At 29.0% G+C, this 461,373-nt stretch carries 458 protein-coding genes, 7 tRNA genes, 3 rRNA genes, 1 other RNA gene and 8 pseudogenes (2 of these 477 cut by a window edge); 176 read left to right on the top strand and 301 right to left on the bottom strand.

Annotated features, from left to right (window positions below):
- Positions 1-1,586, top strand: partial view of a dynamin family protein gene (locus CBLAS_RS05355; protein ID WP_106872738.1) — the 3' portion only. 478 nt of this gene lie to the left of the window's left edge; only the last 1,586 of its 2,064 coding nucleotides appear in the window; its start codon lies beyond the left edge, outside the window; the stop codon is at positions 1,584-1,586.
- Entirely contained in the window at positions 1,579-3,381 is a 1,803-nt protein-coding gene (locus CBLAS_RS05350; protein WP_106872740.1) for a dynamin family protein, read from the top strand. Before CBLAS_RS05355 ends, CBLAS_RS05350 begins: the two co-directional genes overlap by 8 nt.
- Here CBLAS_RS05350 and CBLAS_RS05345 read toward each other — a convergent pair.
- The 3 genes from CBLAS_RS05345 to CBLAS_RS05335 are packed head-to-tail and all read right to left on the bottom strand — an operon-like array spanning position 3,378 to position 6,112.
- Entirely contained in the window at positions 3,378-4,421 is a 1,044-nt protein-coding gene (locus tag CBLAS_RS05345; protein WP_106872742.1) for an AI-2E family transporter, read from the bottom strand. The genes CBLAS_RS05350 and CBLAS_RS05345 overlap by 4 nt on opposite strands.
- Complete coding sequence (gene ruvB / locus CBLAS_RS05340; RefSeq protein WP_106872744.1) at positions 4,411-5,421, bottom strand: Holliday junction branch migration DNA helicase RuvB; 1,011 nt, start codon at positions 5,419-5,421, stop codon at positions 4,411-4,413. Before ruvB ends, CBLAS_RS05345 begins: the two co-directional genes overlap by 11 nt.
- A gap of 4 nt (positions 5,422-5,425) precedes the next feature.
- The gene (locus CBLAS_RS05335; protein WP_106872746.1) at positions 5,426-6,112 is read right to left on the bottom strand and encodes a tetratricopeptide repeat protein; all 687 of its coding nucleotides are present in this window, start codon (positions 6,110-6,112) and stop codon (positions 5,426-5,428) included.
- 96 nt (positions 6,113-6,208) lie between these two features.
- On the opposite strand from CBLAS_RS05335, the gene ssrA reads away from it, so the two are divergent.
- The 8 genes from ssrA (at position 6,209) to CBLAS_RS05305 (ending at position 10,348) form a co-directional block, all read left to right on the top strand.
- Positions 6,209-6,569: a transfer-messenger RNA gene (ssrA, locus tag CBLAS_RS05330) on the top strand.
- 171 nt (positions 6,570-6,740) lie between these two features.
- Positions 6,741-7,133 carry an integrase arm-type DNA-binding domain-containing protein gene (locus CBLAS_RS09570; RefSeq protein ID WP_241517642.1) on the top strand — a complete coding sequence of 131 codons (393 nt, stop codon included), beginning with the start codon at positions 6,741-6,743 and terminating at the stop codon, positions 7,131-7,133.
- On the top strand, positions 7,123-8,016 hold the full coding sequence (locus tag CBLAS_RS05325; RefSeq protein WP_241517643.1) for a tyrosine-type recombinase/integrase: 894 nt from the start codon (positions 7,123-7,125) through the stop codon (positions 8,014-8,016). Before CBLAS_RS09570 ends, CBLAS_RS05325 begins: the two co-directional genes overlap by 11 nt.
- Before the next feature lie 403 nt (positions 8,017-8,419).
- Positions 8,420-8,722: a hypothetical protein gene (locus tag CBLAS_RS05320; RefSeq protein ID WP_133169630.1), complete on the top strand. Its 303-nt coding sequence runs from the start codon at positions 8,420-8,422 to the stop codon at positions 8,720-8,722.
- Between the two features lie 614 nt (positions 8,723-9,336).
- A complete protein-coding gene (locus CBLAS_RS09680; RefSeq protein ID WP_277620713.1) occupies positions 9,337-9,465 on the top strand; it encodes a hypothetical protein in 129 nt (42 codons plus the stop codon).
- Positions 9,466-9,520: 55 nt separating this feature from the next.
- Positions 9,521-9,736, top strand: a complete 216-nt coding sequence (locus tag CBLAS_RS05315) for a hypothetical protein (protein ID WP_106872750.1) — start codon at positions 9,521-9,523, stop codon at positions 9,734-9,736.
- Complete coding sequence (locus CBLAS_RS05310) at positions 9,702-10,001, top strand: AAA family ATPase (protein WP_342354099.1); 300 nt, start codon at positions 9,702-9,704, stop codon at positions 9,999-10,001. Before CBLAS_RS05315 ends, CBLAS_RS05310 begins: the two co-directional genes overlap by 35 nt.
- The gene (locus CBLAS_RS05305) at positions 9,983-10,348 is read left to right on the top strand and encodes a hypothetical protein (RefSeq protein WP_133169631.1); all 366 of its coding nucleotides are present in this window, start codon (positions 9,983-9,985) and stop codon (positions 10,346-10,348) included. Before CBLAS_RS05310 ends, CBLAS_RS05305 begins: the two co-directional genes overlap by 19 nt.
- Positions 10,349-10,513: 165 nt before the next feature.
- Here the strand turns inward: CBLAS_RS05305 and CBLAS_RS05300 are convergent, their stop codons facing one another.
- Both CBLAS_RS05300 and CBLAS_RS05295 read right to left on the bottom strand, forming a co-directional pair.
- Entirely contained in the window at positions 10,514-10,810 is a 297-nt protein-coding gene (locus CBLAS_RS05300) for a hypothetical protein (protein ID WP_106872756.1), read from the bottom strand.
- Positions 10,810-11,049, bottom strand: a complete 240-nt coding sequence (locus CBLAS_RS05295; RefSeq protein WP_106872758.1) for a hypothetical protein — start codon at positions 11,047-11,049, stop codon at positions 10,810-10,812. Before CBLAS_RS05295 ends, CBLAS_RS05300 begins: the two co-directional genes overlap by 1 nt.
- 362 nt (positions 11,050-11,411) lie before the next feature.
- Here CBLAS_RS05295 and CBLAS_RS05290 point away from each other — a divergent pair, with 362 nt between their 5' ends.
- From CBLAS_RS05290 to CBLAS_RS09415, 3 genes are read left to right on the top strand one after another with little or no spacing between them, the layout of a single operon-like run.
- Positions 11,412-11,960, top strand: a complete 549-nt coding sequence (locus tag CBLAS_RS05290) for a hypothetical protein (protein WP_106872760.1) — start codon at positions 11,412-11,414, stop codon at positions 11,958-11,960.
- Positions 11,961-11,965: 5 nt separating this feature from the next.
- Positions 11,966-12,628 carry a relaxase/mobilization nuclease domain-containing protein gene (locus tag CBLAS_RS05285; RefSeq protein WP_106872762.1) on the top strand — a complete coding sequence of 221 codons (663 nt, stop codon included), beginning with the start codon at positions 11,966-11,968 and terminating at the stop codon, positions 12,626-12,628.
- Positions 12,629-12,641: 13 nt separating this feature from the next.
- The gene (locus tag CBLAS_RS09415; protein ID WP_216837721.1) at positions 12,642-12,806 is read left to right on the top strand and encodes a hypothetical protein; all 165 of its coding nucleotides are present in this window, start codon (positions 12,642-12,644) and stop codon (positions 12,804-12,806) included.
- Positions 12,807-13,563: 757 nt separating this feature from the next.
- Here CBLAS_RS09415 and CBLAS_RS05280 read toward each other — a convergent pair.
- From CBLAS_RS05280 to CBLAS_RS05245, 8 genes are all read right to left on the bottom strand, one after another.
- The gene (locus CBLAS_RS05280; protein WP_106872764.1) at positions 13,564-14,475 is read right to left on the bottom strand and encodes an Abi family protein; all 912 of its coding nucleotides are present in this window, start codon (positions 14,473-14,475) and stop codon (positions 13,564-13,566) included.
- A 794-nt stretch (positions 14,476-15,269) separates the two neighbouring features.
- Positions 15,270-16,208, bottom strand: coding sequence for a HipA domain-containing protein (locus CBLAS_RS05275; protein ID WP_106872768.1), 939 nt, complete (start codon positions 16,206-16,208; stop codon positions 15,270-15,272).
- Between the two features lie 278 nt (positions 16,209-16,486).
- The gene (locus CBLAS_RS05270; protein WP_106872770.1) at positions 16,487-16,990 is read right to left on the bottom strand and encodes a hypothetical protein; all 504 of its coding nucleotides are present in this window, start codon (positions 16,988-16,990) and stop codon (positions 16,487-16,489) included.
- 35 nt (positions 16,991-17,025) lie between these two features.
- A complete protein-coding gene (locus CBLAS_RS05265; RefSeq protein ID WP_106872772.1) occupies positions 17,026-17,310 on the bottom strand; it encodes a hypothetical protein in 285 nt (94 codons plus the stop codon).
- Between the two features lie 28 nt (positions 17,311-17,338).
- Positions 17,339-17,623 carry a hypothetical protein gene (locus CBLAS_RS05260; RefSeq protein ID WP_106872774.1) on the bottom strand — a complete coding sequence of 95 codons (285 nt, stop codon included), beginning with the start codon at positions 17,621-17,623 and terminating at the stop codon, positions 17,339-17,341.
- Between the two features lie 1,793 nt (positions 17,624-19,416).
- Positions 19,417-19,881, bottom strand: a complete 465-nt coding sequence (locus CBLAS_RS05255) for a DUF411 domain-containing protein (RefSeq protein WP_420913001.1) — start codon at positions 19,879-19,881, stop codon at positions 19,417-19,419.
- Between the two features lie 116 nt (positions 19,882-19,997).
- Positions 19,998-22,235 (bottom strand): glutamine--tRNA ligase/YqeY domain fusion protein, encoded by a 2,238-nt coding sequence (locus tag CBLAS_RS05250; RefSeq protein ID WP_106872777.1) that lies wholly within the window; start codon positions 22,233-22,235, stop codon positions 19,998-20,000.
- Between the two features lie 321 nt (positions 22,236-22,556).
- Positions 22,557-23,000: a DUF411 domain-containing protein gene (locus CBLAS_RS05245; RefSeq protein ID WP_106872779.1), complete on the bottom strand. Its 444-nt coding sequence runs from the start codon at positions 22,998-23,000 to the stop codon at positions 22,557-22,559.
- 134 nt (positions 23,001-23,134) lie between these two features.
- On the opposite strand from CBLAS_RS05245, the gene CBLAS_RS05240 reads away from it, so the two are divergent.
- On the top strand, positions 23,135-24,550 hold the full coding sequence (locus CBLAS_RS05240; protein ID WP_106872781.1) for a phospholipase D-like domain-containing protein: 1,416 nt from the start codon (positions 23,135-23,137) through the stop codon (positions 24,548-24,550).
- A gap of 37 nt (positions 24,551-24,587) precedes the next feature.
- Here CBLAS_RS05240 and CBLAS_RS05235 read toward each other — a convergent pair whose 3' ends face one another.
- From CBLAS_RS05235 to CBLAS_RS05200, 8 genes are all read right to left on the bottom strand, one after another.
- Positions 24,588-25,262: a M48 family metallopeptidase gene (locus CBLAS_RS05235; protein WP_241518051.1), complete on the bottom strand. Its 675-nt coding sequence runs from the start codon at positions 25,260-25,262 to the stop codon at positions 24,588-24,590.
- On the bottom strand, positions 25,240-28,305 hold the full coding sequence (locus CBLAS_RS05230; RefSeq protein WP_106872783.1) for a type I restriction endonuclease subunit R: 3,066 nt from the start codon (positions 28,303-28,305) through the stop codon (positions 25,240-25,242). The genes CBLAS_RS05235 and CBLAS_RS05230 overlap by 23 nt, the downstream gene beginning before the upstream one ends.
- 18 nt (positions 28,306-28,323) lie before the next feature.
- The gene (locus tag CBLAS_RS05225) at positions 28,324-29,208 is read right to left on the bottom strand and encodes a hypothetical protein (protein ID WP_106872785.1); all 885 of its coding nucleotides are present in this window, start codon (positions 29,206-29,208) and stop codon (positions 28,324-28,326) included.
- On the bottom strand, positions 29,208-29,738 hold the full coding sequence (locus CBLAS_RS05220) for a hypothetical protein (protein ID WP_106872787.1): 531 nt from the start codon (positions 29,736-29,738) through the stop codon (positions 29,208-29,210). Before CBLAS_RS05220 ends, CBLAS_RS05225 begins: the two co-directional genes overlap by 1 nt.
- The gene (locus CBLAS_RS05215) at positions 29,735-30,925 is read right to left on the bottom strand and encodes a restriction endonuclease subunit S (RefSeq protein WP_106872789.1); all 1,191 of its coding nucleotides are present in this window, start codon (positions 30,923-30,925) and stop codon (positions 29,735-29,737) included. The genes CBLAS_RS05220 and CBLAS_RS05215 overlap by 4 nt, the downstream gene beginning before the upstream one ends.
- A gap of 100 nt (positions 30,926-31,025) precedes the next feature.
- On the bottom strand, positions 31,026-32,012 hold the full coding sequence (locus tag CBLAS_RS05210) for a virulence RhuM family protein/type II toxin-antitoxin system death-on-curing family toxin (RefSeq protein ID WP_106872791.1): 987 nt from the start codon (positions 32,010-32,012) through the stop codon (positions 31,026-31,028).
- Positions 32,009-33,496, bottom strand: a complete 1,488-nt coding sequence (locus tag CBLAS_RS05205) for a type I restriction-modification system subunit M (RefSeq protein ID WP_106872793.1) — start codon at positions 33,494-33,496, stop codon at positions 32,009-32,011. The genes CBLAS_RS05210 and CBLAS_RS05205 overlap by 4 nt, the downstream gene beginning before the upstream one ends.
- On the bottom strand, positions 33,435-34,091 hold the full coding sequence (locus CBLAS_RS05200) for a restriction endonuclease subunit S (protein WP_106872795.1): 657 nt from the start codon (positions 34,089-34,091) through the stop codon (positions 33,435-33,437). The genes CBLAS_RS05205 and CBLAS_RS05200 overlap by 62 nt, the downstream gene beginning before the upstream one ends.
- A 336-nt stretch (positions 34,092-34,427) precedes the next feature.
- On the opposite strand from CBLAS_RS05200, the gene CBLAS_RS05195 reads away from it, so the two are divergent.
- Complete coding sequence (locus CBLAS_RS05195) at positions 34,428-35,117, top strand: pirin family protein (RefSeq protein ID WP_106872797.1); 690 nt, start codon at positions 34,428-34,430, stop codon at positions 35,115-35,117.
- A gap of 44 nt (positions 35,118-35,161) precedes the next feature.
- Here the strand turns inward: CBLAS_RS05195 and CBLAS_RS05190 are convergent, their stop codons facing one another.
- Entirely contained in the window at positions 35,162-35,383 is a 222-nt protein-coding gene (locus tag CBLAS_RS05190; protein ID WP_106872799.1) for an ATP-binding protein, read from the bottom strand.
- 388 nt (positions 35,384-35,771) lie between these two features.
- On the opposite strand from CBLAS_RS05190, the gene CBLAS_RS05185 reads away from it, so the two are divergent.
- The 6 genes from CBLAS_RS05185 to CBLAS_RS09565 all read left to right on the top strand — a co-directional run bounded on the left by CBLAS_RS05185 (position 35,772) and on the right by CBLAS_RS09565 (position 42,234).
- A complete protein-coding gene (locus tag CBLAS_RS05185; RefSeq protein ID WP_106872801.1) occupies positions 35,772-36,407 on the top strand; it encodes an NAD(P)H-dependent oxidoreductase in 636 nt (211 codons plus the stop codon).
- A gap of 170 nt (positions 36,408-36,577) precedes the next feature.
- A complete protein-coding gene (gene phsA, locus CBLAS_RS05180) occupies positions 36,578-38,860 on the top strand; it encodes a thiosulfate reductase PhsA (protein ID WP_106872803.1) in 2,283 nt (760 codons plus the stop codon).
- Positions 38,861-38,872: 12 nt separating this feature from the next.
- Positions 38,873-39,439, top strand: a complete 567-nt coding sequence (locus tag CBLAS_RS05175) for a 4Fe-4S dicluster domain-containing protein (RefSeq protein WP_106872805.1) — start codon at positions 38,873-38,875, stop codon at positions 39,437-39,439.
- Positions 39,432-40,403 (top strand): NrfD/PsrC family molybdoenzyme membrane anchor subunit, encoded by a 972-nt coding sequence (gene nrfD, locus CBLAS_RS05170; RefSeq protein WP_106872807.1) that lies wholly within the window; start codon positions 39,432-39,434, stop codon positions 40,401-40,403. Before CBLAS_RS05175 ends, nrfD begins: the two co-directional genes overlap by 8 nt.
- A 51-nt stretch (positions 40,404-40,454) precedes the next feature.
- The gene (locus CBLAS_RS05165) at positions 40,455-41,111 is read left to right on the top strand and encodes a response regulator transcription factor (RefSeq protein WP_106872809.1); all 657 of its coding nucleotides are present in this window, start codon (positions 40,455-40,457) and stop codon (positions 41,109-41,111) included.
- Positions 41,104-42,234 (top strand): sensor histidine kinase, encoded by a 1,131-nt coding sequence (locus CBLAS_RS09565; protein WP_241517645.1) that lies wholly within the window; start codon positions 41,104-41,106, stop codon positions 42,232-42,234. The genes CBLAS_RS05165 and CBLAS_RS09565 overlap by 8 nt, the downstream gene beginning before the upstream one ends.
- Here the strand turns inward: CBLAS_RS09565 and CBLAS_RS05155 are convergent.
- From CBLAS_RS05155 to CBLAS_RS05140, 4 genes and pseudogenes are all read right to left on the bottom strand, one after another.
- Positions 42,227-42,991, bottom strand: coding sequence for a cache domain-containing protein (locus CBLAS_RS05155; RefSeq protein ID WP_157940041.1), 765 nt, complete (start codon positions 42,989-42,991; stop codon positions 42,227-42,229). The two genes, CBLAS_RS09565 and CBLAS_RS05155, sit on opposite strands and share 8 nt — an antisense overlap.
- A 331-nt stretch (positions 42,992-43,322) precedes the next feature.
- Entirely contained in the window at positions 43,323-43,571 is a 249-nt protein-coding gene (locus CBLAS_RS09560; protein ID WP_280527650.1) for an alpha-hydroxy-acid oxidizing protein, read from the bottom strand.
- Positions 43,557-44,168 (bottom strand): annotated as a pseudogene (locus tag CBLAS_RS09555) (alpha-hydroxy-acid oxidizing protein); the annotation flags it as partial. The gene CBLAS_RS09560 and the pseudogene CBLAS_RS09555, both read right to left, overlap by 15 nt.
- A 15-nt stretch (positions 44,169-44,183) precedes the next feature.
- Positions 44,184-44,459, bottom strand: a complete 276-nt coding sequence (locus tag CBLAS_RS05140) for a hypothetical protein (protein WP_106872816.1) — start codon at positions 44,457-44,459, stop codon at positions 44,184-44,186.
- A gap of 490 nt (positions 44,460-44,949) precedes the next feature.
- Here CBLAS_RS05140 and CBLAS_RS05135 point away from each other — a divergent pair, with 490 nt between their 5' ends.
- From CBLAS_RS05135 to CBLAS_RS05125, 3 genes are read left to right on the top strand one after another with little or no spacing between them, the layout of a single operon-like run.
- Entirely contained in the window at positions 44,950-45,957 is a 1,008-nt protein-coding gene (locus CBLAS_RS05135) for a Fe(3+) ABC transporter substrate-binding protein (RefSeq protein ID WP_106872818.1), read from the top strand.
- 4 nt (positions 45,958-45,961) lie between these two features.
- On the top strand, positions 45,962-47,587 hold the full coding sequence (locus CBLAS_RS05130) for an ABC transporter permease (RefSeq protein WP_241518052.1): 1,626 nt from the start codon (positions 45,962-45,964) through the stop codon (positions 47,585-47,587).
- Complete coding sequence (locus CBLAS_RS05125; RefSeq protein WP_106872820.1) at positions 47,584-48,192, top strand: ABC transporter ATP-binding protein; 609 nt, start codon at positions 47,584-47,586, stop codon at positions 48,190-48,192. The genes CBLAS_RS05130 and CBLAS_RS05125 overlap by 4 nt, the downstream gene beginning before the upstream one ends.
- Here the strand turns inward: CBLAS_RS05125 and CBLAS_RS05120 are convergent.
- Positions 48,189-48,551 (bottom strand): HIT family protein, encoded by a 363-nt coding sequence (locus CBLAS_RS05120; protein WP_106872822.1) that lies wholly within the window; start codon positions 48,549-48,551, stop codon positions 48,189-48,191. The genes CBLAS_RS05125 and CBLAS_RS05120 overlap by 4 nt on opposite strands.
- Positions 48,552-48,629: 78 nt before the next feature.
- On the opposite strand from CBLAS_RS05120, the gene CBLAS_RS05115 reads away from it, so the two are divergent.
- The gene (locus tag CBLAS_RS05115) at positions 48,630-49,010 is read left to right on the top strand and encodes a hypothetical protein (protein ID WP_106872824.1); all 381 of its coding nucleotides are present in this window, start codon (positions 48,630-48,632) and stop codon (positions 49,008-49,010) included.
- A 1-nt stretch (position 49,011) separates the two neighbouring features.
- On the opposite strand, the gene glmS is transcribed toward CBLAS_RS05115, so the two are convergent.
- On the bottom strand, positions 49,012-50,829 hold the full coding sequence (gene glmS / locus CBLAS_RS05110) for a glutamine--fructose-6-phosphate transaminase (isomerizing) (protein WP_106872826.1): 1,818 nt from the start codon (positions 50,827-50,829) through the stop codon (positions 49,012-49,014).
- A gap of 156 nt (positions 50,830-50,985) precedes the next feature.
- On the opposite strand from glmS, the gene CBLAS_RS05105 reads away from it, so the two are divergent.
- The 10 genes from CBLAS_RS05105 (at position 50,986) to CBLAS_RS05060 (ending at position 63,142) form a co-directional block, all read left to right on the top strand.
- Complete coding sequence (locus CBLAS_RS05105; protein ID WP_106872828.1) at positions 50,986-52,290, top strand: NCS2 family permease; 1,305 nt, start codon at positions 50,986-50,988, stop codon at positions 52,288-52,290.
- Positions 52,291-52,297: 7 nt separating this feature from the next.
- Positions 52,298-52,738, top strand: a complete 441-nt coding sequence (locus CBLAS_RS05100; protein ID WP_106872830.1) for a phosphoribosyltransferase — start codon at positions 52,298-52,300, stop codon at positions 52,736-52,738.
- Positions 52,705-53,955: an ArnT family glycosyltransferase gene (locus CBLAS_RS05095; RefSeq protein WP_241517647.1), complete on the top strand. Its 1,251-nt coding sequence runs from the start codon at positions 52,705-52,707 to the stop codon at positions 53,953-53,955. The genes CBLAS_RS05100 and CBLAS_RS05095 overlap by 34 nt, the downstream gene beginning before the upstream one ends.
- A 12-nt stretch (positions 53,956-53,967) precedes the next feature.
- Entirely contained in the window at positions 53,968-54,630 is a 663-nt protein-coding gene (locus tag CBLAS_RS05090) for a prepilin-type N-terminal cleavage/methylation domain-containing protein (protein ID WP_106872832.1), read from the top strand.
- Positions 54,631-55,955: 1,325 nt separating this feature from the next.
- A 16S ribosomal RNA gene (locus CBLAS_RS05085) occupies positions 55,956-57,470 on the top strand.
- A 162-nt stretch (positions 57,471-57,632) separates the two neighbouring features.
- Positions 57,633-57,709, top strand: a tRNA-Ile gene (locus CBLAS_RS05080).
- 85 nt (positions 57,710-57,794) lie between these two features.
- Positions 57,795-57,870, top strand: a tRNA-Ala gene (locus tag CBLAS_RS05075).
- A 773-nt stretch (positions 57,871-58,643) separates the two neighbouring features.
- Positions 58,644-61,656 (top strand): 23S ribosomal RNA (locus CBLAS_RS05070).
- Positions 61,657-61,793: 137 nt separating this feature from the next.
- A 5S ribosomal RNA gene (gene rrf, locus CBLAS_RS05065) occupies positions 61,794-61,912 on the top strand.
- The 16S, 23S and 5S rRNA genes sit together here with 2 tRNA genes alongside, the layout of an rRNA operon.
- Positions 61,913-62,848: 936 nt before the next feature.
- A complete protein-coding gene (locus CBLAS_RS05060; RefSeq protein ID WP_172658185.1) occupies positions 62,849-63,142 on the top strand; it encodes a ComEA family DNA-binding protein in 294 nt (97 codons plus the stop codon).
- Between the two features lie 245 nt (positions 63,143-63,387).
- On the opposite strand, the pseudogene CBLAS_RS05055 reads toward CBLAS_RS05060, so the two are convergent.
- The 15 genes and pseudogenes from CBLAS_RS05055 to murA all read right to left on the bottom strand — a co-directional run.
- Positions 63,388-63,765, bottom strand: a pseudogene (locus CBLAS_RS05055) (FtsW/RodA/SpoVE family cell cycle protein); the annotation flags it as partial.
- A gap of 65 nt (positions 63,766-63,830) precedes the next feature.
- Positions 63,831-65,411 carry an MFS transporter gene (locus CBLAS_RS05050; RefSeq protein ID WP_106872695.1) on the bottom strand — a complete coding sequence of 527 codons (1,581 nt, stop codon included), beginning with the start codon at positions 65,409-65,411 and terminating at the stop codon, positions 63,831-63,833.
- 30 nt (positions 65,412-65,441) lie between these two features.
- Complete coding sequence (locus CBLAS_RS05045) at positions 65,442-67,337, bottom strand: amidohydrolase (protein WP_106872693.1); 1,896 nt, start codon at positions 67,335-67,337, stop codon at positions 65,442-65,444.
- Positions 67,318-67,593, bottom strand: a complete 276-nt coding sequence (locus CBLAS_RS05040) for a XapX domain-containing protein (protein WP_106872691.1) — start codon at positions 67,591-67,593, stop codon at positions 67,318-67,320. Before CBLAS_RS05040 ends, CBLAS_RS05045 begins: the two co-directional genes overlap by 20 nt.
- Positions 67,594-67,674: 81 nt before the next feature.
- Positions 67,675-68,364 carry a hydrolase gene (locus tag CBLAS_RS05035; RefSeq protein ID WP_106872689.1) on the bottom strand — a complete coding sequence of 230 codons (690 nt, stop codon included), beginning with the start codon at positions 68,362-68,364 and terminating at the stop codon, positions 67,675-67,677.
- 232 nt (positions 68,365-68,596) lie between these two features.
- Positions 68,597-69,583: an adenosine deaminase gene (locus tag CBLAS_RS05030; RefSeq protein WP_106872687.1), complete on the bottom strand. Its 987-nt coding sequence runs from the start codon at positions 69,581-69,583 to the stop codon at positions 68,597-68,599.
- A gap of 62 nt (positions 69,584-69,645) precedes the next feature.
- Positions 69,646-70,809, bottom strand: a complete 1,164-nt coding sequence (locus tag CBLAS_RS05025) for a pyridoxal phosphate-dependent aminotransferase (RefSeq protein WP_106872685.1) — start codon at positions 70,807-70,809, stop codon at positions 69,646-69,648.
- A gap of 12 nt (positions 70,810-70,821) precedes the next feature.
- On the bottom strand, positions 70,822-71,520 hold the full coding sequence (gene cysE / locus CBLAS_RS05020; protein ID WP_106872683.1) for a serine O-acetyltransferase: 699 nt from the start codon (positions 71,518-71,520) through the stop codon (positions 70,822-70,824).
- Between the two features lie 5 nt (positions 71,521-71,525).
- Positions 71,526-73,367 (bottom strand): biosynthetic arginine decarboxylase, encoded by a 1,842-nt coding sequence (gene speA / locus CBLAS_RS05015; RefSeq protein ID WP_106872681.1) that lies wholly within the window; start codon positions 73,365-73,367, stop codon positions 71,526-71,528.
- Positions 73,360-74,589, bottom strand: coding sequence for a histidine--tRNA ligase (gene hisS / locus CBLAS_RS05010; protein WP_106872679.1), 1,230 nt, complete (start codon positions 74,587-74,589; stop codon positions 73,360-73,362). Before hisS ends, speA begins: the two co-directional genes overlap by 8 nt.
- Positions 74,586-75,161, bottom strand: coding sequence for a dTMP kinase (gene tmk / locus CBLAS_RS05005; protein ID WP_106872676.1), 576 nt, complete (start codon positions 75,159-75,161; stop codon positions 74,586-74,588). Before tmk ends, hisS begins: the two co-directional genes overlap by 4 nt.
- Positions 75,145-75,642, bottom strand: a complete 498-nt coding sequence (coaD, locus tag CBLAS_RS05000) for a pantetheine-phosphate adenylyltransferase (RefSeq protein WP_106872674.1) — start codon at positions 75,640-75,642, stop codon at positions 75,145-75,147. Before coaD ends, tmk begins: the two co-directional genes overlap by 17 nt.
- 57 nt (positions 75,643-75,699) lie before the next feature.
- Positions 75,700-75,774 (bottom strand) — tRNA-Gly (locus CBLAS_RS04995).
- Positions 75,775-75,814: 40 nt separating this feature from the next.
- Positions 75,815-76,990, bottom strand: coding sequence for a molybdopterin molybdotransferase MoeA (locus CBLAS_RS04990; protein ID WP_106905679.1), 1,176 nt, complete (start codon positions 76,988-76,990; stop codon positions 75,815-75,817).
- Entirely contained in the window at positions 76,987-78,252 is a 1,266-nt protein-coding gene (gene murA, locus CBLAS_RS04985; RefSeq protein WP_106872672.1) for a UDP-N-acetylglucosamine 1-carboxyvinyltransferase, read from the bottom strand. Before murA ends, CBLAS_RS04990 begins: the two co-directional genes overlap by 4 nt.
- A gap of 144 nt (positions 78,253-78,396) precedes the next feature.
- Between murA and CBLAS_RS04980 the strand changes: the two genes are divergently transcribed.
- Genes CBLAS_RS04980 through CBLAS_RS04965 form a run of 4 tightly spaced genes read left to right on the top strand, consistent with a single transcriptional unit; the run spans position 78,397 to position 80,930 of the window.
- Entirely contained in the window at positions 78,397-79,050 is a 654-nt protein-coding gene (locus CBLAS_RS04980; RefSeq protein ID WP_157940039.1) for an NlpC/P60 family protein, read from the top strand.
- Between the two features lie 50 nt (positions 79,051-79,100).
- Positions 79,101-79,640: a rhomboid family intramembrane serine protease gene (locus tag CBLAS_RS04975; RefSeq protein WP_106872667.1), complete on the top strand. Its 540-nt coding sequence runs from the start codon at positions 79,101-79,103 to the stop codon at positions 79,638-79,640.
- A complete protein-coding gene (locus CBLAS_RS04970) occupies positions 79,640-80,431 on the top strand; it encodes a ferritin-like domain-containing protein (protein WP_106872665.1) in 792 nt (263 codons plus the stop codon). The genes CBLAS_RS04975 and CBLAS_RS04970 overlap by 1 nt, the downstream gene beginning before the upstream one ends.
- Before the next feature lie 7 nt (positions 80,432-80,438).
- Entirely contained in the window at positions 80,439-80,930 is a 492-nt protein-coding gene (locus CBLAS_RS04965) for a SixA phosphatase family protein (RefSeq protein ID WP_106872663.1), read from the top strand.
- Positions 80,931-82,120: 1,190 nt separating this feature from the next.
- Here the strand turns inward: CBLAS_RS04965 and CBLAS_RS04960 are convergent.
- Complete coding sequence (locus tag CBLAS_RS04960; protein ID WP_106872660.1) at positions 82,121-83,512, bottom strand: NAD(P)/FAD-dependent oxidoreductase; 1,392 nt, start codon at positions 83,510-83,512, stop codon at positions 82,121-82,123.
- A 484-nt stretch (positions 83,513-83,996) separates the two neighbouring features.
- Here CBLAS_RS04960 and CBLAS_RS04955 point away from each other — a divergent pair, with 484 nt between their 5' ends.
- The 3 genes from CBLAS_RS04955 (at position 83,997) to CBLAS_RS09550 (ending at position 87,338) form a co-directional block, all read left to right on the top strand.
- Complete coding sequence (locus CBLAS_RS04955) at positions 83,997-85,349, top strand: c-type cytochrome (RefSeq protein WP_241517636.1); 1,353 nt, start codon at positions 83,997-83,999, stop codon at positions 85,347-85,349.
- A 14-nt stretch (positions 85,350-85,363) separates the two neighbouring features.
- Positions 85,364-86,557, top strand: a complete 1,194-nt coding sequence (locus CBLAS_RS04950; RefSeq protein ID WP_106872658.1) for a hypothetical protein — start codon at positions 85,364-85,366, stop codon at positions 86,555-86,557.
- A gap of 163 nt (positions 86,558-86,720) precedes the next feature.
- Positions 86,721-87,338, top strand: coding sequence for a hypothetical protein (locus CBLAS_RS09550; protein ID WP_241517635.1), 618 nt, complete (start codon positions 86,721-86,723; stop codon positions 87,336-87,338).
- Positions 87,339-87,390: 52 nt separating this feature from the next.
- Here the strand turns inward: CBLAS_RS09550 and hypA are convergent, their stop codons facing one another.
- From hypA to CBLAS_RS04885, 12 genes are all read right to left on the bottom strand, one after another.
- Positions 87,391-87,732 (bottom strand): hydrogenase maturation nickel metallochaperone HypA, encoded by a 342-nt coding sequence (gene hypA / locus CBLAS_RS04940; protein WP_106872654.1) that lies wholly within the window; start codon positions 87,730-87,732, stop codon positions 87,391-87,393.
- On the bottom strand, positions 87,732-88,721 hold the full coding sequence (gene hypE, locus CBLAS_RS04935) for a hydrogenase expression/formation protein HypE (RefSeq protein WP_106872652.1): 990 nt from the start codon (positions 88,719-88,721) through the stop codon (positions 87,732-87,734). Before hypE ends, hypA begins: the two co-directional genes overlap by 1 nt.
- Complete coding sequence (gene hypD, locus CBLAS_RS04930; protein WP_106872650.1) at positions 88,718-89,809, bottom strand: hydrogenase formation protein HypD; 1,092 nt, start codon at positions 89,807-89,809, stop codon at positions 88,718-88,720. The genes hypE and hypD overlap by 4 nt, the downstream gene beginning before the upstream one ends.
- Positions 89,796-90,092, bottom strand: coding sequence for a HypC/HybG/HupF family hydrogenase formation chaperone (locus CBLAS_RS04925; RefSeq protein ID WP_106872648.1), 297 nt, complete (start codon positions 90,090-90,092; stop codon positions 89,796-89,798). Before CBLAS_RS04925 ends, hypD begins: the two co-directional genes overlap by 14 nt.
- The gene (gene hypB / locus CBLAS_RS04920; protein WP_106872646.1) at positions 90,092-90,820 is read right to left on the bottom strand and encodes a hydrogenase nickel incorporation protein HypB; all 729 of its coding nucleotides are present in this window, start codon (positions 90,818-90,820) and stop codon (positions 90,092-90,094) included. The genes CBLAS_RS04925 and hypB overlap by 1 nt, the downstream gene beginning before the upstream one ends.
- Positions 90,821-90,831: 11 nt before the next feature.
- A complete protein-coding gene (gene hypF, locus CBLAS_RS04915; protein WP_106872644.1) occupies positions 90,832-93,048 on the bottom strand; it encodes a carbamoyltransferase HypF in 2,217 nt (738 codons plus the stop codon).
- Positions 93,048-94,586, bottom strand: a complete 1,539-nt coding sequence (locus tag CBLAS_RS04910; protein ID WP_106872642.1) for a hypothetical protein — start codon at positions 94,584-94,586, stop codon at positions 93,048-93,050. The genes hypF and CBLAS_RS04910 overlap by 1 nt, the downstream gene beginning before the upstream one ends.
- Positions 94,576-95,121: a HyaD/HybD family hydrogenase maturation endopeptidase gene (locus CBLAS_RS04905; RefSeq protein ID WP_106872640.1), complete on the bottom strand. Its 546-nt coding sequence runs from the start codon at positions 95,119-95,121 to the stop codon at positions 94,576-94,578. The genes CBLAS_RS04910 and CBLAS_RS04905 overlap by 11 nt, the downstream gene beginning before the upstream one ends.
- A 4-nt stretch (positions 95,122-95,125) precedes the next feature.
- Entirely contained in the window at positions 95,126-95,803 is a 678-nt protein-coding gene (gene cybH, locus CBLAS_RS04900; RefSeq protein ID WP_106872638.1) for a Ni/Fe-hydrogenase, b-type cytochrome subunit, read from the bottom strand.
- Between the two features lie 11 nt (positions 95,804-95,814).
- Positions 95,815-97,533 (bottom strand): nickel-dependent hydrogenase large subunit, encoded by a 1,719-nt coding sequence (locus CBLAS_RS04895; RefSeq protein ID WP_106872636.1) that lies wholly within the window; start codon positions 97,531-97,533, stop codon positions 95,815-95,817.
- Positions 97,530-98,630 carry a hydrogenase small subunit gene (locus CBLAS_RS04890; protein ID WP_420913000.1) on the bottom strand — a complete coding sequence of 367 codons (1,101 nt, stop codon included), beginning with the start codon at positions 98,628-98,630 and terminating at the stop codon, positions 97,530-97,532. The genes CBLAS_RS04895 and CBLAS_RS04890 overlap by 4 nt, the downstream gene beginning before the upstream one ends.
- A 216-nt stretch (positions 98,631-98,846) precedes the next feature.
- Positions 98,847-101,423 (bottom strand): ATP-dependent Clp protease ATP-binding subunit, encoded by a 2,577-nt coding sequence (locus CBLAS_RS04885; RefSeq protein WP_106872632.1) that lies wholly within the window; start codon positions 101,421-101,423, stop codon positions 98,847-98,849.
- A gap of 175 nt (positions 101,424-101,598) precedes the next feature.
- Between CBLAS_RS04885 and CBLAS_RS04880 the strand changes: the two genes are divergently transcribed.
- From CBLAS_RS04880 to htpG, 6 genes are all read left to right on the top strand, one after another.
- On the top strand, positions 101,599-102,945 hold the full coding sequence (locus tag CBLAS_RS04880; protein ID WP_106872630.1) for a S41 family peptidase: 1,347 nt from the start codon (positions 101,599-101,601) through the stop codon (positions 102,943-102,945).
- Positions 102,942-103,661: a phosphoribosylaminoimidazolesuccinocarboxamide synthase gene (gene purC, locus CBLAS_RS04875; RefSeq protein ID WP_106872628.1), complete on the top strand. Its 720-nt coding sequence runs from the start codon at positions 102,942-102,944 to the stop codon at positions 103,659-103,661. The genes CBLAS_RS04880 and purC overlap by 4 nt, the downstream gene beginning before the upstream one ends.
- A gap of 11 nt (positions 103,662-103,672) precedes the next feature.
- Positions 103,673-103,909 carry a phosphoribosylformylglycinamidine synthase subunit PurS gene (gene purS, locus CBLAS_RS04870; protein ID WP_106872626.1) on the top strand — a complete coding sequence of 79 codons (237 nt, stop codon included), beginning with the start codon at positions 103,673-103,675 and terminating at the stop codon, positions 103,907-103,909.
- Positions 103,906-104,568, top strand: coding sequence for a phosphoribosylformylglycinamidine synthase I (gene purQ / locus CBLAS_RS04865; RefSeq protein WP_106872624.1), 663 nt, complete (start codon positions 103,906-103,908; stop codon positions 104,566-104,568). Before purS ends, purQ begins: the two co-directional genes overlap by 4 nt.
- Positions 104,565-105,821 carry an SH3 domain-containing protein gene (locus CBLAS_RS04860; protein WP_172658184.1) on the top strand — a complete coding sequence of 419 codons (1,257 nt, stop codon included), beginning with the start codon at positions 104,565-104,567 and terminating at the stop codon, positions 105,819-105,821. The genes purQ and CBLAS_RS04860 overlap by 4 nt, the downstream gene beginning before the upstream one ends.
- A 141-nt stretch (positions 105,822-105,962) precedes the next feature.
- Positions 105,963-107,801 (top strand): molecular chaperone HtpG, encoded by a 1,839-nt coding sequence (gene htpG / locus CBLAS_RS04855; RefSeq protein WP_106872622.1) that lies wholly within the window; start codon positions 105,963-105,965, stop codon positions 107,799-107,801.
- A 52-nt stretch (positions 107,802-107,853) separates the two neighbouring features.
- Here the strand turns inward: htpG and CBLAS_RS04850 are convergent, their stop codons facing one another.
- The 6 genes from CBLAS_RS04850 to fumC all read right to left on the bottom strand — a co-directional run bounded on the left by CBLAS_RS04850 (position 107,854) and on the right by fumC (position 111,472).
- Entirely contained in the window at positions 107,854-108,615 is a 762-nt protein-coding gene (locus CBLAS_RS04850) for a hypothetical protein (RefSeq protein WP_106872620.1), read from the bottom strand.
- Positions 108,616-108,683: 68 nt separating this feature from the next.
- A complete protein-coding gene (locus CBLAS_RS04845; RefSeq protein ID WP_106872618.1) occupies positions 108,684-109,025 on the bottom strand; it encodes a rhodanese-like domain-containing protein in 342 nt (113 codons plus the stop codon).
- The gene (locus CBLAS_RS04840; RefSeq protein WP_106872616.1) at positions 109,015-109,437 is read right to left on the bottom strand and encodes a rhodanese-like domain-containing protein; all 423 of its coding nucleotides are present in this window, start codon (positions 109,435-109,437) and stop codon (positions 109,015-109,017) included. The genes CBLAS_RS04845 and CBLAS_RS04840 overlap by 11 nt, the downstream gene beginning before the upstream one ends.
- 49 nt (positions 109,438-109,486) lie before the next feature.
- The gene (locus CBLAS_RS04835) at positions 109,487-109,645 is read right to left on the bottom strand and encodes a hypothetical protein (protein WP_157940038.1); all 159 of its coding nucleotides are present in this window, start codon (positions 109,643-109,645) and stop codon (positions 109,487-109,489) included.
- A gap of 200 nt (positions 109,646-109,845) precedes the next feature.
- Entirely contained in the window at positions 109,846-110,025 is a 180-nt protein-coding gene (locus tag CBLAS_RS04830; protein WP_106872614.1) for a hypothetical protein, read from the bottom strand.
- A gap of 55 nt (positions 110,026-110,080) precedes the next feature.
- On the bottom strand, positions 110,081-111,472 hold the full coding sequence (gene fumC / locus CBLAS_RS04825) for a class II fumarate hydratase (protein WP_106872612.1): 1,392 nt from the start codon (positions 111,470-111,472) through the stop codon (positions 110,081-110,083).
- A gap of 458 nt (positions 111,473-111,930) precedes the next feature.
- Here fumC and CBLAS_RS04820 point away from each other — a divergent pair, with 458 nt between their 5' ends.
- From CBLAS_RS04820 to CBLAS_RS09785, 4 genes and pseudogenes are all read left to right on the top strand, one after another.
- Positions 111,931-112,746 carry a transporter substrate-binding domain-containing protein gene (locus CBLAS_RS04820; RefSeq protein WP_106872610.1) on the top strand — a complete coding sequence of 272 codons (816 nt, stop codon included), beginning with the start codon at positions 111,931-111,933 and terminating at the stop codon, positions 112,744-112,746.
- Positions 112,747-113,449: 703 nt separating this feature from the next.
- Positions 113,450-114,454, top strand: a pseudogene (locus tag CBLAS_RS09795) (WG repeat-containing protein); the annotation flags it as partial.
- A gap of 3 nt (positions 114,455-114,457) precedes the next feature.
- Positions 114,458-114,664: pseudogene (locus tag CBLAS_RS09790) on the top strand (WG repeat-containing protein); the annotation flags it as partial.
- The gene (locus tag CBLAS_RS09785) at positions 114,662-114,775 is read left to right on the top strand and encodes a WG repeat-containing protein (RefSeq protein WP_479389493.1); all 114 of its coding nucleotides are present in this window, start codon (positions 114,662-114,664) and stop codon (positions 114,773-114,775) included. The pseudogene CBLAS_RS09790 and the gene CBLAS_RS09785, both read left to right, overlap by 3 nt.
- Before the next feature lie 388 nt (positions 114,776-115,163).
- Here the strand turns inward: CBLAS_RS09785 and CBLAS_RS04810 are convergent, their stop codons facing one another.
- Entirely contained in the window at positions 115,164-117,188 is a 2,025-nt protein-coding gene (locus CBLAS_RS04810) for an ATP-dependent helicase (RefSeq protein ID WP_106872608.1), read from the bottom strand.
- 67 nt (positions 117,189-117,255) lie between these two features.
- Between CBLAS_RS04810 and pbpC the strand changes: the two genes are divergently transcribed.
- From pbpC to CBLAS_RS04780, 6 genes are all read left to right on the top strand, one after another.
- Positions 117,256-119,436, top strand: a complete 2,181-nt coding sequence (gene pbpC / locus CBLAS_RS04805) for a penicillin-binding protein 1C (protein WP_106872606.1) — start codon at positions 117,256-117,258, stop codon at positions 119,434-119,436.
- A 61-nt stretch (positions 119,437-119,497) separates the two neighbouring features.
- On the top strand, positions 119,498-124,633 hold the full coding sequence (locus CBLAS_RS04800) for an alpha-2-macroglobulin family protein (RefSeq protein ID WP_106872604.1): 5,136 nt from the start codon (positions 119,498-119,500) through the stop codon (positions 124,631-124,633).
- Positions 124,634-124,778: 145 nt separating this feature from the next.
- A complete protein-coding gene (locus tag CBLAS_RS04795; protein ID WP_106872602.1) occupies positions 124,779-127,418 on the top strand; it encodes a valine--tRNA ligase in 2,640 nt (879 codons plus the stop codon).
- On the top strand, positions 127,415-128,374 hold the full coding sequence (locus CBLAS_RS04790) for a methionine ABC transporter ATP-binding protein (RefSeq protein ID WP_106872600.1): 960 nt from the start codon (positions 127,415-127,417) through the stop codon (positions 128,372-128,374). The genes CBLAS_RS04795 and CBLAS_RS04790 overlap by 4 nt, the downstream gene beginning before the upstream one ends.
- A 116-nt stretch (positions 128,375-128,490) precedes the next feature.
- Positions 128,491-129,189: a methionine ABC transporter permease gene (locus CBLAS_RS04785; RefSeq protein WP_241517639.1), complete on the top strand. Its 699-nt coding sequence runs from the start codon at positions 128,491-128,493 to the stop codon at positions 129,187-129,189.
- A 291-nt stretch (positions 129,190-129,480) separates the two neighbouring features.
- Positions 129,481-130,254 carry a MetQ/NlpA family ABC transporter substrate-binding protein gene (locus CBLAS_RS04780; RefSeq protein WP_106872596.1) on the top strand — a complete coding sequence of 258 codons (774 nt, stop codon included), beginning with the start codon at positions 129,481-129,483 and terminating at the stop codon, positions 130,252-130,254.
- A 657-nt stretch (positions 130,255-130,911) separates the two neighbouring features.
- On the opposite strand, the gene CBLAS_RS04775 is transcribed toward CBLAS_RS04780, so the two are convergent.
- The 24 genes and pseudogenes from CBLAS_RS04775 to CBLAS_RS04660 form a co-directional block, all read right to left on the bottom strand.
- The gene (locus CBLAS_RS04775) at positions 130,912-131,436 is read right to left on the bottom strand and encodes a S24 family peptidase (protein WP_241517633.1); all 525 of its coding nucleotides are present in this window, start codon (positions 131,434-131,436) and stop codon (positions 130,912-130,914) included.
- Positions 131,437-131,547: 111 nt separating this feature from the next.
- Positions 131,548-132,303 (bottom strand): annotated as a pseudogene (locus tag CBLAS_RS04770) (DNA adenine methylase); the annotation flags it as partial.
- A 103-nt stretch (positions 132,304-132,406) separates the two neighbouring features.
- Entirely contained in the window at positions 132,407-133,378 is a 972-nt protein-coding gene (locus CBLAS_RS04765) for a phage late control D family protein (protein WP_106872591.1), read from the bottom strand.
- Positions 133,372-133,563: a tail protein X gene (locus tag CBLAS_RS04760; protein WP_106872589.1), complete on the bottom strand. Its 192-nt coding sequence runs from the start codon at positions 133,561-133,563 to the stop codon at positions 133,372-133,374. The genes CBLAS_RS04765 and CBLAS_RS04760 overlap by 7 nt, the downstream gene beginning before the upstream one ends.
- Positions 133,553-133,927, bottom strand: coding sequence for a phage tail protein (locus CBLAS_RS04755; protein ID WP_106872587.1), 375 nt, complete (start codon positions 133,925-133,927; stop codon positions 133,553-133,555). The genes CBLAS_RS04760 and CBLAS_RS04755 overlap by 11 nt, the downstream gene beginning before the upstream one ends.
- Before the next feature lies 1 nt (position 133,928).
- Positions 133,929-136,118, bottom strand: coding sequence for a phage tail tape measure protein (locus CBLAS_RS04750; protein WP_106872585.1), 2,190 nt, complete (start codon positions 136,116-136,118; stop codon positions 133,929-133,931).
- A gap of 113 nt (positions 136,119-136,231) precedes the next feature.
- The gene (locus CBLAS_RS04745; protein WP_106872583.1) at positions 136,232-136,435 is read right to left on the bottom strand and encodes a hypothetical protein; all 204 of its coding nucleotides are present in this window, start codon (positions 136,433-136,435) and stop codon (positions 136,232-136,234) included.
- 121 nt (positions 136,436-136,556) lie between these two features.
- The gene (locus tag CBLAS_RS04740; RefSeq protein ID WP_106872581.1) at positions 136,557-136,790 is read right to left on the bottom strand and encodes a phage tail assembly protein; all 234 of its coding nucleotides are present in this window, start codon (positions 136,788-136,790) and stop codon (positions 136,557-136,559) included.
- Positions 136,791-136,938: 148 nt separating this feature from the next.
- Positions 136,939-137,445, bottom strand: a complete 507-nt coding sequence (locus tag CBLAS_RS04735; RefSeq protein ID WP_106872580.1) for a phage major tail tube protein — start codon at positions 137,443-137,445, stop codon at positions 136,939-136,941.
- A gap of 207 nt (positions 137,446-137,652) precedes the next feature.
- Positions 137,653-138,786, bottom strand: coding sequence for a phage tail sheath family protein (locus CBLAS_RS04730; RefSeq protein ID WP_106872578.1), 1,134 nt, complete (start codon positions 138,784-138,786; stop codon positions 137,653-137,655).
- Positions 138,787-138,891: 105 nt separating this feature from the next.
- Positions 138,892-140,067, bottom strand: a complete 1,176-nt coding sequence (locus CBLAS_RS04725; protein ID WP_106872575.1) for a hypothetical protein — start codon at positions 140,065-140,067, stop codon at positions 138,892-138,894.
- Between the two features lie 2 nt (positions 140,068-140,069).
- On the bottom strand, positions 140,070-141,833 hold the full coding sequence (locus CBLAS_RS04720) for a radical SAM protein (RefSeq protein ID WP_157940037.1): 1,764 nt from the start codon (positions 141,831-141,833) through the stop codon (positions 140,070-140,072).
- Positions 141,826-142,200 carry a hypothetical protein gene (locus tag CBLAS_RS04715; protein ID WP_106872571.1) on the bottom strand — a complete coding sequence of 125 codons (375 nt, stop codon included), beginning with the start codon at positions 142,198-142,200 and terminating at the stop codon, positions 141,826-141,828. Before CBLAS_RS04715 ends, CBLAS_RS04720 begins: the two co-directional genes overlap by 8 nt.
- A 10-nt stretch (positions 142,201-142,210) precedes the next feature.
- Positions 142,211-143,071 (bottom strand): phage tail protein, encoded by an 861-nt coding sequence (locus CBLAS_RS04710; protein ID WP_106872568.1) that lies wholly within the window; start codon positions 143,069-143,071, stop codon positions 142,211-142,213.
- Positions 143,072-143,081: 10 nt separating this feature from the next.
- Positions 143,082-143,930 carry a phage tail protein I gene (locus tag CBLAS_RS04705; protein WP_106872566.1) on the bottom strand — a complete coding sequence of 283 codons (849 nt, stop codon included), beginning with the start codon at positions 143,928-143,930 and terminating at the stop codon, positions 143,082-143,084.
- Positions 143,927-145,018: a baseplate J/gp47 family protein gene (locus tag CBLAS_RS04700; protein WP_106872564.1), complete on the bottom strand. Its 1,092-nt coding sequence runs from the start codon at positions 145,016-145,018 to the stop codon at positions 143,927-143,929. The genes CBLAS_RS04705 and CBLAS_RS04700 overlap by 4 nt, the downstream gene beginning before the upstream one ends.
- Complete coding sequence (locus tag CBLAS_RS04695) at positions 145,011-145,298, bottom strand: GPW/gp25 family protein (protein WP_106872562.1); 288 nt, start codon at positions 145,296-145,298, stop codon at positions 145,011-145,013. Before CBLAS_RS04695 ends, CBLAS_RS04700 begins: the two co-directional genes overlap by 8 nt.
- Positions 145,299-145,533: 235 nt before the next feature.
- On the bottom strand, positions 145,534-145,989 hold the full coding sequence (locus CBLAS_RS04690; RefSeq protein ID WP_106872560.1) for a phage baseplate assembly protein V: 456 nt from the start codon (positions 145,987-145,989) through the stop codon (positions 145,534-145,536).
- Positions 145,990-146,482: 493 nt separating this feature from the next.
- Positions 146,483-146,770, bottom strand: coding sequence for a hypothetical protein (locus CBLAS_RS04685; RefSeq protein WP_106872558.1), 288 nt, complete (start codon positions 146,768-146,770; stop codon positions 146,483-146,485).
- Positions 146,760-146,957 (bottom strand): hypothetical protein, encoded by a 198-nt coding sequence (locus CBLAS_RS04680; protein ID WP_106872556.1) that lies wholly within the window; start codon positions 146,955-146,957, stop codon positions 146,760-146,762. Before CBLAS_RS04680 ends, CBLAS_RS04685 begins: the two co-directional genes overlap by 11 nt.
- Entirely contained in the window at positions 146,954-147,175 is a 222-nt protein-coding gene (locus CBLAS_RS04675) for a hypothetical protein (protein WP_106872554.1), read from the bottom strand. Before CBLAS_RS04675 ends, CBLAS_RS04680 begins: the two co-directional genes overlap by 4 nt.
- 3 nt (positions 147,176-147,178) lie before the next feature.
- Positions 147,179-148,054 (bottom strand): DNA methyltransferase, encoded by an 876-nt coding sequence (locus tag CBLAS_RS04670; protein ID WP_106872552.1) that lies wholly within the window; start codon positions 148,052-148,054, stop codon positions 147,179-147,181.
- Positions 148,051-148,401, bottom strand: coding sequence for a hypothetical protein (locus CBLAS_RS04665; RefSeq protein WP_106872549.1), 351 nt, complete (start codon positions 148,399-148,401; stop codon positions 148,051-148,053). Before CBLAS_RS04665 ends, CBLAS_RS04670 begins: the two co-directional genes overlap by 4 nt.
- Complete coding sequence (locus tag CBLAS_RS04660) at positions 148,367-148,780, bottom strand: DUF5675 family protein (RefSeq protein ID WP_172658183.1); 414 nt, start codon at positions 148,778-148,780, stop codon at positions 148,367-148,369. The genes CBLAS_RS04665 and CBLAS_RS04660 overlap by 35 nt, the downstream gene beginning before the upstream one ends.
- A gap of 637 nt (positions 148,781-149,417) precedes the next feature.
- Here CBLAS_RS04660 and CBLAS_RS09405 point away from each other — a divergent pair.
- From CBLAS_RS09405 to CBLAS_RS04615, 10 genes are all read left to right on the top strand, one after another.
- The gene (locus CBLAS_RS09405; RefSeq protein ID WP_162296623.1) at positions 149,418-149,924 is read left to right on the top strand and encodes a hypothetical protein; all 507 of its coding nucleotides are present in this window, start codon (positions 149,418-149,420) and stop codon (positions 149,922-149,924) included.
- Positions 149,925-150,004: 80 nt separating this feature from the next.
- Complete coding sequence (locus tag CBLAS_RS04655; RefSeq protein ID WP_106872545.1) at positions 150,005-150,817, top strand: phage protease; 813 nt, start codon at positions 150,005-150,007, stop codon at positions 150,815-150,817.
- A gap of 11 nt (positions 150,818-150,828) precedes the next feature.
- Positions 150,829-151,161, top strand: a complete 333-nt coding sequence (locus CBLAS_RS04650; RefSeq protein WP_106872543.1) for a hypothetical protein — start codon at positions 150,829-150,831, stop codon at positions 151,159-151,161.
- Between the two features lie 3 nt (positions 151,162-151,164).
- Entirely contained in the window at positions 151,165-152,160 is a 996-nt protein-coding gene (locus CBLAS_RS04645; RefSeq protein WP_106872541.1) for a major capsid protein, read from the top strand.
- Positions 152,161-152,283: 123 nt separating this feature from the next.
- Complete coding sequence (locus CBLAS_RS04640) at positions 152,284-152,682, top strand: phage protein Gp36 family protein (protein ID WP_106872539.1); 399 nt, start codon at positions 152,284-152,286, stop codon at positions 152,680-152,682.
- Positions 152,675-153,154, top strand: a complete 480-nt coding sequence (locus CBLAS_RS04635; RefSeq protein ID WP_106872537.1) for a DUF1804 family protein — start codon at positions 152,675-152,677, stop codon at positions 153,152-153,154. The genes CBLAS_RS04640 and CBLAS_RS04635 overlap by 8 nt, the downstream gene beginning before the upstream one ends.
- Before the next feature lie 430 nt (positions 153,155-153,584).
- On the top strand, positions 153,585-155,249 hold the full coding sequence (terL, locus tag CBLAS_RS04630) for a phage terminase large subunit (protein WP_106872535.1): 1,665 nt from the start codon (positions 153,585-153,587) through the stop codon (positions 155,247-155,249).
- The gene (locus tag CBLAS_RS04625; RefSeq protein ID WP_106872533.1) at positions 155,218-156,603 is read left to right on the top strand and encodes a phage portal protein family protein; all 1,386 of its coding nucleotides are present in this window, start codon (positions 155,218-155,220) and stop codon (positions 156,601-156,603) included. The genes terL and CBLAS_RS04625 overlap by 32 nt, the downstream gene beginning before the upstream one ends.
- A complete protein-coding gene (locus CBLAS_RS04620) occupies positions 156,593-157,852 on the top strand; it encodes a phage head morphogenesis protein (protein WP_172658182.1) in 1,260 nt (419 codons plus the stop codon). Before CBLAS_RS04625 ends, CBLAS_RS04620 begins: the two co-directional genes overlap by 11 nt.
- Positions 157,853-157,984: 132 nt before the next feature.
- Complete coding sequence (locus CBLAS_RS04615; RefSeq protein ID WP_106872954.1) at positions 157,985-158,473, top strand: phage virion morphogenesis protein; 489 nt, start codon at positions 157,985-157,987, stop codon at positions 158,471-158,473.
- 143 nt (positions 158,474-158,616) lie between these two features.
- Here the strand turns inward: CBLAS_RS04615 and CBLAS_RS04610 are convergent, their stop codons facing one another.
- From CBLAS_RS04610 to CBLAS_RS04510, 21 genes are all read right to left on the bottom strand, one after another.
- Entirely contained in the window at positions 158,617-158,811 is a 195-nt protein-coding gene (locus tag CBLAS_RS04610; RefSeq protein WP_106872952.1) for a hypothetical protein, read from the bottom strand.
- Positions 158,808-159,500 carry a Rha family transcriptional regulator gene (locus CBLAS_RS04605; protein ID WP_106870616.1) on the bottom strand — a complete coding sequence of 231 codons (693 nt, stop codon included), beginning with the start codon at positions 159,498-159,500 and terminating at the stop codon, positions 158,808-158,810. Before CBLAS_RS04605 ends, CBLAS_RS04610 begins: the two co-directional genes overlap by 4 nt.
- 383 nt (positions 159,501-159,883) lie before the next feature.
- Entirely contained in the window at positions 159,884-160,117 is a 234-nt protein-coding gene (locus CBLAS_RS04600; RefSeq protein WP_106870614.1) for a transcriptional regulator, read from the bottom strand.
- A gap of 8 nt (positions 160,118-160,125) precedes the next feature.
- Positions 160,126-160,674, bottom strand: coding sequence for a hypothetical protein (locus tag CBLAS_RS04595; RefSeq protein ID WP_106870612.1), 549 nt, complete (start codon positions 160,672-160,674; stop codon positions 160,126-160,128).
- Positions 160,664-160,849 (bottom strand): hypothetical protein, encoded by a 186-nt coding sequence (locus CBLAS_RS04590; RefSeq protein WP_106870610.1) that lies wholly within the window; start codon positions 160,847-160,849, stop codon positions 160,664-160,666. Before CBLAS_RS04590 ends, CBLAS_RS04595 begins: the two co-directional genes overlap by 11 nt.
- Before the next feature lies 1 nt (position 160,850).
- Positions 160,851-161,291: a hypothetical protein gene (locus CBLAS_RS04585; protein WP_106870608.1), complete on the bottom strand. Its 441-nt coding sequence runs from the start codon at positions 161,289-161,291 to the stop codon at positions 160,851-160,853.
- Between the two features lie 63 nt (positions 161,292-161,354).
- A complete protein-coding gene (locus tag CBLAS_RS04580; protein ID WP_106870606.1) occupies positions 161,355-161,618 on the bottom strand; it encodes a Mor transcription activator family protein in 264 nt (87 codons plus the stop codon).
- Positions 161,619-161,627: 9 nt separating this feature from the next.
- Positions 161,628-162,083 carry a phage protein GemA/Gp16 family protein gene (locus CBLAS_RS04575; protein ID WP_106870604.1) on the bottom strand — a complete coding sequence of 152 codons (456 nt, stop codon included), beginning with the start codon at positions 162,081-162,083 and terminating at the stop codon, positions 161,628-161,630.
- Positions 162,080-162,229 (bottom strand): hypothetical protein, encoded by a 150-nt coding sequence (locus tag CBLAS_RS04570; RefSeq protein ID WP_157940014.1) that lies wholly within the window; start codon positions 162,227-162,229, stop codon positions 162,080-162,082. Before CBLAS_RS04570 ends, CBLAS_RS04575 begins: the two co-directional genes overlap by 4 nt.
- A complete protein-coding gene (locus CBLAS_RS04565) occupies positions 162,217-162,543 on the bottom strand; it encodes a DUF4406 domain-containing protein (protein ID WP_106870602.1) in 327 nt (108 codons plus the stop codon). Before CBLAS_RS04565 ends, CBLAS_RS04570 begins: the two co-directional genes overlap by 13 nt.
- Positions 162,533-162,949 carry a hypothetical protein gene (locus tag CBLAS_RS04560; protein WP_133169610.1) on the bottom strand — a complete coding sequence of 139 codons (417 nt, stop codon included), beginning with the start codon at positions 162,947-162,949 and terminating at the stop codon, positions 162,533-162,535. Before CBLAS_RS04560 ends, CBLAS_RS04565 begins: the two co-directional genes overlap by 11 nt.
- 218 nt (positions 162,950-163,167) lie before the next feature.
- Positions 163,168-163,326, bottom strand: a complete 159-nt coding sequence (gene nrdD / locus CBLAS_RS04555; RefSeq protein ID WP_106870598.1) for an anaerobic ribonucleoside-triphosphate reductase — start codon at positions 163,324-163,326, stop codon at positions 163,168-163,170.
- Positions 163,323-163,814, bottom strand: coding sequence for a host-nuclease inhibitor Gam family protein (locus CBLAS_RS04550; protein ID WP_106870596.1), 492 nt, complete (start codon positions 163,812-163,814; stop codon positions 163,323-163,325). Before CBLAS_RS04550 ends, nrdD begins: the two co-directional genes overlap by 4 nt.
- A 171-nt stretch (positions 163,815-163,985) precedes the next feature.
- Entirely contained in the window at positions 163,986-164,330 is a 345-nt protein-coding gene (locus CBLAS_RS04545; protein WP_106870594.1) for a DUF7768 domain-containing protein, read from the bottom strand.
- Positions 164,327-164,497, bottom strand: a complete 171-nt coding sequence (locus CBLAS_RS04540) for a hypothetical protein (RefSeq protein WP_157940013.1) — start codon at positions 164,495-164,497, stop codon at positions 164,327-164,329. Before CBLAS_RS04540 ends, CBLAS_RS04545 begins: the two co-directional genes overlap by 4 nt.
- 75 nt (positions 164,498-164,572) lie before the next feature.
- On the bottom strand, positions 164,573-164,959 hold the full coding sequence (locus CBLAS_RS04535) for a YopX family protein (RefSeq protein ID WP_106870592.1): 387 nt from the start codon (positions 164,957-164,959) through the stop codon (positions 164,573-164,575).
- Positions 164,960-164,961: 2 nt separating this feature from the next.
- Complete coding sequence (locus CBLAS_RS04530) at positions 164,962-165,174, bottom strand: hypothetical protein (RefSeq protein WP_106870590.1); 213 nt, start codon at positions 165,172-165,174, stop codon at positions 164,962-164,964.
- Positions 165,171-165,350 (bottom strand): hypothetical protein, encoded by a 180-nt coding sequence (locus CBLAS_RS04525; RefSeq protein WP_106870588.1) that lies wholly within the window; start codon positions 165,348-165,350, stop codon positions 165,171-165,173. The genes CBLAS_RS04530 and CBLAS_RS04525 overlap by 4 nt, the downstream gene beginning before the upstream one ends.
- Before the next feature lie 10 nt (positions 165,351-165,360).
- Entirely contained in the window at positions 165,361-166,269 is a 909-nt protein-coding gene (locus CBLAS_RS04520; protein WP_106870586.1) for an AAA family ATPase, read from the bottom strand.
- Between the two features lie 61 nt (positions 166,270-166,330).
- Positions 166,331-168,403, bottom strand: coding sequence for a DDE-type integrase/transposase/recombinase (locus tag CBLAS_RS04515; RefSeq protein ID WP_106870584.1), 2,073 nt, complete (start codon positions 168,401-168,403; stop codon positions 166,331-166,333).
- Complete coding sequence (locus tag CBLAS_RS04510; protein ID WP_106870582.1) at positions 168,403-168,594, bottom strand: hypothetical protein; 192 nt, start codon at positions 168,592-168,594, stop codon at positions 168,403-168,405. The genes CBLAS_RS04515 and CBLAS_RS04510 overlap by 1 nt, the downstream gene beginning before the upstream one ends.
- Positions 168,595-168,744: 150 nt before the next feature.
- Here CBLAS_RS04510 and CBLAS_RS04505 point away from each other — a divergent pair, with 150 nt between their 5' ends.
- Both CBLAS_RS04505 and CBLAS_RS04500 read left to right on the top strand, forming a co-directional pair.
- Positions 168,745-169,392 (top strand): XRE family transcriptional regulator, encoded by a 648-nt coding sequence (locus CBLAS_RS04505; RefSeq protein WP_106870580.1) that lies wholly within the window; start codon positions 168,745-168,747, stop codon positions 169,390-169,392.
- Positions 169,393-169,927: 535 nt separating this feature from the next.
- Positions 169,928-170,536: a DedA family protein gene (locus CBLAS_RS04500; protein WP_172658181.1), complete on the top strand. Its 609-nt coding sequence runs from the start codon at positions 169,928-169,930 to the stop codon at positions 170,534-170,536.
- A gap of 104 nt (positions 170,537-170,640) precedes the next feature.
- On the opposite strand, the gene CBLAS_RS04495 is transcribed toward CBLAS_RS04500, so the two are convergent.
- The 5 genes from CBLAS_RS04495 to CBLAS_RS04475 form a co-directional block, all read right to left on the bottom strand.
- A complete protein-coding gene (locus CBLAS_RS04495) occupies positions 170,641-171,117 on the bottom strand; it encodes a GDYXXLXY domain-containing protein (protein ID WP_157940012.1) in 477 nt (158 codons plus the stop codon).
- Positions 171,118-171,119: 2 nt separating this feature from the next.
- Positions 171,120-172,358, bottom strand: a complete 1,239-nt coding sequence (locus CBLAS_RS04490) for a DUF2157 domain-containing protein (RefSeq protein ID WP_106870576.1) — start codon at positions 172,356-172,358, stop codon at positions 171,120-171,122.
- Positions 172,359-172,481: 123 nt separating this feature from the next.
- Positions 172,482-173,435 carry a UDP-3-O-(3-hydroxymyristoyl)glucosamine N-acyltransferase gene (gene lpxD, locus CBLAS_RS04485; protein WP_106870574.1) on the bottom strand — a complete coding sequence of 318 codons (954 nt, stop codon included), beginning with the start codon at positions 173,433-173,435 and terminating at the stop codon, positions 172,482-172,484.
- Between the two features lie 17 nt (positions 173,436-173,452).
- Positions 173,453-173,926, bottom strand: a complete 474-nt coding sequence (ilvN, locus tag CBLAS_RS04480) for an acetolactate synthase small subunit (protein WP_106870572.1) — start codon at positions 173,924-173,926, stop codon at positions 173,453-173,455.
- A 10-nt stretch (positions 173,927-173,936) separates the two neighbouring features.
- Positions 173,937-175,625: an acetolactate synthase large subunit gene (locus CBLAS_RS04475; RefSeq protein WP_106870570.1), complete on the bottom strand. Its 1,689-nt coding sequence runs from the start codon at positions 175,623-175,625 to the stop codon at positions 173,937-173,939.
- 226 nt (positions 175,626-175,851) lie between these two features.
- On the opposite strand from CBLAS_RS04475, the gene CBLAS_RS04470 reads away from it, so the two are divergent.
- The 5 genes from CBLAS_RS04470 to CBLAS_RS04450 are packed head-to-tail and all read left to right on the top strand — an operon-like array spanning position 175,852 to position 181,953.
- Positions 175,852-177,450, top strand: a complete 1,599-nt coding sequence (locus tag CBLAS_RS04470; protein WP_106870568.1) for an acyl CoA:acetate/3-ketoacid CoA transferase — start codon at positions 175,852-175,854, stop codon at positions 177,448-177,450.
- Positions 177,443-178,966 carry a phosphate acetyltransferase gene (gene pta / locus CBLAS_RS04465; protein ID WP_241517577.1) on the top strand — a complete coding sequence of 508 codons (1,524 nt, stop codon included), beginning with the start codon at positions 177,443-177,445 and terminating at the stop codon, positions 178,964-178,966. Before CBLAS_RS04470 ends, pta begins: the two co-directional genes overlap by 8 nt.
- Before the next feature lie 2 nt (positions 178,967-178,968).
- Positions 178,969-180,168, top strand: coding sequence for an acetate kinase (locus CBLAS_RS04460; RefSeq protein WP_106870566.1), 1,200 nt, complete (start codon positions 178,969-178,971; stop codon positions 180,166-180,168).
- Positions 180,168-180,443, top strand: a complete 276-nt coding sequence (locus tag CBLAS_RS04455; protein WP_106870564.1) for a phasin family protein — start codon at positions 180,168-180,170, stop codon at positions 180,441-180,443. Before CBLAS_RS04460 ends, CBLAS_RS04455 begins: the two co-directional genes overlap by 1 nt.
- The gene (locus tag CBLAS_RS04450) at positions 180,424-181,953 is read left to right on the top strand and encodes an ABC1 kinase family protein (RefSeq protein WP_106870562.1); all 1,530 of its coding nucleotides are present in this window, start codon (positions 180,424-180,426) and stop codon (positions 181,951-181,953) included. Before CBLAS_RS04455 ends, CBLAS_RS04450 begins: the two co-directional genes overlap by 20 nt.
- A gap of 26 nt (positions 181,954-181,979) precedes the next feature.
- Here the strand turns inward: CBLAS_RS04450 and dsbI are convergent, their stop codons facing one another.
- The 7 genes from dsbI to ruvA all read right to left on the bottom strand — a co-directional run bounded on the left by dsbI (position 181,980) and on the right by ruvA (position 188,531).
- Entirely contained in the window at positions 181,980-183,494 is a 1,515-nt protein-coding gene (dsbI, locus tag CBLAS_RS04445; RefSeq protein ID WP_106870560.1) for a disulfide bond formation protein DsbI, read from the bottom strand.
- Between the two features lie 10 nt (positions 183,495-183,504).
- The gene (gene dba, locus CBLAS_RS09760; protein WP_106870558.1) at positions 183,505-183,672 is read right to left on the bottom strand and encodes a disulfide bond formation protein Dba; all 168 of its coding nucleotides are present in this window, start codon (positions 183,670-183,672) and stop codon (positions 183,505-183,507) included.
- A gap of 159 nt (positions 183,673-183,831) precedes the next feature.
- Positions 183,832-185,268, bottom strand: a complete 1,437-nt coding sequence (locus CBLAS_RS04440) for a Mur ligase family protein (RefSeq protein ID WP_106870556.1) — start codon at positions 185,266-185,268, stop codon at positions 183,832-183,834.
- Between the two features lie 3 nt (positions 185,269-185,271).
- Entirely contained in the window at positions 185,272-186,669 is a 1,398-nt protein-coding gene (locus tag CBLAS_RS04435; RefSeq protein ID WP_106870554.1) for an alpha/beta fold hydrolase, read from the bottom strand.
- Complete coding sequence (locus tag CBLAS_RS04430; RefSeq protein ID WP_106870552.1) at positions 186,659-186,886, bottom strand: type II toxin-antitoxin system prevent-host-death family antitoxin; 228 nt, start codon at positions 186,884-186,886, stop codon at positions 186,659-186,661. Before CBLAS_RS04430 ends, CBLAS_RS04435 begins: the two co-directional genes overlap by 11 nt.
- Positions 186,887-186,941: 55 nt before the next feature.
- On the bottom strand, positions 186,942-187,967 hold the full coding sequence (locus CBLAS_RS04425; RefSeq protein WP_106870551.1) for a D-alanine--D-alanine ligase: 1,026 nt from the start codon (positions 187,965-187,967) through the stop codon (positions 186,942-186,944).
- A gap of 9 nt (positions 187,968-187,976) precedes the next feature.
- Positions 187,977-188,531, bottom strand: a complete 555-nt coding sequence (gene ruvA / locus CBLAS_RS04420) for a Holliday junction branch migration protein RuvA (RefSeq protein ID WP_106870549.1) — start codon at positions 188,529-188,531, stop codon at positions 187,977-187,979.
- Positions 188,532-188,627: 96 nt separating this feature from the next.
- On the opposite strand from ruvA, the gene murJ reads away from it, so the two are divergent.
- The 9 genes from murJ (at position 188,628) to CBLAS_RS04375 (ending at position 198,419) form a co-directional block, all read left to right on the top strand.
- Positions 188,628-190,046, top strand: a complete 1,419-nt coding sequence (murJ, locus tag CBLAS_RS04415) for a murein biosynthesis integral membrane protein MurJ (RefSeq protein WP_241517576.1) — start codon at positions 188,628-188,630, stop codon at positions 190,044-190,046.
- Entirely contained in the window at positions 190,033-191,415 is a 1,383-nt protein-coding gene (gene cysS, locus CBLAS_RS04410) for a cysteine--tRNA ligase (protein ID WP_106870547.1), read from the top strand. The genes murJ and cysS overlap by 14 nt, the downstream gene beginning before the upstream one ends.
- The gene (locus CBLAS_RS04405; protein WP_106870640.1) at positions 191,412-193,124 is read left to right on the top strand and encodes an ABC transporter ATP-binding protein; all 1,713 of its coding nucleotides are present in this window, start codon (positions 191,412-191,414) and stop codon (positions 193,122-193,124) included. Before cysS ends, CBLAS_RS04405 begins: the two co-directional genes overlap by 4 nt.
- A gap of 63 nt (positions 193,125-193,187) precedes the next feature.
- Entirely contained in the window at positions 193,188-194,432 is a 1,245-nt protein-coding gene (locus tag CBLAS_RS04400) for a M16 family metallopeptidase (protein ID WP_106870545.1), read from the top strand.
- 2 nt (positions 194,433-194,434) lie between these two features.
- On the top strand, positions 194,435-195,331 hold the full coding sequence (dapA, locus tag CBLAS_RS04395; RefSeq protein ID WP_106870543.1) for a 4-hydroxy-tetrahydrodipicolinate synthase: 897 nt from the start codon (positions 194,435-194,437) through the stop codon (positions 195,329-195,331).
- Positions 195,331-196,110 (top strand): enoyl-ACP reductase, encoded by a 780-nt coding sequence (locus CBLAS_RS04390; protein ID WP_106870541.1) that lies wholly within the window; start codon positions 195,331-195,333, stop codon positions 196,108-196,110. The genes dapA and CBLAS_RS04390 overlap by 1 nt, the downstream gene beginning before the upstream one ends.
- Positions 196,107-196,661 carry a CDP-diacylglycerol--glycerol-3-phosphate 3-phosphatidyltransferase gene (gene pgsA / locus CBLAS_RS04385; RefSeq protein WP_106870539.1) on the top strand — a complete coding sequence of 185 codons (555 nt, stop codon included), beginning with the start codon at positions 196,107-196,109 and terminating at the stop codon, positions 196,659-196,661. Before CBLAS_RS04390 ends, pgsA begins: the two co-directional genes overlap by 4 nt.
- Positions 196,662-196,726: 65 nt before the next feature.
- A complete protein-coding gene (gene rseP / locus CBLAS_RS04380; protein ID WP_106870637.1) occupies positions 196,727-197,788 on the top strand; it encodes an RIP metalloprotease RseP in 1,062 nt (353 codons plus the stop codon).
- On the top strand, positions 197,781-198,419 hold the full coding sequence (locus CBLAS_RS04375) for a YggS family pyridoxal phosphate-dependent enzyme (RefSeq protein WP_106870635.1): 639 nt from the start codon (positions 197,781-197,783) through the stop codon (positions 198,417-198,419). Before rseP ends, CBLAS_RS04375 begins: the two co-directional genes overlap by 8 nt.
- Before the next feature lie 253 nt (positions 198,420-198,672).
- Here CBLAS_RS04375 and CBLAS_RS04370 read toward each other — a convergent pair whose 3' ends face one another.
- The 17 genes from CBLAS_RS04370 to mltG all read right to left on the bottom strand — a co-directional run bounded on the left by CBLAS_RS04370 (position 198,673) and on the right by mltG (position 211,264).
- On the bottom strand, positions 198,673-199,092 hold the full coding sequence (locus CBLAS_RS04370) for a HipA domain-containing protein (RefSeq protein ID WP_106870536.1): 420 nt from the start codon (positions 199,090-199,092) through the stop codon (positions 198,673-198,675).
- Positions 199,092-199,742 (bottom strand): hypothetical protein, encoded by a 651-nt coding sequence (locus CBLAS_RS04365; protein ID WP_106870534.1) that lies wholly within the window; start codon positions 199,740-199,742, stop codon positions 199,092-199,094. The genes CBLAS_RS04370 and CBLAS_RS04365 overlap by 1 nt, the downstream gene beginning before the upstream one ends.
- Entirely contained in the window at positions 199,712-200,071 is a 360-nt protein-coding gene (locus CBLAS_RS04360) for a hypothetical protein (protein ID WP_106870532.1), read from the bottom strand. Before CBLAS_RS04360 ends, CBLAS_RS04365 begins: the two co-directional genes overlap by 31 nt.
- A complete protein-coding gene (locus CBLAS_RS04355) occupies positions 200,068-200,412 on the bottom strand; it encodes a hypothetical protein (RefSeq protein WP_106870529.1) in 345 nt (114 codons plus the stop codon). The genes CBLAS_RS04360 and CBLAS_RS04355 overlap by 4 nt, the downstream gene beginning before the upstream one ends.
- Before the next feature lie 121 nt (positions 200,413-200,533).
- The gene (locus CBLAS_RS04350; protein ID WP_241517575.1) at positions 200,534-201,241 is read right to left on the bottom strand and encodes a Fic family protein; all 708 of its coding nucleotides are present in this window, start codon (positions 201,239-201,241) and stop codon (positions 200,534-200,536) included.
- Between the two features lie 65 nt (positions 201,242-201,306).
- A complete protein-coding gene (locus tag CBLAS_RS04345) occupies positions 201,307-201,666 on the bottom strand; it encodes a hypothetical protein (RefSeq protein ID WP_106870527.1) in 360 nt (119 codons plus the stop codon).
- Positions 201,667-201,669: 3 nt separating this feature from the next.
- Positions 201,670-201,819, bottom strand: coding sequence for a hypothetical protein (locus CBLAS_RS04340; protein WP_172658180.1), 150 nt, complete (start codon positions 201,817-201,819; stop codon positions 201,670-201,672).
- Positions 201,820-201,952: 133 nt separating this feature from the next.
- The gene (locus CBLAS_RS04335; protein ID WP_106870525.1) at positions 201,953-202,447 is read right to left on the bottom strand and encodes a hypothetical protein; all 495 of its coding nucleotides are present in this window, start codon (positions 202,445-202,447) and stop codon (positions 201,953-201,955) included.
- A 177-nt stretch (positions 202,448-202,624) separates the two neighbouring features.
- On the bottom strand, positions 202,625-203,110 hold the full coding sequence (locus CBLAS_RS04330; RefSeq protein WP_106870523.1) for a flavodoxin domain-containing protein: 486 nt from the start codon (positions 203,108-203,110) through the stop codon (positions 202,625-202,627).
- Between the two features lie 11 nt (positions 203,111-203,121).
- Positions 203,122-203,673 carry a 2-oxoglutarate:acceptor oxidoreductase subunit OorC gene (locus CBLAS_RS04325; protein ID WP_106870521.1) on the bottom strand — a complete coding sequence of 184 codons (552 nt, stop codon included), beginning with the start codon at positions 203,671-203,673 and terminating at the stop codon, positions 203,122-203,124.
- Complete coding sequence (locus CBLAS_RS04320; RefSeq protein ID WP_106870519.1) at positions 203,670-204,515, bottom strand: 2-oxoglutarate ferredoxin oxidoreductase subunit beta; 846 nt, start codon at positions 204,513-204,515, stop codon at positions 203,670-203,672. The genes CBLAS_RS04325 and CBLAS_RS04320 overlap by 4 nt, the downstream gene beginning before the upstream one ends.
- 1 nt (position 204,516) lies before the next feature.
- Positions 204,517-205,638 (bottom strand): 2-oxoglutarate synthase subunit alpha, encoded by a 1,122-nt coding sequence (locus tag CBLAS_RS04315; protein ID WP_106870517.1) that lies wholly within the window; start codon positions 205,636-205,638, stop codon positions 204,517-204,519.
- On the bottom strand, positions 205,635-205,949 hold the full coding sequence (locus tag CBLAS_RS04310; protein ID WP_106870515.1) for a 4Fe-4S binding protein: 315 nt from the start codon (positions 205,947-205,949) through the stop codon (positions 205,635-205,637). Before CBLAS_RS04310 ends, CBLAS_RS04315 begins: the two co-directional genes overlap by 4 nt.
- A gap of 9 nt (positions 205,950-205,958) precedes the next feature.
- On the bottom strand, positions 205,959-206,834 hold the full coding sequence (gene sucD, locus CBLAS_RS04305; protein WP_106870513.1) for a succinate--CoA ligase subunit alpha: 876 nt from the start codon (positions 206,832-206,834) through the stop codon (positions 205,959-205,961).
- Positions 206,831-208,009: an ADP-forming succinate--CoA ligase subunit beta gene (gene sucC, locus CBLAS_RS04300; protein WP_106870511.1), complete on the bottom strand. Its 1,179-nt coding sequence runs from the start codon at positions 208,007-208,009 to the stop codon at positions 206,831-206,833. Before sucC ends, sucD begins: the two co-directional genes overlap by 4 nt.
- 14 nt (positions 208,010-208,023) lie before the next feature.
- A complete protein-coding gene (locus CBLAS_RS04295) occupies positions 208,024-210,225 on the bottom strand; it encodes an NADP-dependent isocitrate dehydrogenase (RefSeq protein ID WP_106870509.1) in 2,202 nt (733 codons plus the stop codon).
- A gap of 88 nt (positions 210,226-210,313) precedes the next feature.
- A complete protein-coding gene (gene mltG, locus CBLAS_RS04290) occupies positions 210,314-211,264 on the bottom strand; it encodes an endolytic transglycosylase MltG (protein WP_106870507.1) in 951 nt (316 codons plus the stop codon).
- 19 nt (positions 211,265-211,283) lie between these two features.
- On the opposite strand from mltG, the gene CBLAS_RS04285 reads away from it, so the two are divergent.
- The 5 genes from CBLAS_RS04285 to CBLAS_RS04265 all read left to right on the top strand — a co-directional run bounded on the left by CBLAS_RS04285 (position 211,284) and on the right by CBLAS_RS04265 (position 216,569).
- Complete coding sequence (locus tag CBLAS_RS04285; protein ID WP_162296615.1) at positions 211,284-213,791, top strand: YhdP family protein; 2,508 nt, start codon at positions 211,284-211,286, stop codon at positions 213,789-213,791.
- Between the two features lie 59 nt (positions 213,792-213,850).
- Positions 213,851-214,912, top strand: a complete 1,062-nt coding sequence (locus tag CBLAS_RS04280; protein WP_106870503.1) for a tyrosine-type recombinase/integrase — start codon at positions 213,851-213,853, stop codon at positions 214,910-214,912.
- Positions 214,913-214,989: 77 nt separating this feature from the next.
- Positions 214,990-216,321, top strand: coding sequence for a hydroxylamine reductase (gene hcp / locus CBLAS_RS04275; protein ID WP_106870501.1), 1,332 nt, complete (start codon positions 214,990-214,992; stop codon positions 216,319-216,321).
- Between the two features lie 89 nt (positions 216,322-216,410).
- Positions 216,411-216,485: transfer RNA gene (locus CBLAS_RS04270), tRNA-Gln, on the top strand.
- A 9-nt stretch (positions 216,486-216,494) separates the two neighbouring features.
- A tRNA-Met gene (locus CBLAS_RS04265) sits at positions 216,495-216,569 on the top strand.
- Between the two features lie 54 nt (positions 216,570-216,623).
- On the opposite strand, the gene CBLAS_RS04260 is transcribed toward CBLAS_RS04265, so the two are convergent.
- The 10 genes from CBLAS_RS04260 to CBLAS_RS04215 form a co-directional block, all read right to left on the bottom strand.
- Positions 216,624-216,908 carry a hypothetical protein gene (locus CBLAS_RS04260; RefSeq protein ID WP_106870499.1) on the bottom strand — a complete coding sequence of 95 codons (285 nt, stop codon included), beginning with the start codon at positions 216,906-216,908 and terminating at the stop codon, positions 216,624-216,626.
- 3 nt (positions 216,909-216,911) lie between these two features.
- Complete coding sequence (locus tag CBLAS_RS04255) at positions 216,912-217,784, bottom strand: tyrosine-type recombinase/integrase (protein ID WP_106870497.1); 873 nt, start codon at positions 217,782-217,784, stop codon at positions 216,912-216,914.
- Between the two features lies 1 nt (position 217,785).
- On the bottom strand, positions 217,786-219,057 hold the full coding sequence (locus CBLAS_RS04250; RefSeq protein WP_106870495.1) for a replication endonuclease: 1,272 nt from the start codon (positions 219,055-219,057) through the stop codon (positions 217,786-217,788).
- A 46-nt stretch (positions 219,058-219,103) separates the two neighbouring features.
- On the bottom strand, positions 219,104-220,345 hold the full coding sequence (locus tag CBLAS_RS04245) for a type II secretion system protein GspD (protein WP_106870493.1): 1,242 nt from the start codon (positions 220,343-220,345) through the stop codon (positions 219,104-219,106).
- Complete coding sequence (locus CBLAS_RS04240) at positions 220,308-221,453, bottom strand: zonular occludens toxin domain-containing protein (RefSeq protein ID WP_106870491.1); 1,146 nt, start codon at positions 221,451-221,453, stop codon at positions 220,308-220,310. The genes CBLAS_RS04245 and CBLAS_RS04240 overlap by 38 nt, the downstream gene beginning before the upstream one ends.
- Positions 221,454-221,457: 4 nt before the next feature.
- Complete coding sequence (locus CBLAS_RS04235; protein WP_106870489.1) at positions 221,458-221,898, bottom strand: hypothetical protein; 441 nt, start codon at positions 221,896-221,898, stop codon at positions 221,458-221,460.
- Positions 221,898-224,156: a hypothetical protein gene (locus tag CBLAS_RS04230; RefSeq protein WP_106870487.1), complete on the bottom strand. Its 2,259-nt coding sequence runs from the start codon at positions 224,154-224,156 to the stop codon at positions 221,898-221,900. The genes CBLAS_RS04235 and CBLAS_RS04230 overlap by 1 nt, the downstream gene beginning before the upstream one ends.
- A gap of 316 nt (positions 224,157-224,472) precedes the next feature.
- A complete protein-coding gene (locus CBLAS_RS04225; protein WP_133169608.1) occupies positions 224,473-224,799 on the bottom strand; it encodes a hypothetical protein in 327 nt (108 codons plus the stop codon).
- Between the two features lie 44 nt (positions 224,800-224,843).
- A complete protein-coding gene (locus tag CBLAS_RS04220; protein WP_106870483.1) occupies positions 224,844-225,038 on the bottom strand; it encodes a phosphonate transporter in 195 nt (64 codons plus the stop codon).
- Positions 225,039-225,161: 123 nt separating this feature from the next.
- Positions 225,162-225,476: a hypothetical protein gene (locus CBLAS_RS04215; protein WP_106870481.1), complete on the bottom strand. Its 315-nt coding sequence runs from the start codon at positions 225,474-225,476 to the stop codon at positions 225,162-225,164.
- Positions 225,477-225,777: 301 nt separating this feature from the next.
- Here CBLAS_RS04215 and CBLAS_RS04210 point away from each other — a divergent pair, with 301 nt between their 5' ends.
- The 3 genes from CBLAS_RS04210 to CBLAS_RS04200 are packed head-to-tail and all read left to right on the top strand — an operon-like array spanning position 225,778 to position 227,084.
- The gene (locus CBLAS_RS04210; protein WP_106870631.1) at positions 225,778-226,026 is read left to right on the top strand and encodes a cobalt chelatase; all 249 of its coding nucleotides are present in this window, start codon (positions 225,778-225,780) and stop codon (positions 226,024-226,026) included.
- Positions 226,027-226,029: 3 nt separating this feature from the next.
- Complete coding sequence (locus tag CBLAS_RS09535; protein ID WP_241517574.1) at positions 226,030-226,794, top strand: restriction endonuclease; 765 nt, start codon at positions 226,030-226,032, stop codon at positions 226,792-226,794.
- Between the two features lie 17 nt (positions 226,795-226,811).
- Complete coding sequence (locus tag CBLAS_RS04200; RefSeq protein ID WP_106870479.1) at positions 226,812-227,084, top strand: hypothetical protein; 273 nt, start codon at positions 226,812-226,814, stop codon at positions 227,082-227,084.
- Here CBLAS_RS04200 and CBLAS_RS04195 read toward each other — a convergent pair.
- A complete protein-coding gene (locus tag CBLAS_RS04195) occupies positions 227,081-227,353 on the bottom strand; it encodes a type II toxin-antitoxin system YafQ family toxin (protein ID WP_106870477.1) in 273 nt (90 codons plus the stop codon). The genes CBLAS_RS04200 and CBLAS_RS04195 overlap by 4 nt on opposite strands.
- A 1-nt stretch (position 227,354) precedes the next feature.
- The gene (locus CBLAS_RS04190; RefSeq protein ID WP_106870475.1) at positions 227,355-227,582 is read right to left on the bottom strand and encodes a hypothetical protein; all 228 of its coding nucleotides are present in this window, start codon (positions 227,580-227,582) and stop codon (positions 227,355-227,357) included.
- A 264-nt stretch (positions 227,583-227,846) separates the two neighbouring features.
- On the opposite strand from CBLAS_RS04190, the gene CBLAS_RS04185 reads away from it, so the two are divergent.
- Positions 227,847-228,116, top strand: a complete 270-nt coding sequence (locus CBLAS_RS04185) for a hypothetical protein (RefSeq protein WP_106870473.1) — start codon at positions 227,847-227,849, stop codon at positions 228,114-228,116.
- A gap of 336 nt (positions 228,117-228,452) precedes the next feature.
- Here the strand turns inward: CBLAS_RS04185 and murG are convergent, their stop codons facing one another.
- The 17 genes from murG to CBLAS_RS04100 all read right to left on the bottom strand — a co-directional run bounded on the left by murG (position 228,453) and on the right by CBLAS_RS04100 (position 246,831).
- Positions 228,453-229,475: an undecaprenyldiphospho-muramoylpentapeptide beta-N-acetylglucosaminyltransferase gene (gene murG, locus CBLAS_RS04180; RefSeq protein WP_106870471.1), complete on the bottom strand. Its 1,023-nt coding sequence runs from the start codon at positions 229,473-229,475 to the stop codon at positions 228,453-228,455.
- Positions 229,472-230,650, bottom strand: coding sequence for an FtsW/RodA/SpoVE family cell cycle protein (locus tag CBLAS_RS04175; RefSeq protein ID WP_106870469.1), 1,179 nt, complete (start codon positions 230,648-230,650; stop codon positions 229,472-229,474). The genes murG and CBLAS_RS04175 overlap by 4 nt, the downstream gene beginning before the upstream one ends.
- An 11-nt stretch (positions 230,651-230,661) precedes the next feature.
- Positions 230,662-232,800 (bottom strand): DNA translocase FtsK, encoded by a 2,139-nt coding sequence (locus tag CBLAS_RS04170; RefSeq protein ID WP_241517573.1) that lies wholly within the window; start codon positions 232,798-232,800, stop codon positions 230,662-230,664.
- A 124-nt stretch (positions 232,801-232,924) separates the two neighbouring features.
- On the bottom strand, positions 232,925-234,172 hold the full coding sequence (locus CBLAS_RS04165) for a type II secretion system F family protein (RefSeq protein WP_106870465.1): 1,248 nt from the start codon (positions 234,170-234,172) through the stop codon (positions 232,925-232,927).
- Positions 234,169-235,920 carry a GspE/PulE family protein gene (locus CBLAS_RS04160; protein WP_106870463.1) on the bottom strand — a complete coding sequence of 584 codons (1,752 nt, stop codon included), beginning with the start codon at positions 235,918-235,920 and terminating at the stop codon, positions 234,169-234,171. Before CBLAS_RS04160 ends, CBLAS_RS04165 begins: the two co-directional genes overlap by 4 nt.
- A gap of 4 nt (positions 235,921-235,924) precedes the next feature.
- Positions 235,925-236,470: a hypothetical protein gene (locus CBLAS_RS04155; protein WP_106870461.1), complete on the bottom strand. Its 546-nt coding sequence runs from the start codon at positions 236,468-236,470 to the stop codon at positions 235,925-235,927.
- On the bottom strand, positions 236,470-237,339 hold the full coding sequence (locus CBLAS_RS04150; protein WP_106870459.1) for a CDC27 family protein: 870 nt from the start codon (positions 237,337-237,339) through the stop codon (positions 236,470-236,472). Before CBLAS_RS04150 ends, CBLAS_RS04155 begins: the two co-directional genes overlap by 1 nt.
- On the bottom strand, positions 237,332-238,156 hold the full coding sequence (locus CBLAS_RS04145; RefSeq protein ID WP_106870457.1) for an ATP-binding protein: 825 nt from the start codon (positions 238,154-238,156) through the stop codon (positions 237,332-237,334). Before CBLAS_RS04145 ends, CBLAS_RS04150 begins: the two co-directional genes overlap by 8 nt.
- Positions 238,149-239,783 (bottom strand): pilus (MSHA type) biogenesis protein MshL, encoded by a 1,635-nt coding sequence (locus CBLAS_RS04140; protein ID WP_106870455.1) that lies wholly within the window; start codon positions 239,781-239,783, stop codon positions 238,149-238,151. The genes CBLAS_RS04145 and CBLAS_RS04140 overlap by 8 nt, the downstream gene beginning before the upstream one ends.
- The gene (locus CBLAS_RS04135) at positions 239,761-240,153 is read right to left on the bottom strand and encodes a hypothetical protein (protein WP_106870453.1); all 393 of its coding nucleotides are present in this window, start codon (positions 240,151-240,153) and stop codon (positions 239,761-239,763) included. Before CBLAS_RS04135 ends, CBLAS_RS04140 begins: the two co-directional genes overlap by 23 nt.
- On the bottom strand, positions 240,150-240,806 hold the full coding sequence (locus CBLAS_RS04130) for a hypothetical protein (RefSeq protein ID WP_106870451.1): 657 nt from the start codon (positions 240,804-240,806) through the stop codon (positions 240,150-240,152). Before CBLAS_RS04130 ends, CBLAS_RS04135 begins: the two co-directional genes overlap by 4 nt.
- A complete protein-coding gene (locus CBLAS_RS04125) occupies positions 240,803-242,332 on the bottom strand; it encodes a hypothetical protein (protein WP_106870449.1) in 1,530 nt (509 codons plus the stop codon). The genes CBLAS_RS04130 and CBLAS_RS04125 overlap by 4 nt, the downstream gene beginning before the upstream one ends.
- A 60-nt stretch (positions 242,333-242,392) precedes the next feature.
- Positions 242,393-243,283, bottom strand: coding sequence for a GTPase Era (era, locus tag CBLAS_RS04120; protein ID WP_106870447.1), 891 nt, complete (start codon positions 243,281-243,283; stop codon positions 242,393-242,395).
- The gene (hslU, locus tag CBLAS_RS04115; RefSeq protein WP_106870445.1) at positions 243,280-244,599 is read right to left on the bottom strand and encodes an ATP-dependent protease ATPase subunit HslU; all 1,320 of its coding nucleotides are present in this window, start codon (positions 244,597-244,599) and stop codon (positions 243,280-243,282) included. The genes era and hslU overlap by 4 nt, the downstream gene beginning before the upstream one ends.
- Positions 244,600-245,145 carry an ATP-dependent protease subunit HslV gene (gene hslV / locus CBLAS_RS04110; protein WP_106870443.1) on the bottom strand — a complete coding sequence of 182 codons (546 nt, stop codon included), beginning with the start codon at positions 245,143-245,145 and terminating at the stop codon, positions 244,600-244,602.
- Complete coding sequence (rplI, locus tag CBLAS_RS04105; RefSeq protein WP_106870441.1) at positions 245,145-245,588, bottom strand: 50S ribosomal protein L9; 444 nt, start codon at positions 245,586-245,588, stop codon at positions 245,145-245,147. Before rplI ends, hslV begins: the two co-directional genes overlap by 1 nt.
- Positions 245,589-245,607: 19 nt before the next feature.
- Complete coding sequence (locus CBLAS_RS04100) at positions 245,608-246,831, bottom strand: argininosuccinate synthase (RefSeq protein WP_106870439.1); 1,224 nt, start codon at positions 246,829-246,831, stop codon at positions 245,608-245,610.
- A gap of 100 nt (positions 246,832-246,931) precedes the next feature.
- On the opposite strand from CBLAS_RS04100, the gene CBLAS_RS04095 reads away from it, so the two are divergent.
- From CBLAS_RS04095 to CBLAS_RS04055, 9 genes are all read left to right on the top strand, one after another.
- Positions 246,932-247,177: an RNA-binding S4 domain-containing protein gene (locus CBLAS_RS04095; protein ID WP_106870437.1), complete on the top strand. Its 246-nt coding sequence runs from the start codon at positions 246,932-246,934 to the stop codon at positions 247,175-247,177.
- 5 nt (positions 247,178-247,182) lie between these two features.
- On the top strand, positions 247,183-247,587 hold the full coding sequence (gene tsaE, locus CBLAS_RS04090) for a tRNA (adenosine(37)-N6)-threonylcarbamoyltransferase complex ATPase subunit type 1 TsaE (protein WP_106870435.1): 405 nt from the start codon (positions 247,183-247,185) through the stop codon (positions 247,585-247,587).
- Positions 247,580-248,302, top strand: coding sequence for an LPS export ABC transporter ATP-binding protein (gene lptB, locus CBLAS_RS04085; RefSeq protein WP_106870433.1), 723 nt, complete (start codon positions 247,580-247,582; stop codon positions 248,300-248,302). Before tsaE ends, lptB begins: the two co-directional genes overlap by 8 nt.
- Positions 248,303-248,462: 160 nt before the next feature.
- A complete protein-coding gene (locus CBLAS_RS09755) occupies positions 248,463-248,720 on the top strand; it encodes a calcium-binding protein (protein WP_106870628.1) in 258 nt (85 codons plus the stop codon).
- Between the two features lie 307 nt (positions 248,721-249,027).
- Complete coding sequence (locus CBLAS_RS04075; protein ID WP_106870431.1) at positions 249,028-250,329, top strand: hypothetical protein; 1,302 nt, start codon at positions 249,028-249,030, stop codon at positions 250,327-250,329.
- A 10-nt stretch (positions 250,330-250,339) separates the two neighbouring features.
- Positions 250,340-252,295, top strand: a complete 1,956-nt coding sequence (locus CBLAS_RS04070) for a calcium-binding protein (protein WP_106870429.1) — start codon at positions 250,340-250,342, stop codon at positions 252,293-252,295.
- Between the two features lie 62 nt (positions 252,296-252,357).
- Positions 252,358-252,573, top strand: coding sequence for a hypothetical protein (locus CBLAS_RS04065; RefSeq protein ID WP_106870427.1), 216 nt, complete (start codon positions 252,358-252,360; stop codon positions 252,571-252,573).
- A gap of 185 nt (positions 252,574-252,758) precedes the next feature.
- On the top strand, positions 252,759-252,977 hold the full coding sequence (locus CBLAS_RS04060) for a hypothetical protein (RefSeq protein ID WP_133169607.1): 219 nt from the start codon (positions 252,759-252,761) through the stop codon (positions 252,975-252,977).
- Positions 252,978-252,999: 22 nt separating this feature from the next.
- Complete coding sequence (locus tag CBLAS_RS04055; protein ID WP_106870422.1) at positions 253,000-253,332, top strand: hypothetical protein; 333 nt, start codon at positions 253,000-253,002, stop codon at positions 253,330-253,332.
- A gap of 380 nt (positions 253,333-253,712) precedes the next feature.
- Here CBLAS_RS04055 and CBLAS_RS04050 read toward each other — a convergent pair whose 3' ends face one another.
- Genes CBLAS_RS04050 through CBLAS_RS04035 form a run of 4 tightly spaced genes read right to left on the bottom strand, consistent with a single transcriptional unit; the run spans position 253,713 to position 256,637 of the window.
- Positions 253,713-254,246 carry a PhnA domain-containing protein gene (locus CBLAS_RS04050; RefSeq protein ID WP_241517581.1) on the bottom strand — a complete coding sequence of 178 codons (534 nt, stop codon included), beginning with the start codon at positions 254,244-254,246 and terminating at the stop codon, positions 253,713-253,715.
- Positions 254,247-254,269: 23 nt separating this feature from the next.
- Entirely contained in the window at positions 254,270-255,637 is a 1,368-nt protein-coding gene (locus tag CBLAS_RS04045) for a phosphomannomutase/phosphoglucomutase (protein ID WP_106870420.1), read from the bottom strand.
- A 56-nt stretch (positions 255,638-255,693) separates the two neighbouring features.
- Positions 255,694-256,413, bottom strand: a complete 720-nt coding sequence (locus CBLAS_RS04040) for an arginyltransferase (RefSeq protein WP_106870418.1) — start codon at positions 256,411-256,413, stop codon at positions 255,694-255,696.
- Positions 256,410-256,637: a hypothetical protein gene (locus CBLAS_RS04035; protein WP_106870416.1), complete on the bottom strand. Its 228-nt coding sequence runs from the start codon at positions 256,635-256,637 to the stop codon at positions 256,410-256,412. Before CBLAS_RS04035 ends, CBLAS_RS04040 begins: the two co-directional genes overlap by 4 nt.
- A 117-nt stretch (positions 256,638-256,754) precedes the next feature.
- Between CBLAS_RS04035 and CBLAS_RS04030 the strand changes: the two genes are divergently transcribed.
- The 6 genes from CBLAS_RS04030 to CBLAS_RS04005 all read left to right on the top strand — a co-directional run bounded on the left by CBLAS_RS04030 (position 256,755) and on the right by CBLAS_RS04005 (position 260,633).
- Positions 256,755-256,831, top strand: a tRNA-Arg gene (locus CBLAS_RS04030).
- Between the two features lie 20 nt (positions 256,832-256,851).
- The gene (locus CBLAS_RS04025; RefSeq protein WP_106870414.1) at positions 256,852-257,589 is read left to right on the top strand and encodes a YaaA family protein; all 738 of its coding nucleotides are present in this window, start codon (positions 256,852-256,854) and stop codon (positions 257,587-257,589) included.
- Positions 257,590-257,656: 67 nt separating this feature from the next.
- On the top strand, positions 257,657-259,144 hold the full coding sequence (locus CBLAS_RS04020; protein WP_106870412.1) for a class I SAM-dependent methyltransferase: 1,488 nt from the start codon (positions 257,657-257,659) through the stop codon (positions 259,142-259,144).
- A 115-nt stretch (positions 259,145-259,259) separates the two neighbouring features.
- The gene (locus CBLAS_RS04015) at positions 259,260-259,541 is read left to right on the top strand and encodes an HU family DNA-binding protein (RefSeq protein WP_106870410.1); all 282 of its coding nucleotides are present in this window, start codon (positions 259,260-259,262) and stop codon (positions 259,539-259,541) included.
- Positions 259,542-259,607: 66 nt separating this feature from the next.
- Positions 259,608-260,486 carry a DMT family transporter gene (locus CBLAS_RS04010; protein ID WP_106870408.1) on the top strand — a complete coding sequence of 293 codons (879 nt, stop codon included), beginning with the start codon at positions 259,608-259,610 and terminating at the stop codon, positions 260,484-260,486.
- Positions 260,487-260,546: 60 nt separating this feature from the next.
- Positions 260,547-260,633: transfer RNA gene (locus CBLAS_RS04005), tRNA-Leu, on the top strand.
- Between the two features lie 66 nt (positions 260,634-260,699).
- Here the strand turns inward: CBLAS_RS04005 and CBLAS_RS04000 are convergent.
- Together CBLAS_RS04000 and CBLAS_RS03995 are read right to left on the bottom strand one after the other, a co-directional pair.
- A complete protein-coding gene (locus CBLAS_RS04000; protein WP_157940011.1) occupies positions 260,700-260,837 on the bottom strand; it encodes a hypothetical protein in 138 nt (45 codons plus the stop codon).
- Positions 260,838-261,262: 425 nt separating this feature from the next.
- On the bottom strand, positions 261,263-262,711 hold the full coding sequence (locus CBLAS_RS03995) for a tryptophanase (RefSeq protein WP_106870406.1): 1,449 nt from the start codon (positions 262,709-262,711) through the stop codon (positions 261,263-261,265).
- A 140-nt stretch (positions 262,712-262,851) separates the two neighbouring features.
- On the opposite strand from CBLAS_RS03995, the gene CBLAS_RS03990 reads away from it, so the two are divergent.
- Complete coding sequence (locus tag CBLAS_RS03990) at positions 262,852-264,297, top strand: sodium:solute symporter family protein (protein WP_106870404.1); 1,446 nt, start codon at positions 262,852-262,854, stop codon at positions 264,295-264,297.
- A 160-nt stretch (positions 264,298-264,457) separates the two neighbouring features.
- Here the strand turns inward: CBLAS_RS03990 and CBLAS_RS03985 are convergent, their stop codons facing one another.
- The 9 genes from CBLAS_RS03985 to CBLAS_RS03950 all read right to left on the bottom strand — a co-directional run bounded on the left by CBLAS_RS03985 (position 264,458) and on the right by CBLAS_RS03950 (position 270,407).
- On the bottom strand, positions 264,458-264,784 hold the full coding sequence (locus tag CBLAS_RS03985; protein ID WP_106870402.1) for a hypothetical protein: 327 nt from the start codon (positions 264,782-264,784) through the stop codon (positions 264,458-264,460).
- Positions 264,785-264,795: 11 nt separating this feature from the next.
- Positions 264,796-265,095, bottom strand: a complete 300-nt coding sequence (locus CBLAS_RS03980; RefSeq protein WP_106870400.1) for a hypothetical protein — start codon at positions 265,093-265,095, stop codon at positions 264,796-264,798.
- Positions 265,096-265,119: 24 nt separating this feature from the next.
- Entirely contained in the window at positions 265,120-265,434 is a 315-nt protein-coding gene (locus CBLAS_RS03975; RefSeq protein WP_106870398.1) for a hypothetical protein, read from the bottom strand.
- A gap of 26 nt (positions 265,435-265,460) precedes the next feature.
- Complete coding sequence (locus CBLAS_RS03970) at positions 265,461-266,987, bottom strand: hypothetical protein (protein ID WP_106870396.1); 1,527 nt, start codon at positions 266,985-266,987, stop codon at positions 265,461-265,463.
- A gap of 1 nt (position 266,988) precedes the next feature.
- Positions 266,989-267,396 carry a nuclear hormone receptor DNA binding domain-containing protein gene (locus CBLAS_RS03965; RefSeq protein ID WP_106870394.1) on the bottom strand — a complete coding sequence of 136 codons (408 nt, stop codon included), beginning with the start codon at positions 267,394-267,396 and terminating at the stop codon, positions 266,989-266,991.
- Positions 267,397-267,399: 3 nt separating this feature from the next.
- Positions 267,400-267,525 carry a hypothetical protein gene (locus CBLAS_RS09675; protein WP_277620688.1) on the bottom strand — a complete coding sequence of 42 codons (126 nt, stop codon included), beginning with the start codon at positions 267,523-267,525 and terminating at the stop codon, positions 267,400-267,402.
- 10 nt (positions 267,526-267,535) lie between these two features.
- A complete protein-coding gene (locus CBLAS_RS03960) occupies positions 267,536-267,877 on the bottom strand; it encodes a hypothetical protein (protein ID WP_106870392.1) in 342 nt (113 codons plus the stop codon).
- Between the two features lie 393 nt (positions 267,878-268,270).
- A complete protein-coding gene (locus CBLAS_RS03955; protein WP_106870388.1) occupies positions 268,271-269,005 on the bottom strand; it encodes an endonuclease/exonuclease/phosphatase family protein in 735 nt (244 codons plus the stop codon).
- 1 nt (position 269,006) lies between these two features.
- Positions 269,007-270,407 (bottom strand): phospholipase D-like domain-containing protein, encoded by a 1,401-nt coding sequence (locus CBLAS_RS03950; RefSeq protein ID WP_106870386.1) that lies wholly within the window; start codon positions 270,405-270,407, stop codon positions 269,007-269,009.
- A 369-nt stretch (positions 270,408-270,776) separates the two neighbouring features.
- Between CBLAS_RS03950 and CBLAS_RS03945 the strand changes: the two genes are divergently transcribed.
- On the top strand, positions 270,777-271,346 hold the full coding sequence (locus CBLAS_RS03945) for a YceI family protein (RefSeq protein WP_106870384.1): 570 nt from the start codon (positions 270,777-270,779) through the stop codon (positions 271,344-271,346).
- Between the two features lie 50 nt (positions 271,347-271,396).
- Here the strand turns inward: CBLAS_RS03945 and trpA are convergent, their stop codons facing one another.
- The 5 genes and pseudogenes from trpA to CBLAS_RS03915 form a co-directional block, all read right to left on the bottom strand.
- Positions 271,397-272,143 (bottom strand): tryptophan synthase subunit alpha, encoded by a 747-nt coding sequence (gene trpA / locus CBLAS_RS03940; protein WP_106870382.1) that lies wholly within the window; start codon positions 272,141-272,143, stop codon positions 271,397-271,399.
- Positions 272,136-273,320, bottom strand: a complete 1,185-nt coding sequence (gene trpB, locus CBLAS_RS03935; RefSeq protein WP_106870380.1) for a tryptophan synthase subunit beta — start codon at positions 273,318-273,320, stop codon at positions 272,136-272,138. The genes trpA and trpB overlap by 8 nt, the downstream gene beginning before the upstream one ends.
- 30 nt (positions 273,321-273,350) lie before the next feature.
- Complete coding sequence (locus CBLAS_RS03930) at positions 273,351-273,956, bottom strand: phosphoribosylanthranilate isomerase (protein ID WP_106870378.1); 606 nt, start codon at positions 273,954-273,956, stop codon at positions 273,351-273,353.
- Positions 273,953-275,562 (bottom strand): annotated as a pseudogene (gene trpD, locus CBLAS_RS09530) (anthranilate phosphoribosyltransferase). Before trpD ends, CBLAS_RS03930 begins: the two are co-directional and overlap by 4 nt.
- Positions 275,559-276,845, bottom strand: a complete 1,287-nt coding sequence (locus CBLAS_RS03915) for an anthranilate synthase component I family protein (protein ID WP_106870376.1) — start codon at positions 276,843-276,845, stop codon at positions 275,559-275,561. Before CBLAS_RS03915 ends, trpD begins: the two are co-directional and overlap by 4 nt.
- A gap of 165 nt (positions 276,846-277,010) precedes the next feature.
- On the opposite strand from CBLAS_RS03915, the gene CBLAS_RS03910 reads away from it, so the two are divergent.
- A complete protein-coding gene (locus tag CBLAS_RS03910; protein WP_106870374.1) occupies positions 277,011-278,336 on the top strand; it encodes a sugar transferase in 1,326 nt (441 codons plus the stop codon).
- 174 nt (positions 278,337-278,510) lie between these two features.
- On the opposite strand, the gene CBLAS_RS03905 is transcribed toward CBLAS_RS03910, so the two are convergent.
- Genes CBLAS_RS03905 through CBLAS_RS03875 form a run of 7 tightly spaced genes read right to left on the bottom strand, consistent with a single transcriptional unit; the run spans position 278,511 to position 286,465 of the window.
- On the bottom strand, positions 278,511-278,855 hold the full coding sequence (locus tag CBLAS_RS03905) for a hypothetical protein (RefSeq protein ID WP_106870372.1): 345 nt from the start codon (positions 278,853-278,855) through the stop codon (positions 278,511-278,513).
- 38 nt (positions 278,856-278,893) lie between these two features.
- Complete coding sequence (mog, locus tag CBLAS_RS03900; protein ID WP_106870370.1) at positions 278,894-279,433, bottom strand: molybdopterin adenylyltransferase; 540 nt, start codon at positions 279,431-279,433, stop codon at positions 278,894-278,896.
- Positions 279,402-281,132, bottom strand: a complete 1,731-nt coding sequence (locus CBLAS_RS03895; RefSeq protein ID WP_106870368.1) for an AAA family ATPase — start codon at positions 281,130-281,132, stop codon at positions 279,402-279,404. The genes mog and CBLAS_RS03895 overlap by 32 nt, the downstream gene beginning before the upstream one ends.
- Positions 281,095-282,333: a tRNA (N(6)-L-threonylcarbamoyladenosine(37)-C(2))-methylthiotransferase MtaB gene (gene mtaB, locus CBLAS_RS03890; RefSeq protein WP_106870366.1), complete on the bottom strand. Its 1,239-nt coding sequence runs from the start codon at positions 282,331-282,333 to the stop codon at positions 281,095-281,097. The genes CBLAS_RS03895 and mtaB overlap by 38 nt, the downstream gene beginning before the upstream one ends.
- A complete protein-coding gene (locus CBLAS_RS03885; protein WP_106870364.1) occupies positions 282,330-283,994 on the bottom strand; it encodes a mechanosensitive ion channel family protein in 1,665 nt (554 codons plus the stop codon). The genes mtaB and CBLAS_RS03885 overlap by 4 nt, the downstream gene beginning before the upstream one ends.
- Positions 283,991-285,031, bottom strand: coding sequence for a 3-dehydroquinate synthase (aroB, locus tag CBLAS_RS03880; RefSeq protein ID WP_106870362.1), 1,041 nt, complete (start codon positions 285,029-285,031; stop codon positions 283,991-283,993). The genes CBLAS_RS03885 and aroB overlap by 4 nt, the downstream gene beginning before the upstream one ends.
- A gap of 12 nt (positions 285,032-285,043) precedes the next feature.
- A complete protein-coding gene (locus CBLAS_RS03875) occupies positions 285,044-286,465 on the bottom strand; it encodes a hypothetical protein (RefSeq protein WP_106870360.1) in 1,422 nt (473 codons plus the stop codon).
- A gap of 35 nt (positions 286,466-286,500) precedes the next feature.
- Between CBLAS_RS03875 and tgt the strand changes: the two genes are divergently transcribed.
- A complete protein-coding gene (gene tgt, locus CBLAS_RS03870) occupies positions 286,501-287,619 on the top strand; it encodes a tRNA guanosine(34) transglycosylase Tgt (protein WP_106870358.1) in 1,119 nt (372 codons plus the stop codon).
- Between the two features lie 186 nt (positions 287,620-287,805).
- Here the strand turns inward: tgt and CBLAS_RS03865 are convergent, their stop codons facing one another.
- The 4 genes from CBLAS_RS03865 to CBLAS_RS03850 all read right to left on the bottom strand — a co-directional run bounded on the left by CBLAS_RS03865 (position 287,806) and on the right by CBLAS_RS03850 (position 293,276).
- On the bottom strand, positions 287,806-289,167 hold the full coding sequence (locus CBLAS_RS03865; protein WP_106870356.1) for a TolC family protein: 1,362 nt from the start codon (positions 289,165-289,167) through the stop codon (positions 287,806-287,808).
- A 5-nt stretch (positions 289,168-289,172) separates the two neighbouring features.
- Entirely contained in the window at positions 289,173-291,101 is a 1,929-nt protein-coding gene (locus CBLAS_RS03860; RefSeq protein WP_106870354.1) for a MacB family efflux pump subunit, read from the bottom strand.
- Positions 291,102-291,103: 2 nt separating this feature from the next.
- Positions 291,104-292,288 carry an efflux RND transporter periplasmic adaptor subunit gene (locus CBLAS_RS03855; protein ID WP_106870352.1) on the bottom strand — a complete coding sequence of 395 codons (1,185 nt, stop codon included), beginning with the start codon at positions 292,286-292,288 and terminating at the stop codon, positions 291,104-291,106.
- A 112-nt stretch (positions 292,289-292,400) separates the two neighbouring features.
- The gene (locus tag CBLAS_RS03850) at positions 292,401-293,276 is read right to left on the bottom strand and encodes a DMT family transporter (RefSeq protein ID WP_106870350.1); all 876 of its coding nucleotides are present in this window, start codon (positions 293,274-293,276) and stop codon (positions 292,401-292,403) included.
- Between the two features lie 180 nt (positions 293,277-293,456).
- Here CBLAS_RS03850 and glmU point away from each other — a divergent pair, with 180 nt between their 5' ends.
- The 6 genes from glmU to truA are packed head-to-tail and all read left to right on the top strand — an operon-like array spanning position 293,457 to position 299,078.
- On the top strand, positions 293,457-294,767 hold the full coding sequence (gene glmU / locus CBLAS_RS03845; protein WP_172658227.1) for a bifunctional UDP-N-acetylglucosamine diphosphorylase/glucosamine-1-phosphate N-acetyltransferase GlmU: 1,311 nt from the start codon (positions 293,457-293,459) through the stop codon (positions 294,765-294,767).
- Positions 294,754-295,929, top strand: coding sequence for a bifunctional phosphopantothenoylcysteine decarboxylase/phosphopantothenate--cysteine ligase CoaBC (gene coaBC, locus CBLAS_RS03840; RefSeq protein ID WP_106870344.1), 1,176 nt, complete (start codon positions 294,754-294,756; stop codon positions 295,927-295,929). Before glmU ends, coaBC begins: the two co-directional genes overlap by 14 nt.
- Positions 295,930-295,932: 3 nt before the next feature.
- Positions 295,933-296,610 (top strand): polyprenyl diphosphate synthase, encoded by a 678-nt coding sequence (gene uppS / locus CBLAS_RS03835; protein ID WP_106870342.1) that lies wholly within the window; start codon positions 295,933-295,935, stop codon positions 296,608-296,610.
- Entirely contained in the window at positions 296,607-297,359 is a 753-nt protein-coding gene (locus CBLAS_RS03830; RefSeq protein WP_106870340.1) for a prepilin peptidase, read from the top strand. The genes uppS and CBLAS_RS03830 overlap by 4 nt, the downstream gene beginning before the upstream one ends.
- Entirely contained in the window at positions 297,352-298,380 is a 1,029-nt protein-coding gene (locus CBLAS_RS03825; RefSeq protein ID WP_106870338.1) for an LptF/LptG family permease, read from the top strand. Before CBLAS_RS03830 ends, CBLAS_RS03825 begins: the two co-directional genes overlap by 8 nt.
- Positions 298,380-299,078 (top strand): tRNA pseudouridine(38-40) synthase TruA, encoded by a 699-nt coding sequence (truA, locus tag CBLAS_RS03820; RefSeq protein WP_106870336.1) that lies wholly within the window; start codon positions 298,380-298,382, stop codon positions 299,076-299,078. Before CBLAS_RS03825 ends, truA begins: the two co-directional genes overlap by 1 nt.
- Here truA and CBLAS_RS03815 read toward each other — a convergent pair.
- From CBLAS_RS03815 to CBLAS_RS03785, 7 genes are read right to left on the bottom strand one after another with little or no spacing between them, the layout of a single operon-like run.
- Complete coding sequence (locus CBLAS_RS03815; RefSeq protein ID WP_106870334.1) at positions 299,075-299,794, bottom strand: DUF4230 domain-containing protein; 720 nt, start codon at positions 299,792-299,794, stop codon at positions 299,075-299,077. The two genes, truA and CBLAS_RS03815, sit on opposite strands and share 4 nt — an antisense overlap.
- Positions 299,795-299,802: 8 nt before the next feature.
- Entirely contained in the window at positions 299,803-301,014 is a 1,212-nt protein-coding gene (ilvA, locus tag CBLAS_RS03810; RefSeq protein WP_106870331.1) for a threonine ammonia-lyase, read from the bottom strand.
- Positions 301,007-301,411, bottom strand: a complete 405-nt coding sequence (locus CBLAS_RS03805; RefSeq protein ID WP_106870329.1) for a CoA-binding protein — start codon at positions 301,409-301,411, stop codon at positions 301,007-301,009. The genes ilvA and CBLAS_RS03805 overlap by 8 nt, the downstream gene beginning before the upstream one ends.
- Before the next feature lie 17 nt (positions 301,412-301,428).
- Entirely contained in the window at positions 301,429-302,529 is a 1,101-nt protein-coding gene (gene trmA / locus CBLAS_RS03800) for a tRNA (uridine(54)-C5)-methyltransferase TrmA (protein WP_106870327.1), read from the bottom strand.
- Positions 302,519-303,262: an SDR family oxidoreductase gene (locus CBLAS_RS03795; RefSeq protein WP_106870325.1), complete on the bottom strand. Its 744-nt coding sequence runs from the start codon at positions 303,260-303,262 to the stop codon at positions 302,519-302,521. The genes trmA and CBLAS_RS03795 overlap by 11 nt, the downstream gene beginning before the upstream one ends.
- Positions 303,259-304,467 carry an ankyrin repeat domain-containing protein gene (locus CBLAS_RS03790; RefSeq protein ID WP_106870323.1) on the bottom strand — a complete coding sequence of 403 codons (1,209 nt, stop codon included), beginning with the start codon at positions 304,465-304,467 and terminating at the stop codon, positions 303,259-303,261. Before CBLAS_RS03790 ends, CBLAS_RS03795 begins: the two co-directional genes overlap by 4 nt.
- A 57-nt stretch (positions 304,468-304,524) precedes the next feature.
- Entirely contained in the window at positions 304,525-307,077 is a 2,553-nt protein-coding gene (locus tag CBLAS_RS03785; RefSeq protein WP_106870321.1) for a bifunctional aconitate hydratase 2/2-methylisocitrate dehydratase, read from the bottom strand.
- Positions 307,078-307,396: 319 nt separating this feature from the next.
- Here CBLAS_RS03785 and CBLAS_RS03780 point away from each other — a divergent pair, with 319 nt between their 5' ends.
- On the top strand, positions 307,397-308,215 hold the full coding sequence (locus CBLAS_RS03780; protein WP_106870319.1) for a transporter substrate-binding domain-containing protein: 819 nt from the start codon (positions 307,397-307,399) through the stop codon (positions 308,213-308,215).
- 55 nt (positions 308,216-308,270) lie between these two features.
- Here CBLAS_RS03780 and CBLAS_RS03775 read toward each other — a convergent pair whose 3' ends face one another.
- The 3 genes from CBLAS_RS03775 to CBLAS_RS03765 all read right to left on the bottom strand — a co-directional run bounded on the left by CBLAS_RS03775 (position 308,271) and on the right by CBLAS_RS03765 (position 311,540).
- Positions 308,271-308,630 carry a hydrogenase 4 subunit B gene (locus CBLAS_RS03775; protein WP_106870317.1) on the bottom strand — a complete coding sequence of 120 codons (360 nt, stop codon included), beginning with the start codon at positions 308,628-308,630 and terminating at the stop codon, positions 308,271-308,273.
- 542 nt (positions 308,631-309,172) lie between these two features.
- Positions 309,173-311,329: a heavy metal translocating P-type ATPase gene (locus CBLAS_RS03770; protein WP_106870315.1), complete on the bottom strand. Its 2,157-nt coding sequence runs from the start codon at positions 311,327-311,329 to the stop codon at positions 309,173-309,175.
- A gap of 10 nt (positions 311,330-311,339) precedes the next feature.
- A complete protein-coding gene (locus tag CBLAS_RS03765; RefSeq protein WP_106870312.1) occupies positions 311,340-311,540 on the bottom strand; it encodes a heavy-metal-associated domain-containing protein in 201 nt (66 codons plus the stop codon).
- A gap of 149 nt (positions 311,541-311,689) precedes the next feature.
- Here CBLAS_RS03765 and CBLAS_RS03760 point away from each other — a divergent pair, with 149 nt between their 5' ends.
- Positions 311,690-312,418 carry a YebC/PmpR family DNA-binding transcriptional regulator gene (locus CBLAS_RS03760; protein ID WP_106870310.1) on the top strand — a complete coding sequence of 243 codons (729 nt, stop codon included), beginning with the start codon at positions 311,690-311,692 and terminating at the stop codon, positions 312,416-312,418.
- Positions 312,419-312,437: 19 nt separating this feature from the next.
- A complete protein-coding gene (locus CBLAS_RS03755; RefSeq protein ID WP_106870308.1) occupies positions 312,438-312,911 on the top strand; it encodes a peptidylprolyl isomerase in 474 nt (157 codons plus the stop codon).
- Positions 312,912-313,050: 139 nt separating this feature from the next.
- On the opposite strand, the gene CBLAS_RS03750 is transcribed toward CBLAS_RS03755, so the two are convergent.
- Together CBLAS_RS03750 and CBLAS_RS03745 are read right to left on the bottom strand one after the other, a co-directional pair.
- Positions 313,051-314,349 carry a dicarboxylate/amino acid:cation symporter gene (locus CBLAS_RS03750; RefSeq protein ID WP_106870306.1) on the bottom strand — a complete coding sequence of 433 codons (1,299 nt, stop codon included), beginning with the start codon at positions 314,347-314,349 and terminating at the stop codon, positions 313,051-313,053.
- A 296-nt stretch (positions 314,350-314,645) separates the two neighbouring features.
- A complete protein-coding gene (locus CBLAS_RS03745; protein WP_106870303.1) occupies positions 314,646-315,989 on the bottom strand; it encodes a class II 3-deoxy-7-phosphoheptulonate synthase in 1,344 nt (447 codons plus the stop codon).
- Between the two features lie 122 nt (positions 315,990-316,111).
- On the opposite strand from CBLAS_RS03745, the gene rarD reads away from it, so the two are divergent.
- Together rarD and CBLAS_RS03735 are read left to right on the top strand one after the other, a co-directional pair.
- Entirely contained in the window at positions 316,112-316,993 is an 882-nt protein-coding gene (rarD, locus tag CBLAS_RS03740; protein WP_106870301.1) for an EamA family transporter RarD, read from the top strand.
- The gene (locus CBLAS_RS03735) at positions 316,986-317,417 is read left to right on the top strand and encodes a hypothetical protein (RefSeq protein ID WP_106870299.1); all 432 of its coding nucleotides are present in this window, start codon (positions 316,986-316,988) and stop codon (positions 317,415-317,417) included. The genes rarD and CBLAS_RS03735 overlap by 8 nt, the downstream gene beginning before the upstream one ends.
- Here CBLAS_RS03735 and CBLAS_RS03730 read toward each other — a convergent pair.
- The 9 genes from CBLAS_RS03730 to pgp3 all read right to left on the bottom strand — a co-directional run bounded on the left by CBLAS_RS03730 (position 317,414) and on the right by pgp3 (position 324,944).
- Positions 317,414-318,313, bottom strand: a complete 900-nt coding sequence (locus tag CBLAS_RS03730; RefSeq protein ID WP_106870297.1) for an NAD(P)H-dependent glycerol-3-phosphate dehydrogenase — start codon at positions 318,311-318,313, stop codon at positions 317,414-317,416. The genes CBLAS_RS03735 and CBLAS_RS03730 overlap by 4 nt on opposite strands.
- A 14-nt stretch (positions 318,314-318,327) precedes the next feature.
- On the bottom strand, positions 318,328-319,746 hold the full coding sequence (gene gatB / locus CBLAS_RS03725) for an Asp-tRNA(Asn)/Glu-tRNA(Gln) amidotransferase subunit GatB (protein ID WP_106870294.1): 1,419 nt from the start codon (positions 319,744-319,746) through the stop codon (positions 318,328-318,330).
- A gap of 134 nt (positions 319,747-319,880) precedes the next feature.
- Entirely contained in the window at positions 319,881-320,564 is a 684-nt protein-coding gene (locus CBLAS_RS03720; protein WP_106870292.1) for a F0F1 ATP synthase subunit A, read from the bottom strand.
- Between the two features lie 156 nt (positions 320,565-320,720).
- On the bottom strand, positions 320,721-321,476 hold the full coding sequence (locus CBLAS_RS03715; RefSeq protein WP_106870290.1) for a TSUP family transporter: 756 nt from the start codon (positions 321,474-321,476) through the stop codon (positions 320,721-320,723).
- The gene (locus CBLAS_RS03710) at positions 321,466-322,239 is read right to left on the bottom strand and encodes a TIGR02757 family protein (protein WP_106870287.1); all 774 of its coding nucleotides are present in this window, start codon (positions 322,237-322,239) and stop codon (positions 321,466-321,468) included. The genes CBLAS_RS03715 and CBLAS_RS03710 overlap by 11 nt, the downstream gene beginning before the upstream one ends.
- Positions 322,226-322,798 (bottom strand): 16S rRNA (guanine(966)-N(2))-methyltransferase RsmD, encoded by a 573-nt coding sequence (gene rsmD / locus CBLAS_RS03705; protein ID WP_106870285.1) that lies wholly within the window; start codon positions 322,796-322,798, stop codon positions 322,226-322,228. The genes CBLAS_RS03710 and rsmD overlap by 14 nt, the downstream gene beginning before the upstream one ends.
- A complete protein-coding gene (locus tag CBLAS_RS03700) occupies positions 322,791-323,126 on the bottom strand; it encodes a hypothetical protein (protein WP_106870283.1) in 336 nt (111 codons plus the stop codon). The genes rsmD and CBLAS_RS03700 overlap by 8 nt, the downstream gene beginning before the upstream one ends.
- Positions 323,123-324,130, bottom strand: coding sequence for an SAM-dependent methyltransferase (locus tag CBLAS_RS03695; protein WP_106870281.1), 1,008 nt, complete (start codon positions 324,128-324,130; stop codon positions 323,123-323,125). Before CBLAS_RS03695 ends, CBLAS_RS03700 begins: the two co-directional genes overlap by 4 nt.
- 1 nt (position 324,131) lies before the next feature.
- Positions 324,132-324,944, bottom strand: coding sequence for a peptidoglycan metallopeptidase Pgp3 (gene pgp3, locus CBLAS_RS03690; RefSeq protein ID WP_106870279.1), 813 nt, complete (start codon positions 324,942-324,944; stop codon positions 324,132-324,134).
- Positions 324,945-325,053: 109 nt separating this feature from the next.
- On the opposite strand from pgp3, the gene CBLAS_RS03685 reads away from it, so the two are divergent.
- Together CBLAS_RS03685 and CBLAS_RS03680 are read left to right on the top strand one after the other, a co-directional pair.
- Positions 325,054-325,743: a lipid-binding SYLF domain-containing protein gene (locus CBLAS_RS03685; protein WP_106870277.1), complete on the top strand. Its 690-nt coding sequence runs from the start codon at positions 325,054-325,056 to the stop codon at positions 325,741-325,743.
- 66 nt (positions 325,744-325,809) lie between these two features.
- Entirely contained in the window at positions 325,810-326,736 is a 927-nt protein-coding gene (locus CBLAS_RS03680) for a sugar transferase (protein ID WP_106870275.1), read from the top strand.
- Positions 326,737-326,771: 35 nt separating this feature from the next.
- On the opposite strand, the gene CBLAS_RS03675 is transcribed toward CBLAS_RS03680, so the two are convergent.
- From CBLAS_RS03675 to CBLAS_RS03540, 28 genes and pseudogenes are all read right to left on the bottom strand, one after another.
- A complete protein-coding gene (locus tag CBLAS_RS03675; RefSeq protein WP_106870272.1) occupies positions 326,772-327,518 on the bottom strand; it encodes a glycosyltransferase family 2 protein in 747 nt (248 codons plus the stop codon).
- A gap of 17 nt (positions 327,519-327,535) precedes the next feature.
- Positions 327,536-328,717: a nucleotide sugar dehydrogenase gene (locus tag CBLAS_RS03670; protein ID WP_106870270.1), complete on the bottom strand. Its 1,182-nt coding sequence runs from the start codon at positions 328,715-328,717 to the stop codon at positions 327,536-327,538.
- Positions 328,718-328,926: 209 nt separating this feature from the next.
- Positions 328,927-329,355: a glycosyltransferase family protein gene (locus CBLAS_RS03665; RefSeq protein ID WP_106870268.1), complete on the bottom strand. Its 429-nt coding sequence runs from the start codon at positions 329,353-329,355 to the stop codon at positions 328,927-328,929.
- Positions 329,352-330,434 (bottom strand): non-hydrolyzing UDP-N-acetylglucosamine 2-epimerase, encoded by a 1,083-nt coding sequence (wecB, locus tag CBLAS_RS03660; protein WP_106870266.1) that lies wholly within the window; start codon positions 330,432-330,434, stop codon positions 329,352-329,354. Before wecB ends, CBLAS_RS03665 begins: the two co-directional genes overlap by 4 nt.
- Positions 330,431-331,543 carry a glycosyltransferase family 4 protein gene (locus tag CBLAS_RS03655; protein ID WP_106870264.1) on the bottom strand — a complete coding sequence of 371 codons (1,113 nt, stop codon included), beginning with the start codon at positions 331,541-331,543 and terminating at the stop codon, positions 330,431-330,433. The genes wecB and CBLAS_RS03655 overlap by 4 nt, the downstream gene beginning before the upstream one ends.
- A 300-nt stretch (positions 331,544-331,843) precedes the next feature.
- Positions 331,844-332,803 (bottom strand): hypothetical protein, encoded by a 960-nt coding sequence (locus CBLAS_RS03650; protein ID WP_162296612.1) that lies wholly within the window; start codon positions 332,801-332,803, stop codon positions 331,844-331,846.
- 311 nt (positions 332,804-333,114) lie between these two features.
- The gene (locus CBLAS_RS03645) at positions 333,115-334,464 is read right to left on the bottom strand and encodes a polysaccharide deacetylase family protein (protein ID WP_106870260.1); all 1,350 of its coding nucleotides are present in this window, start codon (positions 334,462-334,464) and stop codon (positions 333,115-333,117) included.
- Complete coding sequence (locus tag CBLAS_RS03640) at positions 334,461-335,441, bottom strand: methicillin resistance protein (RefSeq protein WP_241517571.1); 981 nt, start codon at positions 335,439-335,441, stop codon at positions 334,461-334,463. The genes CBLAS_RS03645 and CBLAS_RS03640 overlap by 4 nt, the downstream gene beginning before the upstream one ends.
- Positions 335,425-335,973, bottom strand: a complete 549-nt coding sequence (locus CBLAS_RS03635) for a hypothetical protein (RefSeq protein WP_106870258.1) — start codon at positions 335,971-335,973, stop codon at positions 335,425-335,427. The genes CBLAS_RS03640 and CBLAS_RS03635 overlap by 17 nt, the downstream gene beginning before the upstream one ends.
- A gap of 44 nt (positions 335,974-336,017) precedes the next feature.
- Positions 336,018-337,817: an asparagine synthase (glutamine-hydrolyzing) gene (asnB, locus tag CBLAS_RS03630; RefSeq protein ID WP_106870256.1), complete on the bottom strand. Its 1,800-nt coding sequence runs from the start codon at positions 337,815-337,817 to the stop codon at positions 336,018-336,020.
- Entirely contained in the window at positions 337,805-339,106 is a 1,302-nt protein-coding gene (locus tag CBLAS_RS03625; protein WP_106870253.1) for a lipopolysaccharide biosynthesis protein, read from the bottom strand. Before CBLAS_RS03625 ends, asnB begins: the two co-directional genes overlap by 13 nt.
- A 1-nt stretch (position 339,107) precedes the next feature.
- Positions 339,108-340,193, bottom strand: coding sequence for a DegT/DnrJ/EryC1/StrS family aminotransferase (locus CBLAS_RS03620; protein ID WP_106870251.1), 1,086 nt, complete (start codon positions 340,191-340,193; stop codon positions 339,108-339,110).
- Positions 340,194-340,196: 3 nt separating this feature from the next.
- A complete protein-coding gene (locus tag CBLAS_RS03615; protein ID WP_106870249.1) occupies positions 340,197-340,775 on the bottom strand; it encodes an acyltransferase in 579 nt (192 codons plus the stop codon).
- Entirely contained in the window at positions 340,775-341,740 is a 966-nt protein-coding gene (locus tag CBLAS_RS03610; protein WP_106870247.1) for a Gfo/Idh/MocA family oxidoreductase, read from the bottom strand. Before CBLAS_RS03610 ends, CBLAS_RS03615 begins: the two co-directional genes overlap by 1 nt.
- The gene (locus CBLAS_RS03605; protein ID WP_106870245.1) at positions 341,740-343,014 is read right to left on the bottom strand and encodes a nucleotide sugar dehydrogenase; all 1,275 of its coding nucleotides are present in this window, start codon (positions 343,012-343,014) and stop codon (positions 341,740-341,742) included. The genes CBLAS_RS03610 and CBLAS_RS03605 overlap by 1 nt, the downstream gene beginning before the upstream one ends.
- Positions 343,015-343,048: 34 nt before the next feature.
- Positions 343,049-344,080 carry a UDP-glucose 4-epimerase GalE gene (gene galE / locus CBLAS_RS03600; RefSeq protein ID WP_106870243.1) on the bottom strand — a complete coding sequence of 344 codons (1,032 nt, stop codon included), beginning with the start codon at positions 344,078-344,080 and terminating at the stop codon, positions 343,049-343,051.
- Between the two features lie 72 nt (positions 344,081-344,152).
- Positions 344,153-346,162 (bottom strand): glycine--tRNA ligase subunit beta, encoded by a 2,010-nt coding sequence (gene glyS, locus CBLAS_RS03595; protein ID WP_106870241.1) that lies wholly within the window; start codon positions 346,160-346,162, stop codon positions 344,153-344,155.
- Complete coding sequence (locus CBLAS_RS03590) at positions 346,146-346,286, bottom strand: hypothetical protein (protein WP_172658176.1); 141 nt, start codon at positions 346,284-346,286, stop codon at positions 346,146-346,148. The genes glyS and CBLAS_RS03590 overlap by 17 nt, the downstream gene beginning before the upstream one ends.
- On the bottom strand, positions 346,283-347,713 hold the full coding sequence (locus CBLAS_RS03585; protein WP_106870239.1) for an endonuclease/exonuclease/phosphatase family protein: 1,431 nt from the start codon (positions 347,711-347,713) through the stop codon (positions 346,283-346,285). Before CBLAS_RS03585 ends, CBLAS_RS03590 begins: the two co-directional genes overlap by 4 nt.
- Positions 347,710-348,183: a tRNA (cytidine(34)-2'-O)-methyltransferase gene (locus tag CBLAS_RS03580; protein ID WP_106870237.1), complete on the bottom strand. Its 474-nt coding sequence runs from the start codon at positions 348,181-348,183 to the stop codon at positions 347,710-347,712. The genes CBLAS_RS03585 and CBLAS_RS03580 overlap by 4 nt, the downstream gene beginning before the upstream one ends.
- On the bottom strand, positions 348,183-349,022 hold the full coding sequence (gene purU / locus CBLAS_RS03575) for a formyltetrahydrofolate deformylase (RefSeq protein WP_106870235.1): 840 nt from the start codon (positions 349,020-349,022) through the stop codon (positions 348,183-348,185). Before purU ends, CBLAS_RS03580 begins: the two co-directional genes overlap by 1 nt.
- 124 nt (positions 349,023-349,146) lie before the next feature.
- Positions 349,147-349,717, bottom strand: a pseudogene (locus CBLAS_RS03570) (CatA-like O-acetyltransferase).
- A 49-nt stretch (positions 349,718-349,766) separates the two neighbouring features.
- Entirely contained in the window at positions 349,767-350,162 is a 396-nt protein-coding gene (locus CBLAS_RS03565) for a hypothetical protein (RefSeq protein WP_106870233.1), read from the bottom strand.
- A 43-nt stretch (positions 350,163-350,205) separates the two neighbouring features.
- Positions 350,206-351,330 (bottom strand): tRNA nucleotidyltransferase/poly(A) polymerase-related protein, encoded by a 1,125-nt coding sequence (locus CBLAS_RS03560; RefSeq protein ID WP_106870230.1) that lies wholly within the window; start codon positions 351,328-351,330, stop codon positions 350,206-350,208.
- Complete coding sequence (locus tag CBLAS_RS09750; protein WP_106870228.1) at positions 351,293-351,607, bottom strand: CiaD-like domain-containing protein; 315 nt, start codon at positions 351,605-351,607, stop codon at positions 351,293-351,295. Before CBLAS_RS09750 ends, CBLAS_RS03560 begins: the two co-directional genes overlap by 38 nt.
- Positions 351,604-351,843 (bottom strand): hypothetical protein, encoded by a 240-nt coding sequence (locus tag CBLAS_RS03550; RefSeq protein ID WP_106870226.1) that lies wholly within the window; start codon positions 351,841-351,843, stop codon positions 351,604-351,606. Before CBLAS_RS03550 ends, CBLAS_RS09750 begins: the two co-directional genes overlap by 4 nt.
- Entirely contained in the window at positions 351,836-352,909 is a 1,074-nt protein-coding gene (leuB, locus tag CBLAS_RS03545) for a 3-isopropylmalate dehydrogenase (RefSeq protein ID WP_106870224.1), read from the bottom strand. The genes CBLAS_RS03550 and leuB overlap by 8 nt, the downstream gene beginning before the upstream one ends.
- 9 nt (positions 352,910-352,918) lie before the next feature.
- Complete coding sequence (locus CBLAS_RS03540) at positions 352,919-353,392, bottom strand: 3-isopropylmalate dehydratase small subunit (RefSeq protein ID WP_106870222.1); 474 nt, start codon at positions 353,390-353,392, stop codon at positions 352,919-352,921.
- 757 nt (positions 353,393-354,149) lie between these two features.
- Here CBLAS_RS03540 and rpoD point away from each other — a divergent pair.
- Positions 354,150-356,006 (top strand): RNA polymerase sigma factor RpoD, encoded by a 1,857-nt coding sequence (rpoD, locus tag CBLAS_RS03530; RefSeq protein WP_106870216.1) that lies wholly within the window; start codon positions 354,150-354,152, stop codon positions 356,004-356,006.
- A gap of 35 nt (positions 356,007-356,041) precedes the next feature.
- Here rpoD and CBLAS_RS03525 read toward each other — a convergent pair whose 3' ends face one another.
- Genes CBLAS_RS03525 through CBLAS_RS03495 form a run of 7 tightly spaced genes read right to left on the bottom strand, consistent with a single transcriptional unit; the run spans position 356,042 to position 364,343 of the window.
- Entirely contained in the window at positions 356,042-357,865 is a 1,824-nt protein-coding gene (locus CBLAS_RS03525) for a Na/Pi cotransporter family protein (protein ID WP_106870214.1), read from the bottom strand.
- A gap of 42 nt (positions 357,866-357,907) precedes the next feature.
- Complete coding sequence (hisD, locus tag CBLAS_RS03520) at positions 357,908-359,194, bottom strand: histidinol dehydrogenase (protein ID WP_106870211.1); 1,287 nt, start codon at positions 359,192-359,194, stop codon at positions 357,908-357,910.
- The gene (locus CBLAS_RS03515; protein WP_106870209.1) at positions 359,188-360,048 is read right to left on the bottom strand and encodes a 1-aminocyclopropane-1-carboxylate deaminase; all 861 of its coding nucleotides are present in this window, start codon (positions 360,046-360,048) and stop codon (positions 359,188-359,190) included. Before CBLAS_RS03515 ends, hisD begins: the two co-directional genes overlap by 7 nt.
- The gene (locus tag CBLAS_RS03510; protein ID WP_106870206.1) at positions 360,023-361,225 is read right to left on the bottom strand and encodes an OmpA family protein; all 1,203 of its coding nucleotides are present in this window, start codon (positions 361,223-361,225) and stop codon (positions 360,023-360,025) included. Before CBLAS_RS03510 ends, CBLAS_RS03515 begins: the two co-directional genes overlap by 26 nt.
- The gene (locus CBLAS_RS03505) at positions 361,212-362,435 is read right to left on the bottom strand and encodes a MotA/TolQ/ExbB proton channel family protein (protein ID WP_106870203.1); all 1,224 of its coding nucleotides are present in this window, start codon (positions 362,433-362,435) and stop codon (positions 361,212-361,214) included. The genes CBLAS_RS03510 and CBLAS_RS03505 overlap by 14 nt, the downstream gene beginning before the upstream one ends.
- Before the next feature lie 7 nt (positions 362,436-362,442).
- Entirely contained in the window at positions 362,443-363,507 is a 1,065-nt protein-coding gene (fbaA, locus tag CBLAS_RS03500) for a class II fructose-bisphosphate aldolase (protein ID WP_106870201.1), read from the bottom strand.
- 20 nt (positions 363,508-363,527) lie between these two features.
- The gene (locus CBLAS_RS03495; protein WP_106870199.1) at positions 363,528-364,343 is read right to left on the bottom strand and encodes a peptidylprolyl isomerase; all 816 of its coding nucleotides are present in this window, start codon (positions 364,341-364,343) and stop codon (positions 363,528-363,530) included.
- A 93-nt stretch (positions 364,344-364,436) separates the two neighbouring features.
- Here CBLAS_RS03495 and nth point away from each other — a divergent pair, with 93 nt between their 5' ends.
- Complete coding sequence (gene nth, locus CBLAS_RS03490; protein WP_106870197.1) at positions 364,437-365,075, top strand: endonuclease III; 639 nt, start codon at positions 364,437-364,439, stop codon at positions 365,073-365,075.
- Positions 365,076-365,146: 71 nt separating this feature from the next.
- On the opposite strand, the gene CBLAS_RS03485 is transcribed toward nth, so the two are convergent.
- A complete protein-coding gene (locus CBLAS_RS03485) occupies positions 365,147-366,424 on the bottom strand; it encodes a M28 family peptidase (protein ID WP_106870195.1) in 1,278 nt (425 codons plus the stop codon).
- Positions 366,425-366,480: 56 nt separating this feature from the next.
- Here CBLAS_RS03485 and cmoB point away from each other — a divergent pair, with 56 nt between their 5' ends.
- The gene (cmoB, locus tag CBLAS_RS03480) at positions 366,481-367,374 is read left to right on the top strand and encodes a tRNA 5-methoxyuridine(34)/uridine 5-oxyacetic acid(34) synthase CmoB (protein ID WP_106870193.1); all 894 of its coding nucleotides are present in this window, start codon (positions 366,481-366,483) and stop codon (positions 367,372-367,374) included.
- A 14-nt stretch (positions 367,375-367,388) separates the two neighbouring features.
- On the opposite strand, the gene CBLAS_RS03475 is transcribed toward cmoB, so the two are convergent.
- Positions 367,389-367,985 (bottom strand): MBL fold metallo-hydrolase, encoded by a 597-nt coding sequence (locus tag CBLAS_RS03475; RefSeq protein ID WP_106870191.1) that lies wholly within the window; start codon positions 367,983-367,985, stop codon positions 367,389-367,391.
- Positions 367,986-368,070: 85 nt separating this feature from the next.
- Between CBLAS_RS03475 and CBLAS_RS03470 the strand changes: the two genes are divergently transcribed.
- The 11 genes from CBLAS_RS03470 (at position 368,071) to CBLAS_RS03420 (ending at position 376,881) form a co-directional block, all read left to right on the top strand.
- The gene (locus CBLAS_RS03470; protein ID WP_106870189.1) at positions 368,071-368,838 is read left to right on the top strand and encodes an NAD+ synthase; all 768 of its coding nucleotides are present in this window, start codon (positions 368,071-368,073) and stop codon (positions 368,836-368,838) included.
- A gap of 2 nt (positions 368,839-368,840) precedes the next feature.
- Positions 368,841-369,977: a DegT/DnrJ/EryC1/StrS family aminotransferase gene (locus tag CBLAS_RS03465; protein WP_106870187.1), complete on the top strand. Its 1,137-nt coding sequence runs from the start codon at positions 368,841-368,843 to the stop codon at positions 369,975-369,977.
- Positions 369,970-370,923, top strand: a complete 954-nt coding sequence (locus CBLAS_RS03460) for a tetraacyldisaccharide 4'-kinase (protein ID WP_172658173.1) — start codon at positions 369,970-369,972, stop codon at positions 370,921-370,923. Before CBLAS_RS03465 ends, CBLAS_RS03460 begins: the two co-directional genes overlap by 8 nt.
- Positions 370,924-370,927: 4 nt before the next feature.
- Complete coding sequence (locus CBLAS_RS03455; RefSeq protein WP_106870183.1) at positions 370,928-371,233, top strand: monooxygenase; 306 nt, start codon at positions 370,928-370,930, stop codon at positions 371,231-371,233.
- A 44-nt stretch (positions 371,234-371,277) separates the two neighbouring features.
- Positions 371,278-372,708 carry a threonine synthase gene (gene thrC / locus CBLAS_RS03450; RefSeq protein WP_106870181.1) on the top strand — a complete coding sequence of 477 codons (1,431 nt, stop codon included), beginning with the start codon at positions 371,278-371,280 and terminating at the stop codon, positions 372,706-372,708.
- Positions 372,705-373,433: a 3-deoxy-manno-octulosonate cytidylyltransferase gene (gene kdsB / locus CBLAS_RS03445; protein ID WP_106870179.1), complete on the top strand. Its 729-nt coding sequence runs from the start codon at positions 372,705-372,707 to the stop codon at positions 373,431-373,433. Before thrC ends, kdsB begins: the two co-directional genes overlap by 4 nt.
- Positions 373,426-373,908 carry a GNAT family N-acetyltransferase gene (locus CBLAS_RS03440; RefSeq protein ID WP_106870177.1) on the top strand — a complete coding sequence of 161 codons (483 nt, stop codon included), beginning with the start codon at positions 373,426-373,428 and terminating at the stop codon, positions 373,906-373,908. Before kdsB ends, CBLAS_RS03440 begins: the two co-directional genes overlap by 8 nt.
- A gap of 2 nt (positions 373,909-373,910) precedes the next feature.
- Positions 373,911-374,255: a nitrous oxide-stimulated promoter family protein gene (locus tag CBLAS_RS03435; protein ID WP_106870175.1), complete on the top strand. Its 345-nt coding sequence runs from the start codon at positions 373,911-373,913 to the stop codon at positions 374,253-374,255.
- A gap of 101 nt (positions 374,256-374,356) precedes the next feature.
- Complete coding sequence (locus tag CBLAS_RS03430; protein ID WP_106870173.1) at positions 374,357-375,784, top strand: catalase; 1,428 nt, start codon at positions 374,357-374,359, stop codon at positions 375,782-375,784.
- A gap of 100 nt (positions 375,785-375,884) precedes the next feature.
- Complete coding sequence (locus tag CBLAS_RS03425; protein ID WP_241517578.1) at positions 375,885-376,319, top strand: ankyrin repeat domain-containing protein; 435 nt, start codon at positions 375,885-375,887, stop codon at positions 376,317-376,319.
- A gap of 151 nt (positions 376,320-376,470) precedes the next feature.
- A complete protein-coding gene (locus CBLAS_RS03420) occupies positions 376,471-376,881 on the top strand; it encodes a WG repeat-containing protein (RefSeq protein WP_106905674.1) in 411 nt (136 codons plus the stop codon).
- Between the two features lie 61 nt (positions 376,882-376,942).
- Here the strand turns inward: CBLAS_RS03420 and dsbD are convergent, their stop codons facing one another.
- A complete protein-coding gene (gene dsbD / locus CBLAS_RS03415) occupies positions 376,943-378,709 on the bottom strand; it encodes a protein-disulfide reductase DsbD (RefSeq protein WP_106870167.1) in 1,767 nt (588 codons plus the stop codon).
- 126 nt (positions 378,710-378,835) lie between these two features.
- Here dsbD and ppk2 point away from each other — a divergent pair, with 126 nt between their 5' ends.
- Together ppk2 and CBLAS_RS03405 are read left to right on the top strand one after the other, a co-directional pair.
- Positions 378,836-379,639: a polyphosphate kinase 2 gene (gene ppk2 / locus CBLAS_RS03410; protein WP_106870165.1), complete on the top strand. Its 804-nt coding sequence runs from the start codon at positions 378,836-378,838 to the stop codon at positions 379,637-379,639.
- A 93-nt stretch (positions 379,640-379,732) separates the two neighbouring features.
- The gene (locus tag CBLAS_RS03405; protein ID WP_106870163.1) at positions 379,733-380,545 is read left to right on the top strand and encodes a transporter substrate-binding domain-containing protein; all 813 of its coding nucleotides are present in this window, start codon (positions 379,733-379,735) and stop codon (positions 380,543-380,545) included.
- A 37-nt stretch (positions 380,546-380,582) separates the two neighbouring features.
- Here CBLAS_RS03405 and CBLAS_RS03400 read toward each other — a convergent pair whose 3' ends face one another.
- From CBLAS_RS03400 to CBLAS_RS03375, 6 genes are all read right to left on the bottom strand, one after another.
- On the bottom strand, positions 380,583-382,070 hold the full coding sequence (locus CBLAS_RS03400) for a tripartite tricarboxylate transporter permease (protein WP_106870161.1): 1,488 nt from the start codon (positions 382,068-382,070) through the stop codon (positions 380,583-380,585).
- A complete protein-coding gene (locus CBLAS_RS03395; protein ID WP_106870159.1) occupies positions 382,061-382,522 on the bottom strand; it encodes a tripartite tricarboxylate transporter TctB family protein in 462 nt (153 codons plus the stop codon). Before CBLAS_RS03395 ends, CBLAS_RS03400 begins: the two co-directional genes overlap by 10 nt.
- A 5-nt stretch (positions 382,523-382,527) precedes the next feature.
- Entirely contained in the window at positions 382,528-383,469 is a 942-nt protein-coding gene (locus CBLAS_RS03390) for a tripartite tricarboxylate transporter substrate binding protein (RefSeq protein ID WP_106870158.1), read from the bottom strand.
- 158 nt (positions 383,470-383,627) lie between these two features.
- Positions 383,628-385,508 (bottom strand): molecular chaperone DnaK, encoded by a 1,881-nt coding sequence (gene dnaK / locus CBLAS_RS03385; RefSeq protein WP_106870155.1) that lies wholly within the window; start codon positions 385,506-385,508, stop codon positions 383,628-383,630.
- A gap of 22 nt (positions 385,509-385,530) precedes the next feature.
- Entirely contained in the window at positions 385,531-386,073 is a 543-nt protein-coding gene (locus CBLAS_RS03380) for a nucleotide exchange factor GrpE (RefSeq protein ID WP_106870153.1), read from the bottom strand.
- A complete protein-coding gene (locus CBLAS_RS03375) occupies positions 386,070-386,858 on the bottom strand; it encodes an HrcA family transcriptional regulator (RefSeq protein ID WP_106870151.1) in 789 nt (262 codons plus the stop codon). Before CBLAS_RS03375 ends, CBLAS_RS03380 begins: the two co-directional genes overlap by 4 nt.
- Positions 386,859-387,247: 389 nt before the next feature.
- On the opposite strand from CBLAS_RS03375, the gene CBLAS_RS03370 reads away from it, so the two are divergent.
- Positions 387,248-387,493, top strand: coding sequence for a helix-turn-helix domain-containing protein (locus CBLAS_RS03370; RefSeq protein WP_106870149.1), 246 nt, complete (start codon positions 387,248-387,250; stop codon positions 387,491-387,493).
- A gap of 2 nt (positions 387,494-387,495) precedes the next feature.
- Positions 387,496-387,648: a hypothetical protein gene (locus CBLAS_RS03365; protein WP_157940009.1), complete on the top strand. Its 153-nt coding sequence runs from the start codon at positions 387,496-387,498 to the stop codon at positions 387,646-387,648.
- Positions 387,649-387,836: 188 nt separating this feature from the next.
- On the opposite strand, the gene CBLAS_RS03360 is transcribed toward CBLAS_RS03365, so the two are convergent.
- Both CBLAS_RS03360 and CBLAS_RS03355 read right to left on the bottom strand, forming a co-directional pair.
- Positions 387,837-388,880 (bottom strand): DHH family phosphoesterase, encoded by a 1,044-nt coding sequence (locus CBLAS_RS03360; protein WP_106870146.1) that lies wholly within the window; start codon positions 388,878-388,880, stop codon positions 387,837-387,839.
- On the bottom strand, positions 388,880-389,293 hold the full coding sequence (locus CBLAS_RS03355) for an RrF2 family transcriptional regulator (RefSeq protein ID WP_106870144.1): 414 nt from the start codon (positions 389,291-389,293) through the stop codon (positions 388,880-388,882). Before CBLAS_RS03355 ends, CBLAS_RS03360 begins: the two co-directional genes overlap by 1 nt.
- 170 nt (positions 389,294-389,463) lie before the next feature.
- On the opposite strand from CBLAS_RS03355, the gene rpsO reads away from it, so the two are divergent.
- On the top strand, positions 389,464-389,736 hold the full coding sequence (gene rpsO / locus CBLAS_RS03350; RefSeq protein ID WP_106870142.1) for a 30S ribosomal protein S15: 273 nt from the start codon (positions 389,464-389,466) through the stop codon (positions 389,734-389,736).
- 22 nt (positions 389,737-389,758) lie between these two features.
- Here rpsO and cmoA read toward each other — a convergent pair whose 3' ends face one another.
- Genes cmoA through CBLAS_RS03300 form a run of 10 tightly spaced genes read right to left on the bottom strand, consistent with a single transcriptional unit; the run spans position 389,759 to position 398,357 of the window.
- Positions 389,759-390,463 carry a carboxy-S-adenosyl-L-methionine synthase CmoA gene (gene cmoA / locus CBLAS_RS03345; RefSeq protein WP_106870140.1) on the bottom strand — a complete coding sequence of 235 codons (705 nt, stop codon included), beginning with the start codon at positions 390,461-390,463 and terminating at the stop codon, positions 389,759-389,761.
- Positions 390,453-391,268: a bifunctional riboflavin kinase/FAD synthetase gene (locus CBLAS_RS03340; protein ID WP_106870138.1), complete on the bottom strand. Its 816-nt coding sequence runs from the start codon at positions 391,266-391,268 to the stop codon at positions 390,453-390,455. The genes cmoA and CBLAS_RS03340 overlap by 11 nt, the downstream gene beginning before the upstream one ends.
- 1 nt (position 391,269) lies before the next feature.
- Entirely contained in the window at positions 391,270-391,791 is a 522-nt protein-coding gene (locus CBLAS_RS03335; protein WP_157943549.1) for a lipocalin family protein, read from the bottom strand.
- Positions 391,763-392,461: a 23S rRNA (cytidine-2'-O)-methyltransferase TlyA gene (tlyA, locus tag CBLAS_RS03330; RefSeq protein WP_106870134.1), complete on the bottom strand. Its 699-nt coding sequence runs from the start codon at positions 392,459-392,461 to the stop codon at positions 391,763-391,765. Before tlyA ends, CBLAS_RS03335 begins: the two co-directional genes overlap by 29 nt.
- A complete protein-coding gene (gene ligA, locus CBLAS_RS03325; protein WP_106870131.1) occupies positions 392,451-394,394 on the bottom strand; it encodes an NAD-dependent DNA ligase LigA in 1,944 nt (647 codons plus the stop codon). The genes tlyA and ligA overlap by 11 nt, the downstream gene beginning before the upstream one ends.
- 4 nt (positions 394,395-394,398) lie before the next feature.
- Positions 394,399-395,535, bottom strand: coding sequence for a dihydropteroate synthase (gene folP, locus CBLAS_RS03320; RefSeq protein ID WP_106870129.1), 1,137 nt, complete (start codon positions 395,533-395,535; stop codon positions 394,399-394,401).
- Positions 395,532-396,146 (bottom strand): DNA polymerase III subunit delta', encoded by a 615-nt coding sequence (locus CBLAS_RS03315; protein WP_106870127.1) that lies wholly within the window; start codon positions 396,144-396,146, stop codon positions 395,532-395,534. The genes folP and CBLAS_RS03315 overlap by 4 nt, the downstream gene beginning before the upstream one ends.
- Positions 396,143-396,685, bottom strand: a complete 543-nt coding sequence (locus CBLAS_RS03310; protein ID WP_106870125.1) for a HobA family DNA replication regulator — start codon at positions 396,683-396,685, stop codon at positions 396,143-396,145. The genes CBLAS_RS03315 and CBLAS_RS03310 overlap by 4 nt, the downstream gene beginning before the upstream one ends.
- Positions 396,685-397,884, bottom strand: a complete 1,200-nt coding sequence (locus tag CBLAS_RS03305) for an aspartate kinase (protein ID WP_106870123.1) — start codon at positions 397,882-397,884, stop codon at positions 396,685-396,687. Before CBLAS_RS03305 ends, CBLAS_RS03310 begins: the two co-directional genes overlap by 1 nt.
- A complete protein-coding gene (locus CBLAS_RS03300; protein ID WP_106870121.1) occupies positions 397,884-398,357 on the bottom strand; it encodes an RNA pyrophosphohydrolase in 474 nt (157 codons plus the stop codon). Before CBLAS_RS03300 ends, CBLAS_RS03305 begins: the two co-directional genes overlap by 1 nt.
- A gap of 120 nt (positions 398,358-398,477) precedes the next feature.
- Between CBLAS_RS03300 and hemW the strand changes: the two genes are divergently transcribed.
- The 5 genes from hemW to CBLAS_RS03275 all read left to right on the top strand — a co-directional run bounded on the left by hemW (position 398,478) and on the right by CBLAS_RS03275 (position 402,934).
- On the top strand, positions 398,478-399,527 hold the full coding sequence (gene hemW / locus CBLAS_RS03295) for a radical SAM family heme chaperone HemW (protein WP_106870118.1): 1,050 nt from the start codon (positions 398,478-398,480) through the stop codon (positions 399,525-399,527).
- 46 nt (positions 399,528-399,573) lie between these two features.
- Positions 399,574-399,993: a Sec-independent protein translocase protein TatB gene (gene tatB, locus CBLAS_RS03290; protein WP_106870116.1), complete on the top strand. Its 420-nt coding sequence runs from the start codon at positions 399,574-399,576 to the stop codon at positions 399,991-399,993.
- Positions 399,993-400,739: a twin-arginine translocase subunit TatC gene (gene tatC, locus CBLAS_RS03285; RefSeq protein WP_106870114.1), complete on the top strand. Its 747-nt coding sequence runs from the start codon at positions 399,993-399,995 to the stop codon at positions 400,737-400,739. Before tatB ends, tatC begins: the two co-directional genes overlap by 1 nt.
- On the top strand, positions 400,732-401,751 hold the full coding sequence (queA, locus tag CBLAS_RS03280) for a tRNA preQ1(34) S-adenosylmethionine ribosyltransferase-isomerase QueA (RefSeq protein ID WP_106870111.1): 1,020 nt from the start codon (positions 400,732-400,734) through the stop codon (positions 401,749-401,751). Before tatC ends, queA begins: the two co-directional genes overlap by 8 nt.
- Positions 401,752-401,989: 238 nt before the next feature.
- On the top strand, positions 401,990-402,934 hold the full coding sequence (locus CBLAS_RS03275; RefSeq protein ID WP_106870109.1) for a hypothetical protein: 945 nt from the start codon (positions 401,990-401,992) through the stop codon (positions 402,932-402,934).
- Between the two features lie 193 nt (positions 402,935-403,127).
- Here CBLAS_RS03275 and ruvX read toward each other — a convergent pair whose 3' ends face one another.
- From ruvX to ilvC, 4 genes are read right to left on the bottom strand one after another with little or no spacing between them, the layout of a single operon-like run.
- A complete protein-coding gene (gene ruvX / locus CBLAS_RS03270; protein ID WP_106870106.1) occupies positions 403,128-403,523 on the bottom strand; it encodes a Holliday junction resolvase RuvX in 396 nt (131 codons plus the stop codon).
- Complete coding sequence (dprA, locus tag CBLAS_RS03265; RefSeq protein ID WP_106870622.1) at positions 403,520-404,287, bottom strand: DNA-processing protein DprA; 768 nt, start codon at positions 404,285-404,287, stop codon at positions 403,520-403,522. The genes ruvX and dprA overlap by 4 nt, the downstream gene beginning before the upstream one ends.
- Positions 404,271-405,359, bottom strand: coding sequence for a divergent polysaccharide deacetylase family protein (locus CBLAS_RS03260; protein ID WP_106870101.1), 1,089 nt, complete (start codon positions 405,357-405,359; stop codon positions 404,271-404,273). Before CBLAS_RS03260 ends, dprA begins: the two co-directional genes overlap by 17 nt.
- 2 nt (positions 405,360-405,361) lie before the next feature.
- Positions 405,362-406,384 carry a ketol-acid reductoisomerase gene (gene ilvC / locus CBLAS_RS03255; RefSeq protein WP_106870099.1) on the bottom strand — a complete coding sequence of 341 codons (1,023 nt, stop codon included), beginning with the start codon at positions 406,382-406,384 and terminating at the stop codon, positions 405,362-405,364.
- Positions 406,385-406,513: 129 nt separating this feature from the next.
- Between ilvC and CBLAS_RS03250 the strand changes: the two genes are divergently transcribed.
- The 5 genes from CBLAS_RS03250 (at position 406,514) to rpsR (ending at position 410,847) form a co-directional block, all read left to right on the top strand.
- Positions 406,514-408,442 (top strand): RNB domain-containing ribonuclease, encoded by a 1,929-nt coding sequence (locus tag CBLAS_RS03250; RefSeq protein WP_106870097.1) that lies wholly within the window; start codon positions 406,514-406,516, stop codon positions 408,440-408,442.
- A complete protein-coding gene (locus tag CBLAS_RS03245; protein WP_106870094.1) occupies positions 408,435-409,433 on the top strand; it encodes a DNA polymerase III subunit delta in 999 nt (332 codons plus the stop codon). Before CBLAS_RS03250 ends, CBLAS_RS03245 begins: the two co-directional genes overlap by 8 nt.
- 100 nt (positions 409,434-409,533) lie before the next feature.
- Complete coding sequence (gene rpsF / locus CBLAS_RS03240) at positions 409,534-409,980, top strand: 30S ribosomal protein S6 (RefSeq protein WP_106870092.1); 447 nt, start codon at positions 409,534-409,536, stop codon at positions 409,978-409,980.
- 18 nt (positions 409,981-409,998) lie between these two features.
- Complete coding sequence (locus CBLAS_RS03235) at positions 409,999-410,559, top strand: single-stranded DNA-binding protein (protein WP_106870090.1); 561 nt, start codon at positions 409,999-410,001, stop codon at positions 410,557-410,559.
- A gap of 27 nt (positions 410,560-410,586) precedes the next feature.
- Positions 410,587-410,847 carry a 30S ribosomal protein S18 gene (rpsR, locus tag CBLAS_RS03230; protein ID WP_106870088.1) on the top strand — a complete coding sequence of 87 codons (261 nt, stop codon included), beginning with the start codon at positions 410,587-410,589 and terminating at the stop codon, positions 410,845-410,847.
- A 732-nt stretch (positions 410,848-411,579) separates the two neighbouring features.
- Here rpsR and CBLAS_RS03225 read toward each other — a convergent pair.
- The 6 genes from CBLAS_RS03225 to CBLAS_RS03200 all read right to left on the bottom strand — a co-directional run bounded on the left by CBLAS_RS03225 (position 411,580) and on the right by CBLAS_RS03200 (position 421,491).
- The gene (locus CBLAS_RS03225) at positions 411,580-417,954 is read right to left on the bottom strand and encodes a hypothetical protein (protein WP_106870086.1); all 6,375 of its coding nucleotides are present in this window, start codon (positions 417,952-417,954) and stop codon (positions 411,580-411,582) included.
- Positions 417,955-417,976: 22 nt separating this feature from the next.
- Positions 417,977-418,519 (bottom strand): ribosome hibernation-promoting factor, HPF/YfiA family, encoded by a 543-nt coding sequence (hpf, locus tag CBLAS_RS03220; protein ID WP_106870084.1) that lies wholly within the window; start codon positions 418,517-418,519, stop codon positions 417,977-417,979.
- Positions 418,520-418,531: 12 nt separating this feature from the next.
- Positions 418,532-418,984 carry a hypothetical protein gene (locus tag CBLAS_RS03215; RefSeq protein ID WP_106870082.1) on the bottom strand — a complete coding sequence of 151 codons (453 nt, stop codon included), beginning with the start codon at positions 418,982-418,984 and terminating at the stop codon, positions 418,532-418,534.
- Positions 418,984-419,913, bottom strand: coding sequence for a prepilin-type N-terminal cleavage/methylation domain-containing protein (locus tag CBLAS_RS03210; protein WP_106870079.1), 930 nt, complete (start codon positions 419,911-419,913; stop codon positions 418,984-418,986). Before CBLAS_RS03210 ends, CBLAS_RS03215 begins: the two co-directional genes overlap by 1 nt.
- Position 419,914: 1 nt before the next feature.
- Entirely contained in the window at positions 419,915-420,670 is a 756-nt protein-coding gene (locus tag CBLAS_RS03205; RefSeq protein ID WP_106870077.1) for a type II secretion system protein, read from the bottom strand.
- Positions 420,671-420,756: 86 nt separating this feature from the next.
- On the bottom strand, positions 420,757-421,491 hold the full coding sequence (locus tag CBLAS_RS03200) for a pyrroline-5-carboxylate reductase (protein WP_241517570.1): 735 nt from the start codon (positions 421,489-421,491) through the stop codon (positions 420,757-420,759).
- 102 nt (positions 421,492-421,593) lie between these two features.
- Between CBLAS_RS03200 and CBLAS_RS03195 the strand changes: the two genes are divergently transcribed.
- Positions 421,594-422,238 carry an outer membrane protein assembly factor BamD gene (locus CBLAS_RS03195; RefSeq protein ID WP_106870072.1) on the top strand — a complete coding sequence of 215 codons (645 nt, stop codon included), beginning with the start codon at positions 421,594-421,596 and terminating at the stop codon, positions 422,236-422,238.
- 14 nt (positions 422,239-422,252) lie between these two features.
- Positions 422,253-424,655, top strand: coding sequence for an endopeptidase La (gene lon / locus CBLAS_RS03190; protein WP_106870070.1), 2,403 nt, complete (start codon positions 422,253-422,255; stop codon positions 424,653-424,655).
- A 26-nt stretch (positions 424,656-424,681) separates the two neighbouring features.
- Here lon and CBLAS_RS03185 read toward each other — a convergent pair whose 3' ends face one another.
- Positions 424,682-425,251 carry a PAS domain-containing protein gene (locus tag CBLAS_RS03185; protein ID WP_106870068.1) on the bottom strand — a complete coding sequence of 190 codons (570 nt, stop codon included), beginning with the start codon at positions 425,249-425,251 and terminating at the stop codon, positions 424,682-424,684.
- Positions 425,252-425,374: 123 nt separating this feature from the next.
- On the opposite strand from CBLAS_RS03185, the gene CBLAS_RS03180 reads away from it, so the two are divergent.
- Complete coding sequence (locus CBLAS_RS03180; RefSeq protein WP_106870066.1) at positions 425,375-425,809, top strand: hypothetical protein; 435 nt, start codon at positions 425,375-425,377, stop codon at positions 425,807-425,809.
- 18 nt (positions 425,810-425,827) lie between these two features.
- Here CBLAS_RS03180 and CBLAS_RS03175 read toward each other — a convergent pair whose 3' ends face one another.
- The 3 genes from CBLAS_RS03175 to rpmB all read right to left on the bottom strand — a co-directional run bounded on the left by CBLAS_RS03175 (position 425,828) and on the right by rpmB (position 427,529).
- Positions 425,828-426,055 (bottom strand): HP1242/YdcH family protein, encoded by a 228-nt coding sequence (locus CBLAS_RS03175; RefSeq protein WP_106870063.1) that lies wholly within the window; start codon positions 426,053-426,055, stop codon positions 425,828-425,830.
- A gap of 134 nt (positions 426,056-426,189) precedes the next feature.
- The gene (locus tag CBLAS_RS03170; protein WP_106870061.1) at positions 426,190-427,311 is read right to left on the bottom strand and encodes a potassium channel family protein; all 1,122 of its coding nucleotides are present in this window, start codon (positions 427,309-427,311) and stop codon (positions 426,190-426,192) included.
- A 26-nt stretch (positions 427,312-427,337) separates the two neighbouring features.
- On the bottom strand, positions 427,338-427,529 hold the full coding sequence (gene rpmB, locus CBLAS_RS03165; RefSeq protein ID WP_106870059.1) for a 50S ribosomal protein L28: 192 nt from the start codon (positions 427,527-427,529) through the stop codon (positions 427,338-427,340).
- Positions 427,530-427,674: 145 nt separating this feature from the next.
- Between rpmB and rpe the strand changes: the two genes are divergently transcribed.
- From rpe to alr, 3 genes are read left to right on the top strand one after another with little or no spacing between them, the layout of a single operon-like run.
- Entirely contained in the window at positions 427,675-428,316 is a 642-nt protein-coding gene (gene rpe / locus CBLAS_RS03160; RefSeq protein ID WP_106870057.1) for a ribulose-phosphate 3-epimerase, read from the top strand.
- Between the two features lie 3 nt (positions 428,317-428,319).
- Positions 428,320-429,105 (top strand): 3'-5' exonuclease, encoded by a 786-nt coding sequence (locus tag CBLAS_RS03155; RefSeq protein WP_106870055.1) that lies wholly within the window; start codon positions 428,320-428,322, stop codon positions 429,103-429,105.
- A gap of 11 nt (positions 429,106-429,116) precedes the next feature.
- Complete coding sequence (gene alr, locus CBLAS_RS03150) at positions 429,117-430,286, top strand: alanine racemase (protein WP_172658172.1); 1,170 nt, start codon at positions 429,117-429,119, stop codon at positions 430,284-430,286.
- Between the two features lie 643 nt (positions 430,287-430,929).
- On the opposite strand, the gene CBLAS_RS03145 is transcribed toward alr, so the two are convergent.
- The 11 genes from CBLAS_RS03145 to yajC are packed head-to-tail and all read right to left on the bottom strand — an operon-like array spanning position 430,930 to position 443,497.
- The gene (locus CBLAS_RS03145; RefSeq protein WP_106870052.1) at positions 430,930-431,589 is read right to left on the bottom strand and encodes a 3-methyladenine DNA glycosylase; all 660 of its coding nucleotides are present in this window, start codon (positions 431,587-431,589) and stop codon (positions 430,930-430,932) included.
- Complete coding sequence (locus CBLAS_RS03140) at positions 431,582-432,349, bottom strand: ATP-binding protein (RefSeq protein ID WP_106870050.1); 768 nt, start codon at positions 432,347-432,349, stop codon at positions 431,582-431,584. The genes CBLAS_RS03145 and CBLAS_RS03140 overlap by 8 nt, the downstream gene beginning before the upstream one ends.
- Positions 432,336-435,290 (bottom strand): transcription-repair coupling factor, encoded by a 2,955-nt coding sequence (gene mfd, locus CBLAS_RS03135; protein WP_106870048.1) that lies wholly within the window; start codon positions 435,288-435,290, stop codon positions 432,336-432,338. The genes CBLAS_RS03140 and mfd overlap by 14 nt, the downstream gene beginning before the upstream one ends.
- An 8-nt stretch (positions 435,291-435,298) precedes the next feature.
- Positions 435,299-436,165, bottom strand: coding sequence for a M23 family metallopeptidase (locus CBLAS_RS03130; protein ID WP_241517569.1), 867 nt, complete (start codon positions 436,163-436,165; stop codon positions 435,299-435,301).
- Positions 436,149-437,303 carry a Mur ligase family protein gene (locus CBLAS_RS03125; RefSeq protein WP_106870046.1) on the bottom strand — a complete coding sequence of 385 codons (1,155 nt, stop codon included), beginning with the start codon at positions 437,301-437,303 and terminating at the stop codon, positions 436,149-436,151. The genes CBLAS_RS03130 and CBLAS_RS03125 overlap by 17 nt, the downstream gene beginning before the upstream one ends.
- Positions 437,290-437,838: an LPS assembly lipoprotein LptE gene (gene lptE / locus CBLAS_RS03120; RefSeq protein WP_106870042.1), complete on the bottom strand. Its 549-nt coding sequence runs from the start codon at positions 437,836-437,838 to the stop codon at positions 437,290-437,292. Before lptE ends, CBLAS_RS03125 begins: the two co-directional genes overlap by 14 nt.
- A gap of 5 nt (positions 437,839-437,843) precedes the next feature.
- Complete coding sequence (gene leuS, locus CBLAS_RS03115) at positions 437,844-440,291, bottom strand: leucine--tRNA ligase (protein ID WP_106870040.1); 2,448 nt, start codon at positions 440,289-440,291, stop codon at positions 437,844-437,846.
- A gap of 8 nt (positions 440,292-440,299) precedes the next feature.
- A complete protein-coding gene (locus tag CBLAS_RS03110) occupies positions 440,300-440,638 on the bottom strand; it encodes a DUF6394 family protein (RefSeq protein WP_106870038.1) in 339 nt (112 codons plus the stop codon).
- Positions 440,639-440,648: 10 nt separating this feature from the next.
- Positions 440,649-441,620 carry a protein translocase subunit SecF gene (secF, locus tag CBLAS_RS03105; protein WP_106870036.1) on the bottom strand — a complete coding sequence of 324 codons (972 nt, stop codon included), beginning with the start codon at positions 441,618-441,620 and terminating at the stop codon, positions 440,649-440,651.
- Positions 441,607-443,208, bottom strand: a complete 1,602-nt coding sequence (gene secD, locus CBLAS_RS03100) for a protein translocase subunit SecD (RefSeq protein ID WP_106870034.1) — start codon at positions 443,206-443,208, stop codon at positions 441,607-441,609. Before secD ends, secF begins: the two co-directional genes overlap by 14 nt.
- Positions 443,195-443,497 (bottom strand): preprotein translocase subunit YajC, encoded by a 303-nt coding sequence (gene yajC / locus CBLAS_RS03095; RefSeq protein WP_106870032.1) that lies wholly within the window; start codon positions 443,495-443,497, stop codon positions 443,195-443,197. Before yajC ends, secD begins: the two co-directional genes overlap by 14 nt.
- Between yajC and CBLAS_RS03090 the strand changes: the two genes are divergently transcribed.
- Positions 443,467-444,777: an apolipoprotein N-acyltransferase gene (locus tag CBLAS_RS03090; protein ID WP_106870030.1), complete on the top strand. Its 1,311-nt coding sequence runs from the start codon at positions 443,467-443,469 to the stop codon at positions 444,775-444,777. The two genes, yajC and CBLAS_RS03090, sit on opposite strands and share 31 nt — an antisense overlap.
- Positions 444,778-444,780: 3 nt before the next feature.
- Here CBLAS_RS03090 and metK read toward each other — a convergent pair whose 3' ends face one another.
- On the bottom strand, positions 444,781-445,983 hold the full coding sequence (gene metK / locus CBLAS_RS03085; RefSeq protein WP_106870028.1) for a methionine adenosyltransferase: 1,203 nt from the start codon (positions 445,981-445,983) through the stop codon (positions 444,781-444,783).
- Between the two features lie 145 nt (positions 445,984-446,128).
- Between metK and sstT the strand changes: the two genes are divergently transcribed.
- The 15 genes and pseudogenes from sstT to CBLAS_RS03010 all read left to right on the top strand — a co-directional run bounded on the left by sstT (position 446,129) and on the right by CBLAS_RS03010 (position 460,996).
- Positions 446,129-447,367: a serine/threonine transporter SstT gene (sstT, locus tag CBLAS_RS03080; RefSeq protein WP_106870026.1), complete on the top strand. Its 1,239-nt coding sequence runs from the start codon at positions 446,129-446,131 to the stop codon at positions 447,365-447,367.
- An 87-nt stretch (positions 447,368-447,454) separates the two neighbouring features.
- Positions 447,455-449,167, top strand: a complete 1,713-nt coding sequence (locus CBLAS_RS03075) for a M3 family oligoendopeptidase (RefSeq protein ID WP_106870024.1) — start codon at positions 447,455-447,457, stop codon at positions 449,165-449,167.
- Positions 449,164-449,580: a hypothetical protein gene (locus CBLAS_RS03070; RefSeq protein ID WP_106870022.1), complete on the top strand. Its 417-nt coding sequence runs from the start codon at positions 449,164-449,166 to the stop codon at positions 449,578-449,580. The genes CBLAS_RS03075 and CBLAS_RS03070 overlap by 4 nt, the downstream gene beginning before the upstream one ends.
- 196 nt (positions 449,581-449,776) lie before the next feature.
- Positions 449,777-451,849 (top strand): ATP-dependent helicase, encoded by a 2,073-nt coding sequence (locus tag CBLAS_RS03065; RefSeq protein ID WP_106870020.1) that lies wholly within the window; start codon positions 449,777-449,779, stop codon positions 451,847-451,849.
- Complete coding sequence (truB, locus tag CBLAS_RS03060; RefSeq protein ID WP_106870017.1) at positions 451,846-452,664, top strand: tRNA pseudouridine(55) synthase TruB; 819 nt, start codon at positions 451,846-451,848, stop codon at positions 452,662-452,664. The genes CBLAS_RS03065 and truB overlap by 4 nt, the downstream gene beginning before the upstream one ends.
- A pseudogene (locus CBLAS_RS03055) lies at positions 452,661-452,774 on the top strand (4-(cytidine 5'-diphospho)-2-C-methyl-D-erythritol kinase); the annotation flags it as partial. The gene truB and the pseudogene CBLAS_RS03055, both read left to right, overlap by 4 nt.
- A 56-nt stretch (positions 452,775-452,830) precedes the next feature.
- Entirely contained in the window at positions 452,831-453,595 is a 765-nt protein-coding gene (locus tag CBLAS_RS03050; RefSeq protein ID WP_106870015.1) for a 4-(cytidine 5'-diphospho)-2-C-methyl-D-erythritol kinase, read from the top strand.
- On the top strand, positions 453,592-454,056 hold the full coding sequence (gene smpB, locus CBLAS_RS03045; protein ID WP_106870013.1) for an SsrA-binding protein SmpB: 465 nt from the start codon (positions 453,592-453,594) through the stop codon (positions 454,054-454,056). The genes CBLAS_RS03050 and smpB overlap by 4 nt, the downstream gene beginning before the upstream one ends.
- A gap of 13 nt (positions 454,057-454,069) precedes the next feature.
- On the top strand, positions 454,070-454,699 hold the full coding sequence (locus CBLAS_RS03040; protein ID WP_106870011.1) for a thioredoxin domain-containing protein: 630 nt from the start codon (positions 454,070-454,072) through the stop codon (positions 454,697-454,699).
- Positions 454,683-454,976 (top strand): ATP-dependent Clp protease adaptor ClpS, encoded by a 294-nt coding sequence (locus CBLAS_RS03035; protein WP_106870009.1) that lies wholly within the window; start codon positions 454,683-454,685, stop codon positions 454,974-454,976. Before CBLAS_RS03040 ends, CBLAS_RS03035 begins: the two co-directional genes overlap by 17 nt.
- 1 nt (position 454,977) lies before the next feature.
- Positions 454,978-457,119 carry an AAA family ATPase gene (locus tag CBLAS_RS03030; protein ID WP_106870007.1) on the top strand — a complete coding sequence of 714 codons (2,142 nt, stop codon included), beginning with the start codon at positions 454,978-454,980 and terminating at the stop codon, positions 457,117-457,119.
- Positions 457,120-457,583: 464 nt separating this feature from the next.
- Positions 457,584-458,510 (top strand): hypothetical protein, encoded by a 927-nt coding sequence (locus tag CBLAS_RS03025; protein WP_106870005.1) that lies wholly within the window; start codon positions 457,584-457,586, stop codon positions 458,508-458,510.
- A gap of 112 nt (positions 458,511-458,622) precedes the next feature.
- Positions 458,623-459,600, top strand: a complete 978-nt coding sequence (locus CBLAS_RS03020) for a hypothetical protein (RefSeq protein WP_172658171.1) — start codon at positions 458,623-458,625, stop codon at positions 459,598-459,600.
- A gap of 28 nt (positions 459,601-459,628) precedes the next feature.
- Entirely contained in the window at positions 459,629-459,850 is a 222-nt protein-coding gene (locus CBLAS_RS03015) for a hypothetical protein (RefSeq protein WP_172658170.1), read from the top strand.
- Between the two features lie 105 nt (positions 459,851-459,955).
- Positions 459,956-460,996 (top strand): lysozyme inhibitor LprI family protein, encoded by a 1,041-nt coding sequence (locus tag CBLAS_RS03010; RefSeq protein ID WP_106871228.1) that lies wholly within the window; start codon positions 459,956-459,958, stop codon positions 460,994-460,996.
- Between the two features lie 21 nt (positions 460,997-461,017).
- On the opposite strand, the gene CBLAS_RS03005 is transcribed toward CBLAS_RS03010, so the two are convergent.
- Positions 461,018-461,373: the 3' end of a cytochrome c3 family protein gene (locus CBLAS_RS03005; protein ID WP_106871230.1), read on the bottom strand. It continues 1,759 nt past the right edge of the window; the window shows 356 of its 2,115 coding nt (coding positions 1,760-2,115); its start codon lies off the right edge, out of view; the stop codon is at positions 461,018-461,020.

Raw genomic sequence — 461,373 nt, 5'->3', positions numbered from 1 at the left:
CTAATAATAGCGAGTTTGTTATATCTGTTACTGGCGTCATAAATGCTGGTAAATCAAGCATGTTAAACTCTTTTTTAGGAAGTGATATACTAGGTACATCAAATATACCAGAAACTGCCAATCTCTCTTTGCTTAAATATGGTAAAAGTAGTATTGCTAAGATTGTTTTTTATAATGATGAAGAGTTAAAAAGATTTGGAATTGATAAGAGGTATGAAGATAAAACAGTACCTTTAAGTGAACTTATAAATTATACATCCGCACAATTTGAAATTTCTAAATATATTAAGATGATTGAACTAAGCTTGGACTTGCCAATGCTAAAAGATAATATTAGCATTGTAGACACTCCAGGGCTTGATGATACGGTTGTTTTAAGAGAAGAATTAACAAAATATTTTATGGATAAAAGTGATACTATAATTCATCTTATGAATGCCTCTCAAAGCTCTACTAAAAAAGATATTAGTTTTATAGTGGATACGCTTCAAAACTCTAAAAATAGCTCTTTAATAGTTGTATTAACTCATTCTGATTTGCTTAGCGAAGAAGAGCTTGTTGATGTTGTAAGCTATACTGAAAAAAGCATAAAAGAGGAGCTTTTGAAATTTGGTTTTGCTACTAATTTAATAGACAACGTTAAATACTTTAAGATTGATAATATAAGTAAAAATGGTATATATGAGTTAAAAAACTATATATACAATATGTTTTTTGGTAAAAATTCGCAAAAAGCAAATTTGATCATCCAAAGTTATCTAAAAGAGTTAAAGCTTATAAGCTCTAGGCTTATTAAAGATATGGAATTTAAAGTATCAAAATTAAGTAAAAATAACTTAGAGTTAGAAAGTGATAAAGATAGACTAAAAAAAGAGATATCTAACCTAGAATCCAAGATATCCGATACTGAAAATGAGATAAATGGATATTTAAATAGGCTTGATTATAGTGATATAAATTTTGAACTTAAATTTAAAGATGCTTTTTTAGGTATAAAAGATGGAATTATACTTGATTTAAAATACAATGAAAGTAAAAAGACAAAGCCTGATTTTGATAGGATAAAGACAATAAGTCAAAGCAGACTAAAAGATATAATAACAGATGTGTTAAGAGATATAGCATATCAAATTTCAAAAGATATAGAGTTAATTAAATCAAATTTAAAAGATAGATTAAAGTTAAACAGTAACTTTAGTTTGAATATTAAAAAATTTATAGATGATAACCTTAATGAAGAAAAACAGATTAAATTTTCCTATGAAATTTTAGAAATAATTAAAAAAAATCTTAGCTTAGAAAAAAAGTCTCAACTTTTAGAGAGTTATTTTGATATGTTTTTAAATGATTTGGATTTAAAAAATATGGTTAACAAGCTAAGTAAGGAAAATACTAGTAGCTTTAAAGAGTCTTTAAAAATGGAACTTCTAGGATTTAAAAAAGAGCTCGAAAATAAGCAAAGCAGTCTTGAAGAGATTTTTTATAACAAACAAAATAGCTCAAAAGACGAAATGGAAGAGGCCAGCAAGCTTAAAAAAGATTTAAACATTTTAAAAGATATAGAAAAGAGATTAAACAATGCTTAATAATTTTATAAAAGATTATCAAGATAACTATATTTTAGAGTTTGAAGATGGTTTTTGGGGTGATTTTAAAAAGGTTTGTAAAAAACTTTTAGAGCCAAAAAATCATCCAAGCAATGAGTTAAAAGATAAGTTGAGTTTAATATCGATTCTTGAACATGAACCCATTAGTGTAGCTGTTGTAGGTCAATTTAGTAGTGGGAAATCAACTTTTTTGAACACTTTACTAGGTAAAGATATATTGGCAACAGGTATAACACCTGTAACTGCTAAAACTACAACGATAAAATACTCTCCATTTGATCTTATTAAAATCAAACATTTTGATGGCAGGGAGGAAATTCTAGCAGTAAATGAGCTTGAAGCTTACACAGATCAAAGAGGAGATATGAAAGATGTTAAAGATATAACAATATATCTTAGCAACGAAGCTTTAAAAAACTTTACTATTATAGATACTCCAGGACTAAACTCAAGAAGTGATGATGATACAAATGAAACTATAAATATATTTGATAAAATTGGCGCAGTGTTATGGGTAAGCCTTATAGATAATGCAGCAAGAGCAAGTGAGATAAAAGATGCTACAAAACTTCCAAAATACTTAAAAAACAACTCACTATCTTTGCTTAGTCAAAAAGATAGAATTAGTGATGAAGAGTGCAAAAAGGTTTTAAAGTATTCAAAAGAGATATTTAAAGAGTATTTTTTAGATGTTATAGCCATTTCATCAAAGCTAGAAAGTAAAGGACTAGAAGATAGTGGATTTAATGAAGTAAGAGAGTTTTTAAACGCTCTTGAAGGCAAAAAAGAAAATCTTGTAAGAGATAAATTTAACATTATTTTATCTGATCTTATTAAGGAGAGAGAATTTTATGTAAAATTATACATAAAATTAGAAGATATATTAAGAGAGATGGTAACAAAAATATCTTTAAAATTTGAGCACAATTTAGAGCTCTATGCAAATGAGTTTCAAAAAATTTACAACTGGATAAATGAAACTTCAAGTTCTATTAGTAAAATATTTGAAACTTGTGTTGAAGGGGTTGATGCTCACTACTTCAAAGAAGGCAAAAAGAGAATTTTATCTTCAAATTTAAATTATATAAAGGTTGATTATAAAAGTCCTAGATTTAACAAGGATTTTGCACTATCTAAACTTTTATATAATGATGATAAGCTTGCAACCGCTTTTAGGGTATTTAGATCTAAGTTAAATGATTTTGAAAAAGAGATTTTAGATGATATGCAAAGTAGCTATAAAGAGCTAGAAAGAGAAATTTTACTCTTTAAGGGTAGGCATGAGTCTATGATAAAGAAAAAAGATATATATTCTAGTATTGAAAATGAAATTGCCTCCAAAGTTGCTAGCGAGGTGTATGAACTTTTTTTAAAAAATTATGAAAATGCTTTTTTTAAAACATCACAAGAAATTAAACTTTTTTTTGAGAAGATAGATATTAAAATTTCTACAAATTATCAAAATTCCGTTAAACTAAGCGCCAATCTTATAGAAGATAAAGTTTTAAAATCAATTGAAGATTATGAGAGTGATCCTTTAACATTCCCACTTTTTTATCCTAAATTTGATGATTTTAAAAATGAAATGTTAAAAAATTTAAACTATTATGAGTTTGAGGGTGATTTTATAGGCGATAGGACTTTTATCAAAAAAACATTAAACTCTTTAAATGAAAAAATTTTAGAAATATTGGAATCTAATTTAAATTATATAGATATTTTAAAAACAAAACATCAAGATATAAAATATGATTTAAAAGCAATCAATTTTTAAATTTGATTGCTTTGTTTTAGGTTGTGATATGTTTTTAGTGTCGCTACAAATAGAGTAGTTATAGCAGGGCCTAAGATAATTCCCCAAAAACCAAATGTTGAAATCCCAGCTAGCATTGCAAAAAATATAATTATCTCATTTATGTTTGCAGGTTCTTTTACAAGTTTTGAATTTATAAATTTAGTTATAAATGGTTTTACTATATTATCTGCTAAAAATGCCACAACTATTATAGAATATGAAAGTATAAAAATACCACCTATCAAATCTCCTTTTGCTAGCTCATAAATGGCTACAGGCACAAAAACTAAACCACCGCCTACAATTGGTATTAAACAAGCAAAAGCATATAATATACCAAGTAAAAACCCATCGTATCCAAAAAATATCACCATGGCTCCAAACAAGAATCCTTGGAATACAGAGTTTAAAATTGTTGTGTATAAAACTACGCTCATTGTATTCGATGTCTGATCAAATATATAGTCAAACTGTTCGCCCTCCATTGGTATATAGGTTTTTACATATTCAATAATTTGATTTATGTATAGGTTTGTAATAAAATAAAAAATTAAAATAAGACCCATATCAACTATAAAATTTACACTTGATTTCCCTATATTTGATGCATATTCTAAACTTTTTGATGCAATCTTATTTATATTTACAGAGCTAAAAATATTATCAAATTCTGGCAATATAAAGCTCAAGCTATCAGGAATAGGGTAGTCATAGTTTTTAATGGTTAGTAGTATGTCTTTAATATCTTGAAATTGAATATTTGCTCCATAGATTGCAAGCTTGGATATAGCATAAGAAAATGGCACTAAAAACAGCAAACAAGCTGTTAAAGTGGTTAAGCATGCTGATAAAAGACTTTTTTGTTTTGTTAAATTTAGTATTTTTTGGTGTATATTGGAAGTAGAGAGTGCTAGTAAAATACCTATTGAAAAAGTCATTAAAAATGGTTTAAATAGGTAGATTACCCAGCAAAATACAAATAGTATAAAAGAGATAAAAAACCACTTACTAGTTTTCATCAAAAAGTCCTTTGTCATAACTTTGCCCTAAGGCTTCATAACTTTTATAGCTTGCAATTCTACCTTTTGCAGTTCTTTGGATATATCCATTTGCAATTAGATATGGCTCTATTACATCCTCAATTGTTCCCTCATCTTCACTTAGAGCTGCTGCTATTGTGCTAAGCCCCATTGGGCGTTTGTTGGCTTCAAAAAGCGTGCTTAGGTATTTTATATCCATCTCATCAAAACCAAGCTCGTTTACGCCTAAGCTATCAAGAGAGTTTTTGGCTCTTTGTTGCGATATAACCTCTTCATTATTCACATCAGCAAAATCTCTAATTCTTTTTAAAAGTCTAAGGGCTATCCTAGGGGTTCCACGACTTCTTTTTGCTATCTCTAAAGCAGCATTTTTATCCGCTTTTTTATTTAACTTAATTGATGCTTTTTGAACGATTTTAGCTAACTCTTCTGAGCTATAAAATTGAAGTCTAAAAGATATCCCAAATCTATCTCTTAAAGGTGCGCTTATCATTCCAGCTCTTGTAGTTGCACCAATTAAGGTAAATTTAGGAATATCTAGTTTTATGGTTTGGGCAGCAGGACCACTTCCTATAATAATATCAAGTCTAAAATCTTCCATAGCAGGGTATAAAATCTCTTCAATTGCTGAGCTTAGACGGTGAATTTCATCTATAAATAAAACATCACCTTCTTCTAGGTTTGTTAAAATTGCAGCTAAATCCCCACTTTTTTCAATCATAGGTGCAGCTGTAATTTTTATATTAGAGTTCATTTGATTTGAGATTATATGAGCAAGTGTTGTTTTACCAAGACCTGGAGGACCATAGAAAAGTACATGATCCAAACTCTCTTCTCTTTTTTTGGCAGCTTCAATGAATATTTTAAGATTTTGTTTTATTTTTTCTTGACCTATGTATTCATAAAAACTACTAGGTCTTAGACTTACCTCATACTCTTTTTCAAAGCTTACTTTTTCTATCTCAACAATTCTATCCATCTAGTTATTTATTCTCTTGTTGCATTTCTTTTTTTATTCTTGTTTCATATTTACAAGCAGTTTCATCAGCTAAATTGCACGCTTTTGCAAAAAGTTCATGTGCTTTGATGTAATTCACGTCTACACCTAAACCATTTACATATAAAACACCTAAGTTTTTACAGCCCTCAGCATAATTCAAATCACATGATTTTTCGTAGTAATCAAAAGCTTTTTTAGGGCTTTGTCTTACACCATCTCCATATTCGTACTGATATCCAACTTGCGCACAAGAAAAACCATGTCCTAAATCACATCCTTTTTGAAAGTATTCTACAGCTTTAGTAAAATCCACATCAACTCCATCGCCCTTAAAGTAAGACATGCCTAAATTTGAGCAACCTGTTGCGTCTTTGTATTCACAACCTTTAATGTAGAGCTCTATAGCTTTTTTCTTATCTGCTGCAAAACCAAGCCCATTATCATATAGATATGCTAAATTTGTACAAGCTGTTCCATCTTGTTTGTTTTGGCATAAATCTTCCCAAATTCTTCTAGATTTTTCATATTTTTGATCAGCAAATGCTGCTTTTCCTTCGTTAAAAAAATCTCTAGTAGAATTGGAATCATTGGCTGTTTTTGGGTTTGTCATTCCTGGATGAGCTACTAAGCTTATACTAGTAAAAAATAAAAAGAATAAAGTTTTTCTCATGTTTTTCCTTTGTTAAAAATAAACTATATTTTACCCAAAAAAACGGTAATTGACAAATGTATTTAATTCTAGTAAAATATATATCTTACATTACATGGGGGTGACTTGGCTTCGACAGGAGTAGAGTGGTCACGGTGGCATGCCGCTTTGGACATAGCGTATAAAGTCTAAAATAATTTAAACGCAAACAACGTTAAATTCGCTCCTGCTTACGCAAAAGTAGCGTAAGTTCAGTTGAGCCACGCTAAAAGCTGATACTATTTAGGCTTTCAAGCGTGTAATTTTAAATAGTGTAGTTTAGATGTGTGACGAGCATTTAAATGAAACTTTAGTCTTAGTCTAAAAACCAGGTTTTGGAAAATGAGCCCTTTTAGATGAAATTTTCATTTTCACTAAGCATGTAGAGGCTTTGGTCTTTTGCTTTTGGACTGCGGTTCGATCCCGCACACCTCCACCAATCATACATTTTTTCATTTTTCTTAATTTATTTTTACCTCTTTTTATTTACCTATAATATCGCTATATACGTAGTTTTGTTTATTTTTATATAGTATAATTTCTTTTAGCCTAATAAATATTTCAAATTTATTAGGGGACTAGTTGAATTTATTAGTGGACTATTTGAAAAATGGCAAACAAATCAAGTGTATATTTAACCGATAAAGATATTAGAAATTTGGAGATTAAACCAAAAAGATATAAAAAAGCTGTTGGTGAGCCAAAAGAACTTTATATATGGGTAAATCTCAAAGGAAGCAAAATATTTTTTATAAAGTATAAAGATAAATTTAATAAAGAAAAATCTATAAGAGTAGATGAGTTTAGAGAAGGTATATATAGTGTCAATGAGGCAAGAAGAGATATAAGAACTATTTTAAACAAAATATCCAATGGTAAAACACTTCAAGAGATTAAAAATAAAAATAGTGATAAATATATATTTAAAAATCTTTTCTATAGATACATTGATATAAAAAAAGATAAAGTTAGCGAAAACTATCTAAAAAAAAATGATAAATAGAATAAATCTACATATAATGCCGTCTTTAGAAAACATGGATGTTAAAAACATTAAATCAACTATGCTCAGAGATCTTTTAAATCCATTGTTTAATAGAGATAATCCGAGCAAATCAAGATTAGAAACAATCCATAGGACAATTAGAGATTTAAAAACTATCTTTAGCTTTGCATTAAGGGATGGCTATATAACGATTGATCCAACTATTGGACTAGCTAACGATTTTCCAACTTCATATAGTTTTGCCAAAAATCGTGGTGTTGATACTAGATTACCTGCAATTATAGATGAGAGTGTATTGAAAGAATTTTTAATTGATTTAAAAAATGACAATTCTATGGATTTGCAAACTAAAAGAGCGGTTTATCTACAAATTTTAACCACAAATAGACCAATAAATACAGCTGAAGCAAAATGGAAAGATATAGATTTGGAAAATAAAATATGGACTATATCAGCTGAAGAGATGAAAACAAATATTAAACATACTATCGGACTTAGTAGCTATGTTGTAGACATTTTAAAAGAGCAATATCAATATAGTAAAAATAGTAAATTTGTTTTTCCAAGTGTTATAGCTAAAGATGGGCATATTCATAGAGATGCTATTAGTAAAGCTATGAGAAATTTGGGCTATAAGGATAAATATAAAAATAGAGTAACTGCTCATGGTTTTAGGGCAACATTTAAAACAATATGCACTTTAAATTTAGCAGAACTTTTAAAAATTGGTATAACAAGGGAGGTGATAGAGGGCTGTTTAGCACATAAAGAACATAATAAAATTATTGAGGCTTATCAACGAGAGAAAACAACTATTAATAATAAGATTAAGCTTATGCAATGGTATGGAGATTATTTAAATAAATTAGAAGGAATATAAAATAAATTTTGAGAATATAATTGAAAATATAAAAAAAGAAGATATTGAAAATGGTTATACTGAAGGATATCTTTCCGGATTTGTAATTAATACATTTTTTTGGGAATTATTAAAAGAAGAATGTCCTGATTTAATAGAAAAAAATAAAAAAATAATTTTGCTGATTTGGAATTAAAATTTAACGAAGTATATAAAAATATACCAAGAGAGGTTTTATATAATAGTAATATTGGTAAAAATTTAGCTTATAAAATAGCCACGATATATAAAAATTATTTTCTAGAATTAGTAAAATATTGGTCTTCGACTAAACAAAAAATAAGTATAAAACAAAAAAATAAAAAGGTTAAAAGATAAGTCAATAAGTGAATTTGCTATGACTATATGCAAAGATGAATTGATATTGCATAAATATAAATATATCTGGTCGAAACATTGTAGAAGTGGCTATATTAAAAGTCATAATAAATATAAAGCACTTAAAGACAATAAAACCTCAGTTATAAAAGATAATTGGACTTTACTATTTAAGAAAGAAGAAAATAATTTAAAGCATATAGAATATAAAAGTTTAGTAGACATTAAAAGTTCTTATCGAGAAAAATTATTGCAATTAAACAATGAATTTAAGGAATATAAATTTCCAGACACACCAATAAAAAGGAATGAAATTTTAGCATATATACAAAAAAACTTAAAAATATAATTAAATAATATCTATTTTTCTTTACTGGTCTTTCATAATTTTATAATATTTTAAATATATTAAAAAATACAAATAACCCTAAAATACGACATTAAAAATATATTATTTTAATATTTTAATATATCTTGTAAATGTTCATAGCCAATATTTTTTGATTTTTATTAGAACAATATTTATATCTTATTAAAGTTTTATATTTTTGTAAAACAAGCTATTCTTTTAAAAATCAAAAATAAGATACTCTTTTGCTACCACTAAAAATCAAAAATCAATTAAAATTCAGTCATAAACCAATAAAAAGGAGAATAAATGAAAAAGATTGATTTTGAATCTTTGCCAAACAAAATAAGTTTAGCTAATGAATGGCTTACACCAAAACAATTAGAAGAATAGCTTGGTATATCAAAAACTTTGCAAGAAAAGATGAGAATGAAAAAAGTTCAAATGCAAGAGATTAATCCTATACCATTTTCTAAATTTGGAAAATCTATATTTTATAATAGAAAGAAGATACATGAGTGGCTACTAAGCAGGGAAGTTTAAATAAAAAATAATTTAGAAATTCTCGGTCTAGAAAAACCGAGAATAATCGTAATAAAAACAATGATATTGTAGTGAATAAAAGCAAATTAAACAATCAAAATAGATTAAATATACAAAATTTAAGAGAGAAATTTAAACTTCATCCAAAAGATATAGAAAACTATAAACCAGTTTGGTTCATAGAAAATTTCTCTTGTTAGTATTTACTCAAAAGCAGGTGAGGGAAAGAGCTTTTTTGTCTTATATTTATCTATTATGTTATTAGATTCAAAGTTAATAGATGGAGTTATATATTTTGACGGAGATAACGGTATGAGTCAATTTGCTAGAAGAAATTTAAACTATATTTTAGAAAAGTATGAAAATTTTGAATATTTTGTAACATTTAATTTAAAAAACCCATTAGAATTTTTATATAAAAGGCGTTTGATTTCCGATTTACTTTTGGGAAAAATCAGAACTAGAAAATAAGCTTATTATTATTGATAGTATTAGAGATTTTATGAGAGGAGATATGACAAAAGATAAAGATGTTATACCAGTTTTAGAAAATTTAAAATCTTTAAGAAGTAAAGGAGCTACAGTAATATTTCTTCATCATCAAACAAAACAAAAAATGGAGAAAATGATAAAACATATAAAGGTGCAACTTCATTTGAAGATAGTGTTGATGAAGCTTATTTTTTGGAAAATAAAACAGCAAGTTATAATAATTTTTTGTATAATATCATTTTAACTCTAGAACCACAAAAAAGAAGAGATAAAACAAATTCATATGCTTTTTCTATCGATGTAAAAAATTTTAAAATAGAAATACTTGATTATGAATTGTATTCAATGAGTCAAAAAGAGTTGATGACTTTATCTTATGTTTGTGAAATTATTAATGAAAATCCAAGCGGTATAGCTCAGTCAAAACTTACGAGAAGATTGCAAAAAATTGCAAGAGAAGACTATGTTGAAATTGTAGGATTAAATGCTTTATGGAATTTGTTAAAAAAGAATAATAATAATAAATTTATTATTGAAAAAATTAGAGGGCAGGGTAGAAGTGGATATACAAATTTTTATAAACCTTTATAGGATTAAAGATATATATTAATTTTGTTAAAAATAAAGACAAGGATATATATGTTTTTCACTATTGGAATTTATTATTCATAAATACTTTTGTATGTAATATAAAAATAATAGTATAATCCAATTTTATTTAATTTTAATAAATTTTCTTTTAAAAGTTTATCTAATTTAGATAAACTTGATTGTTTTTGTAAAATTACCTGTTAAGCACATTTCTAAACTATATTTTTCAGCCCAATCATAAATATCTTGAAATATATATTTATGTATATTTTTTAAATGCTGATAATCAAAATTTCCTTTAATAAAATTTTTACTTAGTTTTTCAATTTGAATACTTGATAAAATTCTTTCTCTTTTATTTAAATCCATTAAATTTTTTGCACCAATTAAATTTGAATTTAATAATTGTCTGTCAAAATTATTTTCTGGTATTTCATTATCAAAATTTAATGTTTTATCCATTAAATTAAACCCCATTCTTTTTTAAGTTTTTTTATTTTTTCATCAGCTGTTGTTTCACCTTTTAAAATTCTAATACTTGTAAGAATATCTTTTTCATTTAAATACATATCTTCTATAGCAAAATTTCCTATATTTGATTTTATAGAATTATATTGTTCTTGTGTAATTTTATTTTTATATTTATCTAAAATTTTTATACTTTCTTCAAAACTATAAACTTCTGGATATTCTTCTATCATTTTTTATTCCTTATTTTCAATAATTTTTTTAACTTTTCAGAAAAATCTTTCTCTTCAAATTCATTAAGTAATTCAATAAATTTTACAGTAAAGTTTTAAACATCTTTTTTCTTTTTTAATGTTTATTTCTTTAAATTTTTTTAATTCTTTCACTTTTCTTTGTAAAAAATAATTTGTTATTTATCTTTTTTAATTTATCTATATTAATGATTTTTGAAAAATTTACTTATTAAAATTATAGTATCTTTTTAGATATAATTAGTTTAATGCAGGATAGCCTTTTACGCCGAAAATTGACAGCAATTTTTTGCATAAAAGGCTGTGTTTCTCTGCGAGGCTCATAGTATTTTTAAAAGGGTATATTGAAAAAAATGATCAAAAATAAAAATAGATTAACAATAAGAATTAAAGAAAATATTGATGAAAAAATAAGTGAACTATCAAAAAATAATAATGTTACAAAAAATGAAATTATTAATATTATTTTGTTAAATTTTTTTGAAAATAAAAATGAAGATTTGTTAGATTTTAATTTTTTTACTCTAAAAAATGAACATGAATATAGAATATATTTATTCGATAAAGAAAAAGAATTTTTAGATAAAAAAAGAGCTGAACATGGATTTAGTTTTATTACATCTGAAATAAAATTTAGACTTCTAAATACAATTTATAATGATAAATTTTTTACAAATATAGAAATGAAAAGTCTAAATGATGCAGTTAATGATATAAATGTATTGGGTAGAAATATTAACACTATATTAAAAAATGCAATTGAAACAAATAAATATAATTTTGATATAAATTATGAAAAATTTAGTTCGGATTTAAAAACCATAAAAGAAATTTTATATAAATTAAATAGAGAAATGGAAAATGTGAACTACAGAGTTCAAAAAAGGAAATAAATTAAATTGAAAAAAAATATAATTTTGAAGATGAATGGAAAGCAAGAAAAGTTTTTGAAATATTTCACCAAAAACAAAATAGCACATTTGCATTTAAAAATAATTCAAATTATTCAAAATTTTTAAGAGCGAGTAGAAATAAAACCAACAATGAAGTTGTCATAAAAATTACAAGTTCTAGTAAAAATTTTAATCTTTTAAAATCTCATATAAATTATATTAGCAGGCAAGGAAATATAGAATTAGTAGATAGTGATTATAATTTATATTCAAATAAAGATGAAATAAAAGATGCTTGTAAAAATTTTAATAGTGTATATAAAATTCCTACACAAAATGAAATTATAAATTTTAGACAAAAAGAAAAAAGAGAAACATATAATATAGTATTTTCTATGAAGGAGCACAGTCTTGCTCCAGTTAATAAAATTAGAATTGCAGCAATAAATACAATTAAAAAGAAATACCCTGATAATTATTTTGTTATAGCAATGCATAATGATACAGATAACCCACATTGTCATTTATGTTTAAAATCAGTAAATAAAAATGGTAAAAGAGTAAATATTAAAAAAGCTGACTTGAATGAATTAAGAAAAAATTTTGCTATTGAATTAAGAAAATTAAATATAGAGGCAACTGCAACTATTAGAAAAAATAAATATTGAAACCGGGAATGAATTGGAACAAAATATTTATATAAAAAATGAAACATATTATAAGAAAAAAACACACAAAGCACATCATTATAGAGTAATTGATTTTGGTGAAGCAAATTATAATTTTGATAAAAAAAGTCTATTGGTTATTTTGTTAAATATAGAACTAGTAAAGGAAAAGATGTAATAATTTGGAGTAATAATTTAAAAGAAGTTATTGAAAAAAATAATGTACAAAAAGATGAGTATTGTAGATTTGCAATAATTGATGAAGAACCAGTTGTTGTAAAAGAGAAGAAAAAATATAAAAAAGATGGAAGAGAATATATTCAAGTTATAGACAAGAAAGTTTATAAAAAAATATGGGATGTGTCAATTGAGAACAGAGCTGAAAAAAATTAAGTCCTTTAAAGGAATTTATGCAACCAAAATACGAAATAATAAAAGATGAAAATTATTATAAATACAGAGAAAAAGATAAAATTAAAAATAGTGGACAAAAAATATATTTAAAGAAAAAATATTATTTATAATAATAATATAAAATCAAGAAAAGAATAGCGAATAAAGACATTAATTTTGAAAATAAAACAATATATAGAGAAAATTAGATAGTCAAATCTTTAATTTTTAATTAATATATGTTGTTGCAAAACAATCGTTATTTAAGACATTATAGTTTCTATATTTTACTCCTATTGCTTTAATGCTATTATGGAAAGTATTATTTTTAATACTAATTTTTAAATTTTAAAGTATGTTATCATGAATTCAAGAAAGAATCAATAGTATAGAGAATTCGGAATATTTTAAAAAAGAAGTAGCCAAATACTGTATACAACAGCATTGGCTACTATTTGAAAACTTGTCAAGGCATACGCCGACTATAAAAATCTTTTATGATTTTTTATCCATATGAAAATTATACATAATTTTTTTTACAATTAGCTTAAGATAATTGAGGTTGATTTTTTAACAAACTCATATCTGCTTTTTATAATTGTATTTTTACAAAAATATTCAGGGTATTTTTCACATTCGTTAAAAAAAGAATCAATTTTATTTTTTATCATAGTTTTTGTTTCTATTGATTTACAAATATTTTTATAAATATATAATAAACATAAGAAATCATGAATAATAGGTATTTTAATTTGATTAGATGTTCTTGAAATAAGATTTTTATTATCCAATAAACTTTTAAGCCTAAATGAAAATCTAAAATTATCTATATAAGGCATTGTAAAAGTATGTAATATACAAATATTATGTGCTGATATATTTCTAATACTTTTTATTGTGTATAAGTCAAATATATTAATTCTATCTCTACTTTGTATATGGTATTTTTTTGTATAATAATCATAAAATTTAATTAATTCTCCAAAAGTTAATATTTCTATAAATACCCAAATAGGCATATTATTTCTATATTTATCCAACATAGCTTTAGAATAATAATGAATTTTGCCTTCATTATATAAAAGTATCGTTTTTGGTATATTATTATTTAAATAATCTTTTACTATCTCATACCCATCATCATCACTATTAATGCTTGATTGATAACACAGCTTGGTTTTTAGTAAATGTTCACATAATAGAGAAATTTCAAGAATAATATTTTTTAAAATAGTATCTAAAATACTAAATTTTCTCAAATATTCAAATTCTAAATTTTTATATTGTCCATTAACTTTTTCATAATTTTTTGCAAAAGATTTTACTTTAAAAAAATAATTACTATTTTCTAAGAATTTTTCGGCTTCTAGCTCCGAACATAAGTCATCAGTAAATTTTATACCTTGTGCTTTCATATGTTCTATCTGCTCTTTAATAGACAATTTTGTTTTCATTTCTTTTCCTAAATAAATATATAAAATATTATATAAAAAACTACCTTTGGATAAGATGGTTAAAATTTTAATATTATTGTATAATTAATTATACAAATACTAACGACTTTATGGTTCTAAAGGATAGTAGCAATGAATTTTAAAAAGCTTAATAAAATACTTTACCTAAATACAACATTGTTAAATATTTATATTGTATTATGTATTTTTTTTAAAGAATTTTATAATAACAACATATTAAGATTCTTATTTTTATCATTGTTATTTTTTTCTTTATTCCTTTATTTAATTGATAAAAATAATAAACAAATTAAATTTTAAAGAAAGGATTGGTTATGTTTATAAAATTAGAAAAATTGTTTGTTCCTGGTATATGTTTTCTTACATCATATATTTTATTTTTTATTCTTGTAGGGTTTCAATTTTATAACCCATTTGCAACAATAAATGGTATTTCCTGGGTAGGTGGCACAGCTATAGTTTTATATTTCATTTTTTTTAGCAACGAATATAAATAATTAAACAATAAATGTTTATTGCCTTTTAAAAAGGTAATAAACATTTTTATAATTTTTTAAAAGTTATTTATTGGTTGTTTTTTAGCTATATCTTTTAATTTAATTGCTTCATCTAAGTTGTTTATTTTATAAATGTGTCTTTAAATTCCTTTTAATCTGTATACTTTTCAAAATCAATTACAATAATAAAATTTTTCTTTCACGATATTATTTCTCCTTTTATTGCTTATAATTATCTTTCTATATCTTTGTTTTTACTGGTCATTTTTTCTTACTTTATATTTTTGATTTTTTCATAATTTCTTTTGATATAAATAATGATTTTTCATCGTCATAAATATTTTTTGCATTAGATAGATATTTTTCATATGCAACATCTAGAATTATTTCTTTTCTCTCTTTTATGACTTTCTTATAAAATTCTTTTCTATCAGAGCTTATAATTTCAATTTCATCTATTATTCTATTTATTTTTTCTAAATTTATATTTAAATTTATCTTTTTTAATGACATTAAAATATCATTATTTAAATTGCTAAAAAGAAAATTTTGTGGATTTGTCTTTTTTCCAAATCTTGTTACTGCAGAAGTTGTTTGATTTAGAATTAAATCATTAAAACTTCCTTTATGAGATAAATACTTTTGTATATCTTGATTATTTAGTTTTGGATATAAGCTTGAGCCACAATCATAAATAGGAGCAATTTTACAAGTATCATTTTGCTCATTTACTAAAATCCCCCAGTTTTCATTATGTCTATTAAAATTTGCTATAAATGTATCTGCTATAAACATATCCCAATAAAACTCTTTTAATCTATCTTTGTCAATTAATTTTTGCTCATCGATTATTTTTAAAGTTTCATCAAGATCTGTATCACTAAAGCTACTGCCACTAACACTTAAAACAGAGTTTTTTATTTTACCAAAGTTAAAAAGCCTATTTCTGCCTATTTCAAAATCTTTACAAGCTACAACAACTTTATCATCATAATATCCAAGTATGGTATCTTGCGTTTCAAAGCCCAGGGATTTAAAAATTTTAGAGGAGATATGTTCGTTGATAGTACTACTTGCATAACCACCTGTTATGTGATTATCTTTTGGAAATTTAAGCATATATAGTTCATCTTTGTAAAAAATAGCAAGTTTTTTCCCATTTAATCCATCATAAATTTTGGTATATTTTATAGTGCAATCTGAAAAATCTATCATTCTTAACTCCTTTATTTTTCACAAGCTGTTTTTGTGATTTCTCTTTTGTAATAAAAGCAATGCATAAAACCATAAATTTCATACCATAGTATCCAATTTATTTTATATTCTTACTTTTATATTTAATTAATACTCTATTTTGTAGTTGATGGAGGTGTATCTAATTCAAAATCATTTTTATCATTTTATTTGTGATCCTTAATTATATAAGTTTATGTTATATTAAAATTCCTATTTTACTATTTGGTGTCACTAAAATTAATTTAGGTTGTTTATAATTAAGCTATCAATACTTTTTCTCTTAAATATTCTAAATTATATGGCGATTTTGCTGGTCTATCTTCATCTGGTATATTCCATTCTCTTCTTACCTTAAAATACATTTCATATAAATCTATATTTAATGCTTTTAAAATTTCTAAATCTGTATTTCCCATATCTCTCATCTGTTTTGCTGTTAAAGTCCAAAAGGCTTTACTTATCTCTAACTCTTCTTGCCACTGCATTGCTGTAAGTAACTCCATTGAAGTTAATGATTTTATATCATCTTCAAAGCCTGCTAATTGTAATGCTCTGCACCATCTCATTAATATTGCTAATCTATAATTTGTTACTTCTCCTTGCTCTCCATTAAGCTCTTCCATAAGTAATGGATTGCTTGTTGCATGTCTTATCTCTTTATATGTTTGTGGTGCTAAACAATCTCTAAATATTTGCCAGTTTATTTCAACCCACTCTGGCTCTATCATTGTAAATGGATCAAAATTATCCCAATCTAACATCTCTATTCTCCTTTTATTTTTGTTATTTTACTTATTTATCTTTTTGGTTCTTCTTCTAGGTATTTCTCATATTTAGCATCTATTTTTTTAAGAATTTCATTCATTGCATTTTCCCAATATTCCTTAGTTTTAGTCTTATCTTCAAAAATCTTTTTGCGAAGTTGTTTTAGTTCTTTAAAATCTTTGTCACTATGAATATCTTCAAGACCTCTTTTATATAATTCCCAACTATACATATCATATGTTCCTTTTACTCGCTCAAGCATTGATTCAAACTCATCACCAGTCATAGTATAATCCCATTCTATAACTTTTTCCATTTTTCATCCTTTCTCTTTGTTTTAATTTTTATCTTTTTGGTTCTTCTTCTAAGTATTTCTCATATTTAGCATCTATTTTTTTAAGAATTTCATTCATTTCATTTTCCCAATATTCCTTAGTTTTGGTTTTATCTTCAAAAATCTTTTCACGAAGTTGTTTTAGTTCTTTAAAATCTTTGTCGCTATGAATATCTTCAAGACCTCTTCTGAATAACTCCCAAGTATAACTGTTATAAGTTCCTTTTATTTGCTCAAACATAAATTCAAGCTCATCACCAGTCATAACATAATCCCATTCTCTAACTTTTTCCATTTTTTACTCCTTTTTAAATTTATTTATTTTTATAGCAAGTTAATTTTATGTTAGTTGTCGTTTAGTTGAATTATAGGTTTGTCATTGCATAATGAGACCTATACTATTTCATAGTATCACTCAAAAAAAGTTTGTAAATTATTTTTTTAGCTTGAAAGTATCCACTTTTATTTAGTAGTGTAATTACTAAAATATCAAACAATTGTAAAATTAAAGTTTTATTATTTATGGAAGATAGTTAAAGTTTTGAAATAAACAAAACCAAACATATAACCATATATGGAAAGCAATAATATGTGAACATTATAACATAAAAAGTTTAAAAAATATAAAACAATCATAAATTTAAGAAAAATTTTTAAAATGTATGATTTTGTATATATTAAACTATATACAAAATCAATTACACTGCTTATTTTATTTCTTCCATAGTTGGAATACTATTTATTAAATCTGCACTTTGAATACTATTTTTAAATATAGCAGCATGAAGTATTAAAATTATCCTTATAAACAAGCCATGTAGTGGAGTTATTATAATTTTTATACATATTAAAATATTATAAAATTATATAAATATAAAAAAGGTATTAAGGGTTAAATTAAGGGTATAGTAAAATTTTTATAAGCTTAAAGTACCATTTTTAGGGCTTATATAAGTATAATTCGACCCCACACCTCCACCAATTAAGAATTTGGCCGAATTTAATATAACCTTTTTGAATCTATTTAAAAAATTTTAGTATAGAATTTTATCGATTCTATTTCTTTATTTTATCCAATATCATTTAATAAAATATAGAATATGCAGCAGGGTATATTTAGGGTTATTTTATTAAAATTAAAAATATTGTTTAAAATATACTCTTAAAAAGAGAACTATTATGTCTAGATTAACTAGCTTCTAGCAAATATTGAAACAAAATTTGTAAAGCTATATTTTTTATGTTGGAGATCTTTTTAATTAGATATTTCAGCCAGTAGAAGAGTTTACGATTAAAAGATATCTTTAATCGTAAAAAATAGTTTATGTTTTTATTTTTAATATATTTTAAAAGATTCAAGAGGTTTAAGAGAAAATATAAATTTTTAACTGTAAAAAATATTGACCTAAATAAAAAAAGAACATGTTTTTTGCAAAGTTTATAAGAATAGCTAGATAATTATAAAACAAAAATTTATAAAAGCTAGTATATTAAATTGTAAAGAGTATTATGGGGCTACATTTATCCTTTTATAAACATAGATTAATAGGGAATATTGTAATATTAAATATTATTGAAATATTACAATATTTTAAAATAAAGAGATAATTGAAACTACACAAACAGGTATGTATGTTTATAAGTAAAATTATAAATATACAATAGCATTAAAATACGTTTTTCATAATATAGTCATAGATATTAAAAAAGCATTTTGGGAAAACTAAGAAAGAACTATCCTGTTTTGCAAAAGATACAAAAAGTAAAAGGGTTATTTCTAGCTACTGATGAATGCCAGGAGATTATACTGCAAAATTGGTAATATTATTTTATATCTTTACAAAAATTTACAATATAAGACATATGAAATGAAGTGTAACATATTTAAAATAAAATAATGGATAATTCCTGCAAATAGCATCAAATTTATGTAGTAAGGTTTATATTTTTCTGATGTATGAAAAAACATGAATTTAAAAAGACTGAAGACACGATAAGGCTTATATCAGAAATACTAAAACCAAGCAAGGATGATTTAAAATAGTTTTGGTTAAAAGAGATGTTAAACATAAAACCATAATTCATAAATTATTTTAGCTTACGTACAAAATAATTTATCTTTTTACTACCAATGTATGTAGCTATAATTTCGCTAGAGCCATCAGTTTTAAAAGCTACAATATTATAAGTCTCTGGAAAGCTTCCTTGCTCCATACCAGGGCTTTCAAGAGGCATTCCTGGTGCACTTATGCCTATAACATCTTTTGGTCTGTTTTTAAGTAAAATTTTAATCTCTTGTGCTGGAACATGTCCTTCTACAACATAGCCATCAATTATAGCAGTATGGCAAGAAGATAGTTCTAGTGGAACTTTAAATTTTTCTTTTACTGATATTATATTATCTTCCAAAATTTCTTTAGTTTCAAAGCCGTTTTTGTTCATAACCTTTTCCCATTGTGAGCAACATCCACAATCAGGGGATTTATATACTTCCATAACTTGGGCTTGTAAAATACCTGCCAACATTAAACTTGATAAAATAATTTTTTTCACTTTAATCCTTTTTGAATAAATTATTTTTAATTTTATTTAATGTTTTTAAATTGATTAAAAATGATACTACAAATTGATATATTAAATGTGTTTATAATCTTAAAAAGCTGGAGTAATTAATCCAGCTTTTTCTTCACAAGTTCATTTACTACTTTTGGATTTGCCTTGCCACCAGTTGCTTTTAAAACTGCACCTACAAAAAAGCCAAAAAGATTTGTGTTTCCAGCTTTGTATTTTTCTAAATTCTCACTATTTTTTGCAAAAACTTCATCAATTATAGGCATTATCACATTTACATCACTAATTTGGATTAAACCCTTTTCTTTTACAATTTTTTCAGGCTCATCCCCAGTTTGTGCCATTATCTCAAAAACATCTTTTGCTATCTTGCTTGAAATCAGCTCATCATCTAGCATTTTAACTAAGCTTGAAATTTGCACAGGGGTAAATTTAAGCTCATCTACATCATAGCTTTTTAGCTCTTTTGCAACTTGTGAAGTTATGATATTTGCTAAATTTGAAGGACTATTTAGCTCTAAAAGTGCTTTTTCAAAAAAGTTTGAAAGAGTCTCATCTCTAGCTAGAGTGTTTGCTATTTCGCTATTTAAATTTAGCTCATTTGTGTATCTGCTAAAGCGTTTTTCTTCCTCTTTACTTAAAGGCTTAACTTCGCCTTGCGTATGCTCTTTTTTAACCTTTTTTTCTTGTTTTAATTCCTCTATTTTTGTCCACGAGTCTTTAAGCCCTACAATTTTGTTAAAAACAGGATGTTCGTCGCTGTAATCAACTGGGTCAGCATAGAAGTATCCAAGTCTTTCAAATTGGAATCTTTGGCTTATTTTTTCAGTAACAACAGCAGGCTCAATTAAGGCATTTTTGACAACTATAAGTGAGTTTGGATTTAAATCATCCATACTCTTTGGAGAATCACTCAAAAATAGCCTATCATAAAGCCTAACTTCAACTTTTTTGGCTGTTTTTGCACTTACCCATTGAATGGCACTCTTTACTTTTATACCGCTTGTGTCATTGCCACTTTTTGAGTTTGGATGATAGATTGCCCTTATTTCAGTTATATTTCCAGCACTATCTTTTATAGCCTCTTTAAAGCTTATTATGTAACCATGCTTTAACCTAACACTTTGAGTAGGAGTTAACCTATAATACCCCTTTGGAGGATTTTCGTTAAAATCATCTTTTTGGATGTAAATTTCTTTTGAAAAAGTAAGTTTTCTACTTCCACTTTTGCCAACATCAGGTGGAAAATAGTCCGCTTCTAGCTCCTCGCTTCCTTCGTAGTTTTCAATAACAACCTTTAGTGGCTCAAGTACACACATAACCCTTGGTGCTTTTGTATTTAAGTCATCTCTTATACAAAACTCAAGTTGGCTTACATCAACGGTTGAGTTTGCCTTTGCGACTCCTATTTGTTCGCAAAAGTTTACAATGGCTTCTTTTGTATATCCTTTTCTTTTATATCCTGCAATGGTAGGCATTCTTGGGTCATCCCAGCCACTAACCACACCACTTTTAACAAGTTCAATTAACTTTCTTTTGCTCATCATAGTGTAGTTCATATTTAGCCTTGCAAACTCATATTGATACGGGCGTGGGCTAAGCCCTAGAGTATCAAGTAGCCAGTTGTAAATATCACGATTATTTTCAAACTCAAGAGTGCAGATTGAATGTGTAACGCCTTCAAGATAGTCAGACAAAGGATGAGCAAAATCATACATCGGATAAATGCACCACTTATCGCCTGTTCTAAAGTGGCTTGCGTGGCGGATTCTGTAAAGCAAAGGATCGCGGAGCTGCATATTTGGTGAGCTCATATCTATTTTAGCCCTTAAAACATGTGCACCATTTTCAAACTCACCATTTTTCATGCGTTCAAAAAGGTCTAAATTTTCCTCTATTGTTCGCTCTGCAAATTTACTTCTTTTTCCCGCACTTGTAACGGTGCCACGAAACTCACTCATCTCATCTTCACTTATACTATCAACATAGGCTTTGCCCATTTTTATAAGTTTAATTGCATATTCATAAAGTTCAGGAAAATAATCAGATGTGTATCTTATTTCGCCATCATATTCAAAACCTAGCCATTTAACAGCATCTTCTAGTGCTTTTACATACTTTGTCTCTTCTGTGGTTGGGTTTGTATCATCCATTCTTAGGTTACAAAGCCCATTAAATTCTTTTGCAAGACCAAAATTTAAGCATATTGATTTTGCATGTCCGATATGTGGAAAGCCATTTGGCTCAGGAGGAAATCTCGTTACAATTTTTTCATACTTTTTTGTTTTTAAATCATCTTTTATTATGTTTTCTAAAAAGTTTGTCTTTTTTTCCATAAATTTTTTACCTTATTTAAATTTTAGAGTATTTTATCATATTTGAGCTAAAAATTTGATTGATAGGAGGTAAGTAAGCAGATAGCCAAGTTTATATTATTTGTAACTTGGCTAAGATTATTATTTTAATTTAAAAGAGTGAATTTTAAATATTTTTTGCATTTTTTTATTTTTTTTTGACACTCTTTGGTTTCTTCACCTGGGCTTATATATATGTAAAAGTATTATTTTATAGTGTTTTAAATTTTATTTTTAGGTGCTTTTAGAGTGATATAAAAGTGTTAAATCACATAAGCCACTTGGCTTATGTGAAGTAGTTAATTATCTTATCTTTTTACTGCCGATATATGTAGCTATGATCTCTTGTGTTCCATCTTTTTTAAATGCAACTATATTATAAGTTTCTGGGGTGCTTCCTTGCTCCATTCCTGGGCTTTCAAGTGGCATTCCTGGTGCGCTTATTCCTATAACATCTTTTGGTTTCTTTTCAAGTAGTATTTTTACTTCTCTTGCTGGGACATGCCCTTCTACAACATAACCATCAATTATAGCTGTATGGCAAGAAGATAGTTCTAATGGAACATTGAACTCTTTTTTAACCTCTATTATGTTTTCTTTTAAAATTTCTTTAGTTTTAAAGCCATTTTTATTCATAACAGCTTCCCATTGTGAGCAACATCCGCAAGATGGAGATTTATACACTTCCATCATCTGTGCTTGTAAAAAACCTGCTAATACTAAACTAAATAAAACAATTTTTTTCATCCCAATCCTTTAATGTAAATTAATTATTTTAAATTGTATTTAAGAAAATTAAATCGTTTTAAAACAGTTCAATAAGAGAAAATTTATACTATTCAAATAGTGTAGTTTAGTGTTAAATATGTTATCATTATTTAATGATTAAGAAATTAAAAATTAAACTCATTATATTTATTCTTATTCCGCTTTTTGTACTTTTCTTTAATACTCTAAAACCAATGCCTAGTGGCACATCTTTTGAAGGCTATGCAAGAATTGGAAATTTTACTTTTTTAAGTGATTTAACTTATGAAAAAGATGGAAAAAGGGCATATGATCAAGAGATTTTTACAGAAATTTTTAAACTCATAAAAGAGTCAAATAAGTTTATTTTGATTGACTATTTTTTGTTTAACGATGACTACGATAGAAATCTTAACAATGTTTTTCCTGAAATTTCAAAAAATTTAACAGATGCACTTCTTGAAAAAAAGAGATTAAACCTAAATTTGCCTATAATTTTGATAACAGATCCTATAAATTTTGCTTATGGCTCGTATGTTCCTAAACATATTGAAGAGCTAAAAAAAGTTGGAGTTCAAGTTGTGGTAACAAATCTTTTCAAACTTAGAGATTCAAATGCATTGTATTCAAGCTATTACCGCCCATATTTTTCTTGGTTTCCAAACTCAAAAAATGGAATTTTTAAAAATGCATTTGATCCAGATAAACCAAATATCTCTCTTGCTTCATATTTAGAGCTTTTTAATCTTAAAGCAAATCATAGAAAAATTATTATGAATGAAAAAAATGCCATAATATCCTCAGCAAATCCACATGATGGTTCATTTTTTCACTCAAATATAGCTTTCAAGGTTGATGGAGCTATTTTAGAAGACATTTTAACCTCAGAAAAAGGGATAATGCGTCTGTCAAATGCTAATATGGATATGGTGAGCAAATTTCATCCAAACACCCAAACATCTGGTAAAACTCAGATGAAATTCATCACAGAAGGCAAGATAAAAGAGGAAATTTTAAATCGCATAAATTCTACAAATTTAGATAATAAGATTAAAATTGGAATGTTTTATCTCTCTGATAGAGACATAATAAAATCTCTTAAAAAAGCCTCTGATAGGGGAGTCTTGATACAAATTATCTTAGATATCAACAAAGATGCCTTTGGTAGAAAAAAGATAGGAATTCCAAACAAACCTGTAGCAAACGAACTTATGGCAAAAAAGAACATAGAAATAAGGTGGTATGAGACAAAAGGTGAGCAATATCACAGTAAATTCATAATAATAGAGCAGGGCGAAAAAGTTAGAATTATAGGCGGTTCTGCAAATTATACTAGACGAAATATAGGGGATTTAAACTTAGAGGCAAACATAGCAATATATTTAGATAAAAATAGTGAAGAGGTAGAGAAAATTTTAAATTACTATGATAAAATTTGGAACAATAAAGGCGGAATTTATACAGCTAAGTATGAAAAATATAGAGAAAAAAGCACTTTTAAAAAGCTACTTTATCTCATCCAAGAGGAAACAGGACTATCTAGTTTCTAAGTAATTTTTAATTTATAAATTAGATAAAACAGAAGATTTATTTATATTCTAACTTATCCTTTCTTTTTTTCCAATCAGGCATATAAGTGTATAAAAAGTTGTAAAATTTATTGCTATGATTTGGGTGTACAAGATGAACTAGTTCATGAAAAATTACATATTCAACGCACTCTTTTGGTTTTTTTATTAAATCAAAATTTAAATTTATATAACCTTTTTTTGGATTACAAGAACCCCATCTTGTTTTCATTTTGCGTATCTTGATACTTTTTATATCTTTTTTTACTATTGGCAGATATTGATTTAGAATTTGGTTAAAATACTCTTTTGATTTTTTCATATACCAAACATTAAGCATTTTTTCTTTTTTAGCTTTATCTGTTTTATCTTTTATGAAAATTTGAATATAACCCCTTAAAAGCTTAACTTTTTCATTATCTGATTGTATTATTTTTAGCCTATAAGCTTTACCTTTGTAGTAAAAACTCTCGCCACTTACATACTCTTTGTTTTCTATCTTATTATATGATTTGAAAAAATCAACCTTTTTATCTATCCAATCTTTTCTTTTTTCTAAAATATATAAAATATGCCTATTGTCTGTATTAAGTGGCACAGTTAGTATCACTTCACAACTAGGTTTTACTTTTAATGTGATATTTTTAATATCTTTTTTTATGATTTGAACATTACTCATAGTTATTAATTCCAATGTTTCTTAGCTTTCCTACTATCTCTTCGCTGTTTTTAAGCTTCACATTATAAGTATCCTCTAAATCCCATAATATATCATAAATTTGCTTTTCTATCTGATCTTTTACATCGTTATTGTTTTTCCAATCAGGCTTTTTTGCTACCTCTTTAAAAATTTCATCAAGCTTTAGTGTAAATTCTTCTAAAATTTTTTCATCTTTTTTTACTATCTCACTCAAAAAATCGGACATATTATCATAAAAAGCTATAGCTCCTTTTTTGTTTTTGATTGTATCTGGGTAGTTGTCTTTGTTTAGTTTTTGGTTTGTAAGCATTGCTCTTATATCTTTTGCATTTTTTAGCTTTTCTTCTTCTGTGAGTCTGTTTTCTTTGTATTGCTCTAGTATCTCTTTTATTTTTTGTGCTATTTTTTCATAAAAAGCTGGATTGGACTCCTTTTTTTCTGTTACAACAGCTGTTACAGCACTTAAAATCGCATCAGCTTTTGCATTATCTCCTACCACTCTTTCTATCTCGCTATCAAATTCTTCATCAAAAATATTTACTAGTTTTGTTAGCTGCATTACATCATCAGCACTTATGTAAGTGTCAAGAAGTTTTTGCATTTGCTTTTCATACTTACCAAAATCAACAACTTCATGATATCGTATCTTTACACTTGCTCTTAAATTTGCGTAAAATTTCATTTTAGATTTATAATTATCTATTTCATCTAAACTAAAAATTTCATCTATTTTATAACTTGATAAAGCCAACTTTAATGCTCTAGCATAGTTTGATAAATACTTATAAAAGTCATCTCTTTTTTCCTTGTTGGCTAAAAATACTTCATAGCTTTCTTGATCGTTTTTGTTTTCTATGCTTTTAAAAAGCTCTTCTAAATGAGAATAAAATGTTTTTAGTCTTGCTATTTCATCTTTTATGTCTATAACTGCTCCTATTAAATCTTGCTCATCAAAAACATCTAATGATGAATAAGAAGTTAATGCCTTATCAAGATTTCCAAGCAAGCCTCTATAATCAATTATAAATCCAAAATCCTTGCCATCATAAAGCCTATTTACTCTTGCTATTGCTTGTAAAAGATTGTGTTCTTTTAACTCTTTATCTATATATAAAACCGTTGCATTTGGGGCATCAAAGCCAGTTAAAAGCTTATCTACCACTATTAAAATATCAATTTCATCACCATTTATAAATTCATTTTTTACTTTTTTCAAATACTCATATTCGCTTCCATAAATTTGCATTACTTTGTTCCACTCTTCATTTATAAAGGCTTTGTTACTATCATCGTCGTTGCCCTCTCTAGTGTCAGGAGCTGAGATTACAAATCTTGTTTTTACATCGCCTAATTCTTCAAAAATTTTGTGGTATTTTATGGCTTCAAATTTGCTACTTGTTGCTAACATTGCTTTTAGCCCTGTGCCTTTTAAATTGTTTTTAAAATGAGTATTTATATCAAATGCAATAAGCTCTAACCTTTGCTCACTTGAAGCTAGTTTTTGAAATCTCGCCCATTTGTTTGACAAATCTCTTTTTTGCTCATCACTTAAATCTTTTGAGATTATTTCAAATTTTCTTTGCAATCCAAGTTCATCGCTAACCCATTGACTAGCTAGTCGCCCCTCATAAAGCAAAGGTAAAACAGCCTTATCTTTTATGGCTTGATCAATGGTGTATTTATGTATAAGTCCACCAAATTTAGCTATGGTGCTTTTTTCTTTTTTCATAAGTGGAGTTCCTGTAAAGCCTATGTAGCAAGAAAGTGGAAAAGTTTTTTTCATAGCTTTATGCAAATCTCCACTTTGAGTTCTATGTGATTCATCAACTAACAAAAATACATTTGGCTCATTTATAACCACCTTGTTTTTTAAAGCAGTTTCAAATTTATGCACCAAAGTTGTGATAACAGGGTTTCCACTTTTTATCAAACTTATCAAATCTTGCCCACTTTTTGCCCTTTGTGTTTCTATGTCTGTAGATATAAAATTACTATGAATTTGTTCGTCTAAATCGGTTCTATCAGTTACTAGGATAATTTTTGAATTTGCTATTTCTCTTTTTATCACTCTTGTTAACATTACCATTGTTAAAGATTTTCCACTACCTTGTGTATGCCAAATAAGCCCACCTTCTCTTTTACCTACATTATCCAAAACATTAATCTTTTTCATAATTTCTTCTATGGCAAAAAATTGCTGGTATCTTGCTATTTTTTTAATCTTTCCATCAAAAACTATAAAAGAGTGCAAAAGCTTTATTACTCTATTTTTATCAAACAAAGAGTATATAGTGCTATCAAGTTTGCTAGGAGTTCTGTTTACTACTAATTTGTTTATTTCTAAGCCAACATCTTCTTCCCAAGTTGCATAAAATTTTGCTAAAGTGCCAGTTGTGGCATATTGTGGTGAGTAGCTATTTCCAGCAAGTGTTATCTGAATGTATTTGAAAAGTTCTTGTATCTCTCCTTGTTTTTGGTTTCTTAGCATTTGAGATATACCCTCATCGCTTGATATGCTTGATTTTTTAAGTTCAATCACCCCAAAAGGAATTCCGTTTATAAATAGCACAATATCAGGTCTTCTTGTTTTTTCATACTCCGTTTTTATACCTCTTGATACTGCAAATTCTTCCGTAAAATGAAAAATATTGTTTTCCACATTTTCAAAATCTATATATTTAAAAGAAAAGCTTTTTTTGATACCATTTCCAAGATCTTCTTGATAAGAGTTTCCATATATAAGTTGCTCGCTTATCTTTTGGTTAGCACTCATTAGCCCTTGATTTAATGGTTCATTTAAATCATCTATAGCTTTTTTTATGTTTTTAGCTGAAAATGGGTATTTTGTGCCATTATATTCAAATGAATTTAGTTTTTGAAGTTGTTTTGAAAGTATATCTTTAAAAACTACTTCACCAAGCTTTCCATCTCTTAGCTTGATGTTTTCTTCTTTGCTTATAAATGTATACCCCATAGACTTTAATAATTTTATAACATTGTCTTGTAAAGCTCTTTCTGATGATATGTTTGGATTCATTTTGAGTTTCCTTTGAAATTAAAGTTTTTTATATGAATTTGAAACTCTAGCTTCTTTGGTTATAGGTGTAGTAGAATAACATTCTTCTAAAATTCCTAAAATATGTTTTAATTGTTTGTCATTTGTTGCTATTAAATTTGTAAAGTCTTCATTTGCATTAAAATCTTTTAATATCATTGGATAAGTTTTTATATACTCTTTTAACTCTTCTGTTTTATTTGTAAATTTATTTAAAATTTTATTATCTATTATATACTTAATTTTCTTGCTATTTCTTATTCCTATTGTAAAATCATTTTTCATATTAAATAGTGAAATGTTGCTAGATAAATTGTTTTGAAAATATTCTAATTCTTCTTTAGAAGCTTCTTTGTAATATTCTGTAAAATTATCATCTAACCGTTTTAATATTTCAAATTTTTTGAAATAAATAGTTTTATTATTTATATCTATAATCAAATCTTTACTGTCTTTAATTTCTACAACATCTTCAAAATATTCATATTTGATTGAATCATTAAAAAAGTTCATAAATGAGCGAGTTTTTAGAATTTTACTTGCATATACTCTTTGAGTGTTTATTATTGCTTTATTGTTTTCTTTTGCTAAATAGATAAAAAAATCAACTTCTTTCATATATTCTTTATTTAACATTGTCAAATCTAAATAATTATTAAAATTATCATATATTGTATTTATTATATCTGAGTTATTGTATTGAATAAAATACCATTCATCATCTTCTAGTTTATATACAATATTATCCTTAAATGATATTAAACAATCTTTATCTGGCAATGTTGCATTAAAAAAATATTCATTTTTTTCTTTTAATAGGTTTAAATTTTCTTCTTGAAATTTAATTTTATATGATTTTTTTCCAAAAGCGATTAAACTTCCCATCATTTTTCCTTTTTAGTAGTGTTTGGTATTAAATAAGTGTGTTCATCTAATTGAATAAAACTATTGTGTTCTAATTTCTTTTTTTTATAATCTGTTTTGTAATTCATTATTATAATCAAATTATTATTTTTTGTTTCTGCTCTATAAATTCTATATCCAAATAAATACAAAGTTGGATTTAAATAACCTACATTATTTATACAAAAAATAATAAATAATATAAAAACAATACTAAAGAAAAATATTAAATTGTATTCATTTATATTTTTTAAGCTAAAAGCAACTACACATATAGCAAAAAATGCTGGCATATGTTCATTATATGCTGGATAAATTTTAGATATTTCTTGTGTTCCATCTAAGAAATTTGTATGTTTTTTTATTAAACCAATAGAAATAATGTTAATAGATATAAAAATTATTAAAAATATTAAAAATTCAGAAGAATACAAATTAAAAATATTTTTATCTAATACATACAACAATATTACCCATAAAAAAGAAGATAAATTTAAGAAAAATTTAATCATACTCTCACCTTTCCGCTTAGTAGTTTTTGCATTAAGCCTTGTTTTTGTTCTTTTAAATTTTCTAATTCCTGTTTAAGTAAATTTATCTCATCATCGCAAAGGGTTAAAATTTTTGCTATTTTTTCTTGTTCTTTTAATGATGGAAGTTTTATATTTTGTTTTATAAATTCTTTTCCATCAAATTCAAATTCTCTTCTAGTTGATTTTTTACTAATAAGGTGTTTGATGAAATTTAAAGCTCTCGGTAAATAATAATATGAAAATATTGGTTTTATTAAATTAATATTTATTGAATATGTTCTATAAATAGGACTACAACAACCATTTTCAATAAAAATATTTGTGTTCACTTCATTCACACCTAGACCTATAATTAAATCATTTTTTTTAAAAATTTTATGTTTTTTTGTATTATATTTATAATCCTTTATTTCATTTATGCCATTTTTTCCAATAGTATATTGTTTTAAATTTAAATTGTTAAATTCAGCATATTCTTTAAAAATTTCACCTAATCTTACTTCTTTCCAATTATCTTTAAATTCAGGAAAGTGGGTTTTACCACTTAACAGCCTTTGCATAAGTGCTTTTTTGAAATTTTCTTTTTCATCTATCAAATTTGATTGTTTTAAGATAGCACTATCCCAAAGAGTTAAAATTTTAGCTATTTTTTCTTGCTCTTTTAATGGTGGTAGTGGTATAATTATTTTTTTCTTAAATGATGTAGGGTTTATATTTGACTGACTTACACCTTTTGTTGAAATATTTTTTATTTTTGTTTGAAATAAAGTTGTGTTTAATATATTATTTATAAAAATTGAATTTAATATATTTTTATTTGGTCTATAAGTAACTATATAAGAAGCCGTAAGATAATCGCCATCTAAATTAAATAAAGAAATTTTTCCAACCAATTCGGAGCTATTTGTTCTGTTTAATAAAATATCACCTTTTTGTAATTTATATTTTTTAAAATCCGTATCTTCTAAATCTATATAAGATAAATTATCTATAGAAAGTGATCCATTTTGCATATTATTCATTTTTAAAACAGGGTATTTTCCAATATTTTTTGTGGCAGATGAAATTCCATAAAATGATTTTTCAAATACTTCCCTCAACTTAACAACTTCCCAATTATCAGGAATAATGCCAATCTTTGTTTTTTTATAACCTTTTTGTATCAAAAATTATCCTTTTATAAACTTTGCGGTATAATTACTCAATTTGGAGGCTTTATCGCCATGAATTAGGCGAGTATCCGCAAGGAAAAGCACTCCAAATTCTTTATATCTTATCATCACTCTCTCCATCATATAATATATTTAATATTAATTTTATAATTATATCTTTAGATTCTGGTTTTGAGGTGGCTATTAAAATGGTTAATGAAGCTAGTGCGTTATCATTAATCTTTAATTCGTTATCGTTTTTATAAAGTATTTTGTTTTTATCTAAAAATAATATAAAAAGATAAGCACCTATTCTTTTGTTCCCGTCTATAAATGGGTGTCCTTTTACTATATAGTAGAGTAAATTCGCTGCTTTTTGTTCTACAGATGGTAAGAGTTCAAGTCCTTGAAATGTCTGATATATATTTAAAATATTTCCTTTTAGTTCATCTGCTTTTTCTTGTCCAAATAAATTTGAAGCTTCCCCTTTTTTTATAAGTTCTTTTTTAAACTCATCAATTGCTTTTTTGGCTTCATTGTAATCAAGTATAAAGTTGTTGATATTTGTTTGAGCCATTTCTTTTAAGCTTTGAGTATCATATCCTTGCAACAATGCCCAGCTTTTTGCATATTTTGATATAATTTCAATGAAACCTTTTGATTGTATGAGATTTGCTTGGTTTATTGAATTTTTGATTAAATTTAGTGTTTTATTTAATTCAGTAATCTTTTGTCTATTTAGTATTTTTTGATTTAAAGCATATCCTTTTAAAAGATAATCTTTTAAAACTTTTGTAGCCCAGATACGAAATTTAGTTCCTTCTTTGGACTTTACCCTATATCCAACAGAGATAACAACATCTAGATTATATAAATTTGTAAGATACCTTTTACCGTCATCAGCAGTTATCCGGAAATTCCGGATAACTGCTTTTTTTTCCAGCTCACCCTCTTTGAATATATTTATTATATGCTCATTTATTGTTCTTACATTTTTATGAAACAAATCAGCCATCTGTTTTTGAGATAACCAAACGCTTTCATCTTCTAATGATACATTTAAAGAAATTTGACCATCTTCATAAATTACTATTTCACTCATAACCCAAGCTCTTTTAAATACTCATTCATTTGATTTTTTATATCTTTTAACTCATTTTCTAAATTTGCTATATTTTGCTTAGTTTGTTCTATATCTATCTCTTCTTCCTCCTCATAAGTGTCTACATATCGAGGAATGTTTAAGTTATAGTCATTTTCTTGTATCTCATCTAAGCTTGCTAAATAAGCGTATTTATCTACATTTTTTCTATTTTGATAAGTTTGTGAAATTTTTTCTATAATCTCATCACTAAGCTTGTTTTGATTTTTTTCTTTTTCAAATTCTTTACTTGCATCTATAAAAAATACATCTTTGTTTTTTCTATTTTTCTTAAAAACCATTATACAAGTAGGTATAGAAGTGCCATAAAAGAGATTTGCAGGTAAGCCAATGACTCCATCAAGTAAGTTTTCATCTAGTAGTTTTTGTCTTATTTTACCTTCGCTTGAACCACGAAATAGCACTCCGTGAGGCAAAACAACTGCCATTTTACCATTTTCATTTAAGCTTGCTAACATATGTAAAACAAAAGCATAATCTCCTTTGCTTTTAGGTGGAATTCCTCTTTCAAATCTTTTATATTTGTCATTTTGAGCATTTTCAGCTCCCCATTTATCAAGTGAAAAAGGTGGATTTGCAACTACAACATCAAATTTCATTAAGTGGTCATTTTCTAAATGCAAAGGGTTGCCTATAGTATCGCCCCATTGTATTACAGCGTCATTTATATTATGTAAGAACATATTCATTTTACAAAGTGCTACGGTTGCACTTTTGCTTTCTTGCCCATAAAGTCTAAAATTTGTATTTCCAACCTCTTTACTTGCTTTTATCAGTAAAGAACCAGAACCACAAGTTGGATCATAAATTCTATCTCCCTCTTTGGCTTTAGCAAGTTTTGAAAGTAGTTTTGAAACATTGCTTGGTGTAAAAAACTCACCACCTTTTTTACCTGCATCACTTGCAAATTTAGCTATAAGATACTCATAACTATCACCTATAACATCATTTCCTTCTAACATTGAAGGTCTTAAATCAAGCTTAGGGTCGCTAAAATCTTCAAGTAAATTTTTTAGAATTCTGTTTTTTTCTTTAACTCTTCCAAAGATAGTTTCGCTGTTAAAGCTAATTTCTCTAAAAACCCCTTCTAATTTTTCTTTGTTATCTTCTTCTATTTTTTCTAAGGCTTTATCTATAATCTCGCCTAAATTTTCTGATTCTTTGTTTGCTAAAATATATTCAAAAGTGCATTCTTTACTTATTTTAAATTTCTCTCGCTCTAGGCTTTTTTTGATTCTATCTTCATTGTCGCCATATTTGTTTTTAAGTTCATCAAGTTTTTCTTTGTAAAAATCAGACAGATATTTTACAAAAAGCATAGTTAGTATATAATCTTTGTATTGACTGCTATCCATTGTAGTTCTAAATGTATCGCACGCTTTCCAAGCTACTGAATTTATGGTGTCTTGTGTGGTTTTGGTCATTTTTTATCTCCTGATTTATTATATTGTTAAAAATTTGATTTGCATAAATTTGTTTTTGTTGTATTAAGTTTTTTAATGTATCAATTTCTTTATATGTTAAGGTTTGAATTTGAACAATTCTATCTTGTGCCTCTTTTTTAGGGAGTATCACTTTTAAATTTTCTAATGTTTTGATATTTAGCATTGGAATTGCCGAACTTTGCTTAAAAAATTGTCGCTTTGCAAAACTTGAATTTAAGTAATTGGTTAAATAAATAGGATTAATATCATTTTTGGTTGTTCTGATTATAGCTACAAGAGATGAAGCTATGGTGTCACCATAATCTTTTCCAACACAAACTGCTATATTTGGCTCCTTTAGCCTTATGAGTATATCATCTTTTTTTAGTAGATACTCATCTTTAATTTTTTCATCTGCTATAAAAGTATCCAAGCAAGAGTGATCATAAAACCCATTTTCATTAAATGACTTTAAAGATATTGTATTATATTTTTTAGTAAAATTTGACATTGGTGAAGCTCTTTTTCTTGATAAAACTAAACCAGTTTTTATATTTGCTATTTCATGTAGTTTAACTTTATATATTTTAGGCATTAAATATCTCCTTTTATATTGTCAAACTTTTATATGACTTTATATTTTTTTAAATAGTAACATTTGCTAACTTAGGCATTACTGAAAATTTAGTCAAACCATAGTTTGATAAGTAAAATAAGCAATATAGCCCAAATATTATATACATTTTTAAAAGCCATTTATTAAAATATATAAATAATTTTAACGGTAGTGATATTTTACCACTCCGTAGAAAAAACTAATTATATTTATTTTATTTATATAATATCGGTTTTTTATAATTTATTATATATTCATTAAGAATTTTGTTACTATTTGGCATTAAAATTTGAGAAAAATATAAGGAGAGATAAAATGTATGAAGTAAGATACGCAAGAGATAGAGGTATAGGTGGAGGAGGTTGGTTAGATAGTCGCCATACATTCTCATTCGCTAACTATTTTGATCCGAATTTTATGGGCTTTTCTCATTTAAGGGTTATAAATGAAGACTATGTTCAACCAGGAACAGGCTTTGGGACTCACCCACATAGAGATATGGAGATATTATCGTATGTGCTTGAAGGAACGATAGAGCACCAAGATAGTATGGGAAATAAACGACAACTTAAAGCAGGGGAATTTCAGATAATGAGTGCTGGAACAGGTATAACTCACTCAGAAATGAATCCAAGCAGTACGGAAAAATTACACTTTTATCAAATTTGGGTTATTCCTAATGAATTAGGCATCAAGCCAAGATATGAGCAAAAGGCTTTTGTTCCAAAAGAGGGTGCAACTCTACTTTTATCTCCAAATGCTGAATATGGCTCTTTTAAAGTTCATCAAAATATGAAGCTTTATAGACATCAGTATAGTGAAAATACAGATATTAATATAGAGTTAAACAAAAGCAGACGATACTGGGTTCAAGTTGTTAAGGGGGTATTAAAATTAAATGATATCGAGCTAAAAGCAAGTGACGCTATGGCCTTAGTTGATGAGAGCGAGCTAAAAGTTTTTGCTTATAGTGATGTTGAGTTTTTGCTCTTTGATTTAGAGTAGACATTTGGCAGGAAATCTGCCAAATATTTTTATAATAAATAGTTTCAGTTTCGAGAAGATTTAATAGTTTTAAAAAGTATAACCCATATAGCTAGTACTGCGTATATAGCGATCCCCATAACAGCTGCCATCGTTACTATGTTTATAAAATCTATAAAAGCACTATCATGTTTAGCTTTATCTAAAAAAGGAACAGCTAACCAACCACAAAAACCAACTATTAAAAGAGAGATATAACATTTCCAAGAAAATAAAAAATTTAACATATTTTAACCTTTTTAAAATTTACTGATATATTATCAAAATTATATTAATAACATATTGATTTAGCTCAAAATTAGGTAAAAATTTTAGACTAAGTCCTTCGGGTAAACCATCAGGATGACATTTGTTTTTAAACAAGCTCTTGGATAACTAGGCTGATTGTCGCTACTCAGAGCCATTTTCCACCCGTCATTCAGAGCGAAGTGAAGAATCTCATAAACTTAAATCACTACAAATTCATCAATTTAAATACACTTTAAGCTTTGGTATAAGTAGGAAAATTAACCCTATTTATTATAAAAACGAAACTTTTATAGTAGCAAAACTACGCTTTTATAATTTTTTATTAAATTTAATATAGTAAATTTAGCAAAATTAAAAGGAGAGAAAATGACATTTAAAGAGAGTTTAAGCTATAGATATGCTTGTAAAGTTTTTGATGAGAATAAAAAGGTTCAAGATGGAGATTTTAGTGAAATTTTAGAAGCTTGCAGGCTTTCACCATCATCTTTTGGACTTGAGCATTGGGACTTGCTTTTAGTAGAAAATGAAAAGATTAAAAAAGAAATGGGCAAGGCTTGCTGGAATCAACCACAAATCACAACTTGCTCTCATCTTGTGGTTATTCTTGCAAAACTAGAAGACTTAAAACCAAATAGCCCATATATAAAGAGCATGGTGGAGAAAAAAGTTGGTAAAAACTCAGAAAAATACCCAATTTTACTTGATATTATCAATAATTTCTTAGATAAAAATTTTAGCAATGATGATAAAAAGAAATATGGTTGGAGTAAAGCTCAATGCTTTTTAGCAGCTCAAAATATGATGAGTATGGCTGCGGTTTTAGGGATTGATTCTTGTCCGATAGAAGGATTTATTGAAGAAAAATTAAATGAAATTTTAGATATTGATCCTAATAAAAATAGAGTTGCATTGCTACTAACTTTTGGTTATAGAGATAACATTCAAAAACCTAAGCCAAAAATTAGAAAAAATTTAGATGAATTTTTTAAAATTATAAAATAAACCATCACCATAGCAAGCTTAGTTATTTTAAGCTTGCTAGCCACAATAGCAAAAACAATTAATCTTTATTTCCAATAAATTTATAATCCATTATCAAATTTCCATAAAGTTGACATTAATTTTACATTGATTTTGTATCATATGAAAAATATCTTATATGGAGGGAAGATATGGATAGTTCAAGAAGAAATTTTTTAAAAGGGACAGCGGGAATTGGAACACTTGCTGCTTTAGAGATAAATTTAGGAGCTAATGCTGCTGATATAATTAATAACGGAGGAGATAAAAGTGTCTTTAGTTTTTGCGAGATGTGTTCATCTAGATGTCCAATTGAGGCAAAAATTGTAGATGGAAAATGTAAATTTATACAAGGAAACAAACACTACTCTACAACAGGAACCTCTGTTTGTGCAAGAGGAGGAGCTGGAGTTAATCAGCTTTATGATAAACAAAGAATCGTAAAACCACTTATTAGAGTAGGGGAGCGTGGTAGTGGAAAGTGGCGTAAAGCTAGTTGGGAAGAAGCACTAAAATATTGTGCTGATAAGCTTGGAGAAATAGCAAAAACACATGGTCCAGAATCAGTGGTTTTTACAGCAAAGTCAAGCGAAAGCCATAAACAGATGACAAATTTTGCCTGTAGTTTGGGTAGTCCTAATATCTTTTCACACTGGTCTTGCTGTCCTATAACTTATCAAGTTGCTTTTCCGCATACATTTGGAGGAAGCCTTTCAAGAGATTATTCAAAAGCAAAGTATATAGTAAATTTCGGACACAATTTATTTGAGGGAATTGATATCAAATATACTAAAAAGTTAGCAAAAACAGCTGCAAAAGAAGATACGAAACTGCTAGTTTTAGAGCCAAGATTTAGTGTAGTTGCTGCTAAAGCCGATGAGTGGCTACCAGTTAAACCCGGAACAGATTTGGCTTTTGTTATGGCTTTAATTCATGTTTGGATAAGAGATAGCAAATATGATAAAAAATTTGTCGAAGAGTACACTATAGGAATAGATGAGGTTAAAAAAGCTGTAAAAGATACAACTCCAAAATGGCAAGAGAAAATAACTGGTATTAAATCTACTGATGTTGAGAGAATTGCAGATGAAATTTATAAAGCTGCTCCAAAGGTTATAATTGACTGGGGTCATAAAACAACTACGACAAGAGCAGAATACCAAAGAACAAGAGCTATTTTTATAGCAAATGCTCTAATGGGTAATATAGAAAAAGAGGGAGGACTTTATTTTGGTAAAAAGGCTAAGACATTTAATGACTTAGTTGGAGAGGAGCTTTTTCCAACCTTAAATGATCCAAATAAAGCTTTCAAGGTTCCAAAAACACCTAGGATTGATGGTGCTGGAGAAAAGGGTTCAAAAAACTATTTTATCGCTAGAAAACATGGTGTTTTAATGGACATAGCCCCTGCAATCTTAAATGAAAAGCCTTATCCTGTTAAAGCTTGGGTTAATACTAGATTTAACCATCTTATAAATGTTGTTGGGGAAGAGACCACTATAAAAGCTATTAAAAAACTTGATTTTATTTTATCAGTTGATATCTATATGAATGACTTTACTCAGTTTGCAGATGTAGTTCTTCCAGAGAGCACATATCTTGAAAGAGACGAGAGCATTCAAGATAAATCAGGAAGCTTGCCAGCTTACTATATGAGACAAAAAGCTATTGAGCCAATAGGTGATACCAAAAATGGATATGATATTTTTAGAGAACTTGCGAGGATTATGAAGATAGATCAAAACTATACTTGGAATACAATAGATGAGTTTAGAATGCAACAAGCAAAAGGTAATGATAAGCTACTAGCAGCACTTATAAAAGATGGCTATGTAGAGTGGAAAGTGCCAAAACTATACTATAGAGAGAAAAAATATGTTTCAAAATTTGTAGAAAAATTTCCACATGCTAGTACTTTTGTTGATGAGAATGGCGAAATGAGTTCAAAGGTTAAGTTTAAAACACCAAGTGGAAAAATAGAGTTGTTTTCACAACAAGTAGAAGAGGCATTGCCTGGTGAAGGGTGTATACATCCTGCAAACATGGATGTTTATGATGGCCATGAGCTTTGTTTGATGAGCGGTAAAACTCCTATCCACACAAATGGACATACTCAAAATGTAAAAGTTTTAAACGATATGATGAGTGAGTCCCCAATTTGGATAAATCCTAGAACAGCTCAAAAAAGAGGACTTAAAACTGGAGATAGGGTTTTGGTAGAGAATAAATTTGCAAAATCTTATGCCAAGGTTATGGTAACAGAGGGCATTAGAGAAGATAGTTTGTTTGTGTATCATGGTTTTGGACATATTAGTTCAGGATTAAAAAGAACTTATGGGGTAGGGTTAAATCAAAGTAAATTACTAAATCCAGCTTATGGTGCGGTTTGCTCAACAATGGTTACAAATGTTGGCGTAGATATTAAAAAGGCATAAAGGTAGAATGAAATGAAAAAATATGTAATGATTCACGATGAAAATTTATGCATAGGCTGTCAAGCGTGTTCAGTTGCTTGTAGAAATGAAAACGATACAAGCGACGGTGTTTATAGGCTTCAAGTACATGCAGAAATGAAAGGTGTTTTTCCAAATTTAAAAACTAATTTTTTAAGACATAGTTGTGTTATGTGTGAAAATGCCCCTTGTGTTGAGGTTTGTCCTACAAAAGCAAGTTTTCAAACAGATGAAGGGATTGTACTTTTGGATGAAAGTATCTGTGTTAGTTGTAAATATTGCGTTTTAGCCTGTCCTTATGATGCTAGGTATGTTGACCCTATAACTAAAAATATAGGAAAATGCACTTTTTGTTTTACAAACAGAGTTGCAGGTGGCGAACAGCCTGCTTGTGTTACAGTTTGTCCAACTGATGCACTAACTTTTGGTGATGCAAATGATTATAATAGCGAAGTGAGCAAGGTTATAGCTACTAATAGTATAAAGTATCCAAAAAGTGAACTAGGCACAAAACCAAAGCTTGGATTTGTTGAAAACAAAAAAGGAGGCCGTTATGAATAATATGTGGGGAAGTATGGAACAATTTAGCCATATTTATTGGCCATGGCCAATTGCTATTTATCTGTTTTTAGCAGGGCTTAGTGCTGGTGCTATAATGATTGCATTATTAGTTAAATGGAATAAACACGAAGATAATACAAATTCAATTTGGGATGCTATGGTTAAAGCTGGTGCCATTACAGGGCCTATTGCTATATCTGTTGGGCTTTTGCTTTTAATTGTTGATTTAGGAAAGCCATTAAGTTTTTATTGGTTGATGCTGAAATATAATTTTGTTTCAGTAATGACGCTAGGTGTTTTAATACTATGTGTATATACACCAATATCTTTTTTATTTGCAATGATAATTTTTGAAAAAGAGATAGAAAATAGTAAATTGCTATCATTTCTTAGCCCTATAACTAAATTTATAAGATCTTTTGCACATTTGGCAAAATATGTAGAGTATATCCTTATGATACTTGCTATTTGTGTGGCTATGTATACAGGATTTTTACTAAGTGCAATACAAAAACTTCCTTTATGGAATACACCAATTCTTCCGCTTCTGTTCTTAGTTTCAGGGTTTTCAAGTGGGATTGCAGCAAACATATTGGTAGGAATGGCATTTTTTAAAGGATCATTAAATAAAGATAGTATAAAATATCTATTAGTTCTTGATCTTAGAGCAATTATGTTTGAGATACCAGTTCTAATAATGCTATTTTTAGGGCTTCATTTTGCAGGTGGGCAAGCTGCTGAAGCTGGGGTACAAGCTATAACTCATCCTACATACGGAATGATGTTTTGGATAGGTGTGGTTGCTATAGGTATTGTATCTCCAATTGTAATAGCTGCAACAGCTTTGAAAAATCATGCATATAGACCAGTTTATATAGTGCTTAATTGCTTTTTAATCTTGATAGGCGTTGTGCTTTTAAGATTTTTTATAGTTTATGCAGGTCAAATTTGCACTGGGTTATGATTTAAAGTCCGGTTGATCCGGACTTTTCACCCCATATAAAAAGGAAATATCTTGAAAATTCTTCTTTTGGAAGATGATTATAATTATAGACAAAGTATAAAAGAATATCTTGAAGATATAGGATACGAAGTTGATGAAGCAAGCGATGGGTTAGAAGCTTGCAATAAAATAAAAGATAACACATACCACCTCTTAATACTTGATATAAAAGTTCCTGAAATTTCAGGACATGAAGTGATGAAGTATGCAAAAAGGCTAAATTTACAAACACCCATTATGATAATGACATCTTTAATAGATATAGATGATATGGCTATTGGGTATGATCTTGGCTGTAATGAATATCTTAAAAAGCCTTTTAATTTAGCCGAGCTTAAATTTAGGGTCAACGAGCTTATGAGAAAATACTATGCAAGAGATGATAAGAATCTAATAACCATAGCTTCTGTTTTTAACTATAACACTGTAAACAAAACAATTACTAATGGAGACAAAACTATAAATTTAAGCAGTAGAGAGCTTGATCTTTTAAACTATCTTCTATATAAAAAAGGAAGTTTTGTAACTATAAATGAGCTCATAAGTGAACTTTGGGATGAGGAAATAAATAGTGCTGATATAAGAATGCATGTTATGAAAATTAGACAAAAAACAGCTGATAATTTTATACTCTCTAAAAGAGGGCTTGGCTATAAGCTAAATGTTTAAAAAGATAAAAATTCCACTTTTAGCTACATTAGCTATAATACTTATATTCTTCTTTCAAAGTATGTATCTTGTCAAATTAGTCTCAAAAGATTTGGTAAATAAAGATATTGCTGAATTAATCTCCTTTTCAAAAGATTTAGAAAAAGATTTTGAAAAAATAAATTTTAAATCTACACTCATATATCAATATGCAATACTAGATAACAATAGTAGAGTTATAATATCAAATTTGAAACAAATTCCACCAAATTTTAACTTTCAAATTTTGACATATAAAAGCTATGTTTTTTATAAGCATTTTTTTATTTATAAAGGTGAATTAATTTATGTTGTTACTTCTAAAAAGATTGAATATGGGCAGCTGGTATTTTTAACAGTATTGATACTTTTTTCTATTATTATGGCAATTTCTTTGATCATCTATTTTATGTATTTAAGTATAGTTAAGCCGCATTTAGAGCAAAAAAAAATGATGAATATATTTTTTAATGATGCTATGCATGAACTTAAAACCCCTCTTGGGGTTGCTAGTATAAATCTTGAAATGCTAGATGTTAAGACAAAACATACTCACCGTATAAAATCAGCTCTTAAACAGATGAAAATAACATACGAAGATGTAGAATACTATATAAAAAATAGACAAGTTGATTTCCCAAAAATAAATTTAAACTTATCAAATTTCCTAAAAGATAGGATAAAATTTTTAAGCACCATAGCACATAGTAAAAACATGGAGATAATTAGCAATATTGAAGATAGCTTATGCATATATATGTCTGAGATAGAGGCTACAAGGCTTATAGATAACAATATATCAAATGCTATAAAATATTCCGATGTGTCATCTAAAATCATAGTTACACTAAAAAAAGATAGAGGTTATGCTGTTTTTACCATTAAGGATTTTGGTAAAGGTATAAAAGATCCTAAAAATATTTGGAATAGATACACAAGAGAAGATGTCTCTTTAGGTGGTTTTGGACTTGGTCTAAATATAGTTTTAAATATATGCTTGAAATATAATATCTCATATAAAGTGGATTCTGATTATGGAAAAGGTAGCACTTTTGTATATAAAATTCCACTTTACACAGATAAATTTTTAGATAAAGTTATTTAAAAATAGAGTGCAGGGTTGAAAAAGATCTTTCTTTATCATCTTCATTTATGTGCATAACTATATGGCCTATGAGGTTATTATTTACATCTTTAAAAGGTTTTGAATAAAGATAATTTTTTCCAATTTTTTGTAAATTTTTATCATTTAAATTTATCTCATTTAACATAGGTGCTATATTTAAATTTGCGTATTCTGGATTTAATAAAATATGGTTTTTTAGTATATTATGTTTAGAATAAAAGCAATCAGTCGAATACCTTTTATCTATAATCATAAAAAGATTATACCCTTGGGATTTTGCTAGTTTATAAAGATGTGAAAAATCTAGCATAACCTCAATACTACCAATAAATTCTTTTTTATCTAAAACAGGAGAAATTCCTCTAGAAAAAACCCCACATCTTCCTACTTCAATCCCTGCTAATGGTTTCATATTTAATTTTGTATTTAAAAGAGTGTATCTAAAAGTGCTAAGGTCATCTCCATGAAGCTTGGAGTTCCAGCTTCTAGCTATACTTTTAAAATCTTTTGAATGAACATGTATTAATATATTACTATAAAGTGGTATATTTTTTAAGGTTTCGACATAGTTATTTAGAGTTGTGGAACATTGATTGTCTTCTTTTTCTAATATGCATTTTTTAATATCTTTATTGCTAGAAAGTATCAACGATACAGTGAGAACATTAAGTCTTTCTTCTTCAATGGTATTTAATAAAAGCTCACTATTAAAATCAAAATATTTTTTTATAGCCAATTCTTTTTCTTGATTTTGATATTGTATGTAAAAATATATTAATAAGATAAGGGATAATATTAAAAATGGAAAAAAGATTGCTTTAATAAATTTTATATTATTGTCTTGCAAAAATAAGCCTTTTAATAAACTTTATTATAATGCAATATAATAGCATAAAAATAGGTTAATTTTTTATGAATATTTAATTGGCGCTAATTTTTACCTAAATATATACATAACCTGTTTTATAAAAAACTAAATTTGAGCTATCTAAATCATGCCATACAATATAATTAAGCCTATAAATTTGTAAATCAGGCAGATTTTTCTCTGCCCTTTATGTTAATACTTATTTATAGGTACTGAATTTTGAATTTTCACCAACTATATCAATATAACTTGAATCTAAATCTGATAATTTACCTGCATCACTTAGTATTAGTACTGCTACTAAATCTTTATTTAAAAAATCAATTACTGATTTAACACCTTGGGATCTATCCAGTCCTAGACCATAGAGAATAGGGCGACCAACAGCAACTGCGTCTGCACCCATAGCAACAGCTTTAACAAATCTTTTAGCATCATCAGCACGCAAAACACCCTTGACAATAACAGGCAGTCTTGTAAAACTTTTAATAAACTCAATGTCTTTAGTTGTTAATGATGTTTTTTGATTCAAGAAGTTTCCTGAGCCCCCAATTTTTGGATCGTGGTTTCCAAATGTTTTATCTGGGTGGAATGAACTTTCCACGGCTATAAAGTTTTCAGATTGTCCTGGTCCAAGTGCGTCAACTGTTGAGATAATTGCTGTATAGCTTGCATTTTTTACACAAGTTAGGATTGATTTAGTTACCTCTTCATCGTTGTCATAGTATAATTGGAATCATTTAGGGCCTATAATTGCTTTTGCAATTTGTTCAAGAGTTGCATTTGATGCACCAGATGAATAATACAATGTATTTGCTAGTCCAGCACCTCTAGCGGTTGCCTCTTCTGCGCCTTCATGTATCATTGCATGGGCACCCATTAGGGTAACCATAACAGGAGAAGGTAAATTCAAATCTAGTATCCTAGTTGATATATTGATATCGCTCCATGAAAGACCAACCAGACGTTTTGCAGCAATGCGGTAGTCACCAAATGCGCGGCAATTTTCATGTAGGGTCCATTCAGCACCGGCTGTACCAGATGCAAACGAAAAAACTGCTTATGGGGCAAGTACTGCAGAAAAAGATATTAAAATTGTCAACCTTGAGCGCTTAGAAGAGCCAGCAATTAAAGTTATCTTAAAAGCAGGTTTTGCCATTTTTGCTGTTTTTGTAGCAGGTTCAGCTGCAAATGCTCGTGTGCTTACAAATGGCAATGTGCCTAGCCTAGCAGCATCTATGAATTTACGCATAGATAGAGTTTCTTTTTCCCTACTCTCCGTCGTTGTAGTTTCTACTTCCTCTGCGGAAGTATCTAATTTGTTAGATGAACCCATTTTCACTCCTTTGTATTTTAATAAAAATTACAAGACAACGCGATCAGTAGCGTAGTTATAAATATATAACATCGTGCTGTTTTGCATTGCTAACATTTTAATTAAAATTATATCTACAAAGATTAATTTATTATAAAAAATTTAATATATTATTTTTTTAAGAATAGTAGAGTAAATGCTATCATTGATGGCATCAGTAGATGAAATTAGTTATAGCTTAGGAGATAAATATCTATAATATAATGTAGTCAAAATCAAAAATATTTAATTAAAACTACATAAAATAAAATAGCCCAAGTATTAAATAGTAAAACACACCATAAATAGATCTTTTATTAATATATAATTTATATTAAAATTCAATTGTAAATTTTAAATTATATTTTGCACTTTTATTATAAAAACATTTTTATAATTATACCATAGAGTAAGAATAATTTAAGTAAAAATATAATATAATGATAATTGAAATCATTATAAAAGGATAAGGATGAAAAAAAAGATTGTTTTAGCAACTCTGTTTGGTGCTACACTTCTAATGGCAAGCGATGTTGTAAATATATATACTTCAAGACATTATGATTCAGATAAGATTGTGTATGAAATGTTTACCAAAGAAACAGGCATTAAAGTAAATGTCGTTCAGGATAAGGTTGATCCCTTAATTAAAAAGTTAGAGCTTGAGGGTAAAGATACCACAGCTGATGTATTTATGACAGTTGGTTTTGGAGATCTTTATAAAGCTAAACAAGAAGGATTATTACAACCAATTAGTTCTAAAATAGTTGATGAGAATATACCCTCAAATTTAATGGATAAAGATAAAAACTGGGTTGGTATAACATATAGAGCTAGAATAGTTGTTTATGATCCTGCAAAAACTAAAGTAGAAGAGCTTTCAACTTATGAGGATTTAGCTACTCCAAAATGGAAAGGTAAAATTCTAACTCGCTCTTCAACTTCATCATACAATAAACATTTAATTGCATTTATGATAGCAAAAGATGGAGAGGAAAAAGCTAGTTCTTGGGCAAAAGGGTTAACTGAGAATTTCGCAAGATCTCCAAAAGGAAATGATAGAGATCAAGCAAAAGCTATACTAGCTGGTGATGGCGAAATTGCTATTATGAACAGTTATTATATGGGTAGAATGTCTGCTTCAAAAGATCCAATAGAACAAGAAGTTGCTAAAAAATTAAAGATATTTTTTCCAAATCAAAATGACGGCGGAACACATATTAATCTAAGCGGTGCAGGGATTACAAAATATGCTAAAAATATTGAAAATGCTAAAAAGTTTATAGAGTTTTTAACTAATGTAGAGGCACAAGAGATTTTCTCAAAATATAACTATGAATACCCAGCGAATCCAAATGCTAAAACAGCTGATGTGGTTAAGTCTTGGGGAGAGTTTAAAGCTAGCACTTTGGACTTTGATCTGATTAGTCAAAGTGTTCAAAAAGCTCAAAGCGTAGCTGATAAAGCTGGATGGCAATAATTTTTTGAACATAGTTATAAAATTTACAAAGAGACCTAATTGGTCTCTTTTATTGTCTTTTTTTATACTTTTTTTAATCACTATACCTATTTTTTATATAGTTATACATATTTTTAATGATATAAAACCTACAACTAAAACTCTTTTTGATACATATCTTATGATATATATAAAAAATAGTTTTATAATAGTATTTTTTACGGCTATATTTACTACAATTATAGGTGTGTTTTTAGCATACTTTGAAACTTTTTATGAGTATAAATTTAGGAATTTTTTTAGATTTACTCTGATACTGCCTTTTGCATTTCCTAGTTATCTGTTTGGGTATATTTATACAGATTTTTTTAGCTATTCTGGTTGGTTTATAACTTGGCTTAGAGTAAATTATGATATAAGATTGCATTTTGATATTATGAATATTTATGGGTGTATTTTTATACTGACTATAGCTTTTTTTCCATATGTTTACATACTTTTAAGAGGGTTTTTATCAAAATTTTCATTAAATTTAATAGAAAGTGCTCAAAGTCTTGGAAAAAGTGATCTTTATATATTTTTCAAAGTAGTTTTACCGCTTTCAAGGGCAGCAATAGTTGCAGGAACATCTCTTTGTATAATGGAGTGTTTAAATGCTTATGGTGTTCCAAATTACTTTGGATTGCATGTGTTTAGCACAGGTATATATAAAGCATGGGTTGGTTATCAGGATTTAAATGCAGCTATAAAATTAGCTGGTATTTTGCTTTCTATAGTTTTCTCATTAATGATTTTAGAAAAAATTTTTAGAAAACCATACAGTATGACAACTACTAAAAACAGAGTATTTAGTAGGAAAAAACTTAGTAAAAAAAATGAAATTATTGTTTTAACTCTATTTTTTACAATACTTTTTGTATCGTTAATACTACCTACAATTCATCTTTTTGTATGGATTTCAAGGACATTTAATTATATAGATTGGGGTAATTTAATCTTAATAAGTAAAAACACTATTTTATTAACTATAATATCTACGGTAATGATAATTTTAATATCGCTGTTTTTAAATGAAACAATTAGATTTAAAAAAGGAAAAACAAAAGAGATGTTTTCTACACTTGCAAATATGGGGTATAGCATACCAGGTTCTGTTATAGCCATAGGCATGTTGATACTTTTTATATCTATTGATCATTTTCTTGGCAATTTTTATAAGAATTTGGGTATTGATAAGAATTTAGTATTAACACTAAGTCCTATAATACTTATGTTTTCATATTGTATAAGATTTCTTTGCTTAGGGTATAATGGTATAGAAGCAGGTCTTAAAAGAGTAAATCCAAGTTATCATGAATCATCTTTAAGTTTAGGTAAAGGTAAATTTCAAACATTTTTAAAGGTTGATTTACCGATGATACAAACAAGCATATATAGTGCTTTTATATTAATTTTTATTGAGATAATTAAAGAACTACCTCTTGCTAGTTTGCTATCTCCACCAAATTTTAAAACTCTTGCTTTTGAGATGGATAGATATGCTTCTGATGAGCAACTTGCTATGACATCGGTTCCTGCATTTGTTGTTGTGGTTATATGTTTAGTTTTGTTGATAGTTTTTAATGTAATCCAAAAAAAGGCAAAAAAATGAGTTTTCTAGAGTTAAAAAATATTAATTTTTCTTATGTGAAAAATAAACCTTTGATAGAAAATTTAAGCTTAAGACTTAGCAGGGGAGACTCTCTTGCTATACTAGGAAAAAGTGGCAGTGGAAAGAGTACGATACTAAGGTTGATATCTGGCTTTGAGAGCCCAGATAGTGGGAAGATATTGTTAGAGGAAAAAGATATCACATATATGCCACCACAACGTAGAAATATAGGGTATCTTTTTCAAGATTACGCTCTTTTTCCGCATTTAAGTGTCTATAAAAACATAGCTTTTGGTGTTGGTAAGAAAGATAAAGATAGAGTTCATGAACTTTTAGAGATTATCCATATGAGTGATTTTAAAGATGTTTATCCACATACTCTAAGTGGTGGACAACAGCAAAGAGTAGCACTTGCTAGAGCTTTAGCACCAAACCCAAAGCTTATTTTGCTAGATGAACCATTTTCAGCCCTAGATACCGGACTTAGATCAGAAATTAGATCTCAAATCAAAGAGATACTAAATAGCTTAAAGATATCTTCAATTTTAGTAACGCATGATATGGAAGATGTAAAAGAATTTGCTACTAAAACATTTGAAATTTAGCTTTTTAAATTTGATAATAACAGCTCTATAAATCCATCAAAATTTGGCAAGTTTAAATTTCCATCTCTTTGCTTTTTGCCCCACATTGGCTCAGGGAAAAAACTATCACTTTTAAATCTTGCCATTATGTGGATATGAACTCTTGGAACATAGTTTGCAAAACTAGCTATATTTATTTTATCAGGCTTATAGTATTTAAGCATTGTTTTTTCAACTATTAACATTACCTCAAAAAGCCTATCTCTTGTTTTTTTATCACAATCACTTAGCTCTTTATACCCTTTTTTGCTAAAAATTTTAACCCAAGGAATTTCACTATCTTCTTTTTCTATAAAAATTAAATTATCTTCAAAAATCACTATTTATCCTTTTTTGAAATAATAACATAAATTTGAAATTTAAAGCTAATTCTAATACAATTTCACAAAAGGATATGTATGAAAGTAGCTATAATTTTATATGATAAATTTGATTTGAAATATTTTGCTAAATTAAATGATTTTTTTACAAATACTATGAAGTTTAAAACCAAAATTTATGCTTTAAAAGAGAGTGTTTTAGATAGTAATGGAGTTTACATTGGTCTAGAAGAGCATTCTCAAAGTCTTTATGGTAATGATATAGTTGTAGTTTGTGAAGGAAAAAACGAATATATAAAGTATGATCAAATTTTTTTAAGTTGGATAAGCTCTAGCTCAAAAGCAAAACATAAAATTTGCTCCAAATTTGGAAGTGAGATATTTAAAGCCGCTAAAATTTCAAATTATAAAGAAATAGATAAAGATACAGTAGAAGAAGAGCTATTAAAGCTCTTCTAGATTACTCAACAGTTACGCTTTTTGCTAAATTTCTTGGCATATCAACATCATTTCCAAGTCTAATTGATATCTCAAGAGCAAATAATTGTAAAATTACTAACATTTCAAAAAATTCACACATATAGTGTTTTTGATCTGATGTTTTTATAAAATCATCACTTAAATCAAATTCTTTTGGGCTAATTGCAAAGACAAAACCATCTCTTGCAACAATCTCTTCCACATTGCTTCTTGTTTTATCATAAAGTATATTTTGCGGAAGTAGGGCGATTGTAAATAGCCTTTCATCCACTAAGGCAATTGGGCCATGTTTCATTTCTCCACTTGCGTAACCTTCTGCATGCAAATAACTTATCTCTTTTAGTTTTAAAGCACCTTCTAATGCAAGTGGAAAAAAGACATCTCTTCCTATAAAGAAAAAGCCGTGTCCATGAAGATAATGCTTGCTTAAGCGATGAATTTTATCTTGAAGACCATCTGGAACTTTTAGAATTTTTGGAACTTTTAAAATTGATTTTACCTCATTTTTAAGCTCATTTTCTGAAAGTGTTTTTTTGATATGTGCAAGATATAACACAACCATCCAAAGTGTTAAAACCTGAGTTGTAAAGGCTTTAGTGCTTGCCACTCCTTTTTCAATACCCGCACGAGTTAGTAAAACATTGTTAGCAAGACGAACTATAGAGCTGTTGTCAACATTGCAAATCGCAAGTGTTTTAAGGCCATTATTTTTAGCTATTTTTAAAGCCTCAAGAGTATCTGCAGTTTCGCCACTTTGGGAAATAGCTATAAATAAAGAATCCTTATCTAAAACAGGATCTTTATATCTAAACTCACTTGCTATCTCAACCTTAGTTCTTGTTTTTGCTACTCTTTCAAAAAGATAACTTGCGGTAAGTGCTGCATGATAGCTTGTTCCACATGCGCAAAGTATTATATTGTTTATACCATCAAACATATTTAAATCGATCTCATCAAGATGAATTTGATCATTTTTAATTCTTCCCATGAGTGTTTCAGTAGCAACATCACTTTGTTCATAAATTTCTTTTTCCATAAAAAATCTAAAACCCTCTTTTTGGGCAAAATTTCTATCTTTTGGAAGTGCTTTTCTAGGAGGATGAATTTCCTTTCCGTTTTTAAAAAATCTTACTTTTCCAAATTCTGCCTCACCATAAGTGCCATCATCAAGATACATTGCATCATTTGCCATGCCTATTATAGGAGCATCTGATGAGCTAAATAAAATTTCATTATTTTCATTTGTGGCAACTATTAGTGGAACTGCATTTTTTGCAAAAAATATCTTATCTTCATTGGCTTTTGTTATTAAAAGTATGGCAAATGAGCCAATTAGTTTTTCTACAGTTTTTTCAAAAGCCTTAAAGGGATTAGTTTCTGTTTTTAAAATATTTTCAAATAGATAAACAATCACCTCTGTATCTGTTTGGCTAAGAAATTTAACACCTTTTTTCTCTAAATCCTCTTTAATCTCTTTATAATTTTCTATAATGCCATTATGAATAACAAAGCTATATTCTCCATAGTGAGGATGAGCATTTATCTCAGTTGGTTTGCCATGTGTTGCCCATCTTGTATGCCCTATAGCAATTCCTTGACCATTTGAGGTAAAGTCTTTTGTTTTCTCTTTTAAATTTTTAATTTTTCCAACAGCTTTAAAATATTCTATGTTGTCATTTTCTTTTTCCATAACAGCCATTCCAGAACTATCATAGCCTCTATATTCAAGTTCTTTTAAGCCATTTAAGATAATCTCTTTTTTCTCTTTTTTTCCTATATATCCAACTATTCCACACATTAATATATTCCTTCTTTAGCTTAAATTAAATATGTGATTATACCTTTTTATGATAAATAATGAAACTTTAAAATAGTTTTTAAGTAAAAAGTAAATATAATTGTCTATTCTATTATGCTTATTTTAGATAAATTTAATTCTAAAAGGATTTTTTCTATGGAAAAATTGTTTAAATTAAAGGAAAATGGTACAAGCATTTTTCAAGAGTTTAATGCAGGCTTTACAACATTTTTAACTATGCTTTATATAGTCCCTGTAAATGCGATAATTATGAGCAGTGCAGGAATGCCACTAGATGCACTTTTAAGCGCAACAGCTTTAATTACTATATTTGCTACTATTTTAAATGGAGTTTGGTCAAATACTCCTGTTGCTATGAGTGTTGGAATGGGACTTAATGCCTATTTTACATTTGGTCTTGTAGTAGGTATGCAAATTCCATGGCAAACCGCTCTTGGGGTTGTGTTTTTAAGTGGTATTATTTTTGTTGCTTTATCGTTTACAAACTTTAGAATTTGGGTATTAAAAAGCATACCAATGGATCTAAGAAGAGCAATTAGCGCTGGTATTGGAACTTTTATAAGCTTTATAGGGCTTCAACAAATGGGGATTATAGCTAAAAATGATGCAACATTAGTCGCACTTGGAGATTTAAGCAATGCAGGCGCTATCGTTGGAGTTATTGGGCTTTTTTTAGTTATTTTATTTTGGGCAATCAATATAAAAGGTTCATTTATATTGGCAATTATCTCAACTTCAATAATCGCTTGGATATTTAAATTAGCACCAACACCAACTGAGTTTTTCTCTCTTCCATCTTCAATTTCTCCTATCTTTTTTGAACTAGATATTATCTCAGCCCTTTCCTTGTCACTACTTCCTGTTATAATTACATTTTTTATAACTGATTTATTTGATTCACTTGGAACACTTTCAGGAGTTGGAAATAGGGCAAATATATTCAAAGAAGACTCAAAAGATGGCGATATTAAGTTGCAAAAAACATTAGAGATTGACGCTGTTGCTACAGTTGCTGGTTCTTTAGCTGGTGTTTCTACAACTACTGCTTTTGCAGAGAGCGCAAGCGGGGTTGAAGCGGGTGGAAGAACGGGGCTGACAGCTGTATTTACAGGACTTTTATTCTTACTAACTCTATTTATGTTGCCATTTTTTAAATCAATTCCATCAAATGCTATTTATCCTGTTTTGGTGATGGTTGGTGTTTTAATGTTTAGCGAGCTTACTAAGATAAATTTTGAAGATAAAGCTATCTCAATAGCTGTGTTTTTTATAGTTATTTTAATGCCGCTTACATATTCAATCACAACAGGACTTGCATTTGGCTTTATAGCTTACTTTTTTGTTAAGTTAATAAAAAGAGAGTTTAAAGATATAAATTTAGGTATTATAGTTTTAGCTATCATAAGCGTATTATCATTTGTTATTAAATTCGTAGAGTAGGGAAGCTATGAAGAATTATAGTTATGAAGAATTTAAGAAAGATATCAAAAAATTAGGCAAAATGGCTAATGATGATTTTAAACCTCAAGCATTTTTAGCAATAGCAAGAGGCGGAATGACAATGGGGCATTTTTTAGCAAATGGGTTAAAAAATAGAAATTTATTTTCACTCAATTCAATTCACTATGATGATACAAAAAAACTAAACACGGTTGAAGTATTTAACATACCAAATTTAGATAAATTTAATAGGGTCTTGTTGGTAGATGATATAATTGATAGTGGCGAAAGCATGGTTGAAATTTTAAGAATTTTGAAAGAAAGATTTCCAAAAGTAGAATTTAAAATTGCTACTTTATTTTATAAAGATAGGGCGCTAGTTACACCTGAATATTTTATAAAAAAAGCAGATGATTGGATAGTATTTTTTTGGGACATAGAAATTTAAAACTTATGAAAAAAGCTAAATTTACAATAAATAAAGATTTATATTTTATTTTAATCTTTGCAGTAAATTTAGCTGTATTGTTATTTGGAATTTCAAATTTAAGCATATCATATTATGAGGCTGAAATTTTTTTTAATGAAAAAAATTTTGTAAGTCTTATAGCCAATGTATCTTGTAAAATTTTTGGACAAAACGATTATTCTTTAAGGTTGCCATTTTTATTAATCCATTTTATTAACTCGATATTGATGTATAAACTCTCAAAGAAGATATTAAAAAGAAGAGTTGATAGAATAGCATGTCTTACTTTATATATGTTTCTTCCTGGTATTATTGCTAGTGCAATACTAGTAAATTTTGCTGGTATTTTGATATTTTTTACACTGCTTTTTATATATTTATATGAGATTAAAAAAGATATTTTTGCTTTATTTGTACTTATAACTACTGTTTTTATAGATAAATCTTTTTTGGTTTTATATTTAGGAGTATTTTTTTATTCTATATATTATAAAAATAGACCTTTTTGTATATTATCATTTTTATTATTTATAATCTCTATTATTTTTTATGATTTTGATATAGGTGGCAAGCCAAAGGGATTTTTTGCCGATACTATTGGTATATATGCGGCAGTTTTTTCACCATTTTTATTTCTATTTTTTGTTTATGCTATTTATAGAATTTGGGTTAAGGAAGAAAAAACATTACTATGGTTTATAGTTGTAACGGCTTTTTGCTCAAGTCTGTTGCTCTCTTTAAGACAAAGAGTTGAACTAGATGAGTTTTTGCCATATGTTGTTATTTCCATACCGCTACTAGTTAAAACATTTTATAACTCTTATAGGATAAGACTACCTAATTTTAGAAGAAAACATAAATATGTAGCTATTTTTACAATTATAGTTTTGATATTTAGTTCATCTATTTTAGTTTTTAATCAAATTTTATATCTAAATATTTTTAAAAATGAACCAAAAAAACATTTTATATATAAATATGATATTGTAAAAGAGCTAGCCTTAAATTTAAAAAATATTGGTATTCAAGAGCTTAATATTTTAGATGAGGAGTTGGCTTTGAGATTGGAGTTTTATGGAGTTAAGCCAAACTTAAACAATGACATGGTATTAACAGAATTTTATATTGAAAAACCAAAATATAACATTTTAATTTATAAATTTAGCAATAATATAGATAAATTTTATATTTTTTGATAAAATACTAACATGAGAAGAAATATACTTAAAGCTTTTACGCTAATTGAACTAATTGTAGTTATTATTGTAGTTGGGATACTGGCTGCCATAGCTATTCCTAAAATCGATAAAAATGTCATGATAGAAGCATCTGATCAGGTTGCTGGACACTTAAGATATGCACAGCATCTTGCTATGATGGATGATAAATTTGATCCAACAGATCCAACTTGGTTTAGAGAGAGATGGACTTTGGAATTTACTACTTTTGGCGGTGGTGATATTAGATATAGCATATACAGCGATCTTACAAAAAGTGGAAATTTAAATTCCCCTACAGAGGTTGCAAGAGATCCTCAAAATCCTGAAAAATATTTAAGTGCTGGATGGTCTGGGATATCAGATGCCGATAAGGATAAAACAAATAACAACTTCAATCTTACAAAGAAATTTAGTATTACAAATGTTTCTTTTGGTGATACTTGTAACAATAATCGCAATCTATCTATATCTTTTGATAAAAAAGGTCGCCCTTATCTAAAAGCCTCTGTTGGCACTTCCCGCAATCCTATGGATAGAATTTTAACCCAAGATTGCAATATAACTTTAACAAATAGTGCTGGTCAAAATGCGATTATAACTGTTTATAAAGAGTCAGGTTTTGTGGAGGTTATATCTGTTCCTACAAATTAATATCCTATAGGTTTTATTTTTAATTTAGATTAAACATAAGTGATATAGATTCTATGGATTGACCTACTTACCTGTTAATAAAATATTTTATATTAATTGTATAAATAGCACTAGTTAGTCGGTGAATAAAATCAATATAATTTTATGGTATAATATGTCTAAGTTATCCACCATACTCAAATATACCTTATCTAAATTAATACGATTTTTGTATAAATTCTAATAATAGCTATAACATTAAACTGCTTTACCGAATAACTCAATGAAATAGTCTAATCAAGCTACTAATTAAACATTATTTTCATATCTAAATAAAAGCAAAGAATATTTATTATATTACTTTAATAAATAAAATCTATTAACTATAAGCCCTATCATATTTATATCTAACATAAAGCAAAAACATAAATTCAAATTTTATTGATCTCCTATATATAAAAAACTAAAACCAACTTATAAAAATACCTAACTAATTTGATGTCTTTTTGTGTATCTTTATTTGCCAAAAACCTTTAATCCAGAGTTGTCTATATTTATCATATCTATAAGATTAATATTTACTTAAAAAGAAATTTTCAACTAAATTTATTTTAATATAGCAGTGATTGGTAAAAAATAAGCTTGTTTTTTTGATAAACTTATTCTGCTATTATATTAATATAATTCATGCTAAGATATTTGATAAAATCTCACCTATTTAACTATATTAGTCAACCTTGTTATTTTTATATGTGATTAAAATAAACATCCAAGTTTTACCGCTTAGAATTTTTTAAGCATTTAACCAACTATTTTTCATAGGCTTTAATTAATATTTCATATAATTAAAATACTTATAGCTAAACCCCAGCAAACCATACAATATCTTTAACTATGCCTCTAATTTTCCAACTAAATCCCACATTAAATAAAAACATCTAACTTTTATTCTACCTTTTGCCATATTTTTATCTATCTTTAAGCTTAGCTTGTATATAATTCTATTTCCGCTTTGAGAGATAGCTTTTTAAAGAGTTAATGTATAACTCTTATAATAAGGGCTTTTAAAGCATGTTTTTTAAATTATAAATGTTAAACTATTTTAAATTTACAAAGTCAATCTTTGAAATCTAAACTAGTGATCGATTGAGTCAGATAATTTTAAATTATATTATATAATAATAGTTTAAAACTATAACACTAAAACTATCTTTTTTTGTTTAAAGAGAAATTAGTAAGTTTTAAATATACTATTAAAAATCAATTTAAAGTTTTAGATTAAAACTTCATAACTAAACAAACTAATCTTAAATAAGAGTTTTTCTTATTTAAATTAAAAACAATTTTTTATGGAGAGTTTGATCCTGGCTCAGAGTGAACGCTGGCGGCGTGCCTAATACATGCAAGTCGAACGATGAAGCTTCTAGCTTGCTAGAAGTGGATTAGTGGCGCACGGGTGAGTAATGTATAGCTAACCTGCCCCTCAGAAGAGAACAACAGTTAGAAATGACTGCTAATACTCTATACTCCTTCTTAACATAAGTTAAGTCGGGAAATGTCTTTTCGCTGAGGGATGGGGCTATATTGTATCAGTTTGTTGGTGGGGTAATGGCCTACCAAGACTATGACGCATAACTGGTCTGAGAGGATGATCAGTCACACTGGAACTGAGACACGGTCCAGACTCCTACGGGAGGCAGCAGTAAGGAATATTGCGCAATGGGCGAAAGCCTGACGCAGCAACGCCGCGTGGAGGATGACACTTTTCGGAGCGTAAACTCCTTTTGTTAGGGAAGAATAATGACGGTACCTAACGAATAAGCACCGGCTAACTCCGTGCCAGCAGCCGCGGTAATACGGAGGGTGCAAGCGTTACTCGGAATCACTGGGCGTAAAGGGCGCGTAGGCGGATTATCAAGTCTCTTGTGAAATCTGGTGGCTTAACCATCAAACTGCTTGGGAAACTGATAGTCTAGAGTGAGGGAGAGGTAGATGGAATTCTTGGTGTAGGGGTAAAATCCGTAGAGATCAAGAGGAATACCTATTGCGAAAGCGATCTACTAGAACTCAACTGACGCTGAGGCGCGAAAGCGTGGGTAGCAAACAGGATTAGATACCCTGGTAGTCCACGCCCTAAACGATGTATACTAGTTGTTGCTGTGCTAGACACGGCAGTAATGCACCTAACGGATTAAGTATACCGCCTGGGGAGTACGGTCGCAAGATTAAAACTCAAAGGAATAGACGGGGACCCGCACAAGCGGTGGAGCATGTGGTTTAATTCGAAGATACGCGAAGAACCTTACCTGGGCTTGACTTCCAACAAATCTTTTAGAGATAGAAGAGTGCTTGTTTACAAGAATGTTGTGACAGGTGCTGCACGGCTGTCGTCAGCTCGTGTCGTGAGATGTTGGGTTAAGTCCCGCAACGAGCGCAACCCACGTGTTTAGTTGCTAACAGTTAGGCTGAGCACTCTAAACAGACTGCCTTCGTAAGGAGGAGGAAGGTGTGGACGACGTCAAGTCATCATGGCCCTTATGCCCAGGGCGACACACGTGCTACAATGACATATACAATGAGAAGCAATATCGCGAGGTGGAGCAAATCTATAAAATATGTCCCAGTTCGGATTGGAGTCTGCAACTCGACTCCATGAAGCCGGAATCGCTAGTAATCGTAGATCAGCCATGCTACGGTGAATACGTTCCCGGGTCTTGTACTCACCGCCCGTCACACCATGGGAGTTGATTTCACTCGAAGCCGGAATGCAAAACTTGCTACCGTCCACAGTGGAATTAGCGACTGGGGTGAAGTCGTAACAAGGTAACCGTAGGTGAACCTGCGGTTGGATCACCTCCTTTCTAGAGTACAATAGATATTTCTCACAAAATATCTATCATTAGAAAATACGATTAAAATTAAAAATCTCAATCATCACGGTTTAGATTTCATAGATTGACTTAGATAAATAAAAATAAGACTAATAGAGTAATTAATCAGTTATTAGTTTTAGTTTCCCGAATGGGCCTATAGCTCAGCTGGTTAGAGTGCACCCCTGATAAGGGTGAGGTCATAAGTTCAAGTCTTATTAGGCCCACCATTATGACTTTAAACAATTAAGTTTATAAGTTGTATCTTATCATTAGAAGGAAAATTCTTAATTATTATATAAATAATAAAAAGATGGGGAATTAGCTCAGCTGGGAGAGCGCCTGCCTTGCACGCAGGAGGTCAGCGGTTCGATCCCGCTATTCTCCACCATTTATATTTAAGTTGATTTAAAAACAAAAATAGAAGTAAATAATAAATAGTTTAACAAAGTACATATAAGTATATTAAGTTTATAATAAAATACTATATCTTTTAAATAAGATTTAAAAGTATCTTATTATAATTACTATCTTAAAATAATATATATTATAATTTAGTCTAAAATATAGATAATAATAGTCTAAATAAAGAGTTATTAATATATCTAACTAATGAGTTTATCTCTTTTTAGTTTATAGATATAAGAAATAAATAACTTTTTATTTAGATTACTAAGAGTTAATTTTAGAATCTAATGTTATTTAAGTTATCATTGTTAAAAGTCACAAAAAAGTTTTAATAAATTAAAACAATTTTACAGGACTTGTTAAGGCTTTAAATAAAAGACTACAAAAGCAAATCTTTAATACCAAACTGTTATCTGGTTTTAAATGATCAAAGATTAATATCACGACTTATATAGGTTTTTAAAACTTATCTATATATAGTTTTTAATCTCTTTCCGTCTTAAGTCTAATATTTAAATACTATAAGGTTATATACATATAATTTTATCTTTAACAAGGAAGTGATGCGTAATTAGAATATAAACATAATCTAAAAATATAAAAACTTCTTTTACCGATTAAGACTTAACTATTAGCTAATAATTTGTTTAATTGCAAATTTACGACACTTCTTTAGAAGTGTTGTGCTTTAGGTGGGTCAAGGGAGCATAGCTCCTTGTCGGAAGACTAGCTTTGCTAGTCTGAGAAGTAAAAAAAAGGTAAGCTACTAAGAGCGAATGGTGGATGCCTAGGTTAGTAGAGGCGATGAAGGACGTGCTAGACTGCGATAAGTCTCGGGGAGTTGTCAAGAAACTTTGATCCGGGAATTTCCGAATGGGGCAACCCAGTATATAGTAATATATACTACCTATATGGGGCGAACGTTGGGAATTGAAACATCTTAGTACCAACAGGAAGAGAAATCAAAAGAGATTTCGAAAGTAGCGGTGAGCGAAATCGAAAGAGGGCAAACCACTAGTTTACTAGTGGGGTTGTAGGACTGTAACATAGAATTAACAAGCTTAGCAGAATAATCTGGAAAGATTAATCATAGAGGGTGATAGTCCCGTATGCGAAAAGTAAGTTATACTTAGCAGTATCCTGAGTAGGGCGAGACACGTGTAATCTTGCTTGAAGCTGGGTAGACCACTATCCAACCCTAAATACTACTACTAAACCGATAGTGCACAAGTACCGTGAGGGAAAGGTGAAAAGAACTGAGGTGATCAGAGTGAAATAGAACCTGAAACCATTTGCTTACAATCATTCAGAGCCCTATGATTTATCAGGGTGATGGACTGCCTTTTGCATAATGAGCCTGCGAGTTGTGATGTCTGGCAAGGTTAAGGAAACCCGGAGCCGTAGCGAAAGCGAGTCTTAATAGGGCGTTTAGTCAGATGTTGCAGACCCGAAACGAAGTGATCTATCCATGAGCAGGTTGAAACCGGTGTAAGAGCCGGCGGAGGACCGAACCCATTGACGTTGAAAAGTCCTGGGATGACTTGTGGATAGGGGTGAAAGGCCAATCAAACTTCGTGATAGCTGGTTCTCTCCGAAATATATTTAGGTATAGCGTTATGTAGTAACTAAAGGGGGTAGAGCACTGAATGGGCTAGGGCATATACCAATGTACCAAACCCTATCAAACTCCGAATACCTTTAGTGTAATCATAGCAGTCAGGCGGCGAGTGATAAAATCCGTCGTCGAGAGGGAAACAACCCAGACTACCGACTAAGGTCCCAAAATCTTATTTAAGTGGAAAACGATGTGAAGTTACTGAAACAACCAGGAGGTTGGCTTAGAAGCAGCCATCCTTTAAAGATAGCGTAATAGCTCACTGGTCTAGTGATTTTGCGCGGAAAATATAACGGGGCTAAAATAAGTACCGAAGTCGTAGACTTGCACACTACTTAGCTCTTTTAATTATAGTTATATTTAAAACTAGCGATAGCGATTTTTGCTTTAGCAAAAAAGTTTTAAAATATCTTATGATAAAAAAAGAGAGTTAAGTTGTGTGCAAGTGGTAGGAGAGCGTTCTATTCAGCGTTGAAGGTGTACCGATAAGGAGCGCTGGAGCGGATAGAAGTGAGCATGCAGGCATGAGTAGCGATAATTAATGTGAGAATCATTAACGCCGAAAACCCAAGGTTTCCTACGCGATGCTCGTCATCGTAGGGTTAGTCGGGTCCTAAGCAAAGTCCGAAAGGGGTATGCGATGGAAAATTGGTTAATATTCCAATACCAATTATTATGCGCGATGGAAGGACGCTTAAAGTTAATGGAGCTAGCTGATGGAATAGCTAGTCGAAGGATGTAGATTGAGTTATAGGCAAATCCGTAACTCTTTATTCGAGATCTAACAGGCTTATGAAGCTCTTCGGAGCGGATTAAGAATCCATGATACTATCGAGCCAAGAAAAGTTTCTAAGTATAATAATAATTGCCCGTACCGTAAACCAACACAGGTGGGTGGGATGAGTATTCTAAGGCGCGTGGAAGAACCCTCTTTAAGGAACTCTGCAAAATAGCACCGTATCTTCGGTATAAGGTGTGCCTACTAAGGTATTAGGATTTACTCCGAAAGCTTTAGAGGTTACAATAAAGAGTCCCTTCCGACTGTTTACCAAAAACACAGCACTCTGCTAACACGTAAGTGGATGTATAGGGTGTGACGCCTGCCCGGTGCTCGAAGGTTAATTGATGGAGTTAGCATTAGCGAAGCTCTTGATCGAAGCCCGAGTAAACGGCGGCCGTAACTATAACGGTCCTAAGGTAGCGAAATTCCTTGTCGGTTAAATACCGACCTGCATGAATGGCGTAACGAGTTGGGAGCTGTCTCAAAGAGGGATCCAGTGAAATTGTAGTGGAGGTGAAAATTCCTCCTACCCGCGGCAAGACGGAAAGACCCCGTGGACCTTTACTATAGCTTGACACTGCTACTTGGATAAAGATGTGCAGGATAGGTGGGAGGCTTTGAGTATATGACGCCAGTTGTATATGAGCCATTGTTGAGATACCACTCTTCTTTATTCGGGTAGCTAACTAGCATGAGTTATCCTCATGTAGGACAATGTCTGGTGGGTAGTTTGACTGGGGCGGTCGCCTCCCAAATAATAACGGAGGCTTACAAAGGTTGGCTCAAAACGGTTGGAAATCGTTTGTAGAGTATAAAGGCATAAGCCAGCTTAACTGCAAGACCTACAAGTCGAGCAGAGACGAAAGTCGGTCTTAGTGATCCGGTGGTTCTGTGTGGAAGGGCCATCGCTCAAAGGATAAAAGGTACCCCGGGGATAACAGGCTGATCTCCCCCAAGAGCTCACATCGACGGGGAGGTTTGGCACCTCGATGTCGGCTCATCGCATCCTGGGGCTGGAGCAGGTCCCAAGGGTATGGCTGTTCGCCATTTAAAGCGGTACGCGAGCTGGGTTCAGAACGTCGTGAGACAGTTCGGTCCCTATCTGCCGTGGGCGTAAGAAGATTGAGGAGAGTTGACCCTAGTACGAGAGGACCGGGTTGAACCAACCACTGGTGTATAGGTTGTTCTGCCAAGAGCATCGCCTAGTAGCTAAGTTGGGATGTGATAAGAGCTGAAAGCATCTAAGCTCGAAGCCAACTCCAAGATGAATCTTCTTTTAAGAGCTCTAGTAGACTACTAGTTTGATAGGCTGGATGTGTAAGTGATGAAAGTCATTTAGCTGACCAGTACTAATAGCTCGTTTGCTTATCTTTTTTAAGCATCACTTCCTTGTTAAGGATAAAACTTACAAGTGAGAAATGTTTTATAATAAAACTTTTGACTTTTAACGATTAACACTTAACAGTGTTTAATAAGAGAACTATAAATAGTAGTTTTTTTATTTAACACTGTTCGTGGCTATACAGACGAGGAAACGCCTTGTTCCATCTCGAACCAAGAAGCTAAGCTCGTCGTGGCTGATGATACTCTCTCTTACTGGGATGTTGGGAAAGTAGGTCGCTGCGGACTTTGTTAATTTATAACTAATATACTAATCAACAATTATTCAACAATATATATTCTAGCTAACTTAATAATTAAAATTATAACTATCATAACAAAATATAGAAAGTTAATTATGTTAATAATTAAAATTATAAACATAGAGTATAAAATCTATTAGTTTATTAAAATCAAATTATGTAATATATTCTAATTATCCTAATTAGTTGTATTATTTTTCATCTTTATAACTACACAAAAGATAAAAAGTTAATTAATATAAATATTTTTTTGCAATACTCTAAATTCTATTATCTTTTAGGTTTATAAATAGTATAGATTATTGTAGCTTTAATTAAAAAATCATCAAGTATTCTTAAAAACTACTATCTTCTTTATACTTATTATAAACCTTTATAAAACATAGATTTACTTTTATTCTACCTTTTTGCAAAAAAGATATAGCCACTACTACTGTTATTTCTAGCTAAGACTTTTTTCTTAGCCTTTATTATGTATGGCTTAGTTTTTTCATGAACAAACATAGTGTAATAATTTAAATAAAAAGGATTTGGATATTATCTAAATTTACATATAGGTGGATAAAATAACTTAAATAAAGTTATTTAAACATTAAAGTATTTTAATAATTTCAAAAGTATCTGGTTTTTATTGATAATATAAATAGTTTAACTTAACAACAACACTCGATTATGATACATTAATTTAATGGCAATTACTATTTGTATTAATTTAGTTATGTTAATTTAGTATTTTATTGACATTACACAAATTGTTTTAGTAATAATTCAATTTTTCTTTATCTATGTATATATTAACATCTATTGTATCTATCTTTTAAAAATACTTACTTATTAAATTATATATTTAGTTTAATTATTTCAGTAAGATAAGATAAAATTTCAGCTATATTTAGTCCATAATCAAACAAAGGAAACAATCATGAAAAAACTACTTTTAACACTACTACTTAGCTTTACATTCTTATTTAGTACAATAAACATTAATACTGCTTCAAAAGAGGAACTTATGAGCATTAAAGGTGTTGGTGAAAAGACAGCAGAGTATATAATAGATTATAGAAAAGATAAGAAATTTGAAAAGATAGAGGATATTAAAAATATAAAGGGAATAGGTGATAAGAAATTTGAAGTTATTAAAGATGATATAACTATATCAGGTAAAACAATAACAAAAAACAAAGATAACAATAAAGATAGTAGTAATAAAAGATAGATTATTATAGATACTAGGTTTTTAAATTAAGATTTTAAATAAAATAAAGCTAATAATATAAAATCTTAAATACTGTTTTTAAAAATAGTATTGCGTATTATATTTATTAGCCTAACTAAAATGATATGTTGGTTATCTTATAAAATAAATTAGTTATTAAACTTTATTTTAATGCTTATATGTTTTTAGTATTTAAGAATTTAGCACTTAAACCTATGCTAATTTATGATTTTTAATATGTTTGACTATATATTAATTTTTAAGAGTCTATACTCTTTATCAAACCTAAATGCTAATAAATTCTGGAGTATTCCAAAAAAACACATAAAGGTGATAAAGCTACTACCACCATAACTAAAAAAGGGTAGAGGTATACCAACCACAGGCGCAAAACCTATGGTCATGGAGATGTTGACGGATATATATATAAACATCATAATGGCAATTCCATTTGTGATAACTCTTGCTAAAAAGTCATCTTTTAATTTGTGGTTTAAAGATAGTAGGTGAGATATTAAGAGAAAATACATGCTTATTAAAAAAAGATTACCAATAAATCCAAATCTCTCTCCATTGTATGCAAATATAAAATCACTAGTAGCGATTGGGAGGAATTTGAAATTATGGAGATAAAAATTCTCTGTTTTGCCAATTGTTAAAAACTAAAGACAAAACAAGAGAATTTAAATTATCTACTTAAAAAACCTACAAAGTGTCTTATTTGAGGTTTTTCAGATATGTGGAAAGCGTTTACTTCGGCTTGAAGTTGTGCATCTATTTTAGAAACTCTATGATGTTGTCTTAGATGTTCAGCCCAGCTTTCAACTAAAAACCATTCAAGCATTATTTCAGGATCTGATGTATCTTCAACAATACCCCATGCATAAGCTCCGTCTTTACGTCTTTGCTCAGATAGCTGTTTAATTTTTTTAAGGAAATTCTCTTTATCTGAAGATTTAACTCTGTACTCAACTTGTATTAATACAGGTGATCTATTTAAGTCTATATCTGAGACTATTTCTGGTTCTTCCCAGTGCTTAGAAGGCGATAAATCGTCATTTCCTTGTGGTAGTTTAGCTTTATATGCTAGTAGAGTTACTAGAGTTAAGCCAATACCAGATACAATTAAAGTTAAAGAAATACCTATATATTGGGCAACACCACCCCATATTAAACTGCCAAGAGTCATTGCTCCATTAAATGCTGTTAAGTATATAGCCAAAGAACGACCTCTTACCCAGTTTGGTAGAATGGATTGAGCTGTGCTGTTAAGCGTAGTTAAAGATGTAATCCAGCCTATGCCTAATAAAAACAGACCTATAACAGCTAAAAATTTTGGTGGTGACATTGATAAAAAACACATAACTACAGTGCTTATAATTGCTGATAATAATAGCAATTGATCAGTATTTAAACGCTCTCTTAGTTTTGGTAAAATTATAGCACCAGCTATTGCACCAACACCAACGGAAGCTAGTAGTAGTCCATAAAAACCAGCTGTCCCATTTAGAAGTTTTCTTGCAACTAAAGGCAAAAGAGCCCATAAAGCACTAGCAAAAACAAAGAATAGAACTGTTCTAAAAAGAACTCTATGTAGATCTCTACTTGATTTAGCATATCTTAAACCAGCTCTAAAGGCACTTCCAAAGCTTTCAAGTAAAGCATCTTCATCTTTTGCTTCTCTTTTCCACCAAAGCAGGGCAGAGATTACAAACAGATAGCTTATAACATCCATTCCGTATGAAAAAGCTGCTCCAAGTTGTGCTAATATAACACCACCTATTGCAGGCCCAACCGCTCTAGCTATATTTACACCCAATGAGTTTAAAGCAACGGCATCTTTTAAACTTTTACGCTCAACTAATTCTGGTACAATTGCTTGCCATGTTGGACCCATTAAAGCAACACCAATACCGCCTATAAAAGTAAACAGTACAAGTGTAACAACCGATTGCAGCCCAGTAGCAGACAAGGTCATTAGGCTAAAGCTAGCAAAAGCTAAGATAAATTGTATGGATATTAAAAATTTACGACGATCTAAGATATCAGCCATAACACCAGCAGGTATTGCTAGTAAAAAAATTGGTAGTGTTGCAGCTGCTTGGATCAAAGAAACAGCAGCAGGTGAGGCTGAAAGGTCTGTAACCAACCAGCCACTTGCCACATCTCTTATAAAACTTCCAACATTACCAATAACAGTAGCTATCCATAAGACTAAAAAAAGCTTTTGTTTCAATGGGGCAAAACTGCTTTGTTTCGAATCACTCATTTATACTCCTATTGTAATTATTAAAACTTGCTATACCATCCAGCAAGAACAACCTAAAGTTCCAAAAAATCCTTTTAAGTCAGATGTTGGAATGTTTGAATTCCAAGCTTTAGTGTGATCATGTCCATGAATTCCACAAGACATTCCACAACCACAACCTGAAATAGCATGTTGGCGAATTAAAGATAAAGAATTTTTTCCAGCTCCATCAGGATCACCCCATGCTGCAAAACCTTTAAATTTACGTGTTGGTGACCAATCAGGCATAGCAGGTGGCAATGGGTTTTCATCTAAATCAGAAAATTCATCATCACCAAAAACTATTTTTCCACCTACAACTGTTAGGTGTGAAGTTAAAAATGAAATTTCATCCTCATCAACGCTAAAATAGTCTTTACTAGGCACTATAAAATCAGCAAATTGACCAATTTCAATTCTTCCGCGTTTTCCTTCTTCATTGGTAAACCAAGATACATTTTCAGTCCACATTCTAAGAGCTGTTTCTCTATCTAATAAATTTGATTCAGGATATAGTCTTGTGCCACCAACTGTTTTTCCAGTAACAAGCCAAGAAAGAGAAACCCATGGATTATAAGATGCAACTCTTGTAGCATCAGTTCCAGCTGAAGTTTTAACGCCACTTTCTAAAATTTTTTTTACAGGTGGAGTTGCAGCAGCCGCATCAGGACCATATCTATCTACAAAATATTCACCTTGATATGCCATTCTATGTTGCAACGCAATTCCACCACCTAATTTTGCTATTCTATCAATTGATTTTTGAGAGATTGTTTCAGCATGATCAAAAAACCAATTAATACCTTCAAGCGGAGTTTCTTCATTTATTTTTTCAAATACATCTAAAGCACGTGAGATTGTCTCATCATAAGTGGCATGCATTCGCCACGGCCATTTGTTTTGAACCAAAATTCTTACAACTTCTTCTAAATCATCTTCCATTTCAGGTGGCATATTTGGTCTAGGTTGTCTAAAGTCTTCAAAATCGGCTGCAGAAAATACAAGCATTTCACCTGCGCCATTATGGCGAAAATAATCAGTTCCTTGTTTGTATTTTACAGATGATGTCCATCTTAAAAAGTCCTCTTTTTCCTCTTTTGGTTTTTGTGTAAATAGATTGTAAGCTATTCTAACTGTTAGTTGATCTTCGTCTGAAAGTTTTTGGATAACCTCATAGTCTTCTGGATAGTTTTGAAATCCACCACCCGCATCTACAACACCTGTAATACCAAGTCTATTTAACTCACGCATAAAGTGTCTTGTTGAGTTGATTTGATAATCAATTGGGAGTTTTGGACCTTTGGCTAATGATGCATATAGTATCATAGCATTTGGTTTTGCAAGCAATAATCCTGTTGGGTTTCCTTTGCTATCTCGCACAATCTCGCCACCAGGAGGATTTGGAGTGTCTTTTGTGTAGCCAACAGCTCTTAAAGCAGCACCATTTAATAATGCTCTGTCATAAAGATGCAATATAAATACAGGGGTATGAGGAGCTATTTTATTAAGCTCTTCTATAGTTGGAAGTCTTTTTTCTACAAATTGATGTTCTGTAAAACCACCAATTACACGAACCCATTGAGGTGCAGGTGTGATATCAACTTGAGCTTTAAGCATACCCATTGCATCAGCAAGGCTTTTAACTCCATCCCATCTAAGTTCTAAATTATAATTTAGACCACCGCGTATAATGTGTGTATGGTTGTCAAATAATCCAGGTAAAACACTACGACCTTTCAGATCTACTTTTCTAGTGGAGTTATCTGCTAATCTTAAAACATCTTCGTTTTTACCTACACTTATAAATCTGCCATCTTTAATGGCTACGGCTTGTGCAGTAGGATTTGATTTATTTAGTGTTGTAATATTGCCATTATAAAAAATAATATCAGGAATTTTGGTTGTCATTTTTACTCCTTTGTATATCAATAGTATACTTATTGTTATTGTCTGTTTTTTCTTGGATATTAGTTTGTTCGCTATTTTTTATAATTTCGTCTTTGGAGAAAAAGTTTTTTGCAACTGGAATAATCTGTTCGCCCATAAGCATTCCAAGGAGTCCTATAAGGGCTACTAATGGAGGAGCTGGGGAACGGACATTTAAGATATAATAAATAATGCCTACTAACAATCCAACGCCTAAACTAAGAATATAAAATTTCATTGTTCTTACTCGTTAATATAAATTTGTTTTAAATCAAAAAAAGCGATCTAATAAAAATATTAGATCGCTAAACTAATTATTTTATTTATTAGCTGGGTTTGGTCCTATGCGTTCACCATGTTTTACACGCTCAGGAACTTTGTGAACCATTGTATAGGCATAATCAGCACCCATACCATATGCTCCAGAGTGTTCTTTTACGATATCAAGAACAGCATCATAAGTATCTCTTCTAGCCCAGTCACGTTGCCATTCAAGTAAAACTTGTTGCCAAGTAACAGGTACAATTCCTGCTTGTATCATACGATCCATTGCATATTTGTGTGCATCTACAGATGTTCCGCCTGATGCGTCTGCTACCATATAAATTTCATAACCACCTTCTAGGGCAGCTGATAGTGCGAAAGTAACATTACAAACTTCTGTCCATAGACCTGAAACAACAACTTTTTTACGGTTATTTTTTGCTAATGCGTCTCTAACATTTTGGTCATCCCATGAGTTCATTGAAGTTCTTTCTAGAATTTTATTTTCTGGGAACACTGCTAGTAATTCAGGGTATGTGTGACCTGAAAAGCTCTCAGTTTCTACCGTTGTGATAGTTGTTGGAATGTTAAAAACTTTTGCAGCTTTAGCTAAGCCAACAACATTGTTTTTTAAAGTTTGACGGTCAATTGATTGTACGCCAAACGCCATTTGAGGTTGTTGATCGATGAAGATTATTTGACTATTTTGTGGAGTCAAAACTTCAAGATATCTTTTGTTGTCCATTTGAAATCCTTTTATTTTTTATTTAATTCTCTTAGGATTGAGAATTAATATAGGTTTAGCTAAAAATAGCAACTTAAATTCCATTGAATTTGGCTGTAAAATACAATCAAATTCAACTACATAATAAATTAATATTCCAATTCTATAACTAATCAGCTTTGATCAAGCTTAATAAAAATATATAATATTAAAATAAAATATATATATAATCTAGTTTAAGAGTTCTTTAATTTTATTTGATTAAATTTAAATAGTGATTTTTTAAAGAGTCATCTATAAAAGAAGCTTTAAAAGAATTTGTAATAAGTTTTTTTATATCTTCTTTGCTTAAATTTAGATGTTTATATGCATTAAAAAAATTTTCATTTAGATAGCCTTTGAAGTAGGCTGGATCATCTGAGTTTATAGTTACATTTAAACCATAGTCTAAAAGTTTTTTAATATTGTGATTTTCATAGCAATCAAATACCTTTAATTCAATGTTTGAATTTGGACAAACAGTTAATGGAATTTGCTCTATTTTCAATCTTTTCATCAGCTCTTTTGAGTTAAAACATTGAACACCATGATCAATTCTATCAACTTTTAAAATATCTAAAGCTTCATATATATAAGATTCTCCTGCCTCTTCACCGGCATGTGCTACTAGTTTAAATCCTAAATCTTTTGCTTTTTTAAATACATTTTTAAATTTTGAAGGTGGGTTTCCAATCTCCGATGAATCAAGTCCTATTCCTACTATAAGATCTCTGTATTTCAAAGCTTCTTCTAGTACAACAAATGCATCTTCTTCAGATAAATGTCTTAAAAAACAAAGTATAATTTTAGATGTTATATTGTGCTTTTTATAGGCATCATTTAGTGCTTCATTAATTCCTAAAATAATAGTTTTAAAATCAATGCCTCTTTTTGTGTGGCTTTGTGGATCAAAAAATATCTCAGTGTGAACTATATTATTTTCTACGCATTTTTCAACATATGCCCAAGCTAAATCATAAAAATCTTGTTTTGTAATTAAAACCCTTGTCCCTGCATAATAAATATCTAAAAAGTCTTGTAAATTACTAAAATTATATGCTTTTTTTAGCTCATTGATATTTTTATATGGAATTTCAATGCCATTTTTCTTTGCTAACTTAAACATTAGTTCAGGTTCCAATGTGCCTTCTATGTGCAAATGTAGCTCAGCTTTTGGTAGATTTTTAATATATTCAAGCATATTTTTACCTTAATTATTTATGGATAAAAATTAATTTTGCTCTTAAATTTAAGAGCAAAATATTAATAGTTATTTATAAATTTTTGAAGTCTTTGTGTTGCTATTTTGATACTTTCTAAATCAGTTGCAAACGAAACTCTAAAATATCCCTCTAATCCAAAAGCAACCCCTGGAACGGTTGCTACTTTTATCTCTTCTAGCATTCTTTTACAAAATTTCATAGAATCCTCTTCTATCTCTTTGCAGTTTATAAAAAGATAAAATGCACCATCAGGATTTAATGTTTTTAGTCCTTTTATGTTATTAAGCTCTTTAAAAAGATAGTCTCTTCTTTCTCGATATGATTTTAACATGTTTTCTATCTCATCATCAACTTCGCCTAAAAGTGCTGGAATGGCTCCTGCTTGAGTGATTGAGCTGATGTTTGATGTGCTTTGACTTTGAAGTTTTCTAACAGCTTTATTTAGCTCATCGTTAGCACTAGCCATATAGCCAAACCTCCATCCTGGCATTGCACCACACTTACTTAGTCCATTTATAGTAATGGTTCTTTTAAACATATCTTTACTAACGCTAGCAGTTGCACAGAAATTTCCACTATAATTTACTTTTTCATAAATTTCATCACTTGCTATAAAAATATTTGTGCCTTTTAAAACCTCTGCTAGTTCAAGTAGATCCTCTTTTGTATACACGGTTCCACAAGGGTTGCTTGGAGAGTTTAACATTAAAAGCTTTGTTTTTGTGGTTATTGCCTTTTTGAGCTGTTTTGCCGTAATTTTAAATCCATTTGATTCATCTGTATTTAAAATTACAGGAATACCACTAGCATATTTTGTCATTTCAGGGTAGCTTACCCAGTAAGGAGCTGGTATTAAAACCTCATCTCCTTCATCTATTAGACACTGAATTATATTAAATAAAGAGTGCTTTGCTCCCACGTTTGTAATTATTTGACTAGGTTTATATTCTAAATTATTATCTCTTTTAAGTTTTATTGCTATTGCTTTTAAAACCTCATTAGTTCCTGGGATAGGAGTATATTTTCCACATCCTTTTCTCATGGCTTCAATAGCGGCATCTTTTATTGCTTTTGGAGTGTCAAAGTCAGGCTCTCCAGCACTTAAACTAATTACATCTTCACCATTTGCCTTCATCTCTTTTGCTAGTGAGCTAATGGCTATTGTTATGGACTCTGATAATGTCTGAACTCTTTTTGATAACATCTCTACTCCCTTTTAATTTTTTAAAGATTTTAGATATGAACTATATTTTTCATTTAGTTTTATATCCTCTTCTGTTATGTTTATTTTACCATCTTTTATTAAGTTTTCTAAATTTTCAATTCTTTGAAGCAGATATGAGAAAATTTCTTTATCTATATCTGGAATTTTATTATGAGAAAGTGGCTGTGCAGAGCATTTACCTAATACTTTTGCAGGAATTCCAACGGCTGTGCAGTTAGATGGAACATCTTTTATAACTACAGAGTTTGCTCCAATTTTTGAGTTTTCTCCAATTGTAATATTGCCTAATATTTTAGCACCACCACCTACAACTACGCCATTTTCCAAAGTAGGGTGGCGCTTACCTTTATCTAAGCTTACTCCCCCAAGAGTTACCCCTTGATATATAAGCACTCTATTACCAATAATAGCTGTTTCTCCTATGACAATACCTGTTGCATGATCAAAAAATACCTGTCTTCCTATTGTAGCACCTGGATGAAGATCAACTCCTGTTAAAAGCCTAGATAAACCAGAAATAGTCCTTCCTGTAGTTTTAAAACCTTTTTTGTAAAAAAAATTCGCAAATCTATGATTTACAATTGCCCAAACACCAGGATAGTTAAAGATAACCTCAATCCAATTATTATATGCAGGGTCTTGTCTTTTTGGTTCTGCTAAATCTTCTAATACTATTTTCCAAAAGCTCATTAATTTTATCCTATTGATTTTAAGTATCCATTATCATTTAAAAATAGATACAATTCACCCAAAATTTGTTTTTTTTCATTATCGTCTAAGAGGATAGAGTTTTTAACTCTATCGCTTAGTATATCTTGAATTTCATAAACATCATAATCCATATCTTCAAGTATATCAAGCACAGATTGTGATTCTAAAATATTTTTTATTTCAAATCCGCCATTTTCTTTAAGGTATACGGTTGCTTCAGTTGGATGAGTGAAAAGATTATGATTCATTCCAAGGACCTCTTGATAGGCACCAACTAAGAAAAATGCTAAAAAATAGTTCTCCTCTTGTGGATCAATATCGTGCAAAAATAGAGGATTAATATTTGGATCAAAATTTATCTCCCCATCGCTATCACAAGTTATATCCCAAATTGATGCCGATCTTGTCGCTCTTTCATCAAGTTTTTCTAAGGGCATTATGGGAAAATGCTGTTTTAATCCCCAGAAATCTGGAAGTGACTGAAACATAGAGAAGTTAACAAGATATTTTTCTTGAACTTGTTTTTGTATCTTTAATAAATCTGTATAGCTTTGTTTGTTTCCAAGCATTGAGATTGCTTTTTTCATTATTAAGTGTGTTAAAATTTCAGCATTTGATCTATCAGTTAAATCAGCATACCCAAGATCAAAAAGGGTTAAAATGCTTTCCATATGGGCAATTGAGTCGTGAAGATATTCAAGTGCGTTTGATGGTTTTATGTTTTTATAAAGATCATATAACTCTAAAACAAGTGGTGGATTTTCATCTTTTGATATTAATTTTTCTTCTGCATACTCTTTTGAAAATAGCTCTAAAACAGGTGCTGTTAGGACAGCATGGCTTGCTGCTACAAAACGACCAGATTCTATAAATATATCAGGCTCTGTAACATTTTTTGAATTAGCTATAGTTTTTAATAAAAATATAACATCATTTGCATACTCTTTTAATGTGTAGTTTCTAGTAGCTAGTTCTCTTGTTTGCGAGTATTCAACTGCCAACCCGCCACCTAAATTTATAGCAGTTAAATTTTTTGCATCCATTTTTCTAAGCTCTGCATATATATTTCCAGCTTCTGTTAGTGCCTTTTTTAAAGGGTGAATTTCATTTATTTGAGATCCTATATGGAAATGAATCATAGTGAATTTATGAAGTAAATTTGCACTTTTTAGTAAATTTACAGCTTCAATCAACTCAGTTGCAGTAAGACCAAATTTTGAATCCATTCCGCCACTCTTTGCCCAAATACCACTTCCGCTTGTATGAAGTCTTATTCTTAGACCAATTTTTGGACAAGTGCTAAATCTTTCTTTTGATGTTTTAATAATACTTTCAAGCTCACTTAAGCCCTCAATTGTTAAAGTTATATCATGTCCCATTTCAGCAGCTATAAAACCTATATTTATAAGCTCTTTATCTTTAAAACCATTTACTGTAATTGGTGCTTCAAAATTATTATATGCCATTGCTAGTAAAAGTTCAGGCTTGCTTCCGGCTTCCAAACCATAGTTAAATGGCTTTCCTATCTCAACTAAATTTTTAACAAAACCAGGATATTGATTTACTTTTAGCGGGTAAACAGCACTGAAATTTCCGCTATAATCAAATTCTTTTTTAGCTCTATTGAAATTTGAGTAAATTTCAACAATCTGTTTTTTTATTAGATGTGGAAAACGCAGTAAAATAGGACCTTTTATCCCGTCTTTACGAATTTCTTTTACTACATCAATTATGGGAAGTTTAAAATCAGTATTTAGACAAATTTTACCATCTTCTATTATAAAGTTTGAATTACCCCAAATATCAAGTCCGTAAATATTATTCACCCAAAACCTCCATTAATTCATTTAATTTTATTCTTTTTTCATCTTTATTTAACAGATTTTTATACCAAATTTCACTATTTTTCATCTCTTCTTCACCAATACAAAGAAATATCTTAATATTTTTATTATCAGCTATTTTAAGGTGCTTTGCTGGGCTTTTAGCTTCATAGCTAATCTCCACATAAAATTTCTTCCTAAGATCAATACTAAGATTATAAATTTTATCTATATATTCACTATTTAGTGCACAAAGATAAATTCCATCTCTTTTTTGCTCACTCTCATGTTGTGATAAAATTTCCATTAATCTTTCAACACCTAGAGCAAACCCAACTCCAAAAGTAGGGCGACCATTTAGGTATTCAACTAGCTTATCATATCTACCACCGCCTAAAACAGCACTTTGAGATCCAATTTCATCGCTTATAAACTCAAATGCAGTTTTAGAGTAGTAATCTAGTCCTCTTACAAGCTTTGGATCAACTTCAAATGAGATACCGTTTTTAGTTAAAATATCTTGTAATTTATCAAAATCATCTTTACTTTCTTTGCTTAAGTTATCGATTATAAGTGGTGCATCTTTTAAAATTTCTTGACATTTTTCATTTTTACAATCAAGAACTCTAATAGGGTTTGTTTTTATTCTCCTTTTGCAATCTTCACAAAGTTCATTTTCTTTTTTTAAAAAATCTACAAGCTTTTCTCTATATTTTGGCATAGATTGACTATCTCCTAAAGAGTTTATTTTAAGAGTAGTTTTTATACCAAGTCTATTTAAAATTTCATTTCCAATCAAAATTACACTAGCATCTTCATACACACTTCCTTCACCAAAGCACTCAATTCCAAATTGATGAAATTCCCTAAATCTTCCTTTTTGCGGTCTTTCATATCTAAACATAGAACCGTGATAGAAATATTTTCTAACTCCACCAGCTCTATCAAATTTATGCTCTATAAAAGCTCTTACAACACCAGCAGTTCCCTCAGGTCTAAGGCATACATCATTACCGCTTTTATCCGTAAATCTATACATCTCTTTACCTACTATATCGCTACTTTCTCCAACTCCTCTTATGAAAAGTGCAGTTTCTTCTAATTTTGGAGTTTCTATAAATTTATAGCCAAATTTACTTGCAACATCTTCACAAGTTTGAATTATATGCTTATATAAATATCCATCATCAATTATATCTTTCATGCCTCTTAGTGCAGTTATCATCCTATAAACTCCTTGATCTGTTTATGTATTTTTTCTTTTTTCTCTGTGGCATTAATGGTTAAAACATTAAAATTATTCTCTTTAAAGATTTGCTCCATATATTTTTGAACTTCCATTAGATAATTTAATCCACGTTGTTCTATAATATCATTTTCACTTCTCAAAGATAGTCTATTTTTTAAACTATTTCTATCTATTTTAAAAAAAACAAATTTATCACCTAGATTATTTTGCATTGCAATTTTGTTTAGGTTTAAAAGCGATTCTAGACTCAAATCTATTTTATTGGCTAAGGCATAACTTATACCTGAAACAAATCCTCTGTCGTTAAATATAAGTCTATTTTTATTAGTTTTTATAAGTGTTTCATAGTGATGTGCTCTATCTGCTAAAAAAAGATACATTTCAGCCACCCGGGATATTTTATCATTAAGCAAAATCTCTCTTAGCTTTTCTCCTAAATTTGTTCCACCAGGCTCTTTTGTAAAAATAGCATCTTTATATTCATCTTTTAAAAGATCTAATTGGGTACTTTTTCCAGCGCCATCAATACCCTCAAAGGTGATCAACATTTTTATCCTTTTTAAATTTAGGCAAAGGTAAAATCTCTTTTGGAACTAAATGGCTAATATCTCCACCATGATAAAATATAGATCTTACAACTGAACTGCTTATAAAAGCACTTTTTAAGCTTGGCATTAGATATACTGTTTCAAGTTCATCCCATAAAGAGGCGTTTGCATAACCCATTTGGAGTTCATACTCAAAGTCACTAACTGCTCTTAAGCCTCTTATAATTGTAGGGATATTGCGTTTTTTAGCAAAGTCAATTAGTAGATTATCAAAGCTTACAACTTCAATATTGCTAAGGTGTATTGTTGCTTTTTTTACCATTTTTATCCTATCATCGATATCAAAAAATGGATTTTTTGTAGAATTTACAGCTATGGCTATGACAACTTTATCAAAAAAAGTTCTTGCTCTTTTTATTACATCAAGATGTCCATTTGTAATAGGGTCAAAAGTCCCAGGATAAATACATGCTTTTCTCACTAGATTACCTTTTGTGATTTAAAATATAAAATATTGTTTTAAAATTTGGAATAATAGTGGAGCGGGAAACGAGGTTCGAACTCGCGACCCCAACCTTGGCAAGGTTGTGCTCTACCACTGAGCTATTCCCGCAAATAAAAGATGATAATTTTAACATAATGTTTCTTTTTTGTCAATAAAGCATTATTATTTCTAATAATCTACCATCTTCTAATTTTGATTCACCAACTTTTGATACATACAATGCATTTGCCACTACAAGGGGTTTTATCATACCTGAACCAAATTTATTATTATTTATAGTTTTAAATTTACCATCTTTGTAGACTCCTAAAACCAAATTTGATCTTTGCTCTTTTAAGTTTATATTTCCATCAAATCTGGCAACTATTTTTTTGTGATTAGAGATGTTTTGTCCAGAAATCTGTTTTAATGCAGGAACAACTATCAAAAACGCTATCAAAAAAGCTGCCATTGGATTTCCAGGAAGTATGAAAACTAATTTGCTATCTTTTTTATAAACCCCAGTTGGTTTGCCTGGTCTAACATTTATATGAGAAAAAATTTCTTCATATCCAAGCTCTAATAAGCATTCTTTCATAAAGTCGTGATCGCCTTTACTCGCACCACCGCTTGTTATAATAACATCATAATCACCTGAGTTTCTTAAAGCATTAAGGGTGCTTTCATAGGTATCTTTTATAATTCCTTTATAACTTGATTTAAAGTTACTATTTTTAAGTATAGCTTGAATACCGCTTGAATTAGCATTATATATCTCATATTCACTAGCTTTTTCCCAAGGCTCAATTATCTCATCACCACTAGAAAAAGATGCTATTTTTGGTTTTTCATAAATAGTAACTTCATTTATACCCTGACTAGCTAAAAACATAATTTTAGCAGCTGTTAAAAGCTCACCCTTTACAAGTAGTGTTTCGCCTCTTTTAACTTCTTCACCAGTATATCTATAAGCATTATTTTTTTTAATAGAGCTATCTATTTTTAAAATATCATCTTTAACTATAGCTTTTTCAAATTCTACTATGGTGTCGCTGTTTTTAGGCATCATAGCCCCTGTCATTATACGGTATGCTTCATTTTTGCCTAGAGTATATATGTTTTTATCGCCTGTATAAATAGTTCCAACTATCTTAATATCGCTATTTTTATCACTATAATTAAACGCATACCCATCAAGCGCAGCATTGTCAAATGAAGGTAGATTTTTTTCTACCATTACATTTTCTGCTAAAATCTCATTTAAAGCAGAGTCAATACCAATTTTTTTAACTCTATTTATAGGTTTAATACTTTTAAAAAGTAAATCTAAATTTTTATCTATCATTCACTAAGCCTTTCTACATTTGCACCTAAATTTTTAAGTTTTTCTTCAAGTTTTTCATAACCTCTATCTAGGTGGTAAATTCTTCTAACATTGGTTTGGCCTTCGCTAACAAGTCCTGCCATAACAAGGGCAGAACTAGCTCTTAAATCTGTTGCCATAACATCTGCTGAGCTTAGCTTACCTCCTGTTATAGTTGCTATGTGCCCATTTAGCTTTATATCTGCACCCATTCTTGAAAGCTCACTAACATGCATAAATCTATTTTCAAAAAGCCTTTCTTCTACTATGCTAACACCATCTGCTATACAGCAAATTGCCATAAATTGTGCTTGCATATCTGTTGGAAAACCTGGGTATTCAGTTGTTACAATTTTTGTGGGTTTTATAGTTTTTGCAGGTAGTATGGTTATTTTATCATCTTCTATCTTAAAACTAAATCCCATATCTTCTAGTTTTGCAATAACTGCATCAAGATGATTTGGATCGCAATTTGTTATTGTAATCTTTGAGTTTGTAATAGCTCCCACACATAGATATGTTCCAGCTTCTATCCTATCTGGTATCACATCTATTTTATCAATCTCTAAAAGTTTTCCACTGCTTCCATGAATGGTTAGCTCATCAGTTCCAATACCTTCTATTTTAACACCACTTTGGTTAATAACCTCACATAAAGCAGTAATTTCTGGCTCTTTTGCTGCATTTATAATCTTAGTAATTCCATTTGCAAGAGCAGCAGCCATTACAATATTTTCAGTGCCTGTTACAGTTATTTTATCAAAATTTATAGTTGTTCCATTAAGTCCATTTTTAGGAGCTTTTGCGACTAAATATCCATCTTTAACCTCTATAGTCGCACCCATTTTTTTAAGAGCTTGTATATGAAGGTCAATTGGTCTTGCTCCTATTGCACATCCTCCAGGTAATGAGACTTCACAATGTCCAAATCTTGCAAGAAGAGGACCTAAAACCAAAATAGAAGCTCTCATCTTTCTTACTATATTATATATGGCTTTTGTTGAGTTTATATCATTTGTATCTATATCTATGGAGTGTGAGTCTTTAAAGTTTACTTTTGCTCCTAAATTTCTTAAAAGTTCTATTAATGTTTTAATATCTGCTACATCTGGTAAATTTGAAATTTCAGTGTTGTTTTTAGAGATAATGCTTAAAGCTATAATAGGAAGTGCTGCATTTTTAGCCCCACTAATGGCAACTTTACCACTTAGTTTACTTCCCCCAATAATTTTTAAATATTCCATTTAATTTCCTGTTTATCAAAAATAAGAAAAATTATACTAAAATTATACTTACAAAATTGTAATAGATTTTATTGTAATTACCTGTTTATCATTTAATAAAATTTTGGTAGAATAAGATTTTTATATTAAACTAGGAAAAATATGATGAAAAATAGTATATTATTATCTTGCTTGCTATGCTTGGTTTTTATGTCAGGGTGTGCATTTATAGATAAAAATAGAAATTTAAATCCTAAAAATGAAATTTATGATTTAAATGATTCAAATAGTACAAATTTAATTTCCTATAATAAAGATGTTTTAAATCTTTTAAATACGATTGATAAGTATAAAAATAAAAAAACAAGAGTTGATTGTTCGGGACTTGTTGATCTTTTTAATAGATTAAATAATAATATTTTTTATGAAAATCAAGAGATGTATAGGCATGTTCAAAAAAATAGGGGCAAGTCCCAAGCTATTTATAATCTATATAGCTCAAACAATAAAATAACTAACAAAAAACCAATGGCTGGAGATTTAATATTTTTTAACAACACTACAAAAGCTACAAAAAACAAAAAAACAAAAATCATAACCCACATAGGTATTGTGCAAGATGTGGAAGATGATGGAAGAGTAAGTTTCATACATAATATAAGAGGTATTAATAAAATAGGATATGTAAATTTAAATAAGAAAAACACATTTAAAGATAATTTAGTTGTTCAAAATAGCTATATAATAAGATGTAAGTCTAATAAAACTTCATGCTTAACATCAAATAGATTTGCAGGCTTTGGGGTTGTTGTTAGATAAGCTTGTTTTGAGAAAAGTTATATTAGTATAGTTAAAAAGAGAGTAGGGATATGAATTTACAAGCCACAACCTCATTAATTGTTATAAATTTTATAGTTTTTTTAGTTGGCGATTTTATTATGAATCACCATATGTTTTTTACATATTTTGGTTTAAACTATCTGTTTTTTAGTGGATTTTATTGGCAGGTGTTTACAACTATGTTTTTACATGGTTCGCTTATGCATTTAGTTATGAATATGGCTGTTTTATATCAATTTGGCTCAATTTTAGAAAGATACCTAGGTGGCATCAAATTTACTCTTATCTATTTAATAGGTGGAATTTTAACTTCTGCTTTGAGTCTTGTATATACATATTTAATGATTAACAATGGAATAGTTATAAATTTAGTGGGTGCAAGTGGTGCTATATCTGTTCTTTTAGGACTTTTGGCATATTTAAATATTTATATGCGTAAAGGGCTGTTTTTAGCCATTATCTTAATTAGTTTTGCACCAATGTTAGTTGGTATAAAAGTAGGCTGGTATGCGCACTTAATAGGCTTTGGTCTAGGTTATTTATATGCTAAGATAGGACTTAGGAGCTAATGTTTCATAAAAAAGTAGAGAGTATTTTAAATGAGTCAAATTTAGATGATAAATTTATAAAATTTAAAATATTTTATGATGATTTTAAGTTAGGAAGGGTTGAATTTGAAGATAATTTTATCCCTAAAATTCTAAAAAAACCTAGTTTTTCTAGAATTTGTAAAGTTTTACCTGCTAAAGATATACCAAAATTTAAAGATGATAAAAAAGAGGCCTTTTTTCTACACTCGATAGCTCATATAGAATATAGTGCGATTGATTTAGCTCTTGATGATTGCTATAGATTTGTAAAATTACCTTTGGCTTATTATGAAGATTGGCTAGAGGTTGCTAGTGATGAGATAAGACACTTTACAATGATATCTGATGAGCTTTTAAAGCTAGGATATAAATATGGTGATTTTCCTGTTCATGATGGGCTATTTTTTGGTATGAAAAATACACAAAACTCACTCCTTGAAAGAATGGCGATAATGCATAAATATATGGAGGCCAACGGACTGGATGCTAATTATTTTATGCTTAAAAAAATAAAAAATGATAGCTCTAAAAAAGAGTTAAAAAATCTATTAAATCAAATTTTAGAAGAAGAAATTTCACATGTTAAAAAGGGAAATTACTGGTTTGAGTTTGCTTGCAAAAAAGAGGGTATTAGTAAAGGTATTTTTATAGATATAGTTATGAAACACTATCCGAAATTTAAAAATATAAAAAAAGAACTTAATATTAATGATAGAATTCGAGCTGGATTCACAGAAGAAGAGATTAAGATATTAAATAATAAACCATAGGAAAAAAATGAAAATTATTTATTTTATAAGACACGCAAAGGCTAAGAAAAAAGCTCCAACAGATTTTTTAAGAAAACTTAGTGAGCGCGGATTAAGCGATGCTAAAAACACAGGTATTAGACTAAAAGAAGCAAATATCATACCAGATATAATTTTTACAAGTAGTGGGGTTAGGGCACTTAGCACTGCTAATATTATAGCAAAAGAGCTATCTTTTAATGGTAAAATAAAAAGCACAGATGAGTTGTATGAGTTTTCAAAACCAAATCTTTTAAAATTTGTTAAAAATCTTAGCAATAAACATAATACTGTTTTTATAGTGGGACACAACTCTGCATTAAATGAAATTTGCGAGTTTTTAAGCGATTCGGTTATAGAGCATTTTCCAACTTGTGCTATTTGTGGTATTAAATTTGATATAGATAGTTTTGAAAATATATGCAATGGCAGTATTATATATTTTGATTATCCAAAAAAGCATATTAAAGATAAAATATAATCTTAGAAATATCATTAAATAATATAGGCAAAATGCAATCTAATACCCAAATTTACTATAAACTTGATTTTGGGTATTAAAATAATATTAAAAGCAGGTTATCTTGACTCTCATTTAGACCTATAAAAAAATATCATCAGTTTTTAGATTTTTTATATCTAAGATGTTGATTTGTAAAATTTTTTCTAAATTTTAAAGTTCAACTTTTATATTGTTATGATTTTTCCTAAATAGACAATATTAACCATTCTTGCTTTTAGTTCCATATTTTTGCTAATAAGACAATATTGGGCATAATTACACAATCTTTACTTTTTTTCATTAAATTTATTTAAAACTCTCATAAATCTAGCAATAAAAATATTTTTGATATTTCACAAAGTTTTTATTTGTTCTATTTACCATTTTATATAATCGATAAAATTGCACTTATGTGAAATAAATCTTATGGTAAAATTTTTAACAAAATTCTTAATTTTTCTCTTAAGTTCTTATCTAAATTTAGAAAAACTCATCAAAAAGTATGAGTTTTGGCTTAAATATTAAAGCTTTAGGCAGTTTTAACTATTTGTTGTCCATATAAAAGCTCGTAAACATAATGTGATAACAGACTATATATCTCTGAAATTTCATAAATATGTTTTAGTTTTTTCTATTTTGTTTGGCATTTAAATTTTGAGATTTTATCCATTTTTAGAGTAGCAAAAAGTATATAAAGCGTTAAGTGCTTAATCTTAAAAAATGATTGGATTTTATAGGCTAAATTTTAAGTTTAAATTTTTAACAAATAGTTATTGATTTTATACATATAATAATACTTGATAAACTATGATAATAAGTTAAATACAAGCTATTTTATATAATTAGTATTGAAAACTATAATTTTCAAACTTTTTTGAAAATCACTCTTTTGTATTTTTCATTAGCAATATAATTGCCTATATATGGTAACTTTGGCATTTAACCTTTTGAGAATTTACAATTTATCCACGAAACTTTATATATTAAAATACATACAAATAAAAACTATGTATTTTTTACATTAATAATATTTTTTAAGATATTTTAAATTTATTGTTTTGAAATTTTGTATGTATATGGAATTCGAATTTAGATGATGATTTGTATATATGTTTTTAGATTGATATCTCCCCTATTTTTAAAAAGGGGAGATATCAGTTTATTAAATTTTAAATTCTTGCTTTTAACATGCCATAAAAATACATTGGTTTTAGCATATAAACTTTTACAAACCACCATAACCATCTCTCTTTTGCTGGATTTAGCATAGGAAGGGTTGCAGAAGGTTCTTTTTTATAGTTAAACTCAGCCATCATTACTTTACCTATATCTGTTATAAGTGGGCAAGCTGTATAGCCATCATAAGTTGCTTTTAAATCTTTTCCTTCTATAGCTGATATTAAATTATTGCCACAAACTTTATACTGTTCTCTAATTGCTGCACCTGTTTTTGAGGTTGGAATACCAGCAATATCACCTATTGCAAATACATTGTTATATTTGTTGTGAATTAAGGTATCTTTATTAACATCAGCCCAGCCTCCACTTGTAAGGTTACCTTGTTTAATGCTTAATGGAGATTCTTTAATTTCATTTGGAGCTTTCATTGGAGGTGTTATATGGATAAAATCATAATTTAAATCAAAAATACTACCATCTTTTCTTTTAAAAGTAGCTTTTCTATAGCCTTGATCTATTGCTATTAAATTATTATTAAAATGCGCATTTAAATTTCTATCTTTAAAAAATCCTATTGTTGCTTCGTTATACTCTTTTACTCCAAAAAAACCTCCACCGGCAGGATAAAAATCCAACTTAACACCATCTCTAAGCTTTGCATCCCTAAGAAGAGCATGCGTTAAAAACATAATTTTTTTAGGAGCTCCTCCACATTTTATAGGTGTATTTGGTTGTGTAAATAGTGCTTTGATATCTTTTTTGCTTTTTGCATCTTCAATTAGCTTTTGAATTAAAGACCAAGTTTTAACAGCACCATCAGCAAAATATATGGAACTTATCCCATTTTTACCAATATCATTTTTGCTTAAACCCTCTATAGCTTCATAGTTCAAAGATAGACCAGTTGCTAGTATTAAAAAATCATAGTCAATTACTCCATTTTTTGAAGTTCTTACATTATTAGAATCTGGATTAAACTCCACTACCCTATCTTGAATCCATTTTGCATTACTTGGAAAAAAATCTTTTGATTCTCCTATTATTTCATCTTTATTCCAAATTCCTGCACCTATTAAGGTTTGCCCAGGTTGATAAGATACGCTTTGTGAGTCAGGTTCAATTATAGCAACTTGTGCATCATCTATGTTTTTAGTTATAAAATTAGCAATAGTACAACCAGCTGCACCTCCTCCTGCAATTACTATTTTTACACCTTTACCATTCGCTTTTGCACTAGTTGCTGCATTTGCGGAGGTAGGATTAGTCAAAAGAGTAGTAGAACTTAAAGCCATTATCTTCAAAGCTGTTCTTCTATCAACACCTTTTATTTTTAATTCTGATTTTATCTCTTTTAAAACTAAATCCAAATCATTTTTTTTCATAATGATACTCCTTTTAATTAAGTAATTATTCAATATGGTAACATTACAAGTTTAAAAGATAGTTCTTAAATAAAATGAGAATTTTAATTTAATGTATAATTAATGTATATAATAAAAGTTTTTGCTCAATTTTTAATACTAACAAATATATATAATATCTAAAATTTTAATAATTGTTTTACTAGAAATTAGCCCATAAAATAGGACAATATAACTCTTTATTTGCTATTTTTGTTAAAATTTAACTATTTTTTTAAAAAAATTCAAAATTTTTAGAATTTATGCAATATTTTTTATTTATTTAATTATAATTTAGTTTTATTTTAATTTTTATTATGTTATTATTTCAACCATAAAGTGTAACTAAAAAGAAACTTACATTAAGATTTTAAAAATTATACACTTTAAATAATATATAGTTTTAATCTTGATATAAAAAGATATGTTTTTGAATATTAATACATTTCAAAGTAAGGAGTAAAATGTGAATTTACCAGAAGTTTTGGGTCTATACCCTCTTTTTTATTTTCCAGACATTGGAACAGCTTGGCTTATGGGGATTACAGGAACCATACATATACTAGCTTCACATACTTCAGTAGGTGCTGCTATACTTTTTGCCATTCTAGCTAGAAAGGCATATAAAGAAGATAGAACTGACTTATATGAGTATATGCGTAAATATGGTATGTTCTTGTTAATCTTTTCATATGTTATCGGCTCTATAACTGGTCCTGGCATTTGGTATACTGCAACAGCAGCAAGCCCTAGAGGAATTAGTGCTTTAATACACAACTTTGTTTGGGTATGGGCAACTGAATGGGTTTTCTTTGTTGTTGAGGTTGTTGGTGTTTTTGTGCTTGTCTATTCAATAGGTAAAATTGATAGAAAAGTTCATTTAAAAATAACATATCTTTTTGCTCTAGCTTCAGTAAGCACACTGTTTTTAATTATAGGAATTATTAGCTTTATGATGTGGCCTGGAAATGATATGTGGTTTACTACAGGATCTGCAAGCGATGCATTCTTTGGCTCTAATACCTTCCCACATCTAATTGTAAGATTTGGCTTTATGGTTGCTATGTCTGCGGTGATCGGATTTATAATTGCTGGAGTTTTAAAAGATGAAGATCTTAAAAAAGAATTAGCAAGAAAGCTATCTGTAATTGGATTTGTTGGTGGTGCTATTGTTATGTTTGGTTTTGTATGGTATATACAAACTCTACCTCAAAATGCATGGGATCAATTCCACGCAGTATTGTGGGATGGCGAAAAAACTACTAGAATAATATTAGTACTTCTAATAGCTGCATATTTTTTATTTGCTTTCTTTTTCCCAAAAGGTTTAAAACTACCTGTAACTGTTGGTATGCTTTTCCTTATAGGCATAATCGGCGTTTGGCCAGGTGAAAAAATGAGAGAAAGCATGAGAAAACCATATGTTGCTGGAACATATATATATAGTAACCAAATTATAGCTAGAGATATACCTGGTAAAGGAATTAAAGCTGAAGTTCCAGCAGTAGAAGAGCATGGAATTTTAAAAGTTCATCCGTTTGTTCCTAAACAACTAAAAACAATAACAGATGAAAACAAAGTTCAAACAGGTGAATTAATAGCAAAATTAGCTTGTTCTAACTGTCACTCTATAGAAAAAGGTGCAAAATATAGATCATTGCCTGATCTTTTCATAGCAAGAGGTATGACAGATAAGGAAAACATTAAAAACTATTTAGAAGTAGTTTATTCTGGTGCATTTTCTTATATGCCTACAATGAGATTGCCTGATAGCGAGACAGACGCACTTGCAACTTGGCTTGAAACTCAAACTAAATAGAAGGAGTAAAATTTATGGATAATTTACCTATAGTATTAAACGCTTTAAGAGATCCAGCTGGTGTTCCATTTTATCCAGTTGTTTTTCAAGGATTATATATATTAACATGGGCACTTCATATTGCGTTTGTTCTGTTAGCACTTGGTGGTATGGGACTTTCGCTGTTTGGACAAACTAAAAAGAATGCAAGTGAAAATTGGAATCTTTTAACATCTCATATGGTGCAAATTTCAAAAGTTAGTGTTTCTGTTTTAATTGTTTTAGGTGTCGCACCACTTCTTTTTACACAAGTAATTTATGATCCAAACTGGTATGTAACAAATACTTTATCAGGACTTTGGGTGGCTGCATTTATCTATATTATGGTTTTTGGATATTCTATTTGGTATTGGTTTGCATCAGCAAATAAAAAAGATTCTAAAAATGCCCTATTTATTGGTGCGGTGGCATTTGCACTTATGGTATTTGGTGGAATTTTAATGCATGCATTTGCTTATGAGTCAATCCAGCCAGAGCAATGGATGAATTGGTATGCTCCAAATGGTATAATTGATGATTCAGGTACAATTTTAAAAATAGATATAGTAAGACTTGCATTTATGGTTAGCCTTGCAGTTCCTGTTTTAGGAATTTTCTTGCTAAACTATAGAGACTATATGAGTAAAAAAGAGGGAATGAAAAGCGACTACTTGGAATTTGTAGGAAATATGGGTAAAAAACTTGGTGTTGTTGGATTTTTAATCAGTGCTGTTCTTTTTGTAGTTTGGATGTTAAAAGAAGGACTTTTATTTAATCCGCTTAGCCTTGCTATAGTTGTCTGTGTTTTAGTTCTTTTATATATGATTATAGGTGTTAAAAATAGCTACTATACAACAATTGTTTTGGTTGTTGCTGCACTTTTAATATCAGGTCTTAGAGAGTATATAAGATACTCTATAATGATAGATCTTGATTATAATATATATAATTATACAGTCAATACTGATTGGCCTTCTGTAATTATGTTCTTATTAACATTTGTATTTGTTGGCTTTAGCGGAGTTATTTTCCTATTAACTCTTGCATGGAAGGCTGGTAGAAAACAAGGATTATATGAATCAGATGCAGTTGATCATAAGCTAGGAAATATTACAATTGGAATTACCATTACTTGGATGGTAGTATTTTTGGCTTGGGGACTTTACATAGTTTTCAAAAACTCTTTATAATAAATAATGTTTGGAGTGTTTTTTCACTCCAAACATCTTACTATATGACAATCATTTTATTTAAAATCATCTTTTAAAATTTAAAATTTTAATAAACTACTTTTTACCTATATTTAATCACAAAATGGTATTATATAATATTCTAAATTTAAAGGTTTGTTCTATGAAATATCTAACTCCAAAAGATATAGGTAAAAAATTTGAGAAAAGTGCAAGAGAGGTTAACTCAGTTTTAAATGAAATTTCTTTTATAGAAAAAGCAAAAAACATTGGTTGGATTGTAACCAAAAAAGGTATGGAAAATGGTGGAATTCAAAAGAAATATCTTGGAAATAACTATGTTTGCTGGGAGAGTGGCATATTAGAAAATCAACTATTTTTAAAAAATATTCAACCTGAAACAGATATTAGTGATAGCGAAGAGATTGATTTTAGAAAAAAGTTTGAAGCAAAGTATAGAACTAAAAGTGGACATTATGTAAGAAGTAGAGCTGAGGCTATGATAGCTGATTGGCTTTATGGAGAGTATTTGGCTTTTGCATATGAGAAACTAGTTCCCATAGAAGAGGATATTTATTGTGATTTTTTTATACCAATTAAAAAAATTTATATTGAGTTTTGGGGTATGGAAGAAGATGATAAATACCTAAAAAGAAAAAATAAAAAACTAGAAATTTACAAAAAATATAATTTAAATTTAATTGAAATAGACAATAATACTATAAATAATTTAGATGATTTTTTACCAAAAGAGCTTTTAAAATTTGGAGTAAAATTTTAAAAGCCAATTTATAATTATTTATAAAATTAATATCTGTTCAAAAAAGTCTATGTTATTTCATAGTTAAGCGCATTAGATACATATCTTCACCATCAATGACATCTAGTTTATTAGAGCCACATTTTGGGCATAAAAACTCATTTTTATCTAGCTCGTTTTTTTCTCCACAATTATTGCATTGCACTACAATGTTTTGCACATGTATAATTAGTTTTGCATTTTCGCAAATTGTCCCTTTTTTATAAAACTCGTAAGCACTTTCTAGATAGTGTGGCTCAACTCCACTTAATCGCCCTATTTTTATCTCTAAACTCTCAATCTCTTTTGCGTTTTGTTCTTTTGCATTCTTTTCGCATAATGCAACTAAATCTATTATTATTGACAACTCATGCATTAACAAATCCTAGGAAGTAGTTCGCCTTTTGGGTATTCTAAAAATCTTTTAACTCCATAAGGATTTTTTAGTATCACTCGGCTATTTTTATCTGAGATAACCTCACCTATGATAGATGCATTTTCATTGAAATTTTTTAAAATTTCAAGTGCTTTTTTTGAATCTTTTTCATCAATTGCTAAAACAAAAGTGCCTTCATTTGCTAAATCATAAGGCTCAAACCCAAGTAATTCACAAATTCCCATAACTTCATCTTGAACTTTGATAGACTCTTCATTTAATAAAATTTCAATTTTATTAAAATTTGCCCATTCATTTAAAACAGCACTTAGCCCACCCCTTGTGGCATCTCTCATTGCTTGAGGATAGATGTTATTTTCAAAAAGAGCCATAACGATATCTTTTAAGCTTCTACAATCACTCTTTAAATCACTTTCAAGATTTATTTCATCTCTTGCAGCAACTATCACACTTCCATGCCTTGCTATATCACCACTTATTAGTATTTTAGCTCTATTTTTAATATTTTTTGTTTCTATTTTATGTATAATTTTACCAATTCCACTTGTATTTATAAAAATTTTATCACACTTGCCTTTTGGTACTACCTTCGTATCACCACAAACAATCTTTACATCATTTTCTTTTGCTATTTTGGACATTGAGCTTAGTATCTTTTCAAACTCATCAAAGCTAAGCCCCTCTTCTATAATAAAACCAACACTTAAGTATAAAGGCTTTGCACCAACCATGCAAAGATCGTTTATAGTTCCACATACTGAAATTTTGCCTATATCTCCCCCACTAAAAAAGATAGGAGTTACCACATAAGAATCCGTACTAAATGCAATCTCACCATCAATTTTTAAAATAGCAGAATCATTTGTTTCTTTTAAAATTTCATTGTCAAAGTATTTAAAAATAAGCTCGTTGATAAGCTCATTCATCTCCTCGCCACCGCCACCATGGCTTAAGAGTATATTTTTCATACATTTTCCTTTGCATATTTATAATAAGCCGCACAAGCACCCTCGCTTGAAACCATACAAGATCCAATAGGATTTTGCGGATTGCAAACTTTTGAAAAAATTTTACAATCATATGGCTTTGCCCTGCCCTTTAAAATTTCGCCACATATACAGGCCTTACTCTCTTTTTTACTCTCAACATTACAATCAAAAACAAATTTTGCATTTAAATATGAGTATTTGTCTTTTAAATCAACTCCACCATTTGGTATATTTCCCAAACCCCTAAACTCAAAATCACAAATTTTAAAATACTTATCAATCAGCTCTTTTGCTTTTAAATTTCCCTCTAATTTTACCGCTCTTTTGTATTGATTATATACTTTATAGGTTTCATTTTCGCCCTGCTCTACTAAGTTTAAGATACCATCTAAGATATCCACCGGCTCAAAACCACTAATTGCTATTGGTTTTTTATAATCATTAGCAATGCTTTCATATATTTTTGAACCTGTTATCACACTTACATGGCTTGGTCCTAAAAATGCATCAATTTTCACATTTTCATCGTTCATTAGTGCCCTAACTGGGGCTGGAACGGTTACATGATTTATATGAAAAAATAAATTTTTCAAGCCAAGCTCTATGGCTTTTTCCACTACAACCGCTGTCATTGGGGTGGTTGTTTCAAAACCTATTGCAAAAAATATAACTTTTTTATCTGGATTATCTTTTGCTATTTGGATAACATCAAGAGGAGAGTATAAAGCTCTTATATCATGCCCTTGTGATCTAGCTTTTTGTAGTGTTGAAGTGCTCCCTGGAACTCTTAGCATATCAGCTAGTGTGGTAAAGATAACATTATCCATAGACGCAAGTTTGATTGCCGCGTCTATTTTACTTCTTGGCATAACACACACAGGGCAACCTGGGCCGTGGATAAAGTTTATATTTTTACCAACTAGTTTATGAATTCCAAATTTCATTATAGAGTGAGTATGTCCACCACAAATTTCCATAATATTTAGTGGTTTTTTACTCTTTTTTTGTATCAAATTTGATAGGCTAAAAATTAAATCTTTATCTCTAAAGTCATTAATTAGATCCATTTTTGCCTCTTAAATCCTCTAAACCCATATCTCCTTCAAGTTCGCTTATATCGCCCTCTTCCATCTGCTTTGCAATTTGCTTATATACTTCTATACTTTCAAGCGCTGCTTTTGTATCTATCTTTTCCATAGCAAAGCCAACATGGATTAAGACATATTCGCCAACTTCTACTTTTTCAGGTATCAAATCAAGAGTAACACCTCTTTTAACGCCCAAAGTTTCAACAGTTGCATAGTTATTCTCATCAATTGCTATAACCTTTGAAGGTATACTCAAGCACATTATCTTAGCTCCATTTTAAACTCTAAATATTTTATCCATTTATCCATGCCTTCGCCTGTCTTGCTATCAAGTTCTATGATATCAGCTCTTGGATTTAGTTTTCTAACATCTTCAATTACATCTTTTGTATCAAAATCAAAATGCTCTTTTATTGAAGATTTTGTAACGATTACCAAATCAGCAGCTCTAAACATTACAGGATATTTTGAAACCTTATCACTTCCTTCTGGTGTGCTAAGCAAAACAACATTTAAGTGTGCTCCAACATCATAGCTAGCTGGACAAACTAGGTTTCCAACATTTTCTATAAATACCAAATTTAACTCATTTAATGGTAAGTGATGTAGTCCTTTATGCACCATAAAAGCATCTAAATGACAAGCTTGACCAGTTGTGATTTGATGTGCTTTTGCACCTGCTTTTATAATTCTATCGGCGTCTTTGTTTGTTTCTAAATCACCCTCAACTACTCCAATTTTGAACTTACCTGTTTTAATAGTTGATTCCAAAAGTGTTGTTTTACCAGCACCTGGACTACTCATCAAATTTATACATAATATAGAATGCTCATCTAAATGGGCTCTGTTATGGTCTGCTTCTTTATCATTTTCACTTAAAATTTTACTAACAACCTCTATTGTTTTAGTTTCGTTCAAAGCAGGATGGTCGTGGTGATGATGTTCTTTTGCATTACCTGTATCCATTGAACAACCGCAATCTTTACACATATTTTCTCCTTTTATCTATTTTTTAAATACCAAATCATTTGCCCTAAGGCTATACCGCTATCATTCGTTGGTGAGTTTGTATTAAAATAAAACTCAATATTTTTGTCTTTAAACTCGTTTATAAGTTTATCTACTATGGTTTTATTCTGAAAGACACCACCACTTAAAACTACGGGCATATTTTCTTTTTGTGAAATTTCAACTACTATGTTGCAAATTCCATTTATAAATTTACTACATGCTGTAATTTTATCCACTTTTGATAAATTTAAAAAAGCATCTTTAAATATGATTTTACTCTCTTTTAGTTTAAAATGATAACTATTTTTTATATTTTTATCATAAAAATACTCTATCTCCATCCCAGCTTGTCCATCATAGCTCACTTTATCTTTATTAAATAAGATAGAGTAAAAGGCATCAAAAATTCGCCCCACCGATGAAGTTTTAAACGAATTTATCTTTTTATCATATATTTTTTCTAAATTTCCAACAGTGTTTTGTGGAAATTTGGATAAAAATTCTTTATTATTTATATTATATTTTTTAAGTATTGAAAAGGCTAGTTTATTAATATTTTTTATACTAGAATCACCCCCAAGGAGTAAAAACTCATCAAAATTATAAACTCTCTCATAGGAGTACTCATCAAATTTAAACACTTCACCACCCCAAATAGTTCCATCATCACCATATCCAGTTCCATCAAAACAAAAGCCTAAAAATTTTTTGTTGGAATTTAGTAAATTATTATCATAAAGTGCTGAAATCAGATGTGCATAATGATGTTGGATTTTATTTATTTTATAATTTTGTTTTTCAAAGTGTTTTATGTGTATAAAATTTGGATGTAGATCAGCTATAATCTCATCAAATTTAAGCTTATAACTATCTTCAAACATTTTTATTAAAGACTTAAATCTATCAAAAGTTGCTATATTTTTCAGATCACCAATATAAGGTGATATGAAAATTTGACCATCTTTATATATTACAAATTGATTTTTAAGTTCAGCTCCTATTGATAAAAAGCAACCCTTTTTATCAAAATTTGAGATAAAAATTTTAGGATTAATCCCTCTTGAAGTTCTTAAAAAAAATGTTTTATCTTGAATAATTTGAGTTATAGAGTCATCACTAGGTGTCAAAATATCTCTATCATTATCTAGGTAATAATCAATAATTGAACTATGCTTGCTAAGTAAATCTTCTTCGTTAAAAATTATAGGCTCACCACTTAAATTTGCACTTGTTGCAATGATTGGCTTTTTTAGATATTTGAAAATCAAAAGATGAAGCCCTGTATTTGCTAAAAAAATTCCAAGTTTATTTAAATTTGGTGCTAAATTATCTGGAATTTTAGAATTGTTTTTTGATTTTAAAATAACTATAGGTTTTAAATTTGAGTTTAAAATTTCACTCTCTTTTTTGGATATATAAGCAAACTCATTTGCCATTTTTTCATCTTCACACATTATGGCGAAAGGTTTATCGGGTCTATCTTTGCGCTTTCTTAAAAGTTCTATGCTATTTTTATTTGAAGCGTCACAAACTAAGTGAAAACCACCCATTCCTTTTATGGCTAGAATTTTTCCCTCATTTAGTAGTTTAACAACTTGTTTAATGCACTCTTTTTGATCTGTGGTTATAGTGTTTTTATATCTGTCTTTTAAAATAAGTTTTGGGCCACAATTTGGACAAGATATAGGCTGTGCATGATATCTTCTATTTAGTGGGTTTTCATACTCGCTTTGGCAATAAGAACACATCTTAAAACTATCCATAGTTGTATTTTTTCTATCATATGGAAGTTGTTTTATGATAGAGAGTCTTGGACCGCAATTTGTGCAATTTATAAAAGGGTAGTTATATCTTGGATTATCCTTATCATAAAATTCTTTTTTACAATCATCACAAATTGCAAAGTCAGGAAGTATAGGGCTAAACTCTAATGCGGATTTTGATTTTGTTATTTTAAAATCAAAATACTCTTTTTGTATATCTATCTCTTTTTGAATTATTTTATCAATTCTTGCAAGTGGTGGAAGATTATCTAAAATAGCTTTTTTAAAACTATCTATATTTCCATTTGACACTATAATCTTTACACCTTCGTTATCGTTGTAAACCTCTCCAAATAGTCCCAATTTAGTTGCTATTTGGTATATAAATGGGCGAAAACCAACACCTTGCACCGCACCAAATATACTAAGTTTGTAGCATTTCACTAAAAGCCTTCAAGTCCAAAATAGTTGCTAAATTTAGGGTTTTTGTCTTTTGTTATTATTTTCAAAGCTAGATTTGATATAGGTATTTCTTCAAATAAACTTCCCGTTAGTATGGTATTTTTAAAATCTATCTCATCTTTTATATCTCCAAGCAAGTCATCTAAAAAATGGATTAATGACTCTATATAGCCATAACTTAGAAGTTTATCATCTATTCCTGCTAATTTATAACTCATACCACTTCTTATAAATCTTGAGATATCAAACTGTTTTTTCTCCTTTAAAAGATAATCAACTCTAACACCCTTTTTTCCAAAAAAAGCTTTTGCACTTAGTAAAAGATAGTCAGCATTTTTTTGAAAAAGTATATTTGAAATTATATCAAAAAGAGAGTAAAAATTATTTGATTTTTCTATTTTTCCTTTTGGAAAAATAAATTCTTTAGAAAAGTTTTCATATAATCTAGAACCAGTTTCATCAGCTACTATCTCTTCTAAAATATCTTCATATGAACTATATTTTTTAAAATTTAATAGATCAATGCTTTTACTATTATCATGAATTTTTATACTATCATCTTTAGTTTTACTTAAAAAAATATTTACATTTCTATCATCTAAGATATCTAATTCATTACAAATTAGACCATATAAAGAAAATTCAGAATCACTATTTTTCTCTAAAAAGCTTCTCTCTTTTTGGGATATAAACTCACCTTGGTTTATAACTAAAAAACTATTATCTAGTGTAGAAACCTTGAATGGTTTGAAGCTTTTATTTTTAACAATAACGCTAACGAAAAATATATTTTCCCTATATAGGTTGTCTAGCATTGAAAATAAAAAAAAATCACTTGCTGCCTTAATATTGAAAAAAAGAGGTGAATTGGGATGTTTATCTCTAAATATTGAGTTTAATCTCTGGTTCAATATGGGTTTTTCAAGGCTTGCTAATGCAATTAGATTTTTTTCATCCATTGAAAAAACTTTTGGAATCGCCTTAAAGGTTGTTGGCATTAAAAAATCAGCATTTGCGAAGTCATAATCACTTTTAATTTCAAAAGTAAAATTTCTATCTTTTAAAGTAAGTGTTTGATTGTGAGTCATGGCTAAGTAGGTAAAATTTAATAAGTCATTATAGGTATCTTTTCTAACTTCAATAAACTCACCATTTTTTAGAACAGATATCTCACTAAATACACCATATTCATTTTCTATATTATTATCATTTAGGTACTCTTTAACAACTTTTGGAGTTATGTTTGCAAAGGAAGATTTATTATATTCATAGTCTGATTTTGGTAATTCATCTACATTTTCAACACTACTTTTAGCTAAAAATATTGAATTTGGTATCAAAGCCATATATTCATCACTAAATTTAACCTGTTCTTCTTCATCTCCTTCAACAAAAAGCTTTATGGTGCTATTGTTGGAGATTATTGAGTAGTTTAAATTACTTTTTTTTGCATAGTATTCTAAGAAAAAAATTAAAAAATTATTTTTATTAAGATATTTAAACTCGTAGCTAATTATCATATTGCTCTTTCTTAAATTGGTCTGCTATATCTTGAACAGAGTAATTTGCTATTTTTTTAATTTCAAATTCAAATTGTTTAAGATGGTTTATTATTGTTTTTTCCATTAAAGGAACTGCTTTTTGAATTTCTTCGCTTAAATCAAAGCTTAGAGGCTCTATTCTTTTTGGAACCACTCCAAGAATTTTGGTTTCTGGTCTATCTCCAAGTATTTCCATCATTTGTAGAGTTTGAAGCATTTCAACCTCATGTGCTGAACCACTCCAATTTATCATTTTTGGCATATCATTATAATCAAAAAAATAGACATCGCCTATTTTGCCATCATCAGCATCTATGCAATCAATAATTAAAACATTATCATATTCTACAATTGTTGGTATTAGGATATTTGCTAATGTTCCACCATCTACAAAATCAATTGTGTGTTTTTTTGAATAAAAAGTATAATTCTTTTCTATCATTTTGGTAATGTGAACTCCGATACCTTCATCGGAGAACATTACATTACCAATTCCTAAAACTAAGATTTTCAATTTCTCAATCTTTGGCTGGGAATTTATACCCACTTATAATAGCATCTATTGCACCATTTTTACCCTTAATAGCATTAAATACTGCCATATAAACATGGACACAAACAAAAAATATTATAATATTCATACATATATGGTGAATAGCTCTAACATTAGCTAAGCCACCCATTGCTACTTCAATCTCTCTTAAAGGTTCATATAAAAGTCCGCCAAGTCCGTTATGATATACATGAACATATAGAATAAGCCCAGTTATTGATATCAAAAACGCAACCGCATAAAATATTATATATGCAATAAATTGAAGTGGATTATAAACCCCTTTTAGTTGAGGATGATCCCCTATAAATAGATAAAATTTAATCTGATCTATCCAAATTTTTGGATTTATGAAATCCAATATACTAACTAGTTCCCTTCTGCTTAATTTATCAAAAACAAACAGATATGATTTAAATATAATAGCACCTATCATTATAAATCCTGCTACTAAGTGGACAAAGCGCCACTTAGCTTGCAAAAATAGTACAGGTTCATCATTTATATTAGCACTTTGAAAAACATATGCTATATATAATCCACTAACTATTAAAACAGCTATAGTTATAGCTCTTATCCAGTGTGTGGCCCTATATCCTATAGAAAACTCGTATTCAGCTTTTCTTTCTGCATTTATTTTCATAGAATACTCCTTTATAAGCTCGGATTAACTTTATAATTACTAAGTTCATTACCTTTTGTATCCATAACATGTACAGCACATGCAATACACGGATCATATGAGTGAATTTTTCTTATAATTTCAAGCGGTTGTGTTAAATTAGCAATCTTTAACCCTATTAGACAAGCTTCGTATGATCCCATTTGTCCTTTTGCATCTTTTGGACTTGCATTCCAGGTTGATGGTACAACTGCTTGCCAATTTTTAATAACACCTTTTTCTAGTCTACACCAGTGGCTTAAAGTTCCCCTTGGAACATTGCCTATATATCTACCTTTGTATTCTTTATTTGTATCAATTTTATAAGGAACACAAGTTTCAGTATCTCCACTTTTAATGTTTTCTACTAAGTTGTTAAACGCTATTAGTCCATGATCAGCTATAACTTTTGCTTCTAGCATACGGCAAGCTGTTCTACCAAGTGTAGATAATACTGCATTTAATGGAAGCCCTGTATCTCTTAAGAACTTATCAACAATAGGAACAACATATTTGTTTCCTCTTGCATAGTTTACTACTATATTTGCCAATGGTCCAACTTGCATAGGTTTACTATCATATCTAGGAGCTTTTATCCAGCTGTATTTTCCTTTAGTGTCAAATACTTTTGTGTCAACTAGCTCACCTTTAGCATTTAGTGTTTTTTCATCTTTAAAGCCTGTATAGTTAGGCTCTTGCTCACCATCATAAGGATGAAGTGGTTCATTTCTTTTGTACCAAGAGTGAGTTGCTTCTTCTGTGATTTTATCTTCATCTAAATCATGAACTTTGCTTAGATCACCATTTAGGATTATACCACTATCAAAAAGCCATTCATTTCTTGAAATTTGAAACTCTTTATGTGTCCATAGGTTTGCAACACCGACATCATTTAAAACACTTGCTTCTTTTGAATATGCAATGCCCGCCATAACTAAATCAGGATAGTAAGCACGGTTAACAAAATCAGCCACTTCTTGGAATCTAGTTAAATATTCGCCAAGTCTTGTAGGACTTAAAATATCCATAACACAAGTTACCCCACCAACTGTTAAGCTTTGAGGGTGAGGTTGTTTTGCACCAAAGATTGCCATAAGTTGTGCTGCTGTTCTTTGAACTTTTAAACACTCTAGATAGTGAGAAAGTGCTATTAGGTTTTGTTCTGGAGTTAATTTATATGTAGGATGTCCATAATATGCATTTGCAAATGGTCCTAAATTTCCTTTATCAACAAATTTTTGAACTCTGTCTTGAACTAGTTTTAGCTGATCTGCACCACAAGCATATGGAGTTTCACACCATCTAAATGCTTCTTCGCTGGCTGCTTTTGGATCAGCACTAAGTGCACTTACAATATCAACATAATCAAGTGCATGTAGTTGATAAAAATGAACTATATGGTCATGGTAAAACAAGGCATTACTCATAAGAGTTCTTGTAAGCAATGCATTTAATGGTGGTGTTATACCAAGTGCATTTTCAACTGCCATAATACCTGCCTTATAGTGGGAATATGTACAAACTCCACAAATTCTTTGCAATAAAAAACCAGCATCTCTTGGATCTCTTCCTTTAACTATGGTTTCTAATCCACGCCACAAAGTTGAGCCGCTATAAGCTTCTTTTACAACATTATCATCATCAACAATCACCTCCACTCTAAGGTGACCTTCTATTCTAGTTACTGGGTCAACTACTATTCTTTGACTCATTTTGAATCTCCTTTATTTTTTCTTGAAGCACCTATAGCAGCATGTGCAGCTATAGCAACACCTGTTATGGCAAGAACACCAATTCCTATTTTATCTGCAGTTGCATCAGATCCCATACCTTTAAATACTGATTGATAAAGTCTATCTGTAAGGGGCTCTTCAAGTGGTCCCATAGTATCCCAAAAATCAGGTTCACTACAGCCTATACAGCCATGTCCTGCTTGAATTGGCCAAGAAGTATGCCCATTAAATCTTTCTCTTGAACAGTTATTAAATGTGTAAGGACCTTTACAACCCATCTTATATAAACAGTAGCCATCTTTTGCGCCCTCATCTCCAAATTGCTGAACAAATTCACCAGCATCAAAATGACCTCTTCTTTCACATAAATCGTGAATTCTTAACCCATATGACCATTTTGGACGACTATAGTTATCAAGTGCAGGAAGTGTTCCAAATAAAATATAATGCAAAACATTTCCAACTATATTTTTTTCACTAGGAGGACATCCAGGAACATTTATAACAGGTTTATCTGTAATTTTACTAAGAGGTTGTGCATTTGTTGGATTTGGATTTGCAGCTTGAATGCCACCAAAACTGCTACAAGTTCCTATTGCAAATATAGCTGCAGCATTTTTACTAGCAATTCTACAGTGCTCAGCTCCTGTTATACCATGAGGTCCAACTGTTAGATAAAACTCACTGCTTCCAGCAGGAATTCCTCCTTCTACCATAAGTATATATTGACCTTTATATTTCTCAATAGCATGTTCTAAATTCTCTTCAGCTTGCCATCCTGATGATATCATTATTGTTTCATGATATTCTAAAGATATGTAATCAAATATCAAACTATCAATAGTTGGAGTATCTGTTCTAAGTAAGCTTTCACTACAGCCTGTGCATTCAGCCATATGTAGCCAAATAACAGGAAGCCTATCTGCTAGTTCTGCTGCCTTTGCAACAGTTGGAGCAAAAGTAACTGGAAGACCCATAGTTACAGCCATAGCACTAGACCATTTCATAAAATCTCTTCTTGAAAAGCCTTTTTCTTCTAATAGCTTAGGTATTGAATTATCATGCATTTTTGGCATATTTTTAATTGTCTCTAGCCTATCTTTTATGATAGACAACTTATTGTCATATTTCATACTATCTCCTTGTTGCAAATACATCAAAATTAATTGAGCTAATTAGATTATATAGTAATAAAATATAAATATCAACTAAAAAAAATGGTTAGATTGATAAATTAAGATTTTAAAAAGAAAAGCATAAGAGACATTTTCTTATGCTTTTAATAGTATATGTTATTTTATAGAAATTTCAATATTATCATCTTCGGCGTATATTTTTATATTATCGCCATTTTTAATCTCGTCTTTTAAAATCATATCAGCAATTTTATCCTCAACAAGCTCATATAAAGCTCTCCTTAGTGGTCTTGCACCATATTCTAAGTCATATCCAGCTTTTGCAATTAGATTTTTTGCACTACTATCAAGAGTTGCTTTGATATCTTTATTTAAAAGTATTTTTTGAATATTTTTAAACATTATATCAACTATATCTATTAAGTTATTTTCACTTAATGGATTAAATATAATGATATCATCAAGTCTATTTAAAAACTCAGGTTTAAAATAGTTTTTAAGCTCATCTTTTACAACTTTTTCTCTATCATCACCTTTTAATTTCATTATAATGTTTGAAGCAATATTTGATGTTAAAATTATGATTGTATTTTTAAAATCAACTGTAACGCCTTTATTATCAGTTGCTCTACCATCATCTAGTATTCCAAGTAAGATATTAAAAATATCACTATGTGCTTTTTCAATTTCGTCAAACAGCAACACTGAATAAGGTTTTCTTCTAACTGCTTCTGTTAATTGTCCGCCCTCATCATATCCAATATATCCAGGAGGTGCACCAAGCAGTCTTGAAACGCTATGCTTTTCCATATATTCACTCATATCAAATCTAATCATAGCTTTTTCATCATCAAACAAAAACTTAGCTAAAGCTTTGGCAGATTCTGTTTTGCCGACGCCTGTTGGTCCTAAAAACAAAAAGCTTCCGATTGGTCTATTTTCGCTTGAAAGTCCAGCTTTATTTCTTTTTATAGCACGAGATAGTGCATGCAGTGCTTCATCTTGCCCAACGACACTCTCTTTTAAATGCTCTTCAACTTTAATGTATTTTTCCTTTTCACTAGCAAGCATTTTAGAAACACTAATTCCTGTCCATTTACTTAAAATTCCAGCAACTAAATCCTCATCAACTTCATTTTTAAGTAGCACTCCATGCTCTTGCATTGCTTTCCATTTGTTTTCAAGGCTTTTTATCTCATTTTTAATCTCTAAAATTTTACCATGCTCAATTGCAGCAACTTTGTTAAAGTCACCTTCTTCTTTTGCTTTTTCAGCCTCTATTTTTAAAGAATCTATCTCTTTTTTTGCATTTGAAATTGAGTTAAATACATTTTTTTCTTGTTCAAATTGCGAATTTAGACTATTTTTCTTCTCATTTAAATCAGCAATTTCTTTATCAATCTCTTTAAGTCTTGGCTCATTTTTTTCATTATTTTCCATTTTTAAAGCCTCTTTTTCAACCTCTAAAGTGATGATTTCTCTTTTTGCTTTAGCAAGTTCAAAAGGCTCACTTTCTATCTGCATTTTAAGTTCAGCCGCAGCTTCATCAATTAAATCAATTGCTTTATCTGGCAAAAATCTTCCACTTATATATCTATCACTTAGCTTTGCAGCAGCCACTAAAGCACTATCTGTTATGGTAACATTGTGATGAACTTCAAGCTTTTCTTTTATCCCTCTTAAAATTTGCAAAGCCTCATTAACTGTTGGCTCATTGATATTTACAGGTTGAAATCTTCTTTGTAAAGCCGCATCTTTTTCAAAGTATTTTCTATACTCTTTTAGAGTTGTTGCACCTATTGTATGAAGCTCACCTCTAGCAAGTGCTGGTTTTAAAATATTTGCAGCATCCATACTTCCCTCACTCGCTCCAGCTCCAACTATTGTGTGAATTTCATCTATAAATAGTATTATGTTTTTACTCTTTGTAACTTCGTTAATTACAGCTTTTAGTCTATCCTCAAACTCGCCCCTATACTTTGCACCTGCAATTAACGCACTCATATCAAGTGCAACTAGTTTTTTGTTTTGCAAACTTGTTGGCACATCTTTTTTTACAATTTTTTGAGCAAGTCCTTCAACTATAGCAGTCTTTCCAGTTCCTGGCTCTCCTAGCAAGATAGGGTTATTTTTTGTCTTTCTAATTAGAATCTGCATCATTCTATTTATCTCTTCATCTCTTCCAATAACTGGATCAAGCGAGCCTTCAATGGCTCTTTGTGTTAAATCAATACCATATTTTTTAAGACTGTCAAGGGTTTCGTCGCCTGATTCTGTTTCTATATTTCTATCACCTCTAAAAGCTTCTAATTCTTTTTTAATTTCACCAATATCAGCAAATTTTGATAAAATAGATTTTAGTGGTTCTGTGTTTAAATTTGCAATTATCCAAGTATCAACCGCTATAAATTTATCTCCCATACTAGTCATTAAAGCTTTTGCATTTTCTAGCGAACTAATAAGCTCTGTGCTAACTTTTAAATTTTGACTATTAACATTTGAACTAGTTGGTAATCTGGAAATTTGAGATTTAATCTCAAGTTCAACTGCCACTTTACTTATATTTTGTTTATTAAATACTTGATTCAATATAGATGAATTATCAACTACTAATGCCCATAATACGTGGATAGTCTTAACTTCAACATTCTTTGAATGCAACGCAAGTGATAGTGAACCTTCAACTAATCCTCTCATTTGATTTGTTAAAATTTCAAATATATTATTGTTCATAATCTTTCCTTTTATTTATATTATCTATATTATATAACTTTAGTCTTTCTTTGTCAAGTTTAATGAATATAATTTTTAAATTTATAATATTTTTTTATATTATAGTATTTACCTTATTTTTATAGAAATATGATAAAATACTATTTTATAAAAACATAATATATTGGAGAAATAATTGAAGAATAATAAAATTTTAAAATTTGGACTATTTTCAAACATAGCAATAGCACTACTTTTTTCTGTGAATTTAAATGCAAAAGTACCTGAAACAAAAGAAAAAGAAAAAGAAGAAACAAAATTAGAAACCCTAGCTAAGTTTACAAGAGTTATATCAACTGTTGAAAATAGTTATGCCGATGAGCTTACATTTTCAGAAATTATAAATAAAGCAATAGCTGGACTTATGACAAACTTAGACGCACATTCTGTATTTATGGATGCAAAAGCCTATGAGCAAACAAAAATTCAAACAGAAGGTGAGTTTGGTGGTCTTGGTATCACTGTTGGTATGAAAGATGGTGCTTTAACTATTATAGCCCCTATTGAAGGAACTCCAGCTGATAAAGCCGGTCTTAAATCAAACGATGTAATTCTTAGAATCGATGGAAACTCGACCATTGGAATTACTTTAGATGAAGCTGTTAGCAAAATGAGAGGAAAACCAAAAACTCCTATCACTGTTACCATAGTTAGAAAAGGTGAGGTAAAACCTTTTGATGTTAATATCATAAGAGATATTATAAAAGTTGATTCAGTATATGCTAAAAACATTGAAGATGAAAATATTCTATATCTTAGAATTACAAATTTTGACCAAAAAGTAACAAAAGAGGCGGCTAAATTTATAAATGAAAACAAAGACAAAAAAGGGATAATTTTAGATCTTAGAAATAATCCTGGAGGACTATTAGATCAAGCAATTGGACTTACAAATTTGTTTGTAGATAAAGGGGTTATAGTTTCTCAAAAAGGAAGAAATGAAAAAGAAAATTTAGAATACAAAGCCGAGCAAGATAAAAAGATAACAAATTTACCTATGGCTGTTTTGATTAATGGTGGAAGTGCAAGTGCAAGTGAAATTGTAAGTGGAGCTTTGCAAGATTTAAAAAGAGCTATCTTGATTGGAGAAAAAACATTTGGAAAAGGAAGTGTCCAAGTAGTTCTGCCATTAGATAACAAAGAAGCTCTTAAAATGACTATAGCAAGATATTATTTACCAAGTGGAAGAAGCATACAAAATTCTGGCGTAGAGCCTGATTTACTTGTTTATCCAGGTAAAGTTCCAGCTGAAAATAATGATTTTTATATAAAAGAGACTGATTTAAAACAACATTTAGAAACTGAATTAGAAAAATTAGATGATAACAAAAGTAAAAAATCTAAAAAAATGGAATTAAATGAAGATAAAAATAAAACATCTAAAGAGGATATCATTACAAAAACAATTTTATACAATGATATACAGTTAAAGACGGCGGTTGATAGTATCAAAATTTTAAATATTAAAAAGGATGGAAAATGAAAGTAACAAAAAAAGAGATGCTTTACGAAGGTAAGGCAAAAAAAGTTTGGAGTATGGTTGAGGATGATGATTGTTACATAGTTGAATTTAAAGATTCACTAACTGCTTTTAATGGACTAAAAAAAGCAGAAGAGCTTGGAAAAGGTGCTTTAAATAACAAAATCAGTACTCAAATTTTTAAAATGCTTGAAACAAAAGGTATAAAAACTCATCTAGTTGACACAATTAGCGATAATGAACAAGTTGTAAAAAAATGTAAAATTATCCCATTAGAAGTAGTTGTAAGAAATATAGCCACAGGTTCTTTAACAAAAAGACTAGGAATTAAAGATGGAACAGTTTTACCTTTTACCTTGGTTGAGTTTTGTTATAAAGTTGATGAGTTAAATGATCCTATATTAAATGATGATCACTGCTTAATTTTAAATGCTGTAGAAAATATAGAAGAACTTAATTATATAAGAGAAACAGCTAAAAAAATTAATAACATAATGCATAACTTTTTTAAAGAAAAAGGCTTGAAATTAGTTGATTTCAAGATAGAATTTGGAAAAGACAAAGATGGAAATATAATTTTAGCAGATGAAATAAGCCCTGATAGTTGCCGTTTTTGGGACGCAAAAACTAATGAAAAACTTGATAAAGATAGATTTAGACAAGGACTTGGTGGGCTTAAAGTTGCATATGAAGAAGTTTTAAATAGAATATTAAGCTAATAAGGATTTAAATGAAGGTCGTTGTGAATGTAAAATTAAAAGATGGTGTTTTGGATCCTGCTGGAAAAGCTACAGAGCATGCACTTACTTCTCTTGGTTTTAGTGATGTGGATAATGTAAGAATTGGAAAACAGATTATTTTAGATATCAATAAAACATCAAAAGAAGATGTTTTAAAAGATGTTAAAAAAATGTGTGAAGAGCTTCTTGCAAATACTGTTATTGAAGAGTATGAGATAGTGTTATGAAGGTAGCTATTGTAACATTTCCTGGAACAAATTGCGAAAGAGATACTAAATATGCCTTTGATAAATTGGGTTGCGATACTGAAATAATTTGGCATAAAAATACAAACATTAATGCTGATTTAGTTATTTTGCCTGGTGGTTTTAGTTATGGCGATTATCTAAGAACGGCCGCCATAGCTAAATTTAGCCCTATTATGAAAAGTGTTGTGGATCACGCTAAAAAAGGTGGGTATATACTAGGAATTTGCAATGGCTTTCAAATGCTTGTAGAGCTCAACCTTCTAAAGGGGGCTTTGCATAAAAATTTAGATCTAAATTTTATATCAAAATATCATCATGTAAAAGTTATATCTAATGACAATAAATTTTTAAGAAATTGTCAAAAAGATGAAATTTTAAATATACCTATAGCACATGGAGAGGGAAATTACTACGCAAGTGATGATGATATAAAGCAGTTACAAGATAATGAACAAATTTTACTTACATATTGTGACAAAGATGGCAATTCTTCAAATCCTAATGGTTCTGTTTTAGATATTGCTGGAATTTGTGATAAAGAAAAGAGAATTTTTGGACTTATGCCACACCCTGAAAGAGCCATTGAAAAAGAGCTTGGCGGAGTTGATGGCTTGAAGATGCTAAAAGGATTTATTTGATAAAAATAGCTAGATTACTTCTTGTTTTTATTGCTATAAGTGCTTTTGGTGTAGATGAGATAACCATGGATGATTTAAAAAATCTTAAACCAAATTCAAGTCAAAATATTAAGCCAAAAGCATACTCAGAAGAAGAGATTTTAAATAAAGAACATATAACTATTGATGATTTAAAGTTAATCGCACCTACAGATGAAGGAAATTTAAATTTAGATGATTCGGTAGTTTATCAAGATGTAAGAGTTACAAACCTTCTTCTTTCAACTTCAAAAATTCCTAAAAATGCATATGTGAATCAAATTTTTAAAATTGATTTAAAAGCTGATATCCAACAAGACATAAACTTAAATCTAGAAATTTTAATAGAAAAAACAGCAGATTTAAAGTGGATTAATAATAGTAAAATAACATGGATAAATGAAGGAAAAGGAGTATTTAAAACAACTCTTTGGCTTGAAGCAAATTCTACTAAATCTAAGCTCAATAAGATAGAAATTATAGCAACTAGAAATGGCGAGTTCTTTCAAAATGCAAGTATAAGACCTAAAATTCCAACTTTCATTGATATAGAAAAAAGGGATAATTATGCAAACATAGTTGCCGATGAACTTATAGTTAAAAGCTATAAAACATCTAAATTTGATGATCATTCAAACATTATGACAATTGAACTTAATGCTAAAAATTGCAATCTTAGCTCATTTTTTATAGATAGTGATGAGATAATAAAGCAAGGCATTAACTCAGTAAGAGGACTTTATGCTAATCAAAGTGGGTTTTATTTTGTAGTTTTTGATCAAAATAAAACAAATTTTGAATTTAATTACTTTAATGCAAAAACTAAACAATTTGAAAATTTTTCACTTGATGTTAATTTAATTACTGATGATTTAAGCACACAAACAGGACTTAGTCCGCAAGATGATCCATTTTTAGTTTATAAAAAATTCACCCTATTTTCTTTGGTTATAATACTACTTATTTTATATATATTAAGTAAAAATACAACTCCACTTATTTTTGCGGTATTTTTAATAGGATTTAATATATATATGAAAGACCCACATAGTGTTGGCGTAGTGTATAAAAGCTCTCATGTCAAAATACTACCTATGGAAAAATCTACCATTTTTTACATACCGAGCGAAGATGAAAATGTTCAAATTTTCGGTAGTAATAAAAACTACTACAAAGTAATGTTTAAAAATGGAAAAATTGGCTGGGTTGATAAGTCAAATTTAGAGATAAAATAATATTTTAAAACATATAAAGGTTAGAAAATTCTAACCTTTATATATGCACTATCAACTTTAATTAATGCATTTACTCAAACTACTTGAAATTCTAAGCAATTTATAGTATAATCTGCTAAAAATAAATATGAAAGGTTTATAATGTCAAAATATGAATTTCAAACAGAAGTTAGTGATCTTTTAAATTTAATGATTCACTCACTTTACTCAAATAAGGAAATTTTCTTACGAGAGCTCGTGTCTAACTCTAGCGATGCTTTAGATAAGTTAAACTATCTAACTCTTACTGAAGATAGTTATAAAAAATTAGAGTATACACCTAGGATTGATATTAAGTTTAACAAAGATGATAAAACTTTAACTATATCAGATACCGGAATAGGTATGGATAAAGATGATTTGGTTAATAACCTTGGAACTATAGCAAAAAGCGGAACTAAAAATTTCTTATCACAGCTAAGTGGAGATGTTAAAAAAGATTCAAATTTGATAGGTCAATTTGGTGTGGGCTTTTACTCCGCTTTTATGGTTGCTGATAAAGTTGAGGTCTTAACAAAAAAAGCTTTAAGTGAAAATGCCTATTTATGGAGTAGTGACGCTAAAAGCTATACTATAGTGGATAGCAAAAAAGACTCACATGGAACAAGCATAACTTTATATCTTAAAGATGATGAGTTTTTAAATGAATATAGATTAGAAAATATCATTAAAAAATATTCAAACCATATCCCCTACCCTATCTTTATGGATAAAAGCGAATACATACCAGCCCAAAAAGAAGGCGAAGAAGGAAAAACTGAGGTTAAAAACACTCAGGTAAATAGAGCAAGTGCTTTATGGAGAATGCAAAAAAATGCTTTAAAAGATGAGGATTATAATGATTTTTATAAACAAATAAGCTATGATGACAACGATCCTTTATTGTACATACATACAAAAGCAGAAGGAAAGATAGAATACACAAGTCTATTCTACATACCAAGTAAAGAGCCTTTTGATCTATATAGGGTTGATTATCAAAGTGGAGTTAAGCTATATGTTAAAAGAGTATTTATAACAGATGACGAAAAAGAGCTACTTCCAACATATCTAAGATTTGTAAAAGGTGTTTTAGATGTTGAGGATTTACCGCTTAATGTTAGTCGTGAAATTTTGCAAGATAACATTATAATGCGAAGTGTAAAAGAGGCAAGTGTTAAAAAGATACTATCAGAACTTGAAAAACTTAAAAACAATGATAGAGAAAAATACATAAAATTTTACATATTATTTGGCAATGTTTTAAAAGAAGGATTATATGGTTTTGGTGAAAATAAAGAAGACATTCTAAACTTAGTTATGTTTAAATCAAGCAAAAGAGATGGGCTAATAACACTAAAAGAGTATAAAGAGGCTATGAAAGATGATCAAAAAGAAATTTACTATATAACCGGTAAAAACTATAATTCTTTAAAAGATTCCCCTATTTTAGAAAATTTTAAAAAGAAAGATATAGAGGTTTTGATTTGTGATTCAGAAATTGATAGTATAGTTATGCCTATGGTTTATGAGTTTGATAAAACACCTATAAAACCAGCCTCTCAAGCTAAATTTGATGATAAAGAAAAAATTGATGAGTCAAAATACACTGAACTTGTAGCTAAGATAAAAGAGGCTATAAAAGATGAAGTTAAAGATGTAAAAGTTACAAATAGGCTAAATGATTCCCCTGCTTGTATAGTTTATGATGAAAATGACCCAGATTTTTCAACACAACAAATTTTAAAACAGATGGGACAAACTGATTTACCAGAAATCAAGCCTATTTTAGAAATAAACCCAGATCATGAAATCATTAAAAAACTTGAAAATGATAAGTTGATGCTAAATGATGTATCAAAAATACTACTTGATATAGCAAAAGTTCAAGCAGGTATGAATATAGAAAATCCAAATGAATTTGCAAAAATACTAAATAGTATTATAGCAAAAGCGTTATAAGTAAAACTGCAAGGAAGTGTCTAGCTTCCTTGCTTTATAGTATAATATAAAATTACTCTTCTACAACAAATGTAAAAGGAACACCTTTTACAACGCCTTTTGAAAAGATTTTTTTAGCATCTTGAAGAACAAGGTTTCTCTCCTCTTCCGTTGTCGCATCTTTTTCCACAACCGCATTTTCATCATAGTATTTTTCTAGTAGCTTAATCAACGACTCCTGGTCATTAGATTTTAGTTTTCTACCCTCTTTTAGCATTAAAGCTGACTTTGCTCTAGCACTTTCACCATGAACAGGCGCAAAAAGAATTTTAAGATGCGCATTTCTTACCCATTTTGAAAGTCTATCAATCTCATTTCTACAATGTGGGCATTCTGGATCTGTTATCATATACATTGTAAATTTATTATTTTTATCAAAAGATTGTATGGTTAAAAAACGCTCTTCTGGAATTTTTTTTATAATCTCATAAGCAACTTTTTCTTGATATTTTCTTTTTTCCTGCTCTAAATTGCTTATCTTTTTGAGAACTAAATCCTCATCGCCTTTATCGCCAAAAACTATATTATTTGGTAATGGAAATATAGTTTTCCCATCATCACTACTAAATATGGCTAAAGAATCATTGGCATTTTTAATATTAAAAACAACTAAATTAAGACCATTGATGGATTTTAGCTTATCGCTTGAAACTATCTCAACCTCACCAATGTTTTTATAATTATTTTCAATAGTATTTTTAAGATTTTTCTCAAAATCAATTCCTGAAGCTTGACACATAGCTGCAATTAAAAATGGTAAATAAAACTTTTTCATAAAGAACTCCTTAAAATTTTATACTATTATATCTTTTTAATGGCAATATTGCTAATTTTACATAATATTTATTTTTTATAGGATAAAATCTTATAAAGATGAATTCCACCCTTTAAGTTTATTATATTGCTATACCCTAGATTGCTTAGCATAGTTGCACAGCTAAAAGTTCTTGAGCCTGTTCTGCAAAGTAGTGCTATATATTTATCTTTTGGAGCTTGCCTGTTTAATTCTGATATAAATTTTACATTATGAGTCCCATCTTCATTCATAAACATAATTTTTAAAGAGTTATCCAGGCTCCACTCTTCCCACTCTTTTGGTGTTCTTATATCAACAATTTGTATATTTTTATTTTTAATTATTTCATTTGTTAATGGAGTACTTATAAAGCCTTTTTTACTCGGCATCAGATTTTTTTTCACTATTTTTATCTAGTTTATAACTATATTTATATATGAGAGAATTTACTCCACCATTTAAATTTATAACATATTTAAAACCATTTTTTTCTAAAATTTTTGCAGCCTTTCTTGATCTTGAACCACTTCTGCATATCAGAGCAACTGGTTTATCTGGATCAATATTTGCAGATAAAATATCATCTATAAAATGTTGATTATAGCTTTTCATATCTGATGTAGTAACAGAAATTTTATGAGCATTCTTAATAACTCCTGTCTCTTCCCACTCACTTGGAGTTCTTACGTCTATTAGTTGGTAAGTTTCATTTTCAACAGCTTGTGGTGTTGCTTCAACAAATGCTATGCTAGCATAAGCAAGTCCGCATAAAACAATTAAAGAAAGTAATATTTTTTTCATAATTATCCTTAGTAATTTAGGCTATTTTACTTAAAATTAGATAAAAGACTTATAAATTAATACAATCATTTAAGCAAAGTACATCTTCAACACGAACAAGAAATGTGCTAGAATATGGTAATAATTTGTATATTTCTTCCAAATTAAATATTTCATCTATATCTATAATCTTTTCTCCATCTTTGCTTTTGTAATATCTATAGCCCATAGAATTTTCATCATAAGTGTTAACTAAAAATATTAATTTTTTTAATTAACTTAGGTATTTTTCATCTTTAATTTTTTTAGATTAAGATTTTTTTAGCAAGATTATAATGCTCTAAAAATGAATTATATAATTTTTCCAAATTATGTGTGTTAGATAGTTTTTTAATAAGCTTGAAGAGCCTAAAATAGTTGGCAGTTTTTTTAATTATATTTTAAGCCAAGTTCCAAAAACTGCCTTACTAGAAACAAATAAGGAATGCCAATATGGTCTTGATAGCCATTTGACTTATATAAAATATTAAAAGCATTTTCAAAATGAATAGCTATAGAGATATCGCTTTGCGTAGCTCGACCAATAAAACTTTGACTTCTTGCTTGCAAAAATGTTCCTTTAAAACTAGGTTTGCAGCTATAGAAAGTGCAAACCTAAGTGTTTTTATCTGTTTGGATGAACCATTTCTTCTGGAACTACATATTTATCAAATTCTTCAGCTGTTAGAAGTCCTAATTTTACCGCCGCTTCTTTAAGGCTTGATCTATCTTTGTGAGCTGTTTTTGCAACTTTTGCAGCATTTTCATAACCTATATAAGGATTTAGTGCAGTTACAAGCATTAAGGAGTTATGTAAGTTATAATCAATCTTTTCTAAATTTGGAGTAATTCCCTCAGCACAATGAACTCTAAAACTATCCATAGCGTCAGTTAAAAGCCTTATTGATTGCAAGAAATTAAATATAATCATAGGTTTAAATACATTAAGTTCAAAGTTTCCTTGACTAGCACCAAATGCTATAGCAGTATCATTTCCAAAAACTTGTGCAACCACCATCGTTACAGCTTCTGCTTGAGTTGGATTAACTTTTCCTGGCATTATAGAGCTTCCTGGTTCGTTTTCAGGGATATTAATCTCACCTAAACCACATCTTGGGCCACTTGCTAACCATCTAATATCATTTACTATTTTAAATAAATTCGCAGCAAGTCCTTTTAAAGCGCCACTAGTAAAAACTATAGCATCATGTGATGTTAGAGAGTGAAATTTGTTTGGTGAACTTATGAACTTTTTACCTGTAAGTTTGCTTAGCTCATCGCTTACTCTTTTACCAAGCTCAGGATGTGCGTTAATCCCTGTTCCAACAGCAGTTCCACCTATAGCAAGCTCTCTTAAACTTTCCATTGAAGATTTTATATGAGATAAAGAGTGTTCAAACATAGCGCGGTAGCCGCTAAATTCTTGACCTAAAGTTAAAGGCGTTGCATCTTGCAAGTGAGTTCTTCCAATTTTAACAATTTTTTCAAAATCAGCCTCTTTTTTCTTAAATACCTCTAAAAGTTTTTCTAAACTTGGAATTAACTTATCTGCAAGCTCTTCTATGGCTACTATGTGCATAGCAGTTGGAAAAGTATCGTTTGAGCTTTGACCCATATTTACATGGTCATTTGGATGAACAAGTCTTTTTTCTCTAAAATTTCCACCCATTATTTCAGTGGCACGGTTAGCAATTACCTCATTTAGATTCATATTTGTTTGAGTTCCGCTACCTGTTTGCCAAATCGCAAGTGGAAATTCTCCACTTAGTTTTCCCTCTATAATCTCATCACAAGCACTTATAATGGCATTTGCCTTATCTTTATCTAGTTTTCCTAAATCATTATTAACTTTTGCTAAAGCTCTTTTTAGTTTGGCAAAAGCCTTGATAAGCTCAGGTGGCATTTTTTCTGTTCCAATTTTAAAGTTGTTAAAACTTCTTTGAGTTTGAGCTGCCCAATATCTCTCTTCTGGAACTTGAACTTCGCCCATTGTGTCTTTTTCTATACGGTATTTCATACAATCTCCTTTGAATTATAGTTACAATAATAGCATATTAAATTATAAAGAGATATTAAAAATTTAAAAAATAATTATATTTTAAAAGTATATTTAAAATTTAAATAAAAATAAATATAAGATTATTATAAAATATAAACTAAGCATAAAGTAAATGGTATAAAATTATTTTTTATGAATATAACTTATTAGACATTTTCTTATCGTGAGTTGTTTTTATTCTTTATTGAGTAATTAGTATATTTTTTAAATTAAATTTGATAATTTTTTAAATATTATCAAAATCTTAAATATTATAATTAGCACATATTTATGCATTTTTGGCATAAATCTTAAAAAAATCATCAAATTCTCCTAATTTAGGCGTTAAAAAAATATTTTTTTCTTTTTAAGTCTTTTTTTTTTTTTTTGATTATGGCATAATTTCAATATATTTAATCACATACGAAAGGAAAAATATGAAAAAGAACTTTGTCGCTATAATTTTAGCTTTATTTAGTATTTCATGCTATGCAAATACAATAGAACAGATAATTTCTCAAAACGAAATTAGAATTGGAGTAAGAAACAACTACCCTCCATTTAGTAAATTTGATGGACATGAATTTACAGGTTTTGAAGTTGAATTTGCAAAAGAGATAGCAAAAAAAATCGCTCCAAATGCAAAAATTACCTTAGTTGGATTAAACGCAAAAGATAGAATTCCATTTTTAAATGAAAATAAAATTGATATGGCAGTTGCACAATTTTCCGTAAGTCCAGATAGAGAGAAATATGTTGATTTTACAATGCCATATTTTGCTCTTTATAAAGCACTTGTTACTGAAAAAAGTAGAAATATTAAGGCAATATCTCAATTAACAGGTGGGAAAATTTTAGCAATTAAAGGCACAGGCTCTAGAAAATATATAGAAAAAAATTTCAATGGTAGTATAGTGGATTGTGAAAATTTACTAGATTGCTTTGAAAAATTAAAAAACAATGAAGCTGATGGATATTTTCATAGTATTTTTGCATTAGCTAGTATACCTATAATAGACAATAAATATGAGATTTCTGTTAAAAATGCAGGACAAACTAGCTTTGTTAGTGTAGGTGTAGACAAAGGTAATGAAAGTCTTAAAGCAGCTATTAACAGAGCGATACTTGAGCTTAGCAAAGAAGGGTTTTTTAAAACAGCTTATGACCAAACTCTTGGAGTATATTATAAAGGAACTTTAGATAAAAAACTATTTTTATTAGACGACATCTATAACTTTTTTTCTGATAATTAGACTTTAAAGTTGCTTATATTTTATAGGCAACTTTATTTTACTTTTTTAATTTTAATTTAATAAATATTTTAAGAATTTATTTTTATTTTAAATAAAACTTAAAGAATTTGTAAGTAAATTTGAATATTAAAAGAGCTTACACTAAATTTGATGACAAAACTTAAAATTTATAAATAACTAAACAAATATTTAAACAAAAATAATTAAAACAACCTGCAAACAAGTTATTAAAAATGTATTACTAGTTTTAGAGTGTGAAATTTTATCTCTAATATGCAATTTGTTATCATAATAAAAACACTAAAATAGCCTTTATTAACTACTTCATTGCTAAATTATTTATCAATAATAATAGTGTATAAATTTAAAATTTAAGATATTTTAAAAATATTTATATATTGAACAATAAACTTATTTTTAATAAAATAACAAAACTATTTACTAAATTATTTATTAAAGGATATTTTTGATTTTTAATAAATTTAAATTATTTCTTAAAAAATACGGATACATTATATTAATTATAATTTTAATATCTACATTTGTTATTTATTGGTATGGTGGGAAATATAGCAGAAACTATGTTTATACTTTAAACAAAGAGTGCGAGAGTTTAAATTTAGAAAGTTGTTTTAAGATAGATGATATAGACTACTATATCATAGCCAACTATGATAAAACTCCTTTTATAAATGCAAATGATGTGATAATAAACGCACAAAAAAAGCTAGTAAGCAATTACAAAAAAACTTGTGATGACAACAATAGATTTAACTGCTTTAAATTAGCTCTTTCTTATGAGTATGGAAAAATCGTAGAACAAAGTTATGATAATGCAAAGAGTTATTACAAAAAAGCTTGTGATTTAGGAGAACAAAATGGTTGTAATTATCTTTCATATTTAAAAAATGGACTTGCTAGAGCTAAATTAAATGGAAAATGGGGATTTATAGATGAAACTGGTAATTTTGCAATAGAGTCAAAATTTGATGGTGTTGGAAAATTTAGTAAAAATGGACTTGCTAGAGCTAAATTAAATGGAAAATACGGTTTTATAGATAGAAATGGTAAATTTGTAATTGAGCCAAAATTTAATAAGGCTTGGGAATTCTCTAGATATGAATTTACTTTAGTTGAATTTAACGGAAAATACGGTTTTATATATAGAAATGGTAAATTTGTAATAGAGCCAAAATTTGATTATGCTTTTGAATTTAGCAAAAATGGACTTGCTAGAGCTAAATTAAATGGAAAATACGGTTTTATAGATAGAAATGGTAAATTTGTAATTGAGCCAAAATTTGATTGGGTTGAAGATTTTTATAAAAATGGACTTGCTGGAGCTAAAATAAATGGAAAATGGGGATTTATAGATGAAACTGGTAGGTTTGTAATAGAGCCAAAATTTGATGATGCAGAAAGTTTTAACGAAAATGGACTTGCTAGAGCTAAATTGAATGAAAAATGGGGATTTATAGATGAAACTGGTAAGTTTGTAATAGAACCAAATTTTGATATCATTGAAAATTTTAGTGAAAATGGACTTGCAATAGCTGGATTTAGTACAGGGGATTTTGTAAAATATAGTTGGGCTATATATCCAAAATATAAATATGGTTTTATAAATACAAAAGGAGGTTTTATTATAGAGCCAAAATTTGATGATATTTGGAGTTTTAGTAAAAATGGACTTGCAATAGCTAGTTTAAATGGAAAATGGGGATTTATAGATAAGAGTGGTAAATTTGTAATAGAGCCAAATTTTGATGATATTTGGAGTTTTAGTAAAAATGGACTTGCAATAGCTAGTTTAAATGGAAAATGGGGATTTATAGATAAGAGTGGTAAGTTTGTAATAGAGCCAAAATTTGATGATATTTGGAGTTTTAGCAAAAATGGACTTACGCCAGCTAAAATAAATGGAAAATGGGGATTTATAGATGAAACTGGTAAATTTGTAATAGAGCCAAAATTTGATTTGGTTGATAATTTTACTAAGATGATTAAAAGTGATGATTTGCAAGAGTAGTTTTATTTAATTTTCATATTAAAATATAATCATAGTAATACTAAGTTAAACGAAGGATTTTATAGTTTAATATTTATACAAGAGATTCTTCACTTTGCTCTGAATGAAATATAAAAATATTTTTATTATAAAATGGAGAAATTCTTTAGTTAAATATTCAAATGACGAAGTAACAAGATAATAGAGATTCTTTAACTAAATATTTAAAATAAAAGCAATAAGCAAAAGAGATTCTTCGCTCTAAATGACGAATTAGCATAACTATCTAAAAAATAAAAGAGATTTTTCAGCTAAACTTCAGAATGACAAAGTCATAAAAATAATAAAATAATTATTCAAAGCTTTTAAATAGTAAAGCATAAACCTTTAAAATATTTATAAGTTAAATTTACTTTACCATTCCAGCTTCTATTAAAAACTCACTTGGTTCATATGAAATTTTACGAATTTTATCATACTTTGCATAGCTTAAAATAAGCTCATTTTTAGCCCTAGTTACTGCTACATAAAAAAGCCTTCGCTCTTCTTCTAAGCTTCCGCCCATACTCATAAGTTTGTAGTTTGGAAATCTCTTTTGTGCTAAATCAACTATAAAAACAAGTCCAAACTCCAGCCCCTTACTCGCATGAATGCTAAGCAAATTTACACCTTCCCCTTCGCTTAACTCACCGCTTCCCAAAGTTAAAAAGTTATAAAAGCTGTAAATATCTCTATATTTTTTAGACATATCTATCAAAATTTCACATTTTTGATAGATTTTAATGATAAAATCTTTTTTAAGTTCCTCATCAACTTTTCCATTTTTCATAGTTGCTTTTTTGGTGGCTATCGAGCTAGTTATGAGTGCAAAAACTTTTGAGTTAATGCACTCTTTTATAATTGCATTTGATGTTTTTAAACTTAAAAGCTTTTTGAAAAGATTGTAAATTTCATAAAGTAAAATAGCACTCTCTTCGCTTAGTTTTTGATACTTTAAAGCAGGATGATTTAAAAAATCATCTTTAAAACCAAGACTATCAAATCTTGAAGAGCTATCTATATTATCAATCTCATCAAAAAGACCTAGTTGGTAATTTTTTGTTTTTGGTGCAAAGACTTTAACATCTTTATCTGGATGAAGTAGTCCTTTTAAAAGATCTCCATGTCCAAGAGATATTAAAGCATCATAAATTTCTTTAGATGTTGCAGCTCCAATGCCTCTTGCATACTCAAAAATTTGCATAAAAGCCATCATATCTTTTGGATTTACAAATATCCCCATTAAATTTACTAAAGCCTTTATCTCCCTACTTTCAAAAAAGCTAACCCCACCCTTTCTTTTTGCGCCTATTCCAAACTCTCTAAGGCTTGCTTCTAGACCATCTGCACTTGAGTTATTTCTAAAAATTATAGCTATATCTTCGTGGTTGTATTTGCTTTCTTTAATTATCTTTGCGATATTTGCGTATTGGGCAAAAAGCTCTTCAAAAACCAATAATTTTGGTGGTTTTGGTTTTTCATCCCTGCCTACAATTAGCTGTTTATCATATAGTCTTGGGTTATTTTGAATCACTTTATTTGCAAGAGCTAAAATGGACTTAGTTGAGCGGTAGTTTATGTTTAGAGCATAAATATTTGCATCTTTGTATCTGTCTTTAAAGCTACCTATTATCTCTATATTTGCACCATTAAAGGCGTAAATACTTTGGTCAAAATCTCCAACACAAAAAAGGCTTTTTGTGTTAAAAGCATCTATTAAGCTACCTTGAAGTGAGTTTGTATCTTGATACTCATCTACTAAAATTTCATCAAAGTAAATTGGAGCACCTTTTTTCAACTCTTTTTTCATTTTTATAAGTAAATCATTAAAATCAACATATCCAAATTTATCTTTTTCATCTTCAAATTCTTGTAAAATATCTTCGTAAATTTCTACATATACGCTTTGTTCATCGTAGTTTTGACAAAACCAGTTATTAAAATTTCCATCAACTGATTTATTTTGAAATAACGAATACACATCATACAAATAAGCTCCACCATATGGCTTAACATCGCTTATATGGTGAAATTTACGCCTTTCAACTAGTGACTTTAAAAGCACTTTTAACTCACTTGGCTGTTTTAATACAATATTTTTATTAAGCTCTCTTAAAAGCTTATATGAAACTGAGTGAAAAGTTCCTGCTGTAATTTTTGAGGTGATAGTAGTACTAAAATGCTTTTGCAGTCTTTCTATCATCTCGCTTGAAGCTTTGTTTGTAAAGGTTAAAAGCAAAATTTTGCTAGGATTTACTCCTAAATTTAAAAGATGAGCTATCCTTGCAACAATTGTTGATGTTTTACCTGTTCCTGCACTTGCTATAATTAAGTTATTACCAGCAGCTGCAGTTGCTGCTTTGTATTGTTCTTGATTAAGTTTTGTTAGTGGCATATCTTCTCCAAAAGTATGATTTTACCAAAATGATATAAAACTAAACTTTTCTTGGTATAATTTTTCTATGAAATTTCAGATTAAATTTGGCATATATTTTTTAACTTTTTTCTTATTAATGTTATTTGGTTTTTTATTTCTTGATGATAAATACCCTTTAAATTTACATACGCTAGATAAGCCAAAATCAATAATCTTAAAAGATACAAACAATGAAACTTTATATATGCAAATTTCAAATGATGAAATTTGGAGATTTGAAGTTACAAAAGATGAAATTCCTTTAAATTTAAAAAATAGCACGATATTTTTTGAAGATAGGTATTTTAGATATCATTTTGGGATAAATCCACTCTCTATATTTAGAGCAATTTTTTACAATATCACAAACAAAAACCGCATAGGTGCTTCAACTATTACAATGCAAGTTGCAAGAATGATGAATCCAAAAGATAGAAATTATAAAAATAAAATAGTAGAGATATTTAACGCCTTCCAACTAGAATGGCACTTTAGTAAAGATGAAATTTTAACAATGTATTTTAACCTAGCTCCATATGGTGGTAATATTGAAGGTGTTAAGGCGGCTTCTTATTTTTACTTCAACAAAAACTTAAACGAACTTACAATATCCCAAATGGCGCTTCTTAGCATAGTTCCAAAAAATCCAAATAAAAATAGATTAGATCGTATATCAGATTCAAATTCCTTAAAAAACTTACTTTTAAAAAGGCTTTATAAAAACAAAGTAATAACCAAAAGAGAATTTGAGCGAGCAAAATCTGAAAAGTTTAAGAACAAAAGATATAACGCTATTCAAAATGCTAAAGCATATAGCTTAATGGCTTTAAAAAATGGCAAATACCTTACAAATCTAAATTTAAACTTTCAAAATAAATTATCAAATTTTTTAAAAAAAGAGATGGATAGTTTAAAAAGTAAAAATGTTAAAAATGCAAGTGCTCTTATAATAGATAATGAAAAAATGCAAGTTATCTCTTACATAAATAGCCACGATGAGTTTGCCAAAAATGGACAAAATGATGGTGTAAAATCTCGTAAAAATGTAGGCTCAACCCTAAAGCCTTTCATATACTCTTTAGCGCTTGATAATGGACTTATTGTGCCAAAGCAGGAGCTGATTGATACTGAAATTTATCTAAGTAGCTACATTCCACAAAATTATAATTTGAAATTTGCAGGTGTAATAAATGCAAGTGATGCTTTAAGGTTTTCTTTAAATATTCCAGCTGTGAAGTTAAACAATATTTTAAATGATAACTCACTTTTTGAGCTTTTGGAAAAAGCTAGCTTAACTGAATATGAAAAGGAGCATTATGGCGATTCTATCGCACTTGGTGGAATATCTCTTTCTCTTTTGGATTTAGCACACCTTTATACAATATATGCAAACAAAGGGGTTCTTAAACCACTTGAGTTAGCTGGAAATTTGATAGATAAAAATGAAACTCTAATAACTACACAAAGTGCTTTTTTAGTAGCAAATATACTTCAAGATGCGCCAAGAAGCTACCTAAATAGCGTCTGGAAAAACACGCTTTACAAACCTAAAATTATGTTTAAGACAGGAACTTCAGCAGACGCAAGAGATCTATACACCATAGGAGTTAGCCCAAAATACACAATAGCTGTTTGGATGGGTAATTTTGATGGTAGTAAGACTGATGAGTTAAGTGGCGGGATGAGTTCTGCTAAGGTGGTTTTTGATATGTTTGAATATATTGAGAAAAAAATGGGAGTTAGTGAGTTTAAAATGCCAAATGGCATATTTAAAGATGAAATTTGCACCGATGTTTATGAGGTTAAAAATAGCTGTAAAACTTCTACTAAGGACTATTTGATAAAGGGTGTTAAACTTAAAAAAGATTGCAAAGATTACCGCAATGAAGAGCTTTATTTTTTAGTTACTAGTGAGTATTTAAGCAAAAATGATATAGAAAATAGCAGGTGTTTTTACAGATTTAAAGAGATTAAACCTTTAATATCAAATATTGATAAAAAGATAATTAGTCTTAATAATGAAAATGTAAGAGTTGGTATAAAATGCACCGCTATTTTAGGAGATGAAATTTACCTTAAATTTGATGATGAAGAGTTTAAAAAATATAGCAACTCTCAAACTGTATTTAAAACATTTAATTTAGGCTTGCATAATATTTCTTGCCTAGATGAAAACTCAAATTTAACTGAATTTGAGTTTGATGTAACTAGTTTTAAAAATAGGTGATAATAGGCTATATTAATAAAAAAAGAATAAAATATATAAAGTATATTTCAAAGGATATTTTATGGTTAGAAATTTGCTTATAGTTATATTTTTAACTATCTATGCATCTGCATTTAACATCACAGGCGTATCAAAAGATCAAAACGGTATCTATGTATTTGGCATTGAAAATTTAGACAACCAAAATGATATAGGACTTATAACTCATGATAAAATCATAGCTTGCGATCCTGATGTAAGCGGTGCTTTTGAGTATTTAAGTGCTGATAAAATTGCTTTTTATCCAAACAGACCTTTAGCCAAAGGGATTAACTATATTTGTGGAAATGCAAATGGAAGGATATCATTTAATACAGAGCCTTTTAAAGTTGAAAACATAAGGGCTTTAGATGATAGAAATTTCATTTTAAGCTTAAATGACAAAACTGATTTAAATGAATTAAGACTAAAACTTAAAGTATATACAAAAGAGAATTCATCAAAAAATGATATTCCTTTTAAAGTTGATACATCTGATAATTTAAATTTCTTAATAAAGCTAGATAGTGTTTATGATAATTTGTTTCTATATTTGCCAAAGAGTGTAAAATCAAAAGCCAATGTTACGCTTCAAAGCTATTTTGAAGAGGATATTTCAAAAAATAAAGCTTTTTATAAAGATAGTCCAAATGCTGTAAATTTTAAAGATGTTAAAGTGGTTCCATTTGCATTTGATGATGGTGTGTTAGGCTTTAAGATTAAGACTAGAGAGTACGTTATAGCTGATAAAAGATTTGTTAAAATTTCAGGGATAAAGGATTTCTCACTATCGCCTATTAACTATTTTTATGACAAGCAAGATCCTGATTATTACTATGAGTTTAATATTAAAAGCTTAGAGTTTAAGCCAAATACTGAGTATAAAATAGATATTTTACCGGGTTTTGGTGATGAGTATCTTTTAAATAGAGAATTAAAAAGTTTTTCTTTAAAAACTACAGATATAAAACCATTTGCTAAATTTAGTGATGATAAACCATATATTCCAAAAACTACCGATATAGCCTTTAAAAGTGCAAACTTAAACTCTGTTAAGGTTGTAGTAGATAGAGTAAGTGATCAAAATCTTAGATATTTTTTAAACTATAAAGAGAAAATTGAAAAATTAACAAAAAGTGTAATTAGTAAAAATTTTGAATTAAGTAATAACTTTAATGAAATTTCAGAGCACCGCATAAACTTGGATTTTAGTGGTTTTGAAGATGGTATTTATAATATCTCGCTTTATTATAAAGATGAAAAAGATGATATGAAAAAGATATTAAAACAGGTCTATTTAAGTGATATCTCAGCACTTACAATAGTTGGCGATAGTGGAATTTTTGTCTTTACTTCAAGAGTTTCAACCGCAAAAGCACTTCCTAATACTAATATTGTAATTTATAATGAAAATAATGAAATTTTAGCAAGAGGTAGAAGTGATGAAAAAGGGGTGCATAAATTTGAAAATAGTAAAATTTTAGATAAAAACCCAAGATCAATTTTTATAAAAAATGGCAATGAAGAGAACTTTTTAATTTTAGATAACCCTATAAATGATAATGCTTTAATTATGGATAGCGTTAATTATAAGGCCCTAACCTATTTTGCTACAGATATAATAAGACCAAATGAAAATATTGAAGGTATTATTGTTTTAAAAGATTATGATTTTAATCCAGTAAAAAACCTACCTGTTAAGATTAAAATCATAGATCCACAAGGTAAAACTATTAAAAATTTATCTAAAAATACAGATGATTTTGGAGTTATTAGCATTGATGAGATGATGGGGGATCTAACAGGTAGATATACTTTAAATGTTGAGTTTGCAAACAAACTTGTAGATAGTAAGAAATTTAGTGTTGAAAGCTTCATACCACAAAGAGTTAAAAGTGAAATCCTTACTAAAAAAGAGGAGTTTATAGGTGATGAAAACATTGATATAGCTTTAGTTTCTAACTATCTTTTTGGTGCGCCTGCTTCAAATTTAAGTGGCTCTTTAACTGCAAATTTTAGTGCAAAAGAGTTAAAATTAGATGATTATAGAGATTTTTCTTTTATAAACTCTATTTTAGATAGCAAAAGCGTACTAGATAACAGGTATTTTAATCTTAAATTAAATAAAGATGGTAAGAAAGATTTTATTGTCAAATACAGTAAAAACATACCTGTTTCAAATGCTATAAACCTTAATCTAAATTTTTCAGTTCTAGATAGCTCAAAGACTATTAGCGAATATAAAAACCTAACAATATATCCATATAAAACACTCACAGGCATAAAAGGAGATAGGGATTTTATAGATAGCAAAGAGAGTGTAAAATTTGAACTTTTAAGCCTTGATTCTTTTAGTAAAAAAAGACTTAGCCCAAATTTAAATATCTCAATATATCAAATATCTTGGAACTATGTATTAAGCGATAATAACTATGAAGAGCAAAAAGAGATAAACTTAGTTGATAGCTTTGGCGTTAAAGAAGATAACTTCACATATAAATTTGAAAATGGTGGAAATTATGTAGTTGTTGCAAATGACTATTTAAATGGTAGCAGTGCTAGTTTTGAGGTTTATGTTAGTGGCTGGGGCGGATATGGAGCAAAATCCACAAAAGATATGAAAAAAGCTAAAATTACTTTTAATAAAGATGTTTTTAGCCCAGATGATGAGATAAAAGTTAATATAATTTCATCTATAAAAGATGGAACTGCCATAATATCACTTGTAGATGAAAAGGTTTTAGACTATCAGATAGTTGAGTTTAAAGACAATAAAGCCTTAGCTAGTTTTAAGCTTCCAAAAGATTTTAAAAAAGGTCATATTAACGCTACTATAATTAGAGATACAAAGCCTTTAGCAACTCCTTTAAGAACATATGCTAACAAATCTATAAAGGTTAATAAAAGCGCTCATAAAGCGGAGTTAAAACTTAAAGTTCCATCAAGATCTAAGAACAATGAGCCAATAAACATTAAAGTTAAAACAGATCCAAACTCCAAAATAGCTATTTTTATAGTTGATGAGGGTGTGTTGCAAATAGTAAATCAAAAAGAGCTAGATGCATTTAAATACTTTGATATAACAATGCCTATAAATGTTTATAATTACGATATATATGATCTTTTAAGTACATATATAAGTAATGCAAAGGCACTAAGCTTTGGTGGTGATGCTATGCTTGAGATGGCTAGGAAAAGAGATTTAAACCCTGTAAAAGCAAAAGATTTAAAAACTTTTAAAATTGTTAAATACCTAATGACAGATGAAAAAGGTGAAGCAAGTTTTAGCTTTAAAAGTCCTGTAAATTTTAACTCAAAAGTTAGAGTTACTGCTATTTCTTTAAACGAAGAGAAGATTAACTCTAAAAATAGATATACTGAGGTAAAAGATGATGTGGTAATCAAGCCAAGTGTCATGACTTACTTAACAAAAGGTGATGAGTTAGATTTGCCTATTACTATAATCAATACAACAAATGAGAAAAAAGATTTAAAATTTGATATAAACTCAAGCCCAAATTTAAATATCACATTTAAAGAGCAAAATATAACTTTAAAACCTCTTGAAAGCGTTCAGATTAAAGGTAAAATTTCAGCTTTAAATCTTGGAAATGCGAAATTTACTATAAACTTAACAGAAGATGAAAGCAGCAAATTTAACCATATTACAAATTTAAATGTAATTAGCCCATATCCAAACAGCAGATACCTTAAAAATGGATTTATTGAAACCTATCAAGACTTTAATATATCTGATGATAGTTATAAAACTTTATATATAAACACATCTAGCTCTCCAAAAGGTGTTTTTTCAAATTTAGCCAAAGAGATTATCAAATACCCTTATGGTTGCACAGAGCAAATAAGCACAAAAATATTAGCAATGGCAAATTTAGATATAGATGACAAGAGCAAACAAAGAGAGATTGAAGATAATATTAAAAGTGGCATAACTACTTTAATATCAAGATTAAAGGACAATGGTAGCTTTGGATACTGGAGCAAATTTAGTGACACAAATATACTAGCTTCTATATATACAAGCGATGTTTTGCTTAAAGTTGATAAAGATAGAAATTTATTAGGAAAATCTCAAAAAGAGCTTATATTTTCATATCTTAAAATGCCTCATCAAGACCCATTTCACACTATCTATTCTGCATATATCCTAAATGAATATAAAAAGCTTTCCATAAGTCAGATAAACTATCTTTTTGATAATCAAATTTATAAACACAACCTAGTGACTCTTTATATGATGGCAGCAATTTTAAAAGATAATGGCCTTGATATAGAGCTTAGCAGTGTTATAAGCGAGATTGATAACTACAATTTTAACGATATAAAATTTGATAATTATAATGTAAATTTTGACTCAAATATTAGAAATATAGCTTTTGCTCTTTATATACATTCAAAGCACTTTAAGCCAAATGAGATTTCAGAGAATATGGCTAAGTTTTTATCTAGTGAGTTAAATAATCTAAATAGCACACAGAAAAAAGCCTTTGTCTTAAGAGCGTTTAATAACTACTTTAACAAAAGCACAGAGTCCATAAAATATACAATTAGCCTTAATGGTGAATCAAAAAATTATGATAGTTTTGCAGATGTGGTTTTAAATATGAATGATAGCAATAGTTTTAAAATTTCCACAGATACTCCACTATATTATAGCCTGCTTAGTTTTGGAAATGAAAAACTGCCTATTAAACATACTCTTCCTGTTGTAAATGATGATTTTTATAAACAAAATGAGCAAATTCATATCTATAGAGATTTTGTAGATATAGATGGAAATAGATTAAGTCTTAATGAGCTAAAATTAAACCAAACTATATTTTCAAAGGCTACACTACTTTCTAATAGAATCTATGTTCCAAATGTACTAGTTGATGAGCAAATAAGTTCTTGTTTTGAGGTTGTAAATGAGAGAATCTTTGGAATACAAAGAAAAAAATCAACCAAAGATAGCATATCTTTTGAGTATAAAGATATCAAAGATTATAAAGTTATCAATTTCTTAGAACCGATTAAATATAAACAGGTATTTTATACACCTTTAAAGGTTATAATGAGCGGTAAATGCAAACTTCCTGCTATAAAAGTAGAACTTATGCAAAATGAAGATCTTTGGGATTATGATTTAGAGTTAGAAGAATTTGAAGTTAAAGATTAAATAAGACTAGCGAATTTGCTAGTCTTGAACTATCTAGTTTTTAAATGCTTTTTTTTAAAGCAGAGCTTTTTGATTTAAAATTTTATCATTTTATCAACCTATTTTAGATAAAATATTAGCTTACAAATTTAATAAGGATAGTTAAATGGCTGAATTTTATGATCCAAAACAGATTGAAGATAAATTTTATAAAATATGTGAAGAGCGTGGATATTTTGAAATTGATGGAAATAAAGAAATTATAGAGCAAAATAAAAATGGTAAAGATAAAACATTTTGCATAATGATGCCACCTCCAAATGTTACAGGTGTTTTACATATAGGACACGCCCTAACCTTTACATTGCAAGATATTATGACAAGATATAAAAGAATGGATGGATATAAAACATTGTATCAACCAGGGCTTGATCATGCTGGTATTGCTACTCAAAATGTTGTTGAAAAACAGCTTTTAGTACAAGGTGTTAAAAAAGAAGATATTGGTAGAGATGAGTTTGTAAAAAAAGTTTGGGAATGGAAAGAACAAAGTGGCGGATCCATAGTTCATCAAATGAGAAAACTTGGAATTACTCCTGTTTGGAGTAGAGAGCGTTTCACAATGGATGAAGGGCTTAAAAAAGCCGTTAAAAAAGCCTTCGTAAATCTTTATAATAAAGGAATTATTGAGCGAAACAACTATATGATAAATTGGTGTACTCACGATGGAGCATTAAGCGATATTGAAGTTGAGCATAAAGAGCATAAAGGCAAATTATATCATTTAAAATACTACTTTAAAGATAGTGATGAGTATATAGTTTTAGCTACAACAAGACCTGAAACATACTTTGGTGATAGTGCTGTTATGGTAAATCCAAGTGATGAAAGATATACAAATTTAATAGGAAAAAAAGTAGTTTTACCTATTATAAATAGAGAAATTGAAATAATAGCTGATGAGTATGTTGATATGGAGTTTGGAACAGGAATTGTAAAAGTAACTCCTGCGCATGACTTAAATGACTATGAAGTTGGAAAAAGACATAATTTAGAGTTTATAACTATCTTTGATGAAAAAGGTATTTTAAATAATGAGTGTGGCAAATTTGCAGGGCTTGAAAGACTAGAGGCTAGAGACATAATAGTTGAAGAACTTAGCAAACTTGGCAATGTTGAAAAGATAGAAGATTACACAAATCAAGTTGGGTATTGCTATAGGTGTAAAAATGTTGTTGAGCCATACATCTCAAAACAATGGTTTGTAAAAAGCGAGATAGCTGACAACGCCATAAAAATGGTAAATGAAGGTGGCGCTACTTTCTACCCAGCTCACTGGATAAATAGTTTTAATGCTTGGATGAGAGAACTTAGAGATTGGTGTATATCTCGCCAACTTTGGTGGGGACATCAAATTCCTGTATTTTATTGCGATGATTGTGGACATATTTGGGCAGATGAAGAGGATAAACCAGAGTGTTGTCCAAAATGTCAAAGTAAAAATTTCCACCAAGACCCTGATGTTCTTGATACGTGGTTTAGTTCTGGACTTTGGCCTATTTCAACCCTTGGCTGGGGAAATGGCGAGGCTTTAAAGGGTGAAAAATGGTTTGAAAACGACCTTAAAGAGTTCTATCCAAATACAATGCTAATAACTGGCTTTGATATACTATTTTTTTGGGTTGCTAGAATGATGTTTCAAAGTAAAAATGCTGTAGAGAAATTGCCATTTAAAGATATCTATCTTCATGCTTTGGTTAAAGATAAAGATGGCAATAAAATGAGTAAAAGTAAAGGCAATGTGATCGATCCTTTAAATATGATTAATGAATACAGCGCTGATATTTTACGTTTTACTCTTGCACTTTTAGCGGTTCAAGGAAGAGATATTAGGCTTAGTGATGAAAAATTACTTCAAGTAAGAAATTTCACAAACAAACTCTATAATGCACACAAATATCTACTTTTAAAAAGAGATACTTTTGTTGATTTAAAAGATTGTGAAATGAAGACAAATTTAGGCAAATACTTAGAAAGTAGATTTCAAATTTGTGTAAATGAAGTTAGAAAAAACATTGATGAGTATAGATTTAATGATGCTGCAAACACAATATATAAGTTTTTATGGGATGAATTTTGTGATTGGGGAATTGAACTTAGCAAAGCAAATAGTGACAGCGTAGCCGAACTTGGTGCGATTTTTAAAGAGTCAATGAAACTACTTAGTCCGTTTATGCCATTTTTAAGTGAGTATTTATACCATGAACTAAGTGGAACAAGCCTAGAAAATAGTACCTCAATAATGGTATCAAAATATCCAAAAGTAAAAGAAGTAGATGAAGATACTCAAAATTTATTTAATGTAGTTATAGAAAGTATAATTGCAGTAAGACGAGCAAAAGCAGCTGTGGATTTAGGAAACTCAAAGATAGATAAGGCATTTGTAAAACTAAACGATAATTTAGATATAAATTTAGATGATTATACAAGATATATAAATCTTTTAGCGAAGTGTGATAGTATAAGTTTTGTTGATAAAAAGATTGATAATTCAGTTGTTGATGTTAGTGAGAATTTATCTGTATTTATTCCACTTGATGGGATTGATACAAGTGCTATAAAAACTAGACTAAACTCACAAAAAACTAAACTTGAAAAAGAGATAGCAAAACTTGAAAATATGCTAAATAATGAAAAATTTGTTGCAAATGCACCAAAAGAAGTTATACAAACAAATAAAGATGGATTAAATAGTGCAAAAGAAAAATTACAAAAAGTTGAAAGTGAACTTAGGAGTTTTGGTTGATAAAAGTTAAAAATTTAGTCAAATCTTATGGCAACATTGAGGTCTTAAAAGACATAAATTTTGAGGTTAAAAAAGGTGAAATTTTTGCACTTGTAGGACATAGTGGGGCTGGAAAAAGCACACTTTTAAGATGCATGAATGGGCTTGAAAATTATCAAGGTGGGAGCTTAAAGATAAATGGTGTTGAAATTAACTCTATAAAAGGTAAAGAGCTTAGAGAATTTAGAAAAAATGTTGGAATGATTTTTCAACATTTTGCCTTAATGAGTAGAAAGACCGTATTTGAAAATGTGGCAATTCCACTAATTTTTTGGAAGTATGATAAAGAGTATATTGAAAAAAGAGTTTATGAGCTTTTAGAGATAGTTGGTCTAAAAGATAAAGCCCATGTTTATCCAAACGAATTAAGTGGCGGACAAAAGCAAAGAGTTGCCATAGCTAGAGCCTTAGCTCTAAATCCTGAAATTTTACTAAGCGATGAAGCTACTTCAGCACTTGATCCAAATACCACAAAATCCATTTTAGAGCTTTTAGCGAAAATCAACAAAGAATTTGGGATAACTATAGTAATTGTTACTCATGAGATGGAAGTTGTAAAAAGCATTGCGCATAAGGCTATTTTATTAGTCAATGGAGTTATAACTAATAATGGCATGATTGATGAGCTGTTTTTACAACCTGATGAAAATATGAGAGAGTTTTTAGGAGAAGAGGAAATTCTACCACAAACAGGTACAAATATTAGACTATGTTTTCCAAAAGATGTAGCCTTTAATCCTGTTATAACAAGTATGGCAAAAGATTTAAATATAGACTTTAACATAGTTTGGGGTCGTATTGAAAAACTAGGTGAAGATGTGCTTGGTATTTTAGTTATAAATTTAGAAGATGAACATAGTAAAAAAGTTGAGCAATATCTTGAAAAAAGTGGCGTTATATGGGAGCTAGTAAAATGAGAGTAATAATTTTAATACTAACACTTGGACTGTTTTTCCTATATCCATTTTTTGTTGGTGAGAGCATATTTTCTACTATGGATACAAAGATACTAAACTCTCCTTTTTTTGAGAATATGTTTTTAGGCATTGGAGGGTGGTTTGAGGGTTTAATCGGCTCAAAAGCTTATAGGATATGGATAGATATACTCTTAAAAGCCACGTGGGAAACTCTATATATGAGCATAACCGCAACTTTTTTTGCAACTTTTTTTGGACTTTTAACGGCAGTTGTTTTGGTTCTAACAAGAAAAGGTGGTCTTATGGAAAACAAACCACTTTATGCTTTTCTTGATTTAGTTGTAAATATTTTTAGAAGTTTTCCATTTATTATATTGATAATTGTACTTTTCCCATTTGTAAAGCTTATAGTTGGTACTAGTATAGGGACAGATGCCTCTATAGTTCCACTTACCATTGGAACAGCACCATTTATAGCTAGACTTATAGAAAATGCATTGATAGAAGTTGATGATGGAGTTATAGAGGCTGCTAAAAGCTATGGTGCAAGTAACTTCCAAATAATTTTTAGAATTATGCTAGTTGAGGCTATACCTGCTTTGGTAAATGTTTTAACTTTAACACTAATAGTAGTTATAGGATTTTCGGCAATGGCTGGAACTTTAGGTGGTGGCGGTCTTGGAGATGTTGCTATAAGATATGGTTTTCAAAGGTTTATGGCTGATATCATGGCCTATACTGTTATAATACTTATCGTAATGGTTCAAATATTCCAAATGATAGGAAACAATGTCTATAAAAAAGTAAAAAGGTAGGAAATTAGCCCTACCTTTTTAATAAAATTTTAAGTTTAAATCAATATAATTCTTAAATAATTCAATACAAAGGATAAAATATGATGTCAGATATGTGCGAAATGCGTTACACAAGTTAGTAAAACACTCAAAATTTCTTTTTAAGTGTTTTACTGTAAACATTTAAAAAGAAATTTTAGTTAATCTCAACATAAATACTCTCAAACTTCTTTTCTTTTTAAATTATTTACATGTTTATAGTAAAATTAGGTGCTTTAGCAAACAATATATATTTAAAAAAGGAAAAAATTTATGAAAAAAATTACAACGATATTAGCAACAATAGGTTTAACATTAAGTCTTAATGCAGCAGAAAAAATTATAGTAGGAGCAACTCCAGTTCCACATGCTGAAATTTTAGAGGTTATAAAACCAGAGCTTAAAAAGGCTGGATATGATTTGGAAATCAAAGTATTTAATGACTATGTAGTTCCAAATTTAGCAGTTAATGATGGTGAAATAGATGCAAACTATTTTCAACATATTCCATATTTAAAGGAATTTAATAAAAACAAAGGCACAAATTTAGTAGAAACGGTTGGTGTTCATTTAGAGCCAATGGGTGTGTATAGCAAAAAGATAAAAAATCTTAGCGAACTTAAAGATGGCTCAAAAGTTTCTATTCCAAACGATCCTACAAATGAAAGCAGAGCATTGGATGTTTTAGAAACTGCGGGTCTTATAAAACTTGATAAAAATGTAGTCTTAAAAACTCCACTTGATATAGTTGAAAATCCAAAAAATCTTGAATTTGTAGAGATTGAGGCTGCAACTCTTCCTAGAACTTTGGATGATGTTGAAATTTCAGTTATCAATACAAACTATGCTCTAAGTGCAGGCTTTAACCCACTAAAGGATGCTTTAGCACTTGAAAGTAAAGATAGCCCTTACACTAACATAGTTGCTGTAAAAGCTGAAAACAAAGATAGCAAGAAAATAAAAGCATTAAATGAAGCACTTCAAACTGAAGTTGTTAAAAAATTTATTTTAGAAAAATATGAAGGCTCAATACTTCCAACATTTTAATAAATTTGGCATGATTTTTCATGCCAAATTTCTAATTAAAATCATAAGAAACGGGGCAAATTTTATTTACTCCAATTGTTATAGTTCTTGTTCCACTACCTGTTGAGTAATAGCAAATTTTATACATTCCATTAGTTCTTTCACCTCTTAAAACTCCATAATCAGCAAAAACAAAACTAAATACACACTAAAAGCAAAACTATTTTTACTATACATACTCCTTTTATATTAATTTTATTAAATTTCAATTTAAACAAGTGGTAAATTTTGTTATCCGGCGTTTAAAATGGGACTAACTTGCATTTAAAATGAGACTTTTTCAAAAATCGGCTTAAGATTTCAGTCCCATTCTTAATGCAAGATGAGCTAAAATGAGACTGAAAAAATACAAAAATAAATATCGCAAACAGCCTTACTACTTTTAGACGCTAAAATTAAATACCGCAAATAAATTTATTTTTTAAACACTAAAAAATAAAAAATTACAAACAATTTTACTACTTTTATACACTAAAAAAATATAAAATTGCACTACTATTTTATATGTTTTAAATCTCTCATCAAGCCTAAAAATTCTCCTATAATTTTACACTCACAAATGTGAAATCTCACAGGTGTATAAACAGGATTGTAGCTTATTAAAACCAGTTCATCTGCTTATTTATAACACTCTTTTATTACTACACCATCAGGAGTATTAATAGCATATACATTTCCATCTTTAAAAGGCATTCCAACCGCTATCATACACAAATCACCATCACAAATGTAAGGCTCCATACTCTCACCCATGGCACTTATTATATCAATAGGATATGACTGGCTGCAATTGCTTTTTTCAAATCTATTCACTATCTTCTTATCCATAATAACCTCTTCATACTCTTCATCATCGTTCCAAGCACCACCGCCCAAAGAAGCCTTAACATCAAACATTCTAAGCACTTTATATCTCTTATCTTCATCGCCAAGCTCTTGGTTGTAAAAGAAAAGATTGATTGATATATCTTTTTTAGATAAGAAGTCCATTACTTCTTTATATGGCACTTTGTTTCTAAATTTCATTTGTGCAAAAGTATTAGCATTAATACCTAGTGCATTTGCTACATCTATATCTTTAGTATTCTTTCCCTCACTTGCTAAAATGTCTTTTATTTTTTCGATAACCTCATTCATATCCATGATAAATCCTTTACAATTTATAAAGAAATTTAGCATATTTTTAAAAAAATGGATAAAATATTATAAAATGTAATGTTTTTAAAGAGCCATTAAAGACCCTTTAAAAAGCATTTAAAAGTTCATTATTAAAAGCTCTTTGCTTCGCTTAGCTACTCTAGCATTAACACTATATCTTATACTTAATTCTTTAAAATTAAAGCCTTTGTATAGCTCTCTTACCACCTCACAATCATTGTAGCTAAGTATAAATTTACCTTTTATTTCTTTTAAAAGATTGGCTAAAAGTTCGTGGTCTTTTATTGTAAAACCATTAACCATTTTATAGTAATTTTCAGTTCCAACATATGGCGGATCTAGATAAAACAAAGTCTCATCACTATCATACTCTTTAATTAACTTTTCATAGCTTAAATTTTCAATCAAGGCTCGTTTTAGTCTTTTTGAGTGTGCTATAAAACTTCTATATATATTCTTTCCAGCTCGGCTTTTGCCCATAGCAAAGTTATCTCCTTTGCTTCCAAAACTGGTGGATATTAGATAGTAATACAGTGCAGCTCTTTCTATATTGCTCCTAGGTTTAATTCTACCATTTTTAATATCATAAAAAAGCTCTCTACTTCTAAACATTGTCCTAAGCACCATTTCGATACTTTGTGGACGAGTTCTTATAACTTTATGCAGATTAATTAAATCACCATTTATATCATTAACTACCTCTATCTTAGACGGCTCTTTTTGGTAAAAAACAGACATTGCACCACCAAATACTTCAACATATCTAGTATGCTCTGGCATTAAAGGTATTATCTCTTTTGCTAAGGTTGATTTGCCACCAACCCAGCCAAACGGAGCTTTTAAAGCAGTTTTCTTGAGAAAATATGAATTTTCTCCTTACAAAATAAAATTTTTTGCTACTTTATTTTGCAAAAGGCTATAATTTTAGTGCTACTTTATTAGTAATGGGCTGTTTTCAGCCCTCAAACTCAACACTAATAGTGTATGTAGTATTATTTAATGTATGTGTTACGCTTTTAATTGAAAACTCAACATCTTCATAATTAGCAACGCCAATTAGTTTTAGTTTTCCACCAGCTTTAACCTCTTTTCCATCACACTCAAGTGAGCCGTTAATTCCGCCACGTTGTAGTTCATTTAACTTACTTTCGCCGATTTTAAAAGCCTCAGCATCACTCTTTGGTGCTGCAATTCTCATCTTATAAGCATTGTTTCCACTTCCAACTTTAATGCTTTTAGTCTTTCCACTCTCACTATCTTGCCACTCCAAAATAGTGGCATTATAGACATTTCTATTTGCACTACTAATTCTTAGAGTGTGGCACTCACTAAGTCTAATTTCGTTTTTTGGTAAAGCTTTATTTTTTGGAGTTACTTTGCTTCCAAGCTCATCACTTCTTGCATCCTTGCTTGTTACTATAATAGCTCCATTTTTAACAGCCATTAAGTAATTAAGTTCAAAGCATAATCCATATAAAAAATCTAAATCACTTAAATTATCCTGGAGTTTTGAGCTTACATTAAAATCATCTCCAGCTATCTTGACGCTAAGAGAATTCTCGTCTGCTATCTTTTTAACTATGGTAAAAAGCGTTGTATCTTGCCAGGTTCTACTTTTTTTAACTTTGATAGGACTTGCAAAATTAACTGCAGTTGCTCTTACTTCGGTCGTATTTGCAGTGTAGTCTGTTTCGGTAGTTTGAACACTAAATTTACCACACTTAAAAAGTTCATCGCCATATCCAAGCCAAAGCTCCAAGCTATCGCCAAAGAATGGCTTTTGATAAATTCCATTAACTCTAAAACTTATCTCATCGCTCTCACTGCCTTCTTTATCTTCAAAGCTAAGCTCTATTAGCTCTTTTTTAATAGTTTTGGTTATATCTTTACCTTTTGCAATTAATTTAAAATTTGGCACTCTTACCATAGGCTTTTTAGCTCCTTTATCTCTTCTTTTTCTTTTATTTCAGGTAAGATTACTCTATCTCCAGCTTTTAGCTTAACCCCAAGTTTTGCATTTATTTCAAGCACCAACTCAAAGTGCTTTAAACCTCCATAGTGGCGATAAACAATGCTATCAAGCCTTTCGTTTTCTTTTGCTTTATATATCATAATCCCTCTTTAGTGTTAAATTAAAAGTTTGAGTAAAAAAATGCCCATCTTTGGTAAAAATGGCTCTATTTTCACTTATTTTTTCAATGACAAATCTGCCAAAGTATTCTCCGTTACCACTTACAAGCGGATAGCTTAGTCCTAAGCTGGCTAAATCGTATAATGGTTTTAAAGCACTGTTGCCATGCTTTGCAAATGGCAATGTTTTACAATTTAGAGTTATGTTTTGCTTACCTAAATTTGCTCTAAAAAGTGATGGATAGTTAGCAACTCTTTCATTTTCGCTAAGTCCAAACTCGCTTTCTAAGCCCATATTATTTATCATTTGCCAACTAAACTCATATCCTCCAAGAACCAAAACCATATTAATCCCTTATACTTCTATTTCTTGCATTTCTATTTTGTCTATCAAGTTCATACATCACAACTTTCTTAAGTGCTTCAACATCAACATTTGGGTTAATATCTCCAAAGTTAAAGTTATAAGCTGGTGCGGTTTGTCTATTATCAAAGCTTTGAGATATTAGATTGTTATTGCTATCCTTTTGTTCATCACTTCCAAATCCTAAAAAGCTCATAGCACCATCAAGCATACCGCTTGCACCTTCTTTTATACTAGTGCCAACGCCTTTAATGCTATCAAGTGCCTTACTTCCAAGCCCTGTAACACTTAGAGTAGTTTTGCTAACCCAGCCAAATTTATCTTCAAACCATTTAAATAGTGGCTCAAAAAGTTTTTTAATGGCTTCAACTGGATCTGCAAATATAAGACTTATAAAATCCCCAAAGGCTTTAAAGGTAAGCTTCCAACCCTCAATTAATGGTTTAAAAAATATGCTTAGTTTTTCCCAAACTATCTTAATAGCATTTATTACAGGCTCAAAGACAGGTTTTATCCACTCTAAAAAACGAATTAAATAAACTTTTACTTTATCCCAATTCATTATTACATATGTCGCAACCCCGCCAATCACAGCAAGCACTAAGCCTATAGGGTTAGCAGCAATTGCAACACTCAAAGCCCTTATACCAAGAGCTACAACTCTAAAAACCTTTGAAACTCCAGCCATAGCTATACTTAAAAGCTTTGTAGCTTTGGTAAAGATTGTAGTTGTAAATGTGGCTATTTTTTGAGTAATTAAGAGCCTTCTTGTTAGCAAAATTGAACTTTTTATTACAATTTTTAGCTTTAAAAATGCACCATTTAACAAAAAAACAGAAGTTTTAAAGTATAAACAAACAATTTTAGCAGCTAAAATTGCAGGCTTTAATATCAAAAATCCAAAAATTGAAAAACTTAGTGCTTTTGTTAACCCTGGAACTGAATTTAACAAATCAACCACTTTTGATACAAAAGTTGCTAAGCCCTTTGCGGATGTTGCAAGAGCTGGTAAAAAAGATGATCCAATATTTATACCAATTTCTTTAATTGAATTTTTAAATAATTCTAATGCATTTGCTGTTGTGTCACTTTTATTTTTGAATTCTTCTTCCATAGAATTTAAATAATCTTTTTCATTTGCCGTATCTTTTAGTGCTTTTTTATAAGTATCAAGACCATTAACCAAAAGTGCTATATCTCCACTAAAGCCATCACCAAAAATATCAGTTAAAACTGAGAGCTGTTCCTCTTTTGGTATGTTTTTTACCTTCTCTAAAAAGCTAATTATCATCTTTTGTGGATCTGTTTTCATTCCAATTTTGACATAATTTGTATCAAGCCCAAGCTTTGATAGTGCATCAGTTGTTTTTGTGTCTTCTTTTATATTTCCAAGGCGTTTCATTAGTGTATCCGCACTAGTTGCTGCTAATTCTGGAGTTTTACCAAGAGATATAAAAGAACTTGCAAGTGCAGCAGTTTGAACGGCTGTTAAGCCAATTGTCTTACCAGTTCCGCCAATCCGTTTAAGCACGGCTACAACCTCATTTGCCTTTGAAGCAGAGTTATCGCTTAAATGGTTTATCGCATCACCTAGCTTAGTTACCTCTTTTATATTAAACTTAAATATATTCATAAGCTTACCCATACTGTCCCCAGCCTCATCAGCACTCATATCAAATGCAACACCCATTTTTGCTGCAATAGTTGTAAACTCAAGCAAATTCTCTTTTGCAATTCCTAATTGCCCACCACTTGCGGTTATTGTTGCTAACTCTTTTGCACTAAGAGGAATGGTTCTACTTAGTTCCATTATGTTTTTTCCAAAAGCATTCATTTCTACTTTGTTTTTAAAATCAACAACTTTTCTAACATCAGCCATTGACTCTTCAAAATCAATGGCCATTTTTGTAGGTATGACAAGAGTAGCACTTCTTGCAAGCATTGATGTGACACTTAAGAATTCTCCTTGTAATGCTTCTTTATTTAATTTAATTTTTGATAAAGCATTTTCATTTATTTTTAATTTTGCGAGATCTCTACTAAAGTTTTTTAAACTTCCATGGGTTTGTTTTAAATTTAGCTTAAGTTTATCAAAACAATTATCTACTTTAATTAATTCGCCAATCCCTTTTATAGCCATCCCTATGGTTATGCCAACAACTTCACTGCTCATTTTTTAAACCTTTACTATTAAATATTTTTATGCTATAATTGCCTTATGAAAAGATATAGAATATACCTTAAACATAGAGAAAAAATTTTTGAATTTATTGTTTTTTCCACCTCTTACTCTTTTTTTTGGACTATTTTAGACATGCCGCTTGATGGCTTTGTTGATGTTTTTGGAAAAGCGATTTGGACGGCTTTTTTAACACCTATCCTTATAATCCCTTTTGGGTTTGCTTTATGCATAGTTTTATATCCAATTGATTGTCTATTTAGGGCATATCTAAAAAAGCAGGGTAAAAAAGAACTCTTTAACCATCTCAAAAACTCCTAACCTTTAATATCTCTTGTGAAATTCTTACAAACTCACTAAAATCGCTAAGCTCTAATTCCATTATTTCACTATAAGTAAAATGCAATGTATGCCCTATGAGAGCTACAGCTTCTAAGCTGTAACCCCTGCAACTTCTAAAAAACTATTAAGCCCTTTTTGTAAAGCCATATAATCTTTTAGCCCCATATCTTCTATTTCATTCTCTTTCATATTAGTTGTAGCTGCTATCATAGCTACTGCTTGTGCAACCTCACCATCTTTTAAGTTTGCATTTTTTAAAACTCTAACAGTTGGTTCAAACATCTCAACAGTTCTATCACTTAACTCTATTTTTATACTTTTCATTTTATTCTCCTTTTTAATCACTTTTTTAAAAGCTTTTGAGTGAAACAATTTATCCCAAATGAACGAAAAGCTCACCACCTCTTACCCTTTCTTGTTATAAACTTAGAGTGAAACAATTTATCCCAAATGAACGAAAAGTTTATAACACTTACTCTTCTAAAATACTTCTAACTTTTGACATATAGTCCACGCCACCAACAATGCATATCATATTATCAACATCATAAACGATTAATGGTTTCCCATCAATAGTTAAGCTCATAAAATGCACACTTGCTTTTAGGGTTGTTTCAAACTCAGCCCCAGCTTCATAATCTCCATGCTCAATTGATTTAAAGTCTCCTGTTATTGCAAGAGCTAACTCCTGTTTTTCTTTTCCACTTTGGTGGATTGAACCTTTTATTAAAAGTGGAATTTTATTTGTTAAGTTATTTAGCCCAAACCCAGCATAAAGGTTAAAATCAACTACGCTAAGTGGAATTTCAACCTCCATAGGTTTAAACACACCAGCACTATACTCTGTTGTTAGTGCTCCTTTTGCTTGGGTTACCTCTTGTTCTAATGTTGGTATTTTAAACTTTTTTGTAACGCCTAGATAGCCTTTTCCATTAATAAACACATTTGCTTCTTGCAATACCATTGGTGCAATTCTCATTTTTTCTCCTTTTATTACTTTTTACTTTACAGACAAATAAGTCTGCCACTTTCCTTTTTATTCACTTTTTTTATAAGCTTAGAGTGAAACAATTTATCCCAAATGGAAAAAATCTTTGATTTTAGGCTCCATTTGTGGATAACTCTTGTTGAACGAAAAGCTTATAACACTATCCCTTGTTGAATGAAAAAGCTTATAACACTGCTCTTATTTATTCAACTTATCCATTAAGACAGAACCATAACTATCAACATAGATAAAATCTAGTGTTAATTGTTTAACTATCGGATCGTTTTGCATTCTAATATCAAGATAAAACTTACCTGCAGTTATATTTGCTAAAGTATTTCTAGCACTCCAACTTAGCTCAAATCCAAGCAAAACATTTGCACCAACAAACGCCCTCAACATCTCTTCAATGCTTCTTTTTGCATGATAAAGTGTGCTTGCTCTTTTATCAATTGCAAAGAATACCCCTTTTTGACCAGCCTCGCTAATTCGGTCAAATGTTCTAACTCTTGCTAAATCTTGCCAAATGGTGTCCCCATCAGTTGTCTCTCCACCCCAAGTTCTAAAACCCTGTTCATTTATAATAGTTGAAATTCCAGCACTTCTAAGCAAATCAGCAGAGCAAGCTCCCTCTCCGGGCTCAAAGTCTATTGGATACTGTGTTCCGCTAATTCCAAGCATTACACGATTAGAATAGCTATCGCTAAAACCATACTCCCAAGCTCCATCAACTGCAGCTATCATTCCTGCAATTCTTGCAGACTGAGGTGCAAAGACATAATCTTTTGTTTTTTTATCCCAAATTTTCACATGCGGCCACGCAGCAATCACTCTTTTTGTGCCAAACTCACTCATCTTTTGTTTAGCCTCGCTTACATCATTTGCATCTAAATCAACAATTGCTGTTGCTTTTAGCTTTGTAGCCATTTTTTCAAGCTCACTTTTTACCGCGTCCTCTCCGCTATATTCAGGGGCAATTAATAAATTTGGTCTATATCCAAATTTACTTTTTGCAAATTTAAACTCTTCAGTTGCATTAATTACTTTTGTAATGTTCTCATTATCATCACTAGCTTTTTCAAAAACACTCAAAATTATAGGTGTCTCAACTGCCTGGTCATTGATTGCTTCAACCGCTCTTAAAACTGAACCATCAACACTCTCTTCGCTTAATTTTGATAAAGCCTCTGTTGTATTTACAAAAAAATGAACTCCTTCATCTAAGTTTAAAGCATCACCTACAATCCCAATCGGCGTTAAGCTTTCAACTTTAATTGGTCTTGCCGCTTCTGCAGCAATTGTTACATTTACACCATAGTTTGCTACTGCCATTATTTACTCCTTTTATCTTTTAAACTCTTTTTAGATTTTTCATCAACTATTTTTATATCTTTTATCTTTTTTTCAGGTTCATTTGAACCTATACTTATACTCTTTTTACTCATTAATCTCTCCTTTTAATTCTAATCCCTCAGGGGTTAAAAGTGGTGTTGTATCAAGCTCTACACCATCAACTACCCACTTACCGTCAACTTGTGTTGCACCCTCAGGTGCTCTAACTTCAATTTCTATATCAACTATTTGCGGATCCTTTCCATCTTTAAAATCAATACCTAAGCTTGAGTGTTGAACTCCGATTTTGTGACTATCAATTGCGTATAAAAACTTAACATCAATGCCTCTTGGTATATTTTCACTTTGTAAAGAGGTTCCATCTTTTAGTTTAAAAGTTACAAGCAAAGGGGCAGCACTCTTTCTAATCGTTTGAGAGTGGATGATATTTGCATTGCTTATTTCAACATTATAAAACTCTTTTTTGTTTGGTAAAATAGTCCTTTTGCCAGCATTAATAAACAATTCTAAAGCACCAAAAGAAAAAGGCAGGCTAGGCAAATAAAAGTGAAGTTCATCTTCATTAACCCCTCCTTTATATAGTTTATAAAGCTCAGGATATTCATCCTTTAAAACAGCTCCATCATCAAGTAGTAAAAAGGTTTCATTTTTTAAAAGACCATGTCCAAAAACTATATTTCCAACAAAATTAAGACGCTGTTTATTTAGGCTATCTATCTCTTTTTTAAAGCCATCAACTTTTGTATAAACACCATTTAAAAGCTCTATATCAACCTTATTAGCAAGCTCATCTTTTCTTGCATAAAGGCTTAAATCTATCGTTTCATTTAGCCTGTCCCAGCCCTTGCCGTCCCAAACATAGTTAGCACCACTTGCCTCTACATTATATGTATCTCCAATCTCCCTATCACTTATCTTATTTAAATCACTTGCATTTAAAACACTTCCTTTGTATCTAAAAACAGATGATATTTTTCTATTAATCTCATCTTTTAGCTCTTCAACTTTTGCCTCAAGGGTGCTAAGTTGTTCTAAATTAACTGCATCATTTGCAAGTTTAGCGCTATCAATATTGCTTAAAACCCTTTTAATGCTTTCATTTCCAAAACTAACCTCAAACTCTCTTGTAGCTTTGCTATCTTTTCCAATAGCAACCGAGCTTAGCTCACTAGTGTTAGCATTTGCTCCAAAAACAACACAATCATTAGCACTAGTTTTAGCGTTATCTCCTATAATGATTGAGTTTATAAAAACCGCCATTTTTACTCCTTGTAATTAAATCTAAACTCGTGAAAAGGCAAATTTATAGCCTCTAAATGGTAAAAAGCATTCAAACTTTGTTTTTTGTAATGCACAGCCCTTGCATTTGTAGTTGTAAAACAGACTAAATTTGCAAACTCTTCATTTAAAAACTTATTGCTAGTTTTTAAAAAAAACTCATTAATATTAAAAACATAGTGTCCATCTTCTTTAACTCCTTTGCTTTTATGAACTATATACTCGCCAATATGGCTCATCTTAACTCTTTGCTCATCTCCATAAACAACACTTGTATTATTTAAAAACATAATAAATAGGCTATTTTCATCGCTATCATTAAGCCCCATATATTCATACTCAACTAAAATTTCAAGCTTATCACTTTTAAAAAGATTTATATTTAACTGCTTTCTTAACTTCGTAGTTGAAAAAAGTGGTATTAGCTCATTATCATTTATTCTTAGCTTAATAGCTCCATTTTTATATAGAGTTTTTAACTTTTCATCTCTTTGAATAATTGCATTTAAAGAGTTTTTAACCTCTATCATTTCAGGGTTAAATCTCATAGGTCTTGCCACTTTTTCATCTAAATAGACATTAGGTTGCATTTGATTTATATAGGCATCTCTTGCTCTAATGCTAGCTACTTTATCAGCTTTAAATCTCTTTGGTTGTGCTTTATAAAGGGCTAGTTGAAGTTTACAAGTATAGCTTTTTGATGATTTTCTATCCATTCTCTCAACAGGACAACCCATATTACAAATGTGAAAATAATCGCACTCCATACAATCACTATGAATAGCTTTATTACTAGCTTCATAATTTTTCATCTTCTCTATACCGCTTTTTGTTATCTCTAAAAAGCCTTTTTCAAAAATGTTGCCATACTTAAGTCTACCATCAGGCTGACTTCTATGGCAAGGGTAGACATCTCCACTTTTTTGATAAAGATGATTTGTAGCACCGCAGTTTATTTGGTGGGAGCAATACCCATGTGTAAACTCCTTAAACCAGTTATAATAAATTCCATCTTCAAATTTAGTGCCTTTAAATCTTTTTAATAACTTTTCATAAAAAAGAACCATCTCATCATCACTAAGTCCTGTTTTAAAGTGTGAGTTTGCGCTATCATAGATAAACATAATGTAAAACTTACCCACCATATCAAAACCCTGCTCATCTAACCACTCTAAATCATCGCAAAACTCATCAAAATGAAGTAGTGCAAATTTTCCAATAGTGCAGCTAATCTGTTGTAGATTTTTTGGGTATTTACTCAAAAGCAAAACATTTTCCCTGACCCTGTCAAGTGTGCTTTTGCCATTTTTTAAAACTCTAAATTTTTCATGGTGAGTAAAAGGAAGGTCAAAGCTTCCACTTACAAATACATTGTATTTTAAAAACAGATCTCTTAATTTATCAAAATTATATAGATTTGTTTTAATACCTATCCCATTTTCCCCATGTTTGTTTAGTGATTTTAATTGCACCTTATACTTTTGTGTGTAGTCTTGATAGGTTTGAAAAATACCTTCTAATATCTCTCTTGGCAGGGTTGTAACCTCTGCCCCGTGTAGATTTAAAGAGCTTACTAAAACCCCATCATCTGTTATTTTTTCAAGTATCTTTTTTAAAGAACTTATCACATCACCATTTTTATCTTTGTTTTCTGTAAGTTTTCCTAAATAACAATACTTGCAGCCAAAATTACAAAAACTATTTGGCACAAAAGTTAGATTTGTATGAGTAAAAAACTCTTTAGACATCATAATAGCCTTCTGGCATTTCGATACTATTTTTAGCTAAATAGTAAAGATGATATACCTCTCTTCTTTTCTCAAATTCATTTTTTAAAGCCCCTTTTGCATAAGTTTTAAGCTCTTTATATTCAGAAGCTAGGGTGCTAATAGCTCCTTCATCCCAAATAAGAGTATAAACAATATCTAAAAATGCATCATACTCATCATCTTTTCCTGCTAAAACTCTTTTTATAGCCTCAATCCTCTCATCTAAATGCTCTTTTTTCTTTATATCTTTTTTGCTCTTATTAAGCTCACTTTTTTTACCCTCAAGTCTAGTTAGTTCATTTACAAAGTTTTTAATATCATCTTTTGATAATCTTACAAATCCCATTTTTTACTCCTTATTTGGTGTTATTATTTCCATTGTTGTTATTATTTCCATTTCTCGTCTCCCAAGTTGATATTGTCTGCCAATCCCCCGTTGGAATGTTGTTTACAAGGGTTCTTTGCTGTTTTGCATTAGTTGTTATAGTGATTGTTATCATAGGTGAGTTTTTAGATTTATCTCTTTTTTTTCTTATTGTTTTGGTTCCTGTAACTATATCTCTAAACTGTGTTTTAATATCTAAATTTTCAGCCTTAATCTTTATGCTTTCGGCTGTTTTTTGGGCATTATCAGCTTTAATTTCAACATCTTTAAGCCCTTTTTTAGTAGCATAAGTGTTAGAGGCATCTACTTTTTTTAAATAAAACTCATCATTGTATTTTTTCGTCTCATAAACCTCACTTGCACTCTGTTTTGTTAAAAATGTAGTTTTAACCCACTCCCTTGTGGCTAAAACAACACTTTCATCAACCTTTAAAGTTACCTCACTAGCATTGCTTACTTCAATTACTATCTTAAAAACAATATCTTTTGCACTTCCTTCACTTAAAAGTGGCTTGTAAGTTTTTGCCATGTTTCCAATAGCAAAAAGTCTATTTTCTTTATCAAAAATGCCAACTTCGCTTACATAAAAGCCACCAACTGAACTTGGAAGAACCCCTTCAATGATTAGATATGATGGATTTTGCTCATCTTGCGTTATGGTGTTAATTTTAAATCTATGCTTTTCATTTTTTAAAGCTTTCATATCCTCACTAGGCAACCCCTCGCCATCACCAACGGCAATCTCACTTAGCTCTATTGGCACCTTTGAAACCCTTGATTTAACAATTAAATCAATGCCCTGTTTTGTTAAAATTGTGTAATAATCATTCAACTCTTACCTCCTAATTATTTGCTATAACTCTGTATTTGCTACTACTATTAATGCTATCTTTTATAACAACACTAAACTCATTCCCATCTTTTACAACTCCTTTAAACATCATTTCAAGCTTGTTGCTTCTTTCAAAACCAAAAACAAAACTATCATTTATAATTAGATTAAAATTACCACCAACCCCTTTAAGTTCTCCGCTTAAAAGCCCATTTTTATGAGCTAGGTTATAAATTTTTATAGGCATTGGATCACTTTTTAAAATTGTAGTTTTATAAATCTCTGTTTGAATTAGTGCTAAAGCGTAGTAGTTTTTAAAATGGGTGTTTAAATTTCTTAAAACAAATGGATAAATTGTAGTTATCTCTCCACTTAGGGTTGCTAATGCATTAAACTCTACACCTTTATTTTTTGATATTAAAGTTATCCCACCAAGCACACTTCTTACATTTTTATACTCTTCAATCAGACCATCAATCTTTTCATAATCCTCTTTTAAAAGACCATGTTTAGATATATCAAGCTCAACTTTAAAATGGTATGGCTTACCCTTATAATCAAACCATTCAATTACTTTACTATCTCCAAAAAATGATTTTAATGCTTTACTTAAAGAGTAAATTGTTCCTGAGTAGTAGTGAATTTCAAAAGCGTTAAATATTAGCTCTCTTGCATTTTTTTCATTAAGTCCAGCAATACTTACATCAAAACTTTTAGCTAAAATTGGAAGCAACTTTGAAGGGCATTTGTAGGCTAGAGTGTTGATAACATTAATGTTTAGTTCATCAAACCTAAGCCCAAAAAGCTCATCAAATTTCTTATCAATCTTTGCTTTATGATTTGGCAGAATATGGCTCATAAGCTAGCCTTTTTGTAATTTAAATCAACATTTATTATCTTTATAAACTCACTCTCATCAGCTGTTATATCGCCTTGTGGCAGTTTTAGTTTTGCTCTATAAACGCCATTTTGGTGAAGTGCTTTATAAATTCTACTTATGTTCAGATCTTCTCCTATTTTTAAGCTACTCGGCAAGGCTTTTTTTATAGAGCTATCAACCTCACTCATACTATCTAAGCTAACAAGCCCAACATCAGCATTTATACTAACTTCTTTAACAGTTGCGTTATATACCTCTACATTATCAGTTAAAGGACGAACCATTTCACCGCTTAAATACTCCTTAACCTCTTTAACTACAAGCTCACTCATATCAAGACTTTTAATGTAGATTTGAACAATTCCAGCCCCACCATTTCTAACACTAGCTTCAAGCACTTTTGGTGTAGCACTTAGTGTTTGATAGATATAAGCCTTCTTAGCACCTGCAGTTGAAAATCTCTCTAAACTTAAAATGGCTCTTTTTCTTAATCTCTCATCATCTTCCCTGTCAGAGCCTCCACTATATGGGCTAAGTTGCTTTGCTTTAAGTAAAAATGGCAGTGGTGTTTGGATATATTCAGTTTTAATATCGCTCTCTTTGCTTTCTAAGTTTAGTTTTGCCAAACCTTGTGCTTTTAGCTCTCCTGCAGATATAACTACATTTTCATTTAGTGTTGCGGTTAATGTGTCTCCATCACTTAAAATAGTTCCTTTTGGTATGATGGTGTCGTTGTTGCTAATTTGACTTAGGCTAAACTCAAAGTTTGCAGTTGGTTTTGCCCCACTTAGGCGGTTTATGCCATAAATAGCAACAACATTATCAAGGTCGCTACCTGTTGCGTATGGAAGTAGCATTGCTTTAACTGAACTATTTATCCTAGCTCTTAAAATTAATTCTCTATATGCTAGTGTTTCAAGCAAGGCTGAAAATCTATCACTTTCAAGTAGTTTTATCTCTTCATTGTTTAAATAGCCTATAAATAGTGTTTTTATATTGTTTAAAAGCTCATCATATTTAAGCTCTTCAATTACTTTTGGAAAAGGCAAGCTTTTTAAATCAACCATTTTTTATCCTTATCTCATCGCCATTTTTAAGTTTTATGCTAAAGTCTAAAATTCCATCTTTTAAAGAGTTTAAAATCACTCTATCAATCTTAACTCTCTTTTCCCATCGCTCAACTGCTTCAATAACATAGTAAGCTAAGTTCGCACGAAATTTATCATCTAATCTTTTATCAATTAGCTCAAAAATTCTACTTCCATACAAAGGCAGCATTACCCTTGATCCAAGTGGAGTTAGTAAAATATCTCTAATGCTCTCTTCAATGCTTACTAAATACTTCATCTATTTTTCCTTTACTTCTTTATTAAAAGCTTTTGAGTAAAACAATTTATCCCAAATGGAAAAATCTTTGATTTTAGGCTCCATTTGTGGATAACTCTTGTTGAACGAAAAGCTCACCTCTTACCCTTTTGTGTTATAAACTTTGAGTGAAACAATTTATCCCCAATGGAAAAAATCTTTGATTTTAGGCTCCATTTGTGGATAACTCTTGTTGAACGAAAAGCTTATAACACTACTACCTTGGACTGCTTACAAAACCATCTGTATCATTGTGAGAATGTCCTGTAAGGTCGCCTCTACTATCGCTTATATCACCACTTACTTTTAAATTTCCATCTATATTAAAAGTTGTAGTTTTGATATTTATGTTTTTTGGTGCTGTAATTGTTAAAGTGCTTGAGCTTGTGTTATAACTCATCTTAACCCCATCACTAAAAACAACTTCGCATTCATTGTCTTTAACTTCAAGCTTATGTTTATCATAAAACAAGCCTCTTAGAATTACTCCGCTATTTATATCACCCTCAACAGCCATAACTAAAACTTGTTCGCCAACTTTAATAGGAGACGCAGCAACTGCGTAAGAGTTAGCTAGTGGCATAAATACTTTTAAAAAGTCTGTCACCAATGAGCCAATGGCAACTCTTGCCTTATCATCTTTTACCTCTGAAATAATTCCTATCTTATTCATAATTTTCCTTTACTTCTTTATTGAAAGCTTTTGAGTAAAACAATTTATCCCAAATGGAAAAATCTTTGATTTTAGGCTCCATTTGTGGATAACTCTTGTTGAACGAAAAGCTCACCACCTCTTACCCTTTTGTGTTATAAACTTTGAGTGAAACAATTTATCCCAAATGGAAAAATCTTTGATTTTAGGCTCCATTTGTGGATAACTCTTGTTGAACGAAAAGCTCACCACCTCTTACCCTTTTGTGTTATAAACTTTGAGTGAAACAATTTATCCCAAATGGAAAAATCTTTGATTTTAGGCTCCATTTGTGGATAACTCTTGTTGAACGAAAAGCTCACCACCTCTTACCCTTTTGTGTTATAAACTTTGAGTGAAACAATTTATCCCAAATGGAAAAATCTTTGATTTTAGGCTCCATTTGTGGATAACTCTTGTTGAACGAAAAGTTTATAACACTATCCCTTTGTTGAAAAAAAGCTTTTAACATCATTTACCCACCAAATGTTCTATTTTTGTTATTTAAAAACTTAACCAAAGCCTCTTTTACAAAGATAAGCCCATCACTTCCAAGCCATGCACCAAAACCACAAAGGCTAAGACTTAGCCTTACATTTTGAAAATTAAAAAAGCTTATTTCATAAACTATATATGCTACAAAGCAACCCTCTAAAACTCTGCTTAAAAATCCATTAAAACTTTTATTTGGTAGTTTTAAAAAACTCACACTTGAGCCAATTGAGCCAACTACGACAACATAAAAAAGATAATTAAGCTCCATGCCACTGCCTAAACATATTTAAAAGTTTTGCAGGACTAAAAAAACCATTAAATAAGCCAATAGTTATAGCCCATGCAGTCATTGCTACATCTTTACTATGAAACAACCACTCATAAAATGTATATGAAAAAACACTAAGTGTAAACACAGCAAGTGCTCCAGCTAAAAGAATTAACATCTTTTTCATTTAGCCTCTCCTATGCAGTATTTAAGTCCAGCTTCACATTTTAAAAAATAAATCATTAACTCCTTTGCACTCTCAAAATTTCCATCATTTTTTGGTTTTGTTGGCATTTCATAATCACACCTAATAGGCGTTTTTACCTCTTTATAAACTAACTTTTCTTTGGTAGCACAACCATTAAAAAAAACAATCAAAACAAAGAAAATTAAAACATTTTTCATTTTTTAATCCTCATACTTGTTTGCGTTATAAAATAAAAAATCTTGATAGCTTGCAAATTTATTTATTTGGGTTTTTTTCTTTAGGGTTTTTATTTTGCAAAACTTAATATAATCATTTGCTCTATTTCCTTCTATCTCGTAATTAATAAATTCTTCAAACTCGCTTTTGTCACTTGAAAAAAAGATAAAAGGGTGGTTTATGATTGAATATAATTTTAAAAAACTAACTATACTCCAACCCTTAAAGCTATAACTAGCCACATCAGTTTGTAGATATGGTGGGTCTAAAACCAAAACAATATTTTCATTTTTATATTTTTCGTAAATATCTAAATAATCGTCTCTTAGAATTTCAATTCCAAACAAATAATCGTCTTTAACCTCTTTGTAGCCTTGCGTTACTTGATCAAAAAAAGATTTCTTAGATAGTTCTTCTATGTTTTTTGCTCTGTCGCCTGAAAACAGAAAATTTTGGCTCAAAGTGTTTACATCAACAAAAAAGCCTTTATTTTCGTAATCTTTTAATAAGCTGATAATCATCTCTTTTTTATCATCTTCAATTTTACGACCGTATTTTTTTCGTTCTCCTAAAATTTCCCGAATTTCCTTTAAAATTTGATTGGTAGTTTTAATGTTTTTTATTCTTTTTTCAAAATTGTCAAAATCGTTATAAATAACTCTTGCGTTAGGCTTAACTCTTTTTGTTACATGACTTAAAAGTCCACTACCGCCAAACAAATCAAGATAAACTGCGTCGTCTGGGAATTCTTCTAAAACTTCTACATAATCTTTTATAAATCCTCTTTTTTGTCCTTGAAATGGTAGGGGAGCTCGTTTGTAGTATTCAAAGAAACCTAGTTTTTCATCTATTTTTTTCATTGCCCAAATAGCTCCTTATATGCCTTTAACTCACTTTCACAGCTTTTATCTTTTATATAAATTTTCTTAATTTTTTCAACTTCTTTTGGCTCATTGGGTTTTTTTAAAACATCAAGTTTTAGTTCGTCTATTGCCTTATTTTGTTTATCTAAAAAGCTTTGACAAAGTGCTTTTTCATTAATTATTAAAGCATTTTCACTTTTTAATAGTTCTACTTTTTTATTTAGTAAGCCAAGTTCTAAATTCAAATAAATAATGTAAACTACAGCACTTATAACTATTGCAACTATTGTTTTTGCATCTTTTAAAAAATTAAAAAGCATTGATAATATTAATTTTAAATTCATCTCTTTTTATCTCTTTTTCAAAATTTGCAAACATATCTCTTGAATTAAAAACACCGCTATTGTTATAACTATCTCCAAATAAAATGCAACCCTCAGTGTCCTTTGGATAGTTTCCATAGTGGATTAAAATTCGCCTATCTTTTGAAACTTTTTCATTAAAAAGTACAGGTAAAAATCTGTTAAATTTGGGGCTATACTCCCAAATTGCCTTGTAGGCTCCCTCAGGTATTCTTCTATCTTGATTTGGCATAACAGTATCAGGGCCGCTTGGCTCTAGAGTGAAGCCACTCAATAAGAGTTTATTATCTTCATCAAAAAGTGAAAATGCCCCGATAGTTCCATCGTAAATTTCTTTAAATCTTTTAATCTCTAAATACACAACCATCCTTTATTTATTCCTATCTTTTGTTATAAGCTTAGAGTGAAACAATTTATCCCAAATGGAAAAAATCTTTGATTTTAGGCTCCATTTGTGGATAACTCTTGTTGAACGAAAAGTTCACCTCTTATCCTTTCTTGTTATAAGCTTAGAGTGAAACAATTTATCCCAAATGGAAAAAATCTTTGATTTTAGGCTCCATTTGTGGATAACTCTTGTTGAACGAAAAGTTCACCTCTTATCCTTTCTTGTTATAAGCTTAGAGTGAAACAATTTATCCCAAATGGAAAAAATCTTTGATTTTAGGCTCCATTTGTGGATAACTCTTGTTGAACGAAAAGTTCACCTCTTATCCTTTCTTGTTATAAGCTTAGAGTGAAACAATTTATCCCAAATGGAAAAAATCTTTGATTTTAGGCTCCATTTGTGGATAACTCTTGTTGAACGAAAAGTTTATAACATCACCCTTACTCAATCTTTATTTTTGCCAATTGTAAGGAATTTTTTTATCATTTTATAGTTGCATTTTTTACTAAAATATTTGACGAAAATTTTTTACTCAAATATTTTTCTCAAATTTTTTACTAGAAAATAATAATTTTTTTTCCTACACTTGCAAAAAAGATTAAGGATTTAAATGCTTAAAAGCTTTGAAAAAGAGTTGCTTTACAATATTGATAGGCTTTTTACAAAAATTAAAGTAAATAGCTATTTGGGTGAATTTGAAGATTTAAAAGAATTTGAAAAATGCCTAAAGGTAACGCCTTTAATTTTAGTCGATTTTGAAAGTGAAAAGTATATTAATAGTGTTGAAAAAGAGGCAACCTATAAGTTATATTTTGTAAACGCCACATCAAATAAAAGCGAAATTTATAGACAAAAGTGCAAGTTTGAACTATATGATTTGATAGAGCAAGTTGATAAGTTCTTGTCTAACTCACTATTTAACCATGGCTTCGTAATTAATTTAGAAAACATCACAAAGATACACGAAGGTATAAGTGATTATGGTTATTTAAACATATATGCAAGAACTATTAAAACAAAACTAAAAGAATGCGATAGTGCTATAAATAGTGAGCTTACAAAAGAAGAGAGAGAATTTCTAAAATACGGTGTTGCCAAAAGTAACGGTGTGCTTTAGGTGGGTCAAAGGAGCGAAAGCTACTTGCCACAAAGACGGACTTTGTTTGGCTGCGAAGTAAAAAATAATAAAGGAGATAAATGCTTAGTTCAAATTTTAGCTTTAAATTAAAAGCTGATGAAAATACAGATAATTTAGTTGATGTAAAGCTAGCCGTTGTTGGAGAATGGAAAGGGCATCAAAATGGTGAGTTTGCATTAGATATAGCTGATATTGAAAAGATGAAAATTAATTACGAAAAAAGAGCGGTTGAGACAGTTATTGACTATGAACATCAAACTTTAACAGGCGAAATTGCCCCTGCTGCTGGTTGGATAAAAGAGCTATATATCAATGAAAAAAATGAGCTTTGGGGCAAGGTTTCCTGGACAGTTAAAGCAAAAGATTATATCAAAAACGGAGAATATAAATATCTAAGTCCTGTTTATGAGTTTGCAGGGATTGATGAAAAAAGTGGAGTTTACAGAGGTGCCACGCTTCACTCAGCAAGTCTAACAAATAAACCATTTTTAGATGAGCTAGGCGAAGTTGTGGCTAATAAAAATAATATAAAGGAGAAAAGTATGGATAAAGAGTCCAAACAAAAAGAAAATGAAGAGCTTACAGCCTTAAAGGCAAAAGTTCAAAGCCTAACAAAAGAAAATGAGGAGCTTAAAAATACCCTCGCCGAAGAAAAGGTAAATGGTGCAATTGTTGCAAACAAAATAAACAAAGAGCAAAAAGAGTGGGCTTTGGCATATTGTAAAAGTGATATGGCTGGATTTGAGAGTTTTTTAAAAACACAAAAAGTAGCTCAAAAAAATGATGCATTAAAAAACAATATTTTTGAAAACAAATCAGCCAAAGCTGATGATGAAGATATAGTTGCAATGGCATTAAAAAGTATAAACTAAAAGGAGAAAAAATGGCAAAAACATTAGATGATTTGGCAAAAAAGCCAAAAACCATATCAGAGATCATCGTTAAAGATGTTCTTTCTTATAATGCAAAAGTTGATTTAGATGGTCAAAATTTCTTAAGTGTTGGGACAATTGTTGGCTTTGATACCACAAATTTGTGTTGGAAGAAGATAACAGATGAAAATGCAGACACTTTATTAACTAAAGGTATCTTAAAAGATAACTTAACACAAAACGGCACAGCTGGCATTTTAAAAATTGGAGCTGTAAAACTAGATGGAGTTGAGGAAGATTATAAAACTAGTTTGTTTGAACAAAATATTATAGTAGTGGAGTAGAATATGAATTTAGATGAAATACTTAAAAAATTTAGCGTAGTTGCTATGACAAATATTGCAAACCAACTAAAAGCAGCACCGCATTTTGCAATGGATAAATTTTATAAAACAAAAAAAGGTGTAGTTGGTGATAGTGTTGATATTATCATTAAAAGAGGTGCTGGAGTTGTGCTTGAAAGTGTTAGTGCTAATGCTAGCCATTTAGTAACTAAAACAGATGATGCATATATCGTTACTGTTTCACTTCCTAGGTTTCCTTTGGTTGATAAAATAAATGCTAGTGATATTAACTCACTAAGAAGCTTAAACAGCGAAAAAGCCGTAACTGAGTCGCTTTCTGTTAAAATAGCTGAAATTTTAAAATCACAAAAAGATAGCATTGATACCACTTTAGAGTATATGGCAATTGGTTCACTTTTTGGCAAAATTTTAGATGGAAAAGGACAAGAACTATTCTCTTTTGTCTCAAGAAAACAAGGAGTGCAATTAAGCAAAAAAAGCTCAGGCAATGGAGCAAAAACACTAATTGAAACTCTTAATGAAGTAGATGAAAGATTAATTAGTGAGTTTGGTGTTAATCCTGGATATGAAGTTCTTTGTGGCTATGGTTTTTTAGCAAATTTAGTAAATAAAGCAAATGAAGAAGAGCTATTTAAAGCAGGAATTGCAAAATGGAGCGAAGAGGGCAACTTAAGAGTTTTAAATATCTATGGAACAGACTTTAGACCATATTCAGCAAAATATAAAAATACAAAAGGCGAAGCAAAAGACTTTATGGATACAGATAAAGCCAAAGTTATACCAAAATCAACTGAACCTTTTACACTTTATTATGGAAGAGCTAACCATGTTGACGCACTTGGTCTTGCTCCAAAGCTATACTTTTCAGCAGCTCCTGAAAAGCTGGATAAAGGGCAAGGTTACGCAATTGTGAGCGAAACAAAAGCCATTCCAATTTGTAATCGTCCTGATGCATTAATTGAGCTAAGTTTTAAATAACTATTTTAAAGCCGTTTAAAACGGCTTTAAATTTTAAAATGGTTTATGACCTTATGAAAAGATTTTAAACGATTTTAAACGGGTTTAACAGACGATTAAACAGTATTACATTAAGGGGTTAAAGTGATAGATAATGATGAGCTTTTAAAAGAGCTAAGTAAAAAAGAGTTAGAAGAGTTAAGTGATCTAAATGGAAATTTTAAAATAAATCAAGATGTAATCAACGATGCCATAAAAGATGCCACTAGCTTTATAGCCTCTTTTATAGTAATTCCAAAAAATCCAACACCACTTTTAAAGCAAATTTGCACTCTTTTAACAATTATTGAGCTAAAAAGAAAACAAAACTACCCAAAAGAAAATTATAAAGATGAACTAGAAAAGTGTGAAAGTCTTTTAATTAAAATGGCAAACGGCAAAATTCCAATAGAGCTTAAGAATGAAAGCAAGCTAATAGTAAAGCAAAGGGCTTTTAAACACAATGATTATATTATGAAAGATTGGAGCAGTGTTAATGGCTAGACTTACAAAAGAGATAGCAAAAGAGCTATATTTAAAAAATTTTAGTATTGAAAGCATTGCTGAAATTTTAAATAAAAGCATTAAAACGGTTAAAAATTATAAATCAAATGATGGCAATTGGGACGAGTTAAAGGCAAATGAACTTATAGCAAATGCCAAAAATGAAGGCAACACTATATATAACTCTTTTATAAATGAGATGTATGCGGCCATTAAAGAGATAAGAGAAGATGAAAAACTCTCATCAAAAGAAAAAGCAAATGCCCTCTCGCAAGTAGGTGATAGTTTTTCTAAGATGAAAAAAGTAGCCAACCTTGAAGATCCAAAAGCCTACAAACTAAGCATTGCAAAAGAGGTTATAAAGCTGATTGTCATTGAGTTTCAAAAAAATGGCGATAAAGAGGGTTTAAAGATTTTAGTTAATCTTTTTGAAAAAAGCGAGTTTGTAAGAGCTATTGAAAGACTTGATTAGACTTAGGTGCTAGTAGCAAATGAGACCTTTGAGATAAAGTGGTGTTAAAAGCTTTTTCGTTTAACAAGGTAGTAGTGTTATAAGCTTTTCGTTCAACAAGAGTTATCCACAAATGGAGCCTAAAATCAAAGATTTTTTCCATTGGGGATAAATTGTTTCACTCAAAGTTTATAACACAAAAGGGTAAAAGATGGTGAGCTTTTCGTTCAACAAGAGTTATCCACAAATGGAGCCTAAAATCAAAGATTTTTTCCATTGGGGATAAATTGTTTCACTCAAAGTTTATAACACAAAAGGGTAAGAGATGGTGAACTTTTCGTTCAACAAGAGTTATCCACAAATGGAGCCTAAAATCAAAGATTTTTTCCATTTGGGATAAATTGTTTTACTCAAAAGCTTTTAAAAAAAGTGATTAAAAAGAAAGGAAAAAATGCTTTTTAACAAAGAAGAGTTAAGGGAATTTTTAAATTATGAAAATCAAAAACACGGATCTAACAACGAAGCAAAGGTTTTAATTAGAGCTGAGTTTGAGCAGTGGCTTAAAACTGTAAGTGATGAACTAAAAGAGGTAATATCTTCTAACTCTTTACTTGATCCAGCCCTAAAAGATGAAAGAATTAAAAAAGCTAAGTTTGATTTTTTATATTTTGCAAAAACATATTTTCCACACTATTTCACCATAAAAGGTGAGTGCGAACTACACACTTATTTAGCCACTTTGTTTGAAGATACCCTACAAAAAGAAAATGGTAGCAAGAATGCAATAGCAGCTCCAAGAGGACACGCTAAAACGACTTATAGCTCAATTCTTTTACCCCTTTGGGCAATTTGTTTTAATAAAAGAAAATTTATAGTTGAACTAAGTGATAGCGTTGAGCTTGTTGATGGGATACTTGAAAGTATAAAAGCAGAGCTTGAAGAAAATCCAAATTTAAAAGCTGATTTTCCTTTATGCTGTGGCATTGGTAAGATGTGGAGGATTGGTGAGTTTATAACAAATAATGGCGTAAAAGTGCAATCTTTTGGAACAGGTAAAAGAGTTCGTGGTATTAGATATGGTATCTATAGACCTGATTTAGTTATAGCAGATGACCTTGAAAATGATACAAATGTTCGCAGTCGCTCACAAAGAGATAAATTAGAAGATTGGCTAGATGAAGCGGTATCAAACTTAGGTAGTTTAGAAGATAAGCTTATAATCATCTACATAGGAACTATTTTACATCAAGATTCTGTTTTAAATAGAAAAATCAAAAGTCCGTTTTGGAATTCAAAAGTTTTTAAATCTATCATCAATTATCCAAAAAGAATGGATTTATGGGAAAAATGGGAACAACTCTTTAAAAGCTATGGCGAAAAACATGCCTTGAAGTTTTATGAAGACAATGAGGCTTTAATGCTTGATGGCTCGCAGGTGCTTTGGGAGGAAGCCTTACCTCTCATTAAACTTATGAAAAAAAGAGCTGAAAACAGAAGAAGCTTTGATAAAGAACAGCAAAACACCCCATTAAGTGAAAATGCGATATTTAAACAAAGCAACTTCCACTACTACACAAATGCCCCAAAATGCGACTTTTATTATATGTATGTAGATCCAGCTGGTGGCAAGAAAAAAGGAGACTTTACTTCTATTACGGTGCTTGGGGTGCATATAGATAGCAAAAAAATTTATGTTTGTGAAAACATAAGTGAAAAACTAGCAGGTAATGACACTATAAAAAGAGTGATTAAACTTCAAGAACTATATAAATGTAGAATTGTAGCGATTGAGACAAATGGCGGACAATTTTTCCTAAAAGAATGGCTATATAATGAAGCCTTTGATAACTCCATTAAAATGCCCTTAAAAGGGGTAAATAACAGCACAAACAAAGGCATAAGAATTGGAACTCTTGAAATTCCTGTTGCAACAGGGGAGATTTTACTTCATAAAACACAAACTACCTTAATAAACCAACTACTTGACTACCCAGAAGCTGAACACGATGACGCACCCGATAGCTTAGCCGGTGCATATGATTTGTGTAAAGGTGGAAAAGATTTTAAACGAAAAAGGAGAGAGCATGGCTTTTTTAAAAAATTTATTTTTAAATAAAAAAGATAAAAACAAAGCACTTAGACTATCACCAAACGATACTTTAATAAATGCACTATTTAGCACTAGCATTAGTGCTTACAAGATAAGTGATAGCGATTTAAACTTAATTACAAGAGACTTAAGCTTTACTCAAGCAGACATTTCAAGAAAAGCTGTTACTGAAAAAAAAGAGCTTGCTATAATTTGTGATGATGAAACCATAAAAGAGAACCTGTTATCTTGCTTTTATAGCGATATTATTTCACAAATTCTTGAAACTTATCTTTATGGCATTAATGTTTTTGAAGTTAATTATAAACCAATTGATGGGCTATTTTATCCAATTTTAAGACAGAGAGATTTTAGAAATTTTGAGTTTAAAGATGATGTTTTACATTTTAACTTAAATGGTTTTTTACAAGAAATTCCCAAATTTAAAGTAATTTATGGTTTAAGTAGGGCAAATTTTTATAAGCCATACGGGGACGCTTTGCTTGAAAAGCTATATTTTCCTGTAAAATTAAAAAATGCAAGTTTAAAATTTTGGATTGAATTTATAGAAAAATTTGGATCTCCGTGGGCTATTGCAAAAAGTAGCTTTGATGCTGAAACCTTAGCAAAAGAGGTATTTGCAATGCTAAGTGGTGATGTTGCAGTAATTGACCAAGATGAAAGCATTGAGCTAACCCAGCCAAATAAAGATAGCTCTCATGATAAATTAATTAACTATTGTGATAATCAAATAAGCAAAGTAATACTTGGTGCAAATTTAACAAGCAGTGTTAAAGAGGGAAGCTTTGCAGCTGCAAACATACATAATCAAATAAGAGAAGACATTGCACTAAGTGATGCTAATATTTTAATTTATGTAGTTAACCGAGCAATTAAGTTTTTTAAAGAGGTAAATGGGCTTAATATAGATATAGAAGCTAAATTATTTGATAAGAATAAACCAAATATTGAGTTAAGCGAGAGAGATTTAAAGCTATATAATATGGGTTTTATTCCAACAAAAGAGTATATAGAAGAGACTTATAACTATGAAATTGATGAGCAAAAAAGCAAAATCATAGAAAATAAAGGGCATTTAAATAGCAATTATTTAGCCTTTAAAGAGAGTTTAAAACCAAAATATCTTGATATGGTTGATAAGGCTATGGATGATGAGTTTTTAAATAAAGAGCTTATAAATGCAAGTAGTAGTTTAGATAAAAAACTAGATGAAATTTTAAATAAATCTGCAACCTATGAAGAGGCTTTTAAAGAGTTTATGTCTTTATATCAAGATAACTATACTTTAAATGAGCTTGAAGATAGTATGTTTAAAGCAATTGCAAACTCACAAATGCACGGATTAAGCGATGATATATAACTCTTTTTTTAGCAAAACTAGTGACACTTATAAATACATAAAAGAAAAAAAGCCCCAGCTGCACTTTGATTATGATGAGATAATGCATGAAACTCATAACAGGGTATTTACAATAGCTAAGATGAGTGATATTGATTTACTAAATGATGTTAAAACCTCACTTGAAAATGCTTACAAAAATGGCGTAAATTTTGAAGATTGGAAAAAACAAATCACACCAACTTTAAAGAAAAAAGGCTGGTTTGGTAAAACAAAAGTTGTAAAAAGAGAAACAGGCGAAAAAAAAGAGATATATGTAGGCTCTCGTAGACTTAAAACTATCTATAATACAAATATGAGAACAATCTATGCTAAAAGTAGATATACAGGGCAAATGCTAAGCAGTGCAACTCATTTTAGATACACAGCAGTTATGGACAATCTAACAAGAGCAAAGCATAGAGGTATGCATAATCTAGTCTTGCCAAAAACGGATCCTTTTTGGGATACAAATTATCCACCAAATGGGTGGAATTGTAGATGTCAAGTGGAGGCTATAACTTTAAGTGAAGCTAAAAGAAGAGGTTTAAAGGTAAGAGAAAATAGCAATGGTATAAATGGTATAGCAGATATTGACTTTGCTTACAATCCAGGAAAAACAGATAAATTAGATGAAATTTTAGCCAAGAAAAAAGATAGATTTAAGCTAAATACAAAGCTAACTAGTAAAGAAGTAAATGCTATCTTAAAAGACTTAGGAAATTTCACAAAACAAAGAGATTTGTATGTTTGGAAAAAAGGACTTAATGATATGGTTGATGAAGTTATAGTAAAAAACAACCAAAAAACACCACTTAATGTAGTTCAAGTTGGGCTTTTATCTAAATTTATAAGTGAGACAGCAAGTAAGCTACTAAACAAAGAGGTTAAAAGTGGTGGAATGATACTAACCAAAAAAGAACTCTCACACGCTAGACCACAAAGAAAAGAGGCATATAACCATGCTTTTAGAGTTGAAGAGATGAAGGAAATAGTAGATGTTTTAAATGATGAAAATAGAGCATATGTGGATTTAAGAGATAAACATAAAAATATAGTATTTATTTTTGAAGATAAAAAAGATAAAACAAAGCTAAATTTAATACCGATTGAAATAAGCAAATTTCATAAAAAGTTTAAGATGAAAAACTATGTTATTACATTAGATAAAGCCGATAAAGAAGATATAGAAAAAGTAATAAAGAAAAAAGATATTATAAAGATTAAATAGCTAACGGTGGGAGTTGCACCCACAACACTCATGTGGCTTTTTACAGCTTATGAAATCCTACTATTTAGATTGATCGTTAGCCATTTACCCATATTATACCAAATAACACATAATTTGTCAAAAGGAGCTAAGATGTCTATAAAAGTAAAAGGACTTAAAGAGGTTCAAGACAAACTACATAAATTAAGCCATTTAGGTGGAGACATTGAACCATTTTTAGCAGATACTGGTGAAATTTTAAGAAATGAAATAGAGGATAGTTTTGAAAAACAAAGTTCACCATTTGGTAAAAAGTGGAAAGCTCTAAAAGATAGCACTAAAAAGTATAAAGCTAAAAAAGGCTATAGTTCAAATGTATTAAGAAAAAGCGGAGATTTAGCTGATAAATGGGAGATAAAAACAACTAATACAAGTGTTAGAGTTTTTAATGTCTCAAAAAGCAAAGGCTATGTTTATGGTTTAGTTCATCAATTTGGCACAAACAAAGCTGGTCGTGGCAAAAACACAACCATACCAGCAAGACCATTTTTACCAATTAGTAAAAAAGGATTTTTAAAAAAAGAGTTAAAAGATGAGATAAAAAAAGACTGCATTAACTATATAAAAGATATTTTAGCCTAGTCATCCTGAGCCTTTTACCCAGTCATCCTGAGCGAAGCGAAGGATCTCATCAAGATTGTAAACAAACATTGCTAACAAGGGGAGATTCTAAGGCTAAAGCCTCAGAATGACGGAATGGACAAACTCCAAATAACAAAGGCTAATTAGTCCTTTAAAAGTTCCTCTAATTCTTCTACCATAGAAGAAAAGCCATCACCTAAAAAAAGTAACCCGCTGACGATTCTATCATTGTCACCATCTTTTGCATATATAGCCATACTATAAAGCAAAGCTGTAGCGCCATCTAAAAAGTCCTTAGTCTCTTCTAGCTTTACCATTTTATCAAAATCCACACTCATAACTCACCTCCAAACAAATCATAACTTCTAACCACACCACTATATCTTAAATGTCTTGCTATAGTCCAAGAACTTCTGCTAAGCTTCCTTGCTATTTGTGCATAGTTTAAACCCTGTTTATAAAGGTTAATGGCTTTGTTTAACTCATCTTTGCTAAATTTAACACCTTTTCCTTTTACCTTTAAATCCTCAAATGTTTTTAATCTCTTACTCTCAACCTTTTCAAGTAAAAGTGAGTTTGTAAGCTCTAAGTTTTTATAGTATTTTGTCTTAAACTCATTTGCTTCGTTTTTATAACCCTCAAGCTTTTTGTTTACCTCTGCTAAGCTGTTAATTAAATTATCAAGATGCGGTCGCTCTTTTCTTAGCATACTCTCCATCATATTAAAAGCTTTGATAAACTCTATCTTCCACCTATAAGCTCTCTCTCCTGTAAAACCCATAACTAAAAGCGAAAAGCCATCACGGGTAAGTTGATAGCAAGGTCTAAATTCACCCTTTTGGTCTTGATATTTAACCAACGGAAAATTCCGCTCGTTAAAATCATCCTTTGGTAATTCACGAATTTGTGCTAAAATATCACTATGTCGTTTATTAAATACATTGGCGACATCTAATGAAGTGGTGTAGGTTTGCTCGCCCACCACTTCAAAACTTACCTGCTGATTGTTTATCACAAAGCTACTCATTTTTTACTCCTTTTATTAGTTTTATATATCCAAACACAAGTTAGTATAAAAACCAAACTCATTACAATATCTAATACCATTTTAAATCCTTTATGCTATAATTTCATAGGAGTATCAGCTAAAATTTATTAGCCCCCTTGCGGGGTGGGGTTTAAATAACCCCAAAAAGTCTTAAAATCCAGTAAAGGATTTGTAAAACTAATGCTAATACTTGCAAGAACTTTAGCATTTGATACTCCTTGTTTTTATTTCAAAAGTAATCTTTAATTACCTTTGATACAAGAATTATACAATATTAATTAATATTTGTCAAGATTTTAGTTAAAATAAATGAGGCTTTTTATAGTTTGTAGTAAGTTATAATGACTTATTTAAAAGAATGGTTATTTAAGCCACTCTCTTAAATTTTCTTTAATTTTATTTGCTTTGTTTAATTCTGTTTCAAGCTCTAAAATGCGTTTATACATTTTAATAGCATATTGCATTGTTTCGCTAATATTCCCAGTTGAAGCTGAATTTTTAATAGCACCTTCTCCATATCCAATTGCATCTGCTAACTGCTTATAAGTTAAGCCAAGTTCTTTACAAGTTTGTTTTATTAAATTTTCTTTTTCCATTTTATCCCTTATTCTACGCTTAGTATAACTACTTCTTTTATCTTGTTATACTCTTTAACAACTCTTAATTTTAGGCTTACTTCTCTTTCTTCTATACTAGCTTTAGCAAGTGCCATTCTAGCTCTTACATCTATGATATCTGCATTAGCCCACTGATTTTTATTGTCTAATATAATTTTGAATTTCTTTCTTCCGTCGTTTGTTTTTTCATAACCAAGTATGCTAAAAGCTCCCTCTTTGTCTTCTGTTTGTGTTGTGTCTTCTATCTCTTTAAAGTCATAGTTTTTTAAATCATTTTTTGTTAAAGAATTGCCACCATTAGAAAAACTAACACTTTCATCATCTTTTAGTGTTTTTAGTGTTGTAGATTTAGGGGCGTTACACGCATTTTGTAATTCTTTATTTTTTGCTAGGTCTGCTATGATTTTTGCATTTTCATTTTGAGTTTTTATCTTTTGGATATTTTCATCGTGTGTTAAAAATTGACTATAAGAATACACACTGCCTACAATTGCACTAATTACAATAATGGCTATAAGTTTATCTTTACTTTCCATATTTTTTACCTAACAAACTACCTACGGCATTTATCTCATCAACTTGTATTTTTAGATACTTTAAAAGAGTTAAGGCTTCATCATCTATAAGAACATTTCCACTAAAAAGTCTTTTTTTAAGTAGGCTTATTTTTTTATCAATTTCTTTTAGAATTAATAAATTTTCTTTTTCCATTTTAGTCCTTTATTATATCTACACCGTAGCTATATAAACTATTTACAACTAATTTTAAAAGTTCATTATTTGCACTTTTAACACCACTTTTTAGGTATTCGCCTATATTTTTACCTTGCTCATCTATACTTTTTGGCACTTTTTTAAGTAGCCTTAAGCCCTTAAAGGTAAGACAAACATCATAAAAGTTAGCACTTCCGTTTTGTTTAGCGTCTATTAGTTCATTTTTAAGCAGCCATTTAATAGTGGAGCTAAAAAATATAGCTTCATCGTTTTTTTCTTTATTTGAGGTCGCAGTTTCGCTTGATAAAAAAGCTTCAACTTCATCTTTTATACCAAACTCATCTGAGTTAAGCATAACAGGCACAGGAAAATTTGCATAAAGCTTGGCTAAAACTCTACCTGTTAAAATGTCAAATTTTTCTATGTTATTTTCACTCATTTTATCCCTTTTTTGTTATATTATTTTAGCAAAATTTAGCTTTAAATATGCTTTATAAAGCTCCTATTTATGGGGCTTTACTATCCTATACACGCTAGCATTTGTTAGCTCATATTTTCTAGCAATTTTTTTAACTGCCAAAGTCTTTTTAAACCCACTTGCAACAAGCTCTTCATACTCTTTTAAAATATCTTCATCTCTTAAGCTGTTTTTGTAACTAGGAATGTATATATTTGATCCGCCATATTCTTTTAAGACAGCTTTTTTATCGGCTTTTTTACAAAATTTTAAAAACTCATTAAATATATCTTCACTAGTTATATACATTGCCTTCCTTTAGGGATTTTCTTTTTTTATTTTACCATTAAAATACTCTTTTTGCATTTTTTTTAAAGCAATTATAACCTTACTTGCCTCTTTTTTGCTAAGGCTTGAGATATTTATCATTAAATATCCTGTTATTCTCTCACAAAAAAGCCCAAGTGCTAGTTTTGTTTTGTTTCTAGCTATCGTGTTCCAAATACCAACAATTGTATCGAGCTGTTTTTGAGTAGCTTTTTGCTCTTCATTTTTAGCTTTTTGCTTTGGAATTTTACCCTTTTTATAAGGCTTATAGCCCATATCTTCAAGCATAACTCTAAGCTCATCAATGCTTAGTTTTGTTAAGCTATCTTTGTTAAATTTAGCTTGCATGTACATATATCTTGCATCATCATCTATAAAAAAATCTTTTTTAAGTGTATGAACTAGTTTTATATAGTGTTTTTTAAGTTCATTTTGTTTTGGTGTCATAATAGCTCTTTTATAGCTAAAATTTGATCTTCAAGCTCTTCTGCTAACTCTATATCATCAAGCCTATCTAAAATCTCTGCCATTTTAGCTAACTCATGCTCTATAAGCTCTATATTTTCATGCATTTCATTAATCAACTCTTCCATACCCAGCCCCTTACATAAAGTCTTAAATCCTCTTCTTGATAAAGCACTCTTTTACCTGCTTGAAGAGCCAAAGCATGTTCTATTTTTGCACCTGTGCTTTTTTTCCAACCTTTTAAAAAATAAACCGTATCAGCAATGTTAAGCATTGGTATACATATCCTCATATACTCCTCTTGGCTAAGCCCTTTTGGTAAAATAGCTGGGTTTAAAACCACATAACCCTTGTTTAAAAGATACCTTTGCGCTAGTGCAAATTCCTCTTTAAAATGTGGATTGTTTGATATAGCACCTGCTATATAAATTCTATCGTTCATCTTTACCTCTTTTTTTAATAGCCTCTCTAATATCCTCAAAAATAGCCCTTAATTCTGGATTTTTAAATCTATTTTCAAAAGTACCTTTAGCTTTTTCTTCATACTGGTTTAGCCACTGCTTCTCGTCTCTTGGCAACTTCCAGTCGCAAACTGATTTAACTTGTCTAAAAAGCAGTCCTATACTTTTTAAATAAACTAAATTATCACTATAATACGCCCTCATTTTCCTTAAAAAATACTCTTTATTGTTGTCGAATTCCTCTTTTGCGGCCATATTTTCAAAGCCTATAATCAAAACTTCATCTCTTACCCTAATAGCCCGTATCCACTGCCCACACATACTATCTTTTAAGGCAAATGTTACGAGCTTGCAAGCTTCTTTATGAATAGTTCTTGGCTTGCTCAAAACAGATACTCGCTTCCACTAAAAATCACAAGAAACATTAAAGCAAGTATTAACATACTTTCCATTTTTTCTCCTTTTTTATTGTTTTATAAACTTTTTAGTGAAACAATTTATCCCAAATGAACGAAATTAAAAATTTCGGCTTCATTTGTGGATAACTCTTGTTGAACTAAAAAACTTATAATTTAAACCCCATTTAAATAGACTTTAAAGGGCATTTAAGCCCTTATTTTTATAAATTTTACCCTTTCTTTATGTTCACCTTTTTTGCCCACATTAAAGCTTTCAACTGGTCTGTGATAACCCATAACTCTTGTATAAACTATACATCTTGTTCTTTTGCTTTGATTTTTTGTTAAAATCTCATCTTTTGTCATTTTACTAACTCTAAACTCTCTATTTTTGGAACTATGCGAAAATTATCTTTTATAATTCTTTTAAGTCCAAGTTTTGCCAAATCTTTATCATCAAGCTCAGCCAAAGCCTCTTTGTTTGGTTTTTCTTCGTATGTTATGCACTCTTTACCAAGTCCATACGCTTTTATAGCATTTAAAAGTGATACAACTTTTGTTTTTACTCTTGGAATTGATACACTTTTTGATACTCTATAGCCTATCTCTCCAAAGGTAAACTCTTTGCTTCTTTTATCAGCAAATTCGTGTTTGTTATCTTCACAAAAAAGAGTTATTTGTTGCTCTAAAAATTTCTTTTCATTATCAAGCCTTTCTATCTCATTTTTCCTTAACTCTTTTATGCGGTTACACTCAAGAGTTACCTCACCATTGATTTTTTCAATGCCAACACTAAGCTCACATATCTTTTTTAATGCTAAATCTATATCGCTAAAACTCTCTATCTTTGCCATTTTTTCTCCTTTTTCTCTTTTGGTTAAAAACTTTTAAACAAAACAATTCATCCCATCTTTTGTTATAAACTTAGAGTGAAACAATTTATCCCAAATGAACGAAATTTTTAATTTCGGCTTCATTTGTGGATAACTCTTGTTGAACGAAAAGCTTATAACATCGCCTTATCATCACTCAAACAGACTAAATTTAAGCTCAGTAATTCCAAGCTCTCTAGCCCACACCCGCTCTTGCGCCATACCTTTGCTACTTTTAGCCCATTTGCAGTTATGATAGTAGTAGTAACTACACATACTAAGTAGCTCATAACACATATCCATTACTTTTTCTCGCTCCATTTCGCTATATATGTCCATCCAAGCAAGAACTGGACTTATTGGCTCATATCCATTAAGCCTAACTTGTCTGCATGCTTCTAGGGCAAGTTGCTTTGCATAGTAATTTCTGTCTCTATCTCTACAATCAATTGAAGCATATGGAGTGCTTACAAATACTAATTTTGAAACTCTACTCATTTTCTTACCTTTCTTCTATTAGCCCTTATTTTTAAACTTTTTGCTCTTTTTCCTTTTGTTGTATGGAATAAAGTATGTTTAAACTTACGAGTTCTTGTTTGCACATTTTCTTGCAACCCACAAAATTCTCCAACACTTAAAAAAACTGCTGCAAGTAGTCCAGCCAACAATGTTGTTTTTTCATCTCTCTCCTTTCTTAAAACTTATTCAAGCCATCTTTTTAAAAATGGCTTTGATAAACTTTAATTGCTTTTTAAATTTAGTAGTTCAGGATTTTCGTAAATATTTCCAACAACACTGCTACTAATTGCATAATCTGCTAAATTTAGACTAACATCATCTTCAATTGCCTTAAATTCTCCATCATAAAAATCTACTTTTGCAAGATATCCATCATCTGTTTTTAAAATATCACCTTCATAAATTTCTACACCATTTGCGTCTTTTACTCCCGTATATTCCATAAGTTCAACATTTTTAAATTTCCATTCAGAATAAAACTCAATTTTTCCTAATACTCCATCCGCAATACCACCCACTGTTACTATTTTTAATTTAAAATCTATATTTGCAACAGGTAAAATCTCTCCTGTTATCTTGTTTAATACTTTAAATTTAATCTCTCTCATCTCTAACCCCTTACAAAATCCACAATTTTGCAACTATCTTTTAAGACTATATACTCACCCACAACAGCATAAAAAGCCTTTGAATAAAAGCCATTTGCACCATTTATTAAGCTTCGTTCTCTAATCCCACTAACACCACTTTTTTTAAATCTCACGCAAAACCCCATATCCGCCATTTTTCTTTTAAAATCATAAATTTCGCTAAATTTTCTCATCTCAAAACTCCTTGTATATAACCATCATCTAGCCACGCTAGCAACTCTTGCAACCCCTCTCTTAACTCTTTGTTTTTAGCTAAGATAGCTTGCATTTTCCTAAGCGCAACAAACTCTATCTCTATAACTTTATTTACACTTAAATTCAACTCTCTTGCTATCTCGTTATAACTCATCTCAGACCCCTTACAACAACATCTTAGTTGCTTCTTTTATACACTCATCATTTATTTCACACTCATTTAAAACCGCTATTCTAAGAGCTCTCTTAAGTAGCTTTTCTGTTTTTCTAAAGTTACCTCTAGTTAAAGACTTAACAAGATCCACATCGTTTTTATCAACTACTCCGAAATGTTTGCAAACTTCTACTAAATCTTTATCACCTTTAGCATTCACAAGCCCTTCTAAGTTCCATTTTGAGCCGATTCTTGAACTTAATTGTTCATATTCAAGATTATTTTTCTTGCCACCTGTTAAGTTCATTAAAAGCTTTTTAGTCCCAACTAAAACAACAGGAGACCCCGAAAAGTCATACATTCTTCTGATGCCCTCTAATGCCCTATAGGGCAAATGTTCAGCCTCATCTATGATTATCATCTTTTGAACCTTTTTAAGCTCATTTGCAACAGCTCTTATTGTCTCATCTATGCTTTTACTAGCTCCTACATTAAATTTATCGCTTAGTATTTTAAAAAGCACCCTAGCACTTGTGCTTATAGTTGCCTCTATCAATACAACCTCAGGATGATTACTTGCATACTCTTTTACAGCTCGGCTTTTACCAGTTCCAGCCTCTCCTATAACAACACCCATATCTCTATCTTGTGCTACCCAGCTAATAACAGCATTTATAGCTTTAGCATCTTTTGTAGCTATGAAAGGCAACTCATCTTGACTTATTTCTTTTCTAGGTGTATAATTGTCAAGATATTTTTTTGCAAGTGCTTCAACTTTGTCGCTATATTTGAAGCTCTTGCCTTCTTTCATATATCCTGCTAGATAACTTGGATTTATGTCAATATTTTTGGCAAATACATTGCGACTAATTCCATTTTTAGAGATAAACTCATCAATTTGTTTTCTTAAATCTTCCATCTTTTTCCTTTCTTTAATGATTTATTAAAAAGCTTTTATAAACTCTTTAATAAGCCATTAATTAAACAGCTTTCATCTCTTCTATTAGCTCATCAACAGGTTTAATTTTTGACTTTTTAATTTTTGGTGCTTCATATTTTTCATAATCAAACGAAGCTTTTTTAATTTTTGCCACCTCTTCTTGTTTTTTTATCTTTTCAAACACAGCACTTGTGCTATTAGTATTTATAAGCTCTCTTGGTTCTTTTTTCAATGCTTCCATATGAGCCTTTTTAGTCTCAGCCAAATCATAGTCAATATTAAGCTTACTAAACTCACTAAGTTTTGCATTTTTGATAGCTCGTCTTAGCTCTCTTAAGTTTTTGTTAAATCTCTTAGTTATAGTGCTAAAGTCTTCAGCATTTAATGCTCTTATTTCGCTATCAACTGCTTTACATATAAAATCGCCATCCATACTAAAAACAAAAGCCTCGCTCACATTATCGATATTAACGCTAACTCTTACTTCTTCACCATATGGGAGCTCATTTGATGAGTATCTAATACCATCAATCACAATGCCTTTTTTAGTAACTTTTCTAAGTCCTTTACTACCTGCATATAAAATAAAATTTTCATAACTTATATGTTTAAGCGGTGTATTATCACCATTCCACTTTGTAATTGGTGCTATTTTTCCTCTCTTAATGGCTGTCATATCCCACTCATAAACTGCAACTTCAAAGATTTTTTTCATCTCTTCATAGGTTAAAAGTAGCTCTTGATGAGTTTTTATGGTATGCCCAAACTCATCTTTTGCATGTCTTTCTTTTTTAGGTGTTTGATGTTCTATGTTTTCACGCATTGCAACATTTCTGCCTATGTATCCAGGTAAATTTGCCATCTTGCTTTGTTGAATTGTTCTAAAATGCCTCTCAACAAAGCCTTTATCTCTTCCTTGGTAAGCTCGTGAGCTTATATAACTAACCCCAATCCCTTCAAGCAGTCTTTGGAACTCTTCACTAACATAGTCTCGTCCGTTGTCGCCCTTTATTGCCTCAGGTAGTCCAAGCTCACTAATTGCTCTATAAAGTAGCCTTGTTAGTGCTAAAGCATTTGAGCTTTCAGCCAATGTTGCAACACATCTACCAGAGTATATATCTATAATTGAGAGGATATTAGGTCTTAAATGCTGCCCACCTTCGCCATTTCTCACAATCAAATCAAGTGGTGAGCTATCTATTTGCCAACACTCATTCCGTCTTGTGATTAATATGCCTTGATTTCCATGAGCAGGCTCTAAGGAGCCTACAGTTCTATCAAAGCCTTTAGTCACTAACATATACTCAACTTGTCTATTTTTATAGTAATTGTCTATAAATCTAGTAATAACCCCAATATCAAACAAGGGCTTAACCTTGCCTTGTAAAAACTCAAATTTAGAAAAATCTCCACTTTTTTTGCTATATTCTATATGCAAATCTTTCCAAATTTGAGTTATGTTTAAAATACCAGCCCCATAAGCTCTAAATTTATTTATAATGAACTCTTCCATCCATCTCTCAAGCTTATAACTACCTTTTTTCTTGCCTCTTTTGTCTATTAATCCCCTTATCCCTTTTTCTTTATAAGCTTTTTGCCATCTAAAAAGGTTTGATCTGCTGATTTTTTCAAGCTCACAAAACTTATCACATGGCACTTTGCTTTTTTTAGCTATTTCAAATCTTTGAAGTAGTTCTGCTTTTTCTCTTGCTTCTTTTATCTCTTCATCGCTTGAATTTAAATAAACATCGCCTAACCTGCCACCCAAAGTCTCATCACTACAATTACCCAGCCCTTTATCATTGCAAGCTTTTAGACCCTTATAACTCCAAGACTTTATCTGACAAATTTCACTAAATTTAAGCTCTTTTAACTCTTTATTCTCATAAATATAAACACTAACATCGCTTTTTATTTTTCCACTATCTATAGCTTTTTTAACTCGCTCTTCGCTAACTTCAAAAAGCAGTTTAACTCCACCGCGAGCTCTAACCCCAGCATCTTCAATTTTTAAAAATGGATATTTGGTTGAATTTCGTTGTGCTGCACTTTGTAATGTTCTTTGGGTTACACTAAATATTAAAGAAGCTTCACTTGTTCTGAGATAATACATCACTTAGTTCTTTTAAGCTCTTCTTCGCTTTCGATATAATTATGTTTAATCAATACATCAATTATTCTTTTACTACTTCCATAACCACGAACAACAACATTATATGTGTTGCGATTAATATTATTTTTTTCTAAAAAGAATTTTAAAGAACCATAATCTTTTTTGATTTTTTTAGTTAAATCTGTAAGCATCTTTTTCCTTTTATCTCTTTTTATAAAATATTTTTGTATTATTACAACAAGCATTATTTATAAAAAAATAAACTATAAATGTATTATAGTGGGATTTTTCCACAAAGTCAATAAAATATAGTGGGATTTTTCTTAAAAAAGGTTTAATTTATGAAAAAAATAGGCTCTGGTGAGAGATTAAAAGAGTTACGAAAATATTTAAAAATAAATTCACAAGAAGCATTTGCTATTCACTTAAATACCGATAGGTCTAAAATAGCAGACATTGAAGCTGGACGAACAAAAAATATACCCATAGATTTAGTTATTCAGATAGTGGATAAATTCCACATAAATGGCTGGTGGCTACTTACAGGAATAGGATCAATGGTTGAAAAAGATATAAATGCTAATAATTACGAGATAGAAGTTTTAGACCTTAAAGCTGGTGCCGGAAAAGGACTAATGCCATTTGAGGTAAGTGTTATAGGCAAATATATACTAGATAAAGTTTTTTTTAAAACACCGCAAGATGAGAGTAAAATTAAAATAATACAAGTAGAAGGTGATAGCATGGAGCCAACCATTCAAGACGGAGCACATGTTATAATAGATATATCAAAGAAAGAAGAGATAGATGGTATTTATGCAATACTATTAGATGATAATGTAATTATAAAAAGACTTCAATTTAACCTAGACAGAACGATAACAATAATTAGTGATAATCCAAAATATGAACCTAAAATTTACGACCAAAAAGATTCGCAAATATTTTTTAAAATCATAGGTAGAAAGGTTTTAGTAATTCAAAAATAACGAATAAAAAATGTTCGTTAATCCGTTTAAGTTTAAAATTAAGTTATCATACTATTTTTAATATAAATTTTACATATTCGTTAATCCATAATAACCATTTTAGCGATACTTTAAAGATATTAACGAATATTAAGAATTGATTAACGAACATTTTAAGCAAATTTTGTTCGTTAATCAATAAATTTCATTAAAATTTTACTTTATTTTTTTGCAAACCTTAAGCATAGAATCGCCTATATATTCGCTTTATTTTTATTTTAAATGGTTACTATTCGGGATTGTTTAAACACCGATTAAAAGGCATTTAAAGGCTATTATTTTAAGCTATTTTAGGACATACGGGATAAAATTATTAGTTTTGGGATTTTTTGCTAAACTTAAACCTTGCATTTAAAGTGAGACTACTAAACTACAAAATACCTATATTTAGGCACTTGCTGAAAAAATTCGCTCTTTTTTATCAGTCTCATTTTAAATACCCCATCACAAATTTACAAATTTTAAATACAATACTATTTTACATAAAGGGTCTGATTTGCTTGAGAATTTTGTTAATTTTTTTATACATTTAGTTGATACTTGGGGATATTTTGGCATATTTGCTATGATGTTTTTGGAAAGCTCTTTTTTTCCTTTTCCAAGCGAAGTTGCCATGATACCAGCTGGATACTTAGCATTTTTAGGTAAAATGAACATATATTTAGCATTTTTATCAGGTGCTTTAGGCTCACTTTTAGGAGCTATTTTTAACTACTATTTATGTTTCTTTTTTGGTAGAAAAATAATTGATAAATATGGCAAATTTGTAGGAATTACAGAAGATAAAATGCAAAAATTTGAAACTTTTTTCAAAAAACATGGCGAAATTTCAACCTTTAATTGCCGTCTAATTCCAGGCATTAGACAATACATTAGCCTTCCAGCTGGACTTGCAAAGATGAATGTATTTAAATTTAGCCTCTACACTACTTTGGGTGCTGGAATATGGGTAGCAATTCTGCTTGCTTTAGGTTATTTTTTAGGGCAAAATGAAGAGTTGATAAAAGAGGAGCTTCATACAATTACGATTATCTGCCTTGTCTTTGTAGCTGTTAGTTTTGGAATATATTTTTACTATCAAAAAAGGAAAAAAGATAAGATATAAGGCTTTTGATAGCCTTATTCTTTAGGATAAAATTAATTTAGGTTTGGATTAAAAAACATTAGAGTTTTAAATAATAATTCAACTACCTTAAAACATCTATATTGCTATTCAAATTCAAACTTTTTTATCCTAACTAGTCCATTTAAAACACCAAGTGTAACTACTGCATCTTTGCTTTGTAGCTGTTTTTCTAGTTTTAATGCATCTTTTTGTGGTAAAAAGTATTTTTCTATTCCAAATTTAATATTTAAAACACTATCTTGGTAAGTAACCCTGCCTGTTATAAAAACTTCATCTTTAGGTTTTTTGTGCGTAACTTTTTTGCCTTTATAAAGGTCTTTTTCTTTTTCTAAAATAAGATAAACTTTTTTTCCTCTTTTAAATTCCTCTTCTGTTTGAATTTGATTTAGTCCTTCATATCTTAAATATACATAATTTCCTAAAAAAATATCTCTAGGATCAAATCCGCTAGCCTTTACCTTAATTTCTTCTCCAAAATATAAAGGAGCATAGGCAAAAGCCACAAATGAAAACAGGATGGAAATCTGAAAAATAATACCAAATAATATAAACTTTCTCATGCTCATACCCTTTTAATTTTTTTGAAAATTTTAACGAAGATTAACATCAAAGAGGCACATATAAAGAAAAATATAGAAGTTGTTACATAATCTTGCGATATTAAACTAAAATAGTGGATAAAGATAAATATTAAAATAGAAGATATTCCTAGGCGGTATAAGCCTAAATTATCTTCCATTATCCCTTTGTAGACTATAAAGCAGTAAAAGATAAATAGTAAAAAGTTTATAGCTACAAATACCCAAAACAGATATCCAAAATTTGCCACTTTTAAGGCAAATATTAATAATAAAAATATAGCTGTATAGATAAAATATCTTTTTTCTTTAACTAAAAATGTCAATGATAAAACTAAAAACACTAAAATATAAAAAAGAGTATTAAGATCTAAAAAACCAAGAGTTATCTTCTCGTAAAAATCCTCAGATATAAGTAAAAAAGAGAATAGATAAAAAATCTTAACCATCATAGAATTTGAGATATTTAGATATAAATTTGCTCTATTTTTTAGTATCAAATTAACAAATAAAAATAAAATATAAGTAGTAAAAATCATATATAAAAGAAAATATTCATCATAAAAAATATAGTTTTCATTTATTGTAAAATAGTATAGAGTATATGGTAAAAACCATATTATATTTAATAAAAATACCCTAAAAAGGTATCCATTCTCACCATATCTATAAAATATAAAAGCGCTCGTAATTAAAAATAACCAAAAAGCATATGGATAAGAGCTATCAATCTCCAGCAAACACCAAAGGGTTGCAAGTAGCATTGATTGTAAATTTACCCATTTGTTGCTTAAAAAAATAGCTATCAAAAAAGAACCAATAGCCCATAAAAATACCCCATTTGGCATATGCGTTCCAAGATGGTAAATTTGTGCTATTAAAATTATACTTGCACCAAATACCAAATTCCCCAAGAAAAATAAATTTGAACTATTGTATTTTTTTAGGCGTATATAAGCACCTATTTGAATGGCAAAAGTTGCAAATATAAGGGAGGTCACTCTAATAAAGGGTGGGATATTGTTCCAATTATTTCCTATTAATATAATTAGTGAAACACCAATCAAAAGACAGCCTAAAATTGAAAAAATATTAAAATTTCTCTCATCTTCCTTATAAGATAACCCATACCTATCTAGTATGCTAATAGCTTGCTCTTTTGAGATAATCTCTTCATCAAGCCATTTTTTAATCTCTTTTTGTAAAAATATTTTTTCTATCATAACAGCCTTTTTAGATATAAAAATAATTAATTAGATTGCAAATCAACTATATCCAATTTTAATAAAAACTTATAAGACTATTAGTATTTATAATAAATTAAAACTTGGTATTTTGCGTTTTTACTATTTTTTCTCTTTCAAAATTTGATTTATTTTAGCCTCTTTTCTTAACCACTCTTTTAACTCAACAGCAGGAAAGCCACCATAAACCTTACCACCTTGTAAGTTTTTAGTAACACCTCCCCTACCGGCAATGGTAGCAAAGTCCCCTACTTTAAGATGTCCAGATGATGCACTTTGTCCACCCATAGTAACATTTTTGCCAAGTATAGTCGAACCTGCTAATCCAGCATGAGCTGCCATAAGACAATTTTCTCCAAGTTCGCAGTTATGCCCTATTTGAACTAGATTATCTATCTTTGTTCCTTTTTTAAGAGTAGTGGTTCCAAACACAGCCCTATCTATAGTTGTGTTTGCTCCTATTTCTACATCATCTTCTATTTTAACATTTCCATTATGATAAATTTTAATATGACTACCATCTTTTGTATGAGCATAGCCAAAGCCTTCACTTCCTATAACTGAATTTGCCTGTATATAACATCTATTTCCAATTATCGTATCATTATAAATTACAACATTCGGGTGTATTATACATTCATCGCCAATCATTACATCATCGCCTATATAAGCGCCCGGCATTATAGTTGTATATCGCCCTATTTTAGAATTTGAGCCTATATAGACATTTTGCATTATTTTTGCACTGCTATCTATGTTTGAAGCTCTTTTTTCCCGCACTAAATCCTTTGCAAAATACCTACTTAAGATTGCAAAATTCAAATGTGGGTTTGAAGATATTAAATGGTTTGAGCTTTTAGGAACAAACTCTATAAGCTCTTTTTGCACTAAAACTATACCCGCCTTAGTTTTTTGCAAAGAGTCTTTATTCTTAACTCCATCACAATAGCTTAACTCACTCTCATTTGCCTCACCAAGAGAATTTAAACCACTAACTTCAAAATCACCGCCATCATAATCTAAATTTAAAATTTTACATATCTCACTTAGTCTCATTTTACTTTTCCAAATATTTACATTTCTAGCATTACTGAACCGCTTCTAACTATATCAACTGGGCTATATTTACTCATAGTTTTTATAAAACTAGTTATTCTTGTTGAATCATCACAGGCTATTATAATTAAATTTTCACTATTACTGTTTGCCACACTTCCATTGTATGATTTTAAAACAGAATCAAGTCCTGCTAAATTTACAGATAGTGGAATTTTAACCAATGCCAACTCTTTTTCTACAAAATCACCCTCTTCAATAACTTTATATATAGGTAGTAGCTTATGTAGTTGTTTTGTAATTTGCTCAAAAACTCTTGCATCGCCACTTGTAACAATACTTACTCTTGAAAACTCAGTATCTGGTATAGGTGCGACTGTTAAGCTATCAATATTATAGCCTCTTCCTGAAAAAAGCCCTGAAATTCTTGATAAAACTCCATGCTCATTTAAAACTATCACTGAAATTAATCTTCTGTTTTTATCATTCACAATACCCACCTTACTTTAATATCATATTATATAGTGCTGCACCAGCTGGAACCATAGGTATAACATTTTCAAATCTATCTATTCTAACATCTATAAATGTTAAAATTTTACTCTCTACAGCCTCTTTTAATGCTTTTTTGAACTCATCTTTTGTATTTACAACATAACCTTTTCCGCCAAAACTTTCAACTAGTTTTATAAAATCAGGTTGTTTTGTTAAATCAGTTGAGGCAAATCTCTCTTCATAAAACATAGATTGCCACTGTCTTACCATTCCTAAAAATTTATTATTTAAAATGATATTTATAACAGGAATGCCATTTTCAGCTATTGTTTGAAGCTCTTGGATGTTCATTAAAACCCCACCATCGCCATTAAAGTTAATAACAGGTCTATCTTTAGCTGCAAATTTAGCACCCATAGCAGCAGGCAAACCATACCCCATAGTTCCTAGCCCACCACTAGTTAAAAATGTTCTTGGATTTTTAAAAGGATAGTATTGCGCTACCCACATTTGATGTTGTCCTACATCTGTAACTATAATAGCCTCTTCATCGTTAACTATTTTTGCACTCTCTTCTATAACCCATTGTGGTTTTAAAACTTCATCACTATCTTGGTATTTTAAAGGGTGGATTTCATCATATCTTTTTAATGTCTTTCTCCACTCTTCATAATTTTTAGGATCTACTGCCTCTTTTACTTTTGGATTTAGTTCTTCAAAAACATCTTTTATATTACCAACTATAGGGTAATTAGCTTTAATTATTTTTGAAATTGAACTTGGATCAATATCTATATGTATAATATTTGCAAATTTAGCAAACTCACTAGTCTTGCCTGTAACCCTATCATCAAACCTAGCCCCAGCACAAATAACTAAATCGGTTTCACTCATAGCCATATTTGCAGCATATTTACCATGCATACCAATTAAGCCTAGATTAAACTCATCATCACTTCTTAAGGTTCCAAGCGCCATAAGTGTTTGAACTGTTGGAATTTGGGTAATTTTTACAAATTCTCTAATCTCTTTGCTAGCATTTGAGTTTATAACTCCTCCACCTATATACAATATTGGTTTTTTTGCCTCTGCTATAAGTTTGCTTGCTTTTTTAATTTGCCCAGGATTTCCTTTATACATTGGTTTATATGTTTTCATGTTTATTTTATCAGGATAACTAAAATCCCCAACGGCCGCTGTTATATCTTTTGGTATATCAATATGAACAGGTCCTGGACGACCACTTTTTGCTATATAAAATGCCTCTTTTAAAATTCTTGGCAACTCTTCTATATTTTTAACAAGATAGTTATGCTTAACGCAAGGGCGGGATATACCAACAGCGTCCACCTCTTGAAAAGCATCTGTTCCAATCAGCGAATTGGCAACCTGCCCACTTATAACAACTAATGGTATTGAGTCCATAAATGCAGTTGCTATACCTGTTATAGTGTTTGTAAAACCCGGCCCACTTGTTACAATGGCAACACCAACCTCACCACTAACCCTTGCATATCCATCAGCAGCGTGAACTACTGCCTGTTCGTGCCTAGCCAATACTACATTAAAATATCTTTGCTTATAAGTTTCATCAAATATATTTAAAGCTGCTCCGCCAGGATATCCAAAAACAACCTTAACGCCCTCTTTATTAAGTGCTTCCATTATCATTTGTGACCCATTTAGTTTTTTCATTATATTTTTACCTTTTTAGTATTGGAAATTTTTTTATTATATCAAAAAAAGTATAAATGAGCTAAAAATCTTTTTTATAGTAATCTATAAATATTATGCTGTGTAAATTTGTATCAAATTTTATATTTTTCAAACCTATATTTAAAATTTAATTTATTTATTAAGCTACAGATTATACTATATTAGATATTCTAAATTATTACTTTAATATATTAGTGAGGAAAATATGGATAAACTTATTTCAGCAAGTAAAGCTGCTAATCTTATAAAAGATGAAGATGTTGTATGTTTTACAGCAGCTGGTATGATAGGCTTTGCAGAATACATAGCTGATGAAATTGAAAAAAGATTTATCAAACACTCATCGCCAAAAAATCTAACTATAGTGCATAGTTGTGGATGTGGAGATAGTAAAGATAAAGGCACAAACCACTTTGCGTACGAAGGGCTAACCAAAAAACTAATTACAAGCCATATAGCATTGGCACCTAAATTTAATAAATTAATAGAAGATAAAAAGATAGATACATATCTATTTCCGCAAGGTGTTATAGCTAATATGTTTAGACATATTGCAGGAAATTCTCCAGGAGTAATTACAAAAATTGGTTTAAATACCTTTGTTGATCCAAGGCTTGAAGGTGGTAAAGAAAATCAAGATATTAAAGAAAACTTAGTTGAGTTAATAGAAATCGATAATGAAAAATGGCTATTTTACAAAAAATTTCCTGTCGATGTTGCCATTATAAAAGCAACATATGCTGATACAAAAGGTAATATTTTTTACAACAAAGAGCCTTTAATTTTAGAAGCAAGATCAATGGCGCAAGCAGCTAAAAACTCTGGCGGGATAACAATATTTCAAGTTGAAGAGATTGTTGAATATGGAACATTTAACCCTAAAAGTGTAGAGGTTCCATCACAATATGTTGATTATATAGTAGTAGCCCCAAAAGAAAAATCTATGCAAACTATGGGAACAGTTTATAATCCACTTTTTAGCGGAGAAAAAAGAGTGCCATTAAGTGAGATTAAAATACCAAATATTCCACTTGATATTAAAAAAATAATAGCAAAAAGAGCGACACTAGAGATAAAAAAAGATGATGTTGTTAAACTTGGCATTGGAGTACCTGAACTAATATCCCTAATAGCCTTTGAAGAAAAAATTACAGATGAAATGACAATGATATCTGATTTAGGAATTTATGGTGGCTTTAGCTCATCTGGTAAAGACTTCCCTGCTTCATATAATTTTGAATCCATGATAAATCATGAATCACAATTTGATTTTATAGATGGCGGGGGTATTGATGTAGCGTTTTTAGGTCTAGGTGAGATAGATAAAAATGGTAATTGCAATGTTAGTAAACTTGGAAAAAGAGTTGTTGGGCCAGGTGGCTTTATAAATATAACACAAAATTCTAAAAAACTTGTTTTTTGTGGATCATTTACAGCAAAAGGACTTGAAGTTTTTGTAGAAAATAATGCTATAAAAATTAATAGCGAAGGTCAGATTAAAAAATTTATAGATGAGGTTTCACAAATAACATTTAATGCTAAAGATTCATTATATAAAAATCAAGAAGTTTTATTTATAACCGAAAGAGCAGTATTTAAACTAAGAGATAAAGGTGGTTTAGAGCTTATAGAAATAGCTCCAGGAATTAACCTAGAAAAAGATATCTTAGATCAAATGGGTTTTAAGCCATATATAAAAAATGCTGATGATATAAAACTAATGCCAAAGTTTATTTTTGATACAAAAAGTGGTTATATAAGAGACTATTTTTTAAAAACTACAAACAAGGAAAACAATGAGTGATATAAAGAAACAAGGATTGCTTTATATGCCTATTTATAGTGATAGGCTTAATCTTAAAAATTTAGATATATTAAAAATATTACTGCAAGATAGTTATAAAAAAATAGCTTTTTTTGCACCTATTGAAACAGGTTGTAGTGTAAATTTAAACTCTTGTTTGAGTGCTGAGGAGTTTGAAGAGTATATTTTAGATGAAAATAAAAAAGAGATTAGAAAAAAGATAATAAAAAGATATGAAGAGCTTTTAGAGCTAAGTGATTTAGTTATAGTTCTTGGCGTAAAAATTTCCTATCTTGATAGTTTTGAAATAAACTCCACAATAGCAAAAGATTTAAATATACCTATAATTGGTGACTATCAATCTTCTAAATTATTTAAATTTCATAATATTAAATGCAAAAAATATAGTGTTGAAAATTTAGGCTATATAAGTGATGATAAGATATATTTTAAAAATGGTGATAGTTTTACTCTTAACGGCTTAAATCAAAATATTTTAATAGAAAATTTAATCAGCTACAAAAATAATATAACTACACCTGTTAAATTTGAATATGATCTTTTTAAAAAAGCTAAAAATAACTTAAAAATAGTAGTTTTACCAGAAGGAAATGATGAAAGAATCTTAAAGGCTGCAGATATACTACTAAAATCTAAAGCTGTAAAGCTAATAATTCTTGGCAAAGAAGAGGATGTAGCTAAAAAGGCTAGTGATTTAAAACTTGATTTATCAAGCGCAGAAATTATTGATAATGAAAAAAATACCCTTTTGGATGAGTTTGCAAATATATTTTATGAACTTAGAAAACATAAAGGTGTTGATCTGCAAAAAGCAAAGGATAGTGTTAAAAATAGAAACTATTTTGCAACTATGCTTGTGTATACAGGAAAAGCTGAGGCTGTTGTAAGTGGTGCTGATGGAACTACTGCAGATACTATCCGCCCTGCTTTACAGATTATAAAAACAAAACCAGGAATAAGCTCTGTAAGTGGATCATTTTTTATCTGCTTAGATACAAAAGTATACCTTTTTGCTGATTGTGCCATTGTTCAAGATCCAAATATAGAGCAACTAGTTGATTCTGTTATAGCTAGTATAGATACAGCTAAATCGTTTAAAATGGATCCAAAAGTTGCAATGCTTAGCTATTCAACTTTAGATAGTGGATTTGGAAAAAGTGTTGATTTGGTAAAAGAGGCTACACTTTTGGCTAAAGAGAAACTGCCTAATGAGCTGATAGACGGACCTATTCAATTTGACGCTGCGGTTGATGAAGTTGTGGCTAGTAAAAAAATGCCAAATTCCAAAGTTGCAGGCAATGCAAATGTATTTATATTTCCTGATCTTAACTCTGGAAATATAGCCTATAAAGCAGTTCAAAGAACAGCAAATGCTGTTGCCATTGGACCTTTACTTCAAGGACTTAAAAAGCCAATTAATGATTTAAGTAGAGGTTGTAAAGTAGAAGATATAGTAAATACGGTGCTTATGAGCGCCATTCAAGCAAGGAAATAGCAATGAAAATTTTAGTTTTAAACGCAGGCAGTAGCTCAATTAAATTTCAAGTTTTTGATATGAACAACAATAGTAGTTTAGCAATTGGACTTATAGAAGAGATAGGAAATGAGCATTCTCAAGCCAAAATAAAAGTTTTAAAAACAAATAGACTTACAGAAAAGATAACATATATAAAAGATCACCATGATGCTGTAGAGATAATCAATGCTATGCTCAAAAAAGCTGGTGTTTTAAACAGTATGAATGAGGTTGATGGTATAGGTCATAGAGTTGTTCATGGTGGCAAAACATTTAAAAACTCGGTTATAATTGATGATGAAGCTATTAGACTTATTAAAGAAGTTATACCCTTAGCACCTCTTCATAATCCAGGTGCGTTAGAGGGTATAAAAAGTGCTCTTGAGGAGGCAAAAGGCGTTCTAAATGTTGCGGTTTTTGACACTGTATTTCATCAAACAATGGATAAAGAGGCCTATTTATATGCAATTCCTTATGAGTACTATGAAAAATATGATATTAGAAAATATGGCTTTCACGGAACCTCGCATAAATATGCAAGCGAATTAGCTGCAAATTTCATGGGGGTTAATATAGATAATTTTAATGCTATAACACTTCATATAGGCAATGGCGCAAGTGCTACTGCTATAAAAAATGGAAAAAGCATAGATACATCCATGGGGCTTTCTCCTCTTGAGGGGCTTATGATGGGAACAAGAAGTGGGGATATTGATCCGACTGTTTTATCATACATTGCCACGCAAGATGGGAAAACATTAGATGAAATTGATGATATTTTAAACAAAAAAAGTGGGCTTTTAGGTATTGCTGGAACAAGCGATGTAAGGAAAATCAAAGAAGGCATAAAAAACAACTCTGAAAGATGTCTACTTGCTTATAAAATGTATATAAGAAGAATTGTAAAATATATTGGTGCTTATTATGCACTTATAGGCAAACTTGATGCTATAATATTCACAGCAGGAGTTGGAGAAAACTCTTCGCTGTTAAGAAATGATGTGTGCAACGCTATTTCTCATTTTGGAATAGAGCTAGATAATGATTTGAATCATCTTCAAAGCAATAAAACAAGATATATAACAAAACAAAACTCACCAATAAAAGCTTTAGTTGTTCCTACAAATGAAGAACTTGCAATTGCAATAGAGACAAAAGAACTATTAAAAAGGAGTAAATGATGTTTAAAGATCTATTTTATATAGGACTTGGTGGCTTTTTGGAAGCTAAAGAAAGAATTGAAAAAGAGCTAAAAGCTTTGGAAGAAAAAGGTAAAATTAGTAAAGAAGATAGTAAAGATTTTTTAAAAAATCTTTATAATAAGGGAGAAGAAGAACACAGCAAACATTGTGATGCTAAGAAAAAGTTCATTAAAGAGTTAATTGAAGAATTTAACATAGCTACAAAAGATGATATAAAAGCTTTAGAGGAAAAAATTGAGAAGAAATTCCTATAACCCTATAAGAATTTGGAATATTTTTCATCTTCTACTAACTTTTTTTCTGCTTATTAGAAAAAAAGATTCTATCTTTTTTATTAAACCAATTAAAGCAGAAAAAATATCTTTATATATAAACAGTCTTGGAGCTAGTTTTATAAAACTAGCTCAAGTTTTAGCAACTAGAAGTGACTTTTTCTCATCTAAATATCTAAATGAACTTAAAAAAATACATGATGAATTGCCACCTATGAGTAAAGTTGAGTTATCTAAATTTGATATTTCTAAATTTAAAACTTTTAACACAACTCCTATTGCAGCAGCCTCTATTGGACAAGTTCACGAAGCATATTTAAAAGATGGCACAAAGGTAGCTGTTAAACTAAGAAGAGTTGGGATCGAAAAACAAGTAAAAACTGATATTACAATTATAAATACTCTTAATAGTTTATTTAAACCGCTTTTTTCTCACTATACTAAAAACTCGCTTGAAGCAGTTATAAGTGAATTTTCTGATACTATTATTAAAGAAGTAAATATGAGAATTGAGCTTTTAAATTTAGAAAAATTTAAAAAAATATATAAAAACTTAGATATTAAAACTCCAAATATATATAAAGAGTATTGCAACGAGAGTATGCTTGTTATGAGTTTTGAAGAGGGGTTTAGGTTTGATGATAGAAAAAATATAAAAAAATACAATATTGATATTAAAAAAGCTATAAATATTTTAGTTCTATCTTATGTTGAACAGATGCTTATAAATGGATATTTTCATGCAGACCCACACCCCGGAAATGTTTTAGTAAATAAAAACTCAGAGGTTATACTTCTTGATTTTGGAATGGTTAAAACTGTCCCAAATGAGACTAGACTTGCTATAATATCACTTTTACAGGCTGCAAATAACCAAGATTACATAAAATATATAGCAGCATCTAAAAAGCTTGGAATATCTGCTTATGAGACGCCAAACGTATTACTTGCTGAATTTGTAGAAAGAGTTTTTGAAATTTTTTCTAATGACGCTTTAAGTAGTTCTAATATGCAAAAGCTGATGGAAGAACTAATGCAAAATACTAGAAAATTTCCTTTTAAACTTCCAGCAGAAGCAATATACATCCTTAGAGTTAGTGCTATTATAGAAGGACTTGGGACAACATATATAGAGAATTTTAATGGAATAAAAGACATTCTTCCTATACTTACCAAAAATATTCCAAGAGCTTTTGGGGCAAAAGATACCTTAGTTGAAACACTCATAGATGAGCTAACGCAAATTCCTGATAATATTGAAAATTTCAAAAATACATTTTATAAAATAGGTCAAGGGGAATTAGAGGTTGAACTTTCCAAACTTCAACTTAGCTACTTTAAAAAAGCTATTGATGAGCAAATAAACTCTATAATTTTTAGTTTAGTTTTAATATTTATATCTTTTTTTATGCTTATTTATGATAAGGACTTGATACTATTTTCATCTTTTATTTTTATAATTGGTGTGTTAAAACTACTGTATAGAAAATAGATAAAGCCCAGATTGGGCTCTATCATCTATCTTAGAGTATAAAGTATGTTTTTACCATCTTGATATGATAGTATATTTAACATATTATCTTTTATAAAAAGACTTCTTGCGTTTTTAATTTCACTTGGAAACGATATAGTTTCTATAATCTCTTCCCTTGCTAAATCTATAATAACAATTACATTATGATTTTTGCTAAGAGCAAAAATTTTACCGTCATTATAAAGCATAGAAGTTATATATAAATCGCCTAATGTTTTACCGTCTTTTAGATTAGCCTTTGGTGTAAATTCTCCTGAAAGCATTCTATCACTTGCTAAAATTTTAGATATAACAAAATCTTTGCTATTTTTATTATTAGGAACAGTTGCCATATATATGTATTTTCCATCAGTAGTAACACTTGCTATATGGTGGAATTTGGACCTAACAGTATCAACTCTACCACGACCAAGATTTTTACCTTGACCTTCAAATTTATCATTACCTTTGATAAAATCAGCATATTGTAAAGTTTCATCTGCATTATCGTTTTTAGCAAATCTTAAAAATGTTTTATTAGAACCCATTAGCATATATTTATCATCCATAAATGGAACAATGCCAATTATAGGATCTATAGTTGCTGAAAAATATGGATCAAGTTGGAAATATCTAGTTGTCTTAAAGTTACTATCTGCAAAGAAAACTTCCCATTTTGAGCTAATTACAAATTCACCTCTGATGTAATCAATTGAATTTATAGGTTTATCAAAATTTAAAATTTCTTTATTTGTTATTTCAAGAAAATTATCTATATTTAAAGGAGCATTGCTTGGGTTATTATCAAAAACCACACCTAATTTTTTACTAGCTGGTGCAAAAGCATAATCAGGTGCCTTAACATCTCTTTTTCCTAAAAAAGATATTTTTTTAAAATGATTTTTATAGCCTGAATCATCCCAAATAATATATTTTTTATTTAGCGTAAAACGAACAGGATCACCCTGTCCATAATGCGGAGGAAGTCCTGTGCTTACAAATGCCTGAAATAGGTTTGAAGCAATAATTATAGCCGATACTATAAAAGCTATTAAAGCTGGTTTTTTAAGTTCTCTATATCCATCTTTACCAACTTCATCATTTATAGATTCAAATTTGGGTGCAAAGAAAAATATAATACCAAGTAAAAGCACAACAGCCCAAAAAACAACTTCAGCCCAAAAATATGTATGAATCCCAAAAACTGCAAGTCCAAATCCTTGATCAAGGTCTCTATGAGCATGATTTCCATAGTGGGCAAAAGACTGCCAAAGCCCAAAAGCTGTCATTATTAAAAGCATAGCAACATATCTAGCTTTCATTCCATAACGAACTATAAAAAGAGCCATAACACCTATAAATATCATAGCTTCTCTTTGTCCCCAACAAAGCGTGCAAGGACTATCTTTTAAAATATAGCCAAAATAGAAATTTGCTATACCAACAGGCAGAAGTATTATTAAAAATCCTGCAGCGCACATTAAACCATAAAAAAGTTTTGTTTTTCTCAATTCACTCATACTATGCCTTTTATAGATTCATATTGGTTAACAAGCCACCTGACTTGTGTCCAATGTAAAAATAAATCATAAAAATCCAAGATACCACGAGTATAGTGAATGCTAATTTTTCTTGTTTAGGTTTTAGTATAATAATTATTATGCTAACCAAAATCAGTAGTAGTTGTAAAAACTCCATCCTTATCCTTTAAAATTGTTTAAATATTTACTATTAAATAGATTTGTATAATAATAAATATTATTCTCATTTTACAATAAAAATAATTAAAACAATTTAAAAACACTACCATTTTTCTTTAATTTTGTTTAAAATATTAAAGATGTCTTTATATTTAAGTTATATAAAATTTGGAGCATCGTTGGAAAATAGTATTAAATCTCCCTCTTTAGTTTTTTCTGCTAAAGCACCTACTAAGTTAGACTTATTTTCTAGTATAAATAACTTATCACTATCTATATTTTCTTTAAAGATTTTAGCATTTAAGTCGCCTGTAGCGATTACAAAATCAAATTTTTCATTAATTATTTTTGCTAATTTTATATTATCATCTTCTGTGCTTTCTATTATACCTGGAGTGACTATAACTTTTCTTCCTTTAAAACTGCTAACCAATTCATAGCTATCACTCATCCCTTTAAAATTACCGTTAAAGCTATCATCAATTATAAATTTTTTATCATTTTGAATCTTTTGTAATCTATGTTCTACGCTTTGAATATCTAAAACTCTTTTTTTAATTATTTCTACATCAATGCCTAAGTAATGTGCTATATGTATACACGCAGCCAAATTTGAAGCGTTAAATTTACCTAGAATTAAAGATTTAAATGTATAAGTTTTATCAAATTCTAAATCAAAATTCAATCCATCTAATGTTGATTTAACATTTTTTAAATTCTCATCATAAATGGTTATTTTATCAAAGCTCTTTTTTAATGTAGAGCTATGTAAAAAAGCTTTTTCTAATCTACTAGAATTTAGTGCTTCAAGCTTTGTGTTTCTAACATTTTCAATTGTTTTAAAATACTCTATATGCTGTTCCCCTATTTCGCCAACAACTATAATTTGTGGGTTAAGAAATTTTGTTATTTCATCTATATCGCCACTAACTCTAGCCCCTGCTTCAGCTATATAAATTTGCGTATTATTTAATAGATTATCATTGATATCTTTTATTAAACCTGCTAAAGTATTTACGCTTCTTGGTGTTTTATAGCAAATAAAATCATCTTTTAAAATTTGATACAAGAAATTTTTAATGCTAGTTTTGCCATAGCTTGCAGTTATTTGTATAATTTTTAAATTAGGCATATCTTTTAATTTTTTTAAGGCTTGCCTTTTATAAAGTAAAAATTGATATTTTTCATAAGAAAAACTTATAATAAGTGTTAAAATTAATGGTATAAAAACTGGAAGTAAAGAAACTTTATTAAACATTAAAATATCAATAAAAATAGTTGTTAAAAACAAAATAATAAAAAATCTTTTAACACGAGATGTAAATACTAATTTTTTATCAAGATTTTTATACCAAAGATATAAAGATGGTATTTGTAAAAAATATAAATATATAAGGAAAAATAGTGAATTTACATACAAAAATATAAAATATAAAGCAATTGGTAAGGCTAAAAATCTTATATGCCAAGCAGGTTTTGTATAGTGAAATATAACTCTTTCAATCTTGTATGAAAACCACTGTAGCGACGTTATAAAGTAAAAACCAATTGTTAACATAAAAACTATATGTGATATAAAAATAACTATTTCCATGTTTTATACTTTACTTTCTTTTTGTTTTACTTTAAAAGACTTTTTTAATCTTTCTTTGTAAATTTCAGTGAAACTTTTTACTTTTGGCTTGTTGTCCATATCGTTCTTGTTGTCTATTTTCTCTTTATTTTTTTCATTTAAATTTCTATTTGAAGCATCAGATTCTTTTTTTTCATCTTTTATAGATGTTTGCTCTATTTGCTTGTGCGTTTTACTATCTTCTTTATCTATTTTTTCATCTTTAAACGGATATTCATTAAAAGCTAAATCTTTAGATAATTCTTTTGCAGTATCAAAATTTTTATCTTTTTCTTTTGGCTTTCTAGTAAATACTTCACCTACTTCAGAAATTTCATCTAAATCTTTATATTTGTCTATTGGATTTTTAATAAAATTTTTATCTATTTTTGGTTTTTCTGCACTACTAATTGCTAGCTCAATATCTTCTTCAAGACTATCTTTTTCGCTATTATATGAAAATTCCTGAATGGCAACATTTATATTTTTTTCTGAAATATCAATATTTTTTTGATCTTCAGTTTTTACATCTTTTGCTTTTAAATCATCTTCTACTTTTTCGGGTTGATTTTTTTTCTTTGTTTTTCTAGTAAATACTTCCCCTATTTCGGAGATCTCATCAAGCTCATCAAAAGCTTGCATAGATACACTTTTTTTATCTATATTTTTGATATTTTCACCTATTTTATCTACTATAAATTTGGCATGTAAAAGAAAGAAAAAATGGTCTCCACTTAGTGGATAAAATTGACTTTTTTTAATAAGTCTATGGATTAACTCTCCACTTTTTAAAGATACAGCTTTGTCTGATTCACCCCAAAATATAAGAGTATTTCCACTATGTTTTGCAAATATATTTTTAAAATCCTCGTTTACAACATTTTTTAGGGTTTCATACATAACTCTATCCATTCCAGCTACATCTTTAGTAGCAAATAGAGTATATAGCTTGCCAAATCCCAATGCTTTAAATACCTTAAAAATTGCTATTTTAAGCCTAACAATAATTGATTTTTTCTCAACTATACCAGCAGTGCTCAATAAAACTAAATTTTCAGGATTTAAAAGAGTAGCAACTTTTCCACCAAAACTATGTCCCATTATGATTTTTGGCTTAGTTTTAAGCGAATTTATAAAATTTTCTACTATGTTTTTATACTCTTTTGTATTTAATGGCACATGGATATTACTCTTTCCAAACCCAGGCAAATCAATATAAACTTGTTTAATGTTTTTAAAGTGCTTAGAGAAGGCCTTTACCATTATCTCTTTATTGGCTCCCCAACCATGTATTATCAATATATAATCGCTAAATTGATTATTTATAATTTCATAGCTAATTTTGTAATTTTTGCCATGATATTTTATCTCTCTAATCGCCATCTTTTTGCCTTTTTTGCGAATAGACAATATTTAAAAGCTCTACAGCTTTTTCCAGCCTTTCGTATTCTTTCATACCCAAAATAACAGCTTCAAATTTATTATTTTTTACTATCACAGCTTTTTTTAGCTCTTCACTACTTACCTTTGTTAAAACTGAGCTAAAATTTCTAACTACTTCTGTGGCTGTAAATATCTCATTTTGTTTAAAACTTGCCATATAAACTCTTTTATGTAAAATAATACATATAATTTAACATATTATTTGTTAAATTTTACTTATTTACAGATATATCTTGTATATATTTATAATTTATATCTATTTTCTTATAATCCTTAAGGCTCTTTGCTAAATCAAATACCACACTTTCAAAATCATCGAAAAGATAGTATGCAAGACTTCCTGGATTTGTATTAATCTCATTTAAATAAACAACACCATCTTGCACGAAAAAATCACACCTTATAAGACTTCCTTCAAAGCCACAACTATAAATTGATTTAAATGCATCTTTTAGTTGTTGTGTTAAACTCTCACTTAAATTTGCTTTATTTACACTAGAATTTCCAGAAAAACTTAGATATTTTTGATCAAAATCTAAAAATTCACTTTTCTTTGGTTCTTCTATTATAGAATATATAGTTTTATCATCTATTTGGCATCCTGCTAAATTATACTCGCTAATTCCTTCAATAAAAGGCTCAACCAAAACTACATCATCATATTCAAAAACGCTATCTAAGGCATATTCAAGCTCATTTTGATTTTTTACTATAGATATACCTATACTGCTTCCTAAAGTTGCTGGTTTTAAGATATAAGGATATTTAAGTGTTGGAATATCTCCTTTTTTTATAACTTCATATTTTAATGTTTTAACATTTGCCATTTGTGCTAATGCTTTTGTTAAAACTTTATTATAACTAAGCACTGCACTCTGGGTTCTTGTGCCTATAAATTTTATATTAAAAAACTCAAATAAAGACGCTAGTTTGCCATCTTCGCCATCTTTTCCATGTATAAGATTGATATACACATCAGTTTCGACCTTTGTTTTTGAAAATCTACCATCTATGAAAAAACCATCTTTTCTAAGAGTTATTTGTTTGGCTTTTTTATATTCAAATGAACTAAAATATGTAGCTTTCATATTTTTTTCTTCAATTAGATAAAAATCTCTATCTTTGTCACAAAAAATATAGGTTAATTTATTTTTAAAAACACCTTTTAGGGTTACTGCTGATACTATACTAATTTCATGTTCATAACTTTCGCCACCAAATATTAAACCTAATTGCATTAACTTTCCTTATCCTAATTTTTTTAAAGCTTCTCTTATAAGCTCTTGTGTGTTTGTTGATTTGCAAGTTGATAAAACTTTTAAAATTTTATCTTTTTTAAAGCCTAAACTTTCAAGTGCTAGGATTGCTTCATTTTTATAACTTGGCTCACTGTCTTCAATGTCTAATTTTGCATCGCTTAACTCTGCTACAATCTTCCTAGCTGTCTTTGGGCCTATGCCTGGAACACTTTTTATAGTATCAATATCTCCATTTACTATAGCGCTTACAAAAACATCTGCTTGAAGGCTAGAGCAAGCTGCCATGGCAGTAGCAGGGCCTATTCCACTAACCTTGCGCAATAAATCAAACATTTTTTGCTCTTTTACATCTAAAAATCCATATAGCAAATTTGCATCTTCTCTTAAAATATGGGTTATTATAAGTTCTGTTTTTTTACCCTCTTCTAATCTTGAGCTACAATTTAAAGAGATAATAACACCATAACTTACTCCGCCATTTGTTTTTAAAACAGCAAAGCCTGGTTCTTTTTTTACTAAAATCCCTTCAACTGCTACTATCATAAATATATCTCTTTCTTTAGTTTTAAACTTTAAAATAAGCAAGATTATAATACAATTATACTTTACTTTATATAAATAGCGATTGTGAGATAGTTTTTGATACTTAAGAAATTTAAATTTTTAAAAGGATTTTTTACAAATAGCTTTGGTATTTTATTTTCAAGAATACTAGGCTTTATAAGAGATCTTATTACGGCTAACGTCCTTGGCGCAGGTGTTTATAGTGATATATTTTTTATAGCATTTAAGTTGCCAAACCTATTTAGAAGACTTTTTGGGGAAGGTGCCTTTACTCAAGCTTTTCTTCCTGGATTTGTAGCAGCCAAAAAGAAGTCACTTTTTAGTGCAAGTGTTTTGCTTAGATTTTTAGTTTTTATAGTTTTTTTAACCCTTATAGTGAATATTTTTGCTCCTTTTTTTACAAAACTAATAGCATTTGGATTTGATAAAAATACCATAGATATGGCAGTTCCATATGTAAAAATAAATTTTTGGTATTTAGTTTTTATATTTTTAGTTACTCTTTTTGCCTCTTTATTGCAATACAAATCACACTTTGCTACAACTGCTTTTTCTACTGCTTTATTAAATATATCTATGATAATTTCGCTTATCCTAGCAAAAGATAAATCAAAAGAAATTTCAGTTTTATACCTTAGCTATGGAGTTGTGGTTGGTGGAATTTTGCAAGCTTTTGTCCATATTTTAGCCTTAAAATATACAGGGATGCTAAGAGTTATAGTTGGTGGTTTTAAGGGTTTAAAAAATGGTAAAAAAGCTGATACAAAAGGTTTTTATAAAAACTTTTTTCATGGTGTAGTTGGGTCAAGCACGGCCCAAGTTGGAGCTTTTATAGACACTTGGTTTGCTAGTTTTTTAGCATTTGGTAGCATCAGCTATTTGTATTATGCAAATAGAATTTTTCAGCTTCCACTAGCTTTGTTTGCCATAGCCCTATCAACTGCTTTATTTCCTAAAATAAGCAAACAGATAAAAGCAGGTAATGACAAACTAGCCCTTGATCTTTTGTCAAAAAGCTTTCATTTTTTGTTTGGATTACTTCTGTTTAGCACAATTGGTGGAGTAATGCTTAGCAAGGAGATTATTTATATACTTTTTCAAAGAGGTGAGTTTACATCCCTAGACACACTAAACTCGGCAAAGGTTTTAAATATGTATATGATAGGACTCTTGCCATTTGGTTTAGCTAAAATTTTTTCACTCTGGCTATATGCAAAAATGAAACAAAACATAGCAGCAAAAATCACAATCCAAACACTAATTATAAATTTAATTAGTTGTGCTATTTTGATCAAGCCTTTTGGAGTTAGTGGGCTTGCACTTGCTAGTTCTATTGGTGGAAGCTACCTTTTTTATAGAAATATAAAAGAGTTTGGCTTTGGCAATTTTTTAGCTATAATTAATCTTAAAAAAATAACTTTAATTATAGCAATTTGTCTAATTGAAATTTTAATACTTTGGTTATTTAAGGAAATATTATATGCATATATTTGATAGTGTTTCAAAAAAAAAGGTGAAATTTGAACCGATTAAAGATGATATTGTAAGTATCTATGTGTGCGGTCCAACAGTTTATGATGATGCACATTTAGGACATGCTAAAAGTAGCATTAGCTTTGATTTACTTTGGAGAACACTAAGTGCACTTGGATACAATGTCAAATTTGTTAAAAACTTTACCGATATTGATGATAAAATACTAAACAAAATGAAAGAAAATGGTAAAAGCTTGAAGGAGATAACTAATTTTTATATAGATAGCTATCTAAGCGATATGGAAAAATTAAACATTAAAAGAGCCACTATTGAACCAAAAGCTACTGAAAATTTAGAAAGTATAATATCTTATATAAAAACCTTGCTTAAAAAAGAGATTGCATATATAACTAACGATGGAGTATATTTTGATACCTCAAAAGATGATAGATACTTAAGTCTTAGCGGTAAAAAAGATGAGTTAAATATAGCAAGAGTTAAAAGCTGTAGTGACAAAAAAGATGATAAAGATTTTGCGCTTTGGAAATTTGATGAAAATTGGTATGAAGCTCCATTTGGAAAAGGTCGCCCTGGTTGGCATAGTGAATGCGTTGCTATGATTAAAACTCACCTTGATAGTGGTGATGAAAAATATAGCATTGATATACATGCTGGTGGTATGGATTTGCTTTTTCCTCATCATGAAAATGAAGCGGCACAATGCAGATGTGCTGAACATAAAGATCTAGCAAAATATTGGATGCACAATGGCTTTGTTCAAGTTAATAATGAAAAAATGAGTAAAAGTCTAGGCAATAGCTTTTTTATAAAGGATGCTTTAAAGCTTGTTCCAGGTGAGGCTTTAAGATTTTATTTAATGAGTTCACATTATAGGGCAAATTTCAATTATAGTATTGATGATTTACTCGCGTCAAAAAGAAGACTTGATAAAATTTATAGACTAAAAAAAAGGGTTTTAGGATCCAAGCTTGGGACTATTGACAATAATTTTAAAGATGAAATTTTATCAGCTTTAAGTGATGATTTAAATATTTCATTAGCGCTCTCATATCTTGATAATTTTGTAAATTTATCAAATGACTATCTTGATAAAAATCCAAAAGATAAAACTAAAAAAGGTGAAATTTTAGCAAATTTAGAGCTAGTTAAAGATATTTTTGGAATTTTAGAAGTTGATAGTTTTGAGTATTTTCAGTTTGGAGTAAGCCAGGATGAGAAAGCAAAAATTAACTCCTTGATAGAAAAAAGAGATTTAGCTAAAAAAGATAAAAATTATGCATTAGCTGATAGTATTAGAGAAGAGTTGAGTAATATGGGAATTTCCATTATGGATACAGCAAATGGAACTGTTTGGGAGAAAAAATGAATGATGTAAAAAATATCTTAAGAAGATTTGCGCCATATATAAAAAACTATAAGGTACAATTTATACTAGCAATACTTGGTATGATAATGGCTGCAGCTGGAACAGCGGGAATAGCATGGTTAATTGAGCCTGTTTTAAATAAAATATTCGTAGAAAAAAACGAAAAGCTTTTATATATTTTACCATATGGAATCATTATAATATATATGATAAAAGGTGGCGGTGGATATATGCAAAAATACTTCACCGTATACATCGGACAAGACATAGTTAGGCAGTTTAGAGATAAGCTTGTTAACAACCTAATAAGCTTAGATATGAAATTTTTTAACGAGTTTAGAACTGGTGAACTTATGAGTAGAACCATAAATGATATAGATAGAATTAGAAATATAGTATCAAATATGATACCAGAACTTATAATGCATACAATAACTATTTTTGGTCTTTTGGGTGTTGTGATTTATAGAAGTCCTAAGCTAGCATTTTTTGCTTTAATAGTCTTTCCAATAGCCATTTACCCATTATCCATTTTAGCAAGAAAAGTTAAAAAAATATCAAAAAAATCTCAAGAAAAAACTTCTGATATAAGTTCAAATTTAAGTGAAATATTCACAAATATTGAAATTATAAAAGTTAGTAATGCTGAAAAAAAAGAACTTAACAAATTCAAAAAAGAAAATTATAAATTTTTTAAACTAAATTTAAAATCAGTTAAAATAGGCGAACTTGTAAGCCCTATAATGGAAACACTTGGTGCAATTGGTATAGCAAGTGTAATTATAATAGGCGGTAAAGAGGTTATAGATGGAACACTAACAGTAGGAAGCTTTTTCTCATTTGCAACCGCTCTTTTTCTACTTTATACTCCTATAAAAAAAATATCTAGCATATATAATCAAATGCAAGATGCAGTGGCTGCTAGTGAAAGAACATTTGATTTAATGGACAGGGTTCCAAATATAGTTGGCGGAGATCAAGAATTTCCTAAAATTGTAAATTCTATAAATATACAAGATATATGGTTGAGCTATGATGAGAAAGAGGTTTTAAAAGGCATTAACCTTGAAGTTAAAAAAGGAGAAATGCTAGCACTTGTTGGTAGTAGCGGAGGCGGAAAAACATCACTTATAAACGCACTTTTAAGATTTTATGATGTTAGCAGTGGTAATATTTTAATAAATAATCAAGACCTTTATGAGTTTAGTCTTAAAAGCATAAGAGATAATATCGGCCTTGTAAGCCAGCGCGTTTATATATTTAACGATACCATTGCAAACAATGTTGCTTATAGTGGAGAATTTGATGAAAACAAAGTCATGGAGGCTCTAAAGCAAGCAAATGCATATAGTTTTGTTAGTAAATTAGAAGATGGAATTTATACAAAACTAAGTGAATTTGGTGCAAATTTAAGTGGTGGACAAAGGCAAAGAATCGCAATTGCAAGAATGCTTTATAAAAATCCACAAATCATCATATTAGACGAAGCAACATCTGCGCTTGATAATGAAAGTGAAAGTGTAATTACTGAAGTTATAGACAAACTAAGAAAAGATAAAATTCTAATAGTAATTGCACATAGATTATCAACTGTTAAAAACGCAACAAATATAGCTGTTATAAATGATGGAAAAGTTGTTGGTTTTGGAGATGAAGAAGAGTTAAGTAAAAACTGTATTAGCTATCAAAAATTAAAAGGCACTTTATAGGTAGTTAGCAGTATTTAAACTAATTTAGGATAAAATGCACTTATTATTTTAAAAAAGGAAATTATGTTACCAGAATTTAATAAAATAACCCTAAAAAATGAGCTAGATGTCTATCACATACCTGTAAATTTGGGCTCAAATGTTATTAGCGTAAATGTTTTTTATAAAGTTGGTTCAAGAAATGAAACAATGGGCAAAAGTGGTATCGCCCATATGCTAGAGCATCTAAATTTTAAATCAACCAAAAATAGAAATGCTGGAGAATTTGATAAAATAGTTAAAGGTTTTGGTGGTGTGAATAATGCATCAACTAGCTTTGATTATACGCACTACTTTATAAAATGTTCCAAAGAAAATTTAGAAAAATCTCTTGAGTTGTATGCGGATATAATGGAAAATCTAAATTTGAAAGATGAAGAATTTCAACCTGAAAGAGATGTAGTTTTAGAAGAAAGACTTTGGAGAACTGATAACAATCCTTTTGGATATCTCTTTTTTAGACTATACAATAATGCGTTTTTATACCATCCATACCACTGGACTCCAATTGGTTTTAAAGATGATATTAAAAATTGGAAAATTGAAGATATTAGAGATTTTCATAGTAAATTTTACCAACCAAAAAATGCTTTCATAGTTATTTCTGGTGACATAGAAAAAGATATTGCCTTTAATAGTGTTAAAAAATATTTTGAAAATATTGAAAATAGACAAGAATTACCAACAATGCACACTTATGAACCAAAGCAAGATGGTGAAAAACTTGTATATATTAAAAAAGATAGCGAAGTTGAAATTTTAGCAATGGCTTATAAAATACCACCATTTTTACATAAAGATAGCACTGCGATTGAGGCTATTAGAGAGTATTTAGGTGAAGGTAAAAGTTCAATTTTAAATAAAATTTTAGTTGATGAGAAAAAACTAGCTAGTAATGTTGAAGTTTATAATTTTTCAAGCATTGATGAAAATCTTTTTATAATTTTTGCCATTTGTAACCAAGGCATTAAAGCTGAAAGCATTAAAGCTGAAATTTTAGAAATACTCGAAAGTGAAAAAGAAAAAGATATATCAGATGATGATTTTGAAAAGATTAAAAATAGTGTAAAATCAGACATAATATACTCCTTTGATAGTGCTAGTAAAACTGCTTCAATCTTTGGAAATTATATAGCAAAAGATGGACTTGATGATTTAATAAAAACAGAAGAAAAAATTGCTTTGCTAAACAAAGAGGATATTAAAAACACTTTAAATACCTACTTTGTAAATAATAGCCTAACAACTCTAATCTTAAGAAAGGATTAAACTTGGACAATAATATAATAACTGGAGCGATGACAGCACTAGTAACTCCTATTAAAAATGATAAGTTAGATGAAGAGACTTATGCAAAATTAATTCAAAGACAAATTGATAATGGAATTGACGCTGTTGTGCCTGTTGGAACAACAGGAGAAAGTGCTACTTTAACTCATGATGAACATAGAGTCTGCATAGAAATAGCAGTTGATGTTTGCAAAAATACAAAAACCAAAGTTTTAGCTGGTGCTGGAAGTAACGCAACTCATGAAGCAGTTGGGCTTGCTAAATTTGCTCAAGAGCATGGCGCAGATGGAATTTTATCCGTAACTCCTTATTACAACAAGCCAACTCAAAAAGGGCTCTACCTTCACTATAAAGAGATAGCAAACTCAGTAGAAATTCCTGTGCTTTTATATAATGTTCCAGGAAGATGTGCTTGTGAGATAGGCACTGAAACAATTATAAAATTATTTAGAGATTGTGAAAATATTTATGGGGTTAAAGAAGCTAGTGGTAATATAGAAAAATGTGTAGATCTACTTGCACATGAGCCAAGGCTTATAGTAATTAGCGGAGAAGATGCTATAAACTATCCTATTTTAAGCAATGGTGGAAAAGGTGTTATATCAGTTACTTCAAATTTACTACCAGATTATACCGCTAGTTTAACACATTTTGCAATGGATAGTGATTTCCTTAAGGCAAAAGAGATTAATGACAATATGTATAATGTAAATAAGGTTATGTTTTGTGAAAGCAACCCAATCCCAGTAAAAGCTGCAATGTATATAGCAGGGCTTATCCCTACTTTAGAATATAGGCTTCCACTTTGCAAGCCTAGTAAAGAAAATTTAAAAAATATAGAAAAAGTAATAACACAATATAATATAAAAGGATTTTAATGAATGATTTTTTTAAAGGTAAAACTTTAGTAATTAGTGGTGGAACAAGAGGTGTAGGAAGAGCTATAATTGAAGAATTTGCAAAAGCTGGTGTAAATATAGCTTTTACATATAACTCGAATGCAGATTTAGCTAAAGATATCGAAAAAGAATTAGAAGAGACTCATGGAATAAAAGCTAAATCATACCCTTTAAATATATTAGAACCAGAAACATACAAAGAGCTATTTTTAGAAATCGATAAAGATTTTGATAGAGTTGATTTTTTTATATCAAATGCAATAATCTCAGGTAGAGCTGTTGTTGGTGGATATACTAAATTTATGAGATTAAAACCAAGGGGTTTAAATAACATATTTACAGCAACAGTTAATGCATTTGTAATTGGAGCACAAGAAGCTGCAAAAAGAATGCAAAAAGTTGGTGGTGGAAGTATAATTTCAATATCATCAACTGGAAATTTAAAATATATAGAAAACTACTCAGGACATGGAACTTGCAAGGCTGCTGTTGAGGCTATGGTTAGATATGCAGCAACCGAACTTGGCGAGTTTAACATTAGAGCCAATGCAGTAAGTGGAGGTCCGCTTGATACAGATGCATTAAAGGCATTTGTTAACTATGAAGAGGTAAGAAATGAAACTGCTAAAAGAAGTCCTCTTGGAAGAATGGGAGAGCCAAACGACCTAGCTGGTGCATGTCTATTTATATGCTCAGATAAAGCTTCGTGGATGACAGGTCATACTCTTATAATTGACGGGGGAACTACATTTAAATAATGATGAATTTACCAAATTTACTAGCTATTTTTAGAGTCTTTTTAGCTTTTTTATTTTTCTTTTTACTTGTTAATTTTGGTGCGATGTTTCCTAATATTCACCAAAGTTGGGTAAACTACTTTGCTGCTTTAGTTTTTGTAATAGCTTCTGTGACTGATTTTTTTGATGGCTATATAGCAAGAAGCTGGAACCAGATTACAAAATTTGGGGCTATAATTGACCCGCTTGCTGATAAAATGCTAACTCTTGCTGGCTTTTTAGGGCTTATGTATCTTGGAAGGGCAAATGAATGGGCTGTTTATCTTATACTAATAAGAGAGTTTTTTATAACAGGCTTTAGGGTTATAATGGTTAGCGACAATGTAGATGTGGCAGCTAGTATGGCTGGAAAAGTAAAAACAGTTTTCCAAATGATAGCTATTGGATTTTTAACAATGGATTGGTTTGGTGGAGATATATTACTTTGGATATCTGTGATTTTAACACTTTATTCAGGGTATGAGTATGTAAATGGATATATTAAAGAGATGAGAAATAGAGGTCAAATTTGAATAAAAAAGCACTAAATTTATTAGTTGTAGTATTTTTCCTAGGACTTGCTTTTAACCATTGGGGTATGCACTTTGCTATAACAATTTTAGCAATATCATTTTTGATATTCTTTCATGAGTTGGGGCATTACCTAGCAGCTCGACAACTAGGCGTGGCTATTAATGTTTTTAGTATTGGTTTTGGAGAAAAAGTATATAGTAAAAAAATAGGCAACACAGAGTATGCAATTAGCTCAATTCCACTTGGTGGATATGTAAGCTTAAAAGGTCAAGAAGATTTAGATCCTAATTTAAAAAACTATGATAAGGATAGCTACAACTCTTTAAGTCCACTAGGTAGAATTTATATACTTTTTGCAGGACCATTTTTTAATATAATTTTAGCATTTTTTATATACATAGCTCTTGGATATATAGGAGTTGAAAAACTTGCACCAACTATTGGCTATATAGGCGAAAACTCAGCTGCAAGCTCGGCAAATTTAGTGGTAAATGATAAAATTTTAAGTATAGATGAAAAGCCTATTAGAGAATGGGATGACATTAAAAAACTTGTAAAGCTAGAACCTGTTAATCTTGAAATTTTAAGAGATGAAAAGATTATAAATATCTCTGTAACGCCAAAAATTGGGCAATCTAAAACTATTTTTGGCGAAGATATAGAAAAACCTTTAATTGGCATAGGTCCAAAAGGTGATTTAGTAACTTTGTATAATAAAGGCTTAAACTCATTTAGTTTTGCTCTAGATGAAACCATAAAAGCTTCAAAACTTATAGTTGTAAGTGTTGAAAAACTTGTAACAGGTGTTGTTCCTGTAAAAGAGATGGGTGGGATAGTTGCAATGGCTGATATAACTACAAAAGCAGCTGGAATTAGCATATCTGTTTTACTCTTAATAGTAGCACTAATATCTGTAAACTTAGGCGTTTTAAACCTATTTCCAATACCTGTTTTAGATGGTGGACATATAGTTTTTAATATATATGAACTTATATTTAAAAAGCCTGTTCCGCAAAAAGTTTTTGCGGCATTTAGCTATGTTGGAATGGCTTGTCTTGTAACATTAATGCTTTTTACAATATTTAATGACTTCTTTAGACTTTTTGGTGGTTATGCAAATGGTTAATTTAAAAAATCTTTTAGAAAACATTGATGAAATTTCAAATCAAGAAAAAGTAAAACTAGTTGCAGTTAGTAAAAATGTAACCGAAAAAGAGGTGATAGAGCTATACAATCAAGGACAAATTGATTTTGGTGAAAACAGAGTTCAAGAGCTAAAAAGAAAACAAGATATTCTTAGTTCCTACCCTTTAAAATGGCATTTTATAGGAACTTTACAGAAAAATAAGATAAATCATATGCTTACAACCAAACCTGTTTTGTGGCAAAGTTGTAGTAGTTTAGAGTTGGCTTATGAAGTAGATAAAAGGGCTAAATTTAGTTTAAATACCCTACTTCAGATAAACACTGCCCTTGAAGATACAAAAAGTGGCGTTGAACCAAATTTAGCTATAGAAACATATTTACAAATAAAAGAAGAATGCAAAAATCTAAACCTTCAAGGCATTATGTGCATAGGTGCAAATAGTGATGATAAAATTAAAGTAGCTAAGACTTTTGAAGATACATATAAAATATATCAAAATCTTCAAAAATATGGGGTTAAAATTTGCTCTATGGGAATGAGTGGAGACTATGAAATTGCTATAAAATCAGGCTCAAATATGATAAGATTGGGGAGTATGTTGTATAGATAGATTAAATTTTATATATAGCAATAGGTGCTCAAAAGACTATTTCTTTTAGTAAAACTTTGTTTTGTTAAATTCATATCAAATCTATCTTGTCCGTCAAATTTGTATACATCTTGAAAAATATATTTATGTAAATCTTTTAAATGTTGATAATCAAATGTTCCTTTGATAGATACTTTATTATTAATTATCTCTTTCTCTATAATTGTTGCATAATGCCTTTCTACTTTCCTAAATTCATTATAATCTGCAATTTTTAAAAAACTTTTTTTAATTCATCTGAATTTATTATTTGCTGATTTTCTATACCATATAAAACTTCACTTAATGTTGTATCTTTGCCACCAGTTTTACTATCAATAACAGAGTTTTTTAAAGAAGTAAAATCATTAAGTTTAAAATCATCTATTACAAAATCTTTACAAGCAACTACTATCTTATCTTTGTAACTTCCTAATAAAGTTTCTTGTGCCTCTAAGCCTATTGAGTTTACAATATGACAAGATATATACTCACTAAAACAACTATTTGTGTAAGATAAATCAAAGTTTTTTGTAGGCTTTGGTGGAAACTTAAGCATATAATTTTCTTCATTATAAATAATGCCTATTTTACTTCCATTTGCTCCACCATATTGCCTAAATTTGTTTATTTCGCAATTTGTAAAATCTATCATTATAAATACTTTTCTCTTAAATAATTTGCAAACTCAACTGAAATTTCATTACCGTGTTGAGCTGAATTTATATTGCCATATAATTGACACCAATATAAATCCCAATTTATTTTATCTTCTTCTTTTCTATTTACCCAAACTTCAATATCATCTTTTAAATATCGTGGTAATGTTCTTTCATCAAATTCTGTATATTTTGTATTATTAGTATTCTTAGATACATCATTTTGTTTAGTTGTATCTGCTTGTAATTCAGCTCTAGCCTCTTTAAGCACTTCATCTAAAGCTGAAGTATCAACATCTTTAAAATCAAAATCTTCTATAATATTTGATTTTAAAGTTTCTTTTAGCTCATTGTTAAAATAATTTTCCAAACTATGTTCGTTGTCTACATTTGTTTCAATAATTTTATTTACACAAAATTTAAACCAATCAAATTTTTGATTTAAATTAACTGCCAAAATATGAATTTCATCAGTATTCATTTCATTTAATGATATATAACCATTCTTTTGATTATGTTCAAATCCATTATTTATCATAAAGTTCTTAATTTTTTTATAGGCATTGCTAGTATCACTAAAATGTTCTAAAATCTTTTCAGTTTTTAAATCAAAGTTTATATACTTTCTATGCTTCTTGTCGCCCATAAATTAACCTTATTTTCTATATATCTTTTCATAAGATTACTGCCTTTAATACCTTGCAAATCTTTATCTCCATCAGTTTCTAAAAAAGCCATTTCTTTACAATTATCTACAAACCATTGTCTTCTTGATAAACGAGTTGCTGTAAATATCATAATGTTGGCTAAATCATTTCTATCAGATGGTGCTTCGTATATATGATTATCTCTTTTAATGAGTATACCCTTAGCTAAATCATCAATTTTAGCATATAACTCATCAACACTATACTTACCCTCTCTTTTTATTTTTTCTTCATCTAAAAGCAATCTAACACCTATTTTATCTCTCATAATTTACTCCTTATATTTTTAGCTGAATTTTCTTTTAATAGTATTTTAACTTCATCATCAATTTTTCTATTGAATTTAGATAAAGAATTAAAAAGAAAAACTCTATAAAAACCGCCATCTTTTGTTTGCTTAAATACAAACTTGTAATAAATAGTCATTAAAAACATATAAGCTGTTATATTAAATACTAAACTACTACCCATTTTTAAATTTATTAAAATTAAAATTATTAGTATAAAATTAAATCCACTTGCAAACAAATAAACAATTACTAATTTAAGTCTATACTGTTCTTTATATAGAGTATTTAATAAACTTACTTTATCATTATTTAACCCCATATAACTTACCCTTTAATTAAATTTTATCTTTGTTTATTTATTTTATTAGTATTCTTAGATACATCATTTTGTTTAGCTGTATCTGCTTGTAATTCAGCCCTAGCTTCTTTAAGCACTTCATCTAAAGCTGAATATCTGTTGTATTATTATAAATAAATTTATAGCTTTCTTGCTGACATTTATTTAATAAATTTGTTAAAGCTTCCTTATCGCTCATTGATTTTATATATTCTTCTCTATCGTCAAATTTTATTAGTGGTGGTATCATATCATTTCTTATAAATTGCATAGCCATTAGTAATCTTCCAATTCTACCATTACCATCTCCAAAAGGGTGTATTTTTTCAAACTTGATATGAAAATCTGCTATCTCTTCAATCTTTGTTGGCTCATCTTGATACAATAAATTTTCTAAATCAGTTTTGATTTTATGTGGTAAACTTAGTTTAACATTTACTCCTTTAATTGCTCTTTCATCTGTTCTATAAGCTCCAATAGTAGTGTTTAATTTTTCCGGGCATACATCATAAGCTTTATTAAACATTAAAGCGTGTAAATCTTTTATAAAATCAGCAGTTAAAGTTCTTTTGGTAAATCCACTTCTTAAAATTTCATCATAAGCACTTGCAAATCCTAAAATAATTAATTGTTCGCTTAAAGGTTTGCCATTAGCTGTTATTCCTTTTTCAAGAAGTCTTTTAGTTTCTCCATAATTTAATGTAGTTCCCTCTATTCTATTGCTGTGATGAGTAATTTCAACTCTTAGTTTTTGAAATAGTTTATCTCTATCTTTTAAAGATAGTTCACTTAATTTTGGTATTTTATTCATTTTTTAATACTTTCTCTCTTTTACTTTAAAATACTCTAAAATTTTTTCAGTTTTTAAATCAAAATTTATATACTTTCTATGCTTCTTGTTGTCCATAATTTAAAACCCTCTTGTATATATGTTTCCATCAAATCATCTTCACTAGCTGTATATATGCTCTTATCTCCATCAGCTTCTAAAAGCACTAATTCTTTACAATTATCTACAAACCATTGTCTTCTTGATAAACGAGTTAAAGTAAATATCATAATATTTGCTAAATCATTTCTATTAGATGGTGCTTCATATATATGATTATCTCTTTTAATGAGTATACCCTTAGCTAAATCATCAATTTTAGCATATAGCTCATCAACACTATATTTGCCCTCTCTTTTTATTTTTTCTTCATCTAAAAGTAATCTAACACCTATTTTATCTCTCATAATTTACTCCTTATTTTGTTTTTCTTTAAATTTTTCATATATATAAATTACTATACCAATAACTATACAAACACCTATAACCTTTAAGAAAAAATAAAATTCTGCCTCATTTGTTGTATATCTACCAGTATTGGATGTCTGATTTTGGTCCACTTATTATAACTTCGTATGGAGTATCCCAATGATATATTTCATACGATAACTTTCCAATAATTAAAATCGCAAGAACGATATAAAAATAAAATTTATCCTTCATTAATTTCCTTTATTTTTTATAATATTTTCTTTATTGATATTCTTTACTCGCTTTTTCCCATTCATCAAAAGCTTTATCTTTTTTAACTTCTAATTCTGTCCTTGTATCTATTTCGCCCATTACTGGCTTGACTTTTCCATCTGCTCCTCTACCAACTATTCTATCTAAAACTCCTGCTTGTCTAGCTTTTCTTTCTGCTTCTTGCTTGTTGCAAAAATCTTCTTCAGCTTGATTTTTTGGAGTTTCTGGAACACCCCAAAGAGCATTCCAGCACTTAAAATCATCTCTCATTTTATCTTCAAACCAAGCTATAGCTTCTTCACAATTTCTTAATCTTCTTTTTCCATTTTCTAGTTCTTCCCATTCACTATTTCCAGTTTTATTATTCTCCTTGCACCATCTGTAATTATCTGCTTCTATTATCTTCATACATTTTAAAAATGTTTTAGTGTCTTTTCTGTAACTATCATTTTCCTTGCACCACTCATAGCTTAACTCATTAGCATACAAACTACCTACTAGCAATGCTGCTGCTATAACTAGCTTTTTTATTTTTTACCTATTATTATATTTATATTTTATTTTTACATACACTATATAAAGTTACTTATATCATAATGCAAAAACAAATGATAATGAAATAAATAGTTATTAATTTTAGGCACTTTATATTATAAAATGCCTAAAATTACCACAACATAGTTAGAAGCTTTCTTTTACGCTTTTGCACCATTTTTCAACTCTAGTTTGCCAGTTTTTATCACCTTTAAAATCTACACATAGTCCTATAAATTTACCATTTATAAAAGCTGATGATTTTTTAATCTCATAGCCATCAAGTTCTGTTTGACCAATAAAATTTACACCTTTTATTTTTGGTAAAAAATCAACTAAAGCAGAACAAAAACTATCAGCATGCCTGGCTAAACCTCCAATTCCAACTAATGCAACGGTTTTTTCTTTAAAATTAATCTCATCAAGTAGTTCTAAATTTTCAAACCAATCATCTTGCAAGTCACCAAAACCATAGCTAGATGTTGCTAATATAAATTTAGTGTATTTATCAAAATCTGCAACTTTAGCATCCTTTATATCAAATATATCAGCGTCTAGCTTTTTAGCTATAAACTCACTAACTTCTTTTGTGTTTCCACTACTACTTCCAAAAAATATTGCAATCTTTTCCATATTTATCCTTTTTATAAATTTAATTCTTTTACCGCTTCAATACCTAAATCATAGGCTTTTGAGTTTAACTCTTTTACCTTTTTAGGCACCATTTTTAACATCTCATTTTTAACAATGTCTTTATCTAAAACTTTTGTAAAACCAACAGCAACTCCAAGAGCTACAACGCTTTGAGTGATTACATTTCCTATCTTGTCTTTTGCAATACTTATAATAGGAATTTCATAAATCTTCCATTTTTTTCTATCTTCATCATTTGGCTTTACTAAATTTGGCTCAACCACTATCACGCCACCATCTTTTACCCCATCTTTAAATGAATTATAGCTTAATTGTGCAGTTGCTATCATAAAATCAATCTCACCCTCAATTGCATATGGATACAAAATTTCATCATCAGATAGCAAAATATCAACCTTTGTTGGACCACCTCTTACCTGTGATGTATATGTTGAGGCTTTTACACCATAGCCACCTAATTTAATCTTAGCAGATGCTAGAATTTCACCTGCTAGTATAACACCTTGACCACCAACACCTACAAATCTAAGTTGATAACTCATTTTATATCCTTAAAATCTACTATACTACCATTCTTTGCAGCTTCTATAACCTTATCGTAGGCTTTTGTGTATTCAATCTTAGAATTATCTTCATATAAAATTCCAATAGGGAATTTACCAACTTTTTCTTCATCACTCATATTATCAAATTTAGCTTTATTTACAATTTTGTTTTCAATCCATTTTAATGTCTCAACAGCTTGACCCATTTTGTTTTTTCTTCCTAAATTTATATGGCAATTTGAAAAAATATCAAAAAAACTATAACCATCATGGCTAAAGCCTTGAGTGAAAAGCTTTACCATTCTATCAGGATTTATAACACTTTGTCTTGCAACAAATGTAGCACCTGCAGCAATTGCTAGTTTAGCTGCATCAAAACTAGGATCTATATTTCCAAGTTGTGCCGTTGCTGTCCACATTCCCCTAGGTGTTGTAGGGCTAGTTTGAGAATTTGTAAGCCCATATATAAAGTTATTTATTAAGATATGATTTAAGTCTATATTTCTTCTTGCGCCGTGAATAGTGTGGTTTCCACCTATCGCTAAACCATCACCATCGCCTGTTACAACTATCACATGCTTATCTGGGTTTGCTAGTTTAATTCCTGTTGCATATGCTATAGCTCTACCATGAGTTGTATGAACAGTGTTGCAATCTACATATGAACTAAGCCTTCCACTACAACCAATTCCACTTACTATACAAACATCATCCATATCCCAGCCTAATTCAGCAATGGCACGAATTAAAGCCTTTAATATAATCCCATCACCACAACCCCAGCACCAAAGTGTTGGCATTTTATCAGTTCTTAAATATTTATCATAATCAAAAGCCATCTTAAAGCTCCTTAACTTTTGTTATAATCTCTTTTGGAGATATAGGGCGACCATTTGCTTTAAATAGTGTCTCTAAATCATCTCTAAGCATAGCTCTTTTTATCTCTGTATAGTATTGACCCATATTTAGCTCAACAACTAGTATCTTTTTAAATCTCTTTGCTATCTCTTTTAGCTCTTTTTCTGGACTTGGCCAAAGTGTTTTTGGCCTAAAAAGCCCTACTTTTATACCATCTTGTCTTAGTTTATCTATGGCTGCTATAGCTGATAAATTTACACTACCATAAGCTATAATACATATATTAGCATCATCTAGCATATACTCTTGTGCTTGAACTATCTCATCTTTATAGTTGTTAATTTTATCCATAAGCCTATTTGTGTTATAAGTTACAATCTTTTCATCTTCTGTTGGAAAACCATTATCGCCATGATGAAGTCCTGTTATATGATAATGATATCCTTTAAAAAATGGATTTAAAATAGCAGGTTTATCCTTTTCTACTTTATAAGGCTTATACTCTTTTGGATCGCCTTTAAACTCTTCTCTTTTGTAAATTTCAATATCTTCAATCTTAGGTAAAAAAGTTTTTGCTTTCATGTGCCCTATAGTTTCATCTAAAAGTAAAAAAACAGGTGTCATAAATCTCTCAGATAGATTAAAAGCCCTAATTGTTTCTGTGTATACCTCTTTTAGTGTTCCAGGGCATAGGGTTATGCTTTGAAAATCTCCATGAGTTGGGTTTTTAGCTTGCAATATATCGCCTTGCGATACTCTTGTTGGAAGCCCAGTTGATGGACCTCCTCTCATAACATTTACAATTACTAGTGGAATCTCAGCTATAAAACCAAGTCCTATCTGCTCTGATTTTAGCGAAATTCCAGGACCACTGCTTGCTGTCATTGCCTTTACTCCACTCATAGAAGCACCAAGAGCTACACTAATTCCTGCAATTTCATCTTCCATCTGTATAAATTTTCCACCATTTTTTGGAAGTAAAAGGCTTAAATCATGCGCTATTTCACTAGATGGAGTTATAGGATATCCACCAAAAAATCTGCAACCACACTCAATAGCAGCTTTAGCAACTAATGAGTTTCCTGTTGAAAATATCTCTCTCATTTTACTTCCTTTATAAACATAAAGTTATTTTCAACAATCTCTTTTGCTCTTTGTTTTGCCTCAGATGTAAGCTTTGCAAATTTAAATCCTTTATCTGCCACAAAAATAGCAAAGTCAGGACAATGGGTTTCACAATCCCTACACCCTATACAGGTATTTGGATCTAAAATTTCTATCATCATACCTTGAATATTGCTTGGCTCATACCTCATTGCCAAAGTTCCACTTGGGCAGTAATTTATACAAATATTACAGGCTTTGCACCTAGATTCATCAACCCAAACAGCTACATTGTTAGAGTCTATATCCATTATATTTCCTTATTTAAGTATCTCTTTTAATTTTTTACCAATATGAGCTGGACTTTCAACGACATGAACTCCAACATTTTTAAGTGCTTTGATTTTTCCAACAGCACTGCTGTTTTCTTCGCTGATAATTGCACCTGCATGCCCCATTTTTTTGCCTTTTGGAGCTGATTTACCCGCTATAAATGCAACAATTGGTTTTAAAATTTGCTCTTTTATAACACTGCAAGCTTCAATTTCCAAAAGACCCCCAATCTCTCCTATCATAACAATAGCTTTTGTATCATCATCTTTTTCAAACATAGGAAGCAAATCTGAATAGGTCATTCCTATTATATTATCTCCACCAATTCCAATGGCAGTGGATACACCATAACCCTCATTTATAATTTGATTTGCACCTTCATAAGTAAGAGTTCCTGATTTTGAGATTAAACCTATATTAATATTGGCTTTTTTAAATATACTTGCAGGCATAATACCAAGTTTGCACTCATTAGAGCTAATAACCCCAGGGCAATTTGGACCTATTATCTTCATACCACATTTATTAGCATAGTTTTTTGCTTTTATCATATCATTGATAGGTATATTTTCAGTAATTACAACAGCTAGTTTTATACCTGCATTAGCCGCTTCCATTATGCCATCAGCTGCAAACATTGAAGGTATAAAAATCAAACTAACACTAGCTCCTGTATGGGTAACTGCTTCTTTTACTGTGTTAAATACAGGCCTATCAAGATGTGTTTGACCCCCTTTAAACGGAGTAACACCTGCAACTATATTTGTTCCATAAGCTATACACTCTTTTGAATGAAAAGTGCCCTCTTTACCTGTAAAACCTTGAACTATAACTTTTGTATTTTTATTAATAAGTATACTCATGCTAAACTCTTTTGTGTAGATAATTTAACTGCTTTTTTAGCACCATCTTCAATATCTTTTGCAGATATTATGTTTTTAAGATTTGCCTCTTTTAAAATTTCCATAGCTTCGCTTTTATTTGTACCATCTAGTCTAATTACTATTGGTATATCAACACTAGCTATTTTAGTAGCATCTAAGATTCCTTTTGCAATTCTATCACACCTTACAATTCCACCAAAAATGTTTATAAATATCACTTTAACATTTTTATCTCTTAAAATTATCTCAAATGCTTTTGCTACAGTTTCAGGGTTTGCCGCTCCACCAACATCTAAAAAGTTTGCGCTTTTTCCACCTACTGAGTTAATAGTATCCATAGTCCCCATAGCAAGTCCAGCACCATTAACCATACAGCCAATATCTCCATCAAGTTTTACATAGCTAAGTCCATACTCTTTTGCCTCCAATTCACTAGGTTCCTCTTCATCCAAATCTCTCATTATTTTTATCTTATTTTGTCTAAACAGAGCACTTTCATCAAAACTCATTTTTGCATCAAGTGGGATAAACTCATCATCTGCTGTTAAAACTAAAGGATTTATCTCAACCATAATTGCATCTGTTTTTATATATAAATCATAAATTTCTTTTAAAAGCTTATTAAATTTTGCCCCTAAATGCTTATCTAAATTTAAAAAAGATATCACTTCAATTGCGTAAAAATTTGAAAGGCCAATCATAGGATCAATTAAAATTTTACTTATAAGCTCAGGGTTTTTCTCAGATACATCTTCTATATTCATTCCACCACTAGCTGAGGCAACTAAGGCTATTTTTTCACTTGATCTATCAAATGAAAAACTTAGATAAAACTCTTTTTTTATATCACAACCTTTTTCAATATAGAGTTTTTTTACAATTTTGCCATCACTTGTTGTTTGAGGTGTAACAAGCCTCATGCCAAGTATCTCTTTAGAGTATTTTTCTACCTCTTTTAAACTCTTAGCTATTTTTACACCACCACCAAGACCTCTTCCACCTGCATGGATTTGAGCCTTTATAGCCCAAATACCACCGCTAATTTGTTTTGCATTTTCAACAGCCTCTTTTGCACTAACTGCTAACAAGCCATCTAAAACATTAATTCCAAAATCTCTAAAAAGACCTTTTGCTTGATATTCGTGGATATTCATTTTAGTTTCTCATCTTACATTTCATCAATTATGTTATTTAAAGTTTTGCTACATCTCATAATTTCATCAACCTTTTTTTTGTCAAAAAGATAGTATCCTCCTAAATCCACCTTTTTACCTTGTGTTTTTAGTAGTTCAATGTTTATCTTTTCTTTATTGTCTTCTAAATTTTTAGCTAATTTGCTAAATTTAGAACCAAGCTTGCTATTTTCTAGCTCTTTAGCAAAATAAAGTGCTAAATAAAAATGTGAGTTTCTATTATCTATTTCACCTACTTTTCTTTTTGGGCTTTTTCCATTTTTTAATAGTTTTGAAATTGCTATGTCAAGAGCATTTGCTAGTATATTTGCATTTTCATTATTGTGTGTTTTTCCAAAAAATTCTAAACTTTGAGCAATAGCCATAAACTCACCTAAACTATCCCATCTTAAATGGTTTTCTTCAATTAATTGTAAAACATGTTTTGGAGCACTTCCACCAGCACCAGTTTCAAACATAGCACCGCCATTTAAAAATGGAACTATTGAAAGCATTTTAGCACTTGTTCCAAGCTCTATAATTGGATATAAATCTGTTAAATAATCTCTTAAAACATTTCCCGTAACACTTATGCAATTTTTACCATCTCTAATGGTTTTATTTGTTACTTTTATAGCATCGTATGGATTTAAAATTTCTATATCTAAATTTGATATATCATATTTTTTAAGCTCTTTAAGAACTATCTTTTTTATATTTTTATCATGCTCTCTTTTATTATCTAGCCAAAATATAGTTTTATAGCCTGTCTCTTTTGCCCTACTTATGGCTAAATTGATCCAATTTTTAATGGCTTCATCTTTAGCTTGTGTCATTCTATAAATATCACCTTTTTCAACGCTAAATTTGAAAACTATATTTTCATCACTGTCACCTACTACAATCTCTCCATCATTAGGCATTATAAAAGTTTTATCATGACTTCCATACTCCTCTGCTTTTTTTGCCATTAAACCTATATTTGAAACGCTTCCTATAATAGAAGGGTTTAGCTCTCCATTTTCTTTTAAGTCTTCAATCATGCTTTTATAAACTAAAGCATAAGATCTATCAGGTATTACAGCTAAAGTTTCAACCAAATTTCCATCTTTATCCCACATTTTGCCACTATTTTTAATCATAGCAGGCATAGAAGCATCAATAATTACATCGCTTGGAACATGCAAATTTGTTATGCCTCTATCACTATCAACCATACTAAGTTTTGGTCTTTTTTTATAAATTTCATCAAATTTGGCATAAATTTTCTCTTTGATATCTAAGTTTTCTATTTTCTCAAACAGATCTTTCAATCCATTATTTTCACTAACTCCAGCACTTTTCAACTCATCCTTAAATTCATCAAAAATTTCATTGAAAAATATCTTTACAAAGTGTCCAAAGATAACAGGATCGCTAATTTTCATCATTGTTGCTTTTAGATGAACGGAGTATAAAAGCTCTTTATCTTTTGCATATTCTATACTTTTTTTGATAGTTTTATCAAGCTCTTTTACACTCATAAAAGTAGCATCTACAACTTCATCTTTTAATATTTTCAAATCATCTTTTAAAATCTTAATATTTCCATCTTTGTCTTTAAATTTTATAGTTAAATTGGTAGGATTTGTAAAAATTTTTGATTTTTCATTTGCGTAAAAATCTCCACTATCCATATAAAACACATCTGTTTTTACGTTTTTATTCCATTTACCATTTTTATGAGGATTGGCTTTTGCATATTCTTTAACAGCTTTTGATGATCTTCTATCTGAATTTCCTTCTCTAAGTACTGGATTTACAGCGCTTCCTAAAACTTTTGAATATCTTTTTTGAATATCTTTTTCCATTTCATTTTTTGGGCTACTTGGATAGTTAGGAATATTATAACCTTTATCTTGTAGCTCTTTTATACAAGCTTGAAGTTGTGAAAGAGATGCAGAGATATTTGGAAGTTTTATAATGTTTGTTTTGGGCTCTAATGTAAGCTTTCCCAAAATATTTAAACTATCCTCTTTTTGCTGTTCTTTTGTTAGATACTCTGGAAAGCTTGACAAAACTCTAGCTGCTAAAGATATATCAACCAAATCAATATCGATATCTACATTATTTAAAAAGCTTTTTATTATAGGATACAAAGAGTGAGTAGCTATCGCTGGTGCCTCGTCTGTATAAGTATATATTATTTTATTTTCCATGGTATGTTTCCTCTCATTATTGACATATTTTAATAAGAAATTTTACCATTTTATACTGAAAATAACGATAAAACACAAAACTAATATTTTATTTTATTTTTCTTTGAATATTTATTTGATTTATATGTTCTTTATATGTCTTTGTAAACACATGTTCTCCTGTTTTTTTATCTCTCATAAAATACAAGTATTTGGTTTTATCAGGATTTAAAGCGGCTTTTATAGCATCTATAGATATAAGACAAACTGGAGCTGGCGGCAATCCTTTGTGTATGTAAGTATTATATCTGCTCGTATCATTTTTAATTCTATCTGATGTAATTTTTATATTTGAATATTTTCCGTAATTTAAACTTCCATCCATTTGTAAAGGCATACCTAAGCTTAATCTATTATCTATAACAGAACTTACGATTGACATTTCTTTTATATTTGCAGCCTCTTTTTGTATGATAGATGCTTTTGTTAAAACTTCTATCCATTTTGTCTCGTTATAATCACCAAAATACTCTTTTGAAAGTTTTTTATGGGATTTTTTTGATTCTTTAATTAAAATCTCAATTAACTCCTTTTCATTAAATCCCTTAGCTACTAAATATGTCTCTGGTATCAAAAAACCTTCATAGAAAGGTGTTTGTTTGATGTATTCATCTTCAAGCTTACCAATATCAAAATTATATTTTTTAGAAATATCTTCAAAAGTTATAATAGTAGTTTTTCCGGGTATTAAGGTAATCTCTATCATTTGAGGTTTTGCAATTGTAAGTTTATAAAGAAAATCTATCTTATTTAAACTATTATCTCCGATATCTATATATCCATGCTGTGGCATACCTACAAGAGATAATAATTTAGCATCAAAAATAGTTCCATTAAAATTTTGCTTTGATAATTCTGCTATAATTTTCGTCGAACTACCTTTTGGTATATATATTGTATTTTTAAAATTTACAGGCATTGTTACATTATCAGCAATAGCAAGGATAAAAATGAAAATTATATCAAGTATTATACAAAAAATTCTTATAATATTGACCATATTTATGGTGCTCCTATCTTTGTTTTATATATGGTTAAAACAGGGTATAAACATTAATAATTTAAATATTTATGACTGCTCTATTGGACAATTATATATTAAATTTGATAATAAGTTTATAGTTCATGCAAAAAATATAAATTTTCCTGAAATTTTATCAGATGGAGACAGTACCCAAGCATACAAATCAACAAAAAAACTTAAAGAGTATGCAAAATACTTTCAATATATAAATAAATTTTTTAAAAATATAGAGCTAAGAAATGTTCAGTTAGGCGATGAGAAAATTGAAATTTTATATAAAGACAATATCTTTTTTGTTGATACATCACTTTTAACTGTAGATACACAGATAATAGCAAAAACAGATAGCTTTTATATGCAAATTAAAAAAATAGAACTAAAGGATTTTGATCTTACAGTACAAGGAGATACAAGGGTTGATTTTAACTCAAATGAGTATCTTTTTGATGGAGTGTTTAAAACACATGAGATTGACGGTCATCTTTATGCAGAGATAGCTAATGGGATATTAAAATATACTGTTGAAGATGCATCCGCAAACAGCTTAGGACAATTTACAAAAGAGCTTGGAATTAAAACTAGTATCCACCCTATAGTTCAAGAGTGGTTATATGGTAAGACAATAGCTAGTAAATACTATTTGGAGTATTTTAGTGGCGAAATTGATTTAGAAAATTTAGACTACAGACTAGATAAATTAAATGGGCAAGCATTTGCATATGACCTAAGTGTGGAGTTTAACGAAAAACTACCACCTGTAACTGCATCAAGAACTTTTATAGAATTAAAAGATGAAATGCTATTTTTTACCCTACAAAACCCAAAATATCAAGATAAAGACATCTCTGGAAGTAGTGTTTTAATAGATAAAATTTTTAAAGATGACCCAAAAGTTATAGTTGATCTTAGAATAAAAAGCACTCTTGATAAAACCATTTTAGATCTAATAAAGACATATGATATAGAGCTGCCTATAATCCAAAAAAGTGGAGAAACGCAAGGAAAACTAACTTTAAATATAGATATTAACTCTTTAGATGTAGACATTAAAGGAGATTTTAAAATTAAAGATGCGATCATCTCTTTGCAGGGAACCAACTTCTACACATCAAATACCAACATAGACTTAAGCAATAGCAAAGTAGTTATAAAAGACTCAAATTTAGAACTAGAAAGTATCTTTAAAGCAGTAAATCTTAATGGACAAATAGATGTGAATACCAAAAAAGCAAATTTTGATGCAACGATAGATAGCCTAACTATCAATTCAACTAAAAATGAAATTTTTAAAAGAGATAATTTTCAAACTAGTGTTGATCTTGATTTTTCTAAATCAGATGTTGTTATCAAAATTCCAAATCTAGACACTGAGATGATTTTTGGAAATCAATATAAAATCAATATAGAAAATGTTGCAAATTTATACCCATACTCTAAGCTTTTACAAGAATTTAGTGCAAATTCTGGATCTATATATATAACTACAAATGACTTTGTAAATTTCAACATAAATACAAAAAATTTAAAATTTAAAACACCGCTTATTAAAAAAGATGGCACTGTTTATACGCAAGATGATTTTTCAATCAATATTAAAAATAATATAATTGAAGGAAAATCTAAAAGCGGTTATTTGGCATTTAATATGGATGGAAAAAATACCAATATCAATATCTCAAATTTAGATCTACCTCTTGAATTTAATAACTCTTCAAAAACCCAAACACCATCATCAAAAATAAATTTTCATGGAGATAACTCATTTTTGATACTTAAAGACATAAATAAATCTATAGATTTCAATACTTTTAATGGAAATATAGATGGTGAATATATCTACTTCTTAGGACATGTTGGTCAAAATGGAAAATTAAGCCTAAAAACAGCGCCTGGACTACTTTATATGCATGGAGAAAATATAACAGGAAATTCCATAAATAAGTTTTTAAACTATAATAGCTTTAATGGAGGCACCTTTTCTCTAAAAGCTATTGGTAAAAATCCATTTAACTTTAAAGCAGAGATTGGCATTAAAGATACACATCTAAAAGATTATGTTTTTTATCATCAATTGCTATCTTTTTTAAACTCTGTTCCATCACTACTAACCTTTAAAACTCCCGATTTTAACGATAAAGGATTTAGTGTAAAAGATGGTAAAATTTACCTTTCAAGAAAAGAGAATATAGTAGAAATTGAGGCTATGGAGCTTATAGGAACTACTGCTGATATGGGTGGTAAGGGATATGTAAACCTAGATACAAAAGAGATAAATGTGGATTTAGAGATCAAATACCTAAAAGATGCAAGCTCAATTATAAAAAATATACCAATAGTAAACCAAATTATATTAGGGAAAAATAGAACCATATCAACGGTTATTGAGGTGAGAGGAACTCTTGATAAGCCAAAATACTCAAGTAAAGTTGTGAGCGATATCCTAACAACTCCTTTTAGTATTATAAAAAATACACTAGAGCTTCCATTTGTTATCTTTGAATAGTACTTAAGCTTTAACTTGAGCCTACATTTGCTATAATTATAAAAATTTAAGGAGTTGAGTTGAAATACGGGCTTGATTATAAAGATAGCGTTGAAAAATCTCTTCTTTTTTGGCTAAGTAGATATATAAAATATAAATTAACATCTCTTTCAAACAAAGAGCTAAAAGACCCAAAAGCACTAGCTTCTGCAAATTTTGGCTTGACAAAAGGTGTTGTAAATATTGATGAGCTTGATGGGCTTGTAAAAAAGGCTAGAAATGCTGGGATTACTGGAATAAATACATATTTTAATCCGCTTAAAAAAATTTATGAAACGATATGTTTTTATGAATTACAGAGTTTAAAGCAGATTGATGAGGAGTTTATAAGTGAGGTTTTAGCTAGTGTTACAGGCGGACTTAGTGATGCAACTAAGAAAAACTACAGAATCGCTGTTATAAACTTTTTTGACTATTTAGATAAGCAAAATGAAGAAAATGGAAAGTCTCACAACTATGGAATTACACTTAAAAAATGGGGCGGTATAAGTGGAAATAGCGGTCAAAAACTTCCTGAATATATGAGCGAAGAGGAGTTAAAAAACTTTTTAAATGCCATAGAAAATAGTGATTTTAAAAGTAATACAAATAGAAACAAACTAATTATTAAAACAATAATATACACAGGAATTAGAGTTGGAGAGGCTATAAATTTGAAGAAAAAAGACATTAGCGAAGATGAGGATTTGTATGTTATAAGAATTCGTGGCAAAGGGAATAAATATAGAATTGTTATGATTAAAAAATACCTTATACAAAAGCATATTGATAATATAGAAATAAACTATGAAAACAAAGATGGATATCTCTTTATAAACCGCAAAGGAAAGCCTCTAACTCAAGCTTATGTAAGTAGAATAGTAGAGCAAATTTTGTTTAAAGCTGGAATTAGAAAGGCAAAAAATGGAGCACATATGCTACGCCACACCTTTGCAACAATGCTTTATAAAAAACAAAAAGATTTGGTTTTGGTGCAAGAAGCTCTTGGACATGCTAGCCTAAATACCTCTAGAATTTACACCCATTTTGATAACGAAAAGCTAAAAATTGCAGCAAATATTGCTGAGGATTTTCAAAATTAATTAATCTTGATTAATATCAATACTTTTTCTTCTAAAAAATTATATTATGTCACTAATATATTATTTAAGGAGAAAAAATGAGTAAAGATATACTAGAAATGTTTTGTCATCAATGTGAGATGAGCACTCCAGGTGGCTGTGGTAGCAAAGGTCAAAGTGTAGGAACCTGTGGAAAAGATAGTACATTAGCCAATCTTCAAGATATGATGGTTTTTGGGCTTAAAGGAATGAGTGCATATAGACACCATGCAAATGAGCTTGGAGCTGATACTAAATTTGTAGATGATACCATAGCTGATACACTCTACTTCACACTTACAAACTCAAATTTTAATTTTGATGAACATATTAAGCAAATTTTAGAAGTTGGTAAAGCTGGAGTTGACGTAATGGGAAAATTAAGTAATGCTCACACAAACGCTTTTGGAATTCCAAGCCCTGTAAAAGTTACTCAAAACAAAGCTAGCGGAAAAGCAATTTTAGTAAGTGGACATAATCTTTTTGCATTAAAAGAACTTTTGGAGCAAACAAAAGATAAAGGTATAAATATCTATACTCACTCTGAAATGCTTCCAGCACACGGATATCCAGAACTTAGAAAATACCCTCATTTAAAAGGAAATATAGGAAAAGCTTGGTTTGATCAAGCTAAACTTTTTAATGAGTTTAAAGGTGGAATTTTAATGACAACAAACTGCATAGTTCCACTAAAGAAAAATTGCGAATATCAAGATAGGTTATTTGGATACTCAATTGCTGGAACTAATGGAATTACTAGAATTGAAAATGATGATTTTACTCCACTAATTGAAAAAACACTTTCACTACCTGAAGTTACTGGCTTTAATAGTGATGAGTATCTAACAACTGGTGGGCATTATAAAGCAGTTCTTCCAATGGCTGGGGAAATTTTACAAGCTTTAAATGATGGAAAAATAAAAAGATTTTTTGTTATAGCAGGATGTGATGCACCTGGAAAAAACAGAGATTACTACAGAGAACTTGCTCTTGCTGTGCCAAAAGATTGTATAATTTTAACATCAAGCTGTGGAAAATTTAGATTTAATGATGTTGATTTTGGAAATATAGAGGGAACAAATATCCCACGATATATAGATTTAGGACAATGCAATGACAGCAATGGTGCAGTGGAAATTGCAATGGCACTTAGTAATGCTACAGGCATAGCTGTTAATGACTTGCCTGTTTCTATAGTGCTTATGTGGATGGAGCAAAAAGCTGTTATAATACTTATGGCACTACTTTATTTAGGTATTAAAAATATACATATCGGACCTACTTTACCTGAGTTTATAAATGAAGAAATTTTAGACTTTTTAGTTAAAAATTTTAATTTATCTTTGATAAGCGGTAACGCTAAGGCTGATTTGGATAAATTTTTAAAATAAGATTGAAACTCTAGTAAATTTACTAGAGTTTTTATAATTTTACTTGACAATTGAATATTTATAAGGTATAATTCTTTTTCTAACTTGGCTGGGGTATAGCCAAGCGGTAAGGCAATTGGTTTTGGTCCAATCATTCAGGGGTTCGAATCCCTTTACCCCATCCATAAATTTGACGCAGAGTGGAGCAGTGGTAGCTCGTCGGGCTCATAACCCGAAGGTCAGAGGTTCAAATCCTCTCTCTGCAACCAAATCCCCATTTTAACGATGTTTCAAGCACTCCTTAAATTAATCTTAAAATTATTTTATTTACTATTTTGATTTTTTTGTTGTTTTGAACCAACCCAATCAAAATAATCTTGATGTCTTTTATCGTATTCTTCTTGTATTTCAAAATATAAATTCTCATAATCTTCATCAGTCATATTAAGTCTAAATTTAATATGTTTAGCTTGATTTTCTAAAGAATAAGTCCGCTCTTCATCAATAGTTAAATTTACAATTGGATCACCTTCTTCTGCTAATAAAAAAAGTGTTCGCTTTAAATCTTCTAATAACTCTTCTTTTTCATTTTGTGATAATTCTTTCATTTTTTAATCCTTTATTGAATTTATTAAAATTTCTATTGTTTTTTTAGATTGTTTAACATCATTTGTAATATATCTTTGTGTAGTTTTTATATCCGTATGTCCTAAGGTAAAACTAACCTGCTCTATTGGTAATTTTAAATGATTAATGCTATATGTAGCTACTAGATGTCTTATATCGTGTAATCTTATCTTTGGTAAATTATTTCTTTTAAGTAATGAATTCCAGCTTCTTCTTAAATCTGTAAATTTAGTATTAGTAACAGGATTAATAAACACATAGTTATTTAGTTGATTATTCTTTTTAGCTTCTATGTATCTTTTATAAAGTCTTTTATAAAGTTCATTGCTCATTGTATAGGTCATATTTCTTTTTGCTTTATTGATTGTAAAAGGTATAATATAAGTTTTAGTTTTTAAGTTAATATCTTCCCATTTTAAAGATAATACTTCGTTTTTTCTTCTACCATGTAATAAAAAGAAATAAATATCAGCATTGTAGTTAGTATTTTCAATAATTGCTTTTATTATTCTTTTTTGAATTTGTAAAGAATAATCAAAGTATCTTTTATTATCGAACTTTGGTAATTCAACCAAATCACAAGCATTTTTATTAATTAAATCTAGTTTTATAGCAAAATTGAAACATACTCTTAAAATAACTAAAATATTCTTGACTGTTTTTACTTTGTAGTTTTGTTTAAGTAGATTATTGCAAAACTTTTGTATATCAAGAAATGTTATTTTATTTACTTCTATTTTTCCAAATAAAGGTCTTAAATGCTTGTTATAAGTATATATATTACTTCTTATGGTGCTTTTAGATAATAAAAGTTCGTTATATTCTAAATAGCTTTTAAATAATTCATTTAATATCATATTAAAACCTTAAAGGTAATAATTCAGCATTTGAATAATCATTAAGTAAACTATCTATACTATCAATTTTAATTATTTCTTTATTAGTTGTAAGACCACCAAAACCACGCTTATTAAGTTCATTTTCAAGATATGAAAAACGCTGTGGATTTTCTTCAATCATTATGTAACATTTTTTAAAGTCTTGATAATATTGTAATAGTTCATAATCTGTAAGACTTGGAATAGATCGTTTAGAATAAGATAGATGCTTAATATAATTTTCTTTTTCTAGATTTTCAGATATATATTTAAATCTTTTTTCTTGTTTTGATAAAAATTTACCATCTTTTGAAGCTTGTTTAAATGCTTGTTTGTAAAGTTCTCTTGAATATCTATTTTGAGATGAGTTAATGACTACATTAAATCTTGTTTTATTCCACAAATCGCCAAATTCATCAAAAATTTTAACAGGTTTGTTATTTTCATCAATTAAAACAGTAACTAAACCTTTATTATAGTTTTTAGTAAGTGTAATTAAATCAATTCTTCCATTTAATTTTCTATAAATCTCAAGACTAATAAAAGTTTTAGACATAGTAACACGCCTGATTTTATGTTTTAAATACCAATAAGTAATATCGGTTAAATTTTCTAAACTTGGATTATCTCTTAAATCATCTAATGTTTTAAAGATATATTTCATAATGTAAGCAGTTGCGTTATTTATATTAATTTCTACCCTACTATGATTATCTAAAAATCTGTATTTAATAGCTGTAACACATCTTTCAACATATTCTTTTGGTACAAAACATAAAAAGTTAAGATGACAAGTTCCGTCTTTGTGTGGCTCTTTAGTTGTTATATAACATCTTTTGTCTTTTGGAATTTCTCTAAATACGGTTGAGTTCATTATACTTCTAACAACTGATTGAAGCTTGTCAGAACCTGCTTTAACACTATGATTTTCATCATCTATAAATTTATCATTTCTAACAAGCTTTTTAACGCCTTTTATTGTAATAGTTTTTTTCCTGTGATATTCGCTAGGAAGTGTAAAAACTGCAAATATAGGCTTTAAATCGTTTTCTTTAGCGTATTTACTCATACTAAATACTCTGTTATTTAATTCACTTATATATCTTGCTGGGTTATGCCAACTTGAAAAGTAAAAAGCAGAATATGGCAAACTGCTACCGCCAACATTTAAAAAATTATTATCTAAATAATTCTTTTGATTATTTAGTTTATCTTTTAAAATTTCTCTATCAATAATTGTTATTCCATACATTAGTCAACCTACACATATATATTATAATTAGCCAAGAGGCACGCTCTCATTCCCCGCTACGCGGGTCCCCTTTCGAGCCTGCGAGCGTGCCAGTTCTTACTATAACATTACCGCTATTATCAAGATAACGAGGAAATACAATTTCAGAAGCATTAGCAAGCATAGTTATAAATATTGAAAAACTATAATCATTTACTTGTTTATCTTCATAACTTGTTAAATCACCTAAAATTGGTATTTTTTCAATAAAAGGTATAGTTTTAATATTTGTTATAGTTTCTTTTGAGTTTATACCACCAATTAAGAATGAATCGGCAAGAGTTAAATAAACATTAGTTTTTAGATGTCTTGAGCTAATCCGTGGTGTATTAGTGTTATCGAGTAAATTTTCAATATATAAATCTAAAGCAAAAGAAACACTATCATTGGTAATTAGTACATTAGTAATATATAGTCTTAATCCAACGTCCTGATATTCTATGTCGTTTGTTGTTACTGTTTGGTTGTTTTGAACTTCAACTTTACTTTTTTGAATAGGTGTTTTTACAACGCTTTCTATTACGCTATCTTTACTATCTATTAGCGTAACTCTTGGATTGTATAAAAGTTCTGATACTCCGTTTTCTTTTAAAAGATTAATCAAAGTAGTAACGCTTGATTTATTAATTTTAGAACTATCAACAGTTAAGGTATTTGTTATGATTTTAAAATAAAAACTATCTAAAGGATTTAAAATAGCTTGAATATTTGGACCAATTTCTTTAAGTTTATTATTATCAGTACTTACTATAGTAAATGATAACTGTCTAAATTGATAAGAGGTATCTAATCCATTTATTAAGCTTTTTATGGTTTCGTATTGCTCCTGTGTTGTAATTAACAATACTCTATCACTATATACACTATATTTAATGTTTTCAGTAAATAGGTTTAAAGCTGAAATAACATCATCTTTACTAATATTTTTAAATTTAATTATATAATCATTTAAGATATAATCTTGGCTATCTGTTGCTTGATATATTAGTATTACATTGTTTTGGACTGAATAGCTTAACTTGTTAACTTTTAATATATCGTTTAATAGGTCTGTTATAACTTCTACTTTGGTTAAATCAAATGTTGGTAAGAATACATCAAAATTAGTATCAATATTACCGCTAATTACAATGTTCTTACCCGTAATACCTGAAATTTCACCTAGAAAATCGTTAAATTTTATAGATCTGTATTCTAGTGAGTAACATAAGCTACTTATTAAAACGATTAAACATATTACCTTTTTCATTGTCAACCCTTTGAATTGTATTTGTATTGTTTGCATTATTTGTATTATTTATTTTGATTAAAAATTCTTCAAATTCTTTAGGGCAAGTAAGATAGTAGTCAATATAGTTAACAGCTTTCTTATCTGAAACGATTATTTGACAATCTGAAACAGATATCAATTCGACAAATGTTTCGCTTTGCAAATCTAAAGTATAATTTGAAAATTTACAAGAATTTGGAAAACAAGTTACTTTAAAATAACTATTATCTCCATATAAATATATGATAGATTTATTATTATCTATACTATCTTCATAGATAGGATGTTTATTATCTACATTTAAATCAATTTCTTTTATATCGCTTGATACTGCTTTTATTTCTGTATTTTGTTGATTAGTATTATTTTGTTTAGGCTTTAAAAAATTATAGAATAGATAAAAAAATAAGATTAAAAATAAAAGAAAAAATATCTTTCCAGTTGCATATGATTTATAAATTTTATCTGAACCGCTTTGATATAATTTAGCAATATCTTTTTTAAATCTTAGATTTTGAGTTGTTATTAAATTATCTTTCTTTTCTTCATAAGTTGAATATTTTTTATATCTAAATACACTTTTAAAAAGTCTTTTTGAGCTTGGTTGAGCTACATATAATAACTCTGAATGTATGATATACTCTCTATTTGTTTGTCTTTTTGATTGGAGCATAAAAACTATATCAATGTTAAAATGTCTATGATAAGACAAGAACCTACCTAAATTATCGTTAAAGTTTTTATTAAAAATGTTATATGCTTCATCTATAACAATTAGACTATCTATATAATCTTTATAAATTCCTTGATTTTTAGCATACTCATCATAGTCGCCAATATCTCCTAAAAAACCGCTTTCATGCTGTTTATTTAAACTATATTCTTTTTCAGCATTTGAGAGTAAATCAAATCTATCAAACTTTTTAACATATCCGTTAAATTTATCAAAATCAAAACCATTTATATTAGTGTATATACATTTGTATTTAGATTCATCTTTTAAATGTAGCTGATACTGTTCGTATATATCATTTACTACTTTGTAAGTTTTGCCACTTCCTGGAGGACCTATTATTAAACTTAACATATTGCTACTTTACCAAAGTAAGCAATGTAACTATAATATCATTAATGGTTTTATAAAACCAAACTAAAATATTATAAATTTTAATAGTAAAAAACAAAACTAATATAGTAATAAATAAATCCATAGAATTTAATAAAGCAGTAGCTAAACCACTTTGATGTAAGAATTCCATAGCAGATGATGTTATAGTTGAATTTTCAACACCACCAAAACTACCACCAGCAGAAGTATAATCAAAAAGTTTTGGAAAAAGTTCTTTAATTAAATTATAAATTTTTAAAAAATAAGATAATAATTTACCAAAAAGATAAACCAAACCAGCTGTAAAAATTAAAGTGAGTGGTATAACAAAAGAAGCTACTACAAATCTAACACCTATTTTTTTAGTTAAATAACCTAAAAAAGTCAACATAAAACCGCCAGCAGAACCAATAAGCCACTTCATTACTTATCACCTACATTAAATAAAAATTTCAATGAAAAAATCAAAACACCCCAAGACAAAATAGCAGTAAAAAAAAGAGTTAAAATAGGTTTATATGGTGCAACAAAACGACAAGGGTCAATAGTAAAAGTATTCTTAGTGCCACTACCAGGAGCAGGACCACTTATATTAAAAGGACAAGTTCCACGCGGAATATTTGGAGAATCAATACCATTTTGAATTAAATCAACAGCACTATCAACTTGATTTTTAGCGTCATTTATATTATCTTTTAAACCATTAAGAAAATTTAATATGTCATCAACAGAGCCATCAAATTTTGACATCTCAGTATTTAATTTAGAAGTAGCGGTAGCAATATTAATACCAGGATTATATTCCCATTCGGCTTTTTGCTGAGCTTTAATATCATTTAATATTTTATTTGTAGTATCAACTTTTGAACCAACTTTATTGATAGCATTAACAACGCTACTTAAATCAGGAGAAGCATTAGGAACAACTGTATTACTTATATTATTTACGGTTGTAGTATTTGTAGTTGGATTGTAAATAGTGCTATTATTAGATATAGTATTAGTCACAGCACCACTTTTATCAATAGTAATAGTATATCCTGTATTAAATTTAAGATTACTTTTATTTGGTCCAATATAAGGATAAGTTAAAGTTACATCTTGAATTTTACCGCCACTAGGAGTTTTAGTCTCAACAACACTAACATCAATTATACTATTATCAGGCGTTGTTATAATACCTTTATAATTACTTTTATTTCCATTTTCAGAAACTTTTCTAATAGTCATTGGCAAATTTGGATTTTTAGGATTTTTTGGCTTTTCTAAAATAGTTGAAAAATCAAATTTAACTTTTGTTTCAACAGGGCTATTAACTTTAAATGTATCTTTTATAGGCATAGGTGTAAACTCTTGCTTGATTTTAGAAGCAACAAAAGAATTATCTTTTAAATGAAAAGTAGCTGCGTTATGAGGTAAATCCATTTTTTCAAATTTTGGGTTAAAATGAACAAAGTCTTGCGGACTTTTTTCAAATCTAGAACCATTAAAATTCTTATATCTATCAAGATATGAATCAAAACTTTCACTAGGTTTTGATTTTGGAGAGCTAGGAGGCAAATCACCTTTATTGAAAGAATTATGAATAATATCCTTAGGTTCAATTGGTTTAAAATCAATTTTAGGCATAGGTCCTTGCGGTGTAATTTCAATATCAGTCATAATAGGTTTATACTCTAATAATGATTGATTAGCCTTAGGAATATTTTTACCTTTAAAAAAATTATTAAAAGCCTGAGCGAGAGAATTCCAACCATTCTTTAAAGCACCAATTGGAATTGGAAAAAGGACACCGCTCCAAAAAAAACTATCATTTTCCAATTGATTTTCTGCCTTAAAACGCTCAACAGTTTTAGAATGATAACAGCCCTGAGGATAACGCATAGCAACACCTAACTCAGCACCATACAAATCAGCCCAAGAATGCCAATTCATACCTTTATTTTGACATTCTTCTTCATTAATATTAGGGTCAGGAACACAAATTTTAATCATAGCTTTTAAAAAACCAGGGTCTTTCTCTTGATAAATCATAGGAACAGGACACCACCAAGGACGCTTTATACATTCCTTAGTTTGAGAATTATATATTTCATCTTCTTTACATTTATCTTTTTTAATGCACTTATCAGTTTCAGAATCATAAATTTCATCTTCTTTACATTTTATATCAACACATTTATTAAATTTTAAATCATAAACTTGACCTTTATCACAACTATCACAACTATTAGTTTTTGAATTAAAAAATTCATTACTTTTACAAGAAATTTTTTTAAAAATTTCAAAATGATTTAATGAAGCACAAGGCACACTCGGAGGATAATAACAAGATGTAACATCTGTACCAAAATAAGAAACAGAAATTAATTTATTTTGATAAGTATTATAAAATAGGTAATATTCGGAAGTTGCAGGAATTTCAGAACCATCATTATGATAATATCCACCACTTTGAGGGTTGTTAAGTGCAATATAAGCATTATTTGGATTAACAGAATCAATAAAACAAAGAAACCTATTATCATATTCACAAGTTTTTAATGTTAAATTTTTCTTTACACCAGAACTATTGATATTATTTTGACAATAAACATCATTGTTATCGCAAATAGTTAAAGAAAAAGCAAAAGAACTAAAAAAAGAAAAATAAATAAATATAAACACTAATATTTTTTTCATTTTTTAAAATCCAATTTACAAATAAATAAAAACAATGTATTAACCTTAATATTTTTTCCGTTTCTAAAAAACTTTTCTATGTTTAAAAAACATAAATTAAATACCTTACGCACTTCGTTTGTAGGATTATTTTATTTTCAGATAGATAAATCTTGTCGAGTAAATACTCTAGCTGAAAATAAAACAATCTTTTTTCTGTTTTGTTAAAATTACTTAATAAAAGATATAGCTATCACATAAATAAAAAGCGGAACAAAAAACAAGGCAAATATATTTACAAAATAATTAAATACATCATTTTCTAATACTTCATAAATCATCTAGTAGCTCCAACAATTATTAAACCAATTAAAAAAGAAAAACATATTAAAATAGCAGTTAAACCCATTAAGAAATTAAATTGATAATCATAAATACCAAATTCATTTAATTTACCAACTGAATTATCAAAAACAGAACCATTTGAACTTAAATAACATTTAGAACTTTTTTTGTCGTATAAGAAACCATCTTTAAAATCAACATTAATTAAAATAAATTTTGGATTATTATTAAAATCAACTAAATAAAATTTTTTGTCTTTTATTAAAATTTCTTTAAAACATTCTCTAAATTGTGGCACATAAATTGCATTTTGTAACATAGCTATTATCTCAACATAAAGGGGGAATAACCACCCCCAATAGACTATCTAATAAAGCCTTTAACTCTACGGGCAACCATAAAGATAAAAGCAACACCAATAACGCCAGCAAAAACGTAATCAAAGATTGCATAATCTGCTTTTAAAGGGTCACTAGGAATAACTGGAGCGTCTGCAGCAATTAAACTAGTTAATCCAACCATAGAGCTAACGAAAATAGTTGAAAGTAACTTTTTCATAATATTCTCCTTAAAAGATTTAGCTAAAAAGCTTTGAAAAATCAAAGTAATTTAACTTTTAAAAGCTTTTTAAAGGGCGGAACGGTTGACATGTTCCATTAAGTCAAAGACACCCAAGATTAGTTATTTTTTCTTAACAAAAGGATTATTTTCAAAAACTTGAAAATCCATACTGTCATCAGGGAACATATAAGCACCAGTTCTAGTATTTAAGAAACGATATGGAATACCTATATATTTGCCTTTTACTTCATCAAATTTAGCTCTTAAAAAGAAATCAAAATTAACAGTTTCAGTATTTTTGATTAAATAACCTTTAGTATCATGACCCTCAAATGTAATAGTTACATCTATTGAGTTTAATACCTCTCCTGTTTTCTTGTCAGTTCTTGAAATTGGTCTTACTTCATCAACCAAACCTATAAGATATGTGTACATAATGTAGCTCCTTTGATTTTGTTTTTAGTAGCTAAGATTTAAGGGGCGGAGCTACTACCACCCCTAGCAGTTTTACAACACAAATACTAAGGTTGTTTTACCGTTAAGGTAAGAGTTAATTAACCCCTAGCTTATATACCCTAAAGAACACACAAATCTTGCGGTGTAGTGGGTTAAGTTAAAAATTTATAAGTTTTTGATAAAATTCAACTGCATTGATTGAAATAGTTTCATAAACTTATAATGAAATTATTTCATAATAAACATTAATATTTACTTAAAAATGAAAGATTTTCATATGTTGACTAAAAAAGAAATAGCAGATTATTTAGAATTAGAAGTTAGAACGCTCTACAATTGGGAAAAATCAAGACCAAAACTATATAATTTTATAATAGAAAATATTTCAAATATAAATGAAAATAATTCAAAAACAGATAAAAAAGAAAATAAAATAATAGAATTATTAGAAAAACTTAACGAAAAAGAAAAGGAATATTATATATTTGATATAAAAGCCAGAGTGTTGAAAAAAGAATTAGAAGGATAAAGGGTGAAAATATTATCAATATTACTTATTATTATAATTATTTTAGATGTATTAAAACCAAAAAAGAAACCAAGGTATAGATCTAAAAGAAAAAAAGAAAATACAAATTTAAAAAAATATAATGATGTAAAACATAAAAGATATTACGATTATACAAAGTATAGACAAGATAATAATAAACAAAATAATCTAGAAAAAGAAATAGAAAATAAATATGAATTTACTATAAATGATTATTTTAAAAATAAAGAAAAAACATCAAGTAGAACAAAATCACAAAAACAATATGATTTAGAAAAAGAAACAAAAAATAAATATGAATTTACTATAAATGATTATTTAAGAAATAAAGGCGAAGTATCAAGCAGAATAAAACCAAAAAATAAATATGATTGGAAAAAAGCTAAAGGAAACAAATATGAGTTTTACATAGCACAGTTTTATAAAAATGAAGGTTATAAAGTATATATGAAAGGATACAATGAAGGTTATCAAGATGAAGGAATTGATTTAATAGCATACAAAGGTAAAAAAGAAATGATATTAATTCAATGTAAAAACTGGGAAAGTGGAGCAACATTAAGCTCAATAAAAAAATTTGTATATGATTGCAGGAATTATGAGATGAAAAACTACAAAATGATAAGAAATAAACAAATTAAAAAAATATATTGTATATCAAATGAAATTGAAATACAAGAGATAAATAACTATATTGCAAGTATTAAAAATGAAATTGAATTTTTAAATATTCCATTACTAAAATAAAAAAGAAAAGGTATAAAATGAAAGAAAATAAAATAATAATTATAATAATAACAATAGCTATAGCAATTTGTGCATTAGCATTATCATATATAGCTTATGACAAATACCAAACAAATAAAGCACTAGAAAATTTAGGTAAAGAAATGAATAAAGAAATGATTAAATACAATAAAGAAAAAGAAGAATATGAAAAACAATTAAATAGAGAAATGAAAAAATTTAATAGACAGCTAAATCAAGAAATGGAAAAAATGAATAAAGAACTAAATGAAATGTTTAAAAAATATTAGAATAAATCACTATGAGAGCCAATATTTAAAACAAGAAGTTCTAAAATTTCATTATTTTTTTGATAAATTAAAACTAAATCGGGCTTTATATGACAATCTCTAAAATCTTTTAATTTTCCTTTTAGTTGGTGGTCTTTATGTTTTTCTTCTAATTTCTCATCTTTAGAAAGTTTTTTTAAAATATCTATAACTAATAATTGGTCTTTGTTACTTAGTTTTTTAAAAGATTTTTTAAATTTAGATGAATAAACAATACTATATTTATACAATTTAAGCTCTTAAATCTTTTAAAAGTAAATCAAAATCATTATATAACTTTAAAGAACCATTTTTTCTATTTTTTTCTATTTCTTCTTTACTTTCTAATATATCTTTAATCGCTTTATCATTATATGCTTTTGAATTTTCTATTTCTAGACTTGATTTTGGAAATATAGAAGTTAGCTCTTTTAAAATATTTAAGAATTTATCATCAACATTTTTAATTGTAACATTCATTTTATAGCTCCTAACTAAATTATATTCATTATATGAAATATAAACTTATAAAGTGTTTAAAGCACCATTCTACCGATGTTTATATATAGTTTTTAAATGCCCATTTTTCTCATAACCCGAAGGTCAGAGGTTCAAATCCTCTCTCTGCAACCAAACCCCCATTTTACCGATGTTTCAAGCACTCCTTAAATTATTCTTAAAATCTCTATATTTACTTTTTTACATTTTTTTATATAATCAAAAATATATTTTAAAGAGATTATAATGAAAATAGCATTAATATTATTTTTTATAGCCTTTATAATAAAATTAATAGAACCAAAAAAGAAACCAAGGTATAGAGCTAAAAGAAAAAAAGAAAATACAAATTTTAAAAAATATGATGATGTAAGATACAAACAAGTTTATGATGGTATAAAGAGAAGATACGATGAAAGACTAAAAGAGTATTTAAAAAATCAAAGCGAAGTATCTAGTAAAATAAAACAAAAAAACAATATGACTGGAAAAAAGCTAAAGGCAATAAATATGTGAGTTTTATATAGCTGATTTTTAAAAAAAGAGGGATATAAAATGATATAACAAGGGATATAAAAATGAAGGCATAGACATAATAGTATGCAAGGAGAAGGAAATGTTATTAATTCAATGTAAAAATTGGAAAAGTGGAGCAACAACTGCAATCAATTAAAAAATTTGTATATGACTCAAGAAATTATGAAATGAAAAACTATAAAAAAATTAAATATAAAAATATAAAAAGAATATTGCATATCAAACGAAATAGAAACACAAAAGATAAAAAATTACGTTATAAGTATCAACAATGAAATTGAGTTTTTAAATGTTCCTATTTTTAGTTGATATGCGTTATTTACAATTATCTAGTAAATTTAACATATCGTCTACTACTTGCCTAGAGCCATTTTGTTCTATAACGCTTTCTAAGCCTCTACTAGTTTCAATAATATCATAATTAAATATCTCATTTAAAATTTTCTCTTTTGAAATTTCATCTTCTCTATATACTTTTGCTAAACCTAAATCCATTAAAAACTTAGCATTATAAAATTGATGATCATTTGCAGCACTAGGTAGTGGTATAAAAATAGCTGGTAGTAAATTTGCACAAAGCTCCCAAAGAGTACTTGCACCACTTCTTCCTATACACAAATCAGCCTCTTGCATTTTACTAGCTAGTTCATTTGAAAAATCAAACAAGTCTATATGGATGCCATTGTTTTTATAAAATTCACTAACTTTATTATAGTTAAGTTTTCCACATTGGTGTATTATATTTATATTTTTCTCTTTAAGTTCAAAAGCTATATTCATAGCAAGATTATTTATAAATCTTGCTCCTTGTGATCCCCCTAAAAATATTATAGTTTTTAAGCCATCTCTTCTTCTTGCTTTTTCAAATACTTCGCTTTTTACTGGGTAGTTAAATTTTGTTTTTTCATATGAGTTATAGAAATTTTTTGCAAAAGGTTTTAATAATTTATTTAAACGCCCTATTTTGGCATTTTGTTCATGAATAAAAAGTGGAGTTTTACTAAATACTGCCCAAAAAGAAGCTGGTGATGAACTATACCCACCAACACTAAAAACAGCCTTTATGTTATGTTTTTTAAAAATTTGCTTGCACTTAAAAGATAGTTTAACTATATTAAATAATGATTTTATCTTTGAGAGGCCTTTTTTATTAACAACGCCTGTGCTCTTTAGAAAATACTTTTCTTCAAAAAAATCACAGTTTTCAAACCACTCCCTATCCTGCCCATAGGTTGAGCCTATAAAAATAGCTTTTATGCCTCTGTTTTTTAACTCAGTAGCAATAGTCTTAGCTATTACTAGATGTCCACCTGTTCCGCCGCCAGTTATAGCTATCAATGTAACCCACCTTTCATCTTTGACTTTTTAGATATCATTAAAATTAATCCAATAGCAAAACAAGAAGCAAGCAAATGGCTTCCCCCGTAGCTCAAAAATGGAACGGCTATTCCTTTCATAGGGATTAATGATGTTATCCCAAAGGCATTAACTACAAACGTAAATAAAAACATAAATCCAATACCAAGAGAAAATAGATAATAAACATTATTTTGAGATCTAAGAGCAATTTTAAAAAGCCTAAATAAAATTATAAAAAATAAAATTACTATAAATAAAATTCCTATAAATCCTATCTCCTCAGCAATTCCAGCCAATACAAAATCCGTATGAACATCACTTAAAAAACCAAGTTTTATAGTCCCAAAACCAAGCCCTTCCCCAAACATTCCACCATTATTTATAGCATTTAGGGAATTTGAAACCTGATATGGTGCATCTGCTTCATTTATTCGTAATTGCTCTTGCATATGTTCTGGAAAAAACTTCAAAACATGGTCTTGAATTCCTGCCCACCAAGACTCTATCCTGCTACTTCTATGAGAACCAATTTTAATAAAAATATATATAGATAAAAATATAAAAAGAATTCCGGTTCCTAATATTCTAAAGCTAGCTCCAGCAAAAAGAGTCATCATTACAAAGACTAATCCTAATACAAAAATTTGTCCTAAATCATTTTGAAGATACGCCACTATAAACATAACTATAATAAATACAAAAACATATGGCAATAATATAAGTGTTTCTTTTGCTATTGTTTTTTTTGTGCTATCAATCTTTCTAGTGAAACTCCAAGCTAAAAAATATATAAATCCAATTTTAAAAAATTCAACTGGGGATAGTGAAAAGCCAGCAATCTTAATCCATCTATTAGCACCATTAACCTCTCTTACTATACTTGATGGCAAAAACGGCATAACAATCATTAAAATAAACATTGAAAAAAATAGGAAAAACCCTATATAACTTAAGTATTTATCTGGGTTTGGCTTTGACAGAAGCCACATAAATGTTATTCCAATAACAGCTATCAATAATTGAGTTAAAAAAAAGTGTAGTTTATTCGTATTATCATAATACAAAATAGCAAATGCACTAAGAGATAAGGAGAAAACAATCCCTATTGATATAAGAATAGTACAAGTAAAAAAAAGTATTTTATCAGTGCTCAATTTATTTCCAACTACCTAATAATATCTCTTTGCCCTTTTGAGTTAACCTCAGTTAAAACACCCATTGCCTCAAGCTGCTCAACTATGCTAGCCGCTCTATTGTAGCCTATTTTAAGCCTTCTTTGTATATAGCTAATTGATGTTTTTTCATCATTTAAAACTATATTTTTGGCTTCTTCGTATAGTTCATCTAACTCAATGCTATCTACATTTCCGCTAGCACTACTAGCGCCAGATTCACTGCTTTCCTCTAAAAAGGACTCATCATAAACAACAGCTTGTTGTGCTTTTAGATACTCAACAACACTTATAATTTCCTCTTCACTAGTAAAAGGAGCGTGCAGTCTAATAACTCCTGGACTTGAAGGTGGAGTAAATAGCATATCTCCTCTACCAAGTAAACTATCAGCACCCATTTGGTCTAAAATCACCTTTGAATCTATCTTTTGCCCTACCCTAAAACTTATACGAGATGGCATGTTTGCCTTTATTAATCCAGTTACAACATTAACACTAGGTCTTTGTGTTGCTAAAATTAGATGAATTCCACTCGCTCTTGCCATTTGAGCAAGTCTTGCTATATAAAACTCAACATCTTTACCGCTAGTCATCATGAGATCAGCTAACTCATCTATGATAACAACTATATAAGGCATAGGCTTTTGTCCATTTTTAAGAGCTTTATTATTATAGTTTTCTATATTTTTAGTTCTAGTTTCAGTCATAGCCTTATATCTTTTTTCCATTTCATTAACTAAATTTGAAAGTGCGGTTATAGCTTTTTTAGGATCAGTTATAACAGGAGTTAATAAATGTGGAATATCATTATAAATGCTAAACTCAAGCATTTTTGGATCAATCATAATTAACTTTAAAGTCTTTGGTGAGTTTCTAAAAAGCAAACTTAAAAGCATTGAGTTTATACCGACACTTTTACCACTTCCTGTTGTTCCTGCTATTAATAAATGTGGTAATTTTTTCAAATCTGTTATAAATGGCTGTCCTACTATATCTTTGCCTAAAACTATGGTTAGTGGGCTTGAAGCCTTTTTATAAATATCACTCTCTAAAATTTCTTTTAAATAAATTGTTTGTATATTTTTGTTAGGTATCTCAATACCTACAACATCTTTTCCGGGAATTGGTGCTTGAATTCTAATAGTTTTAGCCTTTAAAGCCATAGCTAAATCATCTTCAAGATTTAAAATTTTAGAAACTTTTACATGAGCAGCAGGCTTAAATTCAAATGTTGTAACAACAGGCCCTGAGTATGTTCTAACTACATCGCCATCAATTTTAAATCTTCTTAACTTATCAAGTAAATCAAAAACTTTTTGATCAATTTCGCTCTCATCTACGCTTTTAACTTGCTTAGGCGGATCTTTTAAGAATTTAAGAGGAGGAAGTTTAAAATCTTTTATTTTTGGTAAATCGCCTTTTTCAAGCTCATCAAGTAATTTTTTGTTTTCGGCTACCTCTTTTAAGTGTTCCACACTCTTTATTTTCTTAGGGGTGGTTGTTGAGATATTTATATTATTTACTGGCTTAATCAAAGTTTCAGCAATATTCTTTAAGCCTTCTCTTTCGCTATCGCTTAGGTCTATTTGCGATTCACTATCCTTTAAAACATCTTTAGATGATATGTTTTGATTGGATGTTGAAGGTACACTCCCAATAACCATATTGGAAGATTTACTTTCTTTATAAATATTTTCATTGGCATCTAAAGAAACTGAGAGATCTAAATCTTTTGTAATAAAAGATTTTTTAATTATATTTATAATTTTGTCTCCAAAAATTAAAACTAAAGATAGAATAAAAATCATCAAAACAAAAAGCCAAATTCCAACTATACCAATATAATCTTGAAATACTAAGATGATTTGATTTCCAATAAAGCTTTTTTTATCTTCAAATACAACTGCTTGAGATATTAAAATAGCAAGAATTAGCAAAATAGACCCGCTAATCATCTCAAGCAATCTCCAATTAAACTCTTTTACATATTTATATATAAAAAATAGTAATATAGTAAAAAAAATAGGAAAAATATAAGCACAATAACCAAATATAAATATATTCCAATTTCCTAGTACAGTACCAAAACTACCTACAACATCTGAATTTAATGAAATAGTAGCAAATTCCAAAAATAAAAATATCGATAAAAAAATTATAAAAACTATTTCTTTTAAAATGATATATCCTTTAAATATTTAAAGGATATATTTTATCAAATTTTAATTTAAAATCTAATAATTTAGAGATATAATTTTATCCTTTTGCAGCGCTACCCAAATCCCACATTGGCATAAAAATACCTAGTGCCAAAAGCACTACCAATGCCGCCATAAAAAATAAAAGTATAGGCTCAATATAGCTTGAAATATTATCAATAATTTCATCAAATTTCATTTTATAATAATCGGCCACATTTTTTAACATAATATCTAAGCTACCGCTTTGCTCACCAGCACTTACCATTTGCATAAGCATGCTTTCAAATAGCTCTGTATTTCTTAAGGCATCTGTAAGACTAACACCTTGCTCAACTGAAAGTTTAACACTTGATAACTTGACTTTTAAAGCATAATTATCAACCATTTTGCAAGCAGTTTCCAAAGAATCTGCAATTGGAATGCCTGAACGAACAAGCTCTGTAAATATGAGAGTAAATCTACTCATGGTTGAAAAAAATATTATTTTACCTATCAAATATACTTTCAAAATGTATTTATCTTTTATCTTTACAGCTTCTTCATTATTTCTTAAGATAAACTTTATCCCAAAAATAAAAATTATAAAGCCAGCTAAGACCCATAAACCATAATTACTAAGCACATTTTCTATTCCAAGAAGTATTCTTGTAGGGAGTGGTAAATTTGCCCCAAGTTCTTCAAAAATTTCTCTAAATTTCGGAACAACAAATAAAATAAGAACTAAAAAAGCTACAGCAATCGCAATAATCACAGTTATTGGATAACGCATTGCTTTTTTAAATTTTTGCTGATTATCCCACACATCTTGTAAAATACTTGATAGTTTAGTAAGTGCCTCAGCCATATTACCAGTACTTTCTCCTAAGCTAAACATAGAAATCACAACATCACCAAGTTCTGCTCTAAACTTTGCAGCAGCCTCAGTTAAACTAAGACCGGCATTTAAATCATCATTCAGAGAGGAAAAAACCTCTTTTAATCTTTTATCTTCTGTTGAATTTGCAACCTCTTTTATACTATCATGTATAGATATACCTGCATTTGTCATAACAGCTAATTGCCTAACAGAAGCAACTAAATTAGGAATTTTAATTTTTTTACTCATTCCCATTAATCTAGTTATACTAGTTGTTGCTTCTGCAATCTGGTCGCTTAAAGGAACAGTTTTAGTTTCGCCAACTTTTACTATAACTCCACTTTTTTGGCTTTTAACTATATTTTGAGCTGAAACTCTATCACTGGCCTTTAAAAACATCTTTTGACGTTTGCCATCTTTTATATATTCTACTTCAAAATTTTTCATTCTTTAGCCACCCTATAAATTTCTTCTAAAGTTGTATTGCCTTTTGCTGCTCTAAGCACACCATCATGAAACATATCCACATAACCTTCTTCATATGCAAGTTTTTTTAAATCATCTTTTGACGCATTTTTTGCAATTAAACTCTGCATTTTATCTGATATTTCAAGGACTTCGCTAATCATCTCTCTTCCTGCATAACCAGTCCCTGAACAGTGTTCACAACCTACTGCTCTAAAAAAGGTATAATCATTTGGTAAATAGTTAGATATTTTTTCTAGTTGACTTTCAGGAAGTTCAATACTCTCTTTACATTTTGGACATAGTTTTCTTATAAGTCTTTGAGCTTCTATTGCTGTAATTGAACCACTTATTAAATATGACTCAATTCCCATGTCTACCATTCTAGGAATTGCACTAATTGCATCATTGGTATGAAGTGTTGAAAAAACTAAGTGTCCTGTAAGAGCTGATTGTATAGCAATTCTAAGAGTTTCTTGATCTCTAATTTCACCAATCATTATAACATCAGGATCTTGTCTTAAAATAGATCTTAAAGCTCCAGCAAATGTAAGCCCAGCTTTTTCATTGACATGAACTTGTTGTATCATGTTTAACTGATATTCAACAGGATCTTCAACTGTAATTATCTTTGTTGTAACATTTTTCATATCATTTAATGCAGCATATAATGTAGTAGTTTTACCACTACCTGTTGGTCCAGTAACAAGAATAATCCCATAAGGAGCTTTCATAGCATGAGAAAATCTTTTAAAGTTTTCAGGATGCATCCCCAATTTTTCAAGGCTTATTAAAACTTTTGATTTATCTAGAATTCTTAAAACTATTGATTCGCCATTCATTATAGGAAGAGTTGATATACGAAAATCATACTCTTTATCGCCCACTTCAAAAGAAAAACGTCCATCCTGAGGTTTTCTTTTTTCTGCTATATCCATATCAGAAAGTAATTTAAGTCTTGAAACAAGAGGAGGATATATATCCCTGTCAAACATAAAAATTTCAGCAAGCATTCCATCAATTCTTGTTCTAACTATACAATTATTTTCAGTAGGTTCAATGTGAATATCACTACCACCAGAAATAATGGATTGCTTAACAATAGTTTCAATTAAATTTAAAATTCCAGAACTAGAACTACTTTCAATCTCGCCACCAGAAACATTTGAAAGCTCTTTTCTAATATCTGCTACAGTCCCTTTAATTTTTTCAGAAAGTTCTAGTTTTGCTAAATATTTTTCAATTTGATTATCATCTGTTATAACAATTTTTAAAAGCTTTCTATTAAAAATTTGCTGCATTCTATCTTGTGCATTAATATCGAAAGGATCATCAAAAGCAATGTATACATTTATCTCATCTTCTTTAACAGGAAGTACTTTAAACTTCCTAAGTTGAGCTAAAGATATTCTTTCTGAAATTCTATAATCTATATCTATCTCATTTAAATCAATATAGACCATATTATTTTTTTTAGCAAATATATCTAAAAAAGTACTTTTTTCTATAAAAAAATTATCATGAATCTCATCTAGTGTAATTTTTTTATTTTTATATAGATCTAAAAATACAAGAGATAACACTTCCTGCGTTACATAGTTATCACTTATTAAAACCTCTCCCAAAGTTAAACCAATATCCATTTTTTCTTTTACTTCAACACAAGTACTATCAGTTAAGATATCATTTTTCAATAATACATTTATTATATATTTTTCTAGTCTATCCATCTTATCACCAAAATTTCTTAATTGAAATTAATTTTTCATTTCTATATAAAGCTATTATCATCTTATCAATACCATCTTCATTTTTAATAAAAAGATTACAACTATTTTCTTTATCTAGTATAAATTTATAAATACCATTGTTTTTAATATAGTCTTTATTTACATATTTATCAAAAATTATTGATAATATATAATCCACTTTTGGAGTTTTTATAAAACTTATATCAAAACCATCTACTAAAGATAAATATAGCATTTTTTTCTGAAAAAGAACAGTTGCATACAAAGATGCATTTTCACGCTCTTCTTTTGTTTTATAAAGCATAACAATTGGTATTATAAGTTCATTTACTTTATCCATTTTTAAACATGCATTTGCATAAATATTAGCCATAGATATATTTTGTTTTTCAATAAAAATATCTCTTACCTCACTTTGACAAATTCTATTATATTGATCTAATTTATCCCAATTTTTAATATCATCTATCGTTATTGAAAAAAGCATATTTACTGCAAAAAATATAAAGAAAGGAAATTTTATCTTCATTATAAATCACCATTTTCTATTCTCTTAATAAGTGCTTGAACTTCCTTATTTGGTACTCTTCTATTAAAAGCCTCAAGGGCAATTAATGCATCTTTTTTAAGGGATTGTTTATATTTTGATTTAGCAAATAAAATCCAACTTCTCGCATCATCTTTATTAATCTCATTTGAAATCAATGCCCATTTTATAGCTTCATTGTAATTTTTGTTATTATAAGCTTGCTCTGAAAGCATTAAAGAGTAAGTAATGTTATTTGTGGCATAAAATTTATCTTCCAAACTCTTTTTATCTTCTTTTAATTTAGTTGTTTTTATTATAACTCTATCTTTTGCTAATTTTGTATTTGAAACAGTATTTCTAGTACTTAAAGACGAAGTTTTAGGTGGTAATGGCGGATTACCAAAATCTATAATTTCATCTTTTGGAATTAAATTAAAATTATTAATATTTGATTTATCTTCATATTGATTGTTTAAAATAAATCCACCGGAATCAACACTAGAGTCAATTCCTATATGATTTATCTTTAAAAATGTATTTGTATTATCTTTATTATCTATGTTATTGTGTGAAGTAATATTGCTTTCATCAAGAATAGTATCGTTTTTTTCATCTAAAATCATCTCTTGTACTTTAGTGCTATGTTCCATTTTTTCTTGATAGCTAACTTGTCCATTGTTTGAAAATACCACCCAAAATATTGCCCCTATTGCTCCAGATATTAAAATCAGTAGAAATAAAACTGTCTTATCAAATAATAAATTTTGCATTCTGCTTGTAGTGTTAAAAAATTTATTTTTCTTTTTTCTATTAGAATTGTATCTATTCCATTTTTCTTCTAACTCTAATATCTCAAAATGTTCAAGCATCTATAATCCCTGTACCAATTGCTGCCATTTCTATAAATTTATTATTAATATTTGTAGTGCTTATCTCTGTTGGCTTATTAACTTCATAATACTCAAATAATTCATATAGTTTATAAAGAAGTTTATTTAAATTTCTTAAATTACCATCTGTTAAATAGTGAAGTAAATTAAAATTATCTTCACTATACATTAAAAAATATTGATAAAAATTATGATATACTAGCTTCTTTTCAATATAAAGTTTTAGTTCACTAAGAGTTGAATTTGGAAGCTCTATACTAGACCAAATTCTTGTTTTAAAATAATCTTTTGCCAAAACATCCTCTTCATCTGTTTTATGTACAGTAAAAAGAAATTTAAAAAGTCTACTATCTGCCATAAGTCTAATTTTTTCAATTAAATTAGGTGGATAAAGCTGTGCTTCATCAAGCAAAATAACCACTTGTTCTAAGCTTTTGGAATTTACATTAATATAATCTTTATATATTCTCATAAAACTTTCATATGTATCAACATTTTTTTTTGGTTTTTTATCAAAAATATGAAAATAAAGTTCATTGAAAAATTCTTTTTCTTCAAAAAATGGTTGAGGAAAAAAAACAACCTTTACCTTTTTTTCTAAATCATTTTTTATCTTATTTAATAAAAAAGTCTTTCCAGAGCCAGGTTTTCCATAAAATAAAATTAATTTAAGTGGTTTTTGCAAAGCACTTATAATCTTATGATAAGCAAGAGTGGATTTATCCATACTTACAAAATCACCAACCCCATCTCGCTCTAAAAAGATATCTTTAATTAAAGTATAGTTATTATTCATATGTATAAATTGACTTTGAAAAACCTAATTCTTTTAAGGAATCTGCTAAATTTTTATTTGAATTATCATTAACCAACCTAGGAGTTATTACAAAAACAAGCTCAGTTGTAGAGAGTGTATCAGCTGTGCTTTTAAACAGATTTCCAACCATAGGAATAGAGCTTAAAAATGGTACACTTGTATTATCTTTTCCTTTAGTTTGACCGATTAAACCACCTAAAATAATAGTATCTCCATCATTAACAGTTACAACAGTTGAAATTTTTCTCTCTTTGGTGTCTGGAGCTATTCCTCTAGGTTTTTCATATTTTATATCATCTCCAGAATATTTAAAACTGCTTAGAGATGGGTTTATTCTAAGCATTATCTTATCATCATCTGAAATTTCAGGTGTAATATTAAGTAAAATTCCTATAAATGTAGAATATTGCTTTGTATCTTGCGAAACAGTACTACCACTGTCGCTAGAATTTGTGGATTCTATAAGAAGGTAGTTTATAACATCACCCACAGAGATTAAAGCTTGTTGATTGTTTATAGTCATAACTTTTGGATTAGATATAACTTTTGATTTTCCTTTTGTCTCTAAAAAGTTTATCATACCTTCTATATTAAAATTAAGATTGGCACCAATAGCCCAGACACCATTACTTTGACTAGATTTTGTACCCATCTTGTTCCACCACTCATATTTTGGAGGAGTTCCAAACTCTACAAGTTCTTTTTTATCAGTTGGATTTCCATCTTTGTCTTTAATGAAATCATATTTAGGTAATTTTCCAGGATCAACTATATGCGGAGTTTCATTTCTATTCCCAAAAGTATATCTACTTGGAGTTGATGGGTTTCCACCAAGATAAGAATTAAATCCTATATTAAATTTACTCCAATCAATTCCTTTTGTATAATTATTTTTTAATTGAACTTCAATTATAGAGACGTCTAAAATAACCTGTCTTTTAAGTCTTCTTTGCATCTCAGCTATATATCTTTCAACTCTTTTTATTTGTGATTTAGTAGCAGTTACTGTTACAAGACCTGCATTTTGATTAATGATTGGTGGTATGGCTTGGAAATTTTCTGAACCATTGTTCAAAATTGCTGTTATCTCTTCACTTAAATTTACCCAAAAATCAAATTTTTCAGTTACTGTAATTCTATTATTTTCTAAAGCTGCTTTATCACCAGCGTCAGTAAAATCTCTAATAGTAGAATCAGTTGACGCCTTTGTTATTGCAGTTCCTTCTCTAACTCCTGTAATATAGTCAATCTTAAAAGTCTTCGTTTGAAGAGCTGAAATATTAAGAGCATTATTAGTATATTCGTAATCTAAATTATTGCCTTTAATTAAAACATCAAAAACCTCTCTAATAGAAAGATCTTTTATACTAATACCACTTAGTTGATTGCTTAATGTCTTAGCAGCAATTGCATCTTTAGTTACTATACTAAATTTACATACATCAGATAGCTGAATAAGCAATTCATTTAAACTAACTGATTCGTTAATTGATATATTAAAAGCTCTCTTACTACAAGTATTAGCATAGCTTACAGTAAATAGAGCACTTACTGCTATAATTAAAAATGCTTTTTTAGAAAATTTATTTATATGTGATTTTAACATTTTTGTTTCCTTCATTTAGTTTTAACTCTAAAATTTTATCTTTATCTCTTAGCATAACGCTACTTTCTTTTATACCTATAATCTTATAATCATCTATCTGTTCATTTACAAAATACCAATTCCCGTTTATTTTAGCTTTATTAGATAAAATACCAGTCAATTTATATTTTACAAACTCTTGATTTGGCTTTTTAGAATCCTTTTTTTCTGAAATAAAATTAAAAGGATCTTTTAGCAAAAATATCTGTTTTTGATCCAAACCTTCTCTTCTTGTTTTTAGTTCATCAAACATTATTTCATAAGTAGATATGTCGTTTGCGATAATATTTGTGAATGCTAAAAAAATTAACAATATAATATTTTTTTTCATTGGTATTTCATCCCCCAAACTGATATTTTTAACTCACCACCAATAAGATTATTCTTAGTGGCATTTATATCAATTCCATTTAAATCAACAACCATTTCAGACTCTTCTATTGAGTTAATATAGTTTAATATATTATTAAACGCCCCCTCTAATTTTACATCAATATTTAACATCTCTTGTATTTTTTTTAACTCTACATTATTAACTTGGCTATTAATATAAAAAATTTTAATATTGTTTTCTTGTGCATTTTTTGCAAGAAAATCTAAAAAACCTGCCCAGTTTTTTCTATCATTACTAAGAGATGAGACTTCTAATAATTTATTATCAAAAAACACATTAGTATCTTTAATTGAATTTAATCTATTTATTTCTCCATCTAATACATTTTTTTCTTTATTAATGGCATAATTAGTATCACCATCTGGTCCAATTTTATTAGATAGATAAGAATTTGTATCATTTAGTTTACTAGTAATATCATTTAAGTTTCTTTCTTCTGTATCAAAATATTCTTGAGACATAGGAAAGATAGCTAAGTAAATCAATATAAATATTATTAAACAAGCAAAAGCAATGTACATATTTATCTCATTTTGATTTTTGTTGGCAAAGTATTGATCTATTTTATCAAGAGTATTTTCTTTTCTCATTTTTTTACCTCTATAGTAATATCACTTTGATAAGCTATTGTATTATTATCTTCATCTAAAGCAATAGATTTTGTATCTACTGTATATTTTTCACCCTTATCACTAATATTTCGCAAAAGCTCTGTCATCTTTTTTTCTGTTTCAGTTGCTACTGAAAAAGTAATATTAGAATCATCGGCATTGATTTTAACTAATTTTCCACCTTTTGTATTTATCATATTTGTCATATCATAAATAGCTTTACTTTTCATGGGATAATTTACTTTTTTATCAAAAATTGCACTAAGAATTTGTTTTCTCTCCATTAAAATATCATTTTCTTGTTTTGTCAGCTTTTTTGTTTTATCAATCTCTTGTTTTAATCTATTTAACTCATTTTCTATTCTTGTTTTCTCAATCAATTTTACTGCATATTCTTCAGCTTTTTTTGCAGTTATTTGTTTATTGACCATACCATAACCATACTGATATGCAGGATACACCATTGCCAGTATTAAAGAAAGCGTACTAGCCAAAATTAATTTACCACTATCTCTTTGAACAAATGGCGGTGGTCTTAAAAAACTAGAATAGTTGTAATCATCATTTTTTTCAGCTAAATAAACTTGAGCGGTTAAAAACATCAAAACATCTAATTGTGTAAAGTCTTTAAAATCTTTTTGATTTAAAGCTATACTAAAATCAAAATTTCTAAAATTGATTTTAAGTCTATCTTCTATAAAGACCTCAACTCCCTTAATATGTCCTATATCACTTCCAAAGTAAATATTGTCAACACTTAGACCATGAATTTTTTTTATACTGCTTATAACATCATTTAAATATAAAAACATATCATCAAATATTGCTATTAGAGCATCTCTTTCATTTGGATTTTCTAAAGTAATGCCTTGTCTTGCTACCATTTCATAAAACATCTTGTTATCTATCTTTTCGCCAATTGATTGACAAAATTTATCACAAATATATTTTAGGGAGTATCTAAGTGGTCTAGAATCAAAATATTCACCATTTTGATAAACAACTAAAAAAGCATCATCTTCCTCCATATAAACAAAACAATCAACACTACCATCAACAGGTAAAATACTCTTTTTATACAAAGATTGCATCAAAAATGGAGCAATAGCAACATAATCTATATATTGTGTATGGTTTGCTATATTTTCTAGCTCATTATTTAAAATAGTATTATTAACAACAAAAATATTATAAAACCTATCTTCACTTTCTGTTTCGCTAGTTTCAAGATATGTAATTTTATAGTCGTTACTAGGTTCTAAAGATAAATCTTCATAAGTTTTAATAGTTATTGAATCAGTTAAATCTTCATTTGGTATACTTCTAGGAATTTCTATAGTAGTACTTTCGATATCTTTATACGAAATATAGCTTATATAAAATTCTTTATTTTTATCACTTTTTTCTACATCATATTCTTTTAAATAATTATCTGATATAGAAAAAACTTTCTCAGTAGATCTGTTAATAACTACAATAGAAGTTTCATTTTTCTTTTTAATCATGTAAATCCACCTAGTTCTATTTTATATTTAATGTAAGTTTAATTTAATTTTTATTAAAAGTCAATATACAAAGCTCTTTTTAATGATATTTTTATCACTTTTCCAGTTTTTTTTTATACTAATTTCTAATTTTAGGAATATTTTACTATCCTCAAACTCTGAAATTAGTTTTTTAGCTTTAATCCCTATTCTTTTAATAGCATCTCCGTTTTTGCCAATTAATATACCTTTGTGAGAGTTAGTATCTGTTATAATCTTTGCATAAATAGATACTAATTCTTCTTTTTCAACAATTTTATCAATCAAAACATCAGTTGAATACGGAACTTCACTACTAACGGAGTCAAATATAGCCTCTAATATAAAATCTCTATAAATATCTCTCACATTTGTTGTGCTAATTAACTCAGGATTATAAAAATATTCATGCTCTGGTAAATTTTTACTAATCTCATCTAAAAGTGGTTTTTTACAAATATTTTTTTTAATAGAAGTAGGAACTAAAGCTAAAAACTTATCATGAAATTTAGAATATTCTGTAATTTTTTTAGCTAGTTTTTCTTGACTAGCTTCATCAATTTTAGTTAAAACTAGAATATGTCCTATTTTAGGATTTAATTTTAAAAAATTTTGATAATTTTTAATATCATCATGTACTGATGCTAAAAATAGTATCAAATCAGCATCGCCAATTGACTTAAGAGCCACATCAACCATGAGCTTATTAAAAAGTTTGCCACTTTCATGAAGTCCTGGGGTATCAACAAATATAATTTGATCACTTCCATTCATTACAATACCATTAATTTTTCTTCTTGTTGCATTAACCTTATGTGAAACAATAGAAATTTTTTCACCAAGCAAGAAATTTAGGAGAGAACTTTTTCCTGCATTAGTTCTCCCTATTAATGTAACAAAACCACTTCTTTTGCCTATATTTTTTTCACTCACAAAATATACCTTGCTAAATCTTGCTCTTCTAAAATTTCACCTAATTTTTCATTAACAAGTTTTTCATCTACAATTATACTTTGTCCAGCAAACTTATCAGCCTCAAAACTTATATCTTCTAAAACTTTTTCTATTACAGTATGAAGTCTTCTAGCGCCTATGTCTTCTATGCTTTGGTTTGCATTTGCTGCTATTTTTGCTATAGCTTTTATAGCCTCATCACTAAAACTAAGATCAACATCTTCAGTTTTAATAAGTGCTATATACTGTTTAAGTAGTGAGTTTTTAGTTTTAGTTAGTATCTGAAAAAGAGTATTTTCATCTAAGCTATCAAGCTCAACCCTCAAAGGAAATCTTCCTTGAAGTTCAGGTATCAAATCACTTGGTTTGCTTATGTGAAAAGCTCCAGCTGCTATAAAAAGTATGTGGTCTGTGTTTATATTCCCATACTTTGTTGAAACTGATGAGCCTTCAACTATTGGAAGTAAATCTCTTTGAACACCCTCTTTACTAGGATCTTGCCTATTAGAACTTCCACTAGAAACTGCAACTTTATCTATCTCATCTATAAAAATTATACCTTCATCTTGCGCTCTTCTTAGCGCTTCTGTTTTAACACTTTCAATATCTAAAACTTTTTCACTAACTTCATTTTTTAATATATTTTTTGCATCTTTAATTTTTAAAGTTTTTTTAACTTTTTTATTTCCAATTCCTATAATTTTGACAAAACTCTCTTGCATATTTGCCATTTCAGGTGGTAAATTTGGGTTTGATTCCAATGAGCTTTGGGTTATTTCAATCTCTATATTAAGATCATCCAAACCCCCATTTAAAAGCCTCTCTCTCATCTTATCATAACTTCTTTTGTAGTCTTCAAGTTTATCATCACTTGCACCTTTTGGCAATGGTGGAAGTAATTTTTCAAGTATTATTCTTTCCACGCTATCATTAATTTTATCAGTGCTTTTTTCTATCTCTTCAGCTTTAACTAAAGAAAATGAAGCAGCGACTAGATCTCTTACCATTCCCTCAACATCTCTCCCGACAAAACCAACTTCTGTATACTTACTAGCTTCAACCTTTATAAACGGAAATCCAAAAAGCTTTGATAATCTTCTAGCAATCTCAGTTTTTCCAACACCAGTTGAGCCTATCATTAAAATATTTTTTGGGATGACTTCATCTCGCATATCATCGCTAAGTTTCATTCTTCTATATCTGTTTCTAAGCGCAACTGCTATCGTTTTTTTAGCATCTTTTTGCCCTATCACATACTCATCTAATTTTTCAACTATTTGTTTTGGTGTAAGCATCTATTTTCCATCCCATATTGATAATGTTTTTATGTTCAAATTTGTATATATACATATCTCACCAGCAACTTTTAAACTCTCTTTAACAAGCTCTTCTTCATTTAATGTGCCAAATTTATCCAAAGCTCTTGCTGCGCTTAATGCATAGTTTCCACCACTTCCAATAGCAGCTATTTTTTCATCATCAGGCTCAACAACATCGCCATTACCACTAAGTAAAAAAATATGATCTCTATTTAAAACAAGCATCATAGCTTCAAGCTTTCTAAGATATCTATCTTTTCTCCACTCTTTACTAAACTCGATAGCAGCCTTTAACAGATCGCCTTTTGAACCATCAAGATGTTTTTCAAACATATCAAATAGATTAAAAGCATCAGCCGTACTTCCTGCAAAGCCACCTAAAACTGAGCCATCTTTACCTATTTTTCTTATCTTGGTGGCTGTGCCTTTTAGTACAGTATTTCCAAAACTTACCTGACCATCACCACCAATAACTGAGCCGTTTTTACCCTTATAGGCTAAAATCGTTGTAGCATGAAACATTATTCACTCACCACATCAATTTTAAAAGAGCCGTGAATTCCGTGCTTAAATTTGATATTTACGCTATAAATTCCAACAGACTTTATGCTATCTATTTCGAGTGCTTTTTTGTCTATTTCGAGTGCTTTTTGTTCTTTCAATGCATCTGCAATCTCATCTTTTGTAACTGAACCAAACAAAGAGCCATTAGCACCTACTGGCTTTTTAATGGTAATTGTTATGTTTTCTAACTCTTTTGCAAGTTTATTATATGTTTCAATCTCATATCTTAATTCATCAGCTTCTCTTTTTTTAGCTGCTTCGTATTGGCGTAAAACATCCGGTGTTGCAACTTTTGCCAAGCCTTTTGCAACTAAAAAATTATGTCCATATCCATCTTTTACATCTTTTATTTCCCCTGCTTTTCCAAGAGATTTTACATCTTTTAATAATAAAACTTTCATCTTTTTCCTTTAATTTTAACTATATAATTTTTCTTCCGTTTTTTCCTGCTATTATAAATCTTAATGCACTAAGTTTTATAAAGCCATCTGCATCTTTTTGATCAAACACATCATCTTCTTCAAAGGTGCTAAAATCAACATTAAACAAGCTATCTGTTTTGCTGCTTCTACCTAATACTATAACATTTCCTTTATAAAGTTCAAGTCTAACTACACCATTTACATGTTTTTGTGACTCATCTATCAATGCTTGAAGCATAAGTCTTTCTGGACTAAACCAAAATCCATTATAAATAAGCTCAGCGTATTTTGGCATAATTTCATCTTTTAGATGTGCTGCACCGCTATCTAAAGTTAAACTCTCAATTGCTCTATGCGCTTTTAGCATTATTGTTCCACCCGGAGTTTCATAGCAACCTCTTGATTTCATACCAACATATCTGTTTTCAACTAAATCAAGTCTTCCAATTCCATGTTTTGCACCAAGTCTGTTTAATGCATCTAAAATTTCATGCGGTTTTAAAGCCTTTCCATTTAGAGCTACAGGATCGCCATTTTTATACTCAATCTCAATAATTTCACTCTCATTTGGTGCATCTTTTGGATCAACACTCCATCTCCACATATCCTTTTCAGGAGCTGCATTTGGATCTTCTAAAATAAGTCCCTCATATGAGATATGAAGTAAATTTGCATCCATAGAGTATGGAGATTTACCTTTTTTTTGCTCTATTTTAATATCGTTTTTCTTTGCATATGCAAGAAGTTTTTCACGACTATTTAGATCCCACTCTCTCCAAGGAGCTATAACTTTAATATCAGGCATTAAAGCATATGCACCAAGTTCAAATCTAACTTGATCATTTCCCTTTCCTGTTGCACCATGTGAAATAGCGTCTGCACCTGTTTGCTTTGCAATTTCAACAAGTTTTTTTGCTATTAATGGTCTAGCAATTGATGTTCCTAAAAGATATTCTCCTTCATAAACAGCATTTGCTCTAAACATAGGAAATACATAATTTTTTGTAAATTCCTCTTTTAAATCCTCAATAAAAATATTTTTCTCTTTTATACCAAGTTTTAAAGCTTTTTCTTTTATAGGAGCTAAATCTTCATTTTGCCCAATATCAGCAGTAAAAGTTACAACCTCACAACCATACTCATCGCCAAGCCATTTTAAAATAATGCTCGTATCAAGTCCGCCTGAGTATGCCAAAACAACCTTTTTAATATCTTTTTTCATTTTTATCGCCTTATTTTAAATTTTTGGTTTTAATTTTACCCAAATTTCATTTAAAAAAAGGTAAATAGTATTTTTAAGTATTTTTAGATAAAATAACTTTATGAGATTAGATAAATTTTTAAATGTTGTAAATATTACAAAAAGACGCTCAATTAGCGATGATATGTGCAAAAGTGGTGTTGTTAGTTTAAATGGCGTAGTTGCAAAAGGTGCTAAAGTTGTAAAAATCGGAGATAAAATTACAATTAAATTTTTAACCAAAGAGAGTAACTATGAAGTTTTAGACATCCCAACTTCAAAAAACACCCCTAAAAGTGATCAAGCAAGATACATCAAAGAGTTATAAACTTAATGCAAAATTTTGAAATCATCTTAAGCGAAAATGAACTTGAAATTTTAGCTAAAAAGCTCCCAAAAGAAGGTGTTATCATACTAAAAGGAAACCTAGCTAGTGGAAAAACAACACTAACTAAAGCTATTATTCATAATCTAGGAATAATAGCTAATGTTTCATCTCCAACATTTTCTGTTATGCAAAATTATGAAGATGTTTTTCACTATGATATCTATCAAAATGGTGTTGATGGTCTTAAAAAAAATGGTCTATTTGAAAATTTTTTTGAAGATGGGCTGCATATAGTTGAATGGGGTGATGATGAGCTTATAGCACTTCTTAATAAATTTGAGATTAAATGTTGTGTTATAAATATAGAAATTTATGAAGATAAACGAAAATACAAGGTAAGTTATGCATAAACTAGAAGCTATAAATTTAGAAAAAACTATAAAAAAATCAAACATTATAAAAGGTGTTTCGCTATATGTAAAAAGTGGGGAAATCGTAGGACTCTTAGGTCCAAATGGCGCTGGAAAAACTACAACTTTTTATATGATATGTGGTTTAATATCTCCCACAAAAGGTGATGTTAAATTAGACAATGAGATAATAACAAAAGCACCACTTCATAAAAGAGCAAACCTTGGAATAGGCTATCTGCCCCAAGAAAGCAGTGTTTTTAAAGATTTAACTGTTGAAGAAAACCTACTTTTAGCGGCTGAAGTTAATTGTAAAAATAAAGATGAAATTCAAAAAAAAGTAAATGAAACATTGGAACTTTTAAATATAGAACCAATTAAAAATAGACTTGGAGTCAGCTTAAGTGGTGGAGAAAGAAGAAGATGTGAGATAGCAAGAAGTCTTGTTATCACTCCTAAATTTTTACTTCTAGATGAACCGTTTGCTGGAGTTGACCCAATTGCAGTTGCTGATATACAAAATATCATTAAAGAGCTTAAAAGCCTAAATATAGGCATACTAATAACTGATCATAATGTTCGTGAAACCTTGGCAATTTGTGATAGAGCATATGTTATAAAAGATGGTAGTCTTCTAACAAGCGGGACATCTAAAGAAGTTTCAGAAAATAAGGATGTTAAAAAATACTATCTTGGAGAGAGTTTTAAATTTTAAGCATTTTGTAGATTAGCGCTACATTTAGAACATATATTTTAGTTTTTAATGTATAATTCTCTGCTTTAAATGGTAAAAATGATACTTATGCATTTAAAAGATGGCAAAGGTGCTATATATGATAATAGAGGAAATAGCAACACCATTACATTGGTAAGATATAAACCCAAATGAGATAAAACTATCAAGAAAGTTAGTAAATTTAGTTATAGAATTTGTTGATAAAAATAGAAATTTAGCAGACGATAAAATAACCATTCAAAATTACTTTAATATATTAGAGGATTTAGGTAATGGTGTCATAGAAAAGATTAAATTTAAAAATAGCACTATTTGGGATTTAGATACCATACTTAAAAATTTTCCATTGCTAGCTATTGAAAATAGGGATATAAATTTAAAAAACATTATAAAATAATCTAATAAATTAACATCAAACAAGACAAACTTATATATAAGTTTAGTAGCATAAGAAAACTAAGTTTATATATAAGTTTTAAATAGTAAATTTTAATTTATTAGATAAAAAGATAAATTTAAAACTAAGATTGTTGATAATAGTTTTCAACTATTAAATTTAAAATATAATTTTAAATTAATAAAAATTAACTAAATTTATCTAAGGTTTATTTAGATAAAATTAATTATAATCAATATGTTTGTTATGCATAGTGCATTATATTTGAATTTATGCTTTTAAAATCTTCTAGGAGCAATAACTATAGATGTCAGATATAGATAATGAAAACTTAAATAAAAATGAAAAGTTAAGAAAAATCTTAGCAGAAAGAAAAGCTAAAACATCTACTAAATATACAAATTTTAATAACTCAAATTTAACTAAGAATAATTTAAATTCAACTAACAATAATCTAAACGATAAGAATTTAAATTTAAATAGTGAAAATGATAATGCAAATTTATTAAATAAAAATAGTAATTTAAAATTTAACAATAAAACCAATAATTTAAATCTACATACTGAAAGCTCAAATAAGAATTTAAATAATACAAACAATAATATAAATTTAGATAATAACTTAAATAATAAAGACAATACTTCAAATTTAAATAAAACAAATTTAGATAATCAAAATTCAAATTTGGATAGTGAAAATAGTAGTTTAAATTTACTAAATAAAAATAATAGTTTAAAATTAGATGATAGATTAAATAATCAAAACCAAAATAAGAATTTCAACAATACAAATAATAGCATAAATTTAAATAGTAAAAATGCAAATAATGCAAACCAAAACAATAAAAATAAAACAAAAAATAAAACTACAAACTCAATGTTTAAAAACAATGAACTAACAAAAAGTGGTAGAAACTACGATATGCAGCCCTTAAAATTAGAAAATTATAATTGGTTTATGAATTGTCATGGGATTGTTGATTATATATTTTTTATGTGTTCGATGATTGTTTCATTTTTTGTATTTTTGCCAAATGATGACTCAATTACTATGTTTCATGCTTGTATTTCACTTTTTATTATGTTAGTTCTTTGTCCTTTGCTTGATTATATAAGTTACTATTTTTTTATGTTTGAAAACAAAAGAACAATAAAGCTTTATAATAATAAGTTTATATTTTATAAAAATGGCAAGATTGTAGATGAGTATAAATTTAAAAAAAATGATGTAAGTTCATATTTAAAAAAAAATTATATAGGAGATTGTTTTAACTTTAAAGATAATTCTTTTGATGTTAATTTTTGGTTAATTATAATACTTATTTTAGCTATATATGCAGGACAAATACCGGCATTAATAGCTATGTGTTTGGCTTTATTTTCAGTAGCTATGTATGATAAGGCTGTAAAGAAAATCATATATCGTAAAAAAAATGGAAGTTTATATAACTTTTCACCATATTTAAAAATAACAATTGGAAATTTATATCAAGCTAGAGCAGGACACTGGCTTAATTACTTTTCAAATGATGAGTATATAAGTTTAAGACAATACTTTTTTGATGTTTTAGATAAAGATTTAAATAATATTAGAAAATCAATGTATTAAGGAGAAAGAGATGACAAGAGAAGAAAAAGCTAACTATGAGTTAGATAGGGCGTATGAAAGACTACTTGCAAATAGCCATTTAGCTAGAGAGTTGATAGAGTTACTTATACAAAAAGGATTAAAAGCTGATGAGATATTTAAGAAAGCAAAGTTAGAAATAGGCAAAGCTACTGGAACGATGTCAGAAGAAGCTCAAGACAAGCTTGAAGAAAAAATTAACAAAATTGGAAAAGCTGTAATTCTTGTTGATATTATAGATCAGCTAGATAGTGGTCAATCTCTAGGAAGAGTAACAGTTGGTGCTCTTGCTGATGGGTTAACTGGATTTTTATCAGCAAAAAAGCTCATCCCAGGAGTTGGTCAAGTCCTTTTTACTATAGATGTTATAAATTTAGTTTCTGAGCTAACTGGTCATGATGCTCTTATAGATATAAAAGGTTGGTTTCAGAAAAAATATGATGAGATAAAAAACACATCATCAGAACTACCAGATTTGGATGCTTTGAGTAAAGGCATATTAAAAATTACAATGCCAAATGGAGATGTTTACTCTCGTCCACTTGCAGAGTCTTTTAGTGGAACAATTAAAGGTGGTCAAAACTCATCTAATGATGTATTGTTTGGTGGAAGTGGAGATGACTATTTTATATCAGGTCGTGGTAATGACATATTAATAGGTGGAGATGGTAATGATACATTTGTATCTTATGATGGTCATGAGATTGATGGTGGAAATGGCTTTGATACTTATATGCTTAATGGTAGTGCAACTATAAAAGATAGTGATGGAAAAGGAAGGGTATTTTTAAATAGTAAACTAATGAAGGGTGGTAAGTTTTCTTATAGTAAAAATGGTGAAGATTTATACTTTAATGGTTCTGATATATATTCTTATAATAAATCAACTAAAACACTTACAATATTAACAGGTTCTGCTGGAAATGTAACTATAGAAAATTTTAATAAAGATAAAAATGACTTAGGCATAGTTTTACTAGATAAAGATGAAATAGCAATTGAAGTAAGTGATAGTTCTGCAAAAGAAAAAGAGGAGAGTATGGAATTTACTATAACTCTTAAAAATGATGATAGAGATGATAAGACATTTTTAAAAGATAAAAGCTTTTTCTTTGAAGATGGTGAATATATAATAGTTAATGTAAATGATAAAAAATATCTATTTGGAAAACCAGGTAAAGATACTCACTTAGCAAAAGGTTACCACTATGATGAAAAAGTAGACGGCATTAGTGCAACTTATACTTATAAATGGAAAGATGATGAAAAAGAAGAAGATGATGAAAAGTTTGAAGTAATTGCTAAGATTGATTCTATGTCTGAAAATCTTAAAGCTAAATTTACTAAAAATGGCATAGGCACTATACAAGATGATGACGAAGACGATAACCCAAACGATACTTTCCCGGATACAACCCCTGCTTTAACTAAAACTTCTCCGATTGTAATTGACTTAAATGGTGATGGCATAAAAACAATATCAAGAAAAAATAACAAAATATACTTTGACTTAGATAACAACAAATTTGCAGAAAATACTGCTTGGATAGATAAAAATGACGGAATTTTAATCAATAAAACCTTAATCGCAAATAGTGCAACAAACGGAAGTGAACTATTTGGAAATCATACTTTACTATCAAATGGAAATTTGGCAGCTAATGGATTTGAAGCATTAAAGGAATTTGATAATAATAGTGATGGGGTGATAAATGAACTGGACTTACTAGGCTATGAAAGCTTAGCAATCTGGCAAGATACTAACGGGGATGCTAAACTAAGTGAAAATGAAATAAAATCTCTAAAAGAACTTGGTATAAAAGAGATAAACTTAGATTATGAAAATAGCGATTTTATAGATGAAAACGGCAATGAACACAGACAAACTTCAAATGTCCTTTTTGAAAACGGAAACAAGACTAGTATTAGCTACGATTTGCAAATTTAAATTTACTTGTTGCGTAAGTTTGAATTTGAATTTGCAAAGAAATTTTATAAAAAGGATAAAATATGGAAAACGATGTTTTTAATAAAAACAAGAATTTAAGGGATTATGATAAAGAACCGATTGTTATAAAAGACAATATTATGCTTAATCCTTTTCGTAAGATTGCCTTTAGTATTTGGCAAATGTCGAATAGAACACCGGATTATTTTTTAAATTTGATAATATATTACAAGGATAGTGAAAATTTAAAAATACAATACTTTCAGAAATTCAAATAGGTGGAATTTTCAATGTTTTTAAAACTATAAATTATAGTTTTCCTGTTGCGTATTATGATAGCGATATTTTAGGTAAAAAAATTGCTATTTTTATATGCTGTTTTATTCTGTTGTGTATCGCTATACTTAAAGGTTTTTTGATTACTTTGTCAATTTTGGGATTTTTTTTAGTATTATTTTTATTTGTGCAAAATTTATTATATTCAAAGTCAAAAGTTGATTTTTTTTACGATGTTTTATTTATAAAAGGCAGAAATCATAAATTTATAAATTTTATGATTAGTTCTGAAAGTGATTACAAAGAATTAAAACGATATTTTCAAATAAAAACCGGTAAAAATTTGGATAAAACACCAAAGAAAATAACCGCACTTTTTGAATTTAAAAAAGAAGATTTTAAATAATATATTTTTAAAGGAGCTAACTATGAGTTCAACAGGTAGTAGAGAAGCGAAAGCTAGGATTGAGTTAGATAAGGCTTATCAAAGACTTTTAGAAAATTCTAAGTATTTAGAAGAATTGCTTAAATTGTTAAATGATGTCGTTGATACAGCAGTATTAGCAAACGATATACACGCTATGACATATGACGGAAATGCAAAAGAATTGGCACAAAAATATATAAAAACAAAGGCAAACGGCGAAGTAACAAATGTCAGTGAATTTATAGAAAAGAAAAAAGATATAGAATTAAAAAATATGAAAATAAATGTTGCTGGAATTGGTGCTAGTGTAGTATATAAAAACAAACAATTATAAACAAATAATACCATTAATTTCGAGCAAAGATAAAGATGAAATAAGAGAGTATTTTTTAAAAAAAATAAAAATAGATATAAAATATAAAATTATATATTTATTACCTAAAATGAATAAATAGCAAAAACCAATCATAATAAAACTACTGCTTTTACTAAAATAACTAAGACTAAATCATAAAAAATAAAATAGCCCAAAATTGTAGATTAAAAGCACTAGTTAAGCTATTTTATAAACTAATTTTGAAAAACCGTTGTAAATTCTTTCTTAAGTAAAATTTAGTAATCTTTTCACTACATCCTTAAATACCTTTCTAACCTTCCCTTCAAAAATATAGCAAGTTCAGAGAGATAGATTCCAATTTTGTATTTATTGAAACATTAAACTTTTTTCAAAAATTTACTTAAAAGAACTATTCTAGTTCCATTTATTTTACCCTCAACTTGTTCAGGGTTATTTGTTAACATTATATTTTTAACCAAAGTTCCTCTTTTAGCCGTAAAGCCTGCACCCTTTACTTCTAAATCTTTTATAAGAGTTACGCTATCGCCTTGTTTTAAAATAGAACCATTGCTATCAAATGTCTTTGTAATATCATTAGTTGGCAAATTTGCTAAATCTTTAAGTTCATCTTCTATATACAAAATATCCAACAAATCCTTTGCAAATGCTTCATTTTTTAATGTGTTTAGAATTTGGTAAGAAAGCACTTTTACCGCTGGAATTTCACTCCACATTGCTATTTCTAAGCACTCATATTTTGCTGGATTTTCTATATTGAAATTTGTAACAGCTTCCATGCATTCAGCACATAAATTTGCACCAAAATTAATCTCATTTTTAATAAAATATATATCTAAATTCTTATCACTTCCACAAATTTCACAATGGTTATTTGATCTATTTTTTATCACTTCTATCAACTTTTAATCCTTTATCAAGTAATATTTTTTATTTTTTCAACTGTGTTTGTAAATTTATTTTTAAGTTCTTGCATATACTTCTTAGAATTTGCTTCAAACCTAGCAACCAATACAGGCGTTGTATTGCTTGCTCTAAGCAGTGCCCAACCATCTTTAAAGTGAACCCTTATTCCATCAATCTCACTCATGCTAAGTATTTCATCAAAATCACCACTGTTTTCTTTTAAAAACTTAATAAATTTATTTACTATATCAAATTTATTCTCTTCGCTAACTTCTATTTTAATTTCATCTGTAGAAAATACTTTTGGCAACTTTTCAAGCTCTTTATCTAAGTCAATACCTTTATAAATTAATTCCAGCATTCTAAGCATAGCATAGATAGCGTCATCAAAACCTAGATATCTCTCTTTAAAAAATATATGTCCACTAACTTCTGCTCCAAGGTCGATACCCTGCTCTTTCATAGCTTTTTTAATATTACTATGCCCTGTTTTTCCCATATATGTTGAGCCTATCTTGTTTATAGCTTCGTAGATATTTTGTGAAAATTTAACCTCTCCCATTATTTTTGGGTTATCCATATTTAAGGCATATAAATAAGCAAGTTCATCGCCTTTTATATTTCGTTTTTTAGTAACAACAGCTATTCTATCACTATCTCCATCAAAACCAAAACCTATATCAAAATCTTTCAAAAGATAGTTTTTTATATCTTTTAAATTATCCTCTATGCTTGGATCTGGGTGATGGTTTGGAAAATTTCCATCAGGATTTGAGTATAAAATTTCCATATCTAATTTTAAATTTTCTTTTAATTTTTGTAAAACTACTCCGGCAGTTCCATTAGCACAATCGCTTATAATCCTACATTTCATACCTTTTAAATGTTCAAATTTCTTTGATATATAGTCTATATATTTAGATAAAATGTCTGATTTTATAGCTTTAAAATTATTTTCTATATCCACTTTATTGTATAAAATTTCACTAACTTTAACTTTTAACTCTTGCAAATCTTGTCCAAAATAACTATCTTTATATATAGTTATTTTAAATCCATTATAATCTTTTGGATTATGACTTCCTGTAATCATAATATTTGCATCAAAATTATCTGTAAAAGTACTAAAATACCCAACAGGAGTTGGAACCAACCCTATATCGAAAACTTGCAAGTTTGCTTTATTGAGCCCACTTGCTAAGTATTTAAAAAGCATGTCAGCACTAAGCCTTGCATCATATCCAACACTAACAGACTCAACTCCTCTTTTCTTCATCTCAAGACCAAGAGCATACCCTATAGCCTTAGTAGATATTTCATTTAAATCTCTTTCAAAGATACCTCTAATATCATATTCTCTAAATATATGTCCAAACACAATCAACCTTTAAAAATTATTCAGATTATTTTATTAAAAAACAATTAAAAATGCCATTAACTCCAATTTGGAATCTCATTAAAACCAACATACTCTTCAAGTTTTTGCTGTGGCATAAACTCTTTTTTATACTCTAAACTTTGACAACCTTTTACATAATACCCTAAATATACCCATTGTAAATTTAAGCTTTTAGCAATTTCAATCTCTTTTAAAAGAGAAAACTTACCTAAGCTTAAATGAGCATAATCAGGATCATAATAGCAGTATATAGAACTTATGCCATCATTAATAACATCGATTAAATCTACACAAATAAGCTCATCATATTCATTATAATAAGATATCTCTTTTCCAAAATTTCCATGCCCAATCACATATAAATCATAATATTTTATTAAATCTATATCATAATATTGCCAATCTCTTTTAAAATACATATGTTTATGATATTTATCAAAAAGTGCTATATGTTCATCATCAACTATGGGTTTTGAAATTATCCATTTTGTTTTTTCATTTTTTCTTATGACTCGTCTTTGACTTTTACTAGGCTTAAACTCAAAACTATTTATCCTAACACTAATGCACTCTTTGCAATCTTTACAAATTGGTTTTTGAAAATATCTTCCAAATCTTCTATAGCCATACTTTACAAGCTTCGAATTTAGTGCAAAATCACACCCATTTATAAAAATATATTCAGTTCTGCTTTGCCTATCTTTTAAATATGGACAAAGAGTATCTAAAGTACAAAAAGGTATGATATTTATCATATTTTCTTTATATTTGCATGCTTTATATAAGCTTCAAATTCATTTTTTAATCTTTTTTCTCTATGTGCTATGCTCTCTTTTTCTATATCAAAATCCCCATCTTTAAAAATATCTTTAAATTCATCTCTATTTGGATTTTTTTTAACTTTTTTTACTTCATTTTTTTTATCATCTTTTATCATATCTTTTTTTATCTCTTTTAAACTATCAAAAAAATCATTCATATTAAACCTTATTCTTAAAATTCACCTAATATATTAATATAAAATCGTTTAAGAGCTTATAAAATTATATTTTATTTTAAGCGAGATTTATGTATTATACATATTCTTTATATTCTAGCGCCCTTAGCTCAGCTGGATAGAGCATTTGATTGCGGTTCAAAAGGTCAGAAGTTCGAATCTTCTAGGGCGCGCCATATCTACTTTCAGGAATACTATGAAGATACTTTTTTCACCAAGCGAATCTAAAACATCTATTTTAGGAACTACAATATTTGATTTTAATAATTTTATTTTTCCACATTTAAAAGATAAAAGAGAAGAGGCTTTTAAGATATATGATAATTTTATAAAGCTTTCTACAGATAAAGAAATAAGTGAATTTTTTGGGCTGAAAAATGTAAATGACATCAAATACTACCAACAAAGTTACAAAGAAAAAACTGGTATAAAAGCTATCCTTAGATACTCTGGAGTTGCGTATAAAGCACTTAATTACACTCTACTAGATAAAACTTCACAAGAGTATATTGATAAAAATGTAATTATTTTCTCAAATTTATTTGGTCCTATTTTGGCAAATGACATCTTGCCTAATTATAAATTTAAACAGGGGCAAAAACTTGGTAGTTTTAAAATAGAAAACTTTTATAAAGAAAATTTTAGTAAATCTTTAGATGAATACTTAAAAAATGAAGATATTTTAGATTTAAGAGCTACCTTTTATGAAAAATTTTATAACATAAAAAAAGATTTTACAACTTTAAAATTTTTAAAAGAAGGTAAAACTGTTAGCCACTATGCAAAACACTACAGAGGTATAATTTTAAAAGAGATTGCAAAGCAAAAAATTTCCACTTTAGATGAATTTAAAACAATAAACATTGATAATCTTAGACTAATTGATATTAAAAAAATAAAAAATAAAAACGAAATTTTACTAGAAATAATATAAAAATTATTATATTTTTAATTAAATTTATTGTAATATATTTATTATTTAAAATATATAAGGTAAATTTATGATTAAAAATAAAACATCTGAAAAATCTTACGATGAAATACCATATCCTTCAAAATCTTTTGCTTTAACACAGCCAGATCATTTAAATGCAGTGCTACAACTATTTGGTTTTTTTGCAGAGAAAATAAGCAGTGCTAGAGTTTTAGAGATTGGTTGCTCTTTTGGTGGAAATATAATACCATTTTCAATAGCAAATCCAAATTCATATGTTGTAGGGATTGACTTATCGGGTGTCCAAATAGAAGCTGGACAAAATATAGTAAATTTTTTAGGTTTAAAAAATTTAAACTTGTATCAAAAAAATATTTTAGATTATAATAACGAGTTTGGATTTTTTGACTATATTATCTGCCATGGAGTTTTTAGTTGGGTAAATAAAGAAGTTCAAAATAAGATATTAGAAGTCATTAAAAATAGCTTATCTCCAAATGGCGTAGCTTGTATATCTTATAATACCTATCCGGGTTGGAAAAATATGGATATATTAAGAGATATAATGACATTTAGAGCTGATTTATTGAAGAAAAATGGTCAAAACATAGATAACTCAAACATTGTTAGTTATGGCAAAGGCGCTATTGAGTTTTTAAGAAATTACTCATATTTAAATGAAACTTTAAAAGACATGGCTAAAAATGTTCTAGAAAAATCAAATTACTATATATATCATGAATATTATGAGGAAGTAAACCAGCCAATATATCTTTACGAATTTAATAATATGTTATCCAAAAAAGGTTTATCACATATATGTGACTCAGAAATTTCTAAAACAATACCACTATATCAACATGAAAATATCAATATGGAAGAAGCACTGTCAAACGAATGTGGGGATGATTCTATCGCAAAAGAGCAATATTATGATTTTATCTATAATAGACAATTTAGAACAAGTATAATAACTCATATAAATAATAAAAATAATATAGGAATTTCTAAAAATTTTAAAATAAAAAATTTAGAAAATATAAATATTAAAAATAGTCGCAATTTTGACTATGTTTATAAAGAAATTCAAGAATACTTAGAAAAAATTTATCCAAATACTATAACAATTAAAGAACTAAAAGAGCGTTTTTCTACTAATAAAAATATATATCTAGAAGTATTAGATCTTATACATAATAAACAAGTTAGTATCCATTCTGAAAAATTTATACTAAAAAAAGAAGAAAAGCCAAAAATAAAATCTTCTTGGCTAAAATATATAAAATATCACATCAAAACTGAAAATCCTGTTATCTCTTTTTCAACAAAATGGGGTGCAAATTATGAATTTAGTGATTTAGAGCTTAATACTTTGTTGCTTTTTGATGGAACAAGGACAGATAAGGATATTTTTGATATTTTAAAAACTAAATTTAACAATAAAGAAATTACAATAAATAAAGAAAACTTAACAGATGTTCAAGCTAATAATGAATTAAATTCATTTATATTAAATTTGAGAAAAATAGTAGAAATTCATGGCTTTAACCAATAAATTTGAAATTTTCATAACAAAACTCCTATTTTATGGGAAAAATTTTTAAAAAAGTATTGTTTTTTTAAAAAAAGTATTGTAGAATGGTTTTAACAAATCTTAAAAAAGGATGCTCATGAAAAAAGCTGAATTTATTCAATTAGTTGCTCAAAAAGCTGGTTTATCAAAAAAAGACACAACAAGTGTAGTTGATGCTATGCTTGAAGCCATAAAAGAATCACTTGTAAAAGGCGAATCTGTAAGCTTTATAGGTTTTGGATCTTTTGATATTGCAAAAAGAGCTGCAAGAGAAGGTAAAGTTCCAGGAACTAATAAAACTTATAAATCACCTGCAACAAATGTAGTTAAATTTAAAGTTGGAAAACAGCTTAAAGAAGCAGTTGCTAAAACAAAATAATGTTAGGTGCTTTTTAGCACCTAATAACATTCAAATATTTCAAATTCTAATAAATAAAAGTAAATTATGTTAAAAAATGTAAACCTTGGTGCTATATATATGTTAGCATCTGCCCTATCCTTTGCTATTATGGGCATTTTTACAAAGCTATTAAGTGGAAATTTAAGCTCGCTAGAAGTAGTTTTTTTTAGAAATATTATAAGTGTTATTATAATTTTTATAAGCATTGTAAAATCTCCACTTAACAATAAAGGTGGCAAACCTTGGCTTTTATTTTTTAGAGGTTTTATGGGGTTTTCTGCACTTCTTGCATTTTTTTATAATATCGCAACAATCCCACTTGCAAATGCTATGACTTTTTCTCAAACATCTCCTATTTTTACAGCAATTTTTGCATTTATATTTTTAAAAGAGAGGATTGGAAAACTTGGATGGATAGCTATAGCTATTGGCTTTTTTGGACTTTTGCTTTTTACCAAACCTGAAATAGGGTTTAATAAAAATGATTTTTTAGGTATTTTTAGTGGCGTTGGTGCTGGACTTGCTTATACAAGCATACGGGGACTAAGGCAATACTATGATACTAGAACTATTGTTTTATCTTTTGCTTTAATAGGCACCATAGGACCAGCCGTTTTAATGATAGTTGGTAGTTTTTATACAAATCCTAGTTTAGATTTTATGTTATCTCCTTTTATAACGCCAAAAGGAATTGATTTTATACATATTTTAGGCATTGGTATTTTTGCCACCATAGCTCAAATTTTTATGACAAAAAGTTATGAAGTTAGCAAAGCTGGACTTGTTGCACCACTTAGCTATGCAAATATACCTTTTTCAATGGTTTTTGGGTTTTTATTAGGAGATACTCTTCCTGATTTTAGTGGATTTATGGGAATTATTTTAATTATATTTGCAGGAATTTTAATATCAAGAAGTAAATAGTTTAATCAAATTTAAGATTAAAAAGATATAATTATCTTTTACTATTTTAGTTATTATACTGCCCGGGTGGTGAAATTGGTAGACGCACCAGATTCAAAATCTGGCGGAGGCAACTCCGTGCCGGTTCGATTCCGGCTCCGGGCACCATTTATTTTTATAAAACTTCTTTAAATTTTATTACCTAGTATCAAACATTTAATTTTAAAACATCAATTAAGTTTTTATTTTTAAAGTTAAAGTTACTATACTCTCTGATATCTCTTTTTGTATAAGCTCGCCAGCATTAAAAAAAGTATAATCTTTTCCATCTAGCCGTAATTTATAGCCTACTATATTACCAAAAATTAGCAATTTTTCATCTTACTTCTTATAGTGAGAAGCTACTACTTTTTTCAATGCTAATCTTTTTTACTAAGCTAATTCATCTGATAAATCAATATTTAAAACCTTGCAAAGCTCTAAAATAAGTTCTTTTGAGCTATATAAGCCATCATAATAGCCTTTATCTAAAAATGCATCTAGACTTTTTGATGATATGATGACTTCTATCGCTTTTTAAATTTTGATACTTTGGCATAACCTATTTTTTACGAAGAGATGTTAGATCTTCACTTTGAAGCAGAGATTTTAAATCTTTAAATTGCATTTTATTATCTTTTTTTAAATTTTCCACCGATACATTTTTTGTGGTTTATCTAATTAAAACAAATATCAAGGACAAAAAACAGCCCAATTTACATGCCAAAATTTTTATAAAATTTAGATATGGCATTGCATTACAAGCTATTTCCAAAATCTTGTTTAAATTTTCTAACTAACTCTTCTTGCCAATTAGAAGTTGGCGCTAATTTACCTAAGAAAAATCTTAACTTTGATGGTTCATCAATAAATTTAAGACCCCCTATTAACTCTTTGTTTTTGTGTAGCCAAATAATTCTATCTATAATAAATTTAACCTGCGACAAGGTAAATACCCTTCTAGGCATTGCCATTCTTAAAAGCTCCATATCTGATATATGTTCACTTCCATCAGGATTTCTCTCTTCAGATATAGTACCTCTCTCCATGCCTCTACAACCGCTTACAATATAAAGCGCAGATGCCAAGGATCCCGCTCTATACTCTTCTCTTTTAATATGAGATACAAACTCCATAGCATCTATATGGCAACCAAGGCCTCCAGCAGGAGTTACCACAGGAACATTAGCTTTAACTAGCTCATCTGTCATATATTTAATAAACTCTGGTCCTTGAGAAATATTATCAAAATCCAAAGTTTCTTCAAGTCCAACCGCAATAGCCTCCATCTCTCTTACAGACATACCACCATATGTTAAAAAACCTTCATAAAGAGTAAGAAGTTCTCTCATTTTATAGTAATATTTTTCACTATCAAAACAAATTCCGCCACCTCTTGCACTGCTTAACTTTCTAGCTGAAAAATATATAACATCACAGCAATTAGATATCTCATTTAATATCTCTTTTATAGTTGAGTTTTTATATCTCTCTTCTCTTGTTTTTATAAAATAAAGATTATCACTTAAAAGACTTGCATCTAAGACTAGTGGAATTTCATACTCATTACAAATTTTCTTTACATTTTTTAAATTTTCTATTGAAAAAGGCTGTCCACCTATTAAATTTGTGCCTGCTTCCATTCTTACAAATGAGATATTTTCTGAGCCTTTTTTATTGATTTGCTCTGTCAATAACTCTATATCCATATTTCCTTTAAAAAGATTATTGCTATTAACCTCTATTCCTGCTTTATTAATGGCTTCTATCATATCTCCGCCGTTCATCATGACATGGGCTCTGCTAGTTGTAAAATGGTAATTTGTAATGACTGAACTATTTTCTTTAACCATCGCTTTGGAAATTATATTTTCTGCGGCTCTACCTTGATGAACTGGTAAAAAATATCTTTTATTAAAAAATTCTTTTACACTTTTTTCAAGTCTGCTAAAAGTTTGGCTTCCTGCATAGCTATCATCTGCTCTTAGCATTGATGCTACCTGGTTATCGCTCATAGCGTTTACACCACTATCAGTTAGCATATCTAAAAATATATCTTGGTTTTTAAGCAAAAAGGTATTATTTCCAGCCTCTTTTATAGCTTCCAGTCTTCTATCTATGTTTTGTAAATTTAGTTTTTGAACCACTCTAACTTTGTGAAACTCTAAGGGAATCTCCTCACCACTAAAAAATTTTACTTTTTTCATATAGCTTCTCCATTGAAATTTATTTTAGATTATACCTTAAAATAAAATATTACAATCTATTACAACTAATTTAAGCCTATTTATTGACATTTTATCACTATTGCAATATCATTTCTCTTAGAAATCAAAAAGGACAAAATTTGTCAACATTACAAATAACATCTTTGATTGGGCTAATTATATATTTTATAGTGCTTCTTATTGCAGTAATGAGAGAAAATAAAAACAGTTGTATTTTAGACTATTTCTTTGCTGGAAGATTGCTTCCATTTTGGACACTCTCCATAACCTTTATAGCTTCTTGGTGGGGAGCCGCATCCGCTATAGAAACGGCAAATCTTGCATATGATGATGGGCTTGGTGCTTTTTGGTATTATGGAGTTCCTGTTTTAATATCTACTTTTTTAATGATACTTGGCTCACGCTCCATTAGAAAAGTGCAATACCTAACACAAGGTAAAATGATGGAGGCTAGATACTCCAAAACAGTTTCTACAATTTTATCCATTATGATACTAATCTTTATGACATTTACCGCTGCCTCACAAATGGTGGGAATTGGTAATTTTTTTGGAACATATCTAGGAATGAACTATGAATTAGCCGTTATAATTGGAACTAGCATAGTTTTAATATATTCTATATTTGGTGGTTTTCGTGGTGTTGTACTTACTGATATAATTCAATTTGTATTACTAGTTATATCCGCCATAGCTGTTTTTATAGTTGCTTTTGTAAATTCTGGTGGCTTTAGCGAAATTAGCAATGCAGCGGCTATTTTAGGAAAAGATGACTATATGAGCATAAGTGCTGGTGCTTCAAAATATCTAACTTATGTTATAACTTTTGGGTGTGCGTGGATGATACAGGCAAATGTTTGGCAAAGAATTTCAGCCACAAAAAGTGATAATGATGCCTATAAGATGACTGTTCTTAGCTTTTTTGCCTACATACCGCTTTATCTTATAGTGGTTTTTACAGGTATGGCGGGCATTGTTCTTTTTAAAGATATCCCAGAAGGTGGCGTGGTTACGGCTATTGTTATGAACTATATGCACCCTATTTTAGGCGCTTTGGTATTTGTAGGAATTTCAGCTGCTATAATGTCAACTATGGACTCTCTTATAAATACAGGCGCCATGACACTTGCTATAGATTTAAATACCAAAGAGAATGATGAAAAAAAGAAGTTGAAATTCTCACGCATATCAACACTTATAGTTACAATAGTAGCTCTTTTAATATCACTAAAAATTCGATCCATTTTAGAAATTTCATGGATAGCTTCTGATGTAATTACAACGGGTGTTTTTGTGCCACTTGTTGCTGGGTTTATTTGGCGTAGAGGAAATTCAAAAGGAGCTTTAGCATCTATGATATTTGGGCTTGTCTATTGTTTTTACAATCTAATAAGAAGTTTTGATATTAATCTTCCTGCATTTTGGGAAGTTCGTTCAACCACACAAGCTGTTTTAGGGATAGGAATTTCTTTAATTATCTACATCACAGTCAGCCTAAAAACAAAACCCGAATATGAAAAAGCTGATCATTTCATAAAAATGGCAAGCCTGTTTAGAAAAGCATAAGAGGTTAGTAGAATAACTTTTTATGCTCTTAATTAAAAAAATTCATATTTTTTTATACCTTTACTTTCTAAAAGTTTAATGAATTTAGTAAAATCATCTTTAGTAATCAAATATATATTTATAAATGTGGAAAATATGAATTTTTTTCTATGTCTAAAAGCTATGGTTCTTGTAATAATTGTTTATAATCTTTTAATTTATTATAATAAATTGTCTGGGAACACAAAGACCTTTTTATGACCAAATAGTCTTCATAACAATCAATTTGTCTTAAATTATACATACAAAAGTAAGCATAAGGAGTAAATATAACCAAGATATAACCAGTAATATTTGGTATAACATTATCTAATTGGATACATAAGTAACCAACAATAGCTGTAGCACTCATCCATAGCATATAAAAAATATCATATAAAATAATTATAAAACCTTTTTTACGATTTATAACTAAAAGTGGTTTGTCTTCATCGGTTGTTTTTTTCATTTTTACTCCTTTTATTCAAAAATATATTTAATTATAATACCTATAAAAACAAAAACAATACCTATATAAAATACCCATTTTGTAATCATCAACCCAACATATTGCTCTTGGTTTTCAAGGTAAAATTCTTGCTCTTGCTCACTTCTTTTTTCTCTTTTAATTTTTGAAATTCGTCTATATTCTGTAAAATCATCTTTTGCCATAATACCAAAGAAATTCTTTTTGTTGTAACTAAAAAAAATATACTTTGCAAATAACCCAACACTTACAATAAAACAAAACAAAGCAACTGAGAAAAATTTATCTGACATTAATACTCCTTTAATTTAAAGTTGTCAAATTACATAATAATATATCCAACCTGTGATAGCCAAAAAAATAAAAATATAACCTATTTTAAACCATTTTGAACCTGTTGTTGCAATATACAGCTGTTTGTTTTTAAAGTAAAATTCTTGCTCTTGTTCGCTTCTTTTTTCTCTTTTAATTTTTGAAATTTGATTGTATTTCATAACTTCTTCTTTATTCATAATGCTAAATATTTTTTGTTTTCTTTTGGGATATTTAAGAATAGAATATATAAATATACTTAAGCCTATAAATATACAAAAAATTCCAGTAATAAATAATATTGTTATTATTTTTGTCAATTTTTCTCCTTTTTTAAAACTAAATATCATTTCATAGAATTTAGAACTTTAAACCTATCGTCACTTGCTTTTAGTGATAACTCTTTTATATCTTTGTAAATTTTGTTTTTATCTCTAATTTCTAAATTTGAGTTTCCTAAACTACTTACTAAATTTAGTATCTTTACTTCTACTAAATCATTGTTTATTAAATTTGCTCTTTTTAATTCATAGTTGTTTGCTTTGTTTGCTGTATTGCTATACTCTTTAATTAGAGTTTGTATTAAGTTTAGTTGTTCTTCTTTTGTGTTAGCTATAGTGTATTCATCTAATGTTTTTGCAAGATTGGTTGATAATGTTGCTGCCTCTTTTAAATCTCTTAGAAATCCATAGCCTTTTATATTTGCTCTTTTATTCTCTTCATCTGTTAAATTTAACTTTTCTTTATGCATAGATGAAGTTGTATCAACTTTAAAGTTTATATCTGCTAGTTTTAAATTTGTTTTATCTGTTTTTGTATAGGTTGAAGAGAACTCTAAAGTATTATCTTTATCTATATTTTTAGTTTCATTAGTAAAGTTTGTATTTAAGTATTTAATACCTAATTCATCTAATGTTTTTAACTCATCACTTTGTGAAATTCCATCACTATTTTTATCTTGCCATACTTTTAAGTTTAAAAATTCTTCATCATTTATATCTATAATGCTATCACTATTTGTATCATACTCTTTTAAAGAGTGAAAGCCATTAATAGCTAAATGATTACTACTATTTAATTTAGAGAAATTTCCAAATAGTTCATTTCCATTATCTACAATGCCATTACTATTTTTATCAATTACAAGTAAGCCATCATCTTTGTCTACCCAAGATGATTTAAATTTAACTCCATCACCATTGTGGTCAAAGTATACTCCATCTTTTAAAGATAGTGTTTCTATGCCATCTCCATCAAGATCTAAAACTAGTGGGTCGTAGATGGTAGGAGATATAAAGGGGTTAAAGTATTGATTTAGATAATCATTGAAGTTAAAGCCATTGCCTGATATTGTTCCAAAAGGGTTTGGCAATATAATAGGATTTTTTGTAAAATTTGTAAAATCATCAATAGTTGAATTACTATTTTTTAAAGCGTTATTAATAATATCATAAAATGCTTTATTATCTTCTAATAATTCATGAATTGCATTATCGGCTTTTGCTATTACTATTGACCCTTTATAGGTAATTTTGCCAGCTTTATTAGGTATGGTTTTTTCCATGCCTCGTGTTGTTAGAAATCCTCCTAGATAATAAAATGGTCGAGTTTTAATATCATTTAATAAATGATCTCCTAAAATTTTTATAGATTTAGTATTATTAAGTGCATGATAAATAATCTTCATCTCATTTATAGCTTGCTCTTGATGATAATTTGAGTTTAAATTAGGTATAACACTCTTGTTGTTTTCTTGCCAATCTCTAAAGCCACTTATTCTGGCTAGAAAATCACCAAAAGCATAAGGGGCTCCGACAAAAGTATCCACAAATCCGTTTGCAAAATCACTTAAATGTTGTTTTATGCTAGACATTTTAATTCTCCTTATTTTTTATTTTTTTATATGGTATTAGATATGTTAAAAAAATTGAAACTATTAGATATAAAACAATTCCTATAATATATGAAACCAAATACATCTTGTCTGAATTTGGAAACAAGATTTTTTGACCAAAATATGCAAAAATTATTACAATAACAGGCGATAGAAAAGTAAAGTTCTCTACCCAAAAAGTAAAAAAACCTGATGGTTTAAATTCACTTTTGCAGTTTTCGCATGTAAGATTTTTTTTGGTAAATAAGTCCCCAAATTTTGATATTTTCTTTATTTTATTACCACAGACTGGGCAATTAAAATAGAGTAAATTTATACTTTGTTTCTTTTTAATAGTTTTTTGATTATCATCAATCAATTCTAATTCTTTATCTGTTAATTTCTTCATTGTCTACACTCCTTTAAATTTACTAGCTAAAGAACTACCTAATTTCATACCAGCAACAGCACCTGCCATTTGTATAATATTAGTGGCTGTTTCAACGGGGTCACTACTTACTCCATCTTTAGTTTTCATAATTTACCTCCTATGTAAAAAATAATTTTACAATCAAAAAACCTACAAAACAAACAAATCCAAATATGCCCAACCAAAGAAGTATCCATGGGAGACAAAATAATGGTAATGTAATTATCTCAAATATAAAATGAAATGGTTGTTTATCTTTCCAACTTTTTACTGTTTTTATATATATTTTAGTAGGTTCAAGACCAATAACCCATTGTTTATATGTATGTTTTATAAATTTACCATTATACTCCTGCTTTCCATTTGCATAATCTGCATAAATAATTAAAAAGAGCCCAAAAAGTAAAAATGCCCACCAAGTTGCAATTAAAAAATAAAATAGTTCAGTCAAAATATCCATAATTTTCCTCTTTTAAAGTTTATTTATTTTTGCTATTTAAAACTAATTATAAGAGTGTAATTATTACCCATGTCTTTTCCTTATAAAATGCTAAATTTATCAATCAATATATAGCCAATTACTACCAAGATATATAGCAAATATAAATCATTATCTAACTTTTCATTTTTAATTATACTTTTGGCACATTTAGCATATAAAACAATTATAAAAAGTGGTAACAAAGGGGCTAAGATTAAATTTAACCATTCTTGCTTAGACAAATTGCCTATTATTATTTAAAATTTTGCTAAATCAAAATACCTATTTCCTTTTGTCTTTTAATATAAAATTTAATTATATCTATAAATAATTTAGTTAAACAAGCTTAATGAAATTTATAAAACAATATAACTACTTATTATCTAGCTTTTCAAATTCTGCAAAAAGTGGATTATGGTCTGATAGTCTATGATCTATCTCAACCCATGAATTTATCAACTTTAAATCTCTATAAAATATAAAATCTAGCTGATTGCCCATAAAAGATTTAATATGATTATGCTCATCAAATTTCACCATTTTAAGCCTTAAGCTTTTAATTAACTCTTTTAGAACGAGTAATCTTTTTTTATTCCAAGTATTAAAATCCCCAGCTATAATTATAGCTCCTTTGTGAAATTCAACAATGGCAGAAAGTTTTTGTAGCTCTTTAATAAACCTTGTATTTTCTCTAAAATTTATAGAATGAATGTTTAAAATAAGTAACTCACCCATATCTTCAAACATATATGTAGAAAAAAGTAGGCTTTTATGAGTTCCAAACACACCCTCTTTACCCTCAGAAAGATAGGCTTTTGCATAAGTTGATCGGATCTTACTTGCTGTTAAAACACCATAAAATTTACTATTTAGCTCTAAATTTGCTGCAGCATTGTAGTTGAAATTTGGAATTATAATCTCTCTATCATCAAATTTAGCCTCTTGAAATAGTAAAAAATCAACACTTATATCTTCAATATATTTTTTAAATTTAGCATTTTTATTATTTTTATGCACATTCCAACAAACTAATTTAAACTTATTAGAGATAAACTGATTAGTTATAATCTTATTTGAGTTATGCAGAATTTTTAGCGGTTTAAACATTTTATAATAGCGGCGTAAAAACTTTTACAATATTTTCAATGGTTTCTCTTACTTTACTAGGTTTTTGCATGCCTTTATTAGAACTATCCATTAAAGATCTCATCCACTCCTCAAGCTCATCTACAACTCTTTTAGAGTATACAAATGTAACTACTTCATAGTTTAAAAAAAGACTTCTATTATCAAAATTTACAGATCCAACCATGCCAGCAAGACTATCAAATAAAATAGCTTTTGCATGTAACATATTCCCCCGATACAGCATAACTTCAACACCAGCACTATTTAGCTCTCTCATATATGGGCTTCTTCCTAGATCAGCTAAAAGGTGATTAGAATGTTTTGGAGTTATGAGTTTTACATCTACCCCTTTGTGTTTTGCTATGATTAAAGATTGTATTATATTTTCTGATGGAACGAAATATGGAGTAACTATCCAAATTCTCTCTTTTGCATTATAGATTGCATTAAGTAGTGTTTCATATAGTGCGTCTACTTGTATATCAGGACCTGATGGAACAACTTGTACAATATCACTACCATCAAACTCAAGACTTTGATCTATATCAAAGTTATTTTTCTCACCCTTAGCGTACGCCCAATCATTACAAAAAATATAGTAAAAATGAAAAACACTAGGACCTATTAGTTTATACATTAAATCATCCCATCTTTGTTCATCTTCTTCTAAGCCCATATACTCATCACTAAGATTCATACCTCCGCTAAGAAGTATTTTTTGATCAAAAAGATAAATTTTACGATGATTTCTAAGGTTTATATAGCTTTGAAATGGCCTTTTAAATATTGGTGTAAAAAAGACAATATCCACACCAACCTCTTTTGCTTTTTTAAATTTGCCCTGTTTTATATATGCCCCAATTGAGCCAACTATATCTAAAAGAACTCTTACCTTCACACCCTCTTTGGCTTTCTTTTCTAATGCATCAAGTAAAATTTGAGTTGTTTTATCAAATTTAAAAACATATGTGCAAATATCAATAGAATATTTTGAATTATTTATCTGTTCTAACATCTCTTTAAAAGCCTTGGTGTCTGATAAAATAAGTTTTATATCATTATTTTTTGTTGCAGATGGCATTTTATTTTTTTCTAACAAACTAAGAACACTGTGTTCTGAAGAGCTAATATTGTATTTATGATACTTTTCAGGCTTAGCTATCTTTACATATTCTTTTTTGCTTCTAGATTCACGCTTGCGAATACCAATTATGAAATATAAAGGCACTGATATAAAAGGAAGAAAGAAGATAGCTAAAATCCAAGATATCATACTATTTGGAGATCTTTTTTTATACAATATATGTCCAATAGCGATAAAGACCAATATACCACTAACGATAGTGGAAACATAGATACTAATTAAATAGATAAAAGTCATGGTTATTAAAAATCTCCTTAAAAATAGTATTATAGCATAGATAAAAATTTAGTTTTTTAACATATTTTTAGAGTTAAATATCGTTTTTATTTGAAATTATTATATTTTATAACTTAAAAGTAAAAAATTCTAAAAAATGGTTTTTTATTAAAATTTCAAAATAAGCACCTTTGTAAAACTACCTATTTTAGCTACTTATAACAGAAAATTATATTTTTTTACTAATTTTTATATATTAAGTTATTATATTTATATATAATAAAAAATATCAATGTATAATTTTATGAATATTTTTTTAACGAAATTATATATTTTGTTTAAGAATATCATATATAATTCAACTTATAAATAAAATTCAAGGAGAAATGTATGAAGAAAATTATTACTTCAACAGTAGCGGCGCTTTTTTTAGCAACAGGAGTTAATGCAGCAGAGTATGTTTTAGACAAAGCTCACTCATCTATAGGTTTTGAAATTAAACATATGCAAATAAGCAAAGTAAGAGGAAATTTTACTAATTTTGATGGAGCTGTAAGTTTTGATCCTAAAACTAAAAAACTAACCAACCTTAATGGTGAAATAGTAATAAGTTCTATAAACACAAACAACAACAAAAGAGACGATCATTTAAGAAGTGTGGACTATTTTGATGTAGAAAAATTCCCAACTATGAAATTTGAAATGACAGAGTTTATCCAAGATAAAGATGATGACGAAGAAGGCATTGTAAAAGGAAACCTTACTATAAAAGGCGTAACTAAAGTAGTTGAGTTTGAATATGAATTAGGCGGTACTACAAAAACAGATGATGGAAAAACTCTTATAGGTTTAAGCTTAGAAGGCGATATTTTAAGGACTGATTTTAACATCGGTGAAGAAAGTGTAGCAATGGGCAATAAAGTTAAAATGATTATTGAATTAGAAGCAAAAGAGAAATAATAAATTTATTATGAAGACTTAAGAATGCTCTTAAGTCTTCATCTAAAAAACTAATTAAATAACTCTTTTACCTCTTCTAATAAATATTCACCTCTAAATTTACCACAAAGCTCAACCAAAGATGTTCCTACTATAGCTCCATCAGCATACTCTCTTGTTATATTTATATCTTCATTTGTCCGAATTCCAAATCCAACAGCAACTGGCAAATCACTCATCTTTTTTAAATCGCCAACCATATGCTTTAAACGATTTAAAGGAGTTTGCTCTCCACCAGTAACTCCAATAGCGCCAATAGCATAGATAAAGCCGCTAGATCTTGTTAAAAGTTTTTTTGCACGGTGCTCAGAAGTAACACTTATAAGAGGTATTAAGCTCAAATCATTTTTTTTACAAAGTTTAAACATCTCTTCGCTCTCTTCATATGGCATATCTGGTATTATAAAACCCTGAATACCACATTTTTTAGACCTTTGTATGAAGTTACTTAAGCCATATGCATATATTAAGTTATAATATACCAAAAAAACAATTGGTTTTTTACTTGTTCTTTTTTCTAAAATTTCAAATACCGTATCGGTATTTACGCCATTTTCTATAGCCTCAAGTCCAGCATCCAAAATCACCTTTCCATCAGCTATAGGATCTGAGTATGGAATTCCTATCTCAAGAAGATCTATGACGCTTTTATCTAAATTATCTATAAATTCAATTGTATGTTCCACGCTTGGGTAGCCTGCTACGATATATCCAATATTTGCATTTTTGTTTTTAAAGGCTGATTGTATATTATCCATAAATAGTTCCTTTTTTATAATTTCTTACACTATCCATATCTTTATCACCTCTTCCGCTTATATTAACAACGATATTTTTTTTACCGTTTTTAAGCTTTGGGCATAGCTTATCAAGATACGCTAAAGCATGTGAACTCTCAATAGCTGGTATAATCCCTTCTAATTTTGTTGTAAGCTTTAAAGCTTTAATACATTCATCATCACTAACTGCTTCATATTTAACTCTTTTTATATCAAAAAGATGAGCGTGCTCAGGTCCAACTCCAGGATAATCAAGTCCTGCTGAAATGCTATGAACTGGCAAAATTTTACCATATTTATCTTGCAAAACTATAGTTTTCATACCATGTATAATACCTGCTCTACCTTTTGTAAGCGTTGCTGCATTATATGGGGTATCAACCCCTAAACCACCGGCTTCAACCCCTCTTAGCTCAACACTCTCATCATCTAAAAATGCAGTAAAAATTCCAATAGCATTGCTTCCACCGCCAACACATGCTATAACATAATCAGCTTTTATATTTTTGGTTGCTAGTTGCTTTTTTGCCTCATCTCCAATAACTCTTTGAAAATTTCTTACCATTAACGGATAGGGATATGGCCCAACTACAGAGCCTATTACATAAAAAACGCTCTCTATTTCATTTACCCAGCCTTGAATTGCAGCTGTTGTTGCCTCTTTAAGTGTTCTTAACCCCTCTTTTATAACCACAACTTTTGCACCAAGTAGCTCCATTCTAAAAAGATTTAACTCTTGTCTTTTTGCATCAACCTCACCCATATAAACATCACATTCAAGCCCTAAAAGTGCTGCAGCAGTTGCAGTTGCAACTCCATGTTGCCCTGCTCCAGTTTCAGCTATAACCTTTTTCTTACCCATTTTTTTAGCTAAAAGTGTTTGGGCTAAAGCATTGTTTAATTTATGTGCGCCTGTATGATTTAAATCCTCTCTTTTAAAATAGATCTCATGACCATAATACTCACTCAATCTTTTTGCATGATAAAGCGGTGTGGGTCTTCCAACATACTCTTTTAAAAGCTCGTTAAGCTCTTCTTTAAACTGCTTGCTTTGCCCTATTATTTTATATGCCTCTTCAAGCTCTTCTAGTGCAAACATTGCAGTTTCTGGGATAAATTGACCTCCAAATTTTCCAAAATATGCTTTTGTATTCATTTTATAATCCTAAATTTTTCTTTAATTATACTACATTTTAATGTTAGCTAGAAGTTTTTTGATTAAATTAACATCTTTAAGCCCACTACTATCTTCAACCTTACTATTTACATCTATAGCATAAGGGTTAAACCTAACTGCTTCTTTTGCATTATAAATATCTATCCCTCCAGCTAATACAAAAGGTTTTTCTTTAAAATTTTTAAGTAAATTCCAATCAAAACTTACACCATTTCCACCTAATTTTTTACCCTTATAATCAAATAAAATTTTATCAAAATACAGATTTTCCAAATTTGGAATTTCATCTTTTATGCTTACAACCTGCCAAACTTCAATATCTTCTTTACTAAGTCTATCTTTGAAATTTGCCTCTATTTTTTCATAAATTTGAACTATTTGCAAATTTGAAAATTTGCAAATTTTAATAATATCATCTTCACTAATTCCTGCAAAAACACCAACGGTTTTTTTACCATTTTCATAAGCTATTTTTGATATATTTTTTGCTATTTTAGGGGTTACTTGTCTTATTGACTGGGCAAATATAACTCCTAAAAAATCAACTTTAAGTTCAGCAACGCTTAGTGCTTCTATCTCATTTTTTATTCCACAAATTTTAACTTTAACACTCATTTTTTATCTACATAATTTAAGAAATAGTTCCAAACCACTTTATCTTTTATGCTTTTTAATATTATCTCTTTTGCTTGCATAGGCGAACTAACAACATCCGCACAATAAAGAGCAAACATAGCATTTAAAATAACTATATCAAATTTAGGTCCGCTAAGTTCCCCTTTTAAAGTAGCTTTTAAAATTTCAGCGTTAAATTTGCCATCACCACCTTCTAAATCTTTATGAAAAGCTCTTGTAAAGCCAAATTGTTCAGGAGTTACTCTATACTCTATAATTTTTCCATCCTTAACTTCATGAATTAATGTTTCATCACAAAGTGTTATTTCGTCCATTCCATCTAGCCCATGCACTACCAAAGCATGTTTTCTACCTAGCTCCATTAAAGTTTGTGCCATAAGCTCATTTACCTCTTGTAAATAGTTGCCAGCTATTTGATTTGTTAAGCTTAAATTTGGATTTAACAAAGGTCCAAGCATATTAAAAACACTTCCTATTTTTAATCTATCTCTTACCTCTTTTACTTCAGCTGTAACTTTATGAAAAAGTGGTGCATGAAAAAAAGCAAGTCCTTTTTTATGAACTAACTTTGTAATTCCTGCTAAATCGCTTTTAAACTCAACCCCTAGAGCACTAAGAGTATCACTACTGCCACTTTTACTAGTTATAGCTTTATTGCCATGTTTTGCAACCTTTACTCCTAAACTTGCTATTATAAAAGCTGTAGTTGTTGATATATTTATAGTTTTTAGCCTATCTCCCCCCGTTCCAACTATATCAAACATAGGTGTTGGATCGTTATATGTTGTTGAGTATTTAAGTATGTTTTTTACTAATGCCGCAAGACTATCAGGGTAAAGAGATTTTTCACTTATTAAAACTAAAAGTCCAGCAAGTTGAACTATATCATAGTCTTTGTCATTTAAAGCTTTACATATTATCTCATAATCGTTTCCATCAAGTGGAAAGTTTTTTTGTAGCTTTATCATAAATGGCGCAAAATTTGTCACTAATATATCCTTTATTTCTATTTTTTATTATAATTTATAAAATTACTGATTATCTGTTTCCCATATTGAGTAAAATAACTCTCAGGGTGAAATTGAATGCCAAAAATTGGCTTATTTTTATGTCTAATAGCCATTATTATATCATCATTTTTACTCTTGGCCAAAATTTCAAACTCGCTAGATAGTGTATCTTCATCTATATATAAAGAGTGATATCTCATAACATCAAATTCACGCGGAAGACTATCAAATAATACTCCTTCATTTTTTACTTCGAGTGTTGAAATTTTACCATGAAATGGAGTTTTAAGTTTTTTAATGTTGGCACCATAACTATATCCAATGGCTTGATGACCCAAACATACTCCTAAGATAGGAATATTTAAATTTGATTTTAATATATCAAGACAAATAGCACTATCTTTTGGGTGTTTTGGTCCAGGGCTTAATATTATATGGCTTGGGTTTAAACTAATAATCTCCTCTAATGAAATTTTATCATTTCTATAGTATTTTACATCATCACTACTAATCTCTAAAATATATTGATATATATTAAAGACGAAACTATCATAGTTGTCAATTATTAAAATCAATCTATCTCCTTGCATAGTTTTTCAATCACCCTAAGGCAACTTCTTCTTTTTTTACATATTTCACTATATTCATTTTTTGATATACTATCATATACTATGCCTGCTCCAGCACCTATAAAAACTAAGTTCTTATCATCTTTTTTATTTGGTATAAAAATAGCTGATCTAATTAGTATCGCCATCTGAACATCTCCATTAAAATGCCAAAAGCCAATTCCTCCTCCATATATCCCTCGTTTTGAACACTCTAGCTCATTTATAATTTGCATTGCCCTAATTTTTGGACTTCCACTAAGCGTTCCAGCAGGAAAAACAACACTTAAAATATCAAAAGATGACACATTTTTTGGTTTTTTACCATAAACTTCACTTACTATATGCATTACATGTTCATATTTAACTACTTGCATAGGATTTTTTACTCTCACACTTCCTGCTTTTGCAAATTTACCAATGTCATTTCTAGCTAAATCTATAAGCATACGATGTTCAGCTAACTCTTTTTCATCTTTTAAAAGCTCTTTTTTCAACTTTTCGTCTTCATTTGGGGTTCTACCACGACTTCTTGTCCCAGCAATTGGTGCTACAAATATTTCACTATCTCTTATTTCCATTATAAGTTCAGGACTACTGCCTACTACATCTCCATAAGGTGTTGGAAAATGAAACATATATGGACTTGGATTATTAGCTTTAAGCTCTATGTAAAACTTAAGACTATCAAGATTTGTAGAAATTTCTAAAATTTGGCTTAATACAACTTGAAAAACATCTCCATTTTCTATATATTTTTTAGCTGTTTTAACCATTTTATCAAAATACTCTTTTTCATCTTTTAGATTTGTTTTTATAGTATAATATCTATCTTCTTTAATATTATCTTTTGTTGTTTTTAACTCTTTTAATTTATCATAGTATTTAAAATCTGTTCCATAATATGTATAAATTTTACTTATTTTATCGTAGTGTAAGTAAGAACTAGCATTTGCATATATAAATTTTGGAAACTTATAAAGGCTTTTTTTATTTTCACCAATTACCTCAAACTCATCTACCATTTCATAACTTGTAATACCAAAAAGTCCAGCAAATGGTGCTTTTGTATTATCTTCTTTTTTTGCTTCATAAAATTTTTGTTTAAAATCATCAAAACTTATAGTTTTTCCATCAATATATTTAGCATTAATTCCTATTATAACCTGAAAATTATCCTCTGCCAAAAAACTATTTTTATAATCTTTTAAAATTTGTTTATAATACACTATAGGTTCTAAAAGTAACATCATTTCTCATTTCAATATTTTTTTAATATTATAACAAAATATATGGATTTAAATTTAAATTAAAGAATAATATAGATTTAAATATTTTGGTAATTAGCAATATGTATTTTGAATCTTTTTTATAATTTTGATATAATTAAACTTTAAATTTAAGGATTATTTTTAGTGAGAAATTTTTTTTGTAGCATTTTATTAATCATAGTTGATATACTATCAATATTTATCTCAATTTCTATAATGACTTTTTTTAAAAACTACCAAAATTTACTTTTTGGTATAGATAAACAGTATGAATACAGCGAATATACCCAATTTTTTATTATCTATGCAATAACTATATTAGTTCTTGCATATAATAAACTCTACACCGTTAGATATGACTTTTGGCATGAAACTCAAATAATAATAAAATCTTGCTTCCTTTCATCTTTATTACTTTTTTCCATTATGGCTTTAGGTAAAGATATAGAGTATTCAAGAATTATATTAATAGGTTCATATATACTTTTAATCCTAATAATGCCTACATTAAAATATTTTTTTAAATTATTTTTATTTAATATTGGAATTTGGAAGAAAAAAGTATATCTTATAAATGGTGACAAAGAGACAAATAGCGGCATATTTTCCAATAAATATCTAGGGTATGTAGTTACTAAAAACGATGATTATGATGTTCTTTTTATAGGAAATAATAATAAAAACTTAGAGGAAATTAGTGCTATTATAGAAAAAAATGCCCTAGCCCATAAAGAGGTGATATTTAGCCCAGTATTGCAAGACTATGATTTTAATAGAGTCAATATCCTAAGCATATTTAGTTTAAATAAAAACCTTATCATACTTAAAAACTCTTTATTAAATCCTTTAGATCGTCTATTAAAAATATGTTTTGACTACATTATAGTATTATGTTTTTTGCCTATATTAATAATTGCTTTTTTTATAATTTTTATACTTATGCGTATAGAAGAGCCAAAATCTAGTATATTTTTCAAACAAAAAAGACTTGGTCGTAATGGAAAAGAGTTTTGGTGCTACAAATTTAGAAGTATGAGAGAAGACGGTGATGAACTTTTAAAACAATATCTAAAAGAACACCCAGAAGAGATAGAATTTTATAAAAAATATCATAAGTATAAAAATGATCCACGAATAACAAAAATAGGAGGTTTTTTAAGGATGAGCTCTGTTGATGAGTTGCCACAACTAATAAATGTCTTAAAACTTGAAATGAGTATAGTTGGTCCAAGACCAATTTTACCTGGAGAATTTGAGTTAGGTGGCGCTAGTAAAACTCAAAAAGAGATAATCCTAAAAGTTAGACCAGGACTAACTGGACTTGCACAAATAAATGGTAGAAATACTGCTAATTTTGAAGATAGAATCAAAATGAATATTTGGTATGTTAAAAACTGGAGTGTCTATAAAGACATTGTAATTATACTTAAAACAATTGCTATAGTATTAAAAATGAAAAGTGCTGGGTAGCAAATTTATACTAATTATATATTTATAATTTCTAGATAAAATCTATATTAAATATCTAAATCTTATATTTTAAAAAGCCTTATTTTATATAGATATTTTATTCAGTTATAATCTAGCTTTTAAATTTTAAAATCACTTTAATGCTTATAGTGGTTAAGCTAACCACTATAAAAGCTATTTAAATAGCTTCTTAATAGCTTGAATAAATATAAGAGCTATTAGCAAAAGAAATATATATGAGGCTATTTTAGTTGGTAACTCCGTATCTAAATAATCTTTTACCTTTGCTATCTCATAAATAGCAATGCAAATAGCAGATAAACCAAAAGAGATAATAATTTTATGTATAAATTTAATTTCTAAAAGCAATATAGGAACTAAAAACAATATGCCAAAAGTTATAAATTTTCTTTGGTTAAAAGTTAAATCAAAAGATGAAATAAAACTATATATAAATCCATAAAGTGGCTCATAAAGATACTGCATATATGCTATAAAAAAATGATTAATAATCTCCATATCAAACCTATGTTATCTTATAAATATCATATATTTTATTAATGTTTTGGTTTTTGTTTTGGGCGAAATACTTTCATTTTAGACTCATCTGTTTTAATATATCCACCCTCAATCAAATCGATACAATAAGGAATAGCAGGAAAAACAGGCTCTAAACACTCTTTAATTGCTTTTGGATTTCCTGGTAAATTTATAATAAAACTTTTACCGCGAATTCCTGCAGTTTGCCTTGACAAAATGGCAGTTGGAACATATTTTAAACTCTCCATTCTCATAAGCTCACCAAACCCTGGCATCATTTTTTCACAAACTTTTTCTGTAGCTTCTGGGGTAACATCTCTTAATGCAGGACCTGTTCCACCCGTAGTTACAACTAAATCGCAATTATCACTATCACACATTTTAATTAAATTCTCAACAATTAAGTCATAATCATCTGGAATAACTTTATAAAAATATTCTATTTCATTTGTTATCCACTCATTAAGTATCTCTTTAATAGCAATGCCTGATCTATCTTCATAAACCCCATCACTAGCCCTATCGCTAAGCGTTAGTATCCCTATTTTTATCTTCATTATTATCCTTTGTATATTGTTCTTCTATAATTTTTTTTATCTCTTCTGAAGTGATAACCTCAAATGCAAAAATATATTTTGAAATTTCAAAAAGCACATTTTGCATATTTTTTAAAAACTCTTTAACTTCAAGATAGTTATTGTTTACAATACTTGAAACATCTTCACTATTTGGTATAAAGCTATTTCCCATTCCATACTCATATACTATATTATGTGCTAAATTTAATGATTTTTTTAAATCAATTTTTGAGTTGCTAAACATATCTTCTTTATATACAAAAAGAGCTGCAATACCACTTAAATATACTTTTAGCCTATTTTCTAGCGTAGTTTTTGACTCTATCTCAATATCATTTTTAACAAAATCATCCTCTAATAAATTTATCTTATCAAAATCCAAACCAAACCAATAAGCACTTAAAGCTTTTGCACCTTGATATAGTGCTTGAATCTCTTTTTCAGACTCACTTAAAATTATCTCTTTTCTCTTTCCGCTGGCAACTTTAGTTTTAATTTTTTCAAAATCTTCCATTTCTAAAGTTTTGCTACCTCTTTTTAAAGCACTAATCATAGCCTCATTTACAAAAGTAGCAAGCCCTGCTCCACTAAAACCGACACTCATTCTAGATAATTTACTTAAATCAACATTATGAGATTTATTTTTTAAATATAGCTTTAAGATATTAATCCTATCTTTGTAATTTGGCAAAGATATAAAAACTCTTCTATCAAACCTACCAGGTCTTAAAAGTGCATCATCTATCATTTCTATCTTATTTGTTGCACCCATAACAATTACGCCATTGCTATCTTCAAAACCATCCATTTCTGTAAGTAGTTGGTTTAAAGTTGCTTCTCTCTCATCATTTCTATTTCCACCTCTGCTTTTGCCAATAGCATCAATCTCATCTATAAATACAATAGAAGGTGCATTTGATTTTGCATGTGCAAAAAGTTCTCTTACTTTTTGTGCTCCAACTCCAACAAACATTTGGGCAAAATTTGCTCCACTTTCATAGTAAAATGGAACTCCTGCCTCTCCTGCAACTGCTTTTGCTATAAGTGTTTTGCCAACTCCTGGGGGTCCTGACATTAAAACACCTTTAGGCAAAACAATTCCAAAATCTTTATATTTTTCTGGATTTTTTAAAAAATCCACTATTTCTAAAAGCTCACTTTTTACCTCATCAATGCCTGCTACATCACTGAATTTGTAATCAGAAATAGCAGATACAAACTCATTAGATTTTTGTATATTTGTTGTAAAGTTTCGCTGAGTGTTAAATTCGTTTTTAAAATTTTTTACTTCACTTAAATTTTTTCTAAAATATCTATCTACTAATATAATTAAAACCAAAACTATAAAACATAAAACTATAAATTCAGCCCAAAAAGGCATATTATCTTGCTTTGAAATTTTGGTAATTTTGTATAACTCTTTTAGATTAACCGCCTCTTTAAGTATTATGTATTCTCTGCCATTAAATTTCAAATATACCTTATCATCTTTTATTCTTGCACTCTCTATTGAGTTGCTATTTAAAAGCTTTTCATAATTTTCATAATTTATATAAACAGGTCCATTTCTTAAATATACAAAAGAAAGTAGTCCAATTAATATGGCTAAAAATATAAGTATTATATTTAATTTATTAATTTTAAATTTCTGCAAAATTTCCTGAAAGTTTAATTTCATAATCTCCAACCTTTACATATCTATTTCTCAAGTCTTCTTCGCTTTTTATAAATACTTTATTGTAAAATTGATCAAACCCAGTATAGTAATCATCTTGTATTTGTTCAACCAATATCTCTAATTCATTATAATGTTTTTTTCTAAATTCTAAATTATTTAATTTAACTATATTTGTTATCATTTTTAGTCTATCTTTTGCCACTTTTCCATTAACATCTAATTTCATTTTAGCAGAAGGGGTATTGTCTCTTTTAGAATATATAAAAGCATGAATGTGAGTAAGTGGAAATTTTTTAAAATTTTCTAGTGCTTCAGCCCATATTTCTTCACTTTCTCCTGGATGTCCAACTATAAAATCAGTCCCTAAAGCAAAGCCTTTTTTACTTAATTCATTAAAAAGCTCTATATCTTTAAATGCCCTATTTCTTCTACGCATTATATTTAACATTTTTTGTGATGTGTGTTGCAAGGCTATATGAAGATGTTTCTCAAGCCAATCCTCATCTAAAATTTCTTTAAACTCATCATCTATCTGCGATGGCTCTAAACTTCCAAGCCTAATTCTTTTAATTCCTCTTATGCCACCTAATTTTTTAAGCAAACTTGCAATGCTAGAGTTTGTATCTTTTCCATAACTTCCTATATTTGTACCTGTTAAAACTAGCTCACTAAAACCATTTTCAACTAATTTTTTTGCCTCATCGATAATTTTAAGTTCATCTAAACTTCTTGAATTTCCCCTTACATATGGGATAATACAATATGAACATCTAAAATCACAACCTTCTTGAATTTTAATAAAGGCTTTAGTATGATTTTCATAATTTGTTACTATATTTTTATCTTTTGAGTTTAAATTTCCAATGTCAATGAATTTATCTGTTTTAGATATAAAATCATCAATTTTTTCTTTATTTGACATTCCAAATACGCCAAAAACCTTATCTTGTTTTAAAAGCTCTTCTCCTTTACTAATAGCTCCACATCCTGTCAAAAGAACTTTCTTGCCTTCTCTTTTAACTCTATTTATATAGCTTCTAACATCGCTATCAGCACCATTTGTAACAGTGCATGAATTTATTATTATAATATCAGCTTCGCTCTCATCATTGCAAATTTCATTTTCTTTTAAATTTTGTTTTATAAGTTCGCTATCATATATATTTGTTCTACACCCAAAGGTTTTTATATATACTTTCAAGAGTTCTCTTCCTTGATTTGAGTTTTTTCTTCGTTTTTAATCTCTTGTGTCTCTAAAGTTTGATTTATATTACTATTTTTATCTCTTAGATATAGTGTTTGTGTTGGGTAAGCGATGGTTATATCATCTTCATTTCTTATAGCGTCTAAAATTTCACCAGATATATTACTTCTAAGATTTAAAGACGCATATGAGTTTGTCATATACCAAACACTAATCTTTATACCATAAGGTTCAAAAAATTGAAAAATTCGTGGCTCCATACTTGAGTTTTTAATACTGTATTGTCTTCTTAGTTTATTCATACTTTTTTTAGCCATCTCGGTATATCCTTTAGAGTATTTTCTAGCGATATTTTGTATAAGGTGAGTTGCCTTTTGATGGTTGCTATCAAATGTTAAAAGTATGTCAATTCCATCCCAAACTGTTTTCATACCATAGTGAGTATAATTTGCAATTAACTCTGTAAAAATATAGTTATTTGGAATGAAAATAATCCTACCTGCACGCCTTGATTCTGTATAAGTAGTATATGTAACATCTTCATATATTGTCATTCTAAGAATTGAGATATCTATTATATCTCCAACATAAAGCTCACCACTTAATTTCTTAACTCTAATTCTATCACCTACATGAAAACTTCCTCCAACAGTTATAACAAGCCATCCAAGCATAGACATAAACATATCTTTCATAGCAATGGCAATACCGGCTGAAGCAAACCCAAGAACTGTTACAAAATATGTAACATTTTCTATATATGCTAAAAATACAATTATTATTATAAGAGTTACATTTAAAAAGTTTATAACCTTATTTGTGGTGTAAATTCTATCATCATCTTTTATAGATTTTTTAGCTATATATTTAAACAAAATTGACAACAAAATAACAAATATAATTAGCGCTATAATATTTATAGCTCTTTTAATCTGCTCTGTTATATCTAGCCTTATGCTATTTATCCTCTCATCAATCCTTTTTGAATATACATCAAATGTTGTTTTTCCTATCTCTTGAACCGATAAAAACTCATTCATTTTTAAATTTAATGTCTCTATTTTATTTTTTAAATCCTCATTATCAGGATCATCTGAAAGTAGTAAATTTAATAAATTTTTCTTCTCTTCAAATTTGGCTATAAGCATAGATAGGCTATTTAGATTATTTCTATATTCACTTTTTTGATTAAGTAAATTTTTAATATCTGAAATTCCAGAGAGTATCTCTATTGGATTTGCAATTCTCTCTTGTTCTCCTAAATTTTTAACTTCTAAAATTTTTGTAAAAGGGGCAGCTGAATAGTCTTTTAAAAGATCTATTTGCTCAGAGATAGTTTTAAGTTTTTTATCTAAATTTGATTTTTTTTCTTCATTTTTTTCTCTTCTATACGCTGCTCTTGTATCATCATACTCTTTTTTTAAATTATTATACTTTTGGTGATTGCTATATTGTATAAGCCAGATATTATCTTTAACACTGCTCTCTAGAGCCTTTAGCTTATTTTCTGCCTCAACTATCTCAGGTGGAATAGTTTTTTTCTTATCAACAACTAGAGTTGTCTTATTTAACTCTTCATTAATATCACTCTTGTTTACATCCATTGCATTTAAACAAGAGGCAAACAAAACTATAAAGCTTAAAAAAAACACTCTCATGCAAACTCACTTAAAACAGAGATAACCATATCTCTATCAATATCATCTTTTATTATAAAATTACCAATGGAATTTGGCAATATAAATTTTACTTTAGAATTTGAACTTTTTTTATCTAGAAAAAATGATTCATAAAAAAGCTCTTTATCTTTAATTTTATAGTACACAGGTAGATTAAATTTAATTAAAATATCCTTAATTCTCTTATACTCTTCTTCTTTAAGATATCCTAATTTAAGCGCTAGCAAATTTGCCATATTCATACCTATAGAAACAGCTTCCCCATGTAAAAACTTAAGATATTTCGTCTCATTTTCTATAACATGTGCAAAGGTATGACCGTAGTTTAAAACAGATCTTATACCACTTTCTTTCTCATCTTTACTTACAATATCTGCTTTTAATTCTACACATTTTTTTATGACAAATGCCAATTCTTCTTTTTTATGAAGATTATGATTTGCAAAATATTGAAAAAAATTTCTATCAAACATAATAGCCATTTTTATAGCCTCTGCAACACCTGCACTAAATTCCCTGTTTGGCAAAGTTTGTAAATATTTACTTTCACAATAAACAGCTTTTGGCTGATAAAAAGAGCCTATTAAGTTTTTTCCAAATTTGGTATTAATTCCTGTTTTTCCACCCACACTTGCATCAACTTGTGCTAGTAGAGTTGTTGGTATATTAATAAAACTTATACCTCTTTGATATATACTTGCTGCAAATCCTGTTAAATCACTAACAACACCACCACCAAAAGAAATAAGTGTTGATTTTCTATCTAATTTTGCTATAAAAAGTTGTTCTAAGATATAATTTAATGTCTCAAAACTCTTATATTCTTCACCATCTGGAATTGAAATGATATGTAAATTTTTAGATTTTATTTTAGGTAAAATATCTTTAAGCCATAAACCGCCAACTCTTTGGTTTGTAACTATTGCAACACTAGAATCAAACTCAAGCTCTTTTAACTCATCAATATAGACAAAGTAGTCTTTGCTAGGATCTTTAAAGCTTATATCAATTTTCATAAATTAACCTTTTTAAATTTCATAAAAACTAGGAACAAAAAGCTGATAATTTTTATCAAGCCTAAAATACAACTCATCCATATTTCTTGAAAGATGTGAAGCAAAACTATTTTTTAAAACTTTTTCATTAAAAGGTAAAAATTGTATGAAATTATCCTCTTTTTGAAGGGTGTAGATTGGATTTTCTTTGCCATCATCTATGACATGAAGCTCTTCATCAAAAAGTTCTGCAAGGTTTTCATAGTAATTTACTATCTCTTCGCTTGCATTAACACCTTGATCATAGTAGTATAAATGCACATTTATATTGAGCTGAGAACATAAATCAAAAACAACACTTGATTCTTGAGTATTATTTTTACTAGAAACCAAAACGACTCCCTTTGTAAGCTTATCCAAATTACCCTCTCCCAAGGTAAGAACAGGAATTTTTAAATTGTGCAATCTCTCTTTATTTGAGTTAAAAAAGCTATTATTTGTTACAAAAACTCCAATTTTGTATTTTTCAACATCATCTTTAAGCATACTTGGTTTAGATCTTTTAAAATCAATAATAACTTCAATATCCTCTTCTTCATTTATCTTTTTTAAATTCTCTAATGTTTCATTTAATGTAGGGTTTATAACTCTTATATATATTTTTTGACTACTTATTGCTTTGTTTAAAAATCTAATGTTCTTAATTGCATTTTCAAACTCATCGTATTTCATAACCGCCATATCAACAAAAAAGTAGATATTGCTTCCAAAAGGTGATGGAAATCTACCTACAACCTTTTTAATAGATCTAAATACATTCCTTAAAACAGGTGGCTCTCCAACAAGCAATAAAGAATCATTAGGAAATATAACTGTTGAGTATTTTGTTACTATTATCTCATTGTGTCTATATAGTATTGGAATTTTAAAATCAGATTGTAAAATCATACCAATTTTTTTATAAGCAAATGGACTTCCTATTGGAACTTTAACCTCCATAATTTCACCTTTTCCAACACCTATATTATCGGCTAATGCTGGATTATCTGGTAAAAAACTTATAAGCCTTGATGAGACAACTGATAAAACATCCATAACTTTTAAGTTTTCATCTTTATCAATTTTATTAATCACACCCCACTCATCAAGCATAAATATCTCTTGTTCTTTATCAATTTTTCTTAAATTTTTGTATGTGTGGATAGCATCAAACTCATTATCCAAAACTATCATAAAACTATCAAATTTGCCACTAGCAACGCCTTTTAATCTCTCAAAGCTAGTTGGGTCAAATCTGTGAATTTGCATATTCTCATTTTCTTCTATTTTATCATTTATCGTTTTTGCTTTATTTGTTATAATTTTATATTTATGATTTATATTTTTTAGACTTGATACTCTTTCTAAGAATCTTTTTGCTACAATTCCATCACAAACAATTAAAATATTTTTCATTTTTACTCCAAAATTAAAAGGATATTATACAAAAAATGTTATTTAAAATAGATAAAAAAGACAAAAATGCTAGAGCTTGCACCATAAAAACAGCTCATTCAACCATACAAACACCAATTTTTATGCCAGTTGGTACAGTTGGCGCTGTAAAAAGTTTAGATGCTATTGATATGATAGAAATTTTAGACGCAAAAATCATCTTAGCAAACACTTACCATATGTATCTAAGACCAAGTTCAAAGATAGTTAAAGAATTTGGCGGACTTCACGGCTTTACTAAATTTGATAGAAGTTTTTTAACTGATAGTGGTGGTTTTCAAGCTTTTTCATTAAGCAAAATTTCAAAACCAGATGAAAATGGAATCAAATTTGCTTCGCATATTGATGGCTCAAAGCACTATTTTACACCAACTTCTGTGCTTGATACACAATATGACTTTGGTAGTGATATTATGATGGTTTTAGATGATTTGATAGCTTTACCAGCTGAGAAAAAAAGAGTTGAACTTAGTTTACAAAGAACTATAAAATGGGCAAAAGAATCAATTGAGTATCATAAATTTATGCAAAACAAAGGGGTTGGAATCAATCAAAACATCTTTGGAATTATTCAAGGTGGAACTGATTATGAAGCTAGAAAAGAGTGTGCAAAAGCACTTTGTGAGATGGACTTTGATGGGCTTGCTATAGGTGGGCTTAGCGTTGGCGAGAGCAATGAGATGATGTATGACACAGTTGAAGGAGTTATGCCTTTTATTGATGAAAATAGACCAAGATACTTAATGGGTGTTGGAACGCCCGAGGATTTGGTTGAAAATATAGAGCGTGGTGTTGATATGTTTGATTGTGTTATGCCAACAAGAAATGCAAGAAATGGAACACTTTTTACAAGTTTTGGGAAACTAAATATCAAAAATGCAAAATATATTCATGATGATGATCCAATAGATAAAGAGTGTGATTGTTATACTTGCAAGAACTACTCAAGAGGTTATCTAAATCATCTATTTAAAGCAAAAGAACTTACATTTTTTAGACTTGCAAGTTTGCATAACTTGCATTACTATTTAAATTTGGTAAAAAAAGCAAGAGAGGCGATACTTGCTAGTAATTTTGATGAGTTTAAAAAAGAGTTTTATTCAAAAAGAACCTAATTTTATCTTTGATTTATTGCATTTTAAGGTTAAATTTCAACTTTCGTTCACATGGGCTTTTACTAACTATGCTTATCTCAAAAGCCCTAAATTTAGGGCTTTTAGTTTATCTATTCACATATAAGTGCGATTTAATGGGTATCTCATTCACATTGTGAATAAGATGTGTAAAGTTTTATGTATTTTTTAAAGCTGTCTATTTTCATATTTGCCTGATAGCGTTTTATATATGGCAATTTCATTATTTATAAGCATATATTTTTGCTCTAAGATGCTAATTTTAGAATTAATATAGCTATTTTTAGACTCTATATAGTCTTTAAGTTCATATTTTCCATTTATATATCTTTTATGGTATAAATTTGAAAGTTTATAGTTATTTTTAGCTATATTTTCACTATTTTTAAGTTCGTTTGTAATTACTTTATGCTCAGAATTTAATCTATCAAGTTCATTTGTAATCTCTAATAGTTTTTTTTGATAATTTACAACTCTTTTTTCAAATTCCAACTCGTCTACTTTTAGCTGACCTTTTAATCTTTTATAGTTTAAAAATGGTAGATTAATCCTCAAATTTGCACTTAAATCAATAAGATCAAAACTATGCTTTATATCGTCCTCGTTTGAGCTTAGAGTAGATCCAATAGTTATGCTTGGATAAAAGGCCTTTTTGCTAGTTAGATAGTTGTAAAAAGATGAATTTATTGACGCGATTAGAGCATTTAAATCCGGTCTATATGTTAGTGCATAATATGGAATTTCTAAATCCACGCCCACTAAATTTACATCTTCAAGTAAAATATTTGGTATATTTAAATTTTCATCCTTGCCCATAAAAAGAAGATTTTTTAAAAACTCTTGATTTGACAATCTATCTTTTTGATAGCTTAGTATTTTACTTTCTAGAGATAAAATTGCCTTTTTAGCTTCAAGCGGCGAGTCTAAACTAGCTTTTCCATTTTTAAATTTCAAATTAGCAAGATTATAAAGCTTTTTGTAATTGTTTAAATTTTCATTTAAAAGCCTTAAAGAGCTATTTAAAAACAGCTCTTTAAAATATGCACTTACAACTGAGTTCATTATACTAAGCTCTAAACTATCTTTATCAAATTTAGTTGCTATAGTTTGCCATTTTAAAGCACTAATACTATCTTCAATTTTTCTAAAAAGATCTATTTCGTAACTAGCGCTTAAATTAGCTCCATATCTATCTTGCCAACTTGAGTTATTTGTATTTAAATTTCTTGAAGTGTCTATTTGATAGTTTGCTATAAAAGTTGGAAATTTATCAGCTTCAATAATACCAACTCTAGCATATGCTTGCATAGTATTTAAGCTTGCTATTAACATATCTTGATTTTTACTTAGTGCTCTATCCACTAAAGAGTTTAAGTAGTTTTGATGATATAGTTTATACCACTCTTTTTTTACTTCATAGCTTTGATTTACATCTTCAAATTTATAGATAACCTCGTAATTATCAATGCCACTTTTTGGAGCACATCCTACTAAAAATATTGTTAAAATTGCTAAAATATAAATTCTCATTACTATTACTCCTGCAAAAGTGCCTCTATAGGATTTAATTTACTTGCATTTTTGGCTGGGATGTAACCAAAAGCAACCCCTATAAAAGTTGATGTTAATATAGCTATAATTGCCGGTGTTACGTTAAATATCATATAAAAATCGCTACTTAGCTGGTTAAAAATATACCCAAAACTATAAGCAAAAATAAGACCTAAAATACCACCTATTATACAAAGGACTATGGATTCTATTAAAAATTGCTGCATTATATCGCTTTGTTTTGCTCCTATTGCCATTTTTATACCTATCTCTTTTGTTCTTTCAGTTACACTGACAAGCATTATATTCATAACACCAATTCCACCAACTAAAAGCGATATAAAGGCTATTGAGGAGATTAAAATTCTCATAGTTCCCATAGTACTTTCAACAGTTTGTCTAATTGTATCTGAGTTTCTAGTAAAAAAGTCTTTTCTTCCATGTTTTTGCGTTAAAATATTGACAAGTGCATCTTCTGCGAGTTGAGGATCCACATCATCTTTAACTTTTACTGTTATACTTTGAACACTTCTATCTCCGGTTATTTTATTAATCACTGTACTAAAAGGAGAATAAAGTCTTAAAACACCAGAACCACCAAAAGCACCATCATCTTTTTTTGTAATTCCAATTATTTTTAATGGTTTTTTATTGAAAAATACAACCTTCCCAATTGGATCAATATCTTTAAAAAACTCATCATTTGTGGCATCATCTATTATAACCACTGAGTTTGAGGAGTCTATATCGTATTTGGTAAAGTCTCTTCCTGATTCTATCTCTATCCCATTAATACTTAAAGAGTATTCACTTCCTCCCCTTAAAGATGCATTTAGGTTTTTGTTTCCATATGTAAGAGTTCCAGAAGTTGAAGTATTTGGAGTAGAATAGTCCAGATATGATTGCCTTCCAAGAAACAAAGAATCATCCATATTTAGCGTATTTACCCTATTTGCCCTCATATCACCAAAACTTTTTCCTGGGTAGATATTTATAGTATTTGTACCAATTGCCCTAATTGATGATAGTATTTTTTCTTGCGAACCCTCGCCTAATGCAACAACACAGATAACAGATGAAATTCCTATAATAATTCCAAGCATTGTAAGTAAAGATCTAAGCTTGTGTGCAAGTATTGAGCTAATTGACATCTTAAAAGATTGAACTGATTTATTTATTAAATCAACAAATAGTCTATTTTTGGTTCTAATCTGCTCTTTTTGGCTATATTGTTCATCTTTCTTAGTCTCATCGCTTAAAATTTTACCATCTTTTATCTCAATTATTCTGTTTGCATAGTTTGCAATATTTTTATCATGAGTTACAAGAACAATGGTATGCCCTTTTTTATGAAGATCTCCTATAATCTCCATAACCATCTCTCCACTTTTACTATCTAATGCTCCAGTTGGCTCATCAGCTAGTATTATCTCTCCGCCATTCATTAAAGCTCTTGCTATACTAACTCTTTGTTGCTGTCCGCCACTTAACTTGTTTGGCATACTAGGAGCTTTATCTTTCATACCAAGGCTATCTAAAAGCTCATAAGCGCGTCTTTCTCTTTCATCTTTTTCCAAACCACCATAAATAGCAGGTAAAACAACATTATCAAGAGAGCTTAAAGATGTAATTAGGTTGTATTTTTGAAAGACAAAGCCAAATTTATCTTTTCTTAACTTTGCTTTTTGATTGCTATTAAAAGAGCTAATATCTTTGCCATCTATTATGTATTTACCGCTAGTTTGGGTATCAAGACAGCCAATTATATTCATAAGAGTTGATTTACCAGATCCTGATTGTCCAATAATAGCTATAAACTCACCTTTTTTAATCTCTAAATTTATATCTTTAAGGACATGGATATCATTATCGCCAAATACAAATTTCTTATTAATATTTTCGAGTTTTAACACTTCTACATCCTAGTTGCTCTACGTGGTGGTCCCATTTGTCCTTTGAATTCTTTTTTGCCACTTTTGGTACTTGATATAATATCATCATCTACATCAATGCCTTCGAGTATCTCTTGATAAAAACCATCAGATATACCAAGTTTTACACTTTTTTCAACTATCTTACTACCTTTTAAAACTTTGACATAAGAACTATTATCTTTTTTGAATATAAGATTTTTAGGTATATAGATAGTATCTTTTGATTCTTCTATGATAATGCTATTTTCCACAGTCATGCCTATTTTTAAAAAATTATCGTGGTTGTCTACTAAAACTTTTCCATAGTAGTAAACTGCACTATTTGAGCTTTGAGATGCTGAAAGTTTTGATAAAGACCCATCACTTAAAGTAGTCATAGCTGGATCAATACTATCAATATACCCTGTCATCTTTTTATTAGGTTCAGCCAAAATGGAGTATCTTACCTTCATACCTGTTTGTACTTTTGGCAAATCCCCTTCTGCTATCTCCATATTAATCTCAAGTTTTGTTAAATCTGCAATTTGCACTATGACAGGAGTGCTTTGGTTGGCATTAACAGTTTGCCCCTCTTTTACAAGAACAGAAACTATAGTTCCATCAAGAGGCGCTACTATCTTTGTATAACCTAAATTTGTCTTTGCTGTATCTAAATTTATCATATTTTGATCAATTTGAGCTTTAATCTGCTCTACTTTAGCCATATTGAAAGCTATTTCATTTTCTGCATTTTCTAAACTCTCTTTTGAAGTTGCATTTGAACGGTATAGCTTTTTCTCTCTATCATATTTTGTCTTTGCAATTTTTAAAGCAACAGATGTTGCATTTAAATCCGCCATATAAATTCTATGTTGAGCGTTTAATTTAGCTATCTCATTTGCCTGCTTAACAGAGTCAATATCTGCTATTGTATCGCCTTTTTTAACTGTATCACCAAGAGAGACATAAAGCTTTTGAATTTGACCGCCAACTTGTGCACCAACATCAACTAAATCTCTTGCTAAAACTTCTCCAGTTGCCGCAACAGAGTTTAAAAGATCGCCACTAGATGGTTTTACTGTGAAATAGTCTACCTTTTCATCTTCTTTTAGAAATTTAATATATCCAAAGTAGCCAATTCCAATTAAAACTATAAAAAATATAAGGTACTTTATAATTTTTTTCATATTTACTCTTTTATATTTATATATTCATATTGGATTGTAATATATAATCTTAAAGTAAATGTTAATTTTATTTCAATAAGATATTTAAATTGATAAATTTAACAAATATAAATCAACTTAATACCTCTGTTTCATTTTTAGAATAGTATTTTATTATTCGTTTATGTATAATCAAAGATAGATATATAATAGCACCACCTAAAATAAGCTTAACCATATCAGTATCTTTGCCCCAAAATAGTAAATTTACTACTATAGCAGCTGGAACTAAGGCATTATTCATAATGGCTAAAACCCCACTATCAACCTCACAAGCTCCTTTATTCCAAAGAAAATAACAAAGCCCACTAGCTACAACACCAAGCCATACTATAATGAGTATTTGAGTTAAACTTAAAGCTATTTTTGAACCATCTCCAAAAAATAAAAAAACAAAACTGCAAACAATGCTTGCACCTACAAAAAAGTAACCAAAAACATCTCTTTGCTCTACTAAGTTATATTTTTCGAATTTAAATTTATATAGACTTTGTCCTATTGCAAAGCAAATATTTGCACCTTGAATTAGCAAAAATCCTTTTAAGAAATTTTCATTTATACCATTATATTTTATTATAAAAGCTCCAAAAATAGCTATTGAAACGCTTATTAAATATAGTGCTCTAAATCTTTTTTCCAAAAAATCATAAAAAATTGTTATATAAAATGGAGTAAAAATAGTAAAAAGAGCCAACTCTGGAACACTTAAATATTTAAATGATGAATAATAAAAAATATACATAAAACCTATCTGTACACCTCCTATTAGACAAGCCATACCTGCTAATTTATAATCTATATTTTTAAATTTCATAAAAGGCAAAAAACATATTAAAGCCAAAACCACCCTTAAAAGAGCAGCATAAGAGCTATCCACGCCTTTTAAATAAACGCCAATTAGACTAAAGCTAAATGCCCAAATAATAGTTACAAATATAAGCTTATTCACATATAATCCTTCTAATAAAAAATAATTATACTATTTTTGATTTTAAATATTACTACGATTTAGACCAAAATTTTAAAAATCAGCACTAAAATAACAAAATGAGTACCGATATTTGATCTTTGAAATATTATTTTTATTATAATTTTGGTAAAATTAACATAAAATCTTAAATTTAGGAATATTATGAATAATACATCAATTATAATATTAGCAGCTGGGTTTGGAACTAGGATGAAATCTAGTAAAGCAAAAGTTCTTTTTGAAATTTGCGGTGAACCTATGATAATCCATATCTTAAAAAAAGCATATGAAATTAGTGATGATGTTAGTGTTGTGCTAAATCACCAATTTGATGAAATTAAAGATGTTATACTTAGCAAATTTAAAAATACTAAAATCTACAAACAAGATATTAAAAATTACCCAGGAACTGCTGGAGCGCTAAAAGATATCAAATTTAATAAAGAAAAAACTCTTATTCTTTGTGGAGATATGCCACTTATAAAGATAGATGAACTTAAAAAATTGATTTTAACAAATGCAGATATAACACTTAGTGTTTTTGAGGCAAAAGATCCAACAGGCTATGGAAGAGTTATAAATATAAATGGCGAGATACAAAAAATAGTTGAAGAAAAAGATGCAACAGAAGAAGAAAAACTAGTAAGATCTTCAAATGCAGGTTGCTACTGCTTTAAGAGTGAGGTTTTAAAACAAATTTTGCCTAAAATTTCAAATAAAAACACACAAAATGAATACTACTTAACAGATAGCATTAAAATAGCTAAAAATATGAATTTATCTTGCTTAGCTATAGAAGTTAATGAAGATAATTTTATGGGCATAAATGACAAATTTGCACTTAGCAAGGCTGAGGAGATTATGCAAGATGAGATTAAAGAAGCACTGATGAAGCAAGGCGTTTTAATGAGACTTCCAAAAACTATCTATATAGATAGCAGAGCTAAATTTGAAGGCGAATGTGCGATTGAAGAAAATGCAAGCATTATAGGCGATAGCTATATAAAAAATAGTATTATTAAAAGTTCAACCATAATTGAATATAGTTATATAGAAAACTCTGACATAGGTCCTTTGGCACACATTAGACCTAAATGTGAGATAAAAGATACACACATTGGAAATTTTGTAGAACTTAAAAATGCAAAAGTCAATGGAATTAAGGCTGGGCATCTTAGCTATCTTGGAGATTGTGAAATCCAAAGCGGAACTAATGTGGGGTGTGGGACAATTACTTGTAACTATGATGGCAAAAATAAATATAAAACAATTATAGGCAAAAATGTTTTTATTGGAAGTGACACTCAGTTTGTTGCTCCTGTGGTTATTGAAGATGATGTAATTATAGGTGCAGGCTCTACTATAACAAAAGATGTTAAAAAAGGAAGCTTAGCAATAAGTAGAGCAAAGCAGATAAATAAAGATGAATTTTATTATAAATTTTTTAAGGATGAAAATGTTAACAAATAAAAAAATACTATTAGCGGTTTGTGGAAGCATAAGCTTTTACAAGGCTTATGAAATCCTATCTAGTCTAAAAAAATTAAATGCTGATGTATATGTTATGCTTAGTGATGGTGCTTTAAAATTTGCAAGCATAGATAGTTTTAGAGCATTATGTGACCATGAGATTTTATGTTCAAGTACTGAAGACTTTCAAAAAGGAATTAGCCACATTGGTTATTCCAAGGTAGATTTAGTAGTGGTTGCACCTGCTACTGTAAATACTATAAATAAACTTGCAAATGGAATTTGTGATGATGTTTTTATGCAGACACTGATTGCAGCATCTAATGTTCCTTTTATAATAGCACCTGCTGCAAATAATAGAATGCTTGAACACTTTAGTGTACAAAATTCACTTAAAACCTTAAAAAGACACGGAACAACTATCGTTGATCCGGTAAAAAAACTACTTGCTTGTGGAGATTTTGGCAAAGGCGGTTTAGCAGAAGTTGACAATATCATAATGGCTATAAAAAAAGAGTTTTTAAAAGATAGCTTTTATGTAGATAAAACTGTTATAGTAACAGGTGGTGCTACTATGGAAAAAATCGACGATGTTAGAGCTCTTACAAATTTATCAAGCGGAAAAATGTCTAAAGCCCTAGCTGATGCTTTTTATTTTTTAGGAGCAAATGTCATATATATAAGTAGTATTGAATTTGAAGTTCCATATAAACTAATCAAATTTACCTCATCTTTTGGCCTAAAAACAGCTATAGAAAACCAAAGATTAAAAAAAGATGATATTTTAGTTATGGCTGCTGCTGTAAGTGATTTTATACCAAATAAAATAAAAGGTAAAATAACAAAAGATGATGTTAAAGATATATTGACACTTAAATTTAAAAAGAATGAAGATATATTAACAAGCATAAATATGAATAATATTAAAAAAATAGGCTTCAAGCTTGAAATTTCAAAAACAGAAGCTTTGGAAAAAGCTCAAATGATGCTTATTAAAAAGAATGTGGATGCGGTTTGTCTTAATGTTTTAGACGATTTTGTTAAATTTGGTAGTGATAATACAAAAATTACATTTGTTACAAAATCTGGAAATATAGAAATACCTCAAGGTCCTAAAGTTGATGTAGCATTTGAAATAGCAGAATACATAAAAAGCTTATAGCAGATGAACAAGCTAAACCACTTAGCCATAATAATGGATGGAAATGGAAGATGGGCTAAGCAAAAAGGAATGCTAAGGGCATTTGGACATGAAAAAGGAGCCAATGTAGTTGAGAGAGTTTGTAGAGTTTGTATCCAAAACAATATACCAAATTTAACACTATATGCATTTAGCACCGAAAACTGGTCAAGACCTAAAAACGAAGTTAATTTTTTAATCAATCTATTTAAAAAATTTCTAAAAGAAAAAGAGGCTATCATCTTAAAAGAGAATATAAAATTTAAAGCTATTGGAGATATTGATATCTTTGATGATGAATTAAAAGAGAAAATTTTAAATTTAGAAAATTTATCAAAAAACAACTCAAAATTAAACTTAGCATTAGCTGTAAATTATGGCTCTAAAAATGAGATAGTTAGGGCTTGTAGAGCATTGCTTAAAGAAAATCAAGATATTAACGAAGAAAATATAAATTTACACTTAGATACATACGATATGGGTGATGTTGATTTGCTTATTAGAACAGGTGGAGAACAAAGACTTTCTAATTTTTTACTATGGCAAGCAAGCTACGCAGAGTTATATTTTACAAAAACTCTGTGGCCTGATTTTGATAGTGTAGAACTACAAAATATAATGGATAATTATAAAAAAATTAAAAGAAAATTTGGTGGATTATGATTGTTTTGGCATTATTTTATTTTATTACTGGTATCTGTATAGGCTCATTTAGTAATGTTTTGATATATAGATTACCAAAAGATGAGAGTATAAATTTTCCAGCCTCGAATTGTCAAAGTTGTCACACAGCTCTAAAGTGGTATCACAATATACCTATTTTTTCTTGGCTTTTTTTAGGTGGAAAATGTGCTTTTTGTAAAGATAAAATAAGTATTCAATACCCTTTAGTAGAACTTGCTGGTGGGATTTTAATGCTCATTGTATTTTATAAAGAAAATCCCGAACTTGACTATGTTGCACTATTTAAAACATTAATGGTTGGCATTTTATTTATAGTTTTACTAGCTCTTAGTATGATTGATTTTAGATATAAAGGTGCACCTGATCTGCTTTTAAATACTGGGGTTATTTTGTCTTTATTGTATTCTTTTAGTTTAGATGGTATTAAAAATGCCCTTATATTTGCTACTATTTTTTGGATTTTAAGATTTATATTAAGTAAGATTAAAAAACAAGAAGCAATGGGGCTTGCTGATATATATATATTTGGAATTATAGGTGCAGTTTTAGATCTTAAGCTCGGTTTTATGGCTATTTTCTTAGGTGCGATTTTAACTCTACCTGCATATGCAATAATAAGAAAAAAAGATTATGAACTCCCATTTATACCCTTTTTATCTGCTGGGTTATTTATAATATATATATTTAATACTTATGCCTTAGAAATATTAGGTTGGCTTTATGGGTAGAATCAATAGATATCTATTTTCAAATTTCATAGGTAACTTTGCTTCTCTTTTTAGCACTCTTTTTTTAATAATGTCAATTGTATTTTTTATACAAATTGCAAGAATAACATCATATATACAAATTGATATTTTTGAACTGTTTAAATTATACCTTTTTATGCTACCAAGAATACTAGTTTTTACAACCCCTATAGCTTTTTTTGTCTCACTAGCTATGGCTTTTTTTAGATTATCTAAAGATAATGAAGTAACAGTTTTATTTACCTTTGGATACTCACCTAAAAAAATAGGCAATTTTTTTATGCAAACATCACTCATTATGTCTATTTTACTACTTTTTATATCGATTGTGATGATGCCAATAGCTGAAAATTTAAAAGATAATTTTATAGACTACAAAAAAACTCAAGCAACACTAAATATAAAAGCTAGTGAATTTGGACAAAGTTTTGGGGATTGGCTTATATTTATAGAAAGCGAAAATAAAAATAAAAATGGAAATATATATGAAAACTTAATAATGTATTCTCCAAAAAAAGGACAAGATAAAGAAAGAGTTATACTAGCTAAAGAGGGTAAATTTAGAAGCATTGACTCTGTTTTTGAGATGATTTTAAAAGATGGAAAAATTTATACGATAGATGATACATATCACATCACAACATTTAATACCATGACAATGAGATCACGCTCTTCTGATAAAATTTCAGATGCCCAAAGTATTTTTAACTACTGGGATGAGATGAGAGTTAATAAAAAGAGAAAAAAGGACTTTACTATATATGTTTTAGTTTCACTTTTTCCTTTAGCTACGGTGCTATTTGCACTATCTTTTGGCATAATAACCTATAGATATGAAAATGGCTTTATATATGCAAATATATTTGGTGTTTTATTTAGTTACTTTGCAGGTATAATGTTACTTGCAAATACTCCGATGATTGCAATTCCTCTTATTTTTATCTCTTGTTTTGTGCTCTCTTTTTTATGGTTTAAAAAGAAGATACTAAATAAATACTAATGAATTTAAAAATAATATACTCATATGATGGTTCAAAATTTCATGGTTCACAAAGACAACCAGATAAAAAAAGTGTTGAAAATATTTTACAAAATTCCTTTAATAGTATTGGAATATATGAAAATCTAATCTCAAGCTCAAGAACAGACAAGGGCGTGCATGCCCTAAATCAAGTAAGCACTATAATTTGCCCTAATTTTTGGGATCTTAATAAATTAGTTAAGGTTTTAAATAAAAATTGTCATCCTCATATACACATAAAAAATATATCAATTATGAAAAATGATTTTCATCCAAGATATGATGCGAAATTTAGAAGCTATAGATATATAATAAACCATCAAAATTACAATCCATTTTTGTCAAATTACTGCTATTTTTATAAAGAGTTAGATTTGAAGCTTTTAAATAGAGCTTTGAGTAAATTTATAGGAAAATATGATTTTGTAAATTTTATGAAAACAGGAAGTGACAATAAGACAACCATTAGAAATATATATAAATCCTATGCATATAAATATAATAATTATACAATTATAAAATTTAAAGCAGATGGTTTTTTAAGGGCACAGGTTAGATTAATGATAGCAAATGCGATAAAGGAAATAGAAACAGAAGAAAGCTTTACAATAAAAAAAGCAATTACGAGAAATCCAGCACCACCAAATGGGTTGTATTTAGAAAGAATATTCTATTAAGATATCATTTTTTGTTTTAAAAAATTATCTATCTCTATTTTACTATTTTTAAGATCAATCTTATTAATATTTTTATCAACAAATTCAAAACTCAATTTTTCAATTCCAAAATTTGAAGATATAGCTTCTAGTGTATCTCTTGCTGATTTATGAATTTTTTCCTCCAAATCATTAATTATCTTAATTGACATATTTTTTACCTCTTCTTTAGCTTCGTCAATTATGCGGTTTTTATCCGCTTCATCAAATCTACTTCCAAAAATTCCATTTAGCGAATCAGGAAGTAAAAAAGGTAAAAATTTAGCATTTTTCTCGTCATAAATTTTCATATCTTTAATATTATAATTATATTTACAAGGCGGCATTGTTATCTTATAACTGCCATCTTCTTGTTTTTTTATACTAAATTCTTCACTGTTTAAATCATAGATAAAATTTATCTCAAACTCGAAAATAACAGCTATTTGTCTTTTTGTCATCGACCATCCAAGTAATGTATCCCAAAAGCCCTCCATTGGACTATCTTTTTTTGTAACAATTTCTTTGCTGTAGATTTTAAAAACATTTAGCTCGCCAATGCTTTTAATCTTAGTTATCTCAGTAGAAATTTGTGATTTACTACCGCTTTTTTTACCTTTTAGCTTTTTGTTTTGTTTAAACAAAACAAATACCAAAAACAAAAGCACTATTAAGATTATAAAAAGTAAAGTTTCCATATCTTTCCTTAAAAAATTTGAGTAAATCTATACCCGCTTTCACTTAATGTTTTTATAACATTTTTTTGATGCTCTTCGCCCTTAGTCTCAAGTGTTATAGTTATAGCAGCATCACCATAATCAAGATTTGTAGAAAACCTATCGTAGTCTATTTTTACAATATTTGCATTTGATTTTTTAAGTGCGTCTGTTAGTCCCATTAAAGCGCCCGGTTTATCTATCAATGTTACATTTATAGTCATTTTTCTAAAAGTTTTTATAAGACCTTTTTCAATAATGATATTTAACATCTGAACATCTATATTTCCACCGCTTAAAATTATGCCTATTTTTTTATCTTTTATATTTTTTAGTTTACCACTCATAAGCGCAGCAACCCCAGCAGCACCAGCACCTTCTACTACAATTTTTTGCTCTTCAAGTAGAAACAAAACAGCACTTGCTATCTCTTCATCATCAACTTGAACAAATTCATCAACAGTATCTAAAATATGTTTTAGAGTTATAGGGCTAGCATCTCTAACTGAAATTCCATCCGCTATGGTTTTTACATAGTTTGAGTTTACAGGTTTTTTAGCTTTAAAACTTTCATACATAGCAGGTGCACCTTTTGAAGATACAGCTATGATTTTTATATCTGGATTTATCTGCTTTGCACAGCTTGCAACACCACTTATCATACCTCCACCACCAACAGGTATAATCAAGCAATCTAAATCCTCAACATCTTCAAACATCTCAAGAGCTATAGTTCCTTGCCCTGCTTGAACATATTCATTATCAAATGGGTGAACAAATGTCAAATTATTCTCTTTTGCATATTCTAAAGCATAAGAGTAAGCTTCATCAAAATTATCACCTTTTAAAATGACCTCAGCTCCAAGGTTTTTCGTGCCACTTACTTTTAAAAGCGGAGTAGCTTCAGGCATAACTATAACAGCTCTTATACAAAACTCTCTTGCACTAATTGCAACGCCTTGTGCATGGTTTCCAGCACTTGCTGCAATAACTCCATGAGATTTTTGTTCATCGCTTAAATGTGATATCATATTATAAGCACCACGAATTTTATATGCGCCTGTTCTTTGTAAGTTTTCACTTTTTAAATAAACTTCTGTCTTAAATCTTTTACTTAATTTTGTGCTTATTACAAATGGAGTTTTTTCAACAAATCCATTTATAGTTCTTTTGGCCTGCATTATAGACTTTAAATCAACCATTAACTTCCTTTTTTACTTTTAAATGTTCCATCATTATACATTTATCTTCTATAAAATTTATGCCATTTTCAAGGGCTTTTTGCTTTGCAATCTCATTTTTTATACCAAGTTGCAACCAAAGAGTTTTAGCATTTTTAGCAATTACCTCTTCTACTAAAATCTCTGCAAACTCTCCTTTTCTAAACATAACAACTATATCAATATCATCATTTATCTCACTTAAATTCCTATATACTTTTTTACCTAAAATGGTATCGAATTTAGGATAAATTGGATAGATGCTATATCCACACTCTTGCAAATATTTTGCCACTTTATTGCTAGCTTTGCTTTCATCAGGACTAAGTCCAACAATAGCTATATTTTTAGAATTACTTAAAATTTTATCTATAAGCATTAATTATACCTTATTTTCTATAATTTTTTTAAAATAACACCGCATTCCATATGATTTGTGTGTGGAAATTGGTCAAAAATAGCAAACTTTATAACTTTATGAGTTTTAGTTAAAATTTGTAAATTTTCAAATAAAGTATCTGGATTGCACGATACATAAATTATATTTTCATAATTTTTTATGAACTTGGTTACGCTTTCATCAAGCCCTGCTCTTGGTGGATCAACTAAAATATGAGAAAAATTATATTCACTCAAATTTATATCTTTTAATCTATTAAATTCCTGCCCACTAAAAGCCTTAATAATCTCTTCACTTGACATCCTAATAAAACTTATATTTTTAACACTATTTTTTTCACAATTTTCTTTAGCATTTTTAATAGCATTCTTACTAATCTCACTTGCTAAAACATTTTCAAACTTAAAACTAAGTGGAATTGTGAAATTTCCATAGCCACAATACATCTCAAAAAGATCTTTTGTATCTTGCAAGCTTGATAAAACCCAAGATATTATCTTTTCATTTACTGATCTATTTGGCTGAATAAAAGCATTGCTTTCAAATTGATAAAAATACTTCTTACCATTAATTTGCAAAGTTTCATTTAAAATTTCACTTCCAAAAACAAGTTTTTTACCACGAGAGCGTGCTATCAAATTTATATTTAGTTTTTCTTTTAAATTTTGAAGCTCGTTTTTAATTTGATTAATATCTCTATGATAAAGCAAAATAGCTAAAATATCACTATTTGTAGTGTTAAACTCAACGCCGAAAACCTTAAATTTAAGTAGATCATTATTTTTTAATTCATTTAAAAGCTTAGGCATTAAATTTGCTATTTTACTATCAACCTTTGAACAACTATCAATTTTGAGATATCTTTGTTTTATGCCATTCATAGTATAAAACAGATCTTTACCCTCATGATACAACCCAAACTCAGCCCTTATCCTATAAGCACTTTGTTGTGATGTAAAAAGCTCAAATTCCCCACTGTAAAACTCTTTAAATTTGTCCTTTATAATCTCTTTTTTATACTCTATCTGTTCATTATATGGCATATCCAAAGTGCAACTTCCGCACTCGCCTACATATTTACAATGCTTATCTTTCAAAAGCAAATCCTGCCCATGTTTGAGTTGTAGCCATAACTTCAAGCGAGTTTATGTTTACATGTTGTGGAAGTTTTGAGCATTCAAGAATTATTTTAGCAATATCATCTGCTACTAAATATTTTGTTCCATCATAAACTGACTCTGCTTTCTCTTCATCACCTTTAAACCTAACTAAACTAAATTCTGTTTTAGCAATCCCTGGCTCAATATTTGTAACTCTAATCCCGGTTCCAACTAAGTCATTTCTAAGATTAAAACTAAATTGTCTCACAAAAGCTTTTGTAGCACCATAAACATTTCCGCCTGGATATGGCCAATTACCCGCTATCGAGCCTATATTAAATATATATCCATTTTTACTAATTAACGGCAAGGTTGCCTTTGTTGTATACAGTAAACCTTTAATATTTGTATCAACCATAGTTTCAAAGTCTTCTATCTTAGCATCTTGAACTTTGTCTTGTCCAAGTGCAAGCCCTGCATTATTTACTAAAATTTCAATATTCTTAAACTCATCTGGCAAATTCTGAACAGCTTTAAAAACGGCTTCTTTATCTCTAATATCTAAGCAAATTTCATGAACCTTAGTAGAGCTTAACTCTTTTTTTAAACTTTTGAGTTTTTCTTCCCTTCTTCCTAAGATAATTAAATTATAATCCTCTTTTGCAAACATCCTAGCGATACCTTCTCCAAAACCAGAAGTTGCTCCTGTTATAAAAATTGTCTTTTTCATAAATGTTCTCCAAATAGTATATTTTCTTTAAGCCCTATATTATGTAGATATGTAAGAATTGATTTATCATCATTCATAATGGCAAAATCTGCCGCATTAAAACCCAAATCATCAACATCATCTATCCTAGCACCAAGCTCGATAAGTTTTTTTACAATTTCTAAATTTGAATATTTTGCTGCATGCATAAGAAGAGATTTTGAAGTATGTGCCAAACCACAAAGCCCAAAAGGAGTGTAATCTCCTATAGTTGAAACAATGCCCATTTTTTCATTATTTGAAATAATTTTTGAATTTACATTAGCCCCATTATCTATCAAAAAATTGACTAGTTCTATATTGTTAAGCTCTACGGCATCAAATAAAGGTGTTTTTCCAAACGAATTTTTATAATTTATATTAGCTCCTTTGTTTATTAAATAAGTAACCATATTTAAATCATTTAATGCAAAAAACAAAGCACTCTCATATCCACTATTTATATTTGCCCCCCATTTTAACAACACATCTACAAATTCCTTATCTCTTTTCATTAAAATCGCTGTTTTTAAAGCACTATCTAATTCCAAATTTGAAGGATGATTTTCATAAAGATAACCAAGAAGTAAATTTATATCAAAGGTGTTATTAATTATATTTTTATCTAAATCACTAATTAGTATATTTCCTTTATGGCTCCCTACTGCGACATTTAAGTACTCATTGGCAAGTCTATTTGCAAAGTATATAGCACTTCCCTCATCATATCCAAAAGCATATTCATAGTAATCTACAAGCATTGGAACAGCTACTTGATATAGAGAGTTAAATTCTGCAAATTTATTGTAGTTATAAAGGCTTTTTATAGACCAAATTTTAAAATAATCTCTATTTTTATTGGTTATTTCATCTGCCGTTTCTGCGTCAGGAAGATCTTTTTTGTATATCTCTGGTGCCAATAGTGCTTTTAATATTTTAAATTGAAATTTTTTCTGATATACTATAGCATAACTACCATCACAATCTATATTAACACCTCTTATTTGCAAAGATACATCTTTTAAGTTTTTTAAAGTATTCATTATCTGTGTACATTTTAAATTTTTATCTACTTTTTTATAGTTATTCTCTTCACCAAAAAAAGAGCTTACATTATCTTTTATATCATCACATACATTAGAAAATAAAAATGTAAAAGATACCAAAAAAACCATTATAAATTTCATAAAACACTCCACTGTAAAATAGTCAAATCTATGGCTGAATTTGACTATTATAAAATATTAAAAAGAGTAATTATCTATCTCATTAAAATTTAGATATTTATAAACTTCGCTCTCTTTTCCTGCAAGTTTTTTAGGAACTATATTTAGATACTCATCTTTTGTAGGAATTCTACCAAGTATAGCACAAACTGCTGCAAGTTCTGAACTTCCTAAATATACTTTTGCCCCAAGTCCCATTCTATTATCAAAATTTCTAGTTGAGGTTGAAAAAACTACAGCACCATCTTTAACTCTTGCTTGATTACCCATACATAACGAACATCCTGGAACCTCTGTCCTAGCTCCTGCTGCTCCAAACAAATAGTAATACCCCTCTTCTCTAAGCTCTTTTTCATCCATTTTTGTAGGTGGAACTACCCAAAGTCTTGTAGGAACTTGTCCCTCACCCCTCAAAACCTCGCCTAAAGCTCTATAATGACCAATGTTTGTCATACAACTTCCAACAAAAACTTCATCAATTTTATGCGGTCTATTTGGGTTTTCTAAAATTTCACTTAAAGTTGCAACATCATCAGGATCATTTGGACAAGCTAAAATAGGCTCTTTAATCTCATTCATATCAATTTCAATAATTTGTGCATACTCTGCATCTTTATCGGCTTTTAAAAGAGTTGGATTTTCTAGCCATTTTTCCATTTTTTCTTTTCGTCTTTGGAGTGTTTCTTTGCTTTCATAATCATCTTTTATCATAGCTTCTAATAAAACAATATTTGATTTTATATACTCAATAACCGGTTCTTTATCAAGTGCTATAGTGCAAGCTGCTGCACTTCTTTCTGCACTTGCATCGCTTAATTCAAAAGCCTGTTCTACTTTTAAATCATTAAGCCCTTCTATTTCCAAAACTTTTCCTGCAAATATATTTTTTTTATTCTTTTTATTAACTGTTAAAAGTCCTTGTTTAATAGCATAATATGGAATAGCATTAACTAAATCTCTAAGAGTAATTCCTGGTTGAAGTTTGCCTTTAAATCTAACCAAAACAGACTCAGGCATATTAAGTGGCATAATTCCTAAAACCGCTGCAAAAGCAACAAGCCCACTACCTGCTGGAAAACTTATACCAATTGGAAATCTAGTATGAGAATCTCCACCCGTTCCAACACTATCAGGTAAAACCATTCTATTAAGCCATGAATGAATTACGCCATCTCCTGGTCTTAAAGCAACTCCTCCTCTTTGACTTATAAAATTTGGCAATGTTTTATACATTAAAGCGTCGCTTGGTTTAGGATAAGCTGCAGTATGACAAAAACTTTGTAAAACAAAATCGGCTCCAAAGCCCAAACTTGCAAGTTCTTTTATCTCATCTCTTGTCATAGGTCCTGTCGTATCTTGTGAACCAACTGTTAGGGTTTGAGCCTCCACATACATACCTGCTCTAACGCCATCCATTCCACATGCTTTTCCTACTATTTTTTGTGCTAATGTATAACCTTTGTCTTTTTCTTTTGGTGGCTGTTCTGGTTTTATAAAAATATTTTCAGCACTCATTCCTAAAAATTCTCTTGATTTTACACAAAGTGATTTTGCAATTATAAGTGGAATTCTCCCGCCTGCTCTAACTTCATCATAAATAGTGTTTGGTATAAGCTTAAATTTACTTATAACTTCTCCATTTTTTACAATTTCACCTTTATATGGGTAAATTTCAATCTCATCACCCATTTCTAACAGATCAACATTAGCTATAATAGGTAATGCTCCACTGTCTTCTGCTGTATTAAAGAAAATTGGAGCTATACTTGAGCCTATAACGATGCCACCTGTTTTTTTATTTGGAACCCCAGCAATCTCTTCTCCAAAATGCCACTGAATTGAATTAATTCCACTTTTTCTACTACTTCCAGTTCCTACAACATCTCCAACATAAACTAAAGATTTTTTTAATTTTTTTAACTCTTTAATCTTTTCTAAACTATTTGGCTGCCTTCTAACTAACATTGCATTTGCATGAAGTGGAATGTCTGAACGAGTAAAAGCTTCACTTGCTGGACTTAAATCATCTGTATTTGTTTCACCACTAACTTTAAAAACTATAGCTTCTATTTTTTCTGGAATTTCAGGCTTATTTAAAAACCACTCAGCATTTGCCCACGACTTGATAACCTCTTTTGCATATTTATTTGTCTTACTAAGATTGGCAACATCATTAAAATAATCATGAACAAAAATTATGTCTTTTAAGGCTTTTGAAGCTAGTATCGCTACATTTTCATCTTTATTACTTAAACAGGATATTAAAACTATAACATTATATCCACCAAGCATAGTTTTTAAAAGTGATATTGCTTTTGCTTTATCTATACCTTTAACTTCTAAATTATGATTTAAAATTTCATTTAAAAACTCAGCTTTAATCTTAGCAGAAGCATCAACTCCTGGATTGACACGATTTTCAAGTAAATTTATAAGTTCGTCTTGTTCATCATCTCCATCTTTTAACATTTGGCAAATTTGCTTTGTCTGTTCTACATCCAATGGAAGTGGAGGAATTCCTAGAGATTTTCTCTCTTCTACATGTTTTTTATATTTTTTAAAAAAATCCATAACTCGTTCCTTAATAATATTAATTTTATATATTTTACCAATAAATTATGAATTTTAAAATATATCACACAAATATATTACAGTAAATGTAGGACTTATAAAATAAATTAAACTTATTACTATGGATTTATAAAATTTTCTCATTGTAAAAAACAATTATTTATAACCATATTTTTTAATAAAACTTTTTGTGATATCTTCTAAATAAACCTGAGCACTAAATCAATAAATCAACGCAAAACTATTGTTTTTTTTTTTTTATTTATTATAATTCTATTAATTCTTTAAATCATAAATTTTACCACAAAGGAGGGTTTAGATGAAAAAAATATTTTGCATAATATTATGTGTCGCAACTATGCTATTTTCTCGAACTTTAAAAGAGATACAGGATTTAGGTGAGATAAGAATAGGTGTAAGACTAAATTTTCCACCATTTTCTCAAGAGTATCAAGGTGAATACAATGGTTTTGAAGTATTGCTTGCAAAAGAGATTGGTAGACGCATTGTAGGAGATAAAGGGAAAATAGTTTTATTAGGTGTTAATGCAAAAGATAGAATTCCAATGCTTCAAAACAATGAAGCTGATATTATGATTGCAAATTTCTCTGTAACGCCAGAACGTGAAAAATTAGTTGATGTTTCATTACCTTATTTGCTAACTATGTTAGGATTTCTTGCACCAGCAGATTCTGGCTTATCAAAAGTGGTTGATTTTTATAATAAAAGATTATTAGTGATTCCAGGAACCACATCAGAAGAGTATATCAAAAAAAATAAAAATATTTTTGAGCCAATAACTATAGTAAACTGCAAAAATACTTATGATTGTTTTCAAAAACTCAAAAACAATGAGGCAGATGGGTATTTCCATACTGTATTTTCTTTGGCAAATTTAGAAGTAATTGACAACAAATATACAGTCACAAATAAACATGTTAGTAAACCAGACTATATAGCGGTCGCAGTTCAAAAAGGAAATAAAGAATTGGTTGATATTATCAATAAAAAAATTATAGAATTAAGCAAAGAAAACTTTTTCAAAAAAGCATATGATGAAACTTTTAAAATACATTATAAGGGAACAATTGATAGAAAATATTTTTTAGTTGATGATGTTTATAGTGCATTTGGATAATATTAGATAATATATGTTTTGGTAAATTTAAATTTACCAAAACACTTTTTAAAAATTACATACTTTTCTCATCATAAGATACGAATATATCTTTTTGTCCCTTTCCTAGTGTTATAATGCCTTCGCCTTTTGAAAAGTGAACAGATACGCCCTCATCATTTCCTAACATAGTTCCGCTACCAGCTGGCATAGCTTTAAGATTATATTTATTACCCTTGCTATCCATAAACATAGCAGTATTAAACATATCACTTGACTTTAAAGTGGCTTTATAATTTTGGTCTTGATCTGCTTGAAATTCTATAACCTCAACGTTTTCAACTTTCATAACTGGTGCTTCATTTTGTGTAGTAGTATTAGCACAACCTGTTAGTAGCGCAAGAGCTGCAAAAGATGAAATTAAAATTTTTTTCATTCTTAAATCCTTTAAATAAAATAATATTAGAATATTAGCATTAAATATTAAATTTATTATTATAGATTGTAAATAAAATTTAAATTTTATTTACAATATTTTTTATATTATCTTCTATCTATTTGAGCTAAGGAAATTACATTAAACAGCTAAATTATATATTACTATTTGCAATATCTTCCATCCCTTATCTATATATAGGAATGCTAGGTGATTTTAAACATGGGATTTTATATCTTTATTTAGGCTTTATACTATTTATAATATATCTATTTTGTACAAAAGAGAATAAAATACTTAAAATAATATTAGGAAATTTAATTAGTTTTATATCTTCATATATTTTTCTATTATTAAATAAGGAAATAGGATTTACCAGTTATTTCAAACCATTTAACACTTATGAGTTTTTAATATATTTGTCAATATTATCTTTTTTAATTCAAATCTCTATAATTTTGATTAAAAATAAAAAATAAATTATTTAAGATAAAGATAGCTTATGAACTTTACATAGCCCATCTTTATCTTTTAAGCATTTTTTAAACTTTATAAAATTTTAGTCTAAGTGAGTTTAAAACTACAGTTACAGAGCTAAAACTCATAGCTAAAGCTGCAAAATGAGGCTCAAGCAAAGTTCCATTTATAGGGTATAAAATTCCTGCTGCAATAGGAATACAAATAATATTATATATAAAAGCCCAAAAAAGATTTTGTTTTATTGTATTCATTGTTCTTTCTGAAATTTTTATAAGTTTTATAACTCCACTTAAGTCATTATTTATAAGCAAAATATCTCCGGTGCTTTTTGCTATGTCTGTACCGCTATTCATAGCTATACCACAATCAGCCTCTTTTAAAGATAAAACATCATTAATACCATCACCAACAAAAATAGTTTTACCGCTATTTTTATGCTCTTTAATTATATTAAATTTCTCTTCAGGCAAAACACCAGAGTAAACTTTTTTAATACCAAGCTCTTTTGATATGTATTTAGCGATATTTTCATTATCACCTGTAAGCATTATAGTATTTTTCTCTTCAATATTTAACTTTTGTATACTTTCTTTTGCACTTTTTCTAATGGTATCTTCTAACACTATATATCCTAGATATTTACTATCTTTAGCAACCAAAACAGTCCCAAGTCCATTTTTTAAAAACTTTAAATACTCATTTTTCTGTTTCTCATCTATACTCACATTGTTTTTAATTAAAAATGCTTCGCTACCTATTAAAAGATTATCGCTCTTAATTCCCATACCAACTATATTTTCATACTCACCTTTATAGTTATCTAAATTTATGTTTTTATCTTCTGCATATTTTACAATCGCTTTTGATATTAGGTGTTCACTAAGCATTTCAACCTCAGCTACCTCTTTTAAATTTTGATTATCTAAATTTGTTGTGTATACTGAAATTTTGCCATTTGTTAAAGTTCCTGTTTTATCAAAAAAGACATTTTTAGTATCTCTAAGTATTTCAAGAACTTCTGGGTTTCTAACTAAAACCCCATTTTTAGCTAAATTTGAAATAGCACAAACTATTGAGATTGGAACAGCAAGCCCTAGAGCACAAGGGCAAGATATAACCAAAACAGATATTGAAGTCATCACTCCATAATAAGCATTTCCAAAAACAACCCAAGTTATAAAAGTTAATATAGCTATAGCAACAACTATTGGAACAAAAATATTTGCAACTTTATCAGCAAGTCTTGCCACTGGCATTTTTTTAGCACTTGCTTCGCTTAAAAGCTTAGTAATCCTTGCTATCATCGTTTCGTGATTAGCTTTTGTTACTTCTATATTTATAAAACCATTTGTGTTTAAAAATCCAGCATTTACACTATCACCAAATTTTTTATACACAGGCAAAAATTCACCTGTTAAAGCTGAGGTATCAACCTCTGCTCCTCCGCTAACAACAACACCATCACAAGGGATATTGGTTCCACTTTTTACAACTACTATATCGCCTATATTTAAGTTTTCTACCAAAATATCTTTAGTTGTACCATCACTATTTAAAAGAGTAGCTGTTTTTGGAGCTAGATTTAAAAGTGATTTTATATAATCATTAGCCTTTGCTTTAGAGTTCTCTTCTAAATATTTACCAAGTAGTATAAAAAATACTATCATAGCAGCTGATTCAAAATATACATAGTTAAATTTGCTATCAACTAAGTGTGGAAACAAAAATACAAAACTAGAGTATAGATACGCAGATCCAACACCTAAGGCTATAAGCACATTCATATCATAGTTTCTATTTTTTAAAGAGCCATATGCATGGACAAAAAAGCTTTTTCCACAATAAAAAACAATGATAGTTGTTAAAACAAACTGAAGAAATGAGTTTATAAAACTATGTTTTATAAACATATGAAGAATCATAACAGCAAGCATCAAAAAAAATGCACTAATAAGCTTAATTCTAAGAGCTTTAAGAGCTTTTTGCTTTTTAAGTTGTAAATCTTCATAATCAGTAGCTACTTCAAAACCTAATTTTTCAATTTTTTGAATAATTTGATTTTTTAAATTTTCACTATCTACTTCAAATTCGCCAGTATTTGTAGTAAAACTTACTCTTGAGTCGGCAACGCCTTCAATTTTTTTAGTTGCCTTTTCAATAGCATTAGAACAGTTTACACAACTCATACCAACTATATTTAATTTTATTTTTTTAGACATTTTTATCTCTTTATTTTATCTCTTTAATAAACTCAAAGCCTAAATCATTTATCTCTTTAGAGAAATTTGAAATTTCTTCATCTTTTATGTCAACTAATACCTCTTTATCTGCAACATTAACCTCAATTTTTCCAAAATCATCTTCTAGGCTATTTTTAATTAAATTTGCACAATTTTGACAATTTATACCCTCTACCTTAAACTTTTTCATGATTTTCTCCTTGGAATTTATTTCCATAATTATACTCTTTATCATTAAACTGTTTTTTAATATTTTCTTAAATTTATACATTTATATTTTTAAGTCTTTTTTGCTATAATCTAGGACTTGAAATATCTATAAATAAGTAAGGAAACTTTATGGGAAGAGCATTTGAATATAGAAGAGCAGCAAAAGAAGCTAGATGGGGGAAAATGAGTAGAATCTTTCCAAAACTTGGACGCTCTATAACAATAGCAGCCAAAGAAGGCGGAATAGATCCTGAAATGAACCCAAAACTTAGAACTGCAATTGCTACAGCAAAAGCACAAAATATGCCAAAGGACAATATAGAAGCTGCCATAAAAAGAGCAGCTGGAAAAGATAGTGCTGATATAAAAACTATACACTATGATGGAAAAGGTCCTCATGGTGCTTTAATTATAGTTGAATGTGCAACAGATAACCAAACAAGAACCGTTGCAAATATTAAAGCAATTTTTGGCAAAAATGGTGGTGAGTTTTTACCAAATGGAAGTCTTAATTTTATGTTTTCAAGAATGTCTGTATTTGAGGTTAAAAAGCCAAAAATGGATTTGGATGATGTTGAGCTTGAAATGATTGATTATGGTTTAACAAAAATGGATGTAAATGAGATAACAGAGGACAATGAGGAAAAAACTCTAACATTTTATGGCGAATATGAAAGCTTTGGTCTTTTAAACGAAGGAGTTGAAAAGTTAGGTTTAGAGCTAAAGCATGCTAGTTTAAAGTTCATTCCAAACGACGCAAAAGAGTTTAGTGAAGAAGAATTAGAAGACATCGAACATCTTCTTGATAAACTTGAAGAGGATGATGATGTTCAAGAAATATATACAAATATAGAATAATAAAATACTAAGGAGAGATATGAAAACTTACAAAACAGATAATTTAGATAGTTACAAATTTGCTATTATAAAAACAGACAAAGGTGATATGGTTTTAGAACTATATGGAGATGAAACGCCCCAAACTGTTATGAACTTTGCAACTTTAGCAAATGATGGATTTTATGATGGATTAAATTTCCATAGAGTTATACCAAATTTTGTGATTCAAGGCGGTTGTCCTTACGGAACAGGAACAGGTGGTCCTGGTTGGAGTATAGCTTGTGAGTGCGACAATCAAACACATAAACACCTAAGAGGCTCTCTTTCTATGGCTCATGCAGGAAGAGATACAGGCGGAAGTCAATTTTTTGTATGTCATAGCCCGCAACCTCATCTAGACGGAGTTCACACAGTTTTTGGACAAGTTATAAATAAAGATGGATTAAAGGTTTTAGACTCCATAAGAGCTGGAGATAAAATCACTACAATAGAGATAAAAGAGTCTTTATAATATAAAATATAGCTAGCAAATTTAAATTTGCTAGCTATAATCTAAAAACAAATAGTTTTAAATCATCTTTTAATTTAACAAAAATTTATAGCAGACTAACAATATAAACTTATTAGCCTGCCAAATATTTAATAAATAACTATTCCCATTTACTTTCATCCACATCATTTTCACTTTTAGCAACTATAAGAGTTCCGGCCATATCTCCAACAACATTCATAGAAGTTCTGCCCATGTCTAAAAGAGCATCAATTCCAAGTATTAAAGCATAAGCTGCAGCAACTGCACTTCCAGCCTCAACTTTTAAACCAACTGATTCAAGAACCATTAAAAGCATAATAGCTCCTGCACCAGGAACGCCAGCTGTTCCAACTGAAGCCAAGACAGCTGTTAGTACAATAGTTAACTTAGCTGCAAAATCTAACGGAACACCAACAGCATTAGCTATAAATATAGCACAAACTCCAAGATAAATCGTAGTTCCATCCATATTCATAGTTGCACCTATTGGTAGAGTAAATCCAAAAATTCCTTTTGAAATACCCATTTCCTCTTCAGCTGTTTTCATAGAAACAGGAAGTGTTCCGCCTGAACTTCTTGTAACAAAAGCTGTTATCATAGGAGCTCTAACTTTTGATAAAAATTTAAAAGCATTTATCTTAAATAAAAAGCAAATTATACAATATACCAAAACGACTTGCAATACAAGAGCCATATAGACACTTATAGTTACACTAAACAGTGAACCAAATGCAGCCCCACCTTGTGTTGAAAAAACAACAAATATAAGAGCAAAAACACCTATTGGCGCATACTGCATAATCCAGCCAATTATTTTGTATAATATTTGATTTATTCCCTCAAAAAAGCTGTATATTAATTCTCCAGCTTGCTTAATTTTTTCATCTTTACTATCTTTTATAAACGCTAGCGCTATACCAAAAAACAGACTAAATGTTATGATTTGAAGTATGTTTCCACTTGCCATTGCACCTATTGGGTTTGTTGGTACTAAATTAACTAAAATTTCTGATACTGTTGGAGACTCAGCAGTTTTTGCTAAATCACTACTAACACCCATCATATCAAGACCAAATCCTGGTTGCATAAGTGTTCCAACAAATAGCCCTATAACAATAGCAAGTAAAGATGTTCCTAGATAAAAACCTATAATTTTAAATCCAACTTTTCCAAGCTCTGATGGAGCTATTGAGCTACATCCTATAATTAAAGAAGCCATAACCACCGGAACAATTATCATTTTAAGCAGTCTTACAAAAATATCACCAAATGGCTTTAAAAAACTTATTATGCCAATAGCATCTTGAAACACAAGTCCTGCTATTGCACCTAAAATAAGACCTATTAGTATTTTTATAAGTAAATTGCCTTGCAAATATACTTCTAAAAGTCCTTTTTTTGTATCTGGTTGCGACATGCGCATCCTCCTTGTATTGAATTTATATAAAAATTATAACCTTAGATGATTAAATATAGTAAGCAAAAAACTAAACTAATGGTTTTTTAATCCACCAATTACAAATAGTGTTACATTTTTATACAAATAATCTGATTTTATACATAATTATATATAAAATTTTATTATTTTAATAAATAGCATATATAAATTTATATAGCTAAGTGTCTTTATAAGGTATTAAAATAGCAACTATCAAGGTCAATAAGTTTAAAATTTTAATATAAAGGGCTTAAAACCCTTTATATTTTTATATATTATTTAAATTTTTTAAGCAAATCTGCTACTAAAAATGCCAACTCAATAGCCTGATTTACATTAAGCCTTGGGTCGCATTGTGTTTCGTATCTGTGAGATAATCTCTCTTGGGTTATATTAAAAGCCCCACCGGTGCATTCAGTAACATCTTCACCCGTCATCTCAAGATGAATACCTCCAGGGTATATTCCCTCTGCTTTATGAATTTCAAAGAAGCTTTTAACCTCATCTAAGATTTTATTAAATTCTCTTGTCTTGTAATTATTTGAAGTCTTAACTGTATTTCCATGCATAGGATCAATGCTCCAAAGAATCATTCTACCCTCACTCTTAATCTCTCTAAGCATCTTTGGAAAAATATCACCAATTTTATCTGCGCCCATTCTAACTATTAAATTTAATCTTCCTGCCTCATTTTCAGGATTTAACTTATCACATAGCGCTAAAATATCATCTTTTGTAGCAGTTGGACCTATTTTTACACCTATTGGATTTTTAACACCGCTTAGGAAATGAACATGAGCATCATCTACTCCTCTAGTTCTCTCCCCTATCCAAAGCATATGTGCTGAACAATCATAATAATCCCCTGTCATACTATCAACTCTAGTTAAAGCCTCTTCATAAGGAAGTAAAAGTGCCTCGTGTGATGTATACAGTGTTGTTTCATTTATCTGTGGTGTATTTTCCGAAGTTATGCCACATGCATTCATAAAATCAAGAGTTTTTGTTATATCAGATATAAGCTCATTTAGTCTTTCGTCCAAATCAGCTCTTTTTATAAACCCTAAATTCCATCTATGAATCTCATGCAAGTTAGCAAAACCACCTCTTGCAAAAGCCCTAAGTAAATTTAGAGTTGAAGCACTTTGATGATATGCACTTATCATTTTATTTGGATCTGCAACTCTAGATTTTTCATTAAATTCAATATCATTTATGATATCGCCTCTATAGCTTGGAAGCTTTACTCCATCAATCTCTTCAAAATCGCTACTTCTTGGTTTTGCAAATTGCCCTGCAATTCTTCCAACCTTAACAATTGGAAAACCACCTGCATAGGTTAGCGCAATAGACATTTGCAAAATAACCTTAAACATACTTAAAATACTATCTGCTTTATAGTTTGAAAAACTCTCTGCACAATCTCCACCTTGAAGCAAAAAACTTTCTCCCATGGTTGCCTTTTTAAGCTCTTTTTTTAGATTTCTAACCTCACCTGCAAAAATTAAAGGCGGTAGATTTGAAAGCTCTGCTTCAACTCTTTTAAGCTCTTTTAAATCAGGGTATGTTGGCTGTTGTTTGATATTGTATTTTCTCCAACTATCTTTTGTCCATGTCATTAATATTCCTTAAAATTCTATATTTTCTTTAAAGTTTATCTAAATTTATCTTAAAATATAAAATAAAGCTATCATTAATCGAAAAAATATTAAAATATGTGTAAAAATATAAATTGGATACCATGAATAAAGATGATAAAAAAATAGGACTTGTTTACGGCATAGCTACCTTTATGATGTGGGGAATGTTCCCTGTATTTTTTAAACTTTTAAATAGTGTAAGTGCTGTTGAAATTTTAGCACATAGGTTTTTGTGGTCTGTGTTTTTTGTCCTTATTTTTTTAAAAATACAGGGCAAAACTAGAAATTTAAAAAGATATATTTTAAACACAAAGACATTTTTAACACTAACTGCTTGTGGCTGTTTTATAAGTATAAATTGGGGAATTTACATATACGCTGTAAACTCAAACCAAATTTTAGAAGCAAGCTTAGGGTATTTTATAAACCCTTTAATGTTTATAATTTTAGGGGCTGTATTTTTAAAAGAAAAAACTTCAAAAATTGAAAAAATTGCTATTTTTTTAGTAGTTTGTGCTATAGCGATACAAATTGTAAATTTAGGTAATTTACCTATTATATCAATATTCCTACCACTTGCATTTTCAATATATGGACTTATTAAAAAGCAAATTGCAATACCTGCATTAGAAGGCTTGTTTTGTGAAACTTTAGTTTTAGCCTTTGTAGCTTTGTGCTATATATCTTTTTTAGGTATTAGCGAGGTTGGAAGTTTTGGTTTTAACAAACTAGGATTTATACTCATAATAGCAGGGCTAGTTACTGTTTTACCACTTATAACTTTTAATTTGGCTTCAAAAAAGCTAAATTTTTCCACCATAGGTTATTTGCAATACATATCTCCAACTCTAACAACGATATTGGCTGTTTTTGTATATAAAGAAGATATTAATGCGGCAAAAATACTTAGTTTTGCTATAATCTGGGTTGGATTATTCTTAATAGGCGTAGATAGTTATTTAAAAGGTAAAAAAAATGTTTAATTTAGAGCTTATGATAATTGCAGTTTTAGTGGTTGGATTTATAATTTATAAACAAATAGATAAAATAACTCAAAAACTTGACAAAGAAGAAGCAAATCCAGATATGAGTAGATATGTTAAATTTTGTGACAAAATTGATAATGAAATTGACAAACTAAACACAGATATAAAATTTAGCAATATAGTTTTAAAAGATAATGAAAAAAAAGATGATTTTATAGAAAAACTATCTCTTCTTAGAAAAGAGCTAGTTTTTATACAAAATATGCACTCAAGTAACAAAAATGCATTAACATGGGAAAAAAAGATATTTAGTTTTTTAACAAAATTTGAAGATATTGTAAATGAGTATTTGCAAGATAATGAAAAAATAAATGATGAGATTAGAGAGAGGTTGGAAAAAGAGTTCAACTCTCTAAACTAACCCCTATCTTGTCTCATTAAATCATTAATGCTATCTTTTAAGCTTTTGCCATCCATAACAAGAGCCACTTCATTTGCAATTGGTGTATAAATTTCGTTTTCTAAAGCTAGTTTTAAAATTGCTTTTGAGGTAAAAACTCCCTCAGCAACTTCACCTAATTCATCTAAAATTTTATCAAGTTTTTTACCCTGAGCTAGTCCAAAACCTACTCTATAGTTCCTTGATAGCTTGCTTGAAGCTGTCAAAAAGAGATCCCCTGCGCCACTAAGCCCTAAAAAAGTTATATCCAAACCACCATAAAATTTCCCAAATCTATTCATCTCTATAAGACCTCTAGATATTAGGCTAGCTCTAGCGTTATTACCAAGTTTAAGACCATCACAAATTCCGCTAGCGATTGCAATGACATTCTTATAAGCACCACTTATCTCAGCACCTATAACATCCTCTGAAACATATGCTTTCATATAGCTAGGAAAAAATGATGCAAATTCACTTGCTAACTCTATATTTTTTGAGCTAACCACTACAGCACAAGGTAGTTTTTGCATAACCTCTGTTGCAAAAGATGGACCAGAAAGCGAGCAAATATTACCCTCATCTGTATAGTTTTTAAAAATCTCATCTAAAAATCTTCCAGTTTCAGCTTCTATTCCTTTTGAGGTTATTAAAATTTTTTGATTTTTATTTTTAAAATTTTGCTTTAACCAATTATCTGTTATTTGAGTAGCTATTGAAAAAACTAAATACTCACATTCTAAAGCTTCATTAATTGAAACAAAATTTTCGATATCTCTTTTTGTTCTTGAAGTAATAACACAATCATTCTTTTCACTAAAAGCATTAAATAGGGCATTTCCCCATTTGCCAGCTCCAATAACAGCAATTTTACTCAAATTTAACCCCTTTTTTAAAGTCTTGTTTTTAAAAGTTCGTTTACCTTTGTAGGATTAAATGCACCTTTGCCTGCTTTCATAGTTTGACCAACAAAAAATCCAAAAAGCTTATCTTTTCCATCCCTATACTCTTGAACCTTGTCTTGATTTTTACTTAAAACTTCATCAATAACAGCAAGTATAGCGCTATCATCACTTACTTGTTTAAGTCCTAATTTTTCTATAATTTCATCAATATCTTCATCATGCTCAAACATATAATCCAAAACATCTTTTGCAGCTTTTTGAGAGATAGTTGAATCCTCAATTCTTGTTAAAAGCTCACTCATTTTGCTAGAATTAACTGGGCTTTCTTCTATGGTAACTCCATTTTTAAGCCTAGCTAAAAGTTCGACAGTTAGCCATGTTACACAAAGTTTTGGATCGTGGTTTTTATTAATTAAATCCTCAAAATATCTAGCCAAAGGATAATCACTTATAATAACCTCTGCATCACTTTTTTTAATACCTAGTTCATTTATATATCTAGATTTTTTTTGATCTGGAAGTTCTGGTATATTAATTGCTTCTTCCATCATTTCAGGTGAAATTTCAACAGGAAGCAAATCAGGGTCTGGGAAATATCTATATTCAGCACTATCTTCTTTGCCACGCATTGATTTTGTAACTAAAAGATCGGTATCAAAAAGCCTAGTCTCTTGAACAACTTCTTTATCGTACTTACCATCTTCCCAAGCCATAATCTGTCTTTCCACTTCATATTCTATGGCTTTTTGTATAAATCTAAATGAATTTAAATTTTTGATCTCAACTCTAGTATATAGCTTATCTTCGCCCTTTGGCCTAATAGAGATATTAACATCACATCTAAAGCTACCTTCTTGCATATTTGCATCACTTATATTTATAAATCTAAGTATTGAATGTAGTTTTTTAAGGTATTCAACAGCTTCATCACTACTTCTCATATCAGGTTCACTTACAATCTCAAGAAGTGGAATTCCAGCTCTATTTAAATCAACCAAACTTCTATTACTCTCATGGTTGTTTTTTCCTGCGTCTTCTTCAAGGTGGGCTCTTGTAATGCCTACTCTTTTTTCTTTTCCATCAACACTTATAAAAAGTTCACCATTTTCTACTATTGGAACGCTAAATTGAGAAATTTGGTATGCTTTTGGTAAATCTGGATAAAAGTAGTTTTTTCTATCAAATACTGAGTGTTGATTGATTGTTGCATTTACAGCAGTTCCAAAGCTAATAGCCTTTTTAACTGCTTCTTTATTTAAAACAGGTAGTGCTCCTGGAAGCGCTAAGCATACAGGACAAACATGGGTGTTTGGCTCATCACCAAAACTAGTAGAGCATGAACAAAATATCTTAGTTTTTGTATTTAACTGACAATGAACCTCTAAGCCTATTACCGTTTCAAACATATATATTATCCTTTAAAATTCTTAATTTTATATTCTACAATAAAAAGTTTTAATTTTAGTAAAAGCTATAGTAGAAAATGAAAAATTTAATATAATAAAGATAGCTAGCTTATAGCAAGCTAGCTAGATATGAATTAATGCTCATCGACAACAACAGCACCAGCTAAATAAACATAGCTTAATGTCATGAAAATAAAAGTTTGTAGTAGTGCCATAAAAGTTAAAAGGGCATATGGAACCATAGGAACAAACCAAGGTGCTAAAGTTAACATAACAAGTAAAAACAGATCATCACCCTTAATATTTCCAAAAAGACGGAAAGATAAAGAAACAACTCTTGAAAGGTGCGAAACTATCTCTATAAAAAACATAAGAGGTGCTAAAAATGCAACCGGACCAGCAAAGTGTTTGATATAATTAATCGCACCTTGTGTTTTTACACCCTCATAATGATAATATATAATAACACATAAAGTTAGAGCTAGAGTAAGATTTAAGCTTGCGGTAATTGACTCAAAACCTGGAATCATACCCATAACATTGCCTGTAAATATAACAAAACCTAAAGTAGCAATAAGTGGTAGATATTTTCTTGAAAGCTCCATACTTCCCATAGCATCTCTACCTATAATTAAAACGCCTTGCAAATAAGCCTCAAGAATATTTTGAGTTCCGTGTGGAACTAGTTGAATTGACTTTGTAGCAGATCTAGCAATCCAAACAATCAAACCTACTGACAAAAATAGGTGAAATAGGTATATAAACGTATGGTTATAGCTAATTAGACTACCAGCAAATAAAAAAATATCCTTTAACATATAAAAACCTCGCTATTAAAATAATGTAATATTCTACACTAAAATAGGTTAAATTTTATTTAAAATGCTTTAAAAAACTATTAAGTTTAATATTAACTATATATAACTGGATTTAAAATCATTCAAAATGTTAAAAAGTACAAATTAATATTGTAGTTAAATTAAATCATAAATCAATTTTAAAATAGTAAGCCCAACCATAGTTAAAAATATAATTCTTATATATTTCACATCTTTGTTAATTACAAAATTTGAACCAACATATCCACCTAAAATTTGCCCAACCCCCATAAGTAAGCCAACAGCCCATAAAATGTGTCCACCTACTATAAAAACAGCTAGAGAAACTATATTTGAAGTAAAATTTAAAACTTTAGTGCATGCAACCGCTTTTTTCATAGCAAATCCCATTAGTCCAATAAACACAAACATCCAAAACGAGCCAGTTCCAGGACCAAAAAATCCATCATAAAAGCCTAGAATTAGACCAAAAACTATGTAAAAAAGCTTTGCATTCATTTTAGCCTCTTTTTCAATCTCTCCTAAATTTGGAGAAAATATAGTATAAACAAATATTATAAAAAGCAAAATTGGAATTAAGTAGTTTAAAAAACTAGCATCTAAAAATAAAATCAAAGTTGTGCCTAAACAAGCTCCAATAAAAGTAAAAACTATCCCTGAAAATATCTCTTTAAAGTCAATATAACCTTTTAATGCAAAATTTATGGTTGCAGAAAGGGTTCCAAAACTTCCTTGAAGTTTATTTGTTGCAAGTGCAGTGTGAGCAGGAACTCCCATCATCATTAAAATAGGCAGACATATAAGTCCCCCGCCACCTGCAATAGCATCTATAAAACCGCCTATAAAAGCCACAATAAAAAAAACTGCAAATTGCCAAATTTCAAATTCCATTTTTATTTTCCTTTAAAAGTTCATCTATTTCGCCACTTTGACCAAGTCTATATAGTGCGAAGTCATACTTAGTTGGGTCATTTTTGTCAAATTCTCTTAGTTTATTTGTTAAAAGTTCTACCGATTTAAAATCATAACTTTTTCTATCTATTAGCCCTAGCCTTTGTGAGACTCTATGAGTGTGAACATCAAGTGGAATCAACAAATCTTTTTTATCCAAACTTTTAAAAAGTCCTAGGTCAATATCACTATCTCTTACCATCCACCTAAGATACATATTATATCTTTTGTAGGGTGATTTTGGAGATTTTACTACAGGTTGTCCGAAGAAAAACTCATAACCTTGACTTCTATATGAATTTAAACTATATATTTTTGTAATTAAATTTGATATACCACTTATCATAGTTTCATCTTTTAAAAAGCCCTTTTTTATTAGTTCTTCAATGCTTTCGTCATTTTTAAGTCTTTTAATGGTTATAAAAATTTCAGCCACATCTTCAATGCTTTGAAATCTATATTTAAAAGTCCTGTAAAATCGCCTTATCTCTTCATCGCTCTCATCTAAAAGCTCATAATTTAAAGAGTTTAAAAACTTTACTATCAAATTTGCATTTCCATATGCAAACAAAGCACAAATTAAAGCTATGTTTGGCTCTTTAAACTTAGTTGCAACTTGTAAAGGGTCAGCAGAATTAAAAAGATTTTGTGGGCAATTTTTAATGTCTGCGTGATAGTTTAAAATTTGCTTAAGATTTTTCATAATAACTCAATGTAGTTAGTCCAAATTTTTTACTTTTTATCTTTTTAAATTGTCCTATTTTGAGTTTAAACTCAACACTGCTAATATGTTCTATAGCTATTAAAAATATATTTTGATTGGAAAACTTTTCTATCATTTTTATAGTCATTTCATAAATTTGCTCTTTTCCATCTCTTATGCTAAATGGTGGATCTATATAAATTATAATTTTTTCGTCTATATTTTTTATAATTTCATGAATTTTTACAAAACTGTCTGCATTTATAGCTAACAAATTTTTATCTAGATTTTTGAAATTTTCTTTTAATATCTTAAATGCATTAAAATCTTTTTCTATAGCATAAGCTTTTTTTGCACCATTACTTAAAGCTTCAGCTGCCATACTTCCACTACCGCCAAAAACCTCTATAAATATAGCGCCGCTTATCTCATAACGAAAAGTATCAAAAAATGAACCTTTTACAATAGACTTTGTGCTTCTTGTAGTTTCCATACTTGGAAGAACTAGCTTTTTACCTTTAAACTTTCCGCTGTTTATAGTTATATATAGTTTATTCATAATGTTCTTTTACTATTTTAATTAAGCTTTTTTTAAACTCATCACAAAGAGTTGAAATTTTATCCTCTATATTGCCTCTCATAACTTCCTCTTTCTTATAATTTAACATAAAATTATACTCTTCAAGCGCAACTATAAGTTGATTTTTATTAAAAGGTAAATTCATATAAGGAGAATCGTTTGAGATCAAAAAAGTATCTTTAGACAAATTCTTTTTAATATCACTTACTATAAAATCGGCATTTTCATGATTTACTAAAAAATCCTTCAAAAATATCTCCAATGTTTTTTGCATAATTATACATTCACACTCAACTGCTATTTTCATTTCAGCCCTTTACTAAATTCCATCATCTTAAATCTTGTGCCTAATTCCTCTGGATAAATTAGTCTTTTTAACTGACTAGCTCCATTTTTATATGCTATTTCTCCACCTTTTTTAAGTAAAATATCTAAAATATCTACAGCACCAAAATCAAGCAGTGCTTTTTGCTGCGATGAATAGTTTTCAAATTTTACATCTTTAAATTTTAAAAACTCATTTTTTAAAATACCAAAATTCAAATCATAAGTTATATCACTTTTTCCATAAAAATTCTCTAAATTCTCTATTTCAAAAAAATTATAAACTTTGTGATTTTTATAAACTCTCAAACTAAAATCTCCTTTTGCTTTTATGTCTCCATAATCAAATGTAATAAAACTAAATTTAGAACAAGAGTTATAGATATCTTTTAAAAAGATATCTAAATTTATTGGAATTTCTCCTTTTGTAATTTTATATTTTTTTGCTAACTCTTTGGTTTTATTGTCTATTTTTTCAAACTTTGGTATGAAATTGTCTATAAAAAGCATTTTATCTCTATCAACAACCTCGCAACTAAAAGTGTCAAATAGTTCATTTGATATAAAAATAGCCTCATTAAATTTAGCTTCATCCAAAATAGAAAAATGCCTTATTTCTATCTCATCTCCAAATTTTTCTTTAAAAGTTTGTAGCTGTTTTTTTCTTAAAATTTCGTGTGGTTCAATGATACAAAACTCAAAATCATTTAAGGCATCACTATTAAATGTATAAATTCCTTGAACTATATCGGCTAAAAGATAACCCTCATTTGCACCTATTTCAACTATAGAAATTTTGCCATCAAATTTATCTTTTAAAGATAAAATCTTTTTAGCTATGCAAATTCCAAACAAAGAGCCAACACTTACAGAGGTATAAAAATCACCTTTTTTTCCTATATATATACCTTGTTTATAATAGTGTTCATTTAGCCAAGAGTTAAAAAAATCACTAAATTTTAGTGGATTTTTGGAGCTATTTTTCATTTTAACCAAATAAAGCGTAGTTTATAACATCTATAAACTTTAGTGGATTTACATTATTTCCATTTACAACCATACCAAAGTGTAAGTGCGGTCCAGTAACTCTACCAGTTGAGCCACTAAGTCCTAAAATTTCACCTCTTTTAACACTTTGTCCAACTTTAACGTAAATTTTACTCATATGATAATATTGCGAATAAACTCCGCCTCCATGGTCAATTACCACAGAACCTCCAGCATAATATCTATCTTTTGCAATTTTTACAACCCCATCATTGCTAGCTTTTATCTTAGTTCCCTCAGCTGCTCTAAAATCTGTTCCAGAGTGGTAGCTTTTCAAACTTCCATTAAAAACCCTAGCATTTCCATAGTCTGATGTGATTTGACTATCCATTGGATATATAAATTTAGAATCAAATAAAAACTCATCACTCCTTAAAGCATATATTGCATAAGCCTCATCTCTTTCTTTTTTTATCCTTTTTAAAACCTCTTTTGGTGGGCTAACTTTGCTATTGCTAACTTTTAAAGTCTCCTGCTTGTATTTTCCTTTAATTAGTTTAAATTCAATCACTTGTTCATTGCCATTTATAAAATGTTTCACAACAATATCATTTTTTGCTCTATAGTTTGCTGAGACTAAAGCTATTTTTTCATCTTCGTTTATAGGATTAGTTATCCATAGCTCTTTTTTACCATTTACATAAAGTTTGCCAACACTATTTTTATCAATTTTTAAGACCTGAGTTTCCCCGTTTATAATTTCATTTGATACCAGACTAGTGAGAAAAACTAGCAAAATTAAAAGTTTTTTCATGTTTTTCCTAAATTTTTAAGTTTTTATAAAGATTTTAACCTAAATTTAATACTAAAATCAAATTTTATTGTTATAATATTATCAAAATTATATTTATAAAGGGTAAAGTATGAGAAAACTACTTCTAGTCTTATTTTTTTGCTTATACGCAAATGCAGATGTTTTTCAAAATCAACAAGTTTATGCTGCAGCAAATGTGATTAACTCTTTTGGTTGCGAAGCAAACAAAACAATTTCTGAAAAATACATTAAAAATGCAAAAGCAGTTGTTGTTTTAACAGATGTTGTAAAAAGTGGCTTAATTGCGTCTGTGCAAAGTGGAAATGGTATATTTTCCATGAAAGATGAGAATGGCGACTGGACATCACCTATAATGGTAAGATACAGAGGTTTTGGAGCTGGCTTACAAGCTGGGTATCAATCAACTGATATAGTTATGCTTTTTCAAACAAGTAAATCTTTTAGAGATCTTTTCAATGGCCAAGACACTTTAGAACTTAATGCTGGTGTTAGCTTTGTTGAAGGAAAAAGTGCTGGGGTAGCAACTGATTTACCAGAAGTTTCAGCTTGGATGGTAAGACCTGGGGAAGTTACTGGAATTTATATAGGTGCAAGTATTGACTTTGGTAGATTAACAATAGATGATCAAGCTACAAACGATTATTATGATAGAATTTTTACATATGATGATATTTTAAATGGTTCACCAAAAGACTCAAAATACACTAGAGTATTAAAATCTAGTCTATCTAAAAATCTAGGCAAAGAGAGAATTTACGGAACTTGTAACATAAAATGAATTAATTTCTATAAAAAAAGAATATAAATTTGTTCTTTTTTTATAGATAAAATTTAAGGGTTATTGATGGTTTTTTTAGGTAGAAAGTATAAATTTCATAAATTTGAAATAGATAAATTAAATAAAAAATTTAAAGAAATTACTATCATTAAATATACAGATAGAGATGAAAATGAAGTTTTAGCTGAACTAGACAGCAAGATACAAAATAGCAAAAAAACACTACTTGTGCTTAACACAAAAGCTAAAGTTGGAGATAAAATCATACAATACCTAACCAAACAGAAACTAAAACCAGATAAAAAATTAAAAATCATAACCATTGAACACTTTATGGAAAAATATCTATTTAAATGCTATATACCAGATAGCCATACTGAGTTAGACTATCTAGAGGATATGAAGCCATATAATATTTTTGAGTATATCTTAAAAAGAGCTGTAGACTATATTGGAGTTTTTTGTTTGGCTTTGCTCTCTTGGCCTATAATGCTTTATGCAAGAAAAAAGATAAAAGAAGAATCCCCTGGCACTAGTATGTTTAAACAATTAAGAGTTGGTAGGAATGGAGAGCTTTTTAGATGCTACAAATTTCGCTCTATGGATATAAATTCACATCATGACCCATATACTAGAGAAAACGACTCAAGAATTTTTCCATGGGGTCAAACTATGAGAAAAACTAGGATTGATGAACTACCACAACTAATAAATGTTTTAAAAGGCGATATGCATTTTATAGGACCTAGGGCTGAATGGAATATCTTAGTAGAAAAATATGAAAAAGAGATACCCTACTACCATGAAAGACATCTTGTAAAACCAGGAATTACAGGCTGGGCACAAGTAAAATATCCATATGGAAAAAATATAGAAGATACAAAACAAAAACTAATGTATGATTTATACTATATAAAGCATTGGAACATCTTACTTGAATTAAAAATAATATATAAAACAATTTTAGTTGTTTTAAGTAAAAAAGGAATTTAGCAATCAAAGAATATTACAAATCTCTTTATATTTTTTTATTTATATTTTTTTACACCATTATACGCATAAAAAATAAAATAATATAAGCTTTTAAAGATATTTAAATTTTCCACTTTCCTGTATATTTTCCACTGTTGTTTAGCCGCCCTAATTTTATTTGAAGAAACTGAATTTTCTACTATCCTATACATTGCTAATGGTTCTAATATTCCTTTAGAATATTTTATTTTTTTAAAAATTTTTAACCAAGTTGCATAATCTTGCCCTTTAGGGATTAAAGGCATAAAAATTTTACCTATTTTTTCTATATCATATATAGCAGTTAAACACCCAACACTGCAAGTTTTTAGCATAGTATTATAATTAATATATTCTTTTGTTTTAAATTCTCCTATATTTTTTCCATCTTCACTTATTATATAATATGATGAATATGTAAAAGCTAAACCATTTTCTTTCATAAAGTTTATTTGTCTTTCTAATTTTTGAGGAAGCCATAAATCATCCGAGTCTAAAAATGCTATATATCTACCTTTAGCAACTTCTATTCCTTTATTTCTCGCAATAGCTGGACCACTATTTTTATCTAGTTTTATAAGATTTATACGATTATCTTTTTTTACATAAAATTCAATAACATGATTGGAATCATCCGGAGAACAATCATCAACTATAATCATTTCCCAATTTATATAAGTTTGACTTAAAACTGAATTAATAGTCTCTTCTATAAATTTTTTAGATTTATAAGAAGGTGTTATAATTGAAACCAAATCATTCATGAAAAATTTCCCTAAATTTAACTATCACTATTAAACACATCTCTTGTGTATATTTTATCTTTTACACCACTTAGTGTATTTTCCATTCTATTAGTAACTATAATATCAGAAATCTTTTTAAACTCATCTAAATCTTTGATAACTTTTGAATTAAAAAATAGATCTTCATTTAAATTTGGTTCATATACTATAACTTCAACACCTTTTGCTTTTATTCTTTTCATTATACCTTGTATTGCAGAACTTCTAAAATTATCTGAACCACTTTTCATAGTAAGTCTATAAACTCCAATAATTTTAGGATTTTTTGATAATATATCCTCAGCTATAAAATCCTTTCTAGTTCTATTTGCATTTACTATAGCTTCTATCATATTTGAAGGAACATTTTGATAATTTGCTAAAAGTTGTTTAGTGTCTTTAGGAAGACAATATCCTCCATAACCAAAGCTTGGATTATTGTAATGATTTCCTATTCTTGGATCTAAACACACACCTTCTATTATTTGTTTTGTATCTAGGCTATAAACTTGTGCATAAGAATCTAACTCATTAAAATAAGCTACTCTCATAGCAAGATAAGTATTTGAAAAAAGCTTTATTGCTTCTGCTTCAGTAGAGTCTGTAAAAAGAATGTCTATATTTTCTTTTATAGCACCTTGTGCCAGTAAACTTGCAAATATCTCAGCTCTTTTACTTCTTTCACCAACTATTATTCTACTTGGATATAAGTTATCATATAGTGCTTTACCTTCTCTTAAAAACTCAGGAGAAAAAATAATATTATCCACATTAAACTTTTTATTTATCTCTTTTGTATATCCAACAGGAACAGTTGACTTTATAACTATGGTTGCTTTTTTATTTATCTCTAAAATATCCGTAATTACAGATTCAACTGATTTTGTATTAAAATAGTTTGTTTTAGGGTCATAATCAGTTGGTGTGGCTATTATAATATAATCAGCATCCATATAAGCCTCTTTTTTGTCTAAAGTTGCTTTAAAATCTATATCATCTCTTAAAAGATACTCTGAGATTTCTTTATCTTCTATCGGAGATATTTTTTTATTTAAGAGTTCTATTTTTTGTGGGACTATGTCTAAAGCAATTACTTTATTATATCTTGATAAAAGCATACTATTTGACAAGCCCACATAGCCTGTTCCTGCTATTGTTATTTTATATTGTTTGTTCATTATTACCCTCTTTTTCTGAATATTTTAAGTACTTAAATTTATTATCCTAGTTCTTTTATAATAAAATATAAATATAATAATTATAGTTTTGTATAATTTATTTTTCAATATATATGATATTGTAATCTTTTTTGACAACTATAATATTTTAATATAATTATTTTTCCATAATTTATTTTTTATACTCCAATATAATTCAACTATAAATACTAATATTTCTGTTGCCAAAACCATAAATGCCATATATCTCTAATTTCATATATTAATTTTGATTTATAAAATTTTGATATGAGCCAAGAAGGCAAGATAGAAAAAGGGGCTATAGGTGAAACTATTATTATATCTGGCTTAGATAATTTTAAGGGCAAAAAAAAGCATTTAAATGCAAATAAAAACCACTTTAAAACTCTTTTTTTACTATGTGCATTTCCATATTTTGGCATCTTAAGCCATAAATATTCAACTCCATCTATAAATTCTATATTTTTTGTTGGCAATTTTTCAAGTAGATGTGAATAAGATGAGCTTATTATAGTTACACTATGTTCATTTAAAAATTCTTTTGCCAAATAATAATGCCTAAATTCCATTCCATGATATTGACTTCCGGCATATTCATTTATTATCCAAATATTCATTGCATAAATCCCAACAACTCTTTTACTATATTTTCACTAGCTTTTCCGCCACCATATAAATTTAAAGGCAAATTTTCATCTTTAAATTTTACCACATTTTTGTAAGCATTTATGATTTTTTCTTTATTGGCACCTGTTAGTGTATTTGCCCCACATTCAACTAGCTCAACCCACTCAGTTTCATCCCTTAATGTTATACAAGGTTTTTTGAAAAAATATGCCTCTTTTTGAAGGCCGCCGCTGTCTGTCATAACAAAACTACAATTATCAATAAGCCAAACCATCTCTAGGTATCCAACTGGCTCTATTATAGTTAGATTATGAGTATTTATATTTAAATTAGTAAGCATTTTTTTTGTTCGTGGATGAAGTGGTAAAATTATTTGTATATCTTTTGAAATTTGATTTAAAGACTCAAATATATTGGTTAACTTTTTCACATCATCAGTATTTTCTGCTCTATGGATGGTGCAAAGTATATAATCGCTTTTTATATCATAGCTTGGCTTTGTTGCAAAATTTCTATAAAACATAGCACCATCTTGCATAACATCGCCAACTTTATAAATTTCTTGTCTAAAATTTAAAGTATTAAATGGAAAATTCTCATTTTTTAAATTCTTAACAGCTGTATCTGTAGGACAAAACAAAAGATTGCTAACTCTATCTGTAAGTATTCGATTTACCTCTTCTGGCATTTGCATATTAAAACTTCTAAGCCCTGCTTCAATATGAACCAATTTAATATGAAGTTTTGAAGAAACAATAGCACCTGCTAAAGTTGAATTTGTATCTCCATAAACTATTATAAAGTCAGGGTTTTCTTTAATGGCAACCTCTTCAATTTTCTCTATCATTTGACCAGTCATAGCACCATGGCTTTTCCCGCCTATACCTAAAAAATAATCAGGTTTTTTAATCTTCATCTCATCAAAGAAAATATCACTCATATTGGTATCATAATGCTGTCCAGTGTGGACTATAACCTCTTTTATATCGTTATATTTTGAAATCTGTCTTGAAACACTACCTGCTTTTATAAACTGTGGTCTTGCACCCAAAATTGTTAAAATTTTCATCTTAATATATCCTCATAAATTTTAAAAAGTTTTTTTTCTTCAATGTTCCAATTGTATTTTTCTAAAATAGCTTTTTTGCCATTTTTGCCCATTTGTTCTGCCTCTTGAGGATTTTTTATAATATATTCAATAGCATCAGATATCTCTTTTGGGTTTAATGGGTCTACACAAATTCCACAACAATTTTTTTCAACTATATCTTTCCATAATATAAAATTAGAAGCAATTACAGGAACCCCTGCACTCATATATTCAAACATTTTATTTGGCTGGGAATCAGTGTGGTTTGGTAAAGAATGGAAGGTTACCAACCCTGCTTTTGAGCTTGCTAATATATTTGCAACTCCAACTCTATCCAAAAATCCTGTTTCATTTATATTTTTCCAGCCATCATATCTTTTAACTTCATCTTCAACACTTTTTTCACTAAATGTGCCAACTAAATTCAGAATTATTCCATCTAAACTTTCCATAGCCCTAACTAGCTCTTTTATCCCTCTTATCTCTGATATCCCACCTATATAGCAAACTTCATCTTTTTTTAATTCCCAAGAAATTTCATTTGAAAGCTCTCCTAAAATAGGAAAATTATTTATATCTATGCTGTTTTTATTTATTTTTAAAAATTTGTCTCTTATATATGGTGTTGCAGTAACGATTGCATCAAATTTTTTACAACTATATTTTTCGTAAATTTTAAAAATATTTGAAAGCACTATTTTTGCAAATTTGTTTAAATATGGTTTTCCAAGAATTTGCTTGGGAACATCTTCATGAGAGTCAAAAATTACTTTTTTGCCAAGTTTTTTTAATTTTAGTCCAATTGGTATAAGCTCTGGGTCGTGAAGATGATATATATCGCTATCAAGCTCTTTTGCTTTTAAAAATACCTTTTTAACAGTTTTTGTCATACGAGCAACCCTACCCCCTGTTTTACTACCAACATCAATAATATTTACATTATTTTTAACTTCATTACCTTTGCCATCTGCAACAATTAAACTAACTTTAAAATCACTAATTTTAGCCAATGATGAGCACATTTTAACAAAAATACGAGTATCATATCTTTCATGAGCTGATGTTAGATGTGTTATTTTAGCTTGCATTTAATTTCCTTAATTTTATAAAATAAAATTTTACTTAACATCTTACACTTTCATAAATTATTTTAAAATTATCACAAAATCACCTATTTTTAAAGCTTTTTTAATAATTTCTTCATAATTATTAAGCTTAGATGGTATAAAAAAATCACTATAAATTATATTTTTTATATTTTTTTATTTTTACATCCTATACAATATATGATTTAGCAATATAATTTCTTATAATACGCTTTATATTATTTTACTTTTATATGCTTATAATATATTAAATTAATTATTATATTTCTTATATATTTAATTTTATATTTCCAATCTAAATTTTCCAAATTTTAAAATATATTTTTTTGCATCATAAAAAAATAAAATCAAAATTGCAACCAAAAGACCATGCGTAAACAAGGTTGTAAAAAAATCAGAAGATGTATATAATGTTAACAAAGGAATAAATAACATAGACATATAAAAGTATTTTAAATATGACTTTGCTAATAAATTTATTATATTCATTATAATGATTCCAAACATTGTATATGAAAAAACTCCAATAACCCCGCATTGAGCATAACCAGAAGCTAAAAAGCCTGTATTGGCTCCCATTTTTGGATATCCAAGATACTCTCCTATAACATGTGTCATTTCAAGGTCGTAAGGATATGTAAAAAATGATTTTAATATACTATTTGACCAATAAATATAATCATTATTTGAAAAAAAATCTAAATATGTAAAATTTAAATGAGCAGGAACAATTAACAATCTTCTTATTATTAAAGATTCAAAAATATTATTATTAAAAACTGCTCCCATAAATATACAAATACTTATTAATAAAAAAAAAGATACTATAATAATGCTACTAGTATTTTTAAAGATATATAAGAAATAAAAGAATAGAATTAGTATTAAAGCTTCTAAAGTGCTTTTATGTCCAGAAAACATAAAAAGTAAAATTATAAAAATGAATGAAATTATAATCAACATTTTATTCCGTTTTTCAAGACTCCATAAGAGAAATATAACACTAAATATCTTAAAAGTCCAGCTATTTAGATAACCAAATATTCCAGAAAATGAACTAGCACCAAATGAACTTCTATGTATATAAACATCTTCAAAATTTAATACAACATTTCCACCTGTTGTTAGGTAAAAATTTATAATTGTAACCAATATAGCCATTAATGAAATTAAAATTAATGTAATTTTTCCAAGAGGATATTTTTTAACATTAATACTTTTTGAGTCAAATGTTAATAACACAATTAAGATAAAAGGAATTATTAATAGCAATAAAAAATAAAAATTTTGGCTATGAAATGTATAAATTATTATATTTGGTAAGCACCATAATAAAAATATAAAAATATAAAAATCATACATATATAAATTTCTTTTAATATATATTAATATATATATTAATATATATATTAGCCAACCAACTATATATAAATTTATATCAAAATTATAATTAAACCCCATATACTCATAATTTTCAAATACAAAAAATATGTATTCATAATCTAATATTAGCTTAATGGATACTAAAATTATAAATTCAAAAAAAAATTTTTTCATGCTATCTCAATTATTGCACTTTCGTATGAAACATTATATTCTCTCCATTCACATACATTAAAACTACTATTATGCCATAAAAAGACAAATTCTCCATTATATTTTTTCGTTTTTTTTATTAATTTTAAAATTTTTTCAGTCATTAGTGTACTATTCATATTTTTTTGTTCTTTTAAACTTCCATCCATTACAATTAACGGCTTTTCTTTTAGATTAAGTTTTTTTTGTGTTAATACATTAAAAACACTATATGGATAGCAAACACCACATCTAAAACCTTCTTTGTCGGCATAACCAAGCGTACTATCCCACTGCATCTCATTATCCTCCCAAATCTGCCAAGTATTAGGAAGTTCAAATCTTAAATAGTGTTCTCTGCCAAAACTAATTTTAACTCCAAAATTTTCTTCTAATTCTTTTTTTTCATTTTTGAATTGTGATTTATCATTATATGCATTATATGTTGGATGTATTCCTATATAGTGTCCTCTTGATTTAATTTTATTAAATAGTTCAACAACTATTTTATCATCTGTTTTATATCTATTATCAAAATTAGTTAAACCTTCAGCCATAAAGAAAAAATAAGACTTTGTTCCTATTTTTTCACTTACATTCATTAAATAATCAAATGTATCATATGGATCATTGACTATTTTTATTCTAACTTTAATGTAGTACAAAATACTTTTAAAAAATTCTTTAAATGATTTTCTTAAAATAATATCCCCACATAAATGCCTAATAAATTTTTTAGGTGTATCCCATTTATAAATATGGTCTACATCATGAGTTAATATAAATTCAAATTTTCTTTTTTTAAATTCCAATTCTTCATCTAAACCTATCATCATATTTTTTAACATTTCTAAGTATTCATTCACTACAGGTCTATCTAAAAATCCTTGCTTGTAAGCCAAACTTTCATATGCTGGAAATCTATCATGAGAGTCTCTATTTTTATTTACATACTCCTCCCAGCGAGTAAGCATAAAAAAACCAGATGCAAAGATATCTATACCACAAACTATCTCATCATTAAAAACTTTTATATCAGAACTTCCATAAATCATAGGAATATCTTCTTCAGCTAAAAATTTATTTGTCACGAATTCAACTTTATCTGGTATGTTTTCGAGCTTTAAATATTCTAACTCATTTGGGAATTTATTAAAAAAACTATCTTTAAATTTTATTTTTTTACCATTTTCAAGCTCTATTTGCCAAAACTCAAAATCTTTTTTATACTCTAAGATATACTCTAACCCTAAAAATTCATTGAATATTATATCAAGGATATATTTTCTTTCTTGTTTATTATTATCTGGTGTTACAATTTTTATCATTTAACTATCTCTTTAATAAGCTCTCGAATTTTTAAAATTTTAGAATTAGTTTTTGTAATAGTAAAATATGGAACTTGAACTGCACCAAAGCTTCTTCTTACAGGCTCTACTTTCTCCATCATGCTACCAAAAAAATCAAACACATCAACAAATTGAGATACATATTTTATAGACTCATAAATAAGTAAACTATCAGCTCCGCTATTACGAAAATTAGGATTTATACAAGTTAATATATAATAAGCACAACAGCTATCCCACATAATAAACAAAGCAGAATGTATATTTTTTTCATCATCTATTGCATATATAGCTCTTCCGGATTCATTCTTATATACAGAATGATAAATTTTGCTAAATAATTCTTTAGAAAAGCTTACATTTTTGTACATTTTTTTCTGTAATTCATAAAATTGATTAAAATCTAAATCAAATTTAACATTAATTTTATTTTGATTTTTTTTAATATCTTTTCTTCTTGAATGAGAAAAATTATTAAAAATTTGCTCTATGTCTTTTATATTATATAATCTATAAGTATAACGAGTGGTTTGATTAAAACCTTTCCAATAAAAAGGCAACCAATTAGAGTTATTGGAATGAATATTTTGACAAAAATAATCGAATTTTGGTAATTTATCTATAAGTTCTGAAATTAATTGATTTTCCCAAGAAATTCTTTTATAGTATGATTGATTTTCTGGATATTTAATATGCACTCCAATCTGCTGAGTAAGTGTTGGCATATGTATTAATTTAAATATATATTTATATGTAATTCTATAAGGGAAACTTGCCACAATATTATTATTTTTTTCGACTAAAGCAACATCCCAATCATCCTCACCACAAACAGCATCTAACCACCAATCTTTACTAAAAATAGGAATATCTTTTTCTTTTTTACAAAATTCTCTATACTTTTCTTTGTTTGTCATATTATTTTCATCTCTTTTTAAATTATTTTTTATTTTCATATTTAACAAATTTTATTCCTAATATTATTAGTACATGTATTTTATATAGTTCACAAAATCCCACTTTTTTTGCTCCTTTTAAAGATGGTATATTTTTTTCATTTATGGCTATTAAAATTTTATTTAACTTATGTTCATTACAAATTACAGAGAGAACATGCGGGTAAATATTTTGTCCTCTTGCCTCTAGCGATGTTTCACAATAATGAATAAAAATTTCATCTTTCTTTAACTTATATGAGCTTGCAAAATGGGGATAAACTATCTGTTCATTGAACTTAACCCAACTTCTATGAACGCATTTATCATTTAAATATGCAAAGTATCCTTTGTCGCCTATATTTAAAAAATTTTCAAATATTTTGATGTATCTTTTGTCTTGGAAATTCAAAATATCTTTTAGATTATCATATGTAGCATACTTTATTTCTACCTTGGAAATTTGATTTTGAAATTGTTCTAAAAAAAATAAAATAATAGTTTCATTAACATACAATCTAGTTTTAATATATTTTAATATTCTTTTAAACAATACAGCATATCCTTTTTAAAATTATAATATTTCACAATGAAAATTTATTTTTCTAAAAATAAATTTTCAAACTCTACAATATTTAAATATCTTATTAATTTTACTATATTTGTATTTTTATCTAGCTCTTGTTTGATATTTAAATTTAGAGCTAACTCTTTAACTAATGATGAACTTTCAACTTTTTGTATAAACCACTCTTTTAAATTTCCCTTAAACCAGTAATTCTCAGGAATAGGCCAACCCATTTTGTCTCTTCTCCAAGTTATTTCATCTGGCAATTTACCATCAAAAGCAACTCTTGCGATATATTTGGTCCAGCCATTTCTCATTTTATAACAAGCTGGAACCGAAGCTAAAAATTCAACCAATCTATAGTCCATAAAAGGCATACGAGATTCTATACTATGAGCCATTGAAATATGATCAGAATAGTGTATTAAAGTTATTAATTTTGTATTTATATCATTTGCAAGTTTTTGATTTAAATTAAACTCAAAGTCTCTTTTGAAAAAAAATTTAATAATTTTTTTTGTAAATATATCACCAAATATTTTTCTAAAAAGACCTATTATAATACCTATATTAACATATTTACTTGCATTTGGTATTTTAAACCAGTATTTAGTTTCTTTAATCATATTAAAAATATCTAATGAAACCATATAGTTTATTAAGTATGATAAATACCCACCTAGTTGCTCATCTGCACCTTGACCATCTAAAGTAACTTTTACATCAGTTTGAGATACAAGCTTAAATGTATACCACCCAGACATACAGGTACCTTCTGGTGGGTTTTCCACATACCAAATCATTTTTGAATGTTCTCTTGGCACATCTTTTTCTTTTGGCTCTATTTGGTTTGAGTGAACATTTAGATAATTTGCAACTTTATCTATAAACTCACTTTCATCACAATATTTTGTTTCAGCACTTTTATACACACTAGAAAATGTTTCCTGCAAGTCTTCTTTTCCTTGTTCTTTCAATAGTTTATTTACTAGATAAACAATAGAACTACTGTCTAGCCCTCCAGACAAAGCTGAACCAACTTTAACATCAGCTCTTAGTCTTATCCTTACTGCATCTTCTAAAAGTTCATAATATTTTTTGGCATATTCTTTTAATTTTTCTTCATCAAAATTTTCATTTGACAAATTTGGTTTCAACCTCCAAAATTTTATTTGAACAAAAGAATTTATTATATCTTCAAATTTACCTTCAAAATAAGATGAAAAATCAAACCTATAAATATTTTCAAAGGCTGTTTCTTTTGTATACTCTTTGCATCCATATTTTACATAATCTTCTAAAAAAGTTATATTTGGAGAAGTTTTTACTTCTGGATGGGTTAAAATAGCTTTTATCTCAGAAGAAAAAATAAAAGTATCTTCATTTTTATAATAATAAAAAGGTTTTTTGCCAAATCTATCTCTAGACATAAAATATTTATCTTCCTGTTTATCATATATAACAAATGCCCACATACCATTAAATTTATCTAGACATTTTACACCCCAAGCATCATAGCTTGCCATAATTACTTCTGTATCTGTGTGACTTTTAAATTCATAGCCGTTTGCTTCTAATTCATTTTTAATCTCAATGTAATTATAAATTTCACCATTATATGTTATAACATATCTATCGATGTATTCCATAGGTTGATGACCAGCTTCACTTATATCAATTATTGAAAGTCTTCTATGTCCAAAAATAAAATTTTTACCATAGTAATATCCAAAACCATCAGGACCACGATGTATTAAAGTTTTTGTCATAGCTTCAATAACTTTTTTATTAAGTTTATTCTTGCTTATTATTCCAGTTATTCCACACATGTTTTATTTTTATCCTTATTTATTTTATCCATTTTTTTAACTGTATTTATTATTATATATAAATATGCTGAATAGAAAATATATTCATGTATAGTAAATAATAACAAAAATAATTCAAGATCAATTTTATTAAATATGAAAAACAAAAAAAACAAAAATGTAGAGATTAAATAGGAAATTTGCCATATAGCTATCTTGTGAAGCTCCATTGTAACAGAAAAAGAAATACTCAAAGGAGAGACGATAAAGGTTATAAAAAATATAAGTGCTAAATATTGAGCAATTTTGCCAGAGACTGCCCAATTGCTACCAAAAATAAATGTAAATAAATATGGACTAGAAATGAACAAAATTAAACTTGCAAAAAAAGATATTATCGTTAATTTTTTTATAGTTTGAATAAGCAATGCAAAACCATCTTCTTTATTTTTTTCCCTCGATGATAATGTTTGAAAAAAAACCTGGGAAATAGATTTTGATATAATTCCAGCTGGAATAGATATAACCCTTTTGGCTATAGCAAAATGACCTGCTATGGATAAGTCAAATATTTTTGGCAACATTAAATACGGTAATTGTAAAGCACCAGTATCTGATAATGTTGATGGTATTCCATAGACAACAAATTTTCTATACTTTTTTGCCAGAGCTATTATTTTTGGTTTTTTTACACTATTAAGTAATTTTTTCTCTTTTGTAATATTTAAAAATAGCTTAGTATTCGCAAAGAATTGAGAGATGATGTTTCCCCCTATTAAACCAGATGGCCCTTGTTTTAAAAAACCTATAATAAGTTGAGCTATAGCCATAACTATTGACTTTATTATCGTCGCCTTAGTTAAATCTTTATAGTATTTTTTTCTATTATTAAAATAATTTAAAACGTTCCATAATCCTATTAAAAGTATAGATAATGGTACAAAATATAGCCAAAAACCTATGGCTTGATTATTTAACTTTTCTACGATATATCCATGTAACACAATAATTATAATTAAAAAAACTAAAGATATAGAAAGGGTTATCAAAATACCTAAAGCAACTAAATTTATAGCATCTTCATCTTTTTTTGGAAGCATTATAGCTAACTCATAGCGACCATTTGCAATGCTCCCTAAGATTGATGTTATAGCTACAAATATAGCAAAAACCCCAAAATCTTCAGGAGTATATATCCTAGTAAGTATAGGGCTTATAGCGACGGGTATAGCTTGAGCTATCGTAGTTCCTGTCATTAGGGTTAAAACATTTTTAGTAAATTCCGATTTTGGTTTTAATTTATTTAACAAACTATATCTTTTCTACTATATATTTTATCTCTTCATCGCTTAAGTATGGATTCATAGGTAAGCTCATAACTTCGCTAGAAACTAGTTCAGCTATAGGAAAATCGCCTTTTTTATAGCCTAAATACCCAAAACACTCTTGCAAGTGAAGTGGCATAGGATAGTGAACCGCCGTAGGCACTCCAGCCTGTTTTAACCTGTCTTGAACAACATCTCTATTTTTAACCCTGATTGAGTATTGTGCCCAAGCTGAATTTACATTTTTAGCAGTAAAAGGCAAAATTACATCTTTATCTTGTAAAAATTTATCATATTTTTTAGCCACTTCTCTTCTTAAACTTAAATCTTTTTCATAATGAGAGAGTTTTACCCTTAAAACTGCTGCTTGAATTGTATCAAGTCTTCCACCAATTCCAATATATTTGTGATGATACCTTCTGTCTTGACCATGAATTCTAAGCATTCTAAGTTTACTTGCAATCTCTTCATCTTTTGTAAAAACAGCACCACCATCGCCATAACATCCAAGTGGCTTAGCTGGAAAAAAAGATGTGCAAGAGATATCTGCTAATGCACTATCACATTTTTCATTATAGGTTGAGCCAAAACTTTGAGCACCATCAATTATATGTTTTATTTTGTATTTTTTGCAAATTTGCTCTATCTTTTCTATATCGCTTGGCTGTCCATATAGTGAAACTGAGATGATTGCTTTTGTTTTTGATGTTATTTTTTCCTCAATTAAATTTGCATCTATATTATAGCTCTTCTCATCAACATCCACAAAAACAGGCTTTGCACCAACCATAGCCACAACCTCAGCTGTTGATATAAATGTAAAAGGAGAAGTTATAACCTCATCTTTATCTTTGATATCAAGTGCCATTAAAGCTAGCAAAAGTGCATCAGTTCCATTTGAGCAAGTTATAGCATGCTTTGCACCACTAAATTTGCAAAGTTCATCTTCTAAAAGACCCACCTCTTCTCCCATTATAAAGTTACATTTTCTAGCAACTTTTAACAAAGCTGCCTCAATCTCATCTTTATAAAGTTCATGTTGTTTTTGTAAATTTGCAAAATCTATTTTCATCTTCTACTCTTTTATCAAAATTAAATTTTCATTTTCTATTTTATATTTACTACCGTCAAAGCTATCAACCGCTTCATTGTTTTCATCAAATTTAAGTGTATTTCCTGCCTTGCTTACCCAGCCAATTTGACGGGCTGGAACTCCAACCATCAAAGCATACGGTTTTACATCTTTATTTACTACAGCACCACTTCCAATAAGTGCATATTGTCCTATTGTAACACCACAAACTATAGTTGCATTTGCACCAACTGAAGAGCCTTTTTTTAGAAGTGTTTTTCTAAATTCCTCTTTTCTTACTATAAAAGATCTTGGATTTATAACATTTGTAAAAACCATAGAAGGTCCTAAAAAGACATCATCTTCGACCTCTACACCCTCATAAATACTTATGTTATTTTGAACTTTTACACCATTGCCAATTTTTACATTTGGGCCAACTACGCAATTTTGACCAAATGAGCAGTTATCTCCTATAGTTGTTCCGTTAAGAACATGTGAAAAATGCCAAATTTTAGTATTGTCACCAATTTTTACATTTTCATCTACATATGAAGATTCATGAGAAAAAAACTTTGCCATTATTTAACCTTTTTACAAAATGGGTGATACTCGCCCTTAAGCCCTATAACATCAGAATTTCTAATTGTAGAAACTGTTCTAATGCTATTATAAGCTTCATCTAAATGAAATCCATTTCCTTTTAATATCTCTTCATATGATCTTGTGTGCAGGTCTCTAAAACCGCCTGAAAATTCTATCTCATCCCCATCTACTTTTATAGATCTATAGGTAGTTTGACCGCTCTCTTTAATGTTTTGTGGAATATAGTCATAATTTACTGACAAAAACCATCTAACATTTGCATGTTCTAATTTAAGCCAGCCAGCATTAACATCTGGAGTCTTTAGATGAACTATATTTTCCTTAACCTCACCAAATATCCAACAAAGCATATCATAGAAGTGAACACCGATATTTGAAGCTATGCCTCCTGATTTTTTCTCATCGCCTTTCCATGAAACAAAATACCATTTTCCCCTGCTTGTTAAATATGTAAGGTCTATGTCATAGACTTTATCTGGGTTTTGTTTTAGCTCTTTTGTTATTTTTTCTTTTAAAGCTATTATAGATGGGTGCAATCTTAACTGAAAAATGTTATTTGTCTTTTTGCCTGTCTCTTTTTCTATTACTTTTAAATCATCAATATCACTAGGGTTTAAAACAAGTGGTTTTTCACATATCGCATCACATCCAGCTCTTAAAGCAAAGCTTATATGGGATTTATGTAAATAGTTAGGAGTGGTTATTGCTATATAGTCTATCTTTTTTGAATTTTCTCTATGGTATCTGTCTATAAAACTATCAAACATTTCAAATTCAGTGAAGAAATTTGCTTGTGGAAAATGCGAATCCATAATGCCTATACCATCATATGGATCAAGTGCTGCTATAAGCTCGTTTCCAGTTTCAGTAATAGCTTTCATATGCCTTGGTGCTATATATCCTGAAGCACCTATTAGTGCAAATTTTTTCTTTTCCATAATTATAACCTCCAGTCAGGATTTTCCAAAATCCCTTTAATATCTATTAAAATTTCTTTTCCATTTGAAATACTTTTATAATCCTCTTTAGTTAGTTTTATAAACTCATCATGGGCAACTGCTACAACTATAGCATCATATTTTTTCTCAAGCTCAAAAGGATTTTTAGCCATTAGCTCATGAGTAAAGTGTGTTTTTTCTTCACTTAAATCCACCCACGGGTCATAAATATCTACATTAGTTCCATATTTACGCAACTCATCAACTATATCTATAACCTTAGTATTTCTTACATCTGGGCAATTTTCTTTAAAGGTAACACCCAAAACTAAAATATTTGAATTTTTAATTTTTTTGTCATTGTCTATTAGAATTTTTATAGTTTTTTCTGCTATATATTTACCCATTGCATTATTTATCTGTCTAGCACCTAGGATCAAATTTGGAGTATATCCCAACTCTTCTGCTCTAAAAGTAAGATAGTATGGATCAACTCCTATACAATGCCCGCCAACAAGACCTGGTTTTAACTTTATAAAATTCCACTTAGTAGCCGCTGCTTCTATAACTTCGTTGGTATCTATGCCCATGGTATCAAATATCAAAGCAAGTTCGTTAACCAGTGCAATATTAACATCTCTTTGAGTATTTTCTATAACTTTTGCCGCCTCTGCTACTTTTATAGAAGTTGCTTTAAAAGTTCCTGCTGTTATTATGCTTTGATAAAGCTTATCAACAACATCTGCAATCTCTTTGGTGCTTCCACTTGTGATTTTTAAAATTTTACTAACAGTATGCTCTTTATCGCCTGGATTTATACGTTCAGGAGAGTATCCACAAAAGAAATCTTTATTAAATTTAAGCCCAGAAGTCTTTTCAAGTTCAGGAACACAAATTTCTTCAGTAACTCCTGGATAAACAGTGCTTTCGTATATAACGATATCTCCCTTGCTAAGGACTTTACCTATGGTTGCTGATGATTTTATCAAAGGAGTTAAATCGGGTTTATTCTTACTATCAACTGGAGTTGGAACTGTTACTATATAAATATTACAGTCTTTTATATCTTCTAGCTTATTTGAAAAAGTCATCCCATTTTTTTTGGCCTCTTCTACTTGCTCTTTTGAAAGCTCCAATGTCCTATCAAACCCATTGCTTAGCTCTTCAATTCTTAATTCATTTATATCAAAACCTATAACTTTATACTTTTTACTAAAAGCATGAGCTAGTGGCAATCCCACATATCCGAGCCCAATAACACACAATTTTTTTTCCATAGTTTCCTCTAAATTAATTTATTTTCAATACCCACTACCCGGTTGCATTTTTACTTTGAAACCCCCAACTATCCTTGCACATATCTTCAAGTGTTTTAGTTGCTTTAAAGTTTAAGATTTTTTTTGCAAGAGATGGGTCTGAATAACATATAGCAATATCTCCTGCTCTTCTTTTAGTTATTTTATAAGGCACTTTTTTACCACTAGCCTTTTCAAAGGCTTTTACCATATCAAGCACAGAGTATCCATTTCCTGTTCCAATGTTAAATATGGAATTTTTTGCATCAAAAACTTCTTTGTTTAGATACTCTAAGGCTTTAACATGAGCATTTGCTAAATCAACCACATGTATATAGTCTCTTACCCCTGTGCCATCAACTGTATCATAATCCCCTCCAAATACACTTAAAAATTCTCTTTTTCCAGCAGCAGTTTGTGAAATATATGGCATAAGATTGTTTGGAATGCCATTTGGATCCTCTCCAATTAGTCCACTTTCATGGGCACCAACTGGATTAAAATACCTAAGAATAACCATTTTAAATGTATCATCAGATATATAAAAATCTTTTAAAATTTGCTCTATCATATACTTAGTTGCGCCATATGGGTTTGATACATTTCCTACTGGATCTTTTTCAGTTAGAGGTTTATAATCTTTTGCATTTTTTTCATTATAAACAGTCGCTGATGAGCTAAATACAATCTTTTTGCAATTATACTCTCTCATAATTTCAAGCAATTTTATAGTGCCCACTACATTGTTATCATAATATTCAAGTGGCTTTTCTACAGACTCTCCAACAGCTTTTAATCCTGCAAAATGTATAACAGAATCAATTTCATACTTGCTAAATACATCTTTTAGTCTATTTGTATCTCTTATATCGCCTTTTTCAAAAATTACACTTTTTCCTATAATTTTTTCAACTCTTTTTAAGGCTTCTTCTTTGGAATTTGAGAAATTGTCATAAACTATAAACTCATAACCAGCCTTGCTAAGCTCCACTAGTGTATGTGTTCCTATGTATCCTGCTCCACCTGTTATTAAAATTTTCTCCGTCATCCTCTTAGCCCTAACCACAAATAAATAAAACTCAAATTTGAATATTTTATCAAATTTGAACTATAATTTAACTTATATTGATATCTCTTTTATATCAGCAACTTTTAAGAATGCCTTATAAATTTGTCCTATAAGTGCTACTCTATTCTCTTTGATTTTCTCATCATCAACATTTATCATAACTTTATCAAAAAAATTATCAATTTTATCTTTTAATCCAAAAAGGCTATTTAAATACTCTTTATAATCAGTTAGTTCTAATTTTAGATTTTTAAACTCGTTATAAAGCTTTTTTTCAGCATCTAACTCAAATCTTCTCTCATCAACTTCGCTGATTTTTTGATCTTTAATTATATTTGCAACCCTTTTAAAAGTTGTAAATTTCTCTTTAAATCCACTATCTTTAGCTATCTCATCAAGCGCTATAATGGCACTATTTAAAGCTTTTATATCTCTTTGTCCACTATGCAAACAAGCATTGATGATTGAAGGGTTGGTATCATAAATCGTATTTAATCTATCAAGTATAAAGTTTTCAACTGTTTTTAAATCAAATTTAGCATAGTTACTAGAAATTTCTTCTAAAATTTGAGGTAAATTAAAACTTATATTTTCATTAATAGCTATCTTTAAAACCCCGTTTGCAGCTCTTCTTAAAGCGTAAGGATCCTTATTTCCTGTTGGAATTTTACCTATTGAAAAAAGCCCCATAATGTTATCAAGTTTTGAAGAGAGTGATACAATTGAAGAAAAAAGTGATGTTGGAAGTTTGCTGTTTTCTCCTGTTGGAAGATACTGCTCATTTATAGCTTTTACTATACTTTCATCTTCATTTTGCTCTTTAGCATAATAGCTTCCAATTATCCCTTGAAGCTCGCCAAACTCTCCAACCATTGAAGTTGTTAAATCAGCCTTGCTAAGCATGATAGCTCTTTTTAAAAGCTCGTTTATATTCTTGCTAAATTTATCTTTATAAATATCAGCCAATTTTAAAGCTATACTACTCTCTCTAAGCTCTTTTTCATAAACACTTCCAAGCTCTTTCATATAAACTATATCTTTTAAACTCTCAGGTTTTAACCCAACTTTTATATCGTTTTCCCAAAAGAACATTGCATCACTAAGTCTTGCCCTTAAAACTTTTTCATTTCCTTTAATTATAATATTGTTATCGCTAGATAGTGAGTTGCTAACCACTATAAAATGGTTACTTAGCTTATCATTTTTAAAAACTGGAAAATATCTTTGATTTTCTTTCATAGAAGTTATGATAACCTCTTTTGGAAGAACTAAAAACTCTTTGTCAAACTCACCAAGCAAGGCAGTTGGGTGCTCTGTAATTGAAACAATCTCATCGAGCAAATCTCTATCAAGTTCTATTTTAAGCCCACTTTTTTTCTCAATCTCTTCAAACTCTTTTAAAATTTTCTCTTCTCTTTTTGTTTTACTTAAAACAACTCCAAACTCTGGTAACTTTTTAAAATACTCATCAATACTTGCAAAACTAATTAGCTCATAGCCAAAATTTCTATGTGGGTAAAAAGCCATTTTTGAACTTATACCAAAAATCTTTATATCTACATTTTTATCGTCCAAAACACAAGCAATTGAGCGAATAGGTCTTATAAATTCATACTCTGTATCACCCCATCTCATGGATTTTCCAAAATTTAAAGATTTCAAAAACTCATCTATCAAGCCTTCTAAAACCAGGTAGCTATCCTTTCCTTTTTTTATGCTTTGAAAATATAAAACCTCTTTACCATCTTTTTGCACAAACTCAAGCTCATATTCACTTATACCGCATTTTTTAGCAAAACTTTGTGCTGCTCTGCTCCATTTCCCATCAACCAATGCAATATTTTTAGGAGCTCCATAGCTTTGAATTTCCTCATTTTTTTGCTTTTCTGGAAAATTTTGGCTAAATATAACAAGTCTTCTTGGAGTATATTCAAAAGAAAAATCACAACTCAAACCATTTTCATCTAAAAGTTTTATAAACTTTGGTTTTATGTTTTCTAACTCTTTTAAAAAAGGAATTGCAGGTAACTCTTCTACGCCTATTTCAATCAATAATCTCATTTTTCTTCCTATGTTTTTCATTTTCTTGTCGTTTTTCATTTTTTTCAATCATCTGTTTGTTAAACCCTACGACTAAAAATATCATAAATATCACAAACAAAGTAATCATAATATAATGTATCATTTTACCACAAATTCCTTTTTACCTTTATAAGTTGTAAAAAATACATTGTAAAAAGTTTGATTTTTTCCATTTTTTACAATTTTATTATGGCTAAAGATTAAAAACTCACCAAAATTTGTCTGTATTTTTCCATTTTTGACATCTCCTGTTACACTCTCTATCACATCACCATGTCTTGCGGTATTTAACTTTGACTCAGGTAAAAGATAATTAGATAGATTTGGCTTTTGCTCGTAAATTTTGTTAAATCTAAAATCTCTTATCTGAAAATTTCCTCTATAAAAATTTGTCTTATATACTATCACATCGACCATTGTGCCAGTTTCTATATCGTTATCTTTGCTGAACAGATACACTCCCCGCCCAGCTTTATCTCCTAAGCTAATGCCAAATTTATCTTTATATATAACTACTAAATTTTTTAATAAAATAGGTTTTTTTATATCTTTTCCATAAATTTCATCTATACTAGAAAATTTATAAGCCACATTCTTTTCTTGGAAATTTATACTCTCATTTTTTAACTTTTTACTATATTTAAAAGATTGTTTTTCATCAGTTGTTATAGTGAAATATATAGGAAAGTGATCTGAGACACTGCGTTTTCTTGTATTAAAAAATCTAAGCTCATCAAATTTACCAAAACTCCCATTTTTATAAAAAAGCTTACCATTTTTAAAAAAACTAGAGCTAAGAAGTATATGATCAATTGCTCTACCTGATATATGAGAGCTTTTTTTAGAGTTTATATTAAATCCAAATTTGTTATCCCATAAATTAACAAATCCATCATTTATTATATCTTTTAAAAGAAAGTCATACCTAGCACTATAATCTGTGTTAAAGTCACCCAGAACTACTGATAAATTTGTATCTTTAACCGCCTTTTGAAGTGTTTTTGCACTTTTAATTCTATCTTGTTTTCTTGATTGTTTTTTGCTTTTATCTCTAGGGTTTTTTGTTAAAAAATGTGTCGTGTAAAGGCTAAATTTTTTACCGTCTAAGCTAAAATCAGCCCTTAAAATATCTCTAGTTTTTACATTTTCAATTTTATAAACTTTGGTATTATCTATGGCAATTTTTGATAAAAATCCAACCCCGACAGGAGAATTTTTACCTTTTGAAAAGGCTTTATATCTATAGCCACTTTTACTAGCTAATTTTTTTAAAACCTCTTCATTTTCAATCTCTTGCAAGGCTATAATATCAGCATTTAAACTTTGTAAAATACTTGCTATCTCTTTTAGTTTTTTATTATATTTGTGCGAGTTCCAATTTGATTTACCTGTTTTTTTTATCTTAAAATCATAATATTCATTGCCATTATTTTTATCATCAAATAAATTTTCAACATTAAAAGTTGCTATTTTTAGCTCTCCTGCACAGGCATAAATAAAAACTAAAAGTAAAAATATAATTTTTTTCATAAATTTATTTTATAGCTACTATAATTTTGTCTAATTGCTTCATAAGCCACAATTCCAACACTCATTGCCAAATTTAGGCTTCTACCATCTTTGCTCATAGGAATTGTAATGGCATTATCAAAATTTTTTTTCATAAGTTCCATTGGAAGACCTGTGCTTTCTCCACCAAAAAGCAAAAAATCACCATCTTGAAATTTTGTTTCAAAATATGGCTTTTTGCTCTTAGTTGTAGCAAAAAAGAATCTATCAAATTTATCTTTATTTATTTCTAAAAACTCATCCAAACTCTCCCAAATTTTAGGATTTAACTTCTTCCAGTAATCAAGCCCGGCTCTTCTAACAGCCTTTTCCTCTAAGCTAAAAACAGTTGGCTTTACTATGTGTAAATTTAAACTAGCATTTATGCAAAGTCTTCCGATAGCACCTGTATTTTGAGGAATTTGAGGGTGTACTAAAACTATATTAAACATTAAAAAATAACCGTTTTGTTGTTATACATAAAAACCCTATCATCAAAAACCAAATCAAGCGCAGCAGCCAATACATTTCTTTCAACATTTCGCCCTGATTTTCTCATATCTTGCCAGCTCATTTCATGATTTATACTTATAACATCTTGAGTTATAATTGGCCCTTCATCTAAATCATTATTTACAAAATGAGCAGTTGCTCCAATTATTTTAACACCTCTTTGATGAGCTTGTTTATAAGGATTTGCGCCTATAAATGCAGGCAAAAACGAGTGATGAATGTTTATGATTTTACGCTCAAATCTGCCAACAAAATCAGGCGATAAAATTCTCATATATTTAGCTAAAATTATATAATCAAACTCAAATTTCTCTAAAACCTTTAAAACCTCAGCTTCATGCTCATCTCTTTCTTTGCCATCTGATTTGATAGCAAAAAACGGTATATCAAATTTTTCAACTAAATTTTTCAAATCTTCATGGTTTGCAATAACAGCCAAAATATTTGCATTAAGTTCATTACTATAATTTTTTATAAGCAAATCCCCTAAACAATGAGTCTCTTTTGTAGCAAAAATTACTATATCTTTCTTTTTAGATGTTTTTAGTCTAATATTTGCTTTGCCGCCAAGCATAGCATTTAAAGTTCCACAAATAGCAGTTTTGTCAATCTCATTTTCTGTTATTATCTCAGCTCTATAAAAAAACCTATTAATCTCATGATCAACAAATTCATGGTTTTTTGCTATATTAAAACCAAATTTAAAGATAACATCAGAAATTCTATATATCAAACCTTTTTCGTCATTGCAATCAATTTTTAAAATATATTTTTTCATATAACCTCTCGTAAAATAAACTTTTATTTTACATCAATTTGGCTAAATTTAGGCTTTTAAAACTAAATTTTATCTAAAAACTAAGCTTAAACATGCATTCTATCTATAAACTCCCTAAGCTCTTTTAAAACCTAGCGACATGAAATTCATCGCAAACAACATGGTGAACTTGAATGAATATAGGCAAAATATATCTATCATTTTCTTTAAAATATTTATCTAGGGTAAAAATCAGCAATAAATATTTATCCTTTTTCAAGATTTAAGCTAAGCCCATCAAAGCTCTCCCATGGAATCACTGAAACACTATATACATTTTTAGGAGTATTTGGCTTTGTTCCAATTTTTTTAATGTGCCAAAATGATTTTTTATGACTTAAATACTCTTTATAAAATCTTTCATAATCCTCAAAATACTCTGTCCAAACACAAGAAAATGTTTTGCTATCTTTATGAAAAATGGTATAAGATGGGTTTATCTTTGTAAAAATCCCAACTCTGCCATCATTATCTAAGGATGTTTTAAACTCATCATATCTATTTACAACTTGGAATATGAGATGTAAAATTTTTGGACAAAACTCTTCATTGCTATTTTTGATTTTTGTAATATCGAGCTTTGTAGTCAAACTATAAGTGCAAGAAATATTTGAAAAATAGTGCTTAAAATACTCTTTTCTATCCCATTTTTCCATATCAATAAGCCTAAAATTTCCTTTTAAATATGGTTAATTTTAAATTAAGCTACTTGCAATCGCTCTTTTTAAACTCAAATTCCATAAATTTCTTTTCATCTAAGCTATATATCAAAATAATGCTATTTGTATGATCATGCAATCCACTCAAACTAAGACAATAGACATCTTTTAATAAGTTTTTTTGCATATCTTTAAAAACTTCAATCTGCTTATCACTAAATTTTGAAAGCTCTATACCGCCTATATTTTCCATATCATATGCAAACTCTAAACTTCCATCTTTGCAACGAACCTTTGTAAGCACAGTTGAATCAGGTAATCTCTCAGGAGTATTAGCGTTAAAATTCAAAAGAGTCTCTTTTATCTTCTCGTCTTCACAGGTTGCGCCAAAAAGATGCGAAGCTAAGCTCAATGTCAATATAAATGTAATTATTTTTTTCATGTTTATCCTTGTAAAGCTTAAAGTAATTGTATCAAAATTTGTTTTACCTATCTTTGTTTTTTAAAAAAGTTTTCAATTCACACTCTCTTCTTTTATTTAATTCTTTAGAGATATCTGGGCCACTAAAGCCATCTTGGATCACATCTTTAGCAGTAACTTTACTTTTAAACTTATATTCATAAACACCTAGACTTTTTGCTCTTTTTATTAACTCATCACTATACAATCCAAGCCAGTTTTTTAAAGGCGTCGCTAAAGATACTTTTAGCAGATCAAAATCGCTAGGATTGTCAAAATATGGCTCATCTATAACTCTTTTATATACTGTATTTAAGCTTAGCCTTTTTAAAACTTTTTCTTTATCTAAATTTAAATAATTTAAAAATATATAGAGAAAAAACATCTCATTTTTAATATATCTTAACCCCTCTTTTAAAATTGTTGAAATTTTAGCAACCTCTTTTTTTTCTATTTTGGTTAAAAATAAAAACTCTATTAGATCTAATTCATAAAGTATTTTTAGTGCCTTATCTTGGTATTTTGCTTTAAAGATTTTTTTAAATTCGCCACTAATTCTATCAATGCTTAAATCGTCCAAACTCATATTTTTCATAATCTTAAAGCTCTCTTCGTCTATAATTAAATCAAACCTAGAAGCAAAGCCAACCCCCCTTAAAACCCTAAGACTATCTTCTATAAAACTATCTTTGTTTACAACTTTCAATCTTTTTAATTTTAAATCCTCTAATCCACCATAAAAATCTAAAATTTCACCACTAAATATATTTATCATAATTGAATTTATAGTAAAATCTCTTCTTTTTGAGGCTAGTTCTTCATCATTGCAAATTTCAACTTCAAAAGCTTTATGTCCAACTCCTGTTTTTGTTTCTGTTCTAGGAAGTGAGATATCATAGTTTTTGTATTTGTAAACAAAGTATTTTTTACCAACACCTTTAGCGCTAATGCTTTTCATTATCTCATCAAATTCAAAAGGATTAATGTCATATACTTCGATATCAATATCTTTTGAAGTAATACCTAAAAAAATATCTCTAACAAACCCTCCAACAAAATAAGCTCTATTTGTATATTTTGATAATATATCTTTTATATATAAGAAGTTTTGATTATGGTAGTTTTTTAAGTCTATCTTCAATGGTTGCAAGTAAAAATTCCATAAACTTTAAATTTAGTTCAACTCTAGCTTCTATATCGCCTTTGTCAAAATTGTTCAGCCCTTCAAAAAGGACTAAAATTCTCTCTTTTACTGATAGTAGAAATTCTTTTTCACCATTATTTATATTGGTTTGAGTAGAAGCTTTGTGAGTATCGTTATTATGTTCGTTGCTAGTTTGAAAATTTAGATTTTTATCCGCATTAATGTTTTTACTTGTCTCTTTTAATTCTTCTATGATTAATTTAGTTAACTCTTCTATCTTCATATTTGAACCAACCATCTTTTAAATTTATCTATATCTTCTTTATCTTCACTATAAAAAAGCTCTAGCATTTTCTTATTATATTTTACCTCTACTTTACTTTTAACAATTCGCTTTATACCCTCATTTGCATATCTATTATCGGGGTCATCTTTTAATATCTCTTTATAAATTATTAAGGCATCTTTTTTAAATCCCTGCGATTCGTATATCAATGCCTGTGTTAACCTATCAGTCATCACTATTTACATAATCGCTTATAATTGAGCCAATTTCATTGGTAGAGCAAATTTCTTTCGCGTCAAATCTAGATATATCAGCAGTTCTATACCCGTCTTTTAAAACATTCCTCACCGCTTTTTCTATGCACTCTGCAGCTTCAATTTCATTAAAAGCATATTTAAGCATCATAGCAGCGCTTAAAATCATAGCCATAGGATTTGCTACACCTTGCCCCGCAATATCAGGTGCACTTCCGTGAATTGGTTCAAAAATACCAACTCTACCACCAATGCTAGCACTTGGAAGAAGTCCAATAGAGCCACATATCATACTGGCTTCATCACTTAAAATATCGCCAAATAAATTTTCAGTTAAAATAACATCAAATTGCTTTGGATCTCTTATTAGTTGCATAGCAGCATTATCTATATACATAAAATCCAAAACAATATCTGGATAATCTTTTGCAATCTCTTTTACAACTTCACGCCATAGTTGGCTAGTTTCTAATACATTTGCTTTATCAACTAGTGTGACTTTTTTATTTCTTTTTGCTGCTGCCTCAAAAGCTATTTTTGAAATTCTTTCTATCTCTTTTTTTGTATAAACCATAGTATTAAAAGCTTTTTCTTCATTTTTTCCTCTTGGTTCGCCAAAATAAAGACCACTTGTAAGCTCTCTTACAACTAAAATATCAACACCTTTTAAAGCTTCAGCCTTTATGGTAGACGCCTCTGCTAAATCATCAAAAACAATAGCAGGTCTTAAATTTGCAAAAGCATTTAACCTTTTTCTAAGCTTTAAAAGTCCAGATTCTGGGCGTAAATGTCTTTCTAAATTATCCCATTTTTCTCCACCAATTGCACCAAATAAAACCGCATCAGATTTCATAGCAGCCTCTAAAGTCTCTTCAGGTAAAGGCTCTCCAAATACATCAATAGCAGCACCACCCATTAAAAAATGCTCATAATTAAGATCAAAATTAAACTTACTAGCTACAGTATCTAAAACTTTTATCGCCTCAGTCGTAATCTCAGGCCCGATACCATCGCCTTTTATAACACATATATTATATTTTTTCATCACTTCACCTTATATTTTTTTAGCATAATTCATAAGACCACCTGCATTAAGAAGTTCTTGCATAAAAGGTGGAATTGGCTCAAATTTATACTCTTCATTTTTAGTTAAATTTTTAATTATTCCTTTTGCGATATCAATTTGAAGTTCATCACCTTCGAAAATTTCATCAACTTGCGGGCATTCGAGTATTAAAAGTCCAGTATTAAAGCTGTTTCTGTAGAAAATTCTTGCAAAAGATTTTGCTATAACAGCTCCAACTCCTGCTGCTTTTAAAGCTATTGGAGCATGCTCTCTACTACTGCCACATCCAAAATTTTCACCAGCGACTATAATATCACCACTTGATATTTTAGTGGAAAAATCTTTATATTTATCTTCCATAATATGTTTAGCTAAAATATCTGGATCTGATGTATTTAGGTATCTAGCCGCTATAATTATATCTGTATCAATGTTGTCTCCGAATTTCCATACTTTTGGCATAAATTCCCTTAAAAATTAAATTATGATTTTTTGATTGTATCAAAAAAATGTAAAATTTCAATTTAAAATAATCCAAAATCCAATAATACACATTAACACAGCCGATATTTTTTCCACCATATGGACACTATTTGCCATAAGTTTTTTAAAAGTAGAACCACCTAATGTATAAACATTATAAGAGATGAATTCTATACTCATTATAATTAATATTAAAATAAACATCTTAAAATTTATAGGATTTTCTCTATCTAATAAAAGGAGGCAAAAGAGTGCTTATAAATATCCATGCTTTTGGATTAATATTGCAAATAAAAAACCTTTTAAAAAAAGTTTGAAATTTACTATTCTTAATAAACATTTGGTAGGAAAGATACAAAATATATAGTCCGCCAATAGTTTTTAAAATATGAAATACATTAGGATGATTTATAATTATAACACTGGTCCCCAAACAACACTCCAAAGATACAAATCCAAGCCCTAAAACTCCACCAAGTATCATAAAAAAGTTCTTTTATAACCAATATCCATAGCCAAACTTAGTGCCAAGGTCATATTGATTCCGGGCAGAAATAATGATGTAGATAAAAATGTAGTAATAAAAAGTAAAAAGTTCAAAAAATTATCCTTCTTACAAATATTTTAAGACAACAAATAGTATCGTAAAAAAGTAAATTCTATATATTATAAACTTATCTGTTCTTAAGAAAATTTGGGTATAATTATACTCTTTTACAGATAAAGGAGTTCTTAAATGACTGCTAAAAAACAAACTACAACTAAAGAGATATTTGACGAAATAGAAGAGATTTTTAAAGAAAATCAAAAAGAATATGTTACTTATGAAGAAATTATAAGCTATTTTGACAAAGCGCCAACTGCTACTAATGTTAAAAAAATAGAATCTTTTATGAAAAAATACAAAGTAAAGATAATATCTTCAGCCAAAAGAGCTAAGATAAGAAATCATCAAGATGCTAAAAAAAGAGCACAAGAAGCTCAAAGAATGATGGACGAAAATCAAGATGAGGACTTTGATGTTACAAATGATACAGACTTACTTGAATGGAGCAAATCAGATAGTCCTGTTAGAATGTATCTAAGAGAGATGGGGCAAATTCCACTTCTAACAAAAGAAGAAGAAGTTGAGATAAGCAAACGCATAGAGCTTGGGGAGGACATCATAATCGATGCTTTTTGCTCTGTTGCTTATTTGATTGATTTTATACTTGATTATAAAGAGCCTTTAATCAACAGAGAAAGAAGAGTAAAAGAGCTTTTCAAAAGCTTTGATGAGGATACTTCAGATGATGAAGATGAAGATGATATTGATGAAGAAAATGAAAAACCAAAAAATACTCAAAAAAATGATAAAAGAGCTATAAAGGTAACTCAAAGTTTTAAAGCGCTAGAAAAAGCTAAAAAAGATTGGCAAAAATACGAAACAAGATACAAAGATGAGCTTGAAAATAGCGAAGAAAATCTTGGGATAATGTTTAACTATATATTCAAAAAAAAGATTTTAAAAGAAAAACTCATGGAGCTTGGTCCAACAAGTAAGCTTATAAATGAGATTGTAAAATCAATGGAAACCTCACTAAAAAGTGATGATGAGTTTGATAAAGAGCTTAAAAGACTTGAGTACAAACTACCACTTTTTAGCAAAGAGCTTAAAGAAAACCATGCTAGTATCTTAAAAGATATAACAAAACTTAGTAAAGAGGAGATAGCAGAGCGAGTTCCTGAAGCAACCATGGTATCAACTTACGTTGATATTAAAAAACTATTTCAAACAAAAGAGGCAAGCGAAGATAGTTTTGATCTAGATCCTATTAGGTTAAAACACATTTTAGAGCAGATAAAAAGAGGTAAAAACATCTCTGATTCAGCAAAAGGAAAGATGGCAAGATCAAATTTAAGACTTGTTGTTAGCATTGCTAAAAGATATACAAATAGAGGTTTGCCATTTTTGGATCTAATTCAAGAAGGAAACATCGGTCTTATGAAAGCGGTTGATAAGTTTGAATATAAAAAAGGTTATAAATTTTCAACATATGCCACATGGTGGATAAGACAAGCTATAAGTAGAGCTATTGCTGATCAAGCAAGAACTATTAGAATTCCAATCCACATGATAGAAACGATTAATAAAATTAATAAAATCAATAGACAATATCTTCAAGAAACAGGTAAAGAGCCTGATGTAAATGTAATAGCAGAAGAAATTGGGCTTAGTGTTGATAAGGTCAAACAGGTTATTAAAATAGCAAAAGAACCAATAAGTCTTGAAGCACCTATTGGAAATGAAGATGATGGTAAATTTGGAGATTTTGTTGAAGATAAATCATCACTTTCGCCTATGGACAATATCTTAAAAGATGATTTAAAAGAGCAAATAGATGATGTTTTGGATCAACTAAATGAGCGTGAAAAAGCAGTTATTAGAATGCGCTTTGGGCTACTAGAAGATGAGAGTGATAGAACACTAGAAGAGATAGGCAAAGAGCTAAATGTAACAAGGGAGCGCGTCAGACAAATTGAAAGCTCTGCTATTAAAAAATTAAAACATCCAAAAGTTGGCAGAAAACTTAAAAACTACATTGAAGGCTAAGCCATATATATAATCAGTCTTTTAATAAAGGCTGATTATATACTATTTTTAACATCCTTAACCACCAAAACATCTTCTTTTAAAATTTCACTCTTGCTATCCATTTTCTCTTTTTCAATGTCGCTTCTATCATTAATAAAAAGAATTTTCACCACACTAAAAAGATTATTTGCGATATCTTGAACATAGATATTATCGCTTATTAAATCAGTAGCCATAATATTTGTAATCCTGTTTTCTCTAATCTCTATATTAAGTCTTTTGTTTGTTAGAGTTTCAGCTTTTGAGATGTATTTAGTAATTTTTTTAAAATATCTAATCTGCCTTTCTCTATTATCAGCAGTTAAAAGGATATTTATGGCCCTTAATATCTTTATGAGCCTTTTACGCATACTATTATAGTATTTTTTTATATATTCGTTTTGAGAACAAGTATATAACTTCATATGTTTTTCTAAATTTCTTGTAGCTTTTATAGCAGAAATTATATGTCTATTTGCTAGTTTTATGGCATAAATTTTTTGAATATCGTCTGAATTTGCATTTAATTGTGCCTTTGTTGAAAATTCCAAAATGCTATCATAAATATGTTGAACTCCTAGCATATATGCTTCATCTATAACCACTCCATCGTTCTTAGGACCTGCTACTATAACATCATATGATCTCATGTTGGATAAGACATTGTCTTCATTTAAACTTAATCCTTTTGATATTATTTTAAAAGCTATGTGATATAGATGTTCTGTCTCTTTTTTTAACACAGTAATAGCAGCTAATGGAATTTCAAGAGCTTCATCATTTAAAAACTTTATGTTTTCTATATTTTTAACACTAAAGTTTTTTTCTTTAAAAATGGTATTTAAAAAAAGTATAAGTTTATTTAAAAAAGGGATGAAAATTATAACACCTAAAACCTTAAAAACAGTATTAAAAACGGCTAATTTAAGCATTAAATCACTATCTGAAATACTTAAAATATATGAAATTTTATCTGTTAAAAATTTTAACTCTTCTAATATTAATATAGCAATAATCCCAGTAAGTACATTAAATATAAAATGAGCTCCGGCTAACCGTCTGCCCTCAATTCCTGATGTAAAAGAGCCTATAATGGCAGTAACTGTAGTACCTATATTTGCCCCAATAGTTAACGCCAAAGAGTTATCATAGGTTATTTGATTGGTTGCTAATGCAGCTAGTGTTATGATAAGGGTAGCATGAGAGCTTTGCATTATAACAGTTGCCAAAACACCAATACTTGCAAAAACAATAGCACCTTTTAAACCAGGTATGGCAAATTTGGTTAAATCGATAGCATCTTTAAAAACCTCAAAGCCATCTTTCATATATGCAATTCCAAAAAGCAAAAAACCAAGCCCTATTAGTATATATCCAAAGCCGTTTAATGATTTTCCACGCAAAAATATAAATAAAATTCCAAAAATCAAAACAGGCATAGAGTATGCCATAAGATCAACCTTAAAGCCATAGAGAGCCATGAGCCAAGCACCTGTGGTGGTGCCAATGTTTGCACCTAGAATTATACCGATTCCTTGATAAAGCGAAATTAATCCAGCTCCTAAAAATGATATGGTTAAAACTGATATTAAAGAACTTGACTGCATTAAAGTAGTTGTAATAATACCAAAGCTTAAACTTTTATAAAGTTTGTTTGTTGATTTTTCCAATATATTCTCTAATGCCCCACCGGAAAAAAGCTTAAATCCCCGCTCTAAAGTAACCATTCCAAATAAAAAAATAGCTACTCCAAAGGTGATAACTTTAAAATTCTCATTAACCCAAAGTGCATAAGCAAGAACAATTACTATGCTAGGTAAAAATATTCTTTTTAACATTTTATAATATTAGCATAATTTTAAAGTAATTTTATTTTCAAGCTATTCTTTTACCCTTACCTCAATTGACTTTTTATGTGCGCCAAGGCCTTCTGTTTGGGCAAATAACATGCAATCATTTCCTAAGTTTGATAGCGTTTTTTTATTCATAGCTATAATTGATGATTTTTTAATAAAATTATCAACCCCTAAAGGTGAAAAAAATCTTGCACTTCCGCCCGTTGGTAAGGTGTGGTTAGGCCCTGCTAAATAGTCCCCTATCGCCTCAGGTGTAAAATGTCCTAAAAATATAGCTCCAGCGTGTTTTATAAATGGAAGTACCTCATAAGCATTATCTAAAGCAAGCTCAAGGTGTTCAACCGCAAGTTCATTCATAAGAGTTATACTTTCATTTAGATCTTTTGAAATTATGATAGCACCTTTGTTTTCAATACTTTTTGAAGCTATCTCTTTTCGCTCAAGAGTTGGTAAAACTTTGTAAATTTTATCTTTAACTTTGTTTGCAAATTCCTCACTATGAGTTATTAAAAAACTACTTGCAAGCTCATCGTGCTCTGCTTGCGATAAGAGATCAACGGCTATATGATAAGCATTTGCACTATCATCAGCTATAACCCCTATCTCACTAGGTCCTGCTATCATATCAATATTGACATCACCAAAAACCAGCTTTTTAGCGGTTGCAACAAAGATATTTCCAGGCCCTGTTATAACATCAACTTTTTTAATGCTCTTTGTCCCATAAGCCATAGCCCCAATGGCACTTGCTCCACCTACTTTATAAGCTTTTTTAATCCCTAGCATATACATGCCAGCTAAAAGAAGCTCATTTACATTGCCATTTATTGCGGGTGTGCAAACTGTTATATCTTTAACTCCAGCGACAATTGCAGGAATAGCATTCATAAGCAAAGAACTAGGATAAGCAGCTTTTCCGCCAGGGATATAAAGCCCTGCTTTATCAATAGGGGTTATTTTTTGCCCAAGAGCTGAGCCATTTTCATCGAAACTAAGCCAAGTTTTTTCTAGCTGTTTTTTGTGATAATTACCAATTCTATCATATGCTAATTTTAAAGTGTGCTTTAATTCATCACTTAAATTATCATAAGAATTTTTCATCTCATCTTCTGTAATAGCAAGGTTGTCTTTAACTTCCCATTTATCAAATTTTAAAATTTGCTCTTTTAAGGCTTCATCACCTCTTTTTTTAATATCCAAGATAATGCTTTGAACAACTGGCATAACGCTATCCATATCCATATCAGAACGGTTTACAAGCTTGCTAAACTCATCTTTAAAATTTGCTTCATTACTTTTTAAAACTAACATATCATTCCTTTAAATTTATATCTTTCAAGCTGAGAAATGTTACCTAAAATTCCACCTTGATGTATATATAAAACTTTGTTTTGAAATTTATCCAAATTTGCAAATAAAGTCAAAAATCCAACAGGATCATAAATCAAATCAAACTCAACCCCAGTTTCATCTAAAAGCTCTTTATATATATCATAAAGCTCTTTTTTTAAATTTCCAAAATGGTATTTTTTAGGTGGTTTAAGTATATTTAAATTTGAGTTTTTATCAAGATTTGAAATTTGCTTTTTCAAATACTCCACATCTCCAACACAAGGCGTTGTGTATACCTTAAACCTAGAGTGTTTTGCAAGATATGTGGCACTTGCACCTGTTCCACTAGGTAAAAATATATCAAATTCTAGCCCATTATGCTTTGCAAATTTTTCTATCTCTAAAGCTTGATTTTTAAAACCCATTTCAGCCTCAGGCTGTGCTACACCCTCATTTATAAATATACTTTTTTCATCGCACAAGCCTTTTGCAAACTCTACTCTATTTTGATTTATATAATACTTCATTCCATTTCCAAGTGCAAATTTAAAATTCCCTATTGTGTTTTGTTCTAAATTTTTACTTATATGGCTCATTACATATTCAAACTCTAAGCCTTTTATTTTAGCAAAAAGACTTATTGAATACATAGCATTTGACTGAGATGAGCCATTTGAAACAATCTTTTTAAAACCGCTTAAATCTTTATTTAAAAAATAGTGCAATTTTCTTGCTTTATTACCATTAAATTCCCCAAGCAAGTCATCTCTTAAAAGATAAAACTCAAAATTTCTAAATTTAAGCTTATCAATTCTTGGTAGTGTTTCTATCATAGTTTAAAAGTTTTTCAATTTCGTTTATTGTAGATTTGTTTGAAAGTAAAAACTTAATCTCAATTCTCCTGCTAGCATCCTTATCTTCAAGCCCATTTACTAAAATAGGTGACATAAAGCTTCTGCCACTTGCAATTAAATATCTTTTTAAATTTTCATCTTTATTCCATGAGTTTATAAACTCCATAACAGAAAATGCTCTAAGCTGTGATAGCTCTAAGTTATAGATATAACTTCCATCACTATCAGTGTGTCCTTCAATTATAATAGAATCAAGATTTTCTCTAATATCTTTGTTTTTCATTAAAACATCAAAATACTTTTTAAGAGTCTCTTTTAGTCCATTTTTAGCTTCTTCTTTTAACTCGTGTGAGCCTTTGTCAAATAAAACTGAAGATGAGAGTGTTAAAGCGCCTGATTTAGGATCTATCTCTACACTATCTCCAAGACTATCTTTAATATCTGCTATAACTTTTACGCTAAGTCCTGTTAAATTTCTTATCCTGCTTTTTGCTGTGTCTAAATCTTGTAAAATTTGATTATAGTCTTTTTCTCTTTGACTCATCTGCTCTAAAAGATATACTATTTTTTGAGTTTGTTCTTCAAGTTTTTGTTCATCTGCTTTGTTTTTATTTTGCAAATTTTCAATAGTGCTTTCATTTTCACTTTTTATAGCAAAAAGTCCTGTGATTTTTTTATCTTGTTCAAGAGCCCTGTTTTTTAATTCTAAAAGTCTTTTTTCCTTCTCTTTTTTTGTTAAATTTAGATCTAAAATCGCCTGTTTTTGAGCCTCTTTTTCTTTAATGTTTTTTTCTAATTCAATACTTAGCTTTGAACTTTTATCATTTAAATCTTCAATAATTTTTTTAAGTTCATCTATCTCAACTATATATGCTGAATTTGAATTTCGTAAATCGTCAATTTCTAAATTTGTATTTTTTAACTTATTAACGAAAATTTTATTTAGTGCTTCAAGCTCTAAGTTGTGTTTTTCTTTATCTTGAAGCATAGCTAAAGTTGATGTATACTCTTTTTCTTTCTCTTTTAGGCTTGTTTGAGTTAAAACATACTTAACTATAATTCCACCTATTAAAAGTATAAAAATGAAAAGTAACCCTGCCATTAAATCGGCATAAGCCACCCAAAAATTATCATTTTCCTCTTTATCTATCTTCATTATTATTTTCTGAATTTTTTATAATTTTTTTTGTGTTTTCATCTAAACTTAAAAGAGTTCTTTTTAGCTCTTCTGCAATATCTATATTTTCACCAACATCATCTTTATTTTTATTAGGCTCTTCAATAAAGCTTTCAAAAACTTCTAGCTTATCAATAAATTTATCAATACTCTTTTTAAAATCGGTCTGATTTTTTGAACATTTTTTCATTGAATCTAGAAATTCATTAGACAATTTATCATATGTCTTTCTTGTATCGAACATAGTTTTATTTAAATCAAGTATGGTTTCTTCGTATTTTTTACTTAATTCTTCTGCCTTTTTAGTTATATCTGCTGAAATGTATTCCATTTTTTCAAGTTGTTCTGAACTGCTTTTAAGACTTCTTTCTTCAATGTCTATTAATTTTTCTAAATTTCTCATTTTTTCATTCATTGAGTCGTTTAGTCTTTTATCCAAATTTACATTAAAAGTATGTTCAAAAACTTTTGAAATTTTATCATTTTTTTCAATAAGTTCCATCATTAAACTTCTTGTAATCTCACTATCATCCCAAAAAAAATTTTTAGTAGCTTCTTTATATCTAGAAACTAATTTTTGATATCTGCTAAGGCCTTTTTTTTCAAAATATATCCACCAAAGAGCTAAAAAAATACCAAAAATAGAAACATAAAAAGCAGTTCCAACTCCACCTAAAAGTTGAGCTATCTCAGTTTCGAGAGAATTTATATCTGATGAAGAAAAATTAGGCATAGATATAGCAATACTTATAAAAGTTCCCAAAATTCCAAGCATTGGAAAAACTCCAGCTGCTACTGTTGCATAATTTGTATTTCTTATATCTTTATTAAAATGATCAGTAAAATCCTCAAAGCTAGCTCCGGATTTTTTACGGTTACTAACTATTATTAAATTTGACATGATATAGTCTTTTAAACTAGATTTAAAAAGGTCGATTTTATCTTCAAAAAGACAACAACCATACTCTGCATTATGTCTTGCAAAGATAAAAGCTATAAATAGCAAAAATCCTATCATAACAATAGAGTGTAACTCTACTTTAAAATCTATATATCCAAAATAGCCAGCTAGTAATCCTATATATAATAATGCTGGCACAAAAATAAGTTTACAATAGACCCCAACTAATGACCTATTTGAATTTTCTGGTAGATTTAAATCTACCAATGAATCTTTTTTAATATCCATAATTTGCCTAGTTCTTATCTATGCAATTTAGATCTTCAAAAGCTATTTTCAGTCTATCAACAATACTCTCTTCGCCCCATCTCATCCATTTTCTAGGGTCGTAGTATTTTTTGTTTGGCCTATCATCGCCTTCAGGGTTTCCTATTTGACCTTGCAGATAATCCCTATATTTAAGTTCATATTTTCTAACACCATCCCAATATGCCCACTGAGTGTCTGTGTCAATATTCATCTTAATAACCCCATAGCTAACAGCGTCTTTGATATCTTTTATATCGCTACCACTACCGCCATGAAATACAAAATTTACAGGCTTATCATCTTTTAAGCTTAACTTATCTTTTATATATTTTTGTGAGTTTTTAAGTATCTCTGGACTTAAAACAACATTTCCTGGCTTATAAACACCATGAACATTTCCAAAACTAGCTGCAATTGTAAATTTATCACTAATTCTTAAAAGTCTCTCATAAGCCTCAAACACCTCTTTTGGTTGTGTGTATAAAAGAGAGCTATCAATGCCCGTATTATCAACACCATCCTCTTCGCCGCCTGTAACACCAAGCTCTATTTCAAGTGAAATTCCAAGCTCTGACATCTTTTTTAGATACTCTTCACAAGTACTTAAGTTGCTTTCTAAACTCTCTTCACTTAAATCTATCATATGGGAGCTAAAAAGAGGTTTGCCAAAAAGTTTGATATTTTCCTTGCTTGCCTCTAAAAGACTGTCTATCCATGGAAGCAACTTTCTAGCAGCGTGATCTGTGTGTAAAACAACAGGAATGCCATATTCTTTAGCCAACAAATGCACATGTCTTGCGCCTGAAATAGCACCTAAAACATCGGCATTTGGGCAAGCTTTACCTGCATAATAGCTTGCCCCACCATTTGAAAATTGGATTATAACGGGTGAATTAACCTTTTTTGCACTCTCTAGCACTGCATTTACAGAACTTGTGCTAACAACGTTTACAGCGGGTATCGCAAACCCTTCTTGTTTTGCAAAGTTATAAAGTTTGCTTACATCATCACCGCTTAAAACACCTGCTTTTACAATATCTAAAACACCCATTTTATCCCTTTCTTAATCAATTATTTTTTATATTCTACTTTAGCTTTTTTAACTAATTCTTCAATTTGTTTATCAAGATTTTTTTGAAATTTTTCTTGTTTAAGGTTGCTTGTTATAAATGCTTTTGTCTCTTCTAAAGTAGCTTGTCTTTCAGCTCTGCTTTCATTTTTTAGGATTACATGGTATCCAAATTGAGTCTTAACTGGAGTTTTTGAAATTTCGCCATCTTTAAGTTCTTTTGCTACATTTGCAAATGCTTCAACCATTTGAGATGGAGAGAACCAACCTAGATCGCCACCTGTTTTTTTTGCCATTGGCTCGATTGATTTTTCTTTTGCTACTTCAGCAAATTTTTTCTTAAGCTCTTCGCCTTTTAAATTTTTTAATTCGTCTATTATTTTTTTAGCATCTTCTTCTTTTTCAACTAATATATGACTAGCATTAATAGCTTCTTTTTCTATGAATTTGTCTTTGTTGTCATTATAAAATTTCTTAATTTCTTCATCGCTAACTTTTGTTTTTTCCATTTCTCTTATTTGCCATACACGAAGAGCTAAACCATCTTCAGCTAGTTTTAATTCTTTTTTAAATAATTCGTCTTTTTTAATTCCACTTTTGATAGCTTCATTTGTTAAAAGTTTTATTTGAACTGCTCTTTCAACAAGTTGTTTTCTAACATCCTCTGGAAGTTCTGAAACTACAACTCCTTGTGCTCCAGCAAGTAGTGGAACTAGATCAATATCTGTTACATCTTGACCATCAATAGTAGCATAAACTTTCGCATTAAGACTAACAGCCACTGCTAAACTTAACGCTCCTAATAATAATTTATTCATAAATGAATCCTTTCTTAAATAAAATCATCATAGTATACTATAAAGTGTTAAACATTTGTTGAACTTTGTGCATTTTTAAGATAAAATTGCTAAATGAGAACAAAAAAAGATATAAATTTAATCAAAGAACTTTTACTTAAACACTTTAACAAACCTGAAACTGAGCTAAATTTTGCCAATTTATATGAACTGCTAGTTGCTGTAATGCTTTCAGCCCAATGCACAGACAAAAGAGTAAATTTACTAACCCCTGCCCTTTTTGAAAACTACCCTAATGTAGAAGCTCTCTCAAAGGCTAAATTAGGTTCAGTAAAGCTTCTTATAAAATCTTGTAGTTTTTATAATAACAAAGCTACAAATTTGATAAAAATGGCAAAATCTGTAATGGAAAATTTTGAAGGTGAAATTCCACTTGAAAGAGATAAACTAATGACTCTTGCTGGTGTTGGTCAAAAAACGGCAAATGTTGTTTTGATTGAGTTTGCACAAGCAAATTTAATGGCTGTTGATACTCATGTTTTTAGAGTTTCACATAGATTAGGACTTAGCAAAGCAAAAACGCCTGAGTTGACTGAGGTTGATTTGGTAAAAGCCTTTAAAACTGAGCTAAACTATCTTCATCAAGCAATGGTACTTTTTGGACGCTACACCTGTAAAGCCGTAAAACCACAATGTGATAAGTGTTTCTTATATGAGCTTTGCAAAAGCAAAGATAAAGTTATAATAAAATAAATATTAATCTAAAAAACAGGTTAAAGAGCTTGATTTCCACCTTATAACATAAAAATCAAACTCCAAATCTTCTATCCTATTAAATCTTTTAAAAGACCTCTAACAGCATCTGTTATGATACCAACGGAGTCTATTTCTAATCTTTCATTCACACTATGTGGAGAGTGAATATTTGGTCCTATTGATGTTGCTAAAAGCTTTTCATCTTGACCTATAAACACGCCACATTCAAGCCCTGCATGAACTGCTGCAAACTCAGCATTTGGAGAGTATTTTTTAAGGTTTTTTAACACAGCCTTACTAAAATCATTAATCTCTGGCTTCCATGGCGTTGTTTGGTTTTCACTCACAATATCAAAACCAAAATTATTTGCTAAAACCTTAGTTTCAAATTTAGAGTTTTCAAGCCCCTCTTTACTCATAGATCTTGCAAAAAATAGCACCTCTAAAACCTCATTTTTTTCTTTTACGGTTGAAAGATTTATACTATCTTCTGGAATTTTAAGATCTTTATTAAATGAGCGAACTCCTTGAGAAAATATACAAAGCATATCAACAATCTCATCGCTATTTTTATAAATTTCAATATCTTTTTTGCCTATAAATTCAGACTTTATATATTTAGGAAAAGATGAAATTTCTTTATCAAAAACAGCGGTTAAAAAAGCTTTAGCGGGAATTGAATTTCTTCTTTCGCCTCCATCTATAAAGCTTAATTTTCCTTTATTTTCTTTTACAAATTTGATTAGAAATTTAATAGCATTTGGTATATTTTTATCAATCTCAGTTCCACTATGTCCGCCTGGGAAATCATCAATTGCAAGTTTATAAGCATAACCATTTATTTTTTTCTTTTCGATTTTGGAAGTTGCATACATATCAACACTTCCTGCACAACCAATTGATACTCTAAAATCCTCTTCACTGTCTAAATTTAAAAGCTTTTTACTTTTTGTCTTAAACTCAAATCTAGCCGCACCCCAAAGCCCAACTTCTTCGTTGTTTGTAAAAATAACTTCAAGATCGCTAAATTCATCCATCATAACCAAACTTATAGCAACCCCGATACCATTATCAGCACCAAGTGAGCTATCTTTAGCACTTAGTATTCCATCTTTTTCAACTAACTCTATCTTTGGTGCATTGCCAACACAAACCATATCATAATGACTTTGAAGACAAATTTTTGGCTCTCCTTTAAAAGTATAAATGTTTCCTGCTTCATCAATTTGAACTGTAAAGCCATTTTTTTTGGCATGTTTTACTAGGTATTCTCTCATCTCATCAGTTTCAAAACTACAATGAGGAATTTTACAAATTTGTTTAAAATAATCCATAACTTTTTGCATAATTTTATCCTTTTAAAACTTTTAAAATGATAGTATAACAAATTTAAGGATAAAAAATGAATTTAAATAAGATTAGAGATGAAAATTTAAAAGCTTTAAAATTTAAAAACAGTGAGCAAATTTATAATGAAATTTTAAAACTAAACGATATAAAAAGCACTGTTAAAGTTGATGATATTGTAGATATAAAAGCAGATATTTCAAATGAACAAAAAGATGAAATTTTACAAATTGCTTTAATGCTTAAACCTTGGCGAAAAGGTCCTTTTAACATCTTTGACATCTTTATAGATAGCGAATGGCAAAGCAATATTAAGTTTAATATCTTAAAACCTCATCTAAATTTAAAAGATAAGATAGTCGGCGATATAGGTTGCAACAATGGTTATTATCTTTTTAGAATGCTTGAGTTTTTACCTAAAAAATTAGTTGGATTTGACCCATCTATTAGAACATATTTGCAATTTTTATTTTTAAACAAATATATAAAAAGCGATATAGTTTATGAGCTTTTAGGGGTTGAACATTTGCCATTTTATGAGCATAAATTTGATACTTTATTTTGTCTTGGAGTGATATATCACAGAAGCGACCCGATAAAAATGCTAAAAGATTTAAAAATCTCTTTAAATAAAAATGGAGAGGTTTTTTTAGATACCATGTATATTGATATGGACGGAGATTTTGCACTCTGTCCAAAAAACAGCTACTCCAAAATTTCAAATATCTATTTTGTCCCAACTATAAAAGCCCTACAAAACTGGTGTGAGAAGGCTAAATTTAAAGATTTTGAAATACTTGCAACAAAAGAGACTGATTTGAATGAGCAGAGAAAAACTCCTTGGATAGATGGTCAAAGCTTAGAAAATTTCCTAGATCCAAATGATAACTCAAAGACCATTGAAGGCTACCCTGCCCCAAAAAGAGTGTATGTAAAACTTAAAATTTAAAAAGTTTTTATACCTTAAAATCCAAATGCCTTTAGATAGTAATCAATATGAGAAATCTCAGTTTGCAATGTGCTTTTCTCTCCATGCCCTGGTAATAAAATAAACTCTTTTTTAAAATTTTTAACCTTTAAAAGTGATTTTTTCATATCATCTGAATTTGAAAATGGAAAGTCAAATCTCCCTATACTGCTATTAAATAAAAAATCACCACTAAACATAAAATCCCCTATTTCTATCATAGAGCACCCTGGCGTGTGCCCTGGAAAATGGTGAAATTTCACACTAAATTGTCCTATTTTAAATTTATCTTCATCATTTGCTAATACATCTGGACTAGATCCATTTTTTAAAAGCCCAAAAGGATCATTTGATACTAAAAAAGCATCGTCTTTATGGATATAAATTTCTACACCATCTTTTTGAAATTTATAATTATCATAAACATGATCATAATGCCCATGAGTATTTAAAACAGCAAGTATATTGTTACTATTTTGTTTTACCCATTCATAACTATTTTCACCAGGATCTATAACTAGTTGTTCAAAACCATTATCTAAGATATAACAATTTGTCATAACAGAGCCAAATTCTTTCACTAAATACTGCATTTTTCACCTAATAGTATTCTTTTTAATCACATTTTATCAAAATTATGCTAAAATTAATGTCAAATTATTTATTTTAGGCAAAAGAGTGAATTATAAGAAACTAGAAAAAGAGTTAATTAAATTTTTAAAAAAAAGTTTGAAAGATACAGGAAGAGAAAATTTTATAGTTGGCATAAGCGGAGGACTTGACTCTGCTATAGTTTCAACTCTTTGTGCTAAAATTTCTATAAAACATACATTTGGAATAATAATACCAAGTGGCTCAAGCAGTAAAGCAAATATAGAAGATGCTATATCGCATTGCAATGATTTTGGTATAATACATAAAATCATAAATATTGAAACAATGATATCAGCCTATGAAGATAATATCGGTATGCTTAATAAGTTAAGAAAAGGAAACCTTACTTCCAGGCTTAGGATGTGTGTTTTATATGATATATCAAACTATATGCAAGCAGTTGTCGTTGGAACTAGCAACTTAAGTGAGAGAATGCTTGGTTATGGAACTGTTTATGGGGATTTAGCTTATGCTTTTAACCCAATAGGCGAAATTTTTAAAACTGAACTTTTTGAGTTTGCAAAATACTTAAATATTGATGACAAAATTATAAACAAAGCCCCTAGCGGAGACCTGTGGGAGGGTCAAAGCGATGAGGCTGAACTTGGATATACATACAAAGAGATGGATAAAGTCTTAAAAGATATCAAAGACAATGGTTTAAGTTTTAATAAATTAGAAAAAAAATATGATAATGAATTGGTGAATTTTATAAGAAATAGAATTAAAAGCAATAATTTTAAACTTAAAATGCCACCAATTGCCAATATAAGAGATTTAATTAAGGAATAAAATTGAAAAAGATACCTTTTTTTAGGGCCAGTATAGACAATAAAGAAGAGGAGTTAATTTTAAAAGTACTGTTTAACCAAAACTCAAACATAATTGAAACATTTGAAACTGATATTAAAAAATATTTTAATTCTAAATATGCGGTTTTAACAAATAATGGCACAAGTGCATTGCACTTAGCGCTTTGTGCAATGGGAATAAAAAGAGCTGATAAGATAATCTGCTCTGTAAACTCATTCCCTGATATTCCAGAAGTAATTCGCCATTTTGATGCAGAGCCAATACCTGTTGATATTGATGAAAATACTTTAAATATTGATATCAATAAATTTGAAGAAACTCTAATTAAAAACAAACATAAAAAACTTAAAGCTGCATTTATAAACCACGTAGCTGGATATAGTTCTAAAATGGATGAAATTTATGCCTTAGCTAAACAATATAATATTAAAATCATAGATGACGCAAGTAGAGCCATTGGAACTACTTATAAAGGAAAACTAATAGGATCCATAAAAGACTCTTTTGTATCGTGTTTTAGAATAAATCCTCAATTTCAAAACTCAGTAGCTGTAGCTGGATTTTTTACAACAAACGATGAAGAGGTTAATGAACAAGCAAAAATAATAAGAAGCAATGGAATAATAAACCATTTCAATGTAAACCAAAATGCACTTAACTATATGTATGATGTCTTTGAGATAGGACAAAAATACGATATCGGTGCTATATCTGCAGCCTTTGCAAAAGCCCAATTTGAAAAAATTGATATTTTTACAAAAAGAAGAAGAGATATAGCTAAAATGTATCATGAAAGGCTAAAAGAGTGTCCTCATATATTTTTACCAAAACTAAATGATGAAGGTATATATACTCAATTTATAATTAAAATTGATAAAAATAGAGACAACTTTGCAAGACAATTAATGGAATTTGGAATCAACACAGCACTGCACTATATACCAATCCATTTTCTAACATACTATAAACAAAAATATGGATTTAAAGTAAATGAATTTCCAGGTGCCTTAAAAACATATCAACAAATTCTATCACTTCCAATATACGCTGATCTAAAAGATGAAGAAGTTGAGTATATATGTGAAAAAATTAGTTTTATTGCAAACAATAGTGTTTAAAAAAAATCTTCATATTTGGGCTAATAATTACTTTTATAGTCCAAATTTTATACAAAAAATATTATCATTTTTACTAGTACCAATTAGCATAATCTACACACTCATAATATTAATTAAAAAACAAATTTCATATGAGATTGATTATGGTATTCCAATTATAAATGTTGGGAATTTAGTTTTAGGCGGTAGTGGAAAAACACCTTTAACAAAAGCCATTTATGAAAATTACTCAAAAAAATACAAAACTTTTATAATTCTTCGTGGGTATAAAAGAGAGTCTAAAGGAATGATAGAAGTATCACTTGATAATAAAATTTTATCAGATGTAAAAATAAGTGGTGATGAGGCTATGGAATATGCATTAATGGGTGCAAATGTAATAGTTAGCGAAAACAGAGTTAAAGCAATAAAAAGAGCTAAAGAGCTAGGTTGTAAGCTTATAATTTTTGATGATGGTTTTTCTAAATTTAATATATTAAAATTTAACATCTTGCTAAAACCTAAAAAAGAGCCATATTCAAACTCAACTATTCCAAGCGGAGTTTATAGATATCCAAAAAGCTTTTATAAATTTGCAAATTTTATACCTAAAAAAGATGATATTTTGCAAACATCTTACATCGTAAACCCTTCAAAAAGAATGGTTTTAGTTACAGCTATTGCAAACCCAGACAGGCTAAAAGAGTATTTTAGCAAATGTATAGGAAAAGAATTTTTTAGTGATCATTATAGTTTTAAAAAATGCGAACTTGAAGATATTATTAAAAAATACAATGCTACTTCTTTACTTATAACTAAAAAAGATTATGTTAAAATCAAGGATTTCAATCTACCTATTTCTACAATAGAATTAAAAACAAAAATAGGAGATAATTTTAAAGCAGCTTTGGATAATTATATAAATTTACAAAATGTTGATAAAATATCAAAAAAATTAAAAGGATGAAAAAATGATAATACTACAAATGTATTTTGATTACAATGGCGGTTATGGTAATGATATGTATAATCAAACAAAAGAGTTAGCAGAATCTATAACAAAAGAACCTGGCTTTTTATGGAAAATTTGGACAGAAAATAAAGAGAAGAAAATAGCGGGTGGAATTTATGCATTTGATACCAAAGAAAATGCTGAAAAATATCTAAAAATGCACACAAAAAGAATAGAAGAATTTGGAATTGGTTCAAATTTTAGATTTGAATTTTTTAATGTGAATAAAAAATTAAGTGAAATTACAAATTTCAAAATAGATTAAAAATATAACACTATTTAATATATAGTTATTAGTTAAGGAATTTAATGGAATTAGTTGGAACAAGAAACGCAAATCAAAAAGTAGATTTAAGCCAAGCACTACTCAATCCAAGTGCTGATTTTGGCGGACTTTTTACACCACAAAATTTACCAAAATTTGATAAAGATTTTTTTAAAAAAGCTATGAAACTAAGTTATAGCGAATTTGCATTAGAGATTATAAAAAGTTTTAATTTTGATATAGAAAATGAAGTTTTTTTAAAAGCACTTGAAAAATATAAAACATTTGATGACAAAACTCTGCCTTTAAAAATTGAAAAAATTGGTGAAAATTTATATATAAATGAACTTTTTCATGGGCCAACAAGAGCTTTTAAAGATATGGCACTTCAGCCTTTTAGTGAAATTATTAGTAATCTTGCAGAAAAAGAAAATAAAAATTATCTAATAATGTGTGCAACAAGTGGCGATACAGGTCCAGCCACACTTCAAGCTTTTGCAAACAAAAATAATGTAAAAGTTGTATGTTTATACCCAAGCAAAGGAACTAGTGAAGTTCAAAGACTTCAAATGGTAAATGCAGATGCTGGCAATTTAAAAGTGTTAGGCATTAAAGGAAATTTTGATGATGCACAACAAGCTTTAAAAACACTTTTAAAAGATGAAGATTTTAAAAATAGTTTAAAAGAGTCAAATTTTTATCTAAGTGCAGCAAATTCAGTAAATTTTGGAAGAATACTTTTTCAAATCATTTACCATTTTTATGCATATATTTATCTTCTAAAAAATGGCATTATAAAAGATAACGAAAGTTTTGATATAGTAGTTCCAAGTGGAAATTTTGGAAATGCTTTGGGTGCGTATTATGCTAAAAAAATGGGGGCAAAAATTGATACCATTAAAATAGCTTCAAATGAAAATAATGTTTTAACACATTTTTTTAATGATAATGTTTATGATATAAAAGGTAAAAAGTTAATCCAAACCATGAGTCCTGCTATGGACATTTTAGTATCTTCAAATGTTGAAAGATTGCTTTTCCATGAATTTGGCGATAAAAAAACAAAAGAACTTATGGATAACCTTGAAAAAAACAAAGAGTATAAAATAGAACACATAAAAGGCTTTGAAGCACTTTACTGCACAGACAAAGAGTGCTCTTGTTTTATAAAAAATATGGCAGACAAAGGCAAACTTATAGACCCACATACTGCAACTTGTTTTAAATTTAAACCAAACAAGCCAACTATTGTAACCTCAACTGCACACTGGGTTAAATTTACACCTTCAATGATAAAGGCTATAAAAGATGAAAAAATTTATAATGAAAAAGAGCAAATGCAACTTTTAGCTAGTGAATTTAATGATGAAATTCCAAGCGAGATTTTGGAACTATTTGAGAAAAAAGCTGTTCACAATGATGTAGTTAAAAAAACAGATATAAAAGCAAAAATATTAGAGTGGATTAAACTATGATAGTAATACCAACAAGGCTGAAATCAACAAGATTTGAAAACAAAATTTTATGCGATATTTTCGGTGTTCCTATGTTTATAGCAACTGCAAATGTAGCTAAAAAAGTTGATGATGTTTTAATAGCTGTTGATGATGAAAAAGTGCTAAAAATAGCAAATGATTATGGTTTTAAAGCAGTTATGACAAAAACTACTCACGAAAGCGGAACTGATAGGATAAATGAAGCTGTTAGCAAGATGGGGTTAAAAGATAGTGAAGTTATCATAAATCTGCAAGCTGATGAGCCATTTTTTGAGGGTTTAAATTTAACTAAATTTAAAGAGTTTGCAATGGAGCAAATTTTAAACCAAGATGCATTTATGGCAAGTGCTTATAAATATATAGAAAAAAGCGAAGCGGACAATCCAAATTTAGTAAAAGTTGTAGTCGATGAAAATAGCACGGCTTTGTATTTTTCAAGATCAAAAATTCCTTTTGACAGAGAGCCTTATAATGATTATAAAGGGCACATTGGAATTTATGCATATAGTGTTAAAACTTTAATGGAATTTTGTGATTTTAGTCAAAGTAAGTTAGAAAAGACAGAAAAACTTGAACAATTAAGAGCACTTAGTAATGGCAAAAAAATATCAATGTTAAAAATGGAAAGCAAAAGCATTGGAATTGACACTAAAGAAGATTTAGAAAAAGCATTAAAAGTATTTAAAAAGGTTAATAATGACTAAATTTAATATCAAATTTGCAACAAAAGAAGATATTCATATAATTTTAAAATTCATACAAGATCTTGCAATATATGAAAGACTTGAAGGACAAGTTGTAGCAACTCCTGAACTTTTAGAAGAGTGGATTTTTGAGAAGGAAAAAGCAAAAGTTATACTAGCATATGAAGATGAAAAACCAATTGGGTTTGCGCTTTATTGTTATAATTTTTCTACCTTTTTAGGAAAGCCTGGAATTTGGCTAGAAGATCTATATATTATAAACGAGCATAGAGGCAAAGGTTATGGAAAAAAACTTCTAAAATTTATAGTAAATTTAGCGATTGAAAATGACTATGGTAGAGTTGAATGGGCTTGTCTTGACTGGAATCAACCAAGTATTGATTTCTACCTGAGTCTTGATGCAAGAGCTATGGATGAATGGACAACATATAGATTAGAAGGTGATAATTTAAAACATTTTTGTGAAAATCACTAAATATGACAAATGAAAAATTTATAGAACAAAACAGCACCGTTGTAAATTTTATACAATTATATTGTGATAGCAAACATAAAGATGCAAAAAAGAAAAACTCTAGTATCAAGCTAATTTACAACGGTGAAGAGCTAAAAGAGTTAAAATACAATCTATGCAGTGATTGTGAAAATATGCTCAAATATGCAAATGAACGACTTCAAAACTGCCCACACGAGATAAAACCAAAATGCAGAAACTGCCCTTCTCCTTGCTATGAAAAAGATAAGTGGAAAATGATGGCTAAGATTATGCGAACTAGTGGTATGAAATTTGGACTAATTAAGATAAAAAATATATTTAATTAACTAATAATTTTTATTAAATAATAATTTTTAATTTTATATTAAGCCAATTAATACTATACTTTAACAATAATATTTATTACTTAATATAAAGGAGATTTAAAATGGCAACATTAACAACAACATCAGGTAATATAATAGCTGATAACCAAAATAGCACTAGTGCTGGTAAAAATGGTCCGCTTTTACTACAAGACTATCAACTTTTAGAAAAACTAGCCCATCAAAACAGAGAGAGAATTCCAGAAAGAACAGTTCACGCAAAAGGTAGTGGTGCTTTTGGTGAGCTTGTTATAACTGAAGATATTTCAAAATATACAAAAGCTAGTGTTTTACAAAAAGGCGAAAAGACAAAAATGCTAATTCGTTTTTCAACTGTTGCAGGTGAAGCAGGCGCTGCTGATGCTGAGCGTGATGTTCGTGGATTTGCAATGAAATTTTATACAAAAGAAGGAAACTGGGACTTAGTTGGGAACAACACCCCAATATTTTTCCTAAGAGATCCTATAAAATTCCCTGATTTTATACATACTCAAAAAAGAGATCCTAGAACACATCTAAGATCAAATGAAGCAGCTTGGGACTTTTGGACACTCTGTCCTGAAACCCTACACCAAGTTACAATACTTATGAGTGATAGAGGAATTCCAGCTAGCTACCGCAATATGCATGGTTTTGGAAGCCATACTTATAGTCTTATAAATGTTAAAAATGAAAGATTTTGGGTTAAATTTCACTTTAAAACTAGACAAGGTATAAAAAACCTAACTAACGAAGAAGCTGCTAAAATCATTGGACAAAACAGAGAAAGCAACCAAGAAGATCTTTATAACTCAATTGAAAAAGGTGATTTTCCAATTTGGGACTTTAAAATCCAAATTATGCCTGAAGCTGAGGCAAAAACATGTGGATTTAACCCATTTGACCTGACAAAAGTTTGGTCACATAAAGATTATCCACTAATTGATGTTGGTTATTTTATTCTAAATAAAAACCCTGAAAATTACTTCAATGAGATAGAACAAGCTGCATTTAGCCCATCAAATATAGTTCCTGGAATTGGAGTATCTCCTGATAAAATGCTACAAGCTAGAATATTTAGCTATCCTGATGCGCAAAGATACAGAGTAGGAACTCACTATGCACAGCTTGAAGTAAACCGCCCTATAAATAAGGTAGAAACCTATACAGTAGGTGGTACTATGAATAACGGAATGTATAAAGTTGAGAGTAAAAAATACTATGAACCAAACAGCTTTGGTGGTCCAGCTGAAGATAGAAGCTATTTAGAGCCTGATATTGAGATCGAAGGTGTGGCACAAAAATTTAGCTATGATGATACAGATTACTATTCACAACCAAGAGATCTATTTAACCTGATGAATGATTCTCAAAAACAAGCACTATTTAACAATATTGCAGATCACATTCATGGTGTTAACAATGAAATTCTCAACCGTGCATTAATGCATTTTGAAAAAATTTCACCTGATTATGCAAAAGGTGTAAGAGAAGCTCTAAATGCAAAATAATTTTGAAAAAAATGGTAGCGAAAATCTTGCTACCAACCCTAAAAATGGAGATGTAGAGCTAACAAAAGAGGAAGAGCAAAGATATGCTGAGCTTTGCCAAATGGCTTTTAATTTTGCAAGAAGCAACAATGCAGATGATTTAAAAACCATGATAGAAGCAGGTCTTAATGTAAATTTAAAAAATGAAAAAGGCGATTCTCTTTTAATGCTAGCATCATATAACAATAGCTATGAAACGGCTAAGATGTTAATCTCAAAAGGTGCGTTAGTAGATGAAAAAAACGACCGAGGACAAACTCCACTAGCTGGTGTTTGCTTTAAAGGATATCTTGATATGGTAAAGCTACTTGTAGAAAATGGTGCAAACATAGATGAAAACAACGGAATGGGTATGACTCCATATAGTTTTGCCATTATGTTTGGAAGAAAAGATGTCGCTAACTACCTACTTCAAAAATCCAAAAAAAGAGGACTTTTAAAAAGAGCTAGCTTTTGGATTTTAAATATCTTTAAAAATACAAAAAAAGAGAATTAATTTTATATTCTCTTTAACTCTATTATCTTGATCAGCAAATCTACTTTAATCATACAAAAATATTCAAATTAATAATTTTTAATGCTATAATATATAAAATACTTTATACAAAGGATAGCTATATGAGCGAATTTAATTCAGAATACAAAGATTGCAATATAATACAATTAAAGAAAATGAAAAATGGGGAATGGCAAATAAAGATGGTGAGATATTGATAGAACCAAAGTTTGATTTTATTGATGATTTTAATGAATACGGCTTAGCCCAAATTGAATTAGATGAAAAATACGGTCTTATAAATAATAAAGGCGAAATAGTTTTAGAACCAAAGTTTGATTTTATTGATAGCTTTGATGAATACGGCATAGCTCAAATTGAATTAGATGAAAAATGTGGGTTAGTAGATAAAACTGGGAAAATATTAATAAAACCAAAGTTTGATGAAATCGATCAGTTTAACGAAAATGGCTTTACAGTAGTTAGGCTAGATTATGAAGTTGGCATTATAAATACAAAAGGTAAATTAGTTATAGATTTTGGTGAATTTTGTCTAAGTTAAATATGGTTATAAGCTTATAAATAAGGCTATTTAAATTCTAAATAGCCTTAAAACTAACCTATCAATACTCTAAAACTCTTTTTAACTTATCACTAAGATTTGCTTTATCCATAAAGCCTACAAGTTGTTCGTTTTTTATCTCTTTTCCATCTTTGAAAAATATAAGCGCAGGTGGTCCAAATACATTAAATCTTTTCATTAGTTCTTTATCATCTAAAGTGCTATTAGTTACATCAATTTTAACTAACTCAAAATCTTTAAGAATATCTTGAATTTCACTACTTTCTATCACTACATCAAGCTCTTTACAAACCACACACCAAGTTGCCCAAAAGTCTATAATAATCGGCTTAGTTGAGTTGTTAATTATGTTATCAAGTTCTTGCATATTTGATACTTTTGTAAAATTTGGTTTAGCATTGTTTGATTGTTGTGGTAAAGTTTGTATATTCGAACTTGCAGAAAAGTTTTCAAGTGGTTTAAATGGATTAGTTCCGCCAAGTGAATAACCTATTATAAGTAAAACTGAGTAAATCAAAATAACAAAGCTAATGCCTTTTTTAAATTTTAAAAATCCAGTATTTAAGCCATTTTCAATTTTGTCAAAAACTCCAAAAAATGAAGCAAACATAACTCCCAAAACCCCATATAAAAACATAGTTAAGTTCGCACTTATAACTCTTGAGAACATCCAAACTGCCATAAAGAGCATTATAAAACCAAATATCTTTTTAACTTCGTCCATCCAAAAACCTGGTTTTGGAAGTATTTTATTTGCTCCAAGCCCTATTAAAAGAAGTGGAACTCCCATTCCAAAACTCATAATAAAAAGCGAAAGCCCACCAAGCAAAGCATCTCCTGTGTTTGCTATATAAAGCAAAGCTCCAGCAAGTGGTGCTGCAACACAAGGTCCAACTATCAAGGCCGACAAAAATCCCATTATAGCGACACCTATATACCCTTTTTTTGATTCACTTTTTTTGTTAATTACATTTTCTAGCTTTGAAGGAAGGGTTATCTCATAAAAGCCAAACATATTAAAAGCAAGTGCTACAAAAATCAAACTAAAAAGAATTATCACCCATGGAATTTGAAGCATTCCTTGAACACTAGCTCCAAAAAAGCTCGCAATTACTCCTGCTATTGCATATGCTAATGACATAAAAAAAACATAAATAAAACTTATAAAAAAACTTTTTTTAGTGTTGTTTTTTTCACATTTTGCGACTAAGATTGATGAGAGTATTGGTATCATCGGAAAAACACAAGGGGTTAAGGCAAGTAGCAATCCATATCCAAAAAATGTAGCCAAAACGGCTAAAAATCCACTATTTTGAATATACTCATTTATACTATCTTGTTCAGAAACCACTATCTTTTCTTCTGTTTTGCTAGATACTTTTTTTTCTGTTTTTGCAATGCTATACTTATTTGCATCATATTTAAACTCATAAATATAGTTTTGTGGACTATAGCAAGCCCCACTATAAGCACAACCCATAAATGATAAATTTATCTTAAAATCATCTAAATTTCCACTGCTTAGTATAAGCCCACTAGGTATTGTAAGATTAAAATCGCCTTCAAAAACCTTATGGCTTTTATACTCTGTAATTTTTGGCAAGCTTAGCATATCTGTGATGTCATTATCGCCAACTGCAACTTTTAGCCTGTCTTTATATAGATAAACACTATCATCTATATCAAATTTAAAAACTACTCCATCTTTTTTATTGACTAAAGCTTCAACTTTAAAAGCATCTGCTGTGCTTAAGCCTTCAGCATTTAAAATAGTAAAAAATAGCAAAAAAGCTATAAAAAATCTCATAAATTTTATCCTTAAAAATTTTATTTATTATGTGTATTTTATTCTTTAAGTTTTAATATAAAACTATATACTAAAATTATATTTTATTTTAGTATAATCTAGTAAAGTTTTATAAAAAGGTGAACCATGTCAAAAAAAGATAAAAAATTTAACTACGAAAAAGAGCTTAAGAAACTACAAATTGAACTTCTTAAATTTCAATACCATGTAAAAGATAAAGGTTTAAAAATTTTAATAATTTTTGAAGGAAGGGATGCTGCTGGAAAAGGTGGAACTATAAAAAGGATAACAGAACATCTAAATCCTAGAGGTTGTAAGGTTGTAGCTCTAGCAAAACCAAGTGATGTAGAAAGCACTCAGTGGTATTTTCAAAGATATGTATCACATTTGCCAAGTGCGGGTGAAATAGTAATCTTTGATAGGTCTTGGTATAATAGAGCTATGGTTGAACCTGTTATGGGCTTTTGCACCAAACAAGAACATATTCAATTTCTCCAAGAAGTTCCTAGCTTTGAGACACTTTTAACCAGATCAGATATTATAATGTTTAAAGTATTTTTATCTATTGAGAAAAAAACTCAAGCCAAAAGATTTAAAGAAAGACATGAAAATCCTTTAAAAAGATATAAAATTTCAGCTGTTGATGAAAAAGCTCAAGGTCTTTGGGATGAGTATTCAATAGCAATTTATCATATGTTTTTAGAAACAGATACTAATGTAAATCCATGGATTATAGTTGATTCAAACAATAAGAAAAAAGCTAGAATTAACACCATAAAGCATATACTTGCTAATATTGATTATAAAGATAAGCTAGATGATAAAGAATTTGAAACTGATAGCAAAATTATAAGAAATAGCAAAGATGAAATGGCACTTATTAATCCATCTATAAGAAATACTATGGAAAATATATATCCCAAAAATTAATCTATTATTATATTTAAAAATCTAAATATATATTAAAGATATATTAAACAGTTTTAAAATATAATGACTTAACTTTAACTCAAGGGAGCAGATATGATTAAAAAAATATATTTAATATTTTGTATATTAGTAATTAGTTTATCGGCAAACTCTTATCAAGAGATTATAGATTCAAAAACTATTAGAATAGGTGTTTCAAAATATATGCCACCTTTTAGTAAACTTCAAGATGACGGTACTTTTGAAGGATTTGAAATAACCTTTGCAAAAAATCTAATTCAACGCATGTTCAATGAAAATATGAATATTGTATTTACAGCAGTAGAACAATCTGAAAGAATTGATGTTTTAGAAAATAATAAAGTTGATATGGTTATAGCTGCTTTTACAAGAAATGATGAAAGAGAGAAACATGTTGACTTTTCTATACCATATTTTTCTATAAATTTATCAATGGTAACTCCAAAAAAATTAAATATAAAAAATATTGGGGATCTTCAAGGAAAAAATATCTTGACAATCAAAAATACAAACTCTGATGTTTATTTGCAAAAACAAGGTAAATTTAATATAGTATATTGTATAGATAATGGAGACTGTTATAAAAAAATGAGAAATGGCGAAGGTGATGCATTTATGCATAATATTGTTTCAACTGCCACAATCCCTCTTTTAGATAGCAACTATGAAGTAAGCATTGGTGCTATTGGTGAATCTTTTTTTGACTGTGTTACTATACAAAAAGGCAATACACAACTACTAAATAAAGTTAATGAAGTAATAATAAGTCTTGCAAAAGAGGACTTTTTTTCAAACTCTTACAATGAAACATTTAAACCTTTTTATAGAGGAAGTGTAGATAAAAAATATTTTATTCTTGATGATATTTATAAAATGATGTTTTAACATTTATATCTCTAGCTTTTAATGCTAGAGATATAACTTATTTTATTAATTTGCTTTCTTTATTAGCTTTAAAATTAGAAATTAAAGGCTGTATAGTCAAGGCTATAATTATAACCCATAAAACTTTTGCAGGAATGCTTTCAAAAAATATAATATAACTACCCGAAGACATAGTTAATGCCTGAGAAAAACCGTTTTCTGCAATAGGTCCAAGAATTAGCCCTAAAATAATAGCACTTAAAGAAAAACCTGCTTTTTTTAGTATATACCCACCAAATGCAAACATCAAAGTTAGCCATACATCAAATAAGCTATTATTCATAGAGTAAGAACCTATGATAGCAAATACGCTGATTGCAGCTATTAAAATAGATGATGGTATTATTGAGACTTTTGCAAAATAAGGTGCAAAAAATAGACCTACTAATAAAAATACAATATTTGCTATAAATAAAGATATTATAAATCCATAAGTAATAGTGCTATGCGTTGTAAATAATTCTGGTCCTGGTATTAAGCCTTGTATCATAAGTCCACCCATTAAAGCAGCTGAAACAGTATTGCCCGGAATTCCAAGCGTTAAAAGAGGTACTAAAGAACCTCCAACACAAGCATTATTCCCACTTTCAGCAGCAGCTATTCCCTCAACATTTCCTTTACCAAAAAGGCTTTTTAGCTTTGATCTTTGCTTTTGGATATTATACGACATAAAAGCTGCTATCGTAGCACCCTCTCCTGGAATAATACCAACAATAGTTCCTACTATAGTTCCTGTAGCTATAGGTTTTACCATACCTTTTGGCATTTTGTCTCTTTTTATAGCGCCATAATCAATCTTATTTTTTGTTATGCACTCTTCTCCTGTTAAAGCCAACATTTGTGTTATGGAAAACATACCAATAAGTGCAGGCATAAATGATACACCTTCATACAAATCTAATATATCAAAAGTATATCTTAAACTACCACTCATAGGATCAGTTCCAATAAGTGCTATTATAAGTCCAATAAGACCTGAAATAAGCCCTTTATTAACTCCTCCACTTGAAACTGAAACAACGCCAGTTAATCCCATAACCGCAAGTAAAAAATACTCAGGTGGTCCAAATTTTAAAGCAAATTTAGCAAGTATAGGAGAAATTAAAAGCAGAACTAAAACAGAAAAAGTTCCACCTATAAAACTAGCTACAACTGAAACCTTTAATGCTAAACCACCTTTGCCCTGCATTGTTAAAGGATAGCCCTCAATCGCCGTTGCAGCAGCCGCAGGAGTTCCGGGAGTAGAAAGCAAAATAGCTACAATTGAACCTCCATACATAGCTCCTGCATAAACTCCCCCCATCAAACAAAGTCCTACAAGCGGTGAAAAAGAAAAAGTTATAGGTATCAAAAGAGCAACCGCCATAGTCGCAGTAAGTCCTGGAATTCCTCCAATAACAATACCAGAAACAGTACCTATAAATACAGCAAGCAGTGTTTGAAAAGAGAGAACAGATTGTAATATTTCAACTATATTTATCTCCATAATAACCCCTCTAAAATTATTAACTCAGGTAGTGGTATTTTAAATATTACAGAAAATAAAATATATACAAAAGCCACTATGATAGATGATGTAATTAAGATTTGTATAATTTTTTTATATCCCATAAGCCACATAGTAGAAATTAAAAATATTAAACTCGATATTATAAAACCAAGATATCCCATTATACAAACATATCCTATAAGTAATATAATAAGTATAGAAAATTTTTTAATATTTTTTGCTATTACAATCTTTTCATCTTTTTTACTGAATATATTTTTAATAAGTTCAAAAAAACTACAAGCAAATAGAGAAATTGATAAAAATTTTATATAAATTGAGGTAGTGGCTATGGAGTAAGTGATTAAATTCTCAATGCTTTTATATAAAAGCATTGAGATTAAGATAAAAAGTAAACTAAAAAAAATACTTAAATGTCTTAACTGCATAATAATTACCAAGGAGATTCATCATATACTTTTTTGGTTATATTTTGCAACTCTTCTAGGTAGGCTTTATATTCACTTGCTTCAAGAGCTTTTAAGAAAATATAACTATTTTTAGCTCTTTTTTTAAACTCTTCATCGTTTATTACTTTTGTATAAAGATCTACAATTTTTTTATAAATATCATCTTTAACTTTTCCAGGAACAATAAACCCTCTTGTTGCAGTCATTAATACATCATATCCTTGCTCTACTGAAGTTAAGACATTTGGAACAAGTTCTGATCTTTGTTTAGATAAGATAGCTATTATTTTAACTTTTCCTGCTTTATAGTGAGTTATCATTTGAGATAAATTCATAACAGAAGCATCTATATGATTTCCTAAAATAGCTGTAGTTTGCTCGGTTGAGCCTTTAGTTGGCATAAGGTTAAATGAAATACCATTTGATTTTTCTAAATTTTTAGCTGCGATATAATCATCACTTCCAACCCCGTTTACAGCTACTGTTAGCTTTTCGGTTTTTGCTTTTTTTACTAAATCTTCTAAGTTATTGATAGGACTTTCTACATTAACAACTATAACACCTGGATCTTCAGCTACATTACCAACTATTTTAAAATTATCCAAATTATACTTAGCTCTTTTTGATACAATATGAGCAACTAGCTGTGGTGTGAAAATAAGTCCTAAAGTATAGCCATCTGGCTTACTTCTATTTATAGCTTCAAAACCTATAAGACCTCCTGCTCCGCCTCTATTTACTATAGTAAAATCTGCATCTTTCCAATATTTCTTTGCTGTTTCAGCAAACAGTCTTGCAGTTAAATCAGTTGATCCTCCTGCTTTTGATGGAACAATTATTTCTATTGTTTTTGATGGATATTTTGCAATAAGACTCGAACTAAACACAATGCTAACGAATAAAAAAAATTTTAATAAATTTCTCACAATATAACTCCTTATTAGAATTTATATAATGATATTATATTGTGTTTTAAAACTAACTTTGAATTAGAAAAAAAGTAGTGTTTAAAAAATTAAAATGAATTAAAGTGTAAATTTGTAAAGTTAAAGGGGCAACTTACGCCCCCTATTTTTTTAAAGTTCTATTCAACTTCAGCGTCAATTACATCATCGTCTTTTTTCTTGGAGCTATTTTCAGAAGTTTTGGCACTGTCTTGTGCGTTTTGACTTGCTGCTTTATACATCTCCTCAGAAACTTTGCTAAGAGCTGCAACTTTACTGTCAATTTGCTCTTTTGTAGCATTTTCATCTTTTAAAGTTGCTTTTAGATCGTTTAAGGCTGATTCAATGTTTGCTCTTTGATCGCTTGGAATTTTTTCACCCATTTCATTTAGAGTTTTTTCTGTTTGATGTGCAATTGCATCTGCTTGATTTCTTGCTTCAACACCCTCTTTTCTCTTTTTATCTTCCTCTTTATGAGCCTCGGCATCTTTTACCATTTTATCAATCTCATCTTCACTTAGTCCGCTTGAGCCTGTGATTCTAATATCAGTTGCTTTACCTGTTGCCTTATCTTTAGCTGAAACAGTTAAAATTCCATTTGCATCGATATCAAATTCAACTTCAATTTGTGGAACTCCTCTTGGAGCTGGCATAATACCTTCAAGATTGAAATTTCCTAAAGTTTTGTTATCTTTTGCAAATTCTCTCTCACCTTGCAATACATTTATAGTAACTGCACTTTGGTTATCTTCAGCTGTTGAGAATGTTTGAGCTTTTTTAGTAGGAATTGTTGTTCCTTTTTCTATAACTTTAGTCATAACTCCACCTAAAGTTTCAATTCCTAAGCTAAGTGGTGTAACATCAAGCAAAAGAACATCTTTAACATCACCTTTTATAACAGCACCTTGGATAGCAGCACCAATTGATACAACTTCATCAGGGTTTACACTTTTGTTAAGCTCTTTTGAAAATGCCTTTTTAACCTCTTCTTGAACAAGTGGAACACGAGTTGATCCACCAACCATAACAACCTCTTTTATCTCTGAGTAGTTAAGTCCAGCATCTTTCATAACTTTTTGTGTTGTAGATATTGTCTCAGCTACTAAGCCCTCTATCATACTTTCAAATTTAGCTCTTGTAAGGGTTTTTGTAAGGTGCTTTGGACCTGTTGCATCTGCTGTAATGAATGGTAAATTTATAGTTGTCTCCATAGCAGAACTTAACTCTTTTTTAGCATTTTCAGCTGCCTCTTTTAGTCTTTGCATAGCCATAACATCGCTTTTTAAATCAATTCCATTTTCAGCTTTAAACTCGCTAGCTAGCCAATCAATTAATTTATTATCAAAGTCATCACCACCTAAAAATGCATCACCGCCAGTTGAAAGAACCTCTACGACATTATCGCCAGTTTCCAAAACTGTTATATCAAATGTTCCACCACCAAGGTCATAAACTGCTATTTTTTCAGCTGCTTTTTTATCAAGTCCATAAGCTAAAGCCGCAGCTGTTGGTTCGTTTACAATTCTTAAAACATTAAGACCTGCGATTGTTCCTGCCTCTTTTGTAGCTTTTCTTTGACTATCATTGAAATATGCTGGAACTGTTATAACAGCGTCCACTACACTTTCACCTAAATATGCCTCTGCATCCTCTTTTAGTTTCATTAAAACTTTTGCTGAAATTTCTTGTGGAGTATAAACTTTACCACTGATTTCAACAGCAGCTGCACCATTTCTGTTAACTACTTTATAAGGTAGTCTTTTTTGTGCCTCTTTTGCATTTTCTTCATTCATCATCAAACCCATAATTCTTTTTATAGAATAAATGGTTTTTTCTGGGTTTGTAACCGCTTGTCTTTTTGCACTATCACCAACTAAGATTTCGCCCTTATCAGTAAAAGCCACAACTGATGGAGTTGTATTTTTACCCTCTTTGTTTGGTACTATTTTAGACTCTCCTCTTTCAAAGATCGCCACCGCTGAGTTAGTTGTTCCTAAATCTATTCCTATAACTTTTGACATTTTTTATCCTTTTTATTAAATTTTATTTTGCTACTACTACCATAGAGGCACGAAGCACTCTATCTTTATATTTGTATCCTTTTTGATACACCTGAACTATCTCATCTTTTTCATGTTCGCTACTTTCAATCACAGAGATTACATTATGAACCTCTGGGTCAAATTTGCCATCATTTGAGATTTCCACAATTCCATGCTTCTCAAAAGCTCTACGAGTCATATCAACGCAATGTTTTATGCCCTCATTAATCTTATGTGCAAGCTCATTTTCGCCATAATCAAGCTTAAGTGCCTCTTCCATCGCATCAATAATAGGTAAAAAATCTTTTGCAAATTTTTCACCAGCATATGCAACCGCACTAATTTTCTCTTTTTCAAGCCTTTTTTTAATGTTTTCAAAATCTGCATTTGCACGGTAAAATTTATCAGTTATCTCGCTTAGCTCGTTTTGAAGCTTTTCTACTTCGCTTAACTCTTCTTTGTTATCAAAAGACTCATCATCTTTTGCTATCTCATCAACCTCTAAATTCTCATCATTTTTTAGGTTTTCTTTATTCTCGCTCATGCTGCCTCCATTATATTGTTAAAAAATTTCTCATAATCCTCATAAACACTACCTGCACAAAGCATAGTAGCATCACTATTTTTATAAACTACATCTCTTTTTATGCCCATAAATCCTTTATCAAAGATAGGTGAAAAGATTATATTTTGATTAAATCTAGTTGTTATACTAGGATTTAAAAGCATTTTAAATCTTTCATCATTAAAGATTTTATATGCAACTGTCTCATTTGCTATAAACTCTATTTTTGAGTTTTTAAGCTCTCTAATTTTTGTTCTAAGCTCGCTTAGACCAATTTGAATTGAAATTTTCTCTAAAGCACTTAGCTCTATTCCTATTAAATTTGATAAGAAACTATAGACTTTGCTATTAAATTTTAAAATTATCTCACCCTTATCAAAACTAAGTATTATAAACCTATCTTTATGATTTATAACCTCTTCTAAAATTTCATAATCTGAGCTAAAAATCATACAATAGATATTAAATTTACTAACTACATCAGCAAGAGCCTCTTCATCATTAATATCTATTTTCTCACTTAAATCAAGCCTTTCAAGCCAATACTTCTTCATAGTGCTAGTAGTTGGTATTCTGCCGCTACTTACATGAAGTTGCTTTATGGCACCTTCATCATTGAGCTTTTTAAAATAGACTCTAATAGTAGAAGCTGGTATCAAACCATCCATTCTAAGCCCAAGTTCAGTTGAGCCTATTGGAGTATTTTCATCAAGATAGGCTTCTATTATGTAATCTAATATCAAATCTCTTTTATTTAGCTTCATTTTACACCTAATCCTTTTTAACTTAGCACTCATTAATTTTAATTGCTAAGTGTATTATACAATATGAGTGTCTTCTTGTCAAGTCTTTTATAAAATATTTTATTCAATTAACTTTAGTCTACTAAACTCAACCTATAAATTTTATATCTTATAGCTGATTAAATTTTAAAATTAAAATTATACATATTATTATATTTAAAAGAGTATGTAAACTTTTACACACAATACTATGAAATTTTATCTAGTTTAATGTTACTTTTATGAGAGATAATGTATACTTAATACATAAAAAATGGTTTAACATGCAATATATATGTTTTTTATGAAGATATCTGCATAAAATCTACATTTTAATGTGCTATTTACAAAAAATTTTGTATAATATATACATGGTAGAAATTAGCGATATTTTTAATATTTTGCATAATGCTGTTGAATCAAAGCACATGGGTAAAAAGATATCCCAAGCTGCTATGGCTAAAAAACTTGGAGTGTCTATGAGAACTTACCAAGACTGGCGTCTTGGAACAAGTAAGCCACAAGCTGCTATGGCTATGTTTTTAATGCTGTGTGAGCTTGAAGAAGAAGATGTAAATTTTGTTTTAGGCAAACTAAAAAGATTAATGGAGAAATAATTATGCAAATGCTGACAAAAAAAGAAAAAATAGAACTTGAAGAGCTGTTTTTATCAATTGGAAAACAGAAAAAAACATCTAAGCTAAAAGAAAAAATCAGAAATATTTTAAAAAAGTCAACAAATACTCAAAACAACAGATGTGTAAAAAAATAACTAAAGAGCCAAATATAGATCTATTTATCTTCCTATGTCTTATTTGTATACAAAAACCACAACAACTTTATTTTATCTATGATTTTTAATTAGATTCAGCATTTAAATTTACCTATGAACATTAATATACTGAACGAACATATATTATTTTAATAATTTATTAAACTAAATAGCACCTTTTATAGATGCTATTCTTGTGCCATTTGTTCTTTTGAAGCCTCTTCTGCTTTTGTTTTTTTCTCTATTAAATCTACTATCTGTTTTTTAATTATCTCATAAGTATGTCCATCTTTAAAAGCTGGATAAAATCCACCGCTTGCATTAACATGCCCCCCGCCACCTACTAGCTCCTTAGCTATAAGACTAACATCTGCACTATTGTTTGCTCTAAAGCTCATAGTTTTTCTTGAAGTCATATCTAAAAAGAAGTCGATATCTGGGTTTCTAACTAAAAACTCATTGCCTATGATTGAGGTATTACCGATATTATAGGTTAATATTCCTGTTTTATCTCTGTATTGAATCATAAATTTTTCTTTATTTTGGCTGAGCATATCTACAACAAAAGTTGATATTAGATTATTTAAAGTATCATTTTTTTCTTTTATAAAATAACTCTTTTTAAAAATATGCAGGGCTTCATCTAGAGCAATATGCCCATCTTTTTCATTAAAATACTTTTGAGTTTTATCTAACAAATAAAATATATAATCCCTACTTGTATCACCAAACATAATATTATTTATCTCTTTTGCCATAGAAACCAAACCTAAGCAGACTTTACCTAGTTCAAACTCAGGCTCATCCTTAAGCCAAATATCAACTGAGTTCACAACTCTAACAAATTTATCAAGCTTTTCATCTTTGCCATATATTGAAGAGAAAAAATCATATGTTATCTTGGTTGCACATCTTTCATTATCTAAAAGATACCAAGGATATTTTTTAGCACACTCAAGCCCTGTTTGATGATGATCAAGCAGCATTATTTTGCTATTTTTATCCTTTAAAGCCTCTTCAAATTTAGCACACTGAGTTAAAGTAAGGTTTAAATCGGTAATTAATACAATAGATTTTTCATCATCCATTTCGTTCAAAATTTGATCAAATTTAACATCAATCTCTTTGCCATAGTTTGAATTATAAAATTTAATATCACTAAAATAAAACTTTGTAACAAATTGTGCACCATATCCATCTAAATCTGTGTGTGATAAATGATAAATTTTCATTAAAACTCTTTTTTTATGATTATATCTTGGAGTGTGATGGTCTCTAAAAACTCATCTACTTTAATTTGCAATGTATTAAACATTTTCCAAATTTTACAAAACTCCCCTTGATCGCTTGGACAATCCCCTCTTGAACTTGAACATTCAAAAACCGAAGTAGGATGTTTTTCTGCATGTAAAACTATATCTTTTAAATTTATATCTTTTGGTTTATGCGCAAGCTCAAATCCGCCATTTACACCTCTTGTAGATTTTAAAATTCCCTCTTTAGCCATATTTTGTAATATTTTAGCCAAAAAACTTTTTGAGATATTTAGCTCATTTGCTATCACCTCTACACCTTGGGCACTATCTTTTTGGGCTAAGTAAATAAGTGACAACAAAGCATATTCACTGGCTTTAGTAAAAAGCATATTTTCCCCTTTTAATTTATTATCCTATATTTTAATAGGTTTTTGCTATTAAAGAGTTTAAAGGTATGAAATTAATAATTATATTAAATCATTTTGTGTTTTATCTATCTTTTATTTTATTTAAGATATAATATTTCCTTAAACAAAAATTTACCAATCAGGAGGCTAAGATGGCTTTAGATTCGGCTCAAAAAGCAGAAATAGTTGCAAAATTCGCTAAAAAAGAAAATGATACAGGTTCAACCGAAGTTCAAATAGCATTACTTACAACAAGAGTTATAGAACTTACTGAACACTTAAAGAAAAACCCTAAAGATTTCTCATCTCGTTTAGGTCTACTTAAATTAGTTAGTAGAAGAAAAAAACTGATGAAATATCTTAAAAACAAAGACTATAACAGCTATACAGAAATTATTAGTCAATTAAATTTAAAAGATAGATAATAAATTAAGTAGTCTTCTAAGACTACTTAATAGCTATAAAGGTAGCAAAATTTCCCCATTTAAATACTGTTTCAACAAATTTAAACCCAGCTTCTAAAATCATAGTTTTATTTTCATCTTCACTAAATGGAATCAAGATATTTTCTAATGCCTGTCTTTTTTGCGAAACCTCATATCTTGAATACCCTTTTTCTATCTTATAGTTTTCATAAATTTCTATAATATCCTTGCCAAGTTTTTTGTCTTCATAGATTATCTTTTCACTAAACACAAACACTCCACCATCTTTTAAACCACTATAAATTCTTTTAACAAAATCACTTCTTTTAAGTGGTCTTATAAATTGCAAAGTGTAGTTTAAAATTACTGCATCAACTCTTTCTAGATTAAATTTCAATATATCATCTTGAATAAAATCAATACTTGCTCCAAAAGCTCTAGCTTTACTATTTGCAATATCAAGCATAGGTTTAGACTCATCCACGCCGGTAAGTTCAAATTTACTATTTATTTCAAAAAGTTTAAATAATGTATTTCCAGTTGAGCAACCAAGATCTACAATTTTTGCATTTTCTAAAAGATGTTTATATAAAATTTCACAAACTAGCTTCGTTGAAACATCATAAAACGGAACTGATCTACTAATCATATCATCAAAAACACTTGCAACATTTTCATCAAATTCAAATTGTTTTTCTAATGGTTTTTTAAAAATTTCATCTTTCATTTAAAATCTCTCTAGCTATGTTTATATCTTTTTGAATCTGGGTTTTTAAATCTAATAGGCTATTAAATTTAAGATTTTCTCTTATATATTTTACAAAAAATATATCAACTTTGCTAAGCTCTCTAACATCTAAATTTTCATCTAAAATATGTGTTTCTACACTAAATTTGCCATCAGTACTAACCCTATTTCCTATAAAGGTAACACTTTTAAATTGTTGCTTATTAACCCTAGTATAGCTTGCCCAAACTCCATTTCTAGGTAAAATATATCCATTAATCTCAATGTTTAAAGTAGCAAAAAGCTCTTTTTTACCAATGCCTTGCCCTTTAATATTTCTTCCTGAAATTTTATATTGTCGTCCTAGAAAATTATTTGCCATTTTTATATCGCCAATTTTTAAAAACTCCCTTATGTTTCTGCTATGAACTCCAGCATCTTTAAGTTTAAACTCATCAACTATGCAAATTTCACCACTAAACATAGTTTTTAAATCGCTAGCACTATAGGCTCTATCTTTTCCGAATTTAAAGTCATATCCTATTACAATTTTTTTTAGATTTGGAAAATCTTTTTTAATTAGCTCTATAAAATCCCTGCCACTTAAATTTTTTATATCTTTAAGATGGTAATAAAAAAATGGTAAAGGTAGGTGCTCCTCTCTAATAGGAGTAAGTTTATCTCTACTATCTTCTATAACAACTACACCTCCATTTTTATCAAGATTATTAAATATCTTAAAATGACCCAAATGAAGTCCATCAAAACGACCTATGGCTATTGAAGTTATATCTTTTTTTTTCATTTTACTCTTGTATAACCATTTGAATTTTACTTACATCATAGCCATCTTTTTTAGCATGATTTAAATACACAACTTTCATAAGCTCTGGCAAAGTTTTTGTTCTTGATAATATATGAATTTTATCACCCCCATAAAGCATAGCATATTTGTATCCGTCTATCTTTGCTATACTAAATCTCTCTTTAACTCCTAAAAATCTAAAAACTTCTAAAATAGTATTATTATTTTCATTAACTATTTTTGCGCTATATTCTCTTTTTGCAATGCTATTTTTTGAATCCATATAATTTTTAACTATTTTAATATTATCTTTTTTATCTATTGAAAAGTTTATTTTAATATTTTTTTCATCTAAATTCTCATCTAAATTTGCAATCTCATACCAACTTCCACTAAATTCATAGATATTAAAGTTTTTAACACTTTTTTTAGGCTCAAAATCGCTATTTATAGCACATCCACCTAGGATAACTAAAAGTGTTCCAAATAAAAAACTATTTCTTAAACAGGTAAAAATACTCAACATTTCCCTCTTTTCCTTTTAATTTGCATACAATGCACTCAACCAACATTAATCCTAAATTTGCCGCATTTAGCTCAAACCTTGCCATTACCTGTTTGATTGCCTTTTCATCTTTAACAACGCCTTTTTTATCTCTTTTTATATTTTTTCCAACTTCAAATTGTGGCTTAAAAAGCAAAATAGCAAATTCACTAAACAATGGTTTTAAATACTCTAAAATATTACTAAGTGATATAAAACTTACATCACATGTTAATATCTCAAAACTTTTATCTACTTTTAACTCCCGTATATCTGTGTTTTCAAAAATTTCAACCCTATTATCTTCTTTTAAACTACTATGAAGTTGCATTGTTCCAACATCAACAGCAGTTACAGATTTCACACCATTTTGTAACAAAATTTGAACAAATCCACCAGTTGAACTTCCAACATCAATTGCTGTTTTATCCTTAAAATCTAACTCAATCTCTTCAAGAAAATATTTAAGTTTAAGTGCAGCCCTTGAAACATATATATCGCCTAAAAGCTCTATATCGCCACCTTCTATCTCCAAACTTGGCTTTAAAATAGGCTCTTTATTTAAAAATACCTTTTTATCTTTTATAATCTCACTAGCTTTATTTCTACTTATATTTAAAACATTTGCTACATATTTATCAGCTCTCACTTAGCTCCTTGTATTCATCTTCACCTATTATTTTAACTCCTAGCTCTTTAGCTTTTTCCAATTTACTTCCTGCATTTTCCCCACAAAGCAAATAATCTGTTTTTTTAGATACAGAGTTTGCAACTTTTGCCCCCATTTTTTCTAGTTCATCTTTATAAAAATCCCTGCTTTTGCTAAGGGTTCCTGTTATAACCACTGTTTTATCACTAAATGCACTCTGTTTTATCTCAAGCTTTGGAATTTGAAGTGTTAGATATTTTAAAAGCTCTTTTATATGCTCAGCATTTGTATCTATAAAATCGATATAGCTTTTAGCCATAGCTTCACCAAAGCCATCAAGACCTAAAACCTCATCATAACTTGCATTTAACCAGTTATCTTTAAAATGGTTTGATATTTTCTTAGCTGCAACTTCGCCTATATGCTCTATCCCAAGAGCTGTTATAAATCTATAAAGTTCATTTGTTTTTGAGTTTTCAATAGCATTTAGTAAATTTGATATTTTTTTATCTCTAAAGCCCTCAAGCCCATCTAAATCTTCAAATTTAAGCCTATAAATATCTATAATCTTAACTATCTTACCCTCTTTATAAAGAGTTTTTACAATCGCCTCTCCAAGCCCATCTATATCCATACACTTTTTAGATGCAAAATATATAAGTGAGTTTACAATTCTTGCCTTGCAATCAATGTTTTGACATACTACAAATATCTCTTCATAATGAAGTTTTGATCCACAAACAGGACAAAACTCTGGACGATTTATTTGCTTTTGTGCCCCATCTCTTCTATCTTTATACACACTTGTAATCTTTGGTATAACATCACCACTTCTTATGATATTTACATAATCCCCTTTCATAAGTCCAAGACGCTCTATCTCATCAAAGTTATGAAGTGTTGCATTTTTTATCATTGCACCCTCAATCAAAACAGGCTCTAATACTCCAACAGGTGTTACAACTCCACTTCTTCCAACTTGAAGCGCAATATCTTTGAGTTTTGTAACCTTTTCAATAGCTGGAAATTTAAAAGCCACCATAAAACGCGGAAATTTAACTGTGTAGCCTAAATTTATTGATTTATCTAAACTATCAACTCTTACAACCATTCCATCCATCATTATATCTTTAAAGTCTCGTTTAGATAAAAGTTCATTGTAAGCTTCCATAACTTCATCTTTGTTTTTGCAAATTCTAACAAAGCTATCTCTTAAAAAGCCAAGCTCTCTTACAAAATCCATAGTTTGTAAATGTGTTCTAAAATCAAGTTCATTATATCCAACTCCCCAAGGTATAAACTTAAGTTTTCTACTTGCTGTTATTTTGCTATCAAGCTGTCTTAAACTTCCTGCGGCTGCATTTCTAGGATTTGCTAAAAGTGGTTCACCATTTTTTGCTCTTTGTTCATTTAAACTATCAAAATCATTTTTAGCAATTACAACCTCTCCACGAATTTCAATCCTGCCTTTATATGAAATTTGAAGCGGTATGGAGTTTATAACCTTAGCGTTTTGAGTTATCTCTTCCCCAATTACTCCATCTCCCCTTGTAATGGCACTTTTAAGGATTCCACCTTCATAAAACAAATTTAAACTCGCTCCATCAAATTTAGGCTCACAGTAAAACACCTCTTTGCTTTTATCGCCTCTATTTATCCAAGCAACTAGCTCACTTTCACTAAAAACATCTTCCATTGACCACATTTGGTTTATGTGTGCTAACTTATTAAAACCTTCACTTATAGCACCACCTATTTTTTGGGTTGGTGAATAACTTAAAATCTCATTTGGATTTTCTTTTTCAAACTCAATAACACTATGATAAAGCCTGTCATACTCTTCATCACTAGCTAATGGATTATCATCTGTATAATAGGCTTTTGCCCATAAATTTAGCGTTTCAACCGCTTTTAAATAATCATCTTTTTTCATTTTTCTACCATATACTTAAATCTCTCATAGCACCATCAAGTGCAAACATTTGCGAATGTTCATAAACATCGTGTGTTCTAATGATAGTTGCACCATTTTCAAAAGCTTTTAAATGCAAATAAAGCGAACCTGCAAGCCTATCTTTTATATCGCTCTTAAAGTAGTTATTTATAACACTTTTTCTACTAGCTCCAACAAGCAATGGTAAATCAAAATGTAAAAAATGTTCCAAATGTTTAATCAAAAACATATTATCTTTAGCTGTTTTACCAAAACCAATTCCAACATCCAAAACAACATCTTTTAAACTATATTTATCTATTTGCTCCAAGCAATTTTCAAAAAAACTATCAATTTCAAAAATAAGATCTTCATATTTTGGCTCTTTTTGCATGGTAGTTGGATCGCCTTTCATATGTATAAGACAATACTGGGCATTGTATTTTTTAGCTAACTTGCATAAAGTTAGCTTTGCGCTTATATCATTTATCATAGAAAATCCATGATTTAAGGCAAATTCCAAAGAGTATTCATCAAAACTATCAAGGCTAAATTTTGCTTTTTCATATAAATTTAGCTTGTAAATTTGCTCAATTATATCTTTAATACGCCTAAATTCCTCTTTACTTCCACAATACTTGCTCCCTGGCCTACTTGAAACACCGCCTAGATCAATATATGTAGCACCATCACTTATCTGTTTTTCTATCCGCTCAATGCCATTTTTAACATTTACTCTACTAGCCTCATTGAAACTATCTTCATTTATATTGACAACGCCCATAATTAAAGGTTTTTTAGGCTTTTTAAAATTTTGTTTTAAAAATTTAGCCAACTCTTTTAAGCCAAAATCTTGCGCCATCTCTTTTTTACTTAAAATTTCTACTTGTTTATCATTTACTATAAGCAAGGCGTTACTTAATTCAGCACCTAAAATTACATCTTTTTTAACAACCAAATCAGCGCCAATACTTAAAGCATCTTGTTTTAGGATATTTGCAGCTGGAGCTTTAATATCCTTTATGTAAAAAAAATTTAAATTTGATTTTTTTTGCATAATATTTATGGCTACTTTATGTGGCTCAATCTCTTTACAAAGTAAATTAAAATCACTTTTATTGTCTATTTTAAAAATTTTCAATGTTTTTCTCCTATCATTAGCAAAAGTGGAGTGAGTATAGCATGTGATTTTGTATTTAAATTTATTAAATATGTTAATTTATTTATATATTCTAACTCTTTTTCATTAAATTTAATACCCTCTTCAAACGCTTGCATTACTATACCACTTACCAAATTTAACAAATCATTTTTACTAAATTCTCTTTTTCTCTCTAAAGCTATTTTCTCTTCTACAAACTCATTAATATCTCTTAAGCTTAGTTTTTTTAAGTTTAAGCCACTTAAAACTCTTTGTTTTTTTTGAAGTCTATTTTCTATAATTAATCTTGATCTAATAGTTGGCAAAAATATGTTTTTAGAACTACTTACTAAAATAAACCTTATATTTTTAGGCGGCTCTTCTAATATTAATAAAAGTGCATTTTGAGCCTCTATGCCAAATTTTTCACCTATTAAAACTATAGTTTTTAACTCTTTTTCAGCTATATATGCCTCATCTACTGCATTTTTTGCATTTTGAAGTAAAAAATTTTCCTCTTTAAATATCCGAATTTGGTTTATACCACACTCAGCTATTAACTCATTTTGAATTTCATCAAAATTATCTGTAAGAATTATTTTGCTATTCAAAGAATAACCTCATCAAACAAAGCAGCACTTATACTGCTATCAAATAGCCTAAAAAGTTGAATTAGTTTAATATCTAAATTCTCATCCGCACCATCTAAATAAAAGCTATTTTCAGCATGCTCATCTATAAGCCACATATAACTATTATCACTATTTTTAGCTATTTGAGAAAAAATAGAATTACCTTTCCCGATATAAAAAAACATATAACCATTAGAAAAAGATAAACTTAACATATCCTCCAAAAGCTCAATTGACTCTTTTGTACTTACATTTGATATATTAGGATACAAAGCTCTTAGAGAAAAAAAAGGAAGTATTGGTCTTTCATTATTTTTTTTATTTATATTTAGTAAAAAATACTCCTCAAACCATCTTCTTTCATTATCACAAAAAAATATAAAACAAGCCCCCTCTAGCATAAGCTTAATTCTAGAAGCTATAAGAGGAGTCCACTCCTCTCTTCTATCCTCCATCCATGTGGACATAATTGGGTCTTTTCTTATTTTTTCTAAACTCCACCTATATAGATCTATCATTATTTATCAAGCTCGTATGCTTCATGTAGGGCTCTTACAGCTAATTCACCATATTTTTCATTTACTATCACTGAAATTCTTATCTCGCTAGTTGATATCATCTGTATATTAATCCCATTTTCAGACATAACACTAAATGCCTTACTTGCAATTCCACTATTTGATTTCATGCCTATTCCAACAATTGAAACCTTAACAACTTCTTTATTACTATCTATCACAAAACTGCTATCAAGCTCCTTTAAAGCCTCCAATGCCCTATCAAGTTCATTTTCAGGCACTGTAAAACCTATATTCGCTACACCATCACTACCTATATTTTGGATAATCATATCAACATTTATCTCTTCTTTAGACAATACTTCAAAAATTTTAGCAGCAACTCCTGGTTTGTCATCTACATTTCTAACTGATACTATTGCTTGATTTCTATCTAGTGCTATTCCGCTTATAATTGCACTTTCCATTTTTTTCTCTCCTGTAATAAGTGTTCCTTCATGGTTATTAAAACTACTTCTTGTAACTAAATTAATATTAAGTTTTTTTGCAAGTTCTACTGAGCGATTTTGTAAAACCTTAGCTCCTAAACTTGCAAGTTCTAACATCTCATCATAAGTAACTTTATCAAGTTTTCTAGCTTTTGGTTCAATTCTTGGATCTGTTGTATAAACACCGTCTACATCTGTAAAAATTTCACATAAATCAGCCTTTAAAGCTCCTGCTAAAGCAACGGCACTAAGATCACTTCCACCACGCCCTAAAGTTGTAACCTCGTCTTTTTCATTAATACCTTGAAAACCAGCAACAACAACAACTTTACCTTGTGAAATTGCCTCTTTTATTAATTTTGGATTTATTGACTCTATTTTTGCCTTAGTATGAAAACTGTCTGTATGCATTCCAGCTTGTCTTCCACTAAATGCTATAGCCTCACATCCTAACTCATTTAAAGCAATTGATAACAAAGAACTCGTTACTCTCTCGCCAGCACTTAAAAGCATATCTAACTCTCTTTTGCGAGGATTTTTGCTAAAATGATGAGCGTAATCAATTAATTTGTTTGTCTCTCCACTCATAGCAGAAACCACAACAACAACATCATTTCCCTCATCTTTTGTTTTTTTAACTCTTTGTGCAACAACTTCTATTCTCTCCAATGTCCCCACACTTGTTCCACCATATTTTTGAACTAATAACATTATAAATAACCCTCTTTTTTAAAGTATTTTAAAACCATATCATAAACCTTTTTTTTAAAATGGTTCGCCTCTTTTACTATATCATTTATAGAAACAAATTTATACATATCAAATTCCTGATCATCTGTAAATACATTTATACGAGCATTGCTTTTTAAACGAACTAAAAAATATTTTTGAATTTGCCCATCATAGGGCTTCATCTTCTTAGCAACCTTTTGTGGAAAATCATAACTTAACCACTTTGGATATTCTGCTATTATTTCAATATCATTAGTTCCTATCTCCTCTTTTAGCTCTCTATAAAGTGCTGCTTTTGGTGTTTCGCCTTTATCTATCCCACCTTGTGGAAACTGCCACGCATCTTTGATATCAGATCTTTGTGCTAAAAGAATCTTGCAATCAAATGGATACAATGGAGATAAAACAATAGCAGCTACATTTGGTCTATAGTTCATCTTTTTATTTTCCATATTTTTACTTTCAATTTTTAGATAAGATTTTATCTAAATTGTCTTTAAAGGATAATAATAAACCATATTTTAATAATAAATTTAATGTTTTATGGTTAAATTTAACAAAAAAGAGTTAATTTGCATATATATATCCACATACCATTTTGCACCAAAAAATGCCCTTATTGTGCCTTTGGCTCATATGATAAAAGCTTTGATATGGTTAGTGATTATTTTAAAGCACTCTGTTTTGAGATAAAAAACTACAAATTTAAAGAAATTTCAACTGTTTTTATAGGTGGTGGAACCCCTAGTTCTATAAATTCAAGATATTATGAGCCAATTTTTGAATATCTAAAACCTTATATTGGTAAAAAAACAGAGATAACAACAGAGGCAAACCCAAATAGTGCAACTTTTAATTGGCTAAATAGCATGAGAAAAATGAGAGTAAATAGAGTTAGTTTTGGAACTCAAAGTTTTGATGAAAAAAAGCTAAAATTTCTTGGCAGAAATCATAGTGCAAATGATACAAAAATGGCTGTTTTTAATGCAAAAAAAGCTGGGTTTAAAAATATTAATTTAGATATTATTTATGGGACAAAGCTTGATAGTAAAAAAATGCTTGAATTTGAATTACAAAATTTGCTAAATTTAGAGATAAATCATATAAGTGCTTACTCTTTAATTTTAGAAAAAAACACATCTTTTGAAAACAAACCACAATTTCAAAAAGACAGCATCGTATTAGCTAAATTTCTCTTTAAACGGCTAAATGAAATGGGGTTTAAACAGTATGAAATTTCAAATTTTGGAGAAATTTGTAAACATAATCTTGCTTATTGGAAGCTAGAAAATTACGTAGGATTTGGTGCTTATGCTGTAGGATTTAATAAAAATAAAAGACTGTATTCTCCAAAAGATTTAATAAAATATATAAAAAATCCACTTCAAAAAGAGATAGAAAATTTAGATAAAAATGATTTAAAAATAGAACATATATTTTTAGGACTTAGATCAATTTTGGGTGTTGATAGTCAAATTTTAAATGAAAATGAGCTCAAAAAAGCTAAAATTTTAGAAAAAGAAAATAAATTAAGCTATAAAAATGGTAAATTTTATAATACAAACTTTTTATTAGCAGATGAGATAGCGCTTTTTATATATGATGACTTTACGAAAAATTAAAGAAAAATAGGTAAAATAGCTAGATATTTATTAATTAGGATATAAGATGTTTGGAATGGGCTTTTCTGAGATATTTATGATAGCTGTAGTGGCAATACTTGCACTAGGGCCTGATAAATTACCAAAAGCAATGTATGAAATAGCAAAATATTTTAAAGTGCTAAAAAAAACCATAAATGATGCAAAAACTAGCTTTGAACAAGAGGTTAGAATAGCAGAGTTAAAAGAGGATGCACAAAAATACAAAGAGTCTATAAATAAAACAAAAGAGAGCGTTAGAAAAAAATTAACTTTTGAAGAATTAGAAGAGATAAAAAGCGGTTTAAACTCTGCAAAAGAGGTAGCTAATAAAAATTTAGAAGAGATAAAAAAAGATATAGATAGTGTTAAAAATATAGATACAAAACAATCTACTAAAAACAAAACCAAAGAAAGTAATAAAAATAAAGAAGTGAGAAAAAGTTAATGTTTGAAGATTTAAAACCACATATTATAGAGCTTAGAAAAAGACTTTTTATATCTGTTTTAACTGTAATAGTGCTTTTCCTTATATGTTTTGGATTTTGGGAATTTTTTCTAGAACTTATGTTAGCTCCATTAAAAAAAGTCCTACCTGAAGGTAGTGAAGTGATATTTACCCACCCAGCTGAAGCCTTTTTTACATCAATGAAAGTTTCATTTTTTGTAGCTATTTTACTATCTTTACCTATAATTTTTTGGCAATTTTGGCTTTTTGTTGCTCCAGGTCTTTATGATAATGAGAAAAAATATGTTATCCCTTTTGTAACTAGTGCTTCAACTATGTTTGCATTAGGTTGTGCTTTTTGCTATTTTTTTGTAACTCCACTTGCTTTTAATTTTTTAATAAATTTTGGAAGTGGAACATTTACAGCCATGCCTAGAATTGGAGAATTTGTAGGGTTTTTCACAAAATTTTTAATAGCCTTTGGTCTAAGTTTTGAACTTCCTATAGTTACATTTTTTCTAGCCCTAGTTGGACTTATAACAAACAAAAGCTTGAGTGACTTTTTTAGATATGCTGTTGTTTTTATATTTTTGTTTGCCGCTCTTATGACACCGCCTGATGTTATAAGTCAATTTTTATTAGCTGGACCACTTATAGTTTTATATTTACTATCAATATACATTGCTAAATTAGTTAACCCTTATAAACCTGAAGATGATTTAAGTGAAGATATAGAAGATGAATGATTTAGACCTAATTTCTAGCTATGATTATGAGCTACCAAAAGAACTCATTTCAAGCAAGCCAACACTACCAAAAGAAAATGCAAGGCTTTTGGTTTATGATAGAAAAAAAGATTTAATCTCACACTATAAATTTGGTGATTTAGTTGAAATTTTGCCACCTTGTGATATTATATTTAATGATACAAAAGTTGTAAAGGCTAGAGTTTATGGTGTAAAAGATACAGGCGGAAAAGTAGAACTTCTTTTAAATACTCCACTTGAAGATTCAAAATTTAACGTTTACATAAAAGGTCATGTAAAAATAGGAACTATTTTAAATTTTAATAAAAACTTAAAAGCAAAAGTTATAGAAATAAATAGTGATGGAACTAGGATTGTCTCTTTTTCTTTTAAAAACAGCCCTCTTAGCACAGATGAAATTTTTAATTTTTTTAATAATATTGGTCATATTCCACTACCTCCATACATAAAAAGAGATGATAATAACGATGATGAAATTTGGTACCAAAGTATATTTGCAAAACATCTAGGGGCAGTTGCAGCTCCCACAGCTTCACTTCATTTTAGCGATGAAATGGCTAATGAATTAAAAAAAACACATGAACTGCACTATCTAACTTTGCATGTTGGCGCTGGAACATTTAAAGCAATCAAGTGTGAAAATATACATGAACACAATATGCATTCTGAGTATTTTAATATACCTAGCAAAACAGCTGAAATTTTAAAAACAAATAAGCCGATTTTAGGGGTTGGAACAACTGTAACAAGAGTTGTTGAAGAATTTGCAAGAAATGGTAAGCAAAATGGATATTGTAAACTTTTTTTAAACCATTCAAATAGACCAATTAGGCTGAATTATCTACTTACAAATTTTCATCTTCCAAAATCAACTTTAATAATGCTAGTTTCATCATTTTTAGGACTTGAAAAAACTATGGAAATTTATGAGATTGCAATAAAAGAAAGATATAAATTCTACTCTTATGGAGATGGTATGCTTATACTATAATTTTATTTAAGCATACTTTACTCATTGCTGCTTAGCTAAAATTCATTACTCTAACATTTAAGGTATTAGCTACCATATCATTTTTGATTTTAACTTGATTTTTAATAAACAAACTTAATTTTAAATATCAAAAACCAATGAAAATTTCATAAATTCATTTAAGTTTTATTTAGATAATATTTTATTATTAGTTTAATATGTTTAATTTAAATATTAAATCCACCTATAAAGGAAACAGATGGATAAAAATGAAGAACTAAGAAAAATATTAGCTGGGAGAAAAGCAAAAACTACTACACAAAATTCGAATTTGGATAAAGAAAATAGTAATTCAAACTTAAATAGTAGACTAAATAATCAAAACTCAAATTTAAACAATAATATAAATTTAAATAGTAAAAATGTAAATAAAACAAATCAAGACATTAAAAATCAAGCAGAAGATAAAACTACAAGCTCAATCTTTAAAAGCAATGAATTAACAAAAAGTGGTAGAGATTATAACAAAGAACCACTTATTCTAAAAGATTATACTATTGCTATGATTATACATGACATATTAAATATTTTTCTATGGTTTGTATTATTTTTTGTTATTATTGGAAATACTAATAATTATGAAAATCATATATCAATTTTTGGTCTTATTCTATTTTATTCTATTATTTTTTTTATTGATATTTTTTTATTTTGTATCATAACTAAAAGTAATCGTATTATTATGCTATATAACTCAGTAGCTTTATTTTATAAAGATAATAAATTAATACGAAAGTTTAATATGATAGCAGATAACAATATAGAATTTAATTCTTTTTTTCATTTAATAAAATCTTATTATTTTATTATGTTGCCTATAGCTTTAATTTCTATAATGATTGCAATTACAGAAAATGACAATAAAATCTATATTTTGTTATCAAAAGTGATATTTTCACTAGTTTTAGCAATTCTTTATGATATTTTATTTAGAGCTATTATATATAAAAAATCAAATAAAACTTTTGATAATTTTATAAAATATTCTTTAAAACTTAAAATAGATATTGGTTGGATTAGGGGTCATAGAAGCATTGACCGTAAAGGAATTTCAATCTTTTTCTTTAATAAAAAAGATTATATGGAAATAAAAAAATACTTATATGTAGTTTTTGGTAAAAATTTAGATACAAATAAACAATAAGGAGAAAGTATGCATTATTTAGACAGAATCAACAAATCAAATAGTGAGTTAGATAGAGCTGAAAAAAGATACTTAAATACATTATGTTTATCTGATGAAATATGAAGTTATTTTTAGGTGTTCTAAAAAGTAGTTAAAATTTAAAAACTTAAAAAATACAAACAAGACAACAAATAATATAAATTTAAATATTCTATTTAGTAAATTTTTGTTTTTCCAAATACCTTTGAAGTATAACAAGTGCTGATAAACTATCAAGTTTACCATCTTTTTTTTTATGATTTGCAACACCAAACTCACTTGCTTCAATACTTGAAAAGCTCTCATCTATATATATTATCTCACCACTAAAATCTAACAATGAAACAAAATGCGAAATTCGTCTTCTCATCTCATCTTCGCTACTTCCACCAAGTGGAATTCCAACAACAAGCCTTGCAACACTCCACTCTTTTAAAACACTACTTACATCAAAAGCTGCTTGATTTCTGTTTTTTCTTAAAACTGCATTTATAGGAACGGTTACGCCATTTTTATAACCCAAAGCTATACCTATTCTTTTTAGCCCAACATCAATGGCTGCTATCATTTTATAACTATCCTTGAACCTAAAATTTCTATCTTTCCTTGAAGCTCATATTCATAAACTAAATCTCCAAATTTAAGATGAGCATCATTAAAGCTACTATTTGTTTTTATAAACTCAATCACTTCATCGTTATCATTTTCAATATGACTTAAATTACCAAATTTATCAGCAAATTTATCTATATTATAGATTAAGTTTGCTTTTTTAGTAGCTAATAACTCGTTTGTTCCTATACTTTCGTTTATTTGATGTGGTAAAACATAAACAGGAATGCCTAGCTCCATAGCTAATCTAGCACTTTGCAAAGATCCACTTCTTAACTCAGCTTGTGCTACAACTAAAGCCTCACTTAGTGCTACAACTATTCTATTTCTTTGTAAGAAATGGTGTCTTAAAGGTCTGGTTTTTGGTTCGTACTCACTTAAAGCAAGTGAGTTTTCATAAATTTCTTTAATGTTTTTTTCATTTGTTTTTGGATAAATGATATCTAATCCATTTGCAAAAACTGCTATAGTATTAGGAAATGCTCCTTTATGTGCAGTTATATCAACCCCTAATGCACCACCACTTACAACACAAACCCCTCTTTTACTAAGAGCACTTGATAGTTGCAAAACCAAACTTTTAGTATAAAAACTCATTTTTCTTGAGCCAACAATGGAAACTTTTAGCATATTTAAAAATTCTAAATTTCCTTTAAAAAAAAGCTTTTTTGGTGGATTTTGAAGCTTATTTAATGCATCTATGTTATCTATAGTATTCATAAATCTCATCTAAATATACTAATTCAACATTTTTTAATAGCTCTTTGCTGTTTTGGATCGCTCTAAATGTATTTTTTCTAGGGTGTCCAATGGCTATTGCAAATCCTTTTTTGTTTGCTATTTTAATCGCTTCTTTTATCTGTTTTTTAATTTCAACTTCACTATCTTTATTATCTAAAAAAACATCTCTATAAATATATCTAAAACCTTGCTCTTTAGCCACTTGCTTTATCTTACTAGAAAATATAGTCTTTGAATCAACTAATTTAAATCCATACTTGTTTAATGCCTTCGATAACATTCTAGTTGAGTTTAAATTTGATGTAAATTTACTGCCTGTGTGATTGTTTAAAAACACTGCTCGTGAAAAATTTTTACGAACATCTTTTACAACCCGTTCAATCTCATCATAACTATCTGTTGTCATTAAAGTTTTAATTCTTTTTGAATTAAACCCCATAGCCTCAAGTGGTAAATGTATCATAAAAAAATCAAATTGATTGGATAGTTTTGGAGTATTTGGAAAATCACTAGTTGGTGGAAAAAAAGATGGTGTGATTTTTAAATTAAGCTTTTTTATGCCATTAGTATGCTCTTTTGAAGCTACATCATCAATAATTAAAACTAGTTTTGGTTTTTTTAGTCTTGATGGCTCTTTTACTTTAAATGCTGGAGAAGCCATTTGGATGTATTCATTAGGTAAAGAACTATTTAAATCCTTTAAAGATTCTTTTTTAATCTTTGCTAAAGTATCATTATCATCTTTTTTCACAACTTCTTCGGATATATTAGTGTTTTTTTTAATATCAATTTTAGTTGTTTTTGAAGCTTTTGCAACAGGATCTTTTGTTTGAATTTGTAGTTTTTTTTCAACCACTATGTTTTTTGAAATTTGATTGTTATCTTTTTTATTAAAAGTATAATCCAAAGCGGCATATGTCAAAAATCCTGTAAGAAAACACAATACAACTAATGTAATTAAATTTAAAAAAGAAGAGCTGTTTTCTTCATTAACTCTTCTTTTTTTTCTTTGGGTAGGCCTCTTTTTAGGGGCTATCTTTTTTTTTACCAAGTTTAATTTTTATCTTTATCTATTATTTTATTTTTAGATATCCAAGGCATCATGCCTCTTAGTTTTTTTCCAGTTTGCTCTATAAGTGAACTTTGCATATTTCTTCTTTCTGCATTCATTTTAGTATAGCCTGCTTGCTTTTCTAAAATAAATTCTTTTGCAAATGTCCCATTTTGGATATCTTTTAAAATATCCTTCATAGCCTTTTTTGATTCTTCGCCTATAACTCTTGAACCGCTCATATAGTCACCAAATTCAGCTGTATTAGATATAGAATATCTCATATCAGCAATTCCACCTTGATACATCAAATCGACTATAAGTTTTAGCTCATGCAAACATTCAAAATATGCCATTTCAGGCTCATATCCTGCCTCTGTTAGTGTTTCAAATCCAGCTTGAACTAATGCTGTAACACCGCCACATAAAACAGCTTGCTCACCAAAAAGATCAGTTTCTGTTTCATCTTTAAAAGTTGTCTCTATTATACCTGTTCTACCACCACCAATAGCGCTTGCATAAGAAAGTGCTATTTCCTTGGCTTTTCCACTTGCATTTTGATGAACAGCTATTAAATCTGGGATTCCCCCGCCATTTACAAACTCATTTCTAACAGTGTGTCCTGGTGCTTTTGGTGCTATCATAATAACATCAATTCCCTTTGGTGCTACAATTTGTCCATAGTGAATGTTAAATCCATGTCCAAATGCTATAGCATTTCCCTCTTCTAAATTTGGCTCTATCTCATTTTTAAAAATTTCAGCTTGATTCTCATCAGGAGCAAGTACCATTATAATATCAGCTTCTTTTGTAGCATTTGCTACATCTAAGACTTTAAAGCCCTTTGACTCAGCCTTACTCCAACTACTTCCACCTTTTCTAAGACCAATTACAACTTCAACTCCACTATCTCTTAAATTTTCAGCGTGAGCGTGACCTTGTGAGCCAAAACCAATTATAGCAACTTTTTTACTTTTTATTAAGTTTAAATCACAATCTTTATCATAATACACATTTACAGCCATTAACTATCCTTAAATTAAAATTTTACTATTATATCATAAAAACTGCTTCAAACACAAAAATAAACTTCCTTTTATTAAATTTAACTATATTTTGGTAAGATAGTCTAATCAAAATAAAAAAGGGCTTATTTGAGACAATTTTTAGAAAATTTATTAACGGGCGTAGATGAAAAAACTATAAACTCCGAAAACAAAGAGGTGTTAAGAAATTTAAAGATGATAAATGCAGTAACTAAGCACAAAAATCTATATTTTTTAAATAGTGGGTTTATATGCGGAAAACTTGACATTTCACAAAACGGCACGGGTTACTTAAACATATATGATAAAAAATTTAGTAAAGATGCCATCATAGATAGCAAAAATTTAGGTAACTCAAAACTAGGAGATATCGTTCTTGCTAAGATTAAAAGTTCAAAACAAAATAGGCTTAAAGCCAAAATCATACTAACGCTAAAACCTGCATTTTTAACAAGTGTTGTATATACTAAAAAATTTAGCAAAGAAATTTTGGGAGTAAATGTAAAAAGCGGCTTAGCAAGTTCTTTAAAAGCTACTCAAAAATCTCTTAAAAAAATGCCACTTGGAACTTTACTTAAGATAGATAATTTAAGTAATAATATAGTTGAAGTTTTAGGAAATATAAACGATAGCTTTATCGATGAGAAAATATCACTTGCACTTTATAATAAAAATGATGAGTTTAACAAGCTTTGCGAATTAGAAGCAAAAAGCTTTGGAGATAGCGTTGATAAATCTTTGTATCCAAAAAGAATGGATTTAACACATCTAAATTTTTGCACAATTGATCCAATTGATGCTAAAGACTTTGATGATGCAGTGTATTACGATAAAAATAAAAATGAACTTTATGTGGCAATTGCTGATGTTAGCGAGTATGTTTTGCCATATACTGCTATTGATAAAGAGGCTAAATTTAGAGGGTTTTCTATATATTTTCCACACAAATCAGTTCCTATGCTTCCTAGAAATTTGAGCGAAAATATCTGCTCTTTAAAACCAAATTTAGATAGGCTTGCCTTTTGTTTTAAAATCACTTTGGATGATAACTATAATGTTAAAAAAGAGGAGCTTTTTGAGGCTATTATAAACTCAAAAAAAAGATTTAACTATGACGAAGTTGATGAGATAATCAAAACAAAAAAATATAGCGATGAGAATTTAAGAAAAAATGTGCTTAATCTTTATAATTTAAGTGTAAATATTAAAAAAATTAGACTTAAAAAAGGGTTTGATTTTAGAACAAATGAGCTTAGAATGGAGTTAGATGAGAACTTAAATTTAAAAAGCACAAGATTTGAGAGCTCAACCCCTGCACACTCTTTAATAGAAGAGTGTATGCTTTTAGCGAACAAAGCAGCAGCAAAAAGGATAGAAAAAGGGGTATTTAGAAACCATGATAGTGTGGATTTTAAAAAGATTGAATTTTTACTTCAAGATCTTCTAGCTTTGGGTATTGAGGTTAAGTTTAACAAAGATATAGTTAAGCTAATAGGGGAAATCCAAAATATGGCTGATAAACAAGAGATTAGAGAAGATATAGATAAACTAATTATAAAAGCACAAAAAAAGGCTGAGTATGCACCACTAAATAAAGGACATTTTGGGCTTGGTTTTGAAAAATACACACATTTTACAAGCCCTATTAGAAGGTATTCTGATCTAATTTTACATAGGCTTTTAAAAGCGAATTTAAGCAAAAATGATAAGCTGTTTAATTATCTGCTTTTAAACATTGAAGATACTTGCAATAGTTTAAATGATCTAGAAAAAGAGGCAGATAAGGTTGCATATGATTTTATGGATAGAAAATTTGCAAGATGGGCTAAGGAAAATTTAGGCTCTAAATTTAGATGTTATATAAATGAAAATATAAACATTTGCACGGTAAAATTAGATGATAAAATCAAAGGCGGGCGAATTTTCATAACAAATTTCACTGATGATCTTTTAACTAAGGTTTTAGTTGAGATAACTGATGTTGATATACCTTCGGCTAAAATTTTTGGAAGAGTGGTAAAAAAATTAGATGTATAAAAAAGATTTAGACACGCTACTATATAGTAAAAACTTACCAAATTACATACTTTTAAGAAGCAATGATGAATTTCAAAATGAGCTTTATGCAAAAGAAATACTAAACTACTTTGGTAATGAAAATTTAGTATCTTTTTACTATGATGAGTATAGTTTTGAACAAGCTAAAAACACACTTGAGCCATCTTTGTTTGGCGATAAAAACATAGTTTATATAAAAACTAATAGATGCGTACCCACAAAAGAGATAAAAGTTTTAATTGAACTTTGTAAAAAAAGCCAAAATAACTATCTAATTTATGAACTCTTTGAAGATATGACTAAAATTTCAAATGATTTTATAAAGGCATTTGAGAAAAATTTTGTTAGGTTTTTTAAACCAAATAACGAAAATGAGGCTTTAGCTCTAATGCTTAAAAAAACAAATATGCTAAATTTAAATGCCAACACAGCAGCACTTTTACAAATATATAAAATTCATAATGAAAATCTAAATTTAGTGGCAAATGAGTTAGAGAAATTTGCGATGCTTGGAATTGACTTAAGTTTAGAAAATATGCAAAAAATGGTCTATCCTTTAAGTGAAGTTAGTTTTGAGGAAATTTTCAATAAAATTATAAACTTGCAAGATTTTAGAGATGAATTTTTTAGATATATACAAAGCGGTTCATATAATGAGAGTGAGTTTTTAAACTATATGTATAGTGCATTTTTTAAAATCTTTAAAGTCCATAGCTATATAAAGATTAATGGCAAATTTGATGCAAGGGAAATTTTGGGATATATTCCACCTACTTATGTTCAAAATGAACTTAAAAATCAGGCTTTAAAATTTAATACAATTTTATTAAAAAATATTTTTATTCATCTAAATAATGTTGAATACAGCTTAAAATCAAAACAAAAATTAGATAAGACAAATTTCATGTTATCATCCTTGCTTAAACTCCAAAGAATAATAGCCAATAAAAACAGTAAAAGTAAAATTTAAGCATTTTTAGATATAATAACTAGTTAATTTGCATTAAAATGCGGATTTCCTTGCTTGTGAAAGCTAAATTTCATAAGCTATAAAACCATAAGGAGAAAAAATGAAACATTACGAGGTTTTATTCATCGCTAAGCCAACGCTTACAGAAGATGAAACAAACAAACAAGTTGACTTTGTTAAAGAAGTTATAACAAAAAATGGCGGAGAGATAGCCTCTGTGCAAGAAATGGGAACAAGAAGACTTGCTTATCCTATCAAAAAATATGAAAGAGGAACTTACTTTGTAGTTTACTTTATAGCACCAACTGCTCTAATAGCTGAGTTAGTTAGAAACATAAGAAATAATGAAAATATTATTAGATTTTTAACAGTTAAGTATGAAAACAAAAAAGAGGTAGCTGCGTGGGATAAGCTAAGTAAGGGTATAAAGTTCTCACCAGAAAGAAGAGAAAGAAGAGCTCCTAGAGAAAATAGAGTTCAAGAAACTTCAAAAGAAGAAAAAAACGAAGAAGCTTCTAAAGAAGTAGAAAATACAGAAGAAGCCTAATAGACTTAAGGATAATACATGTACAATAAAGTAATACTAGTTGGCAACCTAACAAGAGATATCGAAGTAAGATATGCAAACAATGGTTCTGCTATAGGAAATACAGCCATAGCTACAAGTAGAAAATTTACAACCAATGGCGAAAAAAGAGAAGAGGTATGCTTTGTAGATATTACTTTTTTTGGCAGAACAGCAGAAGTTGCTAATCAATATCTTAAAAAAGGGTCTAGAATTTTAGTTGAAGGAAGATTGAAATTTGACCAATGGCAAGATCAAAATGGCAACAACCGCTCAAAACATAGTGTAGTCGTAGAAAGCATGCAAATGCTAGGTAGTAATGATATGCAAAAAACAAATCCAACAACAAATTCTATGACAAATCAAAACAGCCCTTATAATTCACAAAACAATAACTATGGAAACCAAAACTCTAGCTACGGCTCATCTAATAATCCTAGCAATCAAAGCAGTTATTATAATAATCAAAATAGCAAATATGATAACAAATTTGAAGAGAGCATTCCAGAAGTTGATATTGACGATATGGGCGAAGATGGTGATGAAATTTTACCATTTTAATAATTAAATATAAAAAAGGAAATAAAAATGGCAGATAAAAGAAAATATGCTAAAAAATATTGCAGATACACTGAGGCAAAAATTGAGTTTATTGATTATAAAGATACTCAACTTTTAAAATATTGTCTCTCAGAGAGATTTAAAATAATGCCAAGAAGATTAACAGGCACATCTAAAAAATACCAAGAAATGGTTGAAAAAGCTATCAAAAGAGCAAGACATGCAGCCTTAATCCCTTATGTGGTTGATAGAAATGATGTAGTTGCTAATCCATTTGAAATTTTATAACTCTTAATTCCTAGCTTTTTATGCTAGGAATATTTGATTATTGTCTTAAATTTTGTGTATTATTATTCGAAATATTATTACAACCACTCTAATTTATCTTACAAACTTTACCATTTAGCATCTAAAATTTTTAATCTTTGTCTGCTTTTAAATTTTTGTGAAAAATCTAATTAATGCTTAAGACCTATTAATAATCTAAACTATTTATAATTTTCTACAAGGATATTACTATTTTATTTGAATTTGTTTACTATCTTTATTTTAAAATTTTTCGCTTAACATACAGCAAACTTAATGGCAAGATAAAAACTATGAATGACTAATATATTAGATAGTTTAAAATGTAAATTAATATTCTTAGTATTAAGAAATTACTAGGAATATTAATAAATTTTAATTAATAAAGACCAAATTTTTCATCTTTTCTTCTATATAAAACTCTTAACTTTGCATCTATATCATAAAAACCAAAAATTGCTTAGCTTCGTCTGACTTAAGTAAATTTAAAGCCTCTTTTATATTATTATATTAACAGCTATTAAAAATAGTAAAACTTATAAGGATTATTTACAAATTAATAAAGTTTTTAAGTAAAATATTCATATTTTGATAATACTCTTATATATGTATATTAAAACTTACTTGGAGCTTTAACAACACACATTAAAATTATATGAAAATCATAGATAGTTAGTTTAAAGAGAGGCTTATTACCTCTCTTTAATCAGTTTTTTACCAGTTCATTCTGTTTTGTCGTATTATTGAGCCTACAGAACCTGCAGTATCAGACTTATTACTATCTAAAAATACTCCTACACTATCGCCTGATTTAGTGCCTCCTCTTCCTCCCCATTGTGAGTTTGGGTTAGGTATAAATTCTATTTCAAACTGATTTTCTATTTGAGTAGCACTTGAGCCATGAACAAACCAAGGATTAGTTGTAACTTTTACAAAACCAGATACTGGTGCTTTCGTGCTATTTATGGTTAATTTTTCTGCATAATTTGTTGATTTATCTAGCGTTCTATCTCTGTTTATACTAACGGCGCTATTGTTAAAATTATAGCTACTAATAAAATTATTTATATCGCCCATATTATACTCTTCAGCCTTATTAATATAAAAATTTGGTCTTTCTGGTATAGTTGATATATTATCCCTTAATAGTGTAAAATGATTGCTAGCATCATCCTTACTGCACTCGCTACCGCCTACTCCGTCATCACAATATACCATAGAGAAAATATTTGGTTCTATATCAGTACCTTCTCTTGCTATATATTTTAAGTTTTCTGAGTTAGCATTTCCATAATAAAAATATGCCACACCGTTAATAGGAGCATCTCTTGTACCGTCTTTAACTATATCTCTTGTATATGGATTTAAATAATAACTGCTAGCTATAATTCCGTTAGTGTTTGGCTTTCCTGCAATTGTTTTAGTATCAGTATCAAGAGGCAATTCTTGCATAATAAAACTATCGTTTTTGATAAAGTCTTCTGCATATAACATAACAGGATTATTTGGAATATTAGGATATCTTTCAAAATTTATAGAAACGCTTGCTTGCGATATACCATTATCTTTAAATGAATCTCTATTAAGATTGAAAGCTGGTATTTTATTTCTTTTTGGACCTCTGGCTATATTTTTACTATTTATATTAATTTTTGCCTTAGAGCCTGCTACAAAATATTTTTCGTCATCCGCAAAGATAAAACCTAACTTGCCAAAATTGTCAGTACCAAATATAATAGAATTTAACAAACCTGCTTTTCTAACTCTGGAGTTTTCTATGATTTTATAATCGCTTGAATTTCCTATAACATTTACACATCTAGGATCGGTTGCATTGCTATCACAATCAAATGTAAAATCCAATCCAAAATTAACATCTCTTGCATAGCAATTTTTATTATAAAGTGTTACTATAGCTGGCTCATAAATATCATTTTCAGCTGTTCTAGCACTTGCATTAATATCAAGTTTAGCACCCATGCTTTCTGCATCATTACTAAAAAATGTATAATTTTTTGCAGACGAATTATTTTTTAGATTATTTAAATTTATAACAACATCGTTATGTCTAAATCTTAGATGTGTACTTAAAGGATTTTCTCCTTTATCAGATACATTTGAAACAGCTATATTACATCCTACTTTGCCTAGTGCATCAGCTGTTGATCTTGAGCTATTTACATCGCAATCTGCCTTTTTTGCATCTTCAAAACTCCAATCAAAGTCATAAATAGTAAGATTTGCATCTCCTATATTATAGTAATTAAAGTATTTTTCGCCAGTAATGGTATTTTCACCAGTATAAATAGTTGCATATCTTTTTGAGATTTTTTTATTATTTTCATAGCTATTTAACTCTTTATTAATCTCTATTCTATTATGCGTTTCATCAAAAGTTCCATCACTTTTTAAAATTCCAAAGTTTGCAAATATTGGATTATTAGAAGGCTTCCAAACCTTTTCTGTTAACCCATTGTCTTTTCTTACAGCAAATACAGATTCAGCAGTACAACTTCCAGCCAAATTAGGCATTATCCCACTGGTATAATTATGTTCTCTTTTGTCTCCAAACATATTTTCCTGTATTGTTTGATAATATCCTGGCAGGTACTCGCCATCATATCCAGCTGGGTATATACCTCTGTTAAAAATATCTTGATTATCATTTGGGTTTCCGGCAACTCTAATCTTTGACGTGTTAAGATCTGATCTAAAATAAGCAGGTCTTAAAACAAATACCTCATTAGGTCTACAAGTAACAAAAGCACCTTGTGCATTTAAAACACTTCCGTCAGTTAAATCAGAGTGATTACCAAAAGTCTCTTTGAGTTTACTGCAATCTACACTTTCAATGCTTTCTCCAGCCAGACATTTTTTATAATTTTCTATGTCTTTTGTCAAATTACCATCTAAATCTTTTTTATTTACTCCTGATGGGGTATAAGCAAGAACAAAGGTATAATCCTTTCTTGCATAACCTATATCTAAACCAGTTATCATAACTTGCTTTCCTGTTAGTTCTGGATTTTTATCATTTTTAAAACTAACTTCATAACTATGATTAAGCTTATTGCAGTCTTTTCCTTCATTCAATTCAACTGTTTCTGTTTTTAAAACTCCATCTTGATAGTAACTTCTCTTAACTTTATCTTTTGGACAATTTTTCCAAACAAATGGCATAGCATCAAGAGCTGTTGTGGTTATCTCACTACAACCTCTATTTGCTATCCTATCTCTAGTAACTAACATAAGCTCTAGTTTTCCATTTGGATCAAATCTTTCAGCTTTTTTTAGTTTGTCATACTCTTCTTGGGTATAATCTTTAAAAGTTTTTCCATCCGAACTATATACTCTGTATATTTTTTCATTACCACCCCCAAGCTCTTCAGTTTTATGAGCAAAATCAGCTTCATACACTAAAGTAACATTAAAATCTTTTTTGCCAACTTGAGTATAAAGTGTTGATTTACTATTATCTTCATCATCAGTATCTACTATATAGTTTTGATTTGCAACTTTAAGTCCCCCTAGTGATACAACATTTATATCTTTTACTCCGTCAGATTCATCACATCTATCTATAAAATTATCTTTTTTTCTATACGATATAACTTTACCATCAACTTCAAAACTAAAATTTAGTAAAAATGAATTTGCTACGAATCTATTTCCTAAGATAGTATCGTATTCAACATAAGATGCTTGCTGGTTATTTAAAACACCACCAACTACAGCACCGTTTGAAATTTTGCCCGCACCTTTTCCTAAATAAAATGTAAGATCTCCATTTTTAAATTCGTTTAATTTTTTATTTTTATAAGCTTTATCCTCTGATTTAGATCCATATTCTACTACACTTCCTGCTTTGTCTTTTTTTAAAGGAGTTTCGTATGCTCCTTCTTTGCCATCTTCAAGATAGACAAGTTCTCCTCTTTTTGGATGTTCATTATTATTGTATCTAAGTCTGTTATCGGCTTTAGAGCTATTTGGTAAGTAGCGAGTGTTTTTATCATTTAAAAAGACAGTTACAGCAAGTCCTTTTGCCGGTCGTATATTTTTTCCTTTTGAATCATTTTTAAAAGTAATTCTGTTATTTAATCTTTCGCCTCTTACTGCACTAAATTTATCTTTAACTCCTGCTTGATTGTAGATATTTTCTACATAACATATTTGAGGTCTATATATATCTGTCGAAAAGGCTACAGTTGAAATAAACATACTTCCTGGAGAAACTATCTCAGTTCTTGTTAAATATTTTCCTTGCTTAACATTACCTATAGCTTTAGTTTTTAGTTTAAGATAAGCCTTTCTACTTTCTTTTCCTAGCTTATCTGTTATATCATATGAATCCACACTTAGCATAGGAGTTTCATTGCCAATATGTATGCTTTTTTGTATAGATTTATTTTGATTATAATCTATATATGTATAACTAGGCATAAATTGTTTACCCACCTTAGCTATCTCTCCAAAAACATTTTGATAATTATTTGACTCACCTTTGATGTTTAATTCTGAGTTATTATCGCTAGCCAAGCTTGATAAAAAATAACCTATCTTAGCTGGTTTCTCTTCTACATCTGGAGTATATAATCCATCAAAGTAAAGATTTTGTTCCAATTCAAATAATGCATCAGTTGGCTGTTCTAAATCTTCTGTCCAATTTATAACAGTTTTTGCATCTGTCATATCATAAGTAAAACCATCATAAAGGGCAACTGATTTTGGTTCAAATTTATCTTCATTGTTATATATAACAAACAATGACCAACCTCCATAACTAGGAAACAAAACTTCACTAGTCCATTTATCAATACTAAAGTTATACATAGTTATCTGTTCATTATCATTAAAAGTTCTTCTTGATTGAGATAGTCTCATATATGTTGGCATTAAATCAATTATATAGTCTCTAGTCATATAGTAAATATCATCTTGTTTTTTAACAAATTCTTTACTCTTATCGCGTAACTTATATAGATACTCTTCTTCTTTCAGTATATCTAACATCTTATCAGTTACTCTTTTTCTTTGTTCTTCTGAGATAATAAGTATTTTTCTATTCATAAAGTTCTTGATATCTTGTGCAATAACTACTTTGTTTGAACTACTCATCTTTTCTTGATATGTATTAGTGGCATCAGCACAACTACCATCACACCACATCTCCTTAGGTAATGATGTTTTGATACCTCCAACTGTAATCATTTTTGATTTGTCAAAATTTTCTCTTATAATGTCAGTTACATCCGCACTTGCGCTATAAAACATTCTAAAACCAACTCTATTTCTTGCAATTAAATCAGGTTGGTTAAAAACATTGGTTATGAATGGTGAATAAGAATAAGCAGCATAAGTATCATTCATACTTGCAGTTAATTTTATAGGATCCATATCACCAACTTGTATAGCTACATTTCTATATCCTTCTATCTCTTTATAAAAGTCTGCATATTTTGCTTGAGCAAAGGCTGAAGGAGTATCATTAGCTGCATAAAACATACCTTGCCAATAAAGTCTTGCATATACAATATCTTTACCTTCTATTTTCAAAATTTTTCCATGTTTGTCTTTTATAGTAGGTACTTCAAGTTTTGCTGTTGCTGAGTTTGAATACTCTTTTTTAACAATTGAATCACTTTTTTCTCTATCCCTAAAAAATGTAGAATATTCTCTTTCAAATTTATATGCATTGTGTTTTATATCTTGTATAAATTCAGAATCATTGTTTTTATCCTTAACATTTTTTGGATTAAATTGCCCTTTAATTATAGAAGCTCCTGTGCTTAGAAAATCACCATAAACAACATTTTGAGTTAAGTTTTTAACATAATCATTTAAGGGATAATTACCATTTGGTATAAATCTTGGTTTTAGTTGATTGGCTTTGCCATTATAACTGGAAAATTTAGCTCCTTTTAGTTCTTGTGCTTTTATAGTATCTTTTATACTACCTGGATTTTCTTTGTTACCTACCCCTCTATCGCATTGATATCCATCTTCATGGCAAGCCATAGACCACTCCATCATAGGTTTTTCACTTTGCTCACCAACCAAAAATACATCTTCTGTTGTTGTAGTTTCTTTTTCTTCTGTACAAATTTTGCATTCTATTCTATCCTTGCTTACAACAACGTCAGTTATTCTCTCATCTGTAGCAAATGCATATATCATAGGTGCTTTTGGGATAGGCGTTCTTTCAGCTATACCTGCAGCTCCATAACATTTACCGTCTTCTTTTCTTACTAACCTACCTAAATCACCACACATATCTTGATAGTCTATTATATGATCACAACTATATTTTTCATCCAAAGTTAATTTTGGATCATTTAACTTGTCATCACTAACTATTTGTTTAGCAAAGTTATGCCTATTAGGAAAGTAACTTGAAGCACATTTTGTTGCAGGAGTAGCAAATACTGTTTTGCCATTTTCCCAATCTGTTTTAATAACCTCATATCCTGGAGCCTTTACAAGGTGTTCATTCTCATCTATTTTTTTACAAACTCTACATCCTTCAATCTCACCGCGGTATATATATTCTAAAAAATCTTTACCAAATTTATTTTCAACTGTAACTCCATAAACTTCTTTACAAGTTTTTCCAGCAGAAGCCAACCCTAGATATTCACTATCTAGACATTTAAATTGAGAAATTTTTCCATATCCACCAAGCTTTGGATAATAGTTTTGGCACTCTTTATATATCTCATATTCTTCGCCTGTTGGTACTGTATCTGGCAAATCGGCTCTTTTATATATTTTATTTCCTGCATATAGGTTTGCACCTAAGAAACCTGTTATGCCATTTGACATTCTAAAATATGAAGCATTGCAAATTTCTAATGCTTTTTTCTTACACTCACCGTAGGCTTCCTTACGTGCTTTTTCATATTCTTTACCATAATTGTAACCTATATATCTTTTAGCTATTTCCTCATCCATACATTTATTGTATTCAACATTAAAGTAGTTAAATGGCAAAATTCTAGCCTCCAAACCACTAAAGGCAACAAAAAAAGAAAAAAGTCCAATTAATATCTTAATTTTTTTAAAATTAAAAAACTTATCTTTACTAAACAACATCTTAAATCCTTTCATTTGGCTATTAATAAAGACCAAATTTTCCATCTTTTCTTCTATATAAAACTCTTAACTTTGCATCCATATCATAAAATACTAAAAATTGTTTAGTATCATCTGATTTTAGGATACTTAAAGCCTCTTCTATCTCAAGCGGCTTATATATTTCAAGCTCCATTGGTACTATCTCATCTATATCTTCTAGCTCTTCGCTAGTAATAGCATCGTGCATATCTAGAAGTTGCTCTTTTATCTCATCTTTGTTTTTAACAGTTATGTTTTTATCATGGTGTCTTCTTAGAACCTTTGAAGCTCTAGTTGCTATGCTATCAATTGCAGCATATAGGTCTTTATCTTTACCACTAATTACGATAGTGTCTTTTCTAGCTAAGTTCAATGCTAGATCAACAACAAAGCCTTTTCTGCCTTTTTTTTCATCAGCAGAAATAACACATCTAATGGAAATAATATCTAAATTATATTTTTCAAAACTCTCAAAAGCACTAACTATATAGTTTTTTATAGATTCAGTGAGTTCAAATTGTTTTCCAGTAATACTAATATTCATTTTTTCTCCTTTTTAAGGTCTTTGAATTATTCTTTTATGTAAGCTAATTGGTTCAGTTGTTGAGTTGTTTATGCTTTTTACTGATATATCTAGCATCGCAATGTTATCTACTATATTATGCCTATCTTCTAATGTGTATATTGCTGAAAGAATTCTATTACTACACCCTGTAAGATTTCTATCAAAATACCACATAGAAACTTTTGCTTCTAAAATAGCATTTACTCCTCCAGATGGATAAAAAACTTTAACATTTTTTAAGCAATTTGTAGAATAATTATGATCTTGCATTGCCATTATTGCAATCTCAGCAGCACTTCTTGCTAACACTTCGGCTTGTTCTCTTAAATATATATTAGAAGATTGTTTTATAGTACTAGTGGAAAAACTAAGTGCCATCATGCCTAAAGTAGCTATTAAAACTACAAAAAACACAGCCATTATTAAGCTAAATCCTCGCTTCATTAGTACACCACCTTTGTTTTACATACTATAAAACCATCTCCAAAGCTATTTGGAGTGGTAGTTCCATCTTCTTTTAAATTTTGCCCTTGCATGCAAATTTTTACCTCTATATTTTGTTCTAAACTTCTAAATCTAAAAACAGTAACATCTCTTGCAAGTATAGTTGAGGTTCCATTCTGATATGTTTGTCCACCATTCCAAGGTCTATAATTATAAAATAATCTCAAATTAAATCTACCATTAACTACCTCATCAGGAACAATGGCATATGCAGTATGTGCTAAAATATAATTCTCAGATATATCTCCTGAATAAGCTGATGAAGGTACTTTCAAAACCTCTTGGTTGTTTTGCAAACTAACATTCATTATATTATTACTAGCACCACTAGTTCCATAAAATCCATATCCATTTCCATCTCCTATTAATAGATGGTTAAATATAACAGCTAAGTTATTGGAATTACTTCCAACTAGAATGCTGTTATCTTTTATATCTTTAAAGTTACTTCCAGGGCTTATTAATCCTACGGCTAAACTACTATTATCTATATCTGCAAAACCGCTCCAACCAATGCTGTTTGCACCACCAAAATTTCTACTTTCTGAGCTTGCTCCTATCCATTCAAGTATAGTGTATTTTTCATCTAGCTTACTATCATATATTGATATTATATCTTTATTTATTGCATGTGATATCTCTGGCTTTCTGCCAATCACACTTCCCTTAACTCTATCTGTAAGCATTGCACTTATCTTTTCTAGCAAAGCATCTGTTTTATACTCTAGTTCATTTATAATTTTTGAATAAACATAGTTTCTATAAATATTTAGATATATATCCGTAGCTATAGTTGAGATAATTCCTACTATGACTATGACCATAACAAGTTCAATTAAAGTAAAGCCTTTTTTAAAATTATTTTTCATATTATTTCCACTCTTTAGTTCTAAAAAATGCCTGCCCTATATTTGTAAAATACCCTACTAGTCTAACATTATAAATGTCTCCATCAAAAGCATCTACTATAACTCTTTTTATATTGGTGGCTGTTGCTGAAACTCCCGTGTTATCATTACTTAAATTTTTTATTATGTTTAGTTCATTTCTATGATTACCAAGATTCCAATTGTCTCTCATATAGTTAACAGATACCCTTACGGTAGTTCTGATTAAAAAGTCACCATTATCTTGTAATGGATTTATTGTAAAGTTTTGATCATTGAAATCATCAATATCATTTAAATTTCTCTGAATACCATGACTTGTTCTACCAAAATTAATAGGAGCAGTTGAAATAAAACCACCCTTACTAAACCATCTTAGATTATCCGACTCTCCTGGAAATTTTTTAGAAAAATTCAAAATTCCAACTCTTTCATTTGCATTTCCGCCTTGCAGGGCTATATTGTAAATTGGAACAGGCATAGGAAAGTTGTTGACTTGTGTTATATTTGCATCATCACATGCCGGAGAGTATCTACATCCTACTTGCAAATGACCACTATCCCAAGCACCTTGCATTACTCTTCCCATCATGGATTTAGCATGAAATATCAGTTCTTGTTTAATAGCAAATTCGTTTGATTTTTGAGATTGAACAATTATTCTAGGCAGTACACTCACTGAAATACCTATAATAACAATAGCAAACACTAACTCTATGAGAGAAAAGCCTTTTTTCATTTAATTATCCCAACTTAACTTTATTTAATACCTATATTATATCTAAATAAAACTTAAATGCAAAACAACTATATATTTATTTTAAATTATTTTTTATTAATACTTCTATTTAGTGCTTCCATAAAAATACCTCTAATGCCATTTTTTTCAAGAAAATAGACTCCTTCTATTGTCATACCTTTAGGGGAGCATACTTTTTCTTTCATAATTGCTGGATGAAAATTTTGCATTAATTCTACACTGCTTTTAAAAGATGAATTAACCAAACTCCTAGCTAATTCCTTGTTTATGCCCTCTCTAACACAACCATTTTGTAAAGCTTCATTAATTAATGCAAGATAAGCAGGCACACATCCACTAACTACGCCAGATATTTTAAACTCATCATCACTATAAACTCTATATATATCACCAAACTCTTTTAATATTTGAGCTGCTTTGCTATCATCATCATTTGTATAGTAAATAGTTGTTGAAGCTTTAAATTTTGCTGCTATATTAGGCATGGCACAAACTCTTACTTTTGAATCAATGTGTTTTAAATCTTCTAATTTAGTCATAGCCAAAACACTTATGCAAATTTCTGCTTTTCCAACTAGTTTTTTAGATACCTCTTTTAATGCATATGGCTTAAAAGCTAAGATTATATTTTTCCCTTCGATATCATATTTTTGCCCGTATAGTTCATTTTTAATATTAAATTCACTTAAATATCTACTATCTTGCTTTTCTCTACTTACTATAATGACTTTAAATTTGCTACTTAAACCTATAGCCATAGCCTCCGCCATAGAGCCATTTCCGAGAATATAAATTTCCATTTTTAACCTCATATTAAAATATTTATTATATTTTACAATAATTTAGCTGTTTATTAAGAGTAAAATTGTAGAATTTAAAATTATAATCAAAAAAGGATGTTTATGAAATTTTTTATAAGGCTTATTTGTTTAACATTTATAGTAGCTATAATCACTGGTTGTGGAAGTAAAAAATCTGGTGTGTATAATTTGCCACCACATGCATGGTATGAGCAAATTTCAAAAGATATAAGAGATGGAAATTTAAAAGCAGCAAATGAACACTATATGCAGTTTTCAAGCGAACATATATCATCACCTCTTTTAGAGCCAACACTTCTTATTTTAGCTCAATCAAACATACATAATCATAAGTATATGGAAGCAAACGAATATCTTAATCAATATATTAGAAGATATGGAACTAGAGAAAAAATTGAATATGCCACATTTTTAAAGATAAAAGCAAACTATGAATCATTTAAAAGACCAAATAGAAATCAAAATTTAATAAAACATAGTATAAATGAGATAAATAATTTTTTAATTAACTATCCTCAAACACAGTATAGACCACTTGCAGAAACTATGCTAATTAAGTTTAAACTAGCAGAGTTTTATCTAGATCAAAATATACAAGATTTATACGAAAGAACTGATAGAAACATATCAGCAAAAGTATATGAAGAAAAAATTCAAAATTCAAAATTAAAAGATGCAAATTTAGTACCGCCACAACTTCCATGGTATAGAGCATTTTTTGAGTAAGGAAATGAGATAAAATGGAAAATAAAGAAAACAAACTTGTTATAAAAGAGTTACCAATAATAGTAGAGGATGAACTTTTTTTATATCCTTTTATGATAACTCCGATATTTTTAAATGATGAAGATAATATTTTAGCCCTTGAAGAGGCTATAGATAAAGAGAGCATGGTTATGGTTGCTAGTAGCAAAGATAGCTTTCATACAAAAAGAGATTTTAACTCAATCTATAAAGCAGGTGTTATTGGAAATATCATGAGAAAAACAAACCTACCCGATGGTAGGGTTAAAATTCTCTTTCAAGGATCATATAAAGGTGAGATCATTGAAGGATTATCAGAAAAACCCCTAATAGCTAAAGTAAGAGCAATACAAACATATCTAAAAAAAAGCGACAAGATAGAACCTCTTACAAATGTTCTAAGACAAAAGATAAAAACTCTAAGCTCTATGACACACTACTTTCCGCCAGACCTTTTAAGGACTATAGACGATAGCATAGAGCCAAATAGATTAACAGATTTAGTTCTAAGCTCACTTAGACTTTCAAAAAATAAATCTTATGAGTTTTTTATAGAAAAAGATTTAGAAAATAAATTTTTTAATTTAATTGACTATATAAGTAGAGAAATAGAGGCTCAAAAACTAGAAAAAGAGATAAAATCCAAAGTTCATTCAAGAATAGAACAAAATAACAAAGAGTACTTTTTAAAAGAGCAGTTAAAACAAATTCAAAAAGAGCTTGGCACAGATAAAGACAAAGAGCTAGAAATAGATGAGTATAGAAAAAAATTAGAACTTAAAAAACCACATATGAATAGTGATGCTTATAAAGAGATATCAAAACAAATTGATAAATTTTCTAGACTTCATCCTGATTCTACAGACTCATCTATGGTGCAAAGCTATTTAGACTGGGTTTTGGAAATTCCTTTTGAAAAATTAGCAAAAAAACGCTCATCTATGGATGAAGTTAAGAAAATTTTAGATAATGAACATTATGCTTTAGAAAAACCTAAAAAAAGAATTGAAGAATATTTTGCTTTAAGAGAGCTTTTAGAACTAAGAGGTATGGGAAATAAAGCAAATAATGGAGTTATTTTATGCTTTGCAGGACCTCCGGGTGTTGGAAAAACCAGCTTAGCTAACTCAATTGCAACGGCTTTAAAAAGAGAGCTTGTAAGAATAGCTCTTGGTGGACTTGAAGATGTAAATGAACTACGAGGCCATAGAAGAACATATGTTGGTGCTATGCCTGGAAGAATAGTTCAAGGACTAATTGATGCAAAGCAAATGAATCCTGTTATGGTGCTTGATGAGATAGATAAGATTGCTAAGAGCTTTAGAGGAGACCCTACTGCTGTATTACTTGAAATTTTAGATCCTGAGCAAAACAATAGTTATAGGGATTATTATTTAAATTTTAATATAGATTTAAGTAAAATAATATTTATAGCTACAGCTAATGATGTATCAAACATACCTGCTCCACTTCGTGATAGGATGGAATTTATCTATTTAAATTCATATACCCCTCAGGAAAAATTTGAAATTGCCAAAAGGTATTTAGTTCCTCAAGAGTTAAAAAAACATGGGCTTAAGCCAAGCGATGTAAATATATCTGAAGGTGCTCTAAAGCTTATAATAAGCGATTATACAAGAGAAAGTGGAGTTAGAAATTTAAGAAGGAGAATAGCTGATATTTTAAGAAAGGCAGCTGTTAGTATATTAACAAATAAAGATAATAAAAAAATATCGGTTAATCTTAAAAATTTACCACAATTTTTAGATAAAAAGGTTTATGAGATAGATAGTGTTGATAAAAATGATCAAGTAGGTATTGTAAATGGTCTTGCTTGGACAAGTGTTGGTGGAGATGTTTTAAAGATAGAAGCTGTTAAAATAGAGGGAAAAGGAAACCTTCAAATAACAGGTCATTTAGGCGATGTAATGAAAGAATCAGCTCAAATAGCACTAAGCGTCGTGAAGGTTTTAATTGATGAAAAGGTTATTAAAATTCCTTTAAATTCTATAAAAGATTTAAAATCGAGCGAAAAAAAAGATACTCAAATTTATAATAATTACAACCTTCATATACATGTGCCAGAAGGTGCAACGCCAAAAGATGGTCCAAGTGCTGGTATAGCTATGGCAACAGCGATTGCATCTATTTTTTCAAATAAAAAAGTAAAATCAAATGTAGCTATGACAGGAGAACTAACTCTTAGTGGAAAAATTCTTCCTATAGGTGGATTAAAAGAAAAATTGATAGCCGCACATAAGGCAAAGATAACAAAAGTTTTAATACCTAGAAAAAACTATGATAGAGATTTAGTAGATATACCTGATGAAGTAAAAAATGATCTGGAAATAATAGCTGTAGACACAATAGATAATGTTTTAAAACTAGCTTTAAATTAAGTTTTACCTAAAAAGGTAAAACTTAATTACTTTTTAAATATTGATTTTATTTTATCAATAATCCTAGCCAAAAAATTTCCTTTTGGAGTTACTAAAGATTCTATAAAATCATCATATGTAGTATTGTTTTCTTTTAAAAACTCTTCTAGGAATTTTCCACTAGCTTCCATTCCACCAGTTTTTTCAAGTTCAACTAGTTTTTTATATATAGGCTCCATTGTTTTAATAGCGCTTCTTGGAGGTGCCATTCTGTAAGCGGTATAACTTACAATTCTATTTCTAGTTGGATCATATAAATTTTCAAAGTCAGTTATAACCCAGTAAAATCTACCATCTTTTGCTAAGTTTTTAACTAAAGCTTTAAAGTTTTTGCCCTGTTGAATTGTATCCCACATTAACTTAAATGCAATTTTTGGCATGTCAGGATGTCTAATTATATTGTGAGGTTGTCCGATTAATTCATCTCTTGTGTACTGAACAATCTCTACAAAATAATCATTTGCATAAGTTATAATCCCTTTTGGATCTGTTTTAGAAACAATATACCTATTTGGTGTTAGTTTAATCTCTTTATTAATTGGCTCTGGTCTTTTCATTATAAGCTCCTTATGTTTTTTTAACCTTCTTTTAATATTATATTCTAATATTCCTTAAAATTATTGAATTTTATGTAATTAATGTTATAATAAGTTATTTTAAACAATACAGAGGATTTTTAAATGAATAAGCAAGATACTATAAAGATTTTTGAACAAGCAATTAGCAATCAAAACTTTATTATGAGCCGTATTAGAAACTCCATTAATAACAATAGAAAAGAAGAAATTGGAGATATAGTTGGAGAAGAGAATAAATTTGGTGAAGTTCTTTATAATAAAAATTTAAAATATCAAAATCTTTTAGGATCTGTAATATATGATAGGATAGATAAATTTTATATACAATGGAAAGAAAAATGTGAAGATATTTTTAAAATTTATATAAAAGATATAACTGTCACTAAAAGGTTTAAATATAACAAACTAATAGGAAGAGATCTAGATAGAGCTATAGGAAGATTTGATGATTTAAATAATACTCATCAAGAGATGATTAACCTTTTTAATATAGCCCTTTCAAGATTAAATGCTCTAAGTGAAGATAAGTTTTTATAAAACTTATCTTAAAAACAATTAGCTATTTTTTGAGTTTTTATACTCTGTCAAAAAAGCATAAATTTTATCTTTTATTTTAAGTTTTTCTTTTTTTAAGTTATCTAACTCAAAATCACTTAGATGAACTCTGCCCTCAACCGCATCTGCAACTTTATGGTCAAGTTCATGATGTTTTTCAAAAAGCGAATCAAATCTAGCATTTTTACCTTTTAATTCTGTAATTAAATCCCTATATTCATGTAACATATGTCACTCTCCTCAGTATAAATTTGTCATAATAATAGCATTTTAAGACTTAAGTGTTTATATATTTTTAAAAAGAATTTATAAATAAAATTAAAATTTTAATAAAAGAAATTTTTTATGCTTTAAGCTCACAACTAAACATATTTAAATTCTTGTGGTTTATATCTGTTTTGAATTAATTTTCTTGTAAGCATTATCCCTTTTGCAGTTCCTATAACTAACAATTTAGAATTTGTTCCTATGACGACATCTCCATTTGGCATAGCAATAAAGCTTCCATTTTCATTTTCTATCCCAACGATATTTGCGTTTGTCATATCTCTTAAGTGAGTTTCTTTTATCCTTTTAAATCTAACCCATGAATGCTCAGGAACCTCAATTTCTTCAATATCAATAAGAGTATCTTTTTTATATAAAAATTTATCTAAAATATTTTCCATATCAGGCCTAACGCTAATAGCGCTAAGTTTTTGTGCGGCAAGCTTTGAAGGAAGAATTACAGAATCTGCTCCAAGTTTTTTAAGTTTTTCAGCATCGCTTTCATTATCAGTTGAAGTCATTATAAAATATGGTGTATCAATCTCTAGCTCTTTCTCATATAGTCTTACTGTTGCTACAATTGCTATATTATCGGCTATGCTAGAACTAAGTGCGATAACCCCTTTAGCGCTTGATAAATGGGCTTTTAACAAAGATAGCTCAACATGCGGTTCGCCTTGTATATAATAAGGATATTTGTGCTCTTTAGCTATTTCATTAAAATTTGGATCATTGTCTATAACTACAAAAGGTATGTGGTTTTCTCTAAACTGTTTTGAAAGTTCAATTGTATAAATGTTGTGGTGACATATTACAAAATGATGCTTTAATCTTGCAATTTTACTTATCATATTTCTCTCCCTTATTGCATTTATAAGATAACCTTTTTTAAAGGTCTCTATGACTATACCCAAAGAAAAGGTAAAAGCACAAAAGCCTGCAAAAATAAAAGCTACAGTAAAAATTCTACCAGCAGGAGTTATTTCAGCAACCTCAGTAAAACCAACAGTTGTAAAAGTCATGCCTGCTTGGTAAAAGGCATCCATTAGATTAAAACCACTAAATGCCATATATCCAAAAGTTCCTATCATCATCAATAGGACAACTAGAATCAGTGGTAATCTAAATGGCTTTAATTGAACATAAATTTCTGTATTTGCGTTTATATCCGGTCTTGAGTTTTTTGACCGGTCGAGGAATCTGTTTATCTTATCCATAAGGATTTATTCCTCTTTTTACTGGTTTATCTAGAATTTTTCTTCATTGTTCTTAATGTAGAAGCTGCAACTTTAATTCTTTTAGTTGTTCCATCTTCTAAAGTTACACGAATCGTTCTTAAATTTGGTAAAAATCTTCTTCTAGTTTTGTTATTAGCATGGCTTACATTGTTTCCTGACATTGCGCCTTTGCCTGTAATAGCACATCTTTTTGACATTATCTTTCCTTATTTGATGAAATTAAAGGTGTATTATATCAAAAAAACTTCAATTCTTACTTAAACGATATTTAAAACTCTGTTTTATTAAATTTTATGATTTTAAAAGATAGAATAACACTATCATTTTAAAAAGGAAACTACTATGTATGTAGCACCAAGTATTTTATCAGCTGATTTTGGAAATTTAAGTAATGAGATAAAAGCCGTATGTGAAGCTGGGGCAGATCTTATTCATGTAGATGTTATGGATGGTCATTTTGTTCCAAATTTAACAATTGGACCACTGGTTGTAAAAGCCGCAAAGCAAGCAAGTACAAAACCACTTGATATACATTTAATGGTTGAAAATATTCCATTTTTTGTTGATCTTTTTTTACCACTACAGCCTAAATTTCTAAGCTTCCATATAGAAGAAGAAAAACACCCTTTAAGACTTATAAGCCATATTAGAGATAACGGCGTAAGTCCTGCTATAGTTTTAAACCCACACACGCCAATTAGCACCTTAAAACACATCATTCAAGAGGTTGATATGGTTCTTTTGATGAGTGTTAACCCTGGATTTGGTGGACAAAAATTTATACCTTCTGTGATAGAAAAAATAAAAGAGCTAAAAGAGCTCATATATAAAACAAATTCCACCTGCATGATAGAGGTTGATGGTGGGGTAAATGGTTTAAATATAAGCGAACTAGATGAGGCAGGAGCTGATATAGTAGTGGCTGGAAACTATATATTTTCATCAAATGATTATGCAGAATCAATAAAAGCTTTAAAGTTATAAACTTTGAATATAAAAACTGATAATCTACTTAATCTATTAGCAGCAAAAAGCATTAATTACTATGATTTTATCCATAATGCAAGTAATATAGAAGAGATTGTGGAACTTTTTGATCCTAAAGATTTTAGTATGTGGCGAGCACTTGGTGCAAATGTAATAAAGCTTGACAATGGTAAAATAACATTAAAAACAAGAGAAACAAATATAGAAGATCAAGTTTTTTGCATTGTTGATATTGAAACAAGTGGTGGTATAAATAGTGGGCAAATTATAGAAATAGGTGCTTTGAAAATTAAAAACAAAGAGATTATTAGCAAATTTGAGACATTTATTAAGGCAAAAGAGATTCCAGAAAACATAACAGAACTAACAGGTATAAGTGTTGAAGATGTCAAAAATGCTCCGAGTTTGAAAAATGTTCTAGAGAAATTTAGGATTTTTCTAGGAGATAGTGTTTTTGTGGCGCATAATGTTGAGTTTGATTATGGTTTCATTAGTAAAAGCATGGAAAACTTAGGGTATGGACCTCTTTTAAACAGAAGACTTTGCACTATAAATCTTGCAAGAAGAACTATACCTTCTAAAAAATATGGTCTTTGCTATTTAAAAGAGCTGCTTGGGATAGAAAATACTCATCACAGAGCTTTAAATGATGCCATTAGTGCCTTTGAGGTATTTAAAACTTCACTAAAATTTTTGCCATGGACTGTTCAATCAACCGAAGATTTAATTGAGTTTAGTAAAAAAGCACCGCCTGTTAAAATAATAAAAAAAGAAGATATTAGTTAAGGTAATTTAGTTTGGAAAATTTATATAAAATCAAAGACAATATTTATGCAAAGATTAATTTAGATAATTTAAAATCAAATTTTTTAATTTTAAAATCAAAACTTAGTAAAAATACCAAGTATTGCGGTGTCGTAAAGGCAAATGCTTATGGACATGGAAGCGTTGAGATTGCTAAATTTTATGAAAAACTAGGCGCTGATTATTTAAGTGTCGCAAGGCTTAATGAAGCAGTTGAGTTAAGACAAAATGGGATAAATTTGCCCATCCTTCTGCTTTCACATAGTATAAATATAGAATTAGCGATAAAACACGATATAGAGATGTCATTGTATGATTTAGAAACTGCAAAAATTATGAACATAAAAGCAAAAGAAGCCAATAAGAAACTTAAAGTTCATATAAAAATTGATACAGGTATGTCAAGAATTGGTTTTTCTAGTTCAAATTTGGAAAAAACTATAAATGATATTAAAACTATTTCAAATTTAGAAAATTTAGAGATAATTGGAATTTTTTCTCATTTTTCAAACTCAGATGACGATGATTTTAGTTTTTTTAATAAACAATTATCTAAATTCAGTAAAATCTTAGACTATCTAAAAAAACAAAATATAGATATTCCTATAAAACACATCTCTAACTCAGCAGGTTTTATAAATCACGATAATGCAAATTTTGATATGGTAAGGGTTGGCATAACAGCTTATGGTTTATACCCATCAAAAAATCAAAAAGATATAGGACTTCACCCTGTGATGAGTGTTATGGCTAAAATTATCAATGTAAAAATTATAGAAAAAGGAACACCTGTTAGCTATGGATTAACTTATATTGCAAAAGAAAGAGAAAAAATTTTAACAATAAGCGTTGGTTATGCTGATGGTTTTTTAAGACAAAGAACAGATCCCATGGTTGTTATCAATGGTCAAAAATATCCTGTAGTTGGTAGGATATGTATGGATCAATGTATGGTTAAAGTTCCTTTAAACCTTGATGTAAAAATAGGAAATGAAGTTATGATTTTTGGTGAAGACACCATAACAGCTACTGATATAGCCGATAGCTGGGGTAGCATAAACTATGAAGTTATCTGCGCTGTTGCAAGAAGAGTTCCTAGGATATACTTTGAAGATAACAAACTTGTAAAAATGGTTGATTATATAAATCCTAGCAATGTTTAGAATTTAATATTAAAACTCAGTCCTAAATAATCTTAATCTTTTAAACATTAATAAAGTTTATTTTTATATATTGATTTTATTATTATTTGAAAATTAGCTATTTAATATAGCTATATTTGTTTATATTAGTAGTTTATAAAATATACTATTTACCGTTATTTGTAGCCATTTTTAGTAAAATCAAAATTTTATATTACCTTACAAAGGATTTAAATAATTTTACATAGCATTTTAAAAGCCTTTCAATGATCTTTAAATACAATTTCAAATAATACAATTAAAACTATGCTGATAACATAAGGTTTTTATATGTTTGTCTAATTTCATATCATAACTTTCATAATATAAATTTGCTTTTTATATGCAATACTTGATATAAACTTTTTTTAAAAGTTTAACCATAAAATTATTACAATAATTTATAATGCATAGTCCATCACCTCTAAATTTGACTATTATATATGTGGTAATTCAACCATTAAAATAGCATAAGTACCATAAAAAACCATCAACATATACATCTAATTTTAGTTAAATAGCATTTTTTAAAATTGTATTAAATGGTATTTAAATGAATGGTGGATAATTTTCCTTTTATTCATAGTGAAGTTATGCGAACTCATTATGGTGTTAAATTTTAATATTAACTTAATTCAAGTAGTTTTTTAGCCTCTTTGCTAAGCAATTTACCTTTGAAATGAACTTTTGAAAACTCAACTATCGCCCCGTGATAGGCACAAAAAATGGTATTTATACTATCAAATTCATATTTTTGTAAAAGCATATCGATATCAAGATAACTAAGCCACTCTTTAGCCTCATCATAGCTTTGAAACTCATAATTAAGATAGTTTAAAATTCTCAAAGTATAATTATCAACTACCATCTCTTCTTTACTACAAGCATAGCACAAAATAGCATCACAACTCTCAAAACCAATTCCTTTTTGAGACAACAACCACTCCCTATCCGCACACTCTTTAAATCTCTCAAAGCTATTAAAATCATCTTGCATAGCCTTTATTAAAATTTTAATTCGTTTAGCTTTTATATTATAAAATCCACTTGGCTTTATTAAATTTGCAAGTGTCTCTATATCAATTTCATATAGTTTTTCTAAGTTTAATAAATCATAATTTTTTAAATTTTTTAAAGCAAGTTCTACATTATCCCATTTTGTATTCTGAGTAAGTATCGCCCCTATTACAACCTCAAAAGTTCCATAATTAGGCCACCATTTTGGATTAGTTTTATCAAAATTTGAGTTATTATATACTATTTCAAAAAGCTCTGTGCTATTCACTTAAAGCCTTTTTATAGTTTATAAAAAACTGCTTTGCGGTTCTTCCACTTCTGCTACCTCTTAGCATTGCAAATTTCTTTGCTTCTTCATGAAGCTTAGATCTATCCACTTCATACCCATTAAAATAGCTATCTATAATTTTTAAATACTCACTATAACTCCCTTGATAGAAACTTATCCACAACCCAAACCTATCCGATAAAGATAGTTTTTCTTCAACAGCATCGCCATAATGAATCTCTCCATCTAAAATGGTCGTATCTTCATTATCTTTTTTAAGCTCTTTTATCAAATGCCTTCTGTTTGAAGTGGCATAAATTAAGACATTTGAAGGTGTTTTTTCAATACTTCCTTCTAATACAACTTTTAAATATTTGTAACTAATATCACTATCTTCAAAACTCAAATCATCACAAAATATGATAAACCTATACTCTTTTTCATCCCTTATTTCATCAATTATATCAGCTAAATTTACCAAATCATCTTTTGAAATTTCAATAATTCTTAGATTATTACCCACAAATTTTGTAAATACAGCCTTGATTAAAGATGATTTTCCACAACCTCTCTCACCCCACAAAAGAGTGTGACTTGCCATTTTATTTTCTATGAAATTTTTAGTATTCTTTAAAAGCATATCCTTTTGCCTACTAATTCCAATCAGGCTATCAATATCTACATAATCAATATCTCTAACAGGTTTTAAAATACCTCTATTTCCCCTATAAATAGCAGCTTTTATATTAGACCAATCCACTTTTAAGCTCCTTTCTAAGATGTGATAAAAGCGTATCTATTATGTCATCATCATCTTTGCTTCTTGATTTTAAAACAACCTTGCTATCATCAAATTTTACATATGAGATATTCATTTCATAATTAGAGATTGATTTTATATTTAGCTTATTTGCCATTATTTTTATAAGCATAATATCTAAAAATTGTTTAGTATAAACATCAGGTTTTCCAAACCTATCTTCCATTTCGCCACTAATTTCATAAATTTCATTAACCTCATTTGCCTTACTAAGTCTTCTATAAAGCTCTAATCTAATTCTATCTTCTTTAATATATTCGCTATTTAAAAAGGCATTTATACTAAGTTTCATATCAACACTACTTAAAACTTTTGCCTTTTTGTTTAAAAGTGCATTTATCTCATCTTCAAGCATTTTTAGATAAAGACTATATCCAATAGCCTCTATATGTCCACTTTGAGCTTCACCAACTAAATTTCCACCGCCACGAATTTCTAAATCATGGTAAGCAAGCACAGAGCCAGAACCCAAAAATGAGTTGTTTTCAAGTGCTACTAGTCTCTTTAAAGAGTCTTGTGTTAATGTGTTTTTATCTTCAATTAAATAATAACAATACCCCTGTTTATCACTTCTTCCAACCCTTCCGCGAAGCTGATGAAGATCGGCAATTCCAAAGTTGTTTGCATTTTCTATTATTATCGTGTTTGCATTTGGCATATGAATTCCACTCTCGACAATGCTAGTGCAAAGCATTAAGTCATACTCTTTATTTAAAAACTTTTCAACTTCAAGCTCTGTTGTTTTCATATCAATTTGAGAGTGTAAAATTAAAATTTTTAAATTTGGAAAAATTCTAAGTAGAGATTTTTTAACCTCATCTATGGTTGAAATTCTATTATGGACATAAAATACCTGCCCGCCTCTTCTTAATTCCCTAGAAATGGCCTCTTTTATAACTTTTTCATCCCACTCTTTAACCAAAGTTCTAACATCTAATCTGTCACTTGGTGGGGTTGCAAGTGTGCTATAACTTTTAATTGAGCTAAGTGCCATATTTAAACTTCTAGGAATTGGTGTAGCGCTTATGCTTAGAAGATGTGAATTTGCTGAGATTGCTTTTAATTTTTCTTTTTGCTTAACCCCAAATTTATGCTCTTCATCTATCACTATAAGACCGATATTATTAGCTTGTAAATTTAAAAGAGAATGTGTTCCAACGCAAACTAAAGGTACTTTGTCAAAAAGAGCTTTTTTTAAAGCATTTTTTCCAGCAGTTGTGGTAAATCTATCAAGTCTAAAAACAGGTATATTAAAATCTTCAAATCTCTTAACTAAACTTTGATAATGTTGTGATGAAAGAAGTGTTGTTGGAACAAAAAATAGTGCTTGATAACCGCTTTTTACAGTTGCAAAAATGGCATTCATAGCAATCTCAGTCTTTCCAAAACCAACATCACCACTTACAAGTCTATCCATTACTTTACCACTTTTTAAATCTTTTAAAATAGCATCAACACAAGTTTGCTGATCTTTTGTATATTCAAACCCTGCTTCTTGTAAAAATTTAGAGTATTCTACAAAGTCTGATTTTATTATCTTACCTTCAACCAACTCTCTTTTTGCAGCAATTTCAATAATCTTTGAAGCTATGGCAAAAAGTTTGGCTCTTACTTTTTCTTTGATTTTTGCAAAGCTACCCTTGCCTAGCCTATCCAAAATTGCAACACCACTTGCAATATATCTATCTATCATATTTAGATTTTCAACAGGCAAAAGCAGTTTATCGTTGTTTTGGTAGATTATACTTACAAACTCACGCTGTGAACCCATAACAGTTGCAAGCTCTAAGCCCATAAATTTACCAACACCATACTCTTCATGAACTACAAAATCGCCAACCTTAAGTTCATCAATTATAATGCTAGTTTTTTTAACTCTTTTTTTCTTTTTAAATTTATTTAAAGAGATTACTAACTCATCTTTTGAGATTAAATTTATAACCAAATCACTTATGATAAGCTCTAAATTATCTTTTGGGGTTAACTCTAAACTTTCAAAAATAGCACTATTTTTTGCTAAAATTTTAATCTTTTTTTCTTTGTGAAAACTAAGAAGTTCATTTGAAAAAGTAGTATCAAAGTCTTTAAAATTTATAGGCTGTGGAATTATTTCAAATTTTTTAATTATATTCTTTACATAGCTAAATTCATCTTCATCAAATTTTTTAACACTTATATGGCTAAAACTATCTAAATAATCTATAAAATCATCAATCGCCCAAAACCCAAGTGAGTTTAAATCACTAATTAGCGAATTAGTATCCAAACTCTCTATCTCTTTTGTTGTTTTTTCATACTCATCTTCGCTTAAACTTGCTATAAATGGCGAAATTTCAACACTTTCGTACTCTTTTTTTTCACTTATCTGTGTAGTTTCATCAAAAACTCTAATACTTTCAACTAAATCTTCATCTAAAAGTATCCTATAAGGTTCATTTTCTCCAACAGGAAAAATATCAATTATCTCACCTCTAAAACTAACCTCACCGCTCATCTCAACTATATCAACAACCTCATATCCAAAACGAATTATCTCATCTTTTAGCTCATTTAAATTTATCTTATCACCAAAATTAATGGATTTTATTTGCAGGTGTTTTTTAGCTGGTAGTTTTTTTAGTATAGTTTTTATTGGTGAGATTATGATTTTATTTTTATTTTTACTCTTATAATATCCGCTTAACTCTTTACTTATGCCAATTAGCTCTTCATAGTATGATCGCAAATCATCGCCGTATTCAGCTCTAAAATCAGGCAAAACATATGTTTCAAATCCTAAAAATTTTAAAGCATCTTGACAAGTTAATGCCTCTTTATCATTTTCACATATTAATATATCTTTTTTGTTTTTTAAAAAATACTCATAAACTTTTGCTTGCATAATAACCTTTAAAAATCATCTATTGCTTTTACTAGTGCCTGCCATGGAACTTTTCGTTCATCATAAAATATATTATTAAATTTCATAAAATTTATAGGATCAAGTGTTCTGCTTAAAAATCTTACTTCGTAGTGGAGATGTGGGCCTGTGCTATAGCCTGTGTTTCCACTATAGCCTATCAAATCACCTTTTTTTATAAACTCACCTGCTCTTACAACCTGTTTATTTTGCATATGCGCATATCTAGTTTCAAAGCCAAAATTATGTGAGATTATAACTAGATAGCCATAACCAGAAGAGGTCATACCGCTATATTCTACAACACCGTTGGCTGTTGCATATAGAGGTGTTCCCACACTTGCTCTTAAATCAATTCCTTGATGAAATTTCTCTACTTTACTTATTGGATGAATTCTAATGCCATAATTATCTGTAATGCCTTTGAAATTTAATGGAACTCCATTTGGTATGGATTTTACAAACTTACCCTCAAGTTTTTTATCCATTCCAATTTTTCTTCCATCGCCACTCTCATTTAATGAGTTAACAACACTATCAAGTTCTAACGCCAGCCTTAACTCACTAAAAACATCATCATTTCCATTCAACTGTCTATTAAGGTCTGCTTTGTCTTTGGTTAATTCGTTATTGGCTTTAAATAGCTCTATATTTTTAGTATATAAAAATGATATATTTTTTTTCATATTTGAGTTTTTATAAACTAAAAATATTAGAAGCAAAAAAATAATGATAAAAATAGCAACTAAAACCCCTATAAAAAGCTTTAAATTACCCATAAAATTTGGAGAAAATTCATACTTTTTGTTGCCGTTTTTATCTAAAATAGTAATGTAGGTTTTAATTTTCCACCTCATTTTTTAAGAAATTTTCTACAAGCATAAAAGAGCCAAAAAGAAGATAATTTTCACTATTTTCAATCTTAGTAAATTTACTACATTTTATCCCTAAAAGCTTTAACTCATCTATGATTTCTTTTGTAGCTAGTTTCCTATCCTTGCTTTCATATTCATAAATTTCAACTCTTTTTATAATAGGCATTAGATCTCTTAATATTTTTTTATAATCCTTATCTAAAAAAGAGTTATAGATTAAAACAATCTTTTTCCCGCTAAACTCGTTTAGTATATTAGTTGCTGCAAGATCATTATGCCCAACATCAATTGTTAAATTTGGAAGTATCTTTTCAAGTCGCCCTTTTAAATTAAGTTTTTTTAGGTTTTTATAATTTGGCTGTAAATTTAACATTTTTAAAGCAGCCGTTGCTAGAGATAAATTTGAAATTTGAAACTTAGGAAGATCAAATTTCTTAACATAATTATTTATCTCTTTTTTATCAAATTCATCTAAAACTTCATTTGAAAACTTTAAATTAACGCTATTTTTTATTGCAATATCTCTAGCTATATTTTTAGAAACTTCGTTCATATCACTATTTACAACACTATTTTTAGCCATGCTAATTAGTTTTGTTTTACTTATCTTCTCTATCGTATCACCTAAAATTTCAGTATGATCAAGACCTATTGGAGTAAAAACGCTAAGTTTTTTAGGGAATAAATTTGTAGAATCATACTCAGCACCCATGCCAGCTTCTAAAATAATATAATCACAATTTTTAAATAAAATAATCGCTAAAAAAGTTGCATATTCAAAATAACTAAGTGTCTCTCTGAACTCATCATTTAATATGCTAAAAAGATACTCATGTGCTAACTCAAGCTCTTCATCGCTTGCATCTTTACCATTTAGATAAAATCTCTCATTAAATTTAAAAATATGAGGGCTTGTAAAGTGCCCTACTTTATATCCTAGTGCTTCTAAATGGAGTGTTAAAAAACGCCCTGTACTACCCTTTCCATTTGTGCCAACTATATGAATTATCTCTTTTTTTGGAAGCTTATCTTTAATGCTTTTATAGGCTCTTGGCATTCTTGTATAATCTATTTTTTTGTAAAAAATAGGTTTGTTTTGTAAATATTTATTTAGTTGCATTAACTTCTTTTTGTTCTTTAAAACTTCTTATGGCTAAAGTTGCAATAAACTCATTAAATGCCTGTGATGAGGCATTTTGTATAGCATCATATCTCTCTTTATCACTTATAACAGAACTTGTATCTCTTTTGGTTTTTGCAACCCTTGTTACACGAAAATCATGATCTCCCACACCTTTTATGTTTACAACAGATCCATCTTTTAATTTTGTTTTAAAATTTAGAGCTAAATTTGCTCTATAAGATGTTGCATAACCATATTGATCGTAAGCTAATACTGAAAAGCTCAGTGATTGAATAGAGGCGATTATATATGTTTGAGCTATATCTCTTGGTGCTAATCTTTTATGGAGTCTACTTACAATACCACTTCTAACAGCATCTTTTATAGCAACGGTGTTTTGTGGATCGGTTTTACTCATGCTAACATCAACAAAAACACTATCAGCTAAGATATTATCACTTATTTTAGAAACTGGTTTATACCCACACCCCACTAAAAAAACTAATAAAAAAACATATATAAATCGTCTCATTTTTCCTACTTTATAACAAAATTTACAAGCTTTTCTTTTACATAAATTTGCTTAATAATCTCTTTTTCTTCTAGCCACTTCTTAACACTATCTTTTGCTGTATTTATAATATCTTCTTCACTTGTGTCAGAACTAACTTCAATCTGTGCTCTTCTTTTCCCATTTACAGTTACCGCTAAGCTTATTGTATCTTGCTCAAAAACTTCATCTAATAGATCAATCTTGCCAAAGTTTGCCTTATTAAATATGCTTTGACTAAGTTCATGTGCAATGTGTGGAACAATTGGTTCTAATAAATTTAATATTATAAAATACCCCTCTGTTAATACCTCTTTATTTTCTTGCGCATTTAAGGCATTTAAAGCCTCCATACAAGCAGCAATTAGGGTATTAAATGCAAAACTACTAGTATAAACTTCATTTGATTTTTTGAGTGCTTCATATACTTTCATTCTTGCATATTTTTCATCTTTATTTAAATTTGAATGATTAATTTTTGGAATTTTATCTGTTTTTATTACATTGCTTGATCTGTCATAAAGTCTATTTAAAAACTTATAAGCACCTTCAACAGCACTATCATTCCACTCAAGTTCTTTTTGTGGCGGAGCGGCAAAAAGTATAAAAAGTCTTGCTGTATCGGCTCCATATTTTTCAATAAGCTCATCAGGATCAACAACATTACCCTTTGACTTACTCATCTTTGCACCATCTTTTAAAACCATTCCTTGTGTTAAAAGATTAGAAAATGGCTCATCATCTCTTAAATACCCTAAATCTCTTAGTGCTTTTTGAAAAAATCTTGCATACAAAAGATGTAAGATTGCGTGTTCAATTCCACCAATGTATTGATCGACACCCATCCAGTAATCAACACTCTTTTTATCAAAAGCTACATCCTTCCAAGTTTTATCATCACTTGCAAATCTTGCAAAATACCAACTCGACTCAAAGAATGTATCTAGTGTATCTGTCTCTCTTTTAGCCTGTTTTCCACATTTTGGACATGTCGTAAATTTCCAACTTGGATGTCTATCTAAAGGGCTTCCCTCTCCTGTTATAGCAACATCATCAGGCAGGGTAACTGGTAAATTTTCTAACTTTTCAAAAACTAAACCACAATCAGGACAGTGAATTATAGGAATAGGAGCTCCCCAATATCTTTGACGACTAACACCCCAATCACGAAGTTTATAGTTAATTACTTTTTTGCCTATTCCATCTTGTTCAAATTTTTCTATTATAGCTTTTCTTGCACTTTTTGAATCCATACCGCTAAACTCAGCTGATTCAATCAACACACCATCATCTACAAAAGCCTCATCGCAAATAGACTTATCATCATCTGGTTTTACTACTTGTTTAATATCTAGTCCAAATTTTTTAGCAAATTCATAATCTCTTTCATCATGTGCAGGAACAGACATAACAGCACCTCCACCATATTCTATAAGGACAAAATTTGCCATCCAAACAGGAATCTTTTCACCAGTTAAAGGATGAATGACATATATACCTAAAAACACACCATCTTTATCTTTACTTTGACGCTCTCTAGGGCTTTGTTTTAATATATTTTTGATCTTTGCAGCCACAGATTCATCAAGCAAGTTTTTTTCTAAAAGTTTTTTTATCACACTATGTTCAGGCGCTAAAGCTGTATATGTCACACCATAAATAGTATCAGCTCTTGTTGTAAATACACTAAAACCACCTATGCCATCAAGTTTATCTCTTGTTTCATTATCAAATTTAAATTTGAACTCAAGTCCAAAACTTTTCCCTATCCAATTTTCTTGCATAGTTATAACTTGACTTGGCCATTTTCCCTCAAGTGTTTTCAAATCTTGCAAAAGTTCTTCAGCATATTTTGTTATCTTAAGATAGTATCCTGGCATATCTTTTTGGATAACTTCATTTCCACATCTCCAGCACTTACCATCCTCAACTTGCTCATTTGCTAAAACAGTTTGATCATTTTCGCACCAATTTACAATTGCATTTTTTCTATAAATTAAACCTTTTTCATAAAGCTTTATAAAAAATTCTTGTTCCCATTTTGTATAAAGAGGATCCGAAGTTGCAAGCATTCTTTTTTTGGAAAATGAAAATCCTAATCTATCAAGCTCTTTAGTCATATAATCAATGTTTTCATATGTCCAAGCTCTTGGATGAACATTATGTTTTATGGCAGCATTTTCAGCAGGCATTCCAAAGCTATCATAACCTATTGGATGAAGCACATTAAAATCATTTTTTCTATAATACCTAGCCAAAGCATCTCCAATAGAGTAGTTTCTAACATGACCCATATGAATCCTGCCACTAGGATATGGAAACATACTTAAAATGTATTTTTTTTCTAGACTATAATTGTCCTTTGGTTCAAACTCGCCATTTTCTAACCATATTTTTTGCCATTTTTGCTCTATCTCTTTAGCATTATAACTCATTTAATCTCCTAGTACTCATCTCTTTCTTTTGCTGCTTCAACAATTGTTAAAATCATGGAAAAAATATTTGCAACTCCTGCACTTATTACAAGTGAGTATATTAAAATCATATCTTGTGATACGATATAAATTATAAAAGCAGGTATTAAATGCAAATCAGCTACCAATGAAGTTGCAAAAAGCTCTGCTGAAAGAATATTTTTTACACCAATTTTTAACAAAGTAGATATTAAATTTACACTTGCAGCTATAAAAAGTGACACTCCACTATGCATGTATAAATACCCAGCAATTGTAGTTAAACTCATAAGAGCAAAAAATACATGAACAACTCTTCCCCAATTCATTTATAATCCTTTATACCACGCCTTTTTCATACATAGCGCGCATTCTTTCTTTTTCTTTTTCTCTTTTTTTCTTAGCAGCCAACATCTCTCTATAGTCTTTAATGCTAAACTTAAGCCATAATAAACCTTGTGAACCTATAAATATAGAGCTAAGAGTACCAACTATAACACCAATTAACATTATAAATGAAAAATCATGTATCATATCTCCACCAAATACAAATAGTATAACAACGGCAATAAGAGTTGTAAATGATGTTAGTATTGTTCTTGATAGTGTTTGAGATAAAGATGAGTTAATAAGTGTAGCAAGATCTCCCTCTTTTGTATCTTGAATATTTTCTCTAATCCTATCAAATACTATAATAGTATCATTCAAAGAGTAACCTATTATGGTTAAAATGGCAGCCAAGGTATCTAAATTTACATCAATTTGGAAAAATGATATTACACCTATAGCTATTATAACATCGTGAATTTCAGCAACAATAGCAGCTAATGAAAAACGCCATTCAAACCTAAAAGCTATGTAGATTAAAATAAGAATTAGCGATACACTAAGTGCCATAATTCCTTTTTTTCTTAACTCTCCTCCAACTTTAGGTCCAACTATACTTACCATTCTTATTTCAAAGTTACCTGTATCTTTTAAAATTTCTGCGATATTTTTACCAGGATCAGCTCCTAAAGAGTCGTTTGAGCCTGAATATCTAACAGTAACTTCTTCTTTGCTTCCAAACTCAGTAACACTAACACTTTTAAAAGCCTCTAAACTATCAAGAGTTTCTCTAATCTGACTAATTGGTGCGGCTTTATCATATTTTATTTGTACTAATGTTCCACCAGCAAAATCAATACCGTAATTAATACCTTTTGTAAAAATTGAAACAATAGATCCCAATACTAAAAACAAAGATATGGCAAGAAAGATATGGCGAACGCCCATAAAATTATATTTTTTTTCTTTATCAAATATTTGCATTTTTTGCCTTTCTTACTTTATATCCAAACCATAATTTAGTATTTTTACTCTTTTCCATTTTATCAATAAATAGATCAAATATACCATGGGTTCCTAAAATAGCTGTTATCATTGATGCTACTATACCTATACTCATAGTTACAGCAAAACCTTTTATAGGACCTGTTCCATATGCATACAAAGCAGCTGAAGTTATAAGAGTAGTTAGGTTAGCATCTATAATAGCACTCATAGCGTTTGCATAACCCTTCTCAATAGCACTTCTAATACTACCTCCAGTTCTTAAAATCTCTCTAATTCTTTCATTTATAATAACGTTAGCATCAACTGCCATACCAACAGTAAGGACAATACCTGCCATACCTGGTAATGTTAAGGTTGCACCAAAAAGCGACATAATGGATACCAAAAACAGTATATTTACAACTAGTGCCACATCTGCTATTATCCCTGCAATACCATAATAAAAAACCATAAATAAGAAGATTAATACAAAAGCTCCAACCAAAGCTATAGTACTTTTTTCAATACTTTCTTTACCCAAACTTGGTCCAATACTTCTTTTCTCAAGCAGTTTTACAGGCGCAAGTAAAGCCCCACTCCTTAAGGCAATAGCAACATCAGCTGCCTCTTCAAGTGTAAAACCACCACTTATTTGACCACTACCGCCACCAATTCTCTCATTTATCCTTGGTGCTGAATATACTTTATTATCTAAAACAATTGCAAGTCTTTTTCCTACATTTTCACCTGTAAAATCTCCAAAAATAGCAGCGCCTTGTGAGTTTAGAGTGAAATTTATGATTGGTTGGTTTGTATTTTGATCAAAAGCAACTTTTGCATCAACTAGCATTTCTCCATCCAGAACAGGAATTTGCTTTACAACATATTTAATGTTCTCATTTTTTGCATCTTTTAAGATGATATCTCCATAAGCAGCTGCAACCTCATTACTTAAAGTATTTGCCTGATCTTGTCTTTTATCATCTAGTGCCATTAGTTGCAGATGTGCTGATTTGCTAATTAAATCAAGTGCTCTTTTTTCATCATCTCCTGTTTTAACACCTGGAATTTCAACCAAGATATCGCCCTCACCTTGCCTAGTAACACTTGGCTCACTTAATCCAAATTGATCAAGCCTGTTTCTTATAGTTTTTACAGCTTGCTCTATTGCATGCTCTATAGTTGCTACTTTTTCTGCATCAGTTAAAGAAACTTGATAAGTAAGTTCTACTTTATCAATTTTCAAACCTTCAATCTTTTTAAGTATTGAATCAAATTTATTCATCTCATCTGGATCTAATATTGTAAACTTAAAAAATTCCGGTTTAATCTCAAATTTTTCTAATAATAAATCATCTTTATTAGCTGAATAACTAATACTAGATGCAATTGATTTTATTTTAGATTCTATCGCTTTATCTGTTTCAACACCCAAAAGAAGATGTAGCCCACCTTGTAAATCAAGCCCTAGGCTAATTTTTTTACCGCCTTCTGTTTGCAAAAAAGATGGCATCGAAAAAGCTAGAGCAAATACAAATGTTAAGATAAATACAACAAGCCTATATGTTATTTTACTTTTTTTCATCTTTTGCTTCTACGACCTTATCTTCTACTTTTTTTGCAACATATTGCCTATCAAGCTCTACAATTACATCATCATTAAGCTTAACTGTGATAAAATTGTCATTTGTTTTCACAACTGTGCACTTTAATCCACCATTTGATATGATTTTATCGCCTTTTGAAAGACCGTCTATCATAGCTTTGTGTGCTTTAGCTTGTTTTTGTTGTGGTCTCATAACCAAAAAATAAAATATAGCAAAAAATACAATAAGAGGTAACAATGCTCCCAATACGCTTCCACCTTGTTCCATGTAAATCCTTTTTAGAAATTTTAATAAGGAAGTATTTTACCATAAATGATATTATAAATGGCTTTTTTATAGCTCTTTTATTGTCAAATACAATCTTTTTAACACTATTTGATAATATTTTTTTAAATTTTATCTCCCCTTTTCTTGCTATTTACGGCTTTTATAAGCTTTTTGAATTTAATAAAATAAAATTTTTCTATACCGGTTTTTTTGTAGGTATTTTATGGTTTTATTGGGTAAGTTTTTCTTTAATTTATTATAATTTATCGTTTTTAATACCTTTAGAAATTTTAATATTTGGAATTGTTTATGGTCTGATTTTTTTAATTTGCGGGGCTTTTAAAAATAAACTCATAAGAGCTATTTTACTACTTTCAATAAGCTATTTTTACCCATTTAATTTTAACTGGTTAAATTTAGAACTTACCTTACTTTCTGGAATATTTGAGCCAAGTTTAAGAGGTCTTGGATCTGTCTTTTGCTTTATACTCTTTTTTTACTACCTTAAAAAATACAAATATCTAGCAAGTATATTTTTATTATTTGCACTTCAAATAGAAGAAAAAGAGCCAAATTTTCTTCCTTTTAAAACAGATATAACAAATACTCAAATTTCACAATTTATAAAATGGGATCCTGCATATAAAGATTTACATATTAATGAGGCTTTAAAAATGATAGATGATTCAATAAAAAATGGTTATAAATTTGTAATCTTACCTGAAAATGCCTTTGTAGTATATTTAAATTTAGAAGATGAACTTATTGATGTTTTAAAAGAAAAATCGAATAAAATCACCATTTTAACCGGAGCACTAACTTATGAAAAGGACTTTCAATACAACTCAAGTTATCTTTTTAAAGATGGGGCTATTAGTAGATTTGATAAATTTGAACTTGTCCCTTTTGGTGAAGAAATTCCTTTACCAAAATTTTTAACAAATATCATAAATGATATATTTTTTGATGGTGCTATGGATTTTAAAAAGGCAAAATCATATAGTGAATATGAAGTAGATACAATTTTAATTAGAAATGCAATTTGTTATGAAGCAACTAGAGCTAAGACATATGAAGGCTCTCCTAAATTTATAGTAGCCATCTCAAACAATGGGTGGTTTACTCCATCAACCGAGCCAAACTTACAAAGAATGCTAATTAAATACTACTCTACAAAACATGGAACAACCATATATCATAGTGCAAATGGAAGTAAAAGCGAAGTTATAACCCCAAAAAGACTTTGGATAAAAGAATTTTTGGGGTTTATTAAAATTTAATTTCTATTTCAATAGAGATTTAAAAAGATCTATGCTATCTAGTTTTTCCCATGGATATTTTGGATTACCAACTTGTCCTTTTGCTGCAACTTTTGCATATAAAAATGTATCATTTGATGGCTCATCTAATTTAAATTTATCAGTTATCCATCTTGGAGTTAAAGGGAAGTTTTCTTGAACAAATTTTGAAAGCATATCATCATCAATCCTTTTAGTATATGTTCCCATTGTATCTACTGAGATTGAAGTTGGCTTTGCAACTCCTATTGCATAACTTAGTTGAACTATACATTTTTTAGCAAGACCTGCTGCTACTATATTTTTAGCTATATATCTTGCTGCATAAAGACCACTTCTATCAACCTTAGTATAGTCCTTGCTTGATTGAGCACCTCCTCCTATTGGAGAGTAGCCACCAAAACTATCAACTATAAGCTTTCTTCCTGTTAGACCGCTATCATGAAGCGAGCTATGATTTACATATCTTCCTGTTGGGTTGATTAAAATTTTAGTATTTGCTTTATCGTATAGTTTTTTAGGAAGCTTTGTATCGTCAATTAAAGTTTGTATTAAAGCTCTAACCTCTTCAATGCTCATTGTTTCAACGCATGGAGCTGAAACTACAATTGTATGAATTTTTTGTGGCTCACAATTTTCAAAATTAGCCTTAGTTTCATAATCAAGCGTAACTTGAGTTTTTATATCAACTCCTAATTGCTCAGGATGTGCTTTTGCATATTTATACACTTTATCGCAAAGCATTCTTGCATAGGTAATTGCTGCTGGCATAAAATCTTTAGTCTCCTCGCTTGCAAAACCAAACATTATACCTTGATCACCAGCCCCTATGTCACCGCTTTCTTGATCAACTCCAACACCAATATCTGCACTTTGTTTATTTAAAAGAACATGAACTTCAACATCATCAGGATGCAAGCATTGTTCTTTGGTAAAATTTGGATTACCCGTATATCCTATATGTTTTAATGCATTTTTTACAATCTTTTCATAATCTTCAAAACTAAACTCTGCATCTGTTTTAATCTCTCCACCAATAACTACATGTTTGCCAGCAACAAATACCTCACTAGCAATTCTAGCATTCTTATCAGCTTTTAAAACAGCGTCCACGATACTATCTGAGATAATATCTGCACATTTATCAGGATGTCCAGGACTTACAACCTCTGATGTAAATAAATACATAAATCTCCTTGTTTAAAATATCTTTTAATTTTATCCTTTATATTTTAAAATATAATTAATAACCGTATTAAAATTATTTTTTTAACTACTTTTTATTTTATTTTAGATACATTACCTCTTAAACTTATACTAAAAAGGATGTCTAATGAGTAAGTTTTCTACTCTAGTTCAAAACTACACTGATAAAAACCTAGTTTTGAGAATTGTTATCGGGGTTATAGTAGGTGCCACAGTTGGCTTTTTAGCACAAAAAGGATATATGCTATCTTTAGTTGGTCTTTTTGGCACATTGGGAAAACTTTTTGTAGGTGCCCTAAAAGCAGCTGCACCAATTTTGGTTTTTATTTTAATAGCCTCATCTATATTAACAAATAATTTCAATAATGCAAAAGGGATAAGAAAAGTTATAATGCTGTATCTAATCGGAACTTTTTTAGCTGCCGTAGTTGGCGTTATTGCAAGCTTTATGTTTCCAACAATTCTAGTTTTAGATGTTAGCAATGAAGTAACAAGAGCAGCTCCTAAAACAGTGGTTGAAGTTTTAGAAAATTTACTATTTAACATAGTTGATAATCCTATCTCAGCCCTAGCAAATGCAAACTACATAGGTATACTTGCTTGGGGTACAGGTTTTGGTATAGCTCTTAGATTTTGCACAAATGAGACAAAAAATCTATTTGTTGATCTTGCTGATGCTATCACAATGATAGTAAGATTTATAATTCAACTAGCTCCTTTTGGTATCATGGGCTTAGTTGCTACAAGTGTATACTCAACTGGTGGTCAAGCACTTATGGGCTATGGAAGGTTACTACTTGTTTTAGTTGGCGCTATGGTTTTTCTAGCACTTATTGTAAACCCAATAATTGCTTTTATATTTTTAAAGAAAAACCCATATCCACTTGTGTTTACTTGCCTTAAAGAAAGTGGCTTAACTGCATTTTTTACAAGAAGTTCTGCTGCTAATATACCGGTTAACTTAAATCTTTGCAGAAAACTAAAGCTAGATGAAGAGCTTTATCCTATCTCAATCCCACTTGGTGCTACTATAAACATGGGTGGTGCTGCTGTTGTAATTTCAATCTTAACATTAGCTGCTGCTCACACTTTAGGAATTACTCCAACATTTGGAACTGCCTTGCTTTTAAGTCTAGTTGCCGCTGTTAGTGCTTGTGGCGCTAGTGGTGTTGCTGGTGGATCTTTAATGCTTATACCTTTAGCATCTTCTTTATTTAACATATCAAATGATATTGCTATGCAAGTTGTTGCAATTGGCTTTATAATCGGTGTTATCCAAGACTCTGTTGAAACAGGCATTAACAGCTCAACTGACGTTTTATTTACAGCGATTGCTTCTGAATCAAGAGAGATAGACTCTTTATAATTTATCTTTACCCCATATTTTGAATTATGGGGTTCTTTTAAAAATTTTATACTACAATTACATAAATAATACAAATAAGGAAATTCAATGCTATGGAATTTAAATGAGTTTTTTAAAACTAATGAAGATTTTATAAATTACAAAACAGATACAAAAACACAAGCACAAATTTTTAATAAAAAATATAAAGATAAACTCTCAAATTTAAGTAGTAGTCAGTTTGAAAAAGCTCTAAAAGAGATAGAAGAGATATCTGAAAAAATTGCTAAAATTATGACATATAGCTATCTTTTGTTTGCAAAAGATACATCAAATGGTGGACAACTAGCAAAAAATGAAGAAGAGTGCAATGAAATTTATGAAAATTTACTATTTTTTGATTTGGAATTTAACCAAATTGAAGATAAAAAAAGAGATGAATTTATAAAAAATATTAAAAAATATTCATACTATCTGTCTTTATTATCAAAAGAAAAAGCTCACCAATTAGATCTCAAAGAAGAGAGAATTTTACTTAAAACATCTATAGTTGGCTCAAGTGCTTTTTCAAGACTTTTTGATGAAACAATGGCGAATTTAAGATTTAAATTTGATGATCGCAAGTTTAGTGAAGAGGAAATTTTAAGTAAATTACATGATAAAGATAGAGATATAAGAAAAAAAGCCGCACTTAGTTTAAGCAAAACTTTAAAAGAAAACTCACACCTTTTAAGCTATATTTATAATATGATTAAAACCGATTTAAAGATTAAATGCGAGCTTAGAAATTATGAATTTGGCGAAGATATAATGCATCTAAACAACCAAATTGATAGAAGTAGTGTTGATGCTTTAATTGAAGCAAGTGAGCAAAGCTTTAATCTAGTTAGCTCTTTTTATGATAAAAAAAGAGAAATTTTAGGCTATGAAAAATTATACGATTATGATAGATATGCTCCTATTGGAGAAGATAGTGAGTTTAGCTTTGAAGAGTCAAAAGATATAGTTTTAAAAGCCTTTAATGAATTTAACCCTAAATTTGGGGAAATTGCTAAAAAGGCGTTTGATGAAAATTGGATAGATGCATATCCTACTAAAAATAAAACAAGTGGTGCTTTTTCTCATAGTGCAACTAGCGATACTCACCCTTTTGTTTTGTTAAATTACACAAATAAAAAAAGAGATCTTTTTACTTTAGCACACGAGTTAGGACATGCAATCCATCAATATCTTGCCTATGAAGTTGGATATTTTAACTCATCAACTCCATTAACTACAGCAGAAACCGCTTCAGTTTTTTGTGAAATGCTAGTTTTTGACTATGTTTTAGATAAAAGCGATGATAAAGATAAGCTTGCTTTAATTGCAAGCAAATTAGAAGATATCTTTGCGACTTTATATAGACAGATAAATTTTACAACTTTTGAGAGAAAAGTTCATGCAAGCAAAGATGAACTTAGTGTTGATGAGATAGATGAAATTTGGATGGAAGAGTCAAGAAAAATGTTTGGTGATAGCCTCATTTTAAATGATTATTATAGACATTGGTGGAGCTATATACCTCATTTTATACATTCACCATTTTATTGTTATAGTTATGCTTATGCACAGCTTTTAGTTTTAGCTCTTTTTGGGTTATATAAAAGTGGAAAGTGTGAAAACTTTGTTGAAATTTACACAAACTTTTTAGCACTTGGAGGAAGTATGGCGCCTAGAGATATGGTTTTTGCCTTTAATCTTGATATAAATACAAAAGAATTTTGGCAAATAGGACTTAAAGAGATTGAAAAACTTGTAGAGAAATTTAAGGGTTTAAAATGATAGAAGATATACTAAAAGATGAAGAATTTGTGGATATTATGAAAGCTCATGCTTTTGATTGTTTAGATTTTTTACTAGAAAAAGATATTAATTTTTCTATTATGGCAAATTTGGAATTTGTATCCTTTAATCCACCCCTACCAAAAGAGATAAGAGATAAGTTCAAAATGCCTGCTATTGTTTTTGAACTAGGTGGGTATACGCTAGAAAGCTCATCTTTAGATGAAGAAAATGAAAAATTTGAGTTTGAAGCTGGTTTTGGTGAGAATGATTTTGCCTCAGTTGTAACAATTCCACTAAATGCAATAATTCAAATTTTCATTGAAAATAACCCTATTTTTGTAAACTTTTCAATAAGTGAACCTAAAAAAGATGTTAAACCTAAAAAAAGGGTTTTTTCACTAGCTGACTAGACTTATAAAAACTAACTTTTATTAGTAGGGCTTAAATTAAAAACCCTACTAATATCAAAATTAAATTATAAATTTACCCTACCTTATTTGTCTATATTTTTATCCTAAACCCCCTAAACATCTTCACTTAATTCATATAACCATAATATAAGATATTTTAGATAAAATAATATATTAAATTTAACAAAGAGGGATTATGCAGAGTGCTATTTTAAAAGAGTTAAACGATGAGCAAAAAAAGGCAGCCACACATGTAGATGGTCCTATGCTTATACTAGCAGGCGCAGGAAGTGGCAAAACAAAAACTATAACAACAAGACTTGCTTATTTAATCTCTGAGGTTGGCATTCCTCCAAGTTCAACTTTAACACTTACTTTTACAAACAAAGCAGCAAACGAGATGAGACAAAGAGCTTTATCTATGATAGACAACAAAAACTCTCAAACCCCACCCCTACTCTGCACTTTTCATAAATTTGGGCTTTTGTTTTTAAAATTTTATATATCAAAACTAAATAGAAAAAATAATTTTTTGATAATCGATACAGATGATAAAAAGAAAATAATAAAAAGTTTTGAAAGTGATATAGCAACTTCAATTTTAGCAAGTGAAATTTCTAAGTTTAAAAACTCTCTTATAAGCGCAGATGAAGCTTTAGAAAATGCAAATCTTTTTAGCGATGATCTTAAAAAAGAGGCAAGTGGATACTATAAAAAAGTTGCAAATGTCTATAAAAAATATGAAGATACTTTACGCAGCGACAATTTAGTAGATTTTGATGATTTACTAGTTTTGCCATATCAAATTCTATCACAAAACCCTGATCTTTGTGATGATATATCAAATAGATACCAATATATAATGGTAGATGAATATCAAGACACCAATGATCTGCAATTTAAACTATTAAGCAAACTTTGTAAAAATCACAACAATCTATGCGTTGTTGGCGATGATGATCAAAGCATTTATGGTTGGAGGGGAGCTAGAGTTGAAAATATCTTAAATTTCAAAGATCAATTTGAAAATGTAAAAATCATAAGACTTGAAAAGAATTACCGCTCATCGCAACACATTTTAAATGCAGCAAATAATCTAATAGATTACAACAGAAATAGACTTGGTAAAAAACTTACAAGCACAAAAGAAAAAGGCAGTGAGATAGAGATATATCAAAGCGATGATGAGAATTATGAAGCAAACAAAATAGCTAAAAAAATCACTAAACTTATAAGTAACGGGGTAGATCCTAAAGAGATTGCAGTGTTATACCGAGTAAATGCTCTTTCCCGTGCCTTAGAAGATGGCCTTACAAAGGCTAGGATCCCATATAAGATGGTAGGTGGAATGAAGTTCTACGAAAGAGCTGAGATAAAAGATGCAATTAGCTATATAAGACTTATTTTAAACAATAACGATGATTTTTCTTTAAGAAGGATAATCAATAGACCAAAAAGAGGGCTTGGCAAAGTTAGTTTAGCAAAGATAGAAAAAATAGCATTTGATAATAAATTATCTCTTTTTAACGCCATAGCAACCCTAGATCCAAGCGATGTTAGTAAAAAAAGCTTTACCGAGTTAGGCAAATTTGTAGAAAATATCACAAATTTGAATAAAATGGAATCTTTATATGATTTAATAAACGAGCTTGAGAGCAACTTTGGGCTAAAAGAATATTATAAAGAATTATCTGATGGCGGAGATAGAGTTGCTAACATTGATGAGTTTTATGCAATGCTTAAAGATGAGATAATAAATAATGCTAATTTCGACTTAGAGGAGTTTTTAAATGAACTAAGCCTTACAAGCGAACAAGATGCATTAAGTGATGAGGCTATTTCAATAATGAGCGTTCATGCTAGTAAAGGCTTGGAGTTTGAATATCTCTTTGTAATAGGTCTTGAAGAAGGCTTTTTCCCACTAATAAGCGATGGTAATGATATAGAAGAGGAAAGACGCTTAGGATACGTAGCAATTACGAGAGCTAAAAAAGAGCTAGTTCTTAGCCACTCAAATAGTAGATTTTATAGAGGAAGAAGAGAAAGGCTTGATAAAAGTAGATTTTTAAGTGAAGCTGGGCTATGCGAAGGATCATTAAAGCTTGAAAAAACTGCTGATTTTAAAAAGGGAGATTTGGTAAAGCATAAACTATTTGGAATAGGAAGAGTTACAAGTGTCACCAAAGTTAAAAAAGACTCAAAACTCAAGATAAATTTCGGTGGTATATTTCGTGAAATTATGTCTAATTTTGTAGAAAAAGTCGCATGAACCGTCTATTTGTAGCAGATAAACCAATAGGGATAAGCTCAAACCATTTTTTAACTAAATTAAAAAGGAAATATGGCGTAAAAAAGGCTGGTTTTTCTGGAACGCTTGATCCTTTTGCAAGCGGTTGTTTGATAGTTGCCTTTGGAAACTATACTAGATTTTTTAGGTTTTTAGATAAGACACCCAAAACCTATATAACAACAATGTGGTTTGGAGTAAAAAGTGAAAGTTTTGATAATCAAAACATTCAAGAAATAAAAATATTAAAAGCTTTTGATAAAAACAGGCTAAAAAATATAATTAGCACATTAAAAGGAGAAATTGAATATACTCCACCAAAATACAGTGCCAAAAAAATTGACGGACAAAGAGCTTACAAGCTAGCTTTACAAGGGCAAGAATTTGAAATGAAAAAAAATAAAATGAATGTTTATGAGTGTGAAATCATAAACTATATGCATCCATTTTTAACAATCAAAATTTCAGTTAGCGAAGGTTCATATATTCGTTCATATGCGCAAATTTTTGCACAAAATTTAGGCATAAATATAACACTTAGTGCACTAAAAAGAGTTAGTGAAGGTAGGTTTAAATTTGAGGATGAGATTGCATTAAATCCTATTAAATATCTAAATTTAGAGTATAATTTTTATAATTCAAATTTAGATGATATAAGACTTGGTAAAAAACTAGATATTGGGGATTTTAGCATAAAAAAAGATGGAGATTACTTACTAGATTTAGATGGCATGTACTCTATAATACAGATAGAAAATGATAGCGTAAGCTACTTACTAAATAGGATAGAAATTTGAAAAGCTTTGCAAAAATAAATGTGTTTTTAAAAACTGTAGGCACTAGAGGCAACTATCATGAGTTAGTTTCTAGATTCATTTTAGTCGAAAATTTATATGATGGTTTATACTCAATAATACAGATAAAAGATAGCGATGTAAATTATTTGCTAAATAGGATAAAAATTTGAAAAGCTTTGCAAAAATAAATGTATTTTTAAAGATTATAGGCACAAGGGATAACTATCATGAGTTAGTTTCTAGATTCATTTTAGTCGAAAATTTATATGATGAAATTTCATTTAAAAAGTCAAGTTATAATAATTATAAATTAAATATATTATCAAACAAAGCAATTAAAGGCGAAAACATTATCTCTAAAGCATATAATGAACTAGCCAAATTAGGTTTTGATGAGAAATTACATGCTTTTTTTAAAGAGCATGATGTGATTTTACATAAAAATATACCAATTGGTGCTGGGCTTGGTGGTGGAAGTAGTAATGCAGCCACTTTTTTACACCTAGCAAACAAAGAGATAGATTTAAGCTTGACCATCCCAGATATAGTTGAGATATCAAAAAATATAGGTAGCGATGTTGCCTTTTTTGCAAGTAGACTAAAAAGTGCAAATGTTAGTGGAGTTGGTGAGATTATAGAAAATTTTGATGATATAGTTCCAAAGATTAAAATAATATCTCCAAATATATTTTCATCAACACCTGTGGTTTATAATGAATTTAGAAAAAATTTTATGAATGTTATAGATAAAGAATTAGCATTAAGTTTATATAATTTAAGTTCGCAAGAGATTTTAAGTAGTTACACAAACTACCAATTAAACGATCTTTTACTTCCTTGCAAAAAACTCTATCCTAAGCTTATCTTAAATGATGATGAGTTTTTAAGTGGAAGTGGAAGCAGTTATTTTAAAGTTAAAGGTAAAATTTGAGAGATTTAGCTAGAAATAAAAAAGCATATCATGACTTTACTATTTTAGAAACCTATGAGGCAGGGATTGTTTTAAAAGGGAGTGAAGTTAAAAGCTTAAGAGCCGGCCGAGCAAATCTAAAAGATAGCTTTGTAAGGATAATAAAAGGAGAGCTATTTTTACTTGGATCTCATATTAGCTATTTAGAAAATACAAATAGCTATTTTAGACCCGATGAAAGAGCGCCTAGAAAGCTTTTAATGCATAAAAAGCAGATTGATAAGCTTTTTGGAAGTGTTACAAAAGATGGCTCAACTATAGTTCCTCTATCTATGTATTTAAATAAAAAGAATATAGTTAAAGTCAAAATTGCCCTAGCTAAAGGTAAAAATCTGCATGATAAAAGGGAAACCTTAAAAAGAAAAACAGCAGATAGAGAAGCAAGAGCAGCTATAGTTAATTTTGGAAAAGGAAAAATTTAAAAAAGGATTTAAAATGAGAAAAGTATTGTTAGCAATTTTGACGGTGTTTATTTTTATAGGTTGTGGCGAAGAGAAACAAGAAGCACAAGCTACCCCTATAAAAATTCAAAAAGAAAATCAATATAAAATAGGCGATAAAATCAAGCTAAAAGGGGTAAATGGCAAAGAGATAACTCTAGTTAGAACCGAAGAAGGCTTTAAGCTTGATGGTGAAAAAAAGATACTTATGATAGATATTTTTGGAACATTTTGCGAGCCTTGCCGTGAAGAAGCAGCTCACCTAACTAGCTTTCAAGTAAATAACATTGATGATTTTTTCATGGTTGGACTAAACCACTTTGAAGATGTAACAGATGAAGAGATAAAAGAAAATTTCATGAAAAAATATAATGGATACTACTTTATAGCTAACAATCAAGATAATCCAAATGAAAAAATCATAGAGCAAATTTTAGTTGATTTAGATTACAAAAGAGCTCTAACGGTTCCATTTAAAGTAGTTTACAACACAGATGGTGTTATAGAAAGATTAACTGATAATGAGATGAAAGTTCCAGAAGGCAAAGAGTATTATATAGGTCAAGTTGGCACTAGAATATTAAATGCTGATATAGGCAGGATAAGAGATGCCAAAACAAAGTGAGACGGTAGAAAAGACTAAATTTTTTATACCCAAACTTTATAATGTCATTTTGCATAATGATGACAAAACGACGATGGACTTTGTAGTGGATATTTTAATTCAAATTTTTAACAAGTCTTTTGATGAAGCAGTAGAAACTATGTTAAAAATTCATAATAGTGGACAAGCTATTTGCGGAACATACCAAAAAGAAATTGCTATAAGCAAACAAAAAGCGGTATTAAACTCAGCAAAAGTTGCAAATTTTCCACTTCAATGCACAATAGAAAAGGAGTAACTTGTTAGATTTAAATTTTGGATACTATCTACAAAAAGCAAGTGATTTAGCTAAGAAAAATCAAAATGAATACATAACAACAACACATCTTCTATATATAATTTTAAATTTAGATAGTGATGTGAAATCCATTATAAACAATGCTTTTGTAGATACAAATTTGATAGATCTATCAAATAATTTAAAACAAATATTAGAACAAAATCCCAAAGACAACCTAGAGCAAACCCCTGTTTTAAGTTTTGCTCTAGAGATGATACTAAAAAATGGCGATATGTCAGATAAAGTCTATACATCACTGGACTTTATACAAGACATTTTAAATGATAAAGATAGTGATTTATCACAAATTTTAAACCACCATGGAATAGAAAATTTCAATGTAAAAAAGATAGAAATTTCAGAAAAAAACGAAGATAAAAAAGAGGAAAGTTTTTTAGATAAATACACTCTCAATCTCAATAAAAAAGCAAAAAATGGTCTAATAGATCCTTTAATAGGAAGAGAAAAAGAGATTAGTCAAACCTTGCAAACTCTATGCAGAAGAAAGAAAAATAATCCTATCTTAGTTGGAGAGGCTGGAGTTGGTAAAACTGCTATAGTTGATGGTATAGCTTTAAATATAGTTAATAAAAAAGTTCCATCTAAACTAAAAGATAAACTAATCTACACTCTTGATACAGCTGCTTTGATAGCTGGAACAAAATATAGAGGGGACTTTGAAGAGAGATTAAAAGGCGTTATAGATGAGCTCAAAAAAGATAAAAATGTTATCTTGTTTATAGATGAAATTCATACTATTTTAGGAACAGGCGAAACAGGTGGAAGCTTAGATATGGCAAACATACTAAAACCTGCACTAGCAAATGGTGAAATTTCATGTATTGGGGCTACAACCTATGAAGAGTTTAGGAAATTTAATAAAGACAAGGCATTAAGCAGGAGATTTTCAAAAGTTGATATTGATGAGCCAAGTATTGAAGATAGCTTTGAGATATTAAAAGGGCTAAAAGATAGCTATGAAAAACACCATAGTGTTAAATACAGCGATGATGTATTAAGAGCTAGTGTTGAACTTGCAAAAAGGTATTTAAGAGATAAATTTTTACCAGATAGCGCAATTGATTTGATTGATGAAACTGGGGCTAAATTTTCCATTAAAGATAAAAAAGGTATAAAAATAACCAAAAAAGATATCATTGATACGCTATCTAAAAGTGCAAATATAGAAAATATAGCTAAAAATCAAGATAATACTAAAACTCTAAAAAATTTAGAAAAAAATCTAAAAAGTGTTATATTTGGTCAAGATGAAGCCATAAATGCACTATGCAATTCCTTGCTTCGTTCATATGCAGGACTAAAAGAGGAAAACTCGCCTATTGGGGTGTTTTTATTTACAGGAAGTAGCGGTATTGGTAAAAGTGAGCTTGCAAAACAATTGGCAAAATCACTAAATGTTAATTTTGAAAGATTTGATATGAGTGAATATATGGAAGCTCACTCTGTCTCAAAACTAATAGGCTCACCACCTGGATATGTAGGTTTTGAAGGTGGAGGTATTTTAACAAATAATATCAAAAAAAATCCATATAGTGTTATACTTTTAGATGAGATAGAAAAAGCTCATCAAAATTTAGTTAATATATTTTTGCAAATTTTTGACAACTCAACCCTAACTGATAGTAGCGGTGTTGTTACTGATTTTAAAAATACCATAATTATAATGACTTCAAATTTAGGGACAAAGGAAGCTCCACAAATGGGCTTTAAAAAAGATGATAGTATAAAAGTAGATAACGCTGTTAAAAGCTTTTTTGCTCCTGAGTTTAGAAATAGGATTGATAGTATTATAAACTTTAACCCGCTAAGTGATGATGTTTTAACCAAAATAGTTGATTCTACATTAAAAAAGATAGAAAATAGAGCTAAAAATGTTAAGATTAAAGCGACAAAAGAAGCAAAAAAATATCTTATAAATAAAGGCTATAGTGCAGAATTTGGTGCTAGAAATCTAAAAAGAGTTATAAACCAAATTATAAGCAATGCTATAAGCAAAGAAATACTTTTTGGCAAGCTTAAAAATGGTGGCACAATAAGTATAAACTTAAAAGATAACGAACTAACTTATAAATTTAGCTAATCTCATCTTAGTCTATTTTGGATTGCAAGTTTTAATCTGCAATCCAAAATATGAGATTAAATATAAATATTCTAAAATTTAAACCACAAAATTACTATAAACTAAATTTTCCCTTTAGTCGCTCTAGAACTTTCGTCGTTCTGGCATTCTGAGACTTTAGCCAAAAAATCCCATTTTAAGCCTTTAATAAATTTAGTATTTAATTACTCAATTAGTCATTCTGAGCATTAGCTAAGAATCTAACTGCATATCAAAAGCCAAATTTTGATGTTTAAATTTATACTATTAAAATAAAAGAAGATTTAAAACAATATTAAAATCTTTCATTTAGCTCAAAATAACATTAAGTAATTATATTAAAGCTATAAAAGTATCTAAGTTTTTTAGGATAAAATTAACCTGCAATAATATATTTATTTTATATAGTGCAATATAAGCTTACTTAAAAACACAAGGAGTAGTTTATGGCAAATATAAATAATGATAACCTAAATAAAAATAAAAAACTAAGAAAAATTCCAACTAGTAAAAAAACTAAAATTTCTACACAAAATTCAAATTTAGATGATGGTTTAAATAGTAAAATTCACAATGAAAATTTAAACAATAAAACAGATAATCTAGATTATAAAAATAATAATTTAAACTCAAATACTAAACCCAATACTCAAAATTTATACATCAAAAACCAAACAAAAGATAAAAGCAAAAATTCAATATTTAAAAAAGATGAATTAAAAAATAAAAGAGATTATGATAAAGAACCTTTGATCATAAAAGATTATAAGCCAACTTTAATATTTTTACATTATTTATTTTTTATATTTATAGCTTTTGTTTTTACCATTGTAAAAAATATATCAATTATTAATTTTATATATTTTCTATCAATGGTTTATATTACAACTTTAAGATTTAATTACATAGACTTAATGTTTAATTCAAAAGATAAAAAAATAATTTTTTACGAAAATACTATTGAAATAAGAGATTGCAAAACAGATGCTGGAACCATTATTACAAAAGAAATATTTAATATAAATAAGACTATTGATATTCGTAGATTTTTAACAGGTGAAATTTCTAGAAGTATTGTAATAATTTGTTTTTTAGTAGTAGGTTTATTTTTTCTAGTATTTGATTTTGCAAAATTAATATCATTTTTAATATTTTTTTATTTAATATATTTTTTACCAAAAATTTTGTTGCAAATTTATATTGGAGGTTTTAAGTCTATTAGATTTTTTGATTGTTTAGGAATTTATTCTAAAACCTATTTTATAAATATTTTTATAGTAAAAGAACAAGATTATCAAAATATAAGAAGTTATTTTTTAACTAAAAAAGGTATAGATATAGAAAAAGTAGAAAGTAAAATATTTATTTTTTAATAAGGAGATTTTTATGAATAAAGAGCAAATTACTATCACGAAATTAAAAATTAAAAACAATAATTCAAATTTAGATAATAACACAAGTGTTATAAACTAAAGGTAGCACAATATGAAATTTAAAAAAACTATTATTGTCTTTTTAGTATTTATTGCTTTTATAAAGATACTTGCTATAAAACATGAAACAACTTTTTTTGAAGAAATGGGATGGATTTTATTTATATACCCGTTTTGGTATACTAACTTATTTTTTAAAACCATATCAGATTTATTTAACAACATTACAACATCTTATCCAATACTATTTTTAATAGTATTGTTTGTAATATCTTTACTAATCTTATATCTCATACTAAAACGCTTTTTTAAAAAACAAAAGATAATCTTATCTTTTACAATACTCATAATTTTAACTTTAATCTTTGTAAGAGCTGTTCCTGATTACTCTAATAAATATGGCATAAGCTTAACTACTATATTTAAAAAAGAAAAATACAAACAGGGGTATTGTTTAAAAGAAGACAGAATACTACCAAAAGAAGAGTTGTATAGAAAAGCTGTTTTTGATTATATAGAAAAGTATAAAATTCTAAATGAAAAAATTGATTATTTTATGCATAATTGTAGTAAAAATACCACAAAAGACAATAAATACTATATATATGAAAACTTTACCATTGATAATTGGGAAGAGTATTTAAGAACAAATATAAATAATGAGAATTTCTTTTCTAATGATAATCTAAAAGTAGCAAATTTAGATGAGCTTTTTCAAATAGATACAAAAACAAATATAGCTGGGTTTAAAAAGCCAGTTATTTATACGGATATGTGTAAAAAAAGATATGAAATATACTTAAATAATAGCCTTATTTTTTCAGAAGAAGGTATTATAAAAACCACTATAGACATACAAATTAATAGCAAAGATTATTATAAAAATAAATCTATAAACAAAATTATTGATGAGCATAAAGAGATTGTAAAAAAGAAAAATAGATATTCACGAAAAATAGATAATTGTGGAAATGTGAATTATAGTATTGATAAAGAAGTTGCATCATACTTGGAAGATTATTTTAGATAAATTAAAAACTTAAAACAAAGGAAAAACAATGGCAACATATAAATTAGATTTAAATGGTGATTATTCAAGTGAGGTATTAAGCTACTACTTGTGGGGACAAAAGAATGCTCCTAGTAAAAGTGAGATAGCAGATACTAAATGGATAGACAGAAAAGAAGGTATTACTTTAAATGTAGATGGCGAGGAGTTAGCTAAAAAACTAGGAAATTTTGTAAATGCAAAAGATTTTAAACTTTTTGAAGTGTTTTAATAAAAAATAATAATATTTTAATAACTTTTTAAATAAAATATTTTTTAAATTTAATATACTAAATTATAAAGTTTAAAATTCTGTAAATATTTATATGGAAATTTTATGAGAAAATCAATATTATTTTTAATGCTTATAATAAGCTTTAATTTTGGATCTAACTATGATACAAGTATAAGTTTAGAAAGGCAAAATTATAATGAAGAAGATATTAATTCATTATATAATAGTTTTTGCCATATTACAAAAGAGTTAGAGCAAGATAAAAATGAATGGATAAAAGAAAAAGAAAATTGCAAAGATCAAAATTGTATAAAACAAATTTATCTATCTAGAATTAAAGAATTAAATACTTCTTTACAAAATTTAAATACTTTTCCAATTAAATTACTAAATCACATTAAAGATATGCAAAAATATAAAATTTGTAGAAAATACCCTTGTAAAATACCAACTTTTGAAGAAAAAAATTTTGTGTGTAAAAAAGGATATCGATACACAAAAGAACAAATCAAAAGTATGGAAAATTTTTGGAATGATTTTTTTAAATTTAAAGATATTTCTATAAAAGATTTTTTAATAAATAAAGAGAAATATAATAGCGAAAAAGTAAAAAAAATACTTGGAAAATGTTGGAATTTTGAATTAGACAGGGATGTGCGTAAATATTTAAAAACAAATGAACAACCAGCAGAATATGAGATCACAAAAGATAGATATAAGTATGTATCTATAGCAGAGCTATACTTAAAAGGCAAGAAATTTTTATATATAAAGCCTGTTTCATTAATATCATTGGAGTTTGATAAAAAATACAAAAGAGATATTGGACATTATTATTTAATAGATAAAGAGTTTTGCAAAAAAAGAAATTTGGATACAAACTTAATCAAGGCTCTACTCAACAATACAGAAAATATTAGACTTTCAAATGATAGTAGAAGTGGAGACTATATAGCTATATATAAAAATAATTATTATCTTTTAGAACTTGAATATTTTTCTAGTGGAGGAAAAGGTATAGCTATATATGATTTATGGCATGATACATCATCAGTTGTAAATATGGATTTGAAAAACCCACTTATTAATTCTGAATTAAGCAGTATAGAGTGCAGTTTAAAATACGAAAAGAGTTGCCATTAAAGGCAACTCTTAATATTATAATTACATAGCTTCAATAAAAGCGTATATCATCATGAAAAGGAAGATAAATCCTGTGATTACCATAGCATAACCTATGAAGTAAGAGAATGTCTTCCAAGCATTAAAGTTATCATTTTTAACCTTAAGCTCTTCAAGTTTACCACTTTCTTTAAGTCTGTTATACCAAGGCTCTCTTTCTTGTTTTAACTCTTCTTCAGTTAAATGTCCTGAGAAGATTACCATATCCATAGGGAATTTATTTGCCCTAAAGTGTGTATGGAAGAAGTGGAACAAGAATATAAATCCTAATGCTAGCAACGCTTCATCTGAGTGAAGGAATGTAGCAAGATTTAGTAATTCACCTGGTAAAAACTTAG

It is taken from the genome of Campylobacter blaseri (assembly GCF_013201895.1).
Lineage (GTDB): Bacteria > Campylobacterota > Campylobacteria > Campylobacterales > Campylobacteraceae > Campylobacter_B > Campylobacter_B blaseri.
This window is presented reverse-complemented; position numbering and strand designations above follow the sequence as displayed.

Coding starts and splice junctions, on each gene's coding strand:
- CBLAS_RS04705 (WP_106872566.1), bottom strand. CDS start 143,930: ATGAGCCATATTCTGCCAAATCATAAAGCAAAGATTGATAAGAAATTT.
- CBLAS_RS04405 (WP_106870640.1), top strand. CDS start 191,412: ATGAATGATGTAAAAAATATCTTAAGAAGATTTGCGCCATATATAAAA.
- CBLAS_RS03760 (WP_106870310.1), top strand. CDS start 311,690: ATGGGAAGAGCATTTGAATATAGAAGAGCAGCAAAAGAAGCTAGATGG.
- hisD (WP_106870211.1), bottom strand. CDS start 359,194: ATGTTAGTTTTAAAAAGTAATGAAGCAAATTTTAAAGATGAGTTTAGC.
- CBLAS_RS04130 (WP_106870451.1), bottom strand. CDS start 240,806: ATGAGAAAAGAAAATACTCTTGATAAAATAGATCAATACTTTGCCAAC.
- CBLAS_RS03340 (WP_106870138.1), bottom strand. CDS start 391,268: ATGAAAAAAAAAGATATAACTTCAATAGCCATAGGTCGTTTTGATGGA.
- CBLAS_RS04525 (WP_106870588.1), bottom strand. CDS start 165,350: ATGAGTTATAACGAGATAGCAAGAGAGTTGAATTTAAGTGTAAATAAA.
- leuB (WP_106870224.1), bottom strand. CDS start 352,909: ATGAAAAAATATAATATATGTGTTATAAAAGGCGATGGTATCGGGCCT.
- lptE (WP_106870042.1), bottom strand. CDS start 437,838: ATGAGACGATTTATATATGTTTTTTTATTAGTTTTTTTAGTGGGGTGT.
- CBLAS_RS03210 (WP_106870079.1), bottom strand. CDS start 419,913: ATGAAAAATAATTTTAAAAAAGGCTTTACTTTAATTGAACTTGTTATG.
- CBLAS_RS03825 (WP_106870338.1), top strand. CDS start 297,352: ATGGGTAGAATCAATAGATATCTATTTTCAAATTTCATAGGTAACTTT.
- CBLAS_RS04750 (WP_106872585.1), bottom strand. CDS start 136,118: ATGAGCAGTGAAGTTGTTGGCATAACCATAGGGATGGCTATAAAAGGG.
- CBLAS_RS03040 (WP_106870011.1), top strand. CDS start 454,070: ATGAGAAAAGTATTGTTAGCAATTTTGACGGTGTTTATTTTTATAGGT.
- CBLAS_RS04020 (WP_106870412.1), top strand. CDS start 257,657: ATGATTAAAAATAAAACATCTGAAAAATCTTACGATGAAATACCATAT.
- CBLAS_RS04795 (WP_106872602.1), top strand. CDS start 124,779: ATGGCTGAATTTTATGATCCAAAACAGATTGAAGATAAATTTTATAAA.
- CBLAS_RS03790 (WP_106870323.1), bottom strand. CDS start 304,467: ATGAAATTTATAATGGTTTTTTTGGTATCTTTTACATTTTTATTTTCT.
- CBLAS_RS04925 (WP_106872648.1), bottom strand. CDS start 90,092: ATGTGCTTGAGTATACCTTCAAAGGTTATAGCAATTGATGAGAATAAC.
- rpoD (WP_106870216.1), top strand. CDS start 354,150: ATGACTGCTAAAAAACAAACTACAACTAAAGAGATATTTGACGAAATA.
- cybH (WP_106872638.1), bottom strand. CDS start 95,803: ATGAAAATAAATGCAGAAAGAAAAGCTGAATACGAGTTTTCTATAGGA.
- CBLAS_RS03710 (WP_106870287.1), bottom strand. CDS start 322,239: ATGAAAAATCTTAAGCAAATTTTAAACTATCACGCAGACATTAAAAAT.
- coaBC (WP_106870344.1), top strand. CDS start 294,754: ATGTTAACAAATAAAAAAATACTATTAGCGGTTTGTGGAAGCATAAGC.
- CBLAS_RS03525 (WP_106870214.1), bottom strand. CDS start 357,865: ATGTTAAAAAGAATATTTTTACCTAGCATAGTAATTGTTCTTGCTTAT.
- CBLAS_RS04315 (WP_106870517.1), bottom strand. CDS start 205,638: ATGAGAGAGATATTTTCAACAGGAAACTCATTAGTTGCTAAAGCTGCT.
- sucC (WP_106870511.1), bottom strand. CDS start 208,009: ATGAATATCCACGAATATCAAGCAAAAGGTCTTTTTAGAGATTTTGGA.
- purC (WP_106872628.1), top strand. CDS start 102,942: ATGAAAGTAACAAAAAAAGAGATGCTTTACGAAGGTAAGGCAAAAAAA.
- asnB (WP_106870256.1), bottom strand. CDS start 337,817: ATGTGTGGAATAACTGGAATAATAAGCAAGAATAAACTTAATAAAAAA.
- glyS (WP_106870241.1), bottom strand. CDS start 346,162: ATGAGATTATTGATTGAAATAGGCGTAGAAGAGTTACCTGCAATTCCT.
- dnaK (WP_106870155.1), bottom strand. CDS start 385,508: ATGTCAAAAGTTATAGGAATAGATTTAGGAACAACTAACTCAGCGGTG.
- CBLAS_RS04720 (WP_157940037.1), bottom strand. CDS start 141,833: ATGTCTAAAGAGTTTTTTACTCATACAAATCTAACTTTTGTGCCAAAT.
- CBLAS_RS05265 (WP_106872772.1), bottom strand. CDS start 17,310: ATGGAAAAAGTTATAGAATGGGATTATACTATGACTGGTGATGAGTTT.
- CBLAS_RS03905 (WP_106870372.1), bottom strand. CDS start 278,855: ATGGAGATTATTAATCATTTTTTTATAGCATATATGCAGTATCTTTAT.
- secD (WP_106870034.1), bottom strand. CDS start 443,208: ATGAAAAAAAGTAAAATAACATATAGGCTTGTTGTATTTATCTTAACA.
- CBLAS_RS03930 (WP_106870378.1), bottom strand. CDS start 273,956: ATGAGTGTTAAAGTTAAAATTTGTGGAATAAAAAATGAGATAGAAGCA.
- CBLAS_RS03395 (WP_106870159.1), bottom strand. CDS start 382,522: ATGCAGTTAAGACATTTAAGTATTTTTTTTAGTTTACTTTTTATCTTA.
- CBLAS_RS04220 (WP_106870483.1), bottom strand. CDS start 225,038: ATGAAAAAGTTACTTTCAACTATTTTCGTTAGCTCTATGGTTGGATTA.
- wecB (WP_106870266.1), bottom strand. CDS start 330,434: ATGAAAATTTTAACAATTTTGGGTGCAAGACCACAGTTTATAAAAGCA.
- CBLAS_RS04490 (WP_106870576.1), bottom strand. CDS start 172,358: ATGATAGAAAAAATATTTTTACAAAAAGAGATTAAAAAATGGCTTGAT.
- CBLAS_RS05260 (WP_106872774.1), bottom strand. CDS start 17,623: ATGGAAAAAGTTAGAGAATGGGATTATGTTATGACTGGTGATGAGCTT.
- CBLAS_RS03855 (WP_106870352.1), bottom strand. CDS start 292,288: ATGAAAAAAATTATAAAGTACCTTATATTTTTTATAGTTTTAATTGGA.
- CBLAS_RS04095 (WP_106870437.1), top strand. CDS start 246,932: ATGAGATTAGATAAATTTTTAAATGTTGTAAATATTACAAAAAGACGC.
- CBLAS_RS05185 (WP_106872801.1), top strand. CDS start 35,772: ATGACATTTAAAGAGAGTTTAAGCTATAGATATGCTTGTAAAGTTTTT.
- aroB (WP_106870362.1), bottom strand. CDS start 285,031: ATGAAAATTGATATAAGCTTTAAAGATCCTAGCAAAGACTACTTTGTC.
- CBLAS_RS05300 (WP_106872756.1), bottom strand. CDS start 10,810: ATGGATAAAACATTAAATTTTGATAATGAAATACCAGAAAATAATTTT.
- CBLAS_RS05025 (WP_106872685.1), bottom strand. CDS start 70,809: ATGTTATCAAAAAGAGTTCAGACATTATCAGAGTCCATAACAATAGCC.
- CBLAS_RS04535 (WP_106870592.1), bottom strand. CDS start 164,959: ATGAGAGAGATTAAATTTAAAGTATTAAACAAGATAACAGGAGAGATT.
- CBLAS_RS04515 (WP_106870584.1), bottom strand. CDS start 168,403: ATGTATTATCTCAGAACAAGTGAAGCTTCTTTAATATTTAGTGTAACC.
- hypA (WP_106872654.1), bottom strand. CDS start 87,732: ATGCATGAGTTGTCAATAATAATAGATTTAGTTGCATTATGCGAAAAG.
- nth (WP_106870197.1), top strand. CDS start 364,437: ATGAGAACAAAAAAAGATATAAATTTAATCAAAGAACTTTTACTTAAA.
- CBLAS_RS04780 (WP_106872596.1), top strand. CDS start 129,481: ATGAAAAAAATTACAACGATATTAGCAACAATAGGTTTAACATTAAGT.
- CBLAS_RS04430 (WP_106870552.1), bottom strand. CDS start 186,886: ATGGCAAGTTTTAAACAAAATGAGATATTTACAGCCACAGAAGTAGTT.
- CBLAS_RS04565 (WP_106870602.1), bottom strand. CDS start 162,543: ATGAACGATAGAATTTATATAGCAGGTGCTATATCAAACAATCCACAT.
- CBLAS_RS05040 (WP_106872691.1), bottom strand. CDS start 67,593: ATGAAATTTTATATTCTTAGTTTAGGCGTTGGATTGTTAGTAGGCATT.
- CBLAS_RS05275 (WP_106872768.1), bottom strand. CDS start 16,208: ATGATAGATTTTTCAGATTGCACTATAAAATATACCAAAATTTATGAT.
- CBLAS_RS03125 (WP_106870046.1), bottom strand. CDS start 437,303: ATGCAACTAAATAAATATTTACAAAACAAACCTATTTTTTACAAAAAA.
- CBLAS_RS03170 (WP_106870061.1), bottom strand. CDS start 427,311: ATGGATAAGATAAACAGATTCCTCGACCGGTCAAAAAACTCAAGACCG.
- CBLAS_RS03735 (WP_106870299.1), top strand. CDS start 316,986: ATGTTTAATTTAGAGCTTATGATAATTGCAGTTTTAGTGGTTGGATTT.
- CBLAS_RS05035 (WP_106872689.1), bottom strand. CDS start 68,364: ATGGACAACAAAAGATATCTTGAAGTTTTGACTCCACAAAATAGTCAA.
- CBLAS_RS04960 (WP_106872660.1), bottom strand. CDS start 83,512: ATGAAAAAAAATGATTTGGATTTAGTTTTAAAAGAGATAAAATCAGAA.
- CBLAS_RS04240 (WP_106870491.1), bottom strand. CDS start 221,453: ATGTTAAGTTTAATAATAGGTCCTCCAGGAAGTGGCAAAACTTACAAA.
- secF (WP_106870036.1), bottom strand. CDS start 441,620: ATGCAAATATTTGATAAAGAAAAAAAATATAATTTTATGGGCGTTCGC.
- CBLAS_RS04530 (WP_106870590.1), bottom strand. CDS start 165,174: ATGAGAAAATTTAGCGAAATTTATGATTTTAAAAGAAAAATGGCGGAT.
- leuS (WP_106870040.1), bottom strand. CDS start 440,291: ATGAGTTATAATGCTAAAGAGATAGAGCAAAAATGGCAAAAAATATGG.
- CBLAS_RS03995 (WP_106870406.1), bottom strand. CDS start 262,711: ATGAAAAAAGTAAAATTTTTTAGTGGTGAGGAGATTCCCTTAGAGTTT.
- CBLAS_RS03475 (WP_106870191.1), bottom strand. CDS start 367,985: ATGCAGTATTTAGTGAAAGAATTTGGCTCTGTTATGACAAATTGTTAT.
- CBLAS_RS03875 (WP_106870360.1), bottom strand. CDS start 286,465: ATGAAAAATATTTTAATTGTTTGTGATGGAATTGTAGCAAAAAGATTC.
- CBLAS_RS04040 (WP_106870418.1), bottom strand. CDS start 256,413: ATGATAAATATCATACCTTTTTGTACTTTAGATACTCTTTGTCCATAT.
- CBLAS_RS03400 (WP_106870161.1), bottom strand. CDS start 382,070: ATGGAGATAAATATAGTTGAAATATTACAATCTGTTCTCTCTTTTCAA.
- kdsB (WP_106870179.1), top strand. CDS start 372,705: ATGATAGTAATACCAACAAGGCTGAAATCAACAAGATTTGAAAACAAA.
- CBLAS_RS03195 (WP_106870072.1), top strand. CDS start 421,594: ATGAAATTTTTTATAAGGCTTATTTGTTTAACATTTATAGTAGCTATA.
- cysE (WP_106872683.1), bottom strand. CDS start 71,520: ATGAGCTTTTGGAAAATAGTATTAGAAGATTTAGCAGAACCAAAAAGA.
- sstT (WP_106870026.1), top strand. CDS start 446,129: ATGAGTAAGTTTTCTACTCTAGTTCAAAACTACACTGATAAAAACCTA.
- purS (WP_106872626.1), top strand. CDS start 103,673: ATGAAGGTCGTTGTGAATGTAAAATTAAAAGATGGTGTTTTGGATCCT.
- phsA (WP_106872803.1), top strand. CDS start 36,578: ATGGATAGTTCAAGAAGAAATTTTTTAAAAGGGACAGCGGGAATTGGA.
- CBLAS_RS04470 (WP_106870568.1), top strand. CDS start 175,852: ATGGATAAACTTATTTCAGCAAGTAAAGCTGCTAATCTTATAAAAGAT.
- uppS (WP_106870342.1), top strand. CDS start 295,933: ATGAACAAGCTAAACCACTTAGCCATAATAATGGATGGAAATGGAAGA.
- CBLAS_RS04550 (WP_106870596.1), bottom strand. CDS start 163,814: ATGGCAAAGATAGAGAGTTTTAGCGATATAGATTTAGCATTAAAAAAG.
- CBLAS_RS04375 (WP_106870635.1), top strand. CDS start 197,781: ATGGTTAATTTAAAAAATCTTTTAGAAAACATTGATGAAATTTCAAAT.
- cysS (WP_106870547.1), top strand. CDS start 190,033: ATGCATATATTTGATAGTGTTTCAAAAAAAAAGGTGAAATTTGAACCG.
- CBLAS_RS03075 (WP_106870024.1), top strand. CDS start 447,455: ATGCTATGGAATTTAAATGAGTTTTTTAAAACTAATGAAGATTTTATA.
- CBLAS_RS04255 (WP_106870497.1), bottom strand. CDS start 217,784: ATGATATTAAATGAATTATTTAAAAGCTATTTAGAATATAACGAACTT.
- hslV (WP_106870443.1), bottom strand. CDS start 245,145: ATGTTTCATGCTACAACGATTTTAGCCTATAAGGGTAAAAACGGCTCA.
- CBLAS_RS04390 (WP_106870541.1), top strand. CDS start 195,331: ATGAATGATTTTTTTAAAGGTAAAACTTTAGTAATTAGTGGTGGAACA.
- CBLAS_RS04435 (WP_106870554.1), bottom strand. CDS start 186,669: ATGGCGATTAGAGAGATAAAATATCATGGCAAAAATTACAAAATTAGC.
- dprA (WP_106870622.1), bottom strand. CDS start 404,287: ATGAATACTATAGATAACATAGATGCATTAAATAAGCTTCAAAATCCA.
- CBLAS_RS04510 (WP_106870582.1), bottom strand. CDS start 168,594: ATGCTTACAGATTTAACTAAAAAAATCAAAAAAGATTATGGTTCTTTA.
- CBLAS_RS04990 (WP_106905679.1), bottom strand. CDS start 76,990: ATGATAGATAAAAATTTAGATTTACTTTTTAAAAGTATTAAACCTATA.
- CBLAS_RS03355 (WP_106870144.1), bottom strand. CDS start 389,293: ATGCTTTTTACTAAAGCCAGTGAATATGCTTTGTTGTCACTTATTTAC.
- CBLAS_RS04740 (WP_106872581.1), bottom strand. CDS start 136,790: ATGAAAAGTATAAAAATAGAGTTAAGTGATAGAACTGTTGAGATGTTT.
- CBLAS_RS03305 (WP_106870123.1), bottom strand. CDS start 397,884: ATGTTATTAGTTCAAAAATATGGTGGAACAAGTGTGGGGACATTGGAG.
- CBLAS_RS04575 (WP_106870604.1), bottom strand. CDS start 162,083: ATGACACCAAAACAAAATGAACTTAAAAAACACTATATAAAACTAGTT.
- CBLAS_RS05140 (WP_106872816.1), bottom strand. CDS start 44,459: ATGGGTTCATCTAACAAATTAGATACTTCCGCAGAGGAAGTAGAAACT.
- mfd (WP_106870048.1), bottom strand. CDS start 435,290: ATGCAAGCAAAAGTTTATGAGTATTTTTTAAAAAACAAAAAAGATATA.
- CBLAS_RS05125 (WP_106872820.1), top strand. CDS start 47,584: ATGAGTTTTCTAGAGTTAAAAAATATTAATTTTTCTTATGTGAAAAAT.
- CBLAS_RS03495 (WP_106870199.1), bottom strand. CDS start 364,343: ATGAATAAATTATTATTAGGAGCGTTAAGTTTAGCAGTGGCTGTTAGT.
- gatB (WP_106870294.1), bottom strand. CDS start 319,746: ATGTTTGAAACGGTAATAGGCTTAGAGGTTCATTGTCAGTTAAATACA.
- terL (WP_106872535.1), top strand. CDS start 153,585: ATGCTTTTTAACAAAGAAGAGTTAAGGGAATTTTTAAATTATGAAAAT.
- CBLAS_RS03680 (WP_106870275.1), top strand. CDS start 325,810: ATGGTTTTTTTAGGTAGAAAGTATAAATTTCATAAATTTGAAATAGAT.
- CBLAS_RS03565 (WP_106870233.1), bottom strand. CDS start 350,162: ATGAAAAAAATAATTACATTTATATTGACATTGAGCTTAGCTTCGCAT.
- CBLAS_RS03110 (WP_106870038.1), bottom strand. CDS start 440,638: ATGAATTGGGGAAGAGTTGTTCATGTATTTTTTGCTCTTATGAGTTTA.
- tgt (WP_106870358.1), top strand. CDS start 286,501: ATGTTATTTAAAATAGATAAAAAAGACAAAAATGCTAGAGCTTGCACC.
- CBLAS_RS04125 (WP_106870449.1), bottom strand. CDS start 242,332: ATGATTAAAAAGAAAAATGAAACTTCTATTGTAGTTATTAACAGATCT.
- CBLAS_RS03895 (WP_106870368.1), bottom strand. CDS start 281,132: ATGAAATTAAACTTTCAGGAAATTTTGCAGAAATTTAAAATTAATAAA.
- CBLAS_RS03775 (WP_106870317.1), bottom strand. CDS start 308,630: ATGAAAAAAATTTTAATTTCATCTTTTGCAGCTCTTGCGCTACTAACA.
- CBLAS_RS04155 (WP_106870461.1), bottom strand. CDS start 236,470: ATGAAGATAAAATTTCCTTTCTTTATATTTTTTGCAGTAAATATGCTT.
- CBLAS_RS05315 (WP_106872750.1), top strand. CDS start 9,521: ATGTTATTAGATTCAAAGTTAATAGATGGAGTTATATATTTTGACGGA.
- CBLAS_RS03620 (WP_106870251.1), bottom strand. CDS start 340,193: ATGAAAATAGATTTTGCAAATTTACAAAAACAACATGAACTTTATAAA.
- CBLAS_RS04690 (WP_106872560.1), bottom strand. CDS start 145,989: ATGAATAAGATAGGAATTATTTCAGAGGTAAAAGATGATAAGGCAAGA.
- CBLAS_RS04075 (WP_106870431.1), top strand. CDS start 249,028: ATGTCAGATATAGATAATGAAAACTTAAATAAAAATGAAAAGTTAAGA.
- CBLAS_RS04725 (WP_106872575.1), bottom strand. CDS start 140,067: ATGGCGGTTTTTATAAACTCAATCATTATAGGAGATAACGCTAAAACT.
- CBLAS_RS04695 (WP_106872562.1), bottom strand. CDS start 145,298: ATGAAGTATTTAGTAAGCATTGAAGAGAGCATTAGAGATATTTTACTA.
- htpG (WP_106872622.1), top strand. CDS start 105,963: ATGTCAAAATATGAATTTCAAACAGAAGTTAGTGATCTTTTAAATTTA.
- CBLAS_RS03070 (WP_106870022.1), top strand. CDS start 449,164: ATGATAGAAGATATACTAAAAGATGAAGAATTTGTGGATATTATGAAA.
- CBLAS_RS05220 (WP_106872787.1), bottom strand. CDS start 29,738: ATGATTAAATTTTTCTTAAATTTATCTTCTTTTTTATGGGTAATATTG.
- CBLAS_RS03175 (WP_106870063.1), bottom strand. CDS start 426,055: ATGTTACATGAATATAGGGATTTAATTACAGAATTAAAAGGTAAAAAT.
- CBLAS_RS04100 (WP_106870439.1), bottom strand. CDS start 246,831: ATGAAAAAAGATATTAAAAAGGTTGTTTTGGCATACTCAGGCGGACTT.
- CBLAS_RS04330 (WP_106870523.1), bottom strand. CDS start 203,110: ATGGAAAAGATTGCAATATTTTTTGGAAGTAGTAGTGGAAACACAAAA.
- CBLAS_RS03590 (WP_172658176.1), bottom strand. CDS start 346,286: ATGATACATTATATTATGATTACTTTGTTTGTGATATTTATGATATTT.
- CBLAS_RS04975 (WP_106872667.1), top strand. CDS start 79,101: ATGAATTTACAAGCCACAACCTCATTAATTGTTATAAATTTTATAGTT.
- rpsR (WP_106870088.1), top strand. CDS start 410,587: ATGGCAGATAAAAGAAAATATGCTAAAAAATATTGCAGATACACTGAG.
- CBLAS_RS03980 (WP_106870400.1), bottom strand. CDS start 265,095: ATGTCAGATAAATTTTTCTCAGTTGCTTTGTTTTGTTTTATTGTAAGT.
- CBLAS_RS05115 (WP_106872824.1), top strand. CDS start 48,630: ATGAAAGTAGCTATAATTTTATATGATAAATTTGATTTGAAATATTTT.
- trpB (WP_106870380.1), bottom strand. CDS start 273,320: ATGAATACAAAAGCATATTTTGGAAAATTTGGAGGTCAATTTATCCCA.
- CBLAS_RS09565 (WP_241517645.1), top strand. CDS start 41,104: ATGTTTAAAAAGATAAAAATTCCACTTTTAGCTACATTAGCTATAATA.
- CBLAS_RS04235 (WP_106870489.1), bottom strand. CDS start 221,898: ATGAAGTGGCTTATTGGTTCTGCTGGCGGTTTTATGTTGACTTTTTTA.
- nrfD (WP_106872807.1), top strand. CDS start 39,432: ATGAATAATATGTGGGGAAGTATGGAACAATTTAGCCATATTTATTGG.
- CBLAS_RS03015 (WP_172658170.1), top strand. CDS start 459,629: ATGGCAACATATAAATTAGATTTAAATGGTGATTATTCAAGTGAGGTA.
- CBLAS_RS04845 (WP_106872618.1), bottom strand. CDS start 109,025: ATGCCGAGTAAAAAAGGCTTTATAAGTACTCCATTAACAAATGAAATA.
- hypB (WP_106872646.1), bottom strand. CDS start 90,820: ATGTGTAAAGATTGCGGTTGTTCAATGGATACAGGTAATGCAAAAGAA.
- CBLAS_RS04200 (WP_106870479.1), top strand. CDS start 226,812: ATGAAAGAAAATAAAATAATAATTATAATAATAACAATAGCTATAGCA.
- CBLAS_RS04150 (WP_106870459.1), bottom strand. CDS start 237,339: ATGCTTGAACATTTTGAGATATTAGAGTTAGAAGAAAAATGGAATAGA.
- ilvA (WP_106870331.1), bottom strand. CDS start 301,014: ATGGTTGATTTAAAGTCTATAATGCAGGCCAAAAGAACTATAAATGGA.
- CBLAS_RS05280 (WP_106872764.1), bottom strand. CDS start 14,475: ATGAAAACAAAATTGTCTATTAAAGAGCAGATAGAACATATGAAAGCA.
- CBLAS_RS03695 (WP_106870281.1), bottom strand. CDS start 324,130: ATGAAAAATAGCTCCAAAAATCCACTAAAATTTAGTGATTTTTTTAAC.
- CBLAS_RS04620 (WP_172658182.1), top strand. CDS start 156,593: ATGATATATAACTCTTTTTTTAGCAAAACTAGTGACACTTATAAATAC.
- CBLAS_RS04685 (WP_106872558.1), bottom strand. CDS start 146,770: ATGGAGCTTAATTATCTTTTTTATGTTGTCGTAGTTGGCTCAATTGGC.
- CBLAS_RS04245 (WP_106870493.1), bottom strand. CDS start 220,345: ATGAAAAAGGTAATATGTTTAATCGTTTTAATAAGTAGCTTATGTTAC.
- CBLAS_RS04735 (WP_106872580.1), bottom strand. CDS start 137,445: ATGAGAATTGCACCAATGGTATTGCAAGAAGCAAATGTGTTTATTAAT.
- CBLAS_RS03640 (WP_241517571.1), bottom strand. CDS start 335,441: ATGAAAATAAAAAATAATTTAAAAAGAGATGAAAATAATATGACAAAC.
- CBLAS_RS04890 (WP_420913000.1), bottom strand. CDS start 98,630: ATGCCAAAAATGCATGATAATTCAATACCTAAGCTATTAGAAGAAAAA.
- CBLAS_RS05270 (WP_106872770.1), bottom strand. CDS start 16,990: ATGTTAGATTGGGATAATTTTGATCCATTTACAATGATAGAGCCAGAG.
- CBLAS_RS04605 (WP_106870616.1), bottom strand. CDS start 159,500: ATGAGTAGCTTTGTGATAAACAATCAGCAGGTAAGTTTTGAAGTGGTG.
- CBLAS_RS05030 (WP_106872687.1), bottom strand. CDS start 69,583: ATGCTTGAATATATTAAAAATCTACCAAAAGCTGAGCTACATTTGCAC.
- CBLAS_RS04755 (WP_106872587.1), bottom strand. CDS start 133,927: ATGGTTTTGGTTCTTGGAGGATATGAGTTTAGTTGGCAAATGATAAAT.
- CBLAS_RS04440 (WP_106870556.1), bottom strand. CDS start 185,268: ATGGAAATAGTTATTTTTATATCACATATAGTTTTTATGTTAACAATT.
- CBLAS_RS04400 (WP_106870545.1), top strand. CDS start 193,188: ATGTTACCAGAATTTAATAAAATAACCCTAAAAAATGAGCTAGATGTC.
- CBLAS_RS03765 (WP_106870312.1), bottom strand. CDS start 311,540: ATGAAAAAGTTTAAGGTAGAGGGTATAAATTGTCAAAATTGTGCAAAT.
- thrC (WP_106870181.1), top strand. CDS start 371,278: ATGGAATTAGTTGGAACAAGAAACGCAAATCAAAAAGTAGATTTAAGC.
- CBLAS_RS03770 (WP_106870315.1), bottom strand. CDS start 311,329: ATGTCTAAAAAAATAAAATTAAATATAGTTGGTATGAGTTGTGTAAAC.
- CBLAS_RS03580 (WP_106870237.1), bottom strand. CDS start 348,183: ATGTTTAATATAGTTTTAGTACACCCTCAAATTCCTCAAAATACAGGT.
- CBLAS_RS05240 (WP_106872781.1), top strand. CDS start 23,135: ATGATTAAGAAATTAAAAATTAAACTCATTATATTTATTCTTATTCCG.
- CBLAS_RS04655 (WP_106872545.1), top strand. CDS start 150,005: ATGCTTAGTTCAAATTTTAGCTTTAAATTAAAAGCTGATGAAAATACA.
- CBLAS_RS04980 (WP_157940039.1), top strand. CDS start 78,397: ATGAAAAATAGTATATTATTATCTTGCTTGCTATGCTTGGTTTTTATG.
- tatB (WP_106870116.1), top strand. CDS start 399,574: ATGTTTGGAATGGGCTTTTCTGAGATATTTATGATAGCTGTAGTGGCA.
- CBLAS_RS03965 (WP_106870394.1), bottom strand. CDS start 267,396: ATGAAGAAATTAACAGATAAAGAATTAGAATTGATTGATGATAATCAA.
- dsbI (WP_106870560.1), bottom strand. CDS start 183,494: ATGAGTGAATTGAGAAAAACAAAACTTTTTTATGGTTTAATGTGCGCT.
- ruvA (WP_106870549.1), bottom strand. CDS start 188,531: ATGATAGTAGCAGTTGAAGGGATTTTAGTAAAAAAAGAACCAGGCTTT.
- rpsF (WP_106870092.1), top strand. CDS start 409,534: ATGAAACATTACGAGGTTTTATTCATCGCTAAGCCAACGCTTACAGAA.
- CBLAS_RS04185 (WP_106870473.1), top strand. CDS start 227,847: ATGAAAATAGCATTAATATTATTTTTTATAGCCTTTATAATAAAATTA.
- CBLAS_RS04835 (WP_157940038.1), bottom strand. CDS start 109,645: ATGGGCTATAGATATTACAAAAGCAAAGATGGAGAAAAGATTATAGAT.
- pta (WP_241517577.1), top strand. CDS start 177,443: ATGAGTGATATAAAGAAACAAGGATTGCTTTATATGCCTATTTATAGT.
- CBLAS_RS04645 (WP_106872541.1), top strand. CDS start 151,165: ATGAATTTAGATGAAATACTTAAAAAATTTAGCGTAGTTGCTATGACA.
- CBLAS_RS04230 (WP_106870487.1), bottom strand. CDS start 224,156: ATGAAAAAAATATTAGTGTTTATATTTATTTATTTTTCTTTTTTTAGT.
- hslU (WP_106870445.1), bottom strand. CDS start 244,599: ATGCTTACACCAAAACAAATAGTTGAAAAATTAGATGAGTATGTGATA.
- CBLAS_RS03010 (WP_106871228.1), top strand. CDS start 459,956: ATGAGAAAATCAATATTATTTTTAATGCTTATAATAAGCTTTAATTTT.
- CBLAS_RS03455 (WP_106870183.1), top strand. CDS start 370,928: ATGATAATACTACAAATGTATTTTGATTACAATGGCGGTTATGGTAAT.
- hypD (WP_106872650.1), bottom strand. CDS start 89,809: ATGGATCTAATTAATGACTTTAGAGATAAAGATTTAATTTTTAGCCTA.
- CBLAS_RS03865 (WP_106870356.1), bottom strand. CDS start 289,167: ATGAGAATTTATATTTTAGCAATTTTAACAATATTTTTAGTAGGATGT.
- CBLAS_RS03985 (WP_106870402.1), bottom strand. CDS start 264,784: ATGAAAAAAACAACCGATGAAGACAAACCACTTTTAGTTATAAATCGT.
- CBLAS_RS03435 (WP_106870175.1), top strand. CDS start 373,911: ATGACAAATGAAAAATTTATAGAACAAAACAGCACCGTTGTAAATTTT.
- CBLAS_RS03405 (WP_106870163.1), top strand. CDS start 379,733: ATGATTAAAAAAATATATTTAATATTTTGTATATTAGTAATTAGTTTA.
- purU (WP_106870235.1), bottom strand. CDS start 349,022: ATGAAAAAATATATTTTAAAAATTGATTGCAATGACGAAAAAGGTTTG.
- CBLAS_RS09570 (WP_241517642.1), top strand. CDS start 6,741: ATGGCAAACAAATCAAGTGTATATTTAACCGATAAAGATATTAGAAAT.
- CBLAS_RS03065 (WP_106870020.1), top strand. CDS start 449,777: ATGCAGAGTGCTATTTTAAAAGAGTTAAACGATGAGCAAAAAAAGGCA.
- rplI (WP_106870441.1), bottom strand. CDS start 245,588: ATGAAAGTTTTATTATTAAAAGATGTAAAATCTCTTGGAAAAGCAGGG.
- CBLAS_RS04360 (WP_106870532.1), bottom strand. CDS start 200,071: ATGAGAGATAAAATAGGTGTTAGATTGCTTTTAGATGAAGAAAAAATA.
- queA (WP_106870111.1), top strand. CDS start 400,732: ATGAATGATTTAGACCTAATTTCTAGCTATGATTATGAGCTACCAAAA.
- CBLAS_RS04585 (WP_106870608.1), bottom strand. CDS start 161,291: ATGAGTGAAAATAACATAGAAAAATTTGACATTTTAACAGGTAGAGTT.
- galE (WP_106870243.1), bottom strand. CDS start 344,080: ATGACGGAGAAAATTTTAATAACAGGTGGAGCAGGATACATAGGAACA.
- nrdD (WP_106870598.1), bottom strand. CDS start 163,326: ATGACAAAAGATGAGATTTTAACAAAAAATCAAAGCAAAAGAACAAGA.
- rseP (WP_106870637.1), top strand. CDS start 196,727: ATGCACTTTGCTATAACAATTTTAGCAATATCATTTTTGATATTCTTT.
- CBLAS_RS03720 (WP_106870292.1), bottom strand. CDS start 320,564: ATGTTAAAGGATATTTTTTTATTTGCTGGTAGTCTAATTAGCTATAAC.
- CBLAS_RS09550 (WP_241517635.1), top strand. CDS start 86,721: ATGAAATATCTAACTCCAAAAGATATAGGTAAAAAATTTGAGAAAAGT.
- truA (WP_106870336.1), top strand. CDS start 298,380: ATGAATTTAAAAATAATATACTCATATGATGGTTCAAAATTTCATGGT.
- CBLAS_RS04350 (WP_241517575.1), bottom strand. CDS start 201,241: ATGAATAAAATACCAAAATTAAGTGAACTATCTTTAAAAGATAGAGAT.
- CBLAS_RS04615 (WP_106872954.1), top strand. CDS start 157,985: ATGTCTATAAAAGTAAAAGGACTTAAAGAGGTTCAAGACAAACTACAT.
- CBLAS_RS05135 (WP_106872818.1), top strand. CDS start 44,950: ATGAAAAAAAAGATTGTTTTAGCAACTCTGTTTGGTGCTACACTTCTA.
- ilvC (WP_106870099.1), bottom strand. CDS start 406,384: ATGGCTGTAAATGTGTATTATGATAAAGATTGTGATTTAAACTTAATA.
- pgp3 (WP_106870279.1), bottom strand. CDS start 324,944: ATGAAAAAACTTTTAATTTTGCTAGTTTTTCTCACTAGTCTGGTATCA.
- CBLAS_RS03675 (WP_106870272.1), bottom strand. CDS start 327,518: ATGAATGATTTGGTTTCAATTATAACACCTTCTTATAAATCTAAAAAA.
- cmoA (WP_106870140.1), bottom strand. CDS start 390,463: ATGAAAGATGAAATTTTTAAAAAACCATTAGAAAAACAATTTGAATTT.
- CBLAS_RS04765 (WP_106872591.1), bottom strand. CDS start 133,378: ATGGTAAGAGTGCCAAATTTTAAATTAATTGCAAAAGGTAAAGATATA.
- CBLAS_RS03440 (WP_106870177.1), top strand. CDS start 373,426: ATGACTAAATTTAATATCAAATTTGCAACAAAAGAAGATATTCATATA.
- CBLAS_RS05205 (WP_106872793.1), bottom strand. CDS start 33,496: ATGACCAAAACCACACAAGACACCATAAATTCAGTAGCTTGGAAAGCG.
- hisS (WP_106872679.1), bottom strand. CDS start 74,589: ATGATAACTGCACTAAGAGGCATGAAAGATATAATTGATGATGGATAT.
- CBLAS_RS03025 (WP_106870005.1), top strand. CDS start 457,584: ATGGCAAATATAAATAATGATAACCTAAATAAAAATAAAAAACTAAGA.
- CBLAS_RS03020 (WP_172658171.1), top strand. CDS start 458,623: ATGAAATTTAAAAAAACTATTATTGTCTTTTTAGTATTTATTGCTTTT.
- CBLAS_RS05105 (WP_106872828.1), top strand. CDS start 50,986: ATGGAAAAATTGTTTAAATTAAAGGAAAATGGTACAAGCATTTTTCAA.
- CBLAS_RS09405 (WP_162296623.1), top strand. CDS start 149,418: ATGCTTAAAAGCTTTGAAAAAGAGTTGCTTTACAATATTGATAGGCTT.
- CBLAS_RS04520 (WP_106870586.1), bottom strand. CDS start 166,269: ATGGAAGATTTAAGAAAACAAATTGATGAGTTTATCTCTAAAAATGGA.
- glmS (WP_106872826.1), bottom strand. CDS start 50,829: ATGTGTGGAATAGTTGGATATATAGGAAAAAAAGAGAAAAAAGAGATT.
- CBLAS_RS03375 (WP_106870151.1), bottom strand. CDS start 386,858: ATGAAGCTAAATAAAAGAGATTTGATATTAGATTACATAATAGAAGCC.
- CBLAS_RS04715 (WP_106872571.1), bottom strand. CDS start 142,200: ATGGGATTTGTAAGATTATCAAAAGATGATATTAAAAACTTTGTAAAT.
- CBLAS_RS04965 (WP_106872663.1), top strand. CDS start 80,439: ATGAAAATTATTTATTTTATAAGACACGCAAAGGCTAAGAAAAAAGCT.
- sucD (WP_106870513.1), bottom strand. CDS start 206,834: ATGAGTATACTTATTAATAAAAATACAAAAGTTATAGTTCAAGGTTTT.
- CBLAS_RS09675 (WP_277620688.1), bottom strand. CDS start 267,525: ATGAAAACTAAAGATGGAGTAAGTAGTGACCCCGTTGAAACAGCCACT.
- CBLAS_RS03180 (WP_106870066.1), top strand. CDS start 425,375: ATGAATAAGCAAGATACTATAAAGATTTTTGAACAAGCAATTAGCAAT.
- CBLAS_RS03425 (WP_241517578.1), top strand. CDS start 375,885: ATGGCTTTTAATTTTGCAAGAAGCAACAATGCAGATGATTTAAAAACC.
- CBLAS_RS04025 (WP_106870414.1), top strand. CDS start 256,852: ATGAAGATACTTTTTTCACCAAGCGAATCTAAAACATCTATTTTAGGA.
- CBLAS_RS03540 (WP_106870222.1), bottom strand. CDS start 353,392: ATGCCAAAAGTATGGAAATTCGGAGACAACATTGATACAGATATAATT.
- CBLAS_RS04650 (WP_106872543.1), top strand. CDS start 150,829: ATGGCAAAAACATTAGATGATTTGGCAAAAAAGCCAAAAACCATATCA.
- lpxD (WP_106870574.1), bottom strand. CDS start 173,435: ATGAGACTAAGTGAGATATGTAAAATTTTAAATTTAGATTATGATGGC.
- CBLAS_RS04775 (WP_241517633.1), bottom strand. CDS start 131,436: ATGGATATGAATGAGGTTATCGAAAAAATAAAAGACATTTTAGCAAGT.
- CBLAS_RS03955 (WP_106870388.1), bottom strand. CDS start 269,005: ATGTTTAAACCGCTAAAAATTCTGCATAACTCAAATAAGATTATAACT.
- CBLAS_RS03700 (WP_106870283.1), bottom strand. CDS start 323,126: ATGAAAATAGCAGTTGAGTGTGAATGTATAATTATGCAAAAAACATTG.
- CBLAS_RS03090 (WP_106870030.1), top strand. CDS start 443,467: ATGCTCCCAATACGCTTCCACCTTGTTCCATGTAAATCCTTTTTAGAA.
- rarD (WP_106870301.1), top strand. CDS start 316,112: ATGAATAAAGATGATAAAAAAATAGGACTTGTTTACGGCATAGCTACC.
- CBLAS_RS03795 (WP_106870325.1), bottom strand. CDS start 303,262: ATGAAAAAGACAATTTTTATAACAGGAGCAACTTCTGGTTTTGGAGAA.
- CBLAS_RS04215 (WP_106870481.1), bottom strand. CDS start 225,476: ATGTACACATATCTTATAGGTTTGGTTGATGAAGTAAGACCAATTTCA.
- CBLAS_RS04545 (WP_106870594.1), bottom strand. CDS start 164,330: ATGAGTAGAGTTTCAAAATTAGTATTTGTAAGCACTCCATATGCTTCA.
- lptB (WP_106870433.1), top strand. CDS start 247,580: ATGCATAAACTAGAAGCTATAAATTTAGAAAAAACTATAAAAAAATCA.
- CBLAS_RS04295 (WP_106870509.1), bottom strand. CDS start 210,225: ATGGAAAATAAAATAATATATACTTATACAGACGAGGCACCAGCGATA.
- metK (WP_106870028.1), bottom strand. CDS start 445,983: ATGTATTTATTTACATCAGAGGTTGTAAGTCCTGGACATCCTGATAAA.
- CBLAS_RS04950 (WP_106872658.1), top strand. CDS start 85,364: ATGGATAATTTACCTATAGTATTAAACGCTTTAAGAGATCCAGCTGGT.
- CBLAS_RS05060 (WP_172658185.1), top strand. CDS start 62,849: ATGAAAAAACTACTTTTAACACTACTACTTAGCTTTACATTCTTATTT.
- CBLAS_RS03885 (WP_106870364.1), bottom strand. CDS start 283,994: ATGAGAGTGTTTTTTTTAAGCTTTATAGTTTTGTTTGCCTCTTGTTTA.
- CBLAS_RS03615 (WP_106870249.1), bottom strand. CDS start 340,775: ATGGCAAAGTTTTTTTCTCATGAATCTTCATATGTAGATGAAAATGTA.
- CBLAS_RS04345 (WP_106870527.1), bottom strand. CDS start 201,666: ATGAGAGATAAAATAGGTGTTAGATTACTTTTAGATGAAGAAAAAATA.
- ruvX (WP_106870106.1), bottom strand. CDS start 403,523: ATGATAGCAGCCATTGATGTTGGGCTAAAAAGAATAGGTATAGCTTTG.
- CBLAS_RS04365 (WP_106870534.1), bottom strand. CDS start 199,742: ATGGGCGACAAGAAGCATAGAAAGTATATAAACTTTGATTTAAAAACT.
- fbaA (WP_106870201.1), bottom strand. CDS start 363,507: ATGGGTGTTTTAGATATTGTAAAAGCAGGTGTTTTAAGCGGTGATGAT.
- CBLAS_RS03360 (WP_106870146.1), bottom strand. CDS start 388,880: ATGAAAATTTATCATTTATCACACACAGATTTAGATGGATATGGTGCA.
- CBLAS_RS03670 (WP_106870270.1), bottom strand. CDS start 328,717: ATGAACAAACAATATAAAATAACAATAGCAGGAACAGGCTATGTGGGC.
- CBLAS_RS05345 (WP_106872742.1), bottom strand. CDS start 4,421: ATGAAAACTAGTAAGTGGTTTTTTATCTCTTTTATACTATTTGTATTT.
- CBLAS_RS04165 (WP_106870465.1), bottom strand. CDS start 234,172: ATGAAAAATTTTGAAGTAGAATATATAAAAGATGGCAAACGTCAAAAG.
- CBLAS_RS05050 (WP_106872695.1), bottom strand. CDS start 65,411: ATGAGTGATTCGAAACAAAGCAGTTTTGCCCCATTGAAACAAAAGCTT.
- CBLAS_RS04055 (WP_106870422.1), top strand. CDS start 253,000: ATGAGTTCAACAGGTAGTAGAGAAGCGAAAGCTAGGATTGAGTTAGAT.
- ruvB (WP_106872744.1), bottom strand. CDS start 5,421: ATGGATAGAATTGTTGAGATAGAAAAAGTAAGCTTTGAAAAAGAGTAT.
- CBLAS_RS04680 (WP_106872556.1), bottom strand. CDS start 146,957: ATGAAAAAGATGTTAATTCTTTTAGCTGGAGCACTTGCTGTGTTTACA.
- CBLAS_RS04665 (WP_106872549.1), bottom strand. CDS start 148,401: ATGAATTTAAAATTAATATTATCAATGCTTTTTAATTTTTTAAAAGAT.
- CBLAS_RS04970 (WP_106872665.1), top strand. CDS start 79,640: ATGTTTCATAAAAAAGTAGAGAGTATTTTAAATGAGTCAAATTTAGAT.
- CBLAS_RS03485 (WP_106870195.1), bottom strand. CDS start 366,424: ATGCAAAAAGTTATGGATTATTTTAAACAAATTTGTAAAATTCCTCAT.
- CBLAS_RS04885 (WP_106872632.1), bottom strand. CDS start 101,423: ATGAACAATAATATATTTGAAATTTTAACAAATCAAATGAGAGGATTA.
- CBLAS_RS03515 (WP_106870209.1), bottom strand. CDS start 360,048: ATGATAGAAACACTACCAAGAATTGATAAGCTTAAATTTAGAAATTTT.
- CBLAS_RS04895 (WP_106872636.1), bottom strand. CDS start 97,533: ATGAGTCAAAGAATAGTAGTTGACCCAGTAACTAGAATAGAAGGTCAC.
- CBLAS_RS04800 (WP_106872604.1), top strand. CDS start 119,498: ATGGTTAGAAATTTGCTTATAGTTATATTTTTAACTATCTATGCATCT.
- mltG (WP_106870507.1), bottom strand. CDS start 211,264: ATGGTCAATATTATAAGAATTTTTTGTATAATACTTGATATAATTTTC.
- CBLAS_RS03960 (WP_106870392.1), bottom strand. CDS start 267,877: ATGGATATTTTGACTGAACTATTTTATTTTTTAATTGCAACTTGGTGG.
- pbpC (WP_106872606.1), top strand. CDS start 117,256: ATGAAATTTCAGATTAAATTTGGCATATATTTTTTAACTTTTTTCTTA.
- CBLAS_RS03245 (WP_106870094.1), top strand. CDS start 408,435: ATGTATAAAAAAGATTTAGACACGCTACTATATAGTAAAAACTTACCA.
- CBLAS_RS03780 (WP_106870319.1), top strand. CDS start 307,397: ATGAAAAAAATATTTTGCATAATATTATGTGTCGCAACTATGCTATTT.
- CBLAS_RS05335 (WP_106872746.1), bottom strand. CDS start 6,112: ATGAGAAAAACTTTATTCTTTTTATTTTTTACTAGTATAAGCTTAGTA.
- CBLAS_RS04600 (WP_106870614.1), bottom strand. CDS start 160,117: ATGGAAAAAGAAAATTTAATAAAACAAACTTGTAAAGAACTTGGCTTA.
- CBLAS_RS03755 (WP_106870308.1), top strand. CDS start 312,438: ATGAAAACTTACAAAACAGATAATTTAGATAGTTACAAATTTGCTATT.
- purQ (WP_106872624.1), top strand. CDS start 103,906: ATGAAGGTAGCTATTGTAACATTTCCTGGAACAAATTGCGAAAGAGAT.
- CBLAS_RS05295 (WP_106872758.1), bottom strand. CDS start 11,049: ATGATAGAAGAATATCCAGAAGTTTATAGTTTTGAAGAAAGTATAAAA.
- lon (WP_106870070.1), top strand. CDS start 422,253: ATGGAAAATAAAGAAAACAAACTTGTTATAAAAGAGTTACCAATAATA.
- CBLAS_RS03200 (WP_241517570.1), bottom strand. CDS start 421,491: ATGGAAATTTATATTCTCGGAAATGGCTCTATGGCGGAGGCTATGGCT.
- CBLAS_RS04310 (WP_106870515.1), bottom strand. CDS start 205,949: ATGGATATAGACTCTAACAATGTAGCTGTTTGGGTTGATGAATCTAGG.
- CBLAS_RS03915 (WP_106870376.1), bottom strand. CDS start 276,845: ATGTTACTTTTAGAACCTATAGTGTATTATAAACAAATTTTAAAAGAT.
- truB (WP_106870017.1), top strand. CDS start 451,846: ATGAACCGTCTATTTGTAGCAGATAAACCAATAGGGATAAGCTCAAAC.
- CBLAS_RS03665 (WP_106870268.1), bottom strand. CDS start 329,355: ATGAATATTTGGATAATAAATGAATATGCCGGAAGTCAATATCATGGA.
- CBLAS_RS03945 (WP_106870384.1), top strand. CDS start 270,777: ATGAAGAAAATTATTACTTCAACAGTAGCGGCGCTTTTTTTAGCAACA.
- hcp (WP_106870501.1), top strand. CDS start 214,990: ATGAGTAAAGATATACTAGAAATGTTTTGTCATCAATGTGAGATGAGC.
- CBLAS_RS04015 (WP_106870410.1), top strand. CDS start 259,260: ATGAAAAAAGCTGAATTTATTCAATTAGTTGCTCAAAAAGCTGGTTTA.
- CBLAS_RS03275 (WP_106870109.1), top strand. CDS start 401,990: ATGGATAAAAATGAAGAACTAAGAAAAATATTAGCTGGGAGAAAAGCA.
- CBLAS_RS03830 (WP_106870340.1), top strand. CDS start 296,607: ATGATTGTTTTGGCATTATTTTATTTTATTACTGGTATCTGTATAGGC.
- CBLAS_RS03130 (WP_241517569.1), bottom strand. CDS start 436,165: ATGAGGTGGAAAATTAAAACCTACATTACTATTTTAGATAAAAACGGC.
- CBLAS_RS05230 (WP_106872783.1), bottom strand. CDS start 28,305: ATGAATCCAAACATATCATCAGAAAGAGCTTTACAAGACAATGTTATA.
- CBLAS_RS05200 (WP_106872795.1), bottom strand. CDS start 34,091: ATGCCTAAAATATATAAAGTTAAACTACATGAAATAGCAAATATAAAA.
- CBLAS_RS03685 (WP_106870277.1), top strand. CDS start 325,054: ATGAGAAAACTACTTCTAGTCTTATTTTTTTGCTTATACGCAAATGCA.
- CBLAS_RS05100 (WP_106872830.1), top strand. CDS start 52,298: ATGAAGAATTATAGTTATGAAGAATTTAAGAAAGATATCAAAAAATTA.
- CBLAS_RS05190 (WP_106872799.1), bottom strand. CDS start 35,383: ATGTTAAATTTTTTATTTTCTTGGAAATGTTATATCTCTCTTTTAATA.
- cmoB (WP_106870193.1), top strand. CDS start 366,481: ATGAATTTAAATAAGATTAGAGATGAAAATTTAAAAGCTTTAAAATTT.
- CBLAS_RS03235 (WP_106870090.1), top strand. CDS start 409,999: ATGTACAATAAAGTAATACTAGTTGGCAACCTAACAAGAGATATCGAA.
- CBLAS_RS04250 (WP_106870495.1), bottom strand. CDS start 219,057: ATGTATGGAATAACAATTATTGATAGAGAAATTTTAAAAGATAAACTA.
- CBLAS_RS04160 (WP_106870463.1), bottom strand. CDS start 235,920: ATGGATAGACTAGAAAAATATATAATAAATGTATTATTGAAAAATGAT.
- CBLAS_RS04700 (WP_106872564.1), bottom strand. CDS start 145,018: ATGGTTGATTTAAAAAGCTTGCCTTTTCCAAAAGTAATTGAAGAGCTT.
- CBLAS_RS05225 (WP_106872785.1), bottom strand. CDS start 29,208: ATGGGAAGTTTAATCGCTTTTGGAAAAAAATCATATAAAATTAAATTT.
- fumC (WP_106872612.1), bottom strand. CDS start 111,472: ATGAAATACCGTATAGAAAAAGACACAATGGGCGAAGTTCAAGTTCCA.
- CBLAS_RS03550 (WP_106870226.1), bottom strand. CDS start 351,843: ATGACTGATAGGTTAACACAGGCATTGATATACGAATCGCAGGGATTT.
- CBLAS_RS03225 (WP_106870086.1), bottom strand. CDS start 417,954: ATGTTGTTTAGTAAAGATAAGTTTTTTAATTTTAAAAAAATTAAGATA.
- CBLAS_RS03645 (WP_106870260.1), bottom strand. CDS start 334,464: ATGATAAAAATTGTAACACCAGATAATAATAAACAAGAAAGAAAATAT.
- CBLAS_RS04460 (WP_106870566.1), top strand. CDS start 178,969: ATGAAAATTTTAGTTTTAAACGCAGGCAGTAGCTCAATTAAATTTCAA.
- rpsO (WP_106870142.1), top strand. CDS start 389,464: ATGGCTTTAGATTCGGCTCAAAAAGCAGAAATAGTTGCAAAATTCGCT.
- CBLAS_RS04820 (WP_106872610.1), top strand. CDS start 111,931: ATGAAAAAGAACTTTGTCGCTATAATTTTAGCTTTATTTAGTATTTCA.
- CBLAS_RS03505 (WP_106870203.1), bottom strand. CDS start 362,435: ATGGATATTAAAAAAGATTCATTGGTAGATTTAAATCTACCAGAAAAT.
- murA (WP_106872672.1), bottom strand. CDS start 78,252: ATGGAATATTTAAAAATTATTGGGGGAAGTAAACTAAGTGGTAAAGTT.
- CBLAS_RS04140 (WP_106870455.1), bottom strand. CDS start 239,783: ATGTTAAAATCACATATAAATAAATTTTCTAAAAAAGCATTTTTAATT.
- CBLAS_RS04635 (WP_106872537.1), top strand. CDS start 152,675: ATGGCTAGACTTACAAAAGAGATAGCAAAAGAGCTATATTTAAAAAAT.
- CBLAS_RS04320 (WP_106870519.1), bottom strand. CDS start 204,515: ATGGCTTTTGATTATGATAAATATTTAAGAACTGATAAAATGCCAACA.
- CBLAS_RS05325 (WP_241517643.1), top strand. CDS start 7,123: ATGATAAATAGAATAAATCTACATATAATGCCGTCTTTAGAAAACATG.
- CBLAS_RS04850 (WP_106872620.1), bottom strand. CDS start 108,615: ATGAAAAAGTTTTATTTACCATTTTTAATTGCAGCTATGTGTCAAGCT.
- rpmB (WP_106870059.1), bottom strand. CDS start 427,529: ATGTCAAAAAGATGTGCTATTACAGGCAAAGGCGCAATGTCAGGAAAC.
- CBLAS_RS04475 (WP_106870570.1), bottom strand. CDS start 175,625: ATGAAAAAACTAAATGGGTCACAAATGATAATGGAAGCACTTAATAAA.
- dsbD (WP_106870167.1), bottom strand. CDS start 378,709: ATGAGATTTTTTATAGCTTTTTTGCTATTTTTTACTATTTTAAATGCT.
- CBLAS_RS03750 (WP_106870306.1), bottom strand. CDS start 314,349: ATGTCGCAACCAGATACAAAAAAAGGACTTTTAGAAGTATATTTGCAA.
- CBLAS_RS04370 (WP_106870536.1), bottom strand. CDS start 199,092: ATGATAGATTTTACAAATTGCGAAATAAACAAATTTAGGCAATATGGT.
- CBLAS_RS04260 (WP_106870499.1), bottom strand. CDS start 216,908: ATGAAAGAATTATCACAAAATGAAAAAGAAGAGTTATTAGAAGATTTA.
- CBLAS_RS04070 (WP_106870429.1), top strand. CDS start 250,340: ATGACAAGAGAAGAAAAAGCTAACTATGAGTTAGATAGGGCGTATGAA.
- tsaE (WP_106870435.1), top strand. CDS start 247,183: ATGCAAAATTTTGAAATCATCTTAAGCGAAAATGAACTTGAAATTTTA.
- CBLAS_RS04730 (WP_106872578.1), bottom strand. CDS start 138,786: ATGGCAGTAGCAAACTATGGTGTAAATGTAACAATTGCTGCAGAAGCG.
- CBLAS_RS04595 (WP_106870612.1), bottom strand. CDS start 160,674: ATGGAAAGTAAAGATAAACTTATAGCCATTATTGTAATTAGTGCAATT.
- CBLAS_RS03370 (WP_106870149.1), top strand. CDS start 387,248: ATGGTAGAAATTAGCGATATTTTTAATATTTTGCATAATGCTGTTGAA.
- CBLAS_RS03605 (WP_106870245.1), bottom strand. CDS start 343,014: ATGGAAAAAAAATTGTGTGTTATTGGGCTCGGATATGTGGGATTGCCA.
- CBLAS_RS03035 (WP_106870009.1), top strand. CDS start 454,683: ATGCCAAAACAAAGTGAGACGGTAGAAAAGACTAAATTTTTTATACCC.
- CBLAS_RS03950 (WP_106870386.1), bottom strand. CDS start 270,407: ATGACTTTTATCTATTTAATTAGTATCTATGTTTCCACTATCGTTAGT.
- dba (WP_106870558.1), bottom strand. CDS start 183,672: ATGGAGTTTTTACAACTACTACTGATTTTGGTTAGCATAATAATTATT.
- ligA (WP_106870131.1), bottom strand. CDS start 394,394: ATGAAAAAAGATGATTATTTAAAAGCGGTTGAAACGCTAAATTTATGG.
- CBLAS_RS04580 (WP_106870606.1), bottom strand. CDS start 161,618: ATGTATATAACTAGTGAAGATATATTTAATGAGTTTTTAAAATTTTGT.
- CBLAS_RS03970 (WP_106870396.1), bottom strand. CDS start 266,987: ATGTCTAGCATAAAACAACATTTAAGTGATTTTGCAAACGGATTTGTG.
- CBLAS_RS03185 (WP_106870068.1), bottom strand. CDS start 425,251: ATGAAAAGACCAGAGCCAATTAATAAAGAGATTAAACTAACACCAAAT.
- CBLAS_RS04455 (WP_106870564.1), top strand. CDS start 180,168: ATGTTTAAAGATCTATTTTATATAGGACTTGGTGGCTTTTTGGAAGCT.
- CBLAS_RS04785 (WP_241517639.1), top strand. CDS start 128,491: ATGTTTTTAGGCATTGGAGGGTGGTTTGAGGGTTTAATCGGCTCAAAA.
- CBLAS_RS04190 (WP_106870475.1), bottom strand. CDS start 227,582: ATGAATGTTACAATTAAAAATGTTGATGATAAATTCTTAAATATTTTA.
- CBLAS_RS04505 (WP_106870580.1), top strand. CDS start 168,745: ATGAAAAAAATAGGCTCTGGTGAGAGATTAAAAGAGTTACGAAAATAT.
- CBLAS_RS05045 (WP_106872693.1), bottom strand. CDS start 67,337: ATGACAACCAAAATTCCTGATATTATTTTTTATAATGGCAATATTACA.
- CBLAS_RS03205 (WP_106870077.1), bottom strand. CDS start 420,670: ATGAAAAAAGGCTTTTCTCTCATAGAGTTAGTGTTTGCTATTGTTATT.
- CBLAS_RS05175 (WP_106872805.1), top strand. CDS start 38,873: ATGAAAAAATATGTAATGATTCACGATGAAAATTTATGCATAGGCTGT.
- mog (WP_106870370.1), bottom strand. CDS start 279,433: ATGAAGATAAAAATAGGGATACTAACGCTTAGCGATAGGGCTAGTGAT.
- CBLAS_RS04355 (WP_106870529.1), bottom strand. CDS start 200,412: ATGGGGTTAAATAATGATAAAGTAAGTTTATTAAATACTCTATATAAA.
- CBLAS_RS05245 (WP_106872779.1), bottom strand. CDS start 23,000: ATGAAAAAAATTGTTTTATTTAGTTTAGTATTAGCAGGTTTTTTACAA.
- trpA (WP_106870382.1), bottom strand. CDS start 272,143: ATGGATAATATACAATCAGCCTTTAAAAACAAAAATGCAAATATTGGA.
- CBLAS_RS04065 (WP_106870427.1), top strand. CDS start 252,358: ATGGAAAACGATGTTTTTAATAAAAACAAGAATTTAAGGGATTATGAT.
- rpe (WP_106870057.1), top strand. CDS start 427,675: ATGTATGTAGCACCAAGTATTTTATCAGCTGATTTTGGAAATTTAAGT.
- CBLAS_RS04840 (WP_106872616.1), bottom strand. CDS start 109,437: ATGAAAAAAATATTACTTTCTTTAATTGTTTTATGCGGACTTGCTTAT.
- CBLAS_RS04590 (WP_106870610.1), bottom strand. CDS start 160,849: ATGGAAAAAGAAAATTTATTAATTCTAAAAGAAATTGATAAAAAAATA.
- CBLAS_RS03715 (WP_106870290.1), bottom strand. CDS start 321,476: ATGGAATTTGAAATTTGGCAATTTGCAGTTTTTTTTATTGTGGCTTTT.
- CBLAS_RS04760 (WP_106872589.1), bottom strand. CDS start 133,563: ATGATATATAAAGCAAAAGAAAACGAAAGGCTTGATAGCATTGTTTAT.
- CBLAS_RS04135 (WP_106870453.1), bottom strand. CDS start 240,153: ATGAAAAAAAATATTATATTGTTAATTTTTTTAGCATTCACAAATATT.
- CBLAS_RS04810 (WP_106872608.1), bottom strand. CDS start 117,188: ATGCCACTAACAAAACTTAATCAAGAACAATACAAAGCAGCAACTGCA.
- CBLAS_RS03380 (WP_106870153.1), bottom strand. CDS start 386,073: ATGAGCGAGAATAAAGAAAACCTAAAAAATGATGAGAATTTAGAGGTT.
- hypE (WP_106872652.1), bottom strand. CDS start 88,721: ATGAAAAATATACTCTTAAGCCATGGTGGCGGTGGCGAGGAGATGAAT.
- CBLAS_RS04225 (WP_133169608.1), bottom strand. CDS start 224,799: ATGTTACAAAATGCAATTTATGTGCCACAATTTAGAGAATGTTTTAAA.
- CBLAS_RS04910 (WP_106872642.1), bottom strand. CDS start 94,586: ATGATAATTAGCTACGAGTTTAAATATCTTAATAAAAATAATTTTTTA.
- rsmD (WP_106870285.1), bottom strand. CDS start 322,798: ATGAATAAACTATATATAACTATAAACAGCGGAAAGTTTAAAGGTAAA.
- CBLAS_RS05350 (WP_106872740.1), top strand. CDS start 1,579: ATGCTTAATAATTTTATAAAAGATTATCAAGATAACTATATTTTAGAG.
- CBLAS_RS03300 (WP_106870121.1), bottom strand. CDS start 398,357: ATGGAAAATAAAAAGATGAACTATAGACCAAATGTAGCTGCTATTGTT.
- CBLAS_RS05210 (WP_106872791.1), bottom strand. CDS start 32,012: ATGAGTGAAATAGTAATTTATGAAGATGGTCAAATTTCTTTAAATGTA.
- tmk (WP_106872676.1), bottom strand. CDS start 75,161: ATGTTGATCACCTTTGAGGGTATTGATGGCGCTGGAAAAAGTACCCAA.
- CBLAS_RS03745 (WP_106870303.1), bottom strand. CDS start 315,989: ATGACATGGACAAAAGATAGTTGGAGAAAATACAATATCAAACAACAG.
- CBLAS_RS04145 (WP_106870457.1), bottom strand. CDS start 238,156: ATGAATAATAACTATACTTTAATTAAAGATATCTTTTTAGAGCGAGAT.
- CBLAS_RS03215 (WP_106870082.1), bottom strand. CDS start 418,984: ATGAAGCGAGGATTTAGCTTAATAATGGCTGTGTTTTTTGTAGTTTTA.
- yajC (WP_106870032.1), bottom strand. CDS start 443,497: ATGGAACAAGGTGGAAGCGTATTGGGAGCATTGTTACCTCTTATTGTA.
- CBLAS_RS04625 (WP_106872533.1), top strand. CDS start 155,218: ATGGCTTTTTTAAAAAATTTATTTTTAAATAAAAAAGATAAAAACAAA.
- CBLAS_RS03655 (WP_106870264.1), bottom strand. CDS start 331,543: ATGCAAGCTAAAATAACACATCTAACATCAGCTCATGAAAGATATGAT.
- CBLAS_RS03805 (WP_106870329.1), bottom strand. CDS start 301,411: ATGCTTATAGATAAAATTTTAAGTAATTCTAAAAATATAGCTATTGTT.
- CBLAS_RS03785 (WP_106870321.1), bottom strand. CDS start 307,077: ATGGATTTTTTTAAAAAATATAAAAAACATGTAGAAGAGAGAAAATCT.
- CBLAS_RS04425 (WP_106870551.1), bottom strand. CDS start 187,967: ATGCAATTAGGTTTAATATTTGGTGGCGAAAGTTATGAACATGAAATT.
- CBLAS_RS03510 (WP_106870206.1), bottom strand. CDS start 361,225: ATGAAGATAGATAAAGAGGAAAATGATAATTTTTGGGTGGCTTATGCC.
- CBLAS_RS04675 (WP_106872554.1), bottom strand. CDS start 147,175: ATGAAAAATGTTTTAATTTTCTTTGTTTTGATTGTTTTTTTTAATGGT.
- CBLAS_RS03585 (WP_106870239.1), bottom strand. CDS start 347,713: ATGAAAAAAATTATATTTTTACTTTTAGTTTTTATTTATGCCTGTGCA.
- CBLAS_RS04010 (WP_106870408.1), top strand. CDS start 259,608: ATGTTAAAAAATGTAAACCTTGGTGCTATATATATGTTAGCATCTGCC.
- hpf (WP_106870084.1), bottom strand. CDS start 418,519: ATGAATATTAGTATTACTGGAAAACAATTTGAACTCACTGAATCTATA.
- CBLAS_RS04325 (WP_106870521.1), bottom strand. CDS start 203,673: ATGAGTTATCAACTTAGATTTGTAGGTGTTGGTGGTCAAGGTGTTATA.
- CBLAS_RS03815 (WP_106870334.1), bottom strand. CDS start 299,794: ATGGAAACTTTACTTTTTATAATCTTAATAGTGCTTTTGTTTTTGGTA.
- ppk2 (WP_106870165.1), top strand. CDS start 378,836: ATGTCAAAAAAAGATAAAAAATTTAACTACGAAAAAGAGCTTAAGAAA.
- CBLAS_RS03430 (WP_106870173.1), top strand. CDS start 374,357: ATGGCAACATTAACAACAACATCAGGTAATATAATAGCTGATAACCAA.
- CBLAS_RS05250 (WP_106872777.1), bottom strand. CDS start 22,235: ATGGAAAAAAAGACAAACTTTTTAGAAAACATAATAAAAGATGATTTA.
- CBLAS_RS09750 (WP_106870228.1), bottom strand. CDS start 351,607: ATGAAGATAGAAGAGTTAACTAAATTAATCATAGAAGAATTAAAAGAG.
- CBLAS_RS05090 (WP_106872832.1), top strand. CDS start 53,968: ATGAGAAGAAATATACTTAAAGCTTTTACGCTAATTGAACTAATTGTA.
- CBLAS_RS04495 (WP_157940012.1), bottom strand. CDS start 171,117: ATGAGAAAGTTTATATTATTTGGTATTATTTTTCAGATTTCCATCCTG.
- tatC (WP_106870114.1), top strand. CDS start 399,993: ATGTTTGAAGATTTAAAACCACATATTATAGAGCTTAGAAAAAGACTT.
- CBLAS_RS04610 (WP_106872952.1), bottom strand. CDS start 158,811: ATGAGTGTGGATTTTGATAAAATGGTAAAGCTAGAAGAGACTAAGGAC.
- CBLAS_RS04670 (WP_106872552.1), bottom strand. CDS start 148,054: ATGAAAAAAATAGATGAAAAACTAGGTTTCTTTGAATACTACAAACGA.
- CBLAS_RS04035 (WP_106870416.1), bottom strand. CDS start 256,637: ATGAATGATTTTTTTGATAGTTTAAAAGAGATAAAAAAAGATATGATA.
- CBLAS_RS05195 (WP_106872797.1), top strand. CDS start 34,428: ATGTATGAAGTAAGATACGCAAGAGATAGAGGTATAGGTGGAGGAGGT.
- CBLAS_RS03365 (WP_157940009.1), top strand. CDS start 387,496: ATGCAAATGCTGACAAAAAAAGAAAAAATAGAACTTGAAGAGCTGTTT.
- CBLAS_RS04570 (WP_157940014.1), bottom strand. CDS start 162,229: ATGGAAGAGTTGATTAATGAAATGCATGAAAATATAGAGCTTATAGAG.
- CBLAS_RS03310 (WP_106870125.1), bottom strand. CDS start 396,685: ATGATAGATCTATATAGGTGGAGTTTAGAAAAAATAAGAAAAGACCCA.